General features: G+C 65.5%; 294 protein-coding genes, 2 tRNA genes, 2 pseudogenes and 2 riboswitches (1 of these 300 cut by a window edge). Of the genes and pseudogenes, 149 read left to right on the forward strand and 149 right to left on the reverse strand.

Annotated elements, in window-relative coordinates:
• Both IHE49_RS05075 and IHE49_RS05080 read left to right on the forward strand, forming a co-directional pair.
• Nucleotides 1-277: the final stretch of an endonuclease/exonuclease/phosphatase family protein gene (locus IHE49_RS05075; RefSeq protein ID WP_192155570.1), read on the forward strand. Its footprint begins 503 nt before the window's first position; the window shows 277 of its 780 coding nt (coding positions 504-780); its start codon lies off the left edge, out of view; the stop codon is at nt 275-277.
• The gene (locus IHE49_RS05080; RefSeq protein ID WP_192155572.1) at nt 274-657 is read left to right on the forward strand and encodes a hypothetical protein; all 384 of its coding nucleotides are present in this window, start codon (nt 274-276) and stop codon (nt 655-657) included. The genes IHE49_RS05075 and IHE49_RS05080 overlap by 4 nt, the downstream gene beginning before the upstream one ends.
• On the opposite strand, the gene IHE49_RS05085 is transcribed toward IHE49_RS05080, so the two are convergent.
• Nucleotides 641-1,324, reverse strand: a complete 684-nt coding sequence (locus tag IHE49_RS05085) for an SDR family NAD(P)-dependent oxidoreductase (protein ID WP_192155574.1) — start codon at nt 1,322-1,324, stop codon at nt 641-643. The genes IHE49_RS05080 and IHE49_RS05085 overlap by 17 nt on opposite strands.
• 14 nt (nt 1,325-1,338) lie before the next feature.
• On the reverse strand, nt 1,339-2,943 hold the full coding sequence (locus IHE49_RS05090) for a glycoside hydrolase family 17 (RefSeq protein ID WP_192155576.1): 1,605 nt from the start codon (nt 2,941-2,943) through the stop codon (nt 1,339-1,341).
• A 128-nt stretch (nt 2,944-3,071) separates the two neighbouring features.
• Here IHE49_RS05090 and IHE49_RS05095 point away from each other — a divergent pair, with 128 nt between their 5' ends.
• The 4 genes from IHE49_RS05095 (at nt 3,072) to IHE49_RS05110 (ending at nt 9,296) form a co-directional block, all read left to right on the forward strand.
• The gene (locus IHE49_RS05095) at nt 3,072-5,144 is read left to right on the forward strand and encodes a transglycosylase SLT domain-containing protein (protein ID WP_192155581.1); all 2,073 of its coding nucleotides are present in this window, start codon (nt 3,072-3,074) and stop codon (nt 5,142-5,144) included.
• Between the two features lie 35 nt (nt 5,145-5,179).
• Nucleotides 5,180-5,755, forward strand: a complete 576-nt coding sequence (locus tag IHE49_RS05100) for a hypothetical protein (protein WP_192155583.1) — start codon at nt 5,180-5,182, stop codon at nt 5,753-5,755.
• Between the two features lie 59 nt (nt 5,756-5,814).
• The gene (locus IHE49_RS05105; RefSeq protein WP_192155585.1) at nt 5,815-7,044 is read left to right on the forward strand and encodes a multifunctional CCA addition/repair protein; all 1,230 of its coding nucleotides are present in this window, start codon (nt 5,815-5,817) and stop codon (nt 7,042-7,044) included.
• Nucleotides 7,045-7,118: 74 nt separating this feature from the next.
• Entirely contained in the window at nt 7,119-9,296 is a 2,178-nt protein-coding gene (locus IHE49_RS05110) for a sulfatase-like hydrolase/transferase (RefSeq protein WP_343227542.1), read from the forward strand.
• Between the two features lie 55 nt (nt 9,297-9,351).
• Here the strand turns inward: IHE49_RS05110 and IHE49_RS05115 are convergent, their stop codons facing one another.
• The 5 genes from IHE49_RS05115 to IHE49_RS05135 form a co-directional block, all read right to left on the reverse strand.
• Entirely contained in the window at nt 9,352-10,461 is a 1,110-nt protein-coding gene (locus IHE49_RS05115) for an alpha/beta hydrolase (protein ID WP_192155587.1), read from the reverse strand.
• Entirely contained in the window at nt 10,461-11,216 is a 756-nt protein-coding gene (tatC, locus tag IHE49_RS05120; protein WP_192155589.1) for a twin-arginine translocase subunit TatC, read from the reverse strand. Before tatC ends, IHE49_RS05115 begins: the two co-directional genes overlap by 1 nt.
• On the reverse strand, nt 11,203-11,616 hold the full coding sequence (tatB, locus tag IHE49_RS05125) for a Sec-independent protein translocase protein TatB (RefSeq protein WP_192155591.1): 414 nt from the start codon (nt 11,614-11,616) through the stop codon (nt 11,203-11,205). Before tatB ends, tatC begins: the two co-directional genes overlap by 14 nt.
• A 21-nt stretch (nt 11,617-11,637) precedes the next feature.
• Nucleotides 11,638-11,886: a Sec-independent protein translocase subunit TatA gene (gene tatA / locus IHE49_RS05130; protein WP_192155593.1), complete on the reverse strand. Its 249-nt coding sequence runs from the start codon at nt 11,884-11,886 to the stop codon at nt 11,638-11,640.
• A 69-nt stretch (nt 11,887-11,955) separates the two neighbouring features.
• Nucleotides 11,956-12,651: a lipid-binding SYLF domain-containing protein gene (locus IHE49_RS05135; RefSeq protein ID WP_192155595.1), complete on the reverse strand. Its 696-nt coding sequence runs from the start codon at nt 12,649-12,651 to the stop codon at nt 11,956-11,958.
• A 72-nt stretch (nt 12,652-12,723) separates the two neighbouring features.
• Here IHE49_RS05135 and hemH point away from each other — a divergent pair, with 72 nt between their 5' ends.
• Together hemH and IHE49_RS05145 are read left to right on the forward strand one after the other, a co-directional pair.
• Nucleotides 12,724-13,758: a ferrochelatase gene (hemH, locus tag IHE49_RS05140; protein ID WP_192155597.1), complete on the forward strand. Its 1,035-nt coding sequence runs from the start codon at nt 12,724-12,726 to the stop codon at nt 13,756-13,758.
• Nucleotides 13,755-14,630 (forward strand): alpha/beta fold hydrolase, encoded by an 876-nt coding sequence (locus IHE49_RS05145; RefSeq protein ID WP_192155599.1) that lies wholly within the window; start codon nt 13,755-13,757, stop codon nt 14,628-14,630. Before hemH ends, IHE49_RS05145 begins: the two co-directional genes overlap by 4 nt.
• Nucleotides 14,631-14,711: 81 nt before the next feature.
• Here the strand turns inward: IHE49_RS05145 and IHE49_RS05150 are convergent, their stop codons facing one another.
• The 7 genes from IHE49_RS05150 to IHE49_RS05180 are packed head-to-tail and all read right to left on the reverse strand — an operon-like array spanning nt 14,712 to nt 19,475.
• On the reverse strand, nt 14,712-15,917 hold the full coding sequence (locus tag IHE49_RS05150) for an ABC transporter permease (protein ID WP_192155602.1): 1,206 nt from the start codon (nt 15,915-15,917) through the stop codon (nt 14,712-14,714).
• Nucleotides 15,914-16,648, reverse strand: coding sequence for an ATP-binding cassette domain-containing protein (locus IHE49_RS05155; protein WP_192155607.1), 735 nt, complete (start codon nt 16,646-16,648; stop codon nt 15,914-15,916). Before IHE49_RS05155 ends, IHE49_RS05150 begins: the two co-directional genes overlap by 4 nt.
• On the reverse strand, nt 16,645-16,821 hold the full coding sequence (locus tag IHE49_RS05160; protein ID WP_192155609.1) for a hypothetical protein: 177 nt from the start codon (nt 16,819-16,821) through the stop codon (nt 16,645-16,647). Before IHE49_RS05160 ends, IHE49_RS05155 begins: the two co-directional genes overlap by 4 nt.
• Complete coding sequence (locus IHE49_RS05165; RefSeq protein ID WP_192155611.1) at nt 16,818-18,389, reverse strand: alpha/beta hydrolase; 1,572 nt, start codon at nt 18,387-18,389, stop codon at nt 16,818-16,820. The genes IHE49_RS05160 and IHE49_RS05165 overlap by 4 nt, the downstream gene beginning before the upstream one ends.
• Nucleotides 18,386-18,586: a helix-turn-helix transcriptional regulator gene (locus IHE49_RS05170; RefSeq protein ID WP_192155613.1), complete on the reverse strand. Its 201-nt coding sequence runs from the start codon at nt 18,584-18,586 to the stop codon at nt 18,386-18,388. The genes IHE49_RS05165 and IHE49_RS05170 overlap by 4 nt, the downstream gene beginning before the upstream one ends.
• The gene (locus IHE49_RS05175) at nt 18,583-18,822 is read right to left on the reverse strand and encodes a hypothetical protein (RefSeq protein WP_192155615.1); all 240 of its coding nucleotides are present in this window, start codon (nt 18,820-18,822) and stop codon (nt 18,583-18,585) included. Before IHE49_RS05175 ends, IHE49_RS05170 begins: the two co-directional genes overlap by 4 nt.
• Nucleotides 18,819-19,475 (reverse strand): hypothetical protein, encoded by a 657-nt coding sequence (locus IHE49_RS05180; protein WP_225578198.1) that lies wholly within the window; start codon nt 19,473-19,475, stop codon nt 18,819-18,821. The genes IHE49_RS05175 and IHE49_RS05180 overlap by 4 nt, the downstream gene beginning before the upstream one ends.
• 569 nt (nt 19,476-20,044) lie before the next feature.
• On the opposite strand from IHE49_RS05180, the gene IHE49_RS05185 reads away from it, so the two are divergent.
• The 4 genes from IHE49_RS05185 (at nt 20,045) to IHE49_RS05200 (ending at nt 25,327) form a co-directional block, all read left to right on the forward strand.
• On the forward strand, nt 20,045-20,584 hold the full coding sequence (locus tag IHE49_RS05185; RefSeq protein ID WP_192155617.1) for a type 1 fimbrial protein: 540 nt from the start codon (nt 20,045-20,047) through the stop codon (nt 20,582-20,584).
• Nucleotides 20,585-20,670: 86 nt separating this feature from the next.
• A complete protein-coding gene (locus IHE49_RS05190) occupies nt 20,671-21,417 on the forward strand; it encodes a molecular chaperone (RefSeq protein WP_192155619.1) in 747 nt (248 codons plus the stop codon).
• Nucleotides 21,418-21,500: 83 nt separating this feature from the next.
• The gene (locus tag IHE49_RS05195) at nt 21,501-24,170 is read left to right on the forward strand and encodes a fimbria/pilus outer membrane usher protein (protein WP_192155621.1); all 2,670 of its coding nucleotides are present in this window, start codon (nt 21,501-21,503) and stop codon (nt 24,168-24,170) included.
• A 20-nt stretch (nt 24,171-24,190) separates the two neighbouring features.
• On the forward strand, nt 24,191-25,327 hold the full coding sequence (locus IHE49_RS05200) for a fimbrial protein (protein WP_192155623.1): 1,137 nt from the start codon (nt 24,191-24,193) through the stop codon (nt 25,325-25,327).
• Between the two features lie 63 nt (nt 25,328-25,390).
• On the opposite strand, the gene IHE49_RS05205 is transcribed toward IHE49_RS05200, so the two are convergent.
• Nucleotides 25,391-25,720, reverse strand: a complete 330-nt coding sequence (locus tag IHE49_RS05205; RefSeq protein ID WP_192155625.1) for a hypothetical protein — start codon at nt 25,718-25,720, stop codon at nt 25,391-25,393.
• Nucleotides 25,721-25,964: 244 nt separating this feature from the next.
• Nucleotides 25,965-26,711, reverse strand: coding sequence for an FAD-binding oxidoreductase (locus tag IHE49_RS05210; RefSeq protein WP_192155627.1), 747 nt, complete (start codon nt 26,709-26,711; stop codon nt 25,965-25,967).
• Nucleotides 26,712-26,800: 89 nt separating this feature from the next.
• Here IHE49_RS05210 and IHE49_RS05215 point away from each other — a divergent pair, with 89 nt between their 5' ends.
• From IHE49_RS05215 to IHE49_RS05225, 3 genes are all read left to right on the forward strand, one after another.
• Entirely contained in the window at nt 26,801-27,745 is a 945-nt protein-coding gene (locus IHE49_RS05215; RefSeq protein WP_192155629.1) for an ABC transporter ATP-binding protein, read from the forward strand.
• Entirely contained in the window at nt 27,742-28,521 is a 780-nt protein-coding gene (locus IHE49_RS05220; RefSeq protein ID WP_192155631.1) for an ABC transporter permease, read from the forward strand. Before IHE49_RS05215 ends, IHE49_RS05220 begins: the two co-directional genes overlap by 4 nt.
• A gap of 118 nt (nt 28,522-28,639) precedes the next feature.
• Nucleotides 28,640-29,359 carry a pseudouridine synthase gene (locus tag IHE49_RS05225; RefSeq protein WP_192155633.1) on the forward strand — a complete coding sequence of 240 codons (720 nt, stop codon included), beginning with the start codon at nt 28,640-28,642 and terminating at the stop codon, nt 29,357-29,359.
• A 100-nt stretch (nt 29,360-29,459) separates the two neighbouring features.
• Here IHE49_RS05225 and tsaD read toward each other — a convergent pair whose 3' ends face one another.
• Entirely contained in the window at nt 29,460-30,482 is a 1,023-nt protein-coding gene (gene tsaD / locus IHE49_RS05230) for a tRNA (adenosine(37)-N6)-threonylcarbamoyltransferase complex transferase subunit TsaD (RefSeq protein ID WP_192156074.1), read from the reverse strand.
• A 135-nt stretch (nt 30,483-30,617) separates the two neighbouring features.
• Here tsaD and rpsU point away from each other — a divergent pair, with 135 nt between their 5' ends.
• The 3 genes from rpsU to IHE49_RS05245 all read left to right on the forward strand — a co-directional run bounded on the left by rpsU (nt 30,618) and on the right by IHE49_RS05245 (nt 31,776).
• The gene (gene rpsU / locus IHE49_RS05235) at nt 30,618-30,833 is read left to right on the forward strand and encodes a 30S ribosomal protein S21 (protein WP_192107573.1); all 216 of its coding nucleotides are present in this window, start codon (nt 30,618-30,620) and stop codon (nt 30,831-30,833) included.
• A gap of 162 nt (nt 30,834-30,995) precedes the next feature.
• Nucleotides 30,996-31,442, forward strand: coding sequence for a GatB/YqeY domain-containing protein (locus IHE49_RS05240; protein WP_192155635.1), 447 nt, complete (start codon nt 30,996-30,998; stop codon nt 31,440-31,442).
• A 163-nt stretch (nt 31,443-31,605) separates the two neighbouring features.
• Complete coding sequence (locus IHE49_RS05245) at nt 31,606-31,776, forward strand: DUF1328 domain-containing protein (protein ID WP_192155636.1); 171 nt, start codon at nt 31,606-31,608, stop codon at nt 31,774-31,776.
• 528 nt (nt 31,777-32,304) lie between these two features.
• On the opposite strand, the gene IHE49_RS05250 is transcribed toward IHE49_RS05245, so the two are convergent.
• Nucleotides 32,305-32,940 carry an N-acetyltransferase gene (locus IHE49_RS05250; protein WP_225578199.1) on the reverse strand — a complete coding sequence of 212 codons (636 nt, stop codon included), beginning with the start codon at nt 32,938-32,940 and terminating at the stop codon, nt 32,305-32,307.
• Between the two features lie 134 nt (nt 32,941-33,074).
• Between IHE49_RS05250 and dnaG the strand changes: the two genes are divergently transcribed.
• From dnaG to IHE49_RS05265, 3 genes are all read left to right on the forward strand, one after another.
• On the forward strand, nt 33,075-34,859 hold the full coding sequence (dnaG, locus tag IHE49_RS05255) for a DNA primase (RefSeq protein WP_192155638.1): 1,785 nt from the start codon (nt 33,075-33,077) through the stop codon (nt 34,857-34,859).
• A gap of 97 nt (nt 34,860-34,956) precedes the next feature.
• On the forward strand, nt 34,957-35,577 hold the full coding sequence (locus IHE49_RS05260) for a DedA family protein (RefSeq protein ID WP_192155640.1): 621 nt from the start codon (nt 34,957-34,959) through the stop codon (nt 35,575-35,577).
• A gap of 140 nt (nt 35,578-35,717) precedes the next feature.
• Nucleotides 35,718-36,632 carry a hypothetical protein gene (locus IHE49_RS05265; protein WP_192155642.1) on the forward strand — a complete coding sequence of 305 codons (915 nt, stop codon included), beginning with the start codon at nt 35,718-35,720 and terminating at the stop codon, nt 36,630-36,632.
• Between the two features lie 4 nt (nt 36,633-36,636).
• Here the strand turns inward: IHE49_RS05265 and IHE49_RS05270 are convergent, their stop codons facing one another.
• From IHE49_RS05270 to IHE49_RS05300, 7 genes are all read right to left on the reverse strand, one after another.
• Nucleotides 36,637-38,298, reverse strand: coding sequence for a Na/Pi cotransporter family protein (locus IHE49_RS05270; protein WP_192155643.1), 1,662 nt, complete (start codon nt 38,296-38,298; stop codon nt 36,637-36,639).
• 177 nt (nt 38,299-38,475) lie between these two features.
• Nucleotides 38,476-41,118, reverse strand: coding sequence for a magnesium-translocating P-type ATPase (gene mgtA, locus IHE49_RS05275; RefSeq protein ID WP_192155644.1), 2,643 nt, complete (start codon nt 41,116-41,118; stop codon nt 38,476-38,478).
• 177 nt (nt 41,119-41,295) lie between these two features.
• Nucleotides 41,296-41,496, reverse strand: a complete 201-nt coding sequence (locus tag IHE49_RS05280) for a hypothetical protein (RefSeq protein ID WP_192155646.1) — start codon at nt 41,494-41,496, stop codon at nt 41,296-41,298.
• Nucleotides 41,497-42,252: 756 nt separating this feature from the next.
• Entirely contained in the window at nt 42,253-43,152 is a 900-nt protein-coding gene (gene cyoE / locus IHE49_RS05285) for a heme o synthase (protein WP_192155648.1), read from the reverse strand.
• Nucleotides 43,149-44,312, reverse strand: coding sequence for a COX15/CtaA family protein (locus IHE49_RS05290; RefSeq protein WP_192155650.1), 1,164 nt, complete (start codon nt 44,310-44,312; stop codon nt 43,149-43,151). Before IHE49_RS05290 ends, cyoE begins: the two co-directional genes overlap by 4 nt.
• Complete coding sequence (locus IHE49_RS05295) at nt 44,312-44,884, reverse strand: hypothetical protein (RefSeq protein ID WP_192155652.1); 573 nt, start codon at nt 44,882-44,884, stop codon at nt 44,312-44,314. Before IHE49_RS05295 ends, IHE49_RS05290 begins: the two co-directional genes overlap by 1 nt.
• Before the next feature lie 16 nt (nt 44,885-44,900).
• On the reverse strand, nt 44,901-45,635 hold the full coding sequence (locus IHE49_RS05300; RefSeq protein ID WP_192155654.1) for an SURF1 family protein: 735 nt from the start codon (nt 45,633-45,635) through the stop codon (nt 44,901-44,903).
• A gap of 56 nt (nt 45,636-45,691) precedes the next feature.
• Here IHE49_RS05300 and IHE49_RS05305 point away from each other — a divergent pair, with 56 nt between their 5' ends.
• Nucleotides 45,692-45,907, forward strand: a complete 216-nt coding sequence (locus tag IHE49_RS05305) for a twin transmembrane helix small protein (RefSeq protein WP_192107600.1) — start codon at nt 45,692-45,694, stop codon at nt 45,905-45,907.
• Nucleotides 45,908-46,141: 234 nt separating this feature from the next.
• Here the strand turns inward: IHE49_RS05305 and IHE49_RS05310 are convergent, their stop codons facing one another.
• The 5 genes from IHE49_RS05310 to IHE49_RS05325 all read right to left on the reverse strand — a co-directional run bounded on the left by IHE49_RS05310 (nt 46,142) and on the right by IHE49_RS05325 (nt 50,412).
• Nucleotides 46,142-47,029: a cytochrome c oxidase subunit 3 gene (locus tag IHE49_RS05310; RefSeq protein ID WP_192155656.1), complete on the reverse strand. Its 888-nt coding sequence runs from the start codon at nt 47,027-47,029 to the stop codon at nt 46,142-46,144.
• 77 nt (nt 47,030-47,106) lie between these two features.
• On the reverse strand, nt 47,107-47,241 hold the full coding sequence (locus IHE49_RS18580) for a hypothetical protein (protein WP_255523410.1): 135 nt from the start codon (nt 47,239-47,241) through the stop codon (nt 47,107-47,109).
• Between the two features lie 18 nt (nt 47,242-47,259).
• Nucleotides 47,260-48,873 carry a cytochrome c oxidase subunit I gene (gene ctaD / locus IHE49_RS05315; protein ID WP_192155658.1) on the reverse strand — a complete coding sequence of 538 codons (1,614 nt, stop codon included), beginning with the start codon at nt 48,871-48,873 and terminating at the stop codon, nt 47,260-47,262.
• A gap of 79 nt (nt 48,874-48,952) precedes the next feature.
• Nucleotides 48,953-49,816: a cytochrome c oxidase subunit II gene (gene coxB, locus IHE49_RS05320; protein ID WP_192156078.1), complete on the reverse strand. Its 864-nt coding sequence runs from the start codon at nt 49,814-49,816 to the stop codon at nt 48,953-48,955.
• Between the two features lie 107 nt (nt 49,817-49,923).
• Nucleotides 49,924-50,412, reverse strand: a complete 489-nt coding sequence (locus IHE49_RS05325; protein ID WP_192155660.1) for a DUF2244 domain-containing protein — start codon at nt 50,410-50,412, stop codon at nt 49,924-49,926.
• Between the two features lie 224 nt (nt 50,413-50,636).
• Here IHE49_RS05325 and putA point away from each other — a divergent pair, with 224 nt between their 5' ends.
• On the forward strand, nt 50,637-53,792 hold the full coding sequence (gene putA / locus IHE49_RS05330; RefSeq protein ID WP_192155662.1) for a bifunctional proline dehydrogenase/L-glutamate gamma-semialdehyde dehydrogenase PutA: 3,156 nt from the start codon (nt 50,637-50,639) through the stop codon (nt 53,790-53,792).
• A gap of 99 nt (nt 53,793-53,891) precedes the next feature.
• Nucleotides 53,892-54,626: a TlpA disulfide reductase family protein gene (locus IHE49_RS05335; RefSeq protein ID WP_192155664.1), complete on the forward strand. Its 735-nt coding sequence runs from the start codon at nt 53,892-53,894 to the stop codon at nt 54,624-54,626.
• 110 nt (nt 54,627-54,736) lie between these two features.
• Here the strand turns inward: IHE49_RS05335 and IHE49_RS05340 are convergent, their stop codons facing one another.
• Complete coding sequence (locus IHE49_RS05340) at nt 54,737-55,252, reverse strand: helix-turn-helix domain-containing protein (protein ID WP_225578200.1); 516 nt, start codon at nt 55,250-55,252, stop codon at nt 54,737-54,739.
• Between IHE49_RS05340 and IHE49_RS05345 the strand changes: the two genes are divergently transcribed.
• From IHE49_RS05345 to IHE49_RS05375, 7 genes are all read left to right on the forward strand, one after another.
• On the forward strand, nt 55,251-55,997 hold the full coding sequence (locus IHE49_RS05345) for a glucose 1-dehydrogenase (protein WP_192155666.1): 747 nt from the start codon (nt 55,251-55,253) through the stop codon (nt 55,995-55,997). The two genes, IHE49_RS05340 and IHE49_RS05345, sit on opposite strands and share 2 nt — an antisense overlap.
• 185 nt (nt 55,998-56,182) lie before the next feature.
• The gene (locus tag IHE49_RS05350) at nt 56,183-57,277 is read left to right on the forward strand and encodes an AraC family transcriptional regulator (protein WP_192155668.1); all 1,095 of its coding nucleotides are present in this window, start codon (nt 56,183-56,185) and stop codon (nt 57,275-57,277) included.
• A 61-nt stretch (nt 57,278-57,338) separates the two neighbouring features.
• The gene (locus tag IHE49_RS05355) at nt 57,339-57,599 is read left to right on the forward strand and encodes a hypothetical protein (RefSeq protein WP_192155670.1); all 261 of its coding nucleotides are present in this window, start codon (nt 57,339-57,341) and stop codon (nt 57,597-57,599) included.
• 185 nt (nt 57,600-57,784) lie between these two features.
• Nucleotides 57,785-59,020: a parallel beta-helix domain-containing protein gene (locus tag IHE49_RS05360; RefSeq protein WP_192155671.1), complete on the forward strand. Its 1,236-nt coding sequence runs from the start codon at nt 57,785-57,787 to the stop codon at nt 59,018-59,020.
• 7 nt (nt 59,021-59,027) lie between these two features.
• Nucleotides 59,028-60,170 (forward strand): SO2930 family diheme c-type cytochrome, encoded by a 1,143-nt coding sequence (locus IHE49_RS05365; protein WP_192155673.1) that lies wholly within the window; start codon nt 59,028-59,030, stop codon nt 60,168-60,170.
• 73 nt (nt 60,171-60,243) lie between these two features.
• Nucleotides 60,244-62,805, forward strand: a complete 2,562-nt coding sequence (locus tag IHE49_RS05370; protein WP_192155675.1) for a TonB-dependent receptor — start codon at nt 60,244-60,246, stop codon at nt 62,803-62,805.
• On the forward strand, nt 62,805-64,232 hold the full coding sequence (locus tag IHE49_RS05375; protein ID WP_343227548.1) for a coniferyl aldehyde dehydrogenase: 1,428 nt from the start codon (nt 62,805-62,807) through the stop codon (nt 64,230-64,232). The genes IHE49_RS05370 and IHE49_RS05375 overlap by 1 nt, the downstream gene beginning before the upstream one ends.
• Nucleotides 64,233-64,350: 118 nt before the next feature.
• On the opposite strand, the gene IHE49_RS05380 is transcribed toward IHE49_RS05375, so the two are convergent.
• Complete coding sequence (locus IHE49_RS05380) at nt 64,351-65,904, reverse strand: outer membrane protein transport protein (protein ID WP_192155679.1); 1,554 nt, start codon at nt 65,902-65,904, stop codon at nt 64,351-64,353.
• A gap of 183 nt (nt 65,905-66,087) precedes the next feature.
• Between IHE49_RS05380 and IHE49_RS05385 the strand changes: the two genes are divergently transcribed.
• Both IHE49_RS05385 and IHE49_RS05390 read left to right on the forward strand, forming a co-directional pair.
• Nucleotides 66,088-66,384: a YcgL domain-containing protein gene (locus IHE49_RS05385; protein ID WP_192155680.1), complete on the forward strand. Its 297-nt coding sequence runs from the start codon at nt 66,088-66,090 to the stop codon at nt 66,382-66,384.
• A 65-nt stretch (nt 66,385-66,449) separates the two neighbouring features.
• Nucleotides 66,450-69,932, forward strand: a complete 3,483-nt coding sequence (locus IHE49_RS05390) for an ankyrin repeat domain-containing protein (RefSeq protein WP_192155682.1) — start codon at nt 66,450-66,452, stop codon at nt 69,930-69,932.
• Here IHE49_RS05390 and IHE49_RS05395 read toward each other — a convergent pair whose 3' ends face one another.
• A complete protein-coding gene (locus IHE49_RS05395; protein WP_225578201.1) occupies nt 69,933-71,009 on the reverse strand; it encodes a glycosyltransferase family 9 protein in 1,077 nt (358 codons plus the stop codon).
• A 97-nt stretch (nt 71,010-71,106) separates the two neighbouring features.
• On the reverse strand, nt 71,107-72,942 hold the full coding sequence (locus tag IHE49_RS05400; RefSeq protein WP_192155686.1) for a monovalent cation:proton antiporter-2 (CPA2) family protein: 1,836 nt from the start codon (nt 72,940-72,942) through the stop codon (nt 71,107-71,109).
• A gap of 369 nt (nt 72,943-73,311) precedes the next feature.
• On the opposite strand from IHE49_RS05400, the gene IHE49_RS05405 reads away from it, so the two are divergent.
• A complete protein-coding gene (locus tag IHE49_RS05405) occupies nt 73,312-74,094 on the forward strand; it encodes a glutaminyl-peptide cyclotransferase (protein ID WP_192155688.1) in 783 nt (260 codons plus the stop codon).
• Between the two features lie 107 nt (nt 74,095-74,201).
• On the opposite strand, the gene IHE49_RS05410 is transcribed toward IHE49_RS05405, so the two are convergent.
• On the reverse strand, nt 74,202-75,077 hold the full coding sequence (locus tag IHE49_RS05410; RefSeq protein ID WP_192155690.1) for a LysR substrate-binding domain-containing protein: 876 nt from the start codon (nt 75,075-75,077) through the stop codon (nt 74,202-74,204).
• 106 nt (nt 75,078-75,183) lie between these two features.
• Between IHE49_RS05410 and IHE49_RS05415 the strand changes: the two genes are divergently transcribed.
• From IHE49_RS05415 to IHE49_RS05425, 3 genes are read left to right on the forward strand one after another with little or no spacing between them, the layout of a single operon-like run.
• A complete protein-coding gene (locus IHE49_RS05415; protein ID WP_192155692.1) occupies nt 75,184-75,510 on the forward strand; it encodes a carboxymuconolactone decarboxylase family protein in 327 nt (108 codons plus the stop codon).
• On the forward strand, nt 75,507-76,070 hold the full coding sequence (locus IHE49_RS05420; RefSeq protein WP_192155694.1) for a DUF4865 family protein: 564 nt from the start codon (nt 75,507-75,509) through the stop codon (nt 76,068-76,070). The genes IHE49_RS05415 and IHE49_RS05420 overlap by 4 nt, the downstream gene beginning before the upstream one ends.
• 31 nt (nt 76,071-76,101) lie before the next feature.
• Nucleotides 76,102-76,482, forward strand: a complete 381-nt coding sequence (locus tag IHE49_RS05425) for a tautomerase family protein (protein ID WP_192155696.1) — start codon at nt 76,102-76,104, stop codon at nt 76,480-76,482.
• Nucleotides 76,483-76,488: 6 nt separating this feature from the next.
• Here IHE49_RS05425 and IHE49_RS05430 read toward each other — a convergent pair whose 3' ends face one another.
• A complete protein-coding gene (locus IHE49_RS05430) occupies nt 76,489-77,430 on the reverse strand; it encodes an alpha/beta hydrolase (protein WP_192155698.1) in 942 nt (313 codons plus the stop codon).
• A gap of 104 nt (nt 77,431-77,534) precedes the next feature.
• Between IHE49_RS05430 and IHE49_RS05435 the strand changes: the two genes are divergently transcribed.
• A complete protein-coding gene (locus IHE49_RS05435; RefSeq protein ID WP_192155700.1) occupies nt 77,535-78,743 on the forward strand; it encodes an acyltransferase in 1,209 nt (402 codons plus the stop codon).
• 159 nt (nt 78,744-78,902) lie between these two features.
• On the opposite strand, the gene IHE49_RS05440 is transcribed toward IHE49_RS05435, so the two are convergent.
• The gene (locus tag IHE49_RS05440) at nt 78,903-79,487 is read right to left on the reverse strand and encodes a TetR/AcrR family transcriptional regulator (RefSeq protein ID WP_192155701.1); all 585 of its coding nucleotides are present in this window, start codon (nt 79,485-79,487) and stop codon (nt 78,903-78,905) included.
• 152 nt (nt 79,488-79,639) lie between these two features.
• On the opposite strand from IHE49_RS05440, the gene IHE49_RS05445 reads away from it, so the two are divergent.
• Complete coding sequence (locus tag IHE49_RS05445; RefSeq protein ID WP_192155702.1) at nt 79,640-80,065, forward strand: hypothetical protein; 426 nt, start codon at nt 79,640-79,642, stop codon at nt 80,063-80,065.
• 62 nt (nt 80,066-80,127) lie between these two features.
• Nucleotides 80,128-80,559 (forward strand): cupin domain-containing protein, encoded by a 432-nt coding sequence (locus tag IHE49_RS05450; RefSeq protein ID WP_192155703.1) that lies wholly within the window; start codon nt 80,128-80,130, stop codon nt 80,557-80,559.
• A gap of 61 nt (nt 80,560-80,620) precedes the next feature.
• Here IHE49_RS05450 and hemB read toward each other — a convergent pair whose 3' ends face one another.
• Nucleotides 80,621-81,613: a porphobilinogen synthase gene (gene hemB, locus IHE49_RS05455; protein WP_192155705.1), complete on the reverse strand. Its 993-nt coding sequence runs from the start codon at nt 81,611-81,613 to the stop codon at nt 80,621-80,623.
• A gap of 149 nt (nt 81,614-81,762) precedes the next feature.
• On the opposite strand from hemB, the gene IHE49_RS05460 reads away from it, so the two are divergent.
• The 4 genes from IHE49_RS05460 (at nt 81,763) to IHE49_RS05475 (ending at nt 87,162) form a co-directional block, all read left to right on the forward strand.
• On the forward strand, nt 81,763-83,346 hold the full coding sequence (locus IHE49_RS05460) for a S53 family serine peptidase (RefSeq protein WP_192155707.1): 1,584 nt from the start codon (nt 81,763-81,765) through the stop codon (nt 83,344-83,346).
• Between the two features lie 161 nt (nt 83,347-83,507).
• A complete protein-coding gene (glk, locus tag IHE49_RS05465) occupies nt 83,508-84,521 on the forward strand; it encodes a glucokinase (protein WP_192155709.1) in 1,014 nt (337 codons plus the stop codon).
• 17 nt (nt 84,522-84,538) lie between these two features.
• Nucleotides 84,539-85,222, forward strand: a complete 684-nt coding sequence (locus tag IHE49_RS05470; protein WP_192155711.1) for an HAD family hydrolase — start codon at nt 84,539-84,541, stop codon at nt 85,220-85,222.
• A gap of 176 nt (nt 85,223-85,398) precedes the next feature.
• The gene (locus IHE49_RS05475) at nt 85,399-87,162 is read left to right on the forward strand and encodes a glucan ABC transporter ATP-binding protein/ permease (protein WP_192155715.1); all 1,764 of its coding nucleotides are present in this window, start codon (nt 85,399-85,401) and stop codon (nt 87,160-87,162) included.
• On the opposite strand, the gene IHE49_RS05480 is transcribed toward IHE49_RS05475, so the two are convergent.
• Complete coding sequence (locus IHE49_RS05480) at nt 87,159-88,541, reverse strand: cytochrome P450 (protein WP_192156080.1); 1,383 nt, start codon at nt 88,539-88,541, stop codon at nt 87,159-87,161. The genes IHE49_RS05475 and IHE49_RS05480 overlap by 4 nt on opposite strands.
• A complete protein-coding gene (locus tag IHE49_RS05485) occupies nt 88,538-89,134 on the reverse strand; it encodes a TetR/AcrR family transcriptional regulator (protein ID WP_225578231.1) in 597 nt (198 codons plus the stop codon). The genes IHE49_RS05480 and IHE49_RS05485 overlap by 4 nt, the downstream gene beginning before the upstream one ends.
• A 346-nt stretch (nt 89,135-89,480) precedes the next feature.
• On the opposite strand from IHE49_RS05485, the gene IHE49_RS05490 reads away from it, so the two are divergent.
• Entirely contained in the window at nt 89,481-89,987 is a 507-nt protein-coding gene (locus IHE49_RS05490; RefSeq protein WP_192155719.1) for a hypothetical protein, read from the forward strand.
• A gap of 20 nt (nt 89,988-90,007) precedes the next feature.
• On the opposite strand, the pseudogene IHE49_RS05495 reads toward IHE49_RS05490, so the two are convergent.
• The 8 genes and pseudogenes from IHE49_RS05495 to secB all read right to left on the reverse strand — a co-directional run.
• Nucleotides 90,008-90,379, reverse strand: a pseudogene (locus IHE49_RS05495) (ATP-dependent helicase); the annotation flags it as partial.
• A gap of 8 nt (nt 90,380-90,387) precedes the next feature.
• Nucleotides 90,388-91,620, reverse strand: coding sequence for an ABC transporter permease (locus IHE49_RS05500; RefSeq protein ID WP_192155721.1), 1,233 nt, complete (start codon nt 91,618-91,620; stop codon nt 90,388-90,390).
• Nucleotides 91,617-92,825 carry an HlyD family efflux transporter periplasmic adaptor subunit gene (locus IHE49_RS05505; protein WP_192155723.1) on the reverse strand — a complete coding sequence of 403 codons (1,209 nt, stop codon included), beginning with the start codon at nt 92,823-92,825 and terminating at the stop codon, nt 91,617-91,619. The genes IHE49_RS05500 and IHE49_RS05505 overlap by 4 nt, the downstream gene beginning before the upstream one ends.
• Nucleotides 92,822-94,720 (reverse strand): HlyD family efflux transporter periplasmic adaptor subunit, encoded by a 1,899-nt coding sequence (locus IHE49_RS05510; protein ID WP_192155725.1) that lies wholly within the window; start codon nt 94,718-94,720, stop codon nt 92,822-92,824. The genes IHE49_RS05505 and IHE49_RS05510 overlap by 4 nt, the downstream gene beginning before the upstream one ends.
• Nucleotides 94,704-95,378 carry an ABC transporter ATP-binding protein gene (locus IHE49_RS05515; protein WP_192155726.1) on the reverse strand — a complete coding sequence of 225 codons (675 nt, stop codon included), beginning with the start codon at nt 95,376-95,378 and terminating at the stop codon, nt 94,704-94,706. Before IHE49_RS05515 ends, IHE49_RS05510 begins: the two co-directional genes overlap by 17 nt.
• Before the next feature lie 766 nt (nt 95,379-96,144).
• Nucleotides 96,145-99,147, reverse strand: a complete 3,003-nt coding sequence (locus tag IHE49_RS05520; RefSeq protein ID WP_192155727.1) for a DEAD/DEAH box helicase — start codon at nt 99,145-99,147, stop codon at nt 96,145-96,147.
• A gap of 280 nt (nt 99,148-99,427) precedes the next feature.
• Nucleotides 99,428-100,453, reverse strand: coding sequence for an NAD(P)H-dependent glycerol-3-phosphate dehydrogenase (locus IHE49_RS05525; RefSeq protein WP_192155728.1), 1,026 nt, complete (start codon nt 100,451-100,453; stop codon nt 99,428-99,430).
• Between the two features lie 7 nt (nt 100,454-100,460).
• Nucleotides 100,461-100,973, reverse strand: a complete 513-nt coding sequence (gene secB, locus IHE49_RS05530; protein ID WP_192155730.1) for a protein-export chaperone SecB — start codon at nt 100,971-100,973, stop codon at nt 100,461-100,463.
• Between the two features lie 280 nt (nt 100,974-101,253).
• Between secB and rpmB the strand changes: the two genes are divergently transcribed.
• The 4 genes from rpmB (at nt 101,254) to IHE49_RS05550 (ending at nt 102,794) form a co-directional block, all read left to right on the forward strand.
• Nucleotides 101,254-101,490, forward strand: coding sequence for a 50S ribosomal protein L28 (gene rpmB, locus IHE49_RS05535; RefSeq protein ID WP_192107688.1), 237 nt, complete (start codon nt 101,254-101,256; stop codon nt 101,488-101,490).
• Nucleotides 101,491-101,501: 11 nt separating this feature from the next.
• Nucleotides 101,502-101,669 carry a 50S ribosomal protein L33 gene (rpmG, locus tag IHE49_RS05540; protein WP_181303365.1) on the forward strand — a complete coding sequence of 56 codons (168 nt, stop codon included), beginning with the start codon at nt 101,502-101,504 and terminating at the stop codon, nt 101,667-101,669.
• Between the two features lie 161 nt (nt 101,670-101,830).
• Nucleotides 101,831-102,379, forward strand: coding sequence for a DUF4166 domain-containing protein (locus tag IHE49_RS05545; protein ID WP_192155732.1), 549 nt, complete (start codon nt 101,831-101,833; stop codon nt 102,377-102,379).
• Nucleotides 102,369-102,794 (forward strand): thiol-disulfide oxidoreductase DCC family protein, encoded by a 426-nt coding sequence (locus tag IHE49_RS05550; protein WP_192155734.1) that lies wholly within the window; start codon nt 102,369-102,371, stop codon nt 102,792-102,794. Before IHE49_RS05545 ends, IHE49_RS05550 begins: the two co-directional genes overlap by 11 nt.
• Here the strand turns inward: IHE49_RS05550 and IHE49_RS05555 are convergent.
• Nucleotides 102,784-103,902 carry a saccharopine dehydrogenase NADP-binding domain-containing protein gene (locus IHE49_RS05555; RefSeq protein ID WP_192155736.1) on the reverse strand — a complete coding sequence of 373 codons (1,119 nt, stop codon included), beginning with the start codon at nt 103,900-103,902 and terminating at the stop codon, nt 102,784-102,786. The two genes, IHE49_RS05550 and IHE49_RS05555, sit on opposite strands and share 11 nt — an antisense overlap.
• A gap of 146 nt (nt 103,903-104,048) precedes the next feature.
• On the opposite strand from IHE49_RS05555, the gene IHE49_RS05560 reads away from it, so the two are divergent.
• Nucleotides 104,049-104,570: a DUF3016 domain-containing protein gene (locus tag IHE49_RS05560; protein ID WP_192155738.1), complete on the forward strand. Its 522-nt coding sequence runs from the start codon at nt 104,049-104,051 to the stop codon at nt 104,568-104,570.
• A gap of 75 nt (nt 104,571-104,645) precedes the next feature.
• On the opposite strand, the gene IHE49_RS05565 is transcribed toward IHE49_RS05560, so the two are convergent.
• Nucleotides 104,646-105,836, reverse strand: a complete 1,191-nt coding sequence (locus tag IHE49_RS05565) for a fatty acid desaturase (protein ID WP_192155740.1) — start codon at nt 105,834-105,836, stop codon at nt 104,646-104,648.
• Nucleotides 105,837-106,004: 168 nt separating this feature from the next.
• Here IHE49_RS05565 and IHE49_RS05570 point away from each other — a divergent pair, with 168 nt between their 5' ends.
• The 6 genes from IHE49_RS05570 (at nt 106,005) to IHE49_RS05595 (ending at nt 110,930) form a co-directional block, all read left to right on the forward strand.
• Nucleotides 106,005-106,751: an ABC transporter ATP-binding protein gene (locus tag IHE49_RS05570; RefSeq protein WP_192155742.1), complete on the forward strand. Its 747-nt coding sequence runs from the start codon at nt 106,005-106,007 to the stop codon at nt 106,749-106,751.
• Complete coding sequence (locus IHE49_RS05575) at nt 106,748-107,503, forward strand: ABC transporter permease subunit (RefSeq protein WP_192155743.1); 756 nt, start codon at nt 106,748-106,750, stop codon at nt 107,501-107,503. Before IHE49_RS05570 ends, IHE49_RS05575 begins: the two co-directional genes overlap by 4 nt.
• Nucleotide 107,504: 1 nt before the next feature.
• Nucleotides 107,505-108,857, forward strand: a complete 1,353-nt coding sequence (locus IHE49_RS05580) for a GldG family protein (protein WP_192155745.1) — start codon at nt 107,505-107,507, stop codon at nt 108,855-108,857.
• Nucleotides 108,854-109,345 (forward strand): hypothetical protein, encoded by a 492-nt coding sequence (locus IHE49_RS05585; RefSeq protein WP_192155747.1) that lies wholly within the window; start codon nt 108,854-108,856, stop codon nt 109,343-109,345. The genes IHE49_RS05580 and IHE49_RS05585 overlap by 4 nt, the downstream gene beginning before the upstream one ends.
• Nucleotides 109,345-110,172, forward strand: coding sequence for a bifunctional DNA-formamidopyrimidine glycosylase/DNA-(apurinic or apyrimidinic site) lyase (gene mutM, locus IHE49_RS05590; protein ID WP_192155749.1), 828 nt, complete (start codon nt 109,345-109,347; stop codon nt 110,170-110,172). Before IHE49_RS05585 ends, mutM begins: the two co-directional genes overlap by 1 nt.
• 158 nt (nt 110,173-110,330) lie before the next feature.
• Entirely contained in the window at nt 110,331-110,930 is a 600-nt protein-coding gene (locus IHE49_RS05595; protein ID WP_192155751.1) for a nitroreductase family protein, read from the forward strand.
• Nucleotides 110,931-111,021: 91 nt separating this feature from the next.
• Here IHE49_RS05595 and IHE49_RS05600 read toward each other — a convergent pair whose 3' ends face one another.
• A complete protein-coding gene (locus tag IHE49_RS05600; RefSeq protein ID WP_192155753.1) occupies nt 111,022-111,798 on the reverse strand; it encodes a hypothetical protein in 777 nt (258 codons plus the stop codon).
• A gap of 55 nt (nt 111,799-111,853) precedes the next feature.
• Nucleotides 111,854-112,486, reverse strand: a complete 633-nt coding sequence (locus IHE49_RS05605; protein ID WP_192155755.1) for a thymidine kinase — start codon at nt 112,484-112,486, stop codon at nt 111,854-111,856.
• Between the two features lie 98 nt (nt 112,487-112,584).
• On the opposite strand from IHE49_RS05605, the gene IHE49_RS05610 reads away from it, so the two are divergent.
• Together IHE49_RS05610 and IHE49_RS05615 are read left to right on the forward strand one after the other, a co-directional pair.
• Nucleotides 112,585-114,564 (forward strand): UvrD-helicase domain-containing protein, encoded by a 1,980-nt coding sequence (locus tag IHE49_RS05610; RefSeq protein ID WP_192156082.1) that lies wholly within the window; start codon nt 112,585-112,587, stop codon nt 114,562-114,564.
• 80 nt (nt 114,565-114,644) lie between these two features.
• On the forward strand, nt 114,645-116,228 hold the full coding sequence (locus IHE49_RS05615; protein ID WP_192155757.1) for a sulfotransferase: 1,584 nt from the start codon (nt 114,645-114,647) through the stop codon (nt 116,226-116,228).
• A 72-nt stretch (nt 116,229-116,300) separates the two neighbouring features.
• On the opposite strand, the gene IHE49_RS05620 is transcribed toward IHE49_RS05615, so the two are convergent.
• Both IHE49_RS05620 and IHE49_RS05625 read right to left on the reverse strand, forming a co-directional pair.
• On the reverse strand, nt 116,301-119,177 hold the full coding sequence (locus IHE49_RS05620; RefSeq protein WP_192155759.1) for a TonB-dependent receptor: 2,877 nt from the start codon (nt 119,175-119,177) through the stop codon (nt 116,301-116,303).
• A 237-nt stretch (nt 119,178-119,414) separates the two neighbouring features.
• On the reverse strand, nt 119,415-120,449 hold the full coding sequence (locus tag IHE49_RS05625) for an AI-2E family transporter (RefSeq protein ID WP_192155761.1): 1,035 nt from the start codon (nt 120,447-120,449) through the stop codon (nt 119,415-119,417).
• A gap of 89 nt (nt 120,450-120,538) precedes the next feature.
• Between IHE49_RS05625 and IHE49_RS05630 the strand changes: the two genes are divergently transcribed.
• The gene (locus IHE49_RS05630; RefSeq protein WP_192155763.1) at nt 120,539-121,420 is read left to right on the forward strand and encodes an HAD family acid phosphatase; all 882 of its coding nucleotides are present in this window, start codon (nt 120,539-120,541) and stop codon (nt 121,418-121,420) included.
• A gap of 90 nt (nt 121,421-121,510) precedes the next feature.
• Here IHE49_RS05630 and IHE49_RS18585 read toward each other — a convergent pair whose 3' ends face one another.
• Entirely contained in the window at nt 121,511-121,636 is a 126-nt protein-coding gene (locus IHE49_RS18585) for a hypothetical protein (RefSeq protein WP_255523411.1), read from the reverse strand.
• Nucleotides 121,637-121,819: 183 nt separating this feature from the next.
• Between IHE49_RS18585 and IHE49_RS05635 the strand changes: the two genes are divergently transcribed.
• The 5 genes from IHE49_RS05635 (at nt 121,820) to IHE49_RS05655 (ending at nt 127,673) form a co-directional block, all read left to right on the forward strand.
• Nucleotides 121,820-122,725: a hypothetical protein gene (locus tag IHE49_RS05635; RefSeq protein ID WP_192155765.1), complete on the forward strand. Its 906-nt coding sequence runs from the start codon at nt 121,820-121,822 to the stop codon at nt 122,723-122,725.
• Nucleotides 122,726-122,816: 91 nt separating this feature from the next.
• A complete protein-coding gene (plsB, locus tag IHE49_RS05640) occupies nt 122,817-125,477 on the forward strand; it encodes a glycerol-3-phosphate 1-O-acyltransferase PlsB (protein ID WP_192155771.1) in 2,661 nt (886 codons plus the stop codon).
• 28 nt (nt 125,478-125,505) lie between these two features.
• Nucleotides 125,506-126,255, forward strand: a complete 750-nt coding sequence (gene ubiE / locus IHE49_RS05645) for a bifunctional demethylmenaquinone methyltransferase/2-methoxy-6-polyprenyl-1,4-benzoquinol methylase UbiE (protein WP_192155773.1) — start codon at nt 125,506-125,508, stop codon at nt 126,253-126,255.
• 58 nt (nt 126,256-126,313) lie between these two features.
• Entirely contained in the window at nt 126,314-127,021 is a 708-nt protein-coding gene (locus tag IHE49_RS05650) for a TMEM175 family protein (protein ID WP_192155775.1), read from the forward strand.
• Nucleotides 127,008-127,673 (forward strand): Pr6Pr family membrane protein, encoded by a 666-nt coding sequence (locus IHE49_RS05655; protein ID WP_192155776.1) that lies wholly within the window; start codon nt 127,008-127,010, stop codon nt 127,671-127,673. Before IHE49_RS05650 ends, IHE49_RS05655 begins: the two co-directional genes overlap by 14 nt.
• A 12-nt stretch (nt 127,674-127,685) precedes the next feature.
• On the opposite strand, the gene IHE49_RS05660 is transcribed toward IHE49_RS05655, so the two are convergent.
• From IHE49_RS05660 to IHE49_RS05670, 3 genes are read right to left on the reverse strand one after another with little or no spacing between them, the layout of a single operon-like run.
• Complete coding sequence (locus tag IHE49_RS05660) at nt 127,686-128,378, reverse strand: glutathione S-transferase family protein (protein ID WP_192155777.1); 693 nt, start codon at nt 128,376-128,378, stop codon at nt 127,686-127,688.
• Between the two features lie 54 nt (nt 128,379-128,432).
• A complete protein-coding gene (locus IHE49_RS05665; protein ID WP_192155778.1) occupies nt 128,433-129,269 on the reverse strand; it encodes a PhzF family phenazine biosynthesis protein in 837 nt (278 codons plus the stop codon).
• Nucleotides 129,266-130,177 carry a DMT family transporter gene (locus tag IHE49_RS05670; RefSeq protein ID WP_192155780.1) on the reverse strand — a complete coding sequence of 304 codons (912 nt, stop codon included), beginning with the start codon at nt 130,175-130,177 and terminating at the stop codon, nt 129,266-129,268. Before IHE49_RS05670 ends, IHE49_RS05665 begins: the two co-directional genes overlap by 4 nt.
• Before the next feature lie 124 nt (nt 130,178-130,301).
• Between IHE49_RS05670 and IHE49_RS05675 the strand changes: the two genes are divergently transcribed.
• The 3 genes from IHE49_RS05675 (at nt 130,302) to pip (ending at nt 133,822) form a co-directional block, all read left to right on the forward strand.
• A complete protein-coding gene (locus IHE49_RS05675; RefSeq protein ID WP_192155782.1) occupies nt 130,302-130,796 on the forward strand; it encodes an Lrp/AsnC family transcriptional regulator in 495 nt (164 codons plus the stop codon).
• A gap of 106 nt (nt 130,797-130,902) precedes the next feature.
• On the forward strand, nt 130,903-132,606 hold the full coding sequence (acpA, locus tag IHE49_RS05680; RefSeq protein WP_192155784.1) for an acid phosphatase: 1,704 nt from the start codon (nt 130,903-130,905) through the stop codon (nt 132,604-132,606).
• A gap of 262 nt (nt 132,607-132,868) precedes the next feature.
• The gene (pip, locus tag IHE49_RS05685) at nt 132,869-133,822 is read left to right on the forward strand and encodes a prolyl aminopeptidase (RefSeq protein ID WP_192155786.1); all 954 of its coding nucleotides are present in this window, start codon (nt 132,869-132,871) and stop codon (nt 133,820-133,822) included.
• On the opposite strand, the gene IHE49_RS05690 is transcribed toward pip, so the two are convergent.
• The 5 genes from IHE49_RS05690 to IHE49_RS05710 all read right to left on the reverse strand — a co-directional run bounded on the left by IHE49_RS05690 (nt 133,813) and on the right by IHE49_RS05710 (nt 140,786).
• Nucleotides 133,813-134,502, reverse strand: coding sequence for a DUF2894 domain-containing protein (locus tag IHE49_RS05690; RefSeq protein WP_192155788.1), 690 nt, complete (start codon nt 134,500-134,502; stop codon nt 133,813-133,815). The genes pip and IHE49_RS05690 overlap by 10 nt on opposite strands.
• Nucleotides 134,492-135,139 (reverse strand): OmpA family protein, encoded by a 648-nt coding sequence (locus IHE49_RS05695; protein ID WP_192155790.1) that lies wholly within the window; start codon nt 135,137-135,139, stop codon nt 134,492-134,494. The genes IHE49_RS05690 and IHE49_RS05695 overlap by 11 nt, the downstream gene beginning before the upstream one ends.
• Nucleotides 135,136-137,295 (reverse strand): DUF802 domain-containing protein, encoded by a 2,160-nt coding sequence (locus IHE49_RS05700; protein WP_192155792.1) that lies wholly within the window; start codon nt 137,293-137,295, stop codon nt 135,136-135,138. Before IHE49_RS05700 ends, IHE49_RS05695 begins: the two co-directional genes overlap by 4 nt.
• 6 nt (nt 137,296-137,301) lie before the next feature.
• Nucleotides 137,302-138,024 carry a DUF3348 family protein gene (locus IHE49_RS05705; RefSeq protein ID WP_192155794.1) on the reverse strand — a complete coding sequence of 241 codons (723 nt, stop codon included), beginning with the start codon at nt 138,022-138,024 and terminating at the stop codon, nt 137,302-137,304.
• A 512-nt stretch (nt 138,025-138,536) separates the two neighbouring features.
• Nucleotides 138,537-140,786, reverse strand: a complete 2,250-nt coding sequence (locus IHE49_RS05710; protein WP_225578203.1) for an EAL domain-containing protein — start codon at nt 140,784-140,786, stop codon at nt 138,537-138,539.
• Nucleotides 140,787-140,913: 127 nt separating this feature from the next.
• Between IHE49_RS05710 and IHE49_RS05715 the strand changes: the two genes are divergently transcribed.
• From IHE49_RS05715 to IHE49_RS05725, 3 genes are all read left to right on the forward strand, one after another.
• Nucleotides 140,914-142,083 carry a GGDEF domain-containing protein gene (locus IHE49_RS05715; protein WP_192155796.1) on the forward strand — a complete coding sequence of 390 codons (1,170 nt, stop codon included), beginning with the start codon at nt 140,914-140,916 and terminating at the stop codon, nt 142,081-142,083.
• 127 nt (nt 142,084-142,210) lie between these two features.
• Nucleotides 142,211-144,076: a M1 family metallopeptidase gene (locus IHE49_RS05720; protein ID WP_192155798.1), complete on the forward strand. Its 1,866-nt coding sequence runs from the start codon at nt 142,211-142,213 to the stop codon at nt 144,074-144,076.
• A 73-nt stretch (nt 144,077-144,149) separates the two neighbouring features.
• On the forward strand, nt 144,150-145,136 hold the full coding sequence (locus IHE49_RS05725; protein WP_225578204.1) for an alpha/beta fold hydrolase: 987 nt from the start codon (nt 144,150-144,152) through the stop codon (nt 145,134-145,136).
• An 87-nt stretch (nt 145,137-145,223) separates the two neighbouring features.
• Here the strand turns inward: IHE49_RS05725 and IHE49_RS05730 are convergent, their stop codons facing one another.
• From IHE49_RS05730 to IHE49_RS05760, 7 genes are all read right to left on the reverse strand, one after another.
• Nucleotides 145,224-146,309, reverse strand: a complete 1,086-nt coding sequence (locus IHE49_RS05730) for a hypothetical protein (RefSeq protein ID WP_192155800.1) — start codon at nt 146,307-146,309, stop codon at nt 145,224-145,226.
• Nucleotides 146,310-146,531: 222 nt separating this feature from the next.
• Nucleotides 146,532-147,230: a TorF family putative porin gene (locus tag IHE49_RS05735; RefSeq protein ID WP_192155802.1), complete on the reverse strand. Its 699-nt coding sequence runs from the start codon at nt 147,228-147,230 to the stop codon at nt 146,532-146,534.
• A 10-nt stretch (nt 147,231-147,240) separates the two neighbouring features.
• A complete protein-coding gene (locus IHE49_RS05740; RefSeq protein WP_192155804.1) occupies nt 147,241-148,515 on the reverse strand; it encodes a S8 family serine peptidase in 1,275 nt (424 codons plus the stop codon).
• Nucleotides 148,512-149,144 (reverse strand): zf-HC2 domain-containing protein, encoded by a 633-nt coding sequence (locus tag IHE49_RS05745; protein ID WP_192155805.1) that lies wholly within the window; start codon nt 149,142-149,144, stop codon nt 148,512-148,514. The genes IHE49_RS05740 and IHE49_RS05745 overlap by 4 nt, the downstream gene beginning before the upstream one ends.
• Nucleotides 149,141-149,734: a sigma-70 family RNA polymerase sigma factor gene (locus IHE49_RS05750; protein ID WP_192155807.1), complete on the reverse strand. Its 594-nt coding sequence runs from the start codon at nt 149,732-149,734 to the stop codon at nt 149,141-149,143. The genes IHE49_RS05745 and IHE49_RS05750 overlap by 4 nt, the downstream gene beginning before the upstream one ends.
• Before the next feature lie 222 nt (nt 149,735-149,956).
• Nucleotides 149,957-150,571 carry a GNAT family protein gene (locus IHE49_RS05755; RefSeq protein WP_192155810.1) on the reverse strand — a complete coding sequence of 205 codons (615 nt, stop codon included), beginning with the start codon at nt 150,569-150,571 and terminating at the stop codon, nt 149,957-149,959.
• Nucleotides 150,568-150,774: a DUF465 domain-containing protein gene (locus IHE49_RS05760; RefSeq protein WP_192156088.1), complete on the reverse strand. Its 207-nt coding sequence runs from the start codon at nt 150,772-150,774 to the stop codon at nt 150,568-150,570. The genes IHE49_RS05755 and IHE49_RS05760 overlap by 4 nt, the downstream gene beginning before the upstream one ends.
• A gap of 107 nt (nt 150,775-150,881) precedes the next feature.
• Between IHE49_RS05760 and ttcA the strand changes: the two are divergent.
• The 4 genes and pseudogenes from ttcA to IHE49_RS05780 all read left to right on the forward strand — a co-directional run.
• A pseudogene (ttcA, locus tag IHE49_RS05765) lies at nt 150,882-151,679 on the forward strand (tRNA 2-thiocytidine(32) synthetase TtcA); the annotation flags it as partial.
• Nucleotides 151,680-151,942: 263 nt separating this feature from the next.
• A complete protein-coding gene (locus tag IHE49_RS05770; protein WP_192155814.1) occupies nt 151,943-153,145 on the forward strand; it encodes an amino acid aminotransferase in 1,203 nt (400 codons plus the stop codon).
• A 66-nt stretch (nt 153,146-153,211) separates the two neighbouring features.
• Entirely contained in the window at nt 153,212-154,129 is a 918-nt protein-coding gene (locus tag IHE49_RS05775) for a recombination-associated protein RdgC (RefSeq protein ID WP_192155816.1), read from the forward strand.
• A 255-nt stretch (nt 154,130-154,384) separates the two neighbouring features.
• Complete coding sequence (locus IHE49_RS05780) at nt 154,385-155,155, forward strand: YgjP-like metallopeptidase domain-containing protein (RefSeq protein WP_192155818.1); 771 nt, start codon at nt 154,385-154,387, stop codon at nt 155,153-155,155.
• Between the two features lie 123 nt (nt 155,156-155,278).
• Here the strand turns inward: IHE49_RS05780 and IHE49_RS05785 are convergent, their stop codons facing one another.
• Nucleotides 155,279-155,737 (reverse strand): nuclear transport factor 2 family protein, encoded by a 459-nt coding sequence (locus tag IHE49_RS05785; RefSeq protein WP_225578206.1) that lies wholly within the window; start codon nt 155,735-155,737, stop codon nt 155,279-155,281.
• 261 nt (nt 155,738-155,998) lie between these two features.
• On the opposite strand from IHE49_RS05785, the gene IHE49_RS05790 reads away from it, so the two are divergent.
• The 4 genes from IHE49_RS05790 (at nt 155,999) to IHE49_RS05805 (ending at nt 161,244) form a co-directional block, all read left to right on the forward strand.
• Nucleotides 155,999-156,685 carry a carboxypeptidase regulatory-like domain-containing protein gene (locus IHE49_RS05790; protein ID WP_192155820.1) on the forward strand — a complete coding sequence of 229 codons (687 nt, stop codon included), beginning with the start codon at nt 155,999-156,001 and terminating at the stop codon, nt 156,683-156,685.
• Between the two features lie 4 nt (nt 156,686-156,689).
• Nucleotides 156,690-159,035 (forward strand): EAL domain-containing protein, encoded by a 2,346-nt coding sequence (locus IHE49_RS05795; protein ID WP_192155822.1) that lies wholly within the window; start codon nt 156,690-156,692, stop codon nt 159,033-159,035.
• Between the two features lie 20 nt (nt 159,036-159,055).
• A complete protein-coding gene (locus tag IHE49_RS05800) occupies nt 159,056-160,261 on the forward strand; it encodes a hypothetical protein (protein ID WP_192155823.1) in 1,206 nt (401 codons plus the stop codon).
• Nucleotides 160,262-160,623: 362 nt separating this feature from the next.
• The gene (locus tag IHE49_RS05805) at nt 160,624-161,244 is read left to right on the forward strand and encodes an isoprenylcysteine carboxylmethyltransferase family protein (RefSeq protein WP_225578207.1); all 621 of its coding nucleotides are present in this window, start codon (nt 160,624-160,626) and stop codon (nt 161,242-161,244) included.
• A 67-nt stretch (nt 161,245-161,311) separates the two neighbouring features.
• Here the strand turns inward: IHE49_RS05805 and IHE49_RS05810 are convergent, their stop codons facing one another.
• Nucleotides 161,312-162,928, reverse strand: a complete 1,617-nt coding sequence (locus IHE49_RS05810) for an alpha-glucosidase family protein (RefSeq protein WP_192155824.1) — start codon at nt 162,926-162,928, stop codon at nt 161,312-161,314.
• Between the two features lie 439 nt (nt 162,929-163,367).
• Here IHE49_RS05810 and IHE49_RS05815 point away from each other — a divergent pair, with 439 nt between their 5' ends.
• The 5 genes from IHE49_RS05815 (at nt 163,368) to IHE49_RS05835 (ending at nt 175,036) form a co-directional block, all read left to right on the forward strand.
• Entirely contained in the window at nt 163,368-166,310 is a 2,943-nt protein-coding gene (locus tag IHE49_RS05815) for a TonB-dependent receptor (RefSeq protein WP_225578208.1), read from the forward strand.
• Between the two features lie 164 nt (nt 166,311-166,474).
• A complete protein-coding gene (locus IHE49_RS05820; protein WP_192155826.1) occupies nt 166,475-168,046 on the forward strand; it encodes an alpha-amylase family glycosyl hydrolase in 1,572 nt (523 codons plus the stop codon).
• A gap of 19 nt (nt 168,047-168,065) precedes the next feature.
• Nucleotides 168,066-170,429: a TIM-barrel domain-containing protein gene (locus tag IHE49_RS05825; RefSeq protein ID WP_192155828.1), complete on the forward strand. Its 2,364-nt coding sequence runs from the start codon at nt 168,066-168,068 to the stop codon at nt 170,427-170,429.
• A gap of 157 nt (nt 170,430-170,586) precedes the next feature.
• Complete coding sequence (locus tag IHE49_RS05830; RefSeq protein ID WP_192155829.1) at nt 170,587-172,611, forward strand: glycoside hydrolase family 13 protein; 2,025 nt, start codon at nt 170,587-170,589, stop codon at nt 172,609-172,611.
• Nucleotides 172,612-172,849: 238 nt separating this feature from the next.
• Nucleotides 172,850-175,036 carry a Six-hairpin glycosidase-like protein gene (locus tag IHE49_RS05835; RefSeq protein WP_192155830.1) on the forward strand — a complete coding sequence of 729 codons (2,187 nt, stop codon included), beginning with the start codon at nt 172,850-172,852 and terminating at the stop codon, nt 175,034-175,036.
• Between the two features lie 514 nt (nt 175,037-175,550).
• Here IHE49_RS05835 and IHE49_RS05840 read toward each other — a convergent pair.
• Nucleotides 175,551-178,436, reverse strand: coding sequence for an EAL domain-containing protein (locus tag IHE49_RS05840; RefSeq protein ID WP_192155831.1), 2,886 nt, complete (start codon nt 178,434-178,436; stop codon nt 175,551-175,553).
• 77 nt (nt 178,437-178,513) lie between these two features.
• On the reverse strand, nt 178,514-179,578 hold the full coding sequence (locus IHE49_RS05845) for a LacI family DNA-binding transcriptional regulator (protein ID WP_192155832.1): 1,065 nt from the start codon (nt 179,576-179,578) through the stop codon (nt 178,514-178,516).
• A gap of 113 nt (nt 179,579-179,691) precedes the next feature.
• Between IHE49_RS05845 and arfB the strand changes: the two genes are divergently transcribed.
• Nucleotides 179,692-180,114, forward strand: a complete 423-nt coding sequence (gene arfB / locus IHE49_RS05850) for an alternative ribosome rescue aminoacyl-tRNA hydrolase ArfB (protein ID WP_192155833.1) — start codon at nt 179,692-179,694, stop codon at nt 180,112-180,114.
• Nucleotides 180,111-180,707 (forward strand): 1-acyl-sn-glycerol-3-phosphate acyltransferase, encoded by a 597-nt coding sequence (locus tag IHE49_RS05855; protein ID WP_343227543.1) that lies wholly within the window; start codon nt 180,111-180,113, stop codon nt 180,705-180,707. The genes arfB and IHE49_RS05855 overlap by 4 nt, the downstream gene beginning before the upstream one ends.
• 100 nt (nt 180,708-180,807) lie before the next feature.
• On the opposite strand, the gene IHE49_RS05860 is transcribed toward IHE49_RS05855, so the two are convergent.
• Entirely contained in the window at nt 180,808-181,842 is a 1,035-nt protein-coding gene (locus IHE49_RS05860) for a LysR family transcriptional regulator (RefSeq protein ID WP_225578209.1), read from the reverse strand.
• A 129-nt stretch (nt 181,843-181,971) separates the two neighbouring features.
• Between IHE49_RS05860 and aceB the strand changes: the two genes are divergently transcribed.
• Together aceB and aceA are read left to right on the forward strand one after the other, a co-directional pair.
• Nucleotides 181,972-183,570 (forward strand): malate synthase A, encoded by a 1,599-nt coding sequence (gene aceB, locus IHE49_RS05865; protein WP_192155837.1) that lies wholly within the window; start codon nt 181,972-181,974, stop codon nt 183,568-183,570.
• A gap of 207 nt (nt 183,571-183,777) precedes the next feature.
• The gene (aceA, locus tag IHE49_RS05870) at nt 183,778-185,073 is read left to right on the forward strand and encodes an isocitrate lyase (RefSeq protein ID WP_192155839.1); all 1,296 of its coding nucleotides are present in this window, start codon (nt 183,778-183,780) and stop codon (nt 185,071-185,073) included.
• An 81-nt stretch (nt 185,074-185,154) separates the two neighbouring features.
• Here the strand turns inward: aceA and IHE49_RS05875 are convergent, their stop codons facing one another.
• The 3 genes from IHE49_RS05875 to IHE49_RS05885 all read right to left on the reverse strand — a co-directional run bounded on the left by IHE49_RS05875 (nt 185,155) and on the right by IHE49_RS05885 (nt 188,992).
• Entirely contained in the window at nt 185,155-186,945 is a 1,791-nt protein-coding gene (locus IHE49_RS05875) for a sodium:proton antiporter (RefSeq protein ID WP_192155841.1), read from the reverse strand.
• Between the two features lie 115 nt (nt 186,946-187,060).
• Nucleotides 187,061-188,560, reverse strand: a complete 1,500-nt coding sequence (locus IHE49_RS05880) for a YifB family Mg chelatase-like AAA ATPase (RefSeq protein WP_192155843.1) — start codon at nt 188,558-188,560, stop codon at nt 187,061-187,063.
• A gap of 174 nt (nt 188,561-188,734) precedes the next feature.
• A complete protein-coding gene (locus tag IHE49_RS05885; protein ID WP_192155845.1) occupies nt 188,735-188,992 on the reverse strand; it encodes an accessory factor UbiK family protein in 258 nt (85 codons plus the stop codon).
• A 182-nt stretch (nt 188,993-189,174) separates the two neighbouring features.
• Here IHE49_RS05885 and glnK point away from each other — a divergent pair, with 182 nt between their 5' ends.
• Together glnK and IHE49_RS05895 are read left to right on the forward strand one after the other, a co-directional pair.
• Nucleotides 189,175-189,513 (forward strand): P-II family nitrogen regulator, encoded by a 339-nt coding sequence (gene glnK / locus IHE49_RS05890; RefSeq protein WP_192155849.1) that lies wholly within the window; start codon nt 189,175-189,177, stop codon nt 189,511-189,513.
• A 42-nt stretch (nt 189,514-189,555) separates the two neighbouring features.
• Nucleotides 189,556-189,770, forward strand: a riboswitch (cobalamin riboswitch).
• Nucleotides 189,771-189,918: 148 nt separating this feature from the next.
• Nucleotides 189,919-192,396, forward strand: coding sequence for a ribonucleoside-diphosphate reductase subunit alpha (locus IHE49_RS05895; RefSeq protein WP_192155851.1), 2,478 nt, complete (start codon nt 189,919-189,921; stop codon nt 192,394-192,396).
• Nucleotides 192,397-192,531: 135 nt separating this feature from the next.
• Here the strand turns inward: IHE49_RS05895 and IHE49_RS05900 are convergent, their stop codons facing one another.
• A complete protein-coding gene (locus IHE49_RS05900; RefSeq protein ID WP_343227544.1) occupies nt 192,532-192,846 on the reverse strand; it encodes a GIY-YIG nuclease family protein in 315 nt (104 codons plus the stop codon).
• Between the two features lie 128 nt (nt 192,847-192,974).
• Between IHE49_RS05900 and IHE49_RS05905 the strand changes: the two genes are divergently transcribed.
• The 5 genes from IHE49_RS05905 to IHE49_RS05925 all read left to right on the forward strand — a co-directional run bounded on the left by IHE49_RS05905 (nt 192,975) and on the right by IHE49_RS05925 (nt 197,785).
• Entirely contained in the window at nt 192,975-194,000 is a 1,026-nt protein-coding gene (locus IHE49_RS05905) for a ribonucleotide-diphosphate reductase subunit beta (protein ID WP_192155853.1), read from the forward strand.
• Between the two features lie 52 nt (nt 194,001-194,052).
• Entirely contained in the window at nt 194,053-194,613 is a 561-nt protein-coding gene (locus IHE49_RS05910) for a TetR/AcrR family transcriptional regulator (RefSeq protein ID WP_192155854.1), read from the forward strand.
• Between the two features lie 38 nt (nt 194,614-194,651).
• On the forward strand, nt 194,652-195,329 hold the full coding sequence (locus IHE49_RS05915; RefSeq protein ID WP_192155855.1) for a type II CAAX endopeptidase family protein: 678 nt from the start codon (nt 194,652-194,654) through the stop codon (nt 195,327-195,329).
• Between the two features lie 100 nt (nt 195,330-195,429).
• Entirely contained in the window at nt 195,430-195,816 is a 387-nt protein-coding gene (locus IHE49_RS05920; protein WP_192155856.1) for a BlaI/MecI/CopY family transcriptional regulator, read from the forward strand.
• A 1-nt stretch (nt 195,817) separates the two neighbouring features.
• The gene (locus IHE49_RS05925; RefSeq protein ID WP_192155858.1) at nt 195,818-197,785 is read left to right on the forward strand and encodes a M56 family metallopeptidase; all 1,968 of its coding nucleotides are present in this window, start codon (nt 195,818-195,820) and stop codon (nt 197,783-197,785) included.
• A 103-nt stretch (nt 197,786-197,888) separates the two neighbouring features.
• Here IHE49_RS05925 and IHE49_RS05930 read toward each other — a convergent pair whose 3' ends face one another.
• Entirely contained in the window at nt 197,889-200,231 is a 2,343-nt protein-coding gene (locus IHE49_RS05930; RefSeq protein WP_192155860.1) for a S9 family peptidase, read from the reverse strand.
• A 200-nt stretch (nt 200,232-200,431) separates the two neighbouring features.
• Between IHE49_RS05930 and IHE49_RS05935 the strand changes: the two genes are divergently transcribed.
• Nucleotides 200,432-200,824 carry an acyl-CoA thioesterase gene (locus IHE49_RS05935; protein WP_192155862.1) on the forward strand — a complete coding sequence of 131 codons (393 nt, stop codon included), beginning with the start codon at nt 200,432-200,434 and terminating at the stop codon, nt 200,822-200,824.
• A 52-nt stretch (nt 200,825-200,876) separates the two neighbouring features.
• Here the strand turns inward: IHE49_RS05935 and IHE49_RS05940 are convergent, their stop codons facing one another.
• Entirely contained in the window at nt 200,877-201,251 is a 375-nt protein-coding gene (locus tag IHE49_RS05940) for a hypothetical protein (RefSeq protein WP_192155864.1), read from the reverse strand.
• Nucleotides 201,252-201,751: 500 nt separating this feature from the next.
• Nucleotides 201,752-203,422, reverse strand: coding sequence for a protease pro-enzyme activation domain-containing protein (locus tag IHE49_RS05945; RefSeq protein ID WP_192155866.1), 1,671 nt, complete (start codon nt 203,420-203,422; stop codon nt 201,752-201,754).
• Nucleotides 203,423-203,884: 462 nt separating this feature from the next.
• Here IHE49_RS05945 and IHE49_RS05950 point away from each other — a divergent pair, with 462 nt between their 5' ends.
• Nucleotides 203,885-204,634 (forward strand): glutathione S-transferase family protein, encoded by a 750-nt coding sequence (locus tag IHE49_RS05950; protein WP_192155867.1) that lies wholly within the window; start codon nt 203,885-203,887, stop codon nt 204,632-204,634.
• A 60-nt stretch (nt 204,635-204,694) separates the two neighbouring features.
• On the opposite strand, the gene IHE49_RS05955 is transcribed toward IHE49_RS05950, so the two are convergent.
• Nucleotides 204,695-205,594 carry a LysR family transcriptional regulator gene (locus IHE49_RS05955; protein WP_192155869.1) on the reverse strand — a complete coding sequence of 300 codons (900 nt, stop codon included), beginning with the start codon at nt 205,592-205,594 and terminating at the stop codon, nt 204,695-204,697.
• A gap of 116 nt (nt 205,595-205,710) precedes the next feature.
• On the opposite strand from IHE49_RS05955, the gene IHE49_RS05960 reads away from it, so the two are divergent.
• Entirely contained in the window at nt 205,711-206,703 is a 993-nt protein-coding gene (locus tag IHE49_RS05960; RefSeq protein ID WP_192155871.1) for an aldo/keto reductase, read from the forward strand.
• 80 nt (nt 206,704-206,783) lie between these two features.
• On the opposite strand, the gene IHE49_RS05965 is transcribed toward IHE49_RS05960, so the two are convergent.
• Nucleotides 206,784-208,748, reverse strand: coding sequence for a M1 family metallopeptidase (locus IHE49_RS05965; protein ID WP_192155873.1), 1,965 nt, complete (start codon nt 208,746-208,748; stop codon nt 206,784-206,786).
• A gap of 88 nt (nt 208,749-208,836) precedes the next feature.
• Between IHE49_RS05965 and queF the strand changes: the two genes are divergently transcribed.
• Nucleotides 208,837-209,661 (forward strand): NADPH-dependent 7-cyano-7-deazaguanine reductase QueF, encoded by an 825-nt coding sequence (gene queF / locus IHE49_RS05970; protein WP_192155875.1) that lies wholly within the window; start codon nt 208,837-208,839, stop codon nt 209,659-209,661.
• Between the two features lie 90 nt (nt 209,662-209,751).
• Entirely contained in the window at nt 209,752-210,288 is a 537-nt protein-coding gene (locus IHE49_RS05975; protein WP_192155877.1) for a hypothetical protein, read from the forward strand.
• A gap of 85 nt (nt 210,289-210,373) precedes the next feature.
• On the opposite strand, the gene IHE49_RS05980 is transcribed toward IHE49_RS05975, so the two are convergent.
• From IHE49_RS05980 to IHE49_RS06010, 7 genes are all read right to left on the reverse strand, one after another.
• Nucleotides 210,374-211,309, reverse strand: coding sequence for a hypothetical protein (locus IHE49_RS05980; RefSeq protein WP_192155878.1), 936 nt, complete (start codon nt 211,307-211,309; stop codon nt 210,374-210,376).
• A complete protein-coding gene (locus IHE49_RS05985; protein WP_192155880.1) occupies nt 211,306-213,699 on the reverse strand; it encodes an LTA synthase family protein in 2,394 nt (797 codons plus the stop codon). The genes IHE49_RS05980 and IHE49_RS05985 overlap by 4 nt, the downstream gene beginning before the upstream one ends.
• Nucleotides 213,699-214,991: a YaiO family outer membrane beta-barrel protein gene (locus IHE49_RS05990; RefSeq protein ID WP_192155882.1), complete on the reverse strand. Its 1,293-nt coding sequence runs from the start codon at nt 214,989-214,991 to the stop codon at nt 213,699-213,701. Before IHE49_RS05990 ends, IHE49_RS05985 begins: the two co-directional genes overlap by 1 nt.
• Nucleotides 214,988-216,499: a glycosyltransferase gene (locus IHE49_RS05995; protein ID WP_225578210.1), complete on the reverse strand. Its 1,512-nt coding sequence runs from the start codon at nt 216,497-216,499 to the stop codon at nt 214,988-214,990. The genes IHE49_RS05990 and IHE49_RS05995 overlap by 4 nt, the downstream gene beginning before the upstream one ends.
• Nucleotides 216,496-217,557: a HEAT repeat domain-containing protein gene (locus tag IHE49_RS06000; RefSeq protein ID WP_192155884.1), complete on the reverse strand. Its 1,062-nt coding sequence runs from the start codon at nt 217,555-217,557 to the stop codon at nt 216,496-216,498. The genes IHE49_RS05995 and IHE49_RS06000 overlap by 4 nt, the downstream gene beginning before the upstream one ends.
• A gap of 545 nt (nt 217,558-218,102) precedes the next feature.
• Nucleotides 218,103-218,179: transfer RNA gene (locus tag IHE49_RS06005), tRNA-Arg, on the reverse strand.
• Between the two features lie 153 nt (nt 218,180-218,332).
• Nucleotides 218,333-220,234, reverse strand: a complete 1,902-nt coding sequence (locus IHE49_RS06010) for a M61 family metallopeptidase (RefSeq protein WP_192155886.1) — start codon at nt 220,232-220,234, stop codon at nt 218,333-218,335.
• Between the two features lie 256 nt (nt 220,235-220,490).
• On the opposite strand from IHE49_RS06010, the gene IHE49_RS06015 reads away from it, so the two are divergent.
• On the forward strand, nt 220,491-221,096 hold the full coding sequence (locus IHE49_RS06015; protein WP_192155888.1) for a porin family protein: 606 nt from the start codon (nt 220,491-220,493) through the stop codon (nt 221,094-221,096).
• Between the two features lie 93 nt (nt 221,097-221,189).
• Here the strand turns inward: IHE49_RS06015 and IHE49_RS06020 are convergent, their stop codons facing one another.
• The 4 genes from IHE49_RS06020 to speA form a co-directional block, all read right to left on the reverse strand.
• Entirely contained in the window at nt 221,190-223,115 is a 1,926-nt protein-coding gene (locus IHE49_RS06020) for a M61 family peptidase (protein WP_343227545.1), read from the reverse strand.
• A gap of 168 nt (nt 223,116-223,283) precedes the next feature.
• Nucleotides 223,284-224,285: a DUF3667 domain-containing protein gene (locus IHE49_RS06025; protein WP_192155892.1), complete on the reverse strand. Its 1,002-nt coding sequence runs from the start codon at nt 224,283-224,285 to the stop codon at nt 223,284-223,286.
• Between the two features lie 83 nt (nt 224,286-224,368).
• On the reverse strand, nt 224,369-225,805 hold the full coding sequence (locus IHE49_RS06030; protein WP_192155894.1) for an amino acid permease: 1,437 nt from the start codon (nt 225,803-225,805) through the stop codon (nt 224,369-224,371).
• A gap of 396 nt (nt 225,806-226,201) precedes the next feature.
• A complete protein-coding gene (gene speA / locus IHE49_RS06035) occupies nt 226,202-228,079 on the reverse strand; it encodes a biosynthetic arginine decarboxylase (RefSeq protein ID WP_192155896.1) in 1,878 nt (625 codons plus the stop codon).
• 214 nt (nt 228,080-228,293) lie between these two features.
• Here speA and speE point away from each other — a divergent pair, with 214 nt between their 5' ends.
• Nucleotides 228,294-229,148 carry a polyamine aminopropyltransferase gene (gene speE, locus IHE49_RS06040; RefSeq protein ID WP_192155898.1) on the forward strand — a complete coding sequence of 285 codons (855 nt, stop codon included), beginning with the start codon at nt 228,294-228,296 and terminating at the stop codon, nt 229,146-229,148.
• A gap of 103 nt (nt 229,149-229,251) precedes the next feature.
• Here speE and IHE49_RS06045 read toward each other — a convergent pair whose 3' ends face one another.
• Entirely contained in the window at nt 229,252-229,446 is a 195-nt protein-coding gene (locus IHE49_RS06045; protein ID WP_192155900.1) for an antitermination protein NusB, read from the reverse strand.
• Nucleotides 229,447-229,621: 175 nt separating this feature from the next.
• On the opposite strand from IHE49_RS06045, the gene IHE49_RS06050 reads away from it, so the two are divergent.
• From IHE49_RS06050 to IHE49_RS06065, 4 genes are all read left to right on the forward strand, one after another.
• Nucleotides 229,622-230,683 (forward strand): hypothetical protein, encoded by a 1,062-nt coding sequence (locus tag IHE49_RS06050; RefSeq protein WP_192155902.1) that lies wholly within the window; start codon nt 229,622-229,624, stop codon nt 230,681-230,683.
• A 49-nt stretch (nt 230,684-230,732) separates the two neighbouring features.
• Complete coding sequence (locus IHE49_RS06055; protein WP_192155904.1) at nt 230,733-231,365, forward strand: ParA family protein; 633 nt, start codon at nt 230,733-230,735, stop codon at nt 231,363-231,365.
• Between the two features lie 22 nt (nt 231,366-231,387).
• Nucleotides 231,388-231,861: a histidine phosphatase family protein gene (locus IHE49_RS06060; RefSeq protein WP_192155906.1), complete on the forward strand. Its 474-nt coding sequence runs from the start codon at nt 231,388-231,390 to the stop codon at nt 231,859-231,861.
• A gap of 124 nt (nt 231,862-231,985) precedes the next feature.
• Nucleotides 231,986-233,875: a phospholipase D family protein gene (locus tag IHE49_RS06065; protein ID WP_192156098.1), complete on the forward strand. Its 1,890-nt coding sequence runs from the start codon at nt 231,986-231,988 to the stop codon at nt 233,873-233,875.
• Between the two features lie 364 nt (nt 233,876-234,239).
• Here IHE49_RS06065 and IHE49_RS06070 read toward each other — a convergent pair whose 3' ends face one another.
• From IHE49_RS06070 to IHE49_RS06080, 3 genes are read right to left on the reverse strand one after another with little or no spacing between them, the layout of a single operon-like run.
• Entirely contained in the window at nt 234,240-234,986 is a 747-nt protein-coding gene (locus IHE49_RS06070) for a glycosyltransferase family 2 protein (RefSeq protein ID WP_192155908.1), read from the reverse strand.
• Nucleotides 234,983-235,774, reverse strand: coding sequence for a beta-ketoacyl synthase chain length factor (locus IHE49_RS06075; protein WP_192155910.1), 792 nt, complete (start codon nt 235,772-235,774; stop codon nt 234,983-234,985). The genes IHE49_RS06070 and IHE49_RS06075 overlap by 4 nt, the downstream gene beginning before the upstream one ends.
• The gene (locus IHE49_RS06080; RefSeq protein WP_192155912.1) at nt 235,771-236,967 is read right to left on the reverse strand and encodes a beta-ketoacyl-[acyl-carrier-protein] synthase family protein; all 1,197 of its coding nucleotides are present in this window, start codon (nt 236,965-236,967) and stop codon (nt 235,771-235,773) included. The genes IHE49_RS06075 and IHE49_RS06080 overlap by 4 nt, the downstream gene beginning before the upstream one ends.
• 322 nt (nt 236,968-237,289) lie before the next feature.
• On the opposite strand from IHE49_RS06080, the gene hemF reads away from it, so the two are divergent.
• Nucleotides 237,290-238,192 carry an oxygen-dependent coproporphyrinogen oxidase gene (hemF, locus tag IHE49_RS06085; RefSeq protein ID WP_192155914.1) on the forward strand — a complete coding sequence of 301 codons (903 nt, stop codon included), beginning with the start codon at nt 237,290-237,292 and terminating at the stop codon, nt 238,190-238,192.
• On the opposite strand, the gene IHE49_RS06090 is transcribed toward hemF, so the two are convergent.
• Entirely contained in the window at nt 238,170-239,114 is a 945-nt protein-coding gene (locus tag IHE49_RS06090) for an acyltransferase (RefSeq protein WP_192155916.1), read from the reverse strand. The genes hemF and IHE49_RS06090 overlap by 23 nt on opposite strands.
• Nucleotides 239,115-239,126: 12 nt before the next feature.
• Nucleotides 239,127-239,399: a phosphopantetheine-binding protein gene (locus IHE49_RS06095; RefSeq protein WP_192155918.1), complete on the reverse strand. Its 273-nt coding sequence runs from the start codon at nt 239,397-239,399 to the stop codon at nt 239,127-239,129.
• 88 nt (nt 239,400-239,487) lie between these two features.
• Between IHE49_RS06095 and IHE49_RS06100 the strand changes: the two genes are divergently transcribed.
• The gene (locus tag IHE49_RS06100) at nt 239,488-240,480 is read left to right on the forward strand and encodes a pteridine-dependent deoxygenase (protein ID WP_192155920.1); all 993 of its coding nucleotides are present in this window, start codon (nt 239,488-239,490) and stop codon (nt 240,478-240,480) included.
• A gap of 159 nt (nt 240,481-240,639) precedes the next feature.
• Here IHE49_RS06100 and glmU read toward each other — a convergent pair whose 3' ends face one another.
• The 14 genes from glmU to IHE49_RS06170 all read right to left on the reverse strand — a co-directional run bounded on the left by glmU (nt 240,640) and on the right by IHE49_RS06170 (nt 251,490).
• Nucleotides 240,640-242,013, reverse strand: a complete 1,374-nt coding sequence (gene glmU / locus IHE49_RS06105; RefSeq protein ID WP_192155922.1) for a bifunctional UDP-N-acetylglucosamine diphosphorylase/glucosamine-1-phosphate N-acetyltransferase GlmU — start codon at nt 242,011-242,013, stop codon at nt 240,640-240,642.
• A 51-nt stretch (nt 242,014-242,064) separates the two neighbouring features.
• The gene (locus IHE49_RS06110; protein WP_343227546.1) at nt 242,065-242,604 is read right to left on the reverse strand and encodes a hypothetical protein; all 540 of its coding nucleotides are present in this window, start codon (nt 242,602-242,604) and stop codon (nt 242,065-242,067) included.
• Nucleotides 242,605-242,822: 218 nt separating this feature from the next.
• Entirely contained in the window at nt 242,823-243,251 is a 429-nt protein-coding gene (locus tag IHE49_RS06115) for a F0F1 ATP synthase subunit epsilon (protein ID WP_192155924.1), read from the reverse strand.
• 42 nt (nt 243,252-243,293) lie between these two features.
• Nucleotides 243,294-244,727, reverse strand: coding sequence for a F0F1 ATP synthase subunit beta (atpD, locus tag IHE49_RS06120; RefSeq protein ID WP_192155926.1), 1,434 nt, complete (start codon nt 244,725-244,727; stop codon nt 243,294-243,296).
• Nucleotides 244,728-244,875: 148 nt separating this feature from the next.
• Nucleotides 244,876-245,793 (reverse strand): F0F1 ATP synthase subunit gamma, encoded by a 918-nt coding sequence (atpG, locus tag IHE49_RS06125; RefSeq protein WP_192155928.1) that lies wholly within the window; start codon nt 245,791-245,793, stop codon nt 244,876-244,878.
• Between the two features lie 62 nt (nt 245,794-245,855).
• A complete protein-coding gene (gene atpA, locus IHE49_RS06130; protein ID WP_192155930.1) occupies nt 245,856-247,406 on the reverse strand; it encodes a F0F1 ATP synthase subunit alpha in 1,551 nt (516 codons plus the stop codon).
• Between the two features lie 153 nt (nt 247,407-247,559).
• Nucleotides 247,560-248,090: a F0F1 ATP synthase subunit delta gene (locus IHE49_RS06135; protein WP_192155931.1), complete on the reverse strand. Its 531-nt coding sequence runs from the start codon at nt 248,088-248,090 to the stop codon at nt 247,560-247,562.
• A 3-nt stretch (nt 248,091-248,093) separates the two neighbouring features.
• Entirely contained in the window at nt 248,094-248,564 is a 471-nt protein-coding gene (locus IHE49_RS06140) for a F0F1 ATP synthase subunit B (RefSeq protein WP_192155933.1), read from the reverse strand.
• A gap of 93 nt (nt 248,565-248,657) precedes the next feature.
• A complete protein-coding gene (gene atpE, locus IHE49_RS06145) occupies nt 248,658-248,942 on the reverse strand; it encodes a F0F1 ATP synthase subunit C (protein ID WP_343227547.1) in 285 nt (94 codons plus the stop codon).
• A gap of 63 nt (nt 248,943-249,005) precedes the next feature.
• Nucleotides 249,006-249,827 (reverse strand): F0F1 ATP synthase subunit A, encoded by an 822-nt coding sequence (gene atpB / locus IHE49_RS06150; RefSeq protein ID WP_192155936.1) that lies wholly within the window; start codon nt 249,825-249,827, stop codon nt 249,006-249,008.
• A gap of 3 nt (nt 249,828-249,830) precedes the next feature.
• Complete coding sequence (locus tag IHE49_RS06155; protein ID WP_192155938.1) at nt 249,831-250,196, reverse strand: hypothetical protein; 366 nt, start codon at nt 250,194-250,196, stop codon at nt 249,831-249,833.
• A 263-nt stretch (nt 250,197-250,459) separates the two neighbouring features.
• A complete protein-coding gene (locus IHE49_RS06160; protein WP_192155940.1) occupies nt 250,460-250,840 on the reverse strand; it encodes a phasin family protein in 381 nt (126 codons plus the stop codon).
• A 154-nt stretch (nt 250,841-250,994) separates the two neighbouring features.
• Nucleotides 250,995-251,357, reverse strand: a complete 363-nt coding sequence (queD, locus tag IHE49_RS06165) for a 6-carboxytetrahydropterin synthase QueD (RefSeq protein WP_192155942.1) — start codon at nt 251,355-251,357, stop codon at nt 250,995-250,997.
• A 56-nt stretch (nt 251,358-251,413) separates the two neighbouring features.
• Nucleotides 251,414-251,490, reverse strand: a tRNA-Met gene (locus IHE49_RS06170).
• A 182-nt stretch (nt 251,491-251,672) separates the two neighbouring features.
• Between IHE49_RS06170 and IHE49_RS06175 the strand changes: the two genes are divergently transcribed.
• The 6 genes from IHE49_RS06175 to ampE all read left to right on the forward strand — a co-directional run bounded on the left by IHE49_RS06175 (nt 251,673) and on the right by ampE (nt 255,428).
• A complete protein-coding gene (locus IHE49_RS06175; RefSeq protein ID WP_192155943.1) occupies nt 251,673-252,233 on the forward strand; it encodes an RNA pyrophosphohydrolase in 561 nt (186 codons plus the stop codon).
• A gap of 64 nt (nt 252,234-252,297) precedes the next feature.
• Complete coding sequence (locus IHE49_RS06180) at nt 252,298-252,507, forward strand: (2Fe-2S)-binding protein (protein WP_192155944.1); 210 nt, start codon at nt 252,298-252,300, stop codon at nt 252,505-252,507.
• A gap of 100 nt (nt 252,508-252,607) precedes the next feature.
• Complete coding sequence (gene bfr, locus IHE49_RS06185) at nt 252,608-253,078, forward strand: bacterioferritin (protein ID WP_192155945.1); 471 nt, start codon at nt 252,608-252,610, stop codon at nt 253,076-253,078.
• Between the two features lie 74 nt (nt 253,079-253,152).
• The gene (erpA, locus tag IHE49_RS06190) at nt 253,153-253,530 is read left to right on the forward strand and encodes an iron-sulfur cluster insertion protein ErpA (RefSeq protein WP_192155947.1); all 378 of its coding nucleotides are present in this window, start codon (nt 253,153-253,155) and stop codon (nt 253,528-253,530) included.
• 11 nt (nt 253,531-253,541) lie between these two features.
• Nucleotides 253,542-254,507 carry an NAD(+) diphosphatase gene (nudC, locus tag IHE49_RS06195; protein ID WP_192155949.1) on the forward strand — a complete coding sequence of 322 codons (966 nt, stop codon included), beginning with the start codon at nt 253,542-253,544 and terminating at the stop codon, nt 254,505-254,507.
• Between the two features lie 51 nt (nt 254,508-254,558).
• Nucleotides 254,559-255,428 (forward strand): regulatory signaling modulator protein AmpE, encoded by an 870-nt coding sequence (gene ampE, locus IHE49_RS06200; RefSeq protein WP_192155951.1) that lies wholly within the window; start codon nt 254,559-254,561, stop codon nt 255,426-255,428.
• Between the two features lie 94 nt (nt 255,429-255,522).
• Here ampE and IHE49_RS06205 read toward each other — a convergent pair whose 3' ends face one another.
• The 5 genes from IHE49_RS06205 to IHE49_RS06225 all read right to left on the reverse strand — a co-directional run bounded on the left by IHE49_RS06205 (nt 255,523) and on the right by IHE49_RS06225 (nt 260,526).
• Nucleotides 255,523-257,397, reverse strand: coding sequence for an MFS transporter (locus IHE49_RS06205; RefSeq protein WP_192155952.1), 1,875 nt, complete (start codon nt 257,395-257,397; stop codon nt 255,523-255,525).
• 52 nt (nt 257,398-257,449) lie between these two features.
• On the reverse strand, nt 257,450-258,397 hold the full coding sequence (locus IHE49_RS06210; protein WP_192155953.1) for a phosphatidate cytidylyltransferase: 948 nt from the start codon (nt 258,395-258,397) through the stop codon (nt 257,450-257,452).
• Nucleotides 258,397-259,014 carry a lysophospholipid acyltransferase family protein gene (locus IHE49_RS06215; RefSeq protein WP_192155954.1) on the reverse strand — a complete coding sequence of 206 codons (618 nt, stop codon included), beginning with the start codon at nt 259,012-259,014 and terminating at the stop codon, nt 258,397-258,399. The genes IHE49_RS06210 and IHE49_RS06215 overlap by 1 nt, the downstream gene beginning before the upstream one ends.
• Before the next feature lie 46 nt (nt 259,015-259,060).
• Nucleotides 259,061-259,669 (reverse strand): CDP-alcohol phosphatidyltransferase family protein, encoded by a 609-nt coding sequence (locus tag IHE49_RS06220; protein ID WP_192155955.1) that lies wholly within the window; start codon nt 259,667-259,669, stop codon nt 259,061-259,063.
• Nucleotides 259,670-259,770: 101 nt separating this feature from the next.
• Nucleotides 259,771-260,526, reverse strand: coding sequence for a Bax inhibitor-1/YccA family protein (locus IHE49_RS06225; RefSeq protein WP_192155957.1), 756 nt, complete (start codon nt 260,524-260,526; stop codon nt 259,771-259,773).
• 123 nt (nt 260,527-260,649) lie between these two features.
• On the opposite strand from IHE49_RS06225, the gene IHE49_RS06230 reads away from it, so the two are divergent.
• Together IHE49_RS06230 and IHE49_RS06235 are read left to right on the forward strand one after the other, a co-directional pair.
• The gene (locus tag IHE49_RS06230; protein ID WP_192155959.1) at nt 260,650-260,862 is read left to right on the forward strand and encodes a DUF2945 domain-containing protein; all 213 of its coding nucleotides are present in this window, start codon (nt 260,650-260,652) and stop codon (nt 260,860-260,862) included.
• A complete protein-coding gene (locus IHE49_RS06235; protein ID WP_192155961.1) occupies nt 260,859-261,404 on the forward strand; it encodes a DUF488 domain-containing protein in 546 nt (181 codons plus the stop codon). The genes IHE49_RS06230 and IHE49_RS06235 overlap by 4 nt, the downstream gene beginning before the upstream one ends.
• A 70-nt stretch (nt 261,405-261,474) precedes the next feature.
• Here IHE49_RS06235 and IHE49_RS06240 read toward each other — a convergent pair whose 3' ends face one another.
• Nucleotides 261,475-262,458 carry a YafY family protein gene (locus IHE49_RS06240; RefSeq protein WP_192155963.1) on the reverse strand — a complete coding sequence of 328 codons (984 nt, stop codon included), beginning with the start codon at nt 262,456-262,458 and terminating at the stop codon, nt 261,475-261,477.
• Between the two features lie 133 nt (nt 262,459-262,591).
• Here IHE49_RS06240 and IHE49_RS06245 point away from each other — a divergent pair, with 133 nt between their 5' ends.
• Both IHE49_RS06245 and IHE49_RS06250 read left to right on the forward strand, forming a co-directional pair.
• Nucleotides 262,592-263,443: a hypothetical protein gene (locus IHE49_RS06245; protein ID WP_192155965.1), complete on the forward strand. Its 852-nt coding sequence runs from the start codon at nt 262,592-262,594 to the stop codon at nt 263,441-263,443.
• A gap of 83 nt (nt 263,444-263,526) precedes the next feature.
• On the forward strand, nt 263,527-264,381 hold the full coding sequence (locus tag IHE49_RS06250; RefSeq protein WP_192155967.1) for a DUF481 domain-containing protein: 855 nt from the start codon (nt 263,527-263,529) through the stop codon (nt 264,379-264,381).
• 224 nt (nt 264,382-264,605) lie between these two features.
• Here the strand turns inward: IHE49_RS06250 and hemC are convergent, their stop codons facing one another.
• The 5 genes from hemC to IHE49_RS06275 form a co-directional block, all read right to left on the reverse strand.
• On the reverse strand, nt 264,606-265,511 hold the full coding sequence (gene hemC / locus IHE49_RS06255; RefSeq protein WP_192155969.1) for a hydroxymethylbilane synthase: 906 nt from the start codon (nt 265,509-265,511) through the stop codon (nt 264,606-264,608).
• Nucleotides 265,512-265,577: 66 nt separating this feature from the next.
• Nucleotides 265,578-266,282: a LytTR family DNA-binding domain-containing protein gene (locus tag IHE49_RS06260; RefSeq protein WP_192155971.1), complete on the reverse strand. Its 705-nt coding sequence runs from the start codon at nt 266,280-266,282 to the stop codon at nt 265,578-265,580.
• A complete protein-coding gene (locus IHE49_RS06265) occupies nt 266,260-267,330 on the reverse strand; it encodes a histidine kinase (protein WP_192155973.1) in 1,071 nt (356 codons plus the stop codon). Before IHE49_RS06265 ends, IHE49_RS06260 begins: the two co-directional genes overlap by 23 nt.
• Nucleotides 267,331-267,446: 116 nt before the next feature.
• Nucleotides 267,447-268,115 carry an alpha/beta fold hydrolase gene (locus IHE49_RS06270; protein ID WP_192155975.1) on the reverse strand — a complete coding sequence of 223 codons (669 nt, stop codon included), beginning with the start codon at nt 268,113-268,115 and terminating at the stop codon, nt 267,447-267,449.
• Between the two features lie 78 nt (nt 268,116-268,193).
• On the reverse strand, nt 268,194-268,838 hold the full coding sequence (locus IHE49_RS06275) for a cysteine hydrolase family protein (RefSeq protein WP_192155977.1): 645 nt from the start codon (nt 268,836-268,838) through the stop codon (nt 268,194-268,196).
• Between the two features lie 131 nt (nt 268,839-268,969).
• Here IHE49_RS06275 and IHE49_RS06280 point away from each other — a divergent pair, with 131 nt between their 5' ends.
• Entirely contained in the window at nt 268,970-269,923 is a 954-nt protein-coding gene (locus tag IHE49_RS06280; RefSeq protein WP_192155979.1) for a helix-turn-helix domain-containing protein, read from the forward strand.
• Nucleotides 269,924-269,927: 4 nt separating this feature from the next.
• On the opposite strand, the gene IHE49_RS06285 is transcribed toward IHE49_RS06280, so the two are convergent.
• Nucleotides 269,928-272,081 carry a prolyl oligopeptidase family serine peptidase gene (locus IHE49_RS06285; RefSeq protein ID WP_192155980.1) on the reverse strand — a complete coding sequence of 718 codons (2,154 nt, stop codon included), beginning with the start codon at nt 272,079-272,081 and terminating at the stop codon, nt 269,928-269,930.
• A gap of 138 nt (nt 272,082-272,219) precedes the next feature.
• Here IHE49_RS06285 and IHE49_RS06290 point away from each other — a divergent pair, with 138 nt between their 5' ends.
• Nucleotides 272,220-274,658: a prolyl oligopeptidase family serine peptidase gene (locus tag IHE49_RS06290; RefSeq protein WP_192155981.1), complete on the forward strand. Its 2,439-nt coding sequence runs from the start codon at nt 272,220-272,222 to the stop codon at nt 274,656-274,658.
• Between the two features lie 114 nt (nt 274,659-274,772).
• Nucleotides 274,773-275,270 carry a hypothetical protein gene (locus tag IHE49_RS06295; RefSeq protein WP_192155982.1) on the forward strand — a complete coding sequence of 166 codons (498 nt, stop codon included), beginning with the start codon at nt 274,773-274,775 and terminating at the stop codon, nt 275,268-275,270.
• Between the two features lie 18 nt (nt 275,271-275,288).
• Here the strand turns inward: IHE49_RS06295 and IHE49_RS06300 are convergent, their stop codons facing one another.
• From IHE49_RS06300 to IHE49_RS06330, 7 genes are all read right to left on the reverse strand, one after another.
• Entirely contained in the window at nt 275,289-276,053 is a 765-nt protein-coding gene (locus IHE49_RS06300; protein ID WP_192155983.1) for a sulfite exporter TauE/SafE family protein, read from the reverse strand.
• Nucleotides 276,053-276,484, reverse strand: a complete 432-nt coding sequence (locus IHE49_RS06305; RefSeq protein WP_192155984.1) for a TIGR01244 family sulfur transferase — start codon at nt 276,482-276,484, stop codon at nt 276,053-276,055. Before IHE49_RS06305 ends, IHE49_RS06300 begins: the two co-directional genes overlap by 1 nt.
• The gene (locus tag IHE49_RS06310; RefSeq protein ID WP_192155985.1) at nt 276,481-277,419 is read right to left on the reverse strand and encodes a c-type cytochrome; all 939 of its coding nucleotides are present in this window, start codon (nt 277,417-277,419) and stop codon (nt 276,481-276,483) included. The genes IHE49_RS06305 and IHE49_RS06310 overlap by 4 nt, the downstream gene beginning before the upstream one ends.
• Complete coding sequence (locus IHE49_RS06315; protein WP_225578211.1) at nt 277,416-278,057, reverse strand: c-type cytochrome; 642 nt, start codon at nt 278,055-278,057, stop codon at nt 277,416-277,418. The genes IHE49_RS06310 and IHE49_RS06315 overlap by 4 nt, the downstream gene beginning before the upstream one ends.
• Nucleotides 278,058-278,067: 10 nt before the next feature.
• A complete protein-coding gene (locus tag IHE49_RS06320; protein ID WP_192155987.1) occupies nt 278,068-279,009 on the reverse strand; it encodes a substrate-binding domain-containing protein in 942 nt (313 codons plus the stop codon).
• A gap of 165 nt (nt 279,010-279,174) precedes the next feature.
• Nucleotides 279,175-279,723 (reverse strand): DsrE family protein, encoded by a 549-nt coding sequence (locus IHE49_RS06325; protein WP_192155988.1) that lies wholly within the window; start codon nt 279,721-279,723, stop codon nt 279,175-279,177.
• Between the two features lie 186 nt (nt 279,724-279,909).
• Complete coding sequence (locus IHE49_RS06330) at nt 279,910-280,728, reverse strand: helix-turn-helix transcriptional regulator (RefSeq protein WP_192155990.1); 819 nt, start codon at nt 280,726-280,728, stop codon at nt 279,910-279,912.
• Nucleotides 280,729-280,896: 168 nt separating this feature from the next.
• On the opposite strand from IHE49_RS06330, the gene IHE49_RS06335 reads away from it, so the two are divergent.
• From IHE49_RS06335 to IHE49_RS06355, 5 genes are all read left to right on the forward strand, one after another.
• Nucleotides 280,897-281,145, forward strand: a complete 249-nt coding sequence (locus tag IHE49_RS06335) for a hypothetical protein (RefSeq protein WP_192155991.1) — start codon at nt 280,897-280,899, stop codon at nt 281,143-281,145.
• Between the two features lie 74 nt (nt 281,146-281,219).
• Complete coding sequence (locus IHE49_RS06340; protein ID WP_192155992.1) at nt 281,220-281,678, forward strand: MarR family transcriptional regulator; 459 nt, start codon at nt 281,220-281,222, stop codon at nt 281,676-281,678.
• 23 nt (nt 281,679-281,701) lie between these two features.
• Nucleotides 281,702-283,174: an efflux transporter outer membrane subunit gene (locus tag IHE49_RS06345; protein ID WP_192155993.1), complete on the forward strand. Its 1,473-nt coding sequence runs from the start codon at nt 281,702-281,704 to the stop codon at nt 283,172-283,174.
• Between the two features lie 9 nt (nt 283,175-283,183).
• A complete protein-coding gene (locus IHE49_RS06350; protein WP_192155994.1) occupies nt 283,184-284,365 on the forward strand; it encodes an efflux RND transporter periplasmic adaptor subunit in 1,182 nt (393 codons plus the stop codon).
• Nucleotides 284,366-284,509: 144 nt separating this feature from the next.
• Nucleotides 284,510-286,039: a DHA2 family efflux MFS transporter permease subunit gene (locus tag IHE49_RS06355; RefSeq protein WP_192155996.1), complete on the forward strand. Its 1,530-nt coding sequence runs from the start codon at nt 284,510-284,512 to the stop codon at nt 286,037-286,039.
• An 82-nt stretch (nt 286,040-286,121) separates the two neighbouring features.
• Here IHE49_RS06355 and galA read toward each other — a convergent pair whose 3' ends face one another.
• Complete coding sequence (galA, locus tag IHE49_RS06360) at nt 286,122-288,665, reverse strand: beta-galactosidase GalA (RefSeq protein ID WP_192155998.1); 2,544 nt, start codon at nt 288,663-288,665, stop codon at nt 286,122-286,124.
• A gap of 192 nt (nt 288,666-288,857) precedes the next feature.
• Here galA and IHE49_RS06365 point away from each other — a divergent pair, with 192 nt between their 5' ends.
• Complete coding sequence (locus IHE49_RS06365) at nt 288,858-290,270, forward strand: serine hydrolase domain-containing protein (RefSeq protein WP_192156000.1); 1,413 nt, start codon at nt 288,858-288,860, stop codon at nt 290,268-290,270.
• Between the two features lie 51 nt (nt 290,271-290,321).
• Here the strand turns inward: IHE49_RS06365 and IHE49_RS06370 are convergent, their stop codons facing one another.
• From IHE49_RS06370 to IHE49_RS06390, 5 genes are all read right to left on the reverse strand, one after another.
• Nucleotides 290,322-291,179 (reverse strand): DUF817 domain-containing protein, encoded by an 858-nt coding sequence (locus tag IHE49_RS06370; protein WP_192156002.1) that lies wholly within the window; start codon nt 291,177-291,179, stop codon nt 290,322-290,324.
• Nucleotides 291,180-291,359: 180 nt separating this feature from the next.
• The gene (locus tag IHE49_RS06375) at nt 291,360-294,533 is read right to left on the reverse strand and encodes an efflux RND transporter permease subunit (RefSeq protein WP_192156004.1); all 3,174 of its coding nucleotides are present in this window, start codon (nt 294,531-294,533) and stop codon (nt 291,360-291,362) included.
• A gap of 826 nt (nt 294,534-295,359) precedes the next feature.
• Nucleotides 295,360-295,731: a nuclear transport factor 2 family protein gene (locus IHE49_RS06380; protein ID WP_192156006.1), complete on the reverse strand. Its 372-nt coding sequence runs from the start codon at nt 295,729-295,731 to the stop codon at nt 295,360-295,362.
• Between the two features lie 58 nt (nt 295,732-295,789).
• Nucleotides 295,790-297,394, reverse strand: a complete 1,605-nt coding sequence (locus IHE49_RS06385) for a peptidase S10 (protein ID WP_192156008.1) — start codon at nt 297,392-297,394, stop codon at nt 295,790-295,792.
• 66 nt (nt 297,395-297,460) lie between these two features.
• Nucleotides 297,461-298,321 carry an EamA family transporter gene (locus IHE49_RS06390; RefSeq protein WP_192156010.1) on the reverse strand — a complete coding sequence of 287 codons (861 nt, stop codon included), beginning with the start codon at nt 298,319-298,321 and terminating at the stop codon, nt 297,461-297,463.
• A 123-nt stretch (nt 298,322-298,444) separates the two neighbouring features.
• Between IHE49_RS06390 and IHE49_RS06395 the strand changes: the two genes are divergently transcribed.
• The 8 genes from IHE49_RS06395 (at nt 298,445) to IHE49_RS06430 (ending at nt 307,144) form a co-directional block, all read left to right on the forward strand.
• Nucleotides 298,445-298,963 (forward strand): GNAT family N-acetyltransferase, encoded by a 519-nt coding sequence (locus tag IHE49_RS06395; RefSeq protein WP_192156012.1) that lies wholly within the window; start codon nt 298,445-298,447, stop codon nt 298,961-298,963.
• 134 nt (nt 298,964-299,097) lie between these two features.
• Nucleotides 299,098-299,838, forward strand: a complete 741-nt coding sequence (locus IHE49_RS06400; protein ID WP_192156013.1) for a hypothetical protein — start codon at nt 299,098-299,100, stop codon at nt 299,836-299,838.
• A 599-nt stretch (nt 299,839-300,437) separates the two neighbouring features.
• Nucleotides 300,438-300,785: a helix-turn-helix transcriptional regulator gene (locus tag IHE49_RS06405; RefSeq protein ID WP_192156015.1), complete on the forward strand. Its 348-nt coding sequence runs from the start codon at nt 300,438-300,440 to the stop codon at nt 300,783-300,785.
• The gene (locus IHE49_RS06410) at nt 300,715-301,701 is read left to right on the forward strand and encodes a reverse transcriptase family protein (protein ID WP_192156017.1); all 987 of its coding nucleotides are present in this window, start codon (nt 300,715-300,717) and stop codon (nt 301,699-301,701) included. Before IHE49_RS06405 ends, IHE49_RS06410 begins: the two co-directional genes overlap by 71 nt.
• A 705-nt stretch (nt 301,702-302,406) precedes the next feature.
• Nucleotides 302,407-303,927: a protein kinase gene (locus IHE49_RS06415; protein ID WP_192156019.1), complete on the forward strand. Its 1,521-nt coding sequence runs from the start codon at nt 302,407-302,409 to the stop codon at nt 303,925-303,927.
• Nucleotides 303,928-304,257: 330 nt separating this feature from the next.
• Complete coding sequence (locus IHE49_RS06420; protein WP_192156021.1) at nt 304,258-304,848, forward strand: DUF2239 family protein; 591 nt, start codon at nt 304,258-304,260, stop codon at nt 304,846-304,848.
• Nucleotides 304,849-304,893: 45 nt separating this feature from the next.
• Entirely contained in the window at nt 304,894-306,180 is a 1,287-nt protein-coding gene (locus tag IHE49_RS06425) for an MFS transporter (RefSeq protein ID WP_192156023.1), read from the forward strand.
• A gap of 61 nt (nt 306,181-306,241) precedes the next feature.
• Entirely contained in the window at nt 306,242-307,144 is a 903-nt protein-coding gene (locus IHE49_RS06430; protein ID WP_225578212.1) for a PhzF family phenazine biosynthesis protein, read from the forward strand.
• Nucleotides 307,145-307,157: 13 nt separating this feature from the next.
• On the opposite strand, the gene eda is transcribed toward IHE49_RS06430, so the two are convergent.
• The 4 genes from eda to zwf all read right to left on the reverse strand — a co-directional run bounded on the left by eda (nt 307,158) and on the right by zwf (nt 312,111).
• Nucleotides 307,158-307,802 (reverse strand): bifunctional 4-hydroxy-2-oxoglutarate aldolase/2-dehydro-3-deoxy-phosphogluconate aldolase, encoded by a 645-nt coding sequence (eda, locus tag IHE49_RS06435; RefSeq protein WP_192156025.1) that lies wholly within the window; start codon nt 307,800-307,802, stop codon nt 307,158-307,160.
• Nucleotides 307,803-307,894: 92 nt separating this feature from the next.
• Nucleotides 307,895-309,733: a phosphogluconate dehydratase gene (gene edd, locus IHE49_RS06440; RefSeq protein ID WP_304626365.1), complete on the reverse strand. Its 1,839-nt coding sequence runs from the start codon at nt 309,731-309,733 to the stop codon at nt 307,895-307,897.
• A gap of 202 nt (nt 309,734-309,935) precedes the next feature.
• Nucleotides 309,936-310,640: a 6-phosphogluconolactonase gene (gene pgl / locus IHE49_RS06445; RefSeq protein ID WP_192156029.1), complete on the reverse strand. Its 705-nt coding sequence runs from the start codon at nt 310,638-310,640 to the stop codon at nt 309,936-309,938.
• Nucleotides 310,641-310,644: 4 nt separating this feature from the next.
• On the reverse strand, nt 310,645-312,111 hold the full coding sequence (gene zwf / locus IHE49_RS06450; RefSeq protein WP_192156031.1) for a glucose-6-phosphate dehydrogenase: 1,467 nt from the start codon (nt 312,109-312,111) through the stop codon (nt 310,645-310,647).
• Between the two features lie 215 nt (nt 312,112-312,326).
• On the opposite strand from zwf, the gene IHE49_RS06455 reads away from it, so the two are divergent.
• The 4 genes from IHE49_RS06455 (at nt 312,327) to btuB (ending at nt 317,709) form a co-directional block, all read left to right on the forward strand.
• The gene (locus IHE49_RS06455) at nt 312,327-313,079 is read left to right on the forward strand and encodes a GntR family transcriptional regulator (protein ID WP_192156033.1); all 753 of its coding nucleotides are present in this window, start codon (nt 312,327-312,329) and stop codon (nt 313,077-313,079) included.
• An 18-nt stretch (nt 313,080-313,097) separates the two neighbouring features.
• Nucleotides 313,098-314,135, forward strand: a complete 1,038-nt coding sequence (locus IHE49_RS06460) for an SIS domain-containing protein (RefSeq protein ID WP_225578213.1) — start codon at nt 313,098-313,100, stop codon at nt 314,133-314,135.
• 117 nt (nt 314,136-314,252) lie between these two features.
• On the forward strand, nt 314,253-315,392 hold the full coding sequence (gene nagA / locus IHE49_RS06465) for an N-acetylglucosamine-6-phosphate deacetylase (protein ID WP_192156037.1): 1,140 nt from the start codon (nt 314,253-314,255) through the stop codon (nt 315,390-315,392).
• Nucleotides 315,393-315,446: 54 nt separating this feature from the next.
• Nucleotides 315,447-315,671, forward strand: a riboswitch (cobalamin riboswitch).
• Between the two features lie 127 nt (nt 315,672-315,798).
• Nucleotides 315,799-317,709 carry a TonB-dependent vitamin B12 receptor gene (gene btuB / locus IHE49_RS06470; protein WP_192156039.1) on the forward strand — a complete coding sequence of 637 codons (1,911 nt, stop codon included), beginning with the start codon at nt 315,799-315,801 and terminating at the stop codon, nt 317,707-317,709.
• Nucleotides 317,710-317,829: 120 nt separating this feature from the next.
• Here the strand turns inward: btuB and IHE49_RS06475 are convergent, their stop codons facing one another.
• From IHE49_RS06475 to IHE49_RS06485, 3 genes are all read right to left on the reverse strand, one after another.
• The gene (locus IHE49_RS06475; RefSeq protein ID WP_192156041.1) at nt 317,830-319,335 is read right to left on the reverse strand and encodes a GGDEF domain-containing protein; all 1,506 of its coding nucleotides are present in this window, start codon (nt 319,333-319,335) and stop codon (nt 317,830-317,832) included.
• Nucleotides 319,336-319,447: 112 nt separating this feature from the next.
• Nucleotides 319,448-320,497 (reverse strand): LacI family DNA-binding transcriptional regulator, encoded by a 1,050-nt coding sequence (locus IHE49_RS06480; protein WP_192156043.1) that lies wholly within the window; start codon nt 320,495-320,497, stop codon nt 319,448-319,450.
• Nucleotides 320,498-320,597: 100 nt separating this feature from the next.
• Nucleotides 320,598-321,881, reverse strand: coding sequence for a sugar MFS transporter (locus IHE49_RS06485; protein ID WP_192156045.1), 1,284 nt, complete (start codon nt 321,879-321,881; stop codon nt 320,598-320,600).
• Between the two features lie 524 nt (nt 321,882-322,405).
• Between IHE49_RS06485 and glk (IHE49_RS06490) the strand changes: the two genes are divergently transcribed.
• From glk (IHE49_RS06490) to IHE49_RS06500, 3 genes are all read left to right on the forward strand, one after another.
• Nucleotides 322,406-323,467, forward strand: a complete 1,062-nt coding sequence (gene glk, locus IHE49_RS06490) for a glucokinase (protein WP_343227549.1) — start codon at nt 322,406-322,408, stop codon at nt 323,465-323,467.
• A gap of 80 nt (nt 323,468-323,547) precedes the next feature.
• Nucleotides 323,548-326,511 (forward strand): TonB-dependent receptor, encoded by a 2,964-nt coding sequence (locus tag IHE49_RS06495; protein WP_192156048.1) that lies wholly within the window; start codon nt 323,548-323,550, stop codon nt 326,509-326,511.
• A 213-nt stretch (nt 326,512-326,724) separates the two neighbouring features.
• Nucleotides 326,725-329,046 (forward strand): family 20 glycosylhydrolase, encoded by a 2,322-nt coding sequence (locus IHE49_RS06500; RefSeq protein ID WP_192156049.1) that lies wholly within the window; start codon nt 326,725-326,727, stop codon nt 329,044-329,046.
• Nucleotides 329,047-329,139: 93 nt separating this feature from the next.
• Here IHE49_RS06500 and IHE49_RS06505 read toward each other — a convergent pair whose 3' ends face one another.
• The gene (locus IHE49_RS06505; protein WP_192156050.1) at nt 329,140-333,636 is read right to left on the reverse strand and encodes a DEAD/DEAH box helicase; all 4,497 of its coding nucleotides are present in this window, start codon (nt 333,634-333,636) and stop codon (nt 329,140-329,142) included.
• A 164-nt stretch (nt 333,637-333,800) separates the two neighbouring features.
• Between IHE49_RS06505 and IHE49_RS06510 the strand changes: the two genes are divergently transcribed.
• The 3 genes from IHE49_RS06510 to IHE49_RS06520 all read left to right on the forward strand — a co-directional run bounded on the left by IHE49_RS06510 (nt 333,801) and on the right by IHE49_RS06520 (nt 338,830).
• On the forward strand, nt 333,801-335,810 hold the full coding sequence (locus IHE49_RS06510) for a serine protease (protein WP_192156052.1): 2,010 nt from the start codon (nt 333,801-333,803) through the stop codon (nt 335,808-335,810).
• A gap of 5 nt (nt 335,811-335,815) precedes the next feature.
• Nucleotides 335,816-336,664, forward strand: coding sequence for an alpha/beta hydrolase (locus IHE49_RS06515; protein WP_192156053.1), 849 nt, complete (start codon nt 335,816-335,818; stop codon nt 336,662-336,664).
• 183 nt (nt 336,665-336,847) lie between these two features.
• The gene (locus IHE49_RS06520) at nt 336,848-338,830 is read left to right on the forward strand and encodes a hypothetical protein (RefSeq protein ID WP_192156055.1); all 1,983 of its coding nucleotides are present in this window, start codon (nt 336,848-336,850) and stop codon (nt 338,828-338,830) included.
• 36 nt (nt 338,831-338,866) lie between these two features.
• Here IHE49_RS06520 and rtcR read toward each other — a convergent pair whose 3' ends face one another.
• Nucleotides 338,867-340,462 (reverse strand): RNA repair transcriptional activator RtcR, encoded by a 1,596-nt coding sequence (gene rtcR, locus IHE49_RS06525; protein WP_192156057.1) that lies wholly within the window; start codon nt 340,460-340,462, stop codon nt 338,867-338,869.
• A gap of 171 nt (nt 340,463-340,633) precedes the next feature.
• On the opposite strand from rtcR, the gene IHE49_RS06530 reads away from it, so the two are divergent.
• The 5 genes from IHE49_RS06530 (at nt 340,634) to IHE49_RS06550 (ending at nt 347,718) form a co-directional block, all read left to right on the forward strand.
• Nucleotides 340,634-342,187: an RNA-binding protein gene (locus IHE49_RS06530; protein ID WP_192156059.1), complete on the forward strand. Its 1,554-nt coding sequence runs from the start codon at nt 340,634-340,636 to the stop codon at nt 342,185-342,187.
• 654 nt (nt 342,188-342,841) lie between these two features.
• Nucleotides 342,842-344,059, forward strand: a complete 1,218-nt coding sequence (locus tag IHE49_RS06535) for an RtcB family protein (RefSeq protein WP_192156061.1) — start codon at nt 342,842-342,844, stop codon at nt 344,057-344,059.
• Nucleotides 344,060-344,119: 60 nt separating this feature from the next.
• A complete protein-coding gene (gene rtcA, locus IHE49_RS06540; RefSeq protein ID WP_192156063.1) occupies nt 344,120-345,130 on the forward strand; it encodes an RNA 3'-terminal phosphate cyclase in 1,011 nt (336 codons plus the stop codon).
• Nucleotides 345,131-345,594: 464 nt separating this feature from the next.
• Nucleotides 345,595-346,956, forward strand: a complete 1,362-nt coding sequence (locus IHE49_RS06545; protein WP_225578215.1) for a deoxyguanosinetriphosphate triphosphohydrolase — start codon at nt 345,595-345,597, stop codon at nt 346,954-346,956.
• Between the two features lie 480 nt (nt 346,957-347,436).
• A complete protein-coding gene (locus tag IHE49_RS06550; RefSeq protein WP_192156065.1) occupies nt 347,437-347,718 on the forward strand; it encodes a hypothetical protein in 282 nt (93 codons plus the stop codon).
• Nucleotides 347,719-347,868 lie beyond the last annotated feature (150 nt).

A 347,868-nucleotide genomic window follows, 5' to 3' on the forward strand; every position in this document is an offset into this window, starting at 1 on the left:
ACTGGAAGACCAGCCGCACGCCGTGCTGATGGGCGACCTCAACACCGATGTCGAAAGCCCCGAAATGCGCCGGTTGTTCGCACGCTCGCGGCTGCAGCCACCCGCACAGGCCACGCCCACCTTCCCGAGCTGGAGGCCGAAGCGGGCGCTGGATCACATCCTTGCCTCGCCCACGGTGGTGCTGGAGAAGGTATGGACGCTGCCGCAGGCGTTTTCGGATCATCTCGCGCTGGCGGCGGAAATCCACCTGCCCGCGCATACCGGAGAACACGGATGAAGATACGCAAACTGCTTCCCTGGCTGCTGATCGCGCTGGCCGGCTTGGGTGCGGCATGGCTGCGCTATGGCCTGATCGAACAGCCGGCATTCGCGGAGCTCTGCACGGCGGCGCAGGCGCCCGCGTGGTGCGCGCTGCGACAGGGACTGGTGGTTGGTTTCCTGCACGACGTGTACGGCATCGCGGCCGTCGTCCTCGCCGCCCTGGCACTGCTGCGCCGCTCGTCCGGATGGGCATGCCTGGCCGCGATGCTGGGCGCATTCGCGCTGCAGCTCTACAACTACGAGCCAGGCGCACTGGCGCTGCTGGTCGGCTGCCTGCGCCTCGTGCACCTGCAGGGCGCAAGCAACAGGCAAGCGACGGCTATACCCGCCCGGTGACCGGAATCAGCGCGCCGGTAATCGCGCTGGCCGCGCCGGACAGCAGGAACACGATCACGCCCGCGAGCTGCTCGGGCTTCACCCAGCGCTCGAAATCCGCGTCGGGCATGTCGGCACGGTTCGGCGGGGTGTCGATGATGCTGGGCAACAGCGCGTTGACCGTGATGCCGCGCGGCTTGAGTTCCTCGGCCAGCGATTCGGTGAGGCGCATCACGCCGGCCTTGGACGCGGTATAGGCACCCACGCCGGCACCGGCCTTCAGCGCGGAATTCGCGCCGATGTTGACGATGCGTCCATGCCCGTCGGGCAGGTGCGCCAGTGCGGCCTTGCTCGCCGCCACCGCAGTGCGCAGGTTGACCCGGTAGAGCAGGTCCCAGGTGTCGGGGTCGCCGTCGGCCAGCGTCTCCCAGCGGAAGGTGCCGGCGATGTTCACCAGCGCGTCGATACCACCCAGCGCCTCGGCGGCGGCATCGATGGCACGTTTCGCCTCGGTGGTGCCGGAAAGATCCACTCCGCCGAAACCATGCGCCGCACCCAGGTTCGCCGGCACCGGCGCGCGGTCGATCGCCGCTACCTGCGCGCCCGCGTCCAGCGCGGCGCGCACCATCGCCGCCCCCAGCGTGCCGAAGGCACCGGTCACCACGATGCGTTGCTTGTCGAGGCGCATGTCCATCCTTCCATTCAAGGGGAGTCGCCGAGCATAACCGGCACGGCCCGCGCGCGTCGCCATGCGGCGAACACCGACGCGGCGATCGAGACATTGAACAACAACCAGAGCCAGGTCACCGGGTTTTCGCCCAACTCCAGCGCTACCACCGCGCCACCCAGCACGGGCAGCCACGCGGCGAGAAACAGCGCTTCGCGCGAGGGCATGCGCCTGCGCTCGTCCAGCCATGCGGTCAGCGCATAACCCGCGCAGGGCAGGGCGAACACGCCCAACGGAAAATCGCGGTAGCGGCCATCGAACACCAGCAGCAGACCGTACAGCGCCAGCACGAACAACCAGGCGTTGCGCAACCGGCCTGCCGGCGCCGGCTTGAACGGCGCGCCCGCCAGCCGTCCCGCCAGCCAGCTCGCCAGCCGCAACGCGGTGAACAACGCGACCAGGCATGCGGCAACGGAGACCGACCACTCCCACGCACCGTGGCATGCGTAAATCATCTGGCGGATCTGCCACGCCATCGCGGTGCCGCTGGCAAAACCGGCCACTCCGAGCGCGAGCCAGCCACGCCGCCGCTGCCAGTGCCGGCGGCGCAAACCCGCCAGCACGAACAACAGCGCACACACCGCGCCGCCCAGCCACCCAAGCCACCACTGTTGGACTTCGACCACCGGCCCCTGCATCGCGAACTTGGGCCGCGCATGCGTATCGAAGATGCCCCAGTAGCCACCTACCGTGCCTTCCTGCGCGCGCTTCCACGGCAGATCGAAAGCTTCGATCACGTTGTACGGCAGATCGACCTTGCCGGCGTAAGCAAGGAATTCACGCAGGTAGCGCGCCTCGTTCACCACGCTGGCGGCTGCGCCACGGCGCTGCCGGCCTTCGCTCGGCCAGCCGGTTTCGCCGATCATCACGCGCTTGCCGGGAAACGCTTGCCGTACTTTCGCGTACACGTCCGCCACATGCTGGATCGCACGCTCGGGCGGCACCGGCTGGTCTTCCCAATAAGGCAGGATGTGGATGGTGATGTAGTCCACCGTGCTGGCGAGCTGCGGGTGGCGCAACCAGAACTCCCATACATCGGCGTAGCTCACCGGGATCGACGCAGGCAGCGCCGCGCGCACTTCACGGATGTAGCCAGCCAACACCGCTTCGGACAGGTCGCCGCGCAACAGCACCTCGTTGCCCACGATCACCGCGCGCAACACCTGCGGATACTTGCGTGCGGTGGCGACGCCCAACTCGATCTGCCTGGCGTTCGCCCTGGCATCGCTTCCCAGCCAGATGCCCATCAGCACCTGCATGTGATGGCGCGCGGCGATCTCCGGCACGGCGGAAAGGCCCTGCCCCTGCGAATACGTGCGCACGCAGTCGAAGCGCTGCGACAACGCACTCAGGTCGGCATCGATGCGCTCGGGAGGGATGAAGGCATTCACGTCGTAGGGCGTCTCGCCTTCGAGCCGGAACGGCTGATAGGACACGCAGGCGATGCGCGCGGACGGCGCATCCGGCAAAGCGACCGGGCGGCCGAGCAGCCACCACCGGGCCGCGCCTGCGAGCGCGAGCAGTGCCAGCACCGACCAGGCAACAAGGCGACGGCCGCGGGACAAGGGTGGGAACGACATGCGAGCCTGCAAAGGGCGGAAGCGGATGCGTCAGCTTATCAGGCATGCGCGGAACCTCGGCCCATGCGCGAGGCGGTGTTTCCGGCTGCATCCACTACAATCCGCACAGGGATCACCGAGGAGTTTTCATGTTCGCGAAGGCCGCGCCCCGGCGCCACTCCCTCACCGTACTGATTGCGTGCTGCAGCCTGCTCGTCAGCTTGGGTGCACGCGCCGCCGCTTCCATCGATACCCAGCGCGCCGCCTTCAAGCAAGCCTGGGCAGCGGCCCAGCAAGGCGGCGACGGCTGGCACATATGGGACGCACAACTGCGCAGCTACCCGCTCTACCCCTACCTGCCCGCTGCCGCGCTGGAGCACGACATCCAGCAGATCGACCTGCCCACGGTGCAGGCCTATCTGGCCCAGTACCCCGACCTGATTCCCGCGCAGGACCTGCGCCGCGACTTCCTGCTGGAACTCGCGCGCCGCCAGGACTGGAACGGCTTCCTCGCGTTGTATCAGCCCGGCACGAACGACACGCTCGCCTGCGATGCCCTGCAGGCGCGCATGGCCAACGGCGCCGCGCTGGATTTCGACCGCGATCTCGCCGTGCTGTGGGCCAAGCCCGAGCTGCCCGGTGCCTGCACTCCCGTGCTGCAGGCCGCGCAGGAACAAGGCCTGCTGACCACGCCGCGCCTGTGGTCGCGCATCGAGCGCGCCGCCGATGCCGGCAAGGGTGGCACCATTTCCGTACTGGCCGCCTGGCTGCCCGCGCCGCAGAACCAGGAAGCGCAATGGCTGGCGCAGGCGCTGCGCGATCCGCAGTCTGCCGTGGCCGCCGCGGCGAACTGGCCCGACACCGCGCATGCGCGCCTGGCGGCATCGCTGGCGCTGCAAAGCATGGCGCGGCGCGATACCGATAACGCCGACGCTGCGTGGCAGCAACTGCAGACGCACCTCAGCTTCAGCGCCAGCCAGCGCGATGCGATCCGGCGCACGCTGGCGATCTTCCACGCCAGCGACTACGACCCCGACGCGCTGCAACAGTTGCTCGCCCTGCCCGCCTCCGCGCAAACCGCCACCACCCGCGAATGGCGCGTGCGCGTGGCGCTGGCCGCCCAGGACTGGCCCGGCGTGCTGGCAGGCATCGCGGCCATGCCGACGGATCAACAGCAGGGCGACGAATGGCGCTGGTTCCGCGCACGCGCCCTGGCCGCCACCGGCCATGCCGAGCAGGCGCAGGCCATCTACGCCGACCTTGCGAAACAGACCACGTTCTTCGGATACCTCGCCGCCGACCAGGCCAACCAGCCCTACGCGATCTGCCCGCGGGCGCCGATCGACGATCCGCAACAGGAACAGGCGCTGCTGGAGCAGCCTGGCCTGCAGCGTGCCTTCGAATTGTTCGCGGTGGGCTTGCAGAAGCTGGCGCGGCGCGAGTGGGCGCGCGCACTCGACGGCAGCGACGAACGCACGCAGGTGCTGGCCGTGGAACTCGCCGATGCCCGCGGCTGGTACGACCGCGCCGCGTTCACGCTCAATCATGGCGAGGCGATGCATTACTACACGCTGCGCCTGCCGCTGGACAGCCAGATCGGCGTGGTGGAACAGGCCAAGCAATCCGGCATCGATCCCGCCTGGGCTTACGGCATCCTGCGCTCCGAAAGCGCGTGGATGAGCGACGCACGCTCGGGGGCCGATGCGCGTGGCCTGATGCAGCTGGTCCCCAGCTCGGCAGCGGCAGTCGCCCGCAGCAACGGCATGGCGTGGACCGGCGGCGACAGCCTGTACGACCCGGCGACCAATGTCGCCCTGGGCACGCGCTACCTTTCGCAACTTGCGGAGCGCTACAACGGCGCGCCCTGGCTCGCCAGCGCCGCCTACAATGCCGGCCCCAGCCGGCTGAACCAATGGCTTGCAGCGCGAGGTTCGCTGGCGCCCGATCTGTTCATCGCCACCATGCCGTTCAAGGAAACCCGCGAATACGTGGCCCGCGTGATGGACTACAGCCTGATGTACGACTGGCGCCTGCATGGCAACGCCCTGTCGATCGCCACCCGACTCACCCCGATCGGCCAGCTCTATGCGCTGCCGAACAGCATGACGCCGCGCAAAGCGGTGGATTGCCCGGTAGTGGCGGCGGCTCCGGCGCAGGCAGGCTCGGTGCAGGCACCGGCATCGCCAGCTGCAGACAGGACCGGCCAACCAGCAGGAAATTAGGGCCCGTTCGTTCCTTCGAACTTCGAGACGATCGCATGACCAAACTTGAGTCGATGAAAGCATCAGCCGCCGCGAGCGTGGTCTTAGGAACGGTCCTGCTGCTGGCATGCCATACGGTCGTCGCCTCGTCCGACGGACAGGACATGGCGAAGATCGCGGCCGCCGATCAGGCGGACCGCACATCGGGGCCGAACAAGATCGACTGGGATGTCGTCGGGAAGCGCGACGCCGCCCGCTGTGCCGAGGTGATGCAACTGCTGGGCTCCGGACAAATGCGCACCGCTGAAGATTTCTCCAATGCGGCGCTGGTCTTCCAGCACGGCGATTCCGTGCAGGACACGCAACTGGCACTGGCATTGGCCACCGTGGCGTCCCGCATGGATCCGTCCAACCAGGCCGCCAGGCAGCTCGTGGCCGATGCCTGGGACCGCATCATGGTCCGGTCCGGCAAGCCGCAATGGTACGGAACCCAGTTCGTACGCTCAAAAACGACAGGGAAGTGGGAACTCTACCCAACCGATCCGAATGTGGTGTCCGATGCACAAAGGTCGGCGATGGGCATTCCCACGCTGGAAGAGGACAAGGCGCACCTGGCCGAAATCAACAAGTGACCCGATAGCGGCTCCGGACCGCGCATCGGGTGCCGGCGCGCCATGCCACAATCCCTTCCATGCGCATCTATCTCGTCGGCGGCGCGGTCCGCGACAAGTTGCTGGGAAGGCCGGAGGGCGACCGCGATTACGTGGTGACGGATGCGCACCCGGACGATCTGCTGGCTCTGGGTTATCGACCGGTGGGCAAAGACTTTCCCGTATTCCTGCACCCGCAGACCGGCGAGGAATACGCGCTGGCGCGCACCGAGCGCAAGAGCGGGCACGGCTACCACGGCTTCCTGTTCCAGGCCGATCCGTCGGTGACGCTGGAACAGGATCTGGCGCGGCGCGACCTCACCATCAATGCCATCGCGCAGGACGAAGACGGCACGCTGATCGACCCTTACGGCGGCACGCGCGACATCGAGGCGCGCGTGCTGCGCCATGTCTCGCCGGCCTTCGCGGAAGACCCCGTACGCCTGCTGCGTGTGGCGCGCTTTGCCGCACGCTTCGCGCCGCTGGGTTTCCGCGTGGCTGACGAGACGATGGCGTTGCTGCGGCATATGGTGGCCGAGGGCGAGGTGGATCACCTGGTACCCGAACGGGTGTGGGCGGAGACGCGCAAGGCGCTGAACGAGCTGCAGCCTTCCGCCTTCCTGCGCGTGCTGCGCGAAGCGGGAGCGCTGCGCATACTGTTTCCCGAAGTCGATGCTTTGTACGGCGTACCGCAACGCGCCGAGTTCCATCCCGAGATCGACACCGGCGTTCATGTGGAAATGGTGCTGGATGCGGCGGCGGCGATTGCGCCGGGCGACGACCTGGTGGGTTTTTGCGCACTCACCCACGATCTCGGCAAGGCGCTGACGCCGGCCGACGAACTGCCGCGCCACGTGATGCACGAGCAGCGCGGCGTCGCGCCGCTACGCACGCTGGCAGCGCGACTGAAGGTGCCCGCCGAACATGCCACCCTGGCCGAACTGGTGTGCCGCGAACACCTCAATGCGCATCGCGCGCTGGAATTGAAGCCGGCCACGGTGCTGAAGCTGCTCGCCGTGCTGGATGCGCTGCGCCGGCCCGAGCGACTGGAAACCTTCCTCGCCGCCTGCCTCGCCGACAAGCGTGGCCGCCTGGGTCACGAGCATGACGATTACCCGCAGGCCACGTATCTGCGGCAAGCCCGCGAGGCCGCAGCAGCGGTGACCGCGGCGCCGTTCGTGGCGCAAGGACTGGCTGGCCCGGCGATAGGTGTGGCGATGGAACAGGCGCGCGTCGCGGCGATCGCCAAAATGAAACTATGTAACATCTAAGCCGATGCGGGTATAACGCCTTCGGGACGCCAGCCCGTGCCGTTCCTCCGTTTCCCTGCCGTCTGGAGCTGACCGTGCCGCGCGCCCTGTTTTCCCCGTCTCCGCTGCGCCAGCGTTTCCGCCCCCTGTGGTGGCTGGGCGTCGCCTTCCTCGTGATCTGCTTTGTCACTCGTGTCGCGTTGCTGGTGATGTCGGGCGGCAACGTGTCACCGAACCCGGTGAACTGGCTGTATGCGTTCGGCGTGGGCCTGGGCTACGACCTGATCACCTTCGTGTACCTGGCATGGCCGATGGTCCTGTTCCTGTGGCTGGTGCCGACGCGGCGCGCGCCCGTCGCTGGTGCAAGCCGCTGGCTGGCTTATCTCGTCGGCATGGCAGTGCTGTACGCGGCCACGCTGGGCGTGTGCTTCCTGCTGTGGCATGTGCACGTGCACGAGTCGTGGCCGATCCTCGCGGTGTTCCTGTTCTTCCTGCCGATGCCGGCGTTGGCGTACAACCGCGCCAGCGGCCAGTGGGGGCTGTATGTCCTCGGACTGGTGCTGTTGTACGGCCTGCTGTTCGTGGCAGCGTCGGAGCTGGTGTTCTGGAACGAGTTCAGCTCGCGCTTCAACTTCATCGCGGTGGACTATCTCGTCTACACCACCGAGGTGATCGGCAACATCCGCGAGTCCTACCCGATCGGCACCTGGCTGGCGCTGCTGGTGGTGGTGGCACTGGTGGCCTTCGTGCTGAGCCGGCGCGGTCTGCGCGCGCGCGACGACGGCAGCACGCTGTGGCAGCGTGCCCGCGTGCCGCTGGTGTGGCTGCTGCTCACCGTGATCTCGGTGGCCTGGGTGAACGGCGAGATGAAGGACCGCACCACCAACAACTACGTCAACGAACTGGCCGGCAACGGCATCTACCAGTTCTTCGCCGCCTTCCGCAGCAGCCATCTCGAATACAAGAAGTTCTACCAGTCGCTGCCCGACGACGAGGCGTTCAAGCTGCTGCGCGAACAGCTCAAGGCGCCGAATGCCACTTTCACCAGCAACGACCCGCGCGACCTCACCCGCGCGATCCGCGCGGCAGGACCGGAGAAGCATCTCAACGTGGTGCTGATCAGCGTGGAAAGCCTGTCCGGCGACTACCTCGGTACCTTCGGCAACAAGCAGGGCCTGACGCCCTTCCTCGACTCGCTGGTGGACAAGAGCATCTTCTTCGACAATCTCTACGCCAACGGCACACGCACGGTGCGCGGGCTGGAGGCGTTGTCGCTGTCGGTGCCGCCCACGCCGGGCGACTCGCTGATACGCGAGCACGGCAACGAAGATCTGTTCTCGCTGGCCGACATCTTCAACGATCGCGGCTACGAGTCGGAGTTCGTGTACGGCGGCTACGGCTACTTCGACAACATGAACTACTTCTTCAGCCACAACGGCTACAAGACGGTGGACCGCGGCGCCATCGCGCCGGGCACGCCGATCCACAGCCAGAACGTGTGGGGCGTGGCCGACGAAGATCTCTACACGCTGGCCCTCAAGCAGATGGACGAGGCGCATGCCGCCGGGAAGCCGTTTTTCCTGCACATCATGACCACTTCCAACCACCGCCCGTACACCTACCCGGCGGGCCGCGTGAAGTGGCAGGCGCCGTCGCGACCCGGGTCGGTGGCTTACACCGACTGGTCGATCGAGGACTTCATCAAGCGTGCGCAGGCAAAGCCTTATTTCGCCGACACGGTGTTCGTGATCACCGCCGACCACTGCGCTTCCAGCGCAGGCAAGACCAGCATCCCGATCAACCACTACCACATCCCGTTGTGGATCTACGCGCCGCAGCAGTTCAAGCCGCAGCGCGTGGAAACCCTGCTGGGCCAGCTCGACATCCCGCCCACCTTGCTCGGCCTGCTCGACTTCAGCTATCGCTCGCGCTTCTTCGGCCAGGACGTGTTCCAGATCGCCCCCGAGCAAGGCCATGCGTTGCCCGGCACCTACGAGAAGCTGGGCTACGTGCATGGCGACACGCTCACCATCCTCGAACCGCGCAAGCGCCTCGAGCAGCTGAAGCCGAATTTCGCCACCGGCGATGCCACGCCCGTGGTGCCGGTGAAGCAGGACCTGGTGAATACCGCGATCGCGTACTACCAGGTGGCCAGTGATCTCTTCAAGGATGGCGGATTGAAGCTGCGCGCGGACGACAATGCGAAGGTCGAGCCGCTGCCGGCAGCGGCGGCCACGATTGCTGCGCCGGCACCGGTCACGAGCGTTCAATAGCGATCACCGCGCACTCGCGCTCAACTCACACCCGCAACCGGGTGTGAGTGCGTCGCTAATTCTTGTGCACTTCGAGTCCGGCTTGAGGCGCTGCCATACGCACCCGGACTTTCCGGACAACGTCCGTTACCGCACGCACGACCACGTCGGGAGCATACGTCTGCAGGTACTCCGACTTGCTGTCGACAAGGATCTGCCGGCCTTGCGTGGAGTACGCGGCCATGGCGGCCTCGTTGGCCAGCATCGCCTTCGTGACTTTGGCCCGTTGCGAGGGGGGTAGCCCGCCAAGCTCATTCGTGCCGCTCAGCACGATGATCGGCTTGTCGCCGAAATCGAAGTGAAGGCGCTGGAAGGCCAGTTCGGCATCCGACAAATCCCTGTCGGGTGGCGGATCGGTGTCCTGTGTCTCGGTCGATATCGCTTCCTGCTCGGAAGGACGAGCCAACTGCGCGTCGAGCAGTCGATGAAGCGCCGGATCGGCGTTCGGCGGATTGTCCATGCAGTCCGGGTAACGCGCTGGCGTCTTGTTCAAGGCACCCCTCTGCGCCAGGGCCACGCAAGTACGTGCCTGCCCGATCTCGTTCCGGGTACCGGCGCGCCACTGATCCAGCCACGGCTGGTCGAGGACTTTTCTGGCCGCTTCATCCAGGCCGAAACTGTCCGGGTCGATCAACACCAGGCCCGCGACTTCCCGCGGGAAGTCTGCGGCGTAAAGAGCGGCATACAGGCCACCGTTGGAATGCCCCACCAGGACGACTGGCAAAGGTATCGAAGCCTGCCTGATCAGCGCATGCAGGTCATTCGCCACATGGAAAGCGGTACTGGGACCCACAGAAGGGTCGCTGAAGCCCATGCCCGCACGGTCGTAGCTGCAGACGCGCGTGACGTCAGCCAGACGTCCTTGCACGCGCCGAAAACTCAGGTCGTCATCCCCCAGGCCGGCTTCGAGGATGACCACAGGTGTTCCCGCGCCCATGCAAAACAAATTCAGGCGACGACCATCCGGTAGCGGGATCAGGGTCTGTGCATGCTCATAGGCTGACGCCGGCACGTCCGTGACTGCGGTTCGAGGCACGGTAGTTGCGGCATCGGACGACCCGGCCCACAGCGCAATCGAAACGGTCCACGTGGCCAGAAGAATTCGCGCACGAGACGTATCGTGCATCAATCCGCCACCTTCTTCGGCAGCAGCCAGCGCACCGCCAGGATGCCCAGCTCGTAGAGCAGGCACATCGGTATCGCCAGCATGATCATCGAGGTGATGTCCGGCGGCGTGATCAGCGCGGCCACCGCGAACGCGCCCACGATGGCGTAGCGCCGAGCGTTGCGCAGCTTGGCGATGTCCACGAGGCCCACCGCGGCGAGAATCACCACCGCCACCGGCACCTCGAAACACAGGCCGAAGGCGAAGAACATCAGCATCACGAAGTCGAGGTAATGCGTGATGTCGGTCATCATCTCCACGCCGGCGGGAGTTACCGCGGTAAGGAAACGGAATGCCGCCGGCAGCACCAGAAAATACGCAAATGCGCAGCCGCAGTAGAACAACACCAGGGTGGCGACCAGCAGCGGCCGTGCCAGGCGCTTCTCGTGCTTGTACAAGCCGGGACTGACGAAGGCCCACAACTGGTAGAGGATCACCGGCATGCTGATGAACAGCGCGGCGTAGAAAGCCAGCTTCAGCGGCGTGATGAAGGGGCTGGCCACTTCGGTGGCGATCAGGTGCGCACCCTGCGGCAGGCGTGCCACCAGCGGCGCGGCCAGCTCCGAATACAGGCGGTTGGCGAACGGCACCAGCGCCACCAGCACCAGCAGCACGGCGGCGATGGCCTTGAGCAGGCGCGAACGCAGCTCGATCAGGTGCGAGAACAGACCCTGCTGCAGGTCGTCGCCGAGGTTGTCGGGCTCAGTGGCCGCCATGCGCCGGCTCCTTCGCTTCCACGGCAGCCGGTGGGTCGCCCAGCGGCAATGACGCCTGCGCCTGGGGAGGTATTTCCTCGGTGGTCGGCAACGACACGGGCGCGGCCGCGGACTTCAGCGTCTCCGCCGCTTCCTCCATCGGCTGGCGCACCTGTTGCACGCTTTCCTCGAGCTCGCTCTGCGCGGCTTCGGCGCGCGCAGCAGCCTCGCGAGCAACCCGCTTGATCTCTTCCACTTCCAGTTCGCGCTCCACTTCGGCGCGCACGCTGTCCCAGCCGTTGCGCACGCGGCGCAGCAATGCACCTGCCGTGCGCGCCGCGCCGGGCAGCTTTTCGGGGCCAAGCACGATCAACGCGACCAGCGCGAGCAGTACCAGCTTGCCGAAGCTGATCTCGATCATTGCCGCAAAACCCGGCCGCGCTTACTTCGACTCGTGCGAGTCGCGCTGATCCTGCGTGCTGGTGCTCGCCGACGACGGCGGCGGATCGGCGCGCAACTGTTCCTTTGTCTTTTCCTTCTCGTTCTCGCCTTCGTCACCGTGCATGGCCTTCTTGAAGCCGCGCACGGCGTTGCCGAGATCCGAGCCGACGTTGCCGATCTTCTTGGTACCGAAGATCAGCAGCACGATGACCAGGAGCAGGAGCCAATGCCAGATGCTGTCAAAACCCATGATGTTCCTCGAGGCGCTTCGGGGCGGAAACGGCTCCGCCCGCGAACCGCCGATCTTCGCACAAGGCGGTCAGCGTGAAGTGTACTCTTCCAGCGTGTCGCGGAACTTCACCACGTCCGGCGAAACATTGCTCACTCCGCCCTCGAAGATACGCCGCGGCGTGATGCCGGCTCCGTACACCGCCGCATTGGCGTCCTGGTCGATCTTCAGCACCGAGCCGTCCAGCGCCACGCCGGCGAACAGGCCGCGCGCGCGCGAATAGGAGTAGATCTCCGCCTTCAGTTGCTGGTCGGTGGCGGCCGAGGCGGTGCGGCCCACCGGACCGGCCGCGGCACTGGCGTCGGCGCCGATGGTGAATTTGCCGTTGACGATGGAATCCACGCCGCGCTGGGTGCGGAACACCAGGATCACGTCGGTGGAAGAGACGCCGATCTGGAAGCCGACGCTGCCTCCTCCGAAGGAGATGAAGCTGGGGTTGGACCAGGTGCCGTCCGGGCTCTTCACCGAGACCAGCCCTTCGCCGCGGCGGCCGCCGAACACGAAGCCGACCTTCAGCACGTCGGGAATGACCGCGATCGCCTTCGCGTCCCTGAGCAGATCGCTCGGAATGGACTTGTCCGGTGCCTGCTCGATCTCGTTCAACACGCGTACCGCGGCCTGCGCGCGCATCTGCGGCGTGTCGTCGTCGGCGTGCACGGCCATGGCCGGCAGCAGGAGGGCCGCGACTGGCAGCATGAAGCGATACAGAGATGTCTTCTTGAACATGACCAGCTCCGTCGTGGGGTGGGAAGGGGGCGCTTGTGGCAGACTCGCGGCAGTTTTGTCGCCAGCACCAGAATGCCTAGCCACGACCACTATACCGGCCCCGCCAGCCGTTCCGCCCACGCTGCCGTGGCATCCGTTCAGACTGCCGTGCTGCTGGTGAACCTCGGCACGCCCGCTGCGCCCACGGCCAAGGCGCTGCGACCCTGGCTCGCCGAATTCCTGTCCGACCCGCGCGTGATCGACTATCCGCGCTGGAAGTGGTGGCCGATCCTGCACGGCGTGATCCTGCGCCTGCGGCCGCGGCGTTCCGCGCACGCCTATGCGCGCATCTGGGATGCGCAAGGCTCCCCGTTGCGCTGGCACAGCGAAGCCTTGGCGAAGGCGCTGCAGGCCGAACTGGGGCCGGGGGTGCGCGTGGCATTGGCGATGCGCTATGGCGAACCGTCGGTGGCTTCCACCATCGAACAATTGCAACGCGAAGGCGCGCGTCACCTGCTGGTGTTGCCGCTGTATCCGCAATATTCCGCCACCTCCACCGGCTCGGTGATCGACGCGGTGGGCGATGCGATGAAGGCACTGCGCTGGCCGCCGGAATTGCGCCTGGTCAACGACTACCACGCGGATCCGGGGCACATCGAAGCGCTGGCCACGAGCATCGAAAGCTGGTGGGTCCAACACGGCCGTGGCGACAGGTTGCTGCTCTCCTTCCACGGCGTCCCCGAACGCTATGCGCAGCTGGGCGACCCCTATGCCGAGCAATGCCGCACGACTACGCGCCTGCTGCGCGAACGGCTGCGGCTGGACGAATCGCAGCTGCTGTTGAGCTTCCAGTCGCGCGTGGGCCGCGAACGCTGGCTGGAACCCTACACCGACGCCACCGTGCGCCGACTCGCTGGCGAAGGCGTGCGCAAACTCGACGTGGCGTGCCCGGGCTTTGCGGTGGATTGCCTCGAGACGCTGGAAGAAATTGCCATGCAGAACCGTGATTTCTTCGCTGCCGCCGGAGGCGAGAGCCTGCGCTACATCCCTGCGCTCAACGACAATGCAGAACAGGTGCGCAGCCTTGCCGCATTGGCACGACGGCATCTGCAGGGCTGGCCGGCGTGATTGCGCCGCGCGAACGCCGCATCGCACTGCCCCATCTCACCCTCGCCGCGCTGGAGTGGGGCGATGCGTCGGCTCCGGCGCTGGTCGCGTTGCATGGCTGGCTGGACAATGGCGGCAGTTTCGCCGCCCTGGCGCCGTTGCTGGCATCGAGCTATCGCGTGATCGCGCTGGACTTGCCCGGACACGGTCACTCGGATCATCTGCCTGCCGGCGTCAGTTACCACTACCACGATCATGTGCGGGCCGTGCTAGCCGCACTCGACGCACTGGAACTGCCACGCTGCGCCCTGCTCGGCCACTCGCTGGGCGCCGGCATCGCCTCGCTGGCGGCAGCGGCCGCGCCCGCGCGCATCGAGCGCCTGCACCTGATCGAAGGGCTGGGCCCGTTGGGCGACGACGGTTCGCACACATTGCAACGCTACCGCGATGCGCTGGCGGCGCCGCCGGCGAACGGCAAGGCGCTGCGCGTGTTCCGCAGCATCGAACAGGCCGCCAGCGCGCGCGCCATCGCCAGCGGCCTGGCGGCGGAACTTGCCCGCCCCATCATCCAGCGCGGACTGTGCGAAGCCGGGAGTGGCTGGCAATGGCGCAGCGACCCGCGCCTCGTACGCCCCACCGCGGTCCGCTTGGCCGAAACGCAGATCCATGCGCTGCTCGCCGGCATCGAGGCACCTACCGCCCTGCTGCTGGCGCAACCCGCCGCACCCTACCTGCCCGCGGCAACGATGCAGGCACGCGCCGCTTGCGTGCCACGCATCGAAGTCGCGCAGATGGCTGGCGGCCACCACCTGCAGCTCGAACATCCGCAGGCGGTGGCGCAATGGGCACTGCGCCACCTCGCATCCGCCCCGCACGCCGCACCTGCTCTGTAGGAGCGCACCCTGTGCGCGATGGCTTTTCGCTTCGACCAGGCGCCGGGGCAATCGCGCACAGAGTGCGCTCCTACGGCCGGATCAGCCCGAGATCGCCAATCGCTCCGACCGGTATATCTGCGCGGTGACGCCCATCGCCACCAGCGCCGCGGCCAGCGTGCCGGCTAGGCACAGCATGAGCTGGTCCGCCGCGATGCCGTCGCCGCGCAACTGCTGCATGATGCCGAGATTCTGGCCGAGCAGCGGCACTGCGTACATCCACGATTGCGCCTTGATCGGCAGGAAGGCGAGCAGCGCACTGGGGATCGCCGGAACCATCATCAGCAGCGAGACGTAGGTCTGCGCTTCGCGGTAGCTCTTGGCGAACGCGGCCACCAGGCTCTGCAGCGAGGCCAGCAACAGCACCAGCGGCAGCATCAGCAGCAGCACGGTGCCGGCGAAGTGCCAGCCGAGATCCAGTTCCATGCCCAGTTTTTCGGCGGGGATGAACTGGCCCACCACCGCGAACGCGAACAGGGTGATGGCGAGGCTGGCACAGGAGAACGCGCAGATCGCCGCGAGCTTGCCGGCCAGGATCTTCCAGCGCGCCACCGGGTTGGCGAACAGCGGCTCCAGTGATTGCCGCTCGCGCTCGCCGGCGGTGAGGTCGATGGCGAGGGGCATGCCGCCTATGAACAGCGCGATCACGAAGAAGTACGGCAGCATCGCGAACAGCAGCACCGCGCGCGATTGCGGCGTCGCCTGGTCGCGCTTGGCCACCAGCACCGGCCATGCGGTACCCGGCGACATGCCGCGCGCCACCAGCCGCATCGCACCCTGCTGGCGCGCGTAGGCTTCCACCAGCTTCTGCACGCGCTCCACCGCGCTGCTGGTGTCCTGCCGCGAGGAGTCGTAGAACATCTCCACCTGCACCGGCTCGCCCTTGCGCCAGGCCGCGCCGTAGTCGGCGGCGATGCGCAGCACCACGTCGGCGTCCTGCTTGCGCACGGCCTGGCCCGGATCGGCCACCGCCGCATCGGAGACGATGCCGCCCTCCCTCAGTGCGTCGAGCAGATGCGGCGCGTACTGTGCACCGATCACCGGGACATGCAGTGGCTTGTCGATCTTGTCCAGCTGCATGCTGACCTGCATGTTGATGAGCATCACGAACAGCACCGGCCCCAGCAGCGGCCCGGTGATGAAGGCACTCAGCACGGTGCGGCGGTCGCGCAGGTTCTCGCGCACTTCCTTGAGGAATACGGTAAGCATGGCGCCGGCGCGGCGCGCTTTCGAGGCGACGGCATTCATGCGGCAAGGCCCTCGTCGGTTCCGATGATCTTCACGAAGGCATCCTCCAGATTGGTTTCGCCGGTTTGCGCGCGCAGCGCATCGGGCGTTTCGTCGGCCACCACGCGACCGTGCGCGATCACCACGATGCGATCGCACAAGGCCGCCACCTCCTGCATGATGTGGCTGGAGAACAGCACGCAGCGGCCTTCGGCCTTCAACTGCTGCATGAAACGGCGCAGCCCGCGCGTGGCCATCACGTCGAGGCCGTTGGTGGGCTCGTCCAGGATCACGTTGCGCGGATCGTGGATCAGCGCGCGGGCGATGGCGGTCTTTACGCGCTGGCCCTGCGAGAAGCCTTCCGTGCGACGGTCGAGGATGTCGCGCATCTCCAGCGCATCGACCAGCGCGTCGTGGCGCTTGCGCAACGTGGCTTCGTCGATGCCGTGCAGGCGCGCGAAATATTCGATGTTCTCGCGTGCGGTGAGCCGCTTGTACAGGCCGCGTGCGTCCGGCAGCACACCCAGCGCGCGGCGTACCGCCAGCGGATCGGCCGCGGCATCGATGCCGTCCACCAGCACCTGTCCGTCATCGGGCTGCATCAGCGTGTAAAGCATGCGCAGCGTGGTGGTCTTGCCGGCGCCGTTGGGGCCGAGCAGGCCGGTGATTTCGCCGTCGCGTGCGGTGAAGCCGACGCCGTCCACGGCCTTCACCGTGCCGAAAGCCTTGTGCAGATTCCTGACTTCGATCACGAGAGGTCACTCCGGTTGAGGCAGAACTCCGGACGACGGGCCACCAGCGTCGACAACGTGGCCAGCATCGGAAGCAAGAGGACGGTGAGGAAATTCGGTGCCTTGAGCACGGCAGCCGCGAGCATGGCCGCAGCCCACAGCATGGCGTTCGCCAGTACGTAACGTTTTCTCATGGCGTGGCTCCGTTGAAATCGATGAAGAACGGCGTGGGTTGCAGGCGGTCGAGGCAGCTCGCATCCATCGTTTTCGGATCGAGCTGTTCGACGAAGTGCTGCACCAGCTGCGGCCCGCAGCCGGCCGCCATCACGCTGTGGCCCTGGCCCTTGAACAGCAGCACGCGCGCATTCGCCAGCGACTTCGCCACCTCGTCGGCATAGCGCGGCGGCGTCACCGGGTCGTACTGGCCGGTAAGCAGCAGCACGGGCTTGTCGGTCACAAGCGGTCGGTGGAAATCCGCCGGCCGCGTACCCTTCGGCCACGCCGAGCAGATCGCCTTGTAACCGTCGACCATATGCGTGCCGAGCAGGGTGTTGGCGTCCTCCGGACGCGCCGTGAGCAGGTCGGCATCCTCGCTGCAGATGATCGAGTACGACATGCCGTTGCCGGCGAGATCGGCCATGTCCACGGTAAGCAGCTTGGCCTGCCCCAGCAGCGGACCCACGTCGCCGTGCGCAGCCGCATCGATGGACAGCGGCAGCAACGCAGCGGTGACCGGCGAGTACGCGAACATGCGCACGACGCTGACCAGCGAGTCATCGCTCAGCACGCGCTGCACGGTCTGGTAGCTCTGCGGATCGCGGAAGCTGACCGGATGAGGGTTCGCACGCAACGCATCGCGCAACTGGATCAGCGTCTGGTACGGATTGCCGAAGCGCTGCTTGCATGCGGCATCGCTTTCGCAGCGCGCAAACTGGTCCTTCAGCGCATCCTCGAGGTTGCGTGCGAAGTCCTCGCCCAGCACCACGCTGTTGGGCACCGTGCTGTCCAGAACCACGCTGCGTACCGCGTCGGGATGGCGCATGGTGTATTGCTGCGCCACACGCGTGCCATAGGACACGCCGACCAGGTCGAACTGCGGCACAGCCAGCGCGCGACGCACGTCTTCCAGATCCTCCACCGCGTCGGTGGTGGTGTAGTAGCGCGGATCGGCATGCGACTGCACCTGCTTCAGGCAGGCTGCCGCCGCAGCACGCAGCTTGTCCGGGTCGAAGCCGCCGTCGTCGTTCGCATCGGCCTTGTCGTCAGTCTTGCAATCAAGTGCGTTGGAGCCGCCAACGCCGCGCTGGTCGACAAGCAGGATGTCGCGATGCGCGCGCAGTGGATCCAGCATCGCGCCGATCTGGCCCGCGTAATCGGTGGCGGCCTGCCCCGGGCCGCCGGCAAGGAAGGCCAGCATGTCGGGCTTGGCCACCTGCGCGCTGGAGCGCAGCACCGCCAGCTTCAATGCGATCTTGCGGCCTTGCGGCTCGGAACGGTTCTCCGGCACCTCCAGCGAGCCGCACCAGGCCGCCGCGCTCAGGCCGCTGTTCGGCTGGCCGAGGTTGCATGCGGTCAACGTGAGCTTGCCGAGCTGCCAGGTGCGCGACGGCGCCGGCTTCACTGCCACTTGCGCTTGTGCGGAAACCTGGCCCTGCGCCGCAGGCTCAGGAGTCGGCGACTGCCGCCTTGCGTGGTTGGCGGCGATGATCGCCGCGGCCACGGCCACGACGACGGCCATGCGCCTCTTGGGATTCATGCTCATGTATCGCTTCCTGGTTCGAAAATGGATTCGATCGGACGTCCAAACAACTTTGCTATCTTGAAAGCCAACGGCAGGCTGGGGTCGTACTTGCCGGTTTCGATGGCGTTGACCGTCTGCCGCGACACTTCCAGCCGCTCGGCGAGATCCGCCTGCGACCAACCCTGCTCGCCACGCAGTTCGCGCACTTGGTTGTTCATGGGTGACGTTGTGAGAGCAGGCGGCGGATCACGCCGTAGGCACCGATCAGCAGCAGCGGCACCCACAACGTTGCCCAAGGTGGTGCAGGCAATACGCGTGCGTTCTGCAGGAAGCCGCGGCTGAAGATAGCCATCCCGATCACCGCGCAGGTGGTGGCCACCGCCTGCCGTTCGATGCGCTGCCGAAGCGTGCGCGCCCGCGTTCCTGTCGAGATGGAGTAGCCACGACTATTCATCGCGCCTGCTCCTCGTCCGCCCCGCCGGGAGACGCACGGCGCTTGCGCCAGTACCGATAGCCTTGCCACGCCAGCACCAGCGCCAGGGACGAGCCCATGCCGACCAGCATCCCGATGTCGAAATCGTCGTGGCGCCAATAGACCGCGAGTGCCACCGCCATCATCAGCAGGAGGATCAATGCCAGGCGCTGACGGAAAGTGAAGCCGCCCTCGGCGCAGCTCATTTCGTTGCCATAGCGCCTGTTCACCAGCCAACGCGTGAGGCCATAAGCCGCCAACTGCAGCGGAAACACCCAGATCAGCACGATGCCATTCACTTGCACCAGTTTCGCCGCGGCGAGGAAGCCACCAATCAGGCTGGCCGCCCCCACCAGCGCCGTGGCCACGCCGAGTGCGACCAGATGCGTCCGCTGCTCCAGTTCGTCGCTATGCAGGATGCGGCGCGCCATCAGCGCTATCACGTAGAGCATCATCGCCACCGGTGCCAATGCCAGCAGCAGCTTCAGCGGTAGGCTGCCTGTGGTTCTCACCTCTGGCCACGCCAGCAGCATGAAACCGACGTACAGGGCCATCGCCACCATCACCCGACGCTGGTATTGCTTCTCCGTGAAGCGCCGCATCGGCGACTTGCCCCCGGTACTGGACTTGCGCATGGATCCCCCGCCCGCCATGTAAAGCAACCTTTACACGACAGCGTAGAACCGGCACACACGATCTGTCAAGCGTGCTTTACATGCATTCCGACGTACAGCGTCGCGTCAAACAAGTGACGCGAGGTCATTTTCCGACGCACAATGGCACAAAGGACGCCCGGCCTGTCTTCGGTGGCGGTCATTGGATCGGATTCCGAGCGTGGCTTTTTGCTGGGAAAGTTTGCCGCGGCCAGCCAAGGGAGCCTCTATGCCAGCACCGGCGCCCAGGCATTTATATTCATATATTTCAATAAGTTAAACGACATACATACAAAAATTTGTCACTTTTGTCGCCAAACTGCATAGGGACTTGCCTATCGGAAAGAGCGGGGGACTCGGCAGCAAGCCGGAAAACTTTAGGCTGTGAAGGTAAAGTGAGTAATCCATCACACTTTGGCCCGCTCTTTGCTGACCATCCCGTCGACAGCTTGCACCAACGACTTTTGAAAGGGTTTCGCCACGAATCCGCTGTGGAGACACCATCGAGCTGTTGCGTTTTTCACCCACACTCCAGAAGTCCAAGGAAACCTATGAACAAGATGCTTCTTTCCGCTGCCCTCGCCGCCACCCTTGGCGCCATGGCCTTCGTGCCGGCAGCTCAGGCAGCCACCACCAACACCGGCACCATCCAGATCACCGGCAAGGTCCTGCAGGACACCTGCACGGTCGCCGTCAACGGCGGCGCCGGCACCACCGTAACCCTGACCCCCGTCATGACGTCGAACCTGGCTGCTGCCAATGCCGTCGCGGGCGCCACCGCCTTCACCCTCAACCTCAGCAACTGCGACGCCAACGCCACCTCGGCGAAGCTGAGCTTCCAGGGCGGCGCAAACAACGCTGCCGACGGCAACCTCAAGAACAACGGCACCGCTGGCAGCGTCGAAGTCCAGTTGCTGGCCGGCGGCACCAGCGGCAGCGTCATCAACGTCGGCACCAACGCCAATGCTCCGACTGTCGCGCTGACCAGCGGCTCCGGCAGCACCAGCATGGCCGCCCAGTACTTTGCGACGGCGGCAGCGTCGGCCGGCCTGGTCAGCACCAGCGCCAGCATGACCTTCACCTACCAGTAAGGGCACAGCGTGCCGCAGTCGCTCGATGCAGGCTGCGGCACGCCTTTGCATCACCCCCGGCGTCCAGCCCGGCAGGGACACTCTCGATGAAAAACCTCTACTGCACCTTGGGCGCAGCCTTGGTCGCGCTCGTCGTCGGCGTCGGCTCGGCCCATGCCAGCGTCGTCGTCGGAGGCACCCGCGTGGTGCTCCCCGCCCAATCGGGCGAGGTCACCGTGCGCCTGACCAACGACAGCGACCACCCCGCCCTGGTCGAGGCGTGGATCGATACGGGCGACCTGAATTCGACGCCGGACAACGCCAGCTCCCCCTTCCTGATCACGCCACCGCTGTTCCGCATGGATTCGCACAAGGATCAGAGCCTGCGGATCATCTACACCCAGGGCGCCCAGCCACTGCCTGGCGACCGCGAGTCGCTGTTCTGGCTGAACGTGCTGGAAGTGCCGCCCAAGCCCACCGGCCAGCAAAACGCCGGCCAGAATTACCTGCAGTTCGCGATACGTTCGCGGCTGAAACTGTTTTATCGCCCCAGCAACCTGCAGGGCGATGTAATGAAGGCACCCGACAGGCTGGCCTTCAAGATTGCTGGCGGTTCGGAAGCCGCGCTGGAGGTGCATAACCCCACGCCTTACTACGTCACGATCAGCAAGCTTTCGCTCGGCACCGACGGCAAGACCATCGACGGTGCGGACGGCATGGTGGCGCCGTTCGGCGAACTGCGCCTTTCGCTCAAAGGGTTGGCCCAGGCTCCGGCTGCCGGCACATCCATCGCCTTCACGACCATCGACGACTACGGCGCAGCCAACGCGCACAAGGCCACCGTGACGCCATGACGCCACGGCGCGCCAGGCTTCACCATCCAGTTGGGCGCCGCGCGGCGCTCGCGATGGCGTGCGGCCTGGCGCTGGCGGCAACCATGGGTTGCCCCCGCACGACGTGGGCGGCCGCCGCCTCGAGCGCCCCGGCCGACGCCAGTGCCGAAGGCGGCTTCGCCAACTTCGATCGCAGCATGCTGGCCGGAGCCGGCCACGGCACGGCGGATCTCTCCCGCTTCGAGCACGGCAACCCCGTTCTGCCCGGCATCTACAACCTCGACGTCTACCTCAACAAGAACTGGGTCGGCCGCATGGATGTGCGCTTTGCCGCACCGTCCGCCGATGCCAACGCCGTGCCCTGCGTCAGCACCGAACTGCTCGACCGCATGGGCCTTGTTCCCGCCAAGGCCGATGCCGCGGCCGCCGCGAAACTGTCGTCGACAGCGTGCGTGAATCTGTCCGACTTGATCCCCGGCGCCACGTTGTCCTTCGATATGGCCGACCTGCGCATGGACGCCAGCGTGCCGCAGGCTTACATGAACCAGCGGCCGCGCGGCTGGGTCAATCCGGCTTCGTGGGACGCGGGGATACCGGCGTTTCTGCTCAACTACAACCTCAACGGCTACCACACCACCAACGACGGGCAGAGCCAGACCAGCACCTATCTGGGCCTGCGCTCCGGCTTCAATTTCGGCCTGTGGCAGTTCCGGCAAGACAGCACTGCCACCTGGCAGTCGAACACCGGCCAGCCGAGCCAGCACCACTGGCACACCATCGACACCTACGTGCAGCGCGCGCTGCCCGGGATGGGCGCCGTACTGAGCCTGGGCGACAGCTACACCGACGGTGCCGTGTTCGACAGCTATGGCCTGCGCGGCGTGCAGTTGGGCACCGACGACCGCATGCTGCCGCAATCGCTGCGCGGCTATGCGCCGGTGGTGCACGGCGTGGCCTACACCAACGCCAAGGTCACGGTGACCCAGAACGGCGTGCAGATCTACCAGACCACGGTCGCGCCTGGCCCGTTCGTGATCAACGACCTCTACCCCAACGGCTACGGCGGCGACCTGATCGTGAACGTGACGGAAGCCGACGGTCGCCAGCACAGCTTCACCGTGCCCTACGCCTCGGTGGCGCAACTGATGCGCGCCGGCGTCACCCGTTTCGACTTCGCAGCCGGCCAGCTGCGCGATGCGACACTGCAGAGCCGGCCCAATGTGATCCAGGCCGCGGTGCAGCACGGCTTCAGCGACCTCATCACCGGTTACGCCGGCGTGCAGGGTTCGGAAGGTTACGCCGCAGCCCTGGTCGGTGGCGCGCTCAACACGCGTTTCGGCGCGCTGGCGCTGGACATCACCCAGGCCCACGCAAGCATCCCCGGCTACGGCACCTACAACGGGCAAAGCTTCCGCATCAGCTACAGCAAGATAATTCCGGAGACCAATACCTCGCTCAGCGTGGCCGCCGACCGCTATTCCACCAGCGGCTTCCTGAGCCTGAGCGACGCGGAAGCCGCGCGGGACTACGCCAGCCACGGGATGGATGCACTGCAATACCAGCCATCCGACACGCAGACGATCGACGGCCTGCCGGTGCAGAGCCTGCTCACGCCGGCCCAGCTCGCGGCGCTGAGCGGAAGCGTCTACAACAGCAGCAGCATCTACACCGCGAGCGGCCTGCTGCAGCAGCGCAACCGCTTCACCCTGACCCTCAACCAGCAACTGGGGAGCAACGGCGGCTCGCTGTACGCCGACGCCTCGGTCAACGACTACTGGAACCAAGGCGGCAACGACACGCAGTTCCAGGTGGGCTACAACAACCATCTTGGGCGCATGGCCTACAGCGTCTCGGTCAGCCGCGGTCGCGTGGCACTGGGTGGCTATGACAACCAGGTGTCCTTCAACGCGACGCTGCCGCTGGGCAATACCCCGCATGCGCCCAGCATCTCGTTCAACCTCAACCACGACAACGAGAGCGGCACGCAGGAACAGGCCACGCTCAACGGTACGCTGGGCCAGTGGAACCAGTTCAACTACGGCGCCACTGCCTCGCATGGCGGCAACGACACCGGCAATGCCTACAGCGCGAACGCCGGCTACAACAGCCCCTATGCGACGTTCAACGCCAGCGTCGGCAACGGCAGCGGTTATTCGCAGGCGTCCGTCGGTGCCAGCGGTGCGGTAGTCGCCCATGCGGGCGGTATCACTTTCGGCCAACCGATCGGCGATACCGTCGCCATCGTGCACATGCCCGGCGCCGCCGGCGCGCACATCCTCAACGCACCGGGCCTCAGCGTGGATCGCAACGGCTATGCGCTCGTGCCGTACCTCACGCCCTACCAGCTCGACACCATCCAGATCGACCCGCAGGGCCTGCCTCTGGGCGTGCAGTTGGACGCCACCAGCGCCGACGTGGCGCCTTATGCCGGCGCGGTGGTGATGGTGAACTTCAAGAGCAAGTCCGGCCGCGCGATGATCGCCCGCATCCACCTGGCCAATGGCCAGCCCGCTCCGTTCGGCGCACAGGTGTTCGACGCCAAGAATCAACCGCTGGGCGTGGTTGGCCAGGGCGGCCTGGCCCTGCTGCGCGGCGTTGCCGCCGACGGCCGGCTCAGCGTGCAGTGGGATGATGAGCAGGGCGCGGCGCACATGTGCGGGTTCCCGTATGCGCTGCCCAGAACTGACAGAAATGCGCAGGCCTATCCGCAGGTCCAGGTGATGTGCACCGCCGGAAATGACGCACCGCAGAAGCAGAAGGAGAATCGGGCATGACCAGCAGAGCCTCGTGGTCCATGCGCCTGCGCGCCATCCGTTGGAATGCGCTGCTGCTCCCGGCTGCCGTCGCGTTGCTTGCCGCGACGGAACCTGCAATGGCCGTCCAGCACACCGCAGCACAATCCATGGCTGTCCGGGCAGCCGCGCAGGCTGCGGCGGCGGCGTCTCCCGCATGCAGCCCGTCGCCGTCCGCGGCAAGCATCACGTTGCCCGCGGTCAGCATTTCGCCCAGTCAAAGCAACGGATTGATCGGCTCGCCTGTCAGCGTATCGGTCACTTTCGATTGCTCCGTTCCCTTCTTGAACGACAGCGACTACTCGGACAACTTCACGTTGATGACCGGCAGCCTGGCGCCGTTCGATACGACTACGACACCGCCAAGCGGCAACGGCGGCATCATGTTCACCACGAACCTGCAGGGGATCGAGGCGCAGCTCACGGCGACGCAGGTCCAGGCGAGCAACGGCGGCAACGGCCCCGATGGACAGGCCGGCTGGGCAATGGGGTCCATCGCCTGTGCCGGCTATACCAACAGCTGGTCTTGCACACCCGCCAACACCATCACGGTGACGTTCACCGCGCAGCTCGTCAAAACGGGCACGGTCGTCGCTGGCACGGTGAACAGCATCAAGCTCCTGCAGTTCTTCGACCAGGATACGTATCAGGCCAGTAGCGGCGGCGCGAACAAGACGTACGCCCCTTCGGCATCGTTTGGCACGCTGACTTTGAATTCGGTCAAGGTGTCTGCAAATGCATGTACGGTCACCGTCGACCCCACCGTGGTGACATTGCCCGCGGTTCTCGTTTCCGCCTTCACCGGCGCGGGCACGACGACCGGCCAGACGCCGTTCAATGTGCAATTGAACTGCCCGGCAGGTACCAATCTCAGCATCACCCTGGCTACCGCGAGTCCACAGACCGGCACCACCAGCGTGATCGCGCCGACCTCGGGCAGCGGCTACGCAGGCAATGTCGGCGTGCAGTTGCTCAACAGCAGCGGCAATCCCATCACTTTCGGCACGGCTATTTCCGAAGGCAAGACGACCGCCGGCGCCATGAATCTCCCGTTCAGTGCGCGCTATTACCAGACTGCATCGGGCGTCACCGCAGGCCAGGTGACCGCAACGGCCACCTATACGCTGACCTACCAGTAGTCGTTCCACGGGCATCGAACCAGCAGCACAGCGAACCCGGTGGTGCCCACGGCGTTCCCGCCGTCAATCGTAGGTGCGCACCACCACGTCCACTGCCGGTTTGCCATCACCCGCCGTGGGGGCATAGCTGGCCAGGTAACCGAGCAGGCGATCGTTCGCCACACTTGCTGCATCGATGCGTTGCACGGTGCGCGAATAGGTTCGACCGGCGTCGACCGCGGACTGGCCGCAAGCCAAATGCCGGGAGGCTGTCTCACCGGACTGGGTCGACAGCGAATCGGCTCGAATGGCGTCGCCGGCGCAGGTCGGCTCAAGCACCATGCCGACGAAATTGATGTGTCCGCCTTGCGCCCACGCGGCAGGCATCGCGAGGGCGATGAGCGAACCAAGCATCCAGCAATTCCAATTGCGCATGAGCCACCCCCGACGGCGCGCAAAAGCGTGCGCCTCGAGGAGCTGTCGGCTGCCGACTGGGCAACTTGATGGGGCATGGCTGACCTGTTCGCAAAAATGCGAACCAGATCACACTATTGAAAACGGGAGCTCCACAACCGAGCACAGGGTTTCTCGACACATCGCGGACAAACTTGAGGCAGTACATGAAGTCCGCTGTCATCGCAGGCCCCGGTCGGCCGCCTCAACGCGAGCTGATGTACTTCTCGCGGCGAATTTGCGGCACCGGCAGGCCGAACTCCTTGAGCGCATTGAAGGCGGCATCGACCATGTTGGGATTGCCGCAGAGATAGGCGATGTCGCGCTCGGCGCCCGGCGCCAGTTCGGCCAGCACGCCCTGCACGTGGCCGCTGCGATCAGACGTGCGCGGCACGGCGCGCGGTTGGCGGCTGAGGCAGCCGTGAAAGGTGAAGCCGGGGTGGCTCTGCGCGAAGGCTTCGAACTCCTCGCCGTAGAGCAACTCGGTTTCGTTGCGCGCACCGTAGAGCAGCACCACTTCGCGCCCCCCCTGCGCCAGCAGCTTTTCGATCTGCGGCAACATGGCGCGATACGGCGTGACGCCGGTACCGGTGGCGATCAGCAGGTAGCGCGGATGCACGTCGCCCGGCTGCAGGCAGAAGCGGCCGTAGGGCCCGCTGGCGTCGATGACGCCGCCGATCGGCAGTTCGCCCAGGAGCCTGGTGGCTGCGCCGCCGTCCACATAGCTCACCGCGATCTCGATGCGTTGCGCCGGCGAGCTGCCGTCGCCCACGGTGGCCACGGAGTAGCTGCGCTTGGTGGGCGTGCCGTCGTCGTAGTGGAAATGGATTTGCAGGAACTGCCCCGGCACGAAGGCCAGCGGCTGGCCATCGACGCGCTCGAACACGAGGTGGCGCACGGTGGGAGCCAGCATGCGGCTGTCGACTAGGCGTAGCGGGAAATGGTCTGCCATGGATAGTGTTCCGGAAACGGTGCGTGCGCCGGACGGCGCAAAACGGCCCGCTATAATAGAAGGCTCGCCCATTCCGGTGCAGCCAACCCATGAGTTCCGTCCCCGCGCTCGTCGTCGACAATCTGCGCAAGACCTACGGCAACGGCGTCGAGGCCCTCAAGGGCATCAGCCTGACCGTGCAACCCGGCGACTTCTTCGCCCTGCTCGGCCCCAACGGCGCCGGCAAATCCACCCTGATCGGCATCCTCTCTTCACTGGTGAATTCCAGCGGCGGCGATGCGCAGGTATTCGGCGTCTCGGTGAACCGGCAGCGCAACGAGGCGATGAAGCTGATCGGGCTGGTACCGCAGGAAATCAACTTCAACCAGTTCGAGAAGCCTTTCGACATCTGCGTCAACGAGGCGGGCTTTTACGGCATCCCACGCAAGATCGCCGCCGAGCGTGCAGAGAAGTACCTGAAGGAGTTACGTCTGTGGGACAAGGCGCAGATGCAGGCGCGCACCCTGTCCGGCGGCATGAAGCGGCGCCTGATGATCGCCCGCGCGATGATGAACGAGCCAAGGCTGCTGATCCTCGATGAACCCACCGCGGGCGTGGACATCGAGATCCGCCGCTCGATGTGGCAATTCGTCAGCGGCATCAACGCGGCCGGCACCACGGTGATCCTCACCACGCACTACCTGGAGGAAGCCGAGCAGCTGTGCCGCAACATCGCGATCATCGACCACGGCACCATCGTAGAGAACACCACGATGAAGCAGTTGCTCTCCACGCTCGACGTGGAGACCTTCGTGTTCGACGTGGCCGGCATCCCGGACGAACTGCCCGCGTTGCCCGGCGTCGCGCTGCGCCGCGTGGACGAACATACGCTGGAGGCGGAAATGGCGCGCACCCACGACCTCAATTCGCTGTTCTCCGTGTTCACCGCGCACGGCATCACGGTGACCTCGATGCGCAACAAGACCAACCGGCTGGAGGAACTGTTCGTGCGCCTAGTGGAGCATGGCCGCAACGGACAGGAGCAAGCCGCATGAGCAACGCAGCAGCCAACCTGGTCGCCCTGAACACCGTCGTGCGCCGCGAGATCGTGCGCATCCTGCGTATCTGGACGCAGACGCTGATCCCGCCGGTGATCACCGTAACGCTGTATTACGTGATCTTCGGCAAGCTGGTCGGCAGCCGCATCGGCAACATCGACGGCGGCTTCACCTACATGCAGTACATCGTGCCGGGCCTGGTGATGATGAACATCATCACCAGCAGCTACGCCAACATCTCCAGCTCGTTCTTCGGTGCCAAGTTCCAGCGCTCGGTGGAAGAGATGCTGGTGTCGCCGATGCCGCCATGGATCATGCTGCTCGGCTACGTGCTTGGCGCAATGGCGCGCGGCCTGATCGTCGGCGTGCTGGTGCTGCTGGTCGCCCTGCTCTTCACCCACCTGCACATGATCCATCCGCTGGTGGTGGCGGCGTCCGTAGTGCTGGGCTCGGCGATCTTTTCGCTGGCCGGCTTCGTCAACGCCATCTACGCGCGCAAATTCGACGACGTGGCGCTGGTGCCGACCTTCGTGCTGACGCCGCTCACCTACCTCGGCGGCGTGTTCTACTCGGTGAAGATGCTGTCCGAACCGTGGCAGTCGATCTCGCGCGCGAATCCGATCCTGTACATGGTCAACGCCTTCCGCTACGGCGTACTCGGCATCAGCGACGTGCAGGTGGGCGTGGCGTTCGCGGTGATGCTGGGCTTCGTAGCGGCGCTCTCCGCATTTGCGCTGTACCTGCTGAAGCGGGGCGTGGGCTTGCGCTCGTAATGCTCTTGATCGTCATTGCCGCGAATGCGGGGATCCGGCACCTTTCCACACATCAAGGCGCTGGATTCCGGCTTTCGCCGGAATGACGGCATTGAAGGTCTCGGAAATACTCCACTCCATGCGCGTCAACAAATACATCAGCGAAGCAGGCCTGTGCTCCCGCCGCGAGGCGGACGAATGGCTGGTGGCGGGTCGCGTCACCATCAACGGCGAGGTGGTCGGCACCGGCGCCAAGGCGCTGGAAGGCGACGAGGTACGGGTGGACGGCGAGCTAGTCAAGGCGCGCATCCTCGCCGCCACGCCAGCCGCCAAGAAAGCCGCCTACATCGCGCTGAACAAACCGGTTGGCATCACCTGCACCACCGACGCCACGGTGAAGGACAACATCGTCGACTTCGTCGACCACCGGCAGCGCATCTTCCCGATCGGCCGCCTGGACAAGGATTCGGAAGGACTGATCCTGCTCACCAGCAACGGCGACATCGTCAACGAGATCCTGCGCGCGGAAAACAACCACGAGAAGGAATACCTGGTGGCGGTGAACAAGCCGGTCACCGAGGAATTCCTCGCCGGCATGGCGCGCGGCGTGCGCGTGCACGGCCAGATGACCAAACCCTGCCGCACGCGCAAGATCGCCAAGTTCGGCTTCGCGATCGTGCTCACGCAGGGCCTGAACCGGCAGATCCGCCTGATGGCGGCGGCGTTCGGCTACCGCGTGACCCAGCTGCGCCGTGTGCGCATCGTCAACGTGAAGCTCGGCCACCTGAAGCCCGGCCAGTGGCGCAACCTCACCGATGCGGAACTGAAAGGGTTACTGCCGGGCCGCACGCAGTGGTGACCTGGGGCTTCCTGTAGGAGCGCCCCCCTGTGCGCGATGGTTTTTGGTTTCATCAAGCGCCAGGGCATCGCGCACAGGGTGCGTTCCTGCAAGGCGAACATCAGGCGGCGGGCAACTCTTCCAGATTCCAGCGCGGACGCACCTCGACCGCTTCGCCTTGATGCTGGCCGCTGGCCAGCCGGATCGCGCCGGCCAGCGCGATCATCGCGCCGTTGTCGGTGCAGAACGCCAGGCGCGGGAAGTAGGTGCGGAAACCGTCCTTTTCGCCGGCCGCAGCCAGTTCCGCCCGCAGGCGGCGGTTCGCGCCCACGCCGCCGGCAATCACCAGCCGCTGTGCACCGGCGGCCTCAAGCGCGCGGCGGCACTTGATGACCAGGGTATCGACGATGGCCTCCTCGAACGCGCGGGCAATGTCGGCGCGGGTCTGCTCGCCTTGGTCGGACTGCTGCCAGGCCAGCAGCACCTGCGTCTTGAGCCCGGAAAAGCTGAAATCCAGCCCCGGCCGGTCAGTCATCGGCCGCGAAAAGCGGAAGGCGCCGGGCCTGCCCTGCTCGGCCAGCCTGGCCAACGCCGGGCCTCCGGGATATGGCAGGCCCATCATCTTGGCGGTCTTGTCGAAGGCCTCGCCGGCGGCGTCGTCCAGCGTGTCGCCGAGTATGGTGTATTCGCCGATGGCCTTCACCTGGACCAGCAGAGAGTGGCCGCCGGAAACCAGCAGGGCGACGAAGGGCGGCTGCGGCGGGTCTTCTTCCAGCAGCGGCGCCAGCAGGTGACCTTCCATGTGGTGCACGCCGATCGCCGGCACGCCCAGCGCCCAGGCCAGCGCACGCCCGGCCGCCGCCCCTACCAGCAGGGCGCCGACCAGGCCGGGGCCGGCGGTATAGGCCACACCGCCCAGGTCGGCCGGCGTCATCCCGGCCTCGGCCAGCGCTTCGCGCACCAGCGGCAGCAGTTTGCGCACATGGTCGCGGCTGGCCAGCTCCGGCACCACGCCACCATAGTCGGCGTGCAGCTTGATCTGACTGTACAGGGCGTGGGCCAGCAGGCCGCCGCCCGGGGCGGCCGGTTCCCAGCGCAGGATCGCCACGCCGGTTTCGTCGCAGGAAGTCTCGATGCCCAGCACCGGCTTGCCCGCCACGGGCAGGCGGGTCGCGGCTTCGGGCTGGGGCTTTGAAAATCTCTCGTCGGTCACGGTATACTTCGCGGCTCGCTGTATTCACAGTCCCGGAATCGGGACAGATTAACACCCGGAGTATCCATGCCCAACGTCAAAGTCCGCGAGAACGAGCCGTTCGAGGTCGCGCTGCGTCGTTTCAAGCGTACCTGCGAAAAGGCCGGCGTCCTGGCCGAAACCCGCAAGCGCGAGTTCTACGAAAAGCCGACCCAGGAGCGCAAGCGCAAGCGTGCTGCCGCGGTGAAGCGCCACCTGCGCCGTCTGTCGCGCGACGTTTCGCGCAAGACCCGGCTGTACTGAGTTCGCCGCGGCGCCTCCGCGCCGCATAGGCAGGACACGTGGCTGGCGCGATCCCTCGCTGCCGCCGCACGCATCCGGATTCGACTGACCGGCGTTGCCGCAAGGCAACGCCGGTCTTGTCGTTTCCGTAGAATCGCCAATCCACCCATCGGGACGCCCGCCATGACGCTCAAGCAGCAACTCACCGACGACATGAAGGCCGCCATGCGCGGCGGCGACAAGCATCGCCTCGGCGTGATCCGGCTGATCCTCGCGGCGGTCAAGCAGCGCGAGGTGGACGAGCGCATCGAGCTGGACGACGCCCAGATCCTGGCCGTGCTGGAGAAGATGCTCAAGCAGCGCAAGGACTCGGTGAGCCAATACGTTGCCGGCAACCGCGAGGACCTCGCCGAGGTCGAACGCGCCGAGATGACGGTGATCGAAGCCTACCTGCCTGCCCAGCTCGACGACGCCGAACTGGACGCGCTGATCGCCGAAGCCATCGCCGCCACCGGCGCCAGCTCGCCGCGCGACATGGGCAAGGTGGTCGCCGCCGTGAAGGAAAAGGCCGCCGGCCGGGCCGACATGGGCAAGGTTTCTGCACGGATCAAGGCGAAACTGGCTGCCTGAAACCGCTAGCCAGGGCAACCGCAGCCATGGCTGCGGCAGCCTGCCGATGGCGGCGACGGGCCGCTATCCACATGCATCGCATTCACGAATGCATTGCTACAAGCGAAAGGGTCGGGCCACGCCCGGCACCCATTCGCGCGGCCCATGGCCGCAGGAGGAACGCATGCTCAAGTGGGCCATCATCTTCGCCATCATTTCACTGGTCACCGGCCTGCTCGGCTTCCGCGGCATTTCCGGCGCGGCCGCCACCATCGCCAAATTCCTGTTCGCGATCTTCCTAATCCTGTTCCTGATCGCCGTCTTGGCCGTGATCGGGGTGTTCCATATCCTGTAGCGCCTGGAAGCAGCGTCGCACCACCAAGCCCGCTGTCAGGCAAGCACACCCGACCTGCGCGCCCCTTCTCTCTTTATGGGGAGAAGGTTGGGATGAGAGGTGGATGCTCGCAACACCTTTGATCGAGCACGCTCTAGTTAGGCAGTAAGGAGGACCCAAGTGAGCGACCCATACAGTCCATACGCGATGAAACAAGCTTTCGCCATCGGCACGCGAGTCCTCGTTTCAGCGACTTGCAGTGGCTGGCGCAACGATTTTCGTGGCGTCATATCCAGCACTTCGGAAACTATTCAAACGGTGCAAGGCGTAGATTACCTTTACTGGGTGCAGTTCGATGCTCCACAGCATGATCTGAGCAGCGAGGGACCGTACTGCAAGGCTCAGATACTCAGCCGCTGCCTCACAAATGCGGCCTAACTGTTTGTTCAAGGCGAACGGCTTCGCCGCCGCTTAACTCAGGCGATAGAAGGACATCGTGAGGTTCGCTCCTTACCTCAACCCTTCCCCTCTGAGGAAAGCAAGAAGAACCTAGCCCGCCAAGCGCTCCATCCGCCGGTGCCCCGGCACCGTGCCCTGCGCATTGGCCAGTGCGGATGGCCGCTCGACCGTCACCTCGAACCCCAGTTTCGCGTACAGCGCCTGCGCACGCGGGTTGCTCGTCGCCACGTCCAGCACCATGCGCTTGCGACTGCCTTGCACGCCACGCTGGATCAATTCGTCGATCAAGGCCTGTCCGATGCCCTGCCCGCGCAGGATGGGCGATACACCAAGATGCGCCAGATAATGCATGCCGCGCGAGGGCGGCGGGATCACCCGCTCCACCTTGAGGCCGCGCACGATCACACCCGGCGCATAGCGCGGGCCGTAATGCATAAGGATCTGGCGTGCCGCCGCCAACGTGAACGTCAGCGCCGTCTCGCCACCGAAGCCCGCGCCGACCGCCACCACCACGCCTTCCAGCTCGCCCACGATATGGTTGCGCCAGCCGAATTCGCCCGCGCCGTCGACGAATGCCCGATGCAGGAAGGCCAGCGCCGTGCTCCGCCCGGGCACCGCGAAGACGTAGTCGAACGCGGCGGGACCGGAACTGTGGATCAGCGGTACAGCGGCGGCCGCATCCTGGAACTTGGCTGCACGGAAGCGCATCGCCGGAATGTCCACCATCGCTCGCCTCTACCAACCGAAGCCCTCTGCATGCTAACCAGCGATGCCGGCATTTCCGCGCTTCCTCGTGCAGATTGGCCGGCTCGCCACCCATGCGTGGCCGCTTCGCCCCCATGGCCTAAACTACCCAGCCTATGCGCGGCCTGATCCCCGACAGCTTCATCGACGAACTGCTTGCCCGCGTCGACATCGTCGACGTGATCGAGCGGCGCGTGCCGTTGAAGAAGGCCGGACGCGAGTGGACGGCGTGCTGCCCGTTCCACGACGAGCGCACGCCTTCGTTCTACGTCAGCCCTGCCAAGCAGTTCTTCCACTGCTTCGGCTGCGGCGCACACGGCAGTGCGATCAAGTTCCTGATGGACTACGAGCGGCTGGAGTTCCCCGACGCGGTGGAGGAACTGGCGCAGTCGGTGGGCCTCACCGTGCCGCGCGAAGGCGGCCGCGACGATCGCCCGCGCGAGGACAAGACCGACCTCTACACCCTGCTCGATTCCTGCGCGGGCTGGTACCAGGGGCAGTTGCCGAAGAGCGCCGAAGCACAGGCGTATTGCAGGAAGCGCGGACTGGACCCGAAAACCATCGCGGACTTTCGCCTCGGCTGGGCGCCATCCGGTTACGACGGCGTGATCAAGGCCTTGGGCAACAGCCCGCGGCGCATGGAGCTGCTCACCGAAGCCGGCATGGTTTCCAGCGGCGAACGCGGCAGCAAGTACGACCGCTTCCGCGAGCGGCTGATGTTCCCCATCCTCGACCGCCGCGGCCGTGTCATAGCGTTCGGAGGAAGGATCATTCAAAAGTCCGGCGATGGATCGCCGGCTCCTGATGCTGGCGCGCAGGACGCGCGCAAAAGTGATGGCCCCAAATACCTCAATTCGCCCGAGACACCGCTGTTCCACAAGGGCCGCGAACTGTTCGCACTGTGGCAGGTGAAGCAGGCCAACGCGAACCTGCAGCGCATCGTGGTGGTGGAGGGCTACATGGACGTGATCGCGCTGCACCAGGCCGGCCTGCCGATCGCGGTGGCTACGCTGGGCACCGCCACCACGCCCGAGCACACCGAGCTGCTGTTCCGCGCCGCGCCCGACGTGGTGTTCTGCTTCGACGGCGATCGCGCCGGCCGTGCCGCCGCCTGGAAGGCGCTGGATGCGGCGCTGCCGCGACTGCGCGACGGGCGCCAGGCGTACTTCCTGTTCCTGCCCGAAGGCGAAGATCCGGACACGCTGGTGCGCAAGGAGGGCAAGGACGGCTTCGAGCAACGCCTGAAAAATGCCACGCCGCTCTCCGACTATTTCTTCGACGAGCTGGCACGCGACGTGGACATGGCCAGTCTCGATGGCCGTGCGCGCCTCGCCGAGCGTGCGCGGCCGTTGATCGCGCGTCTGCCCGACGGCGCGTTCCGCGACCTGATGGCGCAGGAACTGGAACGGCGCAGCGGTGCGAGCGCACGTCTCGCAGCCAGTCCTCCCGCACAGGCGCAACGCCCTGCGGCCACCGCGCAACGTTCGCTGGTGCGCAGTGCCATCGCCTTGCTGCTGGCCCAGCCCGGCATGGCGGACCAGGTGGAGAAGCCTTACCGCTTCCTGCGGCTGGACAAGCCTGGCGTACCCCTGCTCGCCGAACTGCTCGATCTCGCGCGCAGCCGCCCCGGCATCAACCCGGCGATGCTGGTGGAGCACTTCGCCGAGCGCGCGGAATACCCTGCGCTGCAGAAACTGATGGCCGCCGCCGTGGTGGGCGAGCCGGAAGCGCAGCGCACCGAATTCATGGAGGCATTGCTGCGCATGGACGAACAGGCCGTGGCGCTGCGTCGCGAAACGCTGCACGCGAAAATGCGCAACGGCCCGCTGGACGATGCCGAGAAGGCCGAGTTGCGCGAGCTGCTGGCAGCGCGCGTGCGGCCCGCTGCGGTGCCGGAATGAGTGCGCGTGCCGGTCGGACGCCGCATTGCGGAAAGCTTGTCGCACATGTGTGTGGGATCATGCCGCGACGCATGCTGCACGCCCCGCAGGGACGCTGATGGATCTGCTTGAACGACTGATCACGATCTTCGCCGAGAACGGCTACGTCGCGGTGTGGATCGCGCTGACGATCTGCGGCCTGGGCCTGCCGTTGCCGGAAGACGTCACCCTGGTCGCCGGCGGCGTGATCGCCGGGCTCGGCTACGCCAACGTGCACGTGATGTTCGCGCTGTGCATGGTCGGCGTGCTGCTGGGCGACGCCACCGTGTTCCTGCTCGGCCACCATTACGGCGCGCGCATGCTGAAATGGCGATGGGTGGCGCGCGTGCTGCCCCCGGAGCGCTACGAGGTGGTGCAGCACAAGTTCGCGCGCTACGGCAATCGCGTGCTGTTCGTCGCCCGCTTCCTGCCGGGCATGCGCACCACCATCTACGCCACGGCCGGCGCCACGCGGCAGGTGTCGTTGCTGCGCTTCCTGCTGATCGACGCCGTCGCCGCACTGATCAGCGTGCCGGTATGGGTATACCTGGGCTATTTCGGCGCGGACAACCACGTGTGGCTGATGACGTGGATGCAGCGCGGCCAGAACAGCATGTGGCTGCTGGCCGGCCTGGCGCTGCTGTTCGCACTATGGCTGTGGTGGCGGCACCGCCGCCAGCGCATCACCCAGGACGATTGAGTCCCGTCCGGGGCACCCCGCACCCGATCATGCGGACCACGGCCGTCGGCGCCGCCGCGCGATCGCCGATGACTTCCCGCACTGGCGCCGCTGGCGCCGCCGCACTGAACTGTCAGCTCCCCCACGCAGGAGTACTGACCGTGTCCAGAAGGATTCTGTTTGCCCTCGCCGCACTCGCCGCGATGCCGCTGACGACGTCACTCTGCGCCGCCGACGCCACCACGCAATTCGCCGCCGTCGTACCCTTCCATGACTGCAACGGCATGATCTGCTTCCAGGCCGGCATCGACGGCGGGCCGCCGCGCACGCTGGCGCTGGATACCGGCAACACCGCCTCGATCATGCTGACCAGCGCCGCCAAGTCGATGGGATGGCAATCCACGCCGGTGCTGCGTGACGGCAAGCCACTGCCGGGCTTCCAGGACGGCGGGCAGCACGTGCTCACGCTGGGCAAGACGCCGCTCGAAGTGGAGTTTGCCGTGACCGGCCCCGCGAGTTTCGGCCCTGCCCACCTGCCGGCCGAAGGCACGCTGGCCTACACCGCGTTCAAGGATCGCGTCCTGCAGATCGACTATCCGCATCATCTGCTGCGGATTTCCGCGCCCGTCGCCTCCGGCACCGTAGCCGCGCACAGCGCCGGGACCCTGCAACTGATCCACTTTGGCCACTACGGGCCGCCCATCGTGGTCGGCGCACCCTTCACCGTCGACGGCCATCCGGTGCATGCCCAGATCGACACCATGTATACCGGCACCATGGTGGTCTACGACGCCGCGCTCGCCGGGCTCGATCTGCACAAACAGGGCACGCCCAAGCTGTTCGAGTTCACCGACGGCGGGGTCGAGATGCTGAGTTCGACGGCCCACAACCTGGGTTTCGCCGACCGTCGCCTGCTTGGGGCGAATCCCACGGTCTACTTCGTCGGCTCGGGCAAGAACCCGGTGCACCAGCCGGATGGCCTGTTCGAGGCCACCGTGGGCAACCCGCTCTTTGCGCACAGCGTGGTGACGATGGACTTCCACGCGATGACGCTGGACGTACGCCCCGCCGGCTGAGCCCTCAGCCCGATGCCGTACCCGCCTGCGCGGCATCGCGCAGGCGGCCTTGCAGCAGGCCGGCACGCTCCAGCACCGGATAGGCCAGTGCCGCCAGGTGCGAATGGATGCGCTTGAGGTCGCGCAGGATGCGCAGATAGACATCGCCTGCACCGCCGTCGTCGCGGCGCTCGCGCAGGGCCCGGATGTGCCGCTCGGAGATCTCGTTCTCCAGTCGCCACAGCACCTCCTTGCGCGCCACCAGCTGCTGCGCCGCGCGCACGTCGCTGCGCAGGAACACCGCCCAGGCCAGCTGCAGGCTTTCCATCACCTGCCCGTGCATGCGCGCCAGGTCCTGGATGTCGTCGGCACTGAAATCCTGCCCGCGCTCGGCTTTCTTGGCGGCGAACTCCATCAGGTTGTTGGCGGTGATGTCGCCGACGTGCTCGATGTTGATGACGAAGCCGAGGATCTCCTGGCTGCGCTCGCCGTCCTCGTCGTTCAACGCCTCGTTGGCCAGTTCGGCGAGGTATTCGCGGATCGCCACGCCAAGGCGGTCGAGGACGGCGTCCTTGCCGCCGACCGCCGCGGCACGGGCTCGGTCGTCCTTGCCGAACACCTCGACCAGGCCCTTGAGCATGTTCTCCACCATGTCGGCCATGCGCATGGCTTCGCGTGCGGCGTTGGCCAGTGCCACGTTGGCGGCGTCCAGCGCCCCTTCGTCGAGGTACAGCGGCACGCCGGCGTCCGCCGGCTTCGGCGGTTCGGGCAGCAGGCGTACCAGCAACTGCGCCAGCCGCTCTACCGGCAGGATGAACAGCAGCGCCAGCACAAGGTTGAACGCGGTATGGAAGTTCACCACCATGCGCGCGGGCGAATCGCCCAGGTGCGCCAACAACGTGGTGATCGGATGCAGCAGCGGCAGGCAGATCACGCAGCCGAATGCACGCACCAGCAGGTTGCCCAGCGGCAGGCGACGCGCGACCGGCGTGCTGGCATCGAGCAAGGCCGGCAAGGTACCGCCGAGGTTCGCGCCCAGCACCAGTGCCAGTGCACCCTGCGCATCGACCACGTTGGTGGTGGCCAGGGAGACGATCAGCAACACCACCGCGACGCTGGAATGGCAGGCCCAGGTGAGCAGGGCCGCCACCAGCATCGCCATCACCGGTTCGCTGGCAAGGCTGTGCAGCGCCGTGCGCAGCAGCGCGGTGTCTTCCACCGGCGCCATCGACACCACCAGCATGTGCAGCGCCAGCAGCATCAGGCCCAGGCCGATCGCGCAGCGGCCCAGGTTCTCGAAGCGCGCATCGTCGCTACGCCGGTACACCATGAAACCGAGCAGCACCAGCACCGGCGCGACCAGGGCGACATCGAACGACAGCAGCTGCACCACCAGGGTGGTACCCACGTTCGCGCCCAGCATCACCACCAGCCCCGGCACCAGGCCGAGGAAACCGTTCGCCGCGAACGAGGTGGCCATCATGCCGGTGGCGGTACTGCTCTGCAGCAGCGCGGTCATGCCCAGGCCAAAGCAGAACGCGGCGGTTCGGTGGCTGAGGTAGCGCCCCAGCCAGCGACGCAGCGCGCTGCCATAGCCGCGCAGCACGCCGCTGGTGACCATGTGCGTGCCCCACAGCAACAGCGCCACGTAGCCTGCGATATCCAGCAGGATCAGGGTTCCTTTCATGATGGACTCCGAATGGGATCGGGCGCGGAATGAGCCGGCGCCCCTTGTGATGTTCGCGCCGAATGTAGCTTGCAACGGCGGGAGCGCGCGGGAAAGCGCCCGTGGATGCCATGCCCCGGGGCGCCCCGGGGCAAACGGCGAGGATGTTTCCTGCTCCTCGGCGGAACGGGAGTCAGCTCAAAGCCAACGCTCGAAGCGGCGTATGTAGATGACCTTCACCAGCTGTGTCAGCGCGCAGTAAGCGACAACAGTGACAGCCAACCAGCCGAAGTAGTCGTCCGGCAGGTGCACCATGCCGAGCTTGGCACCGATGGCGGTGAACGGAATGACCATGCCGATCGCGATGATCGCGGTGGTCAGGCCCAGCACCGGCGCCGCCGCCACGCTTTGCAGGAACGGAATCTTGCGCGTGCGGATCATGTGCACCACCAGCGTCTGGGTCAGCAGGCTCTCGATGAACCAGCCGGACTGGAACAGGTCCTGATGCGCCGGACCGTTCGCACCGAACACGTACCACAGCAGCGCGAACGTGGTCATGTCGAAGATCGAGCTGGTCGGGCCGATCCAGAACATGAAGCGTCCGATGTCGCTGGCATCCCACTTGCGCGGCTTGCGCAGGTATTCCTCGTCCATGCGGTCGAAGGGGATCGACAGCTGAGAGATGTCGTACAGCAGGTTCAGTACCAGGATCTGCAGCGGCAGCAGCGGCACGAACGGCAGGAACACGCTCGCCACCATCATGCTCAGCACGTTGCCGAAGTTCGAGCTGGCCGTCATCTTGATGTACTTGATGATGTTGCCGAAGGTGACGCGCCCTTCGAGCACCCCCTCTTCCAGCACCATCAGGTTTTTTTCCAGCAGGATGATGTCCGCCGATTCCTTGGCGATGTCGGTGGCGGTATCCACCGAGATGCCCACGTCCGCCTCGCGCAGCGCCGGTGCATCGTTGATGCCGTCGCCGAGGAAGCCCACCGTATGGCCCTGGCGCCGCAGCGACGTCACCACGCGCGCCTTCTGCAGCGGCGACATCTTGGCGAACACGGTGGTGCGCCTGACCAGTTCGTCGAGCGCATCGTCGTCCAGCGGCTCGACGTCGCGGCCTTGCGCTGAGTGCGCCACGTCGAGGCCCACCTCGCGGCAGATCTTGCGCGTCACCGCCTCGTTGTCGCCGGTGATCACCTTCACTTCGACGCCGTGGTGATGCAGCGCCGCGATCGCGGTGGCCGCCGTGTCCTTGGGCGGATCGAGGAAGGCCAGGCAGCCCACCGCCGTGAGGCCGGCCTCGTCGGCCACGCCATAGGCACGGTTGTGCGGCTCTTCCTGCTTGATCGCCACCACCAGCACGCGCAGACCGTCCTCGTTGAGGTGGTGCGTCATCGCCTTGATTTCCTGGCGGCGCGCGTCGGTCATCGGGATGATCTGGTCATCGCGACGCTCCGTGGAGCAGATGGAAAGCATTTCCTCCACCGCGCCCTTGCACACCAGCAGGTGTTGGCCGTCGCCGCCGTGGGCCAGTACCACCGACATGCGGCGACGCTGGAAGTCGAACGGGATCTCGTCCACCACGCGGTAGCGCGCGACGATCGGCTCCAGGTCGCGATGCGACAGCACCGCCTTGTCCATCAGGTTCTTCAGGCCGGTCTGGAAGTGGCTGTTGAGGTAGCCGTATTCCAGCGCGTCCTCCGAGTCTTCGCCATCGAGATCGAGGTGGCGCTCCAGCACGATCTTGTCCAGCGTGAGCGTGCCGGTCTTGTCGGTGCACAGCACATCCATCGCACCAAAGTTCTGGATCGCGTTGAGGCGCTTCACCACCACCTTGCGCTTGGACATCGCGATCGCGCCCTTGGCGAGGTTCGCGGTCACGATCAGCGGCAACATCTCCGGCGTCAGGCCCACCGCCACCGACAGGGCGAAGGTCAGCGCATTGAGGAAGCCCTGCTTGTACCACTGGATGCCCAGCACCACCGGCACCATCACCAGCATGAAGCGGATCAGCAGCCAGCTCACGCTGCGCACGCCGAGGTCGAAGCTGGTCTGCACCTGCTGGCCGGTCATGCTGTGCGCGAGCGAGCCGAGGTAGCTGCGCGGACCGGTGGCGACCACCACGGCAGTGGCGGTACCGGACACCACGTTGGTACCCATGTAGCCGATGGTGGGCAAATCCAGCGGACTGTCTTGTTGCGCGCCGCCTACCGCTGTGTGCACCTGCGCCGGCGCGGCCTTTTCCACCGGCAGCGATTCACCGGTGAGGATGGCCTGGCTGATGAACAGGTCCTTCGCGGTCAGCAGGCGCAGGTCCGCAGGCACCATGTCGCCGGCCGCCAGGTGCACGATGTCGCCCACTACCAGCTCACCCACCGGCACCTCGATCCGCTCGCTGTGTCCGTCCGAGGCGCGGCGCGTGACCGTGGCGGTATTGCGCACCATCGCCTTGAGCTTCTCGGCGGCGCGCGAGGAGCGGTACTCCTGCGTGAAACTGAGCACCACGCTGATCGCCACCATCATGCCGATGATGATCGGGCCGGAGGGATCGTCCGGCGAGGTGAATAGCTCCACCCCCGCGAGAATCAACAACACCAGAATGAACGGGTTCTTCAAGGTACGCAGCAGCTGCACCGACCAGTGCGGCGGCTTCTCGTGCGACACCTCGTTGGCGCCGTCGCGATCCAGCCGCTCGGTGATGTTCTCCTCGTCGAGACCGTGCAGCGAAGTCTCGAGCATGACCAGCAGGCTGTCGTTGTCGCGGAACGCTTCCTGCGCCGCGGGCACATGCGCGGTGGCCGCAGCCTTGACGGTCGAGCGGGAGAAAGACTTGCTCATGGATCGCTACCGTTCTTTTTGGTGTCGCGCGCCGCGGCAGCGTATCGGCACAGGAGCCGGGCTAGCTGGACGGAACGCCGGATGGATGGCTCGCGGCGACCAGGCAGGTCGCCGGACGCAAACCGCGCACCCGCCGCACTGGCGGAGGCCAGCACCTGCGGGGCACGCGCGCGTGCATCAGTGAGCCAGCTGCAGATGACGCGGTGACGACAACGGCGCGCTGGCACGCGCCTCGGCCTTGCGTTGCGGCTCGGCGGCAGGCGTGGTCAGCGGCGCCGGCACGGTCACCACATAGACACGGCGGCGCGCATCGCGGCGTGCGACGGACAGGCTGCGGCGGGGAGTCCGCAGGCGGAAAAAATCGCGAAGGAGCTTCATGGGCCCATCTCCTCGGTTGCGGCGTGCGACGCCGTCGAGGATGGGCCGGCGTTTCCTAGTCGAGGAAAAGACCGGCCGACCGCTGGCGACTGCCGCAGGCGTTCAGCTTGTTATGCATTGCCGGCACCCGATGCGAGCGGATGTCGACGTTGCGACTAGGGTAAACGTCCATATGCCTTGGTTAGTCAGGACAGGATGCCGGCGACGATGACACAGTCGCGCGACCTGGCTATTTTGCGGTGCAACGGCGACCGAGTCAACGCATGGAAGATGAATCCGCGGCTGTGGCTCAATCAGAATCCCTTGATGCCATCGGCTTCTGCGCTCAGCGGCAATGATCGGAGCCGGCACATCTGATCTGCCACTCGTGGAGCGCCTCTTCAATGCGCTACACACGCCACGCTTGCGTCCGGCGCGCGCCGGGACGGCGCACATAAAACCTCAGTTCCCGGATACGGCACTGTGGCCGCGACCTCCATCGCATAGGCGGACTTGCCTCCGAACCCAGACGCAAGCTGCTTGCCGTTCCGGTGGATTGAACCAGGCCGCTTCCATGGCGCACTTCTCTCTGCTCCGTGCATCCGGCTTTCCGACCTTCGGGCCAGCTTCGCCGTTTGCCACCGCATCTGCGGTGGCGTGGACTCGCAAAGAGAAGGAACCCGGGTGCCGCGCGCGTCCGAAACCGCTTTGTTCCTTGCGATAACGAAACATCCCTCGCCCGCAGGAGCCGCAGGGCCGGATGTTCCGCGCAGCCTCTCAACCAAGCCGCTGGAACACAAGGCCATGCCGCAACGGCTCAGCCACCCAGTGGTCTATCAGCAGAAAAGCAAACAGCGCCATCAGGTAAATGATGGAGTACTTGAACACCCGCATCGCGAAGAACTCGTCCGGCGGCCTCAGCAGGCGGATCGCGTAGTATAGAAAGCCCACCCCCAGCACCACCGCGCCGCCAAGGTAGAGCCAGCCGCTGTACCCGGTGATCGCCGGCAGCAGGGTCACCAGCACCAGCAGCACGGTGTAGAACAGCACCTGCCAGCGCGTGTAGGCCACGCCGTGGGTCACCGGCAACATCGGCACGCCGGCGCGCGCGTAATCCTCGCGGCGGAAGATCGCCAGCGCCCAGAAGTGCGGCGGTGTCCATACGAAGATGATCAGGCACAACTGCAGCGCGAACGGATGCAGCGCACCGGTGACTGCCGTCCAGCCCAGCACCGGCGGGATCGCACCCGCGAGGCCGCCGATCACGATGTTCTGCGGCGTGGCGCGCTTGAGATAGGCCGTATACACCAGCGCGTAGCCGATCAGGCCGCCAAAGGTGAGCCACGCCGTGAGGCCGTTCACCAGCAGCGCCAGCACCAGCATCGAGACGATACCCATCGCGATGGCGAACACCAGCACCTGCCAAGGCTTGAGATGGCCGGTGGCCAGCGGCCGTCGTGCGGTGCGCGTCATCAGCTTGTCGATGCGCTGATCGATCAGGTGGTTGAATGCCGCGGCCGAACCGGAAGCCAGCCAGATCCCCAGCGTGCCCCATACCAGCGCGCGCCAGGGCGGAATCCCCGGCACCGCGAGGAACATGCCGATCACCGCACAGAACACCAGCAGCGCGACCACGCGCGGCTTGGTCAGCTGCAGGTATTCGCCCAGCATGCTCATGCCAGCACTCCGCGCAGGTCAGGCTGGCGTTGCGTGCGCGCCAATGCCGCCACCAGGGTGAACAGCAGCAGCGCCGCCATGCCATTGTGCGCGGTCGCCACCGGCAGCGGCAGGCCGAAGTGCACGTTGCTGATGCCCAGCAGAACCTGGCAGACCAGCGCGACGCCCACCGCGATGCCATACCAGCGCAAGCCCCGCCGCGCGAGCTTGTGCGACAGCCAGCCGAGGTAGCAGAACACCACCAGCGCACCGATGCGATGAACCATCTGGATCGCGGTGCGCGCGTCCTGGTCGAGAATGCCGCCTTCGAAATTCACGCCGATGCCGCGCCAGAGGATGAAGCCCTGATGGTAGTCGCCATGCGGCCACCATTGACCCAGGCACTGCGGGAAAGCCGCGTCGCCGAAACCGCAGGCCAGCGCCGCGTAGTTCGACGACGTCCAGCCACCCAGTGCGATCTGGCAGGCCAGCAGCACGATGCCCAAGATCACCAGTCTGCGCAGGCCGACCAACGCATCATCAGCCGCACCCACCCCGGCAAAACGCACCGCTGCATAGCCCAGCAACGCGAACGTGGTCATGCCGCCCAGAAGATGGCCGGTCACCACGACAGGCTTCAGCAACAGGGTCACGGTCCACATCCCCAGCATGGCCTGGAAGATGATGACGGCCAGCGCAAGCACGATGATCCGCTGCGCACCACTGCCGCGCAGACGCCATGCGCCCAGCGTCGGCGACATGATCGCCAGGGCGGACAACGACGCCGATACCACGTAATCGCCACGCATGTACAGCGTCACGCCTATCGCCGCACATACGGCGCCCGCGATCACCTTCACGCGCGTACTGCGGTCGCGCCAGGAAATGACCAGCGCCAGTCCCAGCACCAGTACGCCCAGCGTGCCGGCCAGCATGCGGTGCACCTGTTCACGCCAGGCCTTGTGCGCCTCGTAGGGGCGGTTCGGGAACGCGGCGTCGGCCTGTGCCACCGCCTGCGCATGCTGCGGCCAGGTCGCCTCGCCGTAGCAGGTGGGCCAATCCGGACAGGACAGGCCGGCATTGGACAGGCGCACGAAAGCGCCGAACATCACCAGACCGAACGCGAACACGGCCGCCAGCACCGACAGCCAGCGCAGCATCTTTCCCACTTGCAACGACATCACTTGATGACCTTCTGCATATCCTGGAGCAGCCCGGAGGCGTCGAAGCCGGCAGGATAACTCGCCAGCGCCGTGCCATCGGATTCCACCAGCAGAGCGCCCACGCTGTCCGGCTCGCCCGGACGCCATGGCGCCAGCTTGCCGCCCACGTCCTCGCCGATCTTCCAGTAGTTCGCCATGCCCTCGCGCTGCCGCGCATCGGCAGGCGGCGTCCCCACGTACAACAGGCGCAACCGCGACTGGTTGCGGTTGAGCATCACGCGCGCCTTGGCCATGGCGGTCAGCGCGCCATAGCAGCGCGCGGCGCAATCGGGCCCGGGCAGCGCGACGAGGGTCAGCCTCGGCTCGCTGTCGCGCCATGCCCACGTGCTCCCATCGGCGAGACGCACAGGCACCTGCTCTTGCGCGAAGTTGCGCTGCGGCCTGACCGGCAGGCCATTGCCCTTTGCGGTTGGTTGCCAACCGGCCAGTGTGAGCACCATCGCCAGCACAAAGGGGGCGGCGAAAATCGAAGCGACCAGCAACAGCTTCAGGCGGCTCTTGCGCAGCGCGACGGGATCGACAGCATTCATCGGAACACGCTCTAAGTCAGGAACGGCGCGAACCGCGCTTGCGGTTCAGCGCCAACAGAATCACCACCACGGCGATGGCGAAGGAAAACCACTGGAACGCATAGGCGCGATGCCGTGCCGGCGGCATGTCGCCGAAATCCAGCGCATGCACGCGCACGTAGATCGAGGACGGATCGGCATCCAGTGCCAGCACGCGCGGGTACAGCTTGTCGCCCAGATCGCCCGCAACCTGGTCAAGATCGAGATAGATCGTCGTCTTCGGCCACTGCGTCTGCCGCGGCAATGCATTGCCGCCCATCTCGATGCCGTGCCCCGGCGGAGGCAGGTACAGGCCGCGCAGGCTTTGCTCGTCTTGCGGCAACGGCGGCAGCTGCGGTGTTGCGGCGGTGCCGTTGCCGGGCAGGAAGCCGAGATCCACCAATAGCAGACGATCGCCGCCTTGCGGCTGGAACGGCACATAGACCTCGACGCCACCGAGATCGTCGTGCTTCGGGTTGTCGAGGAGATAGGTGCGATTCGCGAGATAGCGCCCCCGCACCTGCACGCGGGGATAGGCGTCCGGCGGCGGTTGCAGCGCCACCAGATCGAATTCCTGCGGAGCGGCCACGGCAGCCGCGGCATAGCGTCGCAGCAGGTCGTCCTTGAACTCGGCGCGATGCAATTGCCAGAAGCCCAGCCGCACGAAAAGCACCGTCGCGGCAACAGTGAGCGCAATGGCCCACCACGGTGGACGGCGAAACCCGACTAGCACGATGCGAGCGCCCCGGTCGCTATACTCGATGCAACAGAATCGACCGGATCAATCACGTGGGCCCCATCTACAAATACGCGGTGGTGGTGGTGTTGCTGGTGGTGATTTTCAGCCTCGGCCAAGCCTTGTACTACATGATGACCGACAAGCACGACGACAAGCGCATGGCCTGGGCGCTGACGCGCCGCATCGCACTCTCGCTGCTGCTGATCGGCATGGTCGTGTTCGGCATCTGGATGGGCTGGCTGCAACCGCACGACGTGGGCCAGTGATTGTAGCTGCCCAGGCACCGCCTGTTTCCCCGCAACACGAAGAAGCCCGCCAATTGGCGGGCTTCCTGTATTCGAACTCGATCCGTGGCGAGGCTTCTCATGAAGAGTCCGGCCATGGACGGTCGGTTTTTGATCTTCGCCCTCCGCGACACGATGTCGCATGAAGTCAAAACAGTCAGGCCATGGATGTCCGGCTTTTGACTTTCGCTCTCCGCGACAGGATGTCGCGTCAAATCACAGGATGTAGACGAACAGGAACAGGCCCAGCCACACCACGTCCACGAAGTGCCAGTACCACGCCACGGCCTCGAAGCCGAAGTGGTGTTCCTTGTTGAAGTGGCCCTTCAGCACGCGGCACCAGATCACCGCCAGCATGATCGTGCCCAGCGTCACATGCAGGCCGTGGAAACCGGTGAGCATGAAGAAGGTGGAACCGTACACGCCGGAATGCAGGGTGAGATTGAGTTCCTTATACGCCTCCATGTACTCGTGCGCCTGGCAATACAGGAAGGTGGCGCCCAGCAGCACGGTGAGGCCGAGGAACAGCAGGATCCTGCCGCGGTGGCCGGCACGCAGCGCGTGGTGCGCGATGGTCACGGTGACGCTGGAAGTGAGCAGGATCAGCGTGTTCAACAGCGGCAGGCCCCACGGCTGCACCACGCTGAAGGCGCCCCCGACGTGCAGCGGGCCATTGCCACCTGCCACGCCCCACGAGCCGCTGTAGGCTTCGTAAAGGTACTGATGGGTGAGCACACCGTGCCCCTCGCCGCCCAGCCACGGCACCGAGAAGTTGCGGATGTAGAACAGCGCGCCGAAGAAAGCGCCGAAGAACATCACCTCGGAGAAGATGAACCACATCATGCCCATGCGGAACGAGGTGTCCACCTGGTGGTTGTAGTTGCCGGCCAGCGACTCCTTGATGACCGAGCGGAACCACCCGAAGAACATGCCGAGGACGCCGACCGCGCCGATGGCGATCACCGTCTTGCCGAAACCGGTATCACCCGGCTCCGCATTCAACCAGTGCGCCGCGCCGAACACGGTGAGGAACATCACCACCGCGGCCACGATGGGCCACTGGCTCTTGCTCGGTACGTAGTAGACGTCGTGCTGCTGGGACATGCTGAGACTCCGTGGAGTTTCCCGTGAAGCGGCAAAACCGCGACCGCTTCACCCAATGTGGCGGTGAACCGCCGCGACTACTTCATCAACAAAATTTGCACGAACGGCAACAGGAAGAACGCGCCGACCACGATGGCCAGCACCAGCACGGTGCGGCGCACGCCGTGGCGATGCTTCGGCCCGAGTTGTCCGTTTGCTGCTTGGCTGGTCATGTGCCTGTGCCTCCCGCGTCAATCGTCCACGTGGCCGTGCGCGAGCTCTTCGTCGCGCACCACCGGCGGCACTTCGAACGTGTGGTGCGGCGCCGGTGACGGCACCGTCCACTCCAGGCCCTTGGCGCCTTCCCACACGCGGTCGGCGGCCTTCTTCCTGGCGAAGAAGGCGCAGTGCACCACCACGCCCAGGAAGATCAGCTGCGATGCGCCGAACAGGAAGCCGCCGATCGAGCTGATCATGTTGAAATTGGCGAACGCAACGTTGTAGTCGGGGATGCGGCGCGGCATGCCGGCCAGGCCCAGGAAGTGCTGCGGGAAGAACAGCACGTTCACGAACACCACGCTGCACCAGAAATGCACCTTGCCCCAGAACTCGTTGTACATGTGGCCGGTCCATTTCGGCAGCCAGTAGTACGTGCCGCCCATGATCGCGAAGGCCGCGCCGGTCACCAGCACGTAGTGGAAGTGCGCCACCACGAAGTAGGTGTCGTGGTACTGGAAGTCGGCGGGCACCAGCGCCAGCATCAGGCCGGAGAAGCCGCCGATGGTGAACAGGATGATGAAGGCGACGGCGAACAGCATCGGCGTCTCGAAGGTCATCGAGCCGCCCCACATCGTCGCCACCCAGTTGAACACCTTCACGCCGGTCGGTACCGCGATCAGCATCGTGGCGTACATGAAGAAGATATCCGCGCCCAGCGGCAGGCCCACCGCGAACATGTGGTGCGCCCACACGATGAACGACAGGAAGGCGATGCAGGCGATCGCGTACACCATCGCGCGGTAGCCGAAGATCGGCTTGCGCGCGAAGGTCGGCACGATTTCCGAGATGATCCCGAACGCGGGCAGGATCATGATGTACACCTCGGGGTGGCCAAAGAACCAGAACACGTGCTGGTACAGCACGGGGTCGCCGCCACCGCCCGGGTTGAAGAAGCTGGTACCGAAATACTTGTCGGTGAGCAGCATGGTCACCGCGCCGGCCAGCACCGGCATCACCGCGATCAGCAGGAACGCGGTGATCAGCCAGCTCCATACGAACACTGGCATCTTCAGGAGATCCATGCCTGGCGCGCGCATGTTGAGGATGGTGGCGATGATGTTGATCGCACCCATGATCGAACTGATGCCCATCAGATGGATCGCGAACACCACGTAGGCCAGCGAGCTGCTCTGCAGCGACAGCGGGGGATACATCGTCCAGCCGCCGGCCGGGCCACCGCCGGGCAGGAACAGCGTGGACAGCATCAGCGCGAAGGCGAACGGCAGGATCCAGAACGAGAGATTGTTCATGCGCGGCAGCGCCATGTCCGGCGCGCCGATCATCAACGGGATCATCCAGTTACCCAGGCCCACGAAGGCCGGCATGATCGCGCCGAAGATCATCACCAGCGCATGCATGGTGGTCATCTCGTTGAAGAAGTACGGCTGCACCAGGTCCAGCCCCGGCTTGAACAGCTCGGCGCGTATCACCATCGCGAAGCTGCCGCCGATGAAGAACATCGTCAACGAAAAGACGAGGTACAGCGTGCCGATGTCCTTGTGGTTGGTGGACATCACCCAGCGCTGGAAGAAGCCCTGCGGCGCGTGGTGGTGGTCGTGGTGATCGTGGGTGGCTTCGTGGGCCATTGCGCACCTCTGCCTTAAGTCTGTCGATGGCGCGACCGCGGGCGGCCGCTCTCCGGAATAGGGATGCTTTCGCGGTGGATCAGCCGTGGCCGGCCGGCGCGGCGGCGGTGGAGGCGGCTGCCGGCGTTGCGGCCGGAGCCGGCGCATTCGCCTGTTCCTGCGCCGCCAGCCACTTGTTGAAATCCTCCTGCGAAACAGCCTTCACCACGATGGGCATGAAGCCGTGGTCCTGGCCGCACAGCTCGGCGCACTGGCCACGGTAGGTGCCAGCCTCGTTGATATTGGTCCAAGCCGAATTGACGATGCCCGGGATGGCATCCATCTTCCAGCCGAACGCGGGCACCCACCACGAGTGGATCACGTCCTCGCTGGTGATGACGAAGCGGATCTTGGTGTGGATCGGCAGCACCAGCGGTTTGTCCACGTTGAGCAGGTAGGTGTTCTCGTTACCGGTCTTCACCGCGTACGGATCCATGCCCGAGCCCAGCTGGCGGGTCTTGTCGGAAAGCTCGTCGAGTCGGGACATGAAGCCGACCTTGCTGACCGGCTTGCCCTGGTAATCGACGTAGTCGTAGCGCCATTTCCACTGGTAGCCGGTGACCTTGATCGTCATCTGCGCGCCGGTGGTGTCCGCGAACGAGACCAGTCCGCCGGTGGCCATCCACGCCAGCGCCATCAGGATCAGCACCGGGATCGCCGTCCAGATGATCTCGACCGTGGTGTTGTGGGACCACTTTTCCGGTACCGCGCCGCGCGATTTGCGGAAGCGGAACATGGCGATGAACATCGCGCCGAACACCACGATGCCGATGACGACGCAGACGCCGAGGGCGACGTTGTTGAGGAAATACGGCTCGCCCGACCAGGTGGTCACGCCGCGCGTCATGTTGAGCTGCCCCGGTTCGGGGTTGGCCTGCGCGATGCCGGCGCACAGCGCCAGCATGGGCGCCAAGGCCGCCGCGACGGCGCGCTTGATGCCCAGCCCGCGGCCCGGTTCGGCCCCGTCAGTCCTGATGCTGCCAGATGTCATGCTCTCGCCCTTTGTTGAACCTATCCGCGCAGCTGGCCGTTGACCTCGCCCAGCAGCAGCTTGAGTTTCCGCAACAGCTCGACACGTTCCTGTTCGGCAAGGAACCCGCCGATTTCCAGCTCGCGCCCGTGCGACGACAGCAGCAGGCGATGACATCCGTTATCCCCTTCGTCCAACCGCACGCGCACCCAGCAGGACTGGAAACGCACGCAGCGGCGCCCCGGCAGCGACTGCACCACCAGCGACCTTTCGTCGAGGATGATGCGCTCGCCGCGGCGGCCGACCCGCCAGGCCACGCGCAAGGCGACAGCCACGGCAGCCGACTCGACCAGGGCGAACAGCGGGGCGAACACATTCCCCACCCACGCACCCAGAACGGCGACAGCCAGCGCCAGCACCACCAGAAGCATGATGAGCCGACGCAGCCCGCGCCGGCTGAGCGTGCGATTGGGCCTAAGCCATATCGACACGCGGGGCAAGCCGGCGGCGGCTGGTCGTAGCACGATCATGGAGATCCGGCGTGCCAAGAGCGCTTCGATGATAGGTCGCAATGGCCGCAAGGGGCAAGAATGCCGCAGGCGCCTGAGCCGAACCGGTTTTGCCGGCACCGTTTGCCGACATGCGCCTTAGGTCTCGCGTTCGAAGGTCCGCAGGCCCGGTTGCGGCGGCGCGGCGGCGCACGGCGTACAATCCCGCGTTCTGTTTCGCCTCTTCCCACCGCATCGACCCTGCCGTGACCCAACCCATTCTCAGCCCCGAACTCCCCGCCGGCGCCGAGCCGGCCCGCGCGCGCATCACCGCCGCGTGGCTGCGCGACGAAACCGAAGCGGTCAACGACCTGCTCGCCCAGGCCACCCTGCCACCCGCCGAGCGCGAGCAGGTGATCGACGTCGCCGCCGGCCTGGTGACCCGCGTGCGCGTGCGCGCCAAGGACCAGAGCGCGGTCGAATCCTTCATGCGCCAGTACGATCTTTCCTCCGAGGAAGGCGTGCTGCTGATGTGCGTGGCGGAAGCGCTGCTGCGCATTCCCGACAAGGCCACTGCCGACAAGCTGATCCGCGACAAGCTGGGCGACGCGGACTGGAAGAAGCATCTCGGCCAGAGCGAGTCGCTGTTCGTCAACGCCAGCACCTGGGGCCTGATGCTCACCGGCCACCTGGTGAACCTGGCCGAGGAAACCCGCCGCGACTTCACCGGCGCATTGAAGCGCCTCGCCGGCCGCGCTGGCGAGCCGGCAATCCGCCTCGCCGTGCGCCAGGCCATGCGCATCATGGGCCACCAGTTCGTGATGGGGCAGACCATCGACGAGGCGCTGGACCGCTGCGCGAAGAAGGAATACGCGGTGTACCGCTATTCCTACGACATGCTGGGCGAATCCGCGCTCACCAGCGAGACCGCCGAGCGCTACCAGGAAGACTACCGCCGCGCCATCGCGCGCATCGGCGCGCGCGGCCCGTTCGCCAATCACACCGACGCGCCGTCGATCTCGGTGAAGTTGTCCGCGCTGCATCCGCGCTACGAAGTGGCCAAGCGCGAGATCGCCCGCCGCGACCTCACCGCCAAGCTGCTGGAGCTGTCGCAGCTGGCGATGAAGCAAGGCATCGCGCTATCGGTGGACGCCGAGGAGGCCGACCGTCTCGAACTCTCGCTGGACATCATCGGCGACGTGTTCGTGCATCCCTCGCTGCAGGGCTGGAACGGCCTGGGCATCGTGGTGCAGGCGTACTCCAAGCGCACGCCGTTCGTGATCGACTGGCTGATCGAGACCGCCCGCGCCGCCAATCGCCGCTGGTACGTGCGCCTGGTCAAGGGCGCCTACTGGGACGCCGAGATCAAGCGCGCACAGGAACAGGGCCTGGCCGGCTACCCGCTGTACACGCGCAAGCCGAACACCGACGTGTCTTACCTCGCCTGCGCGCGCAAGCTGTTCGACGCCGGCAGCGAACTGATCTATCCGCAGTTCGCCACCCACAACGCGCACAGCATCGCCGCCGTGCATCACGTCGCGCGCGGCCGTCCGTTCGAGTTCCAGCGTCTGCACGGCATGGGCACCGACCTGTACGCGGAAGTGATCGGCCCGCAGAACCTCAACGTGCCCTGCCGCGTGTACGCGCCGGTGGGCACGCACGAGGACCTGCTGCCCTACCTGGTGCGCCGCCTCCTGGAAAACGGCGCCAATACCAGCTTCGTCAACCGCGTGGTGGACGAGACGCTGCCGGTGCGCGAGCTGGTGGCCGATCCCTGCGAAACGGTGCGCCGCTTCGCTTCCATTCCCCATCCGCGCATCCCGCTGCCGGTCAATCTCTTTGGTGAGCTTCGGAAGAATTCCATGGGCATCAACTTCTCCAACGACAACGAACTGAAGGCCACCGCCGAAGCCGTCAACGGCAAGTCCGGCCCCTGGAACGCCGAACCGCTGGTGCCGGGCGGCAAGGGCAATGGCCCCACCGTGCAGGTGACCAACCCGGCCGACCGCCGCCAGAACGTGGGCAGCTACATCAGCGCCGACGCCGCACTGGTGGACAAGGCACTGGCCAACGCCGTCGCCGCCCAGCCCGCTTGGGACCGCCTGCCGGCGGCCAGCCGCGCCGCCATCCTCGAACACGCAGCGGAACAGCTCGAAGCGCGCCGCGCCGAATTCATCGCGTTGTGCGTGCGCGAAGCCGGCAAGAGCCTGCCCGACGCCATCGCCGAGATCCGCGAGGCGGCCGACTTCCTGCGCTACTACGCCACCATGGCGCGCCGCCTGTTCGGTCATCCGGAACAACTCCCGGGACCAACCGGCGAGAGCAACCAGTTGTTCCTCAACGGTCGCGGCGTATTCGTCTGCATCAGCCCGTGGAACTTCCCACTGGCGATCTTCCTCGGCCAGGTGAGCGCCGCGCTTGCCGCCGGCAACAGCGTGATCGCCAAGCCCGCCGAGCAGACCAGCCTGATCGGCTACGCCGCGGTGAAGCTGCTGCACGAAGCGGGCGTGCCCGAGGCCGTGCTGCAGTACCTGCCCGGCGACGGCGCCGTGGTCGGCGCCGCGCTGACCAAGGACCCGCGCGTGGCCGGTGTCGCCTTCACCGGCTCCACCGAAACCGCCTGGGCGATCAACCGCGCGCTCGCCGCGCGCAACGCGCCGATCGCCGCGCTGATCGCCGAGACCGGCGGCCAAAACGCGATGATCGCCGACTCCTCCGCACTGCCCGAACAGATCGTCAAGGACGTGATCGCCTCTGCCTTCCAGTCCGCCGGCCAACGCTGCTCCGCGGCGCGCGTGCTGTTCGTGCAGGAAGACATCGCCGACAAGGTGATCGGCATGCTTGCCGGCGCGATGGCCGAGCTGAAGGTGGGCGATCCGGGCCAGCTCTCGACTGACGTCGGCCCGGTGATCGACGAGGACGCGCGCAAGATCCTCGTCGACCACGCCGCACGCATGGACAAGGAAGCGAAGAAGATCGGCGAAGTGCCGCTCGACCCGGCTGCCACCGCCAACGGCACCTTCTTCGCACCGCGCGCCTACGAAATACCGGCGCTTGCCACCCTCACGCGCGAAGTGTTCGGCCCCGTGCTGCACGTGCTGCGCTGGAAGGGCAGCGAACTGCCGCAGGTGGTGGAGCAGATCAACGCCACCGGCTACGGTCTCACGCTGGGCGTGCACAGCCGCATCGACGACACCGTGGAATACATCCGCAGCCACGCCCGCGTCGGCAACTGCTACGTCAACCGCAACCAGATCGGCGCGGTGGTCGGCGTGCAGCCGTTCGGCGGCGAGTCGCTGTCCGGCACCGGCCCCAAGGCCGGCGGCCCGCACTACCTGCTGCGCTTCGCCGGCGAGCGCACGCTCACCGTCAACACCACGGCGGCCGGCGGCAACGCCTCGTTGCTGACCATCGGCGAATAACGCTATCCCCTCGCTCTCGACCGTGTTGAGAGCGAGGGGAATTCTGCGTCGCCCGATTTCCGTATTAGCCTCGCGGCTCCACATCCATAGGGAACCGCGATGTCCCGTCCGCCTGCAACCATCTGTCTGCTGGCCAGCCTGTTCGTCGGCACTACGGCCTACGCGCAAACTGCGGCTCAGAAGCAGCAACTGATTTCCGCCCTGGTGTTGCCCAGCGACGCGAAAATCAGTCTCCTCGACAGCAGCGGCAAACCTATCAGCTACGACGACTTCATGCGTCAGGCGCGCGCTCCCGGCGCATCGTTCTCCAAGTCCGTCAATGCGCAATCCGAGGTCGTGCTGCGCATCAACTCCGCCCATCAGGCACCGGCGCCCAATACGCTATCGCTCAAGCTCAAACCGGGCGAGGCACTCCCCGCCTTCGACCTGCGTACCGCGCAAGGCCAGCGCGTGACCAATGCGGACTTCAAGGGCCATTACACCTTGCTCAGCTTCTACTTCGCCGACTGCATCCCGTGCATCGCCGAGGTACCCACGTTAAACGCGCTGGCGAAGCAACACAAAGACTTCAAGCTGCTCACAGTGACCTACGAGTCACGCGACACCGCGCTGACGTTCGCCAAACAGCGCAAGCTGCAAGTTTCCAGCCTGGTGGATGCCCAAGCGTGGATCGACGCGCTCGGTATCTCGACCTATCCGGCCCTGCTGCTGATCGATCCGCAAGGCCATCTGGTCGCCGCCACGGTCAGTACTGCGCTGGCCACCCAGGCCAATCACGATATCCCCACGGCCAACGAAATCACGCGATGGGTGAATCAGTACCGCAAGCCGTAACGCGACGCTGATCGAAACGGTGCGCCGCAACGTGCGGTGCGCCGTCCATCCGGCGCACGCCGATCATTTCATCAAGAATGATCTCATCAGGATTTGCGGCAACAGCACACTCAGCGACCCTTTGCTTTCTTCCTGACGGCTGGCGTCGCCGTCCTGCGACGCGGTGAGCGGGGCGACGGTGTGCCCGCGGCCTGCATGCGATGCGCGTTGAGGATGGCGGGAATCAGGCCGGGAAAGCGCTGCTCGATTTCTGCGCAGCGCGTGGTGTTGTGCATTTCCACACCGGACCGTTCGCTGCGGACCAGGCCCGCTTCGCGCAGCACGCGGAAGTGCTGCGACAGCGAGGATTTGGGGATGACGCGGTCGCCGGCCTGCTGGAACGCGGTACAGGCCGCGGCGCAGTCCAGGCCTGCCAGCCTGGCGTAGATCGACGCGCGCGACGGAGTCGGACAGCGCGTGGAGTATGCCCTCCACGGTGACGTCGTCGATCGATGGATGGAACAGCGGACGCATGGCGGCATTTTACCCGCCCCTTGACGATTGGTTCCATAGTTCATATATCTTGAACTACGGAATTTAAGAACCCGGACCATCCCCCACTCGCCACACTCGCAGGAACCCACCATGAGCAAGCTCCAAGGCAAGACCGCCCTCGTCACGGGCGCATCCAAGGGCATCGGCGCCGCCATCGCGAAGGCACTTGCCGCCGCAGGCGCCGCCGTCGCCGTGAACTACGCCTCCAGCAAGGCCGGCGCCGACGCCGTGGTAGCCGAGATCACCGCGGCCGGCGGCAAGGCGTTCGCCGTGCAGGGCGACGTTTCGAAGGGCGCCGATGCGCGGGCCATCGTCGCGCAGACGGTCGAGCGTTTCGGTCGCCTCGACATCCTGGTCAACAACTCGGGCGTCTACGAGTTCGCGCCGATCGAGGCCATCACCGAAGAGCACTACCGCAGGCAGTTCGATGTCAACGTGCTGGGCCTGCTGCTGACCACGCAGGCGGCGGAAAAGCACCTCGGCCAGGGCGCCAGCATCATCAACATAGGCTCGCTGGTCAGCCGTATCACGCCACCGGGTTCGGCGGTGTACACCGCCACCAAGTCGGCGGTGGAAGGCATCACCGGTGCGCTGGCACGGGAACTGGGCCCGCGCGGCATCCGCGTCAACGCCCTGAATCCGGGCATCGTGGAGACCGAAGGCACCCATAGCGCCGGCTTCATCGGTTCGGAGTTCGAGACCCATGCCGTGGCACAGACGCCGCTGGGTCGCATCGGCCAGCCGCAGGACATTGCCTCGATCGCCGTTTTCCTGGCCTCCGGCGACGCAGGCTGGCTGACCGGCGAGAAGCTCTACGCTGGCGGCGGCCTGCGCTGAACCACCCACGCGACAGGGAGACATCCCGACGCTGACCACGCCGTGGATGCTCCCCTGCCAACGCAGGATCGAAACGGCTTCACGGCCGGTCGCTTGCGCAATGCACAAGCGACCGGCCGCGCAGACGTGCTAGAAAGTCCGGATCGCGGGCCGCCTTGGCCTGGCTGCGTCGGAGCATCGGCACCATGGCACGTCCCGCCGGCATGATCGGCTTCCATTCCAGCGCGCACGCCACGCAAGTGACGGACGATCCGCGCTACACCGCGGCGGAATTTCCCACCAACAAGCTGCTCTATCTGACGCAACTCGCCGATGGCTGCGGCGTGGACAGTCGCTCGTGGTTCGGCGGCCTGGGCCTGAACCGCGCGCAGATCGCCGATCCGGCGCTGCGCGTTTCCTACCGGCAGGCCAGCCTGTTCGTGCATCGCGCACTCACGGCGCTGGGCGCGGCGGGCGTGCGCGACGCGGGGCTGCGCATCGGCCGCGAGGGCACCGTCGGCGGCTTCGGCCTGCTGGGGCTGGCGATGATGACCTCCCGCACCTTCGGCGAGGCGATGCAGTCGGGCATCCGCTACCACAAGATCTGCGGCTGCCTGCTCGACCTCGCGTTCGAGCCAGTGGACGAACATGCCGTGGCGATGGTCGCGCTGCCTCTGTTCGACGACGCCAGCCTGCTGCCGTTCTTCTGTGAGGAGCTGTTCGCCAGCTCGACGCTGATCGCGCGCGAGCTGGTCGGCACCGAGCTGCGTCCGCTGCGGCTGGAGCTGGCCTACCCGCGCCCGGACCACGCCGACGAGTACGCGCAGCTGTTCGGCTGCGAGCTGCGCTTCGACGCGCCGCGCTGCCGGCTGCTGATCGGCACGGAGTGGCTGGCCCATCCGCTGCCCGGCTACAACCCGCTCACCGCGCAGCAGGCGTTGGCGCTGTGCGCGCAGCAACGCACGCCGGATGGCGGGGAACCGCACCAGGAAATCGTCGCCGCGGTAGAACGCCTGCTGCGCAGCCAGTTGCGCCAGCAGCCCACGCTCAACGAGGTGGCCCGCACGCTCAACCTCAGCGAACGCTCGCTGCGCCGCCGGCTCACCGAGAGCGGCCGCGTGTTCCGCGAGATCCACGACCGCGTGCGCGCCGAACGCGCGCTGCAACTGCTGCAGGGCGGCGACCTGAGCGTGGCCGAGATCGGCGGCGAGGTGGGTTTCAGCGATCCGCGCGAATTCCGCCGCGCGTTCAAGCGCTGGACCGGCATGGCGCCGCAGGAAGCGCGGCGCGCCGCGGCCTGAAATTTCTGCTCGTCATTCCAGCGCAGGCCGGAATCCAGTGACGATTGGTATCGGGAACTGCATGAGTAACGATCAGGACGATCCCTTGTGCCTCGTATTCATTCCGGCACTGGTTGCGCTGCTCTACAAGGCAGAACAGACGAAGGGTGCTCCGCTTACAGAGGATCAAGTGATCGCTATCCGAGATCATGCCAACTGCGTAGCTCTCCCTTACAGCATGGCCATCTCAGGCGAAAAAACGCGCGGCTATCCCGACATCGTTGCAGAGAACTGTTGGGCAGAATGGCAATCGGCGCGGAAGCAACTTTTCTGCCTCGAATAAACGTGATCGCTACTGGATCCCGGCTTGCGCCGGGATGGCAAGCCTTTAAGCAAAGAGTGGACCTCCGCCCCGCACACTGGCCGCTTTGCCCCCCATGCCCTGGCCGTTTTACCCTCCCCAACCGCAACGTGTTGCGGGACAGTGACGGCATCCGCAATGCCGTTCGAATGGGGAGTTCAACGATCATGCGCAAGACGCTCATCGCCGCCACACTCGTCGCCGTACTCGCCGGGTGCAGCAGCCAGCAGGCACCCGCACCGCAGAATGCGACCGACGCCAGCTTCGAATCGAAGCTGCAGGAACAGCTTCTGGACGCCAAGCCTGGCACGGTGATCGACATCCCCGCTGGCCATTACCACCTCACGCGCGGACTCAGCCTGCGCACCGACGGCGTCACCATCAAGGGTGCCGGCAAGGACCAGACCGTGCTCTCGTTCAAGGGCCAGGTGGTCGGCCCCGAAGGCCTGCTGGTGAACGCCAACGACTTCACCATCGAGAACCTCACGATCGAGGACACCAAGGGCGATGCGCTGAAGATCAACCATGGCAAGAACATCACCATCCATGGCGTGCGCACGCAGTGGACGGACGGTTCGCAGACCAGCAACGGCCCGTACGGCATCTACCCGGTGAAGACGCAGAACGTGCTGATCGAGGATTCGGAAGCCATCGGCGCGTCCGACTCGGGCATCTACGTGGGCCAGTCCAACAACGTGATCGTGCGCAACAACCGCGCCGAACAGAACGTGGCCGGCATCGAGATCGAGAACACGGTGAACGCCGACGTGTACGGCAACACCGCCACCAACAACTCCGGCGGCATCCTGGTGTTCAACATGCCCGACCTGCTGATGGAAGGCAGCGGCACGCGCGTGTTCAAGAACCACGTGGTCGCCAACAATCACGACAACTTCGCGGCGAACGGTTCGGCGGTGGCCAGCGTTCCGGCAGGCTCGGGCGTGGTGGTGAACTCCAACCCGAAGGTGGAGATCTTCGACAACGACATCGCCGACAACAAGACGGCGAACATCATCGTGTCCAGCTTCTACTCCACCAACTACGCGAGCAAGACCGGCGTGGCCGCCGACTACGACCCATACCCCAAGGGTATCTTCATCTACGGCAACCGCCTCAAGGGCGGCGGCGACTCGCCCAGCGGGCTGGATTTCAAGACGCTGAAGATCGCGATGTTCGGCATCGGCGGCCACTTCCCCGACGTGCTGTGGGACGGCTACAGCGACCCGAAATTCACCGACAAGACGCTGCCGCCGCAGGACCGCATCTGCATCCAGGACGTCAGCGGCGTGGTCGATGCCGACGGTCCCGATGGCTACAAGCATCCGAACACCGACATGAAGCCGTTCCAGTGCACGATCGACAAACTCCCGGCCGTGACGCTCAACCCCGAGCCGAAGCTCTGAGGCCGCGATGGTGAAGTCCGCGAAACATGCCGCGCTGCTGGCACTGCTTCTGTTGTCCGGCTGCCATCGCGGCTTGCCGCCGGCGGAATTCCATGCCGACGGCAAGCCGGCCAAGCTCAGCGACTGGCACATGGTCGAGGCCCGCGACGGCAGGCTGGAACTCAACGCCGGCGTGGTGCCGTACAACCTCAACACGCCGCTGTTCACCGACTACGTGCACAAGCTGCGCACGGTGTGGATGCCCAAGGGGGTGTCTGCGAAATACGACGCGAAGAACACCTTCGACTTCCCGGTCGGCACCGTCGTCACCAAGACCTTCTATTACCCGCGCGCTGCCGACGGCAAGTTCAGCGACGTGGCGCGCACGCTGGACTACTCCGGCGACTTCGTCGGCCAGGACTTGAACCTGGCCAGCGTGCACCTGGTGGAAACCCGCCTGCTGGTGCGCCGCAAGGACGGCTGGACGCCGTTCGTCTACGTGTGGAACAAGGAGCAGACCGAGGCCACGCTGGTGCGTACCGGCGACGTGCAGGCGCTCACCCTCGTCGGCGCGCAGGACCAGCGCGAGGACTTCAACTACGTGGTGCCCGACGAAGGCCAGTGCGTGAACTGCCACGAGGCCGACATGATCGGCCGCAGCATCCTGCCGATCGGCCCCAAGGCGCGGAACATGAACCGCGAGTACGACTACGGCAGCGGCCGCGAGAACCAGCTGGAGCACCTGGTCGCGATGGGCTACCTGATGGACATGCCCAAGCTGGCCGACGTGCCGAAGGCCGCCGACTGGCGCGATCCCAGCGCTACGCTCGATGCCCGCGCGCGCGCTTGGCTCGACGTCAACTGCGCGATGTGCCACAACCCGAACGGCGAGGCCAGCGTCACCGGCTTCTCGCTCGGCGCGGACGTGCCGGAAGACCACCACCTCGGCATCTGCAAGTCGCCAGAGGCAGCCGGTCCGGCCACCGGAGGGCGCCTGTTCGACATCGTGCCCGGCAAGCCGGACGACTCGATCATCATGAACCGCATCGGCTCCACCCGGCCCGGCACGATGATGCCGGAGATCGGCCGCAGCACCGTGGATCGCGAGGGCGAGGCGCTGATCCGCGCCTGGATTCTTTCGCTCAAGGGGAACTGCGACATCGTGCATTGAGCACGGCCGCAGCGGACGAAAACTTCCGGCGCGGTCACCGCGCCATGCATGACCAAGCCTGGGGAGAACGGGTATGACGATGCGTCTGCGACCACTGTCCGTCCAACTGCGTCTCGCGTTGCTCGGCAGCACCATGATGCTGGCCGCGCCGCTGGCCGCGTGGGCTGCGGACGCACCGCAGAACACCGATGCCGGGCAAACCGCGAATGCGCCGGCCGCCACGCCCTCGCCCGGCACCGCGAAGAACAACCAGAGCACCACCGAGCTGGGCAAGATCACGGTGACGGCGCAGAGCCGCACGCAGGAAATGCAGCAGGTACCGATCGCCTTGCAGATCGTCACTGCCAAGGACATCGCCAGCGTCACCGCCACCGACATCAGCCAGATGCAGTACTTCGTGCCTGGACTGGTCGTCACCACCTCCCAGCCGACCCAGCCCGGCTACACCCTGCGCGGCATCACCACCGAGGATTTCGGCATCGGCACCGAGCCCGCCGTGGGCGTATACGTGGACGGCGTCTACGCCGACCGCACCGGCGGCTCGATGCTGGCGTTCAACGACATCCAGCGCATCGAGGTGCTGAAAGGTCCGCAGGGGACGCTGTTCGGCCGCAACGCCGCCGGCGGCGCCATCTCGATCGTCACCAACGAACCCAGCGACAAGTTCGAGGGCGATGCCACGCTGCGTTACGGCAACTACGGCGAGCGCTACGCATACGGCCTGGTCAACATTCCCCTGAACAAGGACATGGCGCTGCGCGTCAGTGCCTACGACAACCAGAGCGACGGGTGGATCAAGGACCAGGCGACCGGCCAGCGCTACGGCGACAACGGCGACTGGGGAACGCGTGCGGTATTCCGCTGGAACATCACGCCGGACACCCGCATGCTGTTGTCGTGGGACCACGAGAAGCTCAACCAGGCACCGCAGGCAGCCATCGGCCTGGTGCCGCTGTCGGACTTCACCCTGCGGCAACCCTCCGGCCTGGTGCTGCCGCCTTTCCCGGCGGAGCCGTCCACTTATCTGAATCCGTTGAACGCACCGCTGTACAACGACGCAGTCGGCGCCGACGAGCGCCGCCGCTTCGATGGCGTCACCCTGACGCTCGACCACAACTTCGCCTGGGGCAGCCTCACCTCGACCACCGCCTGGCGCAACTTCGATACCTTCAATCTCGAAGACAGCGACGGCACCGCCAACATCGACACCTACCTCGCCACCGCCAACATCGAGCACAACAACGCCTTCTCGCAGGAGTTCAAGCTCGCCAGCAGCAACGACCTGCTCGACTGGGTCACCGGCGTGAGCTGGTACAGCGAGCAGGCACGGCAGGGCAATCAGGTGGACGTCACCACCGACAGCATCGACACGCTGGCGGTGAACACGGGTGCCCAGACGGGAACGCCCACCGGCACCCTCTTCCACTACTTCCAGTCGATGCTCGACGCCTACAACCTGCCCTACAACCTGTTGGGCGATCCGTGGACCGAGCAGATCAACAACAACGGCAACTACAAGTCCTACGCAGCCTTCGGCGACGTGATCTGGCATCTCAGCGACAAGCTGGACCTGACCACCGGCGCGCGCTTCACCCACGACGAGCGGGATTTCTCCTGGTTCAACATCCCGCGCCAGGCGCCGCAACTGGACAATACGCTGAGCCAGCTCCAGCAGGCCGGCATACTCGACATGGCAGCCGCCATGGCCGGCATTCCCACGTCCGCCCTGCTCAGCGCCTTCCAGAGCAACGAGATCTTCACCGCCAGCGGCGGCGCGCCCGTCAACACCCTGGTCAGCGCGCACAACACATGGAACGACTTCAGCCCGCGCGCGGTGCTCAGCTACAAGTTCACCCAAGACGTGATGGCCTATTTCTCGGTGGCCAAGGGCTACAAGGCCGGCGGCTACGAAAGCCTGGACATCGGCTCGCACTTCGCGCCGGAGAAGGTGTGGAACTACGAGGCCGGCATCAAGACGGTGCTGCCGGAGTACAACCTGCTGTTCAACGGCTCGGTGTACTACTACCGCTACTACAACCTGCAGGAGCAGGTGCTCAACCCGAACGTCACCGGCCAGCCCGGCTCCAACGGCACGGGCATTCCGTACTACACCACCAGCGTCAGCAACGAAGAAGCCAAGGGCGTCGACCTGGAAGCGCAGTGGCAACCGGTCGAACCATTGAAATTCAATGCCAACGTGGCCTACATCAGCCAGCGCTACCTGCAATCCACGGCGCCGGACGGCACCGTGCTCAACGGTCAGCCCACCGGCAACCCGCTGTGGTCGGCCACCGCCGGCATGGCCTACACCGTGCACAACGTGGCCAACGGCAACGTGGTGTTCAACTTCCAGTATGGCTTCCGCAGCAAGACCCGCTGCAACGGGGAGTCGGAGATCCAGGGCACCTGCCAGACCAGTCCGAATTTCCAGGTTGGCATGGCCCAGCGCCATGCCAATGCGCGACTCGACTGGCAGACGCCGGACCAGCGTTGGGACGTCGGCCTGTTCGTGAACAATGTCTTCAATGAACGCTACATCGGCATCACCAATCTCACCACGACGGTGTTCGGCACGCCCTGGGCCGTCATCGATCCGCCCCGCACCTACGGCGCGGAATTGCGCGTGAAGTTCTGATCCCTGCCCGCCACCCCAAGGCCCACATGTCCGACCTCGACACCACACTGCGTCGGCTGCGCGAAGCGCAGGCGCACGACCCGCTGCCGGACTGGCCCACGCGCGCCGCGCGCCTGCGTGCGCTGCAACGCCTGTTGCTCGCGCATCGCGACGGCATCGCCGATGCGATCCACGCCGACTTCGGCAATCGACCGACGCAAGAAACCGAATTGCTGGAGATCTTCCCCAGCCTCTCCGCCGTGCGCCACGCGTTGCGCCACGGCAAACGCTGGATGCGGGCGAAGCGGCGCCTCGCCGATTTGCTGTTCCTGCCGGCGCGCACCGAGCTGCGTCCGCAGCCGCTGGGCGTGGTGGGCATCATCGTGCCGTGGAACTATCCGCTCTACCTCGCGGTGGGACCACTGGTGGACGCGCTCGCCGCCGGCAATCGCGTGATGCTGAAGATGAGCGAATACACACCACGTTTTTCGGCCTTGTTCGCCGAACTCGTCGCCAAGTACTTCCGCAACGACGAGGTGCAGGTGGTCAACGGCGACGCCACCGTGGGCCAGGCGTTCGCCACGTTGCCGTTCGACCATCTGCTGTTCACCGGTTCCACTGCCGTAGGCCACCATGTGATGCGCGCGGCCGCGGCCAACCTCACGCCGGTGACGCTGGAACTGGGCGGCAAGTCGCCGGTGATCCTGGGCCCCGGTGCTCGCATGGAGCATGCGGCCGAACGCATCGTGTTCGGCAAGCTGGTCAATGCAGGGCAGACCTGCATCGCGCCCGACTATGTGCTGCTGCCGCGTGCACGCATGGACGAGTTCGTCGCGGCGGCGCGTGCGGCGACGGCGCGCCTGTATCCCGACCTCGCACGCAATGCGCAATACGCCAGCATCGCCACCGACCGCCATTACGCGCGACTTTCCACGCTGCGCGACGATGCAAATGCCGCCGGCGCCTCGATCGAATCGCTGAGCGAGGCCGCGCCCGATGCTGTGCGCCGCCTGCTGCCACCCGTGCTGATCGCGGACGTGCGTGACGACATGCGGGTGATGCAGGAAGAAATCTTCGGTCCGCTGCTGCCGCTGGTGCCTTACGACACCATGGACGAAGCCATTGCCTACGTGGGCGCTCGTGCGCACCCACTGGCGCTGTATCTGTTCGAGACGGACCGGTCGCTGATCGACCGCGTGCTGGCGCGCACCCATGCCGGCGGCGTCACCCTCAACGACACGCTCTACCACATCGCCCAGCACGAACTGCCCTTCGGCGGCGTGGGCGCCTCGGGCATGGGCGGCTACCACGGCGAGGCCGGCTTCCGCACCTTCTCGCACACCAAGCCCGTGTTCCGCCAGGCGCGCTGGAATGGCGCCGGGCTACTCAATCCGCCCTACGGCAAGCGCTTCCGGCAGATGCTGGATCTCCTGCTCAAACGCGGCTGAAGCACCTCTGCGATCGTCCCTGATCGCGGAGATCAAATCGGCGGCCGTCCATGCCCGCACTCTTCAGACAAGAAAAAACCTCCCCGCTTGCGCGGGGAGGTTTCTGGGGCGAAGCCGGTCAGAACTTGTACTGCGCCGACACGCTCAGCAGGTTGCCGTAGTCGTCGTAGGTGCCGGTCAGCACATCGCCGGTGGCGCTGGTGGCATCGTTCACGCCTGCGTGGCTGACGAAGATGTGCGCATACGATGCGTTGATCTGGAAGTGCTCGCTGGCCTTGTAGCCGATACCGAAGGCAGCCATGCGGCGGGCGGCATCGGGCACGCGCGGGTCGCGGTTGCTTGCGGTCATCGGCGCCTGGTCGACGGACACGCCGGCACGCAGGGTCAGCTTGTCGGTGGCGTAGTACTCGCCGCCGACCGCGACGTAGTAGGTGTTGCGCCAGTTGAACGGCAGGACGGTGGGGGGCTGCGCGTTGGCGTAGTCCACGGTGAGGCTGCGCATCACGCTCCATTGCGTCCACGACACATCCGCACCGATGCCGAACTTCGATTCCTGATGCCAGTAGCTCAGGGTGGCGACGGCCGGGTTGGTGAGGCGCGCCGTGCCGCTGGTGTGGGTGAACGGCGGAATGCTGGAAGCCAGCTGCGGGTTGGCCTGCAACAGGCTGTAGCCCGGGGCGCCGGCGGTATCGAAATTGGCCGTGCCGTCGATGTCGTGGGTGATGCGCGAGCGGTAGTTCAAGCCCAGGCGATCATTCCCGGTCGGCTTCCAGTAGGCGCCCAGCTGCCAGCCCCAGGCCCAGTCGTTGCCCTTGACCTCGGCATAGCCGTCCGAATCCGGCGGAAGCGCCGCAGCCACCTGGGCTGCGCCGGCGGTCGCGGCGGCGGTAGCCGCGGCGGTGGCCTGCTGCTCGGCCGCGGCGAGCATCGCGGCAGCCTGCTGCGCCGTGATCTGGTTCGCAGCCTGCGCCGCCTGGATCTGGGCCGCAGCGGCAGCCACTGCCGCCGCCGCCTGCGCCTGCGCCTGCTTGGCGATGCCCTGCTGGATGCCCAGGCCCACGGCGTTGAAGTTGATCGCGTTGGTCAGGTCGGCATTGGTGCGTTCGGCGATGGCGCTGGCACCGATGCTCCACTCGTCGTTGATCTTGAACGAAGCCGACAGCGTGCTGTCGTACGACTTCAGCACGGTCTTGACGGCGTCGTAGCGGCCCATCCAGTTGTTGTCGTATTCGGTCTGGAAACCATACGGCACGTCGAACGCGACGCCGAGGTTGACGCGATCGCTCACCTTGGTGGAGATCGCCAGGGCAGGCACCGGCAAGGTGGTGCCGGCGTCGCCGCCGTTGCCGCCGCTGATCGGGTTGCCCAGCACGTCGTGCGAGCTGCCGCTGAACTTGGCGCTGAAGTTGATCGCGGTGATGTCGGCCTGCACATAGGTGCCGTCGAGGTCGCTCATCGCCGCCGGGTTGTTCTCCACCACCGACACGTCGCCGCCGGCCGTGCTGGAACCCGCGTAGGCGCGGCCCAAGCCCTGCGTGCTGTTCTCATGCAACTGGAAGGCGCTGGCATGGGCCATGCCGGGTGCGACCAGGGCGACCGCAACGGCCGCGCTGAGCGCGGCGAACGCCAACGGACGGGAGGCGCTGGGGAGAAGGCGGTTGGACTTGTGCATCACATGCTCCTGCATCATGGAGTTGGGCGGTTCGCGTGCCGGACAGATCTCACACGAAATTCATACAAGCGTTTAACATCGCTGCGCGGCACTGTGCCCGCTCGTTCCGAGCGTTGCAAGTGCTGGCGCAGCAATCGCACGGGATAATCCCCGGCATCTGTCGCCGAACATCAGGGAACGCCCATGCAGTGCTACATCTACGCCAGCCGCCGCAAACCGGATACCTACCTCTGGCTGGCCGAGCGCGACGGTTTTGGCGTGCTGCCCGAATCGCTGCGCAGCATGCTGGGCGAACTGCGCTTCGCGCTGGAGCTGCGACTGGATGCGCAACGCCGCCTGCCGCGCGAGGACACCGCGCAAGTGCTCGCGCACCTGCACGAACAAGGCTGGCACCTGCAATTGCCGCCGGAGGGTGCGCTGACCGGCGCAAGCCATCCTGCGTACGGCGCAACGCTGGTCGATGCGCCGCCGCGCGATTGAACATGCTGCCCTCGCGTTAACGCGAGGTTACCGCCTAGCGTCATCACGGTTCCTATACTGTGAGGATGACTCAGACCAAATCGCGCCGACGCCCTCCGTTCCTGCAGGCACTTGCCTGGTTCATTCCTGGCCTGCTCGCCGTGGCGCTGGCCGGCACGGTGGCCCACCCGCTCACGTTGATCCCGTTGCTGCTGGCGAACGCATTGACGATGGCCGCGGTGTGCCATGCGATCGGCTTCGAACCCGAACCCAGCTTTGCGCGTGCAGTGCTGCGCCGCGGCGCCGCGCACCTGGTGATGCTCACCGGGTACGCGGTGATCGTATTCGTGCTGGTGGCATGGCCGATGCTGGCGCTGAGCCACGCGCACAGCCTGTCCGCCACGCTCGCGCTGGTCGCCACGCTGGTGCTGGCGTTGGCCGTGCTGTGGCGACCGTGGCCTGCGTTCGGGCTGGTGTTCGTGTGGGACGACGCCTACCCGTCGAAGCACGACGGCTCGTGGATCTTCACCGCGACGCTGCGCAGCCTGATGTTCGGCCGCCACCTCGCGCGCGAAGAACGCTTCTTCAGCCATTTCCTGCCCGCTGCCCTGGCCCTTCTGGCGATGACCTGGGGCGCCATTGCGCTGAGCGGCCTGTACGGCATGCTGCCGTCGGAAATCCGCATCGCCGCGCTTGCCTTGTATGGCGTGCTGGTACTGCCGTTGGGCTGCCTGATCGCGGCCAACCGCACGCTGCACGCGCTGCTGTGCGCGCAGCACGATCGCCACCGCCGGCGCGCGGAACATGCCGACGCGGCGATCGCGGCGAAATCCGCCGCGCCAGCGGTCACCGCGCCCTTGAGCGAAGAGGAACGCACGGCCGGCACGCCGGAACAGGCCGCCGCCCTGCTCGCCGCCACCCGCGACGGCGACATCGAGCGCGCGCTTGCCCTGGTCGAGGCCGGTGCAAACCCGGACACCGCGCCGCTCGCCGGCGACCGCGACCAGCGTCCCGTGCTGATGCTCGCCGCGCTGCTGCCGGACACGCGCCTGCTGCGCGCGCTGATCGCCAAGGGTGCGGACGTCAACCGTGCCAGCGGCGGCCTCACCCCACTGCTCGCCGCCACGCGCGACAGCCTGCACGGCCGGGCCGAGGCGGTGATGACCCTGCTCGCCAACGGCGCCAATCCGCTTGCTGCCGACGGCGAGGGCCGCACCGCGCTGCACGGCGCCGTACTCGGCGAGGAACCGATGGTGGCGGCGATGCTGCTTGACGCCGACGCACCGATCAATGCACTGGATCGATCCGGCACCAGCCCGCTCGCGGCCGCCTGCCGCGCCGCCAACTGGCCGCTGGCGAAATTCCTGCTTGAACGCGGCGCCAAGCCGGCGCTGGCCAACGGCGAGCCCGCGCTGGTCGCCGCAGCCGGCATCGCCGACGACGATCCCGCCGGCGTGAAGTTGTTGCTCAAGCATCGTGCCGCGGTGAATGCGGTGGATACGCGCCGCCGCAGCGCACTGATCGCGGCCGCCGCCGAAGGTCACGAACAGATCGCCCGGGCGCTGTGTGCCGCCGGCGCCGACGCCACGCTGGCCGACCAGCACGGCAGCACGGCGCTCATGGAGGCCGCACGCGCAGGCGCAGTGGGCATCGTGCAGCGGCTCGCCGAAGCGCAGCCCGACGCGCGCGCGCGCGACAGCCATGGCCGCGACGCACTCACCCTTGCCTGCCAGTCGCCACGCGCGCATGCGGACACCGTGCGTGCGCTGCTCGCGCTGGGTGCCGAACCGAAGGCACCCGGCAGCGACGGCCGCAGCGCGCTCGACCATGCTGCGGCCACCGGGCGTTGGGATCTGGTTGCTCTGCTCGATCCGGAAACCCCGTTGCCCGCCAGCATCGGCCAGGTCGCGTTGTCCAGCGGCGCCGACACGCCGGCGCACCTGCTCGACGCGCTGCGCTTCGGTCACTGGGCCATCGTTTCCGGCTTCGCCGCGCGCGTGCAAACGTGGCCGCAGGCGCAGCTCGCCCAGCTCTACCTCGACCTCGCCCAGCCGGGCCAAGGTCAGGCGCGACGCTGGTTGCTGGATCACGGCCTCGATCCCGAAGCGCGCCTCGCCGCGCAGCAGCTTGACGACGAACACGGCGACGAGACCGTCCTCGCCGATGACGAACGCTCCGCATTGCCGCCGCTGGGCCGCCGCTTGTTCGATGCCCTGCTGCTGCAACTGCCTGCCGCCATCGAAGCCGTGATCGACCTGTTGCACGCCGGCGCCACGCCGGCGGGCGCCGGCCTGCTGGCGCAGGCGCTGCAACGTCTCGGCGGGTCCGCGCGGGGCACGGCGCTGGCGCAGGCACTGCTGGAGCGCGGTGCCGATCCCTTCGGGCCCGATGCACGCGAGCGTACGCCGCTGCAGCTCGCCGCGGTGAACGGCCAGCTCGAACTGCTGCATGTCCTGCTTGCGCGCGGCTGCAACCCGAACTGCCGCGACCGCGACGGCCGCACGCCGTTGTTCGCAGCGCTGGAACACGGCGAAGCCGCGCTGCCGATGGTGCGCCTGTTGATCGCCCACGGCGCCGACGCCGAATCCACCGACGCCAATGGCGAGACGCCCTTGGGCCTGGCGCTGGAGCATCCTGCCATCGAGCGCTGGCTGGACTGGGGCCATTGGCCGCGCCCGCGCCGCCCCCTGCGCGCCAGCGATCTGCCTGCGGCCGCGCAAGCCGGCGCATTGACCGCCGTACAACGCCTGCTGGAACTGGGCTTCGCCGTCGACACCGTCGATGCGCACGGCGCCAGCGCGCTGTTGCATGCATGCGGCGCCGGCCATGCCGAGATCGCCGCCTGCCTGCTCGACGCCGGTGCCGATCCCGCGCTGGCCGCCGCCAACGCCATCACTCCGCTGGCAGCCGCGGTGGCCGGCGGCCGCGAAAGCACCACTGCCCTGCTGCTGGAACGCAAGGCCGAAGTCGATCAGCGCCTGCCGAACCAGGGTACCGCCCTGATGGTGGCCGCCGCGATGGGACGCCCCGAGCTGGCGGAGGTGCTGATCGCCGCCGGCGCCGACGTCAATGCCGTCGACTCGCATGGACACAGCGCATTGCACGCCGCTGCGCAGTACGGCTTCGAGCACAACGACAGCCTGCGCGCGCGCCGCCTGCTCGACGTGCTGCTCAAGCACGGCGCCACCGTCGACCGCGCCGATGGCGAAGGCAAGACGGCGCTGCTGCTGCTGCTCGGCGCCTCGCAACGACCCGGCAGCGAATGCGACGCCACCCATCTGGGGGCACTGGTGCCCGCGCTGCTGGAAGCCGGTGCCAACGTGGCGCATGCCGACCAGCGCGGCGTTACGGCCTTGCACGCCTGCGCCATGCACACCCTGCTGGCACCAGCCCGCGTGCTGCTGTCGCGCGGCGCGGATCGCGCCGCCACCGACGCCTTCGGCCGCACCGCCGCCGACGTGGCCCGTCAACTGGGCTTCGTGGATATCGCGCACGAACTCGCCGTGCGCACCGGCGCGATCCCCAGCGTGCGGCAAACCCTGCGCCAGCCGGCCCAGTCGGCGGAGTGATCAGGCCACTGCCTGCCAGCGCGCATGGCGCGTCGGCGGCAGACCGCACCAGGCATCGGCGACCTGTTCCACGGTGAGCGCATCCACCCGGCTACCGTGCGGGGGGCCGCCCAGCACGGTCACCACGCTGCCCGGCGCGGCGCGCGGCGCCCAGTGCGCGGGCGAAACTCCGCCGAACATCACCACCAATGGGCAACCCATCGCAGCGGCAAGATGTGCCGGCCCGGTGTCCACCGACACCATACTGTGCGCACAAGCCAGCAAGGCCTTCAGCCGCATCAACGGCAGTTCGTCGGCGACCGACAGCACGGCCTCGCTGGCCGCGATGGCACGAATGCTTTCCAGATAGTCGGCTTCCCGCGGGCAGCCGCACAGCAGCACCCGCGCCGAAGGCAGCGTTTCCAGGATGGTCCAGGCCAGTGCCGCCCATTGCTGCAGCGGCCACGCCTTGTCGTCCTGCTCGATCGCACGCACGCCGTTCCAGCGCAAGGTGCGCTTGTTGGCCGGCTGCAGCAGCACCAGCGGATGGCCATACAGGCCGCGCGCACGCAGCCAGCGCTCGCAATCGGCACGTGCCGCCGCGTCCACCCGCAACTGCGGTGCGGCACCGGGGTCGACCACCAGCGTGTCACAGCGGCCGCGGAATGCGGATGGCGTGCAATCGCCGAAACGCAGCAGATGGTCGACCCAGTGCTCGTGTTCCCGCAACGACGTGTCGACCAGATAAGCGCAGTGCGTCGACGGCACGCCGGCCAGCCTGAGCATGCGCTGGACCCGCAACAACGCTCGCGGCTGCGGCTCGCACACGTATACCGGCGCATCGCGCCGCTGGCGCAGCCAACCGATCGCACGCCACTGTTCGCGGCTGAGCAGCAACGGCCGGTGCGGTGTCTGCAGCGCGGACACGTCGGCTACCTCGGGTTGATCCGCATACAGCCCTTGCGGCCACGTGCCGATCGCAAGCAGGTCGCAAGGCTCGCCGTAGCGCTGCTGCAACTTGTGCAGCAACGGCTGCAGCAGCACGGTATCGCCAAGGCGGCCGAAGCGGATGACCAGCGGATGCGGCGAGGTAGGCATGCACATCGCAACGCCGCGTACGGAGCTTCGTTGACAGCAGGAATTTACGCGCGCGGAAATCCTTCAGGCATCGCAAGATCAAGCGACGGTCCGCGTGTCAGTCCTGGCTCGTCAACGGCGTGGCGGGATCGCGTTCGCGCGCTTCGCGCGCCTGCGGTTCGTTGTCCGCTTCGAACAGCTTGTCCAGTTCGGCCAGTGCTTCCTTCGTGGTCTGCACCAGCTTGGCTTCGTCGTCGTAGACGAGGTATTGGGCCTTGATGAGCTCGGCGTCCTGCCGGCGGAAGCGTTCGACGCGATCCATCGCGCGTTCGGGCGTCAGGCCCAGCGCGATCAGCGCCTGCTTGGTCATCTTGAGGCTGGAATAAAGCGTCTCGCGGATTGGCTCATCCACGCCGAGGTCCATCAGCCGCCACACGTGCTGACGGTTGCGCGCGCGGGCCACAATCTTCAGATGCGGATACATGCGCCGCACCACGCGTGCCACGTGCAGGCTGGATTCCGGCTCGTCGCTGGCCAGCACGAACACCTCGGCCTTGTCCGCCTGTGCGGCGCGCAGCAGTTCCGGGCGCGCGGGATCGCCATAGAAGATGTCGTTCCAGCGGCCGAAGCGGCGTATCAGGTCCATCTGCTCGACCGAATGATCCAGTGCCACGAACGGAATGCCTTCCGCGCGCAGCACGCGTGCCACGATCTGTCCCATGCGGCCGTAGCCGGCGATGATGACCCGCGGCGAGTGCGCCACGATGGTGTCGAAATCGCGTGCCGGCTGGCGCACCTTGCGCGCCCCCAGCAGCTTCGCCAGTGCGGCCACCAGCAGCGGGGTCAGCGCCATCGACAGGGTGATCGCCAACACCAGCAGATTGTGCTGGCGCGCGGCGATCAGCCCTTGCCCGTCGGCGAGCTTGAGCACCACGAAAGCGAACTCGCCGCCGCAAGCCAGCAACACCGCGAGGCGCAGCGCATCGCCGCGCTCCAGGCCGCCCACGATCCGCCCCAGCGGCCACAGCAGGGCGCCTTTCAGCAGCAGCAGGGCGGCTACCAGCGCCAGTACCTGCAAGGGCGAGCGCAGCAGCAGGGAGATGTCCATCGACATACCCACGCTAATGAAGAACAAGCCAAGCAGCAAGCCCTTGAACGGCTCGATGTTGGATTCCAGCTCATGACGGTATTCCGAGTCGGCCAGCAGCACGCCGGCGAGGAACGCGCCCAGCGTCACCGACACCCCGGCCATTTCCATCAGCAAGGCCACGCCCATCACCACCAGCAGCGCGGTGGCAGTGGACACCTCCACAGCCTCCGCCTTTGCCACGAAGCGGAACACAGGGCGCAGCAGATAGCGGCCACCCACCACCACGGCAACGATCACGCCCACCGTGCGCAACGCACCGACGAGATCGAAACCGTGGCTGGTCGTGCTGGCGAGGAACGGCACCGCGGCGATCAGCGGGATCGCCGCCAGATCCTGGAACAGCAATATCGCGAAGGCCTGTCGTCCATAGGCGGTGCCAGCTTCCTTTCGCTCGCCGAGTATCTGCAGGCCGAACGCGGTGGACGACAGCGCCAGGCTGCCGCCCACGATCAGCGCCGCGCCCGGCGTGAATCCGAGCAACCACCATGCGACCACGCCGATCATTGCGCTGGTTGCCAATACCTGGAGCAAGCCGGTGCCGAACACCGAGTGCCGCATCACCCACAAGCGCTGCGGCGACAGCTCCAGGCCGATCACGAACAGCATCAGCACCACGCCGAACTCGGAGATCGCGGCGATGCCGCCGTTGTCGGCCACCAGCCGCAGTGCCTGCGGTCCGATGGCGATGCCGGCCAGCAGATAGCCCAATACCGCGCCCAGCTTGAAACGCTTGGTCAGCGGTACCGCGATCACGGTAGCCAGCAGGAACACTACGGCCACCTGCAGGAAATGATGGCTGTCCACGTGCGCTCCGGTCCGTTTGTAGGGGTTGATTATTTCACGCTGGTCGGAGGTGTGCGGTTGGGACACCTGCGTAACGGACTGGCAGTCCGGTTTCGCCGTCGCGGGTGAGGGAGGGAGCGGGGTTCATGTGCCTCCTCGCCAAGGCCTGGCGGGGCACTGAATGCCCTGCCGCAAGGAGCGGGCGGTTCCGGACGCCTGCCGTCGGGTAGAACCACCCTGTTCGCTGCGAAAGCGCGAAAGCCACGGTCGCGGACTCGAACCTCCCTTCAAGAAAAGAGAACCTCGAACGCGTGATCGCCAGCACGCTCTCATCCGCCATTCATGCCGGGTGCTCCCCCGCACCACCAGACCATGGGATGATCCCCGACCATGAAAACCCTAGCCGCCATCGCCGCGCTCGCTGTCGCCCTTGTCGCCCCGTTGCAGGCGCAGGATTCCATCCCCGTGTACGGCTACCGCGTGGTGCACAGCTATCCGCACGACCCCAAGGCCTATACCGAAGGCCTGCTCTACCTGGATGGCCATCTCTACGAGAGCACCGGTCAGGTGGGCAACTCCACCGTGCGCAAGGTGGACCTGCAGACCGGCAAGGTGCTGCAATCCGCGCCGACGCCGTGGCCGGACTACGGCGAAGGCATCGCGGTGTGGAAAGACAAGCTGATCCAGCTCAGCTGGCAGAACCACGAAGGCTTCATCTACGACCTCGCGACCCTGAAGCCGAATGCGCGCTTCCCCTATCCCGGCGAAGGCTGGGCGCTCACCGGTGACGGCAAGCGTCTCTATATGAGCGACGGCACGCCGACGATCCGCATCCTCGACCCGGACACGCTGCAGCAGACTGGCCAGATCGCGGTGACCGCCGACGGCCAACCGCTGGCCAACATCAACGAACTGGAATGGGTGAAAGGCCAGATTTACGCCAACGTGTGGCTGACCACGCGCATCGCGCGCATTGATCCGGCCAGCGGCAAGGTGGTCGGCTGGATCGATCTCGCCGGCCTGGTTCCGCCGGCAGACACGCTGGCCGACCCCGTCAACGACGTGCTGAACGGCATCGCCTACGATGCCCAGCACGACCGCCTGTTCGTCACCGGAAAGTGCTGGCCGAAGCTGTACGAGATCAAGCTGGTGCCGCCTAAGCACGTGCGCTGAAAACACCACACGCCTGAAGACACCCTGGTCGCATGGCCGGTGCGCGGCGGCCTTGCCTTGACCGGAGCGCCAGGCATCCGCACACCGGGTGCGCTCCTGCGGTGCAATCACTCCGCCGCCAGCGCGCGCCGGATGATGCCGGCCAGTTGCGCCACCGCCGGCGAGGGTTCCGCCTCGGCACGGTGCAGCGCCAAACCGAGCATGGGCAACGCAGGCAATCCCGCCTGCTTCGCGGTCAATGCGCGCACGTTCTCCGGCAGGCCCAGCGATGTGCGTACGCTCACGCCCAAGCCTGCATTCACGGCTGCCCAGGTTCCGGCAAGACTGGTGCTGCTGAAGGCGATGCGCCAAGCGATGCCCGCGCGATCCAGCGCCGCGATGGCCGCACTGCGCAGCAGGCAGGGCGATTCCAGCATCACCAGCGGCAACGGTTCGCCGCGCTCTTGGAGTTTCATCGGCGCGTCGGCCGCCACCACCCAGCGCATCGGCCAGCGCCCTTCGCGTTCGGCATGCGGACTTCCCGCGCCGGCTTCCCACGCCAGCGCCAGGTCGAGCTTTCCCTTGTTCACGCCATCGAGCAGCTCCGCATTGCGCGCGATGCGTGCCTCGATACGCAACTTTGGGTGCGTCCGCGCGAAGCGGCCGAGTACTGCGGGCAGCAGGCTTTCACCAAAGTCCTCCTGCATGCCCAGCCGCACGCGCCCTGCCAGTTCCACGCCGCGGATCGCGGCGACGGCTTCATCGTTCAACTCCAGCAGGCGCCGCGCATAGCCAAGCATCGCTTCGCCCGCCTCCGTGAGCGCCATGCCGCGCCCAGCCTTGCGCAACAGCGGCGCGCCGGCTTGCCGTTCCAGCTTCTTGAGCTGCGCGCTCACCGCAGAAGTGGAGCGGTTCAGGCGTTCGGCCGCCTGCGCGAAGCTGCCCAGTTCGATGCCGGTGGCAAAGCTCCGCAGCGTATCGATGTCGAGGTTGACGCGAGGCATGGCAATGATCCTATTTTTCGGGATTATCGATATCGAATTTCCCGATTTTCAGGATTATCATCGAGCGCTATCGTGGCCCCGTCAAATCCCGCATGAGACTGCCCACATGGCCCACGACCCGCAATACGCACACAAGAGCATTGGCGACATTGCCCCTAAACTCGCCGCCCTCACCGATGACGTGCTGTTCGCCGACGTCTGGTCGCGCACTCAGCTTCGCCCGCGCGAACGCAGCATCGCCACGGTGGCGGCACTCGTCGCCCTGAACCGCACCGAGCAACTGCCGTTCCACCTCGACCGCGCCCGCGACAACGGTCTCGAAGACGAGGAACTGGTCGAACTCATCACCCACCTCGCGTTCTATGCCGGTTGGCCCTGCGCGTTCTCGGCCATCGGCGTGCTGCGCAAGACGCAGACGGAGCGCGCGCCATGATCGCGATGCAATACACCATCACGCTGCCTGCCGGTTACGACATGGCCATCATCCGCCGGCGCATCGCGGACAAGGGCCATCTGCTGGACGACTTTCCCGGCCTCGGGTTCAAGGCATGGCTGTACGCCCTGTGCGACGACGGCGAATTGCCCGGCCGCGACAATCTCTACGCACCGTTCTACCTATGGCGCGACAGCGCGGGCATGAACGCCTTCCTCAATGGCGCCGGATTCGCCGCGCTGTCGCAGGATTTCGGACGCCCCGCGGTGCGCAACTGGATACCGTGGCAGGCGGAACTCGTCCACGATCTGCGCGGCGCAGTCTGCGCCACGCGCGAAATCGCAGTCCTGCCCGACCATGCGGACCTCGCGGAGTGGCAGCGCAGGGAAGAGGAGTCCACGCATGCCGCCATGGCCGAAGGCGCGCTTGCCGCGATCACTGCCTGCAACCCGGCGGATTGGACGCTGGCGCGTTTCCGGCTCTGGCCCGAAGTGCGTGCCGACCTCGCTGGCGCAGAATGCCAGGCCTACCGCGTCGGCCATATATCGCAACCTCGATAGCACCCCGCACGACACCTACCGGAGAAAACCCATGCCCCTCGTCCGCATCTCCCTGCGCCGCGGCAAGTCCACCGCCCATCTCGCCGCCTTGCGCAACGGCATCTATGCCGCCATGCGCGAAACCTTCAACGTGCCGGAAGACGACCGTTTCATCCTGGTCCACCAGCACGAGGCCGAGGAATTCGACTGCGACCCGAACTACCTCGGCATCGCGCGCAGCGACGACCTGGTGATCGTGCAGATCGCCTGCAACAACACGCGCACGGTGGCGCAGAAGCAGGCGTTCTATCGCCGCGTGGCCGAGAACCTCGCCGCCGATCCCGGCCTGCGGCCCGAGGATGTCTTCATCAACCTGCTGGAGACGGCCAGGGAGAACTGGTCGTTCGGCAACGGCATCGCGCAATACGCGTGAGCTGCCTCAGCGCGGAAGCACGCCTATCGTGCGCATCCATGCGTCCGCCAGATCGGTCCAGTGGGTGATCGGCATGTCCGTGCGCCGCACGCCGAAAGCATGGCCGCCGTGCGCGTACAGATGCATCTCTGTCGGAACGTCGGCGGCCTTCAGCGCAGCGAAATACGTCAGCGCCTGCTGCACGCCGTCCACATTGTCGTCTTCGGCTTGCACGACGAAGGTGGGCGGCGTGTCGTGGGTGACGGGCACGTTGGGATTCAACTTGCCGTTCTCCAGCGCGAGATGCCCTGGGTAGATCGCCATCGCGAAATCCGGGCGCGCGCTTTCCCGGTCGGCTTCGTCCACCGGCTTGTACAAGCGCGTGCCGAAGTGCGTGCTGATTTCCGCCACCAGGAAACCGCCGGCGGAGAAGCCGACCACGCCGACCTTGTGCGGATCGATGTTCCATGCCTTCGCGTGCAGGCGCACCAGACCCATCGTGCGCTGCACGTCCTCCAGCGCCATCGTCGGCACCTCGTAGTCATCGGGCCGGCACTTGCAGTGCCAGTCGTAAGGCGCGCCCGGCACGCGGTATTTCAGCAGCACGCAAGTGATGCCGCGCGAGGTCAGCCAGTCGCAGATCTCGGTGCCTTCCAGATCTATGGCCAGCACTTCGAAGCCCCCACCAGGGAACACCACCACCGCGGCGCCAGTGTTCTTCCCCTGCGGCGGATAGATGGTCATCGTTGGCCACGACACGTTGGCCACTTCCAGCCACGGTTTGCCCGCGATCAGATGCTCCTTTCGCAGTGCCGCGTACTCCGGCCCTGGCATCGTCTTCATGTCGGGCGGCGTGCCCGGCCACAGTGACATCTGCAGGTGGCCGGCGGAAGGCTGCCAGACTGTTTCCGCCGCATGCGTGCCCACGCATGCGAACAGCAGGCCGAAGAACACTAGCCACGTTTTCATGCTGCCCCTTTGCCTCGGTGCCCAACCAAGGCCTTTCTGTGGATGGAGGCTTGTCATTCTGCGACGCGGATCGGCTCGACCATGGTCGCAATGATGGATTTTTCATGGCACGTTGGCCCGCAAGAACTTGTAGCATCCAGCGCTTCCCCATCAGCGGTCCCAGCGCATTGCACATTGCAAAAGACTCCGCAGCCCCGCCGGCTGGCAAAGACCATTACCTCATCCTCGACGGACTTCGCGGCGTCGCCTCCCTGATGGTGGTGCTGTTCCACATCTGCGAGGCATACAAGCCGGACCATCCGCTGACGCAGCCGATCAACCACGGCTACCTGGCTGTGGATTTCTTCTTCCTGCTCTCGGGCTTCGTGATCGCCTATGCCTACGACGACCGGTGGCAGACGCTGGGCACATGGGATTTCTTCAAGCGCCGCCTGATCCGCCTGCAGCCCATGGTCGTCATGGGCACGACGATAGGCGCGCTGCTCTTCTACTTCCAGGCGGGCGCGGCCTTTCCGCTGATCGAAGCTACGCCGGTTTGGAAGCTTTTGCTGGTGATGCTGGTGGGCTGGACCCTGCTGCCGCTGCCGCCGTCCATGGATATCCGCGGCTGGAGCGAGATGCATCCGCTCGACGGTCCGGCGTGGTCGCTGTTCTTCGAATACATCGCCAACATCCTGTACGCGGTTGGCCTGCGCAGGTTGTCGAACCGCTGGCTGGGCGTACTGGTCGCGCTGGCCGCCGCGTTCTTCGTGCAGCTCGCCGTGTTCGGCAAGCGCGGCGACGTGATCGGCGGCTGGGCCATCGATCCGGAGCAATTGCACATCGGCTTCGCCCGCCTGCTCTTTCCCTTCCTCGCCGGCATGCTGCTGATGCGCCTCGGCAAACGCATCCGGGTCAAGCACGCCTTCGCGGCCTGCAGCCTGTTGCTGATCGTGGCGCTGGCGCTGCCCCGCTTCGGCGGCGCCGACCGGTTGTGGTTGAACGGCCTGTACGAATCGCTCTGCGTGGTCGCGGTGTTCCCGCTCATCGTGGCCATCGGCGCCGGCGCAACGCAGGCCGACGGCCTGTCCACCCGTATCGCCGGATTCTTCGGCGAGCTCTCCTACCCGCTCTATATCACCCACTACGGCCTGATCTACGTCTATACCGAGTGGGTGGGCGCGCACGAAGCGCTGCCCTTCGGCACCAAGTGTGCAGCGGGTGCAGCGGTCTTCGTCGCAAGCATCGCCATCGCGTATGCGTGCCTCAGGCTGTACGACCTGCCGGCGCGGAAGTGGCTGGCCACGAAGTTCCTGAAGCGCTCGGTCGGGTGATGCCGATCCATTTCCCACGCAACCATCCCGTCGCGTCCACCACGACGTAAGGATGGCATCGGCGCCGGCGCGCCTGGAGTCAGCAAGGGTTTCCAGTCCCATGGCCCTTTCGTCCAGCCAATCGTTCCGCGCGGCGATCCGCCGCGCCATGCCTTGGCATCAACGCGCCTCCGCTCCTTCCAGCGCGAGCGCCGCTTTGCGCACCGCCGCGGCGATCGCTTCGCTGGTGGCGGGATCCTGCACCGCGCGCGCCATCGTCACCCCACCCATGAGCAGCGCCAATAGCGCAATCGCCTCCTCGCGCCGTGCCTTGGGCTTGCCGGCCAAGCCGGCGCCCATCGCCTCGATGACCGAGTGCAACTCTGTTTCGTACGCCTGCCTGACTTCGTCGCTGGCGCGCGCCACTTCGCTGGAGAGGCTTTGCAGGGCACAGCTGTCGGCCAGGTCGCAGGTACGGCGATCGCCCAGGTAGAAATCGATGAAGCCGCTGCGCCAGCGGCTGCCGAACTGCTCGCGCATCTGCTCGACGCCGCGCCGCAAATCCGCCATCCCCACGATGACCGCTTCGCGGAAAGCATCAGCCTTCGACTTGAAGTGCGCATAGAACGCCCCCGAGGTCACCTCGGCGCCCTTGGCCAGGCCATCGACGCCGCAGCCGCCAAACCCATGACTGCGAAACATCCGCCCAGCGCTCAGCAGGATCCTCCCCCTGCCGGCCTCTCTCTTTCCCGCCTTGTGTGCCATCGAGGCCTCCAAATAACGATCGCAATGTGGTACTTGACTACATAACGATCGTTATGAAACGATCGCCACGTCACGATCGTTATATGGCGCGCGTGACGCAGTCGCAAGGTTCACGACCCGATCAATCCACCGGATTCCTAGGAGTTATTGCCATGCCCATTTCCATCCAGCTCAGCGAAGGCCTGCTTACCCAGCAGGGCGAGCGTGAAGTATTCCCCCTCATCGCCGATGCGCTGCTGCGCGCACACGGCCTCGACGGCAACGCCTTCATGACGCCCAACGTCATCGGCCATGTGGTCGTGAGCCCCGAATCGACCAGCTACGCCGGCGGCCGGCCGCAATCGCTTGCCGTCGTCGAAGTGAAAGTACCGGCGGCGACCTTTCCCGACGCCAACGTCAAACAGGTCTTCGTGGGCGAAGTCACCGACATCATCGACCGGCTCAAGGCCGGTTCGCACCCACGCGAACGGACCTTCGTCAACGTAACGTACGCGCTCGACGGCGCCTGGGGCATCGGCGGCAAGGCATACACCAACGATGAGCTGGGCGCTGCGATCCAGCAGGCCGCCGCGGGCTGATGCCCTGACCCGCGCGGCATTGCCGCGCGTGGACCGCCGCATCATGCCCACGGAGCAATCGCATGAAGATCGGAGCTCCATTTCGATCCATCCTGGCACTGGTCGCATCACCGGCAATCGCCGCGGGTGCTGGTGGCGCGCCACCAGCACCACATCCCGCACCGACGCCGGCAGCAGTCAGCCGAATCGAACTCGAACATAGCAATGTACCGGGCACGGATATGGAAACCCGGATCTACCTGATCACCTTCGCACCGGGCACCGCAGCGCCCCTGCATCATCACCCGGTCGAGGGCATCGGATACATCGTCGAAGGCAAGGCACGCTCCGCATTTGGGACAGATGCCCCCGTCACCTTGTTCGCCGGACAAGGGTTTCGCGACCAGGCCATGACAGCCCATACCGTGTTTGCCAACGCCGATGCCCGAAAGCCGCTGAAATTCCTGGTGGCCTACACCGTCCGGAAAGGCACTCCGGTGATGGAAGTACCTTGAAAGTGGCCGTTCCACGGGCCTGTCGATCGATGACAGGCCCGTTCTGCCGGTGGCACCGGAATCACTCCCCGCGCAGCCACCTCGCCGCATCCACTGCGAAGTAGGTCAGGATGGCATCGGCGCCGGCGCGCTTGAAGGCGGTGAGGGTTTCCAGCACCACGGCCTTCTCGTCCAGCCAACCATTCTGCGTAGCGGCCTTGAGCATGGCGTACTCGCCGCTCACCTGGTACACGAAGGTGGGCATGCCGAAGGCGTCCTTTACCCGACGCAGCACGTCGAGGTAGGGCAGCCCCGGTTTCACCATCACCATGTCCGCTCCTTCCTGGATGTCCAGTTCGACTTCGCGCAGCGCTTCGTCGCTGTTGGCGACATCCATCTGATAGGTGTGCTTGTTGCCCTTGCCGAGGTTGGCGGACGAACCCACCGCGTCGCGGAACGGACCGTAGAAGCTCGATGCGTATTTCGCCGAGTAGGCGAGGATGCGAGTGTGGATGTGGCCGGCCGCTTCCAGCGCATCGCGGATCGCACCGATGCGGCCGTCCATCATGTCGGAAGGCGCCACCACGTCCATGCCGGCGTCGGCCTGCGCCAGCGACATCTTCACCAACGCCTCGACGGTGGGCTCGTTCATTACGTAGCCATGCGCATCGATCAAGCCGTCCTGGCCATGCGTGGTGTAGGGGTCGAGCGCCACGTCGCCGACCAGACCGAGGTCGGGGTACTTCGCCTTCAGCGCACGGCTGGCGCGGTGCATGAGGTTGTCGGGATTCCACGCCTCGCGCGCGTCCTCGCTCTTCACCTCCTGCCCCGGCGAGGGGAACAGCGCCAGCGCGGGGATGCCCAGCCGCACGCATTCGCCAGCGAGCTTCAGCAGTTCATCGATGGAGAGGCGATCCACGCCCGGCATCGAAGGCACCAGCTCGCGCCGGCCTTCACCCTCGATCACGAACGCGACCATGATGAGGTCACTGGGCAGCAGGGTGTGCTCGCGCATCAGCGCACGGGAAAAGGCGTCGCGTCGCATGCGGCGTGGGCGGATGGCGGGGAAGCTCATGGGTGTGCCTTTTGCGGGAATCCGCCCATTTTAGCTCCGCATGGCGAATCCCCTCGAAACCGCAAGCCCTACGAAGCATCAACATCAAACATACGCGATGCATACACGGATCCGTGCAGGCTGCCCGCGCTCCCACGCGAGGAAAAATCATGAACACGTCCCCACGCCAGGCCGCCCATGCCGACCGTCCGCTGCCCGCAGGAGCGAGTTACCTCGGCCCGCACACCAGCCGCACCCCGTTGACGGTCACCGTGGTATTGCGCCGCATGGGGCAGCCGCCGACACCCGCGGCATGGCCACAGCGCCCGCGCTGGGCGCGCGGTGAATTCGGCGCGCACTGCGGGGCGGACCCGGCCGACATCGCCCGCGTGCGCAGCCATGCCGACGCATACGGCCTGGAGGAAGCCGGCTGCGAACCGCACCGGCGCGTGCTCCAGTTGCGCGGCTCGGTGGACGCGCTGCAACGCGCGTTCGGCGTGCAGCTGGGACGTTACCGCTGGCCGGGTCTGCCCCAATACGTGGTGGGCTGCGAACAGGCGCCCGTTCTTCCGGCCGACGTCGCGCCGTCGGTGATCGCCGTGCTCGGCCTGGACGGTCGTCCGGTGGCCAGACCGCAGTTCCGCAAGCCGCTCGCAACGCCCAATCAGACCTACACGCCGCCGCAGATCGGGCAGCTCTACAACTTTCCTGCCAATGCCGATGGCAGCGGCCAGTGCGTGGCACTGATCGAGCTGGGTGGCGGTTTCAGCCAGACCGACCTCACCTCCTATTTCACCGCGCTCGGCATCAGCCCGGTGCCCACGGTGACCGCGGTATCGGTGGCCGGCGGCAAGAACAGCCCCGGCGGCGAGGCCGATGGCGAGGTCATGCTGGACATCGAGATGGTGGGTTCGCTGGCGCCGGGCGCGGCGATCGCGGTGTATTTCGCACCCAACACCGACCAGGGTTTCTATGAGGCGATTTCCCAGGCCGCGCACGACACGCAAAACAAACCCTCGGTGATCTCGATCAGTTGGGGCGGCCCCGAAGCCAGCTGGAGTGCGTCCTCGCTCGCCGCAATGCAGAGCGCGCTGGAAGACGCCGCGGCACTGGGTGTCTCGGTGACCGTCGCCGCGGGCGACAACGGCTCCAGCGACGGCGAAAGCGACGGCCAGCCACATGTGGATTTCCCTGCCTCCAGTCCGTATTCGCTGGCCTGCGGCGGCACCACGCTGACCGCCGCCGCCAGCACGATCAGCAGCGAGGTGGTGTGGAACGAAACGGCCTCGAACGAAGGCGCCACCGGTGGCGGCGTGAGCACGGACTACGCCTTGCCGACCTGGCAGCAAGGCAGCAACGTGCCGAAGGCGCCGAACGGCTTCGTGGGCCGCGGCGTGCCGGATGTCGCGGGCGATGCCGACCCGCTCACCGGCTACCAGGTGCGCGTGGACGGGCAGGATCAGGTGATCGGCGGCACCAGTGCGGTGGCGCCGCTGTGGGCCGCGCTGCTGGCACGCTGCAATCAGTCGCTGGGCCGGTCCGTGGGCGACGTGCATGCGGCGCTGTACCAGATCGGCGAATCGGCCTTCCACGACATCACGCAGGGCAACAACGGCGCCTATGACGCAGGCCAGGGCTGGGATGCCTGTACCGGCCTGGGCAGTCCGGACGGCCAAATGCTGCTGGCCGCGCTGGCTGCGCAGAACACGACCGCCACAGGCATGGGCAGCTCACAAGGCCAGCGGAAAACCTGAAATCCGCGGCGCATAACGCCAAATCCGCGTCGAAAACCAGCCTGCGCCGTGCGCGGCGTGGTCGCGCCAAGCTTCCATACGTATGCACACAGTGGACGTACACCGGCCTGACAAGGCACGCTTACCGCTTGTGCTTGTGCGCTACTGCAGGTTTCTCCCCGATGCCCCATGGAAATTCCCCCACCCTGCTCGCCGATCTGGGCGGTACCAACGTCCGTTTCGCGCTGGCCGGTGACGACACCTCCACTCCGCTGCGCATGGACAGTATCCGGCGCTACCGCGTCAAGGATTTCAACTCGCTGGCCGATGCTGCACGACGCTATTTCGCCGACAGCGGCTGCAGCGCATCGCAGGCGGTGATCGCTGCGGCGGGCCGCATCGCCAACGGCGAGACGGTGAAAGTCACCAACAACCCGTGGGCGATTTCGGCACCGACGCTGCAGGCCGAGCTCGGCATGAACGCCGTGCACCTGGTGAACGACTTCGCCGCGCAGAGCATGGCGGTACCGCTGCTGGCCGCCGACGCGCTGTCGCCGGTCGGTCCACTGAGCGCGCCGGTGCTGGACCAGCCGCAGTCGCAGACTTTCGTGGTGATGGGCCCGGGCACCGGCCTGGGCGTGGCCGGCCTGCTGTGGCGCGACGAGCAATGGATCGTGCTGGAGAGCGAGGGTGGCCATGCCGGCTTCGCCGCGCACACCACCGAGGATGTGGAGATCCTGCACCGGCTCAATGCGCGCTTCGGCCGCGTTTCCAACGAACGCATGATCTGCGGCAACGGCCTGGTGAACCTCTACCTCGCCCTGGCCGACATCGCAGGCCAGCCGGCCGAGGAATACACGCCCGAGGACATCACCTCGCACGCCGAGGCGCATAGCGACCCGTTGTGCGTGCGCACGGTGGAAACGCTGGCCGGCATCTTCGGCAGCGTGGCCGGCGACCTGGTGCTCAGCCTGGGCGGATGGGAGGGTGTGTACCTTACCGGCGGCGTGCTGCCCTTCCTGCTGCCATGGCTGCATCGCGGCGGCTTCCGCGAACGCTTCGAGGCCAAGGGGCGCTTCCGCGAGACGATGGAACGCGTACCCACGCTGGCGATCGTCCATCCCGAACCGGGCCTGCTCGGCGCAGCGGCCATCGCGCTGCGCGCGGCCGGACACTCGCTGCTGCCGCGCCGCTGACCGTCGGAACCGCACCCATGCCACGCCGCAATACCAGCTTCCTGTTCGATCTCGACGGCACCCTCGTCGACAGCGTCTACCAGCACGTGCTGGCGTGGAAGGAAGCGCTGGATGCCGAAGGCATCGATCTCTCGGTATGGCGCATCCATCGCCGCATCGGCATGAGCGGCGGCCTGTTCACCCGCGTGCTGCTGCGCGAGACGGGGTTGGACATCACCGAGGAACGCCGCCAGCGGCTCTACGACGCCCACGCCGAAGCGTTCAACCGGTTGCACTCACAAGGCGCGGTGAAGCCGTTGCCCGGCGCGCGCGAACTGCTGGCCTATCTCACCGACCAGGACATCCCCTGGGCCATCGCCACCAGCGGCCAGATGCGTACCGCGATCCACAACCTCGATGCCCTGGGCGTCGATCCCGCCAAGGTGCCGGTGGTGACGCGCGACCAGGTGCGCCACGCCAAGCCTGATCCCGACCTGTTCCTCGCCGCCGCCGAGCGGCTGGGCGTGGACGTGCTCCACTCCATCGTCGTCGGCGACAGCGTGTGGGACATGCTCGCCGCGCAGCGCGCCCGCGCGATCGGCGTGGGCCTGCTCAGCGGCGGCTACGGCGAGGACGAACTCACCCGCGCCGGCGCGCTACGCGTCTACGAGGATCCCGCCGACATGCTGAAGCGCATCGACGAGGTGGCTGCACGCAGCTGAGCGACCCGCCGCCGCGCGCCGGAATGGGTTGGTCGGCGAGCCTTTGGTTACGCCGCAACGTCTGGCTTTGACTGCATTCTCACCCGGCTGTCGCCACCCTCTCCCGAAGAAACAGGGACTCGCCAGCCAAGCCTTCGACCGATCCATCTGAGGAGCGCCAAGGAGAGACGACAGCCATGTCCATCCTGCGACTCTACGCGCGCGTGCTCGCGTTGCTCGCCCCGGAACGCAAGCTGGCGATCGCGCTGACATTAGCCAACCTCGCGCTGGCCGGCGTGTATTTCCTGGAGCCGGTGCTGTTCGGCCATGTGGTGGATGCGCTTTCCTCCCCCCATGCAGGCAACGCACCACGGCTGATCACGCTGTGGGCACTGGTCGGCTTCGGCGGCGTGACGGCCGCGGTGTGGGCGTCGCTGCATGCGGATCGCCTCGCACACCGGCGCCGGCTGGCCGCCATCGCGGCCTTCTTCGAGCATGCAGCCGCGCTGCCGCTGGCCTTCCATGGCGAATACCACACCGGTCGCCTCGCGCGGATCATGAACAACGGCGTGAGCAACCTGTTCAACCTGTGGCTGAGCTTCTTCCGCGAACACCTGGCCACCTTGCTGTCGCTCTTCGTGATGGTGCCGGTGGCGCTGGCGATGAACTGGAAGCTGGCGCTGCTGATGATCGCGCTGATGCTCAGTTTCGCGATCTCCAACGCGATCACGGTGCGCCGGACACACAAGGCGCAGGGCGAGGTGGAGGAATTGCACAACGAGATCGCCACGCGCGCCGGCGACGTGTTCGGCAACGTCACCGTGGTGCAGAGCTTCACCCGGCTGAGCGCCGAAGCCGCCGCGCTGAAATCGATGATGACGCGCGTGCTGGCCGCGCAGTATCCGGTGCTGCGCGGCTGGGCGATCCTGTCGGTGCTGAACCGCGCGGCCAGCACGCTCACCATCGTGGCGATCTTCGCGCTGGGCGCCTCGCTGCATGCGCGCGGCGAGATCACGGTCGGCGGCATCGTCAGCTTCGTGGGCTTCGCGATCATGCTGATCGGCCGGCTCGAACAATTCGCCGGCTTCCTCTCCACGCTGTTCTTCCAGACGCAATCGCTGGAGGACTTCTTCGCTGTGCTCGACCAGCGCCCGGCCATCGTCGACGCGGCGGACGCCATCGCGCTGCCGCGCGTGCGCGGCGAGGTGGTGTTCGACAAGGTCAGCTTCGGCTATGACCCGGTGCAACCGGCCTTGCATGAACTGAGCTTCCGCGCCGCACCGGGCGACACCATCGCCCTGGTCGGCCCCACCGGCGCCGGCAAGAGCACCGCGCTGAGCCTGTTGTACCGCGCCTACGATCCCTCCGGCGGCACCCTCACCATCGACGGCCACGACATCCGCAGTGTCACACTCGACTCGCTGCGACAGAACATCGGCGTGGTGTTCCAGGATCCGGGCATGTTCTACCGCTCCATCCTCGACAACCTGCGCGTGGGAAAGCCTGACGCGGGCCTGGAAGACATCGAGAAAGCCGTCGCCGCCGCCGAAGCCGCCGCCTTCATCGCGCGCAAGCCGGAAGGATTGGAGACGCTGGTCGCCGAACGCGGCCGCTCGCTGTCCGGCGGCGAACGCCAGCGCCTCGCCATCGCCCGCGCGATGCTGAAGGACGCACCCATCCTCGTGCTGGACGAAGCCACCAGCGCGCTGGACAACGCCACCGAAGCGCGCATCCAGCGTGCGCTGGACGCGCTCACCCGCGGCCGTACCACCTTCGTGATCGCGCACCGCCTGTCCACCGTGCGAAATGCCGACCTGATCCTCGTGCTGGACCAAGGTCGACTGGTGGAACAGGGCCGTTTCGACGAGCTGATCCGCCGGGGCGGGTTGTTCGCGCGGCTGGCCGAGGACGGCAAATTCGCGCCGGATGCGGAAGAACCAGACACCACCGGAGCGAACTAGGCAAGACGGGTAAACCGTACCTGCAACCGCTCCCGCGGTTTCAGCACCAGATCCACCATCGGGGCGGGCAAGTCCGTACCGTGGTCCAATGAAAAATCGTGGCGGCGGATCAGCCGTGCTGCGATCAACGCCATTTCCACCATGGCGAACTGCTGGCCAAGGCAAAAATGCGGGCCGACGCCGAACGGCATGAAGGCATTGCGCGGGAGCGCCGGCGCGCCCGGCAGGAAGCGCTCGGGGCGGAACGCATCGGGCTCGGGAAACCAGCGTTCGTCACGATGCAGGTTCCAGATCGGGACTATCACCAGCACACCCTTGACGATCGTATGGCCGTCGATTTCAACGTTGCGCAAGGCGCGCCGCGAGAACGTCGCCACCGATGGCGGATATAGCCGCATGGCTTCCTTGATCGTGGCGTTGAGCAGCCGCGCTTCCGCAATGTCTCTCGCCGCCGCGGCATGGTCGTCCGGCAAGCCGCGCACCTCATCGCGCACCTGTGCGGCGATTTCCGGATGCGCGGCCATCAATCCCACCCACCAGGTCAACGCCGTCGCCGACGTGTCGTGCCCCGCGCCGAAAAGGCCGACGCAGTTGTTCAGGACTTCTGCGTCGCTTAGTGCCGCATGCGGCGCCTCGGCCTGTTCGTCGCGCGCCGCCAGCATCAGGCCCAGGATGTCCTCTCCTGCATCTGCGCCATTGGCCATGTCGCGTCTGCGCGCTTCGATCCGCGCCCGGATCAGGTCGTGGATCACGGCCAGGCTGCGTGCCTTTTCGGTACGCCCCGGATAGGGCAACCATGCCGCCGGTCGCAGCGGCCAGAAGAGCTCCCGCATCAGTTGTCGCGACAGGGCGCGGATCGCTCCAGACACGGTTGCGGCTTCTTCCAGCCCGTACCGGTAGGAAAACAATGCCCGCAGGATGACGTCCATGGTGATACGCGTGGTCAATCCTTCCACGTCGACCACGGTGCTGGCGCCAGTCTGGGCCGGCAGCTCACGGCCGGCGCACTCGTCCGCGGCCGCCGCCATCAATGCCGCGCAAGCCGCGATCCGTTTCGGCGCGAAGGCGGGTGCCAGTATCCGGCGCTGACGCTCCCACGCAGCGCCTTCAGTCGTGATCACGTTGGCGCCATGCACCGACTGCATGATCTCCAGCACGCGCTGGTCTTTCACGAAATCATCCTGGTGGTTCACCAGTACCTGCCGCGCCGCCTCGGGCCGGAAGAGATAGTAGATATCGGTGGAGAGCACCTTCAGCTTCACGGTATCGCCGTGCCGCGCACGCAGTTGCGCGACGAAGCCGAACGGATCGCGACGGATGGCCTGCAGCAACGGCAGGCCGAGGGGCCACGGCCTGACGGTCGCCTGTTGCGATGTCATCGGCTTCTCCTGGGGTTTGTCTTGCCGGTCGAAATCGACTTTCGCGCGTCGCCCGGCTTGTTTGCGGCGGCACCGTTCATCAGCAAGGCAAATGCCTGCAGGAAGGCTGCCGTCAGATCGGTATCGGGATAGAGCAGCCAATGCGTGACCGCGCCGTACAGCAGGTATTGCAGCGACCAGGCAAGTTGCTCGGCAGGAATGGCCCTGGCCACTTCGCTGCCTTGCTGCGCGGCACGAAACATCGCAGTCAGCGCATTCCATGTCACCGTGCTGCCGGCATCCTGGATAGCGCCGTTCTCGGCCGAATCGGCGATGCCGTGGAGATAACGCAAATAGGGCGGCAGGTAGGCACGCTTCGCCGCATGCCACGCGGCGGATTCGCGCAGCAGGAACTGCATGCGCGACACGAAGCTGCGGTGGGTCGCGAGCTGATCGGCGAGTGCAGCCATGCCTTCGACAATCTCGTCCCGGAGGTGGTGCGCAACCAGCGCCTCCTTCATCGGGAAGTAGCTGTACAAGGTGGCTTTCGCCACGTCGCCTTCGACGGCGATCCGCTCCATCGTGACCGCCTCGTAGCCGTATTCCTCGAACAATGTGAAGGCAATGGTCGCGAGGTGCGAGGCCGTCTGCTGCCGCTTTCGTTGCCTGCGACCTGTGGGCTCGGAGGTCGGTTTTGCGTCCTTCATACAGCCCCAAAATTTGAACTACGTTCAAAACCATACGTCGTATGATTTTGTATCGTCAAGATGAGCACGCTTTCATCGCCGGAAGCAAAAGGGCGTGATGCGGCTCTGGATCGGTCGAATTTCCTTGAGCGTCGATCCGAAATCCGGATGCATCCGGTGATGCTGGGAGCACGCCTCGACAAGAGAGCCGTGTAACAGGGACAATCCGGAGCGCTCAGCGCCATTAGCGCTCAACTCAGGGGATGGACGAAACATGCGTAATTTCGCACTGGCCTTGCTTTGCCTTGCCGGCCTGTCGGCTTGTGGTGCCCACGCCTTCAAGCCACAGGAATATCCATTGCGTGCCGGATTGATTCCGTCATTCCTCAGTGCCGGCACCGTCACGGTTGGCAGCACCCAGTCGAATGCAGAGCCCGTGGTCGTATCGTCCTACGCAGGCATTTCACTCACTTCGAGTCTGAAAGACATCACGGATGTCATGGTTCAACAGACCCGCGAAGAAATCGGCAAGAACGGCCAAATTTCCCCTGGCTCCCCCAAGACGCTATCGATCAAGGTGGACTCCTTGGTCAGCAAGTACATCGCCTTCTACTACAAGAGCACGATCGAATTCGAAGTGACCTTGGGCAATGGCGAAACCATCAAGGAAACCGTGCATCACGCCAGCGGCGAATTACCTCAGGACCTCGACGGCTGCATCGCCGAAGGCGTCATGGTGATGCTGAACGATTCCCGTATCCGAACCTACCTTGCAGGCTGAGCCCGGAGGGTCGGCATCATTCAACCCGGCGCCAGCAGTGCGTCCAGATCGTCCTGGTCGAAGCTGAGCTTCTCGCGGCTGCCGCCGCCTTCGAGCACGGCTTTGGCGAGTTCGGCCTTGCGCGCCTTCAGCTCCTCGATGCGCTCTTCCACCGTGCCGACTCGTATGGCTCCAAGGGAGCAGGTCAAGAGCAGGAACGGCGACACTTCGCCCTGCTGGAACTGCTGCACCGGCGTGGCGCGGTCGCGGTCGCGCGTTTCGCCGACAAGGGTGACGTAGGTGATGTGGCGGCGATCCAGCTCCTGCGCGACCAGCTTGAGCATGCCGATGAACTGCGAGAACAGCAGCACCTTGCGGCATTCGTCGAGCAACGGCGCCAAGGGCAGCATGTCGCGCGGCCTCACTCGTCGCGGATCGCCGCGATCGGATCGAGTGCGGCTGCTTGGCGTGCTGGGTAAATACTGAAGCCTAGGCCGATCGCCACGCAGACCAGCACCGAGACCAGCACGCCTAGTGGCGCCCAGGCGACCTGCCAGCCGGCGAAGGCGGCGATGGCATAGGCCAAAGCCGCGCCGAACACCATGCCGATCAGCGCGCCGGCGATACAGATCACCAGCGCCTCGCGCAGGAAGCGTTGCACGATGTCCTGCCTGCGCGCACCGATCGCTCGCAGCAGGCCGATCTCGCGGCGCCGCTCCAGCACGCTGGCCAGCATGATGTTCATGATGCCGATGCCGCCGACCAGCAGGCTGACACCCGCGATCGAGCCCATCACCACGCTGAAGATGCGCTGCGTCTTCTGGTTCTGCTGGTACAACTGCTGCGGCACCACCACTTGGTAGTCGTCGATGCCGGCGTGACGCTGGTCGAGCAACGCGGTCAACACGCGCGCGCCGGCGGTGAGCTCGCCGGGGCTCTTCAGCTGCAGCAGGAAACGATCGATCTCATCTTCCATCGGCTGGAAACGGAAGCGCGCCCGCACGCTGGCCAGCGGCACGAAAATGCGGTTGCTGTCCGCATCCAGTGCCACGCCTTCGAACTTGTCCTGCCCGAGATCCCGGTCGGCCAGCACGCCGACCACGCGCAGCCACACCTGATTGACCTTGAGCAGTCGCCCCAGCGCCTTGCCATCCGGAAACAGCTCGTGCGCGGCCTGATGACCCAGCACGGCCACCGCAGCCAACGTGATGTCGTCGTGTGCGGTCAGCTCGCGTCCGGCAGCCACGCGCAATGAGGCAAGTGGAAAATAATCCGGACTGACGCCGCTGACCCCGGCCTCGGCCTGTCCCTCGCCGCTGAACACGGCCCAATGCTTGATCCGCTTCTCGGCAGCATAACGTTCGGCCGATGGCACCACGTCCAGTGCGGCACGCGCGTCGGCCACGGTGAGCCCCAGGCTGCGCATGCGCGCTTCCTTCAGCGCATCGCCATCCTGCGGTTTGGCCTCGACGATCAGATTGTGCAAACCCAGGCTTTCCACCAGCCTCAGCGCTTCGCGCCGGCTGCCCTCGCCCACACCCTGCATGGCGACGATCGCGCCTACACCGAAGATCATGCCAAGCAGGGTGAGCAGGGTGCGCAGCTTGCGCCGCGACAGCTCCTCGATGGCTTCGCGCCAGCTCGCGGCGATCACTTCGCCTCCTTCGCAGCCGCCGCGAGCAGGACGGCATCGCCAGGCTGCAGGCCAGCCAGCACCTGGGTACGGGTGGGGCCACGCACGCCAAGTTCGAGTCGACGCGCCTGCAGCCGCCCATCGGCCAGCACCCGTACTACGGCCTGGTCGCCATCCTGACCCAGAGCAAGATTGGGCACGCTGTAGCCACGCCCGACCTGCAACAGCACGATGCTGGCGTCGAAGCGTTGGCCCGGCACCCAGCCATAGCGACGCGCCACGCTCAACGGCACGCTGGCCTTCAGCGCGAGGTATTTCACCGGACTTTCCTGACTGCGCGGCTGTGCGGCTGTGGCCACCCAGTCGATCTTGCTGCTTGCCCGTTCGGCGGGCACACCCCAGCGATGCAACTCCACGGCATCACCCACCCGGATGCCCTGAGCCTCGATTTGCGGCACGAACAGCTCCACTTCCAGGGCATCAAGGTCAGGCAATTTGGCGAAGCTGTCACCGGTGAAAAGAGTGCTGCCCACCTGTGGCAATTGCTGCGCCCAGTTGCGCTCCAGCATCAGTACGCCGGCATGTGGCGCCCGCAATTCCAGCGCATCGAGATCGCCCTGCTTCTGCTTCTCCACGGTGGCGTAGTTGCTGCGTTGGGCGTCCAGCACAGCCAGCTCGGCCTCGCCGCGCGCGATCGACTGCTGTTCGCGCCACTGCAGGATGCGCTGGCGCACTTCCAGATAATGCGCATCCTGCACTGCATCGAGGATGTCGTTGCGTGCCATCGCCTCCAATGGCACGTTCGCGTAACGCTCGGCAATCGCGTATTGCGTCTCCACCTGAGTGAGGTCGACACCCAGCTGACCGCGCTTGACGGCCAGCTCGGCCTGCTCCCCAGCGCGCTCCAACGTGTTGCGGTCGAGGTCGATTTTCGCCTCGGCAAGATCCTGCTTGCTCTGTTCGGCCGAAAAACGAGCAACCAGCTCGCCTTTCTCCACCCGGCTGCCGTCCGGCAACATCCAGCTGAGCTGGCGCGACGTCCATTGTGTGCCCGGCACCAGCAGCGACGTGGGATGGGTCGACTGCAACTCGCCCTCGCCGTGCACGGTGAACTGCAATGGCCCGGGTTGCGCCCGCTCCAGCACCAGGCCATCCGTGGCGGCGTGGCGGCAGCCGCCCAACAACAAGGACAGCAGGCAGAGCAGGCCTGCACCGTGCGTCTTCATTGCGTCGTCGCTCCCTGCGCAGGAATGTCGACCTGTACCGTCTGGCCCGGCTTGAGTCCGGCCAGCCCCTGATCCAGCGTCACCACCAGATCGACCACCGGCACCGCGTCCACCCGCGAGCGGCTGTGCACCGTGTTGCCGATCTCGGCGATGCGTCCGTCCAGACCGCGTTCACCGCCCCCGGAGAGCACCACGCGCACCCGCTGGCCAATCTGCGCACGATCAAGGTCACGCTCGGGCAATGCGGCACGCACGGCCAGCGTCGAAAGATCCGGCATCTGCGCCACCGACTGACCCATCCAGATCTGCGAACCGACGTCCACCCTGCCGCCGTCGAAGCTGCTCTGGTGCAGCACGATGCCGTCCCGCGGAGCGGGCACCGTGAGCGAGGCCAGCGCAGCTTTCAGCTTGGCCACTTCCGCATCTAGCTGGGTTACCTCAGCATCGGCCATGCGCTGCTCGGCGGTGCGCTCGGTAGCGGCCACATGAGCGCGCTGCGCGGTGAGCGCGTAGCGGCGCTCGGCCTTGCTCCGCGCGATCACCAGTTTGCTGTAGTCCACCCGCGCGACGTATTCCTTCGGCTGGTTCGCCTTGCGCATGGCCTTGTCGAGATCGGCCTTGGCCTGTGCGGTGGCGAGTTCCGCCTCACGTGCACGGTCCGCCAGATCCAGCCGCAACTGTTCCTGCCTGCGTCGCTTCTCGTCGAGCTGGCCTTGCTTGGTGGTGAGGTCCTTCATCACCGTGGTGCCTTCGAACACCACTACCGGGTCGCCCTTCTTCACTTTGGCGCCGTCGCCCGCCATCTGGGTCACAGTCATCTGCCACAACCCGTCCACCGCCGGCGGCGAAATCGCCAGGCTGCGCTGGGCATAGATCTCTCCGTCCACTTGCAGCAGCTTGCCCGGGTCCGGCAACCCTGTGGACTCGCGATCGCCCGGATCGTCGAGGTCGCTGTCCAGGCGTACGCTCATACCCTGCAGCAGCGCCATGTGCAGGTCGGCTGGCAAACTCACGCCAACCTCCACGTAGCGACCGTCACCCCAGGCGCTCTTGCTGGAAGGCGCCCCCGCAATCGTGCGGATGCGACCGATGGCATCGTGACCCGGCAGCGCGTCGAAATGCAGGCGCAGCGGCATGCCCACGTGCAGGCCGGCGCTGTCGGGCTCCAGCACCCAGCCACGCACGGCGTAGCCGTTGCCCGTACCTACCACTTCACCCACCTCGGTGCCGGGATAACTGGACGAACCCTCTTCGTAGCGGCTACCGGCGCCGAACAGATTGTCGAAACCATGCACCGCCGTGCCGTCATGCTCGGCCCGCACCACCGCACGCGCCACCTGACCTTGATAGAAACCCAGCGACAACTGTTGCTTGCGCAGTTCCAGCGCACCATCCTCGCTTCGCCGTGTCACTGCAGCAGCAGCCTGCGAAGCCTCCGTTTTCTTCAACGCCAGTGCCTGTTCGGTGCGGCGCATCTCGCCCTGGTAGCGGTCGTAGTTGAGTGCGGAGATCAACGCCCTCGGGATGGCCGCGTCCACTGCGGCAGTGTCGCGTTCGGCTTGCGCATCGGCCAGCGCCAGGTCCGCATCGACCTGCTTGAGCTCAAGCTCGGCGATTTCCTTGGCGGTCTTCGCCTCCGTCTGTTCAATCTGCGCCTGCAGGGTGCGCAACTGGCTCTCGGCCGGACCAGCGTCGATGCGCAGCAGCTCGTCGCCCTTGCGTACCCGGTTGCCATCGCCTACGTAGTAGCGCAGCACCACCGGCGAGCTGAGCGATGGCGGCGTATAGATGCCCTGTGCGCCGTTCACCTGCACTTCGCCGGTGAACACCACGGCACCGGCCCCTGCCGGAACGAACACGAGCAGCAACGCCAGGGCCTCAGGCCAACGAATCATGCCCGATCCTTCCGTCGCGCAGGCCGATCTGCCGCTGCGCGCGCGCGGCGACTTCGGCGTCGTGGGTCACCATCACGATGGTCTGCCCTGCCGCATGCACTTCCGCAAGCAGGGCCAGCACATCCGCGGCACTTTTCGAATCCAGGTTGCCGGTGGGTTCGTCGGCCAGCAACAACGCGGGCTTCATCATGAGGGCGCGGGCGATCGCCACGCGCTGCATCTGGCCACCGGAGAGCTGGCCGGGCCGGTGCACATGATGCCGTTCCAGCCCCATACGGGCGAGCAGCATGCGCGCGCGTTCCTCCAGTCCCTCGTCAGGGCCGCGCAGAAAACGGCGCGGCAGCAGCACGTTTTCCAGCACGCTGAGCCGGGGCAGCAGATGGAAGGCCTGGAACACGAAGCCGATGCGCCGATTGCGGAAATCGCTGGCACGTTCGTCATCGAAAGTGGAAACATCGACGCCATCGAGCAGGTAACGACCGCTATCGGGACGGTCGAGGCACCCAAGCATATTGAGCAAGGTGGATTTGCCTGAGCCGGACGGCCCGACGATGGCCAAAAACTGCCCCTTCGGTACGTCCAAGTTTATGCCATCCAGCGCAGCGATGACTTGTCTGCCCACTTGATAATGACGGGTCAACGCCTCCATGCCAACCATTTATTACCTCTAAAACGGAGTTTTGCCAAAAATCCCGCTAAAATTGGGCACCTTTAAAGTCAAAGACTCGACCACGCATCTAGATATACCAAAATCACCTCAAATTTTCAGATGCAAGATGGCACTACACAGCAATGAAGAGTCTGCAACTCGACACCCAATCACTATCCATCGGTGAGGGACACAGGAATTCAGCCTTTACGGAAAACCGTAAAAGCTGAATCCTTCGAACTAAGAGCCAATGAGGACTAGCCTCAGCGGATAACAATGGTGAAGCTTAAGAACACTTCTGAACCACTGTAACCGAGTAGGCGGTACGGACACCCCATCCCGTCGGGCCTCCATTGGTACATGACATCAGCGTCCACCCCCCCACTACTGTCGAGTGCGCAGCATTGTTGAAGTACACATAGGTCGTTTGGTACGCAGGTGGAAGCGCATTAGCCCATACGGCGCCACTTGCTGCAACGGCCAACCCAACCAATGCCGCTGTGCATGCAACTTTTTTTGCACGAAATTTCATCTCTACTCTCCGTTTAGTTGATGAATCTCATCCAATGACAAAACGAATATTTCGAAACGCGCACAAATGGCGATATGCGCCTCATGAAATTAAAGCGAAGACACAAGGGATGTCAACAAACGTCACGTCGATGTGAAACCAAGCACCATGAAAAAGTTGTACCTGTGGAGCAATCGAAAATCTTATCGCACCACTTTGCGCAATTTGATTTAAATCCGCACGAATTTACGGCACACAAAGAAATCACGCAGGTGCCAGCAGCGCGTCCAGGTCGTCTTGGTCGAAGCTGAGCTTCTCGCGGCTGCCGCCGCCTTCGAGCACGGCTTCGGCGAGTTCGGCCTTGCGCGCCTTCAGCTCCTCAATGCGCTCCTCCACCGTGCCCGCGGTGATGAGGCGGAACACGAACACCGGCTTGTCCTGACCGATGCGGTGCGCGCGGTCGCTGGCCTGCGCCTCGGCGGCGGGATTCCACCACGGGTCGTAGTGGATCACGGTATCGGCAGCGGTGAGGTTGAGGCCGACGCCGCCGGCCTTGAGCGAGAGCAGGAACAGCGGTACTTCGCCCTGCTGGAACTGCTGCACCGGCGTAGCGCGGTCGCGCGTTTCGCCGGTGAGGGTAACGTAGGGGATGTGGCGGCGATCCAGCTCCTGCGCGATCAGCTTCAGCATGCCGGTGAACTGCGAGAACAGCAGCACCTTGCGGCCTTCGTCGAGCAGCGGCGGCAGCATGTCCATCAGCAGCTCGAACTTGGCCGAACCCTGCACACCGCGCGCGGCCTCCAGCTTCACCAGACGCGGGTCGCAGCAGACCTGGCGCAGCTTGAGCAACGCGTCCAGCACCACGATGCCCGAGTGCTGGATGCCGCGCTGGGCGATCACTTCGCGCAGCTCCTCGGCCAGCGACAGCCGCAGGCCTTCGTACAGTTCGCGCTGGCGGCCTTCCAGCACCACGCGGCGGGTGATCTCGGTCTTCGGCGGCAACTCCGACGCCACCTGCGCCTTGGTGCGGCGGAGGATGAAGGGCGCGAGGCGGCGGTTGAGGCGCTGCTGGCATTCCTCGTCGCGCTGCTTCTCGATCGGCACGCGGTAGTAGCGGCGGAACGCGTTCTCGTCGCCCAGCAGGCCGGGCACGGCAAGGTCCACCTGCGACCACAGTTCGCCGAGGTGGTTTTCCAGCGGCGTGCCGGTGAGGCAGACATGGCGGCGCGTGCGCAGGCTGAGCAGGGCACGACGCGCCTGCGTGCGCGGGTTCTTCACCTGCTGCGCCTCGTCGAGCACGATCAGCGCGAACGGCTGCTTGCGCAGCGGCAGCACGTCGCGCGGCAGCAACGCGTAACTGGTGAGCACGATGTCCTGCGCGCCGAGCTGGGCGAAGGCTTCCGCACGCTGCGGGCCGTGCAGGGTAAGCACCTTGAGCGCGGGCGCGAAGCGCGCGATCTCGGCCTGCCAATTCGGAATCAGGCTGGTAGGCACCACAATCAGTGCGGGCTGGTTGAGCGCGCCGGCTTCCTTCAGCGCAAGCAAATGGGTGATGAGCTGCAGGGTCTTGCCCAGCCCCATGTCGTCAGCCAGCACGCCACCGACGCCGGCTTCCGCCAGTGCGTTCAACCAGCGCAGGCCTTCGCGCTGGTACGGCCGCAATTCCACCGTGAGGCCGGCAGGCACGACGTCGCTGGCACGTTCGGCGGCATCGCGCAGGCGCGTGGTGAAGCCGCGCAGCGTCTCCGGCGCTTCCAGCGCGCCATCGCTCGGCAGCGCCTGTGCCAATTCATCCAGCCGCCCCGCCTGCACGCGCGGCAGGTGCAGCTTGTTGCGTGGTTTTTCCAGGTATTCGGCCAACGGGGCCAGCAGGCCACGCAGCTCCTTGAGCCGCACCGGCACGCGGCGACGCTCGTCCACCGGCGCATACCACACGGCGTCTTCCGGTTCGTTCGGTGCGGGGCTCAGATTGAGCTGATGGTCGGCCAGCGCCTGCGCCACCGCAGGCAACAAGTTGTGGCGCTTGCCTTCCAGCTCGATGCCGATTTCCAGGTCGAAGGCATGGTCGTCGGCATCTTCCGCCGCCTGCCCGTACCAGCGCACCGGCCCTTCCAGCACTTCGAACGGAAAACTCGGCGCGTACTCCAGCACGAAGCCGTCGGCTTCCAGCTTGGGACGCAACGCCAGCCAGCGCGCCGGCGTGTTCACTTCCAGCGCGCCGGCGTGGCCGGTGCCGGGGAACAGCCAGGCGTCGTCGGGCAAGGTGTCGGCCATGTCCCACGGCAGGCCTTCGGTATCCACGGCTGGCGTGAGGCCTGCGCGCTCGAGGTGTTCCATGGTGGCGAGTTCTTCCGCGCGGCGACGCGCGATCTCCACCAACTGGCCGTTGCGCACGCGGCGCACCAGCGGCTCGCCGCCGCGCCCAGGCAGGCGCTCGCCGGCGTAGTCGAAGGAGAGCCTCGCCCACGCCAACGGCGACGTACCGGCCGCAAGGCGCGCGTGGCGGGTCAGCGCATGCAGGGTCAGCACCGGCTTGGGTGCCAATTCCGCACGCTGCAATTCGTCGAACACCTGCGGCGGCGGGATGCGCGCGGCCAGCCGGCTGCCCGGCAGGGCCTCGGCCAGGCTGCGGCCGTAGTCGTGCTTGAGCGGCGGCAGATCCAGCCACGCCGTCTCTTCGGGCGCGGCTTCCAGGTGTCCCAGCGTGGCGTGCTCGGCGTCGAGATACCACAGGCCGTCGATGCGCAGCAGGCGCTGGCTGTGCGGCAACTGCGGCAACAACCGCTGGCTGCCGTCCGACTCCAGCTGCCAGTGCCAGTTGAGCGCATGCGCGCGGCCCCGCGACAGCCTTAACCCGGCCAGGCCTCCGAGGAAACAGGGCGCGGTATCCAGCAGCTCGATCAGCAGACTGTCGCCGACATGGCCGCCCAGGCGCGCGTAATTGCGGCTCTTGCGCTGGCTCTGCGGCAAACCGAGCACGGCGGCGGCGAGCCGCTGCTCGTGCGGCGGCAGTGGCGCCTGCACCAGCAGATGACCATCCAAGGGCGTGGGCCGCAGATAGCGACCATGCTCGCCCACCGCCAACAGCACCGGGGCCACGTCGAGGTGCGCCGCGGCGGCGCCGTCGTCCGGCATCACCTCGAGGAAAAAGCCCAGCACGACGGACTCACCACTGACCGGCGCCTTGGGCGTCTCCAGCAGATGCCGCCAGGTCGTCGGCAGGTTGCCGACCGAAGTGGCGCGTGGTTTCCCGTCCGGCTGCTGCATGCGCATGCGCCCCGTGGCGACGACCAAAACGCCGAGCTTAGCAGGCGGATTGCCTATGGGAACGCATTGGCTGCACGACGGATCGACACTCGATCAAGCGAGACTCTGCCTATCATCCCGGCGCAGGCCGCGATCCAGTGGCTGTGCGGCTTGGACGAGCACCGGATGAGCCGCTTCGCTCGCCCCTTTGGGGCTGCCCTTTGGGCGTTCCGCGCGCGGAGCACTCGTCCGGCCTGCGCCGGAATGACGAGCTACAAGCAAGCCACACGCGCAGCCAGGGTCAGGCGTTGCCGAACAAGCCGTGCGGGTATTCGGGCTTCTGCTCTCGCGCCATCAGCATCTTCAGACCCTCCGCGGGCGTGACTTCGCCGTGCAGCACGGCGCGCACGCCGGCACTGATGGGCAGGTCCAGCGCATGCTGGTCGGCCAGGCGCGCCACCTCGTCGGCGGCGAGCACGCTTTCCACCACCTGGCCGATCTGGCGCACCGCCTCGTCGATGGCGATGCCTTTGCCCAGCGCGAGGCCCAGCCGGCGGTTGCGCGAAAGATCGCCCGTGCAGGTGAGCACCAGGTCGCCAAGGCCCGAGAGGCCGATCAGTGTTTCCGGCCGTGCGCCCAGCGCCACGCCGAGGCGCAGCATCTCGTTCATGCCACGGGTGATCAGGCCGGCGCGGGCGTTGAGGCCCAGCGCCATGCCGTCGGCGATGCCGGTGGCTACCGCCAGCACGTTCTTCATCGCGCCGCCGAGTTCGGCGCCCAGCATGTCGCCACCGGTATAGGCGCGCAGGTTGGGAGCGTGCAGCAAGTTGGCGACGCGCTGCGCGCAGGCGGCGTCTTCCGAATGCACCGTAACCGCACTGGGCAAACCGGCCGCGACTTCCTTGGCGAACGAAGGACCGGTGATGACCGCCGCCGGATGGCCCGGCAGTCGCTGCGCCACCAGCTCGTGCAGGAAACGCCCGGTGCCCGGTTCGAAGCCCTTGGTGGCCCAGACCAGCGTGGTGCCGGGAGCCAGCAGGGGCGCCACATCATCCAGCATCGCGGCGAATGCATGGCTGGGCACCACCAGCAATACCACGGCGGCGTCACGTACGGCGGCGGTCAGATCCGGCTCGTAGCCCAGCGCCGCGGGCAGCTCGATGCCCGGCAGGTAGCGCTGGTTGCAGCGCGCCGTGGCCATCGCGGCCAGCGCGCCGGGGTCGCGTCCCCACAGCCGCGTCGGCACGCGATTGCGTGCCGTGAGCGCGGCCAGCGCTGTGCCCCAGGAACCGGCACCGAGTACCGCCAGGGTCGGATGCTGCGTCATGCAGGGCTCAGCTGTTGAGCTGGAACGGTGCGTCCCCGCCGCCGGCCATGCGACGCTGCTGTTCGGCGTACAGGGCGTCGAAGTTGATCGGCTGCAGCAGGAACGGCGGGAAGCCGCCCTCCAGCACCATCGAGGAGATCACCTGACGCGCATAGGGGAACAGCAGGTTCGGGCAGTAGCTGCCGATCACGCCGGAGAGTTCGTCGGCGCCGAAGCCGGCGATGCCGAACAGCCCGGCCTGCTCCACCTCGGCGAGGTAGGCGGTACGCTCGCCCAACGTGCAGGTCAGCGTGACGCTGAGCACCACCTCGTACAAGCCGTTGCCCAGATCCATGGCCTTGTGGCCCAGGTTCAGCTGCACCTGCGGCGCGGCCTGGTCGGGCTCGCCGGAAAATTCCTGGAAGATCTGCGGCGCACCCGGCACCTCGAAGGAAACATCCTTCACATAGATCTTCTGCAGCACCAGCTGCGGCATGCCGCCCTGCGCGCTGGACTGGCCGTTGGAGGCGACTTCTGCCATGGGAATCCTCGATGGTTCTGGCGTCAAAAGAGCTTGATTGTTTCATACCTGCCGGCCGCATGCACCCGCGGTCGATCCGATGGATTGCGCACGAGCCTGTTTTTGCTGGATAATGCGCGGCTCACCATGCCGACCCGACTCCGTTCGGGGAGTCCGCCACGCGATGCGGACCTCGCGGCGAAGCAAGCGCAACACCCTCCAGCATCGCGTGGCGCAAGGCGCCGCTGGGCCGATGTCGCCCTGGCCAACGGGCGGTCAACAGAACATTACGGAGCTCATCATGGCCCGCATTTGCCAAGTCACCAAGAAGGGTGTGCAGACCGGCAACAACGTCTCGCACGCGAACAACAAGACCCGCCGCCGCTGGCTGCCGAACCTGCACGAGCGTCGCTTCTGGGTCGCCAGCGAGAACCGCTGGGTCAAGCTGCGCGTTTCCAACCACGCGCTGCGCACCATCGACAAGAAGGGCATCGAGGCCGTGATCGCCGAGCTGCGTGCCCGCGGTGAGAAGGTCTAAGGAGAACAGTCATGGCTAAGGGTGCAAACGACAAGATCCGCCTGATTTCTTCGGCCGGTACCGGCCACTTCTACACCACGCAGAAGAACAAGAAGAACACGCCGGAAAAGTTCGAGTTCAAGAAGTACGATCCGGTCGTGCGCAAGCACGTGATCTACAAGGAAGGCAAGATCAAGTGAGCAACGATCCAAGCGCCTTGCGCTTGGATCATCGTTGCTCATCCCGGCGAAAGCCGGGATCCAGTGAAGTACTCAAAAGCCCGCCGCCAGGCGGGCTTTTTCATGCTCCCGCCAAACGTCATCGCTTGCCCCCGGCCAGCGCCCCCCGGAAGATCGCATCCATGCCATCTTCCACCGCCCTGTTCCGCACCCTGCTGCCAGCCGCCGACTGGCCGCGGCTGGGGGCCGCCGTGCAACACATGCACGCCGAAGGCCGCATCGTCCAGGCCAGCGGCAAAGCCGATGTCACCGGCGCAAGCCACCTGGCCGCCCGCCTGCTTCGGCGCGTGCTGACCCTGCCCGAACCAGGCGCGGGGCAAGCCATCACCGTCACCATCGAACGGAATGTCGCGCACGAACGCTGGAGCCGCCGTTTCCGCCGCAGCAGCATGTGCTCGATGCTACGCGCCGGCACCGATGGACAATTACACGAACGACTCGGCCCCGTGACCCTTTGCTTCACCCTGCACTGCGACGACGACGCGATCAAATGGCAACTGCAAGGCGTGCGCCTGCTCGGACTGCCGCTGCCGCGCGCCCTCTGCGGCACGGTGCTGTCGCGCAGCGGCATGCGCGGCGGCCGTTACGCCTTCGACATCGACGTGCGCCTGCCGCTGGTCGGCCGACTCGTCGCTTACTGCGGCTGGCTGGAGATCGATCATGTCGCCTGAGGCCGCGCCACCTCCCGAACATCCCGTCATCGTCTTCGACGGCGTCTGCGTGCTCTGCGGCCGCTGGGTGGACTTCATCCTGCGCCACGACCGAGCCGGGCGCTTCCGGCTGGCAGCCATGCAGGGGCAGCAGGGACGCGCCTTGCTCATCGCGCACGGCCTGTCGCCGGACGATCCGGTGTCGTTCCTGCTGGTCGACCAGGGGCAGGGCTACAGCGACACCAACGCCATCGCTCGCGTGCTGGGCCAGCTGGGTATGCCGTGGCGAGCGGCGGGCACGACGCTGCGCTTGATCCCCCGCTTCCTGCGCGACCCGGCCTATCGCTGGATCGCCCGCCACCGCTATCGCCTGTTCGGCCGGCGTGCGCACTGCCGCTTGCCGGAGCCGGACCAGGCGTGGCGCTTCATCGACTGACCGGCATCGTCCGGATACCGGTACGCAACGCGAAGCCGTCGAACCCTTCGACGATCTGCTCCAGCGTGAGCAGGCCCATGCAGGGCATGGCGCCCGTGGCCTCCACCAGGCCGTCCGCCAGCCGGCGCGCGAGCACGACCGCCGGGGTCACCGGCACCTGCGGCCCGTCGCCCTCGGCCGCGTCCAACCACCAGCACAAATGCAGCGGCCTGCCTTGCCCGTCGGTGCCGCGCAATTCCACCGCCATGCCGCCGACATCCGAACCGAAGCGCATGAACCGCTCGCTCACGCGCCGCAATGCGGGGGCATGTCGCGCAAGGTCGCGGATGAGCCCGAACCGCACCAATACGCCCAGGCCCCAGGTGGCCCATTGCAGCAGGGGCAGCTCCAGGCCCGCGCGGAAGACCACCGAAAGCACCTGCGGATAACGTGCAGGGAACAACTCCAGGTCCGGAATATCGCAAATACCCACGCGGCGGTACCCGAACGGAAACCACTGGCGCCGGCTGTCCAGCCAGCCATGCGCCACTTCCCAACGACCAGCGCGCCAAAGCCGGACGGGCCGTCCGCAATAGCCGAGGATGGACGCGACCGTGGCATCGCCACGCGGCGTGCGGTTGCCGGGATTGATCGCATGCTCGATGGTGTCCAGCGCGCCGAACTCCGGCAACAACGCATCCACGACGGCCGAACTCAGCGCCGGAACACTGGATGCGCCGCTGACCAGCAGGTACCCCTCTCGGCGCGCGCGTTCGTCGAGACGGGAAAAGCCGCTGACGAAATCGCGACCGTCGGCAAGATCGACGTAATCGCTACCGGCATCGATACATGCCTCAGCGACCCGATAGTCCTGCCCCTGGAACGGCCCGGCAGCATGGATCACCAGCTGCGGCCGCAATGCGGCCAATTCCGCCGGAAAATCCGCGGCCGCCGTGTCCAGCGCATGGATACGCACGCGCGCATCGCCGATGGTCGCACGCAACTCTTCCAGCATCGCCACGCGACGCCCGGCCAGCAGCAGCTCGAAGCGTTCATCGTGCGCAAGCCTTGCCGCGATGCGCGAACCGAACACGCCGGTCGCGCCAAGAACGACCACCCGCAACCCCATCCTTAGTCTTCCCGTTTATGCGCCATGGATCCCTGGAGCTTGCCACGGGTGCGCCTCCACGGAAAAACCGACGCAGTACACCGCCATGCCGCAGCGGCGTTATCTTGCCTATCCGGGCGATATCGCCCGCGTCGGAGGAAACCGCCATGAACCGTCGCATCGTTCTGCATATGCTGCTTGCCGCCCTGACGCTGCTCGGAGCGCCGGCGATGGCGGGAAACGCAGCATCCACCAATGTCACCGTCACCTACGACCACCCCGAGCAGTTCACCGAAACGCACAAGCTGCGCTCGCTGGCGCCCCAGCTTGACGACGACGATTACCTGAAGGTGTTGAAGTCGTACATCGAGAACCGCGCCAGCAGGATGCTGCCGCCGGGCGATCGCCTGGCCATCGCGGTAACCGACATCGATCGCGCCGGCAATTTCGAGCCGTGGCGCCCCGGTCCGTTGCACGAGGTGCGCATCGTCAAGGACATCTACCCCCCACGCATCGATCTGCGCTTCCAGTTGCTCGACGCCGACGGCAAGGTGCTGCGCGAAGGCACGCGCAAGCTGCGCGACCCGGCTTTCCTCTCCGACAGCATCAACACGTCGGAGACCGACAGCCTGCGCTATGAGAAGGCGTTGCTCGACCGCTGGCTGCGCAAGGGGCCCGACCAACTCTGAAGCCGTGCGTTTGTCGTTGCGCCAAAGCAGAAGGCCCGCCATTTGGCGGGCCTTCGTTTGCGAAGCGTGGGCGGATCAGGCAGCGACCGCGTAACCCTTGAGGCGGCCGGCGAAATCCTGCAGCGTGCGGATGCCGCTCTGCTCGGCTTCGACGATCCACTGCTGCAGGCCCTTGAGCGCCTGCTCAGCACCGCGCTGCTCCATCAGGATGGCGAGACGGTTGCGGAAGTCGCATACGGTCTGCAGGGTCGGGCGCTTGGCCAGCACGGCCTGCAGCTTGCTGCTGTTGTCGGTGTCGAGCCAGCGCCCACCATCAGCCAGCGCGCGACGCAGGCGGCGCGGCACGGCCTTGATGTTTTCGCCGGCTTGCGTGGCTTCCTCGCGCAGCGTGGGCACGATCACGTTGCGGTAGTAGTCGGTCATCGCCAGGAAGCGATGGGTGAGTACGGCCTTGAGCGTCTCGGCGTCGGGCAGCGGTACGTTGGGGCGCACATCCAGGGTGGGCGCCACGCGCAACACCTTGGCCAGGCCCATGGCACGGAAGGCGCAGATCGCCGCCCAGCCGATGTCGAACTCCCACTTGCGCAGCGCGAACTTGGCCGAGCTTGGGAAGGCATGGTGGTTGTTGTGCAGCTCTTCGCCGCCGATCCAGAAACCCCAGGGAATCAGGTTGCGCGAAGTATCGGCGCTTTCGAAATTGCGGTAGCCGGCCCAATGGCCGACGCCGTTGACGAAGCCCGCGGCCCAGAACGGAATCCACACCATCTGCACGGCCCAGATCGCCGCGCCGATCACGCCGAACAGCGCGAGGTCGACGATCAGCATCAGCGACGGACCCCAGTACGGGTGCGCGCCGTAGACCTTGTGCTCGACCCAGTCGTCCGGCGTGCCACGGCCGTACTGCTGCATGTCTTCCTTCGACGCACACGCGTCGCGATACAGCGACACGCCGTCCCAGAACACCTTCTTGATGCCGAAGATCACCGGGCTGTGCGGGTCTTCCTCGGTCTCCACCTTGGCGTGGTGCTTGCGGTGCACCGCCACCCACTCCTTGGTGACCATGCCGGTGCTGAGCCAGCCCCAGAAGCGGAAGAAGTGCGCCAGCGCCGGGTGGAAATCCACGCCGCGATGGGTCTGGCTGCGGTGCAGGTACAGCGTCACCGTGAAAATGGTGAGCTGGGTGACCACCAGCAGGTAGACCAGCATGCTGACCCAACTGGCGTGGGTCAGGCCGTGGGACAGGAAATTAAGCACGGAATCGAGCATCGGGACGGGACTCGGGACGGGTTCTAAAGTGCAGTCTAGGCGAGGGTTTGCCGTACTCGCCAGCATGTTGCACGGTGATCGGACATACTAGGTGACGGTCACTTGTGATTTCGTTAACCGTGACCGTCGCAGGTTGTGTGAAACCGGGGCCGCGTCGACAATCGCGGGATGACCGCCGCTCAAGCCGCCACACCTCCCGTCCTGCAACTCGAACAGGTCGCCCGCCGCCGCGCCGGCCGCGCGGCAGTGCAGGATCTCAGCCTCAGTCTGGCGCCCGGCCAGGTACTTGGCTTGCTGGGGGTCAATGGCGCCGGCAAGTCCACCACGCTGGCGATGATTGCCGGTGCGCTGCGACCGGACAGCGGCTCGATCCACCTGAACGGCGACGATTTCCTGGAACAACCCGAGCTGGCACGGCGCCTGATCGGCTGGCTGCCTGAACGTGCACCGGTATGGCCGGAACTCACCGTGACCGAACACCTGGACGCCCACGCCCGCCTGCGCGGCCTGCGTGGCGACGCCTTGCGCGGGGCACGGGAAGCCATCGTCGAACGGCTGGAACTGTTGCCGCTGGCGCGCCGGCTGGCGGGTGCGCTCTCGCAAGGCCAGCGTCAGCGTCTCGGACTGGCCTGCGCTTTGCTGCATCGCCCTGCCCTGCTGGTGCTGGACGAACCGGCGAATGCGCTGGACCCGGTGCAGGTCGGCGCGCTGCGCAAGCTGATCCGCGAACAGGCCACCGCAGGCACGGCGGTGATCCTCTCCACGCATGTGCTCGTCGAAGTCACCGCGGTATGCGACCGCGTGGCGATCCTGCACGAAGGACGCCTCCGCCACGAAGGCCCGGTGCGCGCCGACGATCACGCCGCATTGGAGCGTCGCTTCTTCGAGATCGCCATGCAGGCGCGCGCTGCATGAGTCTCGTCGCCATGTTCCGACTCGAGGTACGCCGCCTGCGCGTGCAGCCGCTGGCGTGGGTGTTGCTCGCGCTGAGCCTTGCCTGGCTGGGCTGGGGTTTCACCCGCCTGCTTGGCGATTTCCTCGCGGGCGAGATCAAGCGCGCCGCATTGCCGGACGGCCCGGGCTACGTGGACCTGGTCGCCGTACCGCTGCTGGGCCAGCTCGCGCAGCTGGCGTTTCTGGTAGTGCCGCTGCTCGCCATGTCCACCCTCGCCGGCGAGCGCCGCAACGGCACACTGCCGCTGCTGTTCGCCGCAGGCGTGCCGGCATCGCGCATCGTGCTCGGCAAGTATTTCGCGCTGCTGCTGTGGCTGCTGCTGTGGCTGCTGCTGACGCTGGCCATGCCGCTATCGCTGGCGCACGCCACCACACCGGACTGGGGCAAACTGGCGGCCGCCACACTGGGCATCGCCCTCATGCTGGCCGCACTGACCGCACTGACCGTAGCGGCTTCCGCCTTCACCCCCCATCCCGCCCTCGCTGCCGTGCTGGGCCTGTTGATCGGCCTGGCGTTGTGGACGGTAAACCTCGGCGCGCAGATGGCCGGCCTCAACGGCGGTGCGATCAATTGGCTGGCGATGAGCACACACGAGCAGAACCTGCTGCGTGGGCTGGTTTCCACCACGGACATCCTGTGGTTCGTACTGCTGATCGCGGTGTGCCTCGCACTCGCCGCGCGCCGCCTCGCTGCCGACAGGGAGCGCGGCTGACATGAAACTTTCCAGACGCCTGGACGGCTGGTTGTTCGCCCTGCTGTTGCTGGCCGGTGCGGGCGCGCTCGGCTTTTTCAGCGCGCGCTATGCGCATGTTTCCGACTGGACGGCCAACGGCCGTCTGAGCCTGTCGCCGCAGAGCCGCGCGGTGCTGGCGAAGCTGGCCGGGCCGGTCGAGATCGTCAGTTACGCCAGCCCGCAGGGCGACCTGCGCGCACAGGTCGCCGCCTTCCTGCAGCGCTACCAGCAGGCCAAGCCCGACCTCGCGCTGCGCTTCGTCGACCCGCAGCAGGATCCAGCCAGGATGCGCGAGCTGGGCATCGCCGTAGATGGCGAGCTGATCCTGCACTATCACGGCCATGAGCAGCGATTGACGGAACTTTCCGAAAGCGACGTGACGAACGCGCTGGAGCGCCTGATCCGCGGCAACGACCGCATCGTGGCCTTCGTCACCGGCGACGGCGAACGCCTGCCTTCCGGCCAGGGCGACGCGGACATGGCTGCACTGATGGACCAGCTCGCGCAGAGCGGCCTGCGTGCCGTGCCACTGAGTTTCGCGCAAGCCGTCGCCGTGCCGCAGGGCACCGACCTCGTGGTGCTGGCCAGCCCCACTTCCGACTTGCCCACCGGTGCGGCGAAGGCGCTGGTGAACTACGTGCAGGATGGCGGCAACCTGCTGTGGCTGCGCGATCCCGCGAACGATGACCTCGGCCTGAAGCCGCTGGCCGATGCGCTTGGCGTGCAGGTGCTGCCAGGCGTACTGGTGGACGGCAGCGGCGCCGCGCTGGGTCTGGCCGATCCGCGTCTGCTGGCCGTGGCGCAATATCCGGCCAACCCGGTCACGCTCGGCTTCCAACTCGCCACGCGCTTCCCGCAGGTCGCGGCGCTGGCGCGCACCGGCACGGGTGGCTGGACGGCAACGCCCATGCTGCGCTCCAGCGCGCAGAGCTGGACGGAGTTCCACCCCATCGACAACGCGCACCCCACGGCCATCCGTTACGACGCCGCAGCCGGCGAACTCAAGGGGCCGCTGGACTTCGGTTTCACGCTGGCACGTCTCTCGCCCAGTCCGGACAAGCGCGAGCAGCGCGCGGTGGTGGTCGGCGACGGCGATTTCCTTTCCAACGCCTACCTCGGCCAGGGCGGCAACCGCGCGCTGGGCGAGCGCATCTTCAACTGGCTGCTGGGCGACGATGCGCTCATCGACGTGCCGCGCGAAGGCGTGCCCGACCGCGTGCTGCGCATCGGCCAGAGTGAACTCGATGCCGCCAGCCTTGGCTTCATGGTGGTGCTGCCGCTGCTGCTGCTCATCGCCGGCGGCCTGATCGCGTGGCGCCGCCGCCGCGCATGAAGCGGGCCGTGCGCTCGCGCCTGTTGATGTTGATCGGCGCTACCGCGCTGGTCGCGCTGGCGCTGTGGCAATGGCAAAGCGATGCACGCAAGGCGCCGGGCAAGCTGCTCACGCTCGATCCGGCGGCGATCACGCAAGCGACGCTGCAACTCGGCGATGGAGCCCCGGCCCGTTACACGAAACGCGACGGCCACTGGTGGCGCGGAGATGGCCAGCGCGCAGACGACCGCTATCTCGAAACGCTCACCGAAGCCGCTGCCGCGCCCGTGCTGGAATGGCGTGCCGCCGGCGAATTCGATGCCTCGAGAATCGGCCTTTCCCCGCCCAAGGCCGTGCTCACGCTGGACGGCCAGCGCCTCGCCTTCGGCGCGGTGTCCGCCACCGGACCGCAGTGTTACGTGCGGGTGGATGGGCGCGTGGCGCTGGTATCGCTGCGCTTCATGCCGCAGGCGCCACAGCAGAAGCAACAAGACCTCGGGTTGCACTGATGCCCGAATTGCCTGAAGTCGAAACCACCCGTCGCGGGATAGCACCGCATGTGGTCGGCCGGCGCGTCACTTCGGTGACGCTGCGCCGCCCCGACCTGCGCTGGCCGATTCCACCCGAGGTTTCCGAGCTGCTGCCCGGCCAGCGCATCGAGTCCGTCGAACGGCGTGCAAAATACCTGCTTCTGCACACGCAGGTGGGCAGCGCGCTGCTGCATCTCGGCATGAGTGGCATGCTGCGCGTGCTGCCGCCGGATGCGCCACTCGGACCGCACGACCATGTGGACATCGCGCTGGATCGCGGCGTGCACACCGGCCCGCGCGTGCTGCGCTTTACCGATCCGCGCCGTTTCGGCTGCTTGCTGTGGCAAGCGCCCGGCAGCACGCATGAGCTGCTCGCGAAGCTCGGCCCCGAGCCGCTCACCGACGCCTTCGACGGCGACCTGCTCTGGCACCTCTCGCGCAACCGCAGGGCGGCGGTGAAGCTGTTCCTGATGGACAACGCGGTGGTAGTGGGCGTGGGCAACATCTACGCCAGCGAGGCGCTACTCGCCGCAGGCATCGACCCGCGCCGCGAAGCCGGCAGCGTGTCGCGCGCCCGCTACGCGCGGCTCGCCGCCGAAGTGAAGCGCATCCTCGCCCACGCCATCGAGCGCGGCGGTACCACGCTGCGCGACTTTCTCGCTCCCGACGGCGCACCGGGGTATTTCTTCCGCGAGCTGATGGTCTATGGCCGCGAGGGCGAGCCGTGCAAGGTCTGCGGCACGGCCATACGGCAGACGGTGCTGGGCCAACGTTCCACGTTCTGGTGCCCGCGCTGCCAGCGCTGATCGCCCAGCGTTTCCCAAAGGAAACGGTGTAACCACGGATTGCCGGCTACCCGCCGCCGCGCAGCGCGCTCAAGATAAGCGCCATCCCGAACACGTGCATACGACCGGAACGCTCCAGCGTTCCGCGGGTTCGGCTTTTCTTTTTACGGAGCAACGTCATGAGCAACGCCGTGATCGAACACCTCAAGAAGCGCCGCACCCAGTACGCGCTGGGCCGCAACGTGAATGTGGACAAGGACGCGCTGAATCGCCTCATCCAGGAGGCCATCAAGCACACGCCGTCCTCGTTCAACTCGCAGAGTTCGCGCGCCGTGATCCTGTTCGGCGAACAGAGCGTGAAGTTCTGGGCGCTGGCGAAGGAAGCCCTCGCCAAGATCGTGCCGTCCGAGGCCTTCGCGCAGACCGCCGCCAAGCTGGACAGCTTCGCTGCCGGCGCAGGCACCGTGCTGTTCTACGAAGATCAGGACGTGGTCAAGAGCTTGCAGGAGAAGTTCGCACTGTATGCGGACAATTTCCCGGTGTGGTCCGAGCAGTCGGGCGGCATGGCGCAATTCGCGGTGTGGTTGGCGCTGACCGACGCCGGCATCGGCGCCAGCCTGCAGCACTACAACCCGCTGGTGGACGATGCCGCCCGTGCGACATGGGACGTGCCAGCCTCGTGGAAGTTGCGTGCGCAGATGCCGTTCGGCTCGCACGAAGGCGGCTTCGGCGAGAAGCCCTTCATGGACGACAGCCAGCGCTTCATCGTCGCCGGCTGATCGCTTTTCTCCCCGCCGTTGCCGGGCGGGACAATCAAAACCGTCATTCCGGCGCAGGCCGGAATGACGGGCAAGATGGCTGCAAGGCTGCTCAGAACGGCCAGCGGAACTCCACGTGCAGGTTGTTGAACTCCGGATCGTCGAGGCTGCCACCCGGACGCGCGACCAACGCTTGCTGCATGCCTTCCACTTCCAGCGCCTGGCCCGCGGCGAAACGGGTGCCCAGTGCCTGCATCTCCACCAGCTTCTCGCACAGCACGCCAGCACGATCCAGTTCGTGCGCAGGTATCTGGCGGAAGCTGAGGTCGGGACGGCCGAACTTGCGCATGCCACGCGTGTGCACCCAGGAGCGATCGCTGCCCGGCTCGTCGCTGCGCAGGATCAGCACGTGGTTGCGCGGCGGCGCGCCGCCCGGCACCAGGTAACGTTCGCGCCACGCCGCGGCATCGAACAGGCCCATGATCTGCGGGTCGAGGATCACGCGGCCGCCGATATCCAGCAAGGCGGCGAGCACGCCCAGCGTATCGCGCAGGTAATCGAGGCTGGGACTGTCCTTCAGCTGGCCGCGCACCACCAGCACTTCGGGCGCGATGCGCGCCTGCTCGTATGCATCGGGCGCCTCTTCGCGCAGGATCTCGCCCAGCGTGCCGGACAGCGGGTAGCCCTCCCACTTGCGCAGTTCCAGGTTCTGGAAGCGCCGGAGGTCCACGCCGCCAGGCAGACCGGGGCTACCGTAGCGGCGCGCAGGGATGACCAGCTCCTGCGGATCGAACTTGCCGAACACGAAGAACTGCAGCAGCACGTCCTCATCGGCGCCGGGCTGCCAGTACGGTCGCGGCCACTCGGGGGTCTGGGCGGTTTCGCTCATGGGTTTTCCTGCGTGAGGTTCGTTTCGAAAAATCCGCAGCCTGCGGCTTTCCCTATCAGTCGTGGCCACCCAGGGGGAGCACGCTCTGCTGCAACTCGATACGGCCGCGGCCCTCGGTGATCTTCTTGAATTCGGCGCGACTCACCGAGACATAGCGGTCGTTGCCGCCAATCTCAACCTGCGGCCCTGCGGTGACCGCACGACCCTGCCCGTCCACGCGCACCACCATGGTGGCCTTGCTCCCGCTGTGGCAGATGGTCTTGATCTCCTGCAGCTCATCGGCCCAGGCGAGCAGATAACCACTGCCCTCGAACAGCTCTCCGCGGAAGTCGGTGCGCAGGCCATAGGCCAGTACCGGCACGCGCAGCCTGTCCACCACGTCGGTGAGTTGCCATACCTGCTGCTTGGCGAGGAACTGCGCCTCGTCCACGAACACGCAGTTCAGCATGCCGTGCGCAGCGATATCGGCCTCGACCAGCGCGAGCAGGTTCTCGTCGCTGCCGAAGCGTCGTGCATTCGCCTTCAGGCCGATGCGCGACGCCACCACACCTTCGCCGTAACGGTTGTCCAGCGACGGCGTGAGGATGAGCGTGCGCATGCCGCGCTCGTGGTAGTTGTACGCGCTCTGCAGCAGCGTGGTGGTCTTGCCGGCGTTCATTGCCGAGTAATAGAAGTAGAGCTTGGCCATGTCGTTGCGCCAGATGCCGGGTCGTGCATGGTAACTCGCCGGCCGGTATCCGGCCGCTCTGCTACCATCGGCCGCCGCCTCACGCCTTGTCCCGCTCCATGCTCAACCCGCAACAACAGGCCGCCGTCGAACACTGCGACACGCCGCTGCTGGTGCTGGCCGGCGCGGGCTCGGGCAAGACCAGCGTCATCACGCAGAAGATCGCCCACCTGATCGGCCGGCGAAAGTTGGCGGCCTCGAAGATCGCCGCGATCACCTTCACCAACAAGGCCGCACGCGAGATGCGCGAGCGCGTGGGCAAGCTGGTGTCCACCGAGGACGCCGCCGCACTTACCGTCTGCACCTTCCATGCGCTGGGGCTGAAGTTCCTGCAGATCGAGCACGCGCGCGCCGGCCTGCGCCGCGGCTTCTCCGTGCTGGATGCCGACGACAGCGAAGGCATCGTCAAGGAACTCGCGCCCAAGGGCGCGAAGCCCGACGTGCTGTTCAACCTGCGCAACCTGCTGAGCCGCGCCAAGAACGCCGGGCTCTCTCCCGAGGAAGCATTGGCCTCCGCGCGCAGTCCGCGCGAGCTGGAGGCGGCGACCATTTATGAGCTTTACCAGGCGCGCCTCGCCGCCTTCAACGCGGTGGATTTCGACGACCTGATCCGCCTGCCGCTGCGCATCCTGGAAAGCGACGACGAATGCCGCGCTGCCTGGCGCGAACGACTGCGCTATCTGCTGGTGGACGAGTACCAGGACACCAACGACGCGCAGTACCGCCTGCTGAAGGCGCTGACCGGCGAGCGCGGCGGCATCACCTGCGTGGGCGACGACGACCAGAGCATCTACGCCTGGCGCGGCGCCAACCCCGAGAACATCGACCAGCTCGGCCGCGACTGGCCCAATCTGCGCGTGATCAAGCTGGAGCAGAACTACCGTTGCGGCAAGCGCATCCTGCGCGCGGCGAACGCCCTGATCGCCAACAACCCGCACAGCCACGAGAAGAAGCTGTGGAGCGAGCATCCGGAAGGTGCGCCGATCCGCGTGCTGGAGTGCAAGGAGGCGGAGCACGAGGCCGAGAAGGTGGCAGCGCTCGCCGCTACGCTGGCGGAGAAACACAAGGCGCGCTGGCACGACATGGCCATTCTCTACCGAGGCAACTTCCAGGCACGGCCGCTGGAAAAGGCGCTGCGGCTGGCGCGCGTGCCCTACCACCTTACCGGTGCGCTTTCCTTCCTCGACCGTGCCGAGGTGAAAGACCTGCTCTGCTACCTGCGCCTGCTCGCCAACCCCACCGACGACGCCGCCTTCCTGCGCGTGGTGAACGTGCCGAAGCGCGAGATCGGTTCCACCACGCTGGAAAAGCTCGGCCAGCTTGCGCAGTCAAGGCATTGCTCGCTGCTGGAGGCCACCCGCAGCGACGGCGTGCTGCGCCAGCTCACGCCGCGCCCGGCCGCTGCGCTGGCCGCATTCTCCGGACTGCTGGACGAACTGCGCAGCGCTTCGCTGCACGAGAGCGCGGCGGATCTGGTCGAACGCATCCTCAAGCGCACCGGCTATGCGGCACAGCTTGCCGCCAGCACGCCGGACGCCAGCGTGCGCGAGCGCAAGCTCGGCAACCTGCGCGAACTCACCGACTGGTTCCGTGCCATGCAGAAGGGCGACAGCGCCGGCGACCTCGCCGCCCAGCTCGCCCTGCTCAGCCACGCCGACCGCGACGACCCAGGCAACGCGGTGCGCATGATGACGCTGCATGCCGCCAAGGGCCTTGAGTTCCGCTTCGTCTTCGTCGTCGGTTGCGAGGACGGCACGCTGCCGCACGACGGCGCCATCGACGAGGGCCGCATCGACGAGGAACGCCGCCTGATGTACGTGGGCATCACCCGCGCCAAGGAACTGCTGACGCTGTCGTGGTCGGCCAAGACCAGGCGCTACGGCGAGGTGCACAGCAACCAGCCCAGCCGCTTCCTGCACGAACTGCCGCAAGCCGACCTGCACTGGCAGGGCAAGGACCCGGAGGCGGACAAGGAGGCCGTGCGCGAAACCGCCGAATCGCACATGGCGCGGATCAAGGCCATGCTCGCCGGCACCTAGTTGACGCGCGGGCGCAGCCCTTTCATTGTGTCGGAAGCGACCGGTTGCCTTCTTATTCCGCCGGCGCCAAGGGGATTGCCGTGATCGATTCGACCCGGGCTTACAGCAAGCTCGTCGCCGCCTTCAACCAGAACGACTGGCCGCGCGTGCAGCAGCGCGTCACCCAATTGCTTGCCGTTACGCAGAACGATGCGAGCGTGCATTTCATGGCCGGCGTGGCCTGCATGTGCATGCATCAGATGCCGAGGGCGCTTGAGCACCTGCTGAAAGCCACCCATCTGGAGCCGCGCCGCGTCGAATACGTTGCGCAATACGCCTGTGCGCTGTCACTGACGCGCCGGTTCCGCGAAGCACGGCTGGTCGCGGATCGCGCGATGACCTTGTCGCCCAACGATGTGCAGACTCTGGGCACGCTGGGCACCGTGTACAAACAGGCCAATGCGCACGTGCAATCGGCCAACGCGTTCCGTCGCGCCGTGGCATTGGCGCCCGAGCAGGCGATCCACCATCTCAACCTCGCCTACGCGCTGAACTCGCTCGGCGACGCCGAAGGCGCCGAGCAGGAACTGGAAACCTGCGTGCGGCTCGAACCGCGCCATTGGTACGCGCACCTGTTGCTTGCCCAGCTGCGGAAGCAGACCACGGAACACAACCACGTCGAACGCCTGCACGAACTGCTGCAGCGCCACGGCCACGATCCAGGCGCGGACCTGCTGCTCAACGTCGCACTGGGCAAGGAGTATGACGACCTCGGCGACTACCCGCCCGCATTCGAGCACTACTCGCGCGGCAAGGCCGCCGGCCGACGCATACGGCCCTATGCGTTCACACGCGACGAGGCGATGTTCGAGGCGCTGCATAGCGCGTTCCCCTCCGCCGACGCCGAACCCACGATGGCGGGCGATCCCACGAACGAACCGATCTTCATCATCGGCATGCCGCGCACCGGCACAACCTTGCTGGATCGCGTGCTTTCCAGCCACCCCGAGGTGCGTTCCGCCGGCGAACTGCAGAACTTCCCCACCCTGCTGCAGCGCGCCTCCGGCTGTCCCACCGCCTTGCTGAGCGAGGCGGACATCGCCGCGCGCACCCGCCACATCGACTGGCGCCAGCTCGGTGCGGCCTACCTCGCCAGCACGCGGCCGGTAAGCGGCGAAACGCCGCGCTTCATCGACAAGATGCCGCACAACTTCCTCTACGCCGGCTTCATCGCCCGCGCGCTGCCGAATGCGAAGATCGTCTGTCTGCGCCGTGACCCGCTGGACACCTGCATCGGCAACTTCCGCCACTTGTTCGACCAGGAGTCGGGTTTCTACGACTACTCCTTCAACCTCGACGACATCGGCCGCTACTACATTCAGTTCGATCGCCTGATGGCACATTGGCGCAAGCTGTTCCCCGGCCGCATCCATGAAGTGCAATACGAGGCGCTGGTGGAAAACACCGAAGCCACCACGCGCGAACTGCTGGAGTTCTGCAAACTGCCGTGGGACGACGCCTGCCTGCGCTCCGAGGACAACACCGCACCGGTCAACACACCCAATGCATGGCAGGTTCGCGCACCGATCTACGGCCGCGCCATCGGCCAATGGCGCCGCTACGAGCCCCAGCTGCGCGACCTGCGCTGGCGACTCGCCAGCGCAGGCATAGGCACGGCGGACTAAGTCGCCGCATATGTTGAAAAGCGAAGCCCTCCGCAAGGGCGGGCTTCGTGTGGTATGGGCGCAACGTCTCGATCAATTGGTCCTGGCGCCGAATTTCCAGTCCGCCTGCAACATGATCTCGCGACCGTACACGTTGTAGTTCGAAGTGTTGTAGTACGGGAAGCTGGTCGCGAATGTAGGATCTTTGGGCGGCATCTTGTTCAGCACGTTGTTGATCAGCATCGAAAGGCTCAGACCCTTGATGGCTGGGGGCGCGTAGCTCAGGCTCCAGTTCCAGGTGATCCACGACGACACCTTTCCGGCGCCCGGGTAACTCGGGCCATCGGTCATAGCGGTGTTGTTCGGCGTCGGCCCGTAGCGATGCCAGTACAGCGTGCTGGACCAAGTGTCGTCGTGCAGCGACCAGTTGAGCGCGCCGGTGGCGATGCTCTTGAATTCGGAGCTGTACAGCGGATTAGCCAGCATGTTGATAGGCATGCTGCCCGCGTAGATCTGGTACTGATGCTTCAGCATGTCATTGTAGTCAAACTGCAAGCCGAACGTGCCGAAGGGAGTCGGGTCAAACCGGTACTTGGCCTCGGCTGTCACCGAGTCGGTCACCTCGTTAGAAACGTTGACGTAGTACTGGGTGATGGTGGATACCTGATCAGTCAACGCATTGCGCTGCACCTGGCTCTCCACTTGACTGCACAGGCTGGGGTTGTTCATCGTGCCGAGCAGGCACTGCGCATCCTGACGCATCATCAAGTCGGTGGACTGCGGCGCGATCTCGTTCTGGATGGCGATATGCAGGAAGTCGGCGCTGAAGCTGATGTTGCTGGTGGGCGACCATACGAAACCACCGGTCCAGCTCTGCGCGGTGGTCGGCTTCAGGTTCTTGTTCGAAAGCAGCGTCCCCTGTACTTCTTCGGAGTAGTTGGCGCTGCAGTTCTGGTTGCCTCCGTTCTTGGCGCACAGGTAGTAGTCGATGATGCTCTGGTAATTGCCGCTGGGGCCGAGGAACAGCGCCGACATATCCGGCGCCAGGAAGGAAGTGGCGTAATTGCCGCGTAACAGAAGAGTTTCGAACGGACGGTACTCGATTCCCGCCTTGTAAGTGAACTTGCCGCTGCTGCTGCCGCCGTCCGCCTTGTAGCGGTCGTAACGGCCGGACAGATCGACGGTGAGCTGCCTGAACACAGGCAGGTTCAACTCGAACGCCGACCCTTGGTGGTCGCGCACGCCGCCGCCGCCGGTACCGGTCAAGCCCCAAACGTCGCCGTTGGCGATCAACGGGCTGAGCGGCTCGTACCACGCTTGGTTGCCACCCTCCACCAGGAAGGCGAAGCCAGCGTTGCCGCCCGGCAGCGCGAACAGGCTGTCGTTGCTGATCGTGGCGCGGGTGTTATTGATCCAGGTGTTGCTGAAGGTGGTGATGTTTTGCATGAAGCTAGCGAGTTGAGCGGTCGTCAGCGGCGTGTAGAACGCCTGGTAGTTCGGGTTGTACATGTTCAACCCGGTGTTCGGGTCGACGCCCACCACTGGACCGAGAATGCTGTTGAAGTAGGCATCCACAGGCGCCGCCATGCGTTCGGGCGAGCTTTCGTCAGTGCGGTCCCCCGAGCGCAGGTAGTAGATATCCCAGTTCCAGTTCGAGTCGCCAAAGGTACCGTTGGCACCGATGTCGGCCTGGTACATGAAGTCGTCCTGGATACCCAGCTGGTTGTAGTAGTTGTTACCTACCTCCTCGGGGCCGAACACACGCTCCGGATAGAGGATGTTGGTGGTGCTGGCATCTTCGATCAAGCCGTACGGGTAATCGATGGGCCCCCACCAGTTGAAGTTAGAGCCCGGAGTCCATCGCTGCTGCTGGAAGTCAGCCAGGATGTCACTGTAAAGGCGCACGTAATTGTTGACGTCGTAGCGCAACTTCAGCATGCCGTCGTAGCTGCGGCTCTGGTTTTGCAGCGTGGTATAGCCTAATACGTTCTTGGAACCGCAATAGGTGCCGGTGGGCGGGTTGGCCGCAGTGCCGATGTACGGCGTGTCGTAGGTGGTGCCATGGAACAGGCCACTCATGGCTGCGCAGTTGTCGGTCGGGCTTAGGTAGCTCAAGGTCGAACCTGTGTAGGTGCCGTCTTCGATGCTGCCGTAGTTGTAGATTTTCGCCACGGTGACGGGCGTGGGATTGGTGGCGGTCAGCGATCGCTGATACGCCCACATCGGCGACTGGTTGTCGAACTCCAGCGAACCCAGCACATTGAGCTTGCCATAGTCGTGACCGAACGAAAGCGTGATGTGCTGCTCGGCGCCGCCGCCGCCATCGTAGTTGCCGGTGCGTACGAATACTTCAGCGCCATCCATGTGCTGCTTGGTGACGATGTTGATCACGCCGGCGATAGCCGCCGAACCGTAGATCGATGAACCGCCGCCTGGGATCACATCCACGTGGTCGATCATCGAAAGCGGGATGTTGGAGATGTTGGTGAAGTTGCTCTGGCCGTTGTAGAGCTGGCCAAACTGAGTGATCGGCTTGCCATCAATCAGGGTGAGTGTGTATTCCGGGTTCAGTCCGTACAGGCTGACCACCTGGGCGCCTTGCGTGAAGCCGCCACTGGCTTGCGGCCCTTGCACGGAACCGGTGGCTTGCACCACGTTCTGCAGCACCTGCGCCACGCTAGTGAAACCGCGCGCCTGGATGTCTTCGGCCGTGATCGTGTAGGTGGGCGTGGCCGTCTGGATCTGTGCGTTGTTGATCAGCGAGCCACTGACCACCACGGCATCGAGGCGCTTTGCCTGCTTGTCCTGCAAGTTGCCGCTCGTGGACTGGTCGCTGCCGGATGATTGCTGGGTAGTGCCTTGCGTCTGACTCGATGAATCCTGCTGCGATTGTCCGGCCGCATGGGAAACCGGCACGACACCGCATGCCAAAGCCGTCACCACGGCAATGGTCAATTTCGACTTCATCATTTTTTGATTCTCCCCAAATCAGTAATTGGAATCCGACGTGCAATCGGCCGGATATCACGCACAGGCGCATCGATTAGCTGATGCGAAAAGCTGCCAACCTCCCTCCAAGGTCAGCAAGGCGTGCGCAAAAGGTTTATCACGGGTTTTAACATCATCGCAACATTTATCGCCCGCATTTGATCGCAGGACTCACTTTATATTGCGAATTGTTGCGCAATATTTTACGTCGCGAATTCTTCAAATTAGATGCTTCTGTTCCAGCTCACCCTTGAGATAGGCGTAATACACCGGGGCAGCGATTACACCGGGCAGACCGAAGGCCGCTTCCAGCAGCAGCATCGCCACCAGCAACTCCCACGCAGCCGCATGGATCTGCGACCCCACGATGCGTGCGTTGAGGAAGTACTCCAGCTTGTGGACCAGTATGAGGAAGCCCAGTGCGGCGATGGCTACGCCCAGCGAAACCGACAGCGCGGCGATGGTGACGGCAGTATTGGAGAGCAGATTGCCGACCACCGGCAGCAGGCCGACGATGAAGGTGATCGCCACCAGCGTCTTGGCCAGCGGCACGTGGATGCCCAGGACCGGCAGCACGCCAAGCAGGAACACCGCGGTGAGCGCGGTGTTGACCAGCGAGATCTTGATCTGCGCGAATACGATGTCATGGAACGCACCGGCAAGACGCTGGCAGCGCTGGCCCAGCGCCGCCGCCAGCGGCCCCACCTGATGCGCGGGGCGGGTGCGGCTCAGGGCCACAATGGCTCCCAGCACCAGACCGATCAAAATGTGCACGGATATGCGCGCCGCGCCCCTGCCCGCCGTCTGCAGGGTCGTTGCGTGTTTGCTGGCCAGTGCAGCCAGGCCGTCGCGCAGATCGTCCACGCTGTCAGGCAGGTGGTCGACCAGCATCGCCGGCAATTGCTGACGTGCCTTTTCCACCAGCGGCATCAACTGCTGCTGCCAGAGCAGGTCGGGGTTGCCCAGTTCGCTGCGGAAGAAGCTGATCGCACCGAGGATCAACAGCACCAGCAGACCCACCACCACGGCCCCCAGCACCGCCACCACCACCATCCGCGCACGATCGCCCGAGATGCGCCGCCCCAGCAACGGCGTTGCCGCCTGCACCAGTTCGTACACCAGCAGGCCCGCCAGCAACGCGGAAAGCAGATGCAGATGCAGTACCAGCCACAGCATCACCGCCGCCAGCACGTAGCTGGCAACCTGGATGACGGACGAACTGGCTCGCGGAGCGACGAACTTCGGATCGTTCATGCGGCTTTCGGCAGGGTGGACTGAGCCCAGTCTGTCAGATCGCTGCCTTAAACTCCCAGCAGACTCGCCGTTTTTCGTTGGAGAACCTTGTGCGACCCCACCTGCCGCTGGCCTTGGCCGCATCCTTCCTGTTCGCCGGCTGCGCCAGCGCGCCGTCCCATCCTGCCGCCACGCCCGCACCGCCCCCCGCAGCCGAAGCAGCCGCTAACGACAACCTCAACGCGGTGGCGTGGACGCAGACCGCGGTCGAGCATGACCTGATCTACATCCAGGCCTACCGCGATGCGCAATCGCAGCTGCTGGCGGCCCTGCATGACCCCAACTGGGATGCGTTGGCCAAGGAGGACCGCGTGGCGCCCACCACCGGCCTTCCGCCCGCGGTGGTATTGGACATCGATGAAACCGTGCTGGACAACTCGCCCTACCAGGCCCGCCTGGTGAAGAACGGCGGCACCTACGACGAGGCCAGTTGGGCCGCCTGGTGCAAGGAGCAGCGGGCCCGCGCCATGCCCGGTGCGCTGGCCTTCACCCAATTCGCCGCCGCACATGGGATCGCGGTGATCTACCTTTCCAACCGGGCCAAGGATCTGGATACGGCCACGCTCGCCAACTTGCGCCAGCTGGGCTTCCCCGTCTCCGGCGCGGATGCCTTCCTCGGCCTGGGCACGGTGGAGCCTGGCTGCGATCAGGTGGGCACCGAGAAAGGCTGCCGGCGCCAGCTGGTGAGCCGCAAATACCGCGTGCTGATGCAGTTCGGCGACCAGCTGGGCGATTTCGTGGACGTGCTCGCCAATACCGAGGCCGGCCGCAAGCAAGCCATTGCCGGCTACATGGACTGGATTGGCACCCGCTGGTTCGTACTGCCCAATCCCACCTACGGTTCATGGGAACCCGCGCTGTTCAACAACGACTGGAGCGCACCGGCGGCGGAACAACGCCAGCAGAAGCTGGATGCTCTTCGTTACAATTAATTCAAAAACAATAAGTTAAGAAAAATAAGAAAAGTATTGTCTTAAGTTTAACGCCCAAGTAATATCTATCCCGCCTACCTGCTGCTGACCTCAAGTTTCCGCAGGCAAGGCCATTTCCCTTCCGGCTTTGCCGGATTGCCCCGTGAGGCTCGCGCCCGCGGGGTTTTTCTTGCCTTTTGCGATCATCCCGATCCCGAAGAACGCACAGGCATCCATGCAGGGCTGCACTTGTTCCTGGCCTTTGCGACCGTCCCTACGCGAGCGCCGAACGATGGCCGCCCGGAGTTGCCTTCCCCTATGTTGCCCGCAGGTTCCTGCGGACGGCTCTTGTCCGCTACTTGCCGCGCCCCTACCCTGACCAGCCGCGCCGCCCGTCTGGCGCCCATGCGAGACCTGCCCATGCGCTCCCGTTCCCTTCGTCGCACCCTGCTGCCCCTGCTCGCCGCGCTGGTGCTGGCCGCCTGCCACAACAAGGACGAAGCCACGCAGGTCGGCGGCAGCACGCCGGAAGCGGCCGTGCAGGGTTCGATCGACCTGCTGAAGGCCGGCGACTTCAACGGCCTGTGGAAGCACGTCCTGCCGGCGGCCGACTACGCCACCCTGCGCACCGACTGGAGTCGCCACAACGCAAACCGGCCGCCGGTCAGCGCCACGGACAAGGCGCGGTTCAACGCCGCCGTGCAAAAACTCACCGGCCCGGATGCCGAAACCAAGCTCTACGCCGAAGTGCGGCCCAAGCTCGACCAGATGCAGCAGCAATACAAGGATCAGCTGCCGGTGCTGGTTGCCATGGGTGGCGCTTTCCTGAAGAACAACGTGGCGCAGAACCAGACCCTGGACAGCGAACAGAAAGCACAGGCAGACAGCCTGGTCGACGTGCTGACTCCATGGGCGCAGCAGGCACCGTGGTTCGACCAGGCCAGGGCAAAACAGGCCGTGGGCGTACTGGTGGCCACCGCGCGCAAGCTCGACCTCAAGAGCCCCGAGCAGCTGCGCAGCATGGATTTCGACACCGCGATGACGCAGTACGCCAGCGGCTATGCCGGCCTCAAGCAGGCGCTGGCGATATACGGCCTGTCGGTGGACGACGCGCTGGCCTCGACCCGGCTCAGCACCGTTTCCAACCAGAACGGCCGCGCCGTGGTGAAGATCGACTACACCCTGCTTGGCAAGCCGCTCTCCGCCGAAACCACCTTGGTGCAGCAGGATGGACGCTGGTACAGCGAATCGCTGGTCGACAACGTGCGCAAAGCACACGAGCAGTTGCAGCAGCCGGCGACGACCGGCAGCGCGTCCGCACACTGACGCCGCGGCCTTCCCGCATTTGCCGCGAGAAGAAAATCGCCCCACCACACGCCCAGGCATGGTTTCATGGGCCAGCCGGTAGAATAAGCGGATGCAGAACATCTCCCACGCGGATCTTTCCCGTCGCCGCGCCCCCTGGTGGTTCCAATTGGCCGGGCAGCTGTTGCAGCCCTGGGTACGCCTGCGTCGCGACCCGGCCGAACCTGCCACCTTGCTCAAGGCCGGCGTGCCGGTGTGCTACGTGATCGAGCGCGACGGCTTTTCCGACGCGCTGATTCTCGACCGCGCCTGCCGCGAGGCAGGCTTGCCCAGCCCGCTGCAGCCGCTGGCCGGTACCCGCCGCAAGCGCTCGGTATTCGCGCTGATGCGTCGCGACGGCTGGCTGTTCGGCCGCAAGCGCCATCGCTCCCCGAACGAACCGCTCGGACAGCTGGTGCATTCGCTGGAGGGCCTGCCGGATCGCGACATCCAGATCGTGCCGGTGTCGATCTACGTAGGCCGCGCACCGAACCGCGAGTCGGGTTGGTTCAGTGTGCTGTTCTCCGAAAACTGGGTGATGGTGGGCCGTTTCCGCCGACTGCTGGCGGTGCTGCTGAATGGCCGCGACACCACGGTGCATTTCGCCGAACCGGTATCCCTGCGCGAAGTATTGGCCGAATCCGGGGAACTGGCGCCGCCACGCTTCGCACGCAAGCTGGCGCGCGTGCTGCGCACCCATTTCCGGCGCATTCGCGCCGCGGTGATCGGACCCGATCTTTCGCATCGCCGCACGGTGGTGGACGACGTGCTGCGCGCCGAACCGGTGCGCGCGGCGATCGCCGCCACCGCCGTCAAGGAGAAAATCAGCGAGGCCAAGGCCACGCGCCGCGCACAGAAGATGATGCTGGAGATCGCCGCCGACTATTCGCACCCCGTCGTGCGCTCGGTGTCGTTCCTGCTGTCGAACTTCTGGAACAAGCTGTACGACGGCATCGCCATGCACCACTTCGACAAGGCCCGCGCCGCCGCGCCTGGCTACGAAGTGGTGTATGTGCCCAGCCACCGCAGCCACGCCGACTACCTGCTGCTCTCCTACCAGTTGCACATGTCCGGCGTGGTACCGCCGCACATCGCCGCCGGCGTCAACCTCAACCTGCCGCTGATCGGGCCGATCCTGCGCCGCGGCGGCGCCTTCTTCATGCGCCGCACCTTCAAGGGCAACGCGATGTACTCGGTGATCTTCAACGAGTACATGGCGCAGCTGATCGACCGCGGCGTGCCGATGGAGTACTTCGTCGAAGGCGGCCGTTCGCGCACCGGGCGCCTGCTGGCCCCGCGCGCCGGCTTGCTGGTGATGACGGTTCGCGCCTTCCTGCGCGCGCCGCGCCGGCCGGTGTTGTTCCAGCCGGTGTACATCGGCTACGAGAAGCTGATGGAAGGCAAGAGCTACGCGGGCGAGCTCAGCGGCCAGCCCAAGGAGAAGGAAACACTGTTCGCCCTGTTGCGCGGCATCGGCGGCCTGTTCAAGCAGCGCTACGGCCACGTCACGATCAACTTCGGCGAGCCCATCGAGCTGACCCCGCTGCTGGACGCGGCCAGCAAGGACTGGCGCAGCGCCAGCGCCGACCCCGACGCGCGTCCCGAGTGGCTGGGCGGCGCCGTCGACCAGCTGGCCGAGCGCATTCAGGTCAACGTCAATCGCGCCGCCGACGTCAATCCGATCAACCTGCTCGCGCTTACCCTGCTGGCCACGCCCAAGCACGCGATGGCCGAGAACGACCTGCTCGCGCAGCTCGAACTCACCAAGTCGCTGCTGCTGGAGCTGCCCTACTCCGACCGCGTCACCATCACGCCGATGGATCCCGCCGGCATCATCGCCTACGGCGAGCAGATGGGCTGGATCCGCCGCATCAAGCACCCGCTGGGCGACGTGCTGGACGTGGAGGCCGAGCAGGCGGTGCTGCTCAGCTACTTCCGCAATAACGTGCTGCACCTGGTCGCCGTCGCGGCGTGGGTGGCCTGCTGCTTCCTCAACAACCGCCGCGTATCGCCCGCCTCGGTGCAGCGGCTGGGCCGCGTCATCTACCCGTTCCTGCAGGGCGAGCTGTTCCTCGCCTGGGACGAGGAAGGCTTCGCCGCGCAGTTGCGGGCCACCATCGATTTCTTCGTGCGCCGCGGATTGCTCGAAACCACCAGCGACGGCAACCTGCTGGAACGCGCGCCGGGCCAGGACGACAGCGCCTACCAACTGCGCATCATCGCGCGCAGCCTGATCCAGGCCTTCGAACGCTACTACATCGCGCTGGCCGCGCTGGCCAAGCACGGGCCGCACGCGCTCACCGCCGCCGAGCTGGAGAACACCTGCACGCTCACCGCGCAGCGGCTCTCCCTGCTCAACGAGCTCAACGCACCGGAGTTCTTCGACAAGGCCTTGTTCCGCGGCTTCATCCAGAAGCTGCGCGAGCGCCGCGTGGTGTGGACGGACGATGCCGGCAAGCTCGATTTCGACAACGCGCTGGACGAGATGGTGCGCGATTCCCGCGTGATCCTCTCACGCGAGATGCGCCACTCCATCCTGAAGGTCACGCCGGGCGGCGAGCGCGACCTTGCTGCCGAGGAGGCCGCACCCGTATCCGCGCCGCCCGTCGATGCCGCCACGGAACTGCACCAGCGCCACGTGGAAACCGAACACGCGAGCCATCGCACTCACCACGACGAGAGCGCTCCGAACGCAGACGAAACCGAAGGTTCGCAGCGCGACCTGCCGCTGTGATGTCCCCTCTCTACCATTGCGCGACGCCATGAACGAACAGCCCACCACCCATTTCGGTTTCCGCGACGTGCCCGTCGCCGACAAGCAGAAGCTGGTCGGCGAGGTGTTCACCTCGGTCGCCCGCAGCTACGACCTGATGAACGACCTGATGTCGTTCGGCGTCCATCGCCTGTGGAAGCGCCATTTCGTCGCGATCAGCGGCGTGCGCAAGGGCGACCGCGTGCTGGACCTGGCCGGGGGCACCGGCGACATCGCCGCGTTGCTCAAGCCCGTGGTGGGCGAGCAGGGCGAGGTCGTCGTCGGCGACATCAACGCCGCCATGCTCGGCGTGGGCCGCGACCGCCTTACCGACCGCGGCCTCGTCGCCGGCCTGCGCTGGGCGCAGTTGAACGCCGAATGCCTGCCCTTCCCCGACAACAGCTTCGACGCCGTGACCATGGCCTTCGGCCTGCGCAACGTCACCGACAAGGACAAGGCGCTGGCCGACATCTGCCGCGTGCTCAAGCCGGGTGGCCGTGCGCTGGTGCTGGAGTTCTCGCGCGTGCAGAACGAACTGTTCGGCAAGCTTTACGACTTCCACTCGTTCAAGGTGCTGCCCAGGCTCGGCCAGCTGTTCGCCGGCGACGCCGACAGCTACCAGTACCTCGCCGAATCCATCCGCAAGCATCCCGACCAGCAGACGCTCAAGGGCATGATGGAACGCGCCGGCTTCGGCCGCGTGGAAGTGCGCAACCTCTCCAACGGCATCGTGGCGATCCACCGGGCGTACAAGTTCTGAACCGCGATCCGTAGCCCACGCAGCAACGCAGCGACGTCGAGCGAAAGGAAGTGACCCGATGAGCAACAACGCCACGCAACTCGAGCGCCTGACCTTCTTTTCCGACGCCGTGTTCGCCATCGCGATCACGCTGCTGGTCATCGAGATACACGTACCCCATCTCGGCGTGACCGACGACCGGGCATTTCTCGCCGCGCTCGCCGCCCTGTGCCCGAGCATTTTCGGATTCGTCCTGAGTTTCCTGGTAATCGGCGCGCTATGGGCGGCGCATCACCGGGTGTTCGGCATGCTGGCCGGCTATGGCAGCGGCGTGATGCTGCCGAACATGCTGCAGTTGATGGTGATCGCCTTCATGCCGTTTGCCACGGCATTGATGAGCGCGAACCCGCAGTCCCGGGTAGCGGAGATGTTCTACGCGGCAACGCTGCTGCTGGTCGCATTGACCCAGCGCTGGCTGTTCGGCTGCGCACTGCAGGCAGCATGCCTGCAGCCGAAGCTGGGCCCCGTGGACGTCGCCAGCGCGCTGGGGCGCGCCTGGGGCTTGCCCGTGGCAGCGGGACTGTCGCTTGCACTGGCATGGTTCATCCCTGCATGGAACAACCTCGCGCTGCTGGGTATTCCGCTGTTGACGCGGCTGTTTGCGCATCTCGCCCGCGTCCGGGCGGAAAATTCACGGATGGTGCCGACCGGGGGCGACCCCGAGGCGCCCATCGCGCAAGGCATCCCACCGCATGAACCCGTCGCCGCCCCCGATGCCATCGCGTAGCCCGTTCGCCGCGGCCACCGCCCTGCTGGGGTGGTTCGCGCTCGCATTGCAACTGTGGCTGTCGATCCAGCTGACGGTAGCGAACGGGCAAGGTGCGCTGGCCGGGGTGTGGATCTATCTCGATTACTTCACCATCCTCACGAACATGCTGGTGGCGATGGCGCTGACGGCGGCCGCACGTGGGCCGCACGGAGCGGCCAGCCGCTTCTTCGCTCGCCCCGACGTGCAGACCGCCGCCGCGATGAGCATCATCATCGTCGCGCTGGTCTACAACCTGATGCTGCGCCAGCTGTGGCAGCCGCACGGCTGGCAGATCGTGGCCGACAACATGCTGCACGTGGCGATGCCGGCATTGTTCCTGCTGCATTGGTGGCTGGCGGTACCGAAGGAAACGCTGCGCTGGCCGCAGGCATTCGCCTGGCAGGCTTACCCGGCCGCGTACTTCATCTACGTGCTGATGCGTGGCGCGGCGGATGGCCGCTACCCGTATCCGTTCCTCGACGTCGGCGCGCTGGGCTACCTGCGCGTGCTGGTCAACGCCTGCGCAGTGCTGCTGGCATTCGTCGTGGTCGCTCTGATGCTGATCGCGCTGGGACGCTGGCAGGCACGACGATCCGCGCAAGCACCAACCTCGCGGCCAGGGCAGCCCTGACCGCGAGGCAGCTCAACCCGCCGTACGCAGATCCTGCAGCCACGTGCCCGCACGACGCACTTCGTCCTCGTGCTCGGGATCGCGCCACGATTCCACCAGCGCCGCCTCGTACCACTCGCGCATCGCGGGCAAATCGAGCAAGCGCTGCGCATAAGCCATCGATGCCGTGCCAAGCTGCAAGCCATAGCTCTGGATGCGGAATGCCACCGGCGCGAAGAACGCATCGACCGTGCTGAACTCCGCACCGGCGAGGAAGGGACCACCGAAGCGCGCCAACCCTTCGTTCCACAGCTCGTCGAGGCGGGCCAGATCCTTGCGCAGCGCATCGCTCGGCGCATCCACGCGCACGCGAACGCCGCAGTTCATCGTGCAGGTACTGCGCAGGGCGGCGAAGCCGGAATGCATTTCGGCGGCGGCGCAGCGCGCCCATGCACGCGCCTGCGGATCGTGCGGCCAGACACCGGCGTGCCGTTCGGCGAGATATTCGGCAATCGCCAGCGAATCCCACACCACAGTGTCGTCATCGCGCAGGCAGGGCACTTTTCCGGTGGGAGAGAACGCGCGGAACGTCGTCCAGTTCGCGCCGGCGCCACCGTCGAAAGGCACCAGCTTTTCCGCGAACGCGATGCCGCGCTCGCGCAGCAGCACCCACGGCCGCAACGACCACGAGGAGTAGTTCTTGTTGGCGATGTAGAGCTCGTACACGTTGCACTCCTCGGTGGATGGTCTGGACGATACGGCTGGTGCCGCAAGGCATGACTACATCAGCCGCGCCCTGCCGGAGACGCGAATGGAGCTGCCCGGCTCCGCTGGGATCTCGGCTCTGAGTCGCGAGGGGCAGCCCATGTCCACTCCCTGCAGCACCTCGATGTCGCCACCGTGCGGCCAGCCGAGGTCGCGCAGGTAGCCGGCGAAGGCCGCGGTCGCGGCACCCGTGGCGGGATCTTCGTAGACACCACCGGAGGCGAAGGGATTGCGGGTGTGGAAACGCCGCGGTGTCTCCGCATGGGCGAGCAGGATGGTGACCAGCCCGGCACGGCGCATCAAGGCGCGGCCGGCGTCCAGTTCGTAGGCCATCGACGCCAATGCTTCGCGGCTGCGCAAAGCCAGCGCCAGATGATCCGCGCCACCGTGGACCAGCGCGGACGGCAAACGCGGGTCGAGATCCGCACGGGTGTAGCCGAACAGTGCCAGCGCCTCGTCCACCAGCGCCTGCGGCGCGGGTGCGCTGCGCGTCGGCGGCGATTGCAGCGCCGCGCTCAGCACTCCGCCCGTGCTGCAGCCCTCGACGGTGATCTTCGCCTCGTTGAGGATCAACGCGAACACACCGTCACCCTGCGCGAGCGCCAAGGCCGCGCCCAGCGCGATGGTGGCGTGGCCGCAGAACGGCACCTCGGATTCGGGCGAGAAATAACGCACCCGCCAGCCATCGTCCTGGCGCGCGGCAAAGGCGGTTTCCGAAAAGCCGACCTCGGCGGCGATCCGCTGCATCGTCGCCGCGTCCGGCAATGCATCGGCAATCAGCACGCCGGCGGGATTGCCGCCGCCATCGCCATCGGCGAAGGCCGCGATGCGCATGACCTCGGCGCCGCTCATGCCGGCTCCGAAGCGGCAACCGGCGCGGGCACCGCCCGGCGCCGCGCATTCGCCAGCACCACGCCACCGATCACGATGGCGCCGCCTACCAGCACCATTGCGCCGGGCACTTCGCCCAGCCACACCCAGCCGATCAGGATGGCGATGGGCGGCGAGAGATAGATGAAGCTGGACACGCGCGAGGCGCTGGCGCGATGCACCGCCACGTTCCACGCCAGGTAGCCGATGAAGCTCGGCGCGATGCCCAGCCACAGCAGCGCGGCGATATGCGACCACGGCGCCGCTGCCAACGCCCGTGGCAGACCGCCCGCGAAGGGCAGGCAACCCAGCGTGCCGGCAAAGAAGGTGAAAGCGGTGACCGCCAGCGTGCTGGAGCGCGCGAACAGCGGCTTCTGCCCCACGAAATAGATCGCCGAGGCCAGCACGCACACCAGCACCAGCAGTGCCTTCGGGTCGGCTTCCACTTTCTGGCCGCTGGCCAGCACCACCAGCACCGTGCCGATCAGCGCGATGGCTAGACCGATCCAGGTGCGCAGGCTCAGGCGCTCGCGCAGCCAGAGTGCCGACAACGCCGCGGTCGCCGCGGGCACCAGGCAGATGATGATGGACGCGGTACCGCTGGCTATGCGTGTTTCCGCCCAGTTGAGGCAGACGTGGTACGTCGTGAGCCCGATCAGCCCCAGCACGAACAGCTGCGGCCAGTCGCGCCGTGCCGGCAGCGATACGCGCTTCACCGCCAGCAGCGCGGCAAAGCACAGCGAGCCGATGGCGAGTCGCGAGAACGCCACCTCGCCGGGCGTGAACGAAGCCAGCGCGTAGGCGATTGCCGCATAGGCGGACGACCAGGTAATCAGCGCAATGGCGATGCAGATCAGGGCGCGGGTATCGAGGCGCTCGGTGGCGCTCATGGGTGAAAGTTCCTGCAATGGGGAGTGCGCATCCTAGTCTTGCCGGCGATGCCGCGGAATAATGCATCGACAGGCCACCACGATGTTTCGCCGTCGATCGAAACAAAAACCGGAGCATGCCGCCTTGGAATCGAAACCCGAACTGGACGCCAAGGACTGGCAGTTGCTGGAAGCCCTGCAGCGCGACGCGCGGCTGGGCTACGCCGAGCTGGGCCGCAAGGTGAAGCTCTCCGCGCCAGCCGTGGCCGAACGCGTGAAGCGGCTGGAGGATGCCGGCGTGATCAGCGGCTACCGCGCCGTGGTGGAACCGAAGCGGCTGGGCTATCGCATCGAGGCGATGGTGCGGCTGCGCTGCGACGGCGGCATCTGCGCGCGCATCGGACCGATCGTCGCCGACATCCCCGAAGTGCTGGATTGCCGCCGCCTGGCCGGCGAGGATTCCGCCCTCCTGCGCGTGGTGGCGATGTCCATCAACCACCTCGAAAGCGTGCTCGACCGCCTGCTGAAGATCCACTCCAGCATCAGCACCACCACCCTGGTCGTGCTGCAGGCGCCGCACGCCAACCGTGCGGTCACCCGCGCGATGTGGGATGCCGCGCGCAAGCTGCCGTTGGATTGAATAACTGCAGGAGGTTGTGTCACGCATCGCACATCCCACGTGTGCAAGACCACACGTCCCGTCGGGCGGGCATACTCTTCAACTTGATATCCACGAGCGAATCGCCATGACCGAGAAGCTGCCGCCTTCCGCACCTTCCGACACCAACGACGCGCCTGCCGATCCGGCCAGGCGCAAGCTGCTGGGTGGCATTGCGCTGGCCGGCGCCGCGCTGGCCGTGGGCGGCCGCCAGGCCTCCGCGAGCGGACACGGCGCCATTGCCGCTGGTACGGCCGACGAGGCGCTGGACGCTGCGTTGCGCAAGCACATCAAGCACGTGGTGGTGATCTACGCGGAGAACCGCAGCTTCAACAACCTGTTCGGTGGTTTCCCCGGCCTTGCGCAACCCCTGGCTGCACTGAAGCCCGAGCAGTTCCTGCAGCGCGACCGCGACGGCAAGCTGCTCGACACCCTGCCGCCGATCTGGCACGGCCTGGTGCCGCACAAGCAAACCCTGGGCGGCCGCGAGTACCAGATCGCCGAGGACGCGATCCACAACCTCGCCAACGCGCCCTTCGCCTTGCACACGCCCGAAGGCGAGCCGCTGCCGCATGCGCTGGTCACGCGCGACCTGATCCACAGCTTCTACAACAACCAGCTGCAGATCAACGGCGGCAGGAACGACGGCTTCGTGGCCTGGGGCGACAGCGGCGCACTGGTGATGGGCCATTACGCCACCGGTGCGGAGAACTTCGCGCTGTGGCGGCTGGCACAGCAGTTCACGCTGTGCGACAACTTCTTCATGGGCGCTTTCGGCGGCTCCTTCCTCAACCACCAGTACCTCGTCGCCGCGCAGCCGCCGTTCTTCCCGAACGCCGACAAGACACCGGCCCAGTTCCAGATCACGCAATTGGAAGACGACGACATCATGGGCATCCGCCCGAAGCTCGCCGACGATTCCCCCGCCAGCGCGATGCAGGGGCGGCCGAAATTCGCTTCGCGCATGGCGCTCACACCCGACTTCTGGGCGGTGAACACGATGGGTCCGCCGTATGCTCCGGCCTTCACCAAGGATCCGAAGAACCCGCTGCTGGCCGATCCGGCCGATCCAAGCACGCTGCCACCGCAGGTGCATGCCAACATCGGCGACCGGCTCAGCGCGGCGAACGTGGCGTGGGCCTGGTACGGCGGCGGCTGGCAGCTGGCGCTGGACGGCCAGGGCGTGCGCGGCTCGCACGATAGTTTCCCTTACGGGCCGAATTTCCAGGAGCACCACCAGCCACTCAACTACTTCCAGTCGTTCGCGCCCAGCACCAGCGCGCGCGCGCAACACCTGCGTGACGGCGGCGTCGGCGGCGACGCGGCCACCAACCACTTCATCGCCGACATCGCGAGCGGTGCGCTGCCCACGGTGGCGTTCTACAAGCCGCAGGGCGACCTCAACATGCACGCGGGCTATTCCGACATCGCCGCTGGCGACGCGCACATCGCCAGCGTCATCGAGGCGCTGCGGAAGAGCCCGCTGTGGTCGCAGACCATGATCGTCGTCACCGTGGACGAGAACGGCGGCTGGTGGGATCACGTAGCACCGCCCAAGGGCGACCGTTGGGGACCGGGCACGCGCATTCCCGCGCTGGTGATTTCGCCGCATGCGAAGAAAGGCCATGTCGACCACACCATCTACGACACCGGCTCCATCCAGCGTTTCCTCAACCGCCGTTTCGGGCTGGAGCCGTTGCCCGGCATCGTGATGCGCGACAAGGCGATGCGCGCTGCTGGCGGGCAGGCGCCGGGCGACCTCACCGCGACGCTCGATTTCGCCCGCGGCTGAGCGCACTGACGGGCTCCAAGTTCAGCAGCGACGCATCCACGCCGTCAGATCGGCCAGCTGACATACCACCGCTTCGGAAGCGGCGCGATCGGGCACGATGTTGGCGTTGTTGAAGCTGCCAGTCGCTGATCATCTGTGGCAGCAAGCCATTGCTGCACGGAACCTCGGCGAGCCCGCGGCATTCGCGGCGCACGACGACGGCTGTGCGACTGCGTGATGGCCTACCATGGCGACGGAATCATCCTCGACGCGAAATACCGCCATGCGCGAGCTTTACCCCGAAACCGAACCCTTCCGCACGAGCCGCTTCGCCGTGGATGAGCGCCACACGCTGCACGTGGAAGAGTGCGGCACGCCCGGCGCGCTGCCAGCGGTGTTCCTGCATGGCGGTCCTGGCGCGGGCATCGCACCCTACCATCGCCGCTTCTTCGATCCGAAGCGCTGGCACGTAGTGCTGTTCGATCAGCGCGGCGCGGGGCAGTCCACGCCCTTCGCGGATCTCATCGACAACACTACCGCGCACCTCGTCGCCGATATCGAGGCATTGCGCGAGGAACTCGACATCGAGCGCTGGGTGGTGTTCGGCGGCTCGTGGGGCTCAACGCTGGCGCTGGCTTACGCCGAGGCGCATCCCGAGCGCGTGCTGGGACTGGTGTTGCGCGGCATCTTCCTCGCGCGCGACGAGGAATTGCGCTGGTTCAACGAGGCTGACGGCGGCGCGCGCTTCATCTTCCCAGAGCGCTGGGCACGCTTCCGCGACTTCATCCCGGCCGCCGAGCGCGGCAACATGATCGAGGCGTACTGGAAGCGCCTCGATGGCGACGACGAGGCATTGCGCCTCGCTGCGGCGCAGGCCTGGAGCGAATACGAAGGCGGCAGCACGACCTTGCTGCACGACCCCGATGCGGCGGGCGACTTTTCCGAGCCGCACAAGGCGGTAAGCCTCGCGCGGCTCGAAGCGCATTACTTCCGCCATGGCATGTTCCTGGAAGCGGACCAGCTGCTGCGCGATCTGGCCAGGATCCGCCACATCCCCGCCACCATCGTGCACGGCCGCTACGACATCATCTGCCCGGTGAAGACTGCGCTCGACCTGCACGCGGCATGGCCGGAAGCGGAATTGCGCATCGTGCTTGCCGGCCATAGCGCCGCCGATGCGGCCATCGTCGATGCGCTGGTCGAAGCCACCGACAAGCTGGCGGACCGCTACGGCTGACCCGGCGCCCGATCCGCGGACGGCTTCTTGCGCCGACCGCCACCGGTGCGCGCGGGCTTTCGGACACCGGCCGCGCCGTCGGCATCGCCACCGGCAGCCGCGCCACCCAGTTGCTCCATCCAGGTAAGCACATCGGTGTACGCGATGAAATGTTGCAGGTACCCGGGCGAGACTTCGCGCATCAGCGTCATGGCGCGATAGGTCAGCACGCTGGAATGCAACGGGCCGGCATCTTCGGACAACGAATCCAGGCATTGGCGCAGCAGGCTGTCGATGCGGATGCGGCTCCACAATTGCTGGAACTCGTCCAGCACCGGCATCGGCGCGGTGTCGATGACCGGCGCTTGCTCGCCGGCTTCCGCGGCCTGCACCACGGAAGCGGCTTGCGGGTTGGCATCCAGTCGCGGCGCGTTGGCGAACTGCCCCAGGAGTTGCTTCAGCGGGCTCTCGCCTGGATCCTGCGTTGGCTTGGTCGCGGGCGGACTGGCAAGCAGAACGGCATAGGCCCCGGCCAATTCCTGCAGACGTGCATGCAGCCGCTGCCGCACCGCCCCGTCGTGGCGTGCGGCGCGCTGCGCCAGTGCGACCATCAAGGCGAAGCGCAGCGGGTCGGTGCGGTCCGCGCTCTGCTGGCGCCAGGCATCGAGCTGTGCGTGGAGACCGGCCAATTCAGCGTGCATCGGCCTCGCCGCCCGACGTATGGCGCGGGATCGGTGCGATTTCCACGCGCCGGTTCTTCGCACGGCCGGCTTCGTCGCTGTTGGAGCCAACCGGCTGCTCGGAACCGAACGCCGCGGCGAATACGGACGAAGACGGCACGCCGTCGGCGATCAGCGTGCGGGTGACGGTGAGCGCACGCGCAGCCGACAGCTCCCAGTTGTCGGCGAAGCGCGGATTGGCCGCGCGCACCGGCTGGTTGTCAGTGAAGCCGCTGACCATCAGGAGCTCGTCGCGCGCTGAAAGGTAGTCGCGCAACGGGCCGGCGATGCTTTGCAACAGTTCGCGACCCTCGGGCTGCAGTTGATCGGAGTTGAGCGCAAACAGCACGTTGCCGCTGATGCCGATGCGGCCGTCGACCACGGTCACGCGACCGGCCGCCAGCGGCGCGGCCAATGCCTGTTCCAGCGTCTTGAGCCGGGCGGCCTCGGCCTGGCGCTGCTTCACCTCCGCATCCAGGCGCTTGTGCAGCAGCAGCTGGGTGCCGATGACGCTGGCAAGCATCAGCACGAACACGCCCAGCAGCACCGACATCAGGTCGCCGAACGCGGCCCAGGTGGTGGCGCTGGACTCGGCATCGAATTCGATCTCGTCGCTCATGCGCCGGGTCCTGCGCCATCGCGGGCGCCGCCCAGCTGTTGCAGTTCGCCGATGATCTGCTTCTGCGAGAGCATGCTCAGTTCGATCACCTCGCGCGCCTGCGCCACGTAATAGGCCAGCTGTTCGTCGCTGCGCGTCAGCGACTTGTCCAGCGCCGCCTCGATGCCTTGCAGCCGCTCGTTCAATGCATCGGTGGTACCGCCGAACAACTGCACCGCAGCGCCAAATGCCTCGCCCAGGCTGGCCACTTCCGCCGCACTGCCGGTGACGTGCGCAGCGGCTTCGTCGAGCCTGCCGGCTTCGCTTTCGATCTGCGCGGTGAAACGGCTGCCGACGCGCTCCAGCAGATCGGCCGAGGTCGCGACCAACGCGTCGATGGCACCGCGCTGCTCGGTGGAAGCATGGTTCACTGCGTTGAGCAGGGTTTCCACCGTTTCCAGCAGGCGACCGCGTTCTTCCAGCGTGGCGGTATCGCGCACCATGCTGTCGGAAAGCTTCTGGCGCAGCTCGGCCACCACCTCGGCAGCGGCGCGCGGCGCCTCGGAAGCCGTGGAGACCAGTTGCGCGATCTCGGCCAGGGTATCGCGGGCCCGCGCCTGCGCTTGTTCGCTCATGTTCCGCGCGGTCATTTCCAGCGTGGCGCAAACCTGCTGCTGGTGCGCCGCCACCTGTTCGTTGCCCTGCTCCCAGCGCTGGCCGAATTCGCCGGTCAGCGCGGCAAAGGCATCGCGCCATTGCGCAAGGCGTTCGGCGTCGCGCGTCTCCAGCGCATCCTGCAATTCGCCGTGCGAACGTTGCAGCGATTCGATCATCGTGTCGCTGCGTGCGGCGAAGGCCGACTGCAGATCGCCATACGATTGCTGCAAGGTCTCGATCAATGCACGGGAGCGCTGGTCGAAGCCGGCCGACGCGGCCGCCCATGCCTGTTCGTTGCGCAGGGCCAGGACATCGTGCGCCTCGTGCTGGCGGCCAAGCGCGCCGTTCCACGCGGCTGCGTTGCGGGCCACGCTGTCCTCCAGGCGCCCAGCCACGCCATCGACCAGCGCCGCCGAACGCTGCTCGAACGTGGCGGAAAATTGTTCCAGCGTCTGCCGCAAACCGTCCGTCAACGCCGCGTTGCCACGCTGCTGCTCGGCGACGGCGGTGCTCCAGCTTTCGCGTGCCGCACCGGCCGCACCCTGTACGGCGCTGGACAGGCCATCGAGTTGCTGACGCACCGCTTGTTCGACGGCCGCATGCAGGCGCCCGGACTGCTCGGCCAATCCCGCCATGGTGGTGTCCACCACCGGCTGCAACGCTGTGCCTACGGCATGAGCCTGCAGGGCGATGCCATCGTGCAGCGCCTGCCGCAAGGTCGCGGCCAATTGGCTGTAGGCGGCTTCGGTGCGCTGGTGGAATGCCTGCTGGCCGGCATGCAGGCGCTCACCCGAAGCCTGCTGCTGACGCTCCAGCGTCTCGGCCAGCGTGCCCAGGCGTTCCACCAGCGCCGGCATCAGCGCGTTCTGCTCCTGCAACAAGCGGAAAGTTTCGCGGTGCTGTGCGGCCTGCGAGCGATGACTCAAATGCGCGGCAATGGCGGCGTCCAATTGCTGCACGACCTGCGCGCGCTCCCGCCGCATCAGCGCCGACAACAGACCCAGCGCCGCCGAGGTCGCCACGCCGGCAATCGAAGTGCCGAAGGCGAAGCCCAGGCCCTTGACCGGTGCAGCCAGCGAACTGCGTATGGCTTCCAGGTCGGTGGCGCTCTCCAGCGCCAGACCGGTACCGCGCAGCGTGGCCATCATGCCTAGCAACGTGCCAAGCATGCCAAGCAATACCAGCAGGCCTACCAGGTAAGGCGTCAGCGCGGGCGCGGGCAAGCCGACACGTTCGCCCTCGATGCGCAGCCGGACACCATTGCGCAGGCCCGGCTGCAAGCGACCCAGCCAGCCACCAAGATCGGCATCGGCCTGCTCGATGGACGGCAGCGCCTGCGCCAGGGTAGCCGTGGCCTGGTGGTAGCGCAGCAGCTCGAACGCTCCGGCGAGATAGCAGGCGGCGATCAGCGCGGCGACGGCAGCGGCCAGTGGGTGGTTGCCGAGATAGCCGATGGCGACCCAGCACACGACCAGCAGGCCGGCCAGGAACACGAAGGGAGCAAGGGGATTTCTGGACATGGGCGTCTATCGGCTACACAGCGCTGCAAGCAGGCCGTCGATGGGATGGAAGCGAACCTCCAGTTCGGCCAGCAGCGCCATGCGCATGTCCTGGCGGAACCGCACCAGCCATGGGCCGGCAGCAGGAGTCGCGGGGATGTCGTCCGGCGTGTCGACGCCGGTGTGGAGCGAAGCGCCGCCATCGCGCAAACGCTGGTAGTGCAAACCGAGCAGACCGGGGACTCTCGCCAGCAGCATCAGCTCGCGGGGACTGAGCGTGGCCTCCATCACCGCGTCGACTTCAGCCAGCCGCGCCCTGGTCGGCGACTGGCGAGCGAGCAAGTCGCGCAGGCGCCCACGCAGCAGGCCGGTGGCCGCCTGCATCGCACGCTGCGCGGCCACGCAGTGCCGCCGGTAGGGCAAGTAATCCGCATCGACATCCTGGCCACTGGACGGGGCGAGGTCGATGTCGGCATCGATGACCTGAACCAAGGTGTGGCGTACGCGTGCGCACTCGGCGTCCTGGGCGTCGTCGAAACCGTCGCCCGTGTCCGCCGCATCGGCTTCGGCGACGGAAGGGCTGCCGTCCAATGCATTCGACAGGACGAGAGCGCGGTTCCAATCGAACCACTGGGCCAGCCGCTCGGTCAGCACCGGCGGCGTGCGTGGAAGGTCGGCATCGCTGAAGCGGGCCAGCAGGCGAATGAACGCCGGGCCCAGCACGGGCGCCCGTGTGGAAGCTTTCGCCATGGATCCAGACTGAAAATGGTGCATTTTACACGGTGGCGCGAACCAGCCGCTTTCGGGGCTCTCCACGCCCGCGATCGCCCATGCTGCAAGCGGTCCGTGCACAAGGCTGCCCGCTCCTTTGAACCGCGCTACAGAAGTTGTGCGAATTGCCTGACCAGCGCCAGGATGGCGAGTGTGAAAGCCCCGGCTTCCAGACATCCCGCGGTGTGGCCGCTCGCCTGTCGGGTAGACGGGAATGCCCGCGGTCCCCGATGCGGCTTGCCTGCGGCTCCGGCGGATTGAACCCGGCCGTTCCTGGCTCCTTCCCTGACTTCGAGCATCCGTCGGGCCGGCTTCGCCATTCGCCACCGCTCCCGCGTTGGCCAGCGAAGAAAAGGAACTCGGACGCTGGCAGGCATCCGAAATCGTCCTGCTACCTGCAGAAAAGCAGAGCGCCCATGTCCCAAGCAGCTGCTGGGTGAACCGGAGGATTGGACAGACTCCAAATCGGCTACCCGCAACCCGATAGATGGCTACGGCTGAACCGGCATCGCATCGTTCCCCACCGCTGACGGCGCCGGCAGCGTGCGCTCGTATTCGGCCAGCCAGCGCCGAAAGCCCGCATCATCGACCGGCCGGCAGATCAGGTAACCCTGCAAGCCGTCGCAACCCAGCGCCACCAGCACTTGCCGCTGCGCTTCCGTTTCCACGCCTTCGGCCACGGTGGCGATGTCAAGGCGATGCGCCACGTCGACAATGAAACTGGCCAACGGGTCGGTATCGGTAGGAGCCAGTCCGCTGACAAAGGCGCGGTCGATCTTGATGACGTCGAGCGGCAATCGCTGCAGATAGCTCAGCGAGGAATAGCCGACGCCGAAATCGTCCAGCGCAAGATGGAAGCCGGCGCCAACCAGACGCTGCAGCATCGCCAGCGTGCCCTCGAAATCCTGCAGCAAGGCGCTCTCGGTCAGCTCCAGCGTGAGCTGTCCGGGCACAATGCCGGCGGCGCGCACCTGCTGTTCCAGCTGCATCGCAAAATGCGGATGCGCCAACTGCCATGCGCTGACGTTGATCGCGAGCCGCCCGTGGAAGGCCACGCTGTCACGCTCCCAGGCCTTGAGCCGCGCGCAGGCTTCGGCGATCACCCAGGCGCCCAGCGCGTGGATCAGGCCGGTTTCCTCGGCCAACGGGATGAACACCCCCGGTGGCAACTCGCCGTGTTGCGGGTGGCGCCAACGCAGCAGCGCCTCGGCGCCCAGCAGGCGGCCGTCGCGATCCAGCTGCGGCTGGAAATGCAGGGCGAGCTGCCCCTGCCCGGCGTCGCTTTCCAGCGCTTCGCGCAAGCCGCGCTCCAGCAACAGGCGGGTGTCCGCCTCTTGCTGCATCGGTGCCTCGAACAGACGCACCATGCTGCGCCCGGCGGCCTTGGCGCGATACAACGCGATGTCCGCACGGCGCAGCAGGTCGGCAACGCCGGCCTCGCCGTCGGGAAACATCGCCATGCCCACGCTGGCACCTACCGCAAGCATGCGGCGATCCACCGCTACCGGTTCGGCGAGGCGCACGATCAACTGCTCGGCCAACAGCTGCGCCTGCTCCCGCGCCTCGGCCAGCGTACGGGACAGCGGCCCCAGCAGCAGCACGAATTCGTCGCCGCCGAGCCGCGCCAGCATGGACTGCGGCGGCGCGCCTGCAAGCAGGCGGTCGGCCACCGCCTCCAGCAGACGATCGCCGACCAGATGGCCCAGACCGTCGTTGATGGTCTTGAAGTTGTCCAGGTCGATCAGCAACAGCGCGCCGCAACCGCCCTGCGCCTGCGCTTCGTCGCGCACGCTTTCGAGGTGGTCGAGCAGGCGGGTACGGTTGGGCAGCCCGGTGAGGCTGTCCTGGTAGGCGAGATGCAGCAGCTTGTGCTCAGCCGCACGGCGGGTCTGCTCCTCGATGTCCAGCCGTCGCCTGACGAACTCCAGTTGCCGCGTCTGCTGGCGCAACTGCGCTGCCAGCGACAGGCTCATCAGCAGCACGAAAGGCAGGAAGGCAAAAGCATCAAGGTACGGCGAGCGCACGCCAAACACATCGATGGCGATGTCTCCCCACAGCAACGCCGCGAATTCGATGGCGAGGCAGATACCCAACAACAAGGCCTGCATGGATTCGCCCCGTCGCCACTGCCGCCACGCCCGGCCAAGCGCCCAGGCGAACATCAGGTAGGTACCGGCGTGGAACAACCAGCCCCAGACCGACACGGTGCCATTGAGCCGATACAGTCGCTCGCCCCAGGGCAGCGTCATCGCCTGGCCGGCCCGCACTTCGCTGAAGAACAGCGTTGCCGGCATGCTCAGATTGATGCAGAAGAAAAGCAGCAGTACTGCGCACAGCGCCAGCACGGTGCGCCAGCCTGTGGTGTCGCCGGTATAGCCGCGAATAAAGAGAACGAACGGCAGGAACGACAGCACCGCCGCGCTGATCGTCCAGCGTATGCCCGCCACGGCATAGGCCAGATTGCCGGCATCGTTCTGGTAGACGTTGCCCAGTGCCAGTGCCGCGATCAGGACGCACAACGACGCATAGGACAGATGGACCGTGCTGCGTCGTTGCCACAGGCCGATCACCGTGTACTGCACACCCGAGGCAAACGCGATGCCGGCCACGGCGATCAGCGCGACCGAGAAACCGCCCAGCTCAGGCAAATACGCCCCATCAAGCATGGCCGCCCCTGTTCCCTTGCCAATGCCCAGCTTGCGCCAACCATCACCGCAAAGAAAGCCGTACGACTTATACATCTTGCTGCTTGCATTTTGCGAAAGCGCAGATCCAGACTGGCCGCGTGTTCGTGCAAGCGTTCAGGGGACGCCGAACCGGCCCGTTGACCGGCCTGGCGAAGCGGCGAGCCTGCCGGGGGAGGGTGCCATGTTGTCGCATCAGGCCATTCACGCGATCGGCGCCGCGGTCTATCTCGTCTTCTGTGCGCTGTTCCTGTGGCTGCGTGGCATCCCGCGCACCAATCCGGGCGCGGGATGGTGGGCGACGGCTCTGCTGTTCGCCTGCGCCGGCCACGTGGAATACCTGCTGCAGCTCTTGTCCGATGCGGGGCCGCCTACCGAAGCGGTTTATGCCGCCTTGAAGGTGCTGGAAGCGGCCTGCCTGGTCGCCGGGATGATCCGTTGTTTCCGGCTCAGCTTCGACCTGCGCCTGGTTGCGCTGGCGTCGTTCGCGATAGAGGCGTGGATATGGTTGGGCCTTCTCCACGGCGCCACGCCGGATTCGCGCGGACTGACCCTGGTAGGCGTCAGCGTGCTCGTGCAGCTGGCCACTGCCTGGATCGCCCTGCGGTTCCGCGACGAACTCAACGCCCGCTGGATGACCGTCGCCGGCGCGGCCAGCCTCCTACTGGCGCTGCATTGGGCGCTGGTCTACCCGATCATCGCGTGGTTTCCCGTCTGGTCGTCGCGCGGCTTCCTGCTGGGCGTGGGGCTGACGCTGGTGCAGTACTTCGCCCTGCTCGCCGCGCTGTTGCGCAGCTTCCAGCAACGCCTGCTGCTGGCCGAATCCAGCGCGCTGGACATGGCCTTCCGCGATCCGCTCACCGGCTTGAACAACCGGCGCTACATGAATTCGTTGTTCGATAACGCGCTGCTGCTGGCCACCCGCCCCCACCATCTGGTGGCGGTGCTGTGCATCGACCTCGACGACTTCAAATCCATCAATGACCAGGCCGGCCATATGGCCGGCGATGAAGTATTGAAAGTGGTGGCGGAGCGGCTCACCCATGCCACCCGCAGCACCGACATCTGCGCCCGCCTGGGTGGCGATGAATTCGTGGCGATCTGCACCCAGCTCGACCAGCCGGAGCAGGCCCATGCCATTGCCAGCAAACTGCTGAAGGCGCTGGCCGAACCCATCGTGGCCGCGGAGCGCGCATGGGCCATGCAAGCCAGCATAGGCATCAGCTTCTACCCACGGCACGGGCACACCCTGACCGAACTGCTGGAGCATGCCGACCGGGCGATGTACGAGGTCAAGCACGCAGGCAAACACGGCTATCGGATCTACCCTGAGCAAGCCATGGCCGGAGGGTGACAGGACTTTCGCCACGGTTTGCCCTCCTGAAAGCATGCTCGCGATCTACTCGTGGCTCGCGGGGAGATCGTGAACAGCCTCCGAGTGCAATGGCATACTTGGACCTTTCGGCTCCAGAGTACCTGCCATGCGCCTGCTCCCCGCCCTAGCCTTCGGCGCGCTCGCGCTGCCGCTGGCCGCCCACGCCAACGACCCGCACTCCTACGCCCAGCCCGACCAGGTGGTGGTGACCCATCTCGATCTCGACCTGAAGATCGACTTCCCGCACAAGCAGCTCGATGGCGTGGCCACGCTGAAGCTGGATTGGAAGAATCCCAAGGCACCTGCGCTGGTGCTGGACACGCGCGCCCTGTCGATCGACTCGGTGGCTGCAGTGGATGCCAGCGGCAACACCCAGCCGCTGAAGTACGCACTGGCGCCGGCCGACCAGGAACTGGGAAGCAAGCTCACCATCGAGGCGCCAGCGCATCCCGCGCAGGTGCGCATCACCTACGTCACCTCGCCCGAGGCCTCCGGTCTGCAATGGCTGCTGCCCGCGCAGACGGCGGACAAGAAGCTGCCCTTCATGTTCTCGCAGTCCGAATCCATCCACGCGCGCTCGTGGGTGCCGCTGCAGGATTCGCCGGCGATCCGCTTCACCTACGACGCCCACGTCGCCGCACCGAAGGACGTGCGCGTGGTGATGAGCGCGCTGAACGATGCGAAGCATCCGCTGGACGGCGACTTCAAGTTCGACCAGCCGCATGCGATCCCGTCCTACCTGCTTGCCATCGCCGCGGGCGACATCGCGGTGAAGGAAACCGGGCCGCGTTCGGCGGTGTATGCCGAGCCCTCCGTGGTGGACAAGGCCGCCAGCGAGTTCGCCGACACCGAGAAAATGATCGAGACCGCGGAATCGCTGTACGGTCCCTACCGCTGGGGGCGCTACGACCTCCTGGTGCTGCCGCCGTCCTTCCCCTTCGGCGGCATGGAAAACCCGAACATGACCTTCGCCACGCCCACCATCATCGTGGGCGACAAGAGCCTGGTCAGCGTGATCTCGCACGAGCTGGCGCACTCGTGGTCGGGCAACCTGGTAACCAGCGCCGCGTGGCGCGACATTTGGCTCAACGAAGGCTTTACCACCTACGTGCAGGGCCGCATCACCGAGGCGCTGTACGGCAAGCGCCAGAGCGACGAGGAGGCACTGCTGTCCGCCCGTGCGCTGCAGAAATCCATCGCCCACATGCCCGCCAACTCGCAGAAGCTGGCGCCCGAGCCGCGCGGCGTGGGCGCCGACGACGCGCTTTCCGACGTGGCCTACGACAAGGGTTCGTGGTTCCTGCGCACGCTGGAGCAGAAGTTCGGCCGCGCGGATTTCGATGCCTACCTGAAGGGTTACTTCGACCACTTCGCCTGGCACAGCATCACCACCGAACAGATGCTGGCGTGGCTCAAGCCCAACCTGATCGACAAGTACCCCGGCAAGATGAGCTGGGACGAAGTGCAGGCCTGGGTGTACGGCACCGGCATCCCGAAGGACGCACCGCTGCCCGACTCGCCACGCTTCGACACCATCGACAGGCGGCGCACAGCCTTCCTCGCCGGCACCCTGGCCGCCGTGCAGCTAGGCGCCAAGGACTGGAATACGCAGGAGTGGATGTACTTCCTCGACCGCCTGCCCGACGTGCCCACGCTGTCGCAGGTACAAGCCATCGACGCCGCCTGGCACCTCACCGGCACGCACAATGCCGAGATCGGCATGCGCTGGTACGTGCACGCCATCGCCGCCGGCGACAAGGACGTGTGGCCTGCCGCCGCCGAACACATGACCCGAATCGGGCGGCTCTACCTCACGATGCCGGTGTACGGCGCGTTCGCCAGGACACCGGAAGGCCTGTCCTATGCCGAACAGGTCTACGCCAAGGCGAAAGATGGTTACCACCCGATGACGCAGCAGGCGATCGGGCGCTTGTTCGCGAAGGCGAAGGAAAAGCAGGCGGCTGCGAAGTAAGTTCGCCCACTCCCCCGATTCGCCGTCCCGTCAAAGGCGGGATGGCGAATCACCCGCTCCGTGAGTTCACATCATGCCCAACACCGACATCCCCGCCCGCCCGCTCTGGAAGCGCATGCTCATCCGCCGGCTGAAGTTCCTCGCCATCGTGGTGGTGGTGCTGGGCGTGCTGCTGGGTGGCAGCTACCTGTTCGCGCCGCAGTGGCTGCTGCGCGCCAACTACGCGCGCGAGGCGATGGCCGCGCACCTGGACAAGAAATCGGTGCAGGCCGGCGACACGCGCTGGTCGTACTACGAGGGCGGCAGCGGTCCCACCATCGTGCTGCTGCACGGCTTTGCCGACAGCAAGGAAGTGTGGTTGGACATGGCCAAGCAGCTCACGCCGCACTTCCACCTCGTCATCCCCGACCTGCCGGGCTGGGGCGAGTCCTCGCGCGACATGGCCGCGAACTACGGCATCGACGCGCAAGCGGTGCGCCTGCAAACCTTCGTGCAGACGCTGGGCCTCGATCGTTTCCTGCTGGCAGGGCACTCGATGGGCGGCGCCATTGCCGGCACCTATGCCGCCGAACATCCCGAGCACGTGAGCGCGTTGGCGCTGCTGGACAGCTTCGGACTGAAGTTCAACGAAAACGCCTTCGCGCGCGAGTCGCTGGCCGGCAAGGACCCGTTTGCGTTTTCAGACCGCGCAGGCTTCTGGCGCGCCACCGACCTCGTGCTCGCCAAGCGGCCCGATATTCCCGGCCGCTTCGTGGATGCACTGGTCGCGCGCAACGTGGCGGATCACGCCTTCATCGCCAAGGTGTTCGACGAGCTGCGCGAACCTTCGCAATACCTCGCCCTGCAGAACCGCCTCGGCCAGCTCACGATGCCGGTGCTGGGCCTGTGGTGCAACGGCGACAAGGTGATCGACATCTCCGCCCAGGACAGCCTGCGCAATGGCCTCGTCCACGCCAACGCCATCAGCACCAGCACGCTGATCGGCTGCGGCCACATGCCGGAGCTGGAAAAGCCCGACGAAACCGCGCAGATCCTCACCGGGTTCGCGCTGTCGCACTGAAACCGCGGCTCTGCATCGCAATGCCATGAAACCAGGCCCCCGGCAAACGGGGGCCTGGCGCTTCAGGGCCTTCACCCGGTCACGGTTTCAGTATCCGAACGGTGGCGTCAGTCCGGTGAAATCGCCGATCTCCTTGGCATCGTAGGGCCCATTGAGCTGGTTGTAGCCACTGCCGGGCATGTTCAACGCTCCTTGCGTGAACACCGTCTTCCCCAGCCTGTTCACCTCGATCACGCGGTCGTTGAACTGGTCGCTGATCAGCGTGTCACCGTTCCGCAGTCGCACTGCCCGGGTAGGCAGCGGCGCCGGATTGCTGCCGGTCTCTGCGTTGGTGAAGTACTGCCATACTGGCTTGTCGTTGCCGTCCACTTCGACGATGCGGTTGTTGTTGGAGTCGGTGATCAAGGTGTCGCCGTCGGGCAGCCGGCTGGCGAACGCCGCGCCGCTCACCGTGCCTTGCGCAGTGAACTGCTTCACCAGTTGTCCGTCTTTGGTGACCTCGATCACCCGGTTGTTGCTCTCGTCGGCGATCAGGATGTGACCGTTGGCCAGCACCTCGGCGCTGTTCGGGTTGTTGAGCTGGTTCGGCCCGTCGCCGCTGACGCCGGTGCTGCCGTATTGCCACACGATCTGCTTGCGCAGGTTGACCAGGATGACGCGCTGGTTGGCCTGGTCGGCAATCAACACGTGCGACCCGTAGTGATCCGGAAAGCTGACCAGGAACAAGGCCTGCACCGGCGTGTTGAGCTGGTCGGGCCCGGCCCCACCCACGCCGGCCTGACCGTACTGCCAGAGGATGTCGCCGTTGTGATCGACGATCAACACACGGTTGTCGGGGCAACCGTTCACGGTGTCGCTGCAACCGGGCAGGCCCGGCGGCGTGCCGGTACCGGAGATCAGGGTGAGCGAGCCGAAGCGCTCGGCATCGTTGGTGCCCACGACGCTGTGCGGACCCGGCAAGTCGGAGCCGTTGCCGAACCGCCACACCACCAGGTGTGTCTGGCGATTGATTTCAACGACGCGGTTGTTGAACTGGTCGGCGACGAGGATGTTGCCATCGTCGTCCTGGGCAGCTGCCGTCCTTGCATACAAGCTGCCCGCGGCCACCCCGGCGACAAGCAAGGCCAGTGCGAGACGCCGCATGATCGGTGCGGAAATCAGGATGCGTACCATGGGGATTCCTCCGTTCGGGTTGCATGACAAAAGAGGGCTGCCCGCACCGCGCGGCAGGCGCGATGCGCAACCGGGAGTCCTGCGTGAAGACGAGCGAATCCCTGCCGCGGAGCAGCCTCCCGTCCTTGCCGTATTGCCCATCCCACCTTCGTCTGATCGGCGGACGGGCGCTTTGGATGCCGTTACACCTGCCTCATGCAACGGCCATCCGGATCGAAAACCTCACCACGCATACGAAACGCCGAGCAGCCAGGCGGAGCGCCGCACGTCCGCACCTGCCGGATAGTCATAGACGAGGTCGTAGCCACGCGCGCCACGCACCGCAGTCCAGCTCAGCTGGATGTCCCAGGGTGCAAGCGCCAGGCCCAGCCCTCCGCGCATGTCGGTGCGGAACCGGCTGGTGTGATCGCTGGCCACGTCGCCACCGTGACGCAGGCATCCGACATGGCCGAAGAGATACCAGTGCTGCGTCAGCGCATGGCTGGTGTCGAGCTCGGCATACAGCGCAGCGGCTCCGAAACCGAAGTAATCCGGTGCGTAGTAGATGCGGCCCGTCAGTTGCCGATAGCTCAGGCCCGCATAGGCCTCCGTGTAGGCGTAGGATTCCGCCCCCGTGAACCGGCTGTAGCGCACGCCCGCGTCCCAGCTCCAGTCCGCGCCCAGGCGCCGGGCGTAGCCGGCATAGCCAAGCAACTGGACAGCATCCCGCGCATCGGCGCGTACGGTGGACATCATGCCTCCCTCGTACCAGCCGCTCGCCGGCTGGTCGTAGTCGATCGACAACTGGGCCGAAGGCTGTCCGTCGCTGAGGGAAACGCCGCGGAACTGGTAGTCCGACGCCAGCGTCGCGCTGGCTGCGACTTGCGCATGGGCTTGCGCCATGCACAGGAGGGCGGCCACGACGACGACGGTTCGCAACACGCAGGCGTTCTCATCGACGCGGCGCTCCCGTCGACGCACTCGCCGTGGCGCAGTCGCAGCTGCAACGCCCGCTCACCCGCACCACCGCCGCGCACGCGTCGATCACCGCTGGCCGCAGTGATGCGAAGCCTAGCGCGGCTCCCGTGTTCAGCGCGTCGTGCAGCGCGGCGGGGCCGACGCCGGGCGACGACGCACGCAGGAGCGCCACCAGCCCGCTGACTTCCGCCGCCGCGAACGATGTGCCAGTCACGAAATTCCAGCGCATGCCAGGCTCGGTGGTGGGGACATCCGCACCGGGAGCCTGCAGCTCATCCGGAATGACGGCCCGGCCTGTCTGCTCGTCGGCCACCGCCACCACGCCATGCAGCGAGGCCGGAAAACCGCCGTCCGTAGCCGTAGGGTCCACCGCGGCAACGACCGTGACGTGACGCGACAAGGCGACGTCCAGCAGCCGCTCCAGCAGGCGGTCGTGCGGACCGGCCAGGCTCAGGTTGAAGACCACGGCGCGGGTTTCCAGCGCGTATTGCAGCGCCTTGGCCAGAGTAAAGCTGTCGCAACTGGATGCGTCGCCATCCGCCGCCTGCCAGCACGCGCGCAAGGCCAGCAGGCGAGCACCAGGCGCCACACCGGCGATGCCCACGCCGTTGCCCTCGCGGGCGACGATGATGCCGGCCACTTCCGTCCCGTGCCGCTCGGCACGGTAGTCGCCGTCCCCGACGAAGTTGCGCGTCAGCGCCACCTGTCCGCCGAGGTCGGGGTTCGTGGTATCCACGCCGCTGTCGATCTCGGCAATGGTGATGCCCTTGCCGGTGCTGACGGCGTGCAACTCGGCGAGATGCCATTGGCTGGCCGTCGGCTGCAATGGATAGAGCGGGTCCGCCGCCCCCAGCACGTGGAAGCGTTGCACCGGCTCGGCCGACTCCACCCGTGCATCGCGCAACAGTGCCTGCAGCAGCTGCCGTGTCGAAGTGTTCGCCGGCGCCTGCATCACGAAGCAGTCCAGGCCCAGCGCCGGCATCGGCCAGCTGTCGAGGAGCCGCAGATCATGCTCATGTGCCAGCGCCTGCGCCATGCGCTTGCGCGCGACGGCTTCGGGTGCCACCTGGTAATCGCCACCCGCATAGCCGTCGCCTCCGCGCAGATGCGGCGCCGACATGCGCAGCATGACCAGCACCCGTGGCTGGGCCGCTGCGAAGCCCGGCTCCGACGCCGCGCTCCGGATCGGCGCGCAAACGGCGAGGCCGAGCGCGCAGCCCGTGATCAGGCGCGGCCAGAGGCGACTCATGGTTGACCGTCCGCTTCGAGGCCTTCCACCATCGTGACCTCGGGGGAGTCGCGCAGCATCCTGCGTGCCGCATCGATGTGCGCGTCGGGCACGCGCAGCAGATAGGCGCCGGCCGCGGTCGGACCATCCACGATGCGCGCATCGCCGGCACGCAACAGCTGGCGCAGCCGGGCTTCGCTGATGCGCGGATCGAACGCCACGACGAGCACCGAAGCTCTGACCGACGGCGCGCCAAGCGTGTGGTACGTCGCGTGCTGCTGGCGGAACGCCACGGCGCCAAGCCCGAGGATCAGCACGGCTTCCGCCGCTGCGAGCCATGCCAGCCGCCGACCGCGTTGCCGCCATACCGAAACCGGCGGGATGGGCATCACGGACGCACCCGTCGTGATGCGCCGGCGCAGACGACGCATCACGCGCGGCGCGTTGAACGCCACCGATTCGTCGCCCGGATATTCTTCCTGCAATGCACGCAGCCATGCAGCTTCGCGCCGGCACGTCGCGCACTCCGCAAGGTGCCGCTCCACCTGCGCGCGGTCGCCGTCCGCAAGGGTGCCATTGACCCACCAGGGCAGCAGGCGATCGGACTGTGCGTGGGTGGAGCCTTCGAACCTGATGACGCGACCCTTCATATGGCCTCCCTGTGCGCCGTCAGCCAGAGCTTGAGCTTGCGGCGCGCATGGAACATCCGCGTCTTCACGGTATCGACCGGACAGCCCACGATCTGCGCGATTTCGCGGCAGGCATAGCCGAAGTAATAGGTGAGTTCCATCACGGCGCGCTGCTCGGGCGACAGCGTCGCAAGCGCAACATCCAGGTGCGCGTGCAACTCCTGCTGCTGCAGCTCTTCCTCGGGCCCGGCGGCACCGGCAACTTCCGGGAGTTCACCCGTATCGAAGTCCACGGATACACCGTTGCGGCGCAATTTCTTCAACGCCTGCCGATAGGCGATCGCCAATATCCAGGTCGACACCTTGGAACCGTGGTTGAAGGTGTACGCCTTGCGCCACACCACCAGCATGGTGTCATCGAGGATCTCGTCGACCAGCGCCGGCTGTTTGGCGATGCCGCGGACGAAGCGTTGCAGGCGTGGGCTGTAAAGGCGGTACAGCTGCTCGAAGGCATCGGCATCCTCGGTGGCCACGCGACCGAGCAGGGCCACTTCCTCGCTTGCCGAAATGGCGCCCCAGCGTCCGCCCTTCTTCGCCCGACCGTCGTGCATGGCTGCTCCCGGAATCAACCGATCCCTGCATGCGTCCATACCCAGCCCGGCGATTCCGGTTCAATCGTTCCGCGACGGCGGCAGCCATGGCGCAAGAACGTCCGCACGGCCGGGCAGCGTCGAGGCTGCGCCACAAAGCGGAGTGCCGCAAGACCCTCCGCACTCCCTTACATGCAAATCCGGTGGAGAAAACAACCACGCACCCTTGCAATCACTGCCAAATCATCCGCGCATGGACGCATCGGCCAGCCGCGCCAGCCGCAGTTCCAGCCAACGGTCGACATCCGGCCACTCGCGATCGAGGATGGAATAGCACACGGTGTCGCGCAGGCTGCCGTCGGGGCGGCGTTTGTCGTTGCGCAGCACACCGTCGCGGTGAGCGCCAAGGCGTTCGATGGCGCGCTGCGAGTCGAGGTTGCGGTGGTCGGTATGCAACACCACCGCCGCGCAGCGCAGCGTATCGAAGGCATGCGCGAGCAGCAGGCGCTTGCAGGCGGTGTTGAGATGGCTCTTCTGCCAGCTTTTGGCATACCACGTGTAGCCGATGGCCACACGCGGCAATTCCGGCGTGACGTCGTAGTAGCGGGTGGTACCGACGATCTCGCCGCTACCCAGCTCGCGCACTGCGAACGGCAGCATGCTTCCGGCACGCTGCCCGGCCAGCGCCTTCTCCACGTAGGCGCCGGCTTCGCCGGGCGCGGGTGCGCTGGTGAACCACAGCTTCCACAGTTCGCCGTCGGCGGCGGCCGCTTCCAGCGCAGGGACATGGGCCAGGGTGAGCGGCTCCAGCGCGACATGTGCATCGCGCAGCAGAACGGGAGCGGCCAGGACGGTCATGCGTCGAGGTCGGGGATCAGATTGCTTTCCAGCCGTGCGATGTGGTCCTTCAGCAGCAGCTTGCGCTTCTTCAGACGGGTGAGCTGCAGCTCGTCGCGGCCGATCGCGGCGGCCAGTTGGCCGATGGCGGAGTCGAGGTCGCGGTGCTCCTGCCGGAGTTCGGCGAGCAGTCGGGCGGTTTCGGCTTGATCCTGTACCTGCATGGCGGGCGCGACGGTGCGGATGATGCCCGCTAGTGTAGCGCCGCCCGATGCAGCCTGAGCGGGCAGGTACAATGGTTGTCCTGCCGTCCGCCGTCCCGATGCCCGCCATGTCCGCGCTGCCCGAATCCACCGCCACGCCCGCCGCCGAGACGGAACGCCTCGCCACGCGACTGCGTCACCTCACCGGCAAGGCGGTCACGGATTTCCGGATGATCGAGGACGGCGACAAGGTGATGGTGTGCCTGTCCGGCGGCAAGGATTCCTACACCCTGCTGGACATGCTGCTGCAGCTGCAGGCGAAGGCGCCGGTGCGCTTCGAGCTGATCGCGGTGAACCTGGACCAGAAACAACCGGGGTTTCCCGAACATGTGTTGCCGGAATACCTGAGGTCGCGCGGCGTTCCGTTCCACATCATCGAGCAGGACACCTACAGCACGGTCACCCGGGTGATCCCGGCGGGCAAGACCATGTGCAGCCTGTGTTCGCGGCTGCGGCGCGGCTCGCTGTACACGTGGGCGGCGGCGAACGGCATCACCAAGATCGCGCTGGGCCACCACCGCGACGACATCCTGGCCACCTTCTTCCTCAACCTGTTCCACCAGGCCAGCCTGAAGGCGATGCCGCCCAAGCTGCGCTCGGACGACGGCCGCCACGTAGTGATCCGCCCGCTGGCGTATTGCCGCGAGAGCGAGATCGCCGAATACGCTGCTCTGAGGGAATTTCCCATCATCCCCTGCAACCTCTGCGGCTCGCAGGAGAACCTGCAGCGCAAGCAGGTGCGGCGCATGCTGGACGAATGGGAGCACGAACACCCCGGGCGCAGCGAGACGATATTCCGTGCGCTGGGCAATGTGGCTCCTTCGCAGCTGGCCGACCGCAAGCTGTTCGATTTCGAGGGATTGGGAGCCTGCCGGACGTTGGCCGATCGGGCAGCAAATCCGCCTGATGCGGCTTCGACTTCCGCCGAGTCTTGCCTTGTGCCATCGGCACAGGGCGGCAATCCGTCGAAAATCGATCCTCGCGCAGTCGAATTTTCGCCTCGATCGCCAACATCCGACCGGCTCCATGGCGCCGGCGGCAGCGAAATCTGACATCATTGGGTGTTCGTCCGTATGGACGTCCATACTTCCATTTGAGTTCCCCATTCAAAGCAGCAGCGAGAAAACACGTGTCCATCTTTGCTTCCGTTGAAATGGCGCCGGGCGACCCGATCCTCGGCCTCACCGAAACCTACCTGGCCGATCCGCGCAAGGAGAAGGTGAACCTTGGCGTGGGCATCTACGTGGACGAGCAGGGCAAGGTGCCGGTACTGGGCGCGGTGCGTCAGGTGGAACAGGCGCTTGCCCGCGACGACCAGCCGCGCAGCTACCTGCCCATCGATGGCCTGCCCGCGTACAACCGCGCGACGCAGAAACTGCTGTTCGGCGAGGGCGCGACCATCCTCGAAGCGGGCCGCGTGGCCACCGCGCAGACCATCGGCGGCAGCGGTGCGCTGCGTGTGGGTGCGGATCTGCTCAAGAAAGTGCTGGGCGCGAATGCGAAGCTGGCGATCAGCAATCCCAGCTGGGGCAACCACCACGTGGTGTTCCGCACCGCCGGCTTCCAGCTGATCGATTACCGCTATTACGACGACGCCAGCCATGGCCTCGATTTCGCCGGCATGCTGGAAGATCTCGGCAAGCTGGAACCCAGCACCGTGGTGCTGCTGCATGCCTGCTGCCACAACCCCACCGGCGTGGACCTGGACGCCGCGCAGTGGGCGCAGGTGGTGGCGCTGATGAAGGACCGCGGCTTGCTGCCCTTCGTCGACATGGCCTACCAGGGCTTCGACAAGAACTCCACCGACGATGCCCTCGCGGTGCGCCTGCTGGCGGATTCGGGCATTCCGGCCTTCGTGGTGGCGAACTCGTACTCCAAGTCGTTCTCGCTGTATGGCGAGCGCGTGGGCGCGCTGAGCTTCGTCGGCGCGGACCGCAGCGAGGCTGCGCGCCTGCTGTCGAACATCAAGACCACCATCCGTGCCAACTACTCCAGCCCCGCCACGCACGGCGGCAAGCTGGTGGCCGGCGTGCTGGAAAGTGCCGAACTGCGCGCGTTGTGGGAGCGGGAGCTGGGCGAAATGCGCGGCCGCATCCACGCGATGCGTGCGGCCTTCGTGGACAGGCTTGCCGCGTTGGGCGCACCGGACTTCGGCTTCATCAACAAGCAGGCCGGCATGTTCTCTTACTCGGGTCTGAGCAAGGCGCAGGTGGATCGCCTGCGCGAGGAATTCGCCATCTACGCGCTTTCCACTGGCCGGATTTGCGTGGCCGCGCTCAACACCGGCAATATCGACTACGTGACCAGGGCTATCGCTGCTGTCTGCCGCTGATCCCGCTGGTTTGTCGTTCCGCGAACGGCCGCCGCAAGGCGGCCTTCGCATCTGCATGGATATCCAATGTTCTTCCGCAACCTCACCCTGTTCCGTTTTTCCCCTGCCGTTGCCGACGACCTGAAGCGCCTAGATGAAGCGCTGGGCGAACACCGCCTGCGTCCTTGCGGTCCGCTGGAGATGTTCACCAAGGGTTTCGTGCCGCCGGTCGGCCGTGGCGAGGAAGCCGCCCTCACCCATGCAGTGAAGCACTGCACATGGCTCACCGTGGGTGGCGAAGACAAGTTGCTGCCCGCTGCCGTGGTCAACGACGAGTTGCAGCGCAAGGTGCGCAAGATCGCCGAAGAGGAAGGCCGCAAGGTGGGCGGGCGCGAACGCAAGCGGCTCAAGGAAGATCTGCTCACCGAGCTGCTGCCGCGCGCCTTCGTGCGCAGCTCGCGGCTCTCCGCCTATGTGGACACGCGGCACGGCTGGCTGGTGCTGGACACCTCCAGCCGCAAGAGTGCCGAGAACGCGCTCAGCCAGATCCGCGAGGCGCTGGGCAGCTTCCCCGCCGTGCCGCTGGCGCCGGAGGAAGGTCCGCGCGTGCTGATGACCGACTGGCTCGCCAACGGCACGCTGCCCGCCGGCCTCGCGCTGGGCGACGAGGTGGAACTGCGCGACCCGGCCACCGCCACCGGCGCCATCGCCAAATGCCGCCGCCAGGATCTCGATGCGGAAGAGGTGAAAGAGCACCTGCGCAACGGCAAGCAGGTGTTCCAGCTCGGCCTGGTGTTCGACGATCGCATGAGTTTCGTGCTGGGCGAGGACCTGATCGTGCGCAAGCTGAAATTCCTCGACGTGGTGACGGAAGAACTGGGCGACAGCCACGAGGATGCCGCCGCCGAGGCCGACGCCGGGTTTGCCCTGCTCACGCTGGAACTGGAGCGTTTGCTGGCCAAATTGGAGGAATGGTTCGGCCTACCGCGTCCCGCCGACGCGTGAGATTGGGCTCGGACAAGGGTTTGCGGGCACCATGACCCGCGGCCCTTGCGTCAGGGCGTAGTCCTCCCCCCATACTGTCCATCCGGGCTCTCGCCAACCCATGGCGGCGCCCGCGGCACAGGGACGGGCCGCGCGCGGTCAAGCACGCAAGTGCCTGATCCGCGACAGCGAGACCGGACAGGTGCCGGACTCGCTGACTCGAACAATCGCCAGAAGGCGGCAGTTCGGGATTCCGGTTAGGCAGGCAGCAGGATCATGGCGCAGCATCTCGAAGGCGACTGGCTGGAACTGGCGACCGCAGGCGGCAACACCATCCGCGTGCTCAAGGCCGCCCATCCGCGCGCGCGGCGCCTGCGCCTCACGGTCACGGCCAGGGGCGCGCGCGTGACCTACCCCGACGGCACCCATCCGGCGCAGGTCAGCGCCTTCCTGCGCCACCACGCCGACTGGCTGGAACAGAAGCTCGACGAGCTCAACCTGGTCGTGAAACCCCTGCCGCCGCTGCGCGTTGGGCACGCCACCACGGTGTCGTTGCGTGGAGAGGAAGTCGCGCTGGATTGGGACGAAGGCGCCTATCCGAAGGTCGAGGCGTCCGCCGGCGGACTCACCCTGGTGATCCCGCGCCCGCACACCCGCGCCCTGCTGGTGGCGCGCGGCCTGCTGGCCTCGCATTTCGAAACGCTGATACGCCGAGACGTGTCGCGCTGGCTGGCGTTGTACGTGCCGCAGCTGGGCCTCGCACCCACCGCGTTGAAGGTGCGGCCGATGAAGAGCCTGTGGGGCAGCCTCGACACCCGCGACCGCATCAACCTCGACCTTGCCCTGGCCTTGGCGCCCCCCGCTGCGCTGCGCTACGTGCTGGTGCATGAGCTCTGCCACCTCAAGGTACGCAGTCACGCACCGCGCTTCTGGGCGCAAGTGGAACAATTGATGCCCGAGTGGCGCGAACAGCGCGACTGGCTGCGCACGCACGGCGCCACGCTGAAAGCGGAACTGGATCGGCTGGTCGCGGACGTGGCGGACTGAAGTGCTGGAGGCTAGCGATGGCGTAGCAGCACGCCATCGCATTGCCGATCAGGCCATCGCGCCGGGGTGTAAGCAAATGGCGCGCATGGCGGTCGCTTGAAGATCAAGCCATCCTCGGGCCGGTCAGCTCTGCGGCGGAAACCACACATGCCGGATCTTACCGTCTCGCACTTCGTATACCGCGACGGCCTCGGGCTGCCCCTTGCCCGGCGGAAGACCCATCAAACGCTCCTGGTCGACCACGACGAGGCCGTTGACGACGCGCTGGACGATCACCACGCGAAACTCCTTCGGTGCAGTCGCAAGAAAGGCATAACCGCGCTTCAGCGCTACGACGCCTGTAATCGCCGGACGTTTGCCGCCGAGGTCGGCGACGGTCACGTCATCGGCGTAGCAGGAGGCAAACGTGGCGACATCGTGCGCGTTGTAGGCGTCAACCTGCGCCTGGACAACCTCCGCCGGATCATTCGATTTGTTTGCGCATGCCAGAGCGGACAGCGGATGCAACAAGGCCAGCATGGAAACGGAAAGAATTCTGGTAACTGCAGACATGTGCTTCTCCGAAGTGGTGACGCGCATCATCGGACCCATTCGTAACCTGTGCCAGCGTTCGTTGAACTGTCCCCGTAGCAAATTGCCGGGCGGCTCAAGCGCTCCTGTCCAGACAATACGAGCCGCCAGGCATCACACGGAACGGTCCATATCAAACACACACCGGCAGCCCCTGAGGCGTCCGGCGCTTCAGATCCATATGCCCCTGCCGACAAATGTCTGGATGCCTTGGTCCGCGCTCCAATCGAGACTCAGAGATCAAAATCCGGCGATAAACCTCGGTTAGCCTGTATGGCGACCGTGGTAAACGATGTGGTGGGCTCAAGCAGGGGGCTGTCGATGAACCACTGGCGTTCGCGCGTGCTGTGTCTGTGCGCCTGGGGTGCCGCAATGGCCGCCCACGCCGGTTCCTTGACCGTGAAAATGGTCGATAGCCAGGGTCACCCCATCAGCGACGGAGTGGCGACCATCGACCGCGCCTACCAGCCATCGGCACCGAGCACGCACTACGTCGACCAGAAGAACGAGACCTTCATCCCGTATGTGGAAGTCGTGCATCCGGGTGACAGCGTGGTGTTCCGCAACAGCGACAGCACGCGTCACCATGTTTACACCTTCTCCCCGCTTGGCGCGTTCCAATTCATCCTGAGCCCGGGTGAAAGTTCGCCGCCGGTGGCCTTGAACCGCGCCGGCGTCATCGCGGTCGGCTGCAATATTCACGACCACATGATTGCGTATCTCGTGGTAGCTACTGACTTCGCGGAGGTCACCACGCAGAATGGCCAGGCGCATTTCGACGACCTGTCGCCTGGCCACTACACCGTCACGGTATGGCATCCGCAGCTATGGCCAGGCCGTCCGCCGATAAGGGCGGCCGTTGATGTTCCGGCCGAAGGCGCGACACAAGAACTGGCGTTCACGCTGAAACTCATGCCCGATCCGCGTCATTTCGTCGATCGGGAACATCTGGACTACTAGCGCGATGCGTATGGTCCTCGGCTTCCGCCTCCGCCTTGCGTTGTTCTTCGTCGGAATGCTGGCGGCGCTGCAGCTGATCACCGGCGCACTCGTCTATGGTGTGACGCGGCATGCGCTGATCGTGGATGGCGAGCGCCAGCTGGCCGCCAGCGCCAAGGCCTTCACTGCGCAGATGGAGGACGTTTCCGCGCGCATTGCGGGCAACGTGCGCGTCATTGCGCTGGATTTCGCGTTGCGCCAGGCCATTGCCCAGGGAGATCGCGGCACCGTGCTCTCGGTCCTGCACAATCATGGGCGCCGGGTAGGCGCTTCGCGGATGCAGCTCGTCAATATGGATGACACCATCGCCGCAGACACGGCTGACGGCCATGCCGATGGCAAGTTGTTTCAGTTTCCCGAATTGATCCAGCGAGCCTTCAATCAGCAGACCGCCGTGATGACCGCCGTGCAAGGGCACGTCTACTGGATCGTTGTCGTGCCCATCTACGCACCTCAGCCGGTGGGGCTGATCGTGGTCTATGTGCAGGTCGACGACGAACTGCTCGCACACATGCAAGAGCTGAGCACGTTGCGGCGCGATGTGGCGCTGGAAGTGCAAATGGCACCATCTCAGTGGCGTGCCGTGGCGCGAGGCGATCGATCCACGCCTTTCGCACGCGGGCTGGAACAGGTCACCGGTGATTTCCCCACCGAGCCTGGGTTGCGCCGAATCGCGCAGAGCGATTACATCGTCTTGGCGCAACCGCTTCAGCATCCCGACAACAGTGCGCCCGTCGTGGCGCTGTTTGGTTACTCGCTGGACGACGCACTACGGCCCTACCACAACCTTGTATTGGCCTGGTTGGCACTGCTCGCGCTGGGACTGGCTGCCGGCCTGCTGGGCATCTGGGTGATTGCACGCAACGTTTCGCGGCCGGTTGAGTGGCTGGCCACCGTGGCCAAGCGCATCGAGCAAGGCGACTATCACGTCCCGGCGCGCTCGAACCGACGAGACGAAATCGGCGCGCTGGCCAACGCCATCGGCACAATGGCGGCAGCCGTGCAGCAGCGCGAGGAACGCATCTATCACCAGGCAACACACGACGACGTAACAGGCCTCCCAAACCGCGCGTCGATCGAGGATGACATCGCGCGAGACATGGCCGGCAACGTGACGCGTGGCAGTTTGTTGATGATCGGCCTTACACGGAGGCTGGAGATCATCAAGACCATGGGGCATGCGCTGTGCGATCGCTTGATGCGCGAGGCTGGCGAGCGTATCCAGCGCGCCGCAGTCGGCGCCCAGGTCGCACGCGCCACCGATGGCAATTTCGCCGCATGGTTTGCGGGGAGCGATCCCGATGACGCTGTCAATGCAGCGAACCGCATTCTCGATGCACTTGCCATGCCTTATACGGAATCCGGGGTGAGCATCGACATGGGGCCTGCCATCGGCATTGCCCTCTACCCCACTCATGCTATCGCCGCCTTTGCATTGCTCCGTTACGCCGAAACTGCTCAGTTCGCTGCTGCCGGTTCGTCCAAGGCATGGGCGTTTTACGATGCATCGATCGACCCCCATCGCCCGGAAAGACTTTCACTGATGGGGGAGCTGCGTGAAGCGATCACGCAGGGCCACCTGGAGCTCTACTATCAACCCAAGTTGACGCTGGCGACGCGCCGCCTGGAGGGCGTGGAAGCTCTGGTGCGCTGGAATCATCCGCAGCGGGGCTTGATATCGCCTGACGTATTTATCGCCATGGCGGAGGACACCGGGAATATCCAGCACCTGACCCGCTGGGTGCTGGGTGCGGCGGTCACTCAGGCCAGTCGATGGCATGAGCAAGGTTTGAATCTGAGCATGGCGGTAAACCTCTCGGCTCATGATCTGGGCGATGTGGACCTTCCTAGATACCTTGCCGACCTGACCGATTTGCATCGTTTGCCGCACGCGCTGTTGACGCTGGAAATTACCGAGCGTGCGGTGATCGGGGAATTTGAATCGGCCTTGCGTGTGCTGCAGCAACTTGGCGAGCACGGCTTTCAGATTGCCATCGACGACTTTGGTGTAGGCCAATCGTCATTGTCATACCTGCACCGGCTTCCGGTCGACGAACTGAAGATTGACCAGAGCTTCGTCAAACACCTGATCGACGATGTCGATGACCGTGTCATCGTGCGTTCAATCGTGGAGCTCAGTCACAACCTCGGGTACAAGGTCACAGCAGAGGGCGTGGAGGACGAAGGTACGCTCCATTACCTGTCCTCGATCGCTTGCGATCACGCACAAGGTTTTTTTGTGGCAAGGCCGATGCAGGCCAGGGCGCTCCACGACTTCGTCGCCATCCAACTCGACAGCAGTGACGTATGAAAGTCCGTCGGCTGTACCCAATGCTTGCGTTGTTGATCGCTGCCACATCGCTGCGCGCGCAGGACTATGTTCTGCATGCCTACATCGATGAGCGGCTGGTCGCGGCACCCGACGACACCAGCTGGACCAACGGAGGTTTCGGAAAAACCCGCTACGGCGGCAACCAGACACAGCTTCATTTTGGCGGTGCCGCGCTATACGGCGCGGCACAAATCACGCCGGATCTGCTCGCGATGGGGCAGGTGCAATACCAGACCGGCGACCGTGGCAGAGTCAGTTTGCTGGAAGGCTGGATTCGCTACCGTCCGGTCTCCACGACACCATGGCGCTGGTCCTTGCGCGCTGGCGCGCTGTTTCCTCCCGTATCGATGGAGAACGACGGCGTCGGCTGGACCAGCCCGTGGACACTCAGCTCTTCCGCCATAAATACCTGGACGGGAGAGGAATTGCGCGCAGTCGGCGGCGAGCTTGAGCTGGAGCATCGCGGCGAGGTCAGCAACTGGGATTTCCGTGCATCGCTGTTCCGTCGCGACGATCCTGCGGGCACCGTGCTGGCCATACGGGGCTGGTCCATCGGCGATCTGGTTTCCGGCATCGGCACTCGCTTGCGCGAACCCGATGCCGAGGTCAGCGAGGAGGATGAGACGCCGCCAAACTATTACGACCCGTTCCGCAGTATCGGCGCATCGCACTGGGGCGACTATGTGGCCGTCAGTTGGCACGCGCCGGGTGAGACGAGCGTGAGTGTCATGCATTACGACAACCATGCCGATCCGGGCGCATCCGCTCCTTATGCCGGCGGTGACGAGCAATACGCCTGGCGAACCCGTTTCTGGAGCGCTGGTGCGCGCACGGATACCGGCGCCATCACCTGGATCGCGCAGGCGTTGGACGGTTACACCACCATCGAACCCATAGAGGACGCATACCAGCGCACGCATTACCGCTCCGCCTTCTTGCTCGCGGGATGGAATCGCGGCGCATGGCGTCCCGCTTTGCGAATCGAGCACTTCAGCACCCTGACGCCTTCGAGCGATATCGACTGGAGTCAAAGCGAGCACGGCAATGCGGTGACCGGGGCCTTGAATTGGAGACCGCGCAGCTATCTGCGCCTTACGGCTGAAGTACTGCGCATCGACAGCACGTCAACGCTGCGCGCCGAATACGGATTGCCCGCAAGAATCATCGACACCCAACTCCAGCTAAATGTGAGGTTGCTGTATTAGCGCGCCATGCGTATGCGCCTCCGAACGGCACTCATGGAAGAAGTTTGCGGTGGCATGGCAGGTGGGTGCGAGATGGTTGCTCAGATACCGCAGCGCTCTGTCCCGTGACCGGCTGGACCGACTGCGCGCTGATGCTCTACCCCGACATGGCCGAGCGGCCAGAGCGCAAGGCGTTCGAAAGCCATGCTGACAGCAGGACGCCGTGCAGCCACACGCCGCTCTAAGGCGCCTCGCGGCAGGCTCGTCTGGCGTTTGCGTAGCGATAACCGCCCCAGGCTGACGCCGGCTTTCGAAAGCGAAAGCGGGCGGCTGGTCATAAGCCACCTGACAACCGTCACTCGATCAGGCCATGGCAACGGCGCATGCTTGGCGCATCGTCCTCGCTGGTTACCGTCATGTCGCCCTTCGAGAACTACACCAAGCTTGCCGTCGCCGTGACCTGGGTGGCTTGGCTGCTGTACTGGTTCATCAGTGCATTCGGCAACAAGGCGGCGGCGCGGGTGGATGGCTGGGCTTCGTTCCTGACCTACCGCGTGCCGCTGATACTCGCCTTCCTGCTGCTGTTCGGCAGGGCCCTGGGACGGTTTTGGCCCTGGTTGGGGCAGCGCTTCTTGCCGCATGGCATGGCGTGGCCGTGCGTCGGGCTGGCCGTATTGCTGCTGGGCCTGGCGTTCGCGTGCTGGGCGCGCGTTGCACTCGGGCGCAACTGGAGCGCCACGGTGCAGCTGAAGCAGGGCCATGAACTGGTGACCGCGGGGCCGTACCGATGGGTTCGCCACCCGATCTACACCGGCATGTTGTCGGGCGTGCTGGGCAGCGCGCTGGTGATAGGCGAATGGCGCGGCCTGATCGCGCTGGTGCTGGTCTTCGCCTCATTCGCCTACAAGCTGCGCCATGAGGAAAACTGGATGCGCGAGCAGTTCGGCGCCACCTACACGGAATACATGCGGCACACGAAGGCGTTGATTCCCGGCTTGCTGTGAAGCTACTTGCACCCGGCAGAGGAACCTGCGAAATCGCGGTGCAAAGCTCCTCGTTGGGGCGCCACAGTCAAACCACGCGCGCGAACAAGCTGCCGTGAGCCGGCAGGCTCAAACGCCCGCCATTCATCGCGCCTTCCACCAGGCCATGCCCTTGCAGCGGCTGCAATGCGTCCGATAGCGGCGGCGCACACTCCACCGCTGCGGCGGAAAGATTGAACACCGCCAGCAGGCGCTCGTCGCCCAGTTCACGCACGAAGGCGAGCACCGGTTCGGGCGTTTCGAGGAAGCGGATGCTGCCGTGACGCAATGCGGGTTGTTCGCGCCGCCAGCGCATGAAGCGACGGTAGCCGTTGAGTGCCGACGCGGGATCGTCCTGCTGGTACGCCACGTTCAACGCACCATGCTCGGTCGGCACCGGCAGCCATGGCGTGGCGCGGCTGAAGCCGGCGTGCTCGCCGTCGTCCCACGGCATCGGCGTGCGACAGCCGTCGCGACCCTTGAATTCGGGCCAGAAGGTGATGCCGTAGGGATCGCGCAGCGCTTCGTAAGGCAGCTCGGCTTCGGTGAGGCCCAGTTCTTCGCCTTGGTAGACGCATACCGAACCACGTAGCGCACAGACCATCGCAGTGAGCTGGTTCGCCATCGCAGCGGAAGCGCGACCCTTGCCCCAGCGGCTGAGCACGCGTTCCACGTCGTGGTTGGAGATCGCCCAGCACGGCCAGCCTTCGGTCATCTTCGCCTCCAGCGCGCGCACGGTGTCGCGGATGTAGGCAGCGCTGAAGTCGTTGGTGAGCAGCTCGAAGCTGTAGCCCATGTGCAGGCGGCTGCCGCTGGTGTATTCGGCCATCGTCGCCAGCGAATCCTCGGAGGAGATCTCGCCCAGCGTGGCGATGTTGGGGTAGCGGTCCATCAGCGCGCGCAGATCCTGCAGGAACGCAAGATTCTCCGGCTGCGTGTTGTTGTGGAAGTGGTACTGGAACGCGTACGGGTTGTCCGCGCTGAAGCCGCGACCGGTGCGCATGGCCTTGGGCTTGGCCGGGTTGTCGCGCAGTTGCGCGTCGTGGAAGCAGAAGTTGATGGAGTCTAGGCGGAAACCGTCCACGCCGCGGTCCAGCCAGAAGCGCAGGTTGTCCAGCACCGCGGCGCGCACGTCCGGGTTGTGGAAGTTGAGGTCCGGCTGGCTGGCGAGGAAGTTGTGCAGGTAGTACTGGCCGCGCCGCGGCTCCCACTGCCATGCGCTGCCGCCGAAGATCGACAGCCAGTTGTTCGGCGGCGTGCCGTCCTCGTTCGCGTCGGCCCACACGTACCAGTCGGCCCTGGGATTGTCGCGGCCCTGCTTGCTTTCCTTGAACCACGCATGCTCGTCCGAGGTATGGCTGAGCACCTGGTCGATCATCACCTTGATGCCGCGCGCGTGCGCTTCGCCCAGCAAGCGGTCGAAGTCGCCCAACGTCCCGAACAGCGGATCGACATCGCAAGGATCTGCGATGTCGTAGCCGAAATCCGCCATCGGCGACTTGAAGAATGGCGCCACCCAGATCGCGTCCACGCCGAGACTGGCCACGTAGTCGAGCCGTTCGATGATGCCCTGCAGATCGCCCACGCCATCGCCATTGGTATCGAGGAAACTGCGTGGGTAGATCTGGTAGATGACGGCTCCGCGCCACCAGGGTGAATTGGTCATTGCTGTCCCCATGACGTGAGGCAATCCGCCTGTCGTCGAAGTGGCGATCAGCTTAGTGGCAGGCCGCGCGCACCCTGCACAGTGCTGCATACGTATTCATGGATGCTGCAGTCGCGTCATGACTCGAAACAAATGGACGTCCAAATGATTTTCCGCCGATTGATCCGCATGCGAGGAAATTCAGCAACGGCGCGGCCTGGCGCGCAAAAGAAGGCGTGACGGACCGCGTGATGCTGCACTGCGGCGGCCGCATTTCAGCCGCGCCATGAATACGTATGCATGAATCGCTCGCGTCGAAAACGCAGGCCTACCATGCAGTCACGCGAAAGGGGCACGCATGCGCAAGCCGGCTTTCCGACTGCCGCCGCCGAGGAAATCGCCGGACGGTTCGCGCGACAACGACAATAATCATTCTTCGTGGGGAGACGAAAACATGCTGATGAAACACAAGCTGTTGGCCATGGCGATCGCGACGGCCTGCTTCGGCGCCTGCGCCGTGGCGAATGCCGCCACCGCGCCTGCCGCGCAGCAGCAGGACACACAGGCGACTTCGCAGGGCACCACTACCGGCACCAGCGCCAATTCCCAGTCCGACGGCCAGAACAAGAAGGACAAGGAAAAGGCCAAGCAGATGCAGGCCGTGCAGGTGAACGGTTTCGTCAGCAGCATCGAGAACTCCACCGCGCTGAAGAAGAACGCCGACACCATCGTCGAGGCGGTCTCGGCCGAACAGGTCGGCAAGCTGCCCGGCGCCTCCATCGCCGATGCGCTGGGCCGCCTGCCAGGCATCGCGGCGCAGGACGTGGACGGCCGCCCGCAGGTGCTGAACATCCACGGCCTTGGCCCCGACTTCTCCAACGTGTTGATCAATGGCGGCCAGCAGGTCAGCACCAACAACAACCGCGACGTGGCGCTCGACCAGTACCCGTCGAGCTGGTTCGACAACGTGGTGGTGCACCTCTCGCCCGAGGCCGACCTGATCGGCCAGGGCATGGCCGGTACGACCGACATGCATACCATCCGCCCGCTGGACAAGAGCGGCCCCGAGGCGGCCGTGAACGCCAAGTACATCTGGAACAGCATGTCCCAGCTCTCTCCGGGCGAGGGCGAGGGCGTGAGCAACAAGGGCTACAACGTCAACGGCGTGTGGGTGGACCAGTTCGCCGACCACACCTTCGGCGTGACGCTGGGCGTGGACCTTGAGAACAACCCGACGCAGATCGAGCACCAGGCGCCGTGGGGCTACCTGGCCGACAGCAATGGCGACCAGGTGATCGGCGGTTCGAAGAACTACGGCATCACCGACTCGATGAAGCGCAACGGCCTGCTGGCCACCTTCGAGTGGCAGCCGAACGAGCACTACACCAGCACGCTCGACCTCACCTACGACAACTTCAAGGAAACCCAGGTAGCCAAGGGCATGGAGCTGCCGTTCCTGTGGGGCAACGGCGCGATCAAGCCCGGTCCGACCCTGGTGCCCGGCAATGTCGAGAACGGCTTCGTGCAGAGCGGCACGTACCAGAACATCGACCCGGTGATCCGCAACGACTTCAACAGCACGACCGCCCGCGTCTACAACTTCAACTGGGACAACAAGTTCACGATCAACGAAGACTGGTCGATCGACGCCGACGCCAACTACTCGCGCGCCACCCGCCAGGACGTGAACCTGGAAAGCTATTCGGGCACCGGCTACTACGATGCGGCGGCCGGCACGCGCGGCCAGCCCGGCAACTTCGGCTTCGCCGAGCTGCCCGACGGCATGCTCTACGCCGTCCCCTCGCTCGACTACACCCAGGGCGTAGTGCTGACCGACCCGCAGGCCTGGGGCTCGGGCAGCAACGTGGTGCAGGCGGGCTTCATCAACGCACCGCATACCGTCGACTGGCTGGCCAACTTCCGCGTCGCGGTGGAGCGCGACTTCGACAGCGGCATCTTCTCCAGCCTGAAGTTCGGCCTGTCTGACACCACCCGCACCAAGACCTACAACATCACCCAGGACTTCCTGACCCTGGGCGGCGGCACCCTGAGCAGCGGCAATGCGGTCATGACGGCACCGTTCAGCGGCAGCACCTGCAGCCCGCTGGCATGGATGGGCATGGGTTCGGAGGAGTGCTACAACCCGTTCAGCCTGATCGACAACGGCACCCTGGTGGAAGTCCCCACCTTCATGTCGTCGCTGCCGCTGCCGCCGGACTGGCGTGTGCATGAGCGCGACTTCAATCCCTACCTGCAGTTCAACCTCGACACCACCCTGGGCGCCGTCGCCCTGCGCGGCAACTTCGGCATCCAGGTGGACCATACCAACCAGACCTCGGATGGCGAGCGCGTGGCGCCCGGCAGCTCGCTCACCGGCGGCCAGACCCAGTTGATCCCGGTGACCGGCGGCACCAGCTACACCCGCTACCTGCCCAGCGCCAACCTGATCTTCGGCTTCACCGACAACGACGACCTGCGTGTCAGCGCCGCCCGCACCATGGCCCAGCCGCGCATGGACCAGATGAACGCCAGCCAGAGCGTGAGCGGCAACATCACGAACCTGGCGTCCACGAATCCGAACCAGGCGTTCTTCAGCTCCACCGGCGGCAATGCCGGGCTGCTGCCCACCATGGCCGACAACTACAACATCAGCTACGAGCACTATTTCTCGGGTCCGATCACCGGCGGCTACCAGTGCAATGACGCCGACCAGAAGAACTCGGACCTGTGCCGTAACGGTGGCGGTGGCGGCTATGTCGCGGTGTCGGCCTACTTCCTGAGCCTGCACGACTACATCGACCCGAACGCGGCCTACCTGTACGACTTCAGCGCGTTCATTCCGAACTACCTGACTTCGGCGCAGCAGGCCCAGCTCGGCACACCGTACGGCATCGTTTCCGGTCCGACCAACGACGGCCACGGCTTCATCCGTGGCGAAGAGGTCACCTTGAACCTGCCGTTCAACCTGCTCACCCCGGTACTCGACGGCTTCGGCACCATCCTGACCGGCACCCACAACGACAGCTCGCTGGTGTACGGCAGCAATCCCACGCCGATCACCGTGCCGGGCCTGTCGAAGTGGGTGGCCCACGGCACGCTGTACTACCAGCACGACGGCTTCGAGGCGCGTATCAGCGACGACTACACCTCCAGCTTCCTGGGCGAGGTGTCGGGCATCAGCGCCTCGCGCATCGAGCAGACGCTGAAGGGCGGCAGCACCTACGACGCACAGGTGAGCTACACGTTCAGCAGCGGCACCTTCAAGAACCTGACCCTGATCGCGACGGGCTCCAACCTGTCGAACAAGATCTTCTCCACCTATCAGAACAACGATCCGCGCCAGGTGCTGATCTGGGAACGCTACGGCCGCACCTACTCGCTGGGCGCCTCGTACAAGTTCTAAGTTCCGACGATTGCCACTCCCCGACCGCCCCGCCGCGTACCAACCCGTCCGGCGGGGCATTTTTTTTTGGCAGCCATTCCTGGCGGCCACTTACGGGCCATTGCCGGCGCGATGTCAAAAACCGCTGCTGGCGATATTCCCGGCCGAGAAACGACGGATGTTCCATGAAAATCCACCTTCGCCTTCCGCTGCTGCTGTCCGTTGCGCTGCTGCTGTCCACGTCACCCGCATCGGCCGCCACAGCCGCTGTTGCGACAACAGCACAGGCGCCCTCGGACACGTACTATGAAATCTTCGTGCGCAGCTGGTACGACACCAACGGCGACGGCGTGGGTGACCTCGATGGCGTCACCGCCAAGCTTGATTACCTGAAATCGCTGGGCGTGGACGGCATCTGGCTGATGCCGATCAACCCTTCGCCCAGTTACCACGGCTACGACATCACCGACTACGAGGCGATCAACCCGCAGTACGGCACGATGGCGGACTTCGAACGCCTGGTGCAGGAAGCGCATAAGCGCGGCATCAAGGTGGTGATGGACCTGGTCATCAACCACACCAGCGATCAGTCGCCATGGTTCAAAGCCGCGCGGGATCCGCGCAGCCCATACCGCAACTGGTACGCATGGGCCACGCCCGCCACCGACCTCAAGCAGATCAGTGCCACCGGCGGCTCGCTGTGGCACCCACTACCGGGCGCGGACAAAAGTTCAGGGCAGTTCTATCTCGGCGTGTTCACGGCACAGATGCCCGACCTCAACTACGACACCCCGGCCGTGCGTGCGGAGATGGTCAAGGTGGGACGCTTCTGGCTGGACAAGGGCGTGGACGGCTTCCGGCTCGATGCTGCGCAGCACATCTATGACGACAGCGAGGCCGACATGGAGAGTCCGGCCGCGCTGAAGAAAAACCTCGCGTGGTGGCATGAATTCCACCAGGGCATTGATGCGTCGAACCCGCATGCGTGGCTGGTCGGGGAAGTGGCGCGACACCATGAAAACGAACTGCCGCCATGGATGGCCTCGCTGGACGCGGTGTTCAACTTCCCGCTCGCCACGCGCCTGGTCGACAGCGCGAAGCAGGAACGCGATCGCGACATCGGTGCCACGCTGGAGCGCATGTACGACGCTTTCCGCACCGATGCGCACGGCCGCTTCGACGATGCGCCTTTCCTGTCGAACCACGACCAGGAGCGCGTGATGAGCCAGCTCGACGACAACCCCGAGCACATGCGCACCGCCGCGGCGATGCTGCTCACCCTGCCCGGCCATCCCTTCGTCTATTACGGCGAGGAGCTTGGCATGCGCGGCGAAAAGCCCGACGAACACCTGCGCGAACCGATGCGCTGGTACCGCAGCGGCAAGGGCGGGGGCGAGACGACATGGGAAAGCTGGAGCGCGGGCGACGGGGGCGCCGTATCCGTGGAGGCCGAGCAGGCCGACCCCCATTCGCTGCTCAACCGGTATCGCATGCTGATCCAGTGGCGCCGCGACATCCCCGCATTGCGCACAGGGGTGCTGCACAACTGGCGCGACGCCGGCGAGCATGTCGCCGCGTGGGAACTGGACGACGCGCAGGGCGACGTCCTGGTGCTGCACAACCTGGCCGGCACACCGCAAACGGTGACCCTGCCAGCACAACGTTTCCACACCTTGCTGAAACATACTCTGCCTGGCACCACCGTTGCCGACGGCCACCTGCAACTGCCCGCCTACGGCAGCGCAATCCTGCATTGATTTTCAAAGGAGCAGCATGATGACGACACCGAAACGGCGCACGCTCGCACTTACCGTGCTGCTGGGCCTGGGCCTTGTTCCTGCCGCATTCGCTGCGCCCGGCACCGCCGTCGCGCAGGTGCAGAGCGTCGGCAGCGACCGCCTGAACCTCACGCTGGGCGACGGCACCGTCACCTTGCAGCTGGCCGCCCCCGGCGTGCTGCATGTGCATTACTTGCCGAAGAGCGGCGCCACGTCCGCCAACCTGGTGATGGACCCGAGGCCGACCGGCACGGCGGCATTCCAGCCACAGGTACAGCAGAGCGGCGACACCGTGACACTGCGCTCCGACCGCCTCGTCGCCATCTGGCATCGCGCCGCCGGCAGGCTCGACGTGAGCGATGCCCAGGGCCATCCGCTGCTGCAACAGGCCGACCTCGGCGCGCTCGCGCAAGGCCGCATTGTGTTCGACCACGCCGCCGGCGACGCGCTGTACGGCATCGGCGGCTACGACGCCTTCGAGAAGGACACCAGCGCGGGCATATTGCGCGAAGGCAAGCAGGTGGCGAAGGCCGGCGAACAAGGCCATCCCGGCGCACCTTTCGTGTGGAGCACCGCCGGCTACGGCGTGCTGGTGGATTGCGACGGGGCGGACTTCAATCTCGCGCACGGTCGCATCGCGATCGACAAGACCGCGCGCCCCGACGCCGACTACTACATCCTCGCCGGCTCGCCCACCGAACTGTTCGGCGAGCTCGCCGACCTCAGCGGCCACGCGCAGCTGTTCCCGAAGTGGGCCAACGGCTTCATCAACAGCCAATGGGGCATCGACGAAAAGGAATTCCGCGGCATCGTCGACACCTATCGCGCCAAGCACATCCCGCTCGATGCCTTCACCTTCGACTTCGACTGGAAAAACTGGGGCAAGGACTGGGGCGAGTTCAGCTGGAACCCGGTGAAATTCCCGGACGGCCCCACCGGCAAGCTGAAGGCCGACATGGATGCACTGGGCGTGCACATGACCGGCATCATGAAACCGCGCGTGCACGTGGATACAGTGGAAGGCCGCTACGCCACCGCGCACGGCCTGTGGCTGCCCGGCGAGAAGGCCAGCCCCGACTACTTCTCGCACCTGCCGGTGAAGGACATCGACTTCGACGAACCCGAATCCCGCGCATGGTGGTTCAACGACTACCTCAAGCACAGCTTCGACACCGGCATCGTGGGCTTCTGGAACGACGAAGCCGACACCACGCCGAGCAATACGCAGTTCCTCAACATGCAGCGCGCCACCTACGAGGGCCAGCGTGCGTACTCGAAACTGCGTGCGTGGTCGATCAACCGTGATTTCTGGCTGGGCGCCCAGCGCTACGCCTACGGCCTGTGGTCTGGCGACATCTCCACCGGTTTCGCCAGCATGGCCGGCCAGCGCGAGCGCATGCTCAGCGCGATCGACGTGGGCGTGACGCAATGGGGCATGGACGGCGGCGGCTTCCACGGCCATCCCTCGGACGAGAACTACGCGCGCTGGATCGAATTCGGCGCCTTCGTGCCGATCTTCCGCGTGCACGGCGACGACAATGAAAAACGCCAGCCGTGGCGCTACGGCCCGGTGGCCGAAGCCGCGGCCACCAAGGCCATCCGCCTGCGCTATAGCTTGCTGCCTTATATCTATGCCTACCAGCACCGCGCAAGCGCACACGGCGTGGGTCTGGTACAGCCGCTCAACTTCGTGTGGCCGAACGATGCGAAGTTGCGCAACGACGTGGATGCCTGGCTGTTCGGCGACTGGCTGCTGGTATCGCCGGTGGTCGCCCAGGGCCAGACCAGCAAGCAGATCTACCTGCCCGCCGGCACATGGACGGACTGGTTCAGCGGCAAGACCTATCAAGGTGGCCAGACCATCACCGTGGCGACGGACGCGAAGACCTGGGACGACATCCCGCTGTTCGTCCGCGAAGGCGCCATCATCCCCACCCAGCCGGTGATGGACTGGACCGGCGAACACGCGGTGGCGACGGTGAACGTCGACGTGTTCCCCGCCGCGCAAGCCACGCACTTCGACTACTACGACGACGACGGCGAGACCTACGCCTACGCGGACGGCGCGTATTTCAAACAGCGTCTCGCCGCGCAGCGCATGGGCGACACAGTGAGCTTCAGCACCGCCGCGGCCGAAGGCAGCTACCGCCCCGCGCTGCACGCCTATCTCGTGCGGGTGCATGGCGTTGCCGCCAGCACGGTCGACGGCTCGCTGCAGCACTACGCCACCGCTTCCGCGCTTGAGGCCGCCAACGGCGAAGGCTGGAGCACGGGCAGCGACCGCTACGGCGCGTTCACCGTGCTCAAGCTCGATGCCGGTGCCGCACGCACGGTGAAGCTGCAGGCGGCTGCCGCGCACTGAGGGCAGGCGCGCCGCGCCGGATGGCGCGGCGCGAGTGGCAGTCCTGCTGCCAGACATGGTTTCCATCGCCGCCACGCGAGGAAATGCCGGCCCTGGGCACGGCGAGCGCGGCGACATCAGCCCAGTCCAACCAGGAGGGGTTTCGATGAGTCATCCGATGAAGCGTGAATCGCGTGGCCTGCACAGGTTGCCGCTTGCCTTGTGCATGGCGCTTGCCTTGTCCGGCGCATCGCTGTGGAGCACCGCGGCGCGCGCCGCCAGCAACGACAACAACGTCGAATGGGCCGGCCTGTTCCACGACCAGGGCCCGGTCTACGACAGCGCCCCCGAGCCCACGGCAAGCACGCCGGTGACGCTGACGTTCCGCACTTACAAGGGCGACATCACCAGCGCCAACATCAAGTACTACGACAGTGCCGACGGCCAGTACCACTGGGTGGCGATGCAATGGGTGGCCAACGACGCCACCGGCACCTACGATCTGTGGCAGGGCACCATCTCCGCCAGCTCGTCAGAGAAGTACTACCGCTTCCAGATCAACGACGGCACCGCCACCGCCTGGTACAACGCGGCCGGCATCACCAGCAGCGAGCCCTCCTCCGGCGACTTCTTCATCATCCCCGGTTTCAAGACACCGGCCTGGATGAAGAACGGTGTGATCTACCAGGTTTTCCCCGACCGCTTCTACAACGGCGATACCAGCAACGACGTCACCAACGGCGAGTACACCTACGCCGGCTGCGCCACCGAGCAGCACGCCTGGGGCACGGCCGTGACCTCCAACGTCAGCGGCTGCAACAGTGCGGTGTTCTTCGGCGGCGACCTCGCCGGCGTCGACCAGAAGCTGAGCTACATCAAGGGCACGCTGGGCGCGGACATCGTCTATCTGAACCCGATCTTCTCCTCCCCGACCAACCACAAGTACGACACGCAGAACTACTACACCGTCGACCCTGCCTTCGGCAGCAACACCACGCTGCAGCAGCTGATCGGCGACATCCACAGCGCCAGCAACGGGCCCGCCGGCTACGTCATCCTGGACGGCGTGTTCAACCACAGCGGCGACAGCAACTGCTGGTTCGGCGCGCAGACCTACGATTCGCTCACCTGCTCGCAGCCGGGCGCATACCTGTCGCAGTCCAGCCCGTACTACAGCTACTACACCTTCCAGACCTGGCCCAGCAGCTATTCCACGTTCTTCGGCATTACCAGCATGCCCAAGCTGGACTACGGCGCCAGCGGCTCGGCCACGCGCAACCAGATCTACGGCAACGCCGGTTCGGTGGTGCAGACTTATCTGGCACAGCCCTATGGCATCGACGGCTGGCGGCTGGACGCGGCGCAATACCTCGACGCCGGCGGCAACAACGGCAGCGACACCACCAACCACCAGATCATGCAGGAGCTGCGCACCGCCGTGAAGTCGGTGAACTCGAATGCCGAGATCGTCGGTGAGTACTGGGGCGACGCCTCGTCCTGGCTGGACGACGGCGCCGAGTGGGACAGCGCGATGAACTACAACGGCTTCACCCAGCCGGCGTCGGAATGGATCTGCGGCGTGGACGAAAGCGGCAACAGCGCTTCACTGACTCCCAGCCAGCTCGACAGCTGGCTGCTCGGCACGCGCGCCGACCTGCCGATCGACGTGCAACAGACCATGACCAACTTCCTGGGCAGCCACGACACCGAGCGCTTCGCCACCCGCTGCGGTGCCGACATCTGGAAAACCTACCTGGGCCTGATCTTCCAGATGACCTACGTGGGCACGCCCACCATCTACTACGGCGACGAATACGGCATGCAAGGCGGCGCCGATCCGGACAACCGCCGCACTTTCGACTGGACCCAGGCCACCACGAGCAACGCTGCAGTCGCGCTTACCCAGCAACTGATCCGCATCCGCAACGAATATCCGGCGCTGCGCACCGGCTCCTTCATGACGCTGGTCACCGACGATACCAACGACATCTACGCATTCGCCCGTTTCGACAAGAGCAACCGCCTCGCGGTGGTGCTCAACGGCACCAGCAACACCGAAACGGTGACCGTGCCGGTGTACGAGGAGAGCATGACCAACGGCAGCCAGGTCACCGACCTGATCACCGGAACCAAGTACACGGTCAGCAACGGCAATGTCACGGTGAGTGTGGAAGGGCATTACGGCGCGATTCTCGCGCAGTGAAACTGGTGTCCCTTCCGCCTTTCGGCGGAAGGGACACCGTTCGCGCCGAACAGCAGGACCTCTCGGAGTCCACATGCGCGTAGACTGGCTGCCGGTTGCGCACACCGCGACGGCGAGGGCTGCCGGCCAGCCGGATGGAGGGCGAGATGACAACGACGGCGGGCGGATCCGCGTTCCACGACAGATCAGCAGTTCGGCAACGAGCCGGCGACGCCCCACAGTTCACGGATATTTCGGCATGAGCATTTTCAGCAGCATGATGATGGCCTTGACCGCCGGCGCTCACGGCCCGATGTGGCACGACAGCCTGCAATGGCGCGGCCAGACGGCCAGCATCGAGGTGCAGGCTGGCGGCGGCTTCCTGCTGCACTCCGCGCACGACAAGCGCCTGATTCCCGCACCACCGTACGCGGTACAAACCGCCAGTCCATTGTTCGACGGCCTTTACGCGATGGCGCAGGACGACCTGCGGCAGGATTCCGTCAGCGCCATCCGCGACGGCGCCTACGACCACGACCAGCCGATTCCCTGCGATTGCTTCGCCACCGGCGACAAATGGCCTTACGTGTGGACGCGCGACCTCTCGTATTCGGTGGATCTCGGCTTGTGGCGCTACGACGACGCCCGCTCGCGCAACGGCCTGCGCTTCAAGCTCTCCGATACCCGCGCGACCGACGCGCCGAAAGGCCCATACGTGATGCAGGACACCGGCTCGGGCGGGAGCTGGCCGGTGAGCACGGATCGCGTGGCGTGGTTCCTCGCCGCACGCCACCTGCTCGACGACAATGCGTTTGCCAGCGACACCTGGCAGGCGCTCACCAACACCCTGGAGCAGGATCGCCAGTACGTATTCGACGCCAACATGGGTCTGTACCGCGGCGAGACCTCCTTCCTCGATTGGCGCGAGCAGACCTATCCCGCGTGGACGCAGGACAACGTGGTGTTCATCGCCCAATCGTTCTCGCTGTCCACCAACGTGCTGCATTACCAGGCGTTGCTGCTCGCCGCGCGCCTCGCGGGCGAGCGCCACGATCCGCGCGCGACCGACTACCAGGCGCAGGCCGACGCGCTGAAGGCCGCGATCAACGCGCACTTCTGGCGCGACGACCGCGGCATGTACATGAGCTACATCGGCGGCGACGGCGCGCCCTTCGACACCTACGACCTGCTTGGCATCGCACTGGCCATCGACAGCGGTGTGGCCGACGGCGACCGCGCGCGGCAAACGATGGCGAACTACCCGGCGTGGCCTGCCGGCAGCCCGGTGATCTGGCCCGAGCGCACCGACCAGCCGATCTACCACAACCGAGCAATCTGGCCGTTCGTGAGTGCCTATGCGCTGCGCGCTGCGCGCAAGCTCAACGACCCGGAACACATCGCATTCGAGATCGCCTCGGTCATGCGCGGCGCGGCGCTGGCCGGCTCCAACATGGAGAACTACGAGCTGACCACCGAAGCCCCGCACGTCGACGACGGCAAGCTCAGCGGCCCGGTGGTGGATTCGCCGCGCCAGCTGTGGTCGGTGGCCGCCTACCTTGCGGTGGTGGACGAAGGCGTGTTCGGCCTCGAAAACGACGGCCGCATCGAGCCCAAGCTGCCCGTGTCGTTGGTGCCGATGCTGTTTGGCCAAAAGGATTCGATCAGCCTGCAACTGCCCGACAAGCGCATCACCCTGAAACTCCCGAAGAAACTGGACGGCAACCTGCTGGTGGCCGGTGACACCGCCCAACGCGGCAACGAAAGCGTGGTGCAACTGATGGCGATCAAGGTACCCGTGCTGGGCGTGCGCGGCACGGTGCCGCCGTTCGCGCCGTCGGCGCCCGCCGCACCGCAGGTGACGCGCGACGGCACCGACTGGTTGGTGCGCAGCACGGCACCTGGCGTGCTCTACCTCAACGGCAAGCCCGTTGGCGCCATCGAGGGCAAGCTCTCGGTTCCGGTGGCGGACGTGCTGCAATGCTTCAGCCTTACGCAAACCGGCGCCGGCGGCCTGGAATCGCTGCACAGCCCGGCGCAGTGCGAAGGTCCGTTCGCCAGCGTTGATGGCGCTTGGCCGCGCGCGTGGGTCGCACCCGGCACCGGCAGCTATCAGGTGGCCCTGAGCTACCGCAACGACCACGGACCGATCAGCACCGGCATCACCGCCGCAGTGAGGATGCTCGCCATCAGCTGCGACGGCAGCCCCAAGCAACGCGTGCCGATAGTGATGCCGCACAGCGTGGGCGAAGAGCTTTCCACCACCGCGCGGTTCAGCGCGAATGCCGGTGCGCATTGCAGCTTCACGCTGGCCGACGGCTTCAACATGAGCGACCTCGCGCACAATGCGCACTACACCGGCGGTGTTGGTGGCAGCGAAGGACCGTTGAACGACGCCCATGTCGGCGCGTTGCGCGTTGTGCCGCTGCCTACAGATAGCACTCCATGATGTGCCGCCTGGATGTGCCGGCCTCGCATCGCCATTCCGGCAGGTATTGAACGGGTTTCGAGAGTCTGTTCCTTATCTGCAGTTTGCCCTTTCGAATTTGTGGCCGGGATGTTCTGTGTTGCCGCGAGGGGCAAGGCGGTTTCAGACGCCTGCCGGCGACCAAGTTCCTTTTTGCTGGCCTACGCCACCCAGGCGCGCGGCGAACGGCGAAGCTGGCCTGAAGGGTGGAGGGCAGGATGCCCTGAGTGAAAGGAAAGAACTGCCAAGAGAAGCGGCCGGATTCAATCCGCCGAAACTGCAGGCAAGCTGTGCCGCGGACATCGAAACCATTTCCACCCAGGCGATGGACGGCACGACCGCGGCACGGTCTATCTGGAAACCGAGGGCATTCGTCATCCTGGCAATGGTCGGATGGATACGAAGCGCAAGACGCCCGTGGAGAAATACGCGGCCTCGGCGTGAAGCCGTGCCCGACACAAGACACGGGGTTTTGAACAAGTTCCCAGGCTGGGATTCAGACGAGAAACGAATCCCGCACACCGACGAAGTAGCGCTCGGCATCCATCACGGGTAGCGGCATGCCGAGGGCGTAGCCCTGCAGTTCATCGCAACCCAGACCGGCGAGGAATGCGGCTTGCGCCTGCGTTTCCACGCCTTCGGCCGAGACCAGCATGCCCAGCTGGTGGCCCAGCTCGATGATGGTCTGCACGATGGCGCAGTCGTCTTCGTCGGCAGGCAGATCACGCACGAAGCTCTGGTCGATCTTCAACTTGTCGATCGGGAACTGCTTGAGGTAAGCGAGGCTGGAATAGCCGGTGCCGAAGTCGTCCAGCGACAGCTGCACGCCCAGCGACTTGAGGCCCGCCAGCGTCGTGCGGATGCGCGCCACGTTCTCCATCAGCGCGCTCTCGGTCATCTCGATGTCCAGCATCGCCGCCGGCACGTTGTAGCGCTGTAGCACTTCGGCCACCTGCTCGACCAGGTGCGGATGCTGTACCTGCTGCGCGGAAACGTTCACCGCGATGGTGAAGCCGCGATGCCCGCGGTCCAGCCATTCGCGCATCTGGCGCGCGGCCTGCGCAAATACCCAGCCGCCGATCTCAGGCATCATGCCCAACGCCTCGGCCACCGGGATGAAGCGCGCCGGCGAAACCTGCCCCAGTTCGCCGCAGTTCCATCGCAGCAACCCTTCGAAGCCGGTCAGTTCATGGTCGAGCGCGCGGTACTGCGGCTGGAAATAGAGCACCAATTCGTCATGGCGCAATGCATCGCGCAGGCGGCCCCCCAGCATCACGCGCTCGTCCAGCGCGCGCTTCTGCGCCACGCTGAATTCGCCGATGCGATCGCGGCCGTCGCGCTTGGCCTGCACCATGGCCGCCTCCGCACCGCGCAGCAACGCCGCCGGCGTGCTGCCATGCACGGGCGCATGGCTGATGCCGGCGCTGGCGGTCAACAGCAGACGGTAGTCCTGGCCCTCGATGGGCCGCGCCACTTCCGCGCGCAAGCGCTCGGCCAGCGCCAGCACTTCCTCGTGGTTCATGCCGTCCACCGCCATCGCGAACTTGTCGCCGGCGATGCGCGTGACCAGCCACTGTGCGTCGACCGCCGCGCGCAGACGGTCTGCTACTCGACGCAGCACGTCGTCGCCGATCACATGGCCAACCGACTCGTTGACCACCTGGAAGCGGTCCAGGCCAACCACCACCACCCATGCCTCGCTCCATGGGCTGTCAAGCATGCGCGCCATCGCTTCGTCCAGCATGGCGCGGCGCGGCAGGCCGGAGATGGAGTCGTGGCTGGCGGCATGAATCAGCTTCTGCTCGACCCGGTGGCGCTCGGTGATGTCGCGCGCCACGGCGTAGAGCAAGCCATCCGACGTGGCGAATGACGTCCATTCCAGCAGGTGCTCGCTGCCGTCTTTCGCCACGCAGCGGTTCACGAACTCGCGCGTCTGACCCGGCTCCACCGTGGTTGGAATCGCCTCCGGTGCATCGCCGCCCTGAAGCGGCTGCAGGAACTGCCGGTAACCGAGAGTCTTCAGTTCGTCCTCGCCGTAACCGGTAAGGCGCTGCAGGCAGGGGTTGAACTGCACGAAGCGTTCGCTGCGCGGATCGAGGATGCAAAAGATTTCCTGCGACATCTCGAAGAAGCGGTCGCGTTCGCGCAGACCGCCAAGCAACCGGGCACTTTCGATGGCGATGCCGGCAAGTGGAATCAGGCGGTCGATGCTCGCCAGCTCGTCCGGCTGCGGCGCGCGCGGTTCGCGGTAATACACCGCGAACGTGCCCAGCACCTCGCCGTGGCTGCCTGGCACCGCGGTCGACCAGCAGGCGCGCAAGCCGTACGACATCGCCAATTCGCGGTAATCCTCCCAGTACGGATGCGTGGCGATGTCCTCGACCACCACGCGCTTGCCGCTCCATGCCACCGTCCCGCAGGAGCCGCGACCTTCGCCGATCGTCAGGCCGTGGATGGCCTTGGAGTAATCGTCCGGCAAGCTTGGCGCGGCACCGTGCAACAGGCGCTGGCCATCGAGTAACAACAGCGAACAGAGCGAACCCGGGTTCATCGCCTCGTGCTGGCGCGCGATGCGCTCCAGGCTCGCCGCCAACGGCTTGTGCGCAGCGATGTCGAGCAGGATCTGGTGCAAGCCCGCGGACATGCGCTCCTCGCGCTTGCGCGCGGTGATGTCCTGGCAGACGCCCAGCAGGCGAGTGACACGGCCGTCCGCGTCGGTTTCCACCACGCCGCGGCTGCACAGCGTGCGCTCGCCGCCGTCCGGTCGCACGATGCGTTCCTCGAACTCGAACGCGGCGCCATCGTGCAACGCCCGCTGGATGATGCCAAGCACCCGCTCCCGGTCGTCCGCATGCACCAGCGCCAGATAAGCCTCCACGTTGGCCGCATGCTGCGCGGGATCCACGCCGTAGATGCGATACAGCTCGTCCGACCAGACGACGTGATTGGCGGCGACGTCCCAGCTCCAGTTGCCCACGTGCATCAGTTGCTGCGCCTGCTCCATCAGCTGCTGCTGCGTTTGCAGCCGCAACTCCTCGCGCTTGCGTGCGTCGATGTCCTGGAACAGCACCGTGATCCCGTCGGGCGCGGGATAGGCCCAGCTGGCGAACCAGCGCCCGAGCGGTGCGAACCACGCCTCGACCATGCACGGCCGCTGCTCGGCCATGGCCTGTTCGTAGGCCGCGCGGAACGGCCTGACGGTTTCTTCCGGGAATTCCGTCCAGGCGCACTTGCCGAGCAGCTCCTCGGCGCTACGGCCGAGAAAGGCGGCGGCGGCAGCGTTGACGTAGGTGTAGCGCCACTCCACATCCAGCGCCACGTACGCCTCGGCGATGCGCTCGAAGGCGTGGCTGGATGCGAGTTCGTACCGGCAGCTCCCCATGGATCGCATTGCCTCCTGTGCAGTGCTTCCTTGAGCAGGTTATGCCAGTGCCCAGGTCACTACAATGTGGAGGGCACTCACTGGCTCCGTAGCATCTTGCGAAACGCTGGCTCCGGCTCGGGCCGCAGGCTGGATCGGCGTACCTTCAACTGCGCCGGCAACATCGCGCTTTCGGCGCCTTCGCCGCCGATCTGCCGCACCAGCTGTTCCACCAGCACTTCGCCGGCCTTGCCGGTGTCCTGCCGTACCGTGGTGAGCGAAGGGTTGATGAAGCTGGCCATGGGGATGTCGTCGAAACCGGCCAACGCCACGTCGCCCGGCACCGAAAGGCCGCGTTCCGACAGCGCGCGCAGGGCACCAATGGCGATCAGGTCGCTGGCACCGAACACCGCGTCGAATTCCGCGCCGCGCTCAAGCAGCAACTCGGCGGCCTCGTAGCCGGCGCGTTCGGTAGTCTCGGCATCGGCCTGCAACGCCTCGTCCACCCGCAGGCCTGCCTCGCGCAACGCCGCCGCATAGCCGCGGTAACGCTCGTGGAACTCGGGATAGTGCGGCGTGGCGTCGCCGAGGAAGGCGATCCGGCGGCAACCCTGTTCGATCAGGTGCTGGGTGGCGAGCCGGCCGCCCGCGAAGTTGTCGCAACCGATGGAGACGCCCGGCTGCCCGGGCAGCACCGCACCCCAGCGCACGAAGCGCGTGCCCTGCGCCACCAGCTTCTCCAGCTTGTCGCGGTGCGACTGGTAGTCGCCATAGCCGAGCAGGATCAGACCGTCGGCCTTCTGGCTACCGGTGAAGTCCGCGTGCCAGTCGCGCGAGAACTGCTGGAACGAGATCAGCAGGTCGTAACCCCGCTGCGCGCTGGCGCGGGTGATCGAGCCCAGCATCGACAGGAAGAACGGGTTGATGTGCGAGTCGTCAGCGGTGGGATCCTCGAACAGCAGCAACGCCAGCGTGCCGGTGTGCTGGCGACGCAGGTTGGAAGCGTTCTTGTCCACCTTGTAGTTGAGCGTGTCGGCTGCCGATTGGATGCGCCGGCGCGTTTCCTCGCTGACCAGCGGACTGCCGCGCAGCGCCCGCGACACCGTGGACTGCGAGACCCCGGCGAGGTGTGCGATATCGAACGATGTGGCCTTTCCCTTCATCCGCGACCCAGGGCTGCGTGGCGTCCCGCCATCGTAGCAGGCGATGGATTCGGCCACGGCGATGGCACGGGCGCCGCATTCCGGCGCCGCGTGCCATCCCCTAAACTCCCCGCATGCTGACCATCAGCCGCACCCTTGCCCTGCCCGAATCCGAACTGGTCGAGCGCTTCCTGCGCGCCGACGGCCCCGGTGGCCAGCACGTGAACCGCACCGAGAGCGCAGTGGAACTGCGCTTCGACGTGGCGCGCTCGCCCACGCTACCCGAACCGCTGCGTGAGCGCCTGCTGGCCCGCAGCGACCGCCGCCTCACCGACGACGGCGTGCTGGTGATCCAGGCGCGCCGCTTCCGCGACCAGGCCCGCAACCGCGAGGACGCACGCGAACGGCTGGTCGAAATCATCCGCGTCGCGCAGGTGGTGCCGAAGAAGCGCGTGGCCACCAAGCCCACGCGCGCCTCGAAGGAACGCCGCCTCGCCGGCAAGCAGCAGCGCGGCAAGCTGAAGCAACTGCGCGCGAAGAAGCCGGGGCACGAGTGAACGGAACGGTCTTCACGCCATCGCAACTGCCGCCGCACATGCCACGCCTGCACGACAGCTGGCGCCGCGGGCTGTGCCGGGGCGTGCTGCGCCTGTGTGGCTGGAGCCTGGTCGGCACCTTCCCCGACGTGCCCAGGCTGGTGCTGATCGCCGCGCCCCATTCGTCATGGTGGGACGGCATCTGGGGCCTGCTGACCAAGGCCGCCATCGGCGCCGACGTGCACTTCATGGCCAAGCGCGAGCTGTTCCGCGGCCCGCTGGGCGCGCTGCTCGTCAAGCTCGGCGGCATCCCCATCGACCGCGGCGCCGCCGCGGGCATGGTCGAGCAGATGGTCGAACGCTTCGGCCAGCAACAGACACTGTGGCTGGGCATCGCCCCCGAAGGCACGCGCCGCCACATGCCGCGTTGGAAAACCGGCTTCTGGCGCATGGCCCACGGCGCCGGCGTGCCGGTGTTCCCGGTCGCCTTCAACTATCCCGACAAGACCATCCGACTCGGCCCGCTGTTCGACACCACCGACGACATGGCTGCCGACATCGAGCGGCTGCGTGCGTTCTATGCGCCGTTCCAGGGGAAGCATCACGGGGTGTAGCTGCCGGGGTAACCACCCAGCAAGACTTGTCGTCATCCTGGCATCGGTCGGAATGACGAGCCAGCTTGCTCCTAAGTTAGCCAACCTCAACTCGAAAGCATTACCGATCCGAATGCCCCGACTCGTCGTAGTCCCGATGCGTCAGCAGCCCCGGGCGGATCAGGTCGATGAAAGCGCGCGCCTCGGCGCTGAGGAGCTTGCCCTTGCGCATCACCACGCCGTAACTGCGCTGCGGGAACCAGCGCTGCATGTTGCGCACGACCAGGCGTTCGCGATCAGCGTCGGTGATGCAGATGCCGGTGACGACAGAGATGCCGAGGCCCATCGCCACGTATTCCTTGATGACGTCCCAGCCGCCCACTTCGATGGCCACCTGGTAGGGCACCTGGTTCTGCTGGAACACCAGGTCCACCAGGCGATAGGTGGACAACCGCTGCGGCGGCAGGATCAGGCCATAAGGCGAGAGATCCGCCAGCGCCACTTCCGCCTTTTCCGCCAGTGGGTGGCCGGGCGGCAGGATCAGCATGGGGTCGTACTGGCGCACGGGCGCCCACGCGATGTCGTGCGGCACGTCCAGCATGGAGCCCACGGCGAAATCGGCCTTGTCCTCGCGCAGCATCGCCATACCGTCCTTGCCCGTGACATTGGCGAGCTGCAGATGCACGGCGGGATAGCGCTCCCGGTAACGGCGCACCAGCTCCGGCAGCAGGTACTGGATGGTGGACGTGCCGGCGGCAATGGTGAGCTTGCCGGCGGTGTGACCCTGCACCCTGGCCTGGAAGTCGCGGTCGAGATTCTCCCAGCCCTCCACCAACGGGCGCGCCAGCTCGTACAGCGCCTCGCCCGCATCGGTGAGGTTGATGCGGCGGCGGCGGCGTTCCAGCAGGGTCGCACCCAGCTCGCGCTCCAGCGCCTGTAGCTGCAGGCTCACCGACGGCTGGGACAGATACAACGCCTCGGCGGCACGGCTCAACGTGCCCAGTTTCACCGTGGCCACGAAGGCGCGCAGTTGCTTGTGGCGGTTGCCCTTGTAGTAGAAACGGGCGCTCTCGCCCGCCGAACCATGCGCAGGCGTACGCTTTTTTGCTGCGCTGCGGATCGGCTTTTCTGGCGATTTCGCCGCTTTGATCGGCATTTTTCGCTCTTTCATGTCAATGACTTGCAATATGTATTGATATTTACAATATCAAAAATTGAAACATTTGCTTTGTCAAACTGTAAATCAATGTCCTAGCTTCGAGTCGTCCAACGACCGGAGCCGATCATGGCCTTGCCCCGCGAACGCCTAGCCACCGAAGCCGTGCAACTGCACGGCCAGCCCAGCCCTGCGCAGCAGGCGATCCTCAGCCCGCAGGGGCTGGCCTTCCTCGCCGATCTGCACCGCCATTTCGACGCCCGCCGCCGCGAACTGCTGGCCGCCCGTCGCGAGCGTCAGGCCCGTTGTGACGCCGGGGAGCTGCCGGACTTCCGCACCGACACCGCTGCGATCCGCGAATCGGAATGGACAGTGGGGCCGATCCCGCCCGCGCTGCGCGACCGCCGCGTGGAGATCACCGGACCGGTGGAACGCAAGATGATCATCAACGCGCTGAACTCGGGCGCGAAGGTGTTCATGGCGGACTTCGAGGATTCCTCCGCGCCCAGCTTCGCCAACCAGCTCGACGGCCAGATCAACCTGCGCGATGCGGTGGCCGGCAAGCTCGACTACACCTCGCCCGAGGGCAAGCACTACCGTGTTGCCGACAATCCCGCCGTGCTGGTGGTGCGCCCGCGCGGCTGGCACTTGCCCGAACGCCACATCACCGTGGACGGTGAAGCCATGGCCGGCGCGCTGGTGGACTTCGGCCTGTATGCCTTCCACAACGCACGCGCCCTGCACCGCCGCGACCTCGGACCGTACTTCTACCTGCCCAAGCTGGAATGCATGGAGGAGGCCGCGCTGTGGGATGCCGTGATGGCGCACGCGGAAGCCGAGCTGGATCTCCCGCCCGGCAGCATGAAGGTCACCGTGTTGATCGAGACTCTGCCGGCCGCTTTCCAGATGCACGAGATCCTGCATGCACTGCAATCGCGCGCCGTTGGCCTCAACTGCGGGCGCTGGGACTACATCTTCTCCTACCTGAAGACCCTGCGCAGCCACCGCGACCGCCTGCTGCCCGAGCGCGGCCAGGTGCTGATGACGGTGCCCTTCCTCAAGGCATATTCGGAGCTGCTGATCCAGACCTGCCACCGACGCGGCGCGTTCGCGATGGGCGGCATGGCGGCACAGATACCCATCAAGGGCGACGCGGCCGCCAACGAGGCAGCACTGGCCAAGGTACGCGCCGACAAGCTGCGCGAAGTGAAGGCCGGCCACGACGGCACCTGGGTGGCACACCCCGCACTGGTGCCGGTGGCGCAGGCGGTGTTCGACGAATACATGCCGGAGCCGAACCAGCGCGACGTGGAGCGCGACGACGTGCGCGTGACCCGCGAGCAACTGCTGGCGCCGTGCACCGGCACCATCACCCGCGCCGGCTTCGACAACAACGTCGAGGTGTGCCTGCGCTACACCGCGGCATGGCTGGACGGCCAGGGCTGCGTGCCCATCCACCACCTGATGGAAGATGCGGCCACCGCCGAGATCGCCCGTGCACAGCTGTGGCAGTGGCTGCACCATGGCGGCGTGGAATTCCCCGACCACGCACCGATCGACTTCGCCTTGTTCGACCATGCACTCGCCACGCACGCCCATCGCCTGCGAGATAGCGACGTGCCCGGCGCGGCGCGCGTGGATGCCGCCGCGCGGTTGCTGCGCGAACTGATCCACGCCGACACGCTGGCCGACTTCCTCACCCTGCCTGCGTACGAACAGCTCGCCTGAACTCTCCAGGCAGGCAAACGCCACTTCGCGAAACCCGATTTGCGGCAACCCTCAGCCCGAGATTTCGTTCGCGCCGAGCGTAGCTTGCGACAGCAAGCGAAGTCGAAGTGCCTCGCACCCTTCGACTTCGGCCCCGTGGCCGGCACTCAGGACGAACGGCAGCGGCACCCGAAAGTTTTACAGCCTCGCATCCACCGGAGCCATGCCATGAAGACCACCCTGCCCACCGCCGAACAGATCGAACTGGATTGGAACAACAACCCTCGCTGGAATGGCATCGAGCGCCATTACGGCGCCGCGGACGTGGTGCGCCTGCGCGGCACCGTGGCCGTCGAGCATTCGCTGGCCCGTCGCGGCGCCGAACGCCTGTGGAAGAGCCTGCACGAGGAGGATTTCGTCAACGCGCTGGGCGCGCTCACCGGCAACCAGGCAATGCAGCAGGTGAAAGCCGGCCTCAAGGCGATCTACCTCTCGGGCTGGCAGGTCGCTGCCGACGCCAACCTCGCCGGCGAGATGTATCCCGACCAGTCGCTCTACCCTGCGAACTCGGTGCCGCAAGTGGTGAAGCGCATCAACAACACCTTGCTGCGCGCCGACCAGCTGCACCATGCCGAAGGCCAGGACGGCATCGACTGGCTGGCGCCCATCGTGGCCGATGCCGAGGCCGGCTTCGGCGGCGTGCTCAATGCCTTCGAACTGATGAAGGCAATGATCGAGGCCGGCGCAGCGGGCGTGCACTTCGAAGATCAGCTGGCCTCGGTGAAGAAGTGCGGCCACATGGGCGGCAAGGTGCTGGTGCCCACCCGCGAGGCGGTGGACAAGCTCACCGCCGCGCGCCTCGCCGCCGACGTGCTCGGCGTGCCCACCTTGATCGTGGCGCGCACCGACGCCGACGCCGCCGACCTGCTCACCTCCGACATCGACGACAACGACAGGCCCTTCGTCACTGGCGAGCGCACCGTGGAAGGCTTCTTCCGCGTGCGCGCCGGCCTAGGTCAGGCGATCAGCCGCGGCCTCGCCTATGCGCCCTACGCTGACCTGGTGTGGTGCGAAACCAGCAAGCCGAACCTGGAAGAAGCGCGCCAGTTCGCCGAAGCGATCCACAAGCGGTTCCCAGGCAAGCTGCTCGCCTACAACTGCTCGCCCAGCTTCAACTGGAAGAAGAACCTCGACGACAACACCATCGCGAAATTCCAGCGCGAACTGGGCGCGATGGGCTACAAGTTCCAGTTCATCACGCTGGCCGGCTTCCACAGCCTCAACTACGGCATGTTCGACCTGGCCCACGGCTACGCACGCCGGCAGATGAGCGCCTTCGTGGAGCTGCAGGAAAGGGAATTCGCCGCCGCCGAACGCGGCTTCACCGCGGTGAAGCACCAACGCGAAGTGGGCACAGGCTATTTCGACGCGGTGACGCAGGCGATCCAGCAGGGGCAGTCATCGACCACGGCGCTGAAGGGTTCGACCGAGGAGGCGCAGTTCGCGCGCCACGCGGCGGCGTGATCTTCACATGCAGGAGCGCACCCTGTGCGCGAATGCTCTGGCGTTGATCGCAGCAAAAGCATTCGCGCACAGAGTGCGCTCCTACAAAGCAGCTTCCGGCGGCACCAGCGCAATCACCGTCCAGCCCGCCTTCGGCTCCAGTTCGCGCTTGGTGGAAGCCACGCGCAACACGCCTTTCTCCTCCACGCCGAACAGCAGCATGCTGTCCGGCCCGTATTCCTCGATGAAATGCGGCCAGTCGAAGGTGGCGCTGAGCCGCGTGGTCTTGATGCGCCAGCCGCGCGCAAGCAGATCCGCGAAGCGCGCATGCGTCATCGCCTCGTCGAACAGCGGCGGTGCCAACAGCTTGTCCGCCAATGCCATGCGGTCGGTGTTTTCTTCAGGCGCAAGCACCCGCAGGCGATAGACCTTGTGGCGGCCGAACTCCTGCCGGTAGTGCAGGCACGCCAGTGTGTTGCGCTCGCGATGGACGGACATCGCCAGCAGTCGGCCGATGCCGGCGAGATCGAGATTGCGCTCGGCATGCGTCGAAGCCGGGTTGCCGAAGAAGGTGCTCAAGCCCTCCATGCGTGCCCGGCGAATGCCGTCGTGGTCGTCGTCGGCCAGCACCACGCGGAAGTCCGCTTCATGCAGCGCCCGGCCCACGCCGCGGGCCACCGCATCGGCACCGAAGATCAGCACGCCGCGCGGCTCCGGTTCGGCGACCTTCAACCACAGCGCCAATGGCCGCGCAGTGGCGCTCTGCAGCACCACGGTCCCGATGATGACGATGAATACCAGTGGCACCAGCGCCTGAGCACCCGGCACGCCCAGCGCCTGCAATCGCAGGGCGAACAAGGCGGAAACCGAGGCCGCCACGATGCCGCGCGGCGCCACCCAGCCGATCAGTGCACGCTCGCGCCAGCTCAGGCCGCCGCCCAGGCTGGCAACCAGCACACTGAGCGGCCGTATCGCGAATTGCGCGATCAGGAAGATCACCGCGCCCTTCCAAAGCAGGTCGCCCGGCAACGGCCACGGCAGCCGCGCCGCCAACAGGATGAACAGCATCGACACCAGCAACGTGGTGAGGTGCTCCTTGAAGTCGAGGATGTCGTCGACGTGCACGTCGCGCATGTTGCCCAGCGCGATGCCCATGATCGTCACGGTGAGCAGCCCCGAGTCATGCGCCATCCGGTTGGACAACGTGAAGGCCAGCAGTACCGTGGCCAGCACGCCGAAGTTCTGCAGGTACTCGGGAATCAGCTGCCGCCGCAACAGCTGGCCAAGCGACCACGCCGCCAACGCCCCCACCACTGCGCCGCAGAACACCGTGCCCAGGAAGACGCTGAGCGCATGCCCCTCCTCGCGCGACACCACGACTTCGTAGATCAGCACCGCGAACAAGGCACCCAGCGGATCGATCACGATGCCTTCCCAGCGCAGCGCATTGGCGATGCGCGCGTTGGGCCGCAACGTGCGCAGCATCGGTGCGATCACGGTAGGCCCGGTGACGCAGGTGAGCGCGCCGAACAGCAACGCGATCGGCCACGCCAGGCCAGTCACCAGATGCGCGGCCACAGCCAGCAGCAGCAGTGCGAGCAAGGCGCCGTAGCTCACCAGCCCGCGCACCACGCCGCCGATGCCGGGAAGTTCGTGGAAGCGCAGCGCAAGGCTGCCCTCGAACAGGATCAGCGCCACCGCCAGCGACACCACCGGGAACAGCAGGTCGCCCAGCAGCGCATCGGGGCGCAGCAGGCCTAGCACCGGCCCCAGCAGCAGACCGGCCAGCAGCAGGAACACGATCGCCGGCAGCTTCGCCCGCCATGCCAGCCACTGGCACAGGAAGCCGATCACCAGCATGCCGGTCAGCACGAGGCCTGGTTCGATGCTCATCGCAATCCTCGTTCGGCGTGGCTAGACCTTATCCGAACACGCCGCGACGCCGCGCGTCCAGGCAGGCTAGACGGAGCGGATTCAGGGGCCAGGCCAGCTGTTTCCGCTGCACCGCTCAGAAACGGCGGTACTGCAGCGCCTCCGCGAGATGCTCGCGCTCAAGCACGCCGGCGCCACCGTCGATATCGGCAATGGTGCGTGCCACACGCAACACACGATGGTAGGCGCGCGCGGACAGGCCGAGCTTTTCCAGCGCCTGTTCGTACCAGCGCCGCTCGGCCGGGCCCAGGGCGCAGTCGCGCTCCAGCTCCCGGTGGTTGATCTCCGCGTTCGGTCGACCTGCACGCATCAAGGCATGGCGCCGCGCGTTGAGTACGCGGGCGCGCACCGTGACGGAATCCTCGTCGTGTGGGCCGCGCGCCGCATCCATTTCGCGCAGCGGCAGCGAAGGCACCTCGACCGCAAGATCGATGCGATCCAGCAGAGGCCCGGAAATGCGCGAGCGATAGCGCTGGATCTGCTCCGGCGTGCACTGGCAACGCCGCCGCGTGTCGCCGGCATGGCCGCAGGGACAGGGATTCATCGCCGCCACCAGTTGGAACTGCGCTGGAAAGGTGGATTGCCTCGCCGCACGTGATACCACGATATGGCCGGATTCCAGCGGTTCGCGCAAGACTTCCAGCACGTGCCGGTTGAATTCCGGCAGCTCGTCAAGGAACAACACGCCGTTGTGCGCCAGCGAAATCTCGCCTGGCCGCGGCTGTGAACCGCCGCCCACCAGCGCCACCGCCGAAGCGGTGTGATGAGGTGCGCGAAACGGCCTGCGGCGCCAACGCGCGGGATCGGTTGGCTGACCGGCCACCGACAACACCGCGCAAGTCTCCAGCGCCTCGGATTCGGAAAGCGGCGGCAGGATGCCGGGCAGGCGTTCGGCCAACATGGTCTTGCCGGTGCCCGGCGGCCCCACCAGCAACAGGTGGTGGCCGCCCACGGCGGCGATCTCCAGCGCGCGACGGGCCTGCAGCTGGCCACGCACGTCGCGCAGATCCGGACCGTCGTAAATGCCGCCCTCGGTGTCGACGCCCGTGGGCGTCGCCAGATCCTGCGCGCCGTGCAGCCAGCCGCAAACCTCGGCCAGCGAGTCGGCCACGCGCACATCCACTTCGGAAACCAGCGCAGCCTCGGCCGCATTCGCCCGCGGCACCACCACTTTGCGGCCGCGCGCACGTGCGCGCAGCAGCGCCGGAAGCACACCCGAGACGCTGCGCAACGAACCGCTGAGCGCCAGTTCGCCAAGGAACTCGCAATCGTCGAGCTTCTCGCGGGGCACTTGCCCACTGGCGGCAAGGATGCCCAATGCGATCGGCAGGTCGAAGCGCCCCCCGTCCTTGGGCAGCTCGGCGGGCGCAAGATTCACGGTGACCTTGCGGCCGGGGTATTCAAAAGCAGTGTTCTGGATGGCCACGCGCACGCGATCACGCGCCTCGCGTACGGCTGCCTCCGGCAGGCCAACGATGCTGGTGGCCGGCAAGCCGCCGGAGAGATGCACCTCGACCATTACCTGGGGCGCAGCGATGCCTTCCTGCGCGCGGCTGAGAGTGACGGCGAGACTCATGCAGCCGTCCCTAGCCGGTGTGCGTGCTGGCCCACGAACCAAGCCATTGGCAGGCTGAAGCCGCGGTCGCGCACCCGCATTGAACACTCCATGTATGGCGTCAAGTCGTAAATAACCGCCCCCGATCGCAAAACTCGGGGTGAGGGTGACGAATCGGGGGCGGCTCCCGGGAGGCTAGTCCCCGCGGGCGACGACGGCGGCCTCGAGTTCGGCCACGCGCCGCTCCAGCTCCTCGACCTTGGCGCGGGTGCGTGCAAGCACCTGGCTCTGGACGTCGAACTCTTCGCGGGTGACCAGGTCGAGGCGGCGCAATCCCTGTGCCAGGACATCGTGGAAATTGGTTCGCAAATCCTGTTGCGCCTGTGCCACTCCGGGCGGAACCAATGATGCCAGGCGTCGTGCCAGCTGATCGATGTCCAGCCTATCCATCATGGACGGCGCCTCGAACTTGTCGAGGGAGAGTGTCTATGAACGAATGGCAGACGCACCATCGGCGGACTCCGTGATTTGATGTAGGAATTGTCCTACATGGTATCCCCAGGCGACAGCGACAGACTCCGGAGGCAGAATGTCTGCCTGCGTCGCGTCGCGTCGCTCCTGCCCGAGGAACCCCCATGAAGCTGGTCGTGGCGATCATCAAGCCATTCAAGCTGGACGACGTGCGCGAAGCGCTGGCCGAGGTCGGCGTGCAGGGCATCACAGTGACCGAGGTGAAGGGCTTCGGCCGCCAGAAAGGCCATACCGAGCTGTACCGCGGCGCCGAGTACGTGGTCGACTTCCTGCCCAAGATCAAGCTGGAGGCCGCCGTGGCCGACGAGCAGCTCGACCGCGTGCTGGAAGCGATCCAGAACTCCGCCCGCACCGGCAAGATCGGCGACGGCAAGATCTTCGTGAGTTCGCTGGAACAGGTGATCCGTATCCGCACCGGCGAGCTGGATCAAGACGCCCTGTAAGAGTTGTCCACAAGTTATTGGGTTGACCCAACCGATTTGGCCCGATATGTTGTGCCAGTCGGTGCCCTGCCAGACGCGATCGTCGGCCGGGCTCAAAAGGGAATCCGGTGCGAATCCGGAACTGCCCCGCAGCGGTAAGTGGAAACGAACGTCTCGATAGCGCACTGATCCACAGCGATCGGGAAGCGGAGACCAGTAGGCGGGCCGAAGGCCCACGTCCACGAGTCCGAAGACCTGCCGACGCGGTCCAGCCATAGCGCTGTACCGGGTAGTGGCGGCTTCCGCGGGGAGGCGCGTCGGATCGTCGGGCCATTGCGCCCGACGGGCGACCGTCCGCGTGCAACCACTGCATCAGCCCTGCGCGCGGGAGCAGGCAGTTGATTGCCACGGCCTGGAGCCACCGACATGCAGCCTCTCGATACCGATACCCGCGAGCGTTCCGCTGCGCGCGCGGAGTCGTCCCCGCTTTCCGCCGAAGCCCCGGTCTCCGCCGGCGAGGCCTTCACTCTCACTCCACCGCACAATCCAGGCCAGATGCGCGTGACCAAGCGCAACGGCCGCCAGGAAGTGGTGGACGTCAACAAGATCGTGCGCGCCGTTACCCGCAGTGCGGAAGGCCTTCATGCAGTCGACCCGATGCGCGTAGCGCTCAAGACCATCGGCGGCTTGTACGACGGCGCCACCACACAGGAACTGGATCAGCTGTCCATTCGCACCGCTGCCGCACTCACTGCCGAGGAGCCCGAGTACGGTCAGCTTGCCGCGCGCCTGCTGGGCGCGTTCGTCGACAAGGAAGTGAGCGGCCAGGAAATCCAGAGTTTCTCGCAATCCATCGCGCGCGGCGCGGAATTAGGCATCCTCAACGACCGTCTGCGCGACTTCGTGTCGGCCAACTCGCGCAAGCTCAACGATGCGATCGATCCGCTTGCTACACGCCGCTTCGAGTATTTCGGTCTGCGTACGGTGTACGACCGCTACCTGCTGCGCCACCCGCAGCTGCGCAAGGTGCTAGAGACCCCGCAGCACTTCTTCATGCGTATCGCCTGCGCGCTGGGCGGCAACGAAATCGGCGAGACGCTGGAACTGTACCGCCTGCTCTCCTCGCTGGAATACATCGCCAGCTCGCCGACTCTGTTCAACGCGGGTACTGCGCACGAACAACTCAGTTCCTGCTTCCTGCTCGACTCGCCGCTGGACTCGCTCGAATCCATCTACGAGAAGTACGGCGACGTGGCCAAGCTCAGCAAGTTCGCCGGCGGCATCGGCCTGGCCTACTCGCGCGTGCGTTCGCGCGGCTCACTGATCAAGGGCACCAACGGCCACTCCAACGGCCTGGTGCCGTGGCTGAAAACGCTGGACGCTTCCGTAGCCGCAGTGAACCAGGGCGGCAAGCGCAAGGGCGCGGCCTGCGTGTACCTGGAGCCGTGGCACGGCGACATCGAGGAATTCCTCGAACTGCGCGACAACACCGGCGACGAAGCGCGCCGCACGCACAACCTCAACCTCGCCAACTGGATTCCGGACGAATTCATGCGCCGCGTCGAGAGCGACGGCGAGTGGTCGCTGTTCGATCCCAAAGTCGTGCCGCATTTCGTCGATAGCTGGGGCGAGACCTTCGAGAAGGCCTATCGCGAAGCGGAGGCCGCCGGCCTCGCCGTGAAGAAGGTGAAGGCGCGCGAGCTTTACGCCCGCATGCTGCGCACGCTGGCACAGACCGGCAACGGCTGGATGACCTTCAAGGACCGCAGCAACGCCACCAGCAACCAGACGGGGAAGGCGGAAAACGTCATCCACCTGTCGAACCTGTGCACAGAGATCCTGGAAGTCACCAATGCCGACGAGACGGCCGTGTGCAACCTGGGTTCGATCAACCTGGCTCGCCACGTGGTCGACGGCCGCTTCGACTTCGACAAGCTTGCCGCCACTGCGCGCACCGCGGTACGCCAGCTGGATCGCGTGATCGACCTCAACTTCTATCCCATCGCCACCGCCAAAGTCGCCAATAACAAGTGGCGCCCGGTTGGCCTGGGCGTGATGGGCCTGCAGGACGTGTTCTTCAAGCTGCGCCTGCCATTCGACTCCACCGAGGCTCTGGAGCTGTCCACGCGCATTGCCGAGGAGATCTACTACAACGCACTGTCGCAGTCGAACGAGCTGGCGATGGAGTTCGGTGCGCACCCGGGCTTCGCGGAAAGCCGCGCCGCCAACGGCGAACTGCAGTTCGACTACTGGACCAACGCCAAGCCGAGCGACCAGGCCCGCTGGGACGCGCTGCGCGAATCGATCAAGGCCAAGGGTCTGCGCAACTCGCTGCTGATCGCGATTGCGCCGACCGCCACCATCGCCTCCATCGCCGGTTGCTACGAGTGCATCGAACCGCAGGTGAGCAACCTGTTCAAGCGCGAGACGCTGTCGGGCGACTTCCTGGTGGTGAACCGCTACCTGGTGGAGGAACTGAAGACGCTCGGCCTGTGGACCGCCGACGTCCGCGATGCGATCAAGCTGGCGGAAGGTTCGATCCAGGGCATCGCCGCGATTCCGGAACGCCTGCGCACCATCTACCGCACCGTGTGGGAATTGCCGCAGAAGGCACTGATCGATCTCGGCGCCGCACGTGGTGCATACATCGACCAGAGCCAGTCGCTGAACCTGTTCATGGAGAACCCGAACATCGGCCAGCTCAGTTCCATGTACATGTACGCATGGAAGTCCGGCATCAAGACCACCTACTACCTGCGCTCGCGCCCGGCGACCAAGATCGCCAAGACCACGGTGTCAGCCACGGCGGTTGCGAAACCCGCGCCTGCCAGCGACCAGGAACAGGCCACGGCGGCGGTGTTCTGCTCGCTGGAAAACCCCGAGTACTGCGAAGCCTGCCAGTGACGCATGTTCGTCAACCCGGCGACACGCTTCATAACAGCCGGAGGCTGGCCATGCTGGGATCCAGTGACTTTCCAAGTCGAAGCCGACGGCACTGGATTCCAGCTTTCGCTGGAATGACGACGAGGGAAATTCGGCTCACGAACAGATTTCAGGGTAAAGATCGCGCCAATAGGGATTGGTCTTTTCGATGAGCTCGATCTTCCAAGCCCGCTTCCATGCCTTGATTGCCTTCTCGCGGCAGATGGTCGACTCCATGGACTCATGCAACTCGTACCAGACCAGCGTGTGGACCTGATGCCGATGGCTGAACCCTTCCACGACGTCATTGCGGTGCTGCCAGATGCGCGCAGGCAGATTGCACGTGACGCCGGCATACAGCGCGCCGTTTCGATGACTCACAAGTATGTAGACGCAATGCCGGTGCTCCCGCCCTCCGAGCTTCTCCAACACACACCAATCCCGTCATTCCAGCGAAAGCTGGAATCCAGTGCCTCAAGGCGTCGCCGTACCGCCATGTAGGCGAAAGACGCTGGATCCCGGCTTTCGCCGGGATGACGAACGAAATCCAAGGAACCACCATGTCCGCCCAACCCGAACGCGCCCAGCACATCCTTGATCCCGGCTTCGAACTCACCCTGCGCCCGATGCGCTATCCCGAGTTCTACGAGATGTACCGCAACGCAATCAAGAACACCTGGACGGTGGACGAGGTGGATTTCTCGCTGGACACCACCGACCTGCGCTCGAAGATGAGCGAGGCCGACCGCCACCTGATCCATCGCCTTATCGCGTTCTTCGCCACCGGCGACACCATCGTGTCGAACAACCTGGTGCTGAACCTGTACCAGCACATCAACGCGCCGGAAGCGCGCATGTACCTCTCGCGCCAGTTGTACGAGGAAGCGCTGCACGTGCAGTTCTACCTGACCCTGCTGGACACCTACATTCCCGACCCGGCCGAGCGCGTCAAGGCGTTCTCGGCCATCGAGAACATCCCCTCGATCCGCCAGAAGGGCGAGTTCTGCTTCAAGTGGATCGACTCGGTCCAGAACCTGCAGCGCCTGGAAACGCGCGAACACCGCCGCCAGTTCCTGCTCAACCTGATCTGCTTCGCCGCGTGCATCGAGGGCCTGTTCTTCTTCGCCGCCTTCGCCTACGTGTACTTCCTGCGTTCGCGCGGACTGCTGCACGGGCTGGCCTCGGGCACCAACTGGGTGTTCCGCGACGAAAGCTGCCACATGGCGTTCGCCTTCGAGGTGGTGCGCAAGGTGCGCGCGGAAGAACCCGACCTGTTCGACGACGAAATGCGCACGCAGATCGAGGAGATGCTGGAGGGCGCCATCGCCTGCGAAACGCAGTTCGCCGAAGACGTGCTTTCCGGCGGCGTGGCCGGCCTGTCGGTGAAGGACATGCGCCAGTACCTGGAGTATTGCGCCGACCAGCGCCTGGCCCAGCTCGATCTGCCAAAGAAATACGGCGTGAAGAACCCGTTCGACTTCATGGACCTGCAGGACGTGCAGGAAGTCACCAACTTCTTCGAGCGCCGCGTCTCTGCCTACCAGGTGGGCGTGCAGGGCGACGTGGCGTTCGACATGGCGTTCTGAAGCCGGCACGCCCACTTGACATGTAACGGACGTTACACGTAACGTCCGTTACATGCAGACACGAAAAGAAGCACTGGTCGATTCCATCGTTGCCTACCTGCTTGAGCACGGCCTGGCCGATCTTTCGCTGCGCCCGCTTGCCGCAGCCACCGGCACCAGCGCCCGCCTGCTGATCTACCACTTCGAATCCAAGGAGGGGCTGCTCGCCGAAGTCCTCGAAGCGATGCAGGCGCAGCTTCGACGGTCCTTCTCACGGCTGCTGGAGCGGCCGCCCGCGAACGGCCATGCGAATCCGCCGCTGAAGCTGCTCTGGGAATGGGCGGTCGCACCGAAAAACTTCCCCTACCTGAAGCTGCTCTATGAACTGCAGATCCTGGCCGTCCAGAACCCGGACGTCTATGCGCAATACCTGCAGCGCAATAACGCGAACTGGTCGGAACTGGTACTGGCGCTGCTTCCCGCACAAGACCGCGACCCCGCCTTCGCCACGCTATGCGTCGCGGTCTTCGACGGCCTTTTCATCGAGTTGATGAGCACCGGCGACCGCAAACGGACGACCCAGGCCATCGACCGGTTCATCCGCATCGTCGGCGACGCGCGCGCGAACACCTGACGCATTCCATCCGCCCGTCCAGTTACCCGGAGATATTCATGCAGACCTTGGCCAGCGACTTCAAGGCGGTCGAACGGCGCACCTGGCTCATCACTCTGGCCGGGCTGGTGCTCGCGCTCGGCGTGGTCAGCCTTCCTTTCAGCAACTGGGACCATGAGTTCGCAGGCATCGGGCATCTGCTCGGCAACGAAGCGATCTGGTGGACCTACATCGCGGCGATGCTGCTCTACGTGCGCAAGGTCGAGCGACGCCCGCTGTCGTCCATCGGTTTCCGTCCGCCCGGCGTTGGCAACGTGCTCATCGGCATGGCGGCTGGCGTGATGGTGCTGGCCGTGCTGGGTACGATGTACTTCTTCGTACTCCCCGCGCTCCACCTGAGCGACTCGATAGCCTCGACGGCGAACGGCGGCGCCCTGATGGCCACGCCCTTCTGGTGGCGCTTTATTTCGACCATACGTGCCGCGGTTTCCGAGGAAGTGTTGTTCCGCGGCTATGCGATGCAGCGGATCGAGGAAGTGAGCGGCAGCCGCATCGCCGCGCTGCTGCTCTCTCTCACCGTGTTCACTATCGACCACGTGACTTACTGGGGCTGGAGCCACGAGCTGATCGTCGCTACCGGCGGCGTGGCCTTCTCGCTGCTGTACCTGTGGCGGCGCAACTTGTGGGTCAACATCATCGCGCACTTCATCGTGGATGCCGCCTCGGTCCTCGCCTGAAGCGACAGAAGGATCTGCCGGGGAGGCGACGAAGCCCTATTGACTACACGTGTCGGCAGAGGTAGCTTGGCGACACGTGTAGTCATAACGGAGCCGCGCCATGCCACGCCCCACCATCGGCGACCAGGAACTCGCCCTGCTGCATTACCTCGCCGCACACGAACCCGTCTCGGTGGGCGAGGTGGCCTCCGGCTTCGGCGAAGCGCAAAGCCTCGCCCGCTCCACCGTGCTGACGATGATGGAGCGCTTGCGCGCCAAGGGCTACCTCAAGCGCCGCCAGGTGCAGGGTATGTACCGCTACAGCACCGCCACGGGTCCCGGCGAGGCGATGCGCAGTGCGGTGGGCCGCTTCGTGGAAAGCACGCTGAGCGGCTCGGTGTCGCCCTTCGTGGCGTGGATGGCGGAGCGCGGCGAAGTCAGCGACGACGAACTGGCCGAACTGCAGGCATTGGTGAAGCAACTCAAGACCACGCGCAAGGAGAAGTGAGATGACGACCTTCGATCATCTGGCCTCCGCCTGGCTGGAACGCCTGATCTGGACCTCACTGCAGGCCGTGCTGCTGGTGGCAGCGGTGGCGCTGCTCATCCGCGCGCTCCCACGCCTGCCTGCCGCCGCACGCTGCGCGCTGTGGTGGCTGGTCGGCCTGCAGGCCCTGCTGGGCTTGTGCTGGCAGGCACCGATCCGCTTGCCACTGCTGACGCCGCCGTCGATCGAAGCGCCCGTCGTCGCTCCGCAAGGCAATGCGATGGCCGACGTGACCATCACTACCATGGGTTTCGACCATGTCAGCAGACACACCTTGGTTGCACCAGCCACTCTGGCACCCGTCGCCCGACCCGCCGCGACCGACTGGATCTCCACGCATTGGCACACGCTGCTGCTCGCAGCGTGGTTGCTCCTGTTGCTGGCGCAGTTGCCTGCGCTGATTCGCGAACATGTCCGCTCGCGCCGCCTGCATCGCACTGCGCACTCAACGACGGATACCGACTTGCTGGCGCGCTGCGCCCGGCAGTCGCGCACGCTCGGCTTGCGCCGCACGCCCCGCGTACTTGCTTCGTGGGACATCACCTCGCCGCAGGTCAGCAGTAGCCTGCGACCGGTGGTGCTGTGGCCGGCCGACGGTGCGCTGAGCGCGGACGAAGCCTCGCTGGCGCTGGCCCATGAACTGGCCCACCTGAAACGCGGCGACCTGGTGTCCGGCTGGGTTCCCGCGCTGGCCGGCCGCCTGTTCTTCTTCCACCCGCTGCTGCGTTGGGCAATGCGCGAATACGCACTCAATCGCGAAGCCGCCTGTGATGCGCTGGCCATGGAGCAGCAATGCGTCGCACCACAGGACTACGGCCGCCTGCTGCTGCGCCTTGGCGTGCACCACCCGATGCATGCCGCGCTGGCCGGTGCGTCCCCCACCTTCCTCAACCTGAAGAGGCGATTGACCATGCTGCAACAGACATCCACGACCATGTCTCGCGTGCGCGGCTGGCTGCTCGTCGCACTCGTCGCGCTGATCGGCGTTTTGCCGTACCGCGTGGTGGCAGGCGATCAGACGCCCCTCGCCGCCGCGCCCGTGACCATGCCCGCGATGACCAGTTCCACCGCAATGCCGCCGCCTCCGCCACCGGCGCCTCCCGCACCACCGGCACTGCCGGCTCCACCCGTATCAATGCCCGGTGTCCCTCCGCCGCCACCGCCGCATGAAGTGCCGCCACCTCCGCCGCCGCCGCTGCCCCCACCTGCTCCTCCCGCACCGCCGCCGCCCCCTGCGCCCGATTTCGGCTTCCATGCCGACAGTGTGAGCATCGATATCGAACCCGGCATGCAACGTGGCTTCGCATTGTTCGACGGCAGCAGCCTCACGATTCGCGGCACCGAAGCCGATGCAGCGACCGTCAAGCATTTGCCCAAGACCGGCGGCCCACTGCTGTGGCTCCGTCGCGGCGACAAGACCTACGTGACCCACGACAAGGCCACCATCGAACGCGCAAGCCAAATCTGGCTGCCGCTCAACGAGATTTCGCACCAGCAGATTGGCCTGGCTGCACAACAACGCTCTGCGGCCATGAAAGATGCCGAAATGGCGAAGCGCTCGGCAGCGCTGGCGCGCGCCCAGGCCGAGTTGGCACGTTCGCAAGCCACGCTCGTTGCCGAGCGTATATCCCTCGACGCCACCGCGCAGGCAGAGGATTCCGCCGCGCAAAAGGCTGCCGCGGACACCGCTCGCCAAAAGGTCGAATCGCAGCAGCAAGCCATCGAGGCACAACGCCTCGCCATTGAAGCGAGGCAGGCCGCAATGCAGGCGAGCGTGCAGCAGCATCAACGTAACATGGATGCGCGGCAAGCCACCCTCGATAAGCAGCAAGCCACTCTCGACCAACAAGAACAGACCATCACCCGCAAGGCGTACGGCGAAATGGACAAGTTGATCGATGAGATGCTGGCTAAGAGCGGCAACACTTGAGGGCTTGTCCAGATAACGGGTCGCACCGCATCCGCATGTCGCAAAACGAAAGGCCGGGACTCGCGTCCCGGCCTTTCGTTTTGTACCGCTCAAGCAGCCGCGATCAGAACCACGGCCACTTCTTCAGCTCGTACTCCTTCGGCGGCGTGTCGCCAGCGAGGTATTGCACGAAGTAATCCCAGCGTCGGCGCGTGGCGTAGGGCGTGGCGGCGGCGTAGCCATGATGGACGTTCGGGATGATGAGCATGTCGAAGTCCTTGTTGGCCTTGATCAGCGCATCGGCCACCAGGAAGGTCTCGCCCACCGGCACGTTGTCGTCGATCGTGCCGTGCACCAGCATCAGGCGGCCCTTGAGGTTTTTCGCCATCAGCTGGTTGGCCTGGTTGTCGTAGCTGGTGCTGCCGTCCTTGTCGGTGGTCAGCAGGCCCTGGTACTTCTCGCCCCAGTCGTTCTCGTAGTTGCGATTGTCGTGGTTGCCGCTCTCGGCCCAGCCGACCTTGAAGAAATCCGGGTAGCGGAACATCGCATCGGCGGTGGTGTTGCCGCCGCCGGAGTGGCCCCAGATGCCCACGCGGTTGATGTCGATCCAGGGGTAGCGCTGCGCCAGTTCCTTGATGCCGGCGACCTGGTCGGGCAGCGTGTTGTCACCCATCTGGCCGTACCAGGTGTGGTGGAAGCTGGCCGAGCGCCACGGCGTGCCCATGCCGTCGAGCGCGATCACGATGAAGCCGAGCTCGGCCAGCGCCTGGTTGTCGCCCTGCGCCGGCAGGAAGCTGCGGGTGCGCACCGAGCCGGTCTGCGGGCCGGGATAGACGTAGTCGATGATCGGGTACTTCTTGCTGGGATCGAAGTGGCTGGGCTTGAACATCTGGCCGTAGAGCTCCGTCTTGCCGTCACGCGCTTTCACCGTGAACGGGATCGGCGCCACCCAGCCGGCAGCCTTGAGGCGCGAGAGGTCGGCCTTGGCGATGGTGGCGATGACATGGCCGTCGTCGCTGGAGCGCAGCACAGTGACCGGCGCCGTGTCGACCGTGGAGTAGCTGTCCACGAAGGTCTTGCCGTCGGGCGACATGCTGATGGTGTGGTCGGCGTCTTCCGGCGTCAGCAGCACGGGTTTGCCGCCATCCACGCCCACCTTCCAGAACTGCTTGAAGTACGGGTCCACGCCCGCCACGCGGCCGGTGCCGATGAACCACAGCTCGCGCGACTTGCGGTCGAGGTGCAGCACGTCGATGACGTTGCCGTCGCCGGTGGTGATGGAATGCAGCTCCTTGCCGGTATTGATGTCGTACAGATAGAGGTTTTGCCAGTCGCTGCGCTCGGACGGCCAGATGGCTTCGTGCGAGTCCGGCAGGTAGCGCCAGTTCACGTGGTCCATGCCGCTTGAGTAGTAAGTCGCCACCTTCTCGTCGAAAGCGGTGCGCACGGCCCCGGTGTCGGCGTTGACCACGCGATACCAGGCCTGCTTGCGGTCGCGCGAGCTGTTGACCATGGCGAGGGTCTTGCTGTCGGGCGCCCACTGCAGGTCGTCCCAGTGGCCGTCGCTGTTGTAGCTGAGGTCATCGTCCAGGGTGGACAGGCGCTGCTGCGGCGGCAGCTGCAGGCGCACCACCTTGTGCGTGTCCACGTCGACCACCACCGGCTCGATCATGAACACCTTTTTGTCGCCTGGCAGCGGATATTTCCACGCATCCAGCTCAGGGTGGCCCACCTTCGTGCTCACGGTGTACATCTCGCCCACGCCACGCTGGTCCTGCTGGTAGGTGGCGATCCTCTTCGAGTCGGGCGACCAGTCCACCACGGCGCGGTCGGTATGGATCCAGCCCGCGTTGTCGGTGGCGTAGCCGAAGTCCTTCACGCCATCGGTGGTGAGCTGGGTTTCCTTGCCGGTGGCGAGGTCGCGCACCCACAGGTTCCAGTCGCGAATGAAGGCTTCCTTGGTCTTGTCAGGCGAGACAATGCCCGGCTCGTTGCCGGTCTTCGCCACGGCCTTGGCCGTGCAATCGCCCGCGCCACCGAGGTCGCACACATAATGCTTGCCCATCACCGCGACGTCGTAGCGGCCATCCTTCTGCACGCTGAAGTCGAAGCCGAACGGCGGTACCTTGTTGGCCGGCATGGGCTTGCCGGTGACCTTGCCTAGTGCGGCAGCGAGCTTGGCCTGATCGAAGGCCGGTGCGGCCTTGCCGCTGACGGTGTTCATCTCCATCACGCGGTCGCCGCTGGCATCGTGGTCGACATACCAGAAGTGAGTGTTGTCCAGCCATTTCACGCGCTGCACGTCGTGGTCGACCAGCGGCAGGGTGTTGTAAATCATGAATCGCTCAGCCTGCGCGTAATCCTGCGCGGCGAGCGTACGTGTTTGCGCCATCGCGCCCGTGCTGCCCACCAATAGTGCCGCTGCCAGCGCGCCGGCGAGGCGCGTCTTGCCGATAGTCGAGCTCATCTTCTTTTCACCCCTTGAGGGAACGAAACCGGCGCCCGCGATGCAGGCGCGCCAACCCCCGATGCTAACGCCTCACCCCCATGCCCACCCATGTGCCAAAGGTTGAGCCCGGGGAAACGGAATAAAGACGGCGGGACGCGTAAACCGCGTCCGCACTGCGGCAGAATGTCGGGTTCACCCATTCGTCCACGGAGCCGCCGATGCCTGCCACCCCGCCCGAAGCCCGCCTGCTGGAGATGGTTTTCCCCGACCACACCAACCACCTCGGCACGCTGTTCGGTGGACAGGCACTGGCCTGGATGGACAAGGCCGCCTTCATCGTGGCGTCGCGCCATGCGCGGCGCATCGTGGTCACCGCACGCTCGGAAGAAGTGAATTTCCGCGTTCCGGTGCGCAAGGGCCAGTTGGTGGAGCTGGTGGCGCGCATCGTGGGCACGGGCCACAGCTCGATGCAGGTGGAAGTGGAAATGACGGCCGAGGATCCGCTCAGCGGCGATCGTCGGGTGTGCACCACCGGCCGCTTCGTGATGATCGCGCTGGATTCCAATGGCACGCCGACTGCGGTGCCACCGCTGCCGGGCCCGATCGACTGAAACCGTGATCGCGATTGCCGGCGCGAGGCCCGGCAATCGCGACGAAACCGGTTTAGTCGTGGACGTAACCGGTTTCCTGCGTGTTGACCGTGACCTTGATCAGCTTCAGCGAGGCCTCGTTGCCGATGCCGCCGCCGGAGAAGGTCAGCTCGCCCTCGCCCTTGTAGAGGTATTCCACGCGATAGTTGTCGCTGCCGAAATGGAAGGGGATCCAGGCCTTGCCGGTCTGGTACATCTTCTGGTCGTTGGGCAGCCCAATCAGATCGGTGACCTGCTTCGAATACATGCCTGGCTGGATCTTGGAGAACTTGCTGCCGGGCGCGGGCGTGCCCACGACAGCCTGATCATCCGGGGCACTGAATGCCAGCGGCGCATAAGCCGCGAACAGGCCGAGGGAAGAGATGAAAACAAGCGACTTGATCTTCACGATGTAGCTTCCTTGTGATTGTGGTGATCGCTGCAACGGGGCAGGTGCCTGTTTCCATCGGACGCTCCCGGAAACCGGACTGATCGACCATGCCCCCTTGGCTTGGCGTGATTGCGCTCTGCGACGCAGGCGGAATCGTGCCGGATGCTAACAGACACGCAGAAGGATCGCCGCGATCCGCCACATGCGCGCCAAAGACTCACCATGAGCGCAGGGCTCCGCACCTCGGTCCACTCGGGCACTTGCCTGATGATGCGTGAGGGCGAGGGCCGACAGCATCGCGGGCACCGGACATGATCGGAAGTAGCAGTGACCTGCGAAGACCAGCCCAGTTGCGGTTCCACCGATGCACCACCGCCGCTTGATGATGCTCGCGCCGGATTTCATCGGCGTGGCTACGAACGTGACGGCACTCGCCGGCAGGAATGAAAAGGCCCGGGATCGCTCCCGGGCCTCGTTCCACGCTCCCGGATTCACTACGGGAACAGTACCGACCGCAACTACGGAACCAGTGCCGAAATCAGCGCCGCCTTCGGGCTGCCCCAGCCGGTGACCAGGTCGTAACCCGTCACGGCCGAGTAGGTGCCGGACTTGCCGCTGGTGATGTCGTGGAAATCGGCGGTGTACGCGCTGGTCAACTTGCCGCCCGACTCGTTCTGCGCATAGATGGTCGGGTCGAAGAAGCCGACGGCGGAACCGCCGCTGGCCGCCGCCTGCTGGTTGGCCAGTGCGGCGAAGGCTGCCCACATCGGCGCGGCGAAGCTGGTGCCGCCGTAGTCATTGGCCGTGCAGGTGGTCTGGTCTGCGCACACGTAGAACGTGAAGTTGGCATTGGCCGCGACGTCCGGGCCGTTGCGGTAGGTCGTCGAGCCCTTGTTGCTGCTGTTGATCACGCCGGAAGCCGCCTGCCACGAGGGAATGGCGATCTTGTCCGGCGAGATGCCGCCACCGCTGTCGACCCACGCCGTCTCCGACTTCCAGGCCCCGCCCGCCGAGGCGGTGGTCAGATCGGTGCCGCCGACGCCGATGACATAGGCGGCATCGGCTGGCCAAGCCTCGTTGCGCCTCGACCAGGTCGAACTGTCGCCCGACGCGGCGAAGAAGCTCTGGCCCTGCGCTGCCATCTTTTCCCAATAGGGATTCAGCGTACTCGGGTCGGCCGGCGTCCAGCACCACGAGCAACCGATGGTCTTCGGCAACGGGCTGTGCGTGGTCATGGAACTGAGGATGGCGGTGTCGGTGGAGCCCACATACACCGTCAGGCTGGCCAATCCCGGTGCCATGCCGAGTGCCTGGGTCATGTCCAGCGTCTGCTCGGTATCGTCGCAACTGCCACCCGCCCTGGAATCGACGCAGGACGTGCTGGTGCCGTCCGTCGACAGCAGCGTGACGGGCACGTTGTTGGTCTGCCCCACGTTCTTGTAGTACGTGGTCAGGTCGGCCAGGTCGGTACCTTCGAACTCGAACAGGCCCAGGTTCTGACCGGCGCCGGTCAATGCGCTGCCGCCGTAGTAGGCCGCGCGCATGTCGCTGCCCAGGAACGAAGCGGAGGGACCCGAACCCGTCGTGGCATGCGACACCACGGCTTCGGGGGAAATGCCGTGCTCCCGCGCATAGTCACTCTTCTTCACCAGCATCGGATGGGGAATCGAGTAATTGTTCAGGCCGGAGACGTGCCAGAGCGGGATCGCCAGCGAAGTCGAAGGTTCACGGTCCGGACTGTAGAAAACGCGGTTCTCGGTGGGATGCTGGTAGGTATGCATCTTCACGTTGAAGGCCGATTCCACCGCGGAGACCGGGCCGACGACCTGGACGTCCATGCCGTCGCGGCTGCCGCCGGTAACCATGAAGCCGTTCCTGACCAGGTACTGCACCACGGTGTTGTAGTCGTGCTGGCTGGGACCGTACACCACGGTGAACTGCGCCGGCGTGAGGTAATCGCGATAACTGATGCTGGTGGGATCGGTCACGCTGGCCACGAACTGGTCGAGGCCGGCCTGATCGCCGACCGGCAGGACCACATCGAGGCTCATCAACTGATGGGCAGGCAGATCGCCTACCTGTTTCGCCGTTCCCTGGCGCACCGCATCGCGCACGTGATGCGTCATGAATTCCGCAGCCCGCGCCGTCGTCGTCACACCCAGCGCCATGGCCACGGCGAGCGAGAGCATGCATGCGCCCCGTGTCAGACGTGCAGCATGACGGTTGAGACCTTCCCCATTGGAAATTGACCTGATCATGGAAAAACCACCCCTCTCTGCTAGATGACAGTGAAGTGGAGAGAGAAGCGGCATGCGCATCGCTGTCCGACGGTCGTTCGGTTGTGCCGGATCGGAATGCGGCCATCGTGAAGCCGCCACGCTGGCGTGACTCCCCTCTCGCCCATTACCACGTCCCCCATCGTTCACAGCGGCGCGCGCTGTCGCGGCTATTCGTATCTTGTTGCCGCTCTTCCCGCAAAAAGCTTCGATGACTGGCTATCTGCGCAATTGGATCAGAGCCATGGTGAACAAAATGAGTGGACAGGGTGAAACAAAACCGACGACGCCACGCACTGCACCCCCGGCATGCCGATTGACGCGGCCACGGCCATTCGCGCACGCTGTTCCGCATGCGCCCGATGGAGTGCCGCAATGGTTCGAATCAAGCTGATCGGCAGCTACCTCTCGCCCTATGTGCGCAAGGTGCTGGTCTGTCTGGAGCTGAAGGAACTCGAGTACGAGATCGATCCGATGCCGCCGTTCGTGGGCAACGAGGCATTCGCGCGCATCAGCCCGCTCAAGCGCGTGCCGGTGCTGGTCGACGACGGACTGGTGTTGAACGACTCCTCGGTCATCTGCCAGTACTTGGAGGACAAATACCCCACCCCGGCGGTCTTTCCGCATGACATCGTCGAGCGCGCGCGCGCGCGATGGCTGGAGGAATACGCCGACACGCGGCTGGCCGACGGTCTGATCTGGCGATTGTTCTACCAGCGATCGATCCGCCGCCGCGTGTTCAACGAGCCGCCCGACGAAGGCGTGGTGACACAGGCGCTGGAAGTGGAGATTCCCGCCGCTATCGACTACCTGGAAACCCAGTTGCCGGAAGATGGCTTCATCTTCGGCGCGCTGTCCATCGCCGACGTCAGCATCACCAGCTATTTCCGTACCGCCTTCTTTGCGCGCTACACCATCGACGCCACACGTTGGCCGCGTACCGCCGGACTGGTGGAGCGCACTCTGGCGCTGCCCGTCATGCAGAAACTGGCGCGCTACGAAGACTGCACGCTGCGTCTGCCGCTGGCCGAGCAGCGCCAGGCGCTGATTGCCGCCGGCGCGCCGCTCAGCAGCGAGACAATGGGCACCACTGCACCAAGGCCGATTTTGCCGCGGACGTCATGACCCCTGCCGGCGGCCTGTTCGATATCTCCACACGGACCGGTGGCGATATCGAACAGTCGTTCATGCCTGCCTCTCCATCAGCTCCACCAGCCAGTCCACAAACACACGCAGGCGCGCAGGCATTTGCTGCTGTGCGTACAGCACGTGAACCGACAGCGTCGGCGGTGACAGGTCGGGCAGGATCTCGCGCAGCGTGCCCCTGGCCAGCGAATCGGCAACGCGATAGCGCGGGAATTGCGCAATGCCCAGCCCTGCCTCGCAGCAAGCGAGATAGGCATCCACGCCGCTGACGGTGACGCGTGAGGGCAGGTGCACCTCGCGGCGACGACGGTTCACCACGAATTCCAGCGAGGATTCCAGGCGCCGCGTGGTGGGCGAAGCCCAGTTCACCGCCAGGTGGCCCTGTTGCAGATCGGCAAGCAGGGTGGGTTTGCCGTGACGGCGCAGATAGCCGGCACTAGCCACGGTGGCCTGCGCCAGCGTGGCCACACGGCGCCCCACCAGCCCCGAGTCCGGCAGCTCGCCGACGCGCAGCACGCAATCCACGCCTTCGCGCAGCAGATCCACAAAGCGGTCGCTGGTGCCGATGTCCAGCTCCACCTGCGGGAAGCGCGCACAGAACTCGGGCAAGGCGGGTATCACCACTTGTCGCGCCAGCGTCGCCGGCAGATCGATGCGCAGGCGGCCTTGCGGCTTCAAGGCCGCTTCTCGGAAGTCGGCCTCCACCTCGTCCAGGTCAGCCAACAGGCGCACGCAGTGCGCGTAATAGGCCTGCCCGTCGCGGGTGATGCGCTGACAGCGCGTGGTCCGTTGCAGCAGCTGCGCGCCCAGCCGCGCTTCCAGTTTCTTGATGGCGTGGGTGACGGTGGCGCGCGGCAGGTCGAGATCATTGGCAGCCGCGGTGAAGCTGCCCAGCTCGACGATCCGCGCATACAGTCGCATGGTGTCCAGACGATCCATGGATTGTTGTCTTTATCGGAATAGTGATGTTGATTATTAGGTATTTATTCCATAACGGCCACGGCGCAGCATGACGCCACCTCCACCCATCACCTTCAGACACCAGGAGCATCCGCATGCAAATCCGCACGCTTGGCAAGAACGGTCCGCAAGTCTCCGCACTCGGGCTTGGTTGCATGGGCATGAGCGATTTCTACGGCGACCGCGACGATGCCGAATCCGTCGCCACCATCCACCATGCGCTGGACCGCGGCCTGACCCTGCTGGATACCGCCGACGCGTATGGCCCGCATCTCAATGAGGAGCTGGTGGGCAAAGCGATCAAGGACCGCCGCGAACAGGCCTTTGTCGCCACCAAATTCGGCCTCGTGCGCAACCCTGCGGAACCGCTGTCGCGCGGCGTCAACGGGCGCCCCGAATACGTGCGTGCCGCCTGCGAGGGCAGCCTGCAGCGACTCGGCATCGAGACCATCGATCTGTATTACCAACACCGCGTGGACCCGAACGTGCCGATCGAGGAAACCGTGGGCGCCATGGCCGAACTGGTGCAAGCCGGCAAGGTGCGGTACCTGGGCCTTTCCGAGGCCTCCGCCGCCACGCTGGAGCGCGCCAGCAAGGTGCATCCGATCGCCGCGCTGCAGAGCGAGCTCTCGCTGTGGACCCGCGATCCCGAGGACAACGGCGTGCTCGATGCCTGTCGCCGACTGGGCATCGCCTTCGTTGCCTATTCGCCGCTGGGTCGCGGCTTTCTTACCGGCGCGATCCGCTCGCCGGATGATTTCGAGGCCGACGACTACCGCCGCTCCAGCCCGCGCTTCCAGGGCGAGAACTTCACGCGCAATCTGGCGCTGGTGGACAAGGTGAAGGCGCTCGCAGCCGACAGGGGTTGTTCGCCCGCGCAGCTGGCGCTGGCCTGGGTGCTGGCGCAGGGCAAGGACGTGCTGGCGATTCCCGGCACCAAGAAGCGCTCGCGGCTGGACGAGAACCTGGGTGCGCTGGACGTGACGCTGTCATCCGCTGACCTGGCCGCCATCGAAGCCGTATTCCCGCCCGAAGCGGCTGCAGGCGCGCGGTACGCAGCGGCGAGCATGGCGCATGTAGGTCGATAGGCCGCAGACGCTGCCACCTGCCGTTGCAGGAGCGCACGAAGTGCGCTCCTGCATTTTCGTCCCGCATCTGGCCTAGGGCCTCAGTGCATCGCGTAGTCGTTGTTGGAGCGATCCGCGTCAGGCAGCTTGTGGTCGGGATCCAGCTCCAGCTTCGCGATGCGTTTGTCCGTATCCAGCGTGAGCTTGGGCGTGGCGCTGAAACGCCAGGTTTCCACCGGCAGACGGATGTCGCGATGCGTGCCGTCGGCGAAGTCCACGCGCAGCGTGGCTGGCATCACCAGCTTCTGTTTGCTGACCAGCGTTATCGTGACGCCCTTGGCCGGGTCGTTGCCCACGTAGCTGGCGCCGGTGATACCCATGTCGAGCTGCCAGTTGTTGAGGTACCAGCCGCGCCACCACCACGACAGGTCCTCGCCCGCCGCGCTGTCCATGAAGCGGAAGAAATCCGACGGCGTGGGATGGTGGTAGGCCCAGGTGCGGATGTAGGCGCGGAACGCAGGATCGAAGCGTTCGGGGCCGAGGATCTGTTCGCGCAGCAGGATCAGGCCCAGCGCGCCCTTGAAGTAGGTCACCGGGTGGCGGTACTTCTCGCTGATGGAATCGGCATGCGCCATCAGGGTGGGCGCATTCGGGTCGGCCAGCAGCGGCAGGATGTCGTCCACCGGGTTGCCGCCCTGCGGCGCGTATTCGCCGTCGCGCTTGGGCCCGTATTCGCCATGGTTGAAGGCGTCCGACGCATACACGTCGATGAAGGTGTTGAAGCCCTCGTCCATGAACGCGTTGCGGCGCTCGTTGGAGCCCACCACCATCGGGAACCAGGTGTGGCCGATTTCGTGCGCGCTGATCCAGAACAGCGGCGCGCCGCTGTCGGTAAAGCCGTCGAACACGATGCCGGGGTATTCCATGCCGGCGCCGTGGCCGCCGAGGTTGATCGCATTCGGCCACGGGTACGGGTACCACTTCGACGAGAAGTGCTCGATCGCGCCCTTGACGTATTCGGTGGAGCGGTTCCACTTGTCGGCGCCGACACCCTCGACCGGGTAGATCGACATCGCCATCGCGTGCTTGCCGTCAGGCAGGTTGATGCGCGCGGCATCCCACACGAAGGCGGGCGAGGCAGCGAAGGCCACGTCGCGCGTGTGCTCCATGTGGAAGCGCCAGGTCTGCGTGCCGCTGTGCGTGGGGCGCGAGGACGGGTCGTTCACTTCCTCCGGCTTGCGGATGTACACGGTGCGGTCGCTGTCGGCTGCCTGCGCCAGGCGCTCACGCTCGGTGGCGGTGAGCACCTGATCGGGGTTCGTCAGCTGGCCGGAGCCTTCCACGAGGTAGTTCCACGGCACCGTCACGGCATAGTCGATGTTGCCGTATTCGAGATAGAACTCCTGGCCGAGGTAGGGCAGCGTGTCCCACCCGCGCAGATCGTCGTACACCGCCATGCGCGGGAACCACTGTGCGATCTCGTAGATGTCGCCGTTCTTGGTTGGCGTGACCGCGGTGCGGCCGCCCCACTCGCCGGGCACCGTGTAGTGGTAGCGGATGCGCAACTTGAGCTGGCCGCCCTTGGCCTTGAGCATCTCCGGCAAGTCCACGCGCAGGCGCGTGTCGTCCACCAGGAAGTGGACCGGCTTGCCATCCACTTCCACCGCGTCGAGCTGGTAACCGTCGGTGGACTCGCCATGCTTGCCCGGCCATGGCGAGGTGATCGCGCCGCGCGAATCGGGCTTGTAGATGTTCTGGTCGAGCTGCACCCACAAGGCGTCCAGCGCATCGGGGCTGTTGTTGGTGTAGGTGATGGTTTCATCGCCGGCAAGGCCGTGCGTGGACGGGTCGATGCTGGCCTTGATGTCGTAGTCGGCGCGGTTCTGCCAGAACTCGGGGCCGGGCCTGCCGGCGCCGTCGCGGAACGCATTGACCGGGTACGGCAGGGAAAGCGGCGCGAAGAGCACCTGTGGATCGAAAGCCGAAGTCTTGTCCTGCGCATGCGCGGGCGCGCACAGCGCGGCAGCGACGAACAGGGCGGCGCAGGCCGGGAGGGAAGTTTTCATCGTGGGGATGGACTCGTGGGAGGCCTATCCATTATGGAAACCACGGCGCGCCGAGGGATAGGCCAGAAGTCACCGTTACACTAGACAAATGAGCACTCCTGACCAATCCCAGCTCGGCAAGGCCACCGTCTATGCCGACCGCTACGATCCCGGCCTGCTGTTTCCCATTCCGCGCTCGGCCAAGCGCGCGGAAATCGGCGTGGGCGATGCATTGCCCTTCCATGGTTGCGACATCTGGAACGCCTACGAACTGTCGTGGCTGGATGTGCACGGCAAGCCGCAGCTGGCCGTGGCGGAATTCCGGGTGCCGGCCAGTTCGCCGAACATCATCGAATCCAAGTCCTTCAAGCTGTACCTCAACGGCTTTGCGCAGGAACCGCTGGCCAGCGCGGACGCGCTGCGGGCCGTGCTGCAGAAGGATCTGGGAAACGCCGCCGGCAACGCGGTGGAAGTGATCCTGCATCCCGCACGCACCGCCGCGCATGCATTCGCCGACCTTGCGGGCGAGTCCATCGACCCCCTGCCGGCGACGATCAATGACTACGGCCCGCCCAAGGCCGATTACCTCCGAGCGGATGCGAACGCTGCCGTGGTCGAGGAATCCCTGGTTTCCGACCTGCTGCGTTCCAACTGCCCGGTCACCGGGCAGCCCGACTGGGGCAGCGTGCAGATCGCCTACCGCGGCGCGCCCATCGACCGCGAAGGCCTGCTGCGCTATCTCGTCTCCTTCCGCACCCACAGCGAATTCCACGAACAATGCGTGGAACGCATCTTCATGGACGTGATGGCGCGCTGCGCACCCGAGCGGCTCAGCGTGTACGCACGCTATACCCGCCGCGGCGGACTGGACATCAATCCTTTCCGCAGCAGCATGCCGGACGTGCCAGACAATCCGCGCGGCGCCCGGCAATAAGCCCTTGGTAATTCACGCTTCAGACCCCGGCCGCTAGCCTCGACGGGACTCGACTGCAGCGGCATCGCCGCCACCACCACGGGGTTCGCCATGCACCGCTACGCCCAACCACTCGCCTTGTGCTGCGCCATCGCACTGCTGTGCGGTTGCCACCGGCACCACGGTACGGCAACCGCGACGGGCACTGCAGCACCCGCAAAAGCACAAAGCAGCAAACCTGCGCCCGCTCCCGCTGCCAGCGCAGCCAAGCCCCTCGCCGCGAACGACAATGGCCTCCGCGTCGCCACCCTTACCCTCGGCACGGCCATCGACGCCGGCTATGCGGTGACCGCGCCTGCCACGCGCTTCGGCACCGACACCCACACGATCTACGCCAGCGTCGCCACCACCGGCCGCGCCGCCAGCGCCAAACTGGAAGCGCGCTGGCGCTATCTGGAGGGCCAGGGCGTGCTGGTCAACGAACTCGGCCAGACCATCTCCGCCGACGGACCTGCCGTCACCACGTTCGAGGTGCAGAACCCCAACCGCTGGCCCGCCGGCAAATACGTGGTGGAGATCTCGCTGAACGGCAAACCGGCGGCGCAACGCGACTTCGAAATGGTCGACGGTGCCCTGGAAAAGAACTGAGCGGTAGGCGAGACCCTCGCGCCAACGGCCCACACCATGGCGCCCTCAGGACGATGGACCTGGCAACGCGAATCGAAATTCCCGCTCAGTCCTGGTTCCGCTCGATCCAGCTCCGATACGTTCGGTAATGATGGATGGCAAAGCCCGCGAACGACGGATCGTTGCGCAACGCCTGCTCCACGGTGCCCAACGCCTGCTCGAACACTTTCGGCCCCGCCTTGTCGAAGGTGACCTTTTCCGGTTCGTCCGGCGACACCTGAAGACCGATCACCACCTTCTTGCCGACACGGTCGGCGTAGGCGATCTCGCTGGCGGCGTGCGAGAGGATGCTGTCGCTGCCCTCGGCCTTGTGGCGGTAGTCCATCAGCGCGACGTAATCGAACAGGTCGATGACGTGCTCGCTGACCGGGCGCCTGACGCCCTTCCATTCCAGCTCGATGCCGTCCAGCCAGAACGGGATGGCCGGTCCCACGGCCAGGGCGGCGTGGTATTCGCGCTTGATCTTCATCAGCGCATCGCCCATGTCCAGGAAATCGGTGAGCAGGCGCTCGCGGGTGTCGTCGTTCCACTCGTCGAGGATGTGCGGCTCGATGTCCAGGTTGGCGCCGTCGAAGCGCGCCGCCACCGGCGCGTCGGCGTTGTACTGCACTACCCGGCGGAACATCCCTTCGGCCTGCCTGCGATAGGCGGGAAGCACGTAATTCTCGGTGTGGAGGTAGGCCGAGCCCAGCAATGCATACACCTTCATGTGCTGCCGATGCAGCCGCTCGATGAAGGCGCGATACAACCCAGGTTGCTCGACGATCAGGTCGTGGCCCTGGTATGCGTCAGCGTAGAGGTACACCGTATCGATGTGCTGCGACTTCAGGTAGGCCGCGGCTTCCCGTGCAACGGCTGGATCCCTGACCATGGCGTAGGACTCGGCTTCCCAGGTCCAGACGGCGCGGCTCGCCTGCGCCATTGCGCCCAGCGGCAATGTACACAGCAGAAGCAGCAGGCTGAAACGGGAGAAGCGTGTCATTGCGTGCGGTCGACGGCGGCATTGGCATCCACCGGCATGTGATATCGCCCCTGTCCCATGGCCTTGCCGGTCTGCGGATCGGACGGAAACACCGAAACGTAGCATCTGCTGCTGCAGGCTTCGGGACGCGGCAGACCCAATTGCACCTGCCGGTGTCCGTCGGCGGGAAGCTGCATGGCGGATCCGGAGATTTCCTGCAGTTCGTGGCCGTCCTCGGCGGTCAGCACCGCCAGCGGCACGAACGAGCGACTCGGTTGCGCATCACCGTTGCTGAACGTGGCCGTCAACTGCACACCGTGGCCGGCAACGGTCACCTCGGCCGAGTCCGTCGACAGGCCATGCATGACCGGTGCCTCGCCGATGGGCTGCGCTCTTTGCGCAGGCTCCTGGTAAGCCACCAGTTTCGGCGTGGCACCGTCGGGGGCAAGCACCAGCTTCTGCATGAAGATCGCATTGGCCTGTGCGTAGCGCTGGAGGCGACGGGTTACCCATTCGAGGGCGAAGGCATCGTCGGCGGGCGTGAGATGCATGCCGTCCTGCAGCTCGAACAGCTGCCCGTTGTGCAGCCACCAGCGCCCGGCCAGGTAATCCGGTGCGCTGGTCTTGGTCTGCTGCAAGGGCAGTTGGTGGATGTTGCGGAAGCTATCGTCCACGTCCAGGCCGGTGCCCAGCCAGGGCGTTTGCGCCGGCCGCTTCAATCCGTAGGTATGCGACAGCAGCGCCAGCAGCGACGGTGTGACATCCAGCTGCGAGGACACGGCACGGAAATGCCGTGCCTGCTTGAGCAGCGGCGAGAAGACGATGAGCGGCACGTGGTAGCGGTCGATGTGCTCGCCCATCGGGATCTCCGGCAGGCGATGGTCGCCGGTGATCACGAAAACGGTGTTGGCGTACCACGGCAGCTTCGCCACCGCATCGAAATAGCGGTGCAACTGGTCGTCGGTGTAGAGGACGGTGCTGTAGATGTCGGCGTTGGCCCGATAGGCCCCCAGCTGGTCATCCGGGATGTGCAGCTCGTGCAGGCGTTGCTCGAAGCGGGCGCGGTAAGCATCCTGTCCCGGGAACTGGTAGGCGGTGTGCATGGAGATGGTCTGCATCGCCAGCAGGAAAGGCGTTTGCAGTTGCCCGCTGTCGGCCAGCACGCGCGACACCAGCTCCTTGTCCGGATAGCCCCATTCGCTGAAGGGATTGAGCTGGTAGCCGGGACCGAATTCCTTCTTGTCCACCAGATGCTGCACGCCCTGCAATTGCATGAAGGCGCGTTCATTGTCGAAGGTGGTGTCGGTGCCGTTGTAGAACGCGGTGTGGTAGCCCTGTTGCCCCAGCAGGTTGAACAGTCCGGGACCCGGCGGCATGTGTTCTGCCAGCGCGGTGAAGCCTTCCTTGGCCAACGGCGCCGAGTTGAACAGGCTGGGCAGCACGCCGAACGTGCGGCCCTGGTTGGACAGGAAGTTGTCGAAGTACAGGCTGCGCGCCGACAGCTCGTCGAGGAAGGGCGTGAAGCTGCCGAGCGATGCCTGCGGGCCGGAGAACGAACGCCCCAGCCCTTCGACCACGATCACCACCACGTTGGGCGGGCGACCGTCGGAAGTGAGGGAGAAGTACGGGCCGAGCGTGTCCGGCGTCTGCTCGGGATGCAGGAACGGGAACTGCGGATCCAGCGGCGGCTCGTCGGCACTGGCGGCGGCCGTTGCCGCGTTGCCCGATGCAGGCGCTACGACGGTGCTGCCCTTCGACCAGCGCCAGACATCGCCGCAGAACCACGCGAGCTTGTTGCTGGCCAGATCACGCGCCGCGTCATCCTTCAGCACATGCGCACCCATCGGCAGCGGCATAAGCCACGCGAACAGGCCGGCGACCAGCAGCAGGGACGTCCACCGCATGGAGCCGCTGGGCCATTTGCGGGCACCCATGTACAAACCACCCCAAAGCAGCAGCAAAGGCAGGGCATATGCCAGCATGCTGCGCGGATCGAGCGGTGTGTCGCCGGACAGGGTGGTGCGGATTTCCGCGGCGCTGTAGCCGAACAGATCCGCCCCCAGCGGCACGTGCGCCACCTGGAAGTACTGGTTGAGTCCGACCTGCGCCACGATGAACAGCGACCACAGCACCGCCAATGCCACGAGGCGCAGACGCTCCCGGCGCAAGGCCAGCAGCGGAAGCGAAAGCAGCAGCAGGATCGGCATCACGCGCAGCAGCACCAAGACTGCCTGCGCGAGCGCGACACCGGCGATGGCCCACCTCTCGCTGCCGTTCCAGGCGGTATCGGCGACGCCGCTGACGACCGCGCACGCCAGCAGCGCGAACTGCGCCAGCAGCAGCGCCGGAAACGCGGGGGCAAAGCGCGACCAGAAGTTGCCTCGCTCCGCAGAGGCCGATGACGATGCCATCACCATAGCGAATACAGGGTCAGCGAGAAAAGTTGCTCATTGACGCCGGGGAAATCGCTGCCTTCGGCATAACCGGCGCTCAGCTTGAAGCCCCACTGCGACGACAGATAGTGGCTCCAGGCGACGCCAAGGGTCGCACTGTTGTTCATCACCTGGGTGCCATAGCTATTCAGGTCGGTGCTGCGGCCGTTGCCGACGCTCACTTCCCAGTAATCGAACGCGTCGCCGCGGTAGTAGTTGCGCAACAGGAAGCGGTTGCTCCAGCTGCCGGAGCCCACGCCGGGCACGTGTTGCAGCTTGTAGCGCGCGTACCAGTCGCCCCAGTAGCGCCCTATGCCGACGCCATAGAATTGGGTATCGCTGGAGAAGCGCAGATTGTCGATGCTGGCCGACAGCTCCCAGCCGCGTCCTACGCCCTGGAACACTTCCGCGCGCCATTCCTGTTCAGGCAATACACCGGAACTCGGGCCTTGCTGGTAACGAAGATTGGCATAGGCGCGTGACCACAGCGGCACGTAGCCGTCCAGCGCCCAGGCATCGTTGCTGGTACCGAAGTGATTGGAACGCAGCAACTCCAGGGCGAGCGAGCCCTGGCTGAAGTAGCGGCGCAACGACAGGTCGACGTCGTTCCAGCCCTGCTGTCCACCGGTGAAGCCGGTATGGTCCCAGCTGAGGGAGGCGCCCCAGTTGTACCCGGCATTGAAGTCTGTCGTGCGCGGCAGCAGGCTTTGCCGCAGTGCGGCAATTTCGGCGGCATTCGCACCCAGCGCCGCTGCAGCATCGAAATCGCCCCGGGCGGCGGCGAGTTGCCCCATGTCGCGCTGGGCGCGGCCACGCGCGATGTACGCATCCGGGTTCTGCGGCGCCAGCTTCACCCAGTGCGAATAGGCATCCACCGCCTTTTGCGGGCTGCCGCTCCAGCGATAGACGTCGCCCAGCGCCGACCAGGCATCGGCATAACCCGGACTGTGCTGCACCACCGTACGCAGATCACTTTCGGCCGCGGCGTACTGGCCGTCCCAGGCGTAGGTGCGTCCGCGCCCCAGCAGCAGGTCACCGTTGCCGGGATGCGCGGCAAGCAGGGCCGTGTAGCGCTGGATGGCCAACTGCCGCTGGCCGCTGGTGGCGAGTTGGCGTATCTGCGCCATCTGTTCCGTCAGCGAGCCGGAAGTGGCGGCCTGCGCCATCAGGCAGGGCGAAAACGCCGTCAGTGCCAGCAGCAGAGGCCACAGTGCGCGGGACGCGCGGGAGGAACGCGGTTGCGTGACCACGGAAGGATTCCTGCGCTTCATGGTTGGCTGCTCCGGGCCGCATGCGGGTCGATGGGCATCGCTTCCTCTTCCCCGGCGTCGTGTTGCCACGAACCATCGCGGTTGATGTGGCCCCATCGGTGGTGCTTTCGCAATCCGAACAACCAGAGCAGGGTGCCGTAGAAACGCCAGCAGGAATTCATCTGCCGGTAGCCGAAGTTTTCCAGCACCGCCACCAGGAACAACCGCAACTGCTGCATCGGCCGCGCATACAGGCCGAAGGACAGCTCTTCCAGCAACATGGCGTTGACCGAAAGCAGCATGCCCATGCCTATCGCCGCCGCGAGGAAGATCAGGAAGCTCTTCAGCGGTACCAGCCCGGCCAGCGCCAGCACGATCATCGAGACATAGCCGACCACCTCGATCAGCGGTCCGAGGAATTCGAACACCAGCATGAACGGGAACGCGATCCAGCCCACCGCGCCACCGTGACGATTGAACATCAGCCCGATGTTCGACCACAGGCTTTCGGCCAGCCCGCGCTGCCAGCGCACCCGCTGGTGGGCCAGTGAAGCAACGTCCGTCGGCACCTCGGTCCAGCACACCGGGTCCGGCACGAACACGATGCGGTAGTCGCGCTTTTCATCGCGCAAGTTGCGATGCAACCGCACCACCAGGTCCATGTCCTCGCCTACCGTGTCGTCGCGATAGCCACCGATGGCGATCACGCGCTCCTTGTAGAACACGCCGAAAGCGCCGGAGATGATCAGCAGCGCGTTCATCGGCGACCACCCCATGCGTCCGAACAGGAAGGCGCGCAGGTACTCGATCACCTGGAAGCTCGGCAGCCAGCGATCAGGGAGCCCCACCTTGGAAAGCATGCCGTTGGCGACCGAGCAGCCGTTGAGCACGCGCAGCACGCCGCCGCTGGCCACCACGCGCCTGTCCTCCAGGAACGGACGCACCACCCGCGAAAGGCTTTCCGGCTGCAGGATGCAATCGGCGTCCACCACGCAGAACAGCGGGTAGCGCACGCAGTTGACGCCGGCGTTGATCGCATCGGACTTGCCGCCGTTGGCTTTGTCCACCATGCGCACCCGCGGATACCGCGCCGAGGCATAGACGCCCTTGACCTCTGCCGTGTGCAGGCGGGCCCGATACGCCTCGGGCACCTTCACCAGGCCAAAAGCCTCGATCAGTGCGTCACGTGTGTGGTCGCTGGAGCCGTCGTTGATCACCACGATCTCGAACTCGGGGTAATTGGTCTGGAGCAGCGAGTGCACCGAGGCCACCACCGACTTCTCCTCGTTGTGCGCGGGAAGCACGATGCTTACCGGGGGCTGGTAGTCGCGCAGGCCGGGCGGCAGGTAGTTGGCCCGGTACTCGCGCATGTAGCGCACGATCTGGTAAGCGGAGATGTAGTTGAGGATCAGGTAACCCAGGTTGATCGCCACGAAATAGATCACGAAGACCCATTGCATGGAGACCAGCAGGTGTTCCCAGGGCCCATGCTGGAGACTGGCCACGGTCGCGCTCAGGTACGGGTTCATGCCGCGACCCCCATGTCGTGTTCCGAAAGCACCTGGTCGATGATGTCCCGTCCGTAGGCATCACCCTGGCGCTGCTGCATCTGGCGCAGTGCCGCCGCCCCCACGCCCGGCAGCGCCAGCAGCGCCTGCGCGGTGCGATAGCGCACCCACCACACCTTGTCAGTCAGCATCGGCTCCAGCCGTTCGCTGTCGACGGCCTCGCCGATGCGTCCAAGCGCCGACGCCGCATGCATGCGCACGTGCCAGCGCGATGCGTCGAGGAAGCTGGCCACACGTTCGCGATCCTGCTTGTCGCTCACCAGCTGCAGGCAGACCGAGATGGCGTGGTCGTCGATCGAGCTGTCCAGCAATTGCCGGATCACCAATGCAGCCCGCTCGGGATCGATGTCGGCCAGGAACCGCACCAGTTTCACCATCGAGCTGGTGTTGGCGCGCAGCAGCGTGTTGTCGAGTTCGCGCGCAGCGCTGCCGTCCTCATTGCGGGCCAGGATGCGCGCCACGTTGCCCGGCATCCAGTCGTCGCGCTCGAGAATCATCGGGACGAACATCGCCATTGCCCGGGGGCCATCCACCTGGCCCAGCGCGTGGGCGGCGCACAGCGAAACGATCGGGCTGCGGTCGTTGAGGAACGGTACCAGCTCGTCAAACACACCGAGGTCACGCAAATGCCCGAGCGCAACGATGGCCATCGCGCAATCGTGGTAGTTGCCCCGCAGCATGCGCCGCGCGGCATCCGCCAAGCCCACGCGATGCCCCAGCGGCAACAGACGGATCGAGTCCGCCTGGGGCAGCGATTCGTGGGTGGCGTTCCAGACCTCGATGAAGCCGGTGACTTCATCTTGTCCCAGGGCGCGCACCTCCACCTCGTCGCCGGCCAGCACGTGCTGGATCACGTGCTGCCAGTGACGTTGGGCAAGCTTGTCGCGCCGCGTGCGCCATTGCGCCCGTGCGCGCAAGAGGACAATGACCGTCAACAGGCCAAAGGCAAGCAACAGGGTGAGCACCGCCACCCAGGACGCCACGGTCAATAGCGTCGTCCCATCGTCAGGAATTTCCATCACGCCCTCTCCCCATCTTGCCCTTGCGATACGCGGTCCGAGCCGCGCTCAATCCATGCATATGCACAACTCATTCCAAGTACCGGCGGCAACAGAGCGCTCCCAACTCCCCACGGAAATGCGTCGCCACACGACCGCCATGGCCCAATCCGGCACCGACGCTTTTCGGGAAATGGACCGATGCTGCCGCGGCACGGCCGGCAGGCATCGTTCCTGCGCGCCGGGGCAATTCAGCGAGAAACGCCGCTGCTCGACCACGACGGACAGCCACGGCCGTCGAGCCTGATGCTGTGGCTCGAAGACCGGGTGCGAGTGGGCCTGAGCGCGACAGGCCAGAAACGGATGCGCGAGGCATGGCCCCCCTTCCCTTGGAGGGCATGGTCAAGCCATGCCACAAATTTGTGAACTACGTCACATTAATGCAATCTGTGACCAAGATAAAGGCGGGTTGTCCGACGGTTAGTCCTGTTGAAAAGCAATCGGCAACAAAAAACCCCGGATAGCCGGGGTTTTTTGTTGAATCTGGATTTGGCCGGACTCAAAGATGGCGCGCCCGGAGGGATTCGAACCCCCGACCAATGGCTTCGGAAGCCACTACTCTATCCGGCTGAGCTACGGGCGCATGATGTTGCGAAAAAGCGCGTGGATCGTTGCGATCCACCAGCGGACGCGCAGTATAGCGGAGATGGACGGGGCCGCCCACGCGGCGGCAAGACGCTCGATCCGTAGCACCGCCAGCCCCTCTCCCGCGAGCGGAAAAGGGGCTGCACAGCACTCAGAGCGCCTTGAACAACGTACCCAGGGTGTCGGGCTTGCTGGTGTCGCGCACCAGGTGCGGGTACTTCAGGCCATCGTGGTAGTCGATGCGGATGGTCTTGTACTGGTCGAAGTCCTTCACCAGCAGTTCGATCGACTGGTTCTTGTCCTTCGCGGCAGCGGTGACGGCATCCTTCAGGTCGTCTGGGTCGAAGTCGCGGCCGTTGACGGCAACGATGGTCATGCTGGGCGCGAGGCCGGCCTTGAAGGCGGGGCCGTCCCACAGCACATCGGCGATCTGGCCACCCTTGCCCACCGACACGCCCAGCGAATAGGTGAGGTCGGCGAAGTGGCGGCGTGCTTCGATGGCCTTCACCGCGGCGCTGGGCTTGTCGGTGTAGACCAGCTTCCAGCCGTGCGCCTCGAAACCGCCGATCAGCGGGCCGTGGCCGTCGAGGCGTTCGCGCAGGTACTTCGCCCAGTCGTAGGGCTGGACGTCGTTGAGCGTCTTCACCACGTCGTCGAAGGTATAGGTGTTGGTGACGAAGCTGCCGTTGTCCATGCCGAAGAAGGACTTGGCGAAGTTGTCGATGCTCTTCTTGCCACCACTGAGTTCGCGCAGCTTGCCGTCCACGTCCAGCCAGATCAGCTGGCCGGCGCTGTAGTAGTCCTCACTGCTCTGGTAGTTGCGGTAGGGCAGCGGCGCGCGCTGGGCGATGATGGGGTCGTTGGTGGTGTCCTGCACGTTGCGCCACGAGGCGAGGCCGGGGCGGCCCTTGTCGTAGGTGGCGGCCACGTAGGCCCACATGTCGTGCGCCTGCTCGTCGTTCCACAGGCCGGAGCGCGAAGCCATCACCTGGCCCCAGAACTGTGTCTGGCCTTCGTACACCCACAGCAGCGAGTCCTGCATCGGCACGTTGAAGTTCGGCGTCCACAGGTCGGCCGGGCGGCGGTACTTGCCGTCCCAGGAGTGGTTGTACTCGTGCGAGAACAGGTCGCGGCCCAGCGCGTTCTTCTCCCACGCCGAGAAGAAGTCGGCACCCGTGCCGTCCTCACTGGACTGGTGGTGTTCGAGGCCTTCGCCGCCCATCTTGTCGCTGAGCGAGACGAGGAAGTCGTAGTGCTCGTAGTGGTGCGCGCCGTACAGCTTGTACATCTGCTGCACCAGGTTGTGGAACGGCTTTTCCTGCTCCGGCTTGATCTCGAGGTACTTCGGATCGTCGGCCACGATGTCCATGTGCACCCCGGCCTTGGCGCCCGGATCGAGGTCGAGGCGCTTGAAGTACTTGCCGGCGTAGATCGGCGAGTCCACCAGGGTGTTGAAGGTGGTGGTCTTGAAGTGCACGGTGTCGCCGTCGTGCGAGGCCGTTTCCAGCGCCGTGCCGAACTGCCAGCCGGCGGGGAATTTGGCGCTGGCATCGACCTTGATCTGGCGCGTGTAGTAGCCGGCCGGATACACCGTGTTGGCGTTCCACTGCAGATCGAGCATTTCCGGCGTCATCACCACGCGGCCCTGGCGGCTGTTCTGCGGCGTGAGGTACTGGAAGTCCACTTCGACATTGCTCGCGCCCTGCGGCACGTCGACGTGGAAGGCATAGACGTTGAGCGGATCGCGCGTCCACGGAATCACCTGGCCGTTGGCCTTCACCACCAGGCCGGCGAACTTGTCGATGGGACCGCTGGGCGAATGGTTGCCGGGCAGCCACTGCGGGTAGAGCAGGGTCAGCGCACCGGCCTGCGCGGGGATGACTTCATGCACGCGGAAGATGCGGTGCGCGAGATCGGTGGCATCCACGCTGATCTGCAGCGTGCCCGGATAAGCCACGTCCTTGGGCGGCGGCACGTCATCGGCGAGCACGCTGAGGCTGACCAGGCCAATGGCACCGGCGACGATGGCGGAAGCAAGACGTGAGACTTTCAATGGATTCTCCCTTGGGCAACGGCCCGCACGACGAACAGGTGGCGGGCAAGTCCGTTCGATCCTAGCCCCGCAGCGCGCGCGGCTCCCCTGCCAAAGGTCATTCGCACAGCTGAACGGATGCCCTCGTCGATTGTTAAGCGAAAGCTTCGTGCAAGGCGGCCAAACCACCGTGGCCGCCGCCGCGTATCCCCGCGCGGCACACCACGGGCATCCCCACCTGTGGCGATCGCAAGAAAAAAAACAGGAGTCCACTCCCATGAACAAGCTTTTCCTTACGGCCACCGTGGCCGCCCTGCTCGCCTCCCCGCTGCTCAGCCAGACGGCTCGCGCAGACGACAACAGCAACGGCAACCCCGACCAGCTGCAGAACTTCTACGTCGCCGGCAACCTGGGCCAGACCCAGAATCGCAGCAGCGACTTCGGCCACGACAACAGCGTGTTCCAGAACGTGCGCTTCGGCTGGCGCTGGAACGGCTACGTCGGTCCGGAAGTCGGCTACGTCTACCTGGGTCGCCCAAAGAACGTGACCGACGGCGTTGAAACCAACCTGAAGTCGCGCGCCGCCACCGTCGGCGTGAACGGCAAGTACGACATCGGCAGCAGCCGCTGGTTCGTCACCGGCCATGCCGGCTACATGCGTTCGACCAGCTACATGGGCGAGACCTACGGCGATGCCGAATCGCGCGAGAAGAGCTGGAACAACGGCTGGTTCGCCGGCGCCGGCGTGGGCTACGACGTCACCCGCAACGTGAGCCTGGCGGTGAACTACGACAACTACCGCCTGCAATACGGCCGCCCCACCAGCGGCCAGGACCGCTCCAACGTGGCGGCGTTCTCGGGTTCGCTGGAATACCGTTTCTAAGCTAGGCGTCGAGCCCCTCCCGCACGAGTGGCGGAAGGGAGAAAACACAACGGCCGCCTTCGGGCGGCCGTTGTTCTTGGAGCCGGCGGAAGGTCAGTTCTTCCGTGCCGTGGCGATCGCGTCGAGCAGATCCTTGCCATCCGCCCGTACCAGGTGCGGATAAAGCAGACCGCCGTGATAGTCGATCTTCGCCGTACTGTAGATGTCGACGTTCTTCACCAGCAGTTCGATGGGCGCGCTGCCGGTCTTGGCTGCTGTGATCGCATCCTTCAGCGCATCGGGCGAATAGTCCTTGCCGTTCACTGCAACAATGGTGAGGCCCGGCACCAGTCCGGCCTTGAAGGCAGGTCCGTTCCACTGCACGTCGTAGATGTCGCCACTCTTCGATGCGGAGAGACCGATCGAGGCGGCCAGGTTGACGCCGTGACGGATGCCTTCCATCGCCTTGGTCTGCGCATTGGGCTTGTCGGTGTAGACCAGCTTCCAGCCGCCACGCGCGATGCCCTGCTCGGGCAGGTTCGGGCCCGTATAGTCCAGCCGCTCGCGCAGGAATTTCGCCCAGTCGAACGGTTGCACCTGGTTGAGCGTGCTGACCACGTCGTCGAAGGTGTAGGTCTTGGTGACGTAGCTGCCATTCTCCATTCCGTAGAAGGCATGCGCGAAATCGTCCAGCGAATGCTTGCCGCCGGAGAGTTCGCGGATCTTGGTGTCCACGTCCAGCCACAGCAGCTGGCCTTCGGGATAGAAGTCGGTGCCGCGGCGCCAGTTGCCCCAGCCGCCGCCGCCGTAATAGGTGAGCGGCGCCGCGTCGGCGGTGTCCTGCAGCGAACGCCAGGCGCGGCCGGTGCGTTCGCTCATCTGCGAGGCTATGTCCGCCATCGTGTCGCGGAACTGCTCGGGCGACCACAGGTCCGCACGCGCGGTGAGCACGCTGCACCAGTAGTCGGTAAGGCCTTCGTAGACCCAGAGCAGGTCGTCCTGCATCTTCACGTTGAAGTTGGGCGTCCACAGGTCGGCGGGGCGACGGAACTTGCCGTTCCACGAGTGCACGAACTCGTGCGGCATCAGGCTGGCCGCCAGCGTGTGCATGTCATCGTCGGTGAAGAAATCGGCGGGCAGGCGATCGTCGCTGGACTGGTGGTGCTCCAGGCCGAAATGACCGGTGTGGTCGGACAGCGTGAGCAGGAAGTCGTAATGATCGTAATGGTGCGCACCGAACAGCAGGTTGGTCTGCGTCACCACCGCGCGCTGCTGCTCCAGCTGCTTGTCGGTGAGCTTCACGTCCTTTGCACCGTCGCCCACCACGTTGAGGTGCACCGGCACCTTGGCGCCCGGCGCCAGATCCACGCGGTTGAAGTACTCGCCCGCGATCAGCGGCGAATCCACCAGATTGTTGAACGTCACCGGCTTGAACTGCACGGTGCCCCCGCTCTGGCTGGCCACTTCCATCGCGGTGCCGAACTTCCAGCCGGCAGGCAACTGCACGGTGGGCTGGATGTGAATCTGCCGCGAGTAGTAGCCGGCCGGATAGAACGCCACCTGGTTGAACTCGACGTCCACCAGGTTCGGCGTGGACGAGGCGCTGGCGCCGAACAGGCTGTCCTCGCCCGGCGCCGGCGAGAGGAACTGGAATGCAAGGTCGAGCTGGCTCACGCCATCCGGCACGTTGAGGTGGATCGCGTACATGTCGCGCAGGTCGCGGCGCCAGGCGAGCTGCTTGCCGTTTGCACTGATGATCAGCCCGGCCACGTTCTGGATCGGACCGGACGGTGCGTGCTCGCCGGGGATCCACTCGGGGTACAGCAGTGTGACTTCGCCCGCCTTCACCGGGATCGCTTCCTGCACGCGGAACATGCGCTTAGGTGCGTCGGTGAGGTCCACATTCACCGTGAGCGTACCGTCGTACGGCGTATCGGCCGGTGCGGCGCGCTCGGCGTCCTGTGCATGGACCACGGAAAGCGAAAGCGCACCGACCACGGCGGCGGCGATCAGGCTGGAACGGAAGAGAGGACGATTCACGGGCGGCTCCGGGCAGGCACCGACCCACGCGGAAGCCGCGCTGCCGGCAGAAAAGCGTCGTTCGTCGTGACGGCGAGCGGCGGGACCGGTCGATGGTAGATCGCGATGCGCGCGCGGCACCCTGCCAGAGGTCACGCGCAGGCGGCGCATGATTTTGCGCCGGCACGCTCAGTGCAAGGCATACACCGTCACGAAGAACAGCAGCACGCGGTACAGCTCCAGCGACAGGTACAGACCCGCCATCGTCCAGACACACAAGGCTGCACTGCCCACCCAGCTGAACCGGAAATTGTTCCTCAGCGCGCAATAGAGGTAGGCAAGAACCAACAAGCCCAAGGTCGCACTGCCATAACCGTCGGTCTGCAGGAACGCCGGCAACTCTCCCCGGAACCACAACATCGCGTTGGCCAGACCTTTCCAGGCCCAGCCGAAAACCAGGAGTATCAGCAACAGCGCCGCCCAGGCATGGGTCGCAAAGATGGACAGCTCGGCCAGCCCACGCCGCCAAGGCACCAGTGCAAGCCACAACCAGCACGCCAGCATCGGGACCAGGGCTATCACCAGCGCGCGCGACAGGGCATCGGTGCGTTCGTCGTAGCGCTTGCCGTAGCTCTGCAACGCCCCCAGCACATTGGCATCGTGAGCAGACACGACAGCACGCGCCGACGTCGCGGTGGTTGGTTCGGTGCTCTTGCCGGCGTTCATCGCGGAAGGGTTCTCCGTACGCCAGTAGTCGCCCGCAAATGCCGCACTCTCCGTACCGCTGATCGACGCTCCTGCCACGCGGCGCATGATCATGGCTTGCTTGACCTCGGTGAGCGGAGCCATCTCCAGCTGGGTACTCAACGATGTGTTGAAGGTCTGCAGGACCGCGAGCAGGAAATACAGCAGATTCACTGCGAAGAACAACGCCACCGGCCGCGTGTAGGGCACACGTCGTCCGCGAAAGTATTCGCGCGTCAGTTCACCCGGTTGGAACAGCAAGGTGCGCAGCGATTTGAGCAGGCGGCCTTCGCCGTGCGAGAACGCCTCGAACCACTCGCCCACGACATGCCGCAATGTGTGCTCGTCCGGATGCATCCGGCGCTCGCCGCATTGCGCGCAATACTCGCCGCCCAGCGGCGCACCGCAGTTCGCGCAGACCGCTGCGCATGCACCAGACAATTCCATCGGCTCCTGCATGATGTGCCCCTCTCCCGGACCGGGGCATCATGCACCGGCAACGAAGCCGGTGCATGTGCAGGCGAAGACGTTCAGCCGCCCCGTTCGAGCCTGCTGTGCCGCATGCCGTAGCCGAGGTAGATCACCATCCCCAGGCTCACCCAGATCAGGAACACCTTCCAGGTGATCGCCGGCAGCTCCGCCAGCAGCCAGATCGAGAACGCCACGCCGACCAGCGGCACCAGCGGCACCCACGGCGTGCGGAACGCACGGTGCAGGTCCGGCTTGCGCTTGCGCAGTATCATTATCGAAGTGCAGATGACGATGAAAGCCGAGAGCACGCCGATGTTCACCAGCTTGGCGACCTCCTCGATCGGCAGCAGCCCGGCCACCAGCGCGGTGAACACCCCGAGCACCACCGTGGGGCGATGCGGCGTGCCGTAGCGCGGGTGCACCTTGGCGAACCAGGCCGGCAGCAGACCGTCGCGCGACAGCGCGAACCAGATGCGCGTGGCGCCCAGCATGAAGGCGAACAGCACGCTGATCAGGCCGAACACCGCCGCCACCGACACCGTCAACGCCACCCAGTGCAGGCCCAGGCCCTCGAACGCATCGGCTACCGGCGCCGGGGTGTTGAGCGTGGTGTAGCGCGCGATGCCGGTGAGCACCAGCGACACGGCGAGGTACATCGCCATCGAGATGCCCAGCGACAGCAGCACCGCGCGCGGCAGGTCGCGTTGCGGGTTCTTGGACTCTTCCGCCGCCGTGGTCAGCGTGTCGTAACCGAACACCGCGAAGAACACCACCGCCGCCGCCGTGGCGACACCCTGGAAGCCGAAATGCATCGCACCGTCGGCGCCCATCTCGCGCGCCGGAATGAACGGCGCCCAGTTGCCCGGCTTCACGTAGAACATGCCGATGCCGATCACCAGCGCCACGGCGGCCACCTTGATCGCCACCACCAGCGTGTTGAAACGCGCACCCCATTCGGTGCGGAAGATCAGCAGCGCCGATACACCCAGCGTCACCAGCGCGGCGACCACGTTGAACACATGGCCGTCGCCGGTGCCGATGGCGCCCTGCGCCCAGACCGGAACATGGATGCCCATGCCGGTAAGCGCCGATTGCACGTATCCCGACCAGCCGATCGCCACCACCGCCACGATCAATGCGTATTCCAGCAGCAGGTCCCAGCCGATCAGCCACGCGGCCAGCTCGCCGAGTACGGCATAGCCGTAGGTGTAAGCGCTGCCGGTGACCGGGATCATGCCGGCGAACTCGGCATAGCACAGTGCCGCCGCCGCGCTGGCAATGCCGGCGATCAGGAAGGAGATGATCACCGCCGGGCCGGCGTTCAGCGCCGCCTGCTGGCCCGCCAGCACGAACACGCCCACGCCGATGATGCCGCCGATGCCGATGGCTGTGAGCTGCCACAGGCCCAGCACCCGGCGAAAATCGCTGCGTTTGCCCACCTCGCCCTGCAACTGCTCGATGGATTTGTGGCGGAGCATTTTGCTCAGCAATGACATGGCGCACTCCCGCGGAAGACCGGCGGATCATAGCGAATCGCGGGGGCGGGTCATGGGCTGGCGGTCATACCGGGCCCTCCCGCCCGCTGCGATGCCCTTTGGCGCCCATGGAATCTCCGCGCAGCTCGCAGCGGTAATGACGAAGGTGTCAGCCTTCAGCACCAGGATATGGCATGGCCGCATCGGCCATTGCATAGGCAGGAGCTGCCCTTCGACAGGGTTGCTGGCAATGCCGGCGCATCGGGCCTCTACCTGGTCACCTTTGCCTTGGCCCTGCATGACAAGGCGGCTCGGACGCGGCAGACGTCCGAAACCGTTTCGCTTCTTGCAACAGTCCGCTCGTCCCGCAAGCTGAAGCGGGAGGTTGAGTTATCGAACGGGTTCTCGGCGCGTGTCTCAGGCGAGATAGGTATAGGCCATGAGTCCACCGTCCAGCGCAGCATAGAGCGCCTCGGCCTCGCCGCTCACGACGCCTGCGGCGGCGATGCGTTCGCGGTAGCTGGCACGCAACGCGGCGAGGTCGTAGCCCACGTAGTCCAGCATCAGGTCGGTCGTGTCGCCGCGGCGCTTGTGCGCGAACACGTAACCGTCGCCATCCACACGCACGTTCACCGCATCGGTGTCGCCGAACAGATTGTGGATGTCGCCCAGCGTTTCCTGATAGGCACCCACCATGAAGATGCCGAGGCAATAGCTCTCGCCTTCCTTCAACGCGTGCAGCGGCAACGAGACGTCCACGCCCTCGGCATCCACGTAATGGTCGATGCGGCCGTCGGAATCGCAGGTCAGGTCGACGATCGCGCCGCGCCGCGTCGGCTGCTCGTCCAGCCGCGCGATGGGCGCGATCGGGAATATCTGCTCGATCGCCCAGATGTCGGGCACCGACTCGAATACCGAGAAGTTGACGAAATACTTGTCCACCAGCTTCTCGTCCAGCTCGTCCAGCGCGGCGCGATGCGAACGCTCGCCGGGCAGCAGGCGCGCGCGCACCGCGTTGGCGATGGCGTAGTACATCTCGTCCAGCCGCGCGCGGTCGGCCAGCGCGAGCTGGCCCAGCGCGTAGAGTGTCTGGCCTTCGGCAAGGTGATGCTGGGCTTCGTGGAACAGCTCAAGCGCCGGGCGTCGGTCGAGTTCGTCGTGCACCTCGCGCAGGCGGCGCAGCACCGCCGGTTCGTGGGCGCCCGGTGCGGGGATCGCGCCTTGCGGCACCTCCTCGACCTCGCTCACGTTGACCACCAGCACGGCGTGGTGCGCGGTCATCGCGCGGCCGGCCTCGGTGAGGATATGCGGCGCCTTGAGGCCTTCCGCCTCCACCGCCTCGGCCAGCGACTGCACGATGGTCGCGGCGTACTGCTCGATCGAGTAGTTGATCGAGTTGTGGCTGCGCGAGCGCGAGCCTTCGTAGTCGACGCCCAGGCCGCCGCCCACGTCGACGATCTCCAGCGGCACGCCCATGCGGGTGAGCTCGACGAAGTAGCGGGTGGCCTCGCGCATGCCGTTGGCGATGTCGCGCACGTTGGAGATCTGCGAGCCCATGTGGAAATGCTGCAGCTTCAGCGTGTGCTTGAGGCCGGCCTTGTCCAGCCGCTCGATCAGGGTGAGCACCTGCGCCGGCGACAGCCCGAACTTGCCTTTGTCGCCGCCGGTGTTCTGCCATTTGCCGGCACCGATGGAAGCCAGGCGCACGCGCACGCCGAGCAGCGGCTCCACGCCCAGGGCCTGGGCCTCGGCGAACACATGGTCCAGCTCGGAGAGCTTCTCGATCACGATATGCACGCGCAGGCCGAGCTTCAGCCCGATCAGCGCGAGTCGGATGTATTCGCGATCCTTGTAGCCGTTGCAGATCACGATGGAGCCGGGCCGCGCCATCGCCAGCACGGCCATCAGCTCGGGCTTGGAACCGGCCTCGAGGCCGAACCCCTCGGTGCCGGCAGCCACCAGCTCGCCTGCCACGCCGCGCTGCTGGTTCACCTTGATCGGGTAGATGGCCGTATAGCCGCCCGCGTAGTTCCATTCGCTGATGGCCTTGGCGAACGCACCTTGTAGGCGCGCGAGGCGGTCGGCCAGGATGTCCGGGAAGCGCACCAGCAGCGGCAGGCGCAGGCCTTCGGCGCAGGCGCGCGCCACGATGGCCGGCAGCGACAGTGCGGGGCCGCGCGTCCCGTGCGGTTGTATCGCGATCTCGCCGGTGTCGCTGACATCGACGTAACCGTCGCTCCAATGGGTTACGGCGTAGGTATGGCGGGCATCGGCCACGGTCCAGGGCTTCGACATGGGAATGTCTCCTTGTGCAAACGGAAAGAAGGCATGTCGTCGCAGCGGCGAGCCTTGACGCAACTAAGCACGAAGGGCCGGAAGCCTCGCACGCCGCGGGGCCGATCGCACCAGCCGGTACGCGCCGCGTACCGGAGGCGCCATTGTAACAGCCCATGCGCGACAGCTCGGCTACAATACGCGGCCAAACTTCGCGCCTGACCCAGGAACACCCATGTCGCAGCAGATCAGCTGGTTCACCGAGGCCCACCAGGCCTCCGGCTCCTCCATCGGCTTCCGCACCGAGCAACTGCTGCACGCGGAGAAGACCCCGTTCCAGACCATCGAGATCCACCAGACCACCGACTGGGGCAAGTTGATGGTGATCGACGGCTGCGTGATGCTCACCAGCCGCGACAACTTCCTCTATCACGAGATGATGACCCATCCGGCGCTGTTCACCCATGCGCGCGCCAAGCGCGTGGTGATCATCGGCGGCGGAGACTGCGGCACGTTGCGCGAAGTGCTCAAGCACGAAGAGGTGGAGCACGCGGTGCAGGTGGAGATCGACGAGCGCGTCACGCGCCTCGCCGAGCAATACTTCCCCGAGCTGTGCGAATCCAACAGCGATCCGCGCGCCGAGTTGCTGTTCATCGACGGCATCAAGTACATGGCCGAGGCCGAGCCGGAGTCGATCGACCTGGTGATCGTGGACTCCACCGACCCTGTGGGCCCGGCCGAAGGCCTGTTCAACGCCGCGTTCTACGCCAGCTGCTTCAAGGCCCTGCGCCACGGCGGCCTGCTGGTGCAGCAGAGCGAATCGCCGCTGGCGCACATCGAACTCATCAAGTCGATGCGTGCGGCGATGCGCACGGCCGGTTTCAGCGCGGTGAAGACTCTGCCGTTCCCGCAACCCTGCTACCCCACCGGCTGGTGGAGCTGCACGATGGCGCGCAAGGGCGGCGACCTCAGCGGCTTCCGCGAGCGCGGCGCCCTGAGCAAGAACTTCCCCACCAGGTACTACAACGCCGAGATCCACAAGGCCGCGCTGGCCCAGCCGGAATTCATGCGCGAAGCTTTTGGCGAATAAGCCAAAAGCTTCAAATAGACATGGTACGGATCGCCGAAGCGTGGCTTAAAGCAAGCGCGCTCTGATGGTGCCTGGGTTCACCTCGATCCAGCAGTTTCACCCCTCAAAACAGCTTGGCCCGCTCCTTGGGCAGCAGCACCAGGACCAGGGTCGTCAGCGGGCCGAACAACAAGGACAACAGGAACCACCGCAGGCCGCTGCGGTTCTTGCCTTGAGCCAGCCCCGCGTTGATCAGCGCCAACGTGCCCCAGCCGACAAACCACGGCGCGCCATCGGCAAAACTGGAAAAATGAGCCACGACTATCCTCCGCCCCCTGTAGTGGGTGGAGCGCGCACGCGCGCAATCGAGCGGACATCCTAACAACACGGCCCGACATGAGGCCGCTGCAGCGGCGCGGGGCTCAGAAATCGTTCAGAGCATCCTCAAGGCACGGCCGCTAAGCTGGCGGCTTCATCGATTGCTGGAGCACCTCATGCGTGGATGGCATTGCCTCGCCCTTGCCGGCGCCCTGTCGCTGGTTGCCGCGACTGCGGCGGCGGACGATACGAACCCACCCGCCGCTGCTTCGGCCCCGGCCATTGCCAACGATGCGCGCGACCAGGCGCTGCAATCGTTCCAGCGCGACATGGTCAGCGTGCTCGCATTGCGCGCCACGGCGGAGCCGCTGCTGGGTGCGGCCTTGCTGGCCCGCCCGTTGTCCAACCCGAGCAAGACCGGCAGCTTTCACGCGTTGATCAACCGAGCCGCCGCGGCCGACGATTCCGGCCCCGCCGTGCAATGGGTGCGCCTCGCCGACTGCGACGCGAAGGCCGACGCCTGCCCCAACGCCACCGCGTTGCGCAAGCTGACGGAGGAAGCGCCGGACAATGCCGCGGTGTGGCTGCTCAAGCTGGGCATCGACACGCGCGACATGAAGGCCAAGTCCACGCGCGAGGATCTCGCCAAGGCTGCCAACAGCAAGATCTATGACGACTACGCCGGCAACAGCCTCACCGCGCTGGCCAACGTCGTGGATGCGTTGCCCCCGCCGCCGGCCACGCAGGGCGCAGCCGGACCCGCCGGTGTACAGGCACTGATCGTGCTCGCCAACGCCCGGCTGCAACCGCAGCCTGCGCTGCCGGTGGTGGCCAAGCTGTGCGAAGGCGCAGGCGGCGACGATGCCCTCAAGGCTGACTGCCTCAAGCTGGCCAAACTGCTCGGATGGGGTTCCAGCCCGCTGTCGCGTTCGCTGGGGCTGCATCTGTTCGAGACCCTCGGCGACGCCACCGAGCAGGCAACCGCCCAACAGCAGCGCCGCGACCTGATCTGGCAGGTGCAGAACTATTCGCAGCTGGCGCTGCACGCGCAGGACGATCCCACGGTGGCACAGCTGCTGTTGGCAACCGCGAGGCAGGGCGGTGCCGAGATGAGCCAGATCGCCACCGTGCTGCGTACCCGTGGCGTCTCGATCACCGCCCCCGGCAGCTGGCAGCCGCAACCCCAGTCGCCCGATGCCGCGCAACAGGACACCTCTGCATCGGCACACTCCCCTTGATCGCTCATAGCGGGTAGGCTTGCGCCAACCTTCGCGACGAGGTGTCCCAATGCTTACGACGCTGGTGGCAAGCAGCAAGGGCGGGTGCGGCAAAAGCACGCTGGCGACGCAACTGGCCTCACATTGGGCACAGGCGGGGCAGAACACCACCATCGTGGACGCCGATCGGCAGGGTTCCAGCTACCGCTGGGCCAGCCGCCGTCCCGACAACGTGCCCGGAGTACTGGGCCTGGAAGGCGGCCGCAAGGCGCTGCAGAAGGTGCCCGCCGACACCCAGCAGCTGCTGATCGACACCCCGGCCGGCGTCGGCGAGCGCGAGCTGGAACCCTTCATCGACGTGGCCAACGTGTTGCTGGTGCCGGTATTGCCGTCCAGCTTCGACCTCGACGCCACCGCCCGCTTCCTCGGCGAATTGCAGGACATCAAGCGCGTCCGCAACGGCAAACTTCCGGTGGCCTTGGTGGCGAACCGCCTCAAGCCGTGGACGCGAGCCAGTCAGGACGCAGTGGAGCAACTCGCCGCCGCGTCGCCCTTCCCCGTCGTTGCCCAGTTGCGGGACAGCCAGGCCTATGTGCTGCTTGCCGCGCTAGGCAAGGGTATCTTCGACTACCAGTCAGAGCAGGTGCGCAACCACCAGGAAGACTGGAAGCCGCTGCTGCGCTGGATCAAGCGCCAGGCCTGACCCTCATCTACCGGAGCCGTCCATGCACGAACTGATCCTGCTGCGCCACGCCGAAGCCCTGCCCGCCGACGGCGGCGACGACCGTCAACGCGCGCTGAGCGAACACGGCCAGCGCGAGGCGCAGGATGCCGGCACATGGCTGGCCAGCCACGGTGCGCAACCCCAGCGCGTGCTTTGCTCGCCCGCGCGCCGCACCATGGAAACTGCGAAATTGGCATTGGCCGCGCTGGGCAGCGCCCCCCCGCTGCAGGAAGCCGGCGAGATCTACGACGCCACGCCTGGCGAACTGCTGGCCCTGCTCGACCAGCACGCCGACGCCGGCACCGTGATGCTGGTAGGCCATAACCCGGGCATCGAACGGCTGGTGGCGCTGCTCGTGGAAGGCCGCTCCGACGAGTTCCGCGGCATGCCGCCGGGCGGCCTCGCGGTGTTGCACCTGAGCGGCCCGCTGGAGCCGGCCTGCGCGCGACTGGATGCGTTCTGGTCCCCGCGCTGAATCCGGTAACGGCAAAACGCACCCCTTCGACTCCGCGCCCCCGGTGCTACGCCCAGGACGAATGGATTTTGGGATAGCTTCCACCACACGCCCGGGGCATCACGCCTCGCCCATGCCATCGTTCATGTCGTTTCGCCGGTTATCGCTGCTTCCCGTCCTGCTGATCATCGTGCTGCTGCAAGGCTGCACGCTGAGCCGCGCGCAGATCCGCGAAGCCGGTGACATCGTTGCCGCCAGTCCCAACCGCGCGGACACCTGCCAGCAGGCCGACCACTGCGCCAAACCGTCGCCCCTGCTGGCTGCCGCCCAGCAGGCGCTGGCCGACTCCACACCCGACCACCCGGTCAACACCGTCACTCTGCTCGACGACAGCGAAGCCGCGCTGGCCGCACGGATCAATCTGATCCACGCCGCGCAGCACAGCATCGACGTGCAGACCTACATCTGGGACGAGGACGACGTCGGCCAGCTGGTGCTCAACGAGCTGGTGCAGGCTGCACGGCGCGGCGTGAAGGTGCATATCCTCGCCGACCAGCTGTTTTCCTTCGGCGACCTCGCGCTGCTCGACCGCCTCGCCCGGGTCAGCCCTAACCTCGAAGTGAAGCTGTACAACCCCACCTTCCATGATGCCCAGACGCCACCGCTGCAGTTCGCCGCCGGCGTGCTGTGCTGCTTCATGAAGTTCAACCAGCGCATGCACAACAAGCTGATGCTGGTGGACGATGTCATCGGCATCACCGGCGGCCGCAACTACCAGAACCGCTACTTCAACTGGGACCCCGACTTCGACTATCTCGACCGCGACGTGATGGCCGGAGGCCCGGTGGGCAAGGAGATGGCCGACAGCTTCGCGCTGTTCTGGAACCACAAGCGCTCGGTGCCGCTGATCCGCCTGCGCGACGTCAACCGGCGCATCCGCAGCGACAGCGCGCCACCCGGCTGGCTCGCACCGACCTATACCGACCCCGCGCGCGTGGCGCGCCTGCTGTCCGACGCGGAAGACCCCGACTGGCTCGCCGCGTGGATCGGCGACGACACCTTGCGCGTCAGCCAGGTGAACTACTTCAGCGACCTGCCAGCCAAGACCGACGAGCCGCACAAGCGCGACGCCCGCGATTTCACCGTCCAGCTGATGCGCATGGTCGCCGATGCCAAACACGAGGTGGTGCTGCAGACGCCCTACCTCGTGATGAGCCGCCGCGCGCAGGACATCTTCAAGAAACTGCACAAGCAGAATCCGTCGCCCGACATCATCGTCTCCACCAACTCGCTGGCCGCCACCGACGCCTTCGCGGTCTACGCGCTGTCCTACAAGCATCGCCGCCGTTACCTCACCGAATACGGCTTCCAGATCCATGAACTCAAGCCGCATGCCGACAGCGCCGAGGAAGCGTTCGAGGAGGCACGCGACGCCGGGGACGACAATCCCGCCGACACGTCCATCGCACAGGCGGACAAGAGACGCCGTTTCCCCGGCAACGAGCGCCGCCCCGGCATGTTCGGCAGCGGCGGCAGGCGCAACCGCCCGGCGCCCCTGCACAGCAGCGGACGCCGCTACAGCCTGCATGCCAAATCGATGGTGGTGGACGACAGCTTCGCCATGGTCGGCTCGCACAACTTCGACCCGCGTTCCGACCACTACAACACCGAAGCCGGCGTGATCGTGCAGGACCCGCGCTTCGCCAGCCAGGTGCGCGACTCCATCCTCGAAGACACCCTCCCGCAGAACGCCTGGACCATCGGCAAGCGCGAACCAAGCATCCCCGTGCTCGGCGACATCAGTCTCGCCATCGGCGACGTCTCCGCACGCCTGCCCCTGTTCGACCTGTGGCCGTTCCGCTATGCCACCAGCTACGAAATCAAGCCTGGCTGCGGGCCGCTCGCACCCGACAATCCGAAGTTCCAGCAGTGCTACACGCCCGTGGGGGACTTCCCCGACGTGGCGATCTCGCCGAAATTGATCTATACGCGATTGATTACGGCATTTGGTGCGGGGGTGAAGGGGATTCTGTGAGGCGCGAGGTATATGGCGATTGTCACGCCGGAAGCGAGCTGCTTTAGGAATCCTTCGGCGGCGGTGAGGCATGGACGATCAGGCCATACAACGAACATCGCTATGAGCGGCGATGCCTTTTCGATCAGGCAGGAGGCCGGCCGGAAAGCCGGTTCCACCTCTCACGCACCCGCAGGGCGCGATGCCCGGAGAGCGTCTTCGCGGAGCGCGTTTTTCTCTTGGCTACTTCTCTTTGACTCGGGGTCGGATTTGCCGTTCGCCCACGCTTCCGCATGGGCACGCAAAAGAGAAGTGGTCCAGCCGTCGGCAGGCAGACGAAACCGCCTTGTTCCTCGCGAAAGCACCAGCTCTCCCAAGCGCAGCACTACCTTCGAACTATCCGCGGCGCCGCATGCGATCGCCGATAGCTCTCCACCACCTGCCCGTAATGCAGCACACGACCAATTGTGTAGAGCGTGATGCGCATGGTGTCGAGCACCGGGCGCAAATGGCTGGGACGCGCATCCAAGGGATAACGCGAAGCGATCGGCACCGACACCACACCCATCTGCAGCTCGCGCGAAGCAGCGATGAGGATAGCCGCTTCGAATACGAAATCCTGCGCGGCGAGATCGACCAGATCCAGCGCCGCACGCGGATACCAGCGCTGTCCGCTTTGCGTGTCCGCCACCGGCTGGCCGCATCCCCATGAAATACCCCAGTCGGCGACGGCGTTGGCGCGACGGCGGCTCTGCGGCTGCTGCGCCTTGTCGAGCAGGCGCGCGGCGATTACCAGGTCGCCGGGATGCGCGGCGGCGGCGGCCACGATGCTCGGGATGTCGGACGCCAGATGCTGGCCATCGCCATCCATGGTCAGCACGGCTTCGTAGCCCAGGCGCAACGCTTCGCGGAAGCCATCGCGCAACGCCTCGCCCTTGCCGCGACGTTCGTCGTGGCGAAGCAGCGTGACCGGCAGCGCCGCCAGGATTTCCGGCGTGCGATCCGTCGAGCCGTCGTCCACCACGATCACGGGCGCGCCCAGCGCGAGCACGGATTCGACTACGCGGCGGATCGCCGCCTCTTCGTCGAGGCAGGGGATCAGCACGCACCAGCGGGGCAGGGACGCGCTCAATCGGCGACCTCGACGTCGACGAGCAGATCCATCGCCGTGGCGCAGCCGACGCGGCAGACGCCGCCCCGCGTGGCGAGCAGGGCGAGCAGCGGCAACGCGGCGGCGCAGGGGTTGCCGGCCGCTTCGTCCCGGAGTGCGGCAGGCGCCGGCGTAGGCGCGGGACAATCGTCCGCCATCCGCAAGCGCAAGCGCGCAAGCGCGTTCGCGCCAGCCTCGGGCGTCAGAAGCAAGGCACAACCGAAGGCGCTGCCGCAGCCGGTCATCTCCAGCAACGGCCCGCTTCCAGCAGTATCGCTGCACACCAGCAGCACCGGGCGTTGTTCGGCCAGCGCCTGCGTCGCCGCTTCCAGCAGCGCGGCGCCGAAGGTGTGCGCACCCGCGCACATGGCGCTGGATGGGGCGCGGCAGCCCGTGGCGATGGTCCAGTAACCAGCCGACGCGTTGTGCACGGAATGGTGGAAACGGGTGGGCGACAGCTCCGTGGGCGCGCGCGCCAATGTGGCGCAGATTTCGTCGGTGATGGACTGGTCGCCGTGGGCCGAGGCGAACACGCAAGCCAGGGCGGTCGGATCGTAACCCCCCATGCCCAGCGCCTGACCGGCCACTTCCACCGCCAGGCGCACGCTGCCGGGCGCACGGCGGCGTTCGTTCGCAGGCAGCAGCGCGGCAATGGGTGCATCGGACGCGGCAGGTGCTTCGCCTGCAAGCAGGGCACGCAGCGCGGCGAAGTCGCCAAGACGTGGCGACCACAGGCCGATGCCCTCGACATGCAGCTCCATCGACGTCATGGTGCGCGTCCGAACACGAGGCAGGCATTGTTGCCGCCGAAACCGAAGGAGTTGCTGAGTGCCACGTCCACGCGGCGTTCCTCGCCTTGCCACGCGAACTGCGCGCTGCAGGCGGGATCGGGCGTGGCCACACCGACGTTGCCGGGTACGAAGCCGTGTTCGATGGCCTGCAGCGCGATCGTCGCTTCCACGATGCCCGCCGCGCCCAGCGTGTGGCCGGTGCAGCCCTTGGTGGAGCTCACGCGTGTGGTCGCCGGGAAACGGCGCGCCACCAGAGCGGCTTCCATCGCGTCGTTCGCGCGGCTGGCGGTGCCGTGCAGGTTCAGGTAATCGACCTGCGACGCGTGGATGCCGGCGCGCGCCAGCGCAGCATCCAGCGCCAGCTCCGCACCGTGGCCGTCGGGATGCGGCGACGACATATGCCACGCGTCGCTGGCCTCGCCATAACCGAGCAGGCGCGGTGCGTGTGGCGCGGTGTCGATGCGTTCCAGCAGCGTGAAACCGGCGGCCTCGCCAAGCGAAATCCCGTCGCGGTTCGCGTCGAACGGGCGACAGGCGTCGGGCGAGATCAGCTCCAATGCGTTGAAACCGAAGAGCACGTTGTCGCACAGGCTGTCCACCCCGCCCACCACCGCCGCATCGGCCAGGCCCAATGCGATCATGCGCGCCGCGCTGGCGAACACCTTGGCGCTGGACGAACAGGCGGTGGAAATCGTGAGGCACGGCCCCTGCAGAGCCAATGCCGCGGCGACGAAGGCTCCCAGCGAATGCGGCGCATGCAGTGCGGGCTGGCGCAGGTCGGTGGGGAAGCGCCCCGCAGCATCGAGGCGGCGATAGGCTTCCTCGGTGGCGCCGATGCTGGCGGTGGAGGTGCCAAGCAACAGCGCCACGCGGCGCGCGCCGTGACGTTGGCGGGCATCATGCACGCGGTCGAGGAACCCGTCCTGCTGCAGGCCGAGCCAGGCGAGGCGGTTGTTGCGGCAATCCCAATCGGCCAGCGCGGGCGGCAGCGCCACGGCTTCCACGCCGTCCACGCGGCCAATCCAGCCCAGCTGCGGCGCGCTGCCGAAATCATTGCGCCGCAATCCCGTGCGACCCTGCCGCAGTGCCGCGAGCTGCGCCGCCAACCCACGACCAAGCGCGGAGCTGACGGTGCTGGCACTGATCGCCAGCGGAATCGTCGGTGTCGTCATCGCATCAGCCTAGCGAGCGCCTGCCTGGCTGCCTAGCTTGCGCGCGCCCGTCGTTCAGGTATGGATTCCGGTGTTGGGCGATCACAGCCATTGCGTCACCCGACGCCATCTGCATTGCGGGTCCGGACCGATGGTCGACGACACGTTGCAACGGCAATACCTCACATCCAGTCCACGGGGGCCGCCGGCAGCAGCGCACGCATCGACGAACCGCATGCGCGGTCCGTGCATTTGGTCCATCGCAGGACGCGCGACGCCTCGCCGCAGCGGCAACGGGGTCCGCTCTTGCTAAGCTCGCAATGATGCAAACCGGATGTCAACGATGAGCGAACAAGCCGACCTTGCCGAAGCCTTCCTGCGTTCGCTGCAGGATCGCATCTGCACCGAGCTAGAACAGCTGGACGGATCCGCGCGCTTTGTCGAGGACGCGTGGACGCGCGCCGCTGGCGGCGGCGGTCGTACCCGTGTGCTGCGCGACGGCGCACTGTTCGAACAGGCCGGCGTGAACTTCTCGCGCGTGAGCGGCACGCCGTTGCCACCCAGCGCCACTGCACACCGCCCGGAACTTGCCGGCGGCAGTTTCGTCGCCACCGGCGTGTCGCTGGTGCTGCACCCGAAGAACCCTTACGTACCTGCCGCACACGCCAACGTGCGCTATTTCGAGGCCAGCAAGGAAGGCATGGAACCGGCGTGGTGGTTCGGCGGCGGTTTCGACCTCACGCCGTTCTACCCGTTCGACGAAGACGTCGTGCACTGGCATGGCGTGGCACGCGACCTTTGCACGCCGTTCGGCGCGGACGTCTACCCGCGCTATAAAAAGTGGTGTGACGACTATTTCTATCTCAAGCACCGCGGCGAAACGCGCGGCGTGGGCGGCCTGTTCTACGACGACCTCAACGAAGGCGACTTCGGGCGCTGCTTCGACTTCACCAGGGCCGTTGGCCAGGGTTTCCTCGACGCGTACCTGCCCATCGCCGCACGCCGCCACGACACGCCCTACGGCGAACGCGAGCGCGAATTCCAGCTCTATCGCCGCGGCCGCTACGTGGAGTTCAACCTCGTCTACGACCGCGGCACCCTGTTCGGCCTGCAATCCGGCGGACGGACCGAATCCATCCTGATGAGCCTGCCGCCGCGCGTACGCTTCGAGTATGCGTACCAGCCCGGACCGGGTTCGGCAGAGGCCCGCCTGGCCGATTACCTCAAGCCGCGCGATTGGGTGTAACGCCCGGGTCGGCGGATTCGCCTGCCGCCCAGAAGTCGTGGAAGTTGAACCAGTTGTATGGCACCACACGCACGTAATGTTCCAGCCGCGCGGCATAGCGCGCGAGCAGCACATCCAGCGCGGGGCCGCGCTGGTCGCGCGGAATCGCCACGGGGTCGGCGAACGGCTCGAACACCAGCCGGTAGCGGTTGCCGCCGAGGTACAGGCCGAAGCACAGCAGCACCGGCACCTGGAGCGCATTGGCCAGCAACCACGGCCCCACCGGCAGCGGCGCGGGCGCGCCGAGGAAATCCACGCTGCGCTGCGCTTCGTGTTCGCCCGCGCGATCGGCCAGCAGCGCCACCATCGCGCCCTGCCGGCAGGCTTCGGCGGCAGCCAGCACCACGTGGGCGCCGCCGCGTGAGGCATCGATCACGGCCTTGCCCACGTCGGGTGCAAGGGCCTCCAGCAGCTCGGTCATGATCGGCGTCTTGCCTTTGTCCAGCACCACCCGCAGTTGCGCGCTGGGATGGCGCGTGCTGACCGCGCGCAAGGCTTCGAAGCTGCCCTGGTGCGAACCAATGAGCAGCACGCCGCGCCCTTCGTCCAGGCGACGTTCCAGTTCCGCCAAACCCTCGACTTCGATATGGAAGCCGCGCTCGCCCCGGACCAGCAGGAAAACCCTGTCTAGCGTGGTGGCCGCGTAGCCATGGAACTGGCGCAGCATCGCCCACACGCCCGGTGGACGGCCTAGCGCGCGCGCGAGGTACTGCCGCGAGGCACGCCGCTCGGCGCCACGGCGCAGGAAGTAATACAGCGTGATCGGATACAGCAGGAGCCGCGCAAAACGACGGCCGCCATGCAACGCCAACGCCAGGATCAACCGCAATGCGAAGCGTCCGCCGCCTTCGCGCTGCTCGCGCCAGTGCGTAGTGTCGCCCATGCGCGGGAGGCCTCAGCCCTGGCCGCGATGCGCTTCGACAAATGCACTCAGCTCGCGCAGGCTGGCGAAGATGCGTTTGTTGTCGGGGTGGTCGGAACGCAGTTGGAAGCCATAGCGCTTGGACACCGCCAGCGCGATCTCCAGCGCGTCGATGGAGTCCAGCCCCAGCTCGCCGTCGAACAGCGGGGCATCAGGGTTGATCTTTGCGGGATCGACCGCCTCGAGGTTCAGGCTTTCCACGATCAGGGTGGCCAGCTCGTGCTGGGCAGCGGTCAGTTCGGCCATGTGCGCAGAAGCTCGGAAAACATCGTCGAAACGTTGGAAAGCGGCGGCAAAGTGTAACATGGCGCTCTTGTCATTCCCGGTTGCAAGCATGGTCGAGGGTCGTGAAAGCAGGAGGGTCGAGAGCGGCCCGGTACGCGCACCGCACGTTTCCTATCGCATGGACGACGCCATCGCCCTGCTGGCCGAACCCGGCACATTGGCGGTGTTCGGCTTCGACGACCGCGCTGCCGGCAGCGCGGACCCACGCCTCCTGCGCGTGCCGCTGGAGACCTTCGACACATCTGCGCCCTGCGAGCTGTGGCAGGTGGATGGCCCGGTGGAACATGGCCGCGATGGCGCATTACGCTGGTCGATCGGCGGCGGCTGGCTGTTTGCTGCGCTGGAATTGGACGAGCGTGCGCACGGCGGCCCCGCCGGCGCGGCTCGCGTTGCCTACGCGCAGTTGCGCGATTTCATCCGCGGCCACGAGCAGCAGCAGGTGTTGCGCATCTGGAACTATCAGGGCGCGATCAACCGGGGCGAAGGCGACGCCGAACGCTACAAGTTGTTCTGCGATGGTCGCGCCGAGGGTTGCGGCGATTGGTTCGCCGCCGGCTATCCGGCCGCCACCGCCATCGGCCACCACGGCGATCCGCATCTGCTGCAGGTCTACCTGCTTGCCAGTGCGCGTACCGGCACCGCGGTGGAGAACCCGCGCCAGACCAGCGCATGGCGCTATCCGCGCCAGTACGGCCGCACCTCGCCCGGTTTCGCCCGCGCGATGCGCCTGCCAGCGGAGGACGCCCTGGCTATCTCGGGTACCGCCGCCGTGGTGGGTCACGCTTCGGCCCACGAGGGGGATACCGTCGCGCAACTCGACGAAATCCTGCTCAACCTCGAGGCGCTGCTTGCCAGTGCCGGCATGCCGGCCGGATTCGACACGCACGCGCCGCTGAAAGCCTACATACGCCACCCCATCGATGCACCGCGTGTGCGTGCAAAACTCCAGCAACGCCTGCCCGGCGTGCCCGTGCTGCTGCTGCATGGCGACGTGTGCCGCAGCGAACTGCTGGTTGAGCTGGATGGTTGGCGCTACGCCTGAAGGCCTGTCCGAGGGCTCCAGATACCGTGCCTTGTCGTCGCTGCCGTCAGGCCTGGTCGCGCATGCCGCATGTCGGCGGCTCGATGACAGGCTGCGGAGACCGCGCCTGCTGGCACAGCACGACGACGGTGCACGGAGACATCGTCCATCCCGCCAGGCTCACGATTCCTTCTTCGTCGGCCGCTGCCAACCGGAAAGCGTGATCTGCCGCCCACGCGCCACGGTAAGTTCGCCCGCCGCTGCATCCTTGGTAATGACCGAACCGGCACCGATAGTGGCCTGGGCACCGATGGTCACCGGCGCCACCAGGGCGCTGTTGGAACCGATGAAGGCGCCGTCCTCGATTCGCGTGGCGAACTTGTTCACACCGTCGTAGTTGCAGGTAATGGTTCCGGCACCGACGTTGACGCCGCGGCCGATCACGGTGTCGCCGAGGTAGGTAAGGTGGTTGGCCTTGCTGCCCTCGCCGATACGGGTCTTCTTGGTTTCGACGAAGTTGCCCACGTGCACGCCGGCGTCGAGTTCGGTGCCGGAACGCAGTCGCGCAAACGGTCCGATGGTGCAGGGACCGTGGGTGACTACGCCTTCCACGTCGCAGTGCGCCAGCACCACGGTGCCGGCGGCGAGCCGCACGTCCTTCAGCCGGGTGAACGGGCCGACGCGCACTTCGTCGCCGAGGCTCACGCTGCCTTCGAGGATCACGTCGACGTCCACTTCCACGTCGTGGCCGTGGTTTATTTCGCCGCGCACGTCGATCCGCGCCGGATCGGCGAGGCGCACGCCCGCCAGCATCAGCGCATGCGTGGCGCGACGCCGGTATTCGGTCTCCAGTCCGGCAAGCTGCAGTACGTCGTTCGCGCCCGAGGCTTCCAACGGATCGGGACATTCGACGCCAAGCGCGGGACGTCCTTCGTCGTTTGCCATGCCGAAGATGTCGGTGAGGTAGTACTCGCCTTGCGCGTTGTCGCGGTCGAGCCCGGCGAGCCAGACGCGCAGCGCGGCAGCCGGTGCGACGAGGATGCCGGTGTTGACCACATCGATGGCTCGCTGCTCGTCGCTGGCATCCTTCTCCTCGACCACGCAGCGCACATGGCCATTGCCATCGCGCAGCACGCGACCATAGCCGCGCGGATCGGCGACGCGGATCGCCAGCAGGCCGAAGCCGCCCTCCACCTGCACGAGCGTGCGCAAGGTGTCGGCGCGGGTCAGCGGCACGTCGCCGTAGAGCACCAGCACCTGGGCATCGTCGGGTATGTCAGGCAGCGCCTGCTCCACAGCATGGCCGGTGCCAAGGCGTTCGGCCTGCAGCACCCAGTGCAGGTCGCCCTGGCCCTCAAACGCGGCCTGCACCTGGTCGCCGCCGTGGCCATAGACCACGTGGATCGCCACCGGCTGCAGCGCGCGCGCGGTGGCCAGCACGTGGCCGAGCAGGGGGCGTCCGGCCAGCGGCATCAGCACCTTGGGGCGCGTGGACTTCATGCGCGTACCCGCTCCGGCGGCGAGGACAATGACGTGCAGCGGAGTGTTGTTCATGCGTGCCTGCCTTGACGGGTGCTGGCCTGGAAGTCTATCAGCGACGCCGGCTCAGCCTTTTGTCGGTGCAGATGTCACGGTTGCCTTGCCGGCGTGGCATTCGAAGCGGAATGCGTACATCAGGCTGAAAGGTTTCGTGGTGCTGTCGACTTCGTGGGTATTGCCGTCCGCGTCGGCCGCCCAATGGTTGATGCGCAGCGGATTGAACCGCCACTGCAGCACGGCGGTGCGCACCGCGGCAAGGAATGGCGACCACGGCGGCGTGGCCGACCCGTTTTCGGCGAGAACACCCCGAACGTCGCTCACTTTGCCGGTTTCGTCGACGATCACCTGCGCATCTACCTCTTGCATCGGCGCGCAAGCGGCGAGTTGGCTCGGCGGGTAGACCGGCAGGATGCGCTGGAACGGTGTGGCGCCCGTAGCGATGTCTCCTATTGCCAGTTGGTAGTGCGCCATATGGCTATCGTCTAGCATCCGATAGCTGGCAGAACCTTCGTTCGGCGCCTTGGACGGCGGCGCAGCGACGGTGGCGCAACCCGCCATACCCAACGCCAGCAGGCTGGCCAGTGGCGTACTCATGCGTTTCGTCACGGTGCATCTCCTTGCTTCGGGCGACCGCGACGCTATCAGACTACAATTGTAATTTGAAGTAACCAACCATCGTCCGGGCATCGGCCAAATGCAAAAACGCCAGCACGAGGCTGGCGTTTCGAACAGCTTGCCGCCAAACGAAGCGGCGGCCTTTTGCCGGGAGTGCGACCGTAGATGGCCGCTCCTCCGATCCTCGCGATCAGCTGGATCGCAGAAGCTCAGTGCTTGAGGTTCTTGCGCAACCGCTCCAGCGCCTGCAGCTGCGCCATCGCCATCGCCAGCTTGGCCTGCGCCTCGGCCACTTCAACGGCATCGCTGCGGTTGGCCAACGCGTCCTCGGCTTCCTTCTTGGCGCGCTGTGCGGCGGCCTCGTCGATGTCCTCGGAACGGATCGCCGTGTCGGCCAGTACCGTGACGGACTGCGGCTGCACCTCGAGGATGCCGCCGCCGGTGAGCGAGATGTCGATCTTCCCGCCGTTGGCTTCGGTCACGACGACCTTGCCCGGCTTGAGGCGGGTGATCAGCGGGGCGTGGCGGGGCGTGATGCCCAGCTCGCCGATTTCGCCGGTGGCGACGACCATCGTCGCCTCGCCGGAATAGATCGCGGCCTCGGCGCTGACGACTTCGACGCGGATGGTGGTGGTCATGATGGTTCTCGCTGCGCTCGAAGGGGTTCGGAAGGAGGTCGCTTACGCGGCCTTCTTCGCGCCCATCTCCTCGCCCTTCTTGATCGCTTCGTCGATGCCGCCGACCATGTAGAACGCCTGCTCGGGCAGGTGATCGACGTCGCCTTCCACGATCATCTTGAAGCCGCGGATGGTTTCCTTCAGCGACACGTACTTGCCGGGCGCGCCGGTGAACACTTCGGCCACGTGGAACGGCTGGCTGAAGAAGCGCTCGCACTTGCGGGCGCGCGCCACCACCTGCTTGTCCTCTTCGGACAGTTCGTCCATGCCGAGGATGGCGATGATGTCCTTCAGCTCCTTGTAGCGCTGCAGCATGCCCTGCACGCGGCGGGCCACGTCGTAGTGCTCCTGGCCCACCACCTGGGGATCGAGCTGGCGGCTGGTGGAGTCCAGCGGATCCACGGCCGGGTAGATGCCCAGCGAGGCGATCTGGCGCGACAGGGTCACGGTGGAGTCGAGATGCGCGAAGGTGGTGGCCGGCGACGGATCGGTCAGGTCGTCCGCAGGCACGTACACGGCCTGGATCGAGGTGATCGAACCGGTTTTGGTCGAGGTGATGCGCTCCTGCAGCACGCCCATTTCGTCGGCCAGCGTCGGCTGGTAGCCCACGGCGGACGGCATGCGGCCGAGCAGCGCGGACACCTCGGTACCGGCCAGCGTGTAGCGGTAGATGTTGTCCACGAAGAACAGCACATCCTTGCCCTTGCCGGACGCGTCCTTCTGGTCGCGGAAGTACTCGGCCATGGTCAGGCCGGTCAGCGCGACGCGCAGGCGGTTGCCCGGCGGCTCGTTCATCTGGCCGTACACCATCGCCACCTTCGATTCCGGCAGGTTGTCCAGCTTGACGACGCCGGCGTCCTGCATCTCGTGGTAGAAGTCGTTGCCTTCGCGGGTGCGCTCGCCCACGCCGGCGAACACCGACAGGCCCGAGTGCTGGGTCGCGATGTTGTTGATCAGCTCGAGCATGTTCACGGTCTTGCCCACGCCGGCGCCGCCGAACAGGCCGACCTTGCCGCCCTTGGCGAACGGGCAGACCAGGTCGATCACCTTGATGCCGGTTTCCAGCAATTCGTTGGCCAGCGCCTGGTCGGCATACGACGGCGCTTCGCGATGGATCACCCAGCGGTCTTCGGCGTTGATCGGGCCGACTTCGTCGATCGGGTTGCCGAGCACGTCCATGATGCGGCCCAGGGTGGCGTTGCCCACCGGCACCTTGATGCCTTCGCCGGTGTTGCGGGCCACGAGGCCGCGCTTCAGGCCGTCGGTGGAACCCAGCGCGATGGTGCGCACCACGCCGTCGCCCAGCACCTGCTGCACTTCCAGCGTGATCTCGGTGCCGTCGATCTTCAGCGCGTCATACACCTGCGGCACCTGATCGCGTGCGAACTCGACGTCGATGACTGCGCCGATGATCTGAACAACTTTGCCCTGGCTCATGGATGTGCTCCGGATGGATCTTTGTGATTTCGTATCAGCGCCGACGAAGCGTCGCTTGGTTTAGTGCAACCACGAAGCGGTTGCTTTTATTCAGAGTGCGGCCACGGATGGCCGCCCATTTGATCTTCGCGGTCATGGATGACCGCACTTATACCGCTGCAGCGCCACCCACAATTTCAGAGATTTCCTGCGTGATCGCCGCCTGGCGGGTCTTGTTGTAGACCAGCGTCAGCGTGTCGATCACCTTGTTCGCGTTGTCCGACGCGCTCTTCATCGCGACCATGCGCGCGGCGTGTTCGCTGGCGAGGTTTTCCAGCACACCCTGGTACACCACCGACTCGATGTAGCGGCCCAGCACGTGTTCCAGCACGGTCTGCGCATCGGGCTCGTAGATGTAGTCCCAGTCGTGGGCCTGCTCCAGCTTGATGCCGGCATACGCCGACTCGCCGGACGCCTGCTGCGCTTCCATCTCCGCCGCCACCAGCGGCAGCGGCAGCAGCGCATCGATGGTGGGCTTCTGCGTCATGGTGTTGACGAAGTCGTTGTAGGCGAGGAACACCCGATCCAGGCCATTGGCCTCGTAGGCATCCAGCACCACCTTGATGACGCCGACCAGCTGCTCGAGCTTGGGACGCTCGCCCAGGTGGGTGACGCTGCCGACAAGGTTCACACCCTTGATGCGGCGGAAGAATTGCAGTGCCTTCTGGCCGATTGCCAGCACGTCGACCTGCACGCCCTTGTCCTGCCACTCGCGGATCGCGGGCAGCAGGCGGCGGAACATATTGGAGTTCAGGCCACCGCAGAGTCCGCGGTCGGTGGACACCACGATGTAGGCCACGCGCGCGACGTTGTCCCGCTCGACCAGGAACGGATGCTTGAAGTCCGTGTTGGCCTGCGCCACGTGTGCGATCACCTTGCGCATGGAACGCGCATAGGGACGCGAGGCCTTCATAAGATCCTGCGCTTTGCGGATCTTCGAGGCCGAGACCATCTCGAGCGCGCGCGTCACCTTGCGCATGTTCTGCGTGCTCTTGATCTTGGTTTTGATTTCGCGTCCGCTAGCCACGTATGCCTCAACCTGTCGGGTCTGTGCTATGCCGGTTCACGACCGGCGCGCCGTTCCTGGGATTACCAGCTGCCGGTCTTCTTGAACTCGTCGAGACCGGACTTGAAGGTCCCCTCGATGTCATTGTTCCAGTCGCCGGTGGCGACGATCTTCTTCATCAGATCACCATGGTTCTGATGGAAGAAGTCGTGCATGCCCTTCTCGAACGCCAGCACCTTGTTCACCGGCAAGTCGTCCAGGTAACCCTTCTCCGCGGCATACACCGACAACGCGAGCTCGGCGATCGACAGCGGCGCGTACTGCTTCTGCTTCATCAGCTCGGTCACGCGCTGGCCGCGGTCGAGCTGGGCGCGGGTGGCCGGATCGAGGTCGGAAGCGAACTGCGCGAACGCAGCCAGTTCGCGGTACTGCGCCAGCGCCAGCTTCACGCCGCCGGACAGCTTCTTCACGATCTTGGTCTGCGCCGAACCGCCCACGCGCGACACCGAGATACCGGCATTCACGGCCGGGCGGATGCCCGCGTTGAACAGGTCGGTCTCGAGGAAGATCTGGCCGTCGGTGATCGAGATCACGTTGGTCGGCACGAAGGCGGACACGTCGCCGGCCTGCGTTTCGATGACCGGCAGCGCGGTGAGCGAACCGGTCTTGCCCTTCACTTCGCCGTTGGTGAATTTCTCGACGTACTCCTCGCTGACGCGCGAGGCGCGCTCGAGCAGGCGCGAGTGCAGATAGAACACGTCGCCCGGGTAGGCTTCGCGGCCCGGCGGACGCTTCAGCAGCAGCGAGATCTGGCGATAGGCCACGGCCTGCTTGGACAGGTCGTCATAGACGATCAGCGCGTCCTGGCCGCGGTCGCGGAAGTATTCGCCCATGGCGCAGCCGGAGTACGGCGCGATGTACTGCAGCGCAGCCGATTCGGAGGCCGAGGCGACCACCACGATGGTGTTGGCCAGCGCGCCGTTCTCTTCGAGCTTGCGTACCACGTTGGCGATGGACGAGCGCTTCTGGCCGATCGCCACGTAGATCGAGAAGATGCCCGAGTCTTTCTGGTTGATGATCGCGTCGATCGCCAGCGCGGTCTTGCCGGTCTGGCGGTCGCCGATGATCAGCTCGCGCTGGCCGCGGCCGATCGGAATCATCGAGTCGACCGACTTGTAACCGGTCTGCACCGGCTGGTCGACCGACTTGCGCCACACCACGCCCGGCGCGACCTTCTCGATCGGCGAGCTGAGCTTGGCGTTGAGCGGACCCTTGCCGTCGATCGGGTTGCCCAGCGCGTCCACCACGCGGCCAAGCAGCTCGGGGCCGACCGGCACTTCAAGGATGCGGCCGGTGGTCTTGGCGACGTCGCCTTCGCGCAGATGCTGGTATTCGCCCAGCACCACGGCGCCGACCGAGTCGCGCTCGAGATTCAGCGCCAGCGCAAACGCGTTGCCCGGCAGTTCGATCATTTCGCCCTGCATCACGTCGGCCAGGCCGTGGATGCGCACGATGCCGTCGGACACGCTGATGATCGTGCCCTCGTTGCGGGCTTCCGCGCCAAGCTTGAACTGCTCGATGCGGTTCTTGATCAGTTCGCTGATCTCGGACGGGTTCAGGGTGGTGCTGGACATGGGTCGATATCCTGAAATTTGAAAGCTCTTTTAAGAGTCCAGCCATGGATGGCTGGTTTTTGCTCTTCGCGAAACGGATTTCGCGTGAAACCTATGATTGTCCGGCCATGGACGGCCGGTTTTGCTCTTTTGCGAAATGGATTTCGCTTGAAACTAGGCCAGGACGCTGCTCAGGCGCTCAAGGCGCCCGCGCGCGGAACCGTCGATCACTTCATTGCCGGTATCGACCACCACGCCAGCCAGCAGCGAGGCATCGACCGATGTTTCCAGTTCGATCTCGCGCTTGAAGCGGCGCTTCAGCGATACCTTGAGTTGCTCGGTTTGTGCGGCGTCCAAGACCATCGCACTGGTCACCTTGACCAGCAGCTGCGATTCGGACTCGCGGCGGTACTCCTCGTACAGCGCCGCCACTTCAGGCAGCAGCGCCATGCGGCGGCTCTCGGCCATTTCGCCCAGGAAATGCGCGAACGGCGCATCCGACGGCATGCCAGCCGGCAGGTGCAGCGCTACCAACTGCGGGGGCTGCACGCGCGGGTCGGTGCCGAGCACGGCCACGCGCGCGTCCTGCGCCACCGCGGCGGCGAACGCCAGCGCCTGCGACCACGCAGGCAGCGTGCCGCCGGCATGGGCCAGCTCGAACGCGGCGCGAGCGTAGGGACGGGCGAGGGTGATTGCCTGGGCCATGGATCAGACCTCGGCGGCGAGCTGGTCGAGCAACGCCTTGTGCGTGGAGGCATCCACCTCGCGCTGCACGATCTTCGAGGCACCCTGCACAGCCAGCGCACCCACGCGCTCGCGCAGCTGCTCGCGCGCCTGCTGCGCCATCGCGGCGATGTCGTCCTGCGCCACGGCCTTCAGGCGGTTGATCTCGACGATCGCGTCGGCACGGGCCTTGTCGAGGATGCCGTTGGCCTGCTGCTGCGCCTTGTCGATGATCTCGGACGCCTGCTGGCGCGCCTTGCGGATTTCGTCCGCCACCTTGGTGTCGGCGTCCTTCAGCTCGGCGTGCGCGCGTTCGGCGGCGCTGAGGCCGTCGGCGATCTTGATCTGCCGTTCCTCGATGGCCTTGTTGATGTGCGGCCAGATGAACTGGACGCAGAACCAGATGAGGATGGCGAAAGCAATCATTTCGCCGATCAGGGTCGCGTTGAAATCCATCGCTGCCTTACCTGCTGTTACGTAACGAAACCGGTGTGGACCGGATCAGGTCCACACCGAAGGGATGGCGACGCCCAGCGCCGCCGGCGGTGTTCAGCCCAACTTCGACAGCAGAGGATTTGCCACGGCGAAGTACATGGCCAGCGCCACGCCGATCAGGAACGCCGCGTCGATCAGGCCGGCCAGCAGGAACATGCGGCCCTGCAGCAGCGGCACCAGCTCCGGCTGGCGGGCAGCGGCTTCCAGGAACTTCGAACCCATCACGCCGATACCGATACAGGCACCCAGCGCACCGAGGCCGATGATCAGGCCGAGCGCGATAGCGGTGAAGCCCTGCACCTGGGCGGTTTGAACGATGTGAGCGGCGACTTGGTCCACGGTAATCTCCTCGAAAAAACGGTTGTTGCGTTGAAGGGTTGGAAAGTTGGAGCAGAACTGGAATCAGTGATGATCGTGCGCCATCGAGATGTACACGATGGTCAGCACCATGAAGATGAAGGCCTGGATCGAGATGATCAGGATGTGGAAGATGCCCCACACCGTGTAGCCGATGATGCCCATGCCATACAGCGCCCAGCCGGCCAGACCCGCGCCTGCGCTGAACAGGCCGGCGATCAGCATGAACACCAGCTCGCCCGCGTACATGTTGCCGAACAGTCGCATCGCCAGACTCACCGGCTTGGACACCAGCTCGACCAGGTTCAGCGCAAAATTGGGAATCCACAGCAACGGGTGCTTGCCGAACGGCGCGGTAAACAGCTCGTGCATGTAGCCGCCGAAGCCCTTGGCCTTGAAGCTGTAGACGATGATCAACAGGAACACCGTGATCGACATGCCGAAGGTCATGTTGACGTCGGCAGTGGGCACGGCGCGGAAGTGGCCGATGCCGAACTTCTCGGTGATCCACGGCAGCAGGTCGACCGGCAGCAAGTCCATCGCGTTCATCAGGAACACCCAGACGAACACAGTCAGCGCCAGCGGCCCGAGGAAGCTGCGATCACCATGGAACACGTCCTTGACCTGGCCGTCGACGAACTCAAGGATGATCTCGACAAAGGCCTGACCCTTGCCCGGCACACCCGACGTAGCCTTGCGCGCCTGCGACCAGAACCACACGCAGAACAGCACACCCAGCGCCAGCGACACCGTGATCGAGTCAAGGTTAAGGTGCACCGCCCAGAAACCATCTTTGCCCACTTGTGGAACAAGATGCGTGAGGTGGTGCTGGATGTATTCGGTAAGACCGCCCGGCTCGCTTGCCATGCATCAACCCTTGAATCTGAACGCCATCAGATAAACCGCGTAGGCAGCCACCAGCCCCGTCACGGCAGCCAGCGGCGGCAATTTGTACTTAAACAGGATCAGTCCCAGCCCGCCCACGACCACTGCCCATTTCAGCAGCAGGCCGAGCAACAGGCGGAAGAAAGCCGCCGCACCGCCGACCAGTCGACCGAAGGCCTGCACGGACATCAGCGCGGTACCCAGCGCTACCGTGAATCCTCCGGCCGTAGCCGAAACCGCCTCCAGGTGTCCCTTCAGCAGGAACACCGTACCAACCAAGGCCGACACCGCGAACTGCAGCAGCACAGTGCGCAGCGCAAGGCGTCGACCGGCGTCGAGACTGTTGAGCACGCGACCCCTCCGCATCGGCCCCGCCAGGCGGCACCGATACCAGCCACGAACGCGATCCAATCCGTAAAAGTATATCAGTGCCCCGCTTGCAGCGACAAGCCGCGAACGTTGTAAAAACTCGTCCGCACGGCCGATCTACGACCATCGACCTGGCCACTCCCACGCTCGACGCCATCCAAAAGAAAAGGGCCGGACTTGGGGAAGTCCGGCCCTTGCTGCCGCGCGACGGGGAGAGGCCGCCGGTAGGGTGCTGCTTGACTCTCTTACTTGGCGACCTTCTTGGCCACCGGGGCGGCCACCGCATCGTTCGCGGCCTGACGCTGTTCCTGCGCGAGCGCCTGCAGTGACTCCGCAGTCTTCTGCGTCACGGCGATGATTTCCTGCGAAACCGCCACGGCGCGCTCGGCCTGCTCGCGGCCCAGGGTGGCGCCCTTTTCCCACAGGGTGCGCAGCGCGTCGGCGTCGCGGGTTTCCAGCGCCTCGGCCACGAACGCGGCGGAATCACGGGTCTGCTGCTCGAACGCCTTCAGCTGCAGCGCGGCGACCGTTTCCAGGCCCTTCAAGGCCAACGTCTGCGCCTTGAACGCGCTCTCGGTGGCCTGCTTGGTGAAAGCGAAAAACTGGTTGTTGAACTGCTGCGTCATGAGCTTGCCCTCGTTGGGGTATGCGGGTAGTGGCAAGCACTCTAGCAAGTCTTTTTGTGCAACGCAATATATTTTTTGTCGGTCGACCAGACCAGTCTAGAAATATTCATGTATTGCAGCCATTTGCATGTCACGAATCTGTCATCGCACCGCGTCAAGGATGGCTTCGCCCGCAGCTGGCGCCGGAAGTGCAGGTTTCGTGCACCACCACTTCGTCCAGACCGGGCAAGCGCACCTCCAGCCGCTGGAAGATCCAGCGCGCCAGCATTTCGCTGGTGGGATTTTCCAGGCCCTCGATATCGTTGAGATAGTGATGGTCGAGCTGCTCGAACAACGGCGCGAAAGCCGTTTTCACATCGGCGAAGTCCATCACCCAGCCGCTATGCGCGTCGGGCTCGCCTGCCACATGCACTTCCACGCGAAACGAATGCCCATGCAGTCGCGCGCACTTGTGCCCGACAGGCACGTTGGGCAGGCGATGCGCCGCCTCGATCTGGAAAACCTTGAATATACGCATGCTGCTGCTCCGGCGATCCGTCGACCGCGGATCGCACGGGCGCGGGATGGAGCGCATGGTGGCTATGGGTGGACTCGAACCACCGACCCCAGCATTATGAGTGCTGTGCTCTAACCGGCTGAGCTACATAGCCATGGGGTGGGCCGCTGCGCCGGATTGCAACGATGCCGGAAGCGGGGCGCGGCAGTTTAATGGCGCGCACGCTCATGTTCAACCCATCCGGCTTGCCGCGATTTCGCCTGCATGGTTGAATCGGGCCATCGCCTAGCGCGCATCGGCTGCTGCCGCCGCGTGGCCTGGCCCGAGGATGACGAGATGATCGACGTCGATGGCTACCGTCCGAATGTGGGCATCGTGCTGCTGAATGCAGACGGTCGCCTGTTCTGGGCGCGCCGCATCAACCGCGACGGCTGGCAGTTCCCGCAGGGCGGCATGCGCAGCGACGAGACGCCGCTGGAAGCGATGTACCGCGAACTGGAAGAGGAAACCGGCCTGGCACCCGAGCATGTCGAGGTGATGGCCTCCACCCGCGGATGGTTGCGCTACAAGCTGCCTCAGCGCTACGTACGCCACCATCAGCACCCCACCTGCATCGGCCAGAAGCAGGTGTGGTTCCTGCTCAAGCTGGTCAGCGACGAAACCTCGCTGCGGCTGGATGCGTGCGACAAGCCCGAGTTCGACATCTGGCGCTGGGTGGATTTCTGGTACCCGGCCGCCCATGTGGTGAATTTCAAACGACAGGTATATGAGCGCGCCCTGCGCCATTTCGCGCCGCTGGTGGAAGGTCTCTGCCAGGTCGAACTGGGCCACGCTCCGCCGCGCGATGACGCCGACGCCGCGCTGGGCGAACCGCCGCACGGCTGGCGCGCCGCCTGAACGACCCGGAACCAGCGCCGCCAAGTAGTTGACAATCATTCGCGTTTGCGTTTAGATTTGTCCCATGTACATTTGCCTGTGCAACGCCGTTACCGATCACGACATCCGCCGCGAAGTAGCCGACGGCGTGGGCTCGTTCGCCGAACTGCAGGCACGCACCGGTTGCTCGGATTGCTGTGGATGCTGCGAATCAGAGGCCCGCGCCTGCCTCGCACAGGCAATCGAGCAGCACGTATCCGCGACTGCACTCCCCGCCTTCGTCGCGGTCGCCTGAACCATCCGCGCGTTCTCGCGCGCAAACCATTGCCATTCGTGTTTCGCCCTTGAAAGGACGAACTCCGTATAGTCGTTGCATCCAGACAACGGAGACGGCCATGAAGGGCGACGCCAAGGTCATCGAATTCCTCAACAAGGTGCTCTACAACGAGCTGACCGCGATCAACCAGTACTTCCTGCATTGCCGCATGTTCAAGGACTGGGGCTACGCAGAACTGGCCGAGCACGAATACAAGGAATCCATCGAGGAAATGAAGCACGCCGATCGCCTGATCGAGCGCATCCTGTTTCTCGACGGCCTGCCCAACCTGCAGCACCTGGGCAAGCTGCGCATCGGCGAGAACGTGCTGGAATGCATCCAGGGCGACCTCGACCTGGAGTTGGCCGCCACCAAGGACCTGCGCGCGGCGATCGCGCACAGCGAGGGCATTGCCGACTACGTCAGCCGCGATCTGTTCAAGGGCATCCTGCACGACGAGGAAGAACACATCGACTGGCTGGAAACCCAGCAGAGCCTGGTCAAGGACATCGGCGCGGAACGCTACCTGCAGAGCAAGATGCAGGGCTGACCAAAGCCAGTCATGCCACCGCAAGGCGGGCGAAGTATCCTTGTACCGCCCGCCAGCATCCCCATGTGAGTGCCATGGATACCGTCGTTTCGCTTCCCTCCGTTCCCGATTACCGCAGCAGCGGCGCGCCGCTGGTGTTCACCGAGGCCGCCGCGCACAAGGTGCATGAGCTGATCGCGGAGGAAGGCAATCCCGGGCTGAAGCTGCGCGTATACATCTCCGGCGGCGGCTGTTCGGGCTTCCAGTACGGCTTCACTTTCGACGAAGCGCAGGCCGAGGACGATTTCGCACTGGAGCGCGAGGGCGTGACCCTGCTGTGCGATCCGCTGTCGCTGCAATATCTCACGGGCGCCGAGATCGATTACAGCGAGAGCCTCAACGGCTCGCAGTTCGTGATACGCAATCCGAACGCCAAGACCACCTGCGGCTGCGGCTCCTCGTTCTCGACCTGACGTTGCACGCCATGTCCGCGACGCCACCAAATACTTTCGCCGGACTCAGCCTGATCCTGGACCGCATGGCCGAACGCCGCGACGATGCGGAATGGCTGGACGTGCAGGCTGCATCCCCAACGGCGCGCTACCTGCTGCTCGACACCGAAGGCCGCGCCTTCCTGCATGTCGACCGCGACGCGTTGCGCTGGCTCGATGCGGACGAACGCCGGCGGCTGAGCGTCGACGTAAGGGCATGGCTGCTCGGCATCGCCGACGGGCGCCCGCATTTCCTGCTGGTGCTGGAAGGCGACACGCTTATCGGCGCCGCCGAATCCGAATTGCGGGCCCGCCGCGCAAGTCTGCGCGAAGCGGGCTTGCTGCTGCCTGCCGATGAAGCAAGTCTGTTTGCCTATGCCAAGGGCCTTGCACACTGGCAGCGCGAAACTCGGCATTGCGCCTACTGCGGCTCGCCGCTCGTCGCCGTTTCCGCCGGGCATCGCCTGCAATGCACGAACACCGACTGTGGCCGCATGCATTTTCCACGCACCGATGCGGCGGTCATCGTGATCGTGGAGCACGAAAGCGCTTGCCTGCTCGGCCGACAGAACGGCTGGCCGCCCGGACGCTATTCCACGCTGGCCGGCTTCGTCGAGCCGGGTGAAGCCCTGGAAGATGCGGTGCGCCGCGAGGTGCTGGAGGAATCCGGCGTGCGTGTGGGCGCAGTCCGCTATCACTCCTCGCAACCCTGGCCAATGCCGGCCTCGTTGATGGTGGGCTTCACCGCCGTGGCGCTCGAGCCCACGATCCACCTGCGCGACGGCGAACTGGAAGAAGCGCGCTGGTTCACGCCGCAGCAGATTGCGGACGGCATCGCCGACGGGAGTTTCGTGCCTTCTTCGCCATTGTCGGTGTCCTATCGGCTGCTTCAGCACTGGCTGCGCGAGCGCGCCGGCATGGAACTGGACGCACTGACCGCTGCGCGCACAACCATGTGATGGCAAAACGCCTCGCATACAATGCGAGGCGAATCTCCGGAGTCCCCGCGCATGGCCCTTCGTCTGCTCGCCGCCCTGATTGCCCTTGGACTGCTGCACTGGCAACCGCGCCTCGCGCATTGGCGCAACGACGGCGGCTTCCGTCGCTGGGTCGCGCAGTTGAGCGACACCAGCGGCGCCGGCCGCGTCGCCCTGGCCCTATTGGTTCCATTGGTGCTGTGCGCGGTGGCGACCTGGCTGCTGCGCCACTCGCCGTTGTCCGACCTGCTGCATTTGCTGTTCGCGCTGGTGGTACTGCTGTTCTGCTTTGGCCCGCATGCGTTTGAGGCCGACCTTGAAGCGATCCTCGCCGCGCCGGACGACGCCAGCCGCGAAGCCGCGGCGCAATCGCTGGGCGAGGACGGGCAATACGTGCCATGGCGCGCGGTGGAGCTGGGCGAAGCCGCCGTCTATGCCGCCTTGCGCCGACGCTTCGGCGTACTGTTCTGGTTCTTCCTGCTCGGGCCGGCGGGTGCGTTGCTGTACCGGCTTGCACGCACGCTGGGCCGCGACGACTCGCTGCCGCTGGATGCGGAAGCGCGTGGCACAGCCCACCAGCTGGCCAATGCGCTGGATTGGGTTCCCGCGCAACTGATGGTATTTACGCTGGCCCTCGTAGGTCATTGGGATGCGGTGATCGGTGCATGGAACCGCTGGCACCAGCAAGCCTTGCCGAACAGCTGGCTCAACGAGGGCCCCGGCTTCCTCGGTGCCACGGCGCGCGCGGAGATCCAGGTCGACATCGAGGGCGGCGAAGGGTATGTGGAAGAGCGCAGCGATGCATTGCTCGAACTGCGGCGCCTGCGCAGCGCGTTGCTGCGCGCCTTGCTGGCGTGGCTGAGCGTGGTGGCGTTGATCGTGATCGGCGGTTGGTTGCGCTAAGCAATCGGTAGGAGCACACCCTGCGCACGATCGCTCTTCGCTCTGATCAAAACGCAGGGCAATCGCGCACAGGATGCGCTCCTACAACAACGCATCACGCCATGTCGCCGCGCAATTCCCGAACACGCGCTTCCAGCGCCGCCGCCCTGGCGTGTTCCGGCGACACCGGCGCATCCACCACCAATTCCACGCGCGCACGGAAGCGTCGCGGCAAGCGCGCGCGACCCAGCGCGGAATCCCGCCGGCTCCACATGCTGCCCCATAACCCGCGCAACGCCATGGGTACCACCGGCACCGGACGGCGCGCGAGGATCTTTTCCACGCCCGGACGAAACGGTGCGATGGCACCGTCGCGAGTCAAGGCACCTTCGGGGAAGATGCACACCAGCTCGCCGTCGGCGAGTGCCGCATCCACGGCGTCCCATGCGTGCTGCAACACCGCCGGGTCTTCCTTCTGTCCGGCGATGGGAATGGCTTTTGCAGTCTTGAACAGGAACTTCAGCAGCGGGATGTTGAAGATCCTGTAATACATCACGAAGCGCGCCGGACGGCGCAGGTTCGCCATCAGCAGCAGCGGGTCGACGAAGCTCACGTGGTTGCAGACCAGAAGTGCCGGCCCTTCCTCCGGAATGTGCCGCAAACCATCGGCACGCACGCGATAAAGCGTATTGGCAAGCGTCCAGGTGAAGAAGTGCAGGATGAATTCGGGCACCAGCGTGAAGATGTAGCCCGCCACCAGTATGTTGAGCAATGCCGCGGCGAAGAAGATTTCCGCCGCGCTGAAGCCCAGCGCTCCCATGCCCAGGCCGAAGCCGGCCGCCGCCACGATCAGCACGGCGTTCATGATGTTGTTGCCGGCGATGATGCGGGAGAGCTTTTCGCGCGGCGCACGCGCCTGCACGAAGGCGAACAACGGCACCACGTACAGGCCGGCGAAGGCGCCGATCAGCATGAGGTCCAGCGCGATGCGCCAGCTGCCCGCGCCACGCAGGAAACCGAGCCAACCCAGTCCACGCACCGGCGCGACGCCGTGGCGCGCGAAGTAGAGATCCACGCCGAACGCGGTGAGCCCGAATGCGCCCAGTGGCACCAGGCCGATTTCCACGCGCTTGCCGGAAAGCTTCTCGCACGCCAGTGCACCGATGCCGCTGCCGATGGTGAACAGCGTGAGCACCAGCGTGTACACCGTGTTGTCGCCGCCCAGCGTCTCACGCGTGTAGATCGGCAACTGTGCGATCAGCACGGTACCGAAGAACCAGAACCACGAGATACCCAGCACCGCATTCCACACCGCACGATCCGCGTGGGTGATGCGGATGACCCGAGCGGTTTCGCCGAACGTGTTCGGGTTGAACTTCAACTCCGGCGCCGTGGCCGGAGCGGCCGGAATCGCACGGCACGCGAGATAGCCGACCACCGCCACGCCTATCGTGATGCAAGCGGCGAGCCATGGCCCGATCTCAGCCGCACCCATCGTCGTGGTGCCCACGATCATGCCCAGCAGGATGGCCAGCTGCGTGCCCATCTCCACCAGCCCGTTGCCGCCCACCAGTTCCGTCGCTTTCAACGCTTGCGGCAGGATCGCGTACTTGATCGGCCCGAACACGGTGGAGTGCAACCCCATCATGAACAGCACCACCAGCAGCAGGCTTACGTGGTGCATGACGAATCCCACGGCCGCGATCGCCATCGCGGCGATCTCGAACCATTTCACCCAGCGGATGATGCGCGTCTTCTCGATCTTCTCGGCAAGCTGCCCCGCGCTGGCGGAGAACAGGAAGAACGGCAGGATGAACAAGGCGGGTGCGAGATTGGTGTAGATGGCCGCGGCGTGGTCGTCCAACCCCAGCTGGAACGCCACCAGCACCAGCAGCGCGCAGCGGAAGGCGTTGTCATTGAACGCCGCCAGCGCCTGCGTCCAGAAGAACGGCGCGAAGCGGCGCTGGCCCAGCAAGGCGAACTGGCTCATGTGGGCTCCATGTCAGGGCGATGCCGGCCAGCGTAACCGCAAGGGCAGGGCTTCATGCCCAGAAATATCGCGTCATGTGGAAGAACACCGGCGCGGCGAAGCAGACCGAATCCAGCCTGTCCAGCACACCGCCATGTCCCTCGATCATATGGCCCCAGTCCTTGATGCCGCGGTCGCGCTTGATCGCCGACATCACCAACCCGCCCAGGAAGCCCATCAAATTGATGACCAGCGCCATGCCCAACGCGCCAAGGAACGAAAACGGCGTGATCCACCAGAGCAGTCCGCCCAGCAGGCTGGCCGACGCCACGCCGCCGACGAAACCCTCCAGCGTCTTCGAAGGCGACAGCACCGGCGCGATCAGCCGCTTGCCGCACAGCTTGCCCCAAACGTACTGCAGCACGTCCGAGGACTGCACCACGATCACCAGGAACGCGATCAACAGCAACTGTCGATGCTCGTAGCCGGGGATCTTCAGGGTCAGCAAAGCCGGAACGTGCGAGATGCAGAACACGCTGATCATCAATCCCCACTGCACCTTGGCTGCACGTTCCAGGAAGCGCGTGGTGTCGCCGCCAGTCGCCGCCAGGATGGGCAACAGCAGGAATGCATAGACCGGAATGAAGATGGCGAACATGCCATACCACTCGATGCCCACCAGCAGATACTGGATCGGCAGCACCAGGTAGAACGCGGCCGCCAATGCCCAGTAGTCACCGCCACGCGTGGGCAGCAACGTGATGAATTCCCTCAATGCCAGCAACGACACCAGGAAAAACAACACCAGCACGCCCGGCTTGCCAAACATGAAGGAGATGCCGACCAAGGCCGCCATCGCCCACCAGGCGTTGATGCGTGCATTGAGGTTGTCCACCGCCGAACGACCCGCCGGCGACACGCGCAGCGCCAGCACACGGCCGATGAGGGTGGCCAGCAACAGGACCGCGCCGATGCCGGCGAACAAGGCCATGGCCTGCTGATGCGAAGTCAGGTGCGACATCACGCCTCCTTGGGTGCCAGCGCAAGCAACGCAGTACGCGTCCGTTCGAGAAAACCCTGCTTGTCCTCGCCCGCAGCCAGACGCAACGGCATGCCGAAGCGCGCGGTGCACAACAGCGGCAACGGAATCAGGCGCCCCTTCGGCATCACCCGGTTGAGGTTTTCCAGCCACACCGGCACCAGCTCCAGGTCCGCGCAGCGTGTGGCGAGGTGGTACAGGCCGCTCTTGAACGGCAACAGGCCTTCCCCCGGATTGCGCGTGCCTTCGGGGAACAGGATCAGCGCATCGCCCGCCTCGATTGCCGCCGTCATCGTCGTGATCGGATCCTCGGTGCGCTGTGCGGCGTCACGCTCGACCAGCACGCCCTTGAACACGCGCCGGATCAGGTAACGACGCAAGGCGCCGCGCCTCCAATATTCCGCCGCTGCCACCGGACGCGCCTGCGCACGCAACGCCGGAGGCAGCGCCGACCAGATCAGCACGAAATCGCCGTGGCTGCTGTGGTTGCCGTAATACACCCGGGGACCGGGCGCGAGCTGCTCGCTCCAGAACACGCGACTGCCGGTGAGCAGGCGGATGAAACCGGTCAGCGACCGGGCAACCAGTGGTTCAAGCATGCATCCCCCATGGCCCTGCGGCAGGCGCCTGCCGCGCCGGCCCGTGTCATTCGCCCAGTTCGCGCAAAGCCGCGCGGGCTCGATTGAATACCGTCCACGCGCACAGCAAGGCCAGCGCCCACACCACGTTGTCCCAAGACCGAACCGGCACGCCCAGTGCCAGCAGCAATCCCAGTACACCGAACACCAGCGCACGATCGCTTTTTCCCAAGGGGCCGTCGTAACGTCGCGAGGCGCCGATCTGCACGCCGATCACACCCGTCATTTCGGTCCACGTGGCCAACAGCACGAACACCGCCAATGGCCACAGCGAAAACGCCGGCGTCAGCGCCAACGGCAGGTACAGGCCAGCATCGGCCACCACGTCGCCCAGCTCGTTCAACACCGCACCAAGCCTGGAGGACTGCCCATGCTCACGTGCCAGCATGCCATCGATGGCGTTGAGCGCCATGCGGAGCAGCAGCCACAGCGGCAATATCCCCCAAATCCAGCGTTGGCCACCAGCCGCGCACCCCACGACCAGGCCCACCAGCAGCGACACCAGCATCGCCGCGACCGTCACCTGATTGGCCCGTACGCCCACGCTCGCCATACGCCGCACCAGCGGCCTCAACAGGGCCTGAAAGCGCGGTTTGATGTCGTACACACTCGGCATGAATCAGCTCCTTCCGAAATCACACCCGGAAACCAGCGGCGGACTTGCGCCTCGCCCTTCCGTGTTCCGATGGCGCAAGCCATCGCCCCCTAGAATCGCGGCTAGTTGCGCGACTGCAGCTTCGACAGCAAGCGCAGCATCTCCAGGTACAACCACACCAGGGTGACCACCAGCGCGAAAGCACCGTACCACTCCATGTACTTCGGGGCGCCGGCGTTGACACCCTGCTCGATCATGTCGAAGTCCAGCACCAGGTTGAGCGCCGCGATCGCCACCACGGCGAGGCTGAACAGGATGCCGATGCCGCTGCTGGCGCCGATGAAGCCGAAGGAGTGGCCGAAGAGGCCCATCACGAAGCTGGCCAGGTACACCAGCAGGACGCCGCCGGTGGCGGCGGCCACGCCCGCGCGGAATTTGTCGGTGACGCGGATCAGTCCGCTGCGATAGCCCATGAGCAATACGGCCATGGTGCCGAAGGTCAGCGCCACGGCCTGCATCACGATGCCGGGATAGCGCATCTCGAAGATCGCCGACAGCGCGCCCACGAACACACCCTCGGCCAGCGCATAGAGCGGCGCCGTGACCGGCGCCCAGGTCTTCTTGAACGTGGTGATCATCGCCAGCACGAAACCCACCAGCGCGCCGGCGGGCACCAGCGGCCCCAGCGCAGGCAGGCTGGCCGGGCCAGCGAAACGGCTCCAGCTGAACATCGCACCGATCATCACCAGCACCAGCATCAGGCCGGTCTTGTTGACCGTGCCGTTCAAGCTCATCGCGCCGCCGTCGCGACTGAACACCGCGCCGCTGGCCGCGTCGAGGAAGGTGTTCTTGTTGAGTGCCGGATTGCCGCTTTGCATGTCGTACTCCTGTCGGGTTGTCACCATCCTAGCCTGCCGCCGCGCGCCTTGCAGGCAGAGACCTTGCCTGCACGCCTTCGGTGCAAAGATAGCGGCCTACGTCAACAGACAGAGACCGTCGGCATGAGCCAGCAGTTCCACGTCGGCGACCATGTGCGCTGGAATTCCGAGGCCGGCCACGTCACCGGTCGCATCACGAAGGTGCACACGGCCGACACGCCGTACAAGGGCCATTTGCGCCATTGCAGCCCGGAAGAACCGCAGTACGAGATCCAGAGCGACAAGACCGACCATATCGCCATGCACAAGGGCGCAGCGCTGCAGAAGATCGCGTGAACGCCATTCCCGCCACGATCTGGACGATCGGCCACTCCACCCGCACGCTGGAGGAGTTCCTTGCCCTGCTTGCGGCGTACTCCATCGAGGCGATCGCCGACGTGCGCCGTTTCCCCGGCTCGCGGCGGCAGCCGCAGTTCGCACGTGACGCCTTCGCTGCCAGCCTGTCCACGCATGGCATCGCTTACCAATGGTTTCCACCATTGGGTGGACGTCGCCGGGCGCGACCGGATTCGCCCAACACGGCCTGGCGCAATGCCGCGTTCCGCGGCTATGCCGACCATCTCGCCAGCGCGGAATTCGCCGAAGGTCTGGCCGAGCTGCTGGCGTTCGCGGCACGCCAGCGCACTGCGGTGATGTGCGCCGAGGCGGTGTGGTGGCGCTGCCACCGGTCGATCATCGCCGACGTGCTGAAGCAACGCGGCGTCGAGGTGATCCACATCCTGGATCTGCATCACGGCGTGGTGCATCCATGGACCTCGGCTGCGCAGATCGAGAACGGCAAGCTGAGTTACGCGGCGCCGCAATCAACGCTGTTGTAGGAGCGCACCTTGTGCGCGATGGCTCTGGCGTTTAATCGAAGCCAAAGGCATTCGCGCGCGGGGTGCGCTCCTACCGTGATGGTCCCTGGTACGCGCCTTGCGCCAGCTGCAGCAGGATCTTCATCTCCTCGCGCAGCGGCAGCGGCGCGATCACTTCGGCGTCTGGGCCGTACTTGAGCACATCCATCAGCAGCTCTTTCGAGTTGGAGTACGGCAACTGCAGCTCGTAGCGGCCATCCGGCAGCCATGCGCCCTTCTGCTGCGAATGCCAGTGCTCGTCGGCCACCCAGCGCGCGGCATGCGAGGAGAAGCGGATCGTGGCCCAGGCCTTGGGTTGGCCGGCGAAGATGCCGTAGCTGGAAGCCAACGCCTGGTCGAGCTCCGCCGCGGGCACGTCGCGCGCGGGCGCATCCAGCGCCTGCGCTTCGGCGATGCGATCCACTGCAAAACTGCGCAGCGCCTCGCGATCGTGGTCCCAGACGTCCAGGTACCAGTTGTCGCGGTAATGGGTGAGGCGTTGCGGCGACACGGTGCGGCGACTGTCGGTGCCAGTGGTGCGCGCGCGATAGCGGAAGCGCAGCTGCTTGCGCTCCAGCACGGCGCCCGCCACTACGCGGAACGCCTGCTGGTCGAGCTTGCGCGCACCCCACGGGATCACGCGAATGCGCTCGATAGGCAATGCCTTGCCGCTGCCACGGTCGGACAGCAGGTGCTCGATGCGCGACTTGAACGGCGCCAGCGAACCGGCCAGCACGCCGGGACCGCTGCGCCCGATCAGTTCATTGAGCGCGAGCAGCGCCGCCAGCTCGTCGGAAGTGAGCCACAAGCCCGGCAGTTCGAAACGCTCGCCTTCGGCTTGCTCGTAACGCCACGCGGCCTGCTCGCCGCCCACGCTTTCGATGGGAGCGCCCAGCGCGTCGCGCAGGAAGGCGATGTCGCGGTAGAGCGTGGCACGCGAGCAATCCAGCTCCTCCATCAGCTTGCCCAGCGGCACCGGGTAATGCGCCGACTTCAACAGGCGATGCAGGGTGAGGGTGCGTTCGTAGCGATCCATGGCGGGTTCGGCATTCGCGGCGGGCAAGCCGGAACTATGGATACCCCCGGCCACGCCCGCAAGCCTGTCCAAGGACCTGTTCCGCTCCCCATGGCTTACCCTTGAAGCCTTGCCTTGCCCGACGGATCCACCGATGCCAGCCAAACGCCCGTCCCGTGCCGCCACCTTGCTGCAGGTGCTGGAAACCGGCGGCTACGGCGTCTGGCTCTGGCTGGGCCTGTCCCTGTTGCTGGGATTGGGCCCGCTGGGGCGCAGCAGCACCCTGGTTCCATTGGGATTGGGAGCCGCGTTGGTGAGCATCGGCCTGCTGCCAGCCTGCTTGCAGGTGCCTGGGCTTTCGCGCTGGCATGGTTGGCAACCGCGCCCCGGCCATCACCCGACCCGCTCCGCACTGGTGGCGCTGGCGAGCTGGCTGCCGGTATTGGCGGTAGCGGGGCTGGCGCAGGGCAGCAACGGCTTCTGGGCCATCCGGCTGGCCGGGGCGATGCTGATGTTGTGCAGCCTCGCCTGCCTGCTGCTGTCCGCCCACGACGATCGCGCCTGCCTGCCCGCCGCCTTGCAACGCGCCACGGCCCTGCTTCCCGCGGGGCGCATCACCACGGCGGCCTACACCGGGAGTCTCTGGTTATGGCTGGCCGTGCTGGCGCAAGGCGAGTTCGCCGGCCATCGTGGCGCCTACCCGTGGGTCATGCTGCTGGCCTTGGCGCTCGGATTGGGGCTGCTCGAAAGCGCGCTGTGGCAGTCGCTCCGTGAACCCGAAACGCACACCGGCGAATACGCACCAAGCCGCGGCATGCTTCCCGCTCGGCTTGTCGCAGCGGTGCTGACCTACGCACTGCCCTGTGCAGCATTGCTACTGGGTGGCGTCGCGGGCAGTTTGCCGGCCGCCGCGCTTGCCACGCCCAGCTGCGTGCTTGGCCAATGGCTGGAGCGCCAGCTGTACGAGGCCACGCTGGCCGCCGCTGCGGGCGCGAAGTCGCTCTGACCGGCTGCGTTCATTGCAAATTCAAGCAGTTCCATTATGGTGTGTTGCTTACAACATTTGTTTAACAAACGGGATCCCCACCCATGAAAAAGACCCTGATCGCCACCCTGCTGATGGCGACTTGCGCCTGCTTTGCCGTCCATGCACAGGACGCCAGCAACAGCGACAACAGCGGTTCCAGTTCCAGTTCCAGTTCCAGCGCCAACAACGGCGCCAACAACGGCGGCTGGACCGGCTCGGGCGAGTTCGGCTACGCCTCGGCCACCGGCAACACGCGTTCGCAGAACGTCAACGCCAAGCTCGGACTGAACCAGGAAAACGAGCAGTGGAAGAACAACTTCTTCCTCGACGTGCTGCGCACCAAGGTGCAGGAGAAGGTGGCCACCCCGGCCGGCAACACCGTCGATGAATTCGAGACCACCGCCAACCGTTACGACGGCGGCGCTTCGGTGGGCTACAAGCTCGACCCGCGCAGCTACATCGTGGGTGCGGCGCGCTACGACCACGACGACTTCGGCGCCAACCTGTGGCAGGGCGTGGTTTCGCTGGGCTACGGCTACATCGCGCTGAAGGACGCGCGCAACGAGCTGTCGTTCGAAATCGGCCCCGGTTACAAGGAATACCGCCCGGCGGCGCTCCCCATCCTGATCGACGGCGCCACCATCAACCAGGATCAGCCGGTGGAGCACGAACTGGTGGCCCGCGGCCTGATCAACTACAAGTTCCGCCTCACCGCCAACACCTCGTTCGAAGACACGTTCCTCACCGAAGCGGGCTCCAAGAACACCTACATCCAGAACGACGCCGGCCTTGCAGTCAGCATGACCAAGAAGCTGGCGCTGAAGGTGGGCTTCCAGGTGCGCCACAACAGCGACGTGCTGCCGGGCATCAAGAGGACCGACACGCTGACCACCACCAACCTGGTCTACAACTTCTGAGAGTCTGTCTTTGCGATCATCACGATCGCGAAAGAATCGCCTGAAGCGATTTCTGACATCGCGTCATTGCTGGCCCGAAGGGCGGTTGCCGTGGACGGTGTTCGCAAAATCAAACAGGCGACCATCTTTGGCCGCGCTCCTCCGTCCTCGGCACACACGAACGGCCTCTGCCTGCGCAGGGGCCGTTTCGTTTCGCCGCCTCGTCCCGACGCCCGGACGTCGACTCAAAGAAGCCCGGCAGCGCCCTGCGCAAACAGCGCATCGGCCACCAGCCGCCCCAGCGCCTCCGCATCTTCGCCATCCGCCTGTGCGCGCAGCAGACGGCCACTGGCCGCCTCGCCCACCAGGCCGCGCAAGTGCAGGCCATGCTCGGTAAGCGTGCACCATGCACCTACCGGCACCGTGCAGCTGCCGCCTAGCGCCCGGTTCATCGCGCGCTCGGCGCTTGTTTCCAGCCGCGTGTCGGCGTCGTCCAGTACGGCGAGCAGCGCCAGCGTGTGCGACTGGTCGGCACGCGCCTCGATGGCGACGGCCGCCTGGCCGGGTGCCGGCAACCAGTCGGGGGCGGCGAGACGGCTGCGGATGCGCGCAGCCAGATCCAGGCGCTCCAGTCCCGCGCAGGCCAGCACGATCGCGTCGTAGTGGCCGGCGTCCAGCTTCGCCAGTCGCGTGCCCACGTTGCCGCGCAGATCCAGCAGCTCCAGATCAGGCCGCAACGCGCGCAGCTGCGCCTGCCGACGCAACGAGGAGGTACCCACTTTCGCACCATGCGGCAGCTCGACCAGGCCCGCGTGGTGGTTGCTGACGAAGGCATCGGCGGCATCCGCGCGCGGCAGGATCGCAGGCAGGACGAAGCCCGGTTCCAGCTCCGCCGGGACGTCCTTCAGCGAGTGCACGGCGAGATCGGCGCGGCCTTCCAGCATCGCCACTTCCAGTTCCTTCAGGAACAGGCCCTTGCCACCGATGGTCGCCAGCGGCCGGTCGATGATTTCGTCGCCGCGCGTGGTCATCGGCACCAGCTCCACTGCCAGCCCGGGATGGGCCGCGCGCAACAACGCCGCCACGTGCGTGGCCTGCCACAGTGCGAGCGGGCTTTGCCGGGTGGCGATGCGCAGGGTGTTGGGGATCATGCGGGCTCCGTGATGTGGCTCGTGCGTCATTGTCGCCGATGCCACGGCGACCGCGCTGGCATGGCTTCATCCCATCCGCAGCAGCTTGCGCAGCGCCGGCAGGTTGCGACGGCTCACCTCGGGGCTGAAGTCGGTGCCGGCGAGGCGGGCAAGCACGCGGCCATCGGCGAGGGGTTTCAGGCCCAGCAGGCGCGCGGGCGGCACCAGGCAATTGCGGTGCAGGCGGATCAGCTGGTCGGGGTAAGCCTCTTCCAACTGGCGCAACGATTCGTCGATCAGCAACTCGCCGCCGGCGTGCCGCACACACACGTATTTCTCCTCGGCAAGCAGGCAGATCACCTCATCCAGCTGCACGCGCACCTGTTCGTCGCGCACACGCGCGCACAGCCATGCGGTGGCGGCGCGCGGCGCATCCGCCAGCCGCTTGCGCGCGCGCAGCAGCGCTTCGCGCAGGCGCTCCAGGCGCACCGGCTTGAGCAGGTAATCCACCGCGTCCAGCTCGAAGGCGTGCAGGGCATGGTTTTCGTAGGCGGTGCAGAACACCACCTGGGGCCGTGCACGACCGGCCAGCCGCGCAGCCAGCGTCAGGCCATCGAAGCCTGGCATGTTGATATCGAGCAGCAGCACATCGGGTTGCAATCCGGCGAGCGCGGCGAGCGCGGCCTCGCCGTCGCCCACGCTGCCGGCCAGTTCGACGCCCTCGCACTCGCCCAGCAACGAGGCAAGCCGGGTGCGCGCCAGCGGTTCGTCATCGACGATCAGTACGCGCATCGCGATCTCCCTTGTCCAGCAGCGGCAATCGCAGGCTTACCACGTAGCGTTCGTTTCGCGGGCCGGCCTGCACGATGGCACGCGGGCCGTAGCGGAACGCCACGCGACGGCGCACGCTGTCCAGGCCGTGGCCGTTGCCGCCGCGGGCGGGCGAGGCGGGCAACGGGTTGGCGATCTCGATCACGATGGCGTCGCTTTCGCGCGTGCCGCGCAGGCTCACCACGCCGCCCTCGCGCAACGGCTGGATCCCGTGGCGCACGGCGTTCTCCACCAGCGGTTGCAGCAACAGGCGCGGCAACGGGAAATCGCGCGGCAGGTCGTCCAGTAAGCGCTCCACGCGCAGGCGTTCGCCAAGGCGCAACTGTTCGATGGCAAGGTAGCGGTCAAGCAAGGCCAGTTCCTCGTCCAGCGTGCCGTCGCCTTGCTCGTGCTGTCCCAGCGCGGCGCGGAACAGCTCGGCGAGGTCTTCCACCGTGCGTTCCGCCGCCACCGGATCGAGCGGAATCAGCGCCGCCACCGTGTTCATGCTGTTGAACAGGAAGTGCGGGCGGATGCGCGCCTGCAGCGCCTCGACCTGCGCGCGCGTCACTGCGGCGAGGCGCAGCCGCCACTGTGCTGCGACGTAGAAGTAGCGCAGGATCGCCGCGCCGAGCAGGGCGGCGATCAGCACGTTGTCGCGCACGAAGGCCACCGTGCCGCCGCTCACCAGATTCATGTGCAGGGCCCCGTCCAACCCGTGCGCCACCCAGCTCGCCACGCCGACGATGGGCATCACGAGCAGCCATGCGGCCAGGTAGGGCAGATGGCCCGGCAGGCATCGCAGCCATGGACGCAACAGGCACAGCACCACGACGATGGCCAGCGCCAGCCAGCTCACGAACAGGATGCCCACGCTGTAACCCGAGAAATCGCGATGGTCGCCTGCCGCCAACCACACCACGGTGGCGGCAAGCGCCCCGGTCACCAGCAGGGTGAACAGCACCGGCAGGCTGCAGAAATCCGGCAGCGGGCTGGGTTCGTCGACGGTGCCGAAATCGGGCAGGTGCATGCGCGCAGTATGCCGCAGGGTCACGTTTGCTGTAGGAGCGCACCCTGTGTGCGATGGCTTCCATGTTCGATCAGAGCAAAGGGCCCTCGCGCACAAGGTGCACTCCTACGAGTGCATCAGGTGAACCGTTGACCCAGCCACGTGCGCAGATCGGCGATTTCCTCGCCGCAGACCGCATGCGCCATCGGATAGGCATGCCAGTCCACGCGATAGCCGAGGCGCCGCAGCAAGTCCCGGCTGTCGCTGCCTCGCGACGGAACCACCACCGGATCGAACGTGCCGTGCGCCTGGAAGATCGGCACGTCGGCGTTCGCCGCACTGCGTTCGGCCTCCAACGTGTCGGCCAGCGGCAGATAGGTGGACAGCGCTACGATGCCGGCGAGCCGCCTCGCGTGACGCAAGCCGGCGGAAAGCGCGATCGCGCCGCCTTGCGAGAAGCCGGCAAGCACGATGCGCTCGTCCGGCACGCCGCGTTCGTTCTCGCGCGCGATCAGCGCCTCGACCGCGGCGCAGGAGGCGCGGATGCCTGCCTCGTCCTGCCGCGCCAGCAGGTCGAACGCGACGATGTCGTACCACGCGCGCATCGGCATGCCGCCGTTCACCGTCACCGGCTGCACCGGCGCGTGCGGAAACACGAAGCGCAGCGCCGGCCAGTCCGCCGCCACCAGCTCCGGCACGACGGGGGCGAAGTCATGGCCGTCTGCGCCCAGGCCATGCAGCCAGATCACGCTGTAGCGCGGGCTGGCGGCGGTTTCGTGTTCGACGGCGGGGAGCAGGGCGGGCATGGCAGGAACCGTGGCGAAAAGAGGCACAGCTTAACGTCTGCGATGGTTCCTGCCGCCCATGGCAAGGTGGCGAATGCCTCAGGCCGCCTCGCCCAGCCGCGCCAGCGCCCGTTGGTGCGAGGCGTGGATGTTGTCACGCTCCGGCGTGGTGCCTTGGATGACATGGGCCAGCCATTCGTCAGTGGTCATCACGGCGGCGAAGCGCGACTGCTCCACCACCGCGAACACGCGATGGATCTCCTCGGCCGTCGCTGCGCCGGCGCGGTTGGCGTAGGGCACGCTACCGGAGGCATCCATCAGGAATTCCACCGCCAGGCCCGCGTCGAAGGCATGCTTGATCGTGGTGTCGTTGCAGTTGTGGGTCATGTAGCCCACCACCGCCAGGGTGTCGATGGCGTGCGCTTCGAGCCAGTCGCCGAGGTCGGTGCCGGCGAAAGCGCTGGGCAGGACCTTGCGCAAGTAATGTTCGTGCGGGCGGCTGGCGACGACCGCATGCAGTTCCCAGCCGCGCGAACCGGTAGCGAACAGGGGCGCATCGACCGGCGACGACTGTTGCACCACGATCACCGGAATGCCGGCGGCGTGCGCGGCATCCATCGCACGGCCGATGTTGCGCAGCGAGTCGGCCACGGGCGGGTACTGGATGCGCAGGCCGCCGCTCTCGTACTCGTTCTGCACGTCGATCACGATCAGGGCGCGGCGCGGCTTGCCGACTTCGTTCATGGCGATTTTCCTCGGGTGGAGGGGACATGCTTGTCCCGGTGACGCCATGATCCGCGCATGAAGGCTCGGCCAGCAGTGGCCTGATTGCCAATCTTGATTAGAATCGGGCCAATCGATGCGGAGGTTGCGTAATGGCCAGGACACGCGTGGCAGTAGTGGCGTTCGACGGGATCCGGCCCTTCCATCTGTCGGTGCCGTGCGCGGTATTCGGCGAGACCGCCGGCGACGAGGCATCGCCCTTCGACCTGCGCGTGTGCGCCGCCGAGCCCGGCGAGCTGCGCAGCCAGGCGGGTTTCGGCATCGTGGCACGGCATGGACTGCGCACGCTGGCCTGGGCCGACATCATCGTGGTGCCGTCATGGCGCGATCCGGGCGAGGCGCCGCCGGCGCCTCTGCTGGCCGCGCTCAGGCGGGCGCACGCACGCGGCGCGCTGGTGGTGGGCCTGTGCCTGGGCGCCTTCGTGCTGGCCGAGGCCGGCCTGCTCGACGGCCGGCGCGCCACCACGCACTGGCGCTGGGCCGAGCGCTTCGCGGCGCGCTATCCGCAGGTGCGGATCGAGCCCGGGGTCCTGTACGTAGACGAGGGCGACGTGCTCACCTCCGCCGGCACTGCCGCCGGCATCGATTGCTGCCTGCATCTGCTGCGCCGCCGTCTCGGCGCGGAAGCCGCAAACCGCATGGCACGCACTCTGGTGGTGCCACCACACCGGCAGGGCAGCCAGGCGCAATACATCGAACAGCCGGTGCTGGCGACCGCGCGCGACACGCCACTCACGAAGACGCTGGACTGGGCCACGCGCCATCTCGGCGAAGCGCACAGCCTCGATTCGCTGGCCATGCGCGCCGCCATGAGCCGACGCAGCTTCACCCGCCATTTCCGCCAGCACACCGGCACCACCGTGGGCCGGTGGCTGCTGGCGCAACGACTGGCGCTGGCCCAGCGCCTGCTGGAAACCACTGCGCAGCCTATAGAACGCGTTGCCGAACGCGCGGGCTTCGGTACCGCGCTGTCCATGCGCCAGCATTTCGGCGCCATGCTGCACACCACACCGTCGTTGTACCGCCGCGAGTTCCGCGGCGGCTGAGGGATTACTTCTCCGGCAAACCCAGCTCCTGCGCGAAGAACGTCAGCATCAACGCCGTGTTGCCCACGCGCTGACTGAAGGGCGCGCCGACGCCGTGGCCGGCGTCCATGCGGGTGAGCAGCAGCACCGGCAGGCCCGAGGTGCTGGCGTTCTGCAGCGCGGCGGTGAATTTGCGCGACTGCCATGGCGACACGCGCGGATCGTTCGCGCCGGTGGTCATCAGCACAGCGGGATAGGCGGTGTGCGGCTGCACATTCTGCAACGGCGAATACGCCAGCGTGGCCTTGAACTGCGCCGGGTCGGCCACCGTGCCGTACTCGGGCACGTTATAGGCGCCGTTGGCGGATTCGGTCTCGTGGCGGATCACGTCGTAGATGCCCACCATGCTCACCACGGCACGGTAGTCCTGCGGATGCTGCACCAGCGCGGCGCCCATCAGCAGGCCGCCGTTGCTGCCGCCGAGGATGCCGAGGTGCCTGCGGTCGGTCCAGTGCGTGTCGACCAGCGCCAGCGCGGCGGCATGGAAATCGTCGAACACGTTCTGCTTGCGCAGCTTCTGGCCCTGTTCGTGCCACAGCTCGCCGTTCTCGTTGCCGCCGCGGATGTTGGCGAAAGCCAGCACGCCGCCGCGTTCCAGCCACGCCAGCTCCGGACCGACGAAGTTCGGCACCACGGGCAGGTCGTAACCGCCGTAGCTGTAGAGGATGACGGGGCGGGCGCCGTCTGGCGTGACGCCCTTCATCGCCAGTACGGTGACCGGGATCTTCGTGCCGTCTTTCGAAGTGCCATCGATGCGGTACGTCTGTATCTGCGAATAATCGGCGGCGGCCTTCACCTCGAACACGGTCTTGAGCGTGCCGGCCTTGGCGTCGTATTCCGCCCAGCGCGAAGGCAGTGTCCAGCCGCCGTAACCGATCAGCGCACGATCCTGTCCCTGCTCGGCGGCGATGCCGCCGACGCCGATGCCATGCGCGGGCAACGGCAGGCGGCGCACGAACTTCGCGGCGCGGTCGTACTGCTCCACCCACCAGTCCGGCCCCCAGCTGCGCACCACGAGGAAGCCGTCGGCGACCGGCGCCACGCCCTGCAGCGCGCCTTCGCGCTGGCCCAGCACTTCATGCGCACTGCCATTCGCATCCACCGCGAGCAACTTGCCATGCGGTGCGCCTGCGAAGCTGGCGACGTAGAGTTGCTGGCCCACCCAATCGGCGAAGCGCACGTCGGCTTCGTCGCCCAACGCTTTCTTCCACTGCGAACCTTCGCGCAGCCACACTTCGGCCGGCCCGCCGTCGCCCGTGTTCGCCAGCACGGCAAGCTGCTTCGCGTCGCGCGAAGCCAGCAGACGGTATTCGGCCACCTTGGAGAAATCCTTGCCGAATACCACCCTGTCCTTTGCCTGCGCATCGCCCAGCGCGTGATGCGCCAGGGCAGCGTTGAATTGCACCACCTCCTTGCCTGCGGGCGGCAACGGGAATCGCACATAGGTGAAGCCCTTTTCGTCGGCATCCCAGGCCACGCCCTGTGGCGTGGTGCCGCCGCCGGCCCAGGGCAGCGCATCGCGCAAGGTCTTGCCGGTGGCGACGTCGAGCACGTGCAAGGTGGTGAGTTCGCTGCCGCCTTCGGCGGTGCCGTAGGCGAGGTAGCGACCGCTGGGCGAGGGCCAGTAGCCGGTGATCGCGGTGTTGCCACCGCTGGCGTTGAGATCCACCAGCACGCGTGGCGCACCGTCCGGCCACGGCTGCGCGATCAATTGCGGCTGCGGCTGCGGTGGCGTTTCCTGCAGGTAGAACAGCGTGCCGCCGGCCAGCAGCGGCGAGGAACGGGTGACGGAAGTGATCGCCAACTGCTGTACGCGCGCATTCAGCGCCTTGCCGTCAGGCATCGTACCCAGCGTGTAGTCGGTGTAGCGGTTCTGTTCGGCGATCCACTGCCGTACTGCAGGCGCATCGCCATCTTCCAGCCAGCGATAGGGATCGGGCACGCGCACGCCGTGCAGTACGCTGGCGTCGTCGCGCTGCGGCGAGGCGGGCAGTTGCGATCCGTGGCCGTCGATCAATGACACATCGTGTTGCGGCGGCTCAGGAATCTGCTGAGCGTCGGCAGCACAGGCCGCGATGCCGGCAAGCAATGCGATGGAAAGGACAAGTACGGGGCGCATGCGGCTTCTCCGGCAAGTCGATCAGCTTTCGAGCGTACTCCCGCGCACGCCACCGGCGCACCTGACTTCCGGCACTGGGGCGGCCGCACGCGCCGCGGACTCGTTTATGCTGATTTCTTTATGCCGCCGGGAACACCCATGCGCCGCCTGCTGCTCGCCAGCCTGATCACCTTAGCCACGCTGCCCGCCACCGCCACCGCCATCGCGGCGACGCCGGCGGCCGGCCCGCTGGACCTGGAAACCATCATGGCCAGTCCCGACTGGATCGGCCACCCGGTGGAGAGTCCGTACTGGAGCGTGGACGGCCGCAGCCTGTACTACGCGCTGAAGCGCGATGGCGACAGTGTGCGCGACCTCTATCGCCTAGGGACGAACGATGGTGCGGGCGGCAAGCTCGATCCCGCCGCCATGGCGCAGGCCGAGGGGCCAGCCGTGTTCGACCGCGGCCATACGCACGCGGCCTTCCTGCTGCATGGCGATGTGTTCCTCGTCGATCTCGCCAGCGGGCACCGCACGCAGGTGACGCGCTCGCCGCGGCCCGAATCCGCACCGCAGTTCTCCGCCGACGGTCGCGCACTGCAATTCCGCGACGGCAACGACTGGTACAGCTATGACCTCGCCAGCGGCGTCACCGCGCCTGCTGCGGTCCTGAAGTTCGCCGACGACCCGCAGGCGAATCAACCCGACGCACTGGAACGCCAGCAGCTCGAAACTTTCAGCACACTGCGGGAGATCAAGGCCGACCGCGACGCACACCGCACGCAACAGCAAACCCTGGCCGCCGCTGACCCCGGCCGCGTGCCGCAGCCGTTCTGGCTGGGCGACAAGATCAAGGCCGCGGATACCGAACTCTCGCCCGATGGCCGCTGGATGCTGGTGGTCGCCGAACCCGCGCACCACGGCGACGGCAAGTCGCCCGACGTGATCCATTACGTCACCGACTCCGGCTACACGGAGGCGGAGCCGGCGCGCAATTACGTGGGCCGCAATGATCCCGCGTCGCAATCGTTGCTCCTGCTCGATCTCGCTTCGCACAAGGTCTGGCCGCTCAAGACCGACAATCTGCCCGGCATCAAGGACGACCCGCTGAAGGCGATCCGCACACAAACCATCGCGGCGCTGGAAAAGAGCGGCCACGACGACGAAGCCAAGGCGCTGAAGGCACCCGACGTGCGTCCGGTGACCATAAGCGGCGATGGGAATGGCGGTGGCATCGCGTGGAGCGACGACGGCAACCAGGCCGCCGTGCAACTGCGCGCCGTCGACAACAAGGATCGCTGGATCGCCAGCGTCGACTTCGCCACCCATGCACTGGTGTCGCAGGACCGCCTGCACGACAACGCATGGATCAACTGGAGCTTCAACGACTTCGGCTGGCTCAAGGACGGCCGCACGCTGTGGTACCTGAGCGAGGCCGGTGGCTGGTCGCGCCTCTACGTGAAGCCGCTGGACGGTGCCGCGAAAGCACTCACCGACAACAGCAAGTTCGAAGTGAGCCAGCCGCAACTCAGCACGGACGGCAAGTGGTTCTACCTGCTGGCGAACAAGCTGGCGCCGTACAGCTACGACGTATACCGCGTGCCGTCGAGCGGCGGCGAACTCACCCGCGTGACGCAATACGAAGGCGTGGACAGCTTCACGCTATCGCCCGACGGCAAGCAGCTCGCCGTGCTGCACTCCGCGCCCTATGTGCTGAGCCAACTCGCGGTGCAGCCTTCCGCCGGCGGCACGCCGCGCGAACTCACCGACACCATGAAGAGCGGCTTCGCCGCCCACGCATGGATCCAGCCGCAATTCGTCGCCGTGCCTTCCTCGCATGGCGCCGGCGTGGTCTACGCCAAGTACTATGGCCCCGCTGGCGAAACCGATGCGGCCGCCCCGCGCCCCGCAGTGATCTTCGTGCACGGCGCGGGCTACCTGCAGGATGTGTCGAAGCAGGAGACCTATTACATCCACGAACAGATGTTCCAGAACCTGCTGGTGCAACAGGGCTACGTGGTGCTGGACATGGACTACCGCGGCTCCGCCGGTTACGGCCGCGACTGGCGCGACGCGATCTACCGCGACATGGGCCACCCGGAACTGGAAGACCTGCTCGACGGCAAGGCCTGGCTGGTCAAGCACCATGGCGTCGACCCCAAGCGCGTCGGCATCTACGGCGGCAGCTACGGCGGCTTCATGACCGAGATGGCCTTGCTGCGTGCGCCTGGCGAATTCGCCGCAGGTGCCGCGCTGCGCCCGCCGGCGGACTGGGTCACCTACAACCACGAGTACACCTCGAACATCCTCAACGATCCGCAGCTCGACCCCGAGGCCTACAAGACCAGCTCGCCGATCGAGTACGCGAAGAACCTGCAGGATCCGCTGCTGATCGAGCACGGCCTGATCGACGACAACGTGATGGCCAGCGATTCGATCCGTCTGTACCAGCGGCTTGTCGAACTGCACAAGAAGAATTTCTGGATCTCGTTGTATCCGCTGGAGCGGCATGAATTCGAGCACGCGGACGACTGGTACGACGAGTATCGCCGGATCGACGAGTTGTTCGACACCTACGTGAAGGGGCAGCCGAAGTGATATGCATGCGATCTTGCGATCCGTTCGGGCGGACAAGCGGCGCTGCAAATACCCCGGTGCAAGAGAGATCAAGCCTCATCATCACACGCAGTTCTTCGGAACAGGTTTGAAGCCATGCCTTTTTCGACGCTTTTCAAGGTCGCGATCGGGGTAGTTATTTTTTGGGCAGTATTCGCATATCAAAACGAAAAGCTAAAAAATTTAGCGCCAAGCCTGGAAGCTTTCAGCCAAACGAAGGAAGTTACTGGAATTTACACGTACAAGCAGTACGGACGAAATTTTATAACTTGGCTTGATAACACTCAAATCGAGTGCAGCCTGGATTACAGCGGAGGCAATGCATCTTGTTTTGCCCATACAAAAGACATCCCAAGAGGAGAAAAGATTACAGTTGCCATGTCTTTGATTAAAATGGATGCGGAAAATGTGCCGTATGTCAGCGCCATTAAATTTAATGGCAAGGAGATATACAGAAAAGCTCCGACGGATTCTTTGAAAGACTGGTGGTTCGGTAGTCGTGCGACAAAAGCTTTTCTTCCGGCACTTCTTGTTGAAGCTTTCTATTTATTAATCTTGTTTTTGTTCTTCACGGATAGGGACACGATGCCTTGAGGCCTGTAAAGCCGAGGCTCAGACGTGCAGATTCCGCACCAGCATATAACCCGCCACCACAACCACCGCGACTGCAAACACTAGATTGAGCGCGCCACGTGTGCGAGCCAATCGCGACGCAAGGCGCGCGCCCAGCCAGCCGCCAGCGATGCCGCCTGCCACGAACAGCCCCGCCACGCGCCACTCGACCAGGCCGGAGGCGGCGTAATTGATCGCCGTGGTGGAGGCGAACGCACCCACCGCGACCAGCGAGCTGCCGATCGCGGCGATGATCTCCATGCCGCTGGCGAAGATCAGGCCCGGCACGATCAGGAAGCCGCCGCCGATGCCGAAAAAGCCGGACAACGCACCCGCACCGAAACCGGTGGCGGCTAGCCGTGGAAACAACCGCGGCTTCGGATAGCTGCCGCCCGCCGCATTGCGCCGTCCATGCAGCATCAGCGCCGCCACCACCAGCATCAGCATGGCGAACAGCACGAGCAGGTGATGGCCGTCCACGCGCTTGCCCAGCGTGGAACCGGCGAACGCGCCCAGCACGCCCGTGGCGGCGAACGTCAATGCAGCAGGCCAGCGTACGTGGCCGGCGCGCGCGTGTGGCACGAGGTTGATGAAGGCATTGGACGCCACCGCCACCGCGCTGGTACCGATGGCGAGGTGCGGATCGTGCAGACCCACCACATAGAGCAGCATCGGCGTGGCGAGGATGGAGCCGCCGCCGCCGATCAACGCCAACGAAAATCCGACCAGAGAGCCGCAGGCCAATGCCAACAGGTCGGCCAACATCAGGGCGACGTATCCGGTACACGACGCAACACAGCAGGGTTCAAGGTGTAACCGGCATCGGCGGCAGCGCGCTCGATGCCTTCGTTGTCCAGCGTACCTACCATCGCCTGGGCCCACAGGTTAATGGAGCGCGTGCCTGTGCGGCAGAACGCCAGCACCGGCGCGGGCAACGTGCGCAGCGCATCGGCGAACGCGGCCACATCGGCGTCGCGCCATTGCCCGGAGACGATGGGAAGGTGGCGCCACGCAAGGCCCTGCGCTGCCGCGACTTGTGCAAGCTCGGCGCTGGCAGGTTGGTCCGCCGCTTCGCCGTCGGGGCGATTGCAGACCAGGCTGCGCCAGCCTTGCACGGCCAGCTCGGCGATGTCGCCCGCCTGCAGTTGCCCGGCCACGCCGAACGCGGGTGTGAGGCGATGCACGGGGGTATTCACTTCGCCGCCCCGCTGCCGAGCAGGTGACCGTTCACCGTGGTGCCGTACATCGACATCGGCGTGTCGTGGTACTTCGCGCGCGTGGCAGCGACATCGCCGGCATAGCGCGGATCCTGCGGCCGCTCGTGCGCGTCCATGTACATCGCCACGTCCCACGCATCCTGGTCGCTCAGCGTGCCGCCGCGACTGAGCGGCATGTTGGCCTTGATGAAGGCGGCGGCATTGTCCAGCTCGTGCATGCCCGCGCCCCAGTTGAAGGACTGCGGCCCCCACAGCGGCGGGAACACGTTGCGACCGTTCACTTGTTGCCCCTGGCCGTCGTCGCCATGGCACAGTGCGCAATCCTTCGCGTATACCGTGGCGCCGCGCGCGTAGTCGGGTGGTTGCGGCGGCTTGAAGCCCTGCTTGGGATAGCCCGCACCGGCCAGCTTCACGCCGTTCGGCGCACCCTTGCTCATCCACCACGCGTAGCTTTCCAGCGCCACGATGGTGTCGCTGTCCAACGGTGGTGCCTTGCCGTTCATGCTGAAGCGGAAGCAGCCCTGCAGGCGCTCGCCAAAGCTGTTCACGCGACCGTTCTTCTTGCGGTACTGCGGGTACATGCCCCAGGCACCCCACAGCGGCGCGGAGTCGGCGAGGCGGCCCGCGTCGAGGTGGCAGTTGCTGCAGCTGAGGCCGTTGCCCACGTAGTCGTGTGCCTGGGTCGGCGTGTCGGTGAAGATCGCGCGGCCGAGGCGGATCTCGTCGCCCAAGGGACCTTCAGGAATATCAGCTTCGGCGGGCGGCGTGAAGGCGGGTGCGGCTTTGCTCTTCGACGACACACTGGCGACGCTGGCGGTTGATGCAGGCTTCGCAGCAACGGGGGCTTCCGTGGCCGGACGCGAACACGCCGTCAGCATCAGTGCACCGAGCAACAAGAAAGGCAGCTGTTTCATGGCGCGCTCCCTTTGGCAGGCAGCGGCTGCGCGGCGAACCAGCCGGCCACGGCGTCGATCTCCTGTGGCGTGAGTTGCTTGGCGACGTGCTGCATCAACTGCAGAGGATCGTTATGGCGCGTGCCTTGTCGCCATGCGCGCAGCTGCGAGGCGATATAGCCGGCTGGCTGGCCGGCCAGTGGCGGGAAGTTCGCGCCCACGCCCACGCCGCCGGGCGCGTGGCATTGCGTGCACGAGGGCAGAGCACGGCTCCAGTCGCCGCGCGTGGCGAGTCGTTCGCCATCGGCGCCGGGCTTGGCTGCCGCCGAAGCGGCCGGATGTGCGGGCAAGGGCAGGGCGCTGTAGTACTTCGCCAGCGCGGCGCGCTCGTCCTCGCTCAGCGCGCTGGCGTTCGGCTGCATCACCGGATTCGCGCGGGTGCCGTTGGCGAAGTCGTCGAGCTGCTTCTGCAGGTAGGCAGCGTCGAGGCCGGCCAGCCGGGGATAGCCGTTGATGTCCATGCCGCCGCCAGCCGGGCCATGGCAGGCCATGCATGGCGCGGCGCCCTTGCCGTTGCCCTGTTGTGTGATCGCGGCAGCATCGGTGGCGCTGGCGGCCAGTGGTAATAGCAGGACGAGAAACCCGAACATGCGCAACATCAGCGTCACCTCATTTCGGCGGCTGGAAGCCGTACTTGCGGTAGATCGCCTGCGCCGTCGCGCCTTGCATGAAGTCGAAGAAGTCCTTCGCCGCCTGCGGATGCGGCGCAGCCTTCAGACGCGCCACGGTGTAGATGCCGACCGCGTTCTGCGCCGCAGGTATCACCACTGTCTCCACCGGGTGATGCAGGATCTGCTGCTGGAAATACGCTTCGGTCGACCACACCGGTGCCGCGTCCGATTCGCCCTGCAACACACGCAGCGGCGACTGGCGGTGGTGGATGGTGGTGAGGAAGGTGCTGCCGTCCTGCACCTTGGTGACCATGATGGCGCGGTCCAGCGCGTCGCCGCCGGCCTTGCGGTAGCCATCCTCGATCTGTTTCGCGATGCCTTCCCACGCAGGGTTCGGCATGCTCACGCGCACGTCCGGGCGGCCGAGGTCCTTCAGTCCTTCGATGTGCTTGGGATTGCCCTTCGCCACGAGGATCGCCAACGGATTGCGCGCGTAGTCGGCGCTGGCTGCGAACCAGCCGTGCTGCCCCTGCAGGCGCTCGACCGCGCCCTTGCCGGCCGTATAGACGTCCGGCTTCAAGGCAAGACGCAGGTTGCCCATCACCAGCACGCCGCTGTCGATCTGCTTGGCAAGGATGCCGGGCGGCAGGGTTTCCACGAATACGCGCTGGTATTCGGGGTGCGCCTGCTTGAAGGCGGCGACCAGGTCGTGCACCACCATGAACTGGTTGCCGGCGAAGAACACCGTGAGCTGCGGATCGACCACGTCGCCGTGCAGGTCGGCGATGGCATCGAACGGCGGCACGCTGAACTGCATGCCTTCCGGGGGTGAGTTCCACGGCGGCAGGTAGTCGGGTTTGGTTTGGGTGGCGGCCTGGGTGGTGCAGGCGATACCGAGCAAGGCGGCCAGCCACAGGGGTCGTGAGAGTGCTCGTTTCATCGGGTATCTCTTTCAGAGCAGGAGCGCGTGTTTGATGCCTGAAAAGTGCGTCCTGCACTTTTCAGGCTCGCCGAATCCGGCTTGGCCGGATTTGGCTCCGCTCGATCAGGCGAGTGCTGCGCCTGATCGACGTCGGGCCTTTCCATGGTCCGAGAGTCTCCCGTGTCAGAGGGGCATCAGGGCATAACCCTGTTGCTGCAGTTCGGTGATCGTGGTGAGCGCGGACAGCGCCAGCGTGACGTGGCTGTCCATCCAGAGGTAGTCGAACTTGTGCTCAGCCCACGCCTGCCCGCATACGGCCACGTCGACGCCGTGCTTGCGCAGCTCCTCGATCACCGGCAGGTTGGGGTTGGCCACGCCGAACTGCTGCCGATAGGCGGCGTCGCTGAGCGCGATCGGCGTGGCCGGGCCATAGGCGATGGCCACGAACTTCAGGTGGTCCAGCGGCACGCCGGCCTGCACGTACAGGTTCACCGAGCGCGCCACGCGATCCAGCGCGGGGTTGACCTGGTTCGGCTTGTCGGAGGCCTTGGTGAGGCTGAACACCACTTTATAGGTGGCGTTGCGATCAGGCTGGTAGGCGGCTTGCGGCAGCGCGTGGATCTTGCCGGCACTGGCGATGGTGGGGGTTTGCCAGAAGCCGCTGTCGTCCGCCATGGCGGTGGCAGGCAGCAGGCTGAGCACGAACAAACCGGTGAGCAACGGACGGAACATGGCAACTTCCCCATTCATGGCAACGCGGACAGGCGTCTTCGCATGCTATGCCCGCGCGCAGCGATAAGCCAAGACGGTTTTCGTGATTCGGGCGATAGATGCGACTGATGTGCCGGGAAGCGTGGCCGCATGGGTTTCGCGTTCGGGCAGCGCACTGGTCATCAGCCCGCGATGGATGAGCGTGCCTCAACCGGCCAGCGTCATCGCCCGTTCGAAGTAGCGGGCCGGCGACTGCCCATAGGCACGCCGGAACATGGCGATGAAGGCGCTGGTGCTGGCGTAGCCGGTGGCCTCGGCCACCTGCGCCACCGGCATGCCTTCGGCCAGCCGTTCCAGCGCGCTGCCCAGCCGTGCCTGTTGCCGCCATTGCGCGAAGCTGAGCGCGGTCTCGTGGCGGAACAGCCGGCTGAGGCTGCGCACCGACAGGCCTGCGCGCTCGGCCCAGGATTCCAGGCTGCGGTTGTCCTCGGGCGCCTGCAGCACTGCGTGGGCGATGCGCAGCAGGCGACGGTCGACCGGCATCGGCAGGTGCAGCGGTTCCTGCGGAGCGCGGCGCAGTTCGTCCAGCAGCACGGCGCATACCCGTTCCTGCTCCGGTTCCAGCCGTTCGGCGAACACCCAGCTGCTGGCGCGCCGGACCAGCGCACGCAACAGTTCGCTGCTGCCGATCACGCAGGGGCGCCCGGGTAGGCCGGCACAGGCTTCGGGTGCAAGGAACACGCCCCAGCCGCTCATCGGCCCGCTCACGCTCACCGTGTGCAGTTCGCCCGGCGGCATCCAGCCCGCGCGGTGCGGCGGCAGTCGCCACGAACCGTAGCGGGTGCGTGCATGTACCAGGCCGCTTTCGATGCAGTAGATCTGCCCGCGCACATGGCGGTGCCAGTCGTGCATGCGGGTTTCACCGCGCTGCTCGCTGACCGCCTCGCCTTCGTCCCAGTAGGCGATCACGGCGGGGCCGTCGGCGCGTTCGATACGGTCGTGCAACTGCTCATGCCAGGTGCCCATGTCCGCTTCTCGCTATTTGTTGACCAAATAACGTTATCAGTTCGCAGGCCTGCGTGCGTAAGCTGGCGGGCGCCACCAGCGCCTGCCGCTGGCTTGCGTCGCCGCTGCCGTCGCTCGCGGTTCCCCACCTCCCTGTCGCCATCCCGGCGCCCTACCGGAGAAACCCGCATGTCCACGTCCACGCTGTCTGTCGCTGCCCCGTTCCGTTCGCCGCTGGAAACCTTCGTTGCCTGCGCCCACGAAATGCTCGATCCGGCCACACCCGAAGCCGTGCGCCGCCGCGCCGAACCCCGCCTGCTGGCCGTGCTCCCCACGCTGCAGGCCCTGGGCGTCTTCGAGCTGTTCACTCTTCGCGATACCGCCCTGCGCCGGCTGGTGCAGGACGAGCTGGAGGCGCGACGGACGGGCCACGGTTAAATTTTGCCGAAACAAAATTGGCCTTACACATATTTGCCTTGACAAATATTCTCGCGGCAATAGAATGCGCGTCTGTGAACACCGAATCGACCACCATCGCCCCTCTCCGCGAAAGCCTCGGCGTGCTGCTGGGTCTCGTGCGCGCCGAACTGGTACGTGCCATGGAGGCGGAAATCGCCACCAAGGGTCTGGATCTGAAATTCACCCAGTTCCTGATACTGAAGCGGCTGGCCCTGCTGGGGCCGATGAGCGCCACCGAACTGGCCCGCGCAGTGGAACTGGATGGCGGCGCGATGACGCGCCAGCTCGATCAGCTCGAGCGCAAGGGGTACCTGCGCCGTTGCCCGCACGAACAGGACCGGCGCGCACTGCGCATCGAACTGACCACCGAAGGCAACGCGCTGTGGCAACACCTCACCAGCTGCAACGATCGGGTGCTGGCCGCGGCGCAGGCTTCGCTGAGCGTAGACGAGCGCGCGCAGCTGCACGATTACCTGGAACGCGTGCTTAGCGCGCTCCGCACCAAGAACTGACTTTCCAACGAGACCGAAAGCTCATGCGCCTGCATCTCCTTGCGGCAGCGGTCGGACTGACCATCGCACTGGCCGGCTGCGCCAGCGGCGGCGGCCTGCATCCGGACGGCACGCCGATCGACCCGTCCTCGCTGAAGACCACGCAAAGCCTGGCGAACATGCCGGCCAATGCGACCTGGCCGTCCGCCGACTGGTGGACGGGTCTCGGCGATCCCCAGCTCGACGCCCTGATCACCGAAGCGCTGGCCGACAATCCCTCGCTGGCGGTGGCCGATGCCCGTGCGCACCAGGCGCAGGCCGTGGCAGGCGCGAGCGACGCCGCGCGCCAACCCACCTTCAACGTGGGCGGCAGCGTGGCCGACGCGCGCATCCCCACGACTCTGCCGGGGCTGGGCAACGGCCACCTGACGCCGGCCCGCTACGTGTACGGCAGCTTCAACTGGGACATCGACCTGTGGGGCGGCAAGCGCGCCGCCTGGGAAGCGGCGGTGGGCCAGGCCCGCGCCGCCGAGGTCGAGGCCCGCGCCGCGCGCGTGGAGCTCTCCACCAATCTGGCCCGTGCCTACGTGCAACTGGGCTACGCCTATACCCAGCAGGATCTGGCCAAGGCCGAGCTGCAGCGCGCCGATGCCGCGCACCGGCTCACCGCGCAGCGCGTGGCCGCCGGCATCGACAATCAGATGCAGCTGAAGCAGGGCGATGCCGAAGTGGCGAGCGCGCAGGAGCAGCTGGCCGTGGCCGCCCGCGCGATCGATTCCGCGCAGTCGGCGCTCTCGGTGCTGCTGGGCAAGGGCCCGGACCGCGGCCGCGAGATCGGCCGCCCGCACCTGCTGTCGCCCGCCGAGCTCGCCGTGCCGGCCAACCTGCCGGTGGACCTGGTGGGCCATCGCGCCGACCTGGTCGCCGCGCGCTGGCACGTGGAAGCCGCCGGCAAGGACATCAAGGCCGCCAAAACCCAGTTCCTGCCCAACCTCAACCTGGGCGCGATGGTCGGTCTGATCTCGATGGGTGAGGCCAGCCTGTTCCAGCTGCCGGCACGCTTCTACGACGTGGCACCGGCGGTGAGCATGCCGATCTTCGACGGCGGCCGCTTGCGTGCGAACCTGTCCGGCAAGGACGCGCAGTACGAACTCGCCGTGGCCCAGTACAACCAGACCCTGGTACGCGCCATCAACGATGTCGCCGACGACGTCGACGCCCTGCAGTCGCTGCAGCAGCAGGCCGAAGCGCAGCAACGCGCGCTGACCGCGGCGCAGGACGCCGAGCAGCTCGCCGAGCAGCGCTACAAGGCCGGCGTGGGCAGCTACCTGGAAACGCTCACCGTGCGCCAGCAACTGCTCGTGGCCGAGCAACGCATGGCCACGCTGAAGGCACAGCAAAGCGACCAGTCCGTGCAACTGATCCTCGCGCTCGGCGGTGGCTACCGCCCCGGTGCGGACCAGTCGCCGCCGACGTCGAACACCCCCGATTCCCCCGCATCCGAACAGCATCACTGAGGCAGACCCATGTCCAGCCAGAATCCCACCGCGGCCCCTGCGCCGCAGAACAACAAGCGCGGCTTCCTGCTGCGCGCGCTCGCCGTGGTCGTGGTGCTTGCCGCGATCGCCTGGGCCGTGTGGTACTTCCTTGACGGCCGCTGGTACGAAGGCACCGACGATGCCTACGTGAGCGGCAACGTGGTGCAGATCACGCCGCAGATCCCCGGCACCGTGGTCACCATCGGCGCCGACGACGGCGACCTGGTGAAACAGGGCGATGTGCTGGTGAAGCTCGACAAGTCCAACGCCGACGTGGCGCTGGCCAGCGCCAAGGCCAACCTTGCCGCCACCGTGCGCAAGGTGCGCGGCCTGTACAGCGCGGTCAACGGCGCCGAGGCCAGCGTGGCGGTGCAGAAGGTGGCGGTGCAGAAAGCGCAGGCCGACTACGACCGCCGCGTGGCACTGGCGAAGACCGGCGCGATCTCCGCCGAGGAGCTGTCGCATGTACGCGACGCGCTGACCGCCGCGCAGAGCGCGCTGATCACGTCCGAGCAGCAGTACCAGACCAACAAGGTGCTGGTGGACGACACCGTGGTCGCCTCGCACCCCGACGTGCAGGCCGCGGCCGCGCAGTTGCGCTCCGCCTACCTCGACGATCTGCGCACCACCATCGTGGCCCCGGTGACCGGCTACGTGGCGATGCGCTCGGTGCAGCTGGGCCAGCGCATCGCGCCCGGCACGCCGCTGATGGCCGTGGTGCCGCTGCACCAGGTGTGGATCGACGCCAACTTCAAGGAAACCCAGCTCACCCACATGCGCATCGGCCAGACGGTGGAGATCACCTCCGATGTGTACGGCGGCTCGGTGAAGTACGACGGCAAGGTGGAAAGCCTGGGTATCGGCACCGGCAGCGCGTTCTCGCTGCTGCCCGCGCAGAACGCCACCGGCAACTGGATCAAGATCGTGCAGCGCATCCCGGCGCGCGTGGTCTTCACCGACCCCGCCCAGCTGGACAAGCATCCGCTGCGTATCGGCATGTCGTTGGACGTGGCGGTGAACCTGCACGACCAGAACGGCCCGATGCTGGCGCAGCAACCGCCGACGCAGCCAGCCTTCAGCACCGACGTGTACGAGCAGCAGGCGGCCAAGGCCGACGCGCTGATCAGCGAGATCATCCACGCCAACATGGCGGGTGGCAGCGGCAAGTAAGCATCAGGCCCTTCTCTTCCTGGAGAGGGGCCGGAAGAGGGTTCTGCGAACCGGTGACGCCACGCTCGCCCGTACCCTCTTCCGTCTTTCGGGCACCCTCTCCAGGGAGAGGGAACCTGTTGAATCCATCACCGGCACGGTTCCATGAGCACCCATTTCCGTCCACCGAATCTCGCCGTCACCACGATCGGATTGTCGCTGGCCACCTTCATGCAGGTGCTGGACACGACCATCGCGAACGTGTCGCTGCCGACCATCGCCGGCAACCTCGGCGTGAGCAACGACCAGAGCACCTGGGTCATCACCTCGTTCGCGGTGAGCATGGCGATCGCGCTGCCGCTGACCGGCTTCCTCACCCGCCGTTTCGGCGAGGTGAAGCTGTTCGTGTGGTGCACCCTGCTGTTCTCGTTCACCTCGTTCATGTGCGGCGTGTCGCAGAGCATGGGCATGCTGCTGCTGTTCCGCGCACTGCAGGGTGCGGTGGCCGGGCCGATGTATCCGATCACGCAGAGTCTGCTGATCGGTACCTATCCGAACGAGAAACGCGGCATGGCGCTGGCGCTGCTGTCGATGGTGACCGTGGTGGCGCCGATCGCCGGCCCGATCCTGGGCGGCTGGATCACCGACAACTATTCGTGGCCGTGGATCTTCTTCATCAACGTGCCGATCGGCATCTTCGCCAGCGTGGTGGTGGCGAACCAGTTGCGCGGCAAGACGGAGCGGCTGGAGCGCCCGCGGGTGGACTACGTGGGCCTGGTCACGCTGATCGTCGGCGTGGGCGCGCTGCAGATCGTGCTGGACAAGGGCAACGACGAGGACTGGTTCAACTCGCAGTTCATCGTGATCACCAGCATCGTGTCTGCGGTCGCGCTGGCGGTATTCCTGATCTGGGAGCTCACCGACAAGGATCCGATCGTCGACCTCAAGCTGTTCCGCCACCGCAACTTCACCGCCGGCACGCTGGCGCTGATCCTGGCCTACGCCGCGTTCTTCTCGATCTCGCTGCTGGTGCCGCTGTGGCTGCAGCAGAACCTGGGCTACACCTCCACCTGGGCAGGTTTCGCCACCGCGCCGCTGGGCATCATCCCGGTGCTGCTGACCTTCTTCGTGGGCAAGTACGCCATGCGCACCGACCTGCGCATGCTGGCCGCCGCCTCGTTCGTGGTGATGGGCGCCACCTGCTTCATGCGCTCCAGCTTCTACCTGCAGATCGACTTCTACCATGTGGCGATCGTGCAGCTGTGGCAGGGCCTGGGCGTGGCGCTGTTCTTCATGCCCACGTTGACCATCCTGCTGTCCGACCTGCAGACCAACGAGATCGCCGCGGGTTCGGGCCTGGCCACCTTCTTGCGCACCCTGGGCGGCAGCTTCGCCGCCTCGATCACCACGTTGATGTGGACGCGTCGCGCGGTCAGTCACCACGAACAGCTCGCCGAGCAGATCAACCCGTTCAATCCGGCTGCGCAGACAGCGCTGCAACAGTACGGCCACGGCAGCCTGCAACGCGGCGCCAGCGCGCTCAACGGCATCATCACGCAGCAGGGCTTCCAGATCGCATTCAACGAGATCCTGCACGCGCTGGGCTGGATCTTCCTCAGCCTGATCGTGGTGATCTGGCTGGCCAAGCCGCCATTCACGCCGAAGGCCGGCGCATCGAGCAGCGGCGGACACTGACGGCGCAGGTCGCCGGCTTCGGTCCGGCCACGTCGGATGGGCTGCCATTCCTGATAGCGGAATGGCGCGCCCGGCTTTCAGGTTAGGCGACGACCCGCCGCGGCGCCGCCCTCTTCGTCGCGATGGTCAGTGATGCGGGCGTAAGCGCTTCGGCGGCCGGGCTTTCCTCGACGGCCTCGATGCGGATCGAGCCGGCATCGGTCGCCGACTGCACGATGACCTGCGCCAAGCCGTTGAACAGCGATCGCCTCGGCTCCTTGTCGCTTTCGTGGCAATTGGGGTCGCCGTTGCCCACGCCGATCAGCTTGCCCGCGCCGGAAATGCGGAAGGCGATTTTGTTGTTCGCCGTCGGCACCGGGCGCCCATGTTCGTCGAGCACGTCGACCGTGATCATGGCCACGTCCTGCCCATCGGCATCGATCTCCGGACGATCGGCGGTGAGTCGCAGCTTGCGCGCCGCTCCGGTGGTTTCGCGGCGCTCCACCAATACGGTCCGGCCGTCTCTGCGGCCGCGTGCCTCGATCACGCCGGGAGCGTACGCGACCTTCCATTGCACGTGGCCGAAGCGAGGCACCTGCTGGATGCCCAGGCTCTTGCCGTTGAGCAGCAGCTCGACTTCGTCCAGGTTGCTGTAGACCCACACCGCGATTTCCTGGCCCTCCCTGCCCTGCCAGTTCCAGTGCGGGAATACGTGCAGGCTGGGCGCCTTCGTCCACCAGGCCTTGTAGTAGTAGTAATAGTCCTTGGGGAAGCCGCACAGGTCGACGATGCCGAACTGCGAGCTCACGGAAGGCCAGCCGTACGGGGTCGGCTCGCCGCGATAGTCGAAGCCCGTCCAGGCAAACCCGCCGGCCAGCCAGTCGCGAGTGCCGTAGAAGCTCCACCATTGCTCCGGCGTTTCGCCCCATTCGACCACGCCGTCGTAGCTGTTGACCGTGTTCTTCTTCGGATCGGTCGCGTATTCGCCGCGCGTGGCGATGGCGCTGGAGGTCTCCGAACCGTACACCGCACGCTTGGGATGCTCCCGGTGGAACACATCCGGATACTTCAGGTTGTAGTTGAAGCCGATCACGTCGAGTGCGTCCGACACGCCTTGCTCGTTGTTGCCGTTGACCGCCGCCGACACGACACGGGTGGGATCGAGTTCGTGGCAGCGCTCGACCATCGCTGCGCCGATGCGTTCGCCCTGCTGTTCCAGCGCACCCTTCTGTAGGCGCCATTCCTCGTTGCCGATCGACCAGAGGATGACCGATGGCGAGTTGCGGTAGCGCTTCACCATGGTCTCGAGCTGCTGCATGCCGCTGGGGCTGGAACTCATATGACGCGTCTCGCACATCATCATCATGCCCATGCGGTCGCAGGCGGCCACCCATTCGGGCGTCGGCATGTTGTGCGAGGTGCGCACGGCATTGCAGCCCATGCCCTGCAGCACGCCGACGCGGAACGATTGCAGCCGGTCCGGCAAAGCCGCGCCCACGCCCGCATGGTCCTGGTGGTTGCAGGTGCCCTGGATCTTCAGCGGCTTGCCGTTGAGGAAGAAGCCGCGGTCGGGGTCGAAGCTCGCCGTGCGTATGCCGAACGGAAACTGCTCGGCGTCGCGCGTCGCGCCGTCGACGACCAGCTTGACCAGGGCCGTGTAGAGATGCGGCTCATCGGGCGACCAGAGCTGCGGCGCATCGATGTGCGCCGTCGTCCTGCAGTCCGTCGATGCGCCGGGCGCAACCGCCTGCGCGGGCGTCGTCGCCTGTGCGATCACTCGGCCAGAGGCGTCGGTGATGCTCCATTCCAGCGACGCCTGCACTGCATGTCCGCCTTCGTTCTCGACGATGCCGGCCAGTTCGAGACTGGCCGCGTCGCCTTCGACGGCCGACCGCACCACGCTTTCCCAGCGGCCGAGATGCACCGGGTCCATCTTGGTCAACCAGACATGGCGGTAGATGCCGGCGCCCTCGTAGAACCAGCCGTCGCCGAAGCTGGCATCGACGCGCAGGGCGACGACGTTGCTGCCGCCGTAATTGAGGAAATCGGTGAGGTCGAAGCGGAACGGCGTGTAGCCGTCGTCATGCCGGCCGATGAAGCAGCCGTTGACGAACAGCACGATGTCGCGCATCGCGCCATCGAACTCGATCCAGATGCGGCGACCCCGATCGCTCGCAGGGATCTCGAACGTGCGCCGGTACCAGCCCACGCTGGTCGCCGGATAGCGGCGCCCGAGCGGCTTGTACCCGTGCGAGGTCAACCTTGTGTCGTCATCGCCGGTGTCGTCGTGGACGGACGGCAGTTCCACGGCCCAGTCGTGCGGAAGATCCAGCGCGCGCCAGCCGGCGGCGTCGAAATCCGTGGTGGCGATCTTGAAGTCACCCGTCTTGGAAAAATCGCCTTGGCCGAACCCGTAGCCGAAGTCCTTGGTGGGATCGTCGCCGTTGCCGAACGCGAAACGCCAGTCGAAATCGAGCAGCCACTGCTCGCGCGGCGCCACGGGCAACTCGCCGCCATGCGCAGGAAGCAACGACTTTCCCGCTGGCCCGCTGCCGATGCCGGCAGCCCACAAGGCGCGCGGCAACAGGCAGGATCCTGCCAATCCGATGCCTGAAAGGATGAAAGTGCGGCGCGTAGTATCGACCATGGGATTCGGTTCCGGGCAGCCTGCGATTCCACGAAAGCTACTCGTTGCAGCGACAATTTCCAAGGTTGTTTGGCGAATTTGTAGTATTTCCGGCATGGACCGGAATGTGGATGGCCGGATGGCGATCGGCACGCGGATCGGCGATGGGGCGGTGCTATGGTGTGCGCCTCTTTACAAGCGCCGAGGCCATCCATGCGAACGATTCCGGGATTTGTCCGTCTGCTCTGCCTGACCGCGCTGCTGGCATCGTCCGGCGCATCGGTGTTTGCACAGGATGCCTTGCCTGCCGACCTGTCCGCGAAGATCGACAAGGTTGCCAACGATGCGCTGGCCAAATCGGGCATACCCAGCGCTTCGGTCGCGGTGGTGCGCGATGGCAAGATCGTCTACGCCAAGGCCTATGGCGACGCGCGCCTCGATCCGAAGACGCCGGCCACGTCCGCGATGCGCTACAGCGTCGGTTCGATCAGCAAGGAATTCACCGCAGGTGCGATCCTGCTGCTGCAGCAGGAAGGCAAGCTCAGCCTGGACGACAAGGTCGCGAAGTTCTTCCCCGATCTCACCGATGCCGATCACATCACGATACGCCAGATCCTTTCGCACACAGCCGGTTACCAGGACTACTGGCCGCAGGATTACCTGATGCCGGCGATGCGCCAACCGACCACGCCGGCGCAGATCATGGCCGGCTGGGCGAAGAAGCCGCTGGATTTCGCGCCGGGTACGCAGTGGCAGTACAGCAACACCGGCTACGTGGTTGCCGGCGCCATCGTGCGGAAGGTCAGCGGCCAGGATCCGTTCGCCTTCCTGCAGCAGCATGTGTTCCCGGCGCTCGGCATCACCGATGCGTACGACACCGACCTGCATGCGCTGCCGGCGGCCGACGCGCGCGGCTATTCGCGCTACGCGCTGGGACCGCTGCGTCCCTCGCCGAAGGAAGGCGTGCACTGGATGTTCGCCGCGGGCGAACTCGCGATGACGGCGAGCGATCTCGCCAAGTGGGACATCGCGATGATCGACCAGAAGGTACTGTCGCCGGCGTCGTGGCAGGCGATGCAGACGGACGTTCTACTCAACAGCGGACTGAGCTCGGGCTACGGCCTCGGCGTATTCATCGGCCGCCTGGACAGCCACCGCATGATCTCGCACGACGGCGAGGTCATGGGCTTCACTGCCGGCAATTACATCTTCCCCGACGACCGCACGGCCGTCGTGGTGCTGACCAACCAGGATGCGGTGGGCGCCTTCGGCACCATCGGCGTCGGCGTCGCCAAGGCCATGTTCGAAGTGCACGATGCCGCTTCGACAAAAGCGCTCGCACAAGCCGAGACGATCTTCGATGGCCTGCAGCACGGCAAGATCGACCGCAGCCTGTTCAGCCCCAACGGCAACAGCTATTTCGACGCCACGGCGCTGAAGGATTACCAGTCCAGCCTCGCACCGCTGGGCAAGCCTACGGCGTTCACCCTGCGCGCCACGCGCCTGCGCGGCGGCATGCAGATGCGCGCCTACATTGTGGAGTTCTCCAAGACGAAGCTTTCCGTCTCCACCTACATGCTGCCGGATGGCAAGCTCGAGCAGTACATCGTGGCGTCTACAGACTGACGGCGACGCGGAAAAGGCGGGGCCGGGATGCATTGCGCGTCCCGGCCCTTTTCATTTCTTCTGCGCGGACCGGTTCATCGCCACCGTGCTCACCATCACATAGCTGATGATCATCAGCAGGAACCACGCGCCGAGTTTCGAGAGCGGCACCATGACCCAGCCCTGGTGTTGCGCTGGGTAGCGCCAGGCGGCGGTGAACGTCCCGATGTTTTCCGCGATCCAGATGAATAGAGCCACCAGCCCGAATCCCAGCAGCAGGGGCATGCGCCGGTGCACGTGGCGTATGCGGAAATGGACCCATGTCCTTCCGAACAGCAGCGCCACAGCAGCGAACAGCGGCACACGCACGTCCGGCAAGAAATGGTGCGTGAAGAAATTCGCGTAGATCCCCGCTGCCAGCCACATCGTCCAGGCCAAGGGCGGATGCCGGGTGAAGCGGAAATCGAACAGACGCCATGCGCGGGCGATGTAGCTGCCGATCGAGCCGTACATGAAGCCCGTGAACAACGGCACGCCACCGATGTGCAACAAGGCGTGCCCTGGATAGACCCACGATCCGACTGCGGTCTTGAATACCTCCATCGCTGTGCCGACCAGATGGAACAGCAGGATCACCTTCGCTTCCTCGACTGTTTCCAGCCGCGTCACCAGCAACAGGCACTGGATGGCCAGTGCCGCCAGCGTGAGGAAGTCGTAGCGCGCAAGCACAAAGTGCTGCGGATAAAAGGCCCAGGTGAGCCCGAGCAGCAGCACCATACAGCCGCCGAACAGACAGGCAGAGGCCTGCTTGGCGCCAAAGCAAACGAATTCATGCAGTACGGACGCCCAGCATCCCCGCGATTCCGCCCAGGCACCGACGCGACCATCCAGCTGCATTGCAGCGGAGGCCAGGTTGAAAGAGATGCCCATCGTCGGCTCCCGTGCGCGGCACAGCAGGCAGCCTGACGAATTCAGATAGCCATACCGATGCAGGGCATGGCAAACACGTGGCGAAGCGGCATCATTCTTCGGCCCGAGACAGCATCGCGTGGGGCGAGCAGCTTGCCGGCATCTGGTTGAAGCGCGATGCGACCATCGCAGGGATGCGGTTTACTTCGGCAATGCCGGTATCTGCTTCGCCACCTGCTTCTGCCGGCGGATCTCCTCGCGCAGCGCCTTGCGCCTGGCCTTGCGCTCGCGGCGGTCGTGCTGCCACAGGTACATCGCCGGGGTGCTGAGCAGGGTCAGCAGCTGCGACACGAACAGGCCACCAAGGATGGCGATGCCCAGCGGCTGGCGCATTTCCGAGCCGATACCGAAGCCGATGGCCAGCGGCAGCGCAGCGCCCATCGCCACCAGGGTGGTCATGGTGATCGGACGGAAGCGCACCAGCGCGGCCTCGCGGATCGCTTCGGGCGGCGTCTTGCCGTGCTCGCGTTCGGCGACGAGGGCGAAGTCCACCATCAGGATCGCGTTCTTCTTCACGATGCCGATCAGCATCAGTACCGCGATCACCGACATCACGGTGAGCTGGGTATGTGTCAGCAGCATGGCGAGGAAGGCGCCCATGCCGGCGGCGGGCAGGGTGGAGAGGATGGTGAGCGGGTGGATCAGGCTTTCGTACAGGATGCCCAGCACCACGTACATCGCGGCAATCACCGCGACCAGCAGGAACAACACGTCGCTGAGCGCTTCGAGCAGGTTCTGGTTGTCGCCGGTGTACTTCTTCTGCACGCCGTCCGGCAGGTTGGCGGCGTAGATCGCCTGGTCCACCAACTTCATGCCATCGATCTGGGTCACGCCCTTGGCGAGGTTGTAGCTGATCGCGGACGATTCGATCTGGTTGAAATGGCTGATGGTGAGCGGCGCGGTGATCGGCTTGATGTGCGCGATGGCGGACAGCGGGATCATCTTGTTCTGCGCGTTGCGCACGTAAGTGTTGAGCAGCGCGTCGGGACTGAGCGAATCGGCCTTGTCCGAGGTGAGCACCACGGAGTACTGGCTGATGTCGGAATAGATCGTCGATACCGGCGTCTGTCCGAAGGATTTGTTCAGCGCGTCGTCCACCTCGCCCATGCTGATTTGCAGGCGCGATGCCGCGTTGCGGTTCACCTCCAGCATCTGCTGCTTGCCGATGGTGTCGTAGCTGGTGGTGACGTCGCGGAACTGCTTCATGCCGCGCATCACCCGCGCCACGGCTTGCGTGGGCTGCTGCAACGGCAGGCCGTTGTTGCTGCTGAGCTGGAACGTGTACTGCGGACCGCTGCTTTTCCCGCCGCCACCGCCGCCCAGGAACTGCACCGGCGTCACCGACACCTCCATGTCGGCCAGGCTCTTGAACTTCGCGGCCAGCCTGTCCGCCACCTGCTGCGCGGTGTCGTGACGATCGTTCTTGCCGTCGCCGTGCGGCTTGAGGTCGATGAACAAGGTGGACGTGTTGCCGACGGAGCCCGGGTTGTTGTTGCCGCCAAGGATGGTGGTGGCATCGAGTACGGCAGGTTCGGAGAGCACCGTGTCGATGATGTCCTGCGTGCGTTTTGCCAACTGTGTGGGCGAAACGTTGGCGTCGGCTGAGACCTGGGCCTGCAGCAGGCCGATGTCCTCTTTTGGCATGAAGCCGCCGCCGGCGGTCATGCCCACCAGCACGGCCAGTACGATGGTGAGTATCAGCAGGATGGGCGGCTGCCAGCGCATCAGGCGGCGATGCTTCATCGCCCAGTCCAGCCCGCGTTCGTACAGGCGCAGGAACGACTGGTCGAAACGCTCGGCCCATTGCTCCATGCGGCCCGGCTTGCGCGCCGGGGTGTCGTGTTCGTGCGCCAGCCAGTGCCCGCACAGCGCGGGGGTGAGCGTAAGCGACACCAGCGCGGAGATCACGATGGTGGCGATCAGCGTCACCGAGAACTCGCGCATCAACATGATGAACATGTTGTTGCCGAACACCATCGGCCCGAACACCGCGATCAGCGACAGCGTGATCGAGATCACCGTGAAGCCGATCTCGCGCACGCCGGTGAACGCGGCCTCCAGCGGCGACATGCCCTGCTCCATGTGGCGCACGATGTTCTCGATCACCACGATGGCGTCGTCCACCACGAAGCCCACGCACAGCACCAGCGCCACCAGCGACAGCGTGTTGAGCGTGAAGCCCATCGTCCACATCAGCACGAAGGCGCCGGCCAGCGACAGCGGCACGCTGAACATGGCGATCACCGTGGGCCGTGCGCGACGCAGGAACACCAGCATCACCAGCGCCACCATCACCACGCTCAGCACCAGCGCCACCTCGACCTCATGCAAGGCGGTCTTGGTGGTGTTGGTGAGGTCGAAGATCGGGCGGATCTGCACGTCCGCCGGCATCAGCGCATGCAGTTCGGGCAGACGGGCGAGGATGGCCTCCACCGTGGCCACCGAGTTCGCCTCGGGCCGCTTGCTGATCTGCAGCAGCACAGCGGGCTGCCTGTTGAACCAGTTCGCGGCGTACTGGTCCTGCTGGCCGCCGGTGATGGTCGCCACGTCGGCCAGATGAATCGGCACGCCTCCATGGCTGGCGACGATCAATTTGGCGAAATCGTCCACGGTGTGCAGCGAGTCGTTCATGCTCACGGCGAACTGCGTGGTGCCGTTGCTGAGCGCCCCCTGCGGCGCGGTGACATTGGCCGCCGTCAAGGCGTTGGATATGTCGTTCGCGGTGATGCCGACGTGCGCCATCGCATTCGAATGCAGCGCCACGCGCACTGCATGCGGCGAACCGCCCACCTGCACCTGCGCCACGCCAGGCACCTGCGCCACCGCCGGTTGCAGCAGCGTGTCGGTGAGGTCGTAGAGCTTGTCCGCCGACATGCTGGCGGATGTCACCGCGATCAGCAGGATGGGGATCTGCGACGTATCGGCTTTGAAGTACTGCGGCGGCGAAATGCCGGTGGGCAGGTCGGGCATGGCCGCATTGATCGCCTGCTGCACGTCGCGCGCGGCTTCGTCCGAATTGCGGCTCATGTCGAACTGGATCTGGATCTGCGAACCGCCTTCGCTGGAGTCGGACGACATCTGCTTGATGCCGGGGATGCGGCCCAGATGCCGTTCCAGCGGCGCTGTCACCGTGTTCGCCATGGTCTGCGCGCTGGCGCCGCTATCCGTCGCTATTACCCCTACGAAGGGGAACTCGATCGACGGCAACGCCGCCACGCCCAGCAACAGATAGGCCCAGAGACCGGCAATGGCCAAGCCGATCGCCAGAAGCGAGGTGCCGACGGGTCGGCGGATCATTGGGGCGAAGATGTTCACGTGTCCTCCGTGGCGCGCAGCATAGCGGGTGACCCTGCGCGGCATGCAGTGACAAGAGTCAGTTCCCGGTGTTGCGCCCTTTATGACGCGGCTTGCGCGGCGATGTATGTGCCTGAAGACGGGCCCCTGCCGAAAGGCAGGGGATGCCGTTCATGGATATATCGCCAGCGGCGAAGCGGTTTCGTGTCGCCGCTGCGGCCGAGCCAAGCCAAACCGGCACAAGGCGTCCGTGGTTTGGCTCCTCATCACGGCGCAGGCCGGACCAAATATGCAGGGCACGGAACGCCCGCAGGGCGACCCGAAGGAGCGAGCGTAGCGAATCATCCAGTAGCGACTACGCTTGTCCAAACTCTACCGTCACTGGATGACCAGCTTCGCTGTTGTGAAGCTCCTCCGGCCTGCGCCGGAATGACGAGCGCGTGGGGTCTTCGTTTCGGGTGGATCTTCAGTTTCCAGATACGGTGCGGCGTGGCCGTCTCGTCAATCGCCTAGGCGGGGAGGACTCCGAAATCCTCGACACGGCCTGCTCGTAGTTCAGGTGGACTGAATCAGGCCGTTTCTCTTGGCTACTGCTCTTTGCCCCGGGCATTCCCGGATCGAGTCCGCGACAGGCTAGGCCCTCCGTCCTTCCGCCGGCTTCGCCGTTCGCCACTGCTCCTGCGATGACGTGGCCAGCAAAGAGAAGCAACTCGGGCGCCGGCAGGCGTCCGAAGCCGCTCCGTTACTTGCAAACGATCCCAAGCAACCCGCAACCGACACCAAACCGAAAGTCACCGCGGACACCAATCCTCATCCCAAAAAGGGAAGGGGCATATCTCCTCAAACTTCAACCGCTATGGTCAGCGATATAAACCAGCCGACCATCATGCTGCCGAAACTCGCTGCGCCCCTCCATCACGATGGACTGCCCCGCCCGCACCCCATTGGGCAGGTCGATGGCAAAGGTCCCTTCGAAGCGGATGCCGGCATACCCGCACCCGTCCGCCTCGCGCCAGGCAGTGACGGTCTGCCGGCGCATCGAGAACAAATGGCGCGAGCTTTCGGCGAGGTGCCGCAGTTCGGCGATGCCCATGGTGCGCAACGCCAACACGCCGCCGGTGTAGTTCTCGAACACCACCTCGTCCTGCATCGTCGCCAGCATGGCGTCGACGTCCATGCGGTTGTAGGCATCGAGGTAGCGGTCGACCAGGGCGCGCATGCGGTGGTTCCAGGTTGGCGGGGCGTGCATTTCAGCACGCGCCCAACGCGCCTGCCAGTCAGTGTTTGACGTTGTCTGTGCTCTCGATGAAGGCCGCCACGTTGTCGTGCAGCAGCTTCAGCGAGGGCACATGCGCATACACCATGTGGCCCGACGGGTACCAGTGGTAGGAGATGTTCTGCTGCAGCGAATCGGGGATCGGCAGGTGACGCATCTCGTACTGCGCCGCGAAGAACGGCGTGGCGAGATCGTAATAGCCTCCGTTGAGCATCACCTTGAGGTTCGGATCGGTCTTCATCGCCGTGGCCAGGTCCGGCATCACGTTGGTGGACTGCTGCAACGCCTCGTGGCTGCCTGGCGCGCGATGCGACATGTCCCAATGGGAAATGTCGGCGTATTCGCGGTAGGTCTGGCCGTCGCCGTATTTCAGGTCCTTGCGCACGTAATCGTTGAAGGCGGCGATGTAGGCGGAACTGATCGCCGAGGACTGCGGGTCGTAGTCGGACTCCTTGCCCAGCGGATCCAGCGCCGGACCGGAGAAACGGGTGTCGAGGCGACCGGTGGTGGTGTCGTCGTCCGCCTGCAGCTCGTGCTCGAACATGCCACCGCTGACGCGCAGGTTGGCCTTCACCCAGTACACCGCCGGCACACCGGTGTAGCGGTACAGCTTCTCGGCGATGGCCTGCTTGCGCGCGGCGTCGAGTTGCGAGCCGGCGATCAGCGCCTGTGCGTATTCGCCGGTGGCGAACTGCTCCACTTCGCCGATCAGGGTCTCCACGTCGGCGGGCGGCGAGGGCAGCTTGTGGTGGTACCAGGCGGTCGCGGCGTAGGTGGGCAACGCCAGCCAGTAGGGCTGATCCACGCCTGGGTTGGTATCCGGGCCATCCACGCTGTTGTCGAAGCTGAGGATCTGCGACAGCAGGATCACGCCGTTGAGGTCCACGCTGTCGTCGTTGGTGAGGATGTTGGCCACCACCGCCGAGCGCGTGGTGCCGTAGCTCTCGCCGAACAGGTACTTCGGCGAATTCCAGCGCCCGTACTTCGACAGGAACTGGGTGATGAACTGAGCGAACGCATGGCCATCGCCGTCCACGCCATAGATCGCCTTCTCGCGATCCTTCATCTGTTCGGCGCGCTTGCCAGGATCCTTGTCGTCGGCAACCAACCGGCTGAAGCCCGCGCCCGGCGCGTCGATGAACACCAGGTCGGAGGCGTCAAGCAGACTGAAGTCGTTATTGACCAGCTGGTACGGCGCGGCCGGCGTGTGGGAGTCGTCCGCGGTCACCACGCGCTTCGGTCCGAACGCACCCATGTGCAGCCACACCGTAGCCGAGCCGGGGCCACCGTTGTAGATGAAAGTGACCGGCCGCTCGCCCGCCTTCGCGCCCTTCTTGAAATAGGCGGTGTAGAACATGCTCACCGTGGGCTCGTGTTCTTTGTCGCCCGAGCCGTGCAGCACCAGGGTGCCGGCCACGGCCTGGTAGCGGATGCTCTTGCCTTCCACGCTCACCGAGCCTTCGCTGGTCGAAGATTGCGGCGTGGTCAGCGCCGCCTCGGGCGTGCCGGCTTGCGCGTCCTTGTCGGCCTTCTTGCCGGTGTCGGCGGCCACGGCGGTGCTGAGCAGCAGGGCGGCCAGGGCCGCGGCGAGGGGAAGCTTGCGCATGGGGAGATCCTCGGGATGACCGTCGCAGCATAGGAAGCGCTTTCGCGCGGCCGCATGCCCCGGAAGTCACGCTCCACGTGTCAGCAGCACGATGGCCAACAGCGCCAGCCCCAACGCGGCGACGTTGAGGCGGCTCAGGCGCTCGCGGAACAGCAGCACGCCAGCCAAGGCACCCAGCACCACCACGCCGAGGTTCATGCTGGCGAATACCAGCGCAGGGTGCTGCGGCAACGCACGGTGCGCGCGTAGGTAGAACAGGATGTTGCCGAAGTTGAACAAGCCGAGCAGCAGGCCGCCCAGGGCGTTGCGCAGGGTGAAGCGCGCGCCGCCGCGCAGGCGCCCCCATGCGGCCAGCGTGAAAGCCACCGGCAACGCCAGCACGAACATCGCCTCCAGCGACGTGCCCAGCGGCACACCCGCCGCCGCCACGCGCTTGAACAGCACGTCGATCGCGCCGAAGCCGGCGAATACCAGCAGCGGCCAGTACCACGATGCCGAGCTGCCTTCGCCGCGACCGTGCTCCCCACGCCACACCATGCCCAGCAGCGCGAGCAGCCCCAGTGTGCAACCCAGCGCCTTCGCCGGATCGAGCTTCTCGCCGAACAGCACGAACGCCGCCAGCAGCGAGAGCAGCAGCGACAGGCGCTGCGCCACATCCGAACGCACGATGCCCGCATGCCTTACCGAGGCGCCGAGCGCATGGAAGATCACGGGTAGCAGCACGCCCAGGCCGACCAGCGCAAACCATGGCGCGCCCGCTGCGCGCAGCGGCGCCAGCGAAGGTTGCAGCAGAAGCGCGGCAAGCGCGCATGCCATCACGTAGTTCCACGCCACCATCTGGCCCACGTCCAGCCCGAACCGTCGCGCCAGCTTCAGCAGCACCGACACCAGCACGCTGCAGATCGCGCTCGCCAGCACATAGATCATCGAACGGGTCCCGCTCCGGAAGGACGGCGAGCTTAATGCCTGCGACGCGGATTGCCGCAGATATCCTGACCGTGGAACGATGGCTGCCCGGTGCTTCGCGCCACGCAACCGCAGGCGACTTCCATGGATATCCGACTGCTCGACCGCAACGATGCTCCCGCCTACCAGGCATTGCGGCTGCAGGCGCTGCGTGAGAGTCCGGACGCGTTCAGCGCCAGCCACGAGGACGAGGCGACCCGCAGCATCGACGAAGTGGCAGCGCGCATCGTGCCGGCCGCGGACGGTTCGATGTGCATGTTCGGCATCTTCGAGAGTGGCGCCCTGGCCGGTTTCGTGGCCCTCGTCCATCCACAACGGAAGAAGCTGCGTCATGGCGCCGAGCTGGCGGGCATGTATGTGGCACCAGCCTTGCGTCGGCGCGGGTTGGGTGCCGTCCTGTTGCATGCGGTGATCGCGCATGCGCGCTCCATCGATGGCGTGCGCCAGCTCGGACTCGGCGTCAACGCGACGAATGAAGCGGCGAAGGCCCTGTACCGTTCCGCGGGTTTCGTGCGTTGGGGCGTGCAGCCACGGGCGCTGCAGATCGGCAATGTGTTCCACGACGAGGAACACCTGTTGCTGCGTCTCGACGTCACTGGCTGAGCCTTCCCCGGAAGCCGCGTAGCGCGGCTCACGCCTGCATCGCCTGCCGGCACGGAACCAACCGGCCGGCGTCCGGTCTTCGTCGTGGCCTGTGCGCCATCCGGCGCCGCATGATCGGGATGGAACCTCGCCACATGACTGGACGGACGGCATCGGCGGAACGGGAAGGGTCAATCCGGTATGGCCATCGGCTGCGCTGGACACGTGTCGCCACGCTGGCGGCCGTGGTGCTGATTCACCTGTGCTTCCTTGCCTTCCTGCTCGCACCGCCGCCGGGCCCGCGCTGGCCTGCGGCAGAAACGCTGACAGCATCGGCGGATGCGCTGGTCGTGCGCTTGCTGCCATCGAGGAAGCCGCCTGCCGAACCACCGCAAACGGCGGCCATGCCGCGGCTGCCGCGATCCACGCATGCCGCCGACTACCTGGCGCGCCATCCGATGCCTGTGCCCACCACGCGCTCAGCGACACCGGCGTCGCCGCCTCCGCCATCTGCGATGCCGCATCCGATCGACCGCCTGATCGTCGCCACGCCGCCCAGCTACATCGTCGGCGGTGGCCGGTTGTCCGAAGCGGAGTACGGGCAGCAGAACATCCGCGTGCCGAACAGCGACCAGCCGGTGCACGGCATGCCGGTGTTTCGCATGGCCGATCCGCGCATGCAGGGCATCGCCGGCGTGGTCCGCTTCGTCGGCAGCCAGTTCGGCGCCATCGATCCGCACTGCCTGAAGCTCGACGCCGAGAGCAACATGTCCATCCGCGAACGCGTCGCGAACCACGTCGATGCCGACGATGCGCAGATGGCCGCTTCCGCTGAACGCTATGGCTGCCCCGACCCGTTGAAACCGGGCGCCCCGATGTACTACTCCCGGCACTGAAGGAGTGCAGTCGCCTTGTGAACCAAGGATCGGTCCTGGGTGGCAAATAACGGCGAACAAAATTCGCCTATTGCGAAATTTATTCGCCGAGAGTATCTTCTCTCTTAGGCACAAGGGTCGACCTTATTCGCACGGGTAAGGAGCTTCCCTCGCAAAAGTGGAATCCCAGTTCTGGGGTTCGTGGAGGTGATGAACCTCTGTCCTATCCGGGACCCCCGGGCCATCTGGTCCCGGGCGGCTCGGGGCGGCGATGAGCAGGCTCGTCAGGTTAGGTGACGACGAGCGAGGGCTCGTCGTCACTGTGGAAGGAAGGGTGAAGAGCGTTGTCCGACCCCGTCTCCGGGTTTAGCGAGGGGACATCAGGATTGGCCTGATGTCGAACTTGGAGGCAACAAACATGAGCATTGCTAGTAGTGCCCGACAGCGTTCTTGGTGGAAATGGTTTCTGCGGCGGTTGAAAAAGATGTTGCTTAGTCCGGTGGTGTTCCGTTGGTGCCTTTTGGTCCTGCGGGTATCAGAGGCACTACGGCACTGGTTCAATCGGTAAGCGGAACGGCGACCACAACACCCTTCTTCTCCAAATTTTTTAGGAGACGATAATGATTAACAGAGCACTTCGCCTAGCTCGTGAGTTCAATCGCATGAAGCAGGTAGAGCTCGCGAAGCGGCTAAACATTTCAACGTCCTATCTTTCGGAAATTGAGGCGGGTAAGAAGCCGCCATCGATCGAGCTGCTGGATGGGTATGCGGAAGTCTTTGGAGTTCCAGCTTCTACATTCCTGATGTTTCGAGAGCAAGTAATAGGAAAGGAAGACGTCAAACAGCAGGAAAGGGCGCGAAAACTTTTGCAGTTCTTCGAGTGGGTGGCACGAGAGGATGACGACAGTGCAGAAAAGGAAGAAGCCGCCCCGACTGGAAACCCCAAAGAAGCAATACGCACTCACTGATTGCGCCTTATCTGGGATCCGTGGCATAGGCCAGTTGCTTCACGTTCTTCGTTGGGAAGGTAGCCGCCAAGAATTGGAAGACCTTCCGGCAGCCCAAGGAAGCTATAAGGTCTGGCGAACAGATCAAGGGCGTGCCATTCAAGCGGTCAACTTGAAAGAAGCAAACGGCTCAAAGCTCCGACAAATTCAGGCCCGCATTGCTGTATTGCTTCGGCGGGTTCTGCCCCCGGAATATCGCCACTCGGGCGTGCGGGGGCGCTCGTTCATCACAAATGCCCAGCAACATCTTCAAGACGACCCATCAATCAAGCTGGATATCAAAAGTTTCTACCCCAGCACTACGTTTCAACACGTTCGCCGTTTCTTCGTTGAAGCGATGAGATGTTCTGGTGATGTTGCTTTTCTCCTGGCAAAGCTGTGCTGTTATCAGCAACGACATCTACCCACGGGCGGTGTTCACAGTGAAGTAGTCGCGTTTTATTGTCATAAGCGAAGCTTCGACCAGTTGTGGGAGAGAGTGAAGGCAAGGAGCGGGAAGATGTCGGTTTACGTGGACGACATCATGCTAACCATGCCAAATGCCTCGCTTACAGATTTGGAATGGGCAAGACGCCTTTTTGCCAAGCAAAGAGTAAAGATCCATCCCGGTAAATCTAAGGTGCTATCCAAGCGATCCATCAAGGTCATCACTGGTGTCGAGATTCGCGGTGGTAAGACCGGAGCTCCCAAGGAGCAACACAGGTTAATCAAGCAACGATTCGATGAAATTCGCGCAGCAGCGTCAGCCGACGAATTGGCGGGTGCGGTGAAGAGTCTTCTAGGACACCTCGATCATGTGGCTCAAATTGATCCGCGCTTTGTAAATCGTGCCCGCGGTACGAGGGCGCGACTCAAGGCAGTGATTGATCACAATTAGGGTTTGCAGTTCACCTAGATAGTTCGTCCTAAGGGAGGCCACAGTGAACGTTCCTTCAAGCAGAAACCCGCGAATCGCATCATCAATTAATCCATTTGTAGCTTCGTCGTTAAATCCACGCATCGCCTCTTCGTTAAACCCGAGGGTGGCGAGCAGCCGGAATCCCCTCGTCGCCTCCAGTCTAAATCCAAGAGTCGCGAGCAGCATCAATCCACGAGTCGCTTCAAGTCTAAATTACAGAATCGCTAGCAGCATAAATCCAAGCGTTGCTACTAGCCTGAATCCTCATGTTGCAACTTCACGTAATCCAAATATCGCTTCGGACATCGACGGACTTTATGTGTGGTCGCTTGACTTGGAGCCGATAGCGTTCACCGTAGGGGCTAATGACCGTGTATGGCTTCTCTTTGATTCTGGTGCAGAATTCATGGGCGTCTTAGTGGTTGTTCGCGACGACTTCGTAAATGAGTTCGACCTCGACAATGAGTGGATCGGTTATTGGATTCATACACGAGAAAGCTCGTGGCTGCGGTATGGAGTGGATGGTGAATGGATGGGTTTTACGACATGAAGCTGAGCCTCAAATTTAGGTTACGCCCTTAGATTGCAACATATTTAGCGGGATCGGCCTCGAAAAAGTTAGTGGACTCTTAATCGCTGTGCGAATCAAAGCCAGCGGGCATCGCTTGTTGGAGAGAAGAGGAAATGGCAAAGACCTACGGTGAAAGATGGGTCCTCGGGAATTCCCTGGGATCGGGCGGACAAGGGGAAGTGTTTTACGCCACAGATAGATCTGGAGAAATCACCGAGGCAGTCGCGCTCAAGCGCCTGAAAAACCAAAATCGAGCAGAACGGTTTATCAGGGAAATTGAGGCGATCAGATCCGTAGATCATCAACATGTGATCAAGCTGATCGATCATTCCTCCGTCAACACCGCAGACAAAGAGCAACCGATGTTCATCGTGATGCCGCTAGCTGCAGGTGGCGACTTGAGCAAGCGTGTGCTGACTTACAAGGATTCATTAGACAGCACATTGATAGTCGCGCAGCAGCTGGCTTCCGCTTTGGCCGCAGCACATAGTGCTGGAGTAATTCATCGGGATGTCAAGCCTCAGAACATACTTTTTCAGGATGGTGGCCATCATTCGATTTTGACGGATTTTGGAATCTGTTACATGCACGCTGATGAGCGCGTAACACCGATGGATGAAGCAGTTGGGCCGCGAGTGTTCATGTCGCCCGAAATGGAGGGCGGCCGTGTAATAGAAGTACGACAGGCAGCCGATGTCTACTCCCTTGGCAAATTGATTTATTACATGATTTCCGGCGGCGTTATGCTTCCTCGGGAGGCTATTCACGAGGCACAGTATGCAAGCATTTTCGCTGAAAGCGGTCGATATCATCTGCTCAAAATGCTACTCGGGAAGATGATATGCGTTGAAGATCGGCGGCTAAAAACGATGCATGAGGTGATTGTAGAGTTAGATCAGATAGCTTCATGGGAGTCTCGCGCACAAGTCACGCCATTGAGCTCAAGCACCTTCGATGCTTTGCGGAAGTTACAGCAGAGAGAGCTGGAAACGCAAAGGATCACGGCTGCCAATGATCAAGCTCGCAAGAGTGAGGGGCAAATATTGAGCGAATTCACACGCTCTTTTACTGAGTGGCTAAATGTCGAACTAAGACAGATCCGCGACGCAGTACATGTGCCAGGCATCTTTGAATGTTCTGTTTTAGATGCGGCTCCGCCAGGAAGACTTTCCGACGGTAGGCAAGACGGTTTTCTAGAACCGATGCCTGGAGTCGAGCTTCGTGTGACTCGTCCGCAAAACACATTCAACAAAGTTGAGTCTCTTCAATTTTTCCTTTGTAGAGTGCGGCGCATGGTTTTTCAGATGGGCAACCAACCAAGGGAGCAGCCATTTACGGACACGGAGTTAACATTCCTTCCGTATTACTTGCGACCGGTGGAGCGTCCGCAGGCAAACGGGTGGCAGGGATTCTTGACCACATCCAGCGGTCGAAAGGTGCACTCACAGGGTAGGCGCGGTGCGGCGGTACCACACGTCCACAGGACTTTTATCGGCGCAAATTACACGATTTTCCGTAAATTCCGTGTTTCGCAATGGCCAAGCATTCGAGCTGACATTTCTGCAGATATTGGGGAAGCGTTCGCAACGTTCAGTGACTATCTTTTGCAAGGCGCGACTTCGATCGGCTCTTAACGAGATGCGGGAGTCGGCGATTTAACCCGCGCCAGTTTTGGGCGCATGGCGACACCACGTCCTCCTGGGCGCCGTGTCGCACCGCCCGAGTTTGGCGTGCAACGTACAAGACGCCGCTACCGATCGCCCGCACGGATCAAGTAGTGGCATTAGGCCGGAAAAACTCCAAAATCTGTGCAGCGTCCGATCTCCAAAGTGTGTGTAGGCACGTACAAACTTTGGAGTTCTGTCCAACGCCCCGACAGGCCGGCCGACTATTTTGCCCGGGTGTTATTGACATCGATTTTGACCCGGACAAAAATAAGCGACCCATTCCACCCGGACCAATCCATGTCTTCGCCTGCCAATCCCGGCTGCACTGCCTTCGATGGCCACACGCTGGTCGCCTCCGGCACGCTTGCCGAAGTGGCACTGGCGGTGAAGCGCGCGCTCGACCAGGCCCCGGCATGCACGCCGCTGATCTTCGACGATGCCACCGGCCAATCGGTGGAAGTCGACTTCCGCGGCAGTGCCGACGAGGTGCTGGCGCGCCTGCAACCGGCCGCGGAAGGCGATGCGCCGCGCGGGGCGGGGCGCCCACGGCTCGGCGTGGTGGCACGCGAAGTGACCCTGCTGCCGCGCCACTGGTACTGGCTGAACAGCCAGCCCGGCGGCGCCTCGGCCACGCTGCGGCGGTTGGTGGAGGAGGCGCGGCGCAACGGCAGCGCGAAGGATCGGGCCCGCCTTGCAGGCGAAGCCGCCGACCGCTTCATGCGTGTGGTCGGCGGCGATCTTGCCGGCTACGAGGAAGCCTCGCGCGCGTTATGGCGCGGTGACCGCGATGCCTTCAACCGCCATACTCGCAGTTGGCCGAAGGATGTGCGCGAACACGCCCGCCGGCTCGCCGCCATCGCACGCGATGCCCAGGCCGAGGCCGGCTGAGCCGTCCGGCCGCAAGACACGGACCTACTCCCCAAAAGGATTTCCATGCCATCCCCGCTTGGCGCTTCACCGCTTGCACAGCGCGACTTCCGCCTGCTGTTCGGCGGCAGTTCGATCTCCGCGATCGGCGACCAGTTCACCCTGGTCGCCCTGCCCTGGCTGGTGCTCAAGCTCACCGGCAGCCCGGCCGCGTTGGGCCTGGTTCTGGCGACGATGGCGCTGCCACGTGCCGCTTTCATGCTGATCGGCGGCGCGGTGGTCGATCGCCTCTCCCCGCGCCGCGTACTGCTGGCGGCGCGCGGGGTGAATGCGCTGCTGGTGAGCCTGCTGGCGGCACTGGTGCTGGGGGGCGCCATCCAGATGTGGCTCGTGTATGCGCTGGCGCTGGGCATCGGCCTCGCCACCGCGTTCGCCTACCCGGCCGGATCGGCGATCCTGCCGCAGCTGGTGCCTCCGACGCAGCTGCGCGCGGCCAACGCGCTGTTCATGGCCATGCGCCAGCTGAGCATGCTGGTGGGACCGGCGCTGGCCGGCCTGCTCATCAGCACCGGCGCGCATGGCGTTCACGTCGGCGTGGCCGATGCCACCGGACTCGGCCTCGCCTTCGCTATCGATGCGCTGAGTTTCGTGTTTTCGCTGGTCTCGCTGGTGCTGATCCGTGTCCACGGCGACCATCATCCGCGCCCGCGCGATGGCGGCGTGCTGGCCAACGTCGGCGCGGGCATTCGCGCGGTCTGGGCCGACCTGCCGCTGCGTGCGTTCGTGCTTTATGCGGCCGTGGTGTCGGTGTTCGTAGGCGGGCCGATCCAGGTCGGCCTGCCGATGCTGGCCAATACCCGACTGGTTCTCGGTGCCACCGCGCTGGGCGTCCTAATGACCGCGAACGGCGGTGGCATGCTGGTGGGCAGCATGCTGTCCGGCCTCGCCGCGAAACTGGTGCGCAACCGGCTGGGCCTGATGGTGCTGGGTATCGACAGCGTGGCCGGCCTGGTACTGGCCGCGCTGGCCTTCGACCACTCCACGCTGACCGGCGCCGCCCTGCTGGCCACCACCGGCATGCTGGGCGGCATCGCGCAGGTCACCATCGTCAGCTGGATCCAGCAACGCGTCGCGCCAGAGATGATGGGCCGCACGATGAGCCTGCTGATGTTCACCTTCATGGGCCTGGGGCCGCTGTCGGCAGCAGTGGCTGGCAGCCTGCTGAAGCTGATCTCGCTGCCCACGCTGTTCGCGGGTGCGGGGTTGGCGCTGACCGCGATCGCGCTGAGCTGCATGGTCAGCCCCGCGCTGCGCAGCATCGGCACGCCGCTGCGCGTGCCGGACGCTGCTTGATTGGCATCGTCTGTAGAGAAGGCCTGCCGCAGGCACACGCTCCAAGAGGATCCGTTGCCCGATGAACACCATGCACACCGTTCGCTTCAGCCAAGTCGACGTGTTCAGCGCCGTGCCGTTCAAGGGCAACCCGCTGGCCGTGGTATTCGACGCCGACGGACTCGACACCGCGCAGATGCAAGCCATCGCGCGCTGGACCAACCTGTCGGAGACCACCTTCCTGCTGAAGCCGGATGATCCGGACGCCGACTATCGCGTGCGCATCTTCACCACTGGCGGCGAATTGCCGTTTGCCGGACACCCCACCCTGGGCACCGCGCATGCTCTTCGCGAAAGCGGTTACCGGCCGCGCCGGCCGGGCCGGCTGGTGCAGCAATGCGGCGTCGGCCTGGTCGAATTGAGCGAGCGCAACCACGGCCGCTGGGCCTTTGCTGCCCCGCCGGCCCGCATCACGCCGCTGCCGGCGCCGCAGCATGCCGGGCTGATCCGTGCGCTGCGCACTGATGCGATCGATTTCGCAGCGCCGCCGTGCATCGTCGACAACGGCGCGCCATGGTTGGTGGTGCGGATGAATTCAGCCGCCGACTGCCTCGCCCTCCGGCCCGACATCGCGATACTCGCGCCGGTGACGCAGGCCGGCGGCACCGACGGTTTGGCCATCTACGGCCCGCACGGTGTCGACGGCCCTGCCTGCTTCGAAATGCGTTGCCTGATGACCGGAGGCCGTTTCGGCTTCGGCGAGGATCCCGTCACCGGTAGTGCCAACGCGGCACTGGCGTGCCTGCTCGATGCGCAGGGACGGCGCCCCGCGGACACGTACATGGTGCGCCAAGGCACCGCACTGGAGCGCGACGGGCGCGTGGCGATCAGCCACGATGCGCAGGGCCGTGTCTGGATCGGCGGCGACTGCGTGACGGTGATCGAGGGTTGCTTCCGCTACCAGGAGCCTTTGAACGGGCTCTAATGGCGGCGCATGTTCAGCGCAGCGCCGCCGCCTCGCGTGCCAGCTGCTCGATGCCGGCCCAGTCGCCGACCTGAAGCTTGTCCTTCGGCGTGAGCCAGGAACCGCCTACGCAGGCCACGTTGGGCAGGGCGAGGAAATCCGGTGCGCTGGCGAGGCTGATGCCGCCGGTGGGGCAGAAGCGGATCTGCGGCAGCGGGCTGGCCCAGGCGCCGAGCAGTTTCGTTCCGCCCACGGGCACAGCCGGAAAAAGCTTCAGGTGCTTATAGCCGCGTTCGAGCAGGCTCATCGCCTCGCCCGCGGTGGCCACGCCGGGCAGCAGCGGCAGCGCGCTGGCGTCGGCAGCGTCGAGCAGCTTCGGCGAGACGCCGGGCGATACCGCGAAACGCGCGCCGGCCACGCGCGCGGCTTCCAACTGCTGGCCGTCGAGCACGGTACCGACGCCCACCACCGCGCCTTCCACTTCGCTGGCGATCGCACGGATCGCATCCAGCGCCACCGGCGTGCGCAGCGTCACCTCGATGGCACGGATGCCGCCGGCGACCAGCGCGCGCGCCATCGGTACGGCATGCGCCAGTTCGTCGATGATGACCACCGGCACCACGGGTGCCAGCGCGAGGATATCGGCGAGTTGCTGTTGCTTGGTTGCTTGTGCGGTCATGGGATGGCTCACAGGTACGGGCTTGGCGTAGGAGCGCACCCTGTGCGCGAAAGGCGATCGCGCACAGGATGCGCTCCTACAGTTTGTGGAGATCAGGCATCGGCCGCGTGGTGGCGGTCGTGCTTGGCAAAGATGGTGGCTCCGGCATCCGCCGAGCCCACCGCGTTGCGCAGGGTGGCGAACAGTTCGCGGCCCATGCCGGCGTGATGCGTGGAGAGATCCGCATGCGCCTGCTCGCGCCCGGCCCATTCGGCGGCATCGACCTTGGCCTCCAGCGTGCCGGCAATCACGTCCAGACGGATGACGTCGCCGTCGCGCAGCTTGCCCAGCGGACCGGCGTCGATGGCCTCGGGCGTGACGTGGATGGCCGCGGGCACCTTGCCCGACGCGCCGGACATGCGCCCGTCGGTGACCAGAGCCACGCGGTGCCCGCGTGCCTGCAGCAGACCCAGGGTGGGCGTGAGCTTGTGCAGCTCGGGCATGCCGATGGCCTTGGGCCCCTGGAAGCGCACCACGGCGATGAAATCGCGGTCGAGTTCGCCGCGGTCGAAGGCCTTCTTCACGTCGTCCTGATCGTGGAACACCACCGCGGGTGCCTCGATCACCAGCCGGTCGCCCGGCACCGAGGACACCTTGATGACGGCGCGGCCGAGGTTGCCTTGCAGCACGCGCAGGCCGCCGTCGGCGCGGAACGGCTGGTTGGCGGGACGCAGCACATCGCGGTTGGCGCTTTCGCTTACCTCGTTCCACGCCAATTTTCCGTTCGCGTCCAGCGCGGGCATGCCACGGTAGGCGTCGAGGCCGCGGCCCCATACCGTGTGCGCATCGCCGTGCAGCAGGCCGGCATCGATCAGCGAGCCGATCAGGAACGGCATGCCGCCGGCCTGGTGGAAGTGGTTCACGTCGGCGGAGCCGTTGGGATACACACGCGCCATCAGCGGCACCACGCCGGACAGCGCGTCGAAATCCTCCAGCGTCAGCGCAATGCCGGCCGCATGCGCCATCGCCACCAGGTGCAGCAGGTGGTTGGTGGAGCCACCGGTGGCATGCAGGCCAATCACGCCGTTGACGATGGTGCGCTCGTCGATCATGTGGCCGAGCGGAGTGTGGTGCTCGCCCGGCGCGCTGATCGTCGCGAGGCGGTGCACGGCGGCTTCGGTGAGCGCTTCGCGCAGCGGCGTGTTCGGGTTGACGAAACTGGAGCCCGGCAGGTGCAGGCCCATGATCTCCATCAGCATCTGGTTGGAGTTGGCAGTGCCGTAGAAGGTGCAGGTGCCCGGCGCGTGATAGGACGCGGCCTCGGCTTCCAGCAGCTCGTCGCGCGAAGCCTTGCCTTCGGCGTAGCGCTGGCGCACGGCGCTCTTGGCGTCGTTGGAAATGCCGCTGGGCATCGGCCCGGCCGGCACGAAGATCGTGGGCAGGTGGCCGAAACTCAGCGCGCCGATCAGCAGGCCCGGCACGATCTTGTCGCAGATGCCCAGCATCAGCGCGCCGTCGAACATGTCGTGCGACAGCGCGATCGCGGCGGACATGGCGATCACTTCGCGCGAGAACAGGCTCAACTCCATGCCGGCCTGGCCCTGCGTGACGCCGTCGCACATCGCCGGCACGCCGCCAGCCACCTGTGCGGTGACGCCGGCCTCGCGTGCCACGCGGCGGATCAGTTCGGGATAGCGCTCGTAGGGCTGGTGCGCCGAGAGCATGTCGTTGTATGCGGTGACGATGCCGATGTTGGACGCATGGCCGCTGCGCAGCGCCGCCTTGTCGTTTTCGCCGCACGCGGCGAAGCCGTGCGCGAGGTTGCCGCAGGAAAGCCGCGCGCGATGCGGGCCATCGCGGCGCGCGGCGTCGATGCGCGCGAGATAGTCGGCGCGGCTCTTGCGGCTGCGCGCTGCGATGCGGGAGGTGACTTCGGCGACGACAGGGTGCAGGGGCATGACACGTTTCCGGGAATCAGGGAGGGAAGCGGGCCATGGATGGCCCGCCCGCGAAGCAGGCGCAAAGCGCCTGCTTCGCGGGGCCTGATCCGAACAAGTTCGGATCAGGCGAGTCCATAAAATGCAGGAAGCACTTTGTGGACAATCAGGCACGGCGCTTTTGCTTTGCTGCCATGCCTACGAAGCAATATCGAGATCAAGGACTCCAATAAATCGCCAGCGGCACGCTGACCTGCATCACCACGGAGCGCACCGGATAATCCTTTGCGGCATCCACTCCCTGTTGCACGGCTGCCAGCAGATCGCGCTTGCCGGTACCACGCACCAGCAGGTACAGCGCGCGGGTATCGAGCAGCGCAGGCAGACTGAGCGTGACGCGCGGCTCGCCGGCGCCCGCTGCATGCATCGGCCACACCTTCGCCGTGCCGTGGGGATCGGTGGCCTCGGCGAGATGGTCGCCACCGGGGAAGAACGATGCGGTATGGCCGTCGTCGCCCATGCCCAGCACCACGGCATCGAACGGCGCCGGCAACGCGACGATGCTTGCTTCGGCTTCCGCCAGCCCCGCTTCCGGCGTGGCGGCGCCGGTGTAGAGCGGCACGAAGTTCGCGGCGGCGGCGGCGTTCTGCAGCAGGTTCGACTTCACCAGTCTTGCGTTGGAACGATCGTCGGTGTCCGGCACCCAGCGCTCATCCACCAGCGTGACGGTGACGGTCGGCCAGTCCAACTCCTGCTTCGACAATTGCACGAAGAACGCCTTGGGCGTGGTGCCGCCCGAAACCGCGATCACGGCGCCGCCGCGCGCCGCGATGGCTTCGCGCAGTTGCGCGGCAACATTCTGAGCGAGTGCCTCGGCCTGTGCGTCGGCATCGGCGAAGTTTTGCGTGGTGATGTTCGCCATTGCCTTACTCGCTGTCTTCCAGCCAGGTACGGCCATCGCGCTCGATCAGGGCCACCGCCGCGCTCGGCCCCCAGGTGCCGGCGGCGTACGGGCGCGGCGCTTCGCCGCTTTCGGCCCAGGCGGCGAGGATGGGATCGGCCCAGCGCCAGGCCGCCTCCACTTCGTCGCGGCGCATGAACAGGGTAGGGTTGCCGCGCACCACGTCGAGCAGCAAGCGCTCGTAGGCGTCCGGCTGCGCCACGCCGAAGGCTTCGGCAAAGCTCATGTCCAGCGGCACGTGGCGCAGGCGCAAGCCACCGGGACCGGGGTCCTTGATGGTGAGCCACAGCTTCACGCCCTCGTCCGGCTGCAGGCGCAGCACCAGACGGTTCTGCGCCAGCGGGCCGGCGCTGGTGCCGAAGATCGAATGCGGCACCGGCTTGAACGCCACGACGATCTCGGAAACGCGCTCGGGCAGGCGCTTGCCGGTGCGCAGGTAGAACGGCACACCGGCCCAGCGCCAGTTTTCGATCTCGGCCTTGAGCGCCACGAAGGTTTCGGTATCGGATTTCGAACCCTCGAGCTCGTCCTGGTAGCCCGGCACGGACTGGCCCTCGGCTACGCCGGCGCGGTATTGGCCGCGCACGGTGAGCTGGGCGGCGTTGCCGTTGTCGATGCGCTTGAGCGAACGCAGCACCTTGAGCTTCTCGTCGCGCACCGCGTCGGGCGACAGCGAGGCCGGCGGTTCCATCGCCACCATGCACAGCAGCTGCAGCAGGTGGTTCTGCACCATGTCGCGCAACGCACCGGCACGGTCGTAGTAACCGGCACGGCGACCCAGGCCCAGTGTCTCGGCCACGGTGATCTGCACGTGGTCGATGTGGCTGGCGTTCCACAGCGGTTCGAACAACGCATTGCCGAAGCGCAACGCCAGCAGGTTCTGCACCGTTTCCTTGCCGAGGTAATGGTCGATGCGATAGGTCTGCGACTCGGCGAACACCTTGCCCACAGCGTCGTTGATGCGGTTGGCGCTGGCCAGGTCGCGGCCGATCGGCTTCTCCAGCACCACGCGCGAGCGTTCGCCGTTGAGGTTGCACTGGCCGAGCCGGCGGCAGATGTCCTCGAACAACTCAGGCGACGTGGAGAGGTAGAACACCCGGATGTGTTTCGGCTGCTCGCCGATCATCGCGGCAAACGCGTCCCAGCCTTCGTCCTTGCGCGCGTCCAGCGGGCGATAGAACACCTGCTGCAGGAAGGTGTCGAGCTTCGCGGCGTCGGCACCCTTGTCGACCAGCGATTCGCGCAGCTGCGCGCGGTAGCCGGCGTCGTCCAGCGGCTCGCGGGCCACGCCGACGATGCGGCTGCCGGCCGGGATCTGGCCGTCGAGGTAACGATGGAACAGCGCAGGCAGCAGCTTGCGCAAGGCAAGGTCGCCGGTACCGCCGAAGATCACCAGGTCGAACGGATCGACCGTCTGGAAAGTAGCCGTCACGCGATCACCTCAATACGGGGAAGACGGGCAGGCCGGAGGGGGATTCGGCCCGTCGCACGACGATAGTACCAGTGGGATACCAGGGCAAGCACCGCTTTGCATACGAATTCATTGACGCCCCGGAAGCCGCTCCGGAGCTCGATTTTCTCCATGGTCCACGAAATGGACGTCCAGACCGCTTGCAGCCAATGGTTTGCTATTGGTATCTTCTTGGCATGGAAACCGCCCTGGCCCGCGAATACCGCCGCATTTGCCGCGACCCCACCAGCCATCAGCCGCTGGCCTACCTGCGTCTGCGCAGCGCGATCCGCAACGTGGTCGAGCAGCGAGCCATCGAGCCGGGCCAGGCGCTGCCCAGCGAGCGCGACCTGTCGCAGGCACTGAAGCTGTCGCGCGTCACCGTGCGCAAGGCCATCGCCGGCCTGGTCGAGGAAGGACTGCTCACCCAGCGCCACGGCGCCGGCACCTTCATCGCCGAGCGCATCGTCAAGCCGATGTCGCGGCTTTCCAGCTTCACCGAGGATCTGCGCGACCGCGGCCTGCATCCGCGTTCGGAGTTCTTCGAGCGCAGCGTGGGCGAGGTCACGCCGGAAGAGGCGATGGCGATGAACCTGTCGCCCGGCACGCTGGTGGCGCGCCTGCACCGCGTGCGCTACGGACAGGACGAACCGCTGGCGATCGAGCGCAGCGTCGTCCCCGCCAGCGTGCTGCCCGACCCGACCGTGGTGCGCGATTCGCTCTACGAGGTGCTGGAGTCGCTGGGCTGCCGCCCGAGGCGCGCACTGCAGCGCCTGCGCGCGGTGTCACTGGGCGTGCAGCATGCACGCCAGTTGCACGTGGCCACCGGCAGCGCGGGCCTCAACATCGAGCGTCGCAGTTTCCTCGACGACGGTCGCGTGGTCGAGTTCACCTGTTCCTGGTACCGCGGCGACATCTACGACTTCGTCGCCGAATTGCACGCCGACTGACCCTCTTTCAAACGCGAGATGCCCATGCAAGCCAGCGACACCCTGATGTTCCGCGAGGCGCACGAATCCGCCGACGTGGTAGCGCGCCAGTTCGCCGCCAACGAGCGCGTGGTGACGGAGCTGGCCGACGCGCTGCGCGCGCAACCGCCACGCTTCATCGTCACCTGCGCGCGCGGCAGCTCCGACCATGCCGCTGCCTACGCCAAATACGTGTTCGAAACCCAGCTCGGCATCGTCACCGCCTCGGCTTCGCCGTCGGTGACCTCGGTGTACGCGGCGCCGCAGCAATGGGAAGGTGCGCTGTTCATCGCCATCTCGCAGTCCGGCAAGAGCCCCGACCTGGTACGCAATGCGCAAGCCGCCAAGGCGGCCGGAGCGCGCGTGGTGGCGATGGTCAACGTGGAGGATTCGCCGCTGGCACAGGTGGCCGACACGGTGATCCCGCTGCACGCCGGTCCCGAGCGCAGCGTGGCCGCCACCAAGAGCTACGTGGCCGCCCTGGCCGCGATCCTGCACCTGTGCGCGCGCTGGCATGGCGACGCCAAGCTGATCGCTGCACTGGAAGCGCTGCCCGATGCCTTGCGCAAGAGCTGGGATGCGGACTGGTCGGCGTTGACCGACGGCCTGGTCGATGCGCACAACCTGTTCGTGGTCGGCCGCGGCTTCGGTTTCGCCGTCGCGCTGGAGGCGGCACTGAAGTTCAAGGAAACCTGCGGCCTGCACGCGGAAGCCTTCAGCGCGGCGGAGGTGAAGCACGGTCCGATGGCGCTGGTCGGCCCGCACTTCCCGGTGCTCTGCTTCGCGCAGGACGACGGCACGCTGGAAAGCACGCTGGCCGTGGCGGACGAGTTCCGCGGTCGCGGCGCACAGGTGCTGGTGGCCGCACCAGGCCTGAGCGGCGAAGGCTTCCTGCCGCTCGCCTCCGGCCTTCCGGCTATCTGCACGCCGCTGCTCACCATCCAGAGTTTCTACCGTGCCGCCAGCGCGCTGGCGCTGCGCCGCGGCTTCAACCCCGACGTGCCGCCGCACCTCAACAAGGTCACCGAAACCGTCTGATTTCCTCTTGGTAGGAGCGCACACAGTGCGCGATTGTTTTTGCTTTGATCGAAGTGCAAGGCAATCGCGCACAGGGTGCGCTCCTGCACCGTTCGCTTCCAACGGGATGCCCTCGCCATGACCATCGCCCTCACGAATGCCCGCGTCCTCACCGTCCACGGCTGGCGCGACGACCTCGCCGTGCTGGTCGACGGCGAACGCATCGTCGGGCTGCTGCCGCACGACCATGCCGCCGTGCACGCCGCACGAGTGCAGGATCTCGGCGGCGCATTGCTGGTGCCGGGCTTCATCGACACGCAGGTGAACGGCGGTGGCGGCGCGTTGTTCAATGCCGAACCCACGGTGGAAGCCATCCGCACCATCGGCGTCGCGCACCGCAAGTTCGGCACCACCGGTTTCCTGCCCACGCTCATCAGCGACAGCCTGGATACCATGCGCGCGGCGCTGGCCGCAGTGGACAAGGCCTTCGACGAAGGCGTGCCGGGACTGCTCGGCGTGCATCTGGAAGGCCCCTATCTCGCGCCCGAACGCAAGGGCGTGCACGATCCCAAGTGGTTCCACGCGCCGGGCGAGGAAGAGGTGTCCATGCTGTGCGCGCCGCATCGCGGCGTGCGGCTGGTGACGCTGGCGCCCGAGCGGCTGCCGCACGACGTAATCGCGCGGCTCGCCGCCGCCGGCGTGATCGTCAACGCCGGCCACACCGCCGCCGACCATGCCACCACCCGCGCCGCGCTGGCTGCTGGCGTACGTGGCTTCACACATCTGTTCAACGCGATGACGCCGTTCGGCAGCCGCGAGCCCGGCGTGGTGGGCGCGGCGCTGGACGACCCCGACAACTGGTGCGGCCTGATCGTGGACGGCCACCACGTACATCCGACCAGCCTGCGCGCGGCCATCGCGGCACGACCGCGCGGCAAGATGCTGCTGGTCACCGATGCCATGCCGCCGGTGGGCGCGGACGATCCCAGCTACGTGCTCAACGGCGAAACCATCGTCATGAAGGACGGCATCTGCCAGACCGCGAACGGCGTGCTGGCTGGCTCCGCCCTGGACATGGCCGGCGCCGTGCGCAATACCGTGGAAATGCTCGGTCTGCCGCTGGACGAGGCGGTGCGCATGGCCAGCACCTATCCCGCCGACTTCCTCGGCCTTAGCGCCAGCCACGGCCGCATCGCGGTGGGTTATCGCGCCGACCTCGTTGCGATGGACGACAGCTGCAACGTCCGCCGCAGCTGGATCGCCGGCCAATCCTCGTAAGCCCATCGGCGCGAGGCATGGCCGGCATCCGGCCGTCCAAAGCCCGCGACCTGCTAGACTGCGCGGCGTCCAGGTGTCCCGACGGCATTCGCCGGAGGGATGAAACGGGAAGCCGGTGCGCGGTGTCATACCGCAAGGCCGGCGCTGCCCCCGCAACGGTAAGCGAGCAAACCCGCGGCCAACGCCACTGTGTCCGACGACATGGGAAGGCGCCGCGCATGACGGCGATAGCGCCGTCGCTCGCCAGCCCGGAGACCGGCCCGGACATGACTGCTGGCTCGCGGTGGGCGAGGCCGAACAGACATGTCCGGCCCTGCCGTGCCTGCCTGCCTTCGTCCCGACCTCCGTTTCCGGCCCATTGATTGAACGCAACGCCGTGCGCGGGCGCGCGGCCGAGGAACGAGACGTGAAAAAGACCCTGCTGGCCGCAGCGCTGCTGTGCTGCTTCTCCACTGCTTACGCCGCCGACCAGGACAACGCCAGCGCGTTGAATCCGGTGATCGTCACCGCCACGCGCACGGCGGTCACTGTCGACGACACGCTGTCGTCGGTCACCGTGATCACCCGCGCCGACATCGAGCGCCTGCAGCCGGTGTCGGTGCTGGACCTGCTCACCGGCCTGCCGGGCGTGAACACCACCCAGAGCGGCGGCCTCGGCCAGACCAGTTCGCTGTTCATGCGCGGCACCAACTCCACGCACACGCTGGTACTGATCGACGGCGTGCGCATCGGCTCGGTCACCGCCGGCTTCGCCTCGCTGGAGCAGATCCCGGTGGAGCAGATCGAGCGTATCGAGATCGTGCGCGGCCCGCGCTCCAGCCTGTACGGCGCCGACGCCATCGGCGGCGTGATCCAGATCTTCACCCGCCATGGCTCCGCCAACGGCGGCGTCACTCCGTCGCTGAGCATGACCGCGGGCAGCCATGGCCTGTTCGGCAGCCAGGCCGGCCTGTCCGGCGGCGACCAGCATGCCTGGTACAACCTCAACCTGGGCGGCGAATACACCAGCGGATTCCCAGGCTGCAAGATGGGTGCGGCCGAGGCGATGGCCGGCTGCTTTGTGGACGATTCCCGCGACGACGCCTACCGCAACTGGAACGGCTCGGCCAACGCCGGCTATCGCTGGGACAACGGCACCGAGCTGGCCTTCACCTGGCTGCGCAGCAAGAACGACGTGGACTACGCCGGCAGCCCGTACGGCGGCAACGACGCGGTCAACGAGCAGCGCGTGGCCGGCGTGCGCCTGAGCTTCTCGCCGATGGAAGCGTGGGGAGTCACGTTGAACGCGGGCCAGAGCAAGGATCTCTCCACCACCTATTACCAGGGCTCGTACTACGGCGCGTACTACCCGCTGGCGCAGACGGGCTACTTCAACTCGCAGCGCAACCAGTTCTCGTGGCAGAACGACATCGAACTCACTTCGAACCAGCTGCTGACGGTGGGTGTCGACTACCAGCAGGAACACCTGGACAGCAGCACCGGCTACCTGGCCGACAGCCGCGACGACACCGGCACCTATGCGCAGTACCAGGGCACGTTCGGCAACAACGAAGTGCAGCTCTCCGTGCGCCACGACCACAACCAGCAGTACGGTGACCACGACACCGGAGCGGCATCCTGGGGCTACCACTTCGACCACGGCCTGCGTGTGTACGCCAGTTACGGCACGGCCTTCCACGCACCGACCTTCAACGACCTGTACTACCCGCCGTACTACGGCATCCCGTCGGCCAACCCGGACCTGAAGCCGGAGAAGTCGCGCAGCGCCGAAGTGGGCGTGACCCAGCAGCTGGGTATATGGAACTGGGGCGTAAGCGCCTACCAGACCAGGATCGACGACCTGATCCTGCTCGACCCCAACCAGAACTATGTACCGTTCAACGTCAGCAAGGCACGCATCCGCGGCCTGGAAGGCCAGGTTGGCGCGGATCTCGACGGCTGGCAGGTGCAGGGCTACCTCACCCTGCAACAGCCGAAGGATGTGGGCGACGTTACCGCGGATGCCAACAGCGGCAACCTGTTGCCGCGCCGCCCAGAGCGCATGGCGCGCGTCGACATCGACCGCCGCTTCGGCGCGTTCGGGATCGGTACCACCTGGTATGCCGCGGGCTACAGCTACGACGATGCGGCCAATACGCATCGCCTCGGCGGCTACAGCACGCTGGCGCTGCGCGCGAGCTGGCACTTCACGCAGGACTGGCAGGTCGAGGCCAAGCTGGCCAACGCCTTCGACCGCGACTACGAGACCGTGTACTACTTCAACCAGCCCGGCCGCACCTGGTACCTGACCTTGCGCTACAGCCCGGCTGCGCGCTGAGGAGGCGGCTTTCTCTCCCCGGTCGGAAGCTGCCTGATCGGTGTTTTCTCTGCTCGTCATCCCGGCCTGCGCCGGGATGACGGGCAAAATCCGAGCGTCTTCAGCTTGCGGACCGGTGCGTCAAAGCCCCGTATCGCTCGCATCCCACTGGTCGCGGCCACGGCCTTTGGCGCGGTAGAGATTGCGATCCGCGCGTTCCATCAGGCTCTCGGCCTGCACATCGGTTGCATTGCGGGCCGACACGCCGATGCTGACGGTCACGCGGCCGTCGATGCCCGTGGCGTAGGGCAGGTTGGCGGTATGGATGCGCTCGAGGATGCGACACGCCACCACCTCGGCGCCCGCAAGTTGCGTTCCAGGGAGCAGGATGACGAACTCCTCACCGCCATAGCGTCCGCAGAAATCCGCGGGCCGATGCAGCGTGCCGGCGATCAGTCGCGCCACGGTACGCAGGCAATGGTCGCCCGCCTGGTGTCCGTAGAGGTCGTTGTAGTCCTTGAACCGGTCGATATCGATCATCAGCAGGCTCATGCCGTCCGGCACGCGCGCCGAAGCCGCCCACTCGCGGACGAAGGCATGGTCGAACGCGCGGCGGTTGGGCAGGTCGGTGACGGCGTCGGTGTAGGACAGCCGCTCCAGCGCCCGCGTCATGCCCTGCAATCGATCCTGCGCCTGCACGTAGTGGTATTGCACATGCACGGTGCGCAGGATGTAGGCCGCCATCGCCAGCCCCACGATCAGCAGCACCTGGCCGGTGCGCCTGTCGTCGATGCTCAGGCCCACCGCGAAGATCGCCAGCAGGAACAGGATCGGACTCACGCCCAGCGCTATGCGCTGCAGCACCCCGCTGCCGGAGGCAGCCGCCTCTGACGGGGCATTGCGCCAGTGGTGCAGCATCAGCGCCAGCGCGATGAACGGCACCGGCGGCAAGACATCGCCGAGGATGCTCATGAAGCTCACGCCCACGCTTTCCATGTCGGCATGGTTGTGGATGCCGATGCACACGACGTAGCCGACCAGATACACGCTGGTAATGCGGAAGAAGCGCCGCGAGGCCACCGAACTCGCGGTCAGCCAGCGAGCCACGTGCGCCACCGCCAGGAAGACGTTCACGGCGTCCAGCGCGTGCCTCACGTACCACAGGCTGGTCGGGCTGAGGCTGCCGTGCGCGTCCAGCACATCCACGATGCTCACCCAGTACAGCAGACCCAGCAGCACCAGCAGCGAGGCATCCAGCATCTTCTGCCAGCGGGACGAATACGGGTCGCCGAAAGCCACCGCGACATACAGCAACGGGACGCCGTAGCCGACGAACAGCAGATACGTGTAGTTCGTCATGTCCACCAGCGAATGCAGCAGGTCGATCTGCACCAGCAGCGTCGCCACCCCCAGCGTCCACAAGCCGAGGCTGATGGCCAGGGCGAGGATCAGCGTACGCGGATAGCTGGAGCGGAATACCAGCCGCACACACCAGATCGTCGTGGCGAGGGCGATGACGAACTGCAGGTGATACGACCAGTGGTCCACCTGCAGCGGCGCGATCAGCAGGCCGCAAGCCAGCAACGCCGGCAGAGAGGCCAGCGCCAGGGCATAACGCAGCCCGGTTTGCCCGTGCGATGCAGTCATGATGGTCGAAGCGCCGCTTCCCCCGGAGACGTTTGCGGACCGTATCGGCGCGTCTTGCGCGTGGCAAGACCCGCCTGTCTACAGGGCACCTGCCGCGGCTGTCTGACTGGGATCAGCGCTTAGCCGGCGTTCCGCGCAAGGGAGCCGTGGAACCACGCACCACCAGTTCCGGGCTGAATCCCTCGTTGCCTTCCTCCAGCGGCTCGCCGTTGGCTTCGCGCTGCAGGTTTCCGATCAGCCGCTGTGCGGCGTGATGGGCGATTTCCTCGGTGGCCTGGCGCGCGGTGGTGAGCGCGGGCCAGGATTGCTTGGAAAACGGGCTGTCCTCGAAGCCGGCGATGGAAAGCTCCCACGGCACGCTGATGCCGCCAGAGTGCGCGGCGGCGAGCACGCCGGCGGCGATCTCGTCGTTGGAGCCGAAGATCGCGGTGGGGCGATCCTTCAGCGCCAGCAGCTTGCGCGCGCCACGGAAGCCGTCGTCGAAGGAGTAGTCGCCGGGCAGGATCAGCTTGCGATCCAGCGCGATGCCGTAGTCCTTCAGCGCGTCCTCGTAGCCCTGGTAGCGCTCGGGACTGGAACGGTGGTCGCGGCCGCCCCACAGGAAGCCGATGCGCGTATGGCCAAGCTGGATCAGGTGTTCGGTGATCGCGTAGGCCGCATCGCGATCGTCCACGTACACGCAGGGATAGCCGTCCTGCGGATCCTTGCGCGCGGAGATGATGCGCATGAACGGGATCTTCGCCGCCGTCAGTCTGCGGATCAGTTCCGGCTTCTCCGACATCGGCGGCGCCAGCACCATGCCGGCCAGTCGCGCCTGCGCGGCCAGCGACACCAGTTCGTCGGCCAATCGGGGAGACGTGGAATCGCAGGGATGGATCTGCAGGCCGTAGCCGTTGGCGCGGCAAGCCGCCAGCACGCCGCTCTGCATGCTGATGACGTAGTGCGCATTGGGGTTGTCGTACACCAGGCCCACCGCATAGGCGCGCGTGCTGCGCAGGCTGCGCGCGGAAGGGTCGGGCCGGTAATCCAGCGCTTCGATCGCCCGCTGCACTTTCTCCCGCGTGCGCGCGTGCACCGAGGGTTCGTTGTTGATGACGCGCGAGACGGTCTTGAGCGAAACGCCCGCCTGTTCGGCTACATCCTTGATGGTGGCGTTGCGCAACCGTGGGTCCTCAGTGCAGGGAAACATCGCGAGGCACGGCCATGAAGCCGTGCCGACGTGCGGCAAAGTCTAGCTGACGGTGACGCAACCGCATGCGTCCTCAGCCTGCCTGCTGGCCTACGTGGTGGCCGCGCAAGCCGTAGTACAGGATGTACAGGTAGCACGGCACGATCACGATCACGAAGGCCAGCTGGAAGTCGATGACCTGCTTCAGGTGCACGAAGGCCTGCGGCAACAGCGCGCCACCCACGATGCCCATGATGAGCAGCGCCGAGCCGAGCTCCGTGTGGCTGCCCAGTCCCTTGATCGCCAGCGGGAAGATCGCCGGCCACATCATTGCGTTGGCAAAACCCAGTGCGGCGACGAAGGCCACCGACGCATAGCCATGCGTGACGTACGCGCCCAGCGCAAACAGCACGCCAAGCACCGCCGACACCGCGAGGTAGCGTTGCTGCGAAACCACGCGCGGGATCAGCGCCGAACCCACCAGGTAACCCACCAGCATCGCCACCATCGTGTAGGTGGTGAAGTGCGAAGTTACCTGCAGCGGCAGGCCGAACCCCTGGCCATAGGTGTTGATGGCATCGCCCGCCATCACTTCCACCCCCACGTACAGGAACAGGCACAGCACACCGAGCCACAGGTGCGGGAAGCTGAAGATGCCGCCCTTGGCGTGGCCCACCGAGCTTTCGCTGTTGGCGCCAGCCGGCTTGATCTCCGGCAAGGTGGAAAAAATGATCACCACCGCGATCACCACCAGCAGACCAGCCACGGCCATGTAGGGCCAGAACACGCGCGCCGCGAAATCGTTGAGCAGGGCTTCACGTTCCGGCCCGGTGGGCATCGCGGTGACCTTTTCGAGGAAGGCGTCGATGCCTTTCATCACCAGCACGCCGAACGCCAGCGGTGCTATCGCGCCGGCGATCTTGTTGCAGATACCCATGATGCCTATGCGCTGCGCCGCGCTTTCGATCGGTCCGAGGATGCTGATGTAGGGGTTCGACGCAGTCTGCAGCAGCGACAGGCCCGCACCGATCACGAACAGGCCGGCCAGCGCACCCGGATATACGCGGATGCGCACGAATGCGCCGAACAGCGCTGCGCCGATGGCCATCACGAACAGGCCAAGCACCATGCCGCGCTTCATGCCGGTGCGCTTGAGCACCGCGCCCGCGGGCAACGCGAGCACGAAGTAGGAAAGATAGAACGCGAACGGCACCAGGAAGGCGTTGATGTCGTCGAGGGTGAAAGCCACCTTCACGAAGGAGATCAGCGGCCCGTTGAGCCAGGTGAAGAAGCCCATGATGAAGAACAGCACGCCGATGATGATCATCGGCCCGATGTAGGAATGTCCGGACGGCGCGGCCGCCTGCGTGCTTGCCATGAAATCTCTCCCCGAAGAATGGCGTAGACGCCCGTGAGCATAACGGTACGTGCGGCGCCAGAACGCTCTTTATTGGCCGCAAAGTACAACGTTGTCAACCGGCAGACACCTCAACCTCGCCCGGATCAGGCGGCGAACCTATCGCGAGAGGGTGCTCGCAGCGAAGAGCTCTTCGCTTCGTCCAGGACACAGAGCGTTCGAGCACAGGAAGCGCAGCTGCTCCGTGCTTTTCGTTTCCCCGGCTGCAGGACAACAAGGGTCGAAACGTCAAAATCCGGCACTCCGGAAAATTTAAATCGATCCAATGTCTTAGACCCTGCCAACGGTCATGTTGCATGGCCATGCACCCCGTGATGAAAATTTCAGGACATCCACTTGACAACGTTGTCATGACGATTCCAGACTCCGCCGCACTTGCCTTCCGACGGCCTCGCGCTCAGCGCGTGCCGCGCCGGTTGGCCGCAGCGGACAAGGGGGGAATCCACGTGGGAGAGTTCGCCAGCCAGCGCCATGTCGCCCAGCCGGTGCCGCGATCGTCGGCGCCGGATGGCGTGCATGACCGCAGCGAGCCGTTCCTCGCCGCGGATGTCGGCGGCACCCACGCGCGCATCGGCCTGATGGTAGGCACGCCCGCCGAGCGGCATCCGGTTAGCGTGCTGCATTACCACCGCTACCACTGTGCCGACTGGGCCGACCTCGGCAGCGTGCTGCGCGATTTCATGGCGCAATTGCCGGCTGCCGGTTATGCCGAACTGGCAGCGCGCGTGCGCCGCTGCGTGGTGGCCAGCGCCGGCGTAGTGCTGGACGACAGCATCGTCAACGAGAACTTGCCCTGGCCGGTGTCCATCGGTGCGCTGCGCGAGCTGCTCAAGCTGGCACAGCTGGAAGTCATCAACGATTTCGAGGCCGTCGCCTGGGCCACGCAATTCCTGGGCATGGACGAAACGCTGCCGGTGATCGACACCGCCACGTCTGCGCCGCACGGCCCGGTGCTGGTGATGGGGCCGGGCACGGGGCTGGGTTCGGCCGTGCTGCTGCCGCGCGCTGCCGGCCATGCGCAGGTGCTGCCCACCGAAGCGGGCCAGATTGCGCTGGCGCCCGGCAACGAGCGCGAAGTCGAGATCCTGCGCGTGCTGGCACGTGGCCGCGCCTACGTCTCCTGCGAGGACGTGCTCTCCGGCCCTGGCCTGCTCAACCTCTACCACGCGCTGTGCGAGCTGCGCGGCTGTCCGGTGTCGCTGATGACGCCGGCCGAAATCACCGGCGCGGCGCTGGCCGGCCACGATGCCGCCGCGCTGGAAACGCTGCAGGTGTTCTGCGGCCTGCTCGGCAGCTTCACCGGCGACCTTGCGATGCTGTACGGCGCCAGCGGCGGCGTGTTCCTCGCCGGCGGCATCCTGCCGCAGATCCATGGCTTCCTGCGCGCCAGCAGTTTCGCCGAGCGCTATTTCAACAAGGGCGTGATGCGCGCCTGGCTGCAGAAAGTTCCTGTTCGACTGATTGAGCACGGCCAGCTTGGTGTCATCGGCGCCGCCGGCTGGTTTCTGGAGGAACGGCAGGGAGAACGAACCATGCCGCCGCTCTAGCGAGACGGCGCCGAATACCGCACCACGCAAGCCAACAACCACGGTTACATCAACCGATCCAACCTCTGAGGGGAGGCCCCATGAACCATCGCAAGACACTGCTCGCCGCGAGCATCGTCGCCGGCCTGTGCCTGTCCGTCGGCGCGTATGCGCAGGACAGCACCCAAAACACGAACACCGGCTCAACCGGCTCCACCGCGAATGCCGGCAAGCCGGACAAGGTGAAGCAGCTCTCCACCGTCACCGTCACCGGCATCCGCAACAGCGAGGCCCTGTCGCTCGACACCAAGCAGGCCGCCGACTCGCACGTCGAGGTGGTTTCCGCCACCGACATCGGCAAGCTGCCGGCCAAGAACGTGGCCGACACCATCGCCCAGTTGCCCGGCGTGAACATCTCCGACGCAGCGGGTGCCGAAGGCGGCTTCGACGAAGCCGACCGCGCCAGTCTGCGCGGCAGTGCGCCTTCGCTCACCCTCACCACGGTGGACGGCCACAACATCGGCTCGGGCGACTGGTTCATCACCGGCGGTGGCGGTACACGCAGCGTCAGCTACGCCATGCTGCCGTCGGAAATCGTTAGCCAGGTGGTGGTGCACAAGACCTCCGAGGCCAGCCTGCTCGAAGGCGGCGCCGCCGGCACCATCGACATCATCACGCGCAAGCCGCTGGAGTTCTCCAAGCAGTTCTCCGCAGAAGCCAGCGTGGGCGGCGTGTATTCCAGCCTGCCCAGCAGCACCAAGCCGCAGTTCAACGGCCTGGTCAACTGGAAGAACGATGACAGCAGCTTCGGCGTGCTGGCCCAGGTCTTCTACGAGGATCGCGAGCTGCAGCGCGACGGCCAGGAAATGCTGGGCTACTCGTACATCCCCACCGGTTCGGCGGCTGCCAAGCAGCTGGGTCTCGGTGCTGCCACACCCGGTAGCGCCAGCACCGGGGTGTTCTACCCCAACTTGCCGGGTTCCGCGTTGTTCACCCAGGAACGCAAGCGTAAGGGTGCCTCGATCGACCTCGAGTGGAAACCGCTGAACAGCCTGACCGTCAACCTCGATGCGTTCTATTCGCACATGGACGCGACCGACTACAACCGCAACTACATGCTGCGCCTGCGTGACCGCGTGCCGACCAGCACGCTGTCCAACTACACCCTCGACGGCAATGTCCTCAGCAGCGCCACGCTGGCGGGTGCGTCCGGCGTGTCGCAGGGCATCTACGACATGATCTCGCGTCCGGGCGAGAGCGAGTCCAGCCAGTACATCACGCTGGATGCCAACTGGCAGGCCACGCAGAACCTGAACTTCAAGTTCCAGCTCGGCACCACCAAGGGCACGGGCAACACCCCGGTGCAGGACATCATGGAGATGGATACCGGCTACGGCGCGTCCTCCAGCTACTCGATGAATGGCCTGAGCTCGCCGATGGGCGTGTCGCTGGGCGGCAACAACGGCACCTACAACCCGGCCACCGTGGGTCTGGACTGGATCTTCGGCGACCAGGGCATCCACGTGGTGGACAAGGAAAACTGGTTCACGGCCGATGGCGAATACGATTTCGACGATGCCGGTGCGCTGTCCTCCTTGCAGTTTGGCATCCGCGATTCGCGCCACACGCACGACAGCCTGTTCGCGATCAGCCAGGGACCCAACTGGGCTTCGGCGATCAACTTCAGCCCGAACTCCACCCTGTGGCCGGCCAGCACCCAGAGCTACAGCAACCCCTTGTCCAGCGGACTCGGCAGCGTGTGGTACTGGACGCCTTCGCAGTTGGCCCAGTTGGATGCCACCTACGCCGACCGTGCTAGCTACGGCCCGGCCTCGCGGTTCTATCCGCAAGACATCTACCAGATGACTGAGACGAACAAGGCGGCGTACCTGCAGGTCAACTTCGCCGGCAGCAATTGGAGCGGCAATGCAGGCGTCCGCCTGGTGGGTACGGACGAGAACATTGGCTTCACCTCCGGTGTGATCCAGGAAACTGACTACACCGGTCCGTACTGCAATTCGCCTTGGTATCCGTGCGGCGCCTCGACTTCGAACGGCTGGTACTGGAATTTCTACAAGGCCCACTACACCAAGGCGTTACCGAGCTTCAACCTGAAGTACAACCTCAACAGTGATGGCAGCCTGCTGGCACGCTTCGCCGCTTCACAGACGCTGACTCGCCAGGATTATGGCCAGTTGGCCGGCTTCCTGACGCTGAACGATCCAGAAGCAGTGGGCGCCGTAGGCTCTGGCCTGAGTCCGAACCCGGAGCTGAAGCCGCTGGTGTCCACTAACTTCGATGCGTCACTGGAGTGGTACTTCGCGCCGCGTGGCCTGTTGTCGGCCAGTGTGTACGAAATGGATCTCAACAATTACTACGACTACGGCACGACCACCGGCACTTACCTCAACAGCTACCTGACCTTCAATAAGACGACCAACCCCAGCGGCGCACCGATCATGAGTCAGTACCTGATCAGCCGACCGGTGAATGTCAACGGCACCCTGAAGGGTGTAGAGCTGAACTGGGTGCAGCCGATCGGCGACCATTTTGGTACGCAGGCAAGCTGGACCTACGCGAACGGCCATTCGTCTGGCGGCACTTATCTGTACAACGCCGACGGCACCCCCGGAAGCGGTGTAGCTGCCGGCAACCGTCCGCTGTATGGCACCTCGAAGAACACGGTCAACCTGTCCGCGTTCTACGAAGACAAGCAGTGGAACGCGCGCATCAACTACACGTACCGCTCCTCGTTCTACGACGGCATGATGCCGGTGACGGCGGGCAGCACGTATGTCAATCCGGCTAATCCTGGAGCGGGGGCGGTGTCGAACACCATGCCGCTGCTGCCGTACTACCAGGCCGGCACGGGTTACCTGTCGTTCTCGCTGGGCTACACGCTCAACGACAACGTGAGCTTCTCGTTCGACGCGATGAACCTCAACAACCCGAAGCTGCGCTACTACGACTACGGCTACCAGGCTGGCCTGGGCTTCGGCAAGGTGCCCGAGGCGTTCTACCAGAACGGTCGCCAGTACTACCTGACGGCGAACTTCAAGTTCTGATCCACCGCTTTACCGCGACATTCGGCGGGCCACGGACGGCCCGCACTCTCCCCGAACGGGCCCGGCTTCATTTTGCGGGCCCGTCTTTTTGCCACCACATATCCATGCCGTCGCCCTTCGGGCCATCGCCGGCGCAATGCCATGTCGCTCCCGGAACACTTTGTCCGGTCCGATCCCGCGATGGCATGCTGGGCCACCCCACAGGAGATGCCGATGAATCGTCGAACCTTGCTGCAACGCGCATGCCTGCTGTCCGCGCTGGCTGTGTTGCCCTTGCATGCGACGCTTGCTGACGATGCGGCAACGCCCTCCCTGATTCCGCTGCCGGCGCAACTCTCCTTGCAGCGCGGCAGCTTTGCCGTGGATGCCGGCACGCCTGTCGTGCTCGCCAGCCATGACGCCGCAACCAGACAGACCGCGGGCTACCTGATCGACCTCGTGGCGCGCACGCGCGGCCTGCAGCTGCGCATCGCCGGCGACGACAAGGCTGCGCACGCCATCGTGCTGCTGCGCGATCCGCAGGCGCCGGTGGTGCAGGCGGAAGGTTATGCGCTCGACGTCACGGCACAAGGCATCCGCCTCACGGCGCGCGACGATGCCGGCCTGTTCCATGGTGCGATCACACTCGCCCAGTTGCTGGCACCCGACGCGAAGCAAGGCACGGTGGACGTACCCACACTTTCCATCCGCGATTGGCCACGCTTCGCCTGGCGCGGCCTGATGCTGGACTCCGGCCGCCACTTCCAGAGCGTGGCCGAGGTCGAGAAGCTGATCGACCAGATGGCCCAGCTCAAGCTCGACGTACTGCACTGGCACCTCACCGACGATCAGGGCTGGCGCATCGAGATCAAGCGCTATCCCGAACTCACCCGTATCGGCGCATGGCGCACGCCGCCCGACGCCGGCAAGGACGGCGAGCCGCAACGCTACGGCGGCTTCTATACGCAAGACCAGATCCGCGCCGTGGTGGCCTATGCCGCCGCGCGCCACGTCACCATCGTCCCCGAGATCGACATGCCCGGCCATGCGCAGGCGGCGGTGGCGTCGTATCCGAAAATCGGCGTGACCGGCCAGCGCCCGCAGGTGTCCGTCGACTGGGGCGTGAACCCCTGGCTGTACAACGTCGACGACGACACCTTCACCTTCATCGACAACGTGCTCGACGAGGTGATGGCGTTGTTCCCCTCGCAATACATCCATGTGGGCGGCGACGAGGCGATCAAGAACCAGTGGAAGTCCTCGCCTGCGGTGCAGGCGAAAATGCGCCAGCTCGGCATCACCGATGAGGACGCCTTGCAGGGTTGGTTCATCGGGCGCATCGGCCAGTACCTCGAAAAGCACCACCGCAAGCTGATCGGCTGGGACGAGATCCTCGAAGGCGACAACGTGCCCACCGACGCCGCGGTGATGTCGTGGCGCGGCATCGATGGGGCGATCAAGGCCTCGTTGCTCGGCCACGACGTGGTGATGTCGCCGTCGCCCGACCTGTACTTCGACCATGTGCAGGGCGACCTGCCGGACGAATACGCCGGCCGCCTCGGCGTGGAATCGCTGAAGGACGTCTACGCCTTCCAGGCCGTACCCGATGTGCTGGGGCCGGCCCAGGCAAAGCATGTGCTGGGCGTGCAGGCCAACGTCTGGACCGAGCACCTGCCGACCATGGAGCTGGTGGAACACACCACTTTCCCGCGGCTGGATGCGCTGGCCGAAGTGGCATGGTCACCGGTCGCCACGAACGACTGGCATCGTTTCCTTGAGCGCCTCCCGGCAGAGCTCGGGCGCCAGCGCGAGCAGCACGTCGCCGTCGCCGACAGCGCCTTCGCCGTGGACATCGCCACCGACCGCAACGTGGCGCTGGCTACCGGCAAGGCCACGGTGACGCTGTCGGACCAGGCCGGCTTCGGTGCGATCCATTACACGCTGGACAGCAGCGAGCCCACGCCAGCTTCGCCGCTCTACCGCACGCCGTTCAACGTGACGCTGCCGGCTATCGTCCGCGCCAGCAGCTTCGCCACCGATGGCAGCGCACTCGCCATGGCACGCACGCGCACGCTGGACCGTGCCGCCCTGCTCAGCCTGTCCGGCACCGAGCTGGCCAACTGCGCCGGCAGCGACTTCCGTCTGCGCCTGCAGCCCACGCCGGACGCCACCAGCACGCAGCCGGTGTACGCGGTGAACATCTTCGACAATTGCCAGATGTTCCCCGCCACGCTGATGGACGGTGTCACCGCCATCCACGTGGATGCAGTGCGCCTGGTGCGCAACTACGCCCTGGCCGGCGATGCGAAGCTGGTGGTGGAGCGTCCGCACGACACGCTTTTCGGCGAACTGGTGGTGCATGCCGACAGCTGCGACGGCGCAGTGCTCGCCCGCATGCCGCTGCCCGACCCCGCGCACGGCCCCAGCAAGTTCAAGCTGGATGCGAAACTGGCTGCCCCAAGCGGTGTGCACAGCCTGTGCATGGCGTATGCCACGCCGGTCAACGGGCCGCTGTATGGCGTGGGACATGTGTCGCTGGAAACCGGCACGCCTTGATACCTTCCGCCTCCCAGGCACATGGGGAGGCCCGATAGCAGACAACAAAATGCTTCGCGTACGAACCGCCTCCTGCCAGCAACAGGAGGCGTTCTATTTTCTGCGCAATTGCAATGCCTGCCGCGCCGTTTGCGTTTCGGCAGCGGAGAGTTCGACGAGCGGCACGAACTTGCCCGAGATGTGTGCGGCGAGCGGCACGCCATCGCGATAAAGCACGCGCGAGCCAGGCACGGCAGGCACCTTGTCGCCGGCCAGCACGCTGCCGACCAGATTCAACGGGTCGCAACCGCCCACCACGGCCAGCTCACCATCTTCCGCGCGTTGGCGAATGGCCCGCAGCGGCGCGATCGCTTCGGGCAGCGCGAACTGTTCGCCCACCAGACCTTCCACGAAACGGCCGCCGCGAATCTCGCCGCGCGCTTCCAGCCGCCGGTACACGCGCAACAGCTCGCGCCACGAAGGCAGCCATGGCGCCTCGCGCTCAAGAAGTTGCCAGAACACCACGCCGTAGCGGCTGAGCAGAGTCCGGGCCACATGCTCGACGGTCTCGTCGGCAAGGATGTCGGTGACCCCGGATCTCTCGTCGCCAGGGGCCGCAGCGTCGATGCTCCCGTCCTTGCCTGCAGCGGAAGAACGGGGCGGCATGCTGCGCAGCAGCGACCAGCGCCCGGCATCCTCGATGCCGCCAAACACGTGCCGCCGCATGCGCCGATGCCGCGGCGCCTCGCGCTTGGCCGCGGGCAGCAGCAGGGCGCGCAGGCCCGCGAAGCTGTCCGCACTGATGCGGCCGGCGGCGACCAGTTCGCCCAGCGCATCCTCCAGCTCGGTGCGCAGCAGATGAGCGATGGATTGCAGCTCATCGAAGAACAGCGCGCCGTGCTGTTGCAGCGCGTCGGCCACCGCCTGGGCGCGCGAGGACAGCAGGCTTTGCTGTGGCGAGGCTTCCCGCGCGACGGACGTCCAGACGGCCATTTGCCTGCGCGGCAACAACACGATGGGTGTGGCGCGTACCGGGCCGCTGCCGCCGCCCGAGCGCAGGCGGCTCCACCCGGTGCGGCCGGAACGGCACAGCTCGTCCAGCCAGGCGGCCGAGTAATCGCCGATGCGCGCGGGCAGGATCTCCGTCTCCCACGCGCCGGCCGCCGCCTCGTAGCCTTCGAGTTGCGCCAGCACAGCCGGCAGCGCATCCGGGCCGCGCAGTTGCGTGGCTGGACTGGCGTGCTGCCAGTCCAGCAGGAAGCGCAGCAGCTGGCGGCGGCTCACCGGCTCGATCTCGCGCCGCAGCCGGCCCAGCGTGTAGCGGTGGATGCGCGCCAGCAGATGGCGCTCGCACCACTCCGTTGTCCCGACGGCGGAATCGAAACGGCCCTGGATCACGTAACCCTCGCCCTGCAGGCGCAGCAACGCGGCTTCCACGTCGGCAGGCGACACGCCCAATGGCGTGGCCAGGGTTTCGACGGTGACCGGCCCGAGGCCGAGCAGCCGGCCACGAACCAGTTCGCGCAGTGCGTCTTCGCGCGTCCAGCTTTGCGCGGCGTATTCGGTGGGCGCGGCAATGACGGGTTGCAGGGGGACTGCCGGATGCACCGCCTGCCACAGCGGGAGTTTTTCGGCGGTGACCCAGACGCCTTGAGGCGCGATGGCAAGTCGCGTGGCGCGCTGGTTGCGTGCCAGCGCATGCAGCCGGTCGCTCCAACCTTCGTTCGCCGTGGCCTCGTGCACTGTGATGCCACCCAGCGCATCCAATGCCTCGTGCATTTCGTCGGTGCTGCGCACTTCGGGCCACGCCTCGGCGCGCACCGCGGCAATGGCGTCGGGGTCGAGTCGGCCGAGATCCCCGGCGTTCACGGGCTCGCCTTGCCGCACGGCGCGGGTGCGGCGCTCTTCCAGCGGCGCATCGTCGAGGAAGGCGTAAGGTGCGGCGTTGAGCACCGCTCCAGCGAGCGGGCTGGGCGCTGCCAGGTCGCGCGCCACGAGGCGGATGTCGCCGCTTTCCAGTTGCCGCAGCAAGCGCAGCAGGCCATCCACGTCCATCGCCTCGCGCAGGCAGTCGTGCAGGGTCTGCGCCACCAGCGGGTGATCGGGGATCTGGCGCTCGCCGACGATGTTTTCGAGACAGGCCACCTGATCGGGGAACACCGCGGCGAGCAGGTCCTCGCTGCGCATGCGCTGCAATTGCGGCGGCACTTTCTTGCCGCCGGCGAAGCGCGGCAGCGCCAGCGCGGTCACGGCGTTCCAGCGCCAGCGTGCGGGAAACAGTGGCGCGTCGAGTAAGGCCTGGACCAGCACATGCTCGGCGCTGTTCGAGTGCAGGTAGCGCGCCACCTCTTCCAGCGGAAAGCTGTGACTGGTGGAGAGCGAAAGCACGATGGCGTCTTCGGTCGCCGCAGCCTGCAACTCGAAGTTGAACTGGCGGCAGAAGCGCTTGCGCAGCGCCAGGCCCCATGCGCGGTTGATGCGGCTGCCGAACGGCGCGTGGATCACCAGCTGCGTGCCGCCGGATTCGTCGAAGAAGCGCTCGAACACCAGGGTCGATTGCGTAGGCAGCACACCCAGCGCAGCCCTGGCCGAGGCGAAGTAATCGACCAGCTGCTGCGCGGCGGCTTCGCCCAGGCCCGGTTCGTCGCGCAGCCATGCCAGCGCCTGCTGCTGGCCGCCCTCGTCGAGTTGCGCCTCCAACTCCTCGCGCAGGCGTGATACCGCAAACGAGAGTTCATCCGTGCGCCCCGGCGCTTCGCCCAGCCAGAACGGGATGCTGGGCGGCACGCCGTGCGCGTCTTCCACGCGCAGGCGGTCGCGTTCCACGCGCAGGATGCGGTAGCTGGTGTTGCCGAGCTGGAAGATGTCGCCGGCCAGGCTTTCGACCGCGAAGTCCTCGTGCACCGAGCCGACCACGGCGCCTTGTGGTTCCAGCACCACGAGGTAGTCGGCGGTGTCCGGGATCGCACCGCCGGAGGTGAGCGCGACCAGCCGTGCGCCGCGCCGCGCGCGCACCTGGCGATGCACGGCATCGCGATGCAGGTAGGCGGCCCGTGCGCCGCGGCGGGTGGTGAAGCCTTCCGCCAGCATGCGTATCACCGCATCGAAGTCCGCACGTGCCAGGGCGCGGTAGGGATAGGCGCCACGCACCAGCGCGTACAACGCATCTTCATCCCATTCGCGGCAGGCCACTTCGGCCACGAGTTGCTGCGCCAGCACGTCCAGCGGTTGCGGTGGCTGCACCAGGGCGTCGAGCTCGCCCCGGCGTACGGCGTCGAGTAGGGCGGTGCATTCCACCAGGTCATCGCGCGTGGTGGGGAACAGGCGTGCCTTCGGCGTACCGCCGACATGATGGCCGGAACGGCCCGCGCGCTGCAGGAAGGCGGCGATGGATCGCGGCGAACCAAGCTGGCAGACCAGGTCCACGTCGCCGATGTCGATGCCCAGCTCCAGCGAGGCCGTCGCGACCAGCACCGACAACTCGCCGCGCTTCAGCCGCTGCTCTGCATCGAGGCGCTGTTCCTTGGCGAGGCTGCCGTGATGCGCGGCGACCGCCTCCTTGCCCAACCGTTCGGAGAGATGCCGCGCCGCGCGCTCGGCCAGCCGCCGCGTATTGACGAACACCAAGGTGGTGCGATGCGCCTGCACCAATTGGGCGAGGCGGTTGTAGACCAGCTCCCACGCATCGTTGGACATCACCGCTTCCAGCGGCAGAGGCGGGAGTTCCAGGGCCAGGTCGCGCTTCCGCACGTGGCCCGTGTCGATGATGGTACAGCGCGGCTTTTCCTTCTCCCCGACGGGGAGAAGGTGGCCCGAAGGGCTGGATGAGGGGTGGGCGCTTGCGGCAGCCTTCCCAAGAGCCGGCCCTGATAAAGGTCGAGGCGAGAGTGCTCCCTCACCCCAACCCTCTCCCCAAAGGGGAGAGGGAGCGATTGCAGCGCCGACCAGGAACCGCGCCACTTCCTCGATCGGCTTCTGCGTCGCCGACAGGCCGATGCGCTGCAGGCGCCGCTGGCACAGCGACTCCAGCCGTTCCAGCGTGAGTGCCAGGTGCGCGCCGCGCTTGCTGCCGGCGACGGCATGGATCTCGTCCACAATCACGCTGCGCGTGCTTTTCAGCATTTCGCGGCCGGAAGCCGAGCCAAGCAGGATGTACAGCGATTCCGGCGTGGTGACGAGGATGTGCGGGGGGATCTTGCGCATCCAGGCGCGCTCGGCCTGCGGCGTGTCGCCGGTGCGTACGGCCGTGCGGATGGCCACTTCGGGCAGGGCCTGCTTTTCCAACTCGGCACGGATGCCTTCCAGCGGCTCTTCCAGGTTGACGTGGATATCGTTGGACAGCGCCTTCAGCGGAGACACATAGACCACCCGCGTCTCGTCCGGCAACGCGCCCCCGTTCGCCACTCCCTCGCGCACCAGTGCGTCGAGTGCAGCAAGGAAGGCGGTGAGCGTCTTGCCCGAGCCGGTGGGCGCGGCTACCAGCACGTGGCCGCCGTCGCGGATCCTCGGCCACGCCTGCGCCTGTGCCGAAGTGGGCGCGTCGAAGCGGCCTTCGAACCAAGCGGCGACGGCAGGGTGGAATCCATTCAACGGCGAAGCATCCGCATGCATGCAAGCTGGGCGTGAAGCGGTGGGAACGCCCGATTCTACGCCCACCGCGCTGCCCGCAAATCGCCATGCACGACGGTGCGCCGGCATGCCAAGATGCGCATCGCTGCCGCCCGCGAGGATGCCGAGGGGAGTCCGCAGGCCGCGCGATCATGCGAAGGAAACGTATGCGTACCTGGTGCGAATGGACGATCCGCCTTCTCGGCCGGATCGGCATGCTGATGCTGGTCTCGGGGATCGGCGCAACGACGGTGCAGGCAGCGAGCCTCGATGCCGCGTTGCTGCCGAAGATCCAGGCCGCCACCTTCGAGGTGGTGCAGGCCAAGCCGGTCAATGATCCGCTGACCTACGAAAAACCGCTGCCGCTGGATCTGCTGCCCTACCAGGAGCGCACCGACAAGTACTACTCCATCGGCACCGCCTTCGCGATCGGCCATGGCCGCTACGTCACGGCGGGCCACGTGCTGATGGTCGGCATGAACAGCCTGTGGGGACCACCCGAGCTGCGCGACGGTGCCGGCCATGTCTACCCGATCGCCAAGATCGAGAAGTTTTCGCTGCGCCAGGATTTCGTGGTGTTCACGCTGGCGCAGCAACCGGCGGGCGACGCGGCGCTGGAGATCGACCGCACGCCTGCACTCAATCAGGTCGTCTACGCGGTAGGCAACGCGCTGGGCACCGGCGTGGTGATACGCGACGGCCTGTACACCTCCGACACTCCGGAAGAACAGGACGGAGCGTGGAAGTGGATGCGTTTCTCCGCCGCCGCGTCGCCCGGCAACAGCGGCGGTCCGCTGCTGGACCAGGACGGCAAGGTCATCGGCGTGGTGCTGATGAAGTCGGCCAACGAGAACCTCAACTACGCGCTGCCGATCCGCGACGTGCAGGACGCGCCGGATGGCAAGGCTGTGATCGACACGCGCACCGGCTACCAGATCGACCTGTTCGACACGGTACAGAACGACGAGTTCAAGACGCAGTTTGCGTTGCCCGAAAGCCTTGGCGATTTCTACCGCGACTACCAGACGCGCTTCGATGCGAACGAGGACAAACAGCAGAAGGCACTGCTGGATCGCGAATCCGCCAATCTGTTCCCGAACGGTGCCGGCTCGGCGCGCCTGCTGCACGAGCAGACGACATTCAGCGGGTTCCCCTCGTTGATCGTGCGTGGCAGTGACGGCCAGTGGGGCCGCACGGACACCCAGTCGCGCTACTTCGAGTTGGACAGCAAAGGCTATGTACGCGTCGGTGGAGCCGGGCACAACGGCCTGGTCCACATACGCCGTCCCGACGGACTCGACGCGGCAAAGTTCTACGGCGATGCGAAGACGCGCATGGATCTGCTGGCGCGTGCCGGCTTGTTCCAGCGCTCGGTGGGTAGCGAGAAGATCAAGATCACCTCGCTGGGCAAGCCGACACTCGAAGCAACTCATGTCGACCGCTGGCAGCGCCCGTGGCGCATCGCTGTCTGGCCGCTGCCCTACGCCAACACTCTCGTGGCGACCTATACGCTGCCGACGCCGAACGGTTGCGTGATGCTGGTGCGCTTCGTGCCGCCCGCGGGCTTGCACGACACGCGTCTGGACTTCGACGAACTCAGCAGTTTCGTATACCTCACCTACGAGGGCACGCTGGCGCAGTGGAAGGATTTCCTCGGCAATCCGGCGCTGCAGCCGGCAGCCTTCCGCAACATCCACATCGACTATGGTTATGGTCAGCGCTTCAGCTATGCCTCGCAACGGGTGGCGTTCTCCTACCCTTCCTCGTTGCAATCGATCGGGCCGGACAACCTGCTGTGGCTGGGCCTCCGCTTCTTCACCGACGGCAAGGCACCGACGTGGGACGTGGGCGACGTGGAGGTTTGGAAGGACACCGCTTCCGATGACCACGACCGCGTCAACGTCCAGCGCTTCATCGCGCCGCCGGACGGGTTGGACGACGACATGACCAGCCGCTGGAAGAAATTGTCGGAACGCCAGTATCCCTACAATGCGGTGGCGAGCTCCCAGGACGACCTGATGAAGATCGTCACCGTGATAACCCCGACGGCTGTCGACAAGCAGCCACCCACGGTGCTGTACAGCGCTCTCTACGGTACGGCGGGCACGCAATCCCAGGACTTCATGAAGGGCAAGCTCGATCTGCTCACGAAGGACCTGCAAGTGACGGAACACTGAGCACGATGGCAGGCGCAACGGCATCGCTGGAGATGCCCGACGGCCAGCCGCTGCGCCTGCACGACTGGCCGCTGCCGCAAGCGCAACGCGGCGGCGTGTTGATCGTGCACGGGCTGGGCGAGCACGCCGGGCGCTACGAGGCGCTTGCGCGCTGGTTCAACACACGCGGCTACACGGTGCGCAGCTACGACCAGCGCGGCCACGGCGAAAGCCCTGGGCCGCGCGGCGTGCTCAGCCATCCCGACGATCTGCTCGCCGATCTCGCCGTGGTGTACGCGGACTATGCACGCACGCTGGGCATCGCACCGCTGTTGCTCGGCCACAGCATGGGCGGCCTGGTGGCCTTGCGCGCCGTGCTCGACGAACGCATCACGCCGAAAGCGCTGGTACTCTCCTCGCCCGCGTTGCGCAGCCATGCCTCGCCGGGCCTGCAACGGCTTGCCGCAACGCTGGCGCACCTGCTACCCGGCCTGCGCCTGCGCAACGGACTCGAGCTGGAGCGCCTGAGTCACGATCCGCAGGTGGTGGCCGCGTACTGCAACGATCCGCTATGCCACGACCGCGTCAGCCCGCGCCTCGCCGACTTCATCTTTCGCGCCGGCGCGTCCTGCATCGCCGACGCCGGTCGCCTGGAAGTGCCCACTCTGCTGTTGGTAGCTGGCGACGACGCACTGGTGGATGCCGCCGGCAGCCGCGACTTTGCTGCCGTCGCGGCGCGCACGAAACAACTCACCACGCGCTACTTCGCAGCGCTCTACCACGAGTTGTTCAACGAAGCCGAACCCGGCCGCACCCAGGTGCTGAGGCAGTTGGTGCGCTTTTTAGCAAAGATTGACCGCAGCCGTCTTGCATAGTTTGACCACACGAAGACAACGCGGCGACGTCCTGAATTCCGCGGCCATCAGCCAGCATATTCGTCGGAGTCGTTCCCGCCAGCATGACAGTCGGACACTGGGGCCTGAGTTGGGGCTCCGTACCACCTGGACCTATACGCGACAGATACGATAGGCCAAGGTCATCCACTTAGGACGGAAGGCATGTTTGGACTTTTCAAGAAGCGAAAAAAGGCACTCACTACATCGCCTGCAAAGCCCGAACTTGTATCGGGGGCGAAGGAGCAGCGACTAATTTCTGTTGTGGACACCTACGGACGGTCGTTCCAGATACCACTTGAGCAGTGGCGACGCGATGTCCTGAAACCCAACCTTGATTCCAAGTGGAATGATCCCGAGGCACTCTATTCCCTGATCATCTCGGCCCTCCGGGATGACTTGGCATCTGATGTCGACCAAGCCAGCGCAAGGCTGATAGACATTGACCCGATGACTGAACGGGCGGCTGTTACCCGCGCCATTGTCCAGTTAAAGCTTGGGCGAACCAAAGACGCTGGGACAACACTTCGCCAAGCCATTGCCAAGGTCGGTGAGACGGGAATTCTCTTGACCAACCAGGCCAAGGTCATCAGTGCAGAGGGGAACCACGCACTCGCCATGACCACCTTAGATCGCGCCCTCGAACTCGATCCCAATCAAGACAACGGACTGGGTTGGCGAGTGGCTGAGCTGACTGAGGCATCAGGGGCAGATGCAGCTCAAGCCTATCTGCAGACCCTGGCGGAACGTCCCAATACATGGCGACCGCAGCTTCTGCTGGGTCAGCGCGCCATCAAGGCGAGCCAACGAGAAGCGGGGCTGGCCTGGTTCGATCAAGCGCTCGCCCAGACACCACACGGCGCAGATGTCATGCTGGCCGTGAGTGGCGAACTCGGGAAACAGGGCTTGCTCAATGATCTGGTCCAGCGTGTGGCTCCGATCTACGACGAACGCCGTGACGACATCCGGGTCGGTTACAACTTGCTGCAAGCCTACGTGGAATTGTCTGATGCCCCGACTGGGCGCACTCTGCTGGAGCGACTGTTTGCCTTAGGGCAGCCCGCCTTCATCCAGCACCTGCAGCACTACGCCAAAACCTTTGACGAGATGACCGTGCAGGCACCGAAAGCTCTGGACAACACGCCAGAAGTCTCCATCATGCAAATGAACCTGCCGCCTTGGTTACTCGGCATGCAGGACATGCAATGGGCCGCGCCGCTCAGGGGCCAAGACCGTCCCCGCATCGTGCTCCTTCCTTTAGCTGCAGTTGATGAGCCATCGGAGAATGTGGCCCGCAGTGGCCGCGAAGACGAGCGAGGTCGCCTGTCGCGAGCATTGCCTCTATTCCTCTTGGAACAGCTGGTCTATTGCAGCAACCTGGACGTTGCCTTGAACCTGCCCGTCGCCGATGGCCATAACCTGGTGTTGTTTGGACGCGCAGTACGGGAAGAGGAACTTGAGTTCCTGGCGCAAGACTTTGACTGGGCCGTCGAAGGCGAAATCACCCACTTCGATGGAGGTTTTAAAGTCGTCTGCCGTCTGAGGCGACTTAGTGACCGTTCAACACTTAAACGCGTGGAGCAAAGCTTCAAGACTCAAGACATCGGTGATGCGCTGATGGTCATGTCTGGGGAGATCCTGACGGCGATAGGTGATGCCACATCGTCGTCTATCGAACCCCGCGTCCCGATGTATGCCCTCCCAACAGCACATGTGAACGAGTATCTCAGTGCTTTGGGACAGTACCTGGCCTTGACCTTGGCCCACTCCGTCAACGCCCGAGATTCCCTCTACGGTGAGCGGAACATCTATGGCTGGTTGCAGACCTTGGCCGTAACTATCCCGGACAACGAGTCGGCGCAGTTCATGTATTTCACAGCGCTCGCCAAGGGGCGTCGCATGAACTCACCCGTGATCGACGAATTTGAGCGGCCCGCTGCACAACGCATGCGAGAGCTAGTTCGTGCCGGACGTTACTCAGCAAGGTTATTGCCACTCATGGCTGCGGTTTACCCCAACAATGCTGAGCTGGGTGACCTGCTCGCTTCGGCAAAATCGATGGGAGATGACACGTATTCAGCGTGGTGCGGCCGACTATCAAGTAGCTTTCCAGTAGTGCCGATGTCGCCTTCCAAGACTGGAACCTAACGATCAAGATAAGCCATAGTTTGTCCAACGTCACGGCTAGACGCGCTCGGCGACTTCCTCCCAGCTCAGATCGAAACGCGCCAAGTACTTACGCAATCGATCGGCATCATTTGTACTCGACCGACGCTTTCGTGAGGCGGCAAAGAGCATTCGCCCAGCCTCAGAGAGGGATTTGGCCCTACGGCAGGTCTTGAGCACCTCGCACAGCTGCGCACGATCAAAGCTATCGATGTCTTGCATACGATCGCCCAGCAGTCGCGAAAGCACGCGATCGTCCTGGCTGCCGGCTGGTCCCCACAGTCTCTTGAGCCTGCCGATCTCCTCGTCGACAGCCTCAATACGTATGCGTCCAGATGCGGCAAGCGTGGCCATGCGCGTCACCGACGCGCCAAGGTCGCGAAAGTTGCCACTCCAGGCAGCATCTGCCGACATCGCAAACGCGAGATAACGGTCGCGCGCCTCACGATTGAACATCACCCGTCGCTGGTTACCTTCTGCGAACCGCTCGAGTTCGAAATCGAGGTTCGGTTCGATGTCCTCCGCGCGATCAGCCAGGCCCGGCAACTGGAATGTCCATAAGTTCAGTCGCGCGTAGAGGTCGTCACGGAAGCTTCCTTCGCTCACGCGCTGCCCGAGGTCGCGATTGGTACCTGCGATGAGCTGAAAGTCGCTCTGGACCTCCTTGTCGCTGCCCACAGGAAGGAAGCGCTTCTCTTCCAGTGCACGCAGCAGCATCGCTTGCTCATCAGCGCCGAGCTCGCCGATTTCGTCGAGAAAAAGCAGCCCTTTGTTGGCCGAGCGCAGCAACCCGGCCCGCTCCTGCACCGCACCGGTATAAGCGCCTTTGATGTGACCGAACAAAGCGCTCATCGCGCCGTCGCCGCGGAGAGTCGCGCAGTTGACCTCGACAAAATTGCCCGGAAGCTGATGCCGCAGCTTCTTCAACTCGAAGATGCGCTTTGCCAGCTGGCTTTTGCCTGCGCCGGTCGGGCCCATCAGCAGGATGGGAGCAGCCGAGCGGATCGCCACGGTTTCGATCTGCTCGATCATGCGGTTGAACGCAGGATTGAGCGTGGCAATACCGCTCTTCAGATAGGCCTGGTCCGTTTGCTGTTCCTTGATAAAGCGTTCGGCGATGCGGTCGTACTTGGATAGATCCAGATCGATCACGCTGTAATCGCCACTCACGCCTTCACGCTGCTTGCGCGGGGGCGATGTCTGCAGCAGACGTGCGGGAAAGTGGCGACTCTCCGTCAGCAGGAACAGGCAGATCTGCGCGACGTGCGTCCCGGTGGTGATGTGGATGTAGTAGTCCTCCTTCTCCACATCGAACGGATAGTCGCGACTGAAGTCGTGCAGCACGGAATAGACCGACTCGAAATCCCACGGATCGGCGATGTACGTGTCTCGCACCCGCACGTCGGTCTCCGGCGAGACTTGGGCCAGATCCGCACGCACCTGATCGGCCACGTCGCCATAGCGCCGCTGGTCGGCCAGCAACTCCAACCGACTCACCACAAAGTCCTCGTGCATGCCGAGCGAAACCGATGGGCGCCATTTCTCCCAGCGACCGGCCCCGCGGCCGGCATCAAGTTGGGTTCCGAGAAATCCGATCACGACTTTAGGCTTCATGACGATACGATAGGATAAATAGCTATCTCTCGCTATCTATATTTATCGAATTCGACAGGGCGCGTGATATGCCTGAATCTGTATATTCAATATATAAATCATATAGTTGACTGGTTGCCACTGACGTTGGCGCGCGAACTGCATTCATGGGAACGTCAACAGGAGATTCCCATGGCCAACGCACAACTCTTCGCCAGCCAACCCGGCCGCCTGGTTCCCAGTGCCGATGCCTGCAACGAGGCGGGCGGTGTTGCCTACAACCGTTCTGCCGAGGCGGCGCTGGCGCTCTATGCCGCGACGGGCTGTATTAACAGTACGTACTACAGCGACGCTGCCATGCAGTTGCGTCAGGTGCTGGCGCTTTGCGAAGCGGTGGCGCCGGCATACATCGCCAAGGTCGCGCTGTACGCCCGCAAGGTCGCCTACATGAAGGACATGCCTGCGCTGCTGCTGGCGCATCTAGCCGTTCGCGATGGAGATCTCCTGGATAAGGTGTTCGATCAGGTGATCGACAACGGCCGCATGTTGCGCAACTTCGTCCAGATCGTCCGCAGCGGCGTGGTGGGGCGCAAGTCGCTCGGGACGCGCCCGAAGCGTTTGGTGCAGCGTTGGCTGGAGAACGCTTCGATCGACGCGGTGATGAGCGCGGCTATTGGCGAAAACCCCTCGCTGGCCGATGTGGTTCGTATGGTGCATCCCAAGCCACGGGATGCCGAACGCGAAGCGCTGTATGCGTGGTTGATCGGCAAGCCTTTCAAGCAGGAAGCGCTGCCGGAAAAGGTGCGCATGCTGGAAGCCTTCAAGAAGGAGCAGGGAAATGATGTGCCGGATCTTCCGTTTCAGTACTTGACGGCCCTGCCGCTCAAGGCTTCGCACTGGAAGAATATTGCGAGCCGGGCGTCGTGGCAGGCAACGCGTATGAACTTGAACGCGTTCGCACGCCACGGCGTGTTCGAAGACGGCGCACTGACGTCGCGTCTCGCAGAGCGACTGCGCAATGCGGCAGCGATTCAACGGGCACGGGCTTTTCCGTACCAGCTGATGATGGCGTTTCGCGCATCGTCTCCGGGTATCCCGGCGTCGATTCTTGAGGCCCTGCAGGATGCGATGGAAGTCGCGACTCGCAATGTTCCCAAGGTTGATGGGCGGGTGGTGGTGGCAATGGATGTATCGGGTTCGATGCAGGCGCCGGTGACAGGGATACGCCGCGGCGCGACATCGATGGTGCGCTGTATCGAGGTCGCCGCCTTGATCGCGGCATGTGTGAAGCGTGTGAACGTCGATACCCGCGTCATCCCGTTTGCGGAAGCCGTACACCCTTGTCGCCTGAACCCGCGCGACAGCGTGATGACCCAGGCTCAACAACTGGTGGCCATGCTCGGCGGTGGAACGAAGGTGAGCGCGCCACTGGAATGCCTGAACAAGGAGCGTTGCAAGGTGGATCTGCTGGTACTCGTGTCGGACAACCAGAGCTGGGTTGATACGCGAGCCAGCGGTGGGACGGAAACCATGCGTCAGTGGGAAGTGCTGAAGCTGCGTTGCCCGCAGGCGCGGATGGTCTGCATCGATCTTCAGCCGTATGCGACAAGCCAGACCGTGGAGAACAAGGATGTACTGCATGTGGGTGGCTTCAGCGACGCCGTGTTCGACTTGCTGGCAAGCGTGGCATCCGACGGAACGGATGCACGTCGCTGGGTGGAGCGTATCGAGGCGATAGCGCTCTGATTGTCGGTCCCCGATGGGAGAGCCCATCGGGGATGGGCCCGGAGGGCGTAGCGAATGCGTGAGGGACTACTTGGGATCAGCCGGTTCGAATCCGGCATCTCTCGCAGAGTTGTCGCGTTGCCCGAGAGGCCAGGTTTTCTTCAAGTTTGATTTGCAGCGAATGCAGGTGGAACTACATGGTAAGCCTTCGGGCGATAGGGTTCGAATCCCGCTTGCGTGACCGTGCGCTTCGGCGGACGCCACGTAGGGTGTTTCACCATTCTTTGTCGCTGCATCTTTGTTTTTATATGGATAGAAAGGTTTTGTGGAAGGTTTGTTGCGAATGCTAGTGAACTTACTAGGAATCTCTGTCAAAGATTTGATGCTACCCAGAGCCGTGCAAACGGCCGCCTGGGAAAGATCAAAGTCGTTCACTCCGACTTGTCGCTACAGGCCAGCTCAAGAAGAGAAACTTTCGCGTTGCGGCGAATGCCGATGAAACTACAAGACATCATAAGTCCCGTGTCGCGAGTTCGAATCTCGCCAGCACGTCTATCTATCGTGCTGTAGCTCAGGGGTAGAGCAGGCGTTTCATCAACTACTTGTCGCCGCACTTTTCATCAGAAAGACGATGGACGGAACGCTCCAAGGCGCCGTTCGACAAAGGAGAGATACATGACCACGGCTTATGAGGTCATCAACGTACCTGGCGGTGTGCCGATCAAGGCATGGACACACGGTGTTCCGGTCGAGGAGTCGGCGCGTCAGCAGCTGATCAACATCGCCAAGCTGCCGTTTATCCATCGCTGGGTGGCGGTCATGCCCGACGTGCACCTCGGCAAGGGCGCAACGGTAGGATCTGTGGTGCCAACCGTCGGCGCCATCGTTCCTGCTGCGGTGGGTGTGGACATCGGTTGCGGCATGATCGCGACGCGTACCACGCTTACCGCCTCCGACCTTCCGGACAACCTTGCCGGCCTCCGTTCGGTGATCGAACGCGCAGTGCCGCATGGCCGTACGGTAGGGCGTCGCGACAAGGGTGCGTGGGACACGCCACCTTCTGCGGCCATCGAGGGCTGGACGCAGCTCGATCAGGATTTTCGCCGCATCGTCGAAAAGCAGCCGAAGTTGGCGCGCACCAACAATCTCAGCCATCTGGGGACGTTGGGTACCGGTAATCACTTCGTAGAAGTCTGCCTCGACGAGGATGACCGTGTGTGGTTCATGCTGCACTCCGGCTCGCGTGGCGTGGGTAACGCCATTGGTTCGCGCTATATCGAACTGGCCAAGGAGGACATGCGTCGCTGGATGATCAACCTCCCGGACCAGGATCTTGCGTACTTGCCCGAAGGTAGCGAGCACTTCGACGACTACGTGTTTGCCGTGGAATGGGCACAACGTTTCGCGCGTGCCAATCGCGCCATCATGATGAGCCATGTCATCGATGCCGTCGCCAAGGTCATTCCCAAGCCGTTCAACGCGTGGGCCGAGGCGGTGAACTGCCACCACAACTACGTCAGCCGCGAATACCACTACGGAAAGAATGTGATGGTGACGCGCAAGGGGGCGGTAAGCGCGAAGGCTGGCGAGCTGGGGATCATCCCAGGCAGCATGGGTGCCAAGAGCTTTATTGTGCGCGGCCTGGGCAACGACGAAAGCTTCCACAGCTGCAGCCATGGCGCGGGCCGCGTGATGAGTCGGACTGAGGCGCGCAAGCGCATCACGCTGGACGAACACAAGCAGGCGACTGCGCATGTCGAATGCCGCAAGGACAGCGATGTGATCGACGAATCGCCCGCGGCCTACAAGCCGATCGATGCCGTGATGGAGGCACAGAAGGATCTGGTTGAGATCGTGCACACGCTTCGCCAGGTGGTATGCGTGAAGGGATAGGGTGTGCGGGCATAGCCCGCACACTTCACCGCAATGGGAAATGGATTCAAGGAACGGGGAATGATCGAGATAGATGGATCGGGTGGTGGCGGCCAGTTGCTGCGTACCGCGTTGACCTTGAGCATGGTGACGGCAACCCCGTTCACGATGACGGGCATTCGCGCCAAACGGAACCGTCCTGGCCTGATGCGCCAGCACCTGACCGCCGTCGAGGCAGCGCGCCAGGTCTGCGGCGCAGCGGTGACAGGCGCCGACGCAGGCTCGCAAACACTCACCTTCATTCCGAAGGCCATACGCTCGGGTGACTACCATTTTCCTATCGGCACGGCGGGCTCGACCACGCTGGTATTGCAGACGGTATTGCCCGCGCTAAGCCTCGCAAGCCATGCGTCCACCATCCGCCTTGAAGGCGGTACGCACAATCCGCTGGCACCGCCGGCAGACTTTCTCATTGACGTCTTTGCCCCCACGCTCGGAAAGATGGGCGTGCAGGCCGACATCCGCCTTGAGCGCCACGGCTTTTATCCGGCAGGTGGAGGCGTGATGAATGTACGCGTTCAGCCTGCGCGTGCGGTGGAGCCACTACACCTGATGGAGCGAGGCGAGGTTCGTGCCATATCAGCACGGGCCCTGATCTCGAATCTCAGCACCAGCGTGGCTGACCGTGAGTTGCAGGTCGTAGCACGGCGGCTTGGCTTAGCAGAGGGCGCGATGAAGATGCACGAGGTCAAGCCGGCGCTTGGGCCGGGTAATGCACTGATGATTCGTATCGAGTCCGAGCATGTGACGGAATACTTCACCACTTTTGGTGAGCGAGGTGTAAGCGCTGAGCAGGTTGCCGAACAGGCTTGTGAACAAGCTCAGCGCTACATCAAGGCGGGTGTCGCTGTGGGTTGCTATGCGGCCGACCAGCTACTACTTCCTATGGCCTTGGTAGGTAGCGGCTCGTTTTCTACCACCGCGCCTACGGACCATTCGCGCACCAATGCTTCACTTATCGAAAAATTCCTGTCCGTGCAAATTGACTTCCTCGAATTGCGCCCGGATGCGTGGAAAGTGGTGATCGGGTAGTGCTGCGATTTTAGATCGCCAGCATCCCCATATCAGGGACCGCCTTGGTTCAACATCCGGCGGACTGTTGGCGCTCGCGTCGGATTGGCCACCTCCACTGACAGCGAACCCTCGCCGCGCGCCAGGTTGGATGAAGGCGGCCCTGGTCAATCACTTTTCGGCTATCTGGTCAAATCCCGGCGCGCGCCAACACTTCAAAGGTCATCTGCGCGATGAATGCCAGAACGAGCACTGGTCCCGAGGGTGTTCCCTGTTCGCACCGACGTCGAAACTGGTTACGAGAGTCGACCCCGCAGTGTGCCCTGAGATCGGGTTGGTGGTCGCTGCCTATACCATCTCTCACACGAGGCTCGTCCCCTCTTTCCATAAGGCATCCATTTGGCAAGATAATTGCTTATGCTTTTTGGGTGAGCCTCGAGCAATTTGTGCTCTGCACCAAGTCGCTAGCTAAGGAGAGTTGACGAATGATGAAGTGGGACAAGTTACTTAACACTGTGCGCCTGGGAGATCGTCCTTCAAAAGTAGAGGAGGGACGTTCGCCCTTCCATTCGGATCACGACAAGGTGATCTTCTCAGGTGCTTTTCGGCGCCTTGCGAGGAAAACACAGGTACATCCTCTTGCGACCAACGATCATGTTCACAATAGGCTGACTCATAGTCTTGAAGTTGCCTGTGTCGGCCGAACCTTGGGGCTACGCGTAGGACAGAAGCTCAAGGAAGCAGACCGTCTCCCTGGTCAAATTAACGCATCCGATATTGGAGACATTGTCCAAACCGCATGCTTGGCGCATGACATTGGCAACCCGCCTTTTGGTCACACTGGCGAAGAAGCCATTCGCCATTGGTTCTCCCATGATGCGGGCAAGAAACTGATCGAAGATTTTTCTCTTGAAGAAGCACGCGATCTTCAGTTTTTCGAAGGTAACGCTCAAGGCTTTCGGGTGCTCACTACGTCCGAACTCCACCAATACAATGGTGGCCTTCGATTGACGTATGCTTCTTTGGGGGCTTTTATCAAATACCCCTGGCTCTCCAACGATAAACACGCTGAAGAAAAGAAGGGCAAGTACGGTGTCTATCAGTCCGAACTGAAGCTATTTAAGGAGGTCTCGGCTGCCACTGGCGTAATAGAGCGAAATGCCAACCGGTATTGCCGTCATCCGCTCGCACATCTCATGGAGATGGCCGATGATTTTTGTTATGCCATTCTTGATCTAGAAGATGGCATCGAGATGGGGATACTAAGCTGGGAACAAGTTTATAAGCTTCTTCGGCCAGTATTGGATGAAACAAAGCTTGGTGCGCTCGATAGCGAGCTAAAACGCCTCCGTCCGGGAAGATGTCCGCCCCTTATTCGAGGCAAGGTCATTTCGGCATTTGTAGATGCAGGCGCTGATGCCTTCATCAGAAACGAAGATAAAATTCTCAGTGGCGAGGTTGACGAGCTACTATCCCTTTGCGATGAGAATGTTCGAGGCTGTGTCCGGGAAGCGAAAGATCTCGCCAAGAAGGAAGTTTTTCAACATCCCCGCAAAGTAGAGCTTGAGATTGGCGCTTACAACACAATGGCGACAGTTCTAAATGTCGTCTGTAACGCTGCGCTTGACGTTGCCTCGGGGAGTGGTAAGGAGAGTTACAAATCGAAGCGCGTTATCGATCTTATCGGCGAGAACTCTTTTCATCCAGACGTACTAGCTAAAGATTCATCTGGTGGAAACCTGAGATATCTCGCTCTTATGCGAGCCATCGATTTCGTAAGCGGATCAACCGACAACTACGTTACGCACTTGGCGCGTCAATTTAACGGCTCAGGAGACGTGCGTTAGCTACTAGCCGTGAAATGACAGCATGTGTTTTACCTCCCGGCATAACTTGGCGATTTCCGCCAAGTTATGCTTTAAGCTATACATGAGCTATCCAATAGTTAGTCCAGGCCTGTCCAACATAATTCGTCTGCAAAAAATGTGCGGCCAGGCACGCAATAGCTCTGGTATGTCTTACAAGAAAACAATACCAGCGCGGAAGCGTAAAGCGTTATCCGGCACCGAGACATCTTTGAGGGGATGGCGGAAACCTTAATAACAGAATTCCAGGAATGGCCACAATCGCGATACAGCGAACGGACCCACGTGCGGGATTGAATTTGTTGCTGGCAGTTCTTGGTCTGCGACTGATCATACGGGTCGGTGGCGGTCGTCGTCGATCGGTCATGTGATGTGCACTCCGGTGCGTGCCGTTCATTCGATCTGGACTATGTTTTATTCTGCAGCTATAGGTATCTCTGCCAAACCTATAAGGAACATGAAATGACGTTCTACGAAGATTTCAATGCTATCAACGGAGAGGCATCTCTCATGGCTTTCCTGGCTCAATATGGCTTCCGTGAAGTCACGGCCGCGCCACGATGGAATCTCGGGGAGTATGAGTTGATCCGCGGCGGTCATGCCTTCCGAATTGGCTATCGATGGTATGACCCATCGCAAGCTTTCTCAATTCAAAAGGACATTCACAAAGTCGAACTTTGGTCGATTAACGCTGCGGGCCAAATCCAAGTGCATGGAAATATTGCGTTCGAGGAAGGTGCATAGGCACGGAAGGTTTGAAGCGTCCTCGTTTTCCCGAGTCACCCGGAAATAGAGGTAGTTGATGATGCCATGGCAAACGCGACGGGCGAGAGTCCGCCGAGTGAGCGATGGGGACGTTGATGGTTGTAGCGGTGGCGCCAGTCCTCGGTCATG

The sequence above is a fragment of the Rhodanobacter sp. 7MK24 genome (assembly GCF_014842995.1).
Classification (GTDB): domain Bacteria; phylum Pseudomonadota; class Gammaproteobacteria; order Xanthomonadales; family Rhodanobacteraceae; genus Rhodanobacter_A.

Excerpts from the sequence above, each read along its gene's own strand:
- IHE49_RS05080 (WP_192155572.1), top strand. The coding sequence starts at position 274 with ATGAAGATACGCAAACTGCTTCCCTGGCTGCTGATCGCGCTGGCCGGC.
- IHE49_RS05085 (WP_192155574.1), bottom strand. The coding sequence starts at position 1,324 with ATGCGCCTCGACAAGCAACGCATCGTGGTGACCGGTGCCTTCGGCACG.
- IHE49_RS05090 (WP_192155576.1), bottom strand. The coding sequence starts at position 2,943 with ATGTCGTTCCCACCCTTGTCCCGCGGCCGTCGCCTTGTTGCCTGGTCG.
- IHE49_RS05095 (WP_192155581.1), top strand. The coding sequence starts at position 3,072 with ATGTTCGCGAAGGCCGCGCCCCGGCGCCACTCCCTCACCGTACTGATT.
- IHE49_RS05100 (WP_192155583.1), top strand. The coding sequence starts at position 5,180 with ATGACCAAACTTGAGTCGATGAAAGCATCAGCCGCCGCGAGCGTGGTC.
- IHE49_RS05105 (WP_192155585.1), top strand. The coding sequence starts at position 5,815 with ATGCGCATCTATCTCGTCGGCGGCGCGGTCCGCGACAAGTTGCTGGGA.
- IHE49_RS05115 (WP_192155587.1), bottom strand. The coding sequence starts at position 10,461 with ATGCACGATACGTCTCGTGCGCGAATTCTTCTGGCCACGTGGACCGTT.
- tatC (WP_192155589.1), bottom strand. The coding sequence starts at position 11,216 with ATGGCGGCCACTGAGCCCGACAACCTCGGCGACGACCTGCAGCAGGGT.
- tatB (WP_192155591.1), bottom strand. The coding sequence starts at position 11,616 with ATGATCGAGATCAGCTTCGGCAAGCTGGTACTGCTCGCGCTGGTCGCG.
- tatA (WP_192155593.1), bottom strand. The coding sequence starts at position 11,886 with ATGGGTTTTGACAGCATCTGGCATTGGCTCCTGCTCCTGGTCATCGTG.
- IHE49_RS05135 (WP_192155595.1), bottom strand. The coding sequence starts at position 12,651 with ATGTTCAAGAAGACATCTCTGTATCGCTTCATGCTGCCAGTCGCGGCC.
- hemH (WP_192155597.1), top strand. The coding sequence starts at position 12,724 with ATGCCTAGCCACGACCACTATACCGGCCCCGCCAGCCGTTCCGCCCAC.
- IHE49_RS05150 (WP_192155602.1), bottom strand. The coding sequence starts at position 15,917 with ATGAATGCCGTCGCCTCGAAAGCGCGCCGCGCCGGCGCCATGCTTACC.
- IHE49_RS05160 (WP_192155609.1), bottom strand. The coding sequence starts at position 16,821 with ATGAGAAAACGTTACGTACTGGCGAACGCCATGCTGTGGGCTGCGGCC.
- IHE49_RS05165 (WP_192155611.1), bottom strand. The coding sequence starts at position 18,389 with ATGAGCATGAATCCCAAGAGGCGCATGGCCGTCGTCGTGGCCGTGGCC.
- IHE49_RS05170 (WP_192155613.1), bottom strand. The coding sequence starts at position 18,586 with ATGAACAACCAAGTGCGCGAACTGCGTGGCGAGCAGGGTTGGTCGCAG.
- IHE49_RS05175 (WP_192155615.1), bottom strand. The coding sequence starts at position 18,822 with ATGAATAGTCGTGGCTACTCCATCTCGACAGGAACGCGGGCGCGCACG.
- IHE49_RS05180 (WP_225578198.1), bottom strand. The coding sequence starts at position 19,475 with ATGCGCAAGTCCAGTACCGGGGGCAAGTCGCCGATGCGGCGCTTCACG.
- IHE49_RS05185 (WP_192155617.1), top strand. The coding sequence starts at position 20,045 with ATGAACAAGATGCTTCTTTCCGCTGCCCTCGCCGCCACCCTTGGCGCC.
- IHE49_RS05190 (WP_192155619.1), top strand. The coding sequence starts at position 20,671 with ATGAAAAACCTCTACTGCACCTTGGGCGCAGCCTTGGTCGCGCTCGTC.
- IHE49_RS05195 (WP_192155621.1), top strand. The coding sequence starts at position 21,501 with ATGGGTTGCCCCCGCACGACGTGGGCGGCCGCCGCCTCGAGCGCCCCG.
- IHE49_RS05200 (WP_192155623.1), top strand. The coding sequence starts at position 24,191 with ATGCGCCTGCGCGCCATCCGTTGGAATGCGCTGCTGCTCCCGGCTGCC.
- IHE49_RS05205 (WP_192155625.1), bottom strand. The coding sequence starts at position 25,720 with ATGCTTGGTTCGCTCATCGCCCTCGCGATGCCTGCCGCGTGGGCGCAA.
- IHE49_RS05210 (WP_192155627.1), bottom strand. The coding sequence starts at position 26,711 with ATGGCAGACCATTTCCCGCTACGCCTAGTCGACAGCCGCATGCTGGCT.
- IHE49_RS05215 (WP_192155629.1), top strand. The coding sequence starts at position 26,801 with ATGAGTTCCGTCCCCGCGCTCGTCGTCGACAATCTGCGCAAGACCTAC.
- IHE49_RS05220 (WP_192155631.1), top strand. The coding sequence starts at position 27,742 with ATGAGCAACGCAGCAGCCAACCTGGTCGCCCTGAACACCGTCGTGCGC.
- IHE49_RS05225 (WP_192155633.1), top strand. The coding sequence starts at position 28,640 with ATGCGCGTCAACAAATACATCAGCGAAGCAGGCCTGTGCTCCCGCCGC.
- rpsU (WP_192107573.1), top strand. The coding sequence starts at position 30,618 with ATGCCCAACGTCAAAGTCCGCGAGAACGAGCCGTTCGAGGTCGCGCTG.
- IHE49_RS05240 (WP_192155635.1), top strand. The coding sequence starts at position 30,996 with ATGACGCTCAAGCAGCAACTCACCGACGACATGAAGGCCGCCATGCGC.
- IHE49_RS05245 (WP_192155636.1), top strand. The coding sequence starts at position 31,606 with ATGCTCAAGTGGGCCATCATCTTCGCCATCATTTCACTGGTCACCGGC.
- IHE49_RS05250 (WP_225578199.1), bottom strand. The coding sequence starts at position 32,940 with ATGGTGGACATTCCGGCGATGCGCTTCCGTGCAGCCAAGTTCCAGGAT.
- dnaG (WP_192155638.1), top strand. The coding sequence starts at position 33,075 with ATGCGCGGCCTGATCCCCGACAGCTTCATCGACGAACTGCTTGCCCGC.
- IHE49_RS05260 (WP_192155640.1), top strand. The coding sequence starts at position 34,957 with ATGGATCTGCTTGAACGACTGATCACGATCTTCGCCGAGAACGGCTAC.
- IHE49_RS05270 (WP_192155643.1), bottom strand. The coding sequence starts at position 38,298 with ATGAAAGGAACCCTGATCCTGCTGGATATCGCAGGCTACGTGGCGCTG.
- mgtA (WP_192155644.1), bottom strand. The coding sequence starts at position 41,118 with ATGAGCAAGTCTTTCTCCCGCTCGACCGTCAAGGCTGCGGCCACCGCG.
- IHE49_RS05280 (WP_192155646.1), bottom strand. The coding sequence starts at position 41,496 with ATGAAGCTCCTTCGCGATTTTTTCCGCCTGCGGACTCCCCGCCGCAGC.
- cyoE (WP_192155648.1), bottom strand. The coding sequence starts at position 43,152 with ATGAGCATGCTGGGCGAATACCTGCAGCTGACCAAGCCGCGCGTGGTC.
- IHE49_RS05290 (WP_192155650.1), bottom strand. The coding sequence starts at position 44,312 with ATGTCGTTGCAAGTGGGAAAGATGCTGCGCTGGCTGTCGGTGCTGGCG.
- IHE49_RS05295 (WP_192155652.1), bottom strand. The coding sequence starts at position 44,884 with ATGAATGCTGTCGATCCCGTCGCGCTGCGCAAGAGCCGCCTGAAGCTG.
- IHE49_RS05310 (WP_192155656.1), bottom strand. The coding sequence starts at position 47,029 with ATGTCCCAGCAGCACGACGTCTACTACGTACCGAGCAAGAGCCAGTGG.
- IHE49_RS18580 (WP_255523410.1), bottom strand. The coding sequence starts at position 47,241 with ATGACCAGCCAAGCAGCAAACGGACAACTCGGGCCGAAGCATCGCCAC.
- ctaD (WP_192155658.1), bottom strand. The coding sequence starts at position 48,873 with ATGGCCCACGAAGCCACCCACGATCACCACGACCACCACCACGCGCCG.
- coxB (WP_192156078.1), bottom strand. The coding sequence starts at position 49,816 with ATGCTGGCGCTGTGCGCCGGCATCGCGCAGGCCAACCCCGAACCGGGG.
- IHE49_RS05325 (WP_192155660.1), bottom strand. The coding sequence starts at position 50,412 with ATGATCGTGCTACGACCAGCCGCCGCCGGCTTGCCCCGCGTGTCGATA.
- IHE49_RS05335 (WP_192155664.1), top strand. The coding sequence starts at position 53,892 with ATGTCCCGTCCGCCTGCAACCATCTGTCTGCTGGCCAGCCTGTTCGTC.
- IHE49_RS05345 (WP_192155666.1), top strand. The coding sequence starts at position 55,251 with ATGAGCAAGCTCCAAGGCAAGACCGCCCTCGTCACGGGCGCATCCAAG.
- IHE49_RS05340 (WP_225578200.1), bottom strand. The coding sequence starts at position 55,252 with ATGGTGGGTTCCTGCGAGTGTGGCGAGTGGGGGATGGTCCGGGTTCTT.
- IHE49_RS05350 (WP_192155668.1), top strand. The coding sequence starts at position 56,183 with ATGGCACGTCCCGCCGGCATGATCGGCTTCCATTCCAGCGCGCACGCC.
- IHE49_RS05355 (WP_192155670.1), top strand. The coding sequence starts at position 57,339 with ATGAGTAACGATCAGGACGATCCCTTGTGCCTCGTATTCATTCCGGCA.
- IHE49_RS05360 (WP_192155671.1), top strand. The coding sequence starts at position 57,785 with ATGCGCAAGACGCTCATCGCCGCCACACTCGTCGCCGTACTCGCCGGG.
- IHE49_RS05365 (WP_192155673.1), top strand. The coding sequence starts at position 59,028 with ATGGTGAAGTCCGCGAAACATGCCGCGCTGCTGGCACTGCTTCTGTTG.
- IHE49_RS05370 (WP_192155675.1), top strand. The coding sequence starts at position 60,244 with ATGACGATGCGTCTGCGACCACTGTCCGTCCAACTGCGTCTCGCGTTG.
- IHE49_RS05380 (WP_192155679.1), bottom strand. The coding sequence starts at position 65,904 with ATGCACAAGTCCAACCGCCTTCTCCCCAGCGCCTCCCGTCCGTTGGCG.
- IHE49_RS05385 (WP_192155680.1), top strand. The coding sequence starts at position 66,088 with ATGCAGTGCTACATCTACGCCAGCCGCCGCAAACCGGATACCTACCTC.
- IHE49_RS05390 (WP_192155682.1), top strand. The coding sequence starts at position 66,450 with ATGACTCAGACCAAATCGCGCCGACGCCCTCCGTTCCTGCAGGCACTT.
- IHE49_RS05395 (WP_225578201.1), bottom strand. The coding sequence starts at position 71,009 with ATGCCTACCTCGCCGCATCCGCTGGTCATCCGCTTCGGCCGCCTTGGC.
- IHE49_RS05405 (WP_192155688.1), top strand. The coding sequence starts at position 73,312 with ATGAAAACCCTAGCCGCCATCGCCGCGCTCGCTGTCGCCCTTGTCGCC.
- IHE49_RS05410 (WP_192155690.1), bottom strand. The coding sequence starts at position 75,077 with ATGCCTCGCGTCAACCTCGACATCGATACGCTGCGGAGCTTTGCCACC.
- IHE49_RS05415 (WP_192155692.1), top strand. The coding sequence starts at position 75,184 with ATGGCCCACGACCCGCAATACGCACACAAGAGCATTGGCGACATTGCC.
- IHE49_RS05420 (WP_192155694.1), top strand. The coding sequence starts at position 75,507 with ATGATCGCGATGCAATACACCATCACGCTGCCTGCCGGTTACGACATG.
- IHE49_RS05425 (WP_192155696.1), top strand. The coding sequence starts at position 76,102 with ATGCCCCTCGTCCGCATCTCCCTGCGCCGCGGCAAGTCCACCGCCCAT.
- IHE49_RS05430 (WP_192155698.1), bottom strand. The coding sequence starts at position 77,430 with ATGAAAACGTGGCTAGTGTTCTTCGGCCTGCTGTTCGCATGCGTGGGC.
- IHE49_RS05435 (WP_192155700.1), top strand. The coding sequence starts at position 77,535 with ATGGCACGTTGGCCCGCAAGAACTTGTAGCATCCAGCGCTTCCCCATC.
- IHE49_RS05440 (WP_192155701.1), bottom strand. The coding sequence starts at position 79,487 with ATGGCACACAAGGCGGGAAAGAGAGAGGCCGGCAGGGGGAGGATCCTG.
- IHE49_RS05445 (WP_192155702.1), top strand. The coding sequence starts at position 79,640 with ATGCCCATTTCCATCCAGCTCAGCGAAGGCCTGCTTACCCAGCAGGGC.
- IHE49_RS05450 (WP_192155703.1), top strand. The coding sequence starts at position 80,128 with ATGAAGATCGGAGCTCCATTTCGATCCATCCTGGCACTGGTCGCATCA.
- hemB (WP_192155705.1), bottom strand. The coding sequence starts at position 81,613 with ATGAGCTTCCCCGCCATCCGCCCACGCCGCATGCGACGCGACGCCTTT.
- IHE49_RS05460 (WP_192155707.1), top strand. The coding sequence starts at position 81,763 with ATGAACACGTCCCCACGCCAGGCCGCCCATGCCGACCGTCCGCTGCCC.
- glk (WP_192155709.1), top strand. The coding sequence starts at position 83,508 with ATGCCCCATGGAAATTCCCCCACCCTGCTCGCCGATCTGGGCGGTACC.
- IHE49_RS05470 (WP_192155711.1), top strand. The coding sequence starts at position 84,539 with ATGCCACGCCGCAATACCAGCTTCCTGTTCGATCTCGACGGCACCCTC.
- IHE49_RS05475 (WP_192155715.1), top strand. The coding sequence starts at position 85,399 with ATGTCCATCCTGCGACTCTACGCGCGCGTGCTCGCGTTGCTCGCCCCG.
- IHE49_RS05480 (WP_192156080.1), bottom strand. The coding sequence starts at position 88,541 with ATGACATCGCAACAGGCGACCGTCAGGCCGTGGCCCCTCGGCCTGCCG.
- IHE49_RS05490 (WP_192155719.1), top strand. The coding sequence starts at position 89,481 with ATGCGTAATTTCGCACTGGCCTTGCTTTGCCTTGCCGGCCTGTCGGCT.
- IHE49_RS05505 (WP_192155723.1), bottom strand. The coding sequence starts at position 92,825 with ATGAAGACGCACGGTGCAGGCCTGCTCTGCCTGCTGTCCTTGTTGTTG.
- IHE49_RS05510 (WP_192155725.1), bottom strand. The coding sequence starts at position 94,720 with ATGATTCGTTGGCCTGAGGCCCTGGCGTTGCTGCTCGTGTTCGTTCCG.
- IHE49_RS05515 (WP_192155726.1), bottom strand. The coding sequence starts at position 95,378 with ATGGTTGGCATGGAGGCGTTGACCCGTCATTATCAAGTGGGCAGACAA.
- IHE49_RS05520 (WP_192155727.1), bottom strand. The coding sequence starts at position 99,147 with ATGCAGCAGCCGGACGGGAAACCACGCGCCACTTCGGTCGGCAACCTG.
- IHE49_RS05525 (WP_192155728.1), bottom strand. The coding sequence starts at position 100,453 with ATGACGCAGCATCCGACCCTGGCGGTACTCGGTGCCGGTTCCTGGGGC.
- secB (WP_192155730.1), bottom strand. The coding sequence starts at position 100,973 with ATGGCAGAAGTCGCCTCCAACGGCCAGTCCAGCGCGCAGGGCGGCATG.
- rpmB (WP_192107688.1), top strand. The coding sequence starts at position 101,254 with ATGGCCCGCATTTGCCAAGTCACCAAGAAGGGTGTGCAGACCGGCAAC.
- rpmG (WP_181303365.1), top strand. The coding sequence starts at position 101,502 with ATGGCTAAGGGTGCAAACGACAAGATCCGCCTGATTTCTTCGGCCGGT.
- IHE49_RS05545 (WP_192155732.1), top strand. The coding sequence starts at position 101,831 with ATGCCATCTTCCACCGCCCTGTTCCGCACCCTGCTGCCAGCCGCCGAC.
- IHE49_RS05550 (WP_192155734.1), top strand. The coding sequence starts at position 102,369 with ATGTCGCCTGAGGCCGCGCCACCTCCCGAACATCCCGTCATCGTCTTC.
- IHE49_RS05555 (WP_192155736.1), bottom strand. The coding sequence starts at position 103,902 with ATGGGGTTGCGGGTGGTCGTTCTTGGCGCGACCGGCGTGTTCGGTTCG.
- IHE49_RS05560 (WP_192155738.1), top strand. The coding sequence starts at position 104,049 with ATGAACCGTCGCATCGTTCTGCATATGCTGCTTGCCGCCCTGACGCTG.
- IHE49_RS05565 (WP_192155740.1), bottom strand. The coding sequence starts at position 105,836 with ATGCTCGATTCCGTGCTTAATTTCCTGTCCCACGGCCTGACCCACGCC.
- IHE49_RS05570 (WP_192155742.1), top strand. The coding sequence starts at position 106,005 with ATGACCGCCGCTCAAGCCGCCACACCTCCCGTCCTGCAACTCGAACAG.
- IHE49_RS05575 (WP_192155743.1), top strand. The coding sequence starts at position 106,748 with ATGAGTCTCGTCGCCATGTTCCGACTCGAGGTACGCCGCCTGCGCGTG.
- IHE49_RS05580 (WP_192155745.1), top strand. The coding sequence starts at position 107,505 with ATGAAACTTTCCAGACGCCTGGACGGCTGGTTGTTCGCCCTGCTGTTG.
- IHE49_RS05585 (WP_192155747.1), top strand. The coding sequence starts at position 108,854 with ATGAAGCGGGCCGTGCGCTCGCGCCTGTTGATGTTGATCGGCGCTACC.
- mutM (WP_192155749.1), top strand. The coding sequence starts at position 109,345 with ATGCCCGAATTGCCTGAAGTCGAAACCACCCGTCGCGGGATAGCACCG.
- IHE49_RS05595 (WP_192155751.1), top strand. The coding sequence starts at position 110,331 with ATGAGCAACGCCGTGATCGAACACCTCAAGAAGCGCCGCACCCAGTAC.
- IHE49_RS05600 (WP_192155753.1), bottom strand. The coding sequence starts at position 111,798 with ATGAGCGAAACCGCCCAGACCCCCGAGTGGCCGCGACCGTACTGGCAG.
- IHE49_RS05605 (WP_192155755.1), bottom strand. The coding sequence starts at position 112,486 with ATGGCCAAGCTCTACTTCTATTACTCGGCAATGAACGCCGGCAAGACC.
- IHE49_RS05610 (WP_192156082.1), top strand. The coding sequence starts at position 112,585 with ATGCTCAACCCGCAACAACAGGCCGCCGTCGAACACTGCGACACGCCG.
- IHE49_RS05620 (WP_192155759.1), bottom strand. The coding sequence starts at position 119,177 with ATGATGAAGTCGAAATTGACCATTGCCGTGGTGACGGCTTTGGCATGC.
- IHE49_RS05625 (WP_192155761.1), bottom strand. The coding sequence starts at position 120,449 with ATGAACGATCCGAAGTTCGTCGCTCCGCGAGCCAGTTCGTCCGTCATC.
- IHE49_RS18585 (WP_255523411.1), bottom strand. The coding sequence starts at position 121,636 with ATGGATGCCTGTGCGTTCTTCGGGATCGGGATGATCGCAAAAGGCAAG.
- IHE49_RS05635 (WP_192155765.1), top strand. The coding sequence starts at position 121,820 with ATGCGCTCCCGTTCCCTTCGTCGCACCCTGCTGCCCCTGCTCGCCGCG.
- plsB (WP_192155771.1), top strand. The coding sequence starts at position 122,817 with ATGCAGAACATCTCCCACGCGGATCTTTCCCGTCGCCGCGCCCCCTGG.
- ubiE (WP_192155773.1), top strand. The coding sequence starts at position 125,506 with ATGAACGAACAGCCCACCACCCATTTCGGTTTCCGCGACGTGCCCGTC.
- IHE49_RS05650 (WP_192155775.1), top strand. The coding sequence starts at position 126,314 with ATGAGCAACAACGCCACGCAACTCGAGCGCCTGACCTTCTTTTCCGAC.
- IHE49_RS05655 (WP_192155776.1), top strand. The coding sequence starts at position 127,008 with ATGCCATCGCGTAGCCCGTTCGCCGCGGCCACCGCCCTGCTGGGGTGG.
- IHE49_RS05665 (WP_192155778.1), bottom strand. The coding sequence starts at position 129,269 with ATGAGCGGCGCCGAGGTCATGCGCATCGCGGCCTTCGCCGATGGCGAT.
- IHE49_RS05670 (WP_192155780.1), bottom strand. The coding sequence starts at position 130,177 with ATGAGCGCCACCGAGCGCCTCGATACCCGCGCCCTGATCTGCATCGCC.
- acpA (WP_192155784.1), top strand. The coding sequence starts at position 130,903 with ATGACCGAGAAGCTGCCGCCTTCCGCACCTTCCGACACCAACGACGCG.
- pip (WP_192155786.1), top strand. The coding sequence starts at position 132,869 with ATGCGCGAGCTTTACCCCGAAACCGAACCCTTCCGCACGAGCCGCTTC.
- IHE49_RS05690 (WP_192155788.1), bottom strand. The coding sequence starts at position 134,502 with ATGCACGCTGAATTGGCCGGTCTCCACGCACAGCTCGATGCCTGGCGC.
- IHE49_RS05695 (WP_192155790.1), bottom strand. The coding sequence starts at position 135,139 with ATGAGCGACGAGATCGAATTCGATGCCGAGTCCAGCGCCACCACCTGG.
- IHE49_RS05700 (WP_192155792.1), bottom strand. The coding sequence starts at position 137,295 with ATGTCCAGAAATCCCCTTGCTCCCTTCGTGTTCCTGGCCGGCCTGCTG.
- IHE49_RS05705 (WP_192155794.1), bottom strand. The coding sequence starts at position 138,024 with ATGGCGAAAGCTTCCACACGGGCGCCCGTGCTGGGCCCGGCGTTCATT.
- IHE49_RS05710 (WP_225578203.1), bottom strand. The coding sequence starts at position 140,786 with ATGTATAAGTCGTACGGCTTTCTTTGCGGTGATGGTTGGCGCAAGCTG.
- IHE49_RS05715 (WP_192155796.1), top strand. The coding sequence starts at position 140,914 with ATGTTGTCGCATCAGGCCATTCACGCGATCGGCGCCGCGGTCTATCTC.
- IHE49_RS05720 (WP_192155798.1), top strand. The coding sequence starts at position 142,211 with ATGCGCCTGCTCCCCGCCCTAGCCTTCGGCGCGCTCGCGCTGCCGCTG.
- IHE49_RS05725 (WP_225578204.1), top strand. The coding sequence starts at position 144,150 with ATGCCCAACACCGACATCCCCGCCCGCCCGCTCTGGAAGCGCATGCTC.
- IHE49_RS05730 (WP_192155800.1), bottom strand. The coding sequence starts at position 146,309 with ATGGTACGCATCCTGATTTCCGCACCGATCATGCGGCGTCTCGCACTG.
- IHE49_RS05740 (WP_192155804.1), bottom strand. The coding sequence starts at position 148,515 with ATGAGTCGCCTCTGGCCGCGCCTGATCACGGGCTGCGCGCTCGGCCTC.
- IHE49_RS05745 (WP_192155805.1), bottom strand. The coding sequence starts at position 149,144 with ATGAAGGGTCGCGTCATCAGGTTCGAAGGCTCCACCCACGCACAGTCC.
- IHE49_RS05750 (WP_192155807.1), bottom strand. The coding sequence starts at position 149,734 with ATGCACGACGGTCGGGCGAAGAAGGGCGGACGCTGGGGCGCCATTTCG.
- IHE49_RS05755 (WP_192155810.1), bottom strand. The coding sequence starts at position 150,571 with ATGACCGTCCTGGCCGCTCCCGTTCTGCTGCGCGATGCACATGTCGCG.
- IHE49_RS05760 (WP_192156088.1), bottom strand. The coding sequence starts at position 150,774 with ATGCAGGTACAGGATCAAGCCGAAACCGCCCGACTGCTCGCCGAACTC.
- IHE49_RS05775 (WP_192155816.1), top strand. The coding sequence starts at position 153,212 with ATGTTCTTCCGCAACCTCACCCTGTTCCGTTTTTCCCCTGCCGTTGCC.
- IHE49_RS05780 (WP_192155818.1), top strand. The coding sequence starts at position 154,385 with ATGGCGCAGCATCTCGAAGGCGACTGGCTGGAACTGGCGACCGCAGGC.
- IHE49_RS05785 (WP_225578206.1), bottom strand. The coding sequence starts at position 155,737 with ATGATGCGCGTCACCACTTCGGAGAAGCACATGTCTGCAGTTACCAGA.
- IHE49_RS05790 (WP_192155820.1), top strand. The coding sequence starts at position 155,999 with ATGGCGACCGTGGTAAACGATGTGGTGGGCTCAAGCAGGGGGCTGTCG.
- IHE49_RS05795 (WP_192155822.1), top strand. The coding sequence starts at position 156,690 with ATGCGTATGGTCCTCGGCTTCCGCCTCCGCCTTGCGTTGTTCTTCGTC.
- IHE49_RS05800 (WP_192155823.1), top strand. The coding sequence starts at position 159,056 with ATGCTTGCGTTGTTGATCGCTGCCACATCGCTGCGCGCGCAGGACTAT.
- IHE49_RS05805 (WP_225578207.1), top strand. The coding sequence starts at position 160,624 with ATGCTTGGCGCATCGTCCTCGCTGGTTACCGTCATGTCGCCCTTCGAG.
- IHE49_RS05810 (WP_192155824.1), bottom strand. The coding sequence starts at position 162,928 with ATGACCAATTCACCCTGGTGGCGCGGAGCCGTCATCTACCAGATCTAC.
- IHE49_RS05815 (WP_225578208.1), top strand. The coding sequence starts at position 163,368 with ATGAAACACAAGCTGTTGGCCATGGCGATCGCGACGGCCTGCTTCGGC.
- IHE49_RS05820 (WP_192155826.1), top strand. The coding sequence starts at position 166,475 with ATGAAAATCCACCTTCGCCTTCCGCTGCTGCTGTCCGTTGCGCTGCTG.
- IHE49_RS05825 (WP_192155828.1), top strand. The coding sequence starts at position 168,066 with ATGACGACACCGAAACGGCGCACGCTCGCACTTACCGTGCTGCTGGGC.
- IHE49_RS05830 (WP_192155829.1), top strand. The coding sequence starts at position 170,587 with ATGAAGCGTGAATCGCGTGGCCTGCACAGGTTGCCGCTTGCCTTGTGC.
- IHE49_RS05835 (WP_192155830.1), top strand. The coding sequence starts at position 172,850 with ATGAGCATTTTCAGCAGCATGATGATGGCCTTGACCGCCGGCGCTCAC.
- IHE49_RS05840 (WP_192155831.1), bottom strand. The coding sequence starts at position 178,436 with ATGGGGAGCTGCCGGTACGAACTCGCATCCAGCCACGCCTTCGAGCGC.
- IHE49_RS05845 (WP_192155832.1), bottom strand. The coding sequence starts at position 179,578 with ATGAAGGGAAAGGCCACATCGTTCGATATCGCACACCTCGCCGGGGTC.
- arfB (WP_192155833.1), top strand. The coding sequence starts at position 179,692 with ATGCTGACCATCAGCCGCACCCTTGCCCTGCCCGAATCCGAACTGGTC.
- IHE49_RS05860 (WP_225578209.1), bottom strand. The coding sequence starts at position 181,842 with ATGCCGATCAAAGCGGCGAAATCGCCAGAAAAGCCGATCCGCAGCGCA.
- aceB (WP_192155837.1), top strand. The coding sequence starts at position 181,972 with ATGGCCTTGCCCCGCGAACGCCTAGCCACCGAAGCCGTGCAACTGCAC.
- aceA (WP_192155839.1), top strand. The coding sequence starts at position 183,778 with ATGAAGACCACCCTGCCCACCGCCGAACAGATCGAACTGGATTGGAAC.
- IHE49_RS05875 (WP_192155841.1), bottom strand. The coding sequence starts at position 186,945 with ATGAGCATCGAACCAGGCCTCGTGCTGACCGGCATGCTGGTGATCGGC.
- IHE49_RS05880 (WP_192155843.1), bottom strand. The coding sequence starts at position 188,560 with ATGAGTCTCGCCGTCACTCTCAGCCGCGCGCAGGAAGGCATCGCTGCG.
- IHE49_RS05885 (WP_192155845.1), bottom strand. The coding sequence starts at position 188,992 with ATGATGGATAGGCTGGACATCGATCAGCTGGCACGACGCCTGGCATCA.
- glnK (WP_192155849.1), top strand. The coding sequence starts at position 189,175 with ATGAAGCTGGTCGTGGCGATCATCAAGCCATTCAAGCTGGACGACGTG.
- IHE49_RS05895 (WP_192155851.1), top strand. The coding sequence starts at position 189,919 with ATGCAGCCTCTCGATACCGATACCCGCGAGCGTTCCGCTGCGCGCGCG.
- IHE49_RS05905 (WP_192155853.1), top strand. The coding sequence starts at position 192,975 with ATGTCCGCCCAACCCGAACGCGCCCAGCACATCCTTGATCCCGGCTTC.
- IHE49_RS05910 (WP_192155854.1), top strand. The coding sequence starts at position 194,053 with ATGCAGACACGAAAAGAAGCACTGGTCGATTCCATCGTTGCCTACCTG.
- IHE49_RS05915 (WP_192155855.1), top strand. The coding sequence starts at position 194,652 with ATGCAGACCTTGGCCAGCGACTTCAAGGCGGTCGAACGGCGCACCTGG.
- IHE49_RS05920 (WP_192155856.1), top strand. The coding sequence starts at position 195,430 with ATGCCACGCCCCACCATCGGCGACCAGGAACTCGCCCTGCTGCATTAC.
- IHE49_RS05925 (WP_192155858.1), top strand. The coding sequence starts at position 195,818 with ATGACGACCTTCGATCATCTGGCCTCCGCCTGGCTGGAACGCCTGATC.
- IHE49_RS05930 (WP_192155860.1), bottom strand. The coding sequence starts at position 200,231 with ATGAGCTCGACTATCGGCAAGACGCGCCTCGCCGGCGCGCTGGCAGCG.
- IHE49_RS05935 (WP_192155862.1), top strand. The coding sequence starts at position 200,432 with ATGCCTGCCACCCCGCCCGAAGCCCGCCTGCTGGAGATGGTTTTCCCC.
- IHE49_RS05945 (WP_192155866.1), bottom strand. The coding sequence starts at position 203,422 with ATGCTCTCGCTCGCCGTGGCCATGGCGCTGGGTGTGACGACGACGGCG.
- IHE49_RS05950 (WP_192155867.1), top strand. The coding sequence starts at position 203,885 with ATGGTTCGAATCAAGCTGATCGGCAGCTACCTCTCGCCCTATGTGCGC.
- IHE49_RS05955 (WP_192155869.1), bottom strand. The coding sequence starts at position 205,594 with ATGGATCGTCTGGACACCATGCGACTGTATGCGCGGATCGTCGAGCTG.
- IHE49_RS05960 (WP_192155871.1), top strand. The coding sequence starts at position 205,711 with ATGCAAATCCGCACGCTTGGCAAGAACGGTCCGCAAGTCTCCGCACTC.
- IHE49_RS05965 (WP_192155873.1), bottom strand. The coding sequence starts at position 208,748 with ATGAAAACTTCCCTCCCGGCCTGCGCCGCCCTGTTCGTCGCTGCCGCG.
- queF (WP_192155875.1), top strand. The coding sequence starts at position 208,837 with ATGAGCACTCCTGACCAATCCCAGCTCGGCAAGGCCACCGTCTATGCC.
- IHE49_RS05975 (WP_192155877.1), top strand. The coding sequence starts at position 209,752 with ATGCACCGCTACGCCCAACCACTCGCCTTGTGCTGCGCCATCGCACTG.
- IHE49_RS05980 (WP_192155878.1), bottom strand. The coding sequence starts at position 211,309 with ATGACACGCTTCTCCCGTTTCAGCCTGCTGCTTCTGCTGTGTACATTG.
- IHE49_RS05985 (WP_192155880.1), bottom strand. The coding sequence starts at position 213,699 with ATGGCATCGTCATCGGCCTCTGCGGAGCGAGGCAACTTCTGGTCGCGC.
- IHE49_RS05990 (WP_192155882.1), bottom strand. The coding sequence starts at position 214,991 with ATGAAGCGCAGGAATCCTTCCGTGGTCACGCAACCGCGTTCCTCCCGC.
- IHE49_RS05995 (WP_225578210.1), bottom strand. The coding sequence starts at position 216,499 with ATGAACCCGTACCTGAGCGCGACCGTGGCCAGTCTCCAGCATGGGCCC.
- IHE49_RS06000 (WP_192155884.1), bottom strand. The coding sequence starts at position 217,557 with ATGGAAATTCCTGACGATGGGACGACGCTATTGACCGTGGCGTCCTGG.
- IHE49_RS06015 (WP_192155888.1), top strand. The coding sequence starts at position 220,491 with ATGAACAAGCTTTTCCTTACGGCCACCGTGGCCGCCCTGCTCGCCTCC.
- IHE49_RS06025 (WP_192155892.1), bottom strand. The coding sequence starts at position 224,285 with ATGGAATTGTCTGGTGCATGCGCAGCGGTCTGCGCGAACTGCGGTGCG.
- IHE49_RS06030 (WP_192155894.1), bottom strand. The coding sequence starts at position 225,805 with ATGTCATTGCTGAGCAAAATGCTCCGCCACAAATCCATCGAGCAGTTG.
- speA (WP_192155896.1), bottom strand. The coding sequence starts at position 228,079 with ATGTCGAAGCCCTGGACCGTGGCCGATGCCCGCCATACCTACGCCGTA.
- speE (WP_192155898.1), top strand. The coding sequence starts at position 228,294 with ATGTCGCAGCAGATCAGCTGGTTCACCGAGGCCCACCAGGCCTCCGGC.
- IHE49_RS06050 (WP_192155902.1), top strand. The coding sequence starts at position 229,622 with ATGCGTGGATGGCATTGCCTCGCCCTTGCCGGCGCCCTGTCGCTGGTT.
- IHE49_RS06055 (WP_192155904.1), top strand. The coding sequence starts at position 230,733 with ATGCTTACGACGCTGGTGGCAAGCAGCAAGGGCGGGTGCGGCAAAAGC.
- IHE49_RS06060 (WP_192155906.1), top strand. The coding sequence starts at position 231,388 with ATGCACGAACTGATCCTGCTGCGCCACGCCGAAGCCCTGCCCGCCGAC.
- IHE49_RS06065 (WP_192156098.1), top strand. The coding sequence starts at position 231,986 with ATGTCGTTTCGCCGGTTATCGCTGCTTCCCGTCCTGCTGATCATCGTG.
- IHE49_RS06075 (WP_192155910.1), bottom strand. The coding sequence starts at position 235,774 with ATGACGTCGATGGAGCTGCATGTCGAGGGCATCGGCCTGTGGTCGCCA.
- IHE49_RS06080 (WP_192155912.1), bottom strand. The coding sequence starts at position 236,967 with ATGACGACACCGACGATTCCGCTGGCGATCAGTGCCAGCACCGTCAGC.
- hemF (WP_192155914.1), top strand. The coding sequence starts at position 237,290 with ATGAGCGAACAAGCCGACCTTGCCGAAGCCTTCCTGCGTTCGCTGCAG.
- IHE49_RS06090 (WP_192155916.1), bottom strand. The coding sequence starts at position 239,114 with ATGGGCGACACTACGCACTGGCGCGAGCAGCGCGAAGGCGGCGGACGC.
- IHE49_RS06095 (WP_192155918.1), bottom strand. The coding sequence starts at position 239,399 with ATGGCCGAACTGACCGCTGCCCAGCACGAGCTGGCCACCCTGATCGTG.
- IHE49_RS06100 (WP_192155920.1), top strand. The coding sequence starts at position 239,488 with ATGGTCGAGGGTCGTGAAAGCAGGAGGGTCGAGAGCGGCCCGGTACGC.
- glmU (WP_192155922.1), bottom strand. The coding sequence starts at position 242,013 with ATGAACAACACTCCGCTGCACGTCATTGTCCTCGCCGCCGGAGCGGGT.
- IHE49_RS06115 (WP_192155924.1), bottom strand. The coding sequence starts at position 243,251 with ATGACCACCACCATCCGCGTCGAAGTCGTCAGCGCCGAGGCCGCGATC.
- atpD (WP_192155926.1), bottom strand. The coding sequence starts at position 244,727 with ATGAGCCAGGGCAAAGTTGTTCAGATCATCGGCGCAGTCATCGACGTC.
- atpA (WP_192155930.1), bottom strand. The coding sequence starts at position 247,406 with ATGTCCAGCACCACCCTGAACCCGTCCGAGATCAGCGAACTGATCAAG.
- IHE49_RS06135 (WP_192155931.1), bottom strand. The coding sequence starts at position 248,090 with ATGGCCCAGGCAATCACCCTCGCCCGTCCCTACGCTCGCGCCGCGTTC.
- IHE49_RS06140 (WP_192155933.1), bottom strand. The coding sequence starts at position 248,564 with ATGGATTTCAACGCGACCCTGATCGGCGAAATGATTGCTTTCGCCATC.
- atpB (WP_192155936.1), bottom strand. The coding sequence starts at position 249,827 with ATGGCAAGCGAGCCGGGCGGTCTTACCGAATACATCCAGCACCACCTC.
- IHE49_RS06160 (WP_192155940.1), bottom strand. The coding sequence starts at position 250,840 with ATGACGCAGCAGTTCAACAACCAGTTTTTCGCTTTCACCAAGCAGGCC.
- queD (WP_192155942.1), bottom strand. The coding sequence starts at position 251,357 with ATGCGTATATTCAAGGTTTTCCAGATCGAGGCGGCGCATCGCCTGCCC.
- IHE49_RS06175 (WP_192155943.1), top strand. The coding sequence starts at position 251,673 with ATGATCGACGTCGATGGCTACCGTCCGAATGTGGGCATCGTGCTGCTG.
- IHE49_RS06180 (WP_192155944.1), top strand. The coding sequence starts at position 252,298 with ATGTACATTTGCCTGTGCAACGCCGTTACCGATCACGACATCCGCCGC.
- bfr (WP_192155945.1), top strand. The coding sequence starts at position 252,608 with ATGAAGGGCGACGCCAAGGTCATCGAATTCCTCAACAAGGTGCTCTAC.
- erpA (WP_192155947.1), top strand. The coding sequence starts at position 253,153 with ATGGATACCGTCGTTTCGCTTCCCTCCGTTCCCGATTACCGCAGCAGC.
- nudC (WP_192155949.1), top strand. The coding sequence starts at position 253,542 with ATGTCCGCGACGCCACCAAATACTTTCGCCGGACTCAGCCTGATCCTG.
- ampE (WP_192155951.1), top strand. The coding sequence starts at position 254,559 with ATGGCCCTTCGTCTGCTCGCCGCCCTGATTGCCCTTGGACTGCTGCAC.
- IHE49_RS06205 (WP_192155952.1), bottom strand. The coding sequence starts at position 257,397 with ATGAGCCAGTTCGCCTTGCTGGGCCAGCGCCGCTTCGCGCCGTTCTTC.
- IHE49_RS06210 (WP_192155953.1), bottom strand. The coding sequence starts at position 258,397 with ATGTCGCACCTGACTTCGCATCAGCAGGCCATGGCCTTGTTCGCCGGC.
- IHE49_RS06215 (WP_192155954.1), bottom strand. The coding sequence starts at position 259,014 with ATGCTTGAACCACTGGTTGCCCGGTCGCTGACCGGTTTCATCCGCCTG.
- IHE49_RS06220 (WP_192155955.1), bottom strand. The coding sequence starts at position 259,669 with ATGCCGAGTGTGTACGACATCAAACCGCGCTTTCAGGCCCTGTTGAGG.
- IHE49_RS06225 (WP_192155957.1), bottom strand. The coding sequence starts at position 260,526 with ATGCAAAGCGGCAATCCGGCACTCAACAAGAACACCTTCCTCGACGCG.
- IHE49_RS06230 (WP_192155959.1), top strand. The coding sequence starts at position 260,650 with ATGAGCCAGCAGTTCCACGTCGGCGACCATGTGCGCTGGAATTCCGAG.
- IHE49_RS06240 (WP_192155963.1), bottom strand. The coding sequence starts at position 262,458 with ATGGATCGCTACGAACGCACCCTCACCCTGCATCGCCTGTTGAAGTCG.
- IHE49_RS06245 (WP_192155965.1), top strand. The coding sequence starts at position 262,592 with ATGCCAGCCAAACGCCCGTCCCGTGCCGCCACCTTGCTGCAGGTGCTG.
- IHE49_RS06250 (WP_192155967.1), top strand. The coding sequence starts at position 263,527 with ATGAAAAAGACCCTGATCGCCACCCTGCTGATGGCGACTTGCGCCTGC.
- hemC (WP_192155969.1), bottom strand. The coding sequence starts at position 265,511 with ATGATCCCCAACACCCTGCGCATCGCCACCCGGCAAAGCCCGCTCGCA.
- IHE49_RS06260 (WP_192155971.1), bottom strand. The coding sequence starts at position 266,282 with ATGCGCGTACTGATCGTCGATGACGAACCGCTGGCGCGCACCCGGCTT.
- IHE49_RS06265 (WP_192155973.1), bottom strand. The coding sequence starts at position 267,330 with ATGCACCTGCCCGATTTCGGCACCGTCGACGAACCCAGCCCGCTGCCG.
- IHE49_RS06270 (WP_192155975.1), bottom strand. The coding sequence starts at position 268,115 with ATGCCCGCCCTGCTCCCCGCCGTCGAACACGAAACCGCCGCCAGCCCG.
- IHE49_RS06275 (WP_192155977.1), bottom strand. The coding sequence starts at position 268,838 with ATGAACGAAGTCGGCAAGCCGCGCCGCGCCCTGATCGTGATCGACGTG.
- IHE49_RS06280 (WP_192155979.1), top strand. The coding sequence starts at position 268,970 with ATGGCCAGGACACGCGTGGCAGTAGTGGCGTTCGACGGGATCCGGCCC.
- IHE49_RS06285 (WP_192155980.1), bottom strand. The coding sequence starts at position 272,081 with ATGCGCCCCGTACTTGTCCTTTCCATCGCATTGCTTGCCGGCATCGCG.
- IHE49_RS06290 (WP_192155981.1), top strand. The coding sequence starts at position 272,220 with ATGCGCCGCCTGCTGCTCGCCAGCCTGATCACCTTAGCCACGCTGCCC.
- IHE49_RS06295 (WP_192155982.1), top strand. The coding sequence starts at position 274,773 with ATGCCTTTTTCGACGCTTTTCAAGGTCGCGATCGGGGTAGTTATTTTT.
- IHE49_RS06300 (WP_192155983.1), bottom strand. The coding sequence starts at position 276,053 with ATGTTGGCCGACCTGTTGGCATTGGCCTGCGGCTCTCTGGTCGGATTT.
- IHE49_RS06310 (WP_192155985.1), bottom strand. The coding sequence starts at position 277,419 with ATGAAACAGCTGCCTTTCTTGTTGCTCGGTGCACTGATGCTGACGGCG.
- IHE49_RS06315 (WP_225578211.1), bottom strand. The coding sequence starts at position 278,057 with ATGTTGCGCATGTTCGGGTTTCTCGTCCTGCTATTACCACTGGCCGCC.
- IHE49_RS06320 (WP_192155987.1), bottom strand. The coding sequence starts at position 279,009 with ATGAAACGAGCACTCTCACGACCCCTGTGGCTGGCCGCCTTGCTCGGT.
- IHE49_RS06325 (WP_192155988.1), bottom strand. The coding sequence starts at position 279,723 with ATGTTCCGTCCGTTGCTCACCGGTTTGTTCGTGCTCAGCCTGCTGCCT.
- IHE49_RS06330 (WP_192155990.1), bottom strand. The coding sequence starts at position 280,728 with ATGGGCACCTGGCATGAGCAGTTGCACGACCGTATCGAACGCGCCGAC.
- IHE49_RS06335 (WP_192155991.1), top strand. The coding sequence starts at position 280,897 with ATGTCCACGTCCACGCTGTCTGTCGCTGCCCCGTTCCGTTCGCCGCTG.
- IHE49_RS06345 (WP_192155993.1), top strand. The coding sequence starts at position 281,702 with ATGCGCCTGCATCTCCTTGCGGCAGCGGTCGGACTGACCATCGCACTG.
- IHE49_RS06350 (WP_192155994.1), top strand. The coding sequence starts at position 283,184 with ATGTCCAGCCAGAATCCCACCGCGGCCCCTGCGCCGCAGAACAACAAG.
- IHE49_RS06355 (WP_192155996.1), top strand. The coding sequence starts at position 284,510 with ATGAGCACCCATTTCCGTCCACCGAATCTCGCCGTCACCACGATCGGA.
- galA (WP_192155998.1), bottom strand. The coding sequence starts at position 288,665 with ATGGTCGATACTACGCGCCGCACTTTCATCCTTTCAGGCATCGGATTG.
- IHE49_RS06365 (WP_192156000.1), top strand. The coding sequence starts at position 288,858 with ATGCGAACGATTCCGGGATTTGTCCGTCTGCTCTGCCTGACCGCGCTG.
- IHE49_RS06370 (WP_192156002.1), bottom strand. The coding sequence starts at position 291,179 with ATGGGCATCTCTTTCAACCTGGCCTCCGCTGCAATGCAGCTGGATGGT.
- IHE49_RS06380 (WP_192156006.1), bottom strand. The coding sequence starts at position 295,731 with ATGCGCGCCCTGGTCGACCGCTACCTCGATGCCTACAACCGCATGGAC.
- IHE49_RS06385 (WP_192156008.1), bottom strand. The coding sequence starts at position 297,394 with ATGCGCAAGCTTCCCCTCGCCGCGGCCCTGGCCGCCCTGCTGCTCAGC.
- IHE49_RS06390 (WP_192156010.1), bottom strand. The coding sequence starts at position 298,321 with ATGATCTATGTGCTGGCGAGCGCGATCTGCAGCGTGCTGGTGTCGGTG.
- IHE49_RS06395 (WP_192156012.1), top strand. The coding sequence starts at position 298,445 with ATGGATATCCGACTGCTCGACCGCAACGATGCTCCCGCCTACCAGGCA.
- IHE49_RS06400 (WP_192156013.1), top strand. The coding sequence starts at position 299,098 with ATGACTGGACGGACGGCATCGGCGGAACGGGAAGGGTCAATCCGGTAT.
- IHE49_RS06405 (WP_192156015.1), top strand. The coding sequence starts at position 300,438 with ATGATTAACAGAGCACTTCGCCTAGCTCGTGAGTTCAATCGCATGAAG.
- IHE49_RS06410 (WP_192156017.1), top strand. The coding sequence starts at position 300,715 with ATGACGACAGTGCAGAAAAGGAAGAAGCCGCCCCGACTGGAAACCCCA.
- IHE49_RS06415 (WP_192156019.1), top strand. The coding sequence starts at position 302,407 with ATGGCAAAGACCTACGGTGAAAGATGGGTCCTCGGGAATTCCCTGGGA.
- IHE49_RS06420 (WP_192156021.1), top strand. The coding sequence starts at position 304,258 with ATGTCTTCGCCTGCCAATCCCGGCTGCACTGCCTTCGATGGCCACACG.
- IHE49_RS06425 (WP_192156023.1), top strand. The coding sequence starts at position 304,894 with ATGCCATCCCCGCTTGGCGCTTCACCGCTTGCACAGCGCGACTTCCGC.
- IHE49_RS06430 (WP_225578212.1), top strand. The coding sequence starts at position 306,242 with ATGAACACCATGCACACCGTTCGCTTCAGCCAAGTCGACGTGTTCAGC.
- eda (WP_192156025.1), bottom strand. The coding sequence starts at position 307,802 with ATGACCGCACAAGCAACCAAGCAACAGCAACTCGCCGATATCCTCGCG.
- pgl (WP_192156029.1), bottom strand. The coding sequence starts at position 310,640 with ATGGCGAACATCACCACGCAAAACTTCGCCGATGCCGACGCACAGGCC.
- IHE49_RS06455 (WP_192156033.1), top strand. The coding sequence starts at position 312,327 with ATGGAAACCGCCCTGGCCCGCGAATACCGCCGCATTTGCCGCGACCCC.
- IHE49_RS06460 (WP_225578213.1), top strand. The coding sequence starts at position 313,098 with ATGCCCATGCAAGCCAGCGACACCCTGATGTTCCGCGAGGCGCACGAA.
- nagA (WP_192156037.1), top strand. The coding sequence starts at position 314,253 with ATGACCATCGCCCTCACGAATGCCCGCGTCCTCACCGTCCACGGCTGG.
- IHE49_RS06475 (WP_192156041.1), bottom strand. The coding sequence starts at position 319,335 with ATGACTGCATCGCACGGGCAAACCGGGCTGCGTTATGCCCTGGCGCTG.
- IHE49_RS06485 (WP_192156045.1), bottom strand. The coding sequence starts at position 321,881 with ATGGCAAGCACGCAGGCGGCCGCGCCGTCCGGACATTCCTACATCGGG.
- IHE49_RS06495 (WP_192156048.1), top strand. The coding sequence starts at position 323,548 with ATGAACCATCGCAAGACACTGCTCGCCGCGAGCATCGTCGCCGGCCTG.
- IHE49_RS06500 (WP_192156049.1), top strand. The coding sequence starts at position 326,725 with ATGAATCGTCGAACCTTGCTGCAACGCGCATGCCTGCTGTCCGCGCTG.
- IHE49_RS06505 (WP_192156050.1), bottom strand. The coding sequence starts at position 333,636 with ATGCATGCGGATGCTTCGCCGTTGAATGGATTCCACCCTGCCGTCGCC.
- IHE49_RS06510 (WP_192156052.1), top strand. The coding sequence starts at position 333,801 with ATGCGTACCTGGTGCGAATGGACGATCCGCCTTCTCGGCCGGATCGGC.
- IHE49_RS06515 (WP_192156053.1), top strand. The coding sequence starts at position 335,816 with ATGGCAGGCGCAACGGCATCGCTGGAGATGCCCGACGGCCAGCCGCTG.
- IHE49_RS06520 (WP_192156055.1), top strand. The coding sequence starts at position 336,848 with ATGTTTGGACTTTTCAAGAAGCGAAAAAAGGCACTCACTACATCGCCT.
- rtcR (WP_192156057.1), bottom strand. The coding sequence starts at position 340,462 with ATGAAGCCTAAAGTCGTGATCGGATTTCTCGGAACCCAACTTGATGCC.
- IHE49_RS06530 (WP_192156059.1), top strand. The coding sequence starts at position 340,634 with ATGGCCAACGCACAACTCTTCGCCAGCCAACCCGGCCGCCTGGTTCCC.
- IHE49_RS06535 (WP_192156061.1), top strand. The coding sequence starts at position 342,842 with ATGACCACGGCTTATGAGGTCATCAACGTACCTGGCGGTGTGCCGATC.
- rtcA (WP_192156063.1), top strand. The coding sequence starts at position 344,120 with ATGATCGAGATAGATGGATCGGGTGGTGGCGGCCAGTTGCTGCGTACC.
- IHE49_RS06545 (WP_225578215.1), top strand. The coding sequence starts at position 345,595 with ATGATGAAGTGGGACAAGTTACTTAACACTGTGCGCCTGGGAGATCGT.
- IHE49_RS06550 (WP_192156065.1), top strand. The coding sequence starts at position 347,437 with ATGACGTTCTACGAAGATTTCAATGCTATCAACGGAGAGGCATCTCTC.